Raw genomic sequence first — 428,536 nt, 5'->3', positions numbered from 1 at the left:
ACCAGTTTTAACCAATAAAGCCAAAGAAATTAACAATATATTTGCTGACATTGGTTGACCTTTTGACTGGCAGCGAGGAAAATAAGTGGTTTTGCAGGATGAATCATGAAAAGAACATACCAACCCTCAGTAACACGTCGTAAACGCACACACGGATTTCGTATTCGTATGAAAACCAAAAGCGGGCGCGCAGTACTTAACGCTCGCCGCGCAAAAGGTCGCAAACGCTTAGCTGTTTAACGCAGCCTTTGAACAGCGCCAGGATCTCGGAGCTACTAAAAACACGCCCTAAGACTAGTTTTTATTGGGGCTTGTATTTGGTTGAGAAAAATCCAGGTGTAAGGTCGGATTTAGGTGTTGCGGTCGCTAAGAAATTAGCTAAACGTGCTGTAGATCGCAATAAACTAAAACGCATGATTCGTGAGCATGTGCGCAATGCCCAATTAGCTGCGCCTATCGGCGATGTCGTGATGAAGTTAAAAAAGCCCATTGGTAGAGAAACTCGCGGCAAGCTCAGAAAAAAAGAGCAAGTCATCATGCGCACTCAAATCACGGCGTTAATCTAGTATGTATTTATTAAACAAGATTGCAATTAAATTACTTCGGGTATATCAAGTTGCATTAAGCCCTTTTTTGGGGGCGCACTGTAAATTTGAGCCCACCTGCTCCCAATATGCATGCGACTGCTTTGCCCACTATGGATTTTTTAAAAGCGCAGGCCTCACAACCATGCGTGTTTTACGCTGTAACCCATGGTCTTGTGGCGGCTATGATCCCGCAGTAAAAAAACAACCCCTTACTGATTGAGCACAAATGGACTTCAAAAAAACGATTCTCTGGGCAGTCTTCTCAATGGCTGGCCTTATGCTCTACAACAATTGGCAGGTTCATGAAGGCAAGCCGTCCCTATTTGGGGGGTCGCAAACCAACAATGCAGCCATTGATAAAAAAGTACAACAAACTAGTATTGATACTCCTAGAGTATTGCAAAGTGAAAACTTAGCTGCACCGAACCAGGCGAGCAACCCTATTGCCGGTGGAATTGAAGCAGCTGAAAAATTCACCTTACAAAATGATGTGTTAGTTTTAGAAATTAGCGCAATTGGCGCAAACATCATTGATGCAAAGTTGCCCAAACAGTTGACCGCAGAAAATAAACCGGTTGAATTGTTTCAGTACACACCAACACACAAATACCTTGCACGTTCAGGCTTAATCACTTTAGGTAATGCTGACCTACCAAATCACACAAGCACATTTAAATTAATTCAGTCCGGCAAGGATGGCTCGGGCAGGTCTTTCGCTATTTTATCGAGCGAGCGCAATGGCACCAAGCTTGAAAAGACGTTTACATTAAATTCCGGCAGCTACGTAGTGGACATTAGTCACCGAGTTACTCAAGCGGGCGCCAATACAAACCCCATCGTGCTTTATACCGAGTTGGTGCGTGATGGTGCTCAAGAGCAAAAAATCGGTCCTTTCGATGGCGCCTTCTCCGCAAGTACCTTTACTGGTCCAGCCGTATATACCGAAAAAGAGAAATTCAATAAATTAGAATTTACAGCAATCGATAAAAACAAAATTACCATTCCGACTCAGGTTGCAGCAGGCGATCCAGCCTGGATTGCGATGGTTCAGCACTACTTTGCCAGCGCGTGGATCCCTGGTGACAAAACAGCTCGCGATATTTATGCGGGAAAAATTGACAACAACCTATATCGAATTGGCATGCAAACACCATTAGGTGTAGTCGCGCCAGGCACCGTTGTTATTGAAAAAGCAAGACTATTTGTTGGCCCACAAGAAGAAAGCCTTTTAGAAACAATTGCGCCTGGGTTTGCGCTGTTAAAGGATTATGGCTATCTAACCATTCTGGCAAAACCTATTTTTTGGTTGCTTGAAAATATTCATGCTTATGTAGGAAACTGGGGTTGGTCAATTATTCTCCTTACGATTTTGATTAAGCTTGTGTTCTTTCCTTTATCTGCCGCCAGCTATAAATCAATGGCGCGCATGAAAGAAGTGCAGCCACGTTTGTTGTTAATGAAAGAGCAATACAAGGGTGAGCCACAAAAGTTAAACCAGGCAATGATGGAGATGTACCGCAAGGAAAAAATCAACCCACTGGGTGGGTGCTTGCCCGTAGTCATTCAAATTCCAGTATTTATTTCTTTGTATTGGGTCTTGCTTTCATCAGTGGAAATGCGTAACGCGCCTTGGGTTTTATGGATCCATGACTTATCAGTTCCTGATCCGTATTATATTTTGCCCATCATCATGGCGGCATCGATGTTTGTACAAACAAAATTAAATCCAACTCCACCAGATCCTGTGCAGGCAAAAATAATGATGTACATGCCCCTAGTCTTCTCGGTGATGTTCTTCTTTTTCCCCGCAGGCTTGGTACTTTACTGGGTAGTAAACAACCTTCTCTCAATTGCACAGCAATGGCAGATTAATCAAATGTTTGGAAAGAAGCTCACCAAATAATTATTTGGTAAGTATCGATCGACAACCTACCGCAATGATGACTAGAAAGATCCCCATCATTGCGGTTGCCACGGCTCCAGGCAAAGCAGGCATTGGCATTGTCCGCATTAGCGGGGCAAAATTACTGCCAATCATGCAGGCATTATTTCAAAAGCAACTTTTACCCCGTCATGCAAATCTTTTGAATTTAAGAGATGGTCAGGGCGCAGTAATAGACCAGCTTATTGCCATTTATTTTGCGGCCCCTCAGTCCTTTACGGGCGAGGATGTTTTGGAGTTGCAATGCCATGGCGGCCCAGAGCTTCTTGATTTAGTAATGAAGCGGTGCCTTGAATTAAGCAAAGACCAGGGCTTAGAAATTGCAGAGCCCGGCGAGTTCAGTTTGCGGGCTTATTTAAATAATAAAATCGATTTAGCGCAAGCAGAGGCAATTGCTGACTTGATTGATGCTCAGAGCGAGGCTGCAGTTCGCGGCGCAGCGCGCTCTCTGCAGGGTGAGTTCTCGCGCGATATCAACGCTTTGATTGAGGAAATTACCCAGCTAAGAATCCTAGTGGAATCCACTTTGGACTTTCCTGAGGAGGAGATTGAATTTTTAGAAAACGCCCATGCGCGCGATCGACTGAAGGTCGTCATGGGACAAATACATTCGCTAGTTAACGGCGCAAAACAAGGCAAGATACTGCGGGATGGCATTCGGATAGTGTTAGCTGGAGCCCCTAATGTAGGCAAAAGCTCCCTGTTAAACCGCCTTGCAGGCGAGGAGATTGCTATTGTTACTCCCATTGCCGGAACCACACGAGATCGAGTGAAAGAAAGTATCAAGATAGGCGGCATCCCTTTACATATTATTGACACTGCGGGATTGCGTGCAACACAAGATGTGGTTGAGGCAAAGGGGATTGAAAGATCCTGGGAGGCAATTAGGACAGCGGACTTGGTGTTACTTCTAAAAGACCCCACCTCCCCAGAGGTATTTTTGGATCCAGCGAGCCAAAGCCTTAAGGAGCAAATATTGACAGCAATACCCCCAAGATGCCCCGTATTGGAGATTAATAATAAAGCTGACTTACTGACGAACCCTGTGCCCACAAGCACTCACAAGGCACTCCATATCTCAGCCAAAACAGGTGCTGGAATTGAGGATTTAAAACAAAGCATTTTGGTAGCCGTAGGTTGGGGCGGGTCGCAGGAGGGCATCATCATTGCGCGTGGCCGACACTTAGATTGCCTTAATAGGGCCTTGGAGCACCTGGAGCATTCCGAGCAGTTTGCCGCTAATGGCAACATTTCGCTGGAGTTGTTTGCAGAAGAGCTTCGTTTGGCCCAGGATCAGCTGGGAAGAATTACCGGTAAATTACTTCCAGACGACCTTTTGGGTAAGATATTTAGCCAATTTTGCATTGGAAAATAAGGGTAGCGCTAGCCTAGGTGCGCACCTTCAAATGTGCCATAAATGTTAAAATTCACAATCAAAATTATTTCAATTTAGGATTCTCATGACTACCAATGTGGCGAATGCACCAGAGTATGTAAAAAATCAGCAACTGATTCAGTGGGTCGCGGATATCGCCTCCTTAACCAAGCCGGATAGTATTCGTTGGTGCGATGGTTCTCAGGCTGAATATGATGAATTCTGTGAGCTGTTGGTGAGCGCTGGCGTTTTTAAGCGTCTTAATCCAGCGAAACGAAAAAATGCTTTTTTAGCTCTTTCTGATCCAGATGACGTAGCTCGGGTAGAGGACAGAACCTATATTTGTTCTGCAAACAAGGATGATGCAGGCCCAACTAATAATTGGGTGGAGCCAAGCGAAATGCGCGCTACATTAAACCCATTGTTTGATGGCTGCATGCGTGGCAGAACAATGTATGTTGTGCCATTTTCCATGGGCCCAATCGGGTCTCCCATTGCTCATATAGGTGTTGAGTTGTCTGATAGCCCATACGTAGCAATCAACATGCGTCTTATGACCCGTATGGGTAAAGCAGTTATTGATCAATTGGGTGTAGATGGTGAATTTGTGCCCTGTGTTCACACTGTAGGCAAACCATTGGTAGCTGGCGAGAAGGACGTCTTGTGGCCTAACAATAAGACTAAATATATTGTCCACTACCCAGAGACACGAGAAATTTGGTCTTTTGGCTCGGGCTATGGCGGCAACGCACTCTTAGGCAAAAAATGTTTTGCCTTGCGCATCGCATCCAATATGGGGCGCGATCAAGGCTGGTTAGCAGAACACATGTTGATCTTGGGCGTGACTTCGCCCGAAGGCAAGAAATACCATATCGCTGCAGCCTTTCCATCGGCCTGCGGCAAAACCAACTTCTCTATGATGATTCCTCCAAAGGGATTTGAGGGCTGGAAAGTTACTACCGTTGGTGATGACATTGCTTGGATCAAACCTCGCAAAGATTCTGTCACTGGCAAGACACGCTTGTTTGCTATCAACCCAGAGTCTGGCTACTTTGGTGTGGCACCAGGAACAAATCGCTTGACGAACCCAAACTGCTTGGACTCTTTAAATAGCGACGTTATTTTTACAAACGTTGGATTAACCGACGATGGTGATGTTTGGTGGGAGGGCTTAACTGAAACACCCCCAGCTCATCTAATTGACTGGCAAGGCAAAGATTGGACGCCTGCCGATGGCTTAGCGGGACGCAAAGCGGCACATGCAAACTCGCGCTTTACTGTAGCCGCCACCAATAACCCGGCGGTTGATCCTAACTGGGATGATCCTGAAGGCGTTGCAATTGACGCGTTTTTATTCGGCGGTCGCCGCTCAAATACAGTGCCATTGGTGAGTGAGGCACGTGATTGGGTGGAGGGCGTCTATATGGCAGCCACGATGGGTTCTGAGACAACGGCAGCAATTACCGGTCAGATTGGGGTGGTTCGTCGAGACCCATTTGCAATGATTGCTTTTGCTGGCTACAACATGAGTGATTACTTCCAGCATTGGCTTAACATTGGTAAAAAGCTTGCCGCTGAGGGCGCTGTATTGCCTAAAATTTATTGTGTGAACTGGTTCCGCAAGGACGAAGATGGTAAGTTCGTTTGGCCTGGCTTCGGTGAAAATATGAGAGTGCTTTCCTGGATTCTGGGGCGCGCAGAAGGCACAGCTAAAGGCGAAGAAACTGTTTTTGGTATTTGCCCTGAGCATGCCGATTTGAAATGGGATGGCCTTGATTTTTCCGTTGAAAAATTTGGAAAAGCAATTGAAGTTGCTGCCGATGAATGGAAGGAAGAATTAAAACTACACTCTGAGTTATTTGCGCACCTTGGCGATCGGGTACCAAAAGAGTTAATTGAAGTACGTGGCAATATTGAGAAACGATTAAGCGCCTAAAAGCCTTTAAGTAATTTACTTATATTCCTTAGAGCTTTTTTATTTAATGATTGCACCCCAACACCATGACATCGTGGTGGTTGGGGCTGGTATTGCAGGGGCAGCCATTGCCCGAGAGCTGCTTGAGCGTGGCCAATCTGTTTGTGTAATTGATGCTGCCTCACTACCTGCCACACAATGTTCAAGTCATCGACATGCCATTGCGCACCCGCATGTAGGTAAGGGCGCTCCACGCCTACTCCGCCTAACACGCATTGCTTTTTTAATGGCAGAGGCCCGCTGGGGCCATGTTTGGAATCAGCATGGTGTATTTCAGCCAGCAAAAAAAGGTAAAATTTTCAAACGTGAAGAGGTGGCTAGTCACCTACGTGATCTAGGGCTAGATGAGGAGATGGCGCAAGCCTTACCAGCAGGCGAAGCGATGAAGGCTTGTGGAATTGAGCAAAACGGAATTTGGCTTCCACGAGGCGCTTCATTAGATTTAGCAACGGCAACAAGTGCATTGCTAAAGGCCCATCCAAAATTAAGCACCCAGTGGGACACAAGTGTTTCTCATTTGATAAAAGATGGAGACGCTTGGGCTTTGATGAATGATCAAAATGAGCCTATTCTTTTTGCAAAAAAAGTAATTATTGCAGCGGCAGTCCAAAGCAAAGGCTTAGCCGCCAGTATTGGTGTGCGCCTACCTCTGAGGCCGGTGCGAGGACAGTTAAGTATATTTTCAGTTGCACAAGACACCCCCTGGGCCACGAAGTTACCCAAGACCGCAATCTCGGGTGAGGGCTATTGCTTGCCATCACAAAAATTAAGCAATGGAAATTATTGTTGGGCGGTTGGCTCTAGCTTTGATGAGGGTGTAGATGATTTACAGGCTTGGGACTCGAGCGATGAATTCAATCGCAAACAAGCAAAGGGCTTGATCGCTTATGAAGAGGGAGACGAGCAAGCACTACAAAAACAGGAAAGGTTTGTTGGCATTCGTTGCGTGGCTGGTGATCGCTTGCCAATTATTGGCGCCCTCACTCAACGCCCAGGGATATTTATGGCAACAGCCCTGGGGTCAAGAGGAATTCTTTGGTCTGCTTTGGCGGCGAAGCTAATTACCGCTCAAGTGCTAGACGACGATTTTGCTTTGCTGACACGCTTGGGCTTTGCGGCTGATTTGGTCGCTGCGCTCGCGCCAGCGCGCTTCTTTGCGGGAGCCTTAGCCGTGCCCTTAGTAGCACCCACAGCTTTAGGCGCCTTTGCTTCGAATTCAAAGCCAATCTTGCCATCAGTGCCTAGTGCTAAATAAGCCTTAAAGCCTCTTCCAGTACGGTTAGATTTAAAGTTCGTCAGTAAATCCGTTTTGCCTTCACTGAGTAATTTCTGAACTTGCTCTGTAGAAATCTCTTGCTGTAAAACTACCTTACCTGTTTTAAAGTCGCACGATTTATCAGGCCCAGTATTTTTTTCGCATAAGTAACGCATACCATCTTCATACACAGCGCCAGCGCATTTTGGGCACACCCCTAGAGCTTGACGACCAGTAAAGTCAATCGCTTCAGATTCATCTTCTTGACTGTTGCCAAAATCAAACTCCAACTTAAAGCCGGCATTAGGATAGTCAGCATCATCCTCTGGAATTTCACTCAACTTAATAATGGCAGCAAATGGCCTGCCCATTTTGCTGCGGAATCCTTGTAGAGGGCCGATTGTTTTTTCACGCAATAGTTCTTCTACTTCGGGGTACTCAAATGCACGCCCACCCGGTGTTTTACTGATAGTGAAACCGCACTTTTCGCAGGCAAAGCGACGGTAATTTTCTTTAATAGATCCCTTACAGTGTGGGCAAGGTGTTGACATCGTTGCATAATCGCCCGGGATCGTATCGTTATCGTATTCCTTGGCGCGCTTAACAATGCGCTGTGTCATTTGTGCAATTTCTTGCATGAAAGTGTCGCGATTCATTTCGCCGCGCTCGATCAGTGCCAGCTTATTTTCCCAGCTACCCGTCAAGTCTGGTCGAGTTAATTCCTCAACATCAAGGCCGCGTAAGAGCGTCATTAACTGAAAGGCTTTGGCAGTAGGAATAAGTTCGCGCGCTTCACGTACCATGTAGCGCTCTGCAAGCAAGCCTTCAATAATGGCGGCGCGGGTTGCAGGTGTACCGAGACCTTTTTCAGCCATGGCTTCACGCATGTCCTCATCATCAACCCACTTACCCGCACTTTCCATCGCAGAAAGAAGGGTTGCTTCTGTATATCTAGCTGGCGGTTTAGTTTTTAGGGCTAGCGCAGCAATGGATTCATTTTGAACAGTTTCACCCTCTTGTACTGCAACGAGCTCGTCATCTGCTTGAGTAGATCTTCCATAAACCGTCAGCCATCCTGGATTAACTAGAACGCGACCCTCTGTTTTAAAGTGGTGTCCGGAGGCTTCGGTAATACGCGTGGTTACGCGGAATTCTGCTGCAGGATAAAAGACCGCCAAGAAGCGCCGCACCACTAAGTCATATAACTTTTGTTCGGGCTCGCTTAAGGTTTTAGGTGACTCTAAAGTGGGAATGATCGCAAAGTGATCTGAAATTTTAGAGTTATCAAAAATACGTTTATTAGGCCTGATCCAACCATAGCCCGCCTTTGAATCTTTGGGGTCGCCTTGCAAAATTGTTTTAGCAAAGGAGCGATATTCCTGAGAATTCTCAACTAAATTCTCCATCGTCTGCTTGACGGTTTCTAAGTAATCTTCCGGCAGCGCTTTTGCATCAGTACGTGGATAGGTCAGCACCTTATGGCGCTCGTAAAGTGCTTGCGCTAAGCCCAGCGTATTTTTTGCAGAGAAGCCAAAGCGTGCATTTGCTTCGCGTTGCAGGCTAGTTAAATCAAATAGTTGTGGTGCCAATTGAGTGGCGGGTTTTGATTCTTCCTTGACGCTTGCCTTTTTATCTCGACACGCCGCCACAATACTTTGTGCCGCTGCTTCACTCCAAAGTCGATTTTCGCGAGCCTCGGGACTGGCAGCATCTTTTTTGAACTTAGGGTCAAACCAACGACCTTCATAAACGCCAGCCGCAGCAATAAACTCGGCCTTCACTTCCCAATAATCTTTAGATATAAATTTACGAATGAGCTCTTCACGCTCAACAACAATAGAAAGAGTTGGTGTTTGAACTCGCCCTACTGTCGTTAAGAAGAAGCCTCCACTTTTGCTATTAAAAGCAGTCATGGCGCGGGTACCGTTAATCCCAACCAACCAATCCGCTTCAGAACGACAGCGTGCAGCATCGGCTAAAGGCTTCATCTCCTCATCACTACGTAGTGATGCAAAACCTTGACGAATTGCCGCGGGCGTCATAGATTGCAGCCATAGTCTTTTCACGGCCTGTTGGGCTTTAGCATGCTGCGCTATCAACCGAAAGATGAGCTCGCCTTCACGTCCCGCGTCACAGGCGTTGATCAGCGCATTAATATCTTTACGCTTAATGAGTTTTTGTAAAACCTTGAGCCGAGACTCTGTTTTTACAATCGGGCGTAAATCAAAATAGGGGGGTACGACGGGCAAATTTGCAAAAGACCATTTGCCACGCTTGACCTCAAACTCCTCTGGCGCTGCAATTTCTAAAAGGTGACCCACTGCAGACGAAATAACAAAATCATCGCTTTCAAAATAATCTTCATATTTTGTAAAACCACCCAATGCTTTGGCAATATCGTTGGCAACGGATGGCTTCTCCGCAATGATTAGGGATTTAGGGTGATCTATCGAAGATACCTTTGGGGTGCTTTTTTTGGTAGTTGCTTTTGTAGCCACGCGTTTTTGCCTAAATTTGAGCTGGAAATGGTGTTTTTATTAAGGAAAATAGACTTTAGTCATCTTTGCCCCTTATTTATTATTAACCGATAAATTGAAAAAAGTCCAAAAAACGCAAATGTAGGCCAGACATAAGCGGATTACAGATCGCGCATTTGTTCTCGAATCCCCAATCTAAGCGTTCTTAAACAGGTTTTTTGAATATATTTGCAAGTCCACCAGGACATCTTCGGGATTTTGAACCAATTTAGCCCCTTGTTGAATTAACTGATGGCACCCCCTAGATAATGGGCTATGGATTGATCCCGGGATGGCAAACACCTCTCTTCCTAGCTCGCATGCCAATCTAGCGGTGATGAGCGATCCGGACCGCTCTGCAGCTTCTACCACTACGACCCCCAACGATAAGGCGGCGATGATGCGATTGCGGCGGGGGAAATGATAGGGCTTTGGGCCGATTCCAGGCGCCAGTTCTGATATCAGCAGACCTTGCCGGCGGATAGACTTGGCCAGGGTATGGTGCTCTGGTGGATACACACTATCTAAACCCGTTCCACAAACTGCTACGGTAGGGTGACCCATGCCAAGCCCAAGCGCGGCCGAATGGGCTGCACCATCAATGCCGCGAGCCATGCCGGAGATAACTAAAAATCCAGCTTTAGATAGGGCTTGAGAGAAGTCAATCGCATTTTTAATGCCCTGTGCAGTAGGTTTGCGCGAGCCGACAATGGCGATCATTGGGGCATTGAGGCAGAACACCTCGCCAGATAAGTAGAGCGTATCCGGAGGGTCGCTGAGATCAAGAAGCCGGACTGGATATCGGGGGCTATTTCGTTCAATCGAGATGATTTGAGGGTTATTTGCTTGATGCATAAAGCAATTGTCCCTATTAAGAAAGTGCAAACTATCAGGACAGTCTGATTACTCTGTTGGATAATTCCGATATGGCCCTATTAACTGTTATTTGTTACCCAGACCCACGCTTGTACAAGCTTGCTAAACCTGTAGCGCAGGTTGACGCACGCATTAAAAAAATTGTGATTGATATGGCTCAGACGATGTATGACGCGCCCGGTGTTGGTCTTGCTGCTACACAGGTGGACATTCATGAGCAGATTATTGTTATTGACGTATCAGATAACCAAAATGAGTTGATGGTGTTCATCAACCCAGAATTAGTTTGGGCAAGCCCGGAAAAAAAATCTTGGCGCGAAGGATGTCTGTCGGTGCCGGAGTATTACGATGATGTGGATAGGCCCGCAGTTGTTCGAGTCAAGGCGCTAGATGAGCATGGAAAAGAGTTTGAAGTAGAGGCAGACGGCTTATTGGCGGTTTGCTTGCAACACGAGATGGATCATCTCAAGGGAAAAGTATTTGTTGAGTATCTTTCTATGCTGAAGCGCAATCGTATTTCACTCAAAATGAAAAAGCGCGCAAAAGAACGTATTGAAAATTCTTGAGCGCCCAATGAAAATTGTTTTTGCAGGCACTCCAGAATTTTCAGCTCATGCGCTGAGCGCTATAGTGGCGGCAGGCCATGAAATTGTGCTGGTGCTAACTCAGCCTGATCGACGAGCGGGCAGAGGGATGCATTTAAAGGCAAGCCCAACCAAAGTAGAGGCACTAAAAAGAAAAATACCAGTGCTGCAACCCCTCACACTAAAGCGTAACCATGTTGATGTAAAAAAAAGCACGGAGGCGCAAGAGACATATCAGCACCTTGCCGGACTAGAGTTTGACGCAATGGTAGTGGTCGCATATGGCTTGATTCTGCCCCAAGAAATCCTAGACCTTGCGTCACAAAACCATCGGCATGGTTGCTTTAATATTCATGCCTCACTATTGCCCCGTTGGCGTGGGGCAGCGCCCATTCAGCGCGCAATTGAGAGTGGTGATGTCAAAACGGGTATCAGCATCATGCAAATGGATGCAGGCTTAGACACGGGCGATGTAGTCTTGGTAGGCGAGCTGACGATTTCACCGCAGGAAACAAGCGCCTCATTACATGATCGTCTGGCGGACATGGGCTCGGATCTGATGTTGCGGGTACTCAGTAGTATTGAGCAAGGCGCCCCGCTGCTGCGCGCTGCACAGGCGCTTGAAGGTGTCACCTATGCTAACAAAATTCTTAAAAACGAAGCGGCAATTAACTGGCAGCTCAGTGCTATCGAAATTGAACGACGTATCCGTGCCTTTAATCCATTTCCAGGGGCAACTAGCAGCCTGAATCACGAGCTATTAAAGTTCTGGAGCGCCTGCTTGCCAAATAAAATAGCCGCCACCCAAACAAAAAATCCTGGCGAGGTGCTGGAGATTGACGATGGTAGTGTATTTGTTCAGTGTGGCGATGGCGTCATTGAAGTTTTAGAGATGCAAAAGCCCGGCGGGAAAAGAATAAGCGCAAGCGCTTGTCTTAGCCCCTATCGGTCGCAAGAAAAAATAATGCAGTTTCAGAAAGATAGTGTTGACTGATCAAAAAATATTACATAGCCTCCCTTTATCTGAGGCCATCACCATTTCTGCACAAGCTGTTGGCGAGGTGATGCTTGGAAGATCGCTAACCGAGGTTCTCGATCAGCTAGATGCTCATGAGCGCCCGATCGTTCAAAGCCTTACTTTTGATGCTTTGCGGAAGTGGGTAAGAAGTCATGAGTTAATCAAGGAATACATTCCGAAAGCGCCACCACCAGAAGTTGAATATTTGCTTAGCGTTACGATTGCCTTATTTCTACAGGGCAGTACAGGTGGCAAGGGATACCCAGCACACACTATTGTTGATCAATCGGTAAAGGCTTGTAGTGAGTATGAGCCAACGATGTATGCCAAGGGTTTGGTAAATGCGGTATTGCGTAAAGTGAGTCTTAAAATACAGGCGCAGAGTGAAGGCACTTATCCGCCTGATCCAATTCCGATGTTCTTCCCTCCTTGGTGGCGAGCCAGTCTTAAGAAGAATTTTCCTAAGGCATGGCAAGCAATGCTGATACAGCAGGCTCAGCGCGCCCCCTTGATCTTGCGTGTCAATGCTCAGCAGCATACGCGCCAGGAATATCAAGATCTACTGCAGCAAGAGGGGATTACAGCTGAACCGATTACTGAAATCGCAGGCATTGCCTTGAGCTCAGCTTTGCTATTAAGAGAGGCTGTTCCTGTATCCGATTTGCCAGGCTTTTACACCGGCGCCGTTTCGGTCCAAGATGCGGGCGCGCAGATTGCGGCGGTATTGCTTGATCCAAAGCTGGGAGATCGTGTTTTGGATGCTTGTGCTGCGCCTGGCGGAAAAACGGCACACCTATTGGAATTGGCTCAATGCGAAATGATTGCCTTAGAGCTGGATGGCACGCGTCTTGGAAAAATTGGCGGAAATTTAGATCGTTTACGCCTGCAGTCAGACGCAGTTAAGGTTGTTCGTGGAGATGCTTCTAAAACAGCATGGTGGGATGGTGCGCTGTTTGACAAAATACTGCTCGATGCCCCCTGTTCTGCATCAGGCATCGTCGCCAGACATCCTGATATTCCATTTTTGCGACGTGAGGCAGATATTCATGCCTTACAGTTACGTCAGCGTGCGATTTTGACCCAAGCTTGGAATATGCTTAAGCCAGGCGGCCTTTTATTGTATGTGACCTGCTCGATATTTCCGGAAGAGGGGGTAGATCAAGCAACTTGGTTTGCCGCCGAGTTTGTCGATGCATTGCGATTGCCGGCTCCTGGCCAAATCTTACCGACTGAGGTCAATGATGGTTTTTACTACGCCTTGTTTAAGAAAAATGGGTAATGAGCCAACGCATTAATCAAGCCATCTTTTGCGTTTTGTTGGTGCTGAGCTTTTTTTCAGTCACAGCAGGCGCAGAAGGAATCAAGCTTAAAGCGCTGGAACTTGAGCGAGTGGAAAACGATTGGCTATTAAACACGGCATTTCAGATTGAGCTAACTCCGGGGTTAGAAGACGCGGTACAAAAAGGAGTGGTGCTTTATTTTCAAACAGAGTTTGATCTCACTCGTGCACGTTGGTATTGGTTTGATGAGAGGCCAGCCCTTGCACAGCGCCAGACTCGCCTTTCTTATCAGCCAATTACACAACAATATCGAATTGCCTCTGAGGGTTTTACTTTTTCCGCCAAGACCATAGTTGAAGCATTGCAGGCCGTAGGTACTATTGGCGGCTGGAAGGTAATTGATAACAATCAAATAGACTCGAGCAAGTCTTATACAGCGGCAGTCAGAATGTCCTTAGACTTAAGCAAGCTCCCCAAACCCTTTCAAGTAAACGCCCTAAATAATCGGGATTGGAATATTTCGAGTGATTGGGTTCGCGTTCCGTTTTTACCAAACGGCCCCAACATCATTAAGCGATGAGAATTTCTATTCCCCTCTTTAGGCTGAGCACCCCTGAAAAGGAGGCGTGGAAAAGGCGTGCCTTACCGATTGCCGCAAGCCTTATAGGAACATTTGCACTATTGTTATTGGTGTTGCTGTCGATTGCGTCCTCCAATACAGAGTTTTTTGATAATTACTTTATTTGGCTTTATGCGGCCAATATGGCTATCGGTATTTGTCTTGCCTTGGTGATTGTGACACTGGTGATCGTCATCGCAATTCGATGGCACAAGGGACGATTTGGTACGCGCTTGATTGCAAAACTCGCCATGATTTTTGCCTTAGTTGGTGTTGTGCCAGGGTTAATTTTGTACAGCGTTTCCTTGCAGTTCGTTTCTCGCAGTATCGAAACATGGTTTGACGTCAAGGTAGAGTCTGCGCTTGAGGCTGGCTTGGAGTTGGGCCGCGCGACATTAAGCACCTCACTACAAGAATTGCAAGAAGAAGGCAGGGTTATTGCCAACCAAATTCAAATCATGCCTAACTCGTCTAGTCCGGCAGAGTTAACCTTGCTGATTTCACGAATGCGCGATCAGTTTGGAATTCAAGAAATTACGATTTTTAATGGTCGCCAAGCAGTAGTCGTAACGGCAACATCAGATACGGTGAAGCAGCCAGCAGGAGCCCCTAGCTCAGAGGTGATTAGGCAGGCCTCTAGTAGTGCTAGCGGCGCGGCATTCATTGATGAGCCCCTACTAAACGGCGGACCCGCCGAATATCGTCTACGGGTAGTCATCCCCCTATTGAAAGAGCGCACTACTAGTGCGCGTGGATTCGGTTTAAGTGCGCAATATCAAAAAGAGTTTTGGTACTTGCAGCTAATTAAAACGGTTCCTGAGGGCATTACAAAAAATACCTTAGCAGTTCAGGCGGCCTATAGTGACTATCAAGAGAAGTCTTTGGGGCGGACTGGTCTGCGAAAAATGTTCGTAGGCACGCTGACATTGACCTTGTTTTTTGCATTGTTTGTGGCGGTTACTTTGGCCCTGATATTAGGTCGTCAGTTGGCAAGACCACTATTAATGCTGCTCAAAGGAACGCAAGCCGTCGCTCAGGGCGACCTTTCGCCCAAGCCAGAGTTAGATACTGGCGATGAGTTAGGCATGCTGACGCGCCAATTTAATGTGATGACACGCCAGTTGGCCGATACCAGAACATCATTACAAGAATCCAAGTCTTTCCTAGAAACAGTGCTGGGTAACTTGACTGCAGGCGTTTGCATTTTTGATAAAGACTTTAATGTGGTTTCAAGCAATGCTGGAGCAGATCGTATTTTTAAGAAAGACCTAACTAAGGCCAGTGGACGTCCATTAAGTGATAGCCCTGCCCTGCTGGAGTTTGAAGAAGCCATCAAAGAAGGCTTTGCCACAATGAAACTAGCGGTTGGTGTCGATAGTGATTTGGTTGGGACAAGCCAGCCAGTGGTTGGTCAGGTATGGCAAAAACAGATTCAATTACAAAGCACTAATGAGTTTGAGAATGAGTTAGGCGTAACTTTATTTGTGCGTGGTACAGAGCTCAATCCTGATTTACGGATGGTGGTATTTGACGATATTACCGATGTCGTCAGTGCACAACGTTCAATTGCTTGGAGCGAGGTAGCTAGGCGCCTGGCTCATGAAATTAAGAATCCGCTGACTCCCATTCAGCTCTCGGCAGAGAGGTTGCAATATAAGCTGGCTGGCAAACTTACTCCAGAGCAGGAAGAAATGATGAATCGCAGTACTGAGACCATCATTGGTCAGGTACAAGCCATGAAAGAAATGGTAAACGACTTTAGAGACTTTGCTAAAACACCCACGCCCCAATTAAAAGCGATTTCAATTAATAGTCTTACGCAGGAGATTTTGGGCCTATATGAGGGTAGCCCTATAAAGACCGAGCTCGATCCGCTCTGCCCAAATATTATGGGCGACTCTACGCAGTTAAGGCAGGTGGTTCATAACCTTTTACAAAATGCGCAGGATGCCACCCTGGAAGGGGGGCAGAAAAATGCGCCAGTAGAAGTGAAAACAGAATTAGTTCCTTATGGCGCATCTCATGATGTCGTCCAAAATGCAGTACGCTTGACGATTAGTGATTGCGGTTCAGGATTTCCAGCTAAGATATTGGCTAGAGCATTCGAGCCTTATGTGACTACTAAGAGTAAAGGTACTGGATTGGGGTTAGCAGTTGTGAAAAAAATAGTGGATGATCATGGCGCCAAAATTGAAATCCGTAATCGCATGCAGGCAGATGTGGTGGTCGGAGCGCAAGTATCCATTTTGTTTATGAATTTAGCAAAAGAGGCAGCATAGGTATGGCGTGTATTTTAGTGGTCGATGATGAGATGGGGATCCGCGAACTTCTGAATGAAATTCTGTCGGATGAGGGCCATACTGTGTACGCTGCAGAGAATGCAATGCAGGCGCGCACTATTCGTGAGCAAATGCGGCCGGATTTAGTCTTACTCGACATTTGGATGCCTGATGTTGATGGCATTACCTTATTAAAGGAGTGGTCTAAGACGGGTCAACTTACGATGCCGGTTGTGATGATGTCTGGTCATGCCACCATCGATACAGCAGTTGAGGCAACCCGTATTGGCGCCCTTAATTTTTTAGAAAAGCCCATCGCACTACAAAAGCTACTCAAGACGGTTAATAAAGCCTTAGAGAGTTCACCTAAGTATGTCGAGCCACCAGAAGACAAGGCATCCCAGCCATCCCTTTCTGCAGGTAGCAGCCCAAAAGCATCTACTCTTGAGCAGCCTCTAGCAGCATCAGCTGGCGAATACATCAGTGGTATTGCAAAAACCTATTTTGATTTACCGCTTAGAGAGGCCAGGGATCTTTTCGAGAAAGCCTATTTTGAGCATCAGATGATCATTATGGGCGGCAGTATGACCAGAATTTCTGAATACACGGGTCTCGAAAGAACCCATCTCTATCGTAAGCTCAAGGCCTTAGGTATCGATACGTCTCGCAATAAGGGTGAGCAATAACACGCCGTTTGCTTAAAGTATCGATGCAGTTTAAGTGGGGCCGTTCCAGAGGATAATCATGTCTACATCATTATCGGATTACTCTCATGGAAATTAAGGTCAACTTTCTTGATAAGCAGCGTCTTGAGGCAAAGTTTGACGACTTCACCGTAATTGCAGACCAGCCTATTCGATACAAAGGCGATGGCTCGGCCCCAGGCCCATTCGATTATTTTTTAGCTTCATCTGCCCTATGCGCTGCCTATTTTGTAAAACTCTATTGCGATACTCGTAAGATCTCCACCGAGAACATTCGCCTTTCACAGAGCAACATTGTTGACCCTGAAAACCGCTACCAACAGATTTTCAAAATCCAAGTTGAATTACCTGAAAATATATCCGCCAATGATCGTAAGGGCATATTGCGCTCCATTGAGCGTTGCACTGTTAAAAAGGTAGTGCAGGCAGGACCAGAGTTTGTCATTGAAGAAGTAAAAAACTTAGATGCAGATGCGCAGTCTTTGTTGGCTTTGAAACCAGCCTCCGAGGGACTCACTTATATTCCAGGTAAAGATCTCCCCTTAGAGGAAACGATTACCCAGATGTCTTTGGTGTTGGCAAACCTAGGTATAAAAATTGAGATTGCCTCGTGGCGCAACATTATTCCCAATGTTTGGTCATTACATATTCGTGATGCCCATTCACCGATGTGCTTTACCAATGGTAAGGGCTCAACCAAAGAAAGCGCATTGGCATCTGCTTTAGGTGAGTATATCGAGCGACTGAGTAATAACCATTTCTATGCAGGTGCATTCTGGGGAGAGGATATCGCTAGCGGAACATTCGTGCATTATCCAAACGAGCGCTGGTTTCAGCCGGGCGCTAACGATACTCTGCCGACAGAAATTCTAGATGAGCACTGTCTTAGTATCTTTAATCCTGATGGTGATTTGCGCGGCTCCCATTTGATTGATACTAATTCAGGCAATGTGCAGCGGGGCATTTGCTCGTTGCCATACATACGTCAGTCTGATGGTGGGACGGTTTATTTTCCATCAAACCTGATTGAAAACTTGTATGTCAGTAATGGTATGAGTGCTGGCAATACTCTGGCGGAAGCGCAGGTGCAATGCTTATCAGAGATTTTTGAGCGGGCAGTAAAACGAGAAATTCTGGAGAATGAAATTGCATTACCAGAGGTTCCACTCGAAGTGTTGGCTAAGTATCCTGATGTTTTGGCTGGTATACAGGCCCTAGAGGAGCAAGGCTTTCCGGTGCTAGTGAAGGATGCATCGTTGGGCGGCATTTACCCGGTCATGTGCGTCACTTTAATGAACCCCCGTACGGGTGGTGTGTTTGCCTCCTTTGGCGCGCATCCGAGTTTGGCTGTGGCGTTAGAGCGGAGTTTGACAGAGCTACTTCAGGGGCGTAGCTTGGAGGGCCTCAATGACTTGCCCCCTCCAACCTTTTCAAGTGAGGCAGTGACCGAGCCAAATAATTTTGTTGAGCATTTTATTGACTCAAGCGGGATTGTTTCTTGGCACTTCTTTAGCTCAAAACCAGATTATAAATTTGTAGAGTGGGACTTTTCTAGCCAGGGTGGTGAGTCGAATGCACAAGAGGCAGCAACTTTATTTGGCATTCTCAATTCTATGGGTAAAGAAGCCTATGTGGCTGTATATGATCAGCTTGGGGCAATAGCCTGTCGGATTTTAGTGCCGGGCTATTCTGAGGTGTATCCAATAGAGGATCTTATTTGGGATAACACGAATAAGGCCTTGTTATTCCGAGCAGACATTTTAAATTTATCCTCCCTAGATGACGTGAGTTTAAGCAGCCTACTTGAGCGCTTAGAAAATAATGAACTAGATGAGTATGGTGATATTGCTACATTGATTGGCGTCGAGTTTGATGAAAATACGCCCTGGGGGCAGCTAACGGTTTTAGAGCTTAAGTTACTAATTAATCTTGCCTTACGCAGATTAGATGAAGCCCATGAGTTAGTAGGCGCCTTCCTTCAATATAACGACAACACGGTAGAGCGAAAATTGTTTTATCAGGCTGTCAATGCCGTTCTTGAGATTTCGCTAGATATAGATTTACAGCTCGATGATTACATTCTGAACTTTCGGCGCATGTTCGGCGATGAGAAAATGGATGCAGTGATTGGCTCAATGGACGGCAGTGTTCGCTTTCATGGCTTAACGCCTACCAGCATGAAACTTGAGGGCCTTGATAGACATCATCGACTGATTGATAGCTATAAAAAACTGCATGTGGCACGGGCTCAATTTACAACAGGCAATTAATTTCATAATCTAGACGCGATCAGCTGGCCTATGCACTACTGGCGGAATATTCTAAATAGCGATCAAATATGAAAAAGCCAGTCACCTCCCTTTTGCTTATACTGGACCTTGTTCTTTTGGGAGCTATGTTGATGTCCGCCGTTAAACCAAGTCAATTTCCGTATGCATCGCTTGTAACCCTATCTGGCATGGTTGGAAAGCTCGATAACTCGGTGCTGGAATACGTTAATCCAGAAAAGCCTACCCATGATCATTCTTCGGTGTACTACAAGCGTTTTTTTGTTTCTAAATTTGAGCTTAACGAGCATCTAATTGAGGCCCAATTTTCTAGTCCTATGGCAATTCAGAATGGAGATGTAGTGAGGGTGGTTGGCCAAACCAAAGATAGAACATTACAAGTTTTAGCTTACATAAATGAAACTCAACAAACTCAACACTCTGAAAATTGGGCGGTATTGATTTTGGGCGCCATCTTCTTTTTAGCGGTTGCCATTGGTTTGCTAAATTCAGAGCTAGTGCTTGAGGGTGCTGTTATTCCGAGATTATTTTTGATTGGATTTTGTATAGTAGCGCTTTACATGGGGTACCGCGCCTTTCTCATTCGAGAGGCGGTTAAGTTGCTTCAGGGATGAGTTGCACCATTGCACTATCAGACCATTAAAACTTATCTATGTAGAGCAGTGAGGCGGTGCATTTACTTTGGGCCTTGAGGCTGAGTCGGACTAATAAAGAGCCAAACATTTATTTTTCAATATTGGAAGAATTAAACATGAGCGTTTTTCCCTTAATGACCTCTGTGCGTCACGCGCACTAAAAATAACTAGAGTGCTCAATAAATAAATCACTTAAGTGGTACTTAAGGCGCGTTGAAGTAAAGTTTTGGAGCAAAAAACGTCGCAGAAAAATACAATGCATTCGTCAAGTAAAAATTAATGATGCATTGACAACATGAGTAGAGATTTCATGCCACATGCAGCGGTTATCTTATTGAGGTGTACCGGTGCAAGCTATTGAAGGGTGAGGATAAAACAATGAATTCATTGCTTGTGAATACGAATCGATTATTTTCATAAACTTCGTAGTGGGGACTATGTACATGATGCGCTTGTCACTACCATCTAAAGTGTGTGCCAACCATCCATCGGAAAATAAATTTCTGTAATGCTGTCGGACAGCGGTGTAAGAGTGCCCAGTCGATGTAAAAAATCTCTTAACTGTTAACGGTTTTCCTTCGACAAATTCAATTGCTAAGAAAAAAACTAAATCAGTTGCAATAGTAGATTCGTAAAAAGGAAAATTTTCTCTGCACCAATTGCGAAGTTCGTTAGCTTTTTGAAGGGCGGTTAAAGCATCTACATTTGACATTTAATTTAAATAATAGCAACATTTAATAAATGTTAGCAGAAAATATTTTAGTAAAAGTACTATTTAATATAAATGTTATATACATATGTATTTTATAAGCATTGATTACGGTTGTGCTAATTCTATATTAATGGGAGAGTGCTTACTTGCTAAAAGTGGGTAAAAAAAGTGGAAAACAAGAGTATTGATGGTCTTATCAGCGAAGAGCAATCTATTGACTTAGGAAAAATAATTCAAAAACTTGCCTTGAACAAGGGTATTTTTTTAAAGTTCGCAATAATAGGGGTGCTTGGGTGGTTGCTATGCGCCCTTATTTATTTTTTCTTAATAAGCCCTACAAATCACTTTTCAATAGTTATTGCCTATAACTTTCCACAAGCTGCTGATGGGAAGTATCCAAACGGTAATCCATTAAATCCCAGCGATATTCTTTCTGGTGGTTCGGTGGAGACGGCTTGGAAGGAAAATAGTTTAGGCGATAAGGGCATCTCCTTGAATGACTTTTTGAGTGGCTTATCCGTTGAGCCCTATTCCCAGACATTCGAAAGTGCAGATAAAAAATACAAGACACTTTTAAGTCAGAAAAATTTAAGCCGAGCCGATATTGAATCAATTGAAGCAAACTATAAGCAAGAAATTAATGCAGCAGCCAAGCAAAATGTGCAAATTACCCTAAGTACGAGCAGTAAGTTAGATAACGGAACAGTCTCAAAAGTACTAAACGACGTTGTTCAAAATTGGTCAAAGCAATCGAAGGAAAAGTTAGGGGCCTTGAGGGGCTCACTTTCAAATACGGAATTATTGAATCCAGCGATGAAGGATGTAGCACCCTATGAAATGCTCTCATATTTAAATTATGTAACCTTTGCCTTAGGCAACACAATTGAGAAGATGATTATCGATCCAAACAGTAATAGCTTGAGAGATTCAAAAACAGACTTAAATCTTACGGGCGTATTAATTCGACTGAAAGAATTAAGTAAGTACGGTATTGAAAAACTAGAGTCAATTGTTGTGGCTAATGTACCCGCCACAAAAACGGATATTGATGTTGCTGTAAAAAATATTGAATCCTTAAAGGATAAGCAGGATGCACTTACGCAGGAAGCTAAGGGCTATCGCCAAAGTCTTCTGGATTACGCAGGACAAACGTCTCAAGGAAGAGAGCAAATAAATGGCAGCTTGAATTCTGATAGAGGGCGCTATCAGCAGGATAACAATACTTCAAACGTTCAGTTGAGTGGTGATGCTGTAAATAAAATAATTGATGTAGTGCAGAGTTCTAAAGATGCACAGTTTAGACAGGAATTAGTATTACGGCGAATGACTGCTGAAAATGAAAGTATTAAACTTATAGAGCAGATTAGAAAAAACGAGAGGCTCTTGTCAAGAGCAAAGATAAGCAGCGGAGTGATGAGTCAGCAATTTAAATTAGAATACCAACAGCAAATAGATAGAATATGGAGTGAGTTGGGCGGACTTTTAGTTGCCGTTAAAAGCATACAAATACAAGCCCAAAAAGAATTTATTGGTAATAGCGGACTCCTTTTTTCAACAGTGGAGCCCTTAAAAGTAATGTCACCAGAAAAAACTAAAGTAAAAGTCAATATAGCCGTTATGTTGGCGATCTTTATGCTCATTGCATTTGTTGGTGCAACCATTAAAAGCCTGTACGGGAGGCAATAATGCACTGCATAAGATTTAAGAAAAAGAACTTTTTTTGGTTCATTTGCCTATTTTATTTTTCAGTTAGTGCTTTAGTAATAGTTTGGCTTTCCGACCTTTGATCAATGTGGCTATTCCAAGGGGTGGAAGATTTTCCAGGCCCTATTGTCATATATTGAGCGGGGAAATGCCAAAATTTTCTTTAGATCGCAGCAATACGCTGTGACTAATGAAATATAAGCCCCTCTTCTACTCAAATAAAACTATATGAAAACAATGGGATCATGCCTTAAAACTCACAAGCCAAAGATAATTAGTTTTTTATTATTAATTTGTGCGGTATTTGTAAGTGTGAATGCACTTGCGCAAGCTAGCCCTATTAATGCCCAGTTTGAATATGATCTTAAGGTCACTGTAGATGCAAATAAGCGAGCCGCCTATTTGGCAAAGACCAAAGAAGAGCCAAGTGCTTACGAGGCTGTCTATAAAATCGCCAATGGTTCAATGTCAGTTGCAGTGGTTTCTGACCAAGTAAAAATAGACGGTGCGAGATATCACATTAGCTCAAAAGGAATGCTACTGGCGGGTATGTCGACTGCTCTGGGCGGTCAGACCTTGATTAGAGATTCCGTTGGTTCAGTGAACGCAAATGGTTTGCAAACTAATACCTATCAAGAAAAGCGCGGCAATACTGATTTGCTCATAGCAAAAGTAGAGGCCCCGAAAAATAGCATTAACTTTTACAAAGTATCATCACGAACTCCGCCAATGGGACTGGCGCCTTATTCTGGAGGCGTACTTGATATGTTGACGGTAGGATACCAATTTATTGGGCGTGATTTACCCAGCAAATCAATTGTTTTACAAGTAACAGATGGGCGTTCTCTCAGAAATTACACCTTGGTGCGCGGCGAAGCTTGGGAGTTCCCCTTCGGTGGCACTAAAGTAAAAGCAATTCGCTATTACAAAACAGTATCGAAAGACGATACTGCAACCTTTGAGATCTGGTTTTCTGAAAAAGAGCACGTTCCACTTCGTTCTATCATTGGATTAAGCGATCAGTACGGAGCAACTATTCAGGCGGATCTTAAAAAAATCCCAATTTAACTAAACGAACACCGTACAGCAGGTGCGGTAAAGGCAGTATCGTCCAGCGCTCCACACAGTAAAGAAGCTGATAACTACAGGGTGGAAACACAGTCGGACACATTTACACAGCACAACTGGCAGTTTGCGTATAATAGACAGTCTTAAATGGCCTGGTAGCTCAGTCGGTAGAGCAGAGGATTGAAAATCCTTGTGTCGGTGGTTCGATTCCGCCCCGGGCCACCAATTTCCAAAGCCGACTGTTCTCAGTCGGCTTTGTCGTTTCTGGCCTTCCCCCAAGCCACGTGGGGTTCCACGCCATTCTGCGTGTGCCGCCCCCATAGAGTTACCCCACCATTCCGGCCCGTTTCTTGAGCCGTTCGATTCTTCTCTGCTCTCTGTTCTCAAAAAATAGTGGAGAACCGTGCTGTTTTAGCACACGCAGAACGCCTTTGCTGACAACGAGTTACGGCTTCTTCGTCGGATACGGTTCGACGGTGGCAATGGTGTGCAAAGCATACATGCCAGTAGTATTGATGCCATCGAAAATGATTAGGGGGTGTGTGATGGACGTGAACGAACTTGCCTGGGCGCGTGAGGCGCTCCTGCGGATGCAATCTGCCGCCGACATGGTCGGCTATGAAAAATCCTGGAAGGACTTCCTGCACTATCTTGACCGCGCATGGAACAAGCTGGAAAAGGGGCTCCATGCTGACGGCGGAGCTCAACGGCATTTGAGTGAGGTAAATCGGTGGCGCAAAGAAGACGACCTGCTGCGCTATCTCGTACAGGCAAGAAACACCGACGAGCATACGATTCAAGAGATCGTGGTCAACCGGTCAGGTAGCCTAACAATTACCGGTGGCCCGGGCGGCGGTCGCATTCACAAGGGGATTTTCAATGGCCCGGGACAAGTCGATAACCTTGTGTATGACGGCGATCTGGAGATCAAATTCCACCCAGATCGGCTTGAAGTGATTTCGGTGACAAGTCGAGGGGTAACGTATTCGCCACCGGAAAATCATATGGGGAGCCCAGTTAAAAGCCGCCTTCCTCACGAGCTGGCTCAGATGGCGCTGGAGTATTACGAGGCGAAGGTTCGGGAAATTTCTCAAGGCTTGTCTGGCCATGTGGCGCGGTGAATCCAAAAATCACTCTTTGCGCCACCCAACTCACCGGCACCTCGGCCTGCCGCCCGCGCACAGCGTGCAAATTCAGATGTCGTGGCTGCCGACCATCGACGATAGCCTGCGCGATATCCGGTGCCAGTCGCGTCAGGCGAAGCACTTCGGCCACCCAGCCGGGTTCCAGTTTGAGTTGGCGGGCAAGTTCGGTGGCATTGGCCACCTGACCTGAGTCGAGCAGCTTCTGCCAGTAAAACGCTTTTCCCAGAGTACGGATCATTGGCAAATCTAGTGAGGCGGTGATCCTGGCGTCTTCGCAGCCCGGTGGCGGTAGCAGCAGCTTCGCGGTATGCCGACGCTTGATGGTTAGCGGCACAAATGTCACCGAGCGCCCTGCGTCCTCGTATTGACGTGGCGCGCCCGACGGCTTTACCTCCACGCTCCTCCGCATCAAATTCTCGGGGCTCATGCGCTTGCCTCCCATACCGTTTCGTTTTTCTTTTCTTCGATGGCTGCCCGTTGCTCGGCAACGAAGGGGTGCTGCTCCAGTTCGCGGCGGAAGCGATGCCAACTGTCTTCCCGCCACACAATATCCAAGCCATCGTGATGCAGTTGGACACGCTCGATCAACAAGCGCATGAGGCGGTGCTGCTCCGTTGGGAACAGTTGCGCCCAAACGGTGCTGATCTGGCGCATGGCCACCACCACCGTCGGTTCATCCAGCTCAGCCCGTTCCTTGAGTGACAGGCTTGCGCGCCAGATGCCGATGACCATCTCCGGCTTCTGCAAAACGCGGTGTACCTGCGCCAGCACGGTGGCTTCAATTTCCCCCGCAGGTAACGCGCCCATGCCGCCCACGCCAGGCTTCTTGGTGGCCCCCGCAGTCTGCCGTTTTTCCAAATAGGGCACGTAGTAGTGATATCGCTTGCCGTTTTTCTTCTGGGTGTAGGTCGGTAACATGCGCTGACCATCCGGTGCGTAGAGCAGGCCGGCCAACAACGCAGGGGATTCGTTGTGGCGGTCGCGCGTTCCACGCTTACGCTCGGCAATGATGACGTGCGCAGCATCCCAGAGTTGCTGATTCACAATCCCCTGGTGCTGCCCCGCAAAGACTTGCCCTTTGTGCGTGATCTCGCCGAGGTAGAGCCGGTTGCGCAGCAGCACAAAGAGAAATTGCTGATCGATGGTGCGGCCATGGTGGTAAGACCCGGACTGGGTCTGCCACGACTTGGTGGTGTGCCCTTCAATTTCAAGCTCCCGCACCAGCCGAGCCGCCGAGCCGTGTTCCGCATAACGCGAAAATATGTCTCTGACCAGTTCAGCCTCCGGCTCGTTGATCACCAACTTGCGGTCTTTTACGTCATAGCCCAGCGGCGGCACGCCGCCCATCCACATCCCCTTGGCCTTGCTCGCGGCAATCTTGTCGCGAATGCGTTCACCGGTCACCTCGCGCTCGAACTGCGCAAAGGACAGCAGCACGTTGAGCATCAAGCGCCCCATGCTGGTTGTCGTGTTGAACTGCTGGGTGACAGAGACGAAGGTCACGCCATGCGCGTCAAACAGATCGACGATTTGAGCAAAGTCCGAGAGTGAGCGCGATAGTCTGTCGATTTTGTAGACCACGATGACATCAACCTTGCCGTCCTCCACGTCGGCCAGCAGGCGCTTTAAGGCCGGGCGGTTGGTGTTGCCACCAGAAAACCCGCCGTCATCGTAGCCATCGTCGATGGCGATCCAGCCCTCGTGCCGCTGGCTGGCAATGAATGCCAACCCGGAGTCGCGCTGGGCCTCCAGGCTGTTGTATTCCTGGTCCAAACCCTCATCGGTGGACTTGCGGGTGTAGATGGCACAGCGTCGTTTTGGGGTCAGGCTGGGTTGGCCAGTGGTTGGGTTTTTCATGTTCGGCTCCCTTTTCTTGTAGCCGATGGTTTGATCCCAAAAAACACGGGGCCAGACCATTGGGTGCCGGTAATCGCCTTGGCAATGCCCGACAGACTTTTGTAGGGGCGCCCCTGGTACTCGAACCGCCCATCTTCCTTGATGACAACTCTGTGCTCGATCCCGTTGTATTCGCGGACCAAGGTGGTGCCGACAGCGAGCTGATTTTCACTACGGCGTTTTTGGTTGGGAACTTCACCCGTCTCGCCAATCTTTTCCAATTTGCGCCGCAGGGCACCAGACAAGCCGCCGAAGGCGCGCTCTTGAAGCTTGTAGGCGATGCGATTTTCCAGATAGGTGCGGTGATGGTTGCCCGGGCGACGATCAAAAAAATCGTCCCACAGCGCCCAGAGATTTTCCATGGAAAGCGTGGGTAATTGCGCCAGTTGAGCGGCGATGGGGGTTGTGGTGGTTGCGTGCGCTGTCATACAAAAACTCCTTCTGGTTGAGACGGGTTCGTATGAACGCTCTGGTCGCCAGAGAAGCCAAGTCTTATCTTCTGCGCTTCGGCAGAAGTTTCAATATCTGCGCTGAAGGTGTCGCCGGGAGTCGCGTATGAACGCGACCGCAATATGGCCGTGGCCAGCAATTCGGCGATCTCGAGGTGCGGATGCCGGGGAATGACTTGACCCTTGTGGGGGCGTTGAGTGAGACGGTGTTCGAAAATTGACATGGCAGCCTTTCGTTGTGAAGAACTGCTGCCATTTCAATGGGTGACGGCCAAAATTCCGATCAGGGAATTGCCAATGATTGCGAAGTCGTAGCACAAGATGCGGGTCACCGGCCTGGTGCTGCTGGCCGGCACTATCGTCAAAATCAAACTATTCGGAGGTACCCAGTGATGCCCGCAATAACCCCGTTCGTCTCGTCGCTGTTTCCCGGCTTGCTAGAAGCCGGTGCCAAACTCATCGACCGCATTATTCCCGACCCAGCCCAACGCGAACAGGCCAAGTTAGCCTTGCTTCAGGCGGAAGGGCAGCAAGCGTTGCAGGAAATGCAAGTCACCCTGTCCGCAATTCTGGCCGAAGCCAACTCGGCAGACCCGTGGACTAGCCGCGCCCGGCCCACTTTTTTGTATGTGATCTACGGCGTCATACTGTTGTGCGTGCTTGGCAGCATCATCGGCATCTGGTGGCCGCAGCAGGTGTTTCAGGCAGCGGAAAACCTCAACAAGCTGCTGGGCGCCGTGCCCGAAAGCTTGTGGTGGCTGTTCGGTGCAGGTTACCTCGGCTACACCGGCGCGCGCAGCGTCGACAAATGGCGAGGCCTCGACCGTTAAGCCATCCGGCAACACCCAACCACACAGCCTCCTGGCTCACCCGGCATCCATCGATGCTCGCGAGTGAGCCAGGGGGCTTTTTTGCGTTTATCCGCACGTAATAAAAATTACCTGTAAACGCCATCAAAGGTTACAATAGGTAAGATAATTTTAAGTAAGTGCAGGGTGTCGGTAGCTTCTCAGGGAGGCTGCAATGTACCCCCTCCCCCCGCAATCCAGCCCGCCAAATGGCGGGTCTGAGTGTGTTGCCGGGGAATTTTTTTTGGTGGAGGTGGGTTGGTGAATCAACTCAAAAAGGTCTCGATTGCGGTAGATACAACTTGTTCAGCGAAAAGTAACTCTGGTTCTGATAAGAATCATCAGAGTGCGGTAGCTTTGCAACAACACGCCCAGATTCTTCTGGGCCATTCAAACAAGTCTCGTTCTATTCAAAGCATCCCCCACCTCACGTTCTGTGAAGAGGTGGCTTCTTGAGCATATTGGTTACTGGCGGTGCCGGATTTATTGGCAGCAACTTCGTTCTCGACTGGTTGAATCAGTCCGATGAGCCCGTCATCAATCTCGACAAACTCACCTACGCCGGCAATCTCGAGAATCTCGCTAGCCTGCAAGGCGACTCACGTCACATCTTCATACGTGGCGACATCGGCGATGCTACGCTGGTATCCAGCCTTCTTGCCGAACACAAACCCCGCGCCATCATCAACTTTGCAGCCGAATCTCACGTCGACCGCAGCATTCACGGCCCAGAAGACTTCATCCAGACCAACATCGTCGGCACCTTCCACTTGCTGGAATCTGTCCGCGCTTATTGGAATGGGTTAGAGGGCACGGCCAAAACCAGCTTCCGCTTTCTGCATGTATCCACTGACGAAGTTTACGGCTCCCTCGCAAAAGACGACCCCGCCTTCACCGAAGGCAACCGCTACGAGCCCAACAGCCCGTACTCGGCCAGCAAGGCTGCGAGCGACCACTTGGTGCGCGCCTACCACCACACCTACGGCCTGCCGGTGCTCACCACCAACTGCTCCAACAACTACGGCCCCTATCACTTCCCGGAAAAGCTCATCCCGCTGATGATCGTTAATGCGCTCGCCGGCAAGTCTCTGCCCGTATACGGTGATGGACAGCAGATCCGCGACTGGCTCTACGTCAAAGACCATTGCAGCGCCATTCGCCGCGTACTCGAGGCGGGAAAGGTTGGCGAGATTTACAACATCGGCGGCTGTAACGAAAAGCCTAACCTCGAAATCGTCCATACCGTTTGCGCACTGCTCGATGAACTCAGCGCCCGAGCCGACGGTAATAGCTACCGTGAGAAAATCACCTACGTGACCGACCGACCCGGCCATGATCGCCGCTACGCCATTGACGCGAGCAAGATAGAGCGTGAACTTGGCTGGCAGCCAGCAGAAACCTTCGATACCGGCATTCGCAAAACCGTTGAGTGGTATCTGGAAAACCAGAGCTGGGTAGCCAACGTTCAAGCCGGCACCTACCGCGAATGGGTTGAAAAGAACTACGCAGATCGCGCCCTATGACTCAAACTATGACCCAACGCAAAGGCATCATCCTGGCCGGTGGCTCCGGCAGCCGCCTGCACCCGGCCACACTCGCTATCAGCAAGCAGTTGCTGCCGGTGTACGACAAGCCCATGATCTACTACCCACTCAGCACCCTCATGCTGGCGGGTATTCGGGATGTGCTCATCATCAGCACCCCACAAGACACGCCGCGTTTTGCGCAGCTGCTGGGCGATGGCAGCCAGTGGGGCATGAACCTGCAGTACGCCGTGCAGCCCAACCCGGATGGACTGGCCCAAGCCTTCATCATTGGCGAGCAGTTCATCGGCAACAGCCCCTCTGCGCTGGTGCTGGGCGACAACATTTTTCATGGCCACGACTTCCACCAGCTTCTGGCCAACGCCACCGCCCGCACCGACGGTGCAAGCGTATTTGCCTACCACGTGCATGACCCAGAGCGCTACGGCGTAGCAGAGTTTGATGCTGATGGTAAAGTGCTGACTCTTGAAGAAAAGCCCCTGCAACCTAAATCTAACTACGCCGTTACCGGCCTGTATTTTTACGACCAGCAGGTGGTTGAACTTGCCAAAGCAATCAAACCATCGGCCAGAGGCGAGATCGAAATTACCGATCTCAACAGCATGTATTTAGAACAAAACAAACTTAATGTCGAAATTATGGGCCGAGGCTATGCCTGGCTGGACACCGGCACCCACGAATCCCTGCTCGAGGCCAGCCAGTTCATCGCCACCCTGGAAAACCGCCAAGGCCTCAAAGTCGCCTGTCCGGAAGAAATCGCCTACCGGCAACACTGGATCGATGCCGCCCAACTTGAAAAGCTCGCGCAGCCGCTGAGCAAAAACGGCTATGGGCAATACCTGTTACGTGTGCTCAAGGAGCAAGTGTTCTGATGAAAGCCACCCCCCTCGCCATCCCCGACGTTGTCTTGTTTGAATCCAAAGTATTCGGCGACGACCGCGGTTTTTTTTATGAGAGCTTCAACCAGGCCCAGTTTGAAGCCGCCATCGGCAAGCCGGTTACCTTTGTGCAAGACAATCACTCCCGCTCCGCCAAGGGCGTGCTGCGCGGTCTGCATTACCAAATCCAGCAGCCGCAGGGCAAGCTCGTGCGCGTGGTGCAGGGCGAGGTGTTTGATGTAGCGGTAGACATCCGCAAATCGTCCCCCACCTTTGGCCAATGGGTGGGCGAAATCTTGTCGGCAGACAACAAACGCCAGCTCTGGGTGCCGCAAGGCTTTGCTCATGGCTTTGTGGTGCTGTCAGATACCGCCGAGTTTCTGTACAAAACCACCGACTACTACGCCCCCCAGTTTGAGCGCTGCATTGTCTGGAATGACGCAAGCTTGGCCATTGATTGGCCTGTGCAGGACACCCCAGCCCTGTCGGGCAAAGACGCACAGGGTACGGCCTTTAAAACAGCAGAGGTCTTTGTCTGATGCAAAACTTTTCCATCTCCCCCAAAGAAATGGTCGCCAGCTTATGGCGCAACCGTGGCCTGGTAAAGGCGCTGGTACAGCGCGAAGTCATCGGGCGCTACCGTGGCTCGGTCATGGGCATCCTCTGGCCGTTTTTCAACCCCGTATTCATGCTGGTGGTTTACACCTTTGTCTTCAGCGTGGTGTTCAAGGCGCGCTGGAGTGGCGGTAGCGATTCAAAAACTGAATTTGCCCTAATACTTTTTGCCGGGCTGATCGTGTTCAACTTGTTTGCAGAATGCTTCAATCGTGCACCGGGCTTGATTCTAGCCAACGTCAACTACGTCAAAAAAGTAGTGTTCCCCCTGGAGATACTCCCCTGGGTTGCCTTGGGGTCGGCCATGTTCCATGCCCTGATTAATCTTGGCGTTTGGCTCATCGCTTACCTTATTCTTTTTGGTGTGCCGCACATCACCGTATTGCTGTTGCCACTGGTCATCTTGCCGCTGATGCTGTTTATCATGGGGCTAACCTGGGGGCTGGCATCGTTGGGCGTCTATCTGCGCGACGTCTCCCAGTTCATCGGCATCCTCACCACGGTGCTGATGTTTCTTTCGCCCATTTTTTACCCCGCCAGCGCGCTACCAGAAAAGTACCGCCACCTGCTGCTATTAAACCCCCTCACCCCCGCAATCGAACAGGCACGTGACGTACTGTTCTGGGGAAAAGTGCCAGATATATCCATGCTTACGGTCTATCTGCTAGTGGCAGCATTAATCGCCTGGCTGGGTTTTGCATGGTTCCAGAAGACACGTAAAGGATTTGCCGATGTCCTCTGATATTGCCATCAAGGTCAGCAACCTCTCCAAGTGCTACCAGATTTACGAGCAGCCGCATGATCGGTTAAAGCAGTCAATTTATCCGCGTTTGCAGCGGCTTGCCGGGAAACAGCCCAAACAATATTTCCGCGAATTTTGGGCCCTAAAAGATGTGTCTTTCGAGATCAAAAAAGGCGAAACTGTCGGCATCATCGGGCGTAACGGCAGCGGCAAATCCACCTTGCTGCAAATGATCTGTGGCACGCTTAATCCCACCAGCGGCAGCATTCAAACCAATGGTCGCATCGCAGCATTACTGGAGTTAGGCTCAGGCTTTAATCCAGAATTCACTGGGCGCGAAAACGTTTATATGAATGCCGCCATAATCGGTTTGAGTAGAGAAGAAACCGAAGCGCGCTTTGATGACATTATCGCCTTTGCCGATATTGGCGACTTCATCGAGCAACCCGTTAAAACCTATTCCAGCGGCATGTATGTGCGCTTAGCTTTTGCCGTAATTGCACATGTGGATGCGGATATTTTGGTGGTGGATGAGGCATTGGCAGTTGGGGATACTTTTTTTACACAAAAGTGCATGCGCTTTATACGTCAATTCCAAATGAATGGCGGTACTCTTCTCTTGGTTAGTCATGACATGGCCACGATGATTAATATTTGCCAGTCTGCTGTGATGTTATTCGCAGGTGGTCAACGCAGGGCAATCACCGGTTCTGCTGAAGCGTTGTGTAAAGACTACTTAAATCAAATTTATGACGATCCAACGCGACACGAGCAAGTTGAACAACAGCGTTCTCTACATGCCCAGTCATCGCAGCGAGAAAACGCTAGGACGCATAAAGTTCTAAAGGGAGCTGCTCCAGAAATCAATGCATATGCAGTATCGGATTTTCGTGCTGACGCTGAACACTTCGGTAAAGGTGGCGTCACGATTATTGATGCCGGTTTTTTTGATGAGGACAGGAATCGACTCACTACAGTAATTGGTGGGCAGCCGGTTTGTTTTATTGTTAGCGTGCGTGCAAATCAGCCTGTTTTATATCCAGCGGTCGGGCTAATGGTAAAAGACCGACTCGGGCAATATCTTTACACGGAAGGGACTGATAAAACGTTTCGTCATCATCAGCTTGCATTCGAAGCGGGTGAGAGAATCGACACAATATTCCATTTTACAATGCCGCTCCTGCTTCGCGGTCAATATACAATCAATGTCGCCATAGCTGAAGGCATGGGTGATGAGCATATTCAGCATCACTGGATGCACGATACGGTAAAAATTGAATCAATATCTGGCCCAGTTGTGCATGGTATAGGTGGGCTACTAAATTCGGATATAACGATGGAATTTTTCCCGTAAGCACAGGAAGCTACAGCATGAGTCTAATATCCACTCGTTATGGCGAGTTCAATATTATTGATACTGATAGCGTGATTTCAGGCTCACTTCGTCTATATGGCGAGTGGGCGCAACACGAAATTGACCTGCTAGCATATTTTATACAACCGGGCTCAGTGGTTGTTGATGCTGGGGCGTTTATTGGTACCCATGCACGCGCTTTCTCGGCACTTGTTGGTGCTACTGGAAAGGTGTTGGCCTTCGAGCCTCGTCAGGCTACAGGCGCTGTTTTGATTGAAAATGCGAGGCTGTCACCTATCGCAAATATACGCGTAATCAACTCTGCATTGGGCTCTACTGAAAAGACAGTTACAGTTCAATCACAACATATCGAAACAGGTGACAACTTTGGCGCATTAACCCTTAAGCCAACTGAGGGCAAAGATGATTCGGGAGAAAAGGTTGCCATTACTACTCTCGATGCTTATATGCTTGATCGATTGGATTTTATAAAAATCGATGTGGAGGGAATGGAGCTTGAGGTACTAAATGGCGCTAAAAAAACAGTTGCACGATGCCGCTCCATTATATTTGCGGAATGCAACTCGCTAGAAGCTAGTGTGCCACTCATCAAGTGGGGTCAAGAGCAAAATTACAAAGTTTATGGTGTGCTAAGCCCTGCATATAACCAGCACAATTACGCGGGTAAAGCTGAGAATATTTTTGGTGCGGCTCAAGAAACAGGGGTGCTACTCATTCCAATAGAGTCCAGTTCAAAATTTGAAGAAATTATATCCAAGCAAAATCTACCGCAAATAAAAACAGCCGATGACTTGGTGCTGTTATTACTCCACAAGCCACAGTATCCATATGAGGTACTCGCGCATACCGCAACTGCGTCAGCTCTTTCGCTAGAGTACTCATCGCCAATGGCTGAGATGTTAATCAATCAAGAAGTGGTGAACAGTGAGATACATGCAGCGAATGGCCGAGCATTACTTGCCGATCGCGACGAGCAGATCATCAGCATCAATAAGGATTTAATTCAATCCAGAGCAGATGCTGTTGATATACGCCAATCTAAGAGCTTTCGGCTGGGTTATTATCTGTTGCATCCTTGGCAAATACCGCAATGGATATGGAAGTTTTCAAAAAAATGATGGGTGGAAGGTCTGTGTCTAACATACGAAAAATATCGATGGATCAAGTGGATCCAATAGCGATTGTTATTCATGTTTTTTATGAAGATGTTTTTGAAGAAATACTTGGTTGCCTTGACCGTATAAATCTCGTCAAACATAAGCTCTATGTGACATGTCCACAAGATAATGAAGAGCGTATCCAGAAGCGTTTAGCAGCTGCTGGCCACGATTATTTTTTACTACCTGTTGAAAATCGTGGGCGTGACATCCTCCCATTTCTCTCAGTCATACCCATAATAATAGCTGACGGGTATGCAATACTTATTAAAGTGCATACAAAAAAATCACCTCACCGTGAGGATGGTCAAGCTTGGCTAAGGGGTTTGCTTGACGCGCTACTTACCGATCAATCCATTAGTCGCGCGCTTAATTATTTAAAAAAAAATCCTAAACTAGGCATCCTGGTTCCAGAAGATTGTATCGTTCCAATACAACATTATTTTGAGGCGAATTCTGCGAGAACTTTGCACTTTGCTGAGAAACTCAAAGTTGATAATACAACACTGAATCAACTTACATACGCAGCAGGCACCATGTTTTTTGCGCGCTCCTCGGCATTAATCCCTCTTTTGGATTTTAATCTTACCAATGATGACTTTGAGCCAGAAGCGGGGCAACTTGATGGCACTATGGCTCATGCTATAGAACGAGTGATTTCATTAAGCGTGCAGGCATCTCAGCATAGCTTTGGGGGTATCAAGAAAAATGGAGATTTTTTTATCCCGGAGCCTCTATCTTATGAGGATTGGCAGATTAAAGAACTCAAAAAAGAGGTGGCTGAGTGCTGGGCGAAGATAAAGTACCTTAGAGAAACAGTGTCAGGCAGGGAAGGGCAAATTGCCAGCCTGAATCAAGCCATTTGTGAACGAAGCTCTCCTATCGAAGAGATATTTTCGTCTACTTCTTGGCGAATCACATCGCCATTGCGCAAGGTGGGGGCGTGGGGCAGGAGGGTGATTCGGATATGGAAACTATTCCAGAGTTACCGACAGAGACATAGTGGCGCAGCAGGCATTCACCGCCTAGCTGTGCGGGTTTATGAGACTCTGGCTAAAGGGGGCCTCGGGGGCCTCGGTGGCCTGCGTAAGACTATCGGGTTGCACGAAGCAAGGCGATTGAATTCCTCGACTCTGACGCCTCTTCATCACCCTCACTACATTCTCCCGCTGGAGGAGATCGACTCAGCAAATGCGCTGACGATTCAGGACGTCGCCGTCCATGCGCATATTTACTACTCGGAACTTGCGCCGGAAATCCGGCATTATCTAGAGAATATCCCGGTCCCCTTTAATCTCTACGTGACGACTGACACGGCCGACAAGGCGGCTAGCATCAAAACCACTTTAGCCGGTATGTTGAACGTCCTCGCACTTGACATTCGTGTCGTGCCAAATCGTGGACGCGACATCGGCCCAATGCTTGTAGAGCTAGGTGAAACGCTCACCCGTCATGAGATCGTGCTCCACATCCACACCAAACGCTCCCCGCACAACCCCAATCTGCGGGGCTGGCGCCGCTACTTGATGCAATCGCTGCTCGGCAATCCACGCCTTGTCGCTGCCATTCTTGACCGCTTCGCGAGAGAAAAGCAACTCGGTATCCTGTACCCTCAGACCTATCATCCCGTCATTCCATTCATGCGCATTGGCGGAAATGCTGCGGCCATGAGCACGCTTCTACGAAGAGCGGGGCGTGATGATGCAGAGATTGAAAATATAGACACGACAGACTTTCCAGCTGGTTTCATGTTGTGGTTCCGTGGTAATGCAATCGAGCCTTTCATCCGCATGAAATTCGGCATTGAGGAGTTTGATTTCGAAGCTGGTCAGGACGACAGCACGCTGGCGCACGCTATTGAGAGAATCCTTCCCTATTTTGCAAGTATCGGCGGGTTTAGTCATCAATCTTTCTTGCCTGTGCGCATGCTTTCTCCAACTCATCCTGGCGCTGTTCCGCTTTCCGAGCTGTTGTCTGTCCTGCCCTCCTCATTGATAGCGATTCGTATTATTTTCGACCATAATATTGGTGGAGGAGCAAACCGATATAGCCGTGATTTAATCAATGCGATTATCGCTGAAGGTTCAACTGTTCTGCGAATTTATTATGCGAATCACGCTTGGTTTGTCGAGTGGATTGCCGCCGACGATGGCATGATTTTCGTAGAAGCAAGTACAGATGCTCTTTTTGAAGCCCTTGCCGGAGTCGGTGCCGAGGTCATCATCGTCAACTCGCCCTACATGTATCCAGAGATTGATCGGGTCATCGAGAACATAGTGAGCCTTGCCAGAGCAACTGGTATGTCGGTCGATTACAAGGTGCATGACTTTTATGTAATTTGTCCTTCACAGCACCTGCTTGAAAATAATGATCAGTATTGTTCTGTCCCACAAGATGTCAATGTATGCAACTCCTGTCTCGTCAAAAATAAGTATGTGCATTGGGGAGCCAACCAGCCCGTTGACATAGTTAAATGGCGTCAGCCATTTGTTGATTTATTTGAGATTGCATCAACAATTACCATTTTTGATCCCTCTTCGGTAGAAATCATGAGGCGAGTGTTTAATTTTGATGATGCGAAGATTCGGGTGGTGCCGCATGAACACTTATCCTTTAAGCATGTTCAGACGGTGGGCCTTGGTGGCCCCTTGCACATAGGTATGTTTGGCACTCTTACCGAAGCCAAAGGCTCTGTGGTAATCAATAAGCTGGCTGAATTTATTGCGTCGCATAACTTGAATGTTCCTATTACCCTCGTCGGTAGCAGCCATGTGCTTACCGAGCCTAGCCTCAGAGTGCTCGGCACGTATAAGCATGAGGAATTACCACACATTGTGCAAAGGGAGGGTATCAACGTGTTTCTGATGGCCTCTATCATTCCGGAAACTTTTAGCTATACCATTTCTGAGGCCATGCAGATGGAGTTGCCCATCGTTGCATTCGATATTGGCGCTCAAGGTAACCGTGTTAAACAATATAAATTTGGAAAAGTTGTCCCATTAGATTCTTCACTTGAAGTAATCTTGGAAGCGATTCAATCAGTCCTAAAAATAGCGCAAGGATTAAAAAGATAATGCTCGTCTACACCTCCATCACCAAAAGTTACCTCCCTAAGGCAAGAGTTCTTGCGAAGTCGGTTAAACGTTTTCACCCAGACTGGACATTTGTATTGCTCTATTCCGATGATCTTCCAGTTGGTTTTGACCTCGGGCAGGAACCGTTCGACGAGGTTCTCACAATTGAACAACTCGGCATCCCGAACTGGAAGAGTTGGGCGTTTGGTCACGCTGTTGTTGAGCTATGCACTGCGGTGAAGGGGCCTGCGGCTGAATTGCTAGCGCAGCGCGCTGGTGTTAATAAAATCATGTATAACGATCCAGACATTAAGGTGTTTAGCTCACTGTCCACGCTTGAATCGCAGCTCGATCAATATGAGATTTTACTAACGCCGCATTTGCTCGATATGGAGAGCGATATTAATGCGATACAAGATAACGAGATTTCAGCGCTAAAACATGGTGTCTATAATTTGGGTTTCTTTGCAGCTAGAACTTCTGGTCAAGGCCTAGATTTTATACGCTGGTGGGCAGAGCGACTGCGACTTTTCTGCCGTGATGACATTCCGGCTGGTTTGTTTACTGATCAACGCTGGTGTGACCTTGCTCCTGCATTCTTTAGTGGACTGGGCATTGTTAGAGATCGGGGGTGCAATGTTGCCACATGGAATATCGCACATCGTTGTCTCTCCAAGGATAATGCTGGGGATTTCTTTGTTGCGGGCGTGCCATTGCGCTTCTATCACTTTACCAGCTACGATAGTGGCGCCGGTATTGGCATGCTTAAGAAGTTTGCAACCAACCAAACAGTGGCGCATGAGCTTTGGGATGTATATGGAAAAGATTTAGTTGCTGAGGGGCATGGTGATGCACGTTATACGGGTTGGCATTATGGCCAGTACGATAATGGTGAAACTATTTCGCGTGAAGCTAGACGCCTTTACCAGGCAAGGACGGATTTGCAGAAGGCTTTTCCTGATCCTTACAGTGTGGTGCAGCCATGCTTCCTAAGTTGGTGGAAGGATGAAGTCGCGCAAGGCAATCTCACAGTATCCAACAGCGTCGGCTGTAAACATAGAACAGTGATTGAGCGGATTATACAAGGAGTTTGCTCGCCGAGCATTGGAATTCATATTGCCAAGTCGGCGATGGGGGTGTTGAGGCGAGAGGGAATTTCGAGTTTTATTAAACGTGTACGTAAGTACTAGTAACAGACCCAATCCTATATTGAGCGTTTAAAGTTTTTTCAACGAAAATCCAACGTAAATAAACATTGTAAATGATCGAAATATCAAAACAAGACAAAGTATCAGGCTTGGGCACCCTCCTTGACATAAAGGGGTGGGTGAGTTACCTGAGGATACTGGCGGTTGTGAGTATGTTGCTTGCCAGTTTTAGTATGACCTTCACAGACAGCTTGGTAATTTATGCTCATAAGAATAAGCCGGATGTTTTGCAGGTTTTTTTTCCTATAAACGGTACATATAGCGAAGAAAATAGCCAGAGATCGGCACTCACTGAGAATAAAGAGCACGGTATAAATATCCCCTTGCCGCGAACACCAGTCGCTCATATTCGCATAGACCCTGCTAATGAAGCGGGGGAACTAGTAATAAATAAAATTGAATTGAAGCATTTGTTTGGCATAGAGACTTTTATGTCAAATGATTTGCTTGCTCGCTCAAAGCCGCTTCAGATGATCGACAAGTTAGAGGTGACACCTGCTGGCTTGCTCATCCATTCAACGGGAAATGACCCTGCATTTGAATTTCAATTAAAACGTCCGTCCGTTGCATCTCAGTTAACAAAGATTGGAATAATCAGCATTCTTTTGTCCCTTGTTATGTTCTTGGGAGCAAAGATACTGGCGGGCGAAAAAATGCTGGCAGCCAGGGAAAGAGTTTATGTATTAGCAATACCCTTGTTGGCATCGCTAGCGGTTTCGGCATTGTTCTATCCAGGGTTTATGTCGTATGACACGCTGCATGCGCTTCGCGGTGCAAGAAATGGTGTCACAGATTCGATGTGGCCACCGATGGTTAGTTATGTCTGGCGTGCCGTTGATATGGTGTCATTTAATCCAGCTGCCATGCATTTCTCGCAAGTATTCCTTTTGCTACTTTCTGTTTTCTTTGTGGTGTTCATTTTTACAAAGAAAATAAGTTATGCGATGGCATTCCTGTTCATATATTTAAGCATTCCAGTGGTGCTTGGCACTGTGGCAGTTATTTGGAAAGATGTTCTGATGGCGGCCTTCTTTATGGCTGGCTTTGCGGTTATCGTGGCCATGAGGGTTGTAGTAAATAGGTGGGTATTCATCTTTCTGTCTCTGTTCGCAGTGTTCTTAATATTTCTCGGAGTTTGTTCACGGCATAATGCCATCACGGGTGCTGTTCCATTGCTTTTCTACTTTGCATTGATTGTGTGTTCTCGTGTGTTAAAAAAACCTTCGAACATATGGCTTGGTGCAATTTTGTTAGGTTCTGTTCTGACTGGCGCAGTTTATGTTACGAAGACTCAATTAGATAATTACTCGCTGCCGAATTTCGAGAAGCTTAATAACAGCACGGCGGTGTTTATGCAATCTGTCCGTGTTCTTGATGTTGCTAGTGCAAGTCTTTGTGTTGGTAGCAATCTTTTCGCTGAAATGGCTCCCAATTTGTCTCTTGCTGAAATAAATACTGGATATGACCCAAGGCATATAAATTTATCAGCAGGTTTGCTAAACAGGATCGGCTACGATGATAGAATCAACAAGATATGGCTGAGTGTTGCGCTTCATCATCCGATTTGTTTTCTTAACAACAAATTTCAAATAACAAAATATATGGTTGGTGCTAACGAAGGCGATCAATTCCTAATTACTAGTCCATCGGTTGACAGTAATGAATATGGGTACAGCTTGGCGAAGTCTTCACTTCGTGATTCAGCGGTCGCTTATATAGTCCATGCTTCTAAGCTGCCATTTTTTAAGCCCTGGTTTTTGTATCTCATCTCAATTGCTTCTTTCGTTTATTTGATTCGAATTAGTAGATTAACAGCCGGTTACTTGACTATTTATTTATCGGCAGTCTTTTATTTTGCTGGCCTTGTAATATTTGGGAATGCGGCAGATGCTAGGCTGCTGTTTTATACTACGACCGGGTTTTCAATTATTACGTTTATTTCTGTATTTGAGTTTATTAAGAGGAAGCATAAATGAAAGCCGTCATACTTGCAGGCGGCCTGGGCACGCGCATCAGCGAAGAAACCCACACCAAGCCCAAACCCATGATCGAGATCGGTGGCAAGCCCATCTTGTGGCACATCTTGAAGACATATTCCCACCACGGCATCAATGACTTCATCATTTGCTGCGGATACAAGGGCTACGTCATCAAGGAGTATTTTGCCAACTACTTCTTGCACATGTCGGATGTCACCTTTGACATGAGCAAGAACAGCATGGAGGTGCATCAGCAAAGCGCCGAGCCCTGGCGCGTAACGTTGGTGGACACGGGCGACGACACCATGACCGGTGGCCGCCTCAAGCGCGTCGCCCCTTACTTGCAAGGGGAAGAAGATTTTTGCTTTACGTATGGTGATGGCGTGAGCGATGTCAACATCACCCAGCTCATTGAATTTCACCGCGCCCATGGTCTGCAAGCTACTCTTACCGCCACTTACCCGCCCGGCCGCTTTGGCGCGCTCGATATTCACACCGACCAGCGCATTACCGCCTTCAAGGAAAAGCCCAAGGGTGATGGCGGCATGATTAACGGTGGTTTCTTTGTGCTCTCGCCCAAGGTGATCGACCTGATTGCCAACGACCAAACTCTCTGGGAGCGCGAACCCCTGGAAGCGCTGGCCGAGTCCAGCCAGCTCAAAGCCTTTCAGCACAGCGGCTTCTGGCAGCCCATGGATACCTTGCGCGACAAGAACCACCTGGAAGAGCTGTGGCAATCTGGCAAAGCGCCATGGAAGGTGTGGGCATGAACCCGTCATTCTGGAGCGGCAAAAAAGTATTCCTCACCGGACACACCGGCTTCAAAGGAAGCTGGCTGAGCCTCTGGTTGCAGCAGCTCGGTGCTCAGGTCACCGGCTATGCCCTGCAGCCACCCACCAACCCCAGCCTATTTGAAGTAGCGCAGGTGGCGCAGGGCATGACATCCATCATTGGCGACATCCGCGATGGCACCATGTTGACCAATGCCATGCGACAGGCCGCGCCCGACATCGTCATCCACATGGCTGCCCAGCCGCTGGTGCGCCGCTCCTATGTGGACCCGGTCGAGACCTATTCCACCAACGTCATGGGCACCGTGAACCTTTTGGAAGCCGTGCGCCAAACCCCGTCCGTGCGCGCCATAGTGAATGTCACCACCGACAAGTGCTACGAAAACAAGGAATGGGTCTGGGGCTACCGCGAGAACGAACCTATGGGCGGCTTCGACCCCTACAGCAGCAGCAAGGGCTGCGCCGAGCTGGTCACCGCCGCCTATCGCAACTCGTTCTTCAATTCATCACAACACAGCGAGCACCAAGTTGCCTTGGCAACGGCTAGAGCAGGCAACGTTATCGGTGGCGGAGATTGGGCCGAAGACCGGTTGATTCCAGACATTCTGCGCGCTATTCAAAATGGCCAGAGAGTCAACATCCGCAACCCCCATGCCACCCGCCCCTGGCAGCACGTTCTGGAGCCCTTAAGCGGATACCTTGCACTTGCCGAAAAGCTCTACACCGACGGTGCAGCCTTTGCAGAAGCCTTTAACTTCGGCCCTGCTGAAGAAGACGCCAAACCCGTGCAATGGATCGTCGAGCAACTCACACAAAGCTGGGGCGACGGCGCAAGCTGGCACCTGGACGGCGGCACCCACCCACATGAGGCTCATTACCTGAAGCTCGATTGCTCCAAAGCACGCGCCACGCTGGGTTGGCAGCCCCACTGGCAATTGGGCCAGACCCTTCAAGCCATCATCGTCTGGCACAAGGCACACAGCGCGCTCAAAGGCAGCCAAGACATGCGATCCCTGTGCTTGCAGCAGATCAACGACTACTCGACAGCCATCTAAATTCAGGAAATTTCCAACCCATGCAAAACGCAAAAACCCAAGCCATCCGCGACCAAATCGCCAAACTGGTCGAAGAGTATGCCGCCATCGCCCTGGCCCCCGATCCATTCTTGCCCGGCGCCACCATGGTGCCCCCTTCCGGCAAACTGCTTGATGCCGCCGAACTCAAAAACATGGTCGAAGCCTCGCTTGACGGCTGGCTCACCACAGGCCGCTTCAATGCTGAATTCGAGAAAAAGCTCGCGGCCTTTATCGGCATCAAGCACCTCATCACCGTCAACTCCGGCTCATCGGCCAACCTCGTAGCCTTCAGCACGCTCACGTCCCCCAAGCTGGGCGACCGGGCGATCAAGCCGGGCGATGAAGTCATCGGCGTGGCGGCCGGTTTCCCCACCACCGTCAACCCCATCCTCCAGTTTGGCGCCGTACCGGTGTTTGTGGATGTGGACCGCCTTACCCACAACATCGACGCCAGCAAGATCGAAGCGGCCATTGGCCCCAAGACCAAAGCCATCATGCTGGCGCACTCGCTGGGCAACACCTTCAATCTGGATGTCGTCACGGCCCTGTGCAAAAAATACAACTTGTGGCTGGTAGAAGACTGCTGTGATGCGCTGGGCAGTACTTACCGCGGCCAGATGGTCGGCACCTTTGGCGACATTGCGACCTTGAGCTTTTACCCCGCGCACCACATCACCATGGGCGAAGGCGGCGCAGTGTTTACCAAACACGACGAGCTTAAAGTTATTGCCGAGAGTTTTCGCGACTGGGGCCGCGACTGCTATTGCCAGCCCGGTAAAGACAACACCTGCGGCAAACGCTTTTGCCAGCAACTGGGTGAGCTGCCCTATGGCTACGACCACAAATACACCTACAGCCACCTGGGCTACAACCTCAAAATCACCGACATGCAAGCCGCCTGCGGCTTGGCGCAACTGGACAAGGCCGCGCAGTTCATCCAGGCCCGCAAAGACAACTACGCCTTCCTGAAAGAGCGACTCAAGGCGTGCGAAGAATTCGTCAGCCTGCCCGAGCCGACCGAACACTCGGACCCTTCCTGGTTCGGCTTCCCCATCACGCTGAAAGAAAACTGCCCGGTCACCCGGTTGGACTTGCTCACCTACCTGGACCAAAACAAGGTCGGCACCCGCCTGCTGTTTGCCGGCAACCTGACGCGCCAGCCTTACATGATCGGCGCCAACTACCGCATCAGCGGTGACCTTACCAACACCGACAACGTGATGAACAACACATTCTGGATTGGCGTTCAACCGGCGCTGACGCCTGAGATGCTGGAATTTGCAGCGCACAAGATCGAGACTTATCTCGGCGTGAACTTCTGATCTGCGATGCGTGCTGCCTTGCCCCAAGACGATCTTGACCTGGTGTTGTCGCTAACGCCAGAGTTCTGGTCGCGCTTTGGCGGGGCGAGACTTTTCATGACCGGCGGTACCGGCTTCATCGGAACGTGGCTGCTGCAGGTCCTGCAGCGCGCCAACGACAGGCTGGGCAGCAGAATGGAGTTGGTGGTGCTGACCCGGGACCCGGAACGTGCGCGGCAACAGGCCCCCCATGTTTTCAATAGACCTGACACCACCCTGGTGGCCGGCGACGTCAGCCACTTTGCCGCTCGGGTGGGCAAGTTAGACCTCTGCCTGCACGCCGCCACGGACGTGGGCGACCCGCACAAGGTTGGCGATCCCCTCAAGGTGTTTGATTCCATCGTGCAGGGAACGCGGCGCGTGCTTGATCTGGCTCATGCCAACGGCGCCTCGCGCTTTTTACTCACCTCAAGCGGCGCCGTCTATGGATCCCAGCCAACCAATCTGGAGCGCATCGCCGAAACTTATAGCGGCGCGCCTGACCCACTGCAGCCGGGCGCCGCGTATGGCAATGGTAAACGGGCCGCCGAGTGGCTGGCCTGCGCCCATGCGGCCCAGGCTTCGCAAGCCGGATTCGAGTCGTGCATTGCTCGCATATTTGCACTGATCGGCCCAGGCTTGCCGCTCAATGGTCCTTTTGCAGCGGGCAATTTCGTGCGCGACGCACTGGCCGGGCAAGCCATCCGCATTCAGGGCGACGGAAGGCCGTTGCGCTCCTACCTTTACATGGCCGACCTCTGCGTCTGGCTGTTGCGCATCCTCGGTACTGGCGCGGCGGGCCAGGCATACAACGTCGGCTCCGAAAATGCAGTGTCGATTGCAGCGCTGGCTCAGCAGGTGGTTTATGCGGCAGGCACGGATGCCCCCATCCAGGTGCAGACGCCAGCGGCCTCCGACGCGCCGGCACCTCGTTATGTGCCTGATACGTGCAAGGCTAGGCGCGAACTGGGCCTTGCCGAGTACACCCCGATCAATACCGCCCTACTCAAAACCATTCTATGGAGTCGTTCAGCGATGGCACTATGAACAAATTCAACGCAAATCACATCCGCAAAGTCATTCTCGATATGGCTTACTCGGGCGCTACCGTTCATATCGGCTGCGCATTCTCGATCGTGGAACTGCTTGCGGTGCTCTACCGTAACCACCTTCAGTTCGACCCCTCCAATCCCGCTTCACCGACCCGCGACTACATGGTGCTCAGCAAAGGCCACGGCGTGATGGCCCAGTACGCCTGCTTGCATGAACTGGGATTGCTCACGGACGACGATATTGGCCGCTACTTTCAAAACGGCACTCGCCTCAAGGGCCTAGCCGACGCCCATGTGCCCGGCGTGGAGGCTACGACAGGCTCGCTAGGGCACGGGCTGTCGGTCGCCACCGGCCTGGCACTGGCGGCCAAGCTGAACAAAACAAGCCAGACCTGCTATGCACTGGTTGGCGACGGCGAACTCAATGAGGGCGCCATTTGGGAAGCCGCCCTGTTTGCCTCCCACTTCAAGCTCGACAACCTCGTGGTGATTGTCGACAAGAACGGGTTTCAGGCCATGGGGCCGACCGACGAGGTCATCGCGCTGGGAAATATCGAAGAAAAGTTCAGGGCTTTCGGGTTTGATGCGGTCACCATCGACGGGCACGACGAAGAGGCTATCGACGCGGCGTACACCCGCATGAAAGCTGCCCGCAACGGCAGGCCCAAGGCGATTGTGGCCACCAGCGTCAAAGGCAAGGGCGTGTCCTTCATGGAACACGACAACATCTGGCACTACACGCGCCTGACACCCGAAACGTATGCCGCCGCCATCGCGGAGCTGGCAGAAAATGAGATGAGAGCAGTATGAGAAATGCATTTTCCGACGCACTGGTAGCCGCTGCGCTGGCCGACTCCAAAGTCTTGCTGCTCACGGGTGACCACGGCTATGCACTGTTTGACGCATTCCGCAAGGCGCGGCCCGAGCAGTACATCAATTGCGGCATTGCCGAGCAGAATATGGTGGGCGTGGCTGCGGGTCTGGCCAAGGCCGGGTTCAAACCCATTGTTTACGGGTTGGCCGCCTTTGTGCCCGTGCGTGTGCTTGAGCAGATCAAAATTGATGTTTGTTACGAGAACCTGCCCGTCATCCTGATTGGCGACGGTGCCGGCCTGGTTTACAGCCATCTGGGCACCAGCCATCAAAGCACCGAAGACATCGCGTGCACACGGGCCCTTCCTTCGCTGACCGTGCTGTCGCCGGCCGACCGTTTTGAAATGACCGCTACCCTGCAACTCGCGCTGCAGCTGGCTTCTCCAGTCTATTTGCGGGTGGGCAAAAGTGACCGAGGTGACGTGCATGCCGGTCCGGTCCGGTTGCAGGCCGGCGAATTGCTGCAAGTCAGGAAAGGTACACAACGCATAGCGCTGCTGGCCACTGGCTCCATGGTCAAGACGGCGTTGGAACTGGCCGATCAGGGCCTTGATGCAGAAGTCTGGAGCGTGCCCTCCATCAAGCCTCTAGGTCGGCAGCAACTGGCTGAAATTACCAGCCGTGTCGATTGCGTGATCACACTGGAGGAGCACTCGGTTATTGGTGGGCTGGGCGCTTGCGTGGCCGAAGAAGTCGCGGCACACCGGCCACTACCAGTCTGCCGCATTGGTATTGAAGACCGCTTCTCGGCTTATTGCGGGACCTGGGACTATCTGCTGCAGGAGCATCGACTGGACATAGATTCGGTGAAGCAGCGCATAGACGCCTTTATGCATCAACTGCGCGACAAGCAGGCGGCCCCTTGATTAGCAATCAATTCACAAGGTTTATATTCGTTGGAATTATAAATTCCATCGTTGGTTATGGGTGCTTTGCCTTGTTTTTATATATAGGTCTTCACTATACTCTGTCGCTATTTTTCGCAACAGTCGCTGGAGTCCTATTTAACTTTAAAAGCATCGGCACTTTGGTTTTTAAGTCGCATAATAACCAACTTATATTTCGATTTATTGGTTCTTATTCAATAATTTATCTCATTAATGCGGTTGGGATTGATGCTTTTACTCGCGTCGGACTAACTCCTTATGTTGGCGGGGTAATTCTAATTTTGCCAATGGCTGCGCTGGCATTTATCTTAAATAAGAGGTTTGTTTTTAATCATGTCTAAGCTAATAAGTATTGTTACCCCGTGCTATAACGAAGGGGAGAATATTGAAGAATTGTATCGACGCATTGTCGAGGTGATGGCCAAGCTTCCTTACAAATACGAACATATTTGCATTGATAACTGCTCAACAGACGATACCGTCAAGAAACTAAAAGCGATTGCCGCAAAAGACAAACGGGTTAAACTAATCGTCAACGCAAGAAACTTTGGGCACATAAGGTCACCTTATTATGCTTTACTTCAGTCGCGTGGAGACGCGAGTGTACTTATGGCTTCTGATTTGCAGGATCCGCCAGAAATGATAGTTGATTTTGTAAAGAAATGGGAAGAAGGTTTTAAAACGGTTCTGGCTGTCAAGCCTGAGAGTGAAGAGTCAGCTTTGATGTTCTTTGTGAGAAAAATTTACTATAGATTAATTTCCAGGATATCCGAGGTGCCCCTTGTTAGAAATGCAACGGGTGCAGGGCTTTTTGATCGAGTTATTATCGATATCTTACGTAAGATAGATGATCCGTATCCGTATTTTCGCGGTCTGCTGTGTGAGATAGGTTTTCCCATTGCTACAGTACCGTTTCGGCAGCCACGCCGGCAGCGTGGGATTACCGGTAATAATTTTTATACGCTATACGATATAGCCATGCTGGGGATTACGAATCATTCTAAAGTGCCATTGCGACTTATGTCGATTGGCGGCTTTCTTCTATCTATTCTCAGTTTATTTGTCGCCATTAGTTTTTTGATTGCGAAACTTATTTTTTGGAATTCTTTCCAGTTGGGATTCGCACCGATTTTGATCGGAATTTTCTTTTTTGGTGCGGTTCAAACGTTTTTTATGGGATTGCTTGGCGAATACATTGGGTCGATACATACACAGGTGCGAAACATGCCCTTAGTTGTCGAAGCGGAACGTGTAAATTTTGATTCTTAAGGAACCCAGATTAATCCATACATTTGATTTGGCTGCGACACGAGATGTGGTCTAAGGTAACAGTAGTTATAGTCAACTGGAACGGTGAGCGGTTCCTCGAACATTGCTTGTCTGCATTACTGGCGCAGACGGTGGCGCCGCACGAGATTATTCTGGTGGATAACGCGAGCTCTGATGCTTCGCTAGACATCGTGCGGCGCTTTCCGTCGGTCCGCTTGCTGGCGCAGAACGGAAATCTGGGTTTTGCGCGCGGCAACAACTTGGCGATTGAGGTGGCTGGTGCGGAATCGGAATGGATCGCGCTACTCAATCCGGATGCGTTCGTAGAACCGCACTGGCTGGAGGCGTTGCTGTCGGCGGCGCATGGCTATCCTGCCTTCGACGTATTCGGCAGCAAGCTGGTGAATGCGGCTGACCCGGCGGTGTTGGATGGGGCGGGCGATGCGTATCACATCAGCGGACTGGTCTGGCGCATGGGGCACGCTGCGCCCAACCCATCGTCTTCAGAGCAGGCACAGGAGGTATTCTCGCCGTGTGCGGCGGCAGCGCTGTACCGACGCAGCGCATTGCTTGAGGTGGGCGGTTTCGACGAGGATTATTTTTGTTACGTCGAGGATGTTGACCTGGGGTTTCGTCTGCGGCTGGCGGGCTATCGTTGTCTCCATGTGCCGTCCTCGGTGGCGCATCACGTTGGCTCGGGTACGACGGGCGGGCAGCACAGTGATTTCGCGGTGTATCACGGGCACCGTAACCTGGTGTGGACCTATGTGAAGGATATGCCTGGGATATTGTTCTGGGCGTTCCTGCCGCTGCATTTGGCGATGAATCTGGCTGCGCTATTGGTGTTTGCCTTGCGCGGGCAAGGGGCGGTGATGTTTCGTGCCAAGCGGGATGCTGTGTTGGGTTTGCCGAAAATGTGGAACAAGCGCCGGCAAGTTCAGAGCAATCGGGTGGTCTCGTGGCGCGTCGTTCTGCGCGTCATGAAAAAAGGTTTAAGGTAAGCAATGGAATCGACTCTTCAACCCGTTTCAGCCGTCATCGTTAACCACAACGCCGGTGCATTGCTGATCGAGTGCGTTCGGGCAGCCTTGGCGCAAGCCGAGCAGGTGATCGTTGTCGATAACGCCTCAATCGATGCGAGCATGGATATGCTGGCAAAGCAGTTTGCGGCAGAGCCAAGGCTGGTGATGCTTTGTGAAACAAAAAACCATGGGTTTGCTGCGGGCTGCAATCTTGGAGTGGGTCTTGCCTCTCAGGCCCATTTGTTATTTCTCAATCCGGACTGCATTCTCGGTGCGGGATCGTTGCGGCGCATGGTCGAGGTGCTGGATAGCGATTCAAGCGTGGGCATGGTGGGTGGGCTGTTGACCAACCTGGACGGCAGCGAGCAGGGCGGCGGTCGGCGGGCAGTGCCTACGCCGTGGCGCTCGTTTGTGCGGGCTTTTGGCCTGGTTCGCCTGAGCAACCGGTGGCCCAGGCTTTTCTTCGATTTTCATTTACACAAGCAGCCGCTGCCCGATGCTCCTATCGACGTGGAAGCGATTTCCGGCGCGCTGATGTTAGTGCGCAGGGCGGCGATCGACGATGTGGGCCTGTGGGATGAAGCCTATTTCCTGCATTGCGAAGATTTGGATTGGTGCATGCGCTTTCGCCAGCACGGCTGGAGAATACTTTTCGTGCCCGATGCGCCGGTGCTTCACCACCACGGCCATTGCAGCCGCGCCCGGCCATTTTTTGTGGAATGGCACAAACACAAGGGGATGGTGCGGCTTTATCATAAGTTTTTCCGGCATCAATACCCTAGCGTGTTGATGTGGCTGGTGAATGCAGGCGTTTGGTTGCGCTTTGCGCTGGTCTCGGTTGTCCACTCGGTTCGGTTGGTGGCGAAGCGTTTCTGGGGCGGGCGTGGGTGATCGCGCTGCGACCGGACTGCTAGGCGCACGGAGTTTGGTTGGCGAATGCGTGATATCGCTTCTGGTGCATGAAGGCCGTGACGTCATTGCCTTTTCCAGAAGCCCGGCTCAACGCAAAACCGAAGCGAGGGTAAGCTGGTTGCAGCTCGATGAACATTCAGGAGCGTGGCAAGGCCATGCAGTCACGTCAAAAGTGAGTGATTGGCTGTGCGTGGCGCCTATCTGGGTGTTGCCGCAGTATTTTTCGATGCTAGAAGCCTACGGCGCCCGTCGAGTGGTCGCACTTTCTTCCACCAGCCGTTTTACCAAAGATGATTCATCCGACCCTGAAGAGCAGGCCATCGCCCTTCGCTTGGCAGATGCCGAGGCGCGCGTGCAGGCATGGGCGGCAAGCCACGGGGTGGAATGGATCATCCTGCGGCCAACGCTGATTTATGGTTTGGGCCGCGACAAAAATATTGCCGAGATCGCGCGATTCGGTCGGCGTTTTGGGTTTTTCCCCTTGTTCGGCAAGGCAAAGGGCTTGCGCCAGCCCCTGCACGCGCAAGATGTCGCTGGCGCTTGTATTGCCGCGTTGGGTTCGCCTGCTGCGGCAAACCGTGCCTACAACCTGTCCGGCGCCGAAACTCTTGCCTATCGCGATATGGTTGCTCGAATTTTCAGCGCGCTTGGACGTCCGGTGCGCCTATTGCCTGTACCGCTATTTGCTTTTCGCTTTGCCGTGGCAATCCTTCGCCTCGTGCCGCGCTACCGGAATTGGTCATCCGCCATGGCCGAGCGGATGAACCGTGATTTGGTGTTTGATCACGGGGAGGCGACTCGTGATTTTGGGTTTGAGCCCCGTCCGTTTTTCTTGAGCGCCGAGGACGTGTCGGCATGAACCGGTTGGGGTGGTTGCTGCTTGCAAGCGTGGGGCTTTCGTGGCTGGTGGCGAGCATGGTTTTGCGGTGGGCGGAACACTGGCAATTGGTGCAATCACCCACCTACCGTTCCAGCCATGTGCTGCCCACGGCCAATGGCGGCGGGCTGGGGGTCGTGGCTGCGGCCTTGGTTGCAGGTGCCTGGCTGGCATGGAGCGGTGCCAACCAACTCTGGCCTGTGCTGGCCTTGAGCCTGCCGCTTGCATGGGTGGGGTTTCTCGACGACGTGAGGCACCTGTCGGCCAAATGGCGGTTTGCGGTGCAGCTGGCTGTGGTGGCTGGTCTATTGGCGGCGCTGGGTGGCTTGCCGCCTTTGGTGCTGTGGGCTGGCCTTGGCTTGGATGGTTGGCTGTTGTTGGGTTTGCTATTCTTGGTGGGTGCGTGGTGGATCAACCTGTTCAACTTCATGGACGGTATCGATGGCATCGCCGGGATGCAGGCGGTGTTTATGTTGCTGGGTGGGGCAGGATTGGCCGCATGGGCGAATCCTGCCGCTTTCACCAGCCCTGTCTGGATGTTGATGCTGTGTGTTTCAGCAGCAACAATGGGCTTTCTGCTGCTCAACTGGCCGCCCGCCAAAATCTTCATGGGCGACGTGGGCAGTACTTGGCTTGGATTCATGATTTTTGCGTTGGCGCTGCTTTCCATTCAGGCTGGTTGGTTGAGTTACGCCGCATGGCTGGTGTTGGCGGCGGTGTTCGTCACCGATGCCACGGTGACACTGCTCACCCGCATGGCCCATGGCGAGCGCTGGTACGAAGCGCACCGCAGCCATGCCTATCAGCGACTTTCTCGTCGCTGGCACGGCGACCGCAAAGTGGGCCACCGTTCAGTGACCTTGCTCGTGACCACTATCAACCTGCTGTGGCTGGCCCCTTGGGCATGGGCTTGCCTGCTTTGGCCACAGTGGGCGTTGGGTTGGGTCTTGTTGGCCTACGCGCCACTGGTGGTCGGGGTGGCGGCTTCGGGTGCGGGGAGGCCGGATGTTGCCTAAACGTCAGCGCGCCATTGTCATTCTCGGTGCCGGTGCTTCCGTTGAATACGGGATACCGGCCACCATTCCACTCACAGACATCATCGAAAATGCGGTTTGTGCTGATGCCTGGATGAAGCGTGTCGGCGGTGATGTCGCGTTTCGGAAAATCAAGAATGACCTCTCTGGCTATTTGACAAACCCCGGGGTTGTGCATTTCGAGCAGATTTATCACTGCGTGCATGAGTTGCTGCACTTCTTTCCACCCACCTCGGGGGCTGCGGACGAATTTAAGCCTTTGCTACAGCCTTTTCTGACCAATAACGCCGGAATCGACAAAGATGCGTTGGGGCCACTCGAACGGAAAATTATCGAGGTGATTTTCTCCGAGGTCTCGAGCCTCTGTAATACGCCAAAGTGCTCCCTTTATCCCCTTGCGGAATTTCTTAAAAGGCTTGGTGAGCGCCATACAACACGGATTTACTCGACAAATTACGACGACTTTCCGCTACAAGCCGCAGAGGGTTTTTTTACCGGTTTTGAAAAACCGACAGGCTCATGCGCTCGCTTCAATGGCGAACAGTTTTGGGATCATTCGAACGAGCACGCGCTGTTCCAGCTTCATGGGTCGGTGCACATGGCCTATGGCGAACCCGGCAGAACAGATATTGGTGAATTGTGTTGGTACGAAGACCGTGCTGAAGCGCTTCAACATTTCCGATTCTCCGGCTCTGGAGAGCGCCGAATGGACGGCACTCAGGTTGTCCGCAGCCCGATCATCACAGGCTTGGATAAGCTCTCGAGAATTCAACAACGTCCGTTCTGCTACTACTATGCCGCATTGGCTCGAGATTTGATGGACGCCGATGTTATCTACGTCATCGGCTCAGGATTGGCTGACTTGCACATGAACACCTGGCTGCATGAGGCGAGATCCAAGAATCGACGAACGCCATTGGTGTTCGTCGACTACTGGGCAAATGGTTTTGCCGCAGAGCGATTCGAACCGGATTCCAAGTTGATCGCGTTATTTCACTCGATGAACGTTCACACCAACGAACTCAGGGAGCATGACTATGGAGCTATGGATGGCTGGACGATCTCTCAAGATAGCTCTGCTGCAGTTTGGGATCAGGGTTTCCAGAAGTTCCTTGGAGCTCCGGATGCCTTGGAAAAGACGCTGCAAAGAATCGACGGCATGTAACCGAGCGGCATCGCCCCTCCCCCAAAGCTCCTCACGCTGCCGCAGGTTTCCGCACCAGTTTTGATATTGAGTTTGGATTAAGGTATCGTTCCACCGCTTTCCGCATTTGTAAGCAGGAGTTGGCAGGAATCCGCAACTGCCTGCACTGGTCTGAAACCTCTCTAAGCCCATTGATTTATATAGCATTCCAACAGAGTTTGGACGCTGTTTTACATGCAATGCGAAGGTTGCGGCCAGGTGAAAATCGTTTGTTTCCAATCTGCTGACCAATCCATATTGCGAACCGATCTACATCAAGCCTATATTTTTCAATAGGTTATGCGTGTGTTGATTTTTTTCGACCAAAATGTCAGAAACTATAGTAAACTTCTGACATACGGAGCCCGCCCATGAGCCAACTTACTGAAAACATTTTTTCCGCTGTGCAGTCCCTGCCCGAGGGAGGTTTGCTGTCGCCTAAGGAGTTTCTGCACTTGGGGTCACGGGCTGCGGTCGACCAAGCACTGACGCGCCTGACACGCGAGGGTAAGTTGCTACGTGTTGGACGGGGTGGCTATGCCGCTCCCGTTCATGGCCGGTTTGGATCGCGCCCGCCTTCCACGGAAGCGGTGGTGCAAGCCATTGAGTCCAGTAGCGGTGAGATTATTGTGGCCAATGGCGCTGCAGATGCCAATGCGCTTGGCTTGACGACGCAGGTGCCGACGCGGGAGGTTTTCTTGACCTCCGGGTCTTCTCGCAAGCTTCGCCTTGGAAACCGTGATGTCGAGCTCAAGCATGGCAGTCGCTGGTTGTTTGTTCTGGGCAAGCGGCCTGCTGGTATGGCAATTCGCGCCTTGTCGTGGCTGGGCCCCGTGGAGACGCCAGCGGCACTGAAGATATTGCGTAGTAAATTACCCTCGACAGAGTGGGAAGCGATGGTTGCCGTCAGGGCGGCGCTACCCAGTTGGATGGCGCGCGCGGTGGGTGAAGTGAGCGCGCATGGCTGAGCTGTGGTTTTCGCTCTCGCGTGGCGATCAGGCAGAGGCACTTGAGGTCGCCGCCGCACGAACTGGGCGGCCAGCGCATCTGCTGGAAAAGGACATCTGGGTCGTCTGGGTTTTGTCGGCAATTTACAGTTCGTCCCTAGCCAGCAAGCTCACGTTCAAGGGCGGCACTTCGCTGTCCAAGGTCTACAAGATCATCGACCGGTTCTCCGAGGATTTGGATCTGACCTACGACATCCGCGAAATCGTTCCCGACTTGCTGCGCGATGGCAATCCGATACCTGGCTCAGTGAGCCAGGAGAGAAAGATCACCAGTGCTGTGCGCAGTCCTTGCCCGGCTGGATCGAAGACACGGTGAAGCCGGTGATCGAAACGGCACTGGATGCCGCTGGCCTGCAGGCAACGCTAACCATTGCCGGCAAAGAAAACGAAAAACTTATCGTGGGTTATCCCGCCGTAAAAACCGGCACGGGGTATTCCGCCCCCACCATTCAGTTGGAGTTTGGGGCGCGCGCCACAGGCGAACCCCACCAGATTCATTCGGTTGCTTGCGACATTGCGCCGGCCATTGATGGCGTACTGTTCCCGACGGCGCAAACTTTGACCATGGCGGCCGAGCGGACGTTCTGGGAAAAAGCAACGGCTGCACATGTCTACTGTCTGCAGGGCCGACTGCGTGGCGAGCGTTATTCCCGTCATTGGTATGACCTGGCCGCCATGGCGAAAACTGAGCACTTCGAGAAGGCGGCAGCGGATCGAGCATTGGCGTTGAAGGTTGCTGAGCACAAATCGATGTTCTTCATTGAGAAAGATGCGGATGGAACCAAGATCAACTACTACAAGGCCGTAACGGGCGCCATCCGGATTATTCCAGCGGGTAAATCGTTGGCTGCTCTTGAGCATGATTACAACGCAATGTTGGAGGATGGTTTGCTGGCGTTGGGTCAACCGGATTTTTCGGCTATCGTTGAAACTTGCCGAGCAATCCAGGCTCGATTGAACAAGAGTTGAAACATGAAGTCGCTAGCGTTCAAAGCAAGCGTTTCAGCGCCACTGCCTACGCGATCAAAGTAACCAGATTTGGCTGCTGGCATGTGCGCAGGCATTGCAATTCATAAGCTTCGACGTCGGCAAGTCGATAACATACGCGGCCGCTCAGTTTCAGATAGTCTGGCCCCATGCGCGCGCCACGCCAGCGTTCAAGTGTGGCTTCGCTGACTTGCCAGCGTTGTGCGAGCTTCTTTTGGTTGAGATGTTGAATTTCCATGGCGGGCCTCTTCGAGTAGTTGACGACTACAGTTGGCCGTAGTTCGGCGACGAAGCCAAGTCATTCGAGGAGAGTGCGCGCAGATTTTTGGTAGGGTATTCCGAAAGTGTCAGCACGTATCCGTTGTGGTAAACTTCTGTCCTCAGTGGTGTTGAGGGCTGGTTTAGATTAGGCGTGCTCTGCACCACCAAATTTCATTCGTGCCCTGCTCATGCGGGGCATGTTCTTTTGGGCTGGCGGGTATTGCTAATTTCATACATGGGCTTATCCGCAGCCTCTAGCTAGAAATGTCGTTTTAAACGACATTGCTACAAAAGCAAGGCGCCTCACTTGGGCCTACAATGATTGGATGCGTCGTTTATGTGTTCTGATCTGTTTTAGCTTGTTTGCCAGCCTCATTCATGCGGCTGTGATGCCAATTGCTGGTTTAGACAATGGCTCTCAGCATGAGATTACTGCGCCTGATTCAGGTGCTCATCATCATGAGGACACTGATGCTCAGGTAAAGACAAAGACAGTTAATCACAATCAATGTCATGGCAAAACTTTCCAGTGTTGTTTGGGTTTCGTTATGACTACCCAAGTAATGTCTAGTGCTGCTATCAATAATTTCAATGTATTTGACTCGCTGTCTCAATCTCTCATGATTGAAGGCTTTTCAAATCAAATATATAGACCTCCAAAATTGCTCGGCTGATTTTTAAACAAATTGGTTTTATTGTGACGCCTTGTCACGCAATTACATTGGAGCTTTACTATGAACATGACTCACTACATGGAGCTATTGGCTGTGAATCAGCCATGGAACTTATTGATTTTTATGGCTATACCGATTGTCTTGGCTGAAACCTTGGCAATTACGGAGCTATATATATTATTTACCCGTAAATTTGAAGGTGCTGTTTTCTATCTCAATCGCTTTTCTGGAATTGCTGTGGGCGTTTACTTTGTTGGGATCATTTACTACATTGTGACCAATGCCATTATTCCTATTACACAGGCAGGCGAGTGGAGAACAGTGATTGATGTAATCGCTGTTAGCACTTATGTCATCGCAGGATTACCGCTGATCTGGATTGCCTTACAAGAGTTTGGTTTAGTTAATCGAGCACTAGATCAAATGGGTAAGTTAAAGATCCATGCGATCTGCGTTGCTTTGTTCTTAGTGTTCGGCCATATCGCTATGATCGCTGGCATGCTAGATCCATCCATTCTTGGTTACAAGGGAGCTAGTTCTCATCAAATGAGTTCTGGTGCTGATAGTCATGAATTCTGTCACCCCGAAGAGCATGAAAAGATGATGAAACAACATCAGCAAATGATGGGTAATGGGCAAATCAAACAAAATATGCCAATGAGTACTCAAGGACACTCCCATTAATAATTGGTAGGATCATCCACCCTAGGCTCTGGTCGATTCCGCCTCGGGCAACCAAGAAATACAAATAGCACACTTGTTGGGCTATTTTCTTTTGGGGATTAGATAGTGCAAGTTTCCTACCCAGCTCGTAGGCAGCCTTAAAGTAGGAATGTCGTTTAAAGTGACAACCTATGTGGTGGGCAGTTCAATTACAAAACAGGCCCCACCGTGCTTAGCGTTATAAGCCGTAATGTCACCACCGTGCCGATTAATAATATTTTTTGATAGCCACAGACCAATCCCAGAGCCAGTCTGTTTATTGCTGACCATAAGCTCAAAAATTTTAGTTTCCTCACCCGCCTTGATGCCACCCCCATTATCTTGAATAAAGACTTTTATGGACGATTGATCTGAAATTGCACTTATTTGTATTTTTTTACTTTTGCTATCAGTGCTATCTAGAGCGTCGAGCGCATTATTGATAATGTTAATTAACACTTGCTGCCATTCACTCATATTTAGACTTATCTGAAGGTTATCCCGACAATCAAGTTCAATGATCGTGTTCGATGAACGCAGCCTGCCATTTGAGATATCAATAACCTGCGTAATAGATTTAGCAAGATTAATCACAGAAACATGATTGTTTTGATTTGAGCTTAATCTCGATAGATTTTTAATAATGGTGGACGCCCTGTTGACGTCATCCAACATGCTTTTACAAATCTCTTTAAAAATAAAAATATTGCTTGGATCAGACTCTATTTTTTTGTCAAAATATTGAACATTGAGCATTAATGCGCCCAGTGGTTGATTAATTTCATGTGAAATCGTAGATGCCAGCGCATTAATCGAAGATGATCTATTCAGTTTTTGTAGCGAGAGGATCATGCCATTGCGCTCTTCAAGCGTATGCGATAGACGCAAATTCATGTTGTTAAGGCGACTGTGCTCAGTAAGTCCTAGCTGAAGCCTCAGTGCAATATAAGTAAGGTTTCGAATCGAATTAAGCAGAGTAAGGAAAAACCAGATGGCAAGGTTATAAGGCTTCAGATCAAAAGCATATCCGCTATATCTAGAAAACACATTAAATACTCTTAAAAAATAGAGCAGACTTGCAAGCAGAAATATGACAGCGAGAAAGCTGAAAAAGAATCGATTTGAAAACTCTTTCCTGACAGTAAAGGTTTCATAAAGGCAAAGTAAATTAGCAATCCCAAATACTGGTGTTGAGATGGCTGATAATTCAGGAGTAATCAATCCATTAGCTGAGTATCTTCCAAGCTCTATTAGTAGAAAAAATCCAGCGGGGATTAAAAAGAGCGGCCAACTAATTTTTTTCGGGATTGAACCTATTGAAAGTTTTTTAAGGGACTGGCTAAATAAAAGAATGGACAGTACCTCAAAAGAAACCATCAGGCTGTAACTGATTACCAGAGGGATTTCATTTCTAAAAACAGTGACTGATGTGGCAATTGAAGTAAAAAGGCAGCCATATATCCAGAGCGTAGCTGAAGCATCCTTTTTTCTAAAAAATAAAGAGGCAATCAGGATTCCAGCCACCAAACTAATAGCGCTATAAAGTAGAAACAGCGCTTGAATTGTCGTAAGGTTCATTGGGGTTGAGTGTAGACTAGTTTATGGGCTCTTAATCCATTTTGGGGTGATTGGAAGGGCTTGGCAGGAGCGCTAAGAGCTTATCCCTGTTTGGTGTGAATCTTACAAGGTGGCATGGAAACAGACCCACCCATCTTCGGCTTTGGTCGATTTCGCTCTGGGCCACCAAATACCTCTAAACTACCTTCAGGTAGTTTTTTCAATGGCAAGATGTACTGGCGGCTGAATCTCTGTATTTAAATGGGCATCCATAAAAAGATGTTACGGTATGTATGTATTAGAACCCTAAAATGCGGTATTTAATTTCTGGCCCCAGCGATAAATCCATCACACTCGAACAATGAGCTACGAACTATGAACTATGCGGCCATCAATAAATCGAATCATATTGATGCAGAAAATACGACGCTCATTTTGATCGATTTACAGGGTCGCCTGATGCCCGCGATTGAGCAAGGTGAAAAAATTCTTCAACAATGCATCCGTACAGCCCAGATTGCTCAACTGCTAGAAATCCCCATCATTGGCACTGAGCAAAGTCCGCTTAGTTTAGGGGGTAATATCGAGGCCATTAAACCGTACTGCAGCAAAACGATAGTCAAGAATTACTTCAACGCATGTGCCGATGGCCTTGTGGAGGCGATCCCCAGCAAACGCAAACAATGCATTCTGATGGGATGCGAGACTCATGTTTGCGTAATGCAAACAGCCCTCAATCTCATCGACGAGGGTTACGATGTTTCGATAGTGGTTGATGGTGTTGGCTCGCGCCGAGCGCTTGATAAGCAAATTGCACTTGATCGGCTGCAAATTGCTGGGGCCAGACTCATCACAGCCGAGATGCTTGGGTTTGAGTGGCTTAAGACAGCTCAAAATACAGCCTTCAAAAAAGCGCTTGCGCTACTGAAACAATAGATCCAGGCCATTAAAAACCTAAAACTACCTCCGAGTAGTTTTTTCGTTGGTCGAGCCGCAGGTAAAAAAACATTTAAGCTAGTTCAATATTAAATATGCAGATTTATTTTTGTTTGTCCATGACAACTTGGGGCTACCTTCTACTAGGCGATCTTTTTTGTTGTCATGCGAAAAATGTCGCTTTGAACCAGATAGCCAAATCCTTAAATCAGGTAAGATTGCCCCATCATTTATTCGAGGTCGATATGCCTAAATTCAATAAGTTTTTGTTTGTAATCTCCGCTTTGTTATTCATTAATAACTCCTATGCCGATAAAGAAGTTACGCCTATTCCTAAAATCACAGATGAATGGCGTTTTTCGGTAACGCCGTATGCCTGGCTGTCGGGTATGAATTCGACGCTATTTGTGAACAATAGTGCAGTTGGTAAAGCGGATCTGTCCGGTAGTAATGTACTGAGCAAGGTGAGCGCTGCGGCCATGCTATCTGTTGAAGCACATAAAGGCAATTGGGGTGTGATGGGTGACCTCATCTATGTGCAGCTGAATAACCAATCTGCCAAGGTAGTAGATCAAGTCGACCTAGGAAGTTCTGCGAATATAAAAAGTACGATTTTTACGGGGGCAGCAACTTATACGCTTTTAAATACCCCAAATGCTTATGTTGATGGATTGCTTGGGGCGCGAAGTATTAGTACCTCAACAACAGTCAACGTTCGGGTCATTGGATACCCATTAAATAAAACCGAATCCAATACAACCTCTACCGTTGATCCGATCGTTGGCTTAAAAGGCCGCTATCGGATTGCGGATACTAGTTGGTACATTCCGGTCTATGGCGATATTGGCGGCGGAGGCGGTAAAACAAATGTGACTTGGCAGGCAATGACCGGTATTGCTAAAGCATTTCCATGGGGTGATGTCACGCTAGCCTATCGGGCGCTTTATTACGATATGGGATCAAGCGGTGTTTTACAAAAAACCACCATGTCAGGACCAGTTTTGGGCGCTACATTTAATTTTTAAAAGATTTTTAAAGGCTATCTAGATAGGATACAGAGTATGTCCTCACCCTCACGGCGCAATTTTTTGAAAACCTCGGTGGCTGGCATTGCTATGACTGCTGGATCTCACGCCTTTGCCCAATCACCTAATCTTTCAAAGAAAACGATTGATGAGTTTCAGGTATTAGAAGCCCAAAAGAGTATTGATACCACTGCCAATTGGAACGATGGTTTATCCCATCCGATTCCTTATAAAAATCCGCCAGGAATGGGCAAAGAGAGGGGCATCGCCCTAGGTGGTGGCGGAACGCCATTGCTGGGGTTTTATGCTGGCTACTTTAACGCGCTTAGAAAAAATGGCGTTGACCTGGGTAATGCTGACATTATTGTTGGAACCTCTGCTGGGTCTATATTTGGCTCGATGTTAACGGGTGGTCGTTTGTGGTTAATAGTGGATGAAATGGATTTCTTTAATGACTTTCCTAAATTGTTTGTTGATTTAGTACCCGCCGTTAAATTTAATGATTCTCAAAAGCGGGCAACCGCAACGGCGTTAGCAGCATCCGATGGCTCACCAGCAACGATTCAGCGGATTGGTAAGGCCGCAATGGCCTCACTCAACCCCAATGGTGTAGATAAACAATACAAGGTCGTAGAGAAGATCATCGCTATGACTAAGTGGCCCTCACCAGCGATGTATACGACTACTATTGATTGCTTTACTGGCGAGCGCTTGGTGGTTTCTTACAAAGATAATGTGCCTATTAACGTTGCCGCATCTGCCAGCTCATCTGCACCTGGACAGGTGGGGCCAACCTTTGTAAAAAATCGTATTTGTATGGATGGGGGGATTTTTCAAACGAGTACGCACAGCGATGTCATCGCTGGAGTTAAGCGGGCGATCATTTTCTCTTTAGGAGATGGGACCAAGAATGAACAAAAACAAGGGCTACGCCTTTCCAACTTGCCAAATACGGTAAATCAAGAAGTAAAGGATTTAGAGGCTGCGGGCACTAAAACTAAACACATCATCGTTGGTTTGCCCCCTGGCCTGAGTAAGATAGAAAATTTAATAGACCCCAAATGGATTGGAGCCTATTTAAAATTAGGCTGGGATAGAGGGATTGCTGACATACCCATGATGAAGTCATTCTGGGCATGATTAAATAAGGTTGCTCATTCTGGACCTTAGTTGATTCAGTCTCAGGCAGCCAATTTCAAATGCCCTGCTTCGTGCGGGGCATTTTCATTGGTGGGGTAGATATTACTAATTTCCCGCTTTAGCATCTGGCCAGCCCCTCGCTAGAAATGTCGTGTAAACCGACAGTTATATGGGGTATATTAAATTTTTACTTTGAATTATCTAAAGCTCAAAAACTGATGAAAAAACTACTCAGCATTCTCATCGCGACTTCTCTCGGCTTTGCCCCATTAGCAAATGCTTGTACAAGCTTCCTTTTATCAGGCAACGATGGCGGGTATGTTTATGGGCGCACTATGGAATTTGGCTTGCCTTTAAAGTCTCAGTTAATGACGGTTCCTAGGAATATAGCAATGCTTGGTGTAGGGGTTGATGGAAAGCCGGGCACCGGAAGGAACTGGACCACTAAATATGCCACGGTTGGTATGAATGGCTTGGGATTGCCGATACTGGTTGATGGGATGAATGAAAAAGGCTTAGTAGGTGGCTTACTAAATGCGCCCAATACAGCAGTCTTCCAAGCAGTTGCACCTGAACAGTCAGCTAATAGTATTTCTTCTGCGCAAATATTGACTTATGCCTTGACTAATTTTGCAACAGTTGAAGAAGTAAAGGTTGGCTTAAAGTCTATTATGGTTAATCGCTCAACAATTCCTCAGTTCGGCAATAAGACAGCGCCAATACACATGACTTTGCATGATGCCAAAGGAAAAAGTATTGCTGTTGAGTACATTCAGGGTCAACTTCAAATTACTGACAATCCAACGCATGTAATGACTAACGATCCAGTATTTGCTGACCATTTGGCTTCTATTGGTAACTATGCCAACCTATCGCCAGTAGAGAAAGACCCGTTAGTTATTAATGGGACAAAATTTTACCCACCTAGCACTGGTAGCGGCTTGCATGGATTGCCAGGCGATTATTTGAGCACTAGTCGTTTTATTCGTGCAGTGTTCCTTTCTAAGTCGGTGCCAACAACCCATTCGACAGAGAGGCAAATCAATTCTGCGTGGCATATCCTAGGTAGTTTTGACATTCCTCCAGGAGCTGTACAAACCGTTGCAGGCAGTGCTTATGGCGGCAGTGTAGCTGGTATAGAGGTAACTGAATGGTCTGCAGTTGCGGATAATAAAAACATGACTTACTTTATCAAGATGTATGACAACTCTAATGTTCAAAAGTTTGACATGAAAAAAATGGATATAAATGCTAAGGAAATAAAATATATTAACGTGGATAAACCGCAAACATATATTCAATTGAATTAATAAATATTATGGCCCATGGTTATTTGTAGTTGAAGGCGCTGCTCGGGCCTGAAATAACCACAAGCTTCAAACTTTAATTTTTAATTTATAAATTCATCACACGATCATGCTAAAACTATCTCACCAAATTATTTCAGTCACATTTCTGTTTGGCATTTTTATGGGCTCTGCACTTGCGCAGGGAATTAGCTCTTCCAAGCCAACTGTGGGCACTGAAAAATCGGTTAATACTGAAGATATCGCTAAGAAACTATCCAATCCTATTGCGAATATGATTTCTGTACCAATGCAATATGAATTTAGTCGTGGCGTTGGAAAAAATCAAGGTGGCTCAGAGCAAACGCTATTGTTCCAACCGGTAGCCCCGTTTAATTTAGGTGGTGGCGATATTTTTATTGTGCGCCCCATCATTGCTGGCGTAAGAGAAGTCAGTGTTCAGAATGGCGCTGGCCAATCCTTCTCGGGATATGGAGTTGCTAGTGTGACACTAGAGTCTTTCTATGCGCCTAATACAAACTCATCATGGATCTGGGGTATTGGTCCTTATGCGCAATCACCCTCTGGTAATAGCGGTAAGTTCGGTTCACAGCAAACCGGCGCCGGCGTTACTGCTGTAGTACTCAATCGTGATGGCCCTTGGACCTATGGCCTGCTGGGTTACCAGTCTTGGAGTGTCGGCGGTAATCCCAGTTATGGAACGCAAAACAATTTATATGGCCAGCCGTTTCTTGCGTACACCACAAAAACAGCATGGACCTATTCCGCCAATATGCAGGCCCAATATAACTACGACGCCCGTCGTACTTCAAATCCCTTATATGCGGGCGTTTCAAAGTTAATGGTGTTTGATGGCGTGCCTATTTCTTTTGGAGCCGGCCCCATTTACTATGTGAGTAATACGCCTGGCGGCCCATCAGGCTGGGGTGCTCGTGCTACAGCAACTTTAGTTATTCTGAAGTAGTGGCGGTCACAGTGCTGCACTGAATTATTTCCATCATTTAGCTAGATAGCCCACTTGTTGGGCTATTTTCTTTTGGCTGGGCGGAGCTTGCTAAGTAGCCGTACAGCAGTAATCTGCTTTACAGCGCCACTTAATTTAAACGAATGTGCCAAGAGCGCGATATCAATTAAACTTATTTAATAAATTACCGATCTATCGTAGGAGTAATAAATGTTTTGTAAATTCCAGTCCCTTTGGATTCTTATTGGATCTTTTATATTGGTATCACTATTTCCGGCCATTAGCCAAGCTGAGCCAGCAGTTCCTGCGTTTTATCAGGCAGTGATCCAAATGAAAGCGGATGGTAGGTTGGGCCAAGTTATTAAAAAAGTACCTGTAAAGACGCAGGTTCCAGGCGCGCAGGCATGGCGAATCGCCTATATATCCTCTGATGTTCAGGGCCGCAAAACCATCTCAACCGGCTTGGTAATGGCCCCGATTGGAAAAGCGCCGGTGGGGGGTAGACCTTTGCTAGTTTGGGCGCATGGCACAACTGGCACTGCGCAAAACTGCGGGCCATCTCAAATTGATAATCCTGCTCAATCACTTAATCAATATTTCTTAATCAATGGAAACTCTTGGACAGACTACGGCCTACCTAGTATTGAGCATTTCATTAAACAAGGCTATGTGGTTGTGGCAACAGACTATCAAGGTTTAGGCGGTGGCGGAAAGCATCAATATGCTGTTTCTGCAACCAATGCAAGAGATGCAATTAATTCAGCTAGAGCTGCAGCCACCATAAGTGAATTAGGGGCGGGATCTAAGGCGGTAATGTATGGCTGGTCACAAGGTGGCGGCTCCACCTTGGCTGCTGCAGGTTTAAATAAGTACATCACCCAAGCGGGCACGGCAAAAGATGGAATCGAGTTTTTAGGATTCGTTGCCTTAGCGCCACTTGATCTTGTGGCAGCAATTCCGCCGGGTAAATTAAATGATGAAAGTGCTCAGAAATTGCTAATGGGGTTAGAGGAAAGTTTCGGGGGGAATGTTTTTAATTTCGCTCACTTTGCTATGGCTATGTGGGGCAGCACTAATGCATTCTCTAATATTCAATTAAGCAACATCTTTACTGATGAGGGTGCTAAGGTGGTGGATGAGATTATGTCCAATAAGTGTATGCATACTCTTGCTGATACGTTGAACTATAACTTTGGAGCTAGCTTTAAGTCATTATTAAAACCCCAGGCAGAAAATGCTCAGGCTTGGGCTGAAGCATTTAAAGCAGGCGGCGTTTCTTCAGAAAAGCCAATTGCTCCAGTGATCATTTACTGGGGAGCGGCGGATACAGTATTGCCCCCATCAATGGGGCAAGCCTATAGACAAAAAATGTGCCAACAAGGTGGTAATGTCGCTAGAGTGCAGCTGCCAGGAAAGCAAACGCACTTTAGTACTCCAGCGGCATCAGCTACTTCATATATTGCCTGGATAGCCGATCGTTTTGCTGGTAAAGAGATGGTGAGCGGTTGTATTTCTGAGGTAGTGATGGAGTAGGGTCAAATCTCCTGCGGACTTGATGGGGTTGGCCTATCTACTAAAAGACTATTTCTGATGATGTGAAGCTCAACTAATTTATTACCGCAATCATCATTTGATTGTTATCATAAATTGAGCGATACAAACACGACAATTAACAAGCTTTTGTCGTTTGCTAAGTTTGGCAAAACATATGGAGCTAAAAATGACAAAAATAAAAAGTAAGAGCCTCAATATTGATATTGGTATATCTGAATCGAACAGAAAAAAAATAGCAGAGGGTCTTTCAGATCTGTTGGCTGATAGTTATACGCTGTATATGATGACTCACAACTTTCACTGGAATGTGAAGGGCCCACAATTTAATACCCTTCACAATATGTTTATGGCTCAATATACCGAGCAATGGGCTGCATTGGATTTAATTGCTGAGAGAATTCGGGCATTAGGCTATCCAGCGCCCGGGACCTATAGTGAGTTTATTAAGCGTGCGTCAATCAAGGAAATCAGTGGTGTTCCCAAGGCTGAAGAAATGATTGCTTATCTTGTAAAGGCACAAGAGGCTACTGCTAAAACAGCCCGCAAACTATTTAATGTTGTAGATTCAGCGAACGACCAACCTACGGCTGATGTACTTACCCAAAGAATAGACATACATGAGAAAACAGCATGGATGCTGCGTAGCTTATTAGAGGACTAGTTGCGCACTATTCTAGAGGCCCGAGATAGCCCACTTGTTGGGCTATTTTCTTTTGGGTTGCTATATTCGTTAGTAGCAAGCTGCGTAGGGCTTAGTGGAATCAGCGCATATGGGGTCAACAATGCTTGTAGTGTGAGAAATATTGGGATTAATACGACGCAGGCCTTGTTAGATCAAAATCTTATATGCTCATGAGAAAAGAGTTTATTTAGAGCCCTCATTAGGGCGTAATATGGACTTGACTAAAACCATTGCTTTTATTGGCCCCAACAAAAAGCTAACCGACGGAACTCTACATGCTGACCTTATTTAAGAAATACCTTCCATTGCTAGCTTTAGCACTTCTGTCAGTCAATGCATTGGCTCAGAAAAATGACGCCATCCTAAGTACAGAGCAAGTGCAGAAAGCGATTGAACGCGGCGCAATCTTGTGGGATGTTCGAGATGAAAAAAGTTATTTGCGTGGACATATTCCCGGGGCAATTAACTTTGGCGAAGTAGGTCAGACCTTAAGAGATCCCAATAAGGAAGACTACATACCTATTGAGCAAATTCAAAAATTATTTAATGCTGCCGGTTTGGATATCAATCGCGAGATAGTGGTGTACGGAGGGCGTGGCAATCCTTACGCCTATTTTGGTATGTACACCATCAATTATTTTGGCGGTAAACAGGCGGAGATTTACCACGATGGTATTGATGGTTGGAAATCTGCGGGCCTTCCTATGGCAATAGACCGTCAAACCTTGGCGCCTGTATCTGTTGCGTTAAAGGAGCAAGCTCAAATGAATGTAACTAATGCAGAAATGCAGAAATTAATTCAAGCGGGTCGTTTACAAGTTATTGATGCACGAACACCTGATGAGTATGCGGGTAAGGATGTCAGGGCTATTCGGGGTGGCCACATTCCCAATGCGATCAACATTCCCTTTGAGGAAAATTGGCAAGAGCCAGATACCGCAATAAAGCTTAGCAAAAAACAGGTGCCTGACAATGCTGGAATGGCCCTGAAAAGTACGGCAGATCTGAAAAAGCTGTATTCCAAATTAGATCCGGATAAAGAAACGGTGGTGTACTGCCAGAGCGGCGTTCGCGCTGCCGAGACTGCCGTTGTCCTCAAAAATTTGGGCTTCAAAAAAGTAAAGGTCTATGACTCATCATGGCTTGGATGGGGAAATAACCTCAATGCCCCTGTGGCTGAAGAGACCTTTCTTAATGTCGGCGCTTTAAATGCCAAAATTGCAGCTATGCAAGGTAAGATCACTCAGCTAGAGGAAGCTCTTAAGGCAAAAAATAATTGAGTCTTAAGCGACAATGTATTACTAAGCCCTCTGAAAACGAGGGCTTTTTATTAGCTGCCGTGTCGGCGAATGTCATCTCTTGAACAATACACAAAGGCGCTAGTGAATAACGAAAGCAAAGGAATGCTAATTGGGTTTATAGGCATTTTGATTTTTAGCTTAACTTTGCCAGTCAGTAAGATTGCTGTTTTAAGCTTCGATCCGTATTTTATTGCATTTGGAAGGGCGGCATTAGCGGGCCTAGTCGCGCTAGCTTATCTTACATACAAAGAGGAGGCTATCCCCAGCAGAGTTGATTTTGTCAAATTCATCGTGATTTCTTTGGGGGTTGTTTTTGGTTTCCCAATTTTTACTACTGTAGCGATGACGCAAGGCTCTTCCTCTCATGGTGCCGTAATCCTCGGCATGATGCCCCTAGCTACCACCGTTATTGGAGTCATTCGATTTAAGGAGCGACCCTCTTTAGGATTTTGGTTAGTGTCTTTATTGGGCGCTGCTATTGTGATGACGTATGCATTAATGAAGAATGCTGGAGGCTTTACTCACGTAGATATTCTATTGGTGCTTGGTGGCATATCCGCTTGTATAGGCTATGTAGAGGGTGGCGAGTTATCTAGAAAGATGAATCCAAGAGCGGTCATTTCATGGGCATTGGTCATTTCTCTGCCAATTAATCTAGTGATGACATATTACTTATTTGACGGGACATACATTAGCGCTGGAAGTACTGCATGGCTCAGTTTTGTGTACCTAAGCCTATTTCCGATGTTCTTAGGCTTCTTCTTTTGGTACGAGGGCTTAGCCATTGGAGGTATTGCGCGCGTGAGTCAAGTGCAGCTCATTCAACCCTTTTGCACCCTTCTTGCTGCTAGTGTTCTGTTGGGCGATTCTCTGACCTGGATGAATCTCTTGTTTGCAGTACTAGTAGTGTCTACCGTCATCTTGGGCAAAAAGATGTTGGTTAAACGAGGTCACCAATAAAGCCTTACTTATATGAGAAGATATCAATAAATTAGCCGTTAACCATGGAAGAAATATGACTCAATCTTCACGTCGCACCTTTTTAAAAAGCTCTGCTATTGGCGTTGCTGCTGTTGCTGGTTCACAAGCGATGGCCCAGTCTTCGGCCCCTTCACCAAGTGCGCTTGCTCAGGTAGGTGCTCTAGAGGCAAGCAAGCTTTTAGCCACCACTGCCAACTGGAATGATGGCTTAGCGCATCCGATTCCTTATAAGCCGATGCTAGGACTAGGAAAAGAGCGTGGGCTCGCCTTTGGTGGAGGCGGTATTGTTTTGATTTCTTGGTATGTGGGCTATTTCCATGCCTTAAAAACACAAGGCTTAGAAATGAACAACACTGATATTGTTGTTGGCACTTCGGCCGGCTCTCTTTTTGGCTCAATGTTGATGAATGGCAATGTGTGGCGCATCACTAAAGAGCTTGATCTCTTTAAAGATTTCCCTAAGATTCTCGCTAAACTAGTGCCAGAGACGCAATTTAATGAGAGTCAAATGCGGGCTAAAAAAATAGCAACCACCGTTAAAGATGCCAGCCTCGAATCTATTCAATCTCTTGGGCGTGCCTCAATGGCAGCGCGTAATAGTACGGGTGAAGGCCAGTATAAGAAAACAGTAGAGGATTTAATCGGTGTAACCACGTGGCCATCGAAGGATTTGTACATTACTGCAATGGATTGCTATACAGGAGAAAGATTAGTTGTTTCGCAATCGAGCAATATTTCTGCCTCGATTGCCTGTGCTGCAAGCTCATCTTTAGCTGGTGGTGCTGGCCCAACCTTTTTAAAGGACAGACTTTGCATGGACGGCGGCATGTGTCAAACCAGCACCCATACTGATGTCATTGCCGGAGTTAAAAAAGCGGTCGTATTTTCTCTTGGCGATGGTACACGGGAAGAAGTAAAGAGAAATTTAAAGACAACTAATTTTCCAGACACTTTGCTACAAGAGATTGCAAGCTTAAAAGCGCAGGGTACAAAAACAATGCATATCATTGCTGGATTGCCACCGGGCATGACAAAAATTGATAGTGTCATGGACCCAAATCTGATTGCTCCTTTTATGAAATATGGATTTGATCGAGGCATGGCAGAGGCCGCAAAGCTTAAAGAGTTTTGGGCTTAAGTGATTAGGTAGTAAGTCAACAGTCGCTTGAAGGCCCTCACACATGAGGGCTTTTTTAATTCTATTTTTAATCCTGAGGAGAATGATCGGCATTAAAAAAGACGGTCTTTTAGGTGAGTGAGGACTACACTGAGTGTTCATTAAATCGTTAGGCTGCTAAAAATGCTAGATACCCTCGTTCTCAGTCGCATTCAGTTTGCTAGCAATATCACTTTTCATATCTTATTTCCAACGATTACGATCGCTTTAGGGTGGTTTCTGTTCTATTTCAAGCTGAAATTTATTCGCACTAATAATGCAGTTTGGAACGATGCTTATAAATTTTGGGTGAAGGTCTTTGCCTTAACTTTTGCGCTGGGTGTGGTCAGCGGCATCACAATGAGCTTTCAGTTTGGAACAAATTGGCCTGGCTATATGAAAACTGTAGGCAATGTTGCTGGACCCTTGCTAGCGTATGAAGTGTTGACGGCATTTTTTCTAGAGGCTACTTTTCTAGGTGTAATGTTATTTGGAAGCAACCGCGTAAGCCAAAAGACACACTTAGTCGCTTCTTTTTTGGTCGCTTTTGGAACCAGCCTATCAGCCTTCTGGATCATCGTTTTAAATTCTTGGATGCAAACACCACAGGGTTACAGCATCATAAATGGGGTCGTGCACGCAGATAGTTGGATGGCAATTATCTTTAATCCATCGATGCCTTATCGATTAGCGCATATGATGACAGCCTCATTCTTAACAGCAGCATTTTTTGTTGCTGGAATATCGGCTTATCGATCTCTCAGAGGATCAAGTTCAGCAGCCAATACACTGACACTGAAGTTTGCCATAACCGTTGCAGCTGCTTTAATCCCAGCGCAGATTTTGTTAGGTGATATGCATGGACAAAATACTCTGGAATATCAGCCGGCAAAGTTAGCTGCAATGGAGGGTATTTGGGAGACATCCAAAAACGTTCCCGCAGTATTGTTTGCTATTCCAGATGCATCTACTAAATCGAATTTATATGAGCTCGCAATTCCGAATTTGGCTTCACTCTACTTAACGCACTCTTGGGATGGCGAAGTCAAGGGCTTAGATGCGTTTGGCAAGGATATCCCTCCTGTGCTGCCAATATTCTTTGCATTTCGAATCATGGTTGGTGTGGGGGTGTTGATGCTGCTTATTTCTTGGGTTAGTTATTGGCGGATAAGAAGTCGTCATGAGTTGCCAAAGTATCTCAAGATTGCATTGGTGGGAATGACCTTTTCAGGATGGGTTGCCGTAGTTTCGGGTTGGTATGTGACTGAGATCGGAAGACAGCCATTTTTAGTTAGTGGTATTTTGAGAACTGCGGATGCGGTGACTACCGTCTCTAACTCCATGGTGTTTAGCACGTTGTTTATGTATCTATTGCTTTACGTAGGCCTGCTCAGTGCTTATATCTGGATCGTTTTCTATATGGCCAGAAAAGCAGATTTACCAGAAGCAACATTAGGGAATACGACATCATGAATTTAGACTATTCACTCGCCAGCAATTGGCTGCCATTATTCTTTTTTGGCGCCATGGGGGTTTCATTTTTACTGTATGTCGTCTTGGACGGCTACGATCTTGGCGTTGGCATTCTGTTGCGCCGAGCGGGAGATGAGGATAAAGATGTCATGATTTCCTCTATCGGCCCTTTTTGGGACGCTAACGAAACCTGGCTTGTATTGGCGGTAGGCCTGCTTCTGGTGGCCTTTCCCTACGCTCATGGGGTAATTCTTACAGAGCTGTATTTGCCAGCCGCTCTAATGCTCATGGGACTAATCTTACGGGGTGTTTCTTTTGACTTCAGGGTTAAGGTCAATATTGAGCAAAAGCCTTTATGGAATTTTTTATTTTATTTTGGAAGTCTCGTAGCCTCTTTAATGCAGGGAATCATGATTGGCAGAGTGATTATTGGTTTTGAATCTGGCTGGCAGGGCTGGCTTTTCTCATTACTAGTAGCCTTGTTTTTACCGATTGGCTATTCATTACTGGGCGCCTGTTGGTTGATTATGAAAACAGAGGGTGAGCTACAGAAAAAAGCAGTTCAGTGGGCCAAGGGATCATTGTGGTTAAGTGCTTGCGGTATTGCATTAGTCTCCATTGCAACCCCTTGGTTTAGCCCAGAAATTTTTCACAAATGGTTTACTTTCCCTGCCTTCTACTGGCTAATGCCGATTCCAATTGCTACTGGCCTGCTATTTATTTTGATGCATAAGATTTTGTTTGATTTTGACCATGATCACTATCATGCCCAATGGATCCCATTTGTATCTACGGTAGGTATTTTTTGGTTGGCTTTATTAGGAATTGCCTACAGCCTATTTCCATACTTGGTCATGGATCAGGTGACGATCTGGGAGGCTGCCGCCTCAACAGATGCCTTATGGATGATTTTTTGGGGTGCTGTAGTGGTACTTCCGATGATCCTTGCCTACACGGCTTATTCTTACAAGATTTTCTGGGGAAAGACTGAGGAGCTCACTTATCATTAACGTGAACCTCTTGGCTTGAAAAATTACTAGTAAGTAGTACTTTGTTGTGAAAATATAAAATATATGTGCTGGAGACAGATTTGTACAAATTAATCGCCTTTGACGCTTACGGTACTTTATTCGACGTGTACTCTATGGGGCAGTTAGCTGAATCGCTCTTTCCTGGTCAGGGAGAATCTCTTGCCATTATGTGGCGGGATCGTCAGATTGAATACACCCGCCTTGTCACTATGAGTGATCCCAATCCAGCGGGTAGTCAGTATTACTTGCCCTTCTGGGAGTTGACGATTCGTTCATTACGTTATGTATGTAAGCGGATGAAGCTAGACTTAAATACAGCCACTGAGAATCGTTTAATGGATCAGTACGCTAAGCTTACTGCGTTTGAAGATAGCTTTTCAGTATTAAAGCAGCTCAAAGGGCTGGGAATGGCGACAGCTATTCTTTCTAACGGTAGCCGTGAGATGCTAGAGACCGTTGTTCAAAGCAATCATCTAAAGCCTTATCTAGATCAAGTGGTTACTGTTGAGGAAGTAAAGCTATTTAAGACTGCGCCACAAAGTTACCAGCTTTTATTGGATGCTTTTTCTGTTAACAAAGATGAAATACTATTTGTATCTAGTAATGCTTGGGATGCTGTAGGCGCTTCTTGGTTTGGCTTGGATGTTTTTTGGGTTAATCGCCAAGGCTTGCCTTTTGAGGAGATCGGCAATCAGCCTAATTTTGAGGGCAACTCTTTATCAAAAGTGCTGGAGATTTTTAAGTAAGCTGACAGCGTGAAGTAATAAAGGTTAAATTGACTGCATCAAATATATCCAGGAGATGGGCAGCGTGTTGACTCCAACAAAAGAAGAGCTTCTTATTCTTGAGTCTCTCAGAGAGCATCGGCGTAAGCATCGTCAGCGTATTAGTCGTGTCGGGACTTCACATCTTCAGGAAGTGCTTGCGCCGCTAACAGTTGGTCAGAGGATTTCAGATGCAGTAGCTCGTACAGTAGGATCTTGGCGTTTTATCATCATTCAAAGCCTTTGTATTTGCGCTTGGATCTTCTATAACGCGATGTTCAGCCCAAACCCCTGGGATCCATATCCATTTATCTTATTAAATTTAATGTTGTCATTTCAGGCTGCCTATACTGCGCCCGTTATTATGATGAGTCAAAATCGTTTATCAGAGGTCGATCGACAGCAAGCAGGGAATGACTTTGAGGTCAACATCAAGGCAGAGTTAGAAATAGAATTACTGCATCAAAAAATTGATGTGCTGAAAGAAAAAGAACTATTAGCTTTAACAAAGGCAGTTGAAGATTTAGGCGCGAAGATCGAAGCTATTCGAATTTCAGGCTAAGCGGGCATCAAGGAACACAAGAACTATTACATGGAACTACCTATGATCGATTTATCCAAAACCCCAGACGATTTACCAATTCCTCAAGATGATGGCGCCGCCAAACATCTGATTGGTATGCTTTTGCCGAAGATTTCATTGGCAAGTAGCAATGGAAAATCGATTGACCTTGCTTCATACCCCGAGTTCTTGGTGATCTACTGCTATCCAATGACTGGGCAGCCGAATGTAGCCCTGCCAGATGGCTGGGATCAGATCCCTGGTGCTCGTGGCTGCACTCCTCAGAGTTGCTCATTCAGAGATCACTATCAAGAGTTAAAAGCGTTAAATGCGGACGTACTTGGTCTTAGCGTTCAAACTACCGAGTATCAGAAGGAGATGGCTGAAAGACTGCACCTGCCATTTCCGGTGGTAAGCGATGTAGATTTTCAGTTGCAGAAGGCCTTAAATTTGCCTACTTTTATTGCTGCTGGAATGACTTTGCTGAAACGCCTAACAATCATTGCTCGGGCTGGAAAAATTGTTGCGGTGCATCACCCTATCTTCCCTAGCGATAGTGATCCTGCTTGGGTGATAGCTTATCTCCAAGAACATCAGTAATTACCCTGTCAAGATTTCTAAAGCAATAGTGATTCTCAGGTTTGATGTTACGAAGTGTGTCAGAATTGTGGTTAAACAACGATAAATATTCTAGGAGAGCAACAAACATGAAGCCAATTTCTTTAGTGCTTGGAGTGACAACAGTATTGCTACTAAGTGCATGCCAATCTATGGAGCATGGTACGGGGCAAAAAGCATCATCGATATTAGATTCGCGCTCTGGATCCAATACAAAAGGGACTGTAAATTTTGTTTGGCAAGGTCATGACGTATTGGTTACCGGCAATTTTTCTGGACTTAAACCAAATGCCGAGCAAGGATTTCATGTTCATGAAAAAGGCGATTGTTCAGCCCCCGATGCTACTAGTGCGGGCGGCCATTTCAACCCAGATGCCACATCCCATGGCATGCCAAATGCGGCCGCAAGTCATGCAGGAGATATGCCTAATATAAAGTCTGATGCTAACGGAAATGCAGTGTATTCAGCGAAGTTGAGTGGATTTGCTGTGAGCACTGGATCAAACGGAATATTGGGAAGATCTGTTGTGATTCATCGCGACCCAGATGACTACAAGTCTCAACCAGCTGGCAACTCTGGACCTAGAATTGCTTGCGGTTTGATTAAGTAACTTGCGCTGGGATGAGTTGTTGCTGTTTGAATAAGCCCTCAGTTGAGGGCTTATTTATTTAGATAGCCCATCCCATCGTAAATAATGCTTGTGAAGATCATAAAATATTGACATTATTTGGCAACTATGAAAAACATTCGTCTACTGGTCCTGAGCTTGTTCGCAACATTCATCTTAGGGGCATGTTCTGACGAGGGTCCTGCTGCAACGATTAAGGTTGCTGTTTCTCCAACCATTCCGCCAATGTTGTTTGAGAGGGATGGAAAATATACTGGCGTAGACCTAGAGATATTTGAGGGCTACTGCAAGTCACGTGGCTGCAGCTTTAAAATGACTGCCTACGATTGGTTAGGTATGTTGGGGGCCGTTTCGAGCGGGCAAGCAGATGTAGCTTTCTCGGGTATATCCATTACTGATAAGCGTAAAGAAGTGATGGATTTCTCCAGTCCTTATTTCACTAGCACTTGGCAATTGATCGGACTGAAAAAGCGCAACATTAAGATTAATGATTTGTCCGAATTGAAAAAATACAGCATTGCTTATCCAACAGGCAGTGTTTTTGATGACTATGTCAAAATGGTATTACAGCCAAAGGGCTATTATTCAGCTGATCAAGTCAAGCTTTATCCCTCGCCTACAGAGGCATTATTAGCATTGCAAAACGGGTCTGTAGATTTAGTGTTTGTAGATAGTGTTATGTTAGTGAGCTATCAAAAGTCCCTAAATTTGCCGGTGAGCAGTAGTTATCAGGTGAATGGATTCGATAATCTGGGCTTTGTTTTTAAAAAAGGATCTGCGTTACGGGATGACTTCAATTTATATTTAGCAGAACTTGGCCCTGAAAAATTAAAGGGCATTATTGATCGTTGGACGAAATAATCGCCTTTTGAGCCTTGAATATGGGTTAAAGTACTTATTACGCAAATTACTTTAATAATAAATAAGGATACATATGTCTCATCATGACAACTTAATAGCTGCTTTCGAAACATATCAAGCAGAGAATGAGAAGTTTCACGGTAAGGGCGTTAAAGCTTCAGCTGCTAGGGCACGTAAAGCCCTTCAAGAGATCGCTGGTTCTTGCAAGGAGCGTCGTAAAGAAATTACCGCTGAAAAAGAATCTCTCGAAGGCAAGCCAAAAGGCGAAGGCATGTCTCAAGATGCGGCACGTCATGCCCATATTCGAAAGTAGTCTTAGTACTTTTGAAGAAAGCCGCCTATTAGGCGGCTTTTTTGTTATAGATCTACGTTTTCGAGAGCGGGGCCCTCTAAATGACTTGTGTCGCCCCAGCGCTCTACGGTCCAGCCAAAGGTATTGTGGGTAATCCAGCTCAGCGAGGCATTGGGTACCGACACTTCCCTGGCTGAGCTTAAGGACTGCTTGCTAGCAATGCGATACATCATATCCATGGTTCCGCCATGACTCACTATCAAAATCGTTTGTCCAGAATGTTTCTGCTCAATTTTCTCTAAGAAACCTTTAACGCGAAATGCTAATTGGGAAATACTTTCCCCACCCTCGAGTTCATGATCTTGTTCACGAGCAAGGTGGGCTTGCCAAACATGAGGCTGCTTTGAGGGGGCCTCATCAATAGTGATGCCCTGAAGCACTCCAAAGTGGCGTTCACGTAAATCATGATCAGCATACATTGGCACGTCATAAACAGTTGCTATTGCGGCGGCTGTATCAGAAGCTCTTTTGAGATCGCTGGTGTACAGCACATCGAATGTCAAGTGGACTTTTTTAAGAGAGAGGGCAAGTTGTTGCGCTTGTAGTTGACCTCTAGCATTTAGGGGGATGTCAGTATGCCCCTGAAGCCGTCTCTCGGTATTCCAGAGTGTTTCGCCGTGGCGGATAAGACAAATGCGCGTTGTAGTCATGCCTTAATAATATAAGAATTACTTGCTTTATTTTTTGAGTACCCAGGCACGCGAGTGATGCTCAAACCCAATGTGCTCGTAATAAGTGTTTGCCTTGGGTGCGGCCAGTAAGACGATCATGCATTCAGGACCCAGCCGCATTTTCGTTTCTTCAATCAGTCGCTTTCCTATCCCTTGTCGTTGATATGCCTCATCTACAGCAAGATCAGCCAAATAGGCGACATAAGAAAAGTCTGTGAGACTGCGGCTAATGCCGATTAGCTTTTCCGAATCCCAGGCGGTAATTAATAAATTCGCATTCAGAAGCATATCGTTAAAGCTTGCAACATTGTCTACTGGGCGTCGTTCACCTAGAGTGGATCGCTTATACAGATCAATGGCCTGTTCAGCGCTGATAACGGCGCTATCGGAATAAATAATCAAAGCGATTTTGGCCTAACAACACTAAGCGTATTTCCGCAAGAAAGCACTCCAGATTCAAATGCCTCCGCCCTCAATCCGCCTCTATTTTCAAAGGCGTCAAGAAAATGCATTCTTCCTAATAGCTTGGCCGGTCTTTCGCAGGGCGCACACAATTCAATCCCTTTAAATTTAAGGCCGCCTAGGTAAAAAACGACCCCAACTAAATCATTCAGATCTTGAGCGGAGATATTTTGCATCACAATATTTCGACGTGTCTCGGCCTCTAAAAAAGGCTTGGATATTAAGTTCCTGAGTGCTTGGTTTGCATCATCAATGCCTGAAGTTGCAATGAGGCTAATATGGCGAATTTTTGTAGGGGTCGAGCCCGAAAATGCACCCTGGCTAGTGGCATAGCGGTCACCCTTGATTCCCTGCCCGGCAATAATTTCTGCACAGGGCATTTGCAGCATTGCTTTGCCTGCAAAAGGTGCAATATAAATCGAGTGAATGTGGGGTAATAGCTTCATATCTAAAGCATATTACCCAAGAAAAAACCCCGATGTACTTTCGGGGTTGATCTATTACGCTGCTGGTGCTGACTCTGGTGCTGACTCTGGTGCTGCTGGGGCTGGAGCGGGGGCAACAGCCATCGGCCCTCTTTTGTTCAGAGCGCGTTGAATTTTGCCCTTTTCTTTTGGCTTAGTGCTGGAGTCAAGCAATTTTGTTAATTGCGCAGCATTGAGCGGGCCTAATCTGGCTTTACCAGTTTTAGTAAGCATGGAATCGTTTTTTCTATTTCTTTGATTTTGGCCGGCAGCCATATAGTTTTCCTAGGGAGTTGAAATGATGGATTTCTGATTCTACTCAAAAACCCCCCTGACTAGGGCGCGGGATAGTGATCACGATTCAGAATACCAGCTAAGCGCTTCAAGCGCTATGATTACCGGATGCCTAATATTCCGAATCTTATTTTTGCGCTCATTATGGGTGCGTTAATGTCTTTTACTATTACATTAGTCACTACATTCGTACGGGTAGGTTCAGCGCAGAATTTTCTCTGGGTTTGGCTTGAGGTGTGGGCCTTTGCCTATCCGGTTGCCATAGTAGGAATATTGGCTTTTCGGTCTTTTGCTAGCAAACTCACTGCCAGAATTGTAGAAAAGTTAACGCACTAGAAAGATTGAGGATGAAACGTTTAATAATTCCGTTGTTGGTTTTAATATTTGGCTTAAGTGCTTGTGCGGCAGTTTATACGGATGCATCAGATTCAGATCACGTCACTTTTCTAAATAGTGATGGCGCTTCTATTGAAGTATTAACACAGCAAGCAAATGCTTATTGCGCTCAATATGGCAAGCTCGCTAGCTTTAGAAAAAATGACACTGCCTTGCTAGCAGTATTTGATTGCCGTTTTGCTACTCAGGCGCCGCGTTAAATTTAGCCAGATAGGTCGGATTGATAGATCAGGCCAGCATGCTCTCTTAAGGCATGGAACTGAATAGATTCCCAACGCTGTTGGGCTACATCAAGCTCGGATTTGTGTGAGGCTAAAAAAACAGAGGCCCCTACAACGTCTTCTGCAATGCGATGGATGTTCTCTTGAATAAACTTCTTCAATGCAACAGGATCATCAGAGCTAACCCAGCGTGCAAGGTTGTATCGTGCTGGTAGTAAGCGTACCTCAGCCCCGTATTCGCTTTGTAGGCGGTGGCTAACAACCTCAAATTGCAGTTGTCCAAATGCACCCAGCAGCATTGTTCCGCCCATCATGGGGCGAAACACTTGAATGGCACCTTCTTCGCCTAGCTGCATGAGTCCTGTACAAAGTTGCTTAGAGCGCAAGGGATCGGCTGATTCAACCATGCGAAATATTTCAGGGGCAAAAAATGGTAAGCCGGTAAATTGCAGTTGCTCACCTTCAGTCAGCGTATCACCCAGCCTAAGCAGTCCATGGTTAGGCAGTCCAATGATGTCACCCGGAAAGGCCTCATCCAAAATATCGCGACGTTGGGATAAAAATGATAGGGCGTTATTCGTGCGCACTTCTTTACCATTGCGACAAATCTTGAGCTTCATGCTGCGTTTGAAATGCCCAGAGCAGATGCGTAAAAACGCAACGCGGTCGCGATGCGCAGGATCCATATTGGCCTGAATTTTAAAGACCACCGCCGTGAATTTATTTTCAGCAGGGCTTACTTCTCTTTGCAGCGCTTTTCGGGATCCTGGTGAGGGTGCTAGCTCAACCAAAGTATTTAGGATTTCTCTCACGCCAAAGTTATTGATGGCAGAACCAAAAAATACTGGTGACTGACGGCCTGCCAAAAATGCTTCACGGTTAAACGCGGGCATGGCATTCTTAATGAGCTCTACTTCGGCAAGTGCATTTTCTAGATCAGTGCCTAAGCGCTCTTTAAGGGCGGGATCATTGACGTCAATAATGACGTGCGAATCTTCAGTTACGCGATCTTCACCAGACTTAAACATGCGCATTTGCATTTTGGCAATATCGATTACGCCAGCAAAAGATCTTCCCATGCCTACCGGCCAAGTAAAGGGCATTACTTCAATGCCAAGCGCCGTTTCAATTTCATCCATGAGCTCCATGGGCGGCTTGACTTCGCGATCCATCTTGTTGATAAAAGTCACGATAGGTGTATTTCTGGCGCGACAAACCTCCAGCAAGCGCAAGGTCTGTGACTCAACACCATTGGCAGCATCAATGACCATCAGTGCGGAATCGACGGCAGTCAATACGCGATAGGTATCCTCTGAAAAATCTTGGTGTCCGGGGGTATCGAGCAAATTAATAATGCAGTCTCGATACTCCATTTGCATGACTGAACTAGCAACAGAAATGCCTCGCTGCTTTTCTATCTCCATCCAGTCCGAGGTGGCATGTCGACTGGCTTTACGTGCCTTTACACTACCCGCAATTTGGATGGCGCCTGCGTATAGCAATAATTTTTCTGTGAGAGTAGTCTTTCCAGCATCTGGATGGGAGATGATGGCAAAGCTGCGACGCCTAAGGACTTCTGCGCCTGGAGTGCTGGTGGAGATGGTATCGATGGTAATTCTGCGCTTATTCTAGTAGACAGAATTATAAGCGGGCATCATGTTTAAAACTGCTCATCGGGCCTGACAAAGCGCCATTTTCCAGGGGGGAGGGGTCCTAAGGAAAGGCGCCCCATGCGAACCCGTTTTAAGCCAAGTACTTTTAGGCCCACCATTTCGCACATGCGACGAATCTGGCGCTTACGACCTTCCCGCAATACAAAACGGAGTTGATCCTCATTCTGCCAGCTCACCTGGGCAGGTTTAAGGGTGACCCCATCCAACTCAAGGCCATGTTTGAGGCGGTCTAAATCATCAAAAGAGAGCGCACCCTCTACTCGTACTAAGTATTCTTTTTCAATCGGGCTATTTTCCCCAATCAGGAGCTTGGCAATACGACCGTCTTGTGTCAACACTAGCATTCCAGTGGAATCAATGTCTAGACGACCGGCAGGTGCAAGGCCTCGTGTGTTGAAGCGAGGGCTGCGGCCCCTATCCAAGGGGCTAGGAAAGTAGTTTTCAGGGGTAATGAGGGATGCAGCAGGCTGATACTCCTGCTCATCATCAAAGTGCGAGATAAAGCCCACGGGTTTATTAAGAATCACCGTAATCCGAGATGCTTGCTGTACCTTTGCACCAGATTGCAGCTCAATCTTTTGATTACGAAAGGCGCGCGAACCCAATTCACTGACAACTTCGCCGTCAACAGTCACTAAACCCTGTTCAATATAGGAATCTGCCTCGCGACGCGAGCAAAGACCTAATTCTGATAAAAGCTTTGATACGCGAACTTTTTCTTCCATCTTTGCATTATCAATCAAGTGCCTTATTTAGGTCCACTTGATTGATGACAGGGCAAAATTAATACGGGCTTGCCTCATTCGATGGGCGGTTTTTAAACCGCTTATGGACCCAATAGTATTCAGCTGGTCTTAAACGAATTTCCGCCTCGAAGATTTGATTCAGTCTTGCGGTGTCGACCACAGGATCATCGCTAGGGAAGTTCTCGAGAGGTCTGCTGATATTGCAAATATAACCAAGCCCATTTGGTTTCAGGGTGGTGATCATCATGCAGACTTGAGCACCAGTTATTTTGGCCAATCTAGAAACAGCAGTGATTGTATTGGTCTGAATATTAAAAAAGGGTACGAAAGTAGAATCCTTTAGACCTAAATCGATATCTGGGGCAATGATAATGAAGCTACCTTTGCGGATCTCTCGTATGAGTGCGATAGTGTTACCTTGGCGATCAATGGAGTTTCCGCCAAAACGATTACGCCATGCAATAATTTTTTTGTTAAAGAAAGGATTTTTCATTCTTTGAAAAAATCCTGAGGTACGAGGCCACCCTTTTTCCTGCGCAAGTGCGCTCAAAATAATGCTGCCTTCAATCCCAACAAAATGCATATTTACTAGAATACGAGGCTGTCTATCACTAAGATCAACCTCTGATTGGACCTCAATCATTTGAGCGAGCTGTTTTTTAGTGCCAAGCCAAATAATACTTTTTTCGACCAAGCTTCTTCCCAACAATCGCCAATGTAGCTTACGCAGCCCATTTATTTTTTGAGCATTTAATTCCGGAAAACATAGCGTGAGATTTGTTTGTACAACTCGATTACGCTCACTTGGTATTAGTGTCATCAGAGAGCCCAAGCCATAGCCAAAGCGGACTAAAGCCTTATAGGGCAGCGCTACCAGGATTCTCAGTACAGCAATACTCAGGTAATTAGCTAATTTTTTAAACAAGATCAATTTTATGTGGCTTGATAGCGCGTTAACGATGTGGCGTAGCGAGTGTTCATTTCATCGGGAGAACTAATCGACATTCCCAAATCGTTTACCAGACCAGTTTCAAGTCGATAGGCCCAGCCATGTACGGTGAGCTCTTGACCTCTAGCCCAGGCATCTTGAACGATAGTAGTTTCGCAAACATTCACCACTTGCTCGATAACATTGAGCTCGCACAAACGATCTTGGCGTTTAGGGGTAGGTATTGCCTCACCAAGATAGCGTGCATGTTTTTGATGAACATCCTTCACGTGCCTTAACCAATTGTCCGCCAATCCAATGCGCTTATCAGCAAGTGCCGCGTGGACACCAGAGCAGCCATAGTGACCCACAACTAAAATATGCTTTACCTTAAGTAGGTCGATTGCAAACTGAATAACCGATAAACAGTTGAGATCTGTATGCACAACAACGTTAGCTACGTTGCGATGAACAAACAGCTCTCCTGGCTCTAAATTGACAATCTCATTGGCGGGAACGCGGCTGTCTGAGCAACCAATCCATAAATACTCCGGAGCTTGCTGTGCTACCAAGCGTTTGAAAAAATCGGGATCTTGTGCAACCATGCTGCTTGCCCATTCGCGATTATTGTCAAATAGGTGGTCTAAAGCGGCAGAGTTCTTCATAATCATCTTTTAAGTTTAAAGTACTTTGATGAACCCTATTTGGTTAAAACAAACGCCCGGCGGAATTGTGCTCAATTTGCATTGCCAGCCAGGAGCAAAACTGACTAAGGTCGTTGGTTTGCATGATGGCTGCTTAAAAATATCCCTACAAGCGCCGGCTTCAGAAAATCAAGCTAATGAAATGCTATTGGCCTGGCTTTCAAAGCAACTCAGAATTCCTCAAAAGCAAATTCAGTTTTTGTCTGGCCAAAATAGTCGTCAGAAGCGGCTGGAAATCTGGGGCTCAATCACCCCAGAGCAGATTATTCAAATCCTAGGGCCTTAGGACTTACCAAAAGATTGCCCATAAGATTCCTAAAATAAGCACCCATTTTCCAAGGTAATAAACGCTACGGTGCTTGGCTTTTAGTTTTTTTGCCTGCGCTCTCAAATGGTAAAAATACTTAAAGAGCACGTTTACAAGCCCAACCTTCTCGCCCTCTACATTCTGAGAAGCTGCAGCACTCATTACATAGCGCCCAAACCAGCGGTTAAAAAGCTGCATCGGCTTTGTATAGACGGGACGCTCTATGTCGCAAAACAGCACAATGCGCTGATGATCCGTTTCGTTTGCCGCAAAATGAATGTAGGTTTCATCAAACATGACGGCCTCGCCATCCTTCCAGTAGTAGCGCTCTCCATCCACATCAATAAAGCATTTAGGATCATTGGGGGTTACTAGGCCGATGTGATAACGCAAAGAGCCTACATAAGGGTCTCTATGGCGTACTAAGGTTGCCCCTGGCGGCAAAGAGGCAAACATGGCTGCCTTAACTGAGGGAATGGCTTTCAGAAGCGCCACGGTTTTTGGGCAGCTTGCTTGAGCTGAGGGCATTTCTTTGCCATACCAATAGAGATGAAAACGCTTCCATCCCGTTCTAAAGAAAGAGTTAAATCCAATATCGTTGTACCCGGTAGCCACCGCAATAGCGCCATCGGCATTCAGGGCAAGAGCTTCATCTCGAATGATTTCCCAATTATCTTGAATCAGCTGCATTTCTGGAAAATCTTTGGTTGGAATATAGGCGCCCGCCTTGGTTTTAGAAAATAGATAAAGCAAGCAATTGATGGGGGCTAGCAGCACCTGATAATCCATCAGGGATCGAACTATACCGAACCGCACTTTGCCTCTGTAATAGACATAAATAGCGGAGAGTATGAAGATAAAAAAAATCAGGTGACGTATTTGCATAAAATTTACCAATGGGTACTAATGCCCATATTTTATTTGAATGCTCAGGCGTTCTCAGCCTATTTTTAGCTTATTTACCCATATACTGATCAACACTATTGAAGCCCCAAATAGAAGCGCCAAGAAGGGGGCTCTTTACTGTTCTAAAGAGGAAATGGGAATGAAAACATTCATTAAATGGCTTTTAAGTCTTGTTTTAGTTGGCTCGCTTGGCCTGGCTGCCTACACCTGGATTATGCTCAATTGGAGTTATGGCAGTGGCGATCGTGCGGGCTATGTGCAAAAATTTTCAAACCGGGGCTATGTTTGCAAGACCTGGGAAGGGGAGCTAGCCATGGTTTCGATGCCTGGAACGATGTCTGAAAAATTCTTCTTTACGGTGCATGACTTAGCGGTAGTACAGAAAATTAATGCTAATTTGGGAAAAAAGGTAGCCCTTAAGTATGACCAGCACATTGGATTGCCCTCAAGTTGTTTCGGCGATACAGAGTATTTTGTATCTGATGTCACCGTTTTAGAGCAATAAAAAAGGAATAATAAAAAATGCTGTGTTGCAACTATATTTTTGTAGTTTTTTATGGTTAAAATCAGTCAAGCGCAATGTGTGCTGACATCAATTAAATAAGGAGTTTCACTTGAACAAAGCAGAACTAATCGCAGCGATTGCTGGCGATGCTGAAATCTCAAAAGCTAAAGCTGAATTTGCATTAAATTCCGCTATCGAAACTATCATTAAAGCTGTTACTAAAGGCGACTCAGTTCAACTGATTGGTTTTGGTACATTCTCTTCTGGTAAACGTGCTGCACGTATGGGCCGCAACCCAAAAACTGGCGAGCCACTCAAAATTGCTGCCGCTAAGACAGTGAAGTTCTCAGCTGGTAAAGCATTTAAAGATTCAGTAAACAAGCGTAAGAAGTAATCTTTATCCTTGTAAATGAAAAAGCCCGGCATGCCGGGCTTTTTTGTTAGCCAAAGAACTAGAGTAGTCGCCTGCCGAAACACAAAATACTATTTAGCTCTGTACCAGTCGTCGGTGGCGATGAATGCTCATTAATATACCCGCCCCAAATCCAAGGGTGACTAAAGCAGTGCCTCCATAGCTAATAAAGGGAAGTGGAACGCCTACGACCGGCAGTAAGCCGCTCACCATACCGATATTAACGAAGGCGTAAGTAAAGAAAATAAGTGTGACAGCAGCGCCTAATAGGCGAGTAAATAAATTAGGCGCACCAGCGGAGATGGCCAAACCTCTTTTAACAAGGGCAAAGAAGAGGGCTAACAAAACTAGATTTCCAAGAAGGCCAAACTCTTCTGAGAAAACAGCAAATACAAAGTCAGTATGTTTCTCGGGAATGAATTCAAGGTGGGATTGCGTTCCTTGAAACCAGCCCTTGCCAAAAAAACCACCAGAGCCGATAGCGATCATCGATTGAATCGTATGAAATCCTTTTCCGAGGGGGTCACTGCTAGGATCTAATAAGGTACAGACACGATGTTTTTGATAGTTATGAACAAAAGGCCAGGTAATATCAGGCGCACAAATAGTGTTACCAAAGATAACAATTAGGATAATTCCAAAAGCGCCAAGACCAATAAAGGGCAAAATCCATTTCCACGGCATGCCTGCCAAAATGATCACATACATACCGGCGGCAAAAACCAGTAAAGCAGTGCCTAAATCTGGCTGACGAGCAATCAGCACTACAGGAATGAGAAGAATAATTGCCGCTACACCGTAGTCCCACGTTTTAAGAATGCCTTCCCGTCTTTGAAAATACCAAGCCAACATTAGTGGCATGGCAATTTTCATAATTTCTGAGGGCTGAATAATCAGTCCAATATTTAACCAGCGCCGCGCACCTTTTTTAATAAGCCCGAATATTGCTACTGCAACAAGTAAGGCAATACCGATTCCATAAATCCATATTGCTGCCATCTCTAGCCATTTGGGTGGAATGCGAGAGATAGTCCACATTACTAAAAATGAGAGCGCAAGGTTACGCAGTTCATCCCCAAATCGCACGGGCGTATTTTGACTGGCAGATAAAAAGGTAATAAAGCCAACGGTCGCTAACCCAAGTAGAATATAGCCTAGCTGTGGATCTAGCCCATTAAAAATACTAAAGAATAATTTTTTAGCTTTGCTTATGGCGCTCTTTTCCATTCAGGAATCTCCTTAGGCCATTTACCTTCAATATAAAAATCAAGCGCCTTACGCGCAATCGGTGCAGCGTATTGCGCACCAAAGCCCGCATTTTCTACCACCATCGCGATCACAATAGTGGGTTTATCCGCAGGTGCAAAAGCAATATATAAAGCATGATCTCGCAAAAACTCTGCAGTAGAACTATGGTTGTACTCCTTAGAGTTCAAACTAAATACTTGTGCTGTTCCTGTCTTCCCGCCAACCTGATAGCTAGTCCCCTTAAACACAGATGCGGAAGTTCCAGAATTATTGACTTCAACCATCGCTTTTTTGATGACTTCAATATTTTCCTGATTGAGGTCAATTCGATAGCTTTCTTTTGGAGTGGTTAAGGTGCGATTTCTGGTGAAGGGGTCTTCAATTGCTTTTACAAGGTGTGGCTTCATCACGATGCCGTTGTTAGCCATGTTAGCCATGCCGTGAGCTAATTGCAAAATAGTAAATGCGTTATAGCCTTGTCCGATTCCTAAAGAGATCGTTTCGCCTTCGTACCATTTTTGCTGTTCTGGTTTTTTGAAGGTATTTTTTTTCCACTCGGTGGAGGGTAAGATGCCTCGAGATTCACCTTTTAAATCAATGCCTGTAATTTGACCAAAGCCAAATGGCTTCATGAAGTCATGCATCATGTTTACGCCCATATCGCGCGCAAGTAGATAGTAGTAAGTGTCGCAGGACTCGACAATAGACTTTTGCATATCCACAATGCCATGCCCACCTTTTTTATCGTCGCGGAAGGTGTGGTTACCAAAATCAAAATAACCAGGATCAGAGATGGATTGTGACGGCGTACGTTTTTTTGTCTCTAGAGCGGCCAATGCCATAAATGGTTTGTAAGTAGATCCTGGTGGGTAAATGCCTTTAAGTGGCCGGTTATAAAGCGGCTTTTGCGGGGAATCATTTAACTCTTTCCAGGTGACTGAATCAATGCCCTCAACAAAATCATTGGGATTAAAGTTGGGCTTCGAAACAAACGCTAATATGTCGCCCGTTTGAGGCTCGATCGCAACAAATGCACCGCGGAAATTGCCATAGAGTTGCTCTACTAAATACTGTAATTTGATATCAACCGATAGCACGATATTTTTACCCGGCACAGATGGGGAGCTTGATAAGGTTCTGACAGGTTTACCACCCGCGGTGATTTCTACTTGATCGTATCCTGGTGAGCCACGTAATACACTTTCATAGCTTTGCTCTAAACCAATTTTTCCAACGTACTGAATGCCGGGTAGAAAGGAGGTCTGAAGGGCATCGGGATCATCGGCCTTAGCGCTCTCTATCTCTGACTGCATGCGCTCTTTATCTTTTAGAGAAACGCGCCCGATATATCCAATAAGGTGGGAGGCTAGTTCGTTATAGGGATACTCTCTAAAGCTGCGTGCCCGAATCTCCACCCCGGGAAATCGGTAGCGATTTGCCATAAAACGGGCAGTCTCAGCCTCGGTCAGCATCGATCGAAGGGGAAAAGTACCCATTTTTCGAGAATCTTCAAGAGACCGCTTGAAATTACGACGATCTCTAGGGGAGATCAATACGATTTGGGAAATTTCGTCGATCAATTCATCTACATTTCCCTTTATCTCACCAGCGTTGACGTCAAGGGTTAGTGCTGAGTAGTTTCGACCAATCACAATCCCGTTACGATCTATGATCAGGCCTCTATTAGCTGGTGCAGGAACGATGGCAATGCGATTATTTTCGGCCAGTAAGGCATATTTACCGTGATTGACTAATTGCAGCCATACCAAGCGTGTTACAAGTATTAAGAAGCAGAATGTGACAAACAAGGTCGCAATATGTATGCGCTCTTGAAATGAATCGAGATTTGGTTTTTTAAATGAAACCATACCAATAGTTAGAGAGGACGATTATGGTCAACATCGATTGGTCGACGTTGTGGAGATAGCAAAACGCGAGTTGCCAATGGCCACAAGAGCGCCTCAATAACAGACTGAACGGTGCCCGTGAGTGCCCACCAATAAATCTCACCGCTGAGAATCCAATGCGCCAAGACTGGGCATAGAGAGACTAGCAAGAACATAGGTAGTACATGTAGTGCTTGTGTAGGAGCCGTCAACGCAACGATGCGTCGATGCCAAGAAATCGCAAGATAGGCTACCAATGTATAACTAAATGCGTGCAGGCCTAGCAGATCAGAGTTATGAACATCCATTAGCAGGCCAAGAATGAAAGCGGTAATAACCCCCACGTAACGGTGTTGATGGATATTCCAGAACACAATACAAATAATGAGCCAGTCTGGCACCCAGCTGTAATTACCAATGGGCAAAAGATTTAAAAGTAGTGCGCAGAGCAAGCTAAAGTAAATAAAGATCGGATTAACCGGACGCAGAATATAGCCGCTTTGAAAATCAATCATTGCATTCCTCGCGCACGAGTTTGGCGACGTCCCGGCGCATTGGTTTGGACTGCCCCCGAATTATTGCTAGCGGCTGATGCTTTTGCATCCCACTGAGGGTCATAGAGAAGAGCAAGGGCTTGGCGATAGCGATTGACTGGGGCGGCAGGAACACAAAATACGTTTGCAGAATTTTTATCGGCATTGCGCTCGATACGGCTAATGACCGCCACTGCAAATCCTGGCGGATATATTCCGTCAATACCCGAGGTAATCAGCACATCCCCCACCTCTAAATCGCTGGCTATCGGAAGATAGCGAAGCTCAAGGGGGTTTCCTCGCCCCGCCCCAAAAACCGCAGCTCTGAGGCCATTGCGAGCTATTTGTACTGGTACAGCGAAGTCGCGATCCTCAAGAAGAGACACTTCGGCAGAGTTTTCATACAGGCGAACAACTTGACCTAGGATGCCTTCATCATTTGCGATTGGGTTGCCCAGATTGAGTCCACCACTACTACCGCGGTTCACAACAATTCGCTGTGAGATTGGATTAGGCGGATTAAATAAGATTTCAACTGGTAATGTTTTAAATGGCACTTGCTTTTGCAGTCCCATGAGTTGACGTAAGTTTTGATTTTCAATTAACAGAAATTCAGATTGGTTAGCAAGCAAAGATAGCTCAGCTTGGCGCACTCGCATGTCTCGATTTTCTTGATCCAGTGTGCCGCGAGTAGTGAAATACTCTGATGACGCCTCATAAGCATTTCGGGGCATCATCATTGCATACTCAAGTGGTCGCAATAACCAATTAAGATTGTTGCGTATAGGATCTAGTGCCTTGAATCGAAAATCAATCAGCATTAATGCTGCACTGACTGATAGGCAGACAATCAGTTTGACTAATGCAGGAATGCCTTGTCTAAAAAGCGGAGGAGCGTTATTTCGCAATGCCCGGATCGACGCGTATGCCGATTACTCTTGAGAGAACACTCCACCCAACTTGTCCATGCGTTCGAGGGCGATACCGCAACCACGAGCGACGCAAGTAAGGGGATCTTCTGCAACATGGATTGGCAAACCTGTTTCTTCAAGTAGTAAGCGATCCAGATCACGCAACAATGCGCCACCACCGGTCAACATCATGCCGCGCTCCGCAATATCAGAGGCTAACTCTGGAGGTATTTGCTCCAAGGCTGCCTTGACTGCAGTCACAATTTGATTCAAAGGATCGGTCAAAGCCTCCAGGACTTCGTTACTAGTGACGGTAAAGCTACGTGGGATACCTTCAGAAAGATTGCGACCCTTCACTTCCATCTCGCGCACTTCGGCACCCGGAAATGCGGAGCCAATCGTTTTCTTGATGAGCTCGGCAGTTTGCTCGCCGATTAACATGCCATAGTTGCGTCGAATGTAGTTCGTGATAGCCTCATCAAACTTGTCGCCACCAACACGCACTGAGCCTTTGTAGACCATGCCACCTAGTGACATCACGCCAACTTCAGTTGTGCCGCCACCAATATCCACCACCATAGATCCAGCCGCTTCAGAAACAGGTAGACCTGAACCAATAGCAGCTGCCATTGGTTCTTCGATCAAGAACACCTGTGAGGCCCCTGCGCCTAGTGCTGATTCACGGATAGCGCGACGCTCAACTTGGGTCGATCCACAAGGAACGCAAATAATGATGCGTGGACTTGGTCTTAAGAGTTTGCTCTCGTGTACCAGCTTGATAAATTGCTTGAGCATTTGCTCGGTAATCGTGAAATCGGCAATGACGCCGTCTTTCATGGGGCGAATAGCCTCAATATTGCCTGGAACCCGCCCTAACATCGCTTTTGCTTCCTTACCGACGGCTAAAATGGTTTTTTTGCCATTTGGGCCGCCCTCAGTACGAATTGCCACAACGGAAGGTTCGTCAAGCACAATACCCCGTTCACGCATGTAAATTAAGGTATTAGCGGTGCCTAGGTCAATGGCTAGGTCATTAGAAAAGTAGCTGCGAAAAAAACCGAACATGATGTAGTGGGAGAATAGTAAGTGTTAAAAAATATATATATGAATGATACCCCAGCACCCCATGAAACTTGATGATGTTCAGCGCATTGCGCACCTTTCCAGTCTTGAGTTAAGTCAAGCAGAAGCCGAGGCGGTTTTACCCCAGCTACAGGCTATTTTTTCGCTAGTGGAGGAGATGCAGTCTGTAGACACCAGTGGCCTCGAACCCTTAGCGCACCCTATCCTCTTCTTACGTGATTTGGCCCAGCCCCTTCGTTCAGACCAAGTGACTGAATCAGACCAGCGCAGTGAAAACATGCAGTCTGCCCCCGCCACCCAAGAGGGTTATTTCTTAGTTCCAAAGGTAATTGAATGAGCTGGCACCAAACCCCGATCGCCTTAATGGCAAAAGCGCTGGCTGCTAAAGAAGTGTCCTCTACTGAGCTGACCCAGTATTTTTTAGACCGCATTGAAGGCGGAAAGCAGTGGAATGCTTACCTTGATGTAAGTGCTCACTTAAGTTTAGAGCAAGCATCTGAAGCGGATAAAATATTAGCATCCGGTAATGCTGGGAAATTGACCGGTATTCCTATTGCCCATAAAGACGTCTTTGTTACCCGCGGCTGGAAGTCAACAGCCGCATCCAAAATGCTTGAGGGATACCTCAGCCCCTTTGATGCCACCGTAGTCGCCAATTTAGGCATACCGAATCAATCGAATCCTAGGGGCGCCGGAATGGTTTGCCTAGGCAAGACCAATATGGATGAATTTGCAATGGGATCTTCAAATGAGAACTCAGCCTATGGGCCAGTGCTCAATCCGTGGAATTCAGAATACGTAGCGGGTGGCTCTTCTGGTGGTTCGGCTGCAGCTGTGGCGGCTGGATTAGCGCCAATTGCCACCGGAACCGATACCGGCGGATCTATCCGACAACCTGCCGCATTTTGTGGTTTAACTGGCATCAAGCCTAGTTATGGGCGCGTTTCTCGTTACGGCATGATTGCATACGCATCCTCTTTGGACCAGGCCGGACCAATGGGTAAGACGGCAGAGGATTGCGCTTTAGTTTTAACGGCAATGTCATCGCATGATCCGCGAGACTCCACTTCATTGGCGGATTCAGGTGAAGATTACGGGCGCTATTTAAATCAGACTTGGGGAACAGAAAGCGTAAACCCCGCAAAACCACTTGAAGGTTTGAGAATTGGTTTGCCGAAAGAATTTTTTGCAGAGGGTCTTGCCCAAGACGTAGCCAATGCTGTTAATGCAGCGACGCATGTATTGCAGAATTTAGGGGCGACACTAATTGAAGTCAGTCTGCCAAAAACGAAGCTGTCCATACCGGTCTATTACGTATTAGCGCCAGCAGAAGCATCAAGCAACCTCAGTCGTTTTGATGGCGTACGCTATGGACACCGAGCAAAGGAATACCGTGACTTATCTGATATGTATAAGAAGTCTCGTACCGAGGGTTTCGGAGCTGAGGTAAAGCGGCGCATTTTGATAGGCACTTATGTACTGTGTCACGGTTACTACGATGCCTATTATTTACAGGCGCAAAAAATTCGTCGCATTATTGCAGCAGACTTTCAGGCTGCATTTCAGCAGTGTGATGTCATTCTTGGCCCTGTCGCACCAGATGTTGCATGGCGTTTAGGGGAAAAATCTCAAGATCCTATGCAAATGTATTTAGAAGATATCTATACGCTTTCTACCAATTTAGCAGGCTTACCAGCAATGAGTGTGCCCTGTGGCTTTAATCAAAAAAACCTACCGATTGGCATGCAATTGATTGGCAATTATTTTTCTGAGGCGCGCTTATTGCAAGTCGCGCATCAATATCAATTAACGAGTGATTGGCATTTGCGTCAAGCAAGTGAGGCGTCATGATGGAATGGGAAATCGTCATTGGTCTAGAGACCCACGCACAGCTACAAACCCAATCGAAAATCTTTAGCGGTGCAAGTACGCACTTTGGTGCCGAACCGAATACGCAGGCCTGTGCAGTGGACTTGGCTTTGCCTGGAGTTTTGCCTGTGTTAAATCGCCAGGCGGTTGAACACGCCATTCGTTTTGGCTTGGCAGTCAATGCCAAAATTGCACCAGCAAGTATTTTTGCGCGCAAGAATTATTTTTATCCAGACCTTCCCAAAGGCTACCAAATTAGCCAAATGGATTTGCCGGTAGTTATTGGCGGACATCTAGAAATTCTGGTGGGCGACCAAGTGAAAGTAGTTGAACTTACGCGTGCTCACATGGAAGAAGACGCAGGTAAGTCTGTTCATGAAGAAGGTTTTTTGGGGCCGCATGGCGAAGCATCTAGCGGGATAGATTTGAACCGTGCAGGCACTCCTTTATTAGAAATTGTGACCGAACCGGTTATGCGAAGTGCGGCCGAAGCAGTTGCTTATGCCAAAGCGTTGCATACCCTTGTAGTTTGGTTGGGCGTATGTGATGGCAACATGCAGGAAGGTTCTTTCCGCTGTGATGCCAATGTTTCAGTCAGGCCCATGGGCCAAGCAGAATTTGGTACCCGCTGTGAAATCAAAAACCTCAACTCATTTCGCTTTTTGGAAGAGGCCATTCAATATGAAGTGCGACGCCAAATTGAGTTGATTGAGGACGGCGGTAAAGTAGTGCAAGAGACCCGCTTGTATGACCCAGATCGCCAAGAAACCCGAAGTATGCGTAGTAAGGAAGATGCTAATGACTATCGCTACTTCCCGGATCCTGATTTATTGCCGGTCGTGATTGATGAGGCATGGATCTCCGAGGTGCGTAGCCATATGCCAGCCCTGCCAGCCCAACTGCGCGATCAATGGCAAAGTGAGTTTGGCTTGAGTGCTTATGATGCGCAGTTACTCACGCAAGATCGTGACACTGCAAATCTTTTTGAAGAGTTATTGGCGCTTGTTGGAAAACCTTTAGCAAAGGCAGCAGCCAATTTGATTTCGGGGGAGCTTGCCTCGGCATTAAACCGTGCAGGTATTGCTGGCGCTAAGTCACCATTAAGAGCTGTGCATTTAGCGCCCTTACTGGCTCGTGTTGCAGACGGCACTATCTCCAATAAGATTGCTAAAGATATCTTTGCAATTCAATGGGGAGAGGCTAGCAATGGCCAGGCCATCAGCACTGTTGATCATATTATTGATAGTAAAGGTCTAAAGCAGATTAGTGATAGCGGTGCACTTGAAACCATCATTGATCAAGTGTTGGCCGCAAATGCAAAATCGATTGAAGAGTTTCGCTCTGGTAAAGAAAAGGCATTTAATGCATTGGTGGGCCAAATCATGAAGGCATCGCAGGGCAAGGCCAATCCAGGACAAGTAAATGAACTGCTGCGTAAAAAGCTAAGTTGAATCCTGCTAAAAATAAGGTAAAAAAATAAATGAGCGCAATAGATCCAAAGCAGGCTGAGCAAGAGGAATTGGTAGCGGAGTGGTTGCGAGCTACGCCAGGTTTCTTCGAGCGATATGCCCATCTCTTAAATGAGATCCGCCTAAAGCACCCCCATGAAGACCGTGCGATTTCATTGCAAGAGCGCCAGATGACGTTGTTGCGCACCCAGAATCAAGAGTTGAACCGTCGTCTGAGCGAGATGTTGCACTTTGGTAGTCGAAACGATAAAACTCAACAAAGCTTGGTTGCTTGGTTGCTGCGCCTCATGGGCGCAAACAATAAAGCGGATGTCGAAGTGGCTGTCAAAACAGGCCTAGCAGAAGTGTTTGAAGTGGAGTCAGTACAAATACTAGATCCACATTCAGCTTTTGAGTCATGGATTAACGCACCCTTATGTGGCTCTGCAAAAGAGTTGGCTGCTGCCAGTGTTGATTTACTGGCAACTCAAGTAAAGATTGATGCTGAGTGGCAAAGCATGGTTGCCATTGGCTTGCCTTTAGGTAAGAGTATTGGAGCTACGCAATTACCGGCAGTTTTGTTATTAGCCAGTAAGGATGAAACCCGCTTTACAGCGGATATGGGAGCCTTCTACTTACGTCAGATTGCTGAACTAGTTGCTGCTGCCTTGGATCGTATTCAGGCCTATGAGCCAAGCGTTAGCTGATCTTCACCCACTCGTTCAAGAGTATCTGCAGGAACTGCATGTACTGAGGCAGCTTTCACCTCACACGCTTAAAGCCTACCGCATGGACTTAAGCCAACTTCAGACCTTTGCTGCGGAAGACTCAGTAGAGTTATTTAAAGTGAGTAATGCGCACGTACGTCGGTGGGCGGGGCGCTTGCATTCGAAAAATAAATCATCTCGAACTATTGCTAGAGCTTTATCAGCTTGGCGTGGTTGGTATCACTGGCTCACCGAAAAAGATGCCCGCCGCGATGCGCTAGCAGGGCGCATTACTCAAAATCTAGTTGCCAATCCAGTAGATGACGTCAAAGCCCCCAAGCGCTTAAAGTCTTTACCTAAAGCATTGTCAGTTGAGCAGGTACTTTCTTTAATTAATCAAGCCATTGAAGAGGCTGCCAAAAAGCAGGATCTTGAGACGGTGCGTGACGCGGCCATCATTGATTTGTTGTATTCCTCGGGTTTGCGCTTATCTGAGCTGTTGGGTATTGATGTCATGCCAAGCAAAGATCGGCAGCATGAGTCGGCAGGGTGGTTGGATTGGGATGCGGCAGAGGTGACTGTTTTAGGAAAAGGCGGAAAGCGTCGATCTGTTCCTGTTGGCGCTCCAGCAATGCAGTCCCTGAGAGAATGGCGCACGTTGAGAGATCAAGCTGAGCGGGCTAAGGAGGCCGATGCCTTGTTTGTTTCGGCCGCAGGTGCCCGCTTATCGGCCCGTACCGTGCAAGCCCGTTTGCGTACCTTGGCGATGCGGGCAGGTCTACCAACGCACGTGCACCCACATATGATGCGCCACAGCTTTGCTAGCCACGTTTTACAGTCCTCTCAAGACTTACGGGCAGTACAGGAGATGTTGGGTCACGCCAGCATCTCTAGCACCCAGATCTATACCTCTTTAGATTTTCAGCACTTAGCCCAGGCATACGATAAAGCCCATCCTCGCGCAAAGGCTGGCAAAGGCTGAGGAAATGGTTAAGATATTAGGTTTCCTCTTTAGGGAAAGCACTGCAAGATAGGTGTCTCGCTTGCATCACCACTAGATTTTGATTGGATCGTAAATGGCATTAATTCCGGTAACAATTCTGACGGGTTTCTTGGGTAGCGGTAAAACTACCTTACTTAAACATATTCTGACCGAGCAACATGGCAAAAAAATTGCTGTGATTGAGAATGAGTTTGGCGAAGAAAATATTGATAACGATATTTTGGTTCAGGATAACCAAGAAAATATTGTGCAGATGAGCAACGGCTGCATTTGTTGCACTATTCGCGGAGATCTCGTAGAGGCCCTGAACACACTCTGGGAGCAGCGTCGAGACAAAAAGATTAGTTTTGAACGCGTAGTGATAGAGACTACCGGAGTGGCTAATCCAGGCCCGGTAGCCCAAACCTTCTTTATGGACGACGACGTTGCAGACCACTATGTCTTGGATGCAGTGATTACCTTAGTTGATGCTAAGCATGGCCAGCATCAACTAAATGAGCACGAGGAGGCGCAGCGGCAGGTTGGCTTTGCGGATCAAATCTTTATCACCAAGACGGATTTGGTAACCCCTGCCGAAGTGGATGCCTTACGTAGTCGCTTAATGCATATGAATCCCCGTGCACCGATTCAGGGAATCTCCAAGGGAATCGTGCCTTTGGACGCTGTTTTAGATCTCAAGGGCTTTAATTTAAATGCCAAGTTAGATATTGATCCCCACTTTTTGGAACAAGAGGATCATGACCATGACCACAGTACGTGTGGACACGACCATAGTCAGGATCATCATGGCCATGCTGGCCATACTGATCGGATTCAATCTTTCGTTTTTCGTAGTGATAAACCCTTTGACCATAAAAAACTAGAGGATTTCCTTGGAGGCATTTTGGAGGTCTTTGGCGAGAAGATGCTGCGCTATAAAGGAGTGCTTTATGTGAAGGGTAGCAAGCATAAAGTGGTGTTTCAGGGGGTCCACCAGATGATGGGGAGCGATATGGCGGGTTTATGGGGCACAGAGGCTAAACAAACCCGCATGGTATTTATTGGCATCGATTTGCCTAAGGACACACTATTAGCAGGACTTGAAGGCTGTTTGGCTTGATAAATCTCTAGTACAATCCTCGGCCACGGGCAGTATTGATGATTATTCATCAAAGGGCAGTAAAACTTTGGCAGAATGAAGCAATAATGCTTCAAATCCAGGAAAGAATGAAATGACGGTAAAAACACCAGCGAAATCTACAGCTACTGCAAAAGCAAGCAGTAAGGCAGCAAAGGTCGCGCCATTGACCCCCTTAACTGAGGCAGAGTTATTAAAGATGTCTGAGAAGGACTATATGAATACATCCCAGGTAGATTTTTTCCGTCAAAAGTTATTGACCCTAAAAAACGATCTCCTGAAAAATGCTTCTCAAACAACCGAGCACCTGCGTGAAAATATTTTGGTTCCCGATCCCGCTGATCGCGCAACCATTGAAGAAGAGCATGCACTGGAATTGCGTACTCGCGATCGCGAGCGTAAGCTATTGAAAAAAGTAGAGCAGGCTCTAGCCCGCACTGATTCAGGTGATTACGGCTGGTGTGAAGAGACTGGTGAGCCGATTGGTTTGAATCGTCTGATTGCCAGACCAACAGCGAATTTATCGCTTGAGGCGCAAGAGCGTCGTGAGCTTCGTCAAAAATTATTTGGCGATTAATTTACTAGACTGAATATTAAAGCGGCAATGACTACGCAATCACCATCTATTAGTGAAATTTCCCCCTTACTTAAGGCGGAGATCTTAGCTGAGGCTCTACCCTACATTCGTGCGTATCACGGAAAAACCATTGTTATTAAGTACGGCGGAAACGCCATGGTGGAAGAGCGCCTTAAGGAAAGTTTTGCACGCGACGTTATCTTGCTAAAGCTCGTTGGCATGAACCCAGTAGTGGTGCATGGCGGCGGCCCACAAATTGATGAGGCCTTGAAAAAAATAGGTAAGACCGGCACCTTTATTCAGGGTATGCGGGTGACCGATGAAGAAACCATGGAAGTAGTGGAGTGGGTTCTTGGCGGCGAAGTCCAGCAAGATATTGTGATGCTCATAAATCACTTTGGCGGTCAGGCCGTTGGCTTAACTGGTAAGGATGGCGGCCTCATTCGGGCGAAGAAAATGCTTGTTGCCGATGAAAAGAATGTTGGCGGCACGATCGATTTAGGTTTTGTCGGAGAGATTGAAGCAATTAATCCTGCGGTGGTGAAGGCCTTGCAAGACGATGCATTTATTCCGGTGATTTCTCCAATTGGGTTTAGTGAAGAGGGTCAGGCCTACAACATTAATGCCGATTTAGTCGCCGGCAAAATGGCAGAAATTTTGCATGCCGAAAAATTAGTCATGATGACCAACATTCCTGGCGTAATGGATAAGAGCGGCAAGCTACTTACTGATTTAACGGCACGTGAAATTGATGGCCTATTCGCTGACGGCACCATCTCCGGCGGTATGCTGCCAAAAATATCATCTGCATTAGATGCAGCCAAGAGCGGTGTAAATTCAGTGCACATTATTGATGGGCGTATCGAGCACTCTTTGTTGCTGGAAATTCTGACCGAGCAAGCATTCGGAACCATGATTCGTTCACGTTAAGAATAAAACCACAGATATCCATATGAGCGATCCTTTAGAAATGACATCGGGAGTTGAGGCAAGCGTTGCTGATGCAGGCACAGTGCGTAAACGCCCGCGTCCCGGAGAGCGGCGCTTGCAGATTCTGCAGGTGTTGGCGGAGATGTTGCAAAATCCAAAAGGTGAGCGTGTGACAACAGCTGCCTTAGCAGCAAAAATTCAAGTTTCTGAAGCAGCCCTATATCGTCATTTCGCCAGTAAGGCACAAATGTTTGAGGGCTTGATTGCTTTCATTGAGCAAACAGTCTTTGGCTTAATTAATCAAATTAATCAAAAAGAAGAATCTGGCTTGGCTCAAGCAAGAGGTATCTTGCAGATGCTGTTGTTCTTCGCAGAAAAAAATCCAGGAATGACCCGGGTGCTTTTGGGTGACGCATTATTTCAAGAGGATGATCGTCTGCAAGAGCGCATTACTCAGGTGCTTGATCGTGTTGAGGCATCTCTGAAGCAGACGCTACGCATTGCACAAACCCAGGGAGGATCTTGGGCTAATGTGACTCAAGATGAGATCAGTGTTCGGGCCACGATGTTGATGAGCTATGTTCTGGGTCGTTGGCATCGCTTTGCTCGAAGTGGCTTTAAAAAGCTACCAACCGATGCATCTGATATGAGCCTTCGCCTTCTTCTGTCCGAATGAGCGAGTTACACCTCTCTAGAAACACTATTCACTTTGCCGAGCCTTTGCCTTTGCAAAGTGGTGCCATATTGTCGGGCTATGATTTAGTCATAGAAACCTACGGCAAACTCAATGCCGATAAAAGTAACGCGGTATTAGTTTGTCATGCACTGAATGCCTCCCATCATGTGGCGGGCCCCAGTCCCGATGATGAGAATGACATCGGCTGGTGGGACAATATGATTGGCCCTGGCAAGCCTGTGGATACAGACCGCTTCTTTGTGATTGGTGTCAATAACTTGGGCTCTTGCTTTGGATCAACGGGTCCAATGAGCATTAATCCAGTGACTAAAAAGCCTTATGGCGCAGATTTTCCAGTCATCACCGTAGAAGATTGGGTGAACACCCAAGCGCGCTTGGCTGACAAACTAGGTATTCGTCGCTTTGCTGCTGTGATGGGTGGAAGCTTAGGAGGCATGCAAGCATTAGCTTGGGCTATTCAGTTTCCAAAACGCTTGGCGCACTGCTTGGTGATTGCCTCTACCCCAAAACTCAGTGCTCAAAACATTGCTTTTAACGAAGTAGCTCGTAACGCGATTCTGTCTGACCCTGATTTTCATGGTGGAAACTATTATGAGCGCGGCGTAGTGCCTAAAAATGGTTTGAGATTGGCGCGGATGGTGGGGCATATTACCTATTTATCTGATGACGATATGGCTGAAAAATTTGGTCGTGAGTTACAGCGACCAGAGGGCGAGTCGCATGACTATCGCTTTAGTTTTGGTGTTGAGTTTGCGGTAGAGAGTTATTTGCGTCACCAAGGCGATAAATTCTCTAAATATTTTGATGCCAATACCTATTTGCTGATTACGCGAGCCTTAGACTATTTTGATCCATCACGTCGTTATGAAGGCAGTTTGAATCGCGCCTTAGCCGAGGTGCAGGCTAAATTTTTGGTGGTGAGCTTTGCAACAGATTGGCGCTTTCCGCCCAACCGTAGTCGAGAAATTGTGGAATCATTACTAAGCAACAAGAGCGAAGTGAGTTATGCAGAGATCGATGCGCCGCATGGTCACGATGCATTTTTATTAGATGACCCACGCTATCATCGCTTGATTCGAGCCTATTTTGAGCAAATGCTGAGGACCCCATCATGAGTATGCAGCGCGCAGACTTCGCTGCCATTGCTCAGTGGATTGCCCCCAACAGCCAAGTACTAGACTTGGGTTGTGGCGATGGTAGTTTCTTGGAGTATTTGCAAAAGCAAAAGCCAGTGCATGCTTATGGCGTTGAAATTGATGATGCACGTGTACTGTCTTGTGTGCAAAAAGGCTTGAATGTCATTCAGCAAAATCTGGAAGGAGGCTTGGCCCTCTTCGAGAACAATAGCTTTGATACTGTAGTGCTATCGCAAACACTCCAAACCATTCATGAGACTGAAAAGATTTTGAGCGAAGTAGTTCGTGTTGGTAAAGAATCGATCGTATCCTTTCCAAACTTTGGCCACTGGTCACATCGTTTGGCAGTCGGTTTGGGTCGTATGCCGGTTTCTAAAAGCTTGCCTTATCAGTGGTACAACACCCCCAACGTCCGTGTTCTTACTGTTGCAGATTTTGAAAAATTGGCTTCCAGCTTAGGGCTTAAGGTTTTAGATCAATGTATTTTGCATGAGGGTCGACAGGTGACCTTGATGCCTAATCTGTTTGGAAGCCTTGCACTTTTCCGCATTCGCCGTGCTTAAGGCGAGACTTGTAAATACTCGGTCCTGGTTGAAGGACTTCCGTGTTTATCTTGAATGGCCTTGTTTGCGGATGCTTTTTCTGGGCTTTTCTGCTGGCTTACCTCTTCTACTTATTTTAGGAACACTGAGCTTTTGGTTAAGAGAGGCGGGTATTGATCGCAGTACGATTGGTTACCTCACGTGGGTAGGCTTAATTTATGCCTTTAAATGGCTATGGGCACCTTTAGTCGATCGCCTTCCTATTCCATTACTCACCAAGCTATTAGGCAGAAGACGTAGCTGGCTTTTATTTGCACAGGCGCTGGTCATACTGGGGCTGATAGGCATGGCAAGCATTGATCCTCGCTCGCAACTAACGCCTATGGTGTGGTGCGCCCTTTTGGTTGCTTTTGGATCGGCTACCCAGGACATCGCTTTAGATGCCTTTCGGATTGAATCTGCCAGCACTGATCATCAAGCTGCTTTAGCGGCCACGTACCAAACCGGTTATCGGCTAGCTTTAATTTGGTCTGGTGCCGGCGTGTTGTGGCTAGCAGCTAGAGTTGAGGGCGGCGGCGGAACCTACGATCCTAGTGCATGGCAGTTTGCTTATCTGTGCATGGCCTTATCCATTAGCGTAGGCGTTATTACAACGCTGTTGAGCAAAGAGCCTCTAAAACTAGAGCTATCTAAAGTACGTAATGCCAAAGCCTGGCTTCATCAAACGCTGGTAGAGCCATTTGCAGATTTTGTTACTCGCTATCGTTGGCATGCGGTTTTAATTTTGGCTTTGATTGCAATCTACCGCATCAGTGATGTTGTGATGGGCATTATGGCCAATCCTTTTTATGTGGATATGGGCTACACCAAAGATGAAGTGGCTGCAGTGAGCAAAGTATTTGGTGTCATCATGACTTTAGTGGGCGCTTTTATAGGAGGTGTATTTACATTGCGATTTGGTGTGATGCGCGTTTTGTTTCTGGGGGCCATTTTGTCTGCGGTGAGTAACTTATTATTTGCCTGGTTAGCAACTCAGGGTCACGATCTACAAGGGTTGGTATGGGTAATCTCTGCAGATAACCTGAGCTCCGGCATTGCAACTGCAGCCTTCATTGCCTTTTTATCATCATTAACCAATATTCAATACTCCGCGACGCAGTACGCCTTATTTAGTTCGATGATGCTCTTATTGCCGAAGTGGCTCGCTGGATTCTCAGGCGTATTTGTGGATACCTTTGGGTATCAAACTTTTTTTATTGGGACCGCTATTATTGGCGCTCCCGTTTTAATTCTGATTTGGCTTGCCATGTACTTTAAGGTGGTAGAGATCAAGCAGCATGATGCTGCGCTGGACTAAATAGTCCAATCGTAGTCAACGGTGAGTGGCGCATGATCTGAGAAGCGCTCCTCTTTGTAGACGGAGGTTCGCTTAGCGCTAGCAGCGATTCCTGGAGTCGTGATGTGATAGTCAATACGCCAGCCGACATTTTTGGCGTAAGCTTGGCCTCGATTGCTCCACCAAGTGTAGCAATTCTCACCTGCCTTAGGCTCTAGGTTTCGGTAGACATCGACATAGCCTACTTGATTAAATAGATTGGTAAGCCAGGCTCGTTCCTCAGGCAAGAATCCTGAGTTTTTGAGGTTACCTTTCCAATTCTTGAGATCAATCTCATGATGGGCAATATTGACGTCCCCACAAAGCACAATTTCACGGCCAGATTTTTTCAGTGCAATCAGATGGGGTAAAAAAGAATCCAGATAGCGGTATTTGGCCTCTTGCCGCTCTGGCGAGCTTGACCCAGATGGCATGTATACCGAGATCACAGATAGCTTTTGGTAGCGCACCTCGACATAACGGCCCTCTGCATCAAACTCAGGATTACCATAGCCATAGAGCACTTCATCAGGCTTATGAGGGGTATAGATGCCGCAGCCGCTGTATCCTTTTTTTTCAGCATGATGAAAGAAGCCATGCAGGCCATCAGGATTGAGGATGGCGTCCTCCAGATCGTTGTGCTGTGCCTTGAGTTCCTGCATGCAAACAAAGTCTGCCTGCTGCTGGGAAACCCATGGTAGAAAGCCTTTTTTGACTGCAGAACGGATCCCGTTGAGGTTGGCAGAAATGATGCGTAACATATAGGCCTATGAGCTCAAAAAATTCTAATCAAGAAAACTTTATTCGTTTTGCCTTGGAGGCAAACGTTTTATCCTTTGGGGAGTTTAAAACTAAAGCGGGTCGCTTATCACCCTATTTCTTTAATGCGGGCGGCTTTAACGATGGCGCTCGCTTAAGTGCCCTAGGCGGGTATTACGCTAGAGCGCTACAAGAATCTAATATTGAATATGACATGCTCTACGGTCCTGCCTATAAAGGCATTACTCTAGCCGCTACCACTGCAATTGCATTGGCTAATGCAGGGTGCAATGTGCCTTATGCCTATAACCGCAAAGAGGCAAAAGATCATGGTGAGGGCGGCTCCTTAGTGGGCGCCCCAGTCAAGGGAAAGGTTGTCATTATTGACGACGTGATCTCTGCTGGAACTTCTGTCCGTGAATCCGTAGCTTTAATTCAGGCGGCCGGAGCACAGCCCGTGGCGGTATTAATTGCACTAGATCGCATGGAAAAATCAGGCACGGCAACAGAAGTCGGAGAGAAGTCTGCTGTGCAGGCTGTGCAAGAAGAGTTTGGGATACCCGTCATTGCCATCGCCAACCTCGCTGATCTGATGTCCTTTTTAACTACATCAAGTGATGCTGTGCTGACAGATTATTTGCCTGCTGTAAAGACTTACCGTGAGCAATACGGCATCTAAAAAATCAGGCAGTCTTACTTACCGCTAGATCGTCGTCTCACCCTCAAATACAGTCACTGCGGGCCCAGTCATGATCACTGGCTGAATGATGTCATTGATGATGCCTTCCCAAGCTATCGTGAGGTCGCCCCCACGCGTGTGCACTTGAACGGGCGAGTGCAGTAAGCCTCGGCGTATACCGGAGACTACAGCGGCACATGCGCCTGTACCACAGGCAAGGGTTTCGCCGGCGCCACGCTCATAGACGCGCAATTGAATTTCATTGCGATTGAGAATCTGCATATAAGCTGCATTCACTCTTTTCGGAAAGGCGACGTGACTCTCAATAGAGGGCCCTTCCTCTAAAACAGGTGCGCTATTAATATCTCCCACTACCTGAACTGCATGCGGGTTTCCCATAGACACAACGCCAATCCAACTATCGTGTGGGGCAGGCTTCTTAAGGTGAAGCGCAAAGAGCGTTTCATGAAATTCTTGCAGGCTGGAGAGGCCTTTTGCATCAAACGGAATCTGGCTATGCTCAAAAATAGGCGCTCCCATATTGACCTCAACCTGGCCATCTGAATGGGATCTCAAAGTAAGAATGGTGTGAGCGACTTCAACGCGCAGAGGATTTTTATTTGAAAGTCCTTGATCTTGAATAAAGCGTACAAAGCAACGTGAGCCGTTGCCGCATTGCTCTACTTCTCCACCATCAGCATTGAAAATTCGATAACGAAAATCAGCATCCGAGCGCGTAGATTTTTCAACCAATAAAATTTGATCTGCACCAATACCAAATTGACGGTGAGCCAGTCTTTGCCATTGCTCGGGACGGATATCACTCAGATCTTGATCGATGCCATTGAGCACAATAAAGTCATTGCCGGCACCATGCATTTTGGTAAAACGGAGTTTGCGTGCGGGCTTATTTAAATTTGTACTCAAAAAAATTCCAGTTATTTGTAAAGACTTAGCTCACTAGGTGGTCGATATTTAAAGCAGTTATGTTCCCAATAGTACCCTGCGGGTCTTTTGCGAACAAGTGCCCCAATGGACGACGACGCTATTCATTGTCAATTAGTTATTGGCTGAGTAATCAGAGTAACTATGGGCGCATCGCTCATGCTGAAAAAGTGATGCTATTGGTTTGGCGGTAATTGAGCGCCGCTAGGATGTTTATAGCGGTTGTATGCCCAGATGAATTGATTGGGCGCCACTAGTATGGCGTTCTCAATCGCAATATTGAGTTCGGCAGCTGCAATTGTCGGGTCCTCAGATAGCGGCTCCAATCGTTTAGCTTGCATTAGCCAGCCCTTACCTAGCGCTTTGCGTTTGGCAGTAAACATGATGACTGGGGTGTTATTGCGGTTGGCTAGGCGTGCTGGTAGAGGGGTGGTGTAGGCCGACCGACCAAAAAATGGTACCCAAACGCCCTCTCCGCCGCTAGGCACTTGATCTGGAAGGATGCCAATGGCTTCACCCCGGTTTAGGGCGCGGGTCATTTGACGAACGCCGTGCAGATTAGTGGGAACGAAATGCATATTGGGATAGGCGCGCCCCTCCTCAATGACCTCATTCAGCCAGGCTTGGCGTGCGGGGCGGTAGAGAATGGTTGCGGGGAAGTGCTGAGCCAAGACTCTTGGAATAATTTCAAAGCCCCCCAAATGGGGCGTCAGCATGACCAGGCCATGCCCTTCTTGAATCGCTTTCTCTACAACTGTCCAATCCTGTATCTCAACCAGCTTGAGTGCTTTTGTAGGATTACGCCAAATCCATAGGCTATCTGAGAACAGTTGGCCTGATGCCGCAGCCGCACGCCATATTTGGAGCGGTAAATCTTGGCTTTTGACGACGATTTCATATTGGGACCGAAACAGTGAGCGGTATTGCTTAGAGCCAACATAGGCTAAAACCCCTAAAAATGCCCCTATTGCCTGCACGAGGCATAGTGGCGATAGGGCAATCGCTTGTAGGGTTAGCTTCAGAAAAATTTTACGCACACTTCTATGATATTCAATGCGGGCCTGAGTGCCAATTTTTCAATCAGCCTTGATCAATATGGCCATTTTCAGTTAATATCTCGTTATCGCTGAGTTAAGGCAACTTGCAGGGCGATTCATAAATTCTGCTAAAGCGTCGCCGTTGTGGTTCCTGGCACGTCGAGTTGTCCCATAGATCGTGTTAATTTTTTTAAAGGAAAAAACAATGGCAAATGATTACTTCTTTACCTCGGAATCCGTTTCTGAGGGTCACCCCGATAAAGTAGCAGATCAAATTTCTGATTCGATCTTGGACGCCATTTTGGCTCAAGATCCAACAGCACGCGTTGCGGCTGAAACCTTGTGCAATACCGGTTTAGTTGTGCTCGCAGGTGAAATCACCACCAATGCAAATGTTGACTACATCCAAGTTGCGCGCAATACACTGCGTGAGATTGGTTATGACAATACGGAGTACGGTATTGACTACAAAGGCTGTGCTGTTTTGGTGGCGTACGATAAGCAGAGTCCAGATATTGCTCAGGGTGTTGATAAGGCGCATGACGATGGCCTAGATCAGGGCGCTGGTGACCAAGGCCTCATGTTTGGTTATGCCTGCGATGAGACTGCAGAGCTGATGCCGCTGCCCATTCATTTGTCACACCGCCTGGTAGAGCGTCAGTCTCAATTACGCCGCGATGGCCGTTTAAATTGGTTGCGCCCAGATGCAAAGTCACAAGTGACCTTACGTTACGTTGATGGCAAGCCTGATTCTATTGATACCGTAGTCCTTTCTACCCAGCATGATGAAGAAATTTCGCTAGAGAAATTACGGGAAGCCGTCATTGAAGAAATTATTAAACCCGTATTGCCTAAGCACCTTATTAAGGGCGCGATCAATTTCTTGGTCAACCCAACTGGTCGCTTTGTTATTGGCGGTCCGCAGGGAGATTGTGGCTTAACGGGCCGTAAAATCATTGTTGATACTTATGGCGGCGCAGCCCCACACGGTGGCGGTGCGTTTTCCGGTAAGGATCCATCTAAGGTAGATCGTTCCGCTGCATACGCTGGACGTTATGTTGCTAAGAATGTGGTTGCTGCTGGTTTGGCAAGTAAGTGCTTAATTCAGATCTCTTATGCCATCGGTGTAGCTAAACCGACGTCAGTGATGGTTAGTACCTTTGGCACTGGCAAGATCTCTGATGAAAAGATTGCACAGTTGGTGTCAGAGCATTTCGACCTGCGTCCAAAAGGCATTGTCAAAATGCTTAATCTCTTGCGCCCAATTTATCGAAAGACAGCAGCCTACGGCCACTTTGGTCGTGAAGAGCCAGAATTTACATGGGAGCAGTGTGATAAGGCCCCAGCATTACGCGCAGCAGCTGGTCTGTAAGCGGTAATTTGTAAAAACGAAGCCAAATATGCCGAAATTGATTACAATTTCGGCATACCTTCAAGGAGCGTTGCAAGGAATGCTGTGAACCAGTGTTTCCCCAGGCTTGAAGGGAGCGGGTCCCCAAACAGGATTTGCTAATTGCAACTGCGCTCGCTAACCCATGATTCAATGGCTAGCGAGTATCTACTCCAGCGTTGAATCGTCCTTAGCTGGAGCATTAATGAATACCGTTACCGACTTAAATAACTTTGTGGCAACTCGTTGCGCAATTGCCGACATTACTTTGTCTGATTTTGGCCGTAAAGAAATTGCCATTGCTGAAACTGAGATGCCTGGCTTGGTTGCCATTCGTGATGAGTTTGCCGCACAACAACCATTGCGTGGAGCGCGTATTACAGGCTCCTTGCACATGACTATTCAAACAGCAGTATTGATCGAGACACTTGAGGCTCTCGGCGCTCAAGTGCAGTGGGCTTCTTGTAATATTTTCTCTACCCAAGATCATGCAGCGGCAGCAATTGCTGCCAATGGCACACCTGTATTCGCTATTAAAGGTGAAACTTTGGAGCAGTATTGGGATTACACCCATCGAATTTTTGAGTGGGCTGATGGTGGCTTTACCAATATGATTTTGGATGATGGTGGCGATGCTACTTTGTTGTTACACCTCGGTGCACGTGCTGAAAAAGATCAGGACTGTATTAGTCACCCAACGAGTGAAGAAGAGACAATATTATTTGCAACGATTAAAAAGAAATTAGCAATCGATCCAACTTGGTACTCTATCCGCTTAGAAAAAGTAAAGGGCGTGACTGAAGAAACCACTACTGGCGTACATCGCCTGTATCAAATGTTTGCTAAGGGTGAACTTAAGTTCCCAGCAATTAATGTGAACGACTCCGTTACAAAGAGTAAGTTCGATAACCTCTATGGCTGCCGCGAGTCTTTGGTTGATGCGATCAAACGTGCAACGGACGTAATGGTTGCCGGTAAGGTTGCGGTTGTTTGTGGTTATGGCGATGTGGGTAAGGGCTCTGCACAAGCGTTGCGTGCTTTATCTGCTCAAGTTTGGGTCACCGAAGTTGATCCAATTTGTGCATTGCAGGCAGCTATGGAGGGTTACCGTGTGGTGACGATGGACTATGCTGCTGATAAGGCAGACATCTTCGTATCAGCAACTGGTAACTATCATGTGATTACGCATGATCACATGGCAAAGATGAAAAACCAAGCCATTGTTTGTAACATCGGGCACTTCGATAATGAAATTGATATCGCTGGTATCGAGAAGTACAAGTGGGAAGAAATCAAGCCACAAGTGGACCATGTGATTTTCCCTGCTGCCAATGGTAACCCTGAAAAGCGCATCATTATTTTGGCCAAGGGCCGTTTAGTGAACCTCGGTTGCGGTACGGGCCATCCTTCTTACGTGATGAGCTCTTCATTTGCTAATCAAGTAATTGCACAGATTGAATTGTGGAGCGCTGTCGGTACGGATAAGTATCCAGTGGGTGTTTTCACCCTACCAAAGCACCTCGATGAGAAGGTTGCGCGATTGCAGCTCAAGACGCTGAACGCACAATTAACCGTATTGTCTGAGCAGCAAGCTAGCTATATTGGCGTAATGCAGGAAGGTCCATACAAGACTGACCACTACCGTTATTAATAACTTGCTTTGCAGTTTTAGTTTAGTCGTTAGTAGACTTTGATTAATAGATACACAGGCCCAATATTATGGAATTAAGCGTCGAATTCTTTCCTCCAAAAACACCTGAAGGTGAGAGTAAGTTGCATCTCGTACGCGAGCGTTTGAGTGAGTCACTCAAACCCGCGTTTTATTCCGTAACTTTTGGTGCCGGTGGCTCTACTCAATCTGGAACATTAAAAGTGGTGAGCGATATTCATGCTGCTGGTGCAGCCGTTGCCCCCCATTTATCTTGTGTAGGTAGTTCACGCGACAGTGTGCGTGACATGTTGAAGCAATACCAAGCTTTGGGCGTTAAGCGTATTGTGGCTTTGAGGGGTGATCTGCCATCAGGCATGGGTCAGTATGGCGAGTTTCATCATGCTAATGCGTTAGTAGAATTTATTCGAGCAGAAACAGGTGACTGGTTTCATATTGATGTAGCGGCATATCCAGAAACGCATCCTCAGGCAAAGTCACCTGTAACAGACATTGATTTTTTTGTGCAAAAGATGAAGGCAGGGGCAAACTCTGCCGTGACGCAATATTTTTATAATAGCGATGCGTACTTTCGTTTTGTTGATGACGCTTATAAATTAGGCGTTACACAGCCAGTGATTGCTGGCGTCATGCCGATTACGAATAGCACTCAGCTACTTCGTTTTTCCGATGCGTGCGGTGCAGAAATTCCGCGTTGGATTCGTTTGAGATTGCAAGCATACGGTGATGATGTTGCCTCCATTCGTGCGTTTGGAGAAGAGGTGGTTACCGACTTGTGTGATCAGCTCTTAGTGGCAGGTGCGCCTGGATTGCATTTTTACTCTCTGAATCAGGCGGATGCCGTTTTAGCAATCTCTGATAATTTGAGTCTTAGTAGACTATCCAAATAAGCAATAAAAGTGCATTAGCGCAGTAGTCCGGTCTCAGTAAGCATGGCATCCAAGGGTTCATCGTGAGTTTGAGCCTGCCATTGGGCATCATCTAATTTTTGCCAATCAAAGCCAACACCAATACAAAGTAAATCCGGTTTAGCTTTGCGTAAATGGGCCAAGGTGCGATCAAAGTAGCCCCCGCCATATCCCAGGCGCCAATAGTGTTTTTTGAGTCCATTGGGCCCTAAATCATGCGATTCTGACCAGCCTACAACGGGAATGAAAATACAGTCCGGGCTCACCTGCGGTCTTCTGGGGTTATTAGGATCGGGTTCTGGAACACCATATTGGCTCGGAATCAACAGATCCTCTTTTTCCCAGACATAAAAATCAAGATGTTTATCGGGACGCGCAAATGGCAACGCTAGGGTGCGCCCCGTTGCTTGGCAGGCCCATGCTAATACTGTTGGCCGTAAGTCTATTTCAGCCTGGATGGGGCAATAAAGGGCGATAGAGCGAAGTTGGGGATCTGAATTGACTAAAAATCGATTCAGCTCACTATGGATCGCCTGGCACAGCGCTTGATACTTAGCGCTACTTGTCAATTGCTTTCTTTTGGCTATCAAGTCCTGCCGTAGAGTTTTTGGAGAATTGCCGTGCATAACGCCCATTATCAGGCGAAAATTGGTAAATATAGTTAAGCAATAAGGTTAATAGTGAAAAAGAGATTTAGCGGCGTTAAGCGCTGGCAGCAATATATCAACGGGATGCTCTTGCTTGCCTTGCTAGTTTCTGCGCCGAGCTTTGCTGTAGAAAAGGCAAAGAAGGCTGGCCCATCAAAAGAAAGCAGAATTTCCGTTTTTGAAATGACGGATAGTGATCGGGCTTTTATTGAGTTGCGCGAAGCAGCCAAGAAAAATGATGTGGCACGCACTCAGTCTCTGGCCGCTAGTCTCTCTACTCATCCTTATGATGACTACGTAGCGTACTTTCGGATCAAGCCTCAATTATTTGATAGCGCTGGAAGCGCACGTGCTGATACTAATGCCGACTCACAAGTCATGGGGTTTTTGAATCAGTACCAAGGCACCGCTTTGGCGGATAGGATGCGCAATGACTGGTTACTGGTTTTAGGTAAGCGTAAAGATTGGTCACGCTTTGATATGGAATATCCAAAGTTTGCTTTGGATGACGACACTCAGGTGAAATGCTTCTCCCTTCAATCTAAATTAGCGCAGGGCGAAAACGCTACCAAAGTTGCCATCGATGCAAAGACAATATTGCTGGATCCACGTTATTTTGGCCAAGCCTGCCAAGAGTTGATTCCTGCTTTGGTTGCAGCTGGGGGCATGAGTCCGAGTGAGGCCAAAGCGCTTGGTCGCGCTGCTGACGAGATGGGTTTTGACACAATGTCTCGCCGACTGGGTGGTGAGGATCCGATTGCTGATATTGTAAAGTCCGCAAAAGCTGAGCCAATTAAAACGTTTAAAGAATTTTCTCAAACTGCTTCACGCTATAGCAAAGAAAATCAGGCAGCTGCTTGGGGCGTCATTGGCCAGTTCTTAGCAAAAAAATTAGACCCTAATGCAGATGATGCTTATCGACTTCAGCAGGGACTAGGCTATAACGAGCTCTTATCAACCGAAAGCCAGGAGTGGAAGGTGCGTGCTGGATTACGCGCTAAAGATTGGGCATTGGTAAAAAATGCAATTGAGGGTATGAATCCTGCCGTGCGCAGCAAGGACCCTGCTTGGACTTATTGGTATGGGCGCGCACTTAAAGCCGAAGGGCAGAACGAAAAGGCGCGTGAAAGTTTTGAGCTGATTGCTGAGCAATATAATTTTTATGGGCAGTTGGCACGTGAGGAACTAGGGAAGCCTAATACTGCGCCTGCACGCACTAAAGTAAGTGATGCCGATATTGATTCTGCGGCTACTCGCAAGGGCTTTATCAGGGGTGAGCGTTTTTATGCCATGAATTTACGCTTCGAAGGGAATCGCGAATGGAATTGGGAGTTGCGCAATATGAGCGACAAGCAATTATTGGCTGCTGCGGAATATGCCAAACGTATTGCACTTTATGATCGCGTGGTGAACACTGCTGATCGTACGAAGCAGGAGCATGACTTTGGCTTACGCTATCCAACGCCTTTTCGGGAGGAACTATCACCCATTGCAAAGCAAATTGATTTGAATCTCGCTTGGGCTTATGGATTAATTCGTCAAGAATCCCGTTTTATTATGAATGCTTCCTCATCCGTAGGCGCCTCTGGTTTGATGCAGGTGATGCCCAATACTGCAAAATATGTCGCTAAAAAAATAGGGATGACGTCTTATACAAACGATAAGCTAAGCGATACCAATACGAATCTAACTTTAGGTAGTAATTATTTAAATATGGTGTTGGTTGATTTGGATGGTTCATGGGTGCTGGCTTCAGCCGCTTACAACGCTGGACCTTCGCGCTCTAAGTTATGGCGTGAAAAGCTGACAAGCCCTACTGAGGGTGCCATCTTTGCGGAAACAATTCCATTTAATGAGACACGAACTTACGTTAAGAATGTGCTCGCCAATGCAACCTACTATTCATCGGTGATGAATGGACAAACGCAGTCTTTGAAGCAGCGCTTAGGGGTGATTGCACCTAAAACAGCCGTTGCATCAGAGCTACCCTAACCCCCCCATAAAATCGGATCTTTGATGAAATATGACATTCTATTAATTGGCGGTAATGGCTTTGTAGGGCGAGTTCTAGCCGCTCAATTGCAGGCAGCAGGGTATTCAGTATTAATGCCCACAAGACACCTTGCATCTGCCCGCGAATTACGCATGCTGCCCAAAGTACATTTGGAAGATGCTGATGTTCATGACTTTGATACTTTGCAATCGCTTTGCTCGCGTATGAAGCCGCAGGCTGCTGTCATTAATTTAGTCGGTGTACTGCATGACAAACCCGCAGTTCCCTATGGACCAGTCTTTAAAGCGGCGCATGTCGAACTTGTTCAGAATATCGTGACTGCAATGCAAATGAACGGGCTGAAGCGACTGCTGCAGATGAGTGCCTTGGGCGCGGATTCAAATGGCCCTTCGATGTACCAGCGCAGCAAGGGAGATGGCGAGGCAGTGGTAAAAGCGAGCAAGCTCGACTGGACTATTTTTAGGCCCTCTGTTGTCTTTGGCGCCCAAGATCAATTTATCAACTTGTTTACAAAATTGACGAAGTTATTTCCAGCTATGCCTTTGGCTAATGCCTCCGCTCAGTTCCAGCCTGTGAGTGTGGATGATGTAGCGATGGCTTTTACGAAGTCACTTACTATGCCAGTGACCATTCATCAGTCATATGACTTGGTAGGACCAACGGTTTATTCCATGAAAGAAATCGTCGAGTTTTCGGCGCGCAGGGCGCAGACTAAGTGCGCTGTTATTCCTGTCCCCGATTTTGTTGGGCAATTGCAGGCCTTAGCATTCGAGTATCTACCAGTGCCCACTCTCATGTCCCGTGACAATATTGCCTCTATGCAGGTACCTAATATTTTGCCAATGAGTGGAGTTGATGCGTTACCCGATGTATTTAACATTAGTCGACGTACGCTTGAGGGGATGAAATAAATAAATGAAGGTCTATGCAGTCGGCGGCGCTATACGGGATACCTTAATGGGTTTGCCAGTGCACGATATAGATTATGTCGTGGTTGGTGCTACGGTTGAGGGGATGATTGCTCAGGGCTATCGTCCCGTAGGAAAGGACTTTCCCGTTTTCTTGCATCCAGAAACTCAGGCAGAGTACGCTCTGGCAAGAACAGAGCGTAAGACGGGCACAGGTTACAAAGGCTTTACGTTTTACGCAGACCCTAGCGTTACCCTAGACCAAGACTTACAACGGCGTGATCTCACTATTAATGCGATGGCGCAAGAAGTTGGCGAAGATGGTAATTTGATGGGTCCGATTTTAGATCCCTGCAATGGCCAGGCAGATTTAGCGGCCAAAGTATTTCGTCATGTATCAGATGCGTTTGCAGAAGATCCTCTTAGGTTATTGCGAATTGCTCGATTTGCAGCGCGCTTCCCAGAATTCACAATCGCAGCAGAGACCATGCGGGCCCTACAAGCAATCGTTAGTTCAAATGAATTGGCTGCATTATCGGCTGAAAGAATTTGGCAGGAGTTGGCTAGAGGGCTCACTGCTGAAAAACCTATGCGCATGTTTCAGGTATTACTTGATACGGGAGCGGCAAGCTTCCTTTTGCCAGCATCATTGACTGCTCAACTCGCTCAAGAAGAGGCTCGTGAAGCCTGGACTACGTATTTAAATGTTATCGATAGCAACTTAGAAGACCGCTGCGCTGTTATCTTGATGGATTTATCGAGTCAGGACATTTGTACATGGGCGGAGTGTGTGCGTATGCCTAATGAAGTGCGTGATTACAGTGCCATCTTTAGTGAGTTGATGCAATTAGTCGCTAAGACTAAGGACTCAATCAATCATGTGTATGAGGCCGTCGATGTATTGAGCTGGTTTAATCGTGCTGATGCTTGGCGCAAGCCTTTAAGGGCTAGCGCGCTTCTGAAGCTTGCAAAAAAAATGGACTTTAATGTTATCGAGCTGATTAAAGCTTTAGAGCAAACACAATTACTGAATACAGCGGAAGTGATTGCCACGATTTCAACTAAAGATCGAGCTAACGGTGAATGTATTCGCAGCGCAATAGAGCTCGCAAGATTAATGGTAATTACTGCTGTATTAAAAAATTAAAGTCGGTTTCTGCCGCGTAGTCCTGGTAAATCTTCTAATGGGTGGTTCGGTAGCAAGGCATTCAAGTTCTTAGAAAATGCAAAGACTTTAAATAATTCACCCATTTCTGCTTCAGATAAAAGTTTTTGTAAGGCATTAGAAATCGGTAAAAAACTTGCTGGATTACTAGGATCACCTACTGCCAAGGCAATATCGCCAATCCCTGCATCGAGTAAGTAAGACGCCTGATTACTGAGAAAGACATCATCGGCATTCCCTTCTAGGGCACTATGCGCAATCTGTAACCATTCCACGTGCGTAGTTAGGTCACATAAACCAGGAAGGTAAAAAGGATCTTGGATTGCATGATGTCGATGGTGCGCCATCAACGTGCCCTCTAGTCGTTGCGCATGGTAGTACTCACTTTCCGGAAACCCGTAGTCAAAAGTGAGGAACAGACCGGTATGCAGTTGTTCTGCAACTTGTTTCATCCATCCATTTGCTTGAAGGTGCAGCTCGGTAACGTAGCCCTCAGAAAAGCTGCCAGTAATTAAGGTTTCGGGTAGCAAGGACTGCTCGATCGGTTTGCCGACTTGCCAGCTTAGCTTGCCATCTGTAAGTACAACATCATGCCAATGCCAAAAGCCCTGTTGATAAATAATGGCCTCGCAAGGAATCGCATCCATGACTTCATTGGCGAGCATGATTCCCTTGAAATTAACAGGAAGTTCGCTGAGCCAATTGCATTGAGTTTGCAGGCCAAGGCTTTCACAGGTTGTTTTGAGGCACGCTGACTGCCGCTGGGCGAGGTCAGGCGAGATCTCAAGGATGCTGTATTGGTCTAACTGGAAGTCGAGATCATTTAAGCGCGTGAGAATCGATTGAGCTAGCTTGCCAGTCCCTGCGCCAAATTCGAGGATTTGGGTAGGGAGGCCTTGCGCTTTGAGGGCTTCCAGGACGGGTAGGAGACTGGCAACAACAGCGGCTCCAAATAAGGGGCTTAGCTCAGGGGCGGTAGTGAAATCCCCGCCTACCCCTAATTTATGGGCACCAGCGCTGTAATAGCCCATCCCCGGCTCATATAAAGCCATTTCCATATATCTAGAAAAGGCCATTCTGCCGCCCTCTGAGTGGATTTCAGAGATTATTTTCTGCTTGAGTAGCTCTGTATGAGCGGCTTCAAGGCTGGTCAAGGTAATATCCATAGCTCACTAGTCTAAGAGAATTTCAGTGAACTTGAGTTCAAATACCCCTATGAAACAAAATAAGGCAGTGTTAGTAACCGGCGCAGCCAAGCGTCTTGGTCGAGACATTGCCATAGAATTCGCACGTCAAGGCTGGGATGTAGCCGTTCATTACGGCCATTCTGAGTCCCAGGCACAAGCTACTGTTGCGGAAATTCAGGCATTGGGATGCAGGGCTGCGGCTTTTAAGGCAAATCTTGCTCAAGAGGATGAGGTGAATCAGCTCTTCAGTTCGGTAGTAGCTACATTTTCCAATTTACAGTGCCTAGTTAATAGCGCTTCGCTTTTTGAATATGATCGCGCTAATTCGGATGTACCGCTAACGGCTAAAAGCTTGCAAGATCATATGCAGGTCAATTTAACAGCGCCCATGCTGTTATCCCAGCGCATGTTTGAATATCAGAAGAATGTCTTGAGGACCCAAGATACTCCAGGATCCGTAGTTCCTTCTGTGATCCAGTTACTGGATCAAAAGTTGATCAATTTAAACCCAGATCATTTGTCTTATACGCTTTCAAAAGTGGCGCTGCTTCACTCAGTAGAGATCTTAGCTTTTGATTTTGCGCCCCATTTAAGAGTCGTTGGTTTGGCACCCGGAATTACTTTATTGTCTGGCGATCAGACAGAAGATGGTTTTGCTAAAGCGCATACGATGACGCCACTAGGTAGGTCTTCCACGCCAAGCGATATTACGAAGGCCGCTTCATTTTTAGCAGACTCTACTGCGATCACAGGTACCACTTTGTATGTAGACGGTGGACAGCATCTAGTCCCCTCTTCACGCGATGTGATGTTTAAAACAAATCAAGATTAACAGCAGGAAACTTATGCAAGATATTATTTTTCATCCAGCACTCATGGAATGCCGACGCTTATTTTTGCGTGACTATGAAATCAATATTAATATTGGTGTTCATGAATTTGAGAAGCAGGGTGAGCAGCGCGTTATTTTAAATGTTGATTTATATATTCCGCTTAATCTCAATACGCCCTCTAACGATGAATTAGATGAGGTTGTGGACTATGACTTCATGCGTGAAACCATCAAGGATTTGTCCTCACATGGGCATATACAGCTTCAGGAAACTTTCTGCGATGAGATCGTATCCGCCATGCTAATGCACCCTAAAGTCATTGCCGCTAGGGTCAGTACGGCTAAGCCTGATGTCTATCCTGACTGCCATTCCGTTGGGGTTGAGGTATTTCGAATGAAGAAGGTTTGAGTAAGGTGCTAGACAAGCATTCGGCGACGATGGGTGATATTCGTAAAGTTGTGCTTGAAGAGAATAAGCTTGAGAAAAAATTATGCCGTTTAGTGGGCCAAGCAATTGGTGACTTTGGCATGATTGAAGATGGCGATAAAGTGATGGTCTGTGTTTCGGGTGGCAAAGACAGCTATGCCATGCTCGATATCTTATTAAAGTTACGAGAGCGCGCCCCAATTGATTTTGAGATTGTGGCTGTCAATCTGGATCAGAAACAACCAGATTTTCCTGAAGATATTTTGCCTAATTATTTAACGGCACTGGGCGTACCATTTCATATTGAGAATCAAGATACCTATAGCATTGTGAAGCGCGTAATACCTGAAGGTAAGACAACCTGTGGACTGTGTTCGCGTTTGCGTCGAGGCATTCTGTATCGGGTTGCTGATGAGCTAGGCGCAACGAAAATTGCGTTAGGCCATCATCGCGATGATATTTTAGAAACTTTAATGCTTAATATGTTTTTTGCGGGAAAACTAAAAGGGATGCCGCCAAAATTGCGCTCAGATGATGGCAAGCATATTGTGATCCGACCAATGGCATATGTCCCTGAGAAATTGCTTGAGCGTTACTCGGTTGATATGAGCTTTCCAATCATTCCTTGCAATCTATGCGGTAGTCAGCCAAACCTGCAGCGTGGAGCAATGAAAGAGATGTTGCGTGACTGGGAGAAAAAGTACCCGGGCCGCGTTGAAAACCTTTTCCGCTCGATGCACCACATTGTTCCCTCCCACTTGATGGATGGCGAAGCATTTGATTTCAAAAATCTAAAGATTTCCACTGAGCTATCAGGTATTGCCGCTAGGTCTTCTGGGGATAAGGCGATAGATGAGGCAGAAATCGACGAAATAGCCTGTGGAACGATCATTCAGGGGTCTTATAATATTTCCTTATGAACATCGTTATTTTGGCTGCTGGGCAGGGAAAGCGGATGAAGTCTGCTTTACCCAAGGTTCTTCAAACCTTGGCTGGGAAGCCGCTTCTCCACCATGTTCTCAAAACTGCTTTAGCCCTACTCGGTAAAAATACCAAAACTGCTCCTATCGTCGTAATTGGCCATGGAGCGGCAGACGTTAAAGCATTCCTCTTGAATGTTAGTCAGCAGGATCCTAGTTTCAGCAAAATTAGTACTGCTTTACAAGCAGAACAAAAGGGTACGGGCCATGCCTTGCTGCAAGCCCTGCCTAAATTAGATCTGCACGAACCTACTTTGATTTTGTATGGCGATGTACCGCTGACTAGTATGAATACACTTGCTAAATTAGTGACCCTAGCAGATGGCGTACGTGGCCAAGATAGTGCTTTAGCGCTATTGACACAAAATCTTCGTGATCCAACGGGCTATGGTCGTATTGTGCGTGATGCTGATGGCTCAGTAAAAGAGATTGTGGAAGAAAAAGATGCTACGCCTGAGCAGAAGGGTATCCAAGAAATTAATACCGGCATCATGGTTCTGCCAACAGGTTCTCTTAAGAAGTGGTTAAAAGCCTTGCGTTCAAGTAATGCGCAAGGTGAATACTATTTAACGGATGTGATTGCGATGGCGGTAAAAGATGGTGTGCCGATTCGGACTGCTCAAGCGGATGCTGAATATGAAACCGTTGGCGTCAATAGTCGTGAACAGTTAGCTGCCTTAGAGCGAGTTCATCAGCAAAACATCGCACAGCAATTAATGGATGGCGGTGTATCACTGGCTGATCCAGCTCGGATTGATGTGCGAGGAACGCTTGATTGCGGTATCGATGTGTCTATTGATGTGGGCTGCGTATTTGAAGGTCAAGTGACATTAGGATCGGGCGCTAAGATTGGTCCTTATTGCATCATTCGGAACAGTAGTATTGGCCGGGCAGTTTCTATTCATGCCTTTAGTCATATTGATGGCGCTCAAGTGGGCGCACATTCATTAATTGGTCCTTATGCCCGTTTAAGGCCAGGTGCAGATCTGGCCAATGATGTGCACATTGGGAACTTTGTTGAGGTCAAGAATAGCAAGATCGCAGCTAACAGCAAGGCCAATCATTTAGCGTATGTTGGCGATTCGATTGTGGGTTCTAGAGTCAACATTGGAGCGGGAACCATTACCTGTAACTATGATGGTGTCAATAAGCATCAAACCATCATTGAGGATGATGTTTTCATTGGCTCTGATACGCAGCTTGTTGCCCCTGTGAGGGTTGGGCGCGGTGCTACATTAGGCGCTGGAACAACCTTAACCAAAGATGCGCCGCCCCATCAGTTAACGGTATCACGCGCAAAGCAAATTTCGATAGAGTGGCAGCGCCCTGTAAAGCAAGGCCAAAAAGTAGCAAAGAAGATAGCGGTTAAAAATTCTGCTGTAAAACTGACTAAGGTTAAAAAATAATGTGCGGCATTGTTGGCGCTGTATCTCATCGTAATATTGTTGATGTATTGGTTGAGGGACTGCGACGTTTGGAATATCGTGGTTATGATTCTTGTGGTTTTGCAGTCATTGACGATGCCGATGCCCATCACCCGATTAAAAGAGCGAGGACGACAGCTCGTGTGGCTGAGTTGGCCGAGCAGGGCAAAGATTTTCATGGGACATTGGGTATTGCCCATACCCGTTGGGCAACCCATGGCAAGCCCGATACCCAAAATGCGCATCCTCATATTTCGAATGGTCTGATTGCTGTAGTTCACAACGGCATTATTGAAAATTATGAAATTTTGCGTGCTCAACTAAAAGCTGCGGAATATGTCTTCACCTCAGAAACAGATACAGAAGTTATCGCCCACTTAGTGCATCAGCAATATGTGGCTCAGGGCCAACAAGATTTAGAGCTTGCCGTCAGGGCAGTGTTGCCTAAGCTGCATGGTGCATATGCAATTGGTGTCATTGCGCAAGACAATCCCAAAACATTAATTGGCGCACGGGCTGGCTCACCGCTTGTGGTGGCCTTAGGCGATCAGGAGCATTTTTTAGCGTCTGATGCCCTAGCTCTTGCAGGCAGGGCCCACTCGATGATGTATCTAGAGGAGGGGGATGTCGCTATTTTGAAGGCAGACTCCATTCAGATTATTGATCATGCCGGTCATATTGCTCAAAGAGAGCAAAAGCCAATGCCGCCACAATCAGAGTCAGTCGACTTAGGCCCTTATCAGCACTACATGCAAAAAGAGATTTTTGAGCAACCTCGGGCGATTGGGGATACGCTTGCTAATATCTCCAGTTTTGGGCCAGAGCTCTTTCATGCCGATGTAAGCGAGTGGAATCAGTTTGATCAAGTTTTGATCTTGGCTTGCGGTACGAGCTATTACTCTGCTTGTGTCGCGAAATATTGGCTCGAAGACATCGCTGGCATTCCGACGCAAGTTGAAGTTGCCAGTGAATACCGTTATCGCACCTCAGTTCCTAATGTAAAAACGCTGATCGTTGTGGTTTCCCAGTCTGGTGAAACAGCGGATACTTTGGCAGCATTACGTCATGCCAAGGCCTTAGGGCACTCCTATACCCTATCGATTTGTAACGTTGGCAGTAGTGCGATGGTGCGCGAAACTAAATGGAGCTTCTTAACAAAAGCTGGCACAGAAATTGGGGTTGCCTCAACTAAGGCATTCACTACTCAATTAGTCGCGCTTTATTTATTGGCAGTGTCATTATCAAAGCGCGCCGGAAGAATTACTCCTGAATCTGAAAAACAACTACTTCGCGAATTACGACATTTACCAAAAGCATTGCATGCTGTCTTGGCACTCGAGCCACAAATTATTGCTTGGAGCAATGCGTTTGTTAAATGTGAAAATGCATTATTTTTAGGACGCGGTATGCATTACCCGATTGCTCTGGAAGGGGCGTTAAAGCTCAAAGAAATTTCATACATCCATGCGGAGGCCTACCCTGCTGGAGAATTGAAGCACGGTCCGCTGGCATTGGTAACTGAGAAGATGCCCGTGGTTACTGTGGCGCCCAAAGACGAACTACTAGAAAAGTTGAAGTCCAATATGCAAGAGGTTAAGGCTCGCGGAGGAAAGTTATATGTCTTTGCGGACCACGATACAGACATTGTTAGCAGCGAAGGGATCAACGTGATACGTCTACCTGAGCATTACGGCAACCTCTCCCCCATTTTGCATGTAGTTCCTCTGCAACTTTTGGCGTATCACACGGCATGTATGCTTGGAACAGATGTAGACAAGCCACGTAATCTAGCGAAGAGCGTTACGGTCGAATAGATCCCCTAGTCATTAGTGGGGCTACTTGGGAAAAAATGAAAAAAGTAATTGGCATCCAGGGCAATGATCAGGGGCATTGGGTAGGCGATGGTTTTCCTGTGCGCACCTTGTTTTTCTATCAAAACTTAGGAAAACAAATGAGCCCTTTTTTAATGCTGGATTATGCTGGTCCAGCAGAATTCTTTCCAACGAGGGATCGTAAAGGGGTGGGTTCGCATCCCCACCGCGGTTTTGAGACTGTTACTATCGTGTATGAAGGAGAGGTGGAGCATCAAGACTCCACTGGTCAAGGTGGCGTGATTGGCCCTGGAGATGTGCAGTGGATGACTGCTGGTGCGGGTATTTTGCACGAGGAGTTTCATTCGAATAGTTTTGCCAAACGAGGCGGCATCTTAAGGATGGTTCAGCTTTGGGTTAATTTGCCGGCAAAAGATAAGATGGCCACGCCGCACTATCAAGCCATCTTCAATGAGCAGATCCCTGTTGTTGCGCTACGAAGTGACGCAGGCACAGCGCGGGTGATTGCAGGTGAATTTGAGGAAGCGGTGGGTCCCGCTCGTACTTTTACGCCAATGCAAGTAATTGATCTCCGGTTAAAAAAAGGGAATGCCATGATTGATGCTCCCTTGGGCTGGAATACTTCCTTGGTTGTTTTACGAGGAGCTGTTCAGTCAGGTGACGGCGTAGTCGCAAAAGATGCCCAGATGTTGATGTTTAGTAGCTCAGGCGAGGGAATTGAGATTGAGGTTTTAGAGGACTCCATTGCACTCTTACTCACTGGCGAGCCAATTGATGAGCCTATTGTTGGCCATGGTCCCTTTGTGATGAATACTCAAGACGAGATCAGCCAAGCGATAGATGATTTTAATAACGGTGCATTTGGGAAGATGGCCAATTAAAAAATAGTGGATTAAAAATGTAGTTTGACTTCCGGTCTATTTTGTGGACAAATTTTATTATTCAAATCAAGGTGTTAGCTTATCCAATTGAGAAAAGTGTGTTCAAATAACCCTTATAGAAAAGGATATTTGTTACAGCTCATGTTTGGTCTAAAAGATGGTTTTATTTGGCGTTTGTCTTTGCTGGTTTCAGCAGGATTCCTTTCTGCATGTGCGGTCGGCCCTGATTTCAAACAGCCAAGCGCTCCCAATACTGCTACTTATACCGAGAGCACCCTTTCTAAAAAGTTAGCTACAGCACCTGGAGTTCCTGGCGGTACTAATCAGGAGTTTATAGAAGGGGCTGATATTGAAGCGCAGTGGTGGGAGTTATTTAAATCTCCTGAGCTGGACATACTTATCAAAAAAGCCCTGCAACAAAATCCCAATCTTGGAGCGGCAGATGCGGCCCTCAGGGCAAGCCAGGAAAACGTCAGCGCCCAAGTAGGCGGACAATATTTTCCAGCGATTGGTTTAGGGGGTGGGGTCACTCGGCAGCTACAGCCTTCTTCAATGTATGGACTGCCTTATGGCTCTGACACTTACAATCTTTATAACGCTTCCGTTAATGTGACCTATAAGCTTGATGTATTCGGTGGGGCACGACGTGCAGTTGAGGGTGCAAGAGCCCAAGCAGAAATCGCCCAGTTTCAGCTGGAGGGTGCCTACCTGTCCTTAACAGCCAATATTGTTACAAGTGCGGTACGTGAAGCGGCACTCCGCGCTCAAATGCAGGCAACAGAAGAGATTCTGAAGGCGCAAACTAACTTAGCTGAGGTTACAGAAAAGCAGTTATCTATTGGCACTGTTTCTAGAGTGGATGTGACTTCACAAAGAACTTTGGTATCGAGCACACAAGTAGATTTATTCACTTATGAGCGCAACCTTGCTTTTGCCCGCAATCAGTTAGCAGTTTTAGTTGGAGAGCTACCGGGCAATGCAAATATTACAAAATTTGATTTAAAAACACTGCAGTTACCCGAGAAGCTTCCCCTGTCAATCCCCTCTAGCCTTGTTCGACAGCGTCCTGACGTTCGTGCAGCAGAGGCACAGTTAAAAGCAACGAATGCTTTAGTTGGTGTCGCTACAGCGAATTTATTACCCCAATTTAATATTACAGGCGCTATCGGTTCAGCGGCGCTGACTAGTAATGCTCTGTTTGGACCTAATGCCGCTTTATGGTCTATTGCAGGCGGTATCTTTCAGCCATTGTTTCAGGGTGGGAAACTATTAGCCCAGCGTCGTGGTGCGATGGCGAGTTATGAGCAAGCAGTCTTTCAATATCAGGCAACAGTGTTGAAGGCCTTTCAGGAGGTAGCGGATTCATTACGCGCTTTAGAGACGGGCGCTCAAGCTCTCAAGTCCGCATCTGATGCAGAGCGATACGCTTACGAGACCTTAGATTTAGTGCAGCAGCAGTACAAGTTAGGTACAGCCAGTTACCTAGCGGTTCTCTATTATCAAAATCAATATCAAATAGCAAAAGTGAAATCGGTTTCTGCGCAAGCAACTCGATTCTCAGATACCGCAGCGTTATTTGCAGCATTAGGTGGAGGCTGGTGGAATCGTACCGGTCCCGCTTTTCAACCAAAAGACATAGCGAACAAAGATCAAAATGAAACTTCTGGAACTAATTAAAACTAAGGTCAGTCAAGCAATCTCTGCCTTGTGGGCTTGGACATTGTTAAAGGCTCAAGAGTGGCAACTTCGCGAGAAGTTCATCATTTTGTGGAATAAGACGAAATCAGTATGGATGCGTATTGGAGAAAAATTACGTCCCCGCGAACGTTTTATGAAAACCAAGGCATATGCCAAGTTGCAGGCAATGACTCCTTTACGTCGTCGTATGACGATCATGTTATGCGGAGTATTTTTATTGCTAGGTTTGATCTTTGGTTTTAATCAGCTAAAGACATTCATGATTAAACATTTTATTGCTGGTATGGGTTTACCTCCTGCAGCAGTCTCTACGATCGTGGTCGGTAGTAGTCAGTGGCAGCCACAGTTATCTAGTGTTGGCAATATACGTGCCTTTAGAGGGGTAGACCTGAGCACTGAGATTGGTGGTCTTGTCCAGGCTGTCCCAATTAAATCCGGCATGGATGTAAAAGAAGGCGATCTTTTGATTAAATTAAATGATGCCTCCGATATAGCCCAATTGAATTCTTTAAAAGCGCTGGCTGATTTGGCGAAAGTGATTAACGAGCGTGACAGACAGCAGCTTGCTATTCAGGCGATTAGCAAGAACGTCTTTGATACCAGTAAGGCGGATGCGGCATCTAAACAAGCTCAGGTTGAGCAACAGAAAGCCTTGGTTGCCAAAAAGAATCTGAAGGCACCCTTCAGTGGGCGCGTGGGCATTGTGATGATGAATCCAGGGCAGTATGTCAATCCTGGTGACAAGCTCCTTACTTTGCAAACTTTAGACCCCATTTTTGTGGACTTTAATTTACCTCAAAGTACTGCTGCCCAAATTCAGGTTGGCCAGGAAATTGTGGTGACTACGGATGCATTTAAAGATGCTAGCTTTACTGGCAAGATCACTGCTGTGAGTCCAAAAGTCGATACTAATACGCGGAACATTCAGGTTGAGGCGATGCTAGCTAATCCTGATAAGAAAGTACTTCCGGGCATGTTCGCAAACGTTAATATCAAACTAGGCGAGGAAGTGAAGTTCTTGACCTTACCTCAAACGGCGATTACTTTTAACCCATATGGCTCTACGGTATTCATAGCCAAGGCAACAGGTAAGAAAGATAAACAGGGCAAGCCGGCACTGGAAGCGCAGCAAGTATTTGTAACTACAGGATTAACCCGGGGTGACCAAGTGGCGATCTTGAAGGGGCTTGATGAAGGCGCTACGGTGGTGACCAGCGGACAGCTCAAGCTGAAGAATGGCACGCCACTAATTGTGAATAATCAGGTGCAGCCTGGTAATTCACCAAACCCACAACCACAGGAATAAGTCCTAGATGAATTGGACTGATATTTTTATTCGTAGGCCAGTGTTGTCATTGGTCGTGAGCGCGCTCGTTTTGGTCTTTGGATTAAAAGCGCTAGGTTCTCTTCCAGTCAATCAATATCCACAAACGCAAAATGCGGTGGTCACGATTTCAACCGCCTACTTTGGCGCTGATCCTGAAACCATTGCTGGATTTATTACGCAGCCACTTGAAACAGCTATTGCTCAGTCGCAGGGGATTGATTACCTTTCTTCAATGAGCGTTAGCGGCCTATCAACGATCACCGCTACGCTGAAGCTGAACTATGACTCTAATGCCGCGTTGACACAGATTCAGACGCAGATTAGCTCGGTCAAAAATCAAATGCCACCACAGGCTCAGCAGTCAGTCTTGACGGTACAAATAGGGCAATCAACTGCAGCGATGTACATGGGGTTTTATAGCGATGATTTGCCAAATAATGCGATTACAGATTATTTACTTCGCGTTGTTAAGCCTAAGTTAGATTCGATTGATGGCGTACAAAATGCTGAAATTACCGGGGGTAGAAAGTTTGCCCTTAGAGCATGGTTAGATCGAGAAAAGATGGCTGGTCTTGGAGTGGCCGCTGATGATGTCTACAGTGCGATGGCTGCAAATAATTATCTTTCAGCACTAGGTAGCACCAAGGGCGACATGGTCGCGGTAGATTTAGTCGCTGGTACCGATCTACACACATTAGATGAATTCCGAAAATTAGTCATCAAAAAAGATGGTGTCAACATTGTGTATTTAGACCAAGTTGCCACTGTCAATATGGGGTCTGAGGACTACAACACGAACGTTGCATTTAGTGGCAAGCGGTCTGTTTTTATTGCAATTAAAGTCGCACCACAGGCTAACTTATTAGACGTTGCTGAGCGGGTTCGGGCTTCGGTTCCGGATATTCAGAAGCAGTTGCCAACAGGAGTTTCTGGCAAGGTGGTCTATGACTCGACCAAGTTTATTACTACCTCTATTGATGAGGTGGTTGCTACGCTGTTAGAGGCGCTGCTGATTGTGACAGTAGTTATTTACTTGTTCTTAGGTAGTGCTCGTGCAGTAGCTGTTCCTGTGATTGCAATGCCACTCTCTTTAATTGGTACTTTTTTCTTAATGCAGATCTTAGGGTACTCGATTAATTTACTGACCTTACTAGCTTTGGTGCTTGCTATTGGCCTAGTGGTTGATGATGCAATTATTGTGGTGGAAAACGTTGATCGCCACATGAAGGAAGGAAAGTCTCCCTTAGAGGCCTCGCTGATTGCTGCACGTGAATTAGGTGGCCCGATTCTGGCAATGACAGTGGTGTTGATCGCTGTTTATATTCCGATTGGTTTTCAGGGTGGATTAACAGGCGCTTTGTTTACAGAGTTTGCATTTACTTTGGCTAGTGCTGTGGCAGTTTCTGGGTTGATTGCTTTGACGCTTTCACCGATGATGTGCTCTAAAATTTTTACTGAGCAACAAGAATCATCACCTTTTGTGCAAAAGATTGACCGCATTTTTGAGCGAGTGCATAACAGCTATCAAGCTACCTTACGTGAGTTACTCAATACTTGGCAGGTCATTATTGTGATGGGCGTCATTCTCTTAGGAGGTGTAGCCTATCTTTACGCCACTGCCCGCTCTGAATTAGCGCCTACCGAAGACCAGGGCATTGTTCTGATGCAGGCATCTGGACCGCCTAATAGTACGGTGAATCAGATGCAGACCTACGCTGATCAGATTTATCAAATATCAAGCGCAGAACCTGAGTACGAGCAAATGTTCCAAATTACTAGCCCGACAAGCAGCTTTGGTGGTGTGTTGCTAAAAGATTGGGGCGATCGTAGTCGTGATGCTACAAAGTTTCAACAGGATATGCAAAATAAGTGGAATACGATTGCTGGTGCTCGTGTAGCCGCGTTTCAGTTCCCTGCATTACCAGGCGCACAGGGACTTCCAGTTCAAGTGGTAATCAACACAACAGAATCATATGCCTTGCTCAATGAGGTATCTCAAGCGGTATTAGATAAGGCGCGTCGAAGCGGTAATTTCTTTTTTGTTGATTCTGATTTAAAGATTGATAAACCCCAAGATGTTCTAGTAATTGATCGTGAAAAAGTTGCGGCATTAGGAATGACTCAGCAACAAGTAGGAAGTGCATTGTCAGCAGCACTCGGCGGCGGTTTCGTTAACTACTTCTCTGTTGCGGGCCGATCCTATCGGGTCATTCCTCAAGTAAAGCAAGTAGATCGTCTTAATCCGGATCAGATCTTGGATTACTATATTCGCACACCAAGTGGGCAGATGATTCAGGCACGAACGATTGCGACTATTCAGCAAAAAGTGGTCCCACAATCGATCAATCACTTTCAACAGTTAAACTCCGCGACCATCTCCGGCGTGAGTACACCTTTTATTTCTCAGGCAGATCTTTTGGCCTTCATGCGGGAAACCTTAAAGGAGGTTGCGCCAAGTGGATACACAATGGATTACGCAGGACCATCGCGTCAGTTTATGGCCGAGTCGGGCGGTTTTCTGGTGACGATGTTCTTTGCGATTCTGATTGTGTTTTTAGTCCTCGCCGCACAGTTCGAAAGCTTTCGTGATCCGATTGTGATTCTAGTGTCAGTGCCACTTGCTTTATTTGGTGCGCTGATTTTTATCAACCTTGGATTTACGACTTTGAATGTCTATACCCAGGTCGGTTTAGTAACCCTAATGGGATTAATTAGTAAGCACGGTATTTTGATTGTGGAGTTTGCAAACGAGCTTCAAGAGGCTGGCCGCAGTAAGGTAGATGCGATTGTGGAGGCGAGTAGTGTGCGTCTTCGGCCCATTTTGATGACTACCGCAGCAATGGTGCTGGGTGTAGTTCCCTTAGTTATTGCTTCGGGTGCTGGGGCAGCAGGTCGTCAGTCTATGGGTATTGTCATTTTTACAGGGCTATCTATCGGCACTTTATTTACACTCTTTGTTGTACCTGCGATGTATCTATTTATTGGCGCAGACCACCACCAGAGAAAATTTAAGCAAGAGTAGTCAGCCAAAGGGTGAAGCAAACTCACCCTTTTTTACTTCACAATATTAAGAGCCTTTTCAGCCACAATGCTGTAGTGCGTGTCTGATTCGATGCGCTTCATCCAAGCGTCGATATTGAGTAGCGTTGCTCTTGGGCCGGTTTGATTTGGAAAGGCATCATGGAGCATCATCCAGCGACTGATACATAATGCGAGCACAATGTCGCCAATGTGAAACGTATCTCCAGAGCAATAAGCATGGTCAGCTAGCTCCTGATCAAGCAAGGAAAGTAACTGATTTGTATCTTCGTAGGCTTTTTGAATAGCCCCGTAGTTACGTTCATTTTCAGGTGTACGAGTAAGGCCTATAAATACAGGTCGCAAGGCGGGCCACATAGTGCCTAACTGCCAGTCCATCCATTTCTCAGATTGATATTGCTGTGTAACATCAGCAGAGAAGCGCTTGGATTTATTATGTTGATGTGCGAGATAGCGCAAGATCGTATTGGACTCCCACAATACGCGACCACTATCCTCTAAGGTAGGCACCAAGCCGTTAGGATTCATCTTTAGGAACTCGGGAGTGCGGTTGACCCCAAATTGAAGGCCAGCATCAATTCGCTCAAAATCAATACCCTCTTTTAGTCCTAGCTCTGCAAGACACCAAAGAACTTTTTGAACATTAATGGAACTTTTTCTACCCCATAGACGCATCATGGTGTTTCCTTTTGTTGGGACTGCAGCAGCTTAAACTGTTTTGAGCTCGGCTAAGTCAAGTCCGAGGAATTGACTATGAGCAAAGATGAGCGGTTGACTATCGGGCGAGTGTTTTAGGTTGAGCACTTTGGCAACAATAATATTGTGGTCACCGCCGGTATGAACGGACACCGTTTCACATTCGAAGTAAGCAGCACAACCTTCAATTTGCGTTAGACCGCTTACTGCAATTTTATGAGCAATGTTGACAAACTGATTTTCCTTAACGGTCGCAAAGTGCATTGCCATAGCTTCCTGAGAGCGCTCTAGCACATGAATTAATTGAATGTGGCCTACTTCCACATTTGGCATCAGACGAGAGTGCTTCTTCAGGCTCCACAGAATGAGCGGTGGCTCTAGCGATACCGTATTAAATGAGCTGATTGTGATGCCATGGGCGTTTTGATCTGCATCGATGCAGGTAATAACAGTGACCCCCGTAGCAAAGGAAGAGAAGCCCTTGCGAAGCTCATGTGAGGTAAATGGGGCCATGTTGACTTAATGTGTAATTGTTAGTTATTTGCTGATTGGGGCAGGTGCCCCTGCAGGGATCATCGTGCCAGGAATGGGCGTGAGGATTTCATTTTCTTCAGCCTTTACACACTTAAATCGATATTCCTTGCCTGCTTTGGATAAAAAGCTAGCGCCTTGATAGAAATCGCTCTTGCAGGTAGTGGTAGCGAAATCCATGACATCTTGTGGTGAAGCGCTAGAGCTGATGAGGCGCATATTACCCATAGACATATTAATTTGGCTTGAGTAGCAGCCTGTCAGCACTAGGCCAGAGATGATCGTTAATACTAGTAGAATTTTCTTCATGGAAACCCCCATAATTAGCTATGCTCACAAGAATAAACCTATTGCACGGTTATGGCGTCAGTTGTAAAGATTGCGACGTATTTAAAAGGAAAAGATATGTTTAAAGCTATTTTGGTAAATAAGGATGATCAAGGTTATCGCACTGAGCTTGCTCAGGTAGACGAGGCCAGCCTTCCCGAAGGGGATGTCAGGGTCAGGGTGTTGTACTCCACGCTCAATTACAAAGATGGTTTGGCTATTACGGGCAAAGGTCCGGTGGTGCGAAGCTTTCCTATGGTTCCCGGTATTGACTTTGCGGGTGAGGTAATGGAAAGCAGTAGCCCCGACTTTAAAGTGGGCGATATGGTGCTCTTAAATGGCTGGGGCGTCGGTGAGGGCCACTGGGGCGGCTTAGCTCAGCAGGCATGCGTAAAAGCAGATTGGCTCATTCCTTTGCCCAAAGGATTTACACCCAAGCAAGCTCTGGCTATTGGTACGGCAGGTTATACCGCCATGCTGTGTGTCATGGCATTGCAAAAGCATGGGCTCAAGCCAAGCGATGGCGAGGTTTTAGTAACGGGCGCTGCCGGTGGTGTTGGCAGTTTTGCTATTACGCTCTTAAGTAAATTAGGTTTCACCGTGGTTGCTAGCACTGGCCGCATGGTGGAGGCAGATTATTTGAAGAAATTGGGTGCTGCTGAAGTGATTGATCGTGCCATCTTGTCTGCCCCTGGCAAACCATTGGCTAAGGAGCGTTGGGCTGCGGTGGTCGATAGTGTTGGCAGTCACACCCTAGCTAATGCCTGTGCGCAAACAAAAAGCGATGGTGCTGTTGCAGCCTGTGGGCTTGCTCAGGGCATGGATTTTCCCTCCAGTGTTGCACCATTTATTTTGCGTGGCATAACCTTGTACGGCATTAACAGCGTTACCGTGCCGCGCGCAAAACGAATTGCTGCCTATGAACAATTGGCTTCATTGGTAGACCTACAAATTTTAGAAGCAATCTCTCATGAAATTAGCTTGGAAGAGTCTATCAAATACGCTTCAGAGTTGATTGCAGGTAACGTTCGCGGCCGCGTCGTTGTTGACGTGAATCGATAGGCGATTAGCCAGCTTGGGATTTGCGAACCTCTAAGGTTTCCCAGACCCCAAGCTTCTCTGAATCCGATAGATTGGACCAATCAGCAATTTCAGAAAGTGTGCGAAAACAGCCAAAACAGTAACCATTTTCTGGATCGATATCACACCAGTTGATGCAGGGCGATGAAATTGTTGTCACAATATTTTCAGTAAAAAGAGATGAGATTGAAAATGAAAGAAAAAAGAACAGAACGGCTAGATATTCCTCATGAATAAATCTTCACAAGTAAATACTGAAATTCATTATCCCTTAGTAGATGCCCTTCCACAAATTGGCGGCACGATAGAGCTGGAGCCTGGTGTGCGCTGGCTACGCATGCGTCTTCCATTTGCCTTGGACCATATTAATTTATGGCTCTTGCGCGATGTATTTGAAGGGGTTGAGGGCTGGACGATTGTGGACTGCGGTATTGCCAACGATGAAACCCAAGCTGCTTGGGAGCAAATTTTTGCAACGCAATTAGAGGGCTTACCGGTTGTGCGGGTGATCGTGACCCATATGCATCCAGACCATATTGGTCTAGCGCAGTGGCTCTGTGAAAAATGGCAGGTCCCTATGTGGATCTCGATGACCGATTACTTAACCGCGCAATGGCTCAGTCATAAAGAGGGCGGCGCTTCTGTAGGTGCTAGGGCTGGTGGCGGGGGCTCTGCAGATCATTTTCAGAAACATGGATTAAGTGCGCCTGAGGATTTAGAAAAGATTCGGGCGCGCTCTAGTTATTACAGCAATATGGTACCGGGCGTTCCGCATCAATATCGTCGCATTGTTGATCATGAAAAGATCTTAATTGGTGGCCATGAGTGGCAAGTCATTATGGGGTTTGGTCATGCGCCGGAGCATGCCTCTTTATATTGTGGCGCCTTAGGCGTCCTCATTTCTGGAGACATGTTGTTACCCCGTATTTCTACAAACGTTAGTGTCTATGATGCTGATCCGGATGCGGATCCTTTAGGTCTGTACCTCAGCTCATTAGATCGATACCTACCTTTGCCTGACGATACTTTGGTATTACCATCGCATGGCAAACCGTTTACCGGAATGAAACCACGCATTGCGCAGTTGAAAGCGCATCATGATGATCGCTTGGCAGAGACCATCGGTGCCTGTCAGACACCAGCAACAGCTCGTGAGATCATCCCAGTGTTATTTAAGCGAGAGCTCGATATTCACCAAATGACGTTTGCAATGGGTGAAGCAATCGCCCATCTTAATTACCTACTTCGTCGAGGTGTGTTGCGTCGCCAGCTTTGCGAGGACGGCGTTTTGCGGTTTTCCGTGGCTTAGTTGTAGTGCTTGCCTTTGGTGTCCTAGCTCCTGAATCTTCAGTCGTTCCGGTTGCTGCAGCTGCCGAAGCGGAAACAGCATCCCCAAAAGATTTGAGTGCCATCATGGTGGCATGTTGTACTTCTAGGCCTTGGATAGTAGATTTTAGGATATTAAGGTTGAGGTTGAGCCAATTTTCAACGCTTTTGAGGTCTTTAATACGCTTCTCTAGCTCATCGGTATCAAGGCCGGGGAATGCAGCGCCAAAGCCCCCAGATGCCTTAGAGGCGTCTGTAGTGAAGGGAAACTGACCTGGTTGACCAGCTCCTCCCTGACCCCACATGGTTTTAAGCATTTCAAGGCTTTGATTGAATTCGGGAATAGTTCCAAACATGGGTGGCTCCGGGTGAGATAAAAATAGCGTTTACCAATAGAATAAGAGATTCTAGAGAACAATTTCGGTCAAGCAATGCAATCTAATGGTTTATCCCAGTCTTATACTCGTGGCCAGATACTTCCTGAGCTTCTAAAGCAGCGTATTCTGATTTTGGATGGTGCTATGGGCACGATGATTCAGCAATATAAGTTGAGCGAGTCAGACTATCGTGGACTTCCTACTAGTCAACGGTTTGCTGACCATGCGAGCGATGTGAAGGGAAATAATGAATTATTGGTTCTAACCCAGCCCCACATTATCAGCAAGATTCATGAGCAGTATTTAGATGCTGGTGCGGACATTATTGAAACCAATACGTTTGGTGCAACCTCGGTAGCCCAAGAGGATTACAAAATGGCTGGCTTGGCACGAGAAATGAATATTATTTCTGCCCAATTAGCCCGGGCTGCATGTGAAAAATATAGTACGCCCGATAAACCCCGTTTTGCTGCTGGAGCCATTGGGCCCACACCGAAGACGGCCAGTATTTCTCCAGATGTAAACGATCCAGGTGCGCGCAACGTCACCTTTGATGCGTTGCGTGCTTCATATCGCGAGCAGATTGAAGGACTGTTTGCTGGCGGTGTTGATTTGTTTTTGGTTGAAACTATTTTCGATACCTTGAATGCAAAAGCCGCTTTATTTGCTTTGGATGAATTCTTTGAGGAAACGGGCGAGCGTTTGCCAGTGATGATTTCGGGAACGGTAACAGATGCTTCTGGACGGATTTTATCTGGCCAAACAGTAGAGGCATTTTGGAATAGCTTACGTCATATTAAGCCGCTGACTTTTGGTTTGAACTGTGCTTTAGGGGCTGCACTGATGCGCCCTTATATCGCGGAACTGGCCCGCATCTGCGATGCCGCAGTTTCTTGCTACCCCAATGCAGGTTTGCCTAACCCGATGAGTGATACCGGGTTTGATGAGACGCCTGACATTACTTCAAGTTTAGTTGATGGATTTGCAAAAGATGGCCTTGTTAATCTCGTTGGTGGATGCTGTGGAACGACGCCTGATCATATTCGTGCAATTGCACAAGCAGTGGCTAAGCGTAAGCCCCGCGTTTTCTATCGTGAAAGTGTGGAGGCGTCAGCATGAGTAATCAAAAAAATGAATCTGCAATACCTTCAATGAGACTCTCTGGATTAGAGCCGTTTAATCTCACAGGGGATTTGCGTTTTGTCAATATTGGGGAACGCACAAATGTCACGGGATCTAAAGCTTTCTCCCGCATGATTTTAAATAATCAATTTGACGAAGCCTTAGCGGTGGCAAGACAGCAGGTCGAGAATGGCGCTCAAATTATTGATATCAATATGGATGAAGCGATGCTGGATTCTGAGGCGGCAATGAGTCGCTTCTTAAATCTGATTGCCTCTGAGCCCGATATTGCACGAGTTCCTATCATGATTGATTCCTCAAAGTGGAGCGTGATTGAGGCTGGCCTTAAGTGTGTTCAAGGTAAGCCGATTGTGAACTCTATCTCCCTGAAAGAGGGTGAAGAGTCTTTCAGAAAACAGGCGCGCTTAATCCGTCGCTATGGCGCTGCCAGCGTTGTCATGGCATTTGATGAGGCGGGTCAAGCAGATACGTTTAAGCGTAAGACCGAAATTTGCCAGCGTTGTTATGAGATTTTGGTTAATGAACTTCATTTCCCGGCCGAAGATATTATTTTCGATCCTAATGTCTTTGCGATTGCCACCGGTATTGAAGAGCATGATAACTATGCAGTAGATTTTATAAATGCTACGCGCTGGATTAAAGAAAATCTTCCCGGTGCCAAAGTCAGTGGCGGTGTATCAAATGTGAGTTTCTCATTTCGCGGTAATGATCGTGTGCGTGAGGCTATTCACACTGTGTTCTTGTATCACGCCATTAAGGCGGGTATGGACATGGGGATTGTCAATGCAGGTCAACTCGGGGTGTACGCTGACTTAGACTCAGATTTACGAGAGCGGGTTGAGGATGTTGTCCTGAATCGCTTTAAAGAAAAAGAGGGCAAAACGCCAACTGAGCGATTACTCGATATTGCCGATCAATTTAAAGGCGGTGGCGCTAAACAAGTGGAGAACTTAGTTTGGCGTGAATCTACAGTACGTGATCGCTTGACGCATGCTCTGGTCCATGGCATTACTAACTTTATCGAAGAAGATACAGAAGAGTTGCGCGCCCAAATTATGGGTTCTGGTGGTAGGCCAATTGAGGTGATTGAAGGCCCACTCATGGATGGCATGAATGTCGTTGGTGATTTGTTTGGCGAAGGAAAGATGTTCTTGCCGCAGGTTGTCAAAAGTGCGCGCGTCATGAAGCAGGCTGTAGCAATTTTGATTCCCTATATCGAAGAAGAAAAGCGTCTACATATTGCCTCGGGCGGAGAAGCAAAAGCTAAAGGCAAGATTGTGATGGCCACGGTTAAGGGCGATGTGCACGATATTGGTAAAAATATTGTGACGGTGGTGCTGCAATGTAATAACTTTGAAGTCGCCAATATGGGCGTAATGGTTCCTTGTGCAGAAATCTTAAAGCGTGCTAAAGAAGAAAAAGCGGATATCGTTGGTTTGTCGGGTTTGATTACCCCTTCGCTAGAAGAGATGACTTATGTTGCGCAAGAAATGCAACGGGATGATTATTTCCGTGAGCGTCAAATCCCATTGATGATTGGTGGTGCGACAACTTCACGTGTACATACCGCTGTGAAGATTGCCCCGCACTATGATGGACCAGTAGTTTATGTGCCAGATGCTTCACGGTCTGTTTCTGTAGCATCGAGCCTACTTTCAGATGAAGGCTCAAAGAAATTTATTCAAGATTTGCGAGATGATTACGTTCGTATTCGTGAGCAACATGCAAATAAGAAGGCGGCGCCAACGATTTCTCTGGAGGCTGCACGTAAGAATCGCGAGTTGATTGATTGGGTAGCCTATGTGCCTGAGAAACCAAAGTTTATTGGCCGCCGTATTTTCAAGAATTTCGCTCTTAGCGATATCGCAAAATATATTGACTGGACTCCTTTCTTTCAAACTTGGGATTTAGCCGGAAAGTTTCCAGCGATCCTGGATGATGAGATTGTTGGGGTTGAGTCGCGCAAGGTATTTGAAGATGCTAAGGTGTTATTGGATAAGTTGATCAAGGGACAATGGATACAGGCCGATGCTGTTGTTGCTTTTTACCCCGCCAATACTGTCGGCGATGACATCGTTTTGTATAGCGATGAAGCGCGTGAGCATCCGCTATTTGTATGGCATAACTTACGCCAACAAGGTGAGCGTCCGGTAGTCGACGGGGTACGCCGCCCCAATCGTTGTTTGGCGGATTATGTGGCCCCTAAAGATTCACGGGTTGCGGATTATCTAGGTTGCTTTGCGGTCACTACTGGCCACGGCGTGGAAAAGAAAGTTGCAGAGTTTCAGGCAAAGCACGATGACTACAGTGCCATTATGTTGAAAGCCTTAGCAGATCGTTTGGCTGAAGCATTTGCGGAGTTAATGCACCATCGCGTACGTACTGATCTCTGGGGTTATGCAACGGATGAGTTATTGACCAATGATCAGATGATCGATGAGCAATATCGCGGCATACGTCCCGCACCAGGCTACCCTGCTTGTCCAGCGCATGAGGTAAAGCAGGATTTATTGCGTGTCATCGGGTCCGAAGATATCGGAATGACCTTAACCGAGTCTATGGCCATGAACCCAGCATCTAGTGTGAGCGGTTTTTACTTGGCTCACCCAGAAGCCCGTTATTTCAATGTGGGCAAGGTTTCCGCTGATCAGGTTGAAGATATGGCAAAGCGCAGAGGTGAAGATGTTCAAGATATTCGCCGTCAATTGGCGAGCTTGATCGATTAAATCAGGGGTGATGCCGGCGCGATATTTTCTAAACGCCCCACATCACTGGCTCACCTTTTTCTTTAGCTTGTTTCATGAGCTCCAGAAAAGGATAGGCGCGTTGGCCTAGTCGGTCTGCCAGTTTTGGCCTCTTGCCACCCTCTTGGCCTCTTAAATCGTGCTGGGCGCGATCTTCTAGGTCTTTCAGGATGGCAGTTTCTAATAAGTTGATCAGGGCAGGGAGCTGCTCTACTGTCAGAATCCCCCTGGGCTCGAGTGGGCGATTCAAGAGATCAAATATGCGCTGACTGAGATCAGCCAGCATGATGACATCTGGACCTGCCTTTGAGCGAAATTGATAGATCATTTCTATAGCTTACCACCTGATAAACTCATTAAACTATGTTGTTAACTAATAAAAATCGTTTAATTGAGATGCTCAGTGCAGTGCTTCAGGGCTTGGCCCAGGAGCGCAACTTAGCAGATACACCCCAACCCCGCCTGGAGCGCCCTAAGGCGGTGGATCATGGCGATGTCGCATGTAATATTGCACTTCAGCTATCCAAGGCGTGGAAGCTAAATCCAAGGGAGTTGGCCCAAGCCATTGTTGAGCGTTTGCAACAGCAAACTGGATACGCCGACCTTATTACTAGTTGCGAGATTGCTGGTCCAGGATTTATTAATTTTCGCCTAACGAATACTGCCAAAACAACGGTGATTGAAGAAATCTTGACAGCAGGCCCTACATTTGGGCGGGTGATGCCAGGCGTTACTCCAGTCAGCAAAGCGATGATTGAGTTCGTTTCTGCCAATCCAACGGGGCCATTGCATGTTGGCCATGGTCGCCAAGCAGCGCTCGGTGATGCGCTAGCCAATTTATTGTCTACACAGGGAATTGATGTGCATCGTGAGTTTTATTACAACGATGCAGGTGTACAGATCGCAAATCTAGCCCTTTCGGTGCAGGCGCGTTTAAACGGCTTAAAGCCAACAGATCCGGGTTGGCCAGAGCAGGCTTATAACGGTGAATATATTGCGGAGATTGCCGCTGCATATTTAGCATCGCCAGCTTATCGTGTTGACTTATCAGATGCAGATAAGGTTGAGGCAATTCGACAATTTGCAGTGGCTTATTTGCGTAATGAGCAGGATATTGATTTACAAACTTTCGGCGTGAAGTTTGATTGCTACTACTTAGAATCTTCTTTATACACCGATGGCAGTGTTGCTCAAATTGTGGATGATTTGCAGAGTATCGGTAAGACTTATGAATCCGAGGGTGCCCTCTGGCTTAGAACAACGGATGATGGCGATGATAAAGACCGTGTGATGCGTAAGTCTGATGGTAGCTTTACCTACTTTGTACCTGATGTGGCGTACCACACAAGCAAATGGCAGCGTGGTTTTGAGAAGGTCATCAATGTGCAGGGTAGCGACCATCATGGCACTATCGCTCGCGTGCGCTCTGGATTGCAGGGCGTAGCTAAAAAACGCGAGTGGGATATTCCAAAAACGTACCCTGATTATGTCTTGCATAAGATGGTGACAGTAATGCGTAATGGTGAGGAAGTAAAAATTTCTAAGCGCGCAGGATCTTACGTGACTGTGCGTGATTTAGTGGAGTGGTCTGGTGGTGTTACTCCAGAAATGACGACTAGTGAGCGTGAGCTCGCATTGCAACGGGGAAGAGATGCTGTTCGATTCTTTTTGATTTCTCGTAAAGCGGATACCGAGTTTGTATTTGATATTGACTTGGCCCTTCAGCAGAATGATGAAAACCCTGTTTTTTATGTGCAATATGCGCATGCACGGATTTGCTCTATTTTGAGCCAATGGGGTGGACAACGATCCGATCTCAAAGCCGCAGACCTCTCTTTGCTGCAAAGTAAGGCTTCAGATCGTTTATTGCGGCGTTTAGCTGAATATCCAGAAATGCTGACAGATGCAGCCGCAGATCTAGCGCCACACGCCTTAGCATTTTATTTACGTGATTTAGCAGGTGATTTCCATACTTTTTATAGCGCAGATCGAGTACTAGTTGATGATCCTGCCTTAAAACTGGCTCGTTTGGCTTTGCTATCGGCTACTCGCCAAGTCTTAGAGAATGGTTTAAAACTACTGGGTGTCTCTGCTCCAGCTAAGATGTAAGCTATACGATTAAAAGAACAGTGATAGTCATGCGCAGTGCAATATATGAAGGATAGATACGCGATGAAAAAAATGAATCTACAGACAAATGCATCGAGTTCAGAATACGGCGGTACTATTCTGGGTTTTATTCTGGGTCTAGGTGCCGGTCTAGGAATTGCATTTGTAATTGCCTTTTATCTTTCTAAGAACACGCCCCAGGAGCGCCCTGGTATTCGTGCTCCGAATCTGCCGTTAACTATTAAGTCAGGAGCAGCCCCCGCTGAAGGTGAGGCCGCCCCTGTTACTGAGCCTCTAGATCTGAATAGGCCACTTCAAGGTAAGTCATCTGCGCCTGCTGCAAATGCACCAGATCCAATTGGCGACCTTGCAAATGGTAAGAAGCCTGCAGATGCCAATACTGCACCTGCTACACCTGCTCCACCCACTGCCAAAACAGATGCAATTTATTTTCTACAAGTAGGCGCATTCAATAAGCGTGCTGACGCAGATGCACAAAAAGCGAACCTAGCCATTCAAGGTATTCAGTCGCAACTCAGCGAAGTTAGTAGTGAAGGTAACACCTTGTGGCGCGTTCGCGTCGGTCCCTACAATAGTGTTGACGAAAGTAATCCGGTGCGTGATAAGTTGACTGGCATCGGCATTAAGCCAACCATCATTAAAGCTAGCAAATCATGATCTCTTTTTCTAAGCGTACTTTCCTTTCCTTCACGGCAGTAGTGTTGACGGGCTCTTTTTCCGGTTTAATAAACGCCCAGAGCGCTAAGATCGAAGAGGGGTTTGACTACCGCATTCTTCCCATAGCTCAGCCAGTAGAGACCCAGGGAAAGGTCGAGGTCATCGAATTTTTTTGGTATGGCTGCCCACATTGTTTTGATTTTGAGCCGGAGTTAAGTGCGTGGGTAAAGCGCCAACCTAAAGATGTCACCTTCCGGAGAGTTCCGGTTGCCTTCCGCGATGACTTTATGCCGCACAGCCAGTTATTCTATGCCCTAGAGGCTATGGGCAAAGGTGATGCCATGAACGAAAAAGTCATGTATGCCATGCATAAGGAAAATAAGCGCCTCTTGACTGAAAACGAGATCGCAGATTGGGTCACTACCCAAGGCATCGATCGCAATACTTTTTTGGCCACTTATCGCTCATTTGCTGTAGTTTCCAAAGCCCGTGCTGCAAGGCAATTAGCTGAAACTTATCGTATTGATGGTGTGCCGACTATTGTGATGCAGGGGCGTTATGTGACTTCGCCTTCCATTGCCGGTACTAAGGCAAAGGCCATTGCTGTTATGGATTATTTAGAGATCTTGATTCGTAAAAACAAGTACAAGTGAGCTGGGTTTTATAGTGCGCAGTTCTTATATTTTGACGAAGCGCCTAACAAACCAGAAGTAGAGTGGATAAGGCAGAATTCTAAGAAATTTCAGAAAACCTGAAAATCGTTTAGGAAAGTGAATGTCAAATTTTCCAGCAGAGATGCCTGCTAGTATTTCAGTAGCAGCTTCTTCGGCAGTAATCAGTGCCGGCATTTCAAAATCATTTTGAGCGGTAGCTTCAGTTGCAACAAACCCTGGTGAAATCATGTGTACGCTTACGCCTTCGGGGAGTAAATCGTAATATAGGGTTTCACAGAAGTTGATGATTCCTGCTTTGCTGGGACCATAGGCTAGAGCCTTTGGTAGCCCGCTATATCCAGCTACACTTCCTACAATGGCAATATGGCCAGAGTGGTTTTTGAGCATATCAGGCAGTACACAAGCTACTGCACGCATGGGGCCTAATAGATTGGCATCTACAGTTTGTCGTGCAAGTTCAAAATCAAAATTATCAGCACGCAAAGGGGTATAGACTCCAGAAACAAACAGTAGCAAATCTACGCCACCCCATTGCTCAACAATAGTTTGATAGGCCGTATTGATCTGTGCAGTATCGGTGATGTCTGCTGGCACGACCAAGGTGATTCCTTGTACCGAGTTTTCTAGTGCAGTGAGGCGCTCTTTGCGGCGGGCGGAAATAGCAACCCTTGCTCCCGCATTCGAGAGGGCTCTTGCACAGGCTTCTCCAATACCGCTCGATGCACCAATGATCCAAATTCGTTGATTAACAAAGCTCTCAAAGCCATTTTGTTTCATGGGGTCAGCGCCTTTGTAGTGGAAGCGGAGGATTGATGGCTGAGGGTAAATTGCACGACATCAATATTCTTCTCAGAAAATCCTGCAGCACAATACATGAGGTAGAAATTCCAGAGGCGTACAAACGCCTCATCAAAGCCAAGCTGGTAAATGGCATCTATTTTTTCATTGAAGCTGTCTCTCCAGATGCACAAGGTTCTGGCGTAGTCGGCTCCAAAAGGAAACTCTGCCTCTACTACCAATCCAGCACTGGCTGCTGCCGCCTCAAACTTAGCGCGTGATGGAAGCATGCCACCCGGAAAAACATATTGCTGAATAAAGTCGGTACTGTTGCGGTAGCGCTCGAATAGCTCTTCGGCAATCACAATAGTTTGAACACATGCCTTGCCGCCTTGCTTTAGGCGCTGGGAAATCATCTTAAAATATTCGCCCCAATGGGCTTCCCCAACGGCCTCAAACATTTCAACAGAGGCAATGCCATCAAATTCCTCTGAGCAATCACGATAATCTTGGAGGCGAACTTCAAATTGCGCTGTATTTTCTATTTCAGATTGAACATGACGAAGGCGATTGTCCGCAAATGCTTTTTGTTCAGTCGATAGAGTTAAGCCGGTAATGCTGTTACCGTTACGAAGAGCCTCCTCCATTACGCCACCCCACCCACAGCCAACCTCTAATAGGCGATCGCCGGGTTTGGCATCGATTGATCTGAGAATACGCTGAATCTTTGCGCGCTGGGCATCCAATAAAGTCTGATTATTGCTTTCCGAAAACCAGGCGCTTGAATAGCTCATAGTAGGATCTAGCCACAGGGTATAAAAGGCATTCCCTAAATCGTAGTGCGCATGAATATTTTTCTTGCTGCCAGATTTTGAATTATCGCGTAACCAATGTTTTAAGCGATAGATTAAAGAGCCAAACCAGCTGCCGTAAATGACTTTCTCTAAGATGGTGCGATTGCGGATCGCTAGCTCAAGGAGGGCCTTGAGATCTGGCGTGTTCCATTGACCTCGAATATAGCTTTCAGCAAAACCAATATCACCATGAGATAAGACTTGCTTAAAAACAGACCAATCCAATATCTGCATTTCTGCCCGTAGTTCATCACTGCGCTTACCAAATTCCTTCACTTCATTATTGGGTAGTGTGAGTACGAGATATCCACTACTCAATTGCCCTAAAAGGCTAAAAATTGCCTCAGAGCTAAAACGGTGTTGCTGTGCTGGCGACGCTCGTTTTGATTGACGGGAAAAGCTGAGACGAGATAAGAGGGATTGACCGGGGCGATTCATCGTGTGACTTCAAGTTCAGGAGGTTTTGGTTTGGAGTGGAAGGGGACACCTTTAGACCACAATTTTAATGCTTGCCAATGAATGCGTCCAATGACTCCTAAGCTCATCAGGGGAAAGCGTAGAAAAGCTAAATAGAGGGCAGCTTTGCTCAAAGGTTGAGATACGCCACTGATGCTGGTGTTAATGAGGGGAAGGCCATCCTCGTGTAACTCAATTCGACAAACAATATTACGTTGAGAGCGACTATCTTGGGGGAATAAAAAGCGAAAGTGGTATTCGCCTTGCACATCACAAAATGGGGATACGTGAAAAACCTTTTTACTGATGAACGTTTGACCGGATTGAATGGATTCCCTGGAATCATGGTGAAGGAGATAGCAATGCCGCTCCCCAAAAGTGTTATTCACTTCAGCCAATACCGCTCGAACCTGACCATTCTTACTAGTGCAGATCCAAAAACTGACTGGGTTAAATACATAACCCAAGACTCTCGGAAAAGTTTGCAACCAAATCTCACCATCAACGTCATCGATATGATTGTCTTGAAGGATTTTTTCGATCCATTGGAGGCTATCGTTATCGCCAATGCCATGATCTTTATCGAAGAATGAAAATAGCCCAAATCGATTGTCACCCAGACCATGTTTGCTGAGTAGTGCTATGTCAGCCTTTCTAGAGCGCATGGGAATGGAGAGGGTAAAAACACCATAAGCAAATACATTTTTTGCAGGACGAAAGCGTCGATGCTGGACTGCTCCAAAGTTGATCGTTGCTAAATGCATTTACTGAGTATCTTGAATTAAATTAGAGCGCACTGGGTGACGAATGCTTTCCATTAGGTCTTTGGCGACAAGCTCGCCCGAGCGTAAACCATCCTCATGAAAACCAAAGCCTGTCCAGGCGCCGCAATACCAGATAGAGGCATTTCCTTGAATTAAAGGCAGCTCTTTTTGCGCCTGCACAGCTTGCATATCAAATACCGGATGAGAGTAATGGATTTCTTTATGCACTAGTTTTGGGTCAGGATTAGTCAGTGGATTTAAGCTCACAATAATCTGAGTGTTTTTGAGTTGATCTGGAAGTGGTTGCAAGCGATTAATAAGATAGTTAACGCTGACATGTTGTTGCGCAGTTGGGGACGCGCCCGCCTTGGCCGTGTAATTCCAGGCAGCCCAGCAGCGCTGATTTTGTGGCAGAAAGCGAATATCTGTATGCAAAATAGCGCGATTTTTTTGGTATGGAACGGCTGACAAAATATTACGAGCAGTCTGATCAATCCCATGAACCAACTCTAATGCCTGATCGCTATGGCAGGCCATAATGACTTCGTCAAACCAGGCGCTTCCAGAGGGGCTAATAACTTCAACTGGCGCGTTCTCTGTTTGGCTGGCATTAACGCGACTGATGGGCTGGCGCACTATTTTGACGTCATGTTCTTCCAATGCAGCTACGAGAAGCTTTACATACTCACGTGATCCACCTCTGACGGTAAGCCATTGAGGACGATTCTGAATTTGTAGGAGACCATGGTTGTGACAAAAGCGCACCATCGTTCGAATTGGGAACTCTAGCATCTGCTCTACAGAGCATGACCAGATTGCTCCAATCATGGGTAAAAAGTAATTCTCTTTGAAGCTTGTACTAAAGCGATTTCGATTTAAGAAATCATGAATTCGTTCATCGGGTTCAGCATATTCATGGTCTGACGAAATTTGATTTTCTGCTAAACGGGTTGCCATGCGGTTAAAGCGTAGGATGTCGTAAGCCATTCTCCAAAAAGAGGGCGATAGCAAATTGGATCGTTGCCCAAAGAAAGAATTGAGATCGTTACCGGCCCACTCAATCTGATGATCTGCACCATTTTTTTCTTTGGCATCAATGGATACAGAAAAAGACATCTCTGATGGTGCAATCGGTACTTTAATTTCCTCGAATAGGCGAACTAAGCGCGGATAAGTTTTTCTATTAAATACTAGAAACCCTGTATCTACCCCATGAGTAATATGGCCTTCATTCGTTTCCATTGAAAAGTCCACAGTATTACTGTGCCCCCCAATGTGACTACCACCCTCAAAGATGGTGATGTCTAAATCGGGATGTTGTCTTAATGCATAGGCGCAACCTAAACCAGAGATACCTGCGCCAATAATGGCTACTTTTTTCTTACCCACTAAATTTTTTCTCCAAGGAGTTTTTCAACTTCGGCAGTTACAGTGCTACTGCTAGGCTTAGTCATACTGCCGTAAGAATCTACGACGTTACCATTACGATCAATGAGGTATTTATAAAAGTTCCACTTTGGCGTCGTCCCTGTTTTTGCGATTAGCATCTTAAAGAGTGGATTTGGATTATTTCCACTTACTGAACTTTTAGCAAACATTGGAAATTTGACATCGTAGGTATTTTTGCAAAAAGCGGCAATATCTTTATTGCTACCAGGTTCTTGCTGACCAAAATCATTTGATGGAAAACCAAGAACGACGAGACCCCGATCCTTATATTTTGCGTATAACTTCTCTAAGCCCTCGTATTGGCTTGTAAATCCACAAAAACTGGCTGTGTTGACAACGAGGACAACCTTACCTTGGTATTGGCAAAGATTCTGTGGTGCTTCATCTTGAAGCCTCGGAAAAGTATGGGATAACAGGGGGCTACAGCTTGGGGCTGCCTGAGCAAATTCTATAAAGGGAACAAGCAACAGGGCGGCTAAAACATAGCGCGCTAAGTGGTGAATCATATGTAGCCTTGAGGATGAGCGGGGTTGTCCGAATGCTCAAGTCTAAGACATTCTGGCAAATATCGTTGAGGTTTCCTCAATACTATTAATATGGCGTTATGACCTCATTATCTCCACCTGTATTTGAGTCCAAAGTTTGTGCTTTGGTAGACCTTGATGACCGTATTGCAGCATTACCAAGACCTATCGTATTTACCAATGGTGTCTTCGATATTCTGCATCGTGGACATGCCAGTTATTTGGCTCAAGCCAGGGCATTGGGCGCAAGTCTAGTGGTCGGTGTAAATTCGGATATTTCAGTAAAAATGCTGGGTAAAGGGGATGATCGGCCAATTAATACTGAGGCAGACCGCCAGGCCCTCTTAGCCGCTCTTGCTAGCGTGGATTTAACAGTATTGTTCACGGAGCAGACCCCAGTAAGCCTGATCGAAAAAATCCGACCCGATATTTATGTCAAAGGTGGAGACTATGAAATTGACGCACTAGAAGAGGCGAAACTCGTCAAATCCTGGGGTGGCGTGGCAATTGCAATTCCATTTTTATATGAGCGCTCTACAACAACCTTGCTAGGCAAGATCCGCAGCGCCTAGATTCCCTTTATGTGGAAATACAGCAAAGTACTAGAGGCTTTGTAACAGCCAGGCCCAGAGGCCGCGTAGCACTAAGCCTTCAATGGGCTCCACAGGTAACGCCGCTAATTCTGAATGTCGTTTGATCTCGCTGGCCAAAATTTTGGCATTGCCACCATCTAGCCAAATGCGTTCAACAGGGTGATTCATTTCTTTTGCTAACTGACATGCGCGAACAATTGCCCCTATTTGAGCCGCATCGCAGCCATCAATAATCGCTTGATCGGTGTTGGTCGCAAAGCTAGCTTGGGTTGGCGATAGATTTGAGCGAATGGCTAGAGGTAATTGTGCGGTATTGCTTTGCAAGCTCTCCTGCATCAAGCTTAAGCCTGGCAATATCCAGCCTCCATAATGCATTCCATTGCCGCCCAATAAATCAATAGTGGTTGCTGTTCCCGTATTAACCACGAGTGTATTGACATTAGACAGGGCCCTCGCCCCAATCAAGGCTGCCCAGCGATCTGCGCCGAGTTTGTGGGGCTCTTCATAGCGTGTGCGCATACCCTCGTAAGGGCTGTCACCAGTAAGCTGTCTCCATTGCAGATCTGTCCATTGTGGAAACAGGGATTGAAGGTTTTCTAGGATGTCATGGCCCGCTACACAGCAAAAGCCTATAGCATCAGGCTTAGGCAAAGTCTTGGCAATGTAATCAGATAACTCTGCGCGGAGTTCTGCTGACTGAAATGATTTGGTAAGAATGGATCCAGAGTAGGCCCACAGTTTTTTGTTACGGTCGGCAGTATTTTGGGTGGACTCAACGGCGGCCCACTTTAGGCGGGTATTGCCAACATCAAATAATAAATAGAGACTCATAGTTGCATTCGTAAAGAAACATCACCAGCATGAATGGCAATGTTTTGGTGCGGTTGGTTTAAGAGCAATGCACCGGAGGAATCTACGCCAGAAGCAATACCATGCAGCGTTTGTGTACCGGCTCCGGGGATATAAATAGCCTGGCCACGAAAAGCATCCCAACGTTCCCAGGCATCTTTAAATGGAGTAAAGCCAGATCGCTCAAATTCAGTAAGGTACTTCTCAAAGGAGTCGATTATCTTGAGCCAAATAAATTCAATATCGGGAACAGGGGCTTCCTTAGAAACGAGCTGCTCTAGTGCAGCAGCGCCAAAGGCCGATTGCCCTTCAAGTTTTTGTTGCAACGCGGTTTCATTTTGAATATTTAAACCTACGCCAATAATCATCCAAGTTGGGGAGCTCGGATTAACTTGGCCCCCCTCGATCAGAATGCCGCCAAGTTTGGCGTTATTGAGCAATAAATCATTAGGCCATTTGAGTCTGAGCCCTTGGTCGAAGAGGGCATTTTCCGTTGTGCCTAGTGCTGCCGCAATGCCGTTAATGACGCACAAGCCAATCACTAAACTCAGACCACTTAACGCATGTGGACGACATGAGAATGGGTAGGCGAGGGAGAAACACAGCGTATCTTCTGCTTGGGCGAGCCAGACCCTACCAGCTCTGCCTTTACCAGCAGTTTGTTGGCGGGCTATCCTGGCGACTGGTTGCTCCAGTGTGCCAGCACGCCAACGAGCCAATAAATCATCATTGGTCGATTGGGTAGTGGCAACACGCTCAAGTAGGCAATTCCAGCTCATTTCTCTATTGTAGAAAGGTCTGCCCTAGAATTGGGGAATGAATCAGGAAGACCAGCGCCCTCGTAAGTTTGTTTGGCCACTCCAGGCTATGCCTTTGGCTAGGGCTATCAGCTTAGGCTACGGGCTTCTGATCTTTTATATCAGTTTGACCCCTTTTGATTTCAACTTTCAAAATGGAATCAGTGTTTTGGCGTGGCTAGAGGCTCCACTACCTCGTTTTATTACGCTTTTTGATGTGTTGGTCAATATCTTGGCCTACATTCCATTGGGCTTTATGTTGGTTTTCGCTTGCTACCCGCGTTGGCGCAATTTTGTTGCTCTAGGCATAGCTTTGATCATCAGTGCCATTTTGAGTTTTAGCGCTGAATCGTTGCAAACTTGGCTGCCAACCCGCATTCCAAGTCAAATGGATTGGTGGGCGAATGTATTGGGAGGGTTGTTGGGTGGCTTACTAGCCATTCCTTTGGGTCCCCAGTGGCTATCCGGTAGCGCCATTCGCCGTCGTTTTGACCAATGGTTTGGAGTGAACTGGGCAGCCTGCGCCTTATTTTTATTATTTCCCTGGTCGCAGATTTATCCTCAAAGCTCTTGGTTGGGTACGGGGGTCTGGGGGCATGCCATATTTGCTTCGGTAGATTGGGGAACGATGGTGATGAATCACGTCGTTCAGGAATCGATCATTACCGCCTTATGTTGGCTGGGTACTGGTTTATTGCTCTCCATGGGGATGCGCTCCAAGGCGCCTCAGTGGAATATATTGAACGGCCTACTTTGCTTAACAGTGCTAATGAAGGTTATTTTTACAACACTGCAATTTGGGGTCGAATTGAGTTTTTTGTGGCTAACGGCAGGTGCAATTTGGGGAATGATTCTGGGCAGTATTTTGCTGAGATGGGCGCTACTTTTATCCAAGGGAAGTAAATTCTGGCTCACGCTTCTTTGCTTACTGAGCGCCACAATAGCGATTAATTTTTTGCCTGACAATCCTTACTTTATTTTGACTCTTAGACACTGGTATCAAGGACGGCTAATACACTTTAACGAACTGATGCAATGGGTTTCAGTGGTATGGTTACCATTAGCCCTGTTTTGGGTTATTCGCAATACATTTGCAGTTCAATTAAAAACTTGATCGATATCTTTTATGAGCTTTCAGCACCATCTTTTTTTCTGCCTCAATGATCGTAGCAATGGTGAGGACTGTTGTGATCGACACAATGCATTTGCGTTGTTTAAATATGCGAAAGATCGCGTGAAAGAGCTCGGACTCTCTGGTCCCGGAAAAATACGTGTGAATAAAGCGGGTTGCCTTGATCGCTGTGCTGATGGACCGGTGATGGTGGTGTATCCCGCAGGTATTTGGTATACCTTTATTGATATCGAAGATATTGAAGAAATTATTCAGTCCCATTTAATTCAGAATCGCCCTGTCGAGCGACTTCAATTGGCTTAGTCGAGTACAGAAAGTGAATTCATGAATAGTCGTACCAAAGTCATTCAGATCGATGGTATTGTTGGTCAAATAGAAATATCTATTGACTTGCCGGATGAGCTAAAAAATAATCCTGATTTTGCTTTGAGAGGTTTAGCCTTAGTGGCACATCCCCATCCCTTAATGGGTGGCACTATGGATAACAAAGTAGCACAAACAATGGCGCGTGCCTTTAACCAATTGGGTTATGTGAGTGTGCGCCCTAATTTTCGTGGAGTGGGCGCTACCGCTGGTGTGCATGACCACGGCGCTGGTGAGATGGAAGATCTTCTCTACATTACTGATTGGATGCGCACCCCTTCGGGCTGGGCTGCCACTGAGGCAACGGCACAGCAGGCCTGGATTACTAATGCAAATGCACTTCCCTTGGTAGTTTCCGGTTTTTCATTCGGTAGTTTTGTGGGTACACACTTGGTTCAAAAGCTATCTGAGCTTGGTCGTCCAGCAGAGCGCTTAGTCATGGTGGGTAGTGCAGCCGGCAAGTGGGAGTTAGCTCCTGTGCCAGCAGATACGATGTTGATTCATGGTGAAGTTGATGAAACCATCCCCTTGATTGATGTTTTCGATTGGGCGCGACCACAAGAGTTAACTGTTCAAGTAGTACCCGGTGCAGATCATTTTTTTCATCGCCGTTTACATTGCATTCGCAATATCATCACTAGCGCCTGGTTGGGAATGCCAGACCACCGTAAAACTCAATAAAAACCCCATATAGAAAGATAGATCAGATCATGGCCGAAGAAAAATCATTAATTGAATACCCATCTGAATTTCCAATTAAGGTGATGGGAAAAGTCAATCCAGATTACTTGCCGGCAATCTTGTATATTGCACATCAGTTTGACCCCACTTTTGATGAAAATAAAGTTGAGCAAAGGCCATCTAAGGACGGCAACTATTTAGGGATTACTTTGCCTATTACGGCTACTAGCCGTGAACAATTAGATGAGCTCTACCGCACGCTTTCTACCCATCCATTAGTGAGCGTTGTTCTCTAACTGATTGGTATGAGTATTTTGGTAAAACATCTTGGGTTGGTCGATTACGAGTCGACCTATCAGGCGATGCGTGATTTCACACAAAGGCGTGACAGCAATACTCCAGATGAAATTTGGGTGCTAGAGCACCCCCCTGTTTTTACCTTAGGCTTGGCGGGTGATCCCAGTAATTTGCATGATCCCAGTAGCCGCATTCCCTTGGTGCAGGTTGATCGAGGTGGAGAAATTACTTACCACGGGCCTGGGCAGATTGTGGTCTACCTCCTGCTAGATTTAAGGCGCCTAGGATTATTTGTAAAAGAGCTAGTTTCCCGAATTGAGCAATCCTTGATTGATACCCTGACTGATTTTGCCATTCAGGCAGAAAGGCATCCTGGCGCCCCTGGAATTTATATTGCGCAAAACAGTGCTGTTGCACTTGAATACCAGGGCACTAAAATTGCTGCTTTAGGGCTCAAGATCTCAAAAGGATGCTCTTATCATGGTCTGGCTCTCAATGTGGCTACCGATCTAGGGGCTTTTGCACGTATCCACCCTTGTGGTTATGAGGGCTTACGGACAATAGACATGCAAACGCTTGGGATCAAGGACAATAAGGGTACGATTAGCCAAACCCTCATAGGGCATTTGCAAAAGCAATTGATTTCAATATGACCATTATTAAGCCCGAACCCGAACTTGTTGCCAACGTGCGACAGGACCTTAATTACGACGCTACGCGCAAGCAAAAGTCCGCTGAAAAAACGGCGCGCATCCCCATCAAGATTATTCCTTTGCATGAGGTGCTGAAGAAGCCAGACTGGATTCGGGTAAAAGCTGCCTCAGGAAATTCACGTTTTAATGAAATTAAAAAGATCCTGCGTGAGAATGAATTAGTTACCGTTTGCGAAGAAGCAAGCTGCCCTAACATTGGCGAGTGTTTTGGTAAGGGCACTGCTACTTTTATGATCATGGGTGATAAATGTACGCGCCGCTGCCCATTTTGTGATGTTGGGCACGGTAGACCTGATCCCTTGGATACAAGAGAGCCTGCTAATTTAGCGCGCACAATTGCTGCCCTCAAGTTAAATTATGTTGTGATCACTAGTGTGGATCGCGATGACCTGCGTGATGGTGGAGCAATGCATTATGTAGATTGCATTTCTCAATCTAGAGCGCTATCCCCCAATACCCGCATTGAGGTTTTGGTTCCCGATTTCCGTGGACGCCTAGATAAAGCACTAGATATTTTTAGTGAACATGCGCCGGCGGGTTTGCCTGATGTGATGAATCACAATTTAGAGACAGTGCCACGTTTATACAAAGAGGCTCGGCCAGGTGCAGATTACGGCCACTCCTTAAAGCTCTTAAAAGACTTTAAGGAACGCTTTCCGCATATTCCTACCAAGAGCGGTTTGATGGTGGGTTTAGGCGAAACCGACGAAGAGATTTTGGCAGTGATGCGCGATATGCGTGAGCACCAGATTGATATGCTCACGATTGGCCAATATTTGGCACCCTCAGGACATCACCTTCCAGTGAAGCGTTATGTCCACCCAGATGTTTTTAAGCATTTTGAAACAGAGGCCTATGCCATGGGCTTCTCGCATGCTGCTGTGGGCGCGATGGTGCGCTCTAGTTATCATGCAGATCAACAGGCACACGGAGTAGGGATTGTCTAGGCGGATCGTTAGTTATGCCGTTGCATCGCTAGTAGCAACTTTCCTTCTGACGGCTTGTAGTCCAAAGTTAGATTGGCGCACCGTGCAGTCTCCTCAGGAAAACTACACTGCATTATTTCCTGGAAAGCCAGAAAAATTAGATCGCAAAATTCCTTATCAAGGTCAAGAAATACCACAAACCTTGGAGGCGGTAAAAATTGATGATGATATTTATTCAGTGAGTGCAACGCAGCTGAATCAGAGCCAAGTTGAGTTCTTACCCAATTTATTAGCGCAATTACAAGACAACCTTTTTAAGAGAGCAAATGTCAACTTAGACAATGCTGTCAGTAAAGACGATTTCTATCAGACTGTCAGCCGTCAAAAAATCGTTACCAAAGATTACTTTTTAGAGTTTCCCTCTACCGGCGCCATTGAGACTTCTATGCGAGTTCGATGGATCACCAGAATCACCCCAGAGAGAGGGGCTTGGGTGTATCAGATTTCGGTACTACACACTGCACCAGCAAGAGTTGAGGCAAAAAAGTTTTTCTCTGAAGAGGCTTACTCAAACTTCTTTGATGAGTTCCGCCCAGAATAATCCTGCATCAAAACTTAAGACTTTTCTAAAGCGGCCACTTTAGCTTCAAGTGCCTCTAATTTTTCACGGGTTTTGGAGAGCACTCGGGATTGCAATTCAAATTCCTCACGAGTAACTAAATCCATCTTCTGAAATCCCTGGCTCATCATGGCGCGCACATTCTTTTCGATCTCCTGTGCAGGTGAGTTTCGAATGGCATCGCCAACTTTGCTTTGCATATCACTAGCAATGCGCTGAATTTGTTCTAGGATTTCGCCTGGTTTTTGCATGATTCTGATCACCGTTCTATAAAAAGTTGCTTAAAAGACACACTTAATATTTTAAGTTGTAGTGCTCAAAATAGGTAAAACCTATCAAAAATGCAGCTATTTCACGAAAATGACCTGAAATGGTGCATATATACGCACCAAAACTGAGCATAGCGCTTATTTAGGTGCATGTCGCCACTTTCTAAAAAAACTGAAGTCTCAGAATCGGTCTATGCAATAAATTTCCAATCCCTTTTCATTACATATATCAAGGAGCAGCACATGAAAACGATTCAAAAGACAGCAATTGCTTTAGTAGCCTCAAGCCTAATGGCAACAGCAGCTTTTGCACAGACAGCGCCTGCAGCAGCACCTGAGGCCCCTGAAGTTAGTCCAATTACAGCAAACATTTCTTTAGTGAGTGACTATCGCTTTCGTGGTATCTCACAGTCAAACTTAAGACCAGCTATCCAAGGCGGCTTTGATTACTCTCATGAGAGTGGTTTCTATATTGGTAACTGGAATAGTTCCATTCAGTGGGTAAATGGAAATAGTCCAGGGGTAGCCTCGAGTATTGAGATGGATTTTTATGCCGGTATTAAAAAAGAATTAATTGGCGAAGGTTTTGCTTCTGATTTTGGTGTTTTGCAGTACTACTATCCAACCAGCGGCAACTTTACAAGTCCAAACGTTAACCCAAATACAACAGAACTTTACGCAGCTCAGAACTATACGTTTGGTCCAATAACTGGTTTCTTAAAATTCTCATACGCAGTAACTAATACATTTGGCAATCAAAATAGCTCTGGTTCATATTATCCAGATTTAACAGCTAATTACGACACTGGTATTTGGGGCTTAGCCTTGAATGGCCACGTTGGATACCAATACATTGCAGGATCACAAACCGGTAACCCAGTATCTAACTCTAGTCAGTATAGTTACACAGACTGGAAGTTTGGTTTAACTAAAGACTTTGGGGGTGGACTATCTTTAGCTGCAGCATACATTGGAACTAATGCAAAGAAGCTTTCAAGTGGCTATGCATATGTTAGTCCAGCAGGTAAAAACCTAGGTGGCTCTACTGGCGTATTGACTCTAACAAAAACTTTCTAATTCATTCCCCCAAACGGAGAAACACATGAAATTAATCACCGCAATCATCAAGCCCTTCAAGCTTGACGAAGTGCGCGAAGCTCTCTCGGAAGTGGGAGTTTCGGGCATTACCGTCACTGAAGTTAAAGGCTTTGGTCGTCAAAAAGGTCACACCGAGTTGTATCGCGGTGCTGAGTATGTTGTTGACTTTTTACCTAAGGTCAAAGTTGAGGCTGCTGTTGAAGATGGCATCTTAGAGCGAGCGATTGAAGCAATTGAAAAAGCAGCTCGTACAGGCAAGATTGGTGATGGCAAGATTTTTGTCTCCACAGTTGAGCACGTCATTCGTATTCGTACCGGTGAAACCGGCGCGTCAGCACTTTAAAGAGAGGTTCAAAATGTTAACTTGGATGAAAAAACTCCTAGCAGGAAGCGCAATGGCCTTAGCCATTGGTGCAACCTCAATGTTGGTAGCTTCGCCAGCTTTTGCTCAGCAAGCTGCCACAGCTGTTGCAGCGGCTGCAGCTGTTGCACCTGCACTAGTGCCAAACAAGGCTGACACAGCTTGGATGCTACTTTGCACCGCGTTGGTTATTCTAATGACATTGCCTGGTTTGGCATTGTTCTACGGTGGCTTAACACGTAGCAAGAACATCCTTTCTGTATTAGTGCAGTGCATGTTTGGGTTCTCACTAATTACAGTGCTCTGGGCTATTTATGGATACAGCTTTGCATTTACAGAAGGTAGTGCATTTATCGGCGGACTAGATCGTTTGTTCTTGGCGGGTATTACTCCAGACTCAGTGGCCGCAACCTTTAGTAAAGGTATCGTGATCCCTGAATTTGTATTTATGTCTTTTCAAGCAGCGTTTGCAACGATTACTTGCTGTCTCATCATTGGTTCATTTGCTGAGCGTGCAAAGTTTTCCGCGATCATTGTATTTATGATTATTTGGTTCACATTCAGCTATTTACCAATTGCTCATATGGTTTGGTTCTGGCCTGGTCCTGATGACATTAAAGACGCTGCATCACTCGAGGCAATCACTGCTCGTGCTGGTTGGTTGTGGCAGAAAGGTGTTCTCGACTTTGCTGGCGGTACTGTTGTTCACATCAACGCTGCGATTGCAGGCTTAGTTGGATCATTTATGGTTGGCAAACGTCTTGGTTACGGCAAAGAAGCCATGAAGCCACATAACTTAGTATTTGTGATGATTGGTGCTTCACTCTTGTGGTTCGGCTGGTTTGGTTTTAATGCAGGTTCTGCGTTAGAGGCAAATGGCTCGGCTGCTTTGGCTTTCGTGAACACACTATTGGCAACTGCCGCTGCTGTTTTAGCTTGGTCATGTGCTGAATGGGTTACTAAAGGCAAGCCTTCTATGTTGGGCGGTGCATCAGGTTGCGTAGCTGGTTTAGTTGCGATTACGCCTGCTGCTGGCTTTGTGGGCCCAATGGGTGCACTAGCGATTGGTGCTGCTGCTGGCGTAGTTTGTCTCTGGGGTGTTACTGGCCTTAAGAAAATGTTGGGTTCAGATGACAGCTTGGACGTATTTGGTGTGCATGGCGTGGGCGGTATTTTGGGTGCAATGTTGACCGGTGTTTTTGCTGATCCAGCTTTGGGCGGCACAGGTATCTGGGATTACGTAGCCGATGCTGCTTCACCTGATTACTCTATTGCTAGCCAATTATGGATTCAGAGTCAAGGCGTGATTACTACCGTAATCTGGTCTGGCGTAGTCTCTTTCATTGCCTTCAAATTGGTCGATATCGTTATTGGTTTGCGCGTTAAGGAAGATGAAGAGCGCGAAGGCTTGGATATCAGTTCACATGGTGAGACTGCATACGAGTCCTAATCTGTAGATTTAGCCCTCACTAGGCGACCTAGCTTGGTTGCCTAGTTTTTAAGCGCGGAATCCTCGGATTCCGCGTCTTTCTTTTAAAAATCTTACAATGGTGAATGGTCCCACATCTCATCACCGCCCTTAGCGGCCCCCTCTTCGAACTCGAATCGAAGGTATTGGAAGCAACCCCCACGATTGAGCGCTGGTTTAGGCTGGAATGGCAAGAGCATACGCCGCCGTTCTACTGTTCTGTCGACTTGCGTAATGCGGGCTTTAAGCTTGCACCAGTTGATACCAATCTCTTCCCGGGTGGCTTTAATAATCTTTCACCGCAAATGTTGCCCTTAGCAGTTCAGGCTGCAATGGCAGCGATTGAGAAGATTTGTCCTGAAGCAAAAAATTTATTGTTGATACCAGAGCGACATACTCGCAACACATTCTATTTACAGAATATTGCGCGTCTGTCATCGATATTGCGACAAGCGGGACTCAATGTTCGATTCGGTACGCTATCTGATGAGATTAAGAAACCAACATGGATTGATTTGCCAGATGGCAGTCGGCTGTTGATGGAGCCTTTATCTCGGTTGGGCCTGAAAAAACAGCGCCTTGGTTTGAAGGATTTTGATCCATGTTCCATTTTGCTCAATAACGATTTATCCGCGGGCATTCCTCCGATCCTTGAAAATTTGCATGAGCAGTACCTTTTGCCAGGGCTTCATGCCGGTTGGCACATTCGTCGTAAGTCAGCGCATTTTGCTGCATACGATGAAGTGGCTAAAAAGTTTGCGAAGTTAGTAGACATTGATCCTTGGATGATTAACCCTTATTTCAATAGCTGCTCGAATGTGAACTTTCATGAGCGCAAGGGCGAAGAAGAGTTACAAACTGCGGTTGAGCAAATACTTAAAAAAACAGCCAAGAAATACCGTGAGTACGGGATTAAAGAAAAGCCGTATGTCGTGGTTAAGGCGGATGCTGGAACCTACGGTATGGGTGTGATGGTCGTAAACGACCCTGCTCAGCTCAAAGGCCTAAACCGCAAAGACCGCAATAAGATGAGTGTAGTTAAAGAGGGCCTTGAGGTAAGCGATGTATTAATTCAAGAGGGCGTCTATACCTTTGAGAAGGTTAATGAGGCGGTAGCTGAGCCAGTGGTATATATGATTGACCGTTACGTTATTGGTGGCTTCTATCGCGTGCACACTGATCGCGGTCCTAACGAAAATCTCAACGCGCCTGGTATGCATTTTGTGCCGCTAGCATTTGAACAGAATTCGATACCTGATCTTGGTGCCAAGCCCGGTAGCGCTCCTCCAAATCGTTTTTATCTTTATGGGGTAGTGGCGCGTTTAGCATTGCTAGCAGCTTCCTTAGAGCTCGAGCGGTCTGATCCTAATGCTGAATCTGCTTAATTTTTTATATTTAGATACTTAGATACCAAGATACCGAAATGGACCTACTTTTTATTGCTGATCCATTAGAGTCTTTTAAAGTTAACAAAGACTCAACCTTAGCCATGATGCGTGTGGCGCAGGAGGCTGGTCACCAATTGTGGTTTTGCGAAAGCCGTAATCTGCTGTGGAGAGGTAACTCAGTGGTTGCCGATTGTCAGTCGCTTAAGATAAAGCCAAGTAGTACATCATGGTTTGAATTGGCGGCAATCGAGGGGCGCGCTCTCAACACTTTTGCAGTAGTGCTAATGCGCACTGATCCCCCATTTGATATTGAATATTTAAATACGACCTGGTTACTATCCGCCGCGGTGCGACAGGGTGCAAGAGTCATAAATCATCCACAAGCAGTGCGTGATCATTCTGAAAAGCTTTCCATTACTGAGTTTCCCGAGCTTATTCCCCCAACGCTAGTGACACGCGAACTAAGTGCCATTAGTGCTTTTCATAATGAGTACCGCGACATTGTGATTAAGCCCTTAGATGGCATGGGCGGCATGGGCATTTTTAGGGTGGGGCCAGACGGCTTGAACTTGGCCAGTATTGTTGAGACTTTGGGTGAGAACGGCGCCCGAACTTTGATGATTCAGCGTTTCTTGCCTGAGATTTCTCAAGGTGATAAGCGGGTTCTATTAATCGGTGGCGAAGTGATCCCTTTTTCTCTGGCGCGTATTCCACAAGGCAGTGAAATTCGGGGTAATTTAGCTGCTGGTGGTAAGGGTGTTGCAATGGCTTTGACAGAGCCTGAAAGAACGGTTGCAGAGCGTTTGGCACCTATACTGAATGAGCGGGGCTTATTTTTGGTGGGATTGGATTTAATTGGTGGGTATGTCACCGAAATTAATGTAACGAGTCCTACTTGTTTTGTAGAAATTACCGAGCAGACTGGATTTGACGTCCCCCAGTTTTGGCTCAAAGCGCTTGAAAAGGCATTGAATTAAACATGGTTGGAATCATCATTGTTGCTCACACTCCGGTAGCAAATGCCATGCTGGGATTTGCGGAGCATATATTTGGTTTGTTGCCTGAAGGAGTGAGGGCTGTAGATATTCCGCCGTATGAAGATACTAAGGCAAGCTTTGATCGTGTTTTAAAAGCCGCATATGGTGTTGATACCGGCAAGGGCTTGTTGATTTTGACGGATGTCATGGGCGCCACACCTGCCAATGTCGCTTCTAAACTAGAGGCATTGGGTCCTCTATCGGGATTGAAGTCCCCGGTTATTGTATTGGCCGGATTAAATCTGCCAATGCTAATGCGCTGCATCTCTCATCGTAGTGAGGGTCTGGAGGAGCTTGCACAGAAGGCGCTCCAAGGTGGCCAGAATGGAATCTTGCGTCTAGGTAGTAAAGCCCATCAAGTAACTACGGAGAAATAATAGTCACTATGCCGGTTATAGAAATAGAAATTATTAATAAACTAGGTTTGCATGCTCGCGCTTCTGCGAAATTATCGCAACTGGCAGCAGCATTTCCCTGTGAAATTTTGTTGTCTCGAAACGGTCGCCAAATTAACGCTAAGAGCATCATGGGTGTGATGATGCTTGCTGCTGGTATCGGCAGCACAGTTACCTTAGAGACCATCGGCGATCAAGCAGATGAGGCAATGACAGCATTAACTGAGCTTATTAATAATCGATTTGGTGAGGGCGAATAATAGTGACTTTTGCTTTGCATGGAATTCCAGTATCGAATGGTATTGCTATTGGCAGAGCTGTGTTGATCTCTCGTGCGGCATTAGAGGTAAGTCATTATTTGATTGAAGTTGGTCAAGAAGAGGCAGAGGCGAAAAGATTGTTAGACGCCTTTGAGCAAGTGCATTTAGAGCTGGCCCAATTGCGCAAAGGGTTGCCCAAAGATGCGCCGCAAGAAATGGCTGCATTTTTAGATGTACACGGGATGATCTTAGCTGACCCTGCATTGGCAGAGAAGCCGCTCAAGCTGATTCGGACGCAACGTTTAAATGCGGCCTGGGCTTTGACTACTGAACTCAATGATCTTTTGGAACAGTTTTCAGAGATTGAGGACACCTACCTCAAAGAGCGGGCGAATGATATTCGTCAGGTAGCAGAGCGTGTCCTCAAGGCCCTCAGCGCACAAAAGAAAGAGAATCTAGAGAGCAAGGAGCCACCATCTTTAAGAGATGTGGGCGTAGATTCTATTATTGTTGCCCATGACATCGCACCACACGATATGTTGCGATTTAAAGAGCATGCTTTTACGGGTTTTGTAACTGATCTAGGCGGCAAAACATCGCATACTGCAATTGTTGCGAGAAGCATGGAAATACCTGCGGTAGTAGGCGTGCGCCACGCTAGCGAGATGATTCGTCATGGGGACTGGTTGGTGGTGGATGGTGAACACGGTGTTGTAGTTGTTGCTCCTGATGAGCAATTACTGGCCCAATACCGAGTTCTGCAAGCAAAAGCAGAAGCAGAAATTGAGAAGTTGCAAGATCTCAAATTATCACCTACTGAAACAGTGGATCATGTAGCCATTAAATTACTAGCCAATATTGAGTTGCCAGAAGATGCGACGCATGCGATTGATTTAGGTGCTATTGGTGTTGGTTTATTTCGCTCTGAATTTTTATTTATGGATCGCAATCAAGCGCTCCCAGATGAAGAGCGTCAGTATCAAGAGTACCGTCAGGTGGTAGATTTGATGCACGGATTACCTGTCAATATTCGGACGATCGATGTGGGTGCGGATAAGGCTCTAGGCGCAGGCTCTGATTTATCTAAAACAGGTACTTCGCCATTGGGATTACGGGCCATCCGTTGGTCCTTAACTGAGCCAGAGATTTTCCTCACACAATTGAGGGCGATCCTGCGTGCCTCAGCCTATGGCCAGGCACGCATCATGATTCCGATGTTAGCCCACGTCAAAGAGATTGATGAGACGTTACGCCTGATAGAAAAAGCGAAGCAGCAACTACTGCAACGAGGGCAAGCTTTTAATCCAAATATTCAAGTGGGCGCGATGATTGAAATTCCAGCGGCTGCTTTAGTGCTTCCCTTGTTTATCAATCGTTTTGATTTTTTGTCTATTGGTACAAATGATTTGATTCAGTACACGTTAGCGATTGATCGATCAGATCATGCAGTGGCACACCTGTACGACCCCTTTCATCCTGCAATCCTGAACTTACTCTACAACATTATTAATCAGGCAAAGCGTGCAAATATCCCTGTAGCAGTCTGCGGGGAAATGGCTGGCGACCCTTCGATGACAAAATTATTATTGGGTCTAGGCCTAACAGATTTCTCGATGCACTTCAGTCAATTACTGTTGGTGAAGCGGGAAATTTTGAAGGCTGACGTCGCAGCGTTGAAGTCTCGAATTCCAGCACTCTTGATGGCTATAGAGCCAGAAGATCAGGCTGCTGCCTTAGAAAGTTTGATGGCTTAATTACCGAATGACTTAGTAGGGGTTTCTGCATTCCCGCACACTAGACACTCTGGATTTCGAGTAAGTCGAATTTCATCAATTTGCGTATTGTGTGCATTCCAAAGTAGCATTCTTCCAACTAGTGGCTGACCAAACCCAATAAGTAATTGCAAGGCTTGTGCGGCTTGCATGGCACCAATGATGCCGACTAAAGGAGAGAAGATTCCCATGCTAGAGCAATTCACTTCTTCAAATTGCTCTTGAGGTGAAAATAGGCAGGCATAACAAGGGGATTTTGTGTTTCGAGCATCAAAGACATTGAGTTGTCCGTCAAACTTTAATGCTGAGCCAGAAACTAGCGGTACTCGATGATGAAAGCATGCTGCATTTATGATCTGGCGAGTAGCAAAGTTATCCGTGCAATCTAATACGACATCGATGCTAGGTAGCAGTGATTTGAGTAGAGCCTCAGATGCTTTTTCTTGAATAGCGTGAATGATTAGCTCAGAATTTAATCCTAATAGAAACTGCTTTCCCGAATCTACTTTACTTTTCCCAAGAGAATGCTCGGTATGCATGATTTGACGTTGCAGATTAGTCAATTCAACTAGGTCATGATCTACTAATGTTATTGTTCCAACGCCTGCAGCAGCTAAATAGGGCGCAGCCGCACTACCTAAGCCGCCTGCACCAATAATCAGCACGCGAGCGGCTAGTAGTCTCTCTTGCCCCTGCACATCAATTTCATCTAGCAATAGATGCCTTGAATAGCGAAGTAACTGCCCGTCATTCATTGAGAAACTGTAATAGCGCCGTGCAACTTACTCAAGCTTAGAAGCGGAGCGCTTTACAGGGTCGCCATTAATAAAGGCTACTGCCTGAGTTAGCATAAAGTCATCCGCACCGCCTAACTCTACAGGTTTCTTGGCCTTATCTTTTTCTTTTTCTTCGGGTGTTTTCTTAGCGTTCTTTTCTTCGATGCGCTGCAACTCTTCGAGTCGACGCTTCTCACGATCAGCAGCCAATTTTTCTTCTGAAGATTGCTTATTGCGTAAGTGCTTCTCACTATCAATTTCACGGGTAATCAATACGTCATCAGGATCGCCATCTTTATTTTGATCAACAGCAATATCCGGTTTGATACCGTAGGCTTGAATAGACTTACCAGTAGGTGTGTAGTAATAGGCAGTGGTGATCTTTAAAGCGGAATCATTTGTTAGGGGGCGTACTGTTTGAACTGATCCTTTGCCAAAGGTAGTCTTACCAATAATGGTTGCACGCTTGTAATCTTGCAAAGCGCCAGCAACAATCTCAGAGGCGGATGCAGAATACGCATTAACCAAAACAACCATAGGCAATTTTTTAAATATTGCAGGTACTCCAGCTAGGGGATCTCCAGGTTCACTCAATCGATACATGGCAGGTGTGGCATTGAATATTTGCTTGGAGTCTGCTGTTTGACCTTTAGTTGAAACAATGACCGCATCTGCTGGTAGAAATGCCGCTGCGACACCAACTGCCCCTTGCAATAAACCGCCGCCATTATTTCTGAGATCCAGAATAACGCCTTTGAGTTTAGGGTCTTGACTAGCAATCTCAGTTAATTTTTTAGCTAAATCAGGAACGGTGCGCTCTTGAAAGCTAGTCACTCTCACCCAAGCGATGTTGTTATCTAAAATTTTAGTTTTAACCGATTGCACTTTAATTTCAGCGCGTGTGATCGTTACCGGGAAGCTACGATCTTCGCTTTTACGAAATACCGTTAAGGTAATTTTTGTGCCGGGTGCACCACGCATTGTACGAACGGCTTTATCCAAGGACATGCCACGCACGGGCTTGTCATCTAAGCGGGTAATGAGATCACCCGCTTGGAGGCCAGCACGTGCCGCAGGGCTATCTTCAATTGGATTTAGTACTTTAACCACACCATCTTCAGAGGTGATTTCAATTCCGAGGCCCGCAAACTTACCTGAAGTCTGTTCCTGCATTTCAGAAAAATCTTTTTTGTCTAAATAAGTGGAATGCGGATCAAGACTACTCACCATACCCTTTACGGCATCCGTAAGTAATTGCTTATCTTCGATTGGCTCAACATACTCGCGCTTGATTTGAGCAAAAACATTCGATAAAGTGCGCAGCTCATCAAGGGGCAGTGTTGAACCCTGCTGTGCTGTTGCTGAAAGTTGAATGGTTGCTGCAACCCCGGCTATAAGGCCGACAGCAATAAGGGCGAAGTTTTTCATGAATTGGCGCATGTACTAGTTTTACCTTAATCGAGATAAAAATGTTGAATTGGTTTGAGATTGTCATCAAGCTCATAAACAAGTGGAATACCGTTGGGGACGTTAATTTCCATAATGTCCTCATCAGAGACTTGATCTAAATACTTAATTAAAGAGCGAATACTGTTGCCGTGCGCAACCAGTAATACCCGCTTGCCGGCTTTTAGGGCTGGGGCAATAGACTCGTTCCATAAGGGAAGCACGCGCTCGACATTGTCTTTTAAGCATTCACCGAGAGGAATGTCACTGGGATTCAATTTTGCATAGCGACGGTCCTGATGGGCATTGCGCTCATCATCAGCCTCCAATAGTGGCGGACGAACATCGTAGGAGCGACGCCAAATATGTACTTGGGCATCCCCGTATTGGGCAGCCGTCTCTGCTTTGTTCAGGCCGGTGAGGGCACCATAGTGACGCTCATTAAGCCTCCAGCTATGCACAACAGGGAGCCACATTAAATCCATAGTGTCTTGAACATGCCATAAGGTTCTAATGGCCCGTCTTAATACCGAGGTGTAGGCCACATCAAACTCATATCCTGCTTTGCGGAGGTTTTCTCCGGCTGCTAGGGCTTGTTCGGTCCCTTTTGGGGTTAAGTCAACGTCTGCCCAACCAGTAAAGCGGTTTTCGAGGTTCCAGGCGGATTCGCCATGACGAATAAGGACAAGTTGTTTCATAGAGCCATTCTATAATCCGGTGATGAACTTTCTCACACAAATTGATAATCTAGCGCTTATAGCCCTCCTACTAGTATCCGGCTTAGCACTCTTCTTGCCTACATTATCTACGCTTATTAGCGGAAAAGGCTTATCTCCTGCTGAGGCGACGATTTGGATGAATCGCCGAAAAGCAGCCGTTGTTGACCTTCGCTCCGATACTGAATTTAAAGCGGGCCATTTGCCAGGTGCAAAGAATGTATCCGCAGCACAAATCACCTCTAGCATTGAAAAGCTAAAGTTAGACCGTAAAAATCCGCTGATTCTGGTTTGCGGAACGGGTGCTAGCTCACGTAAGGCCCTTACAGAAGTACAAAAAATGGGTTTTGCAGAGCTAAGCACTTTGGATGGTGGCGTGCAGGCTTGGCAGGCCGCAGCCCTGCCCCTCGTTAAATAATTGATTTTCGGAGACTAAATCATGCCCACAGTGATCATGTATAGCACCCAAGTTTGCCCCTACTGTGTAATGGCAGAAAAGCTCCTACAAAAGAAAGGCGTTGCCGATCTTGAGAAAATCTTAATTGATCGCGATCCAGCTCAGCGCGAAACAATGATGACTCGTACAGGTCGTCGCACAGTTCCTCAAATTTATATCGGCGATACCCATGTAGGTGGTTATGACGATCTAGTGGCCTTAGATCGTGCTGGGCAGCTTGACCCATTATTAGCTTAAAAAATTCAATTAGAAAGTTTGCAATGACCGATCAGACCATTCCCGTCCAAGATAATGCGGATAACTCAAAAGAGCCCGGTTTTCGGATTCAACGAATTTATCTTAAAGATTTATCGCTAGAGCAGCCGCATGCACCCCAAATTTTATTGATTGCAGCAGAGCCACAAGTCGAGGTTGAGGTAGATGTTGCCGTGACCCGCTTAAGTGATGACATTTTTGAAGTGGCTTTGATCGCTACTGTTACTGCTAAGGTGGACGACAAAGCACTGTTTTTGGTTGAGGCAAAACAAGCAGGTATTTTTGAGTTCAATAATATCCCGCCAGAACAAGTCGATCCAATGCTCGGTATCGCCTGCCCAACTATTTTGTATCCCTATTTGCGCTCAAATATTGCAGATACAATCAGTCGTGCTGGCTTCCAGCCAATTCATTTAAACGAGATGAATTTCCACGGCATGTATGAGCATCGCATGATGCAGGCTCAACTAGCCGCTGTCGAAGAAAGCAAGGGAACCCTCCCTAACTAATCTGGACAAAAGGTCACAAACTATGAAAGTGACACTGCTTGGAGCTGGTTCCTGGGGCACGGCTATGGCCGCGCAAGCTGCGCGTCACTTGCAGTCAGGCGATGTTTGCTTATGGTCTAGAAATGCTGGGCAGCTCGAGGGTATTGAGAAGACGGGTGAGAATGCCGCTTATTTGCCAAAGGTTTTGTTACCTCAAGAACTTCAATTAGAGGCAGACTTTCAACAGGCGATCGAACGGCTTTCTGCGGATGACCTGCTAGTAATAGCCACCCCGATGTCAGGATTGTCAGAAACCGTTGCGCGGGCATTAGATGCTGCGAAACATTCACTGAATATTATTTGGTTATGTAAAGGTCTAGAACCTATCACGACCCTACTGCCACACCAAGTTGTGGAACGTGAAGATCGGCTACATAGTCGCGGCTTACAACATCAATATGGCGTAGTGTCCGGGCCTAGTTTTGCTCAAGAGGTTGGCAATGGTATGCCCTGTGCCCTGACAGTGGCGAGTAGATCTACTGTTTTATGTGGCATTGTTCAAGCGGCTTTTCATCATGGCAATATGCGAATTTACGCTAGCGATGATTTGGTTGGCGTTGAATTAGGTGGTGCTATTAAAAATGTACTCGCTATTGCAGCAGGCATCGGTGACGGTTTGGATCTTGGGCTCAATGCAAGAGCTGCTGTATTAACTCGGGGGCTTGCAGAAATGATGCGCCTAGTAAAAGCGGCCGGCGGAAGACCTGAGACATGCATGGGACTCACTGGCGTAGGTGATTTAATCTTGACTGCAACAGGAGACTTATCGCGTAATCGCCGTGTAGGTCTTGCGCTAGCGGCAGGCCAGTCTTTACCAGAAATATTAAAGAGTCTAGGACATGTAGCTGAAGGTGTTTTATGCGCTTCCGCCGTTGCAGATTTAGCCACTCGCTTAGGAGTGGAGATGCCGATTACTGCGATGATGGGTGATGTCTTGTCAGGAAAGTTAGCACCAGATCAGGCTGTGAAAAAATTAATGGGTCGCGATCCCACCGTTGAGGCTTAGTAGAGAATCAAGCGCCGCCAGTAAGTCCGTTTTGTCTCCATGCCTCATAAACCACAATTGCAACAGTATTTGATAGATTCAAGCTGCGACTACTAGCGTACATCGCTAAGCGCATCTGGTTGGGTATTGGTATGGAACTTCGCACCTCATCGCTGATTCCTTTTGTTTCAGAGCCAAAAACAAAATAATCATCTGCCAAGTATTGGCCTTCATGAAACTTTCCAGAGCCCTTGGTAGTCAATGCAAAAATACGATTAGGTTTCGGTTGCTCGTCTATTAGAAACTGTTGCCAGTTTGGGTGCACCTTCACCTTGGCGAACTCATGATAGTCAAGTCCAGCCCTACGAAGCTTGGCATCTTCCATAGGAAAACCCAGTGGCTCAATTAAGTGGAGTTTGGCTCCTGTATTGGCACATAGACGAATAATGTTGCCAGTATTCGGTGGTATCTCTGGTTCGAATAAAACAATGTTGAACATGTTTTGCACTTTAGTTTCTGAGTTGCTTGGAGGGTCTTTGTGTTCTCAGTAGAACCCAATTGATAACCCGACTTACGCCATTGTCCTTCAGAACGCGAGCGATCTCGTTCAGAGTGGCTCCGCTAGTCATGACATCATCAAAAATCACAATGCTACTGCCTTGTAATAATGCTTGATATTGTGGATTGACATAAAACATATCGCGAATCGCTTTATGGCGATTGATTCTATTTTCAGCGGCTTGATGTTGGGTGTGATGGTGGCGCATTAAAACATGGGCATGCTTCTGAATATTGACGGTACAACGAATTCTTCTAGCGAGTTCCCAACTTTGGTTAAAGCCCCTGAAGCAGAGTTTTTCCTGGCTGAGCGGCACAGGAAAGAGGAAGTCAGCTTCAACGGCCTGAAGCGGTTCGATCATTCGCTCATTCCATGCTATTGCCAGCCCATGGGCACAGGCCAGGCGGCGCTGATATTTCAATTGATGTAAAGCCGCTTGCAGTATTCCGTCATATCGATCTAAGCAGTATGTCTCATCAAAAAACGGTGGGTTCATTAGGCACTCTTGACAGCATCCCTGTGCGAGTTCACTTGTAGTCATGGTAATGCCGCATTTTCGGCAGCACTCGTAGTGATAGAGTTGATTTTCTGCCAATAGCGCACTGCAATAGAGGCAAAGTGCTTGTTCTTGATAATGACCACAGACGATGCAGGCGTGGGGTAATAGATGCGCACAAAAGGCTTGGACAATGTTCTCGAATCGGCGCATGGGGCGCTGAGTATACTCACGCAATGACCCAATCAATAGCATGGCTTCAAGACGAAATTGCAGACCGGATGCTGCAAAAATTAGACATCGTGAAGTTAGACGTAAAGGATGTCTTAGTACTTCCAGATTTCCTAGGTCTACATACGCTCTTTCTTGCTAAGCGTTTTCCGGGTGTGCGTTTTCATAGTGCCCCAGAGTCAGAAATATCCGGTTTTGCCCGTTGGCAATTCAGGGTAAGGCGCTGGTGGAATTCTCGATGCAGGGCAGGGGCATTTATCTCCATGTCAGATTTTGAAAAAACGGGTCGCATTGACCTTCCTGACCATTCTGTTGATTTGGTTTTCAGTACTCTATTGATCCAAGATCTTCCTGATCCAAAGTATTTCTTGCGGGAGTGTTGGAGGGTGCTGAAAGAGGGTGGCTTACTCTCATTTAGCTATCTTGGACCCGATACCGGAAAAGAGCTGCAGGTTGCGGGTTTGGCTAAACAGCTAGCTATTGAGCCACTAGCTAGCCCGTGGGATATGCATGACATGGGAGATGCCCTGCTTGGAGAGCGCTTTTCTGATCCTGTGATGGATATGGAGTTTCTCCATCTGGAATATGTTGCTGATGAACTGCTGATCACTGATGCAATAGCTTTAAAGTTGGTTTCATCATTGGGTCACAGAACTCCAAAAGTAGCAGATTTACCCAAAAAACTTACCTTAGAAGTCATTTATGGACATGCTTGGGCGCTTGGCAAACATCTAGCAAAGCCACAAGATCACATCGCTTATATCGACCCAAAGCAAATACAGCGCAAGACAACAATTGATTCTGATTAAGTGTGAGTGTTTACTATCTATATAAGCTTTATGAGGTCTAAAGACTGGCAGTGTTGCTGGGTTTGTTACAAAGCTCAATTAACCCTATAATCTTGGTATTAGTTATTGGATCGAAATCGTTCTTTTGGACCACCTGAAGCAGGATTGCTACAGACTTTAAGACAACAAACAGAGAATAAGATGAATTTATTTGGAAAAGTCACTAGAGCATTGCTCTATTTGGTAGGCGCATTTGGTGCTGCAGCGGCAGTTGCTTCCGAGAATATGCCCGGTGGCCCACAGGTAATGCAGCTTAATTTTGCTGCACCTGCAACAAAAATCATGCAAGAGATTCATTGGTTGCATTGGATGATGTTGGTCATTTGCGCAGTAATTTTTGTTGGCGTGTTTGGAGTGATGTTTTATTCAATTCTCAAGCACCGTAAATCATTGGGTGCAAAATCTGCCTCATTCCACGAAAGCACCACTGTCGAAATTATTTGGACAGTTATTCCATTGCTTATCGTTATTGGAATGGCCTTACCAGCAACTAAAACGGTTGTTGCTATGAAGGACACCACCAATTCAGACATCACCATCAAAACCACTGGATATCAGTGGAAATGGGGATATGACTACATCAAAGGCGAAGGTGAGGGAATCAACTTCCTCTCTACATTGTCGACATCCCGTGAATCAATTAATAACCTCGCACCCAAATCAAATACCTATTTGATGGAAGTTGATAATGAAATGGTTGTTCCGGTCGGTAAAAAAATCCGTTTAATTACCACCGCTAATGACGTTATTCATGCTTGGACAATTCCAGCATTCGGCGTAAAGCAAGATGCGATTCCTGGATTTGTTCGTGATACTTGGTTCAGGGCAGAAAAAATCGGCACCTTCCGCGGGCAATGTTCGGAGTTGTGCGGTGCCCAGCATGCGTTTATGCCGATTGTCGTTCGCGTAGTTTCGCCAGAAGATTACACCGCATGGGTTGCAGAGAAGAAAAAAGAAATGGCGGCAGCCTCAGATGACCCATCTAAGGTTTACACATTAGATGAGCAAAAAGAGCGCGGCGCCAAAGTGTATGCCGCAAATTGTGCTGCATGCCACCAAGCAAACGGTAAGGGTGCGGGCACATTCCCTGCTTTAGATGCCAGCAAGGTTGTATTGGGTCCTAAAGAAGGTCAATACAATATTTTGTTGAACGGCAAAAATGCAATGCCGAAATGGTCTGGCGTGATTTCTGATGGCGATATTGCTGCGGTCATTACCTACACCCGTAACGCATGGGGCAACAAAACGGGTGACGTTGTTCAGACTCAAGACATTGTTGTTACGCGCGCAGGCAAATAATTCTTTTTATTAATTGATAGACATTAAATTAAACCGGAGTAATCCATGAGCACAGTCTCTACAACACACGATCACGCACACGATCACGCACATGATGACCATACGCCGCATGGCTGGCGTCGTTGGTTGTTTGCTACCAACCATAAAGATATCGGTACAATGTATCTGATTTTTTCTTTTGTGAGCTTGTTAGCTGGTGGCGTAATGGCTTTAGGTATTCGTCTGGAGTTATTCCAGCCAGGCCTCCAGTTTTTCCGCCCCGAGTTTTTTAATCAATTAACAACCATGCATGGTCTTGTGATGGTTTTCGGTGCGATCATGCCAGCATTCGTGGGATTTGCAAACTGGATGGTTCCATTGCAAATTGGTGCGTCTGACATGGCTTTTGCCCGCATGAACAACTTTAGTTTCTGGATCTTGCCAGTGGCTGCATGTTTACTGTTTGGTTCATTCTTAGCTCCTGGCGGTGCTCCTGCCGGTGGTTGGACTTTGTATGCGCCATTGACATCGCAGATGGGGCCTGGCCTTGATATGGCTATTTTTGCCCTCCATTTATTGGGCGCTTCCTCGATCATGGGCTCGATCAATATCATCGTTACCATTTTGAACATGCGCGCTCCCGGTTTGACATTGATGAAAATGCCAATGTTCTGCTGGACTTGGTTGATTACGGCTTACTTGTTAATTGCTGTAATGCCAGTATTGGCTGGTGCAATTACGATGGTTCTGACAGATCGCCATTTTGGTACATCCTTCTTCTCCGCAGTCGGTGGCGGCGATCCAATCATGTTCCAGCATATTTTTTGGTTCTTTGGTCACCCTGAGGTTTACATCATGATTCTTCCGGCTTTTGGAATCGTGAGTGAGATTATTCCGGCATTCTCCAGAAAAACCTTGTTTGGTTACAGTTCGATGGTTTATGCAACTTCATCCATTGCAATTCTGTCCTTCATTGTTTGGGCTCATCACATGTTTGCAACAGGCATGCCAGTAACTGGCCAGCTGTTCTTCATGTACGCCACGATGTTGATCGCAGTGCCAACGGGCGTGAAGATTTTTAACTGGATTGCAACAATGTGGAAAGGGTCTATGACCTTTGAAACCCCAATGTTGTGGGCAGTCGGTTTTATTTTCGTATTCACCATGGGTGGTTTCACAGGCTTGATCTTGGCATTAGCGCCGATTGATATTGGTGCACAAGATACCTATTATGTAGTTGCCCATTTCCACTACGTTTTAGTTGCTGGATCTTTATTTGCGATGTTTGCTGGCTTCTACTACTGGTGTCCAAAGTGGACTGGCTATATGGCTAATGAGACGCGTGGCAAGATCCACTTTTGGACTTCCATGATCTTCTTCAACGTTACTTTCTTCCCAATGCATTTCTTGGGTCTGGCAGGTATGCCACGTCGTTATGCGGACTACCCAACACAGTTTGCTGACTTCAACATGGTTGCCTCTATTGGCGCACTAGGTTTTGGTTTATCTCAGGTGTACTTCTTGGTATTTGTTGTGATGCCAGCCTATCGTGGCCATGGTGAAAAAGCACCCATGAAGCCATGGGATGGTGCTAAAGGTTTGGAGTGGACCATTCCATCGCCAGCGCCACACCATACTTTTGAAACACCTCCTGACGCTAAAGAATTGCATGCAGCAGGAATCTAAACATTCACTGAAAGAGATCCGGTCTGCGAGTAATCGTAGATTGGGCTTTATTCTGTTGAGCGTCGCAGTGATTTTCTTTATCGGTATCTTGGTCAAGCGGAGTGTGTTGGGTTAATCCCCAATCATCACGAATGTCAGTCATTGCATCTCTAAACCGCCAAATTCTATTGAAGCTGCTTATTGCTTCAGTGATGATGTTTGGGTTTGGGTACGCTTTGGTGCCAATGTATAAAGCTTTGTGCGAAGTTACTGGCATCAATGTGGTAACCAGCAAAAATGATTACGGTACACGTGCCTTCAGCGTAAACAAAGTGGGTAATACCCAAGTTGACTACTCACGTAAGGTCACCATCGAGTTTGACTCGAATAGTCGAGGACCATTTACCTTTAAGCCGGTGAAGAACTATTTAGAAGTTCATCCTGGTGAGATGACAGAAATTGTGTATGAGGTGACTAATAACTTAGGTCGCCCAGTAAAGGCTCAGGCGATTCCGAGTTACGCACCAAAAAGTGCAATGGAGTTCTTTACGAAGTTGGAATGTTTTTGCTTTCAGGAGCAAACATTGGCAGCTAACGAAATGAAAAAGATGCCGGTTGTATTTGTGATCGATGCGGGCTTGCCTGCGGACGTTAAAACAATTACCCTTTCATATACCTTTTTTGAATTAGGCGTGGGTCAGCAACCTGCTGGATCAACCACTCCAAAATCTAAGTCATGAAGAAGAAAAGTAGTTTTTTGCAGTCAATGAAAGCAGTGTTGTGGGGCTTTTTAGGCGTGCGAAAGCAGTCAGGTTTGCAGGAGGATGTTGCCTCATTGAGTTTTGTACACATCATCATTGCAGGTGTTATCGGCGCCCTCATTTTTATGAGTGTGCTGTTGTTAATTGTTAAAGTTGTCGTTTCCCCTTGATTATTTTTTTGATTGAATAGAGAGAGTCAGATGTCATCCAACTCAACCCCATACTATTTTGTTCCTGGGCTATCAAGCCACCCTGTAATGGCGGCACTTGGTCTTGTGGCCTTCGGTTTTGGTATGTCAGGCTGGGTCAACCAAGCCTCTTGGGGCGGACCCCTCACGGCTGTGGGTGTGCTTTGGGTTATGTTTGTGCTTTATCAGTGGCTTGGCGATACGATTTCTGAAGCCAATTCTGGAAAGAATGGCATTAACGTTGACGTATCGTATCGCTGGTCAATGGCCTGGTTCATTTTCTCTGAGATCATGTTTTTTGCAGCCTTCTTCTCTGCTTTATTTTATGCCCGAAATATTGCCATGCCTTGGATGGGTGATGTAGAAAGTAAATTGATCTGGCCAAATTTCACAGCAGTGTGGCCCAACGACGGCCCAGCTGGACTGGTAGATAAATTTACCACCATGGGACCCTGGCCGATTCCAACCATCAATACTTTATTGCTATTGAGTTCAGGCGTCACCATCACCATTGCCCACCATGCTATTGTGCAAAATCACATGAAGAAAGCCATCATTGGCTTGGCTGCTACTGTGGGTTTAGGCATTATTTTCTTGGGATTCCAAGTTTATGAGTACTACCATGCTTATCATGAACTAAATCTGAAACTGACCTCTGGTATCTACGGCTCAACTTTTTATTTGCTGACCGGCTTTCATGGCTTTCACGTTTTCTTGGGCGGAACAATCCTGGCTATCGTATTACGCCGAATGATTCGCGGTGACTTTACTGCTGACAATCACTTTGCGTTTGAAGGTGCTGCATGGTACTGGCATTTTGTAGACGTGGTCTGGTTAGGCTTATACATCGCAGTGTATTGGATGTAGAGAAATTAATAATCGGGGCATGTAGCCCCGATTTAATTTAGATTGGCGATTCTTGAAGATGCATCAAGTACCAACCCGAATCCCAGTAGCTTCGATGTATCCAAAGTAGTGTGCAATCAAAATTCCTAGAAAGAGCAAAACAGAAAGCCCAATTCGTAGGGTAAGAGAGTGCACCATTCTAGAATTACTACCCTTATCTTTCATCATGAAGTAAAGGGCGGAGCCTAAACTTCCTACAATCATTAGTAGCGCAATTGGAATTACCCACTTCATCTTAAAGTCCTCACTTGAATATTTTTTCTGGCTTCATTACTTCTCGCATAGTCGCTACTGTATCAGCCTTAGTGGTAATTGCGATAGGCTGTGCAGCAGGGATCTGGCAGCTTAATAGGGCTGAACAGAAGATTCAGTTAGGAAATTCTTTGGCTGCCAGGCAGCAGATGTCGATACTGAATGCTAATAGTGGTCATTTGACTTTAGAAGATGCTAAGGAGCGTCGCATAGTCGCTCGAGGGCGCTTCTTGCCAGGTGAGGCAATTTGGCTTGATAACCGCCCTAGACCGGTTCCAGAAGGTGGCCAGGGAAATGCTGCTCAGTCAGGATTTTTTGTGATGATGCCCCTTAAACTAGATGGTCAAAAAACCATCTTATGGGTTAACCGTGGATGGGCACCTCGGAATAACCTCAATCGCATCGACTTACCTGCCATTAATACAGAAAGTCAGGTTATCGAGATTGAAGGTGTTGCATTCGCGCATCCCGGAAAAGTATTTGAGCTAGGTCAAAAGGGGTCCCCCGATATTAGGCCTCGGATTGAACAAAATTTTGATTTGGTTGCGGAAGCAAAAAATCATCAGTGGGAGCAGTTGCCCTTTATTGTTAGGGAAATTGACCCTAATAAAAAGGATGGATTAGTCAGGGAATGGCCTTTGCCAACAAATGGCGTCGATCGCCATTATGCTTATTCTTTTCAATGGTTTGCATTGGCGTTATGTGGATTCTTATTTTGGCTTGTGAGTGGCTTTATGGGATATCGGCATCTACGTAAAAATTTTGGAGACTAAAGTGAGTGATCAAGAGTTATTAATTCCAGCATCGCAGACAGATTCATCGAAAATCAATGCGCGCACTAGGCGCGGAAGGTTTCAGATGCTCTTTTTGTTGCTTGCCTGCGCTGCCCCAGTCATTGCCTCTTATTTAGCCTATTACGTCTTTAAGCCAGAAGGCGCCAAGACAAACTTTGGTACCTTTGTGCAGCCTGCCCAAGAAATGAATGCTGCTTGGTTCGATATGCCTTTTAATGGTAAATGGACATTGCTGGTAGCTCGGCCAGCTAGCGAGTGCACCATCAAAGATGAATCTTGTTTAGAGGCGCTATTTTTAATGCGACAGGTGCGTGTGGCCATGGGTCGTGAAAGTGGGCGTGTACAACTGGTTTGGGTCAATACCGATGGAAAAAAGGTAGATCCCGAGGTATCGACGGCATATGATGAGCAGAATGCTGGTTTTAAGATTATTAATGCACCGTCAGATCCTCAATTAAAAGCGCAATTTTTAGAGTGGCTCAATCGAGAGGGTGCCGGGCAAAAGATTCAGTTGATTGATCCTAGTCCTGCCAAGATGATGTACTTTCCGATTACAAATGCACCTAAAGAATTTGGAAGCATTAAGAAAGATTTAGAAAAATTACTGCGCCTGAACCGTAAAGGCGAGAACTTGCAATGAATGGTATTTTGTTGCTTGCTGAGCTAGCGGCGATTGCAATTATTTTTGCAGGAATACCGTTACTTTATGTATGGAGAAGGCCGGGCTATAGTCTTTTTCAGAAACTCAATTGGGTTTTAGTCTTTATGACATTCGACCTTATTGTCTTCGGTGCATTTACACGACTCTCTGATTCTGGGCTGGGCTGCCCTGATTGGCCAGGCTGTTACGGCACATCAAATCCTTGGCACGCTCTTGGAGAGATTCAGTTAGCTGAGGCAGCCATGCCAACTGGTCCGGTGACTGTGTTGAAAGCTTGGATTGAGATGATTCATCGATATTTAGCAATGACAGTGGGCGCTCTAATCTTGATTCAATTAGGTTTAGCGTTTAGTAAGATCAAAAGTATGGGCAAGGGCCCTTTACTAGGTAGCTTTGGCCTCTTGTTATTAGTTTGCATTCAGGGTGCATTCGGTGCCTGGACAGTTACTCTGAAGCTGCAGCCAATTATTGTCACTATTCATTTAATGTTGGCTTTAGTCTTACTGTCTTGCCTGACGGTCTATGCCCAGAGAAATCGGCAGCTGCCAGCAAAACCAAAACTCATACCTGGAAAATTATTGTTCATTGCTTTTGTTGTGCTGGCGATGCAAATATTCTTAGGTGCTTGGGTTAGTACTAACTATGCCGTGTTGGCTTGCCCTGATTTTCCGACTTGTATGGGTACGTTCATGCCAGAGACTGCTTGGAAAGAAGGCTTTTCTTTATGGCGTGAACTGGGTATGAATGCCCAAGGTGAATATATTTCTCCTATTGCTTTACAGACTATTCATTGGGCGCATCGTGTGTTTGCTATTTGCGTAATGGTGGTTCTAGGCTATTTAGGTATCAGCACCCTGCGGGTCTCTGATGGCGAACCAGAATTACGACGCATTGCTCAGTTACTTCTAGCTCTGCTTCTACTGCAGGTATTAACGGGTATTTCTAATGTTGTATTTCAGTGGCCACTCATTGCAGCTCTGATGCATACCGCCGGCTCTGCTGCTCTGGTATTTTTTTTGGTGAGAATGAGTCAATGGTCTTCTTGGGGTTGGTCTTTTGGTATTAAGATGGCTAAATCACTATGAGCAGCTCTAAAACCTCCCCTTCTGAGTCAATGCCACGCTGGCGTCAATACTGGGTATTGACCAAGCCTCGTGTAACTCAGTTAGCCGTCTTCTGTGCGGTGATTGGTATGTTCTTAGCTACGCCAGGAATGGTTCCTTATCCAGTATTGATTGGTGGTGCTGTCGGCATTTGGTTGCTAGCAGGCGCTGCGTTTGCAATGAATTGTCTGATTGAGCAAGCGGTTGATGCCAAGATGAAGCGTACTGCTTGGAGACCTTCTGCTACCGGTGAGATAACCCCTTTTCACATCATTATTTTTGCGATTGTGCTGGGCGCTTTGGGTATGGTTATATTGTGGAACTTCTGCAATCCATTAACGATGTGGCTGACTGTTGCCACCTTTGTGGGTTACGCAGTAATTTACACTTGGTTACTAAAACCAGCGACACCTCAGAATATTGTGATTGGTGGCTTATCTGGTGCGATGCCACCGGCCCTTGGTTGGGCTGCTGTGACTAATGGACTTTCTGCAGAAGCATGGCTATTGGTGTTAATAATTTTTGTTTGGACTCCCCCTCATTTTTGGGCTCTTGCTTTGTATCGCCGTGATGATTATGTGCAGTCTGGGCTACCGATGCTGCCAGTTACGCATGGTGAGCGCTTTACCCTGCTCAATATTTTGTTGTATACCTTGATATTGATTGCGGCTACCTTGTTGCCCTACATTTACGGCATGAGCGGTCTTGTATATTTAGTTTCAGCACTAATATTGGGTCTGATATTTTTAGCGTATGTGATTGCTTTGTTTATTTCTTACAGTGATGCTCTAGCTAAAAAGACTTTTCACTTTTCGATTACTTATTTATCTCTGTTGTTTGCAGCACTTCTTATAGACCACTACTTTCTCTAAAATGCATATGCCTTATTTACGAAGCCTAATAGGCGCTTGCTGTATTGCAAGCTTATGTTTTGCCATAACGGCATGCAGCCCTAAGCCTGAATTTAAAAATATTGATATCACTGGCGGCACTGCATTTGGTAAGGACTTCAGTTTGCTTGATCCCGACGGCAAAGTCAGAACGCTGGCTGATTTCAAAGGCAAAGTGGTGGTAATGTTTTTTGGTTACACCCAATGCCCTGATGTCTGCCCAACAACCCTGACAGAGATGCAGCAAGTCATGGCTTTATTAGGGCCCCAGTCAGATAAGGTGCAGGTGCTATTTGTTACTGTAGATCCTGAGCGTGATACAGCAACGATCTTAAAGCAATATGTGCCTGCATTTGATGCTCGTTTCTTGGGCCTACGTCCTGCAGATCAAGCAGCTCTGGAGCAGGTTACAAAAGACTTTAAGGTGTATTACAAAAAAGTACCTGGCACCAGTCAGGGCCCATACACCATGGATCACACGGCAGGTAGTTATGCGTTCGATCCAAATGGAAATCTACGTCTTTACATTAAGCATGCGCAAGGCCCTGAGACCTTGGCACATGATTTGAAAGAGCTGCTGAAATAAGCGTTGTCAGAATTTCTAAGCGCTGAGCTGCTTAAACTCAGGCAGCCTGTGCTTGCAACATGCCACGCATCTTTTTGAGCGCAGCAGTTTCGATTTGACGCACACGCTCAGCAGATATACCGTATTCCCCAGCTAGGTCATGTAAGGTTTTGGTGCCGTTGCCTTCTGCGTCCATTGCTAACCAACGAGATTGAACAATATTACGACTGCGTTCATCCAGACGCATCAGTGCCTGGTCTAGTTGCGGGCCATGCAAGGCGTCTGTTGCCGCTGCCGCTATTTTTTCTGTTGGCTCTTGCGTGTTATCTGCAAGCCACTGAATCGGCGCATAAGCTGCATCATCATCGCTATCGTCACCTTCTAGAGCAATATCGCCACCAGCAAGGCGCATTTCCATTTCTTTCACATCAGAACCTTTTACGTCCAATGCTTTTGCTAGAGCGTCAACTTCCTTAGGGGTTAGCGCACTGAGTGTGGGCTTATTGCTGCGTAAGTTAAAGAATAATTTACGTTGTGCCTTGGTTGTTGCCACCTTAACCAAACGCCAATTTTTAAGGATGTACTCATGAATTTCTGCCTTAATCCAGTGGATGGCATAAGAGACTAAGCGTGCACCTTGATTAGGGTCGTAGCGCTTGACCGCCTTCATGAGGCCGATATTGCCTTCTTGGATGAGATCTGCATGGGGAATGCCATAGCCCAAATATTGACGAGCGACAGAAACTACTAAGCGTAAGTGCGACAACACGAGAGTTTTAGCTGCGTCTACGTTTTCAGTGCTACGGAACTCTTGTGCCAGATGCAGCTCTTGTGCTGCACTGAGCATTGGAACGCGGTTCACGTAAGCGATATAAGAGTCTAGTGTGCCAACTCCGAGCGATGGCAACATTGGAAAGGAAAGCGATGCAGCAGTCTGCGCTGCTGGCAGTGTTTGCCTTGCTTGCATTTGCGGTGTGTATGCTTTCTTTGGAACCATGTTTTTTTGATTTTGTGGTGTTAACAGTGCTCTATTTTAGCACTCTTACCAAGAGAGTGCTAATGGTTTTATAAATGGCTAAGATATTGATTTAATTGAATAATTCAGTAGCATATTGTTCGGCCGCAAAGGGCACTAAGTCATCAATACCCTCACCTTTGCCTAGGGCTAAAACAGCAGGTTTTGTGCCTTCATTGAATGTGTGAGCCAAAGCGCAAATGACGCCGCCTTTAGCAGTCCCATCTAACTTAGTCACGATTAAGGCGGTCAGTCCAAGCGCTGTATGAAAGGCCTTCACCTGACTTAAGCCGTTCTGACCGGTGTTGCCATCCAGTATGAGCAAAGTTTCGTGAGGCGCCCCAGGAAGGGCTTTGCCGATCACTCTTTTAACCTTCTTGAGCTCTTCCATGAGGTGATCTTGGGTAGCCAATCTGCCCGCAGTATCAATAATGAGAATATCGCTCTTTCGAGAGATGGCTGCATGAATCGAGTCATGGGCCACAGCAGCCGCATCACCACTTTCTTGGGTAATGACATCGACATGATTGCGACTCCCCCATTCAATCAATTGGTTGCGGGCTGCAGCTCTGAAGGTATCGCCAGCAGCTAAAAGCACTGATTTACCTTGAGCCTGAAATAGGCGGCACAGCTTGCCGATGGTTGTAGTCTTGCCGGCGCCATTGACACCAACAACAAGCCATACTTCTAGAGCGGTCTTTGCTCTATCGGCATATAAGGGGTTTAATGGGTGCTCGAGGGGCTTTAGAAGGCTTGATACCTCTTGAACCAACAATGCTTTAAGTACCTCTGGACTAGCTGCTTTTTCTGATTTGGCCGCCTTACGCAACTTGCTGATGAGCTGGTCGGTGGTTGGCAGACCTACATCACTGAGAATAAGGGATTCTTCTAGGGTATCAAACCAAGCTTCATCCAAGCGGTTAGATGCAAAAAGGGATCCGAGGGTTTTACGTAGGCCGAACATAGTCGATACAATTTAATTTTTGGAATATGGTGATCTTACAGATGCGCTCCACTTTACTGCGAATTTCTTTCTGCTGGTTGATATCCAGTCAATGTGCCTGGGCAGCACCCGGCGGTACTTTGCCAGATACCCATGAGTATCAACTCGCCAATGGCTTAAAGCTAATCGTACGAGAGGATCATCGTGCTCCGACAGTCGCCCACATGGTCTGGTATCGCGCAGGCTCTATGGACGAGATGAATGGTCGAACAGGTGTAGCCCACGTACTTGAGCACATGATGTTCAAAGGTACGGATAAAGTGAAGTCGGGGGAGTTTTCTCGCTTGGTTGCTGCTGTAGGTGGCCGAGAAAATGCCTTTACTTCGCGAGATTACACTGCCTATTTTCAACAGGTAGAAAAATCAAAATTAGAGGATGTGATGAAGCTTGAGGCTGATCGCATGAGCAATCTCAATTTTGATGATGCTGAATTTTTGAAAGAAATTCAGGTGGTGATGGAGGAGCGTCGTTTACGTACTGAAGATAATCCCAGCAGTCTTCTTTATGAATCTCTCATGGCCACAGCTTATATGAGCTCACCGTATCGTCATCCAGTAATAGGTTGGATGAACGACCTAGAAAATATGAAAGCAACTGATGCGCGAGATTGGTATCGTAGTTGGTATACCCCTAACAATGCAACTGTGGTGATCACCGGTGATGTTGATCCACTCGCCGTATTAAAGTCTGTTGAAAAGTTTTACGGTGTCGCAACACCTAAAGAGTTGCCAGTGCGCAAACCGCAGGTGGAGCCGATTCAAAAAGGGGTCAAGCAAGTTCAAGTAAAAGCAGCTGCAGATAGTGCTCAGTTAGCCATGGCTTGGAAGGTGCCTAAATTACATCCGGGAATGCTAGATGATGTAGAGCCTTATGCATTGGAATTACTGACAGCAGTGCTAGACGGCTATGACAATGCACGCCTGAATCGTACTCTGGTCAAGCAAGAGCGGGTTGTCGATAATGTCGGAGTTGGGTATGACATGATTTCAAGAGGACCTGAGCTATTTTTAATTCAAGCCAGTCTAGCTAAAGGAAAAACAGTATCTCAGGCAGAGATGAGTATTCGCAAGGCGTTAAAAGAGCTTGTAGATAAAGGAATATTGGATTCAGAGCTACAGCGCATCAAAGTAAGAATTCTGTCAGAGCAAATTTATAAGCGTGATTCTATTTTTGGCCAGGCGATGGAAATTGGTACTACAGAAATAGCTGGTTTTTCTTGGCGCGATATTGATCGTATGTTAGATAAGATGCAGACCATCACGCCGGCTCAAGTTCAGGCAGTAGCTAAAAAATATCTAGTGGATGAGGGTCTTACTATTGCGGTACTAGATCCGCAAGTTCGCCAATCAGTTGAGACCAAGCAAGGAGCTAAGTAATGCTAATAAAACATCGGATCAAACCCGCTTTTATTGGCGCCATACTCATGCTGGGTATGTTGTCATCAGCTTATGCTATTTTGCCGATTGAAAAGCTGGATGCTCACAAAGGTGCGCAAGCTTACCTAGTACAAACTAAAGCGCTGCCTATGGTAGATATCGAGATCAGTATTGATGCAGGCGATCGATATGATCCCGTTGCCAAGAGTGGTTTAGCCAGCATTGCCGGGCAGCTAATGAACTATGGCGCTCGGTCTGAGAAGGGGGTTTTATCAGAAGCACAAATCGCAGATGAGATTGCTGATTTGGGCGCTAATCTGGGTATCTCTGTAAGTGGTGAGCGTGCGATCCTGCGCATTCGTAGTCTGAGTAGAAAGGATCTACGTGATCGGGCAGTGCAGTTGGCGGCTGCCATGTTAAGTAATCCGACTTATGACCCCAAGATATTGGCGCGCGAGAAGCAAAGAATGAGCGCTGCCATTTTGGAATCAGAGACTAAGCCAGAGTCCGTATTAGAGCGTCGGTTTAGAAAAGTTCTTTATGGAAGCTATCCGCTTGCCGAGTCCCCATCAGTCAAAACGATTGCTAACATCAGCGCTGACAATTTGCAGCAGTTTCATAAACAGTTCTATCGAGGCGATCGCATGATCGTCAGTATTGTGGGTGATGTGACTAAAACTGATGCCCAAGAAATAGTTCGCAGTTTATTGCAGCAGATTCCACAGTCTGGAGGCGCTATTGCTAAGCTGCCTGCGTTTGAGCGTTCACCAGTAGAGCCTTTAAGTCAACGCGAAACCCAGATTTCCTTTGATTCCCAGCAAGCCCATATTGCTATGGGAATGACCGCAGTTACGCGAAGTGACCCAGATTACTTCCCTCTATTGGTCGGCAACTATGTCTTAGGCGGTGGTGGTTTTGTATCTCGTTTGATGGCAGAAGTTCGTGAAAAGCGCGGCCTTGCCTATAGTGTCTCGAGCTACTTTGCGCCTGGTAAAGATGTGGGTATTTTTAGGGCTGGACTCCAAACAAAAAATGATCAATCTAGCCTAGCCTTAGAAGTGATGAGTTCGACTATTGCACAATTTATTGCAAATGGCCCTACGGTGGTTGAGCTTACCGCTGCAAAGGATAATTTAATCAATGGCTACCCTTTAAGAATTGATAACAACCGCAAACTCTTAGATAACGTCTCCTCTATTGCTTGGAATAATTTACCGCTCGATACGATGGAGACTTGGACTGGGCAAGTCGAGGCAGTAACCTTGGAACAAGTTAAGACTGCATTTCAGAAGCACTTAGCAATGGATAGAATGAAGATCGTAATCTTAGGAGCTCGCAATAAATAAATCGGTCAAGCCAAAAAACCGCACAGAGGCACCTCAAAAGATACGCATTATTGGGGGCATCTGGCGCAGTCGATTAATTAATGTGTTGGATTTACCCGGCCTGCGTCCCACTATAGACCGTGTTCGTGAAACCTTATTCAACTGGCTAGGGCAAGATTTAATAGGTTTACGTTGCCTTGACTTATTCGCTGGTACTGGTGCCCTGGGTTTTGAAGCGGCATCACGACACGCTGATAAGGTGGTCTTATTAGAAAAAGATAAGAAGGCGGTAGCCAATCTCTTAAAAAACTTCGCCTTACTTCAGTCTTCTCCAGTTCCGGGAGGGGTGCATATTACTCAGGCAGATAGTTTGGAATTTCTAAAGCATCAAATAGATGGTTCTAGTAATTTGATTTTTATTGATCCTCCTTTTCAGGAGGGGGCTTTACTAGATCAAGCCCTGTTGGAGGCTGCCCGCATCTGTGATGACACTGCTGGTGGTGGGATTTATGTAGAGTTTCCGGCTAGTCGTACTCGCGAGGAGCTAGAAGCGTTGGTACCAGAATGGCACTGCAAGAAATACTTAGAGGCTGGCCAGGTAAAGGCTTGTCTATTTCGGTCTAAGGCGATCTAAAAAAGACTAAACTCAAGCTTGTAGCTGATAAAGCCTGAGGAATGTAATGACAATTGCTGTATACCCTGGAACATTTGATCCTTTTACCCGCGGACACGAGGATTTGGTACGTCGTGCTTCTAGTATCTTTGGTGAACTGATTGTCGGTGTCGCTGATAGTCGTAGCAAGCGCCCTTTCTTTAGCTTGGAAGAGCGTATTGCTATTGCCAAAGAAGTGCTGGGTCATTATTCCAATGTGAAGATTGTTGGTTTTACAGGCCTACTTAAGGACTTAGTACGCGAGCATCAGGCTCGCGTGATTGTCAGAGGTTTGCGGGCAGTTTCTGATTTTGAGTATGAATTTCAAATGGCCGGTATGAATCGCTATCTCTTGCCTGATGTTGAAACTTTATTTCTTACTCCTTCGGACCAGTACCAATTTATTTCGGGAACTTTCGTACGTGAGATTGCCTCTATGGGCGGAGACGTCAGCAAATTTGTTTTTCCATCCGTAGAAAATTGGTTAGTAGAGAAAATTGCGTCTAATAAGCAAGACAAAGAATAAATCGGTATATAAAAAATGGCATTAATGATTACAGCCGAATGCATCAATTGCGATGTATGTGAGCCTGAATGCCCTAACGACGCCATCTATATGGGGCTGGAAATTTACGAGATCGACCCTCATAAATGCACTGAATGTGTTGGTCACTTCGACGCACCCCAATGTCAGCAGGTATGCCCGGTAGATTGCATTCCTCTAAATCCAGAGGTTGCAGAAACGCAATCGCAACTAATGGTGAAGTATCAACTACTCACAGCAGCTAAAAAGCAAATGACTGAGTAATGCTTTAATTGACTTTGGAGTGTAGTTCTAGCATGGCAGCCTGTGGATCACCCTTCATTAGCAGCGACAGAATCTGTAAACCATCTTCGATACTAGCGGCGATCTGCTTTTGCTCTGCTTGTAGCGGCCTTCTTAGTACGTAGTCAGCTACCTCCATGGGGCGAGCACCCTCAGCAGCGAGATCACGTGGGTGGCCGATACCCAAACGAAGCCGCCAGTAGTCTGGGGTGCCCAGATGAGCTTGAATATCTTTTAAGCCGTTATGCCCACCCGTGCCACCACCCAGTTTCAGGCGCGCTGTACCAGGCTTAATATCTAGCTCATCTTGAACAACTAAAATATCTTTGGGCGCAATTTTATGAAAGCGGCAGAGTGCTCCAACTGCTTGACCGCTCAGGTTCATATAGGTACTAGGCTTGAGCAAGTAGAGATCTTCACCTTCCCAGCGGGCTTTCGCCACTTTCCCATGAAAGCGCTTTTCTGTTTCAAAGCGAACCTGCAGTTGTCTTCCAAGGGCGTCAACAAACCAGAAGCCAGCATTATGCCGATCTTCCATATGTTCTTCGCCAGGATTACCTAGGCCAATAATTAATTTAATCATGATGTGAGCTTAAGCATAAAAGCATTTTCACAAAAAAGAAAACCCGCTATCAAGCGGGCCTTCTCTGTCGCAAAGATGGGGCTTAAATAATTAAGCCTTATCTTTTGGAGCCGCTGGCGCTGCAGCTGCAGCAGCCGGAGCTGCTTCAGTATCAGCAGCTTTCACGGTTGGAATACGTGCATTAGCTAACACAGGGTTTTCTTGCTCAACATGCAATACCAGAGAAACGCCTTTTGGTAGTGCGATGTCTTTTGCGTGAATACCGCGACCCACTTCAATGTTACTCAAGTCAACGTCAATGAATCCTGGCAGGTCTGCTGGTAAGCAAGACACTTCCAATTCAGTAGCGATATGACTAACTACTGCACCTTGCAGCTTGACGGCAGGAGCAGCTTCAGCATTAATGTAATGCAATGGAACGCGCATATGCACTTTCTCAGTTGCGGATACACGCTGAAAGTCAATGTGCAAAACCAAAGGCCTAAATGGATGCATCTGATAATCGCGCAACAATACTTTTTCAGTTTTGCCGTCGACATCAAGATCGAGAATGGAGGAATGGAAGGCTTCCTTACGGAGAGCATGAAACAGTGCGTTGTGATCTAACTCAATCACGGATACAGCGTCTTTACCGCCATAAATGATTCCCGGAGTTTTACCGGCGATGCGCAGACGGCGGCTCGCACCCGTTCCCTGTACGCTTCTTTTAAAGGCTACTACGTTCATATTGAATTCCTAAAATTAAGGTTAATTTCCGTTCGCGACCAAACAGAAAAGCCTTTGATTATATCGTGGGAATAGGGATTTACACCCCTAAGAGGCTAAAAACGATTAAAAACAAGCTTTGAAGTGCTTTTTTGACTTATTCGGCAAACATGGACATGACTGAATCGCCCTTGCAAATGCGAGAAAGGGTTTCAGCAAGGATGGGGGCAACAGTTAATTGGCGAATCTTTGCCACTTTTAGCGCCTCTGATGTCAGTGGAATCGTGTCGGTAACTACGAGTTCATCCAGTTCGGAGGCAGCGATACGCGCTACTGCGCCACCCGAAAGGACAGCGTGGGTGCAATATGCGGTAACACCCTTGGCGCCACGCTCCTTGAGTGCTTCTGCGGCCTTGCAGAGGGTGCCACCGGTATCAATGATGTCATCCATGATGACGCAATGACGACCTTCAACTTCACCAATTAAATGCATGACTTCGGATACATTTGCCTTAGGGCGGCGTTTATCAATAATCGCCAAATCAGTACCTAGTTGTTTTGCCATAGCGCGAGCACGAACAACGCCGCCAATGTCAGGGGAAACAATAATGAGATCTTTTTGGGTCTTCTGAGCCTGCAAATCAGCAAGTAGGACTGGGGAAGAGTAGATATTGTCGACCGGAATATCAAAAAATCCTTGAATTTGGTCAGCGTGAAGGTCCATCGTCAGCACGCGCTCAACACCGGCAACAGATTGCAACATATTGGCAACGATTCTGGCGGAGATGGCGACTCGCGCTGAGCGGGGACGACGATCCTGCCTGGCATAGCCAAAGTAAGGGATTACTGCGGTGATACGACCTGCCGAGGCGCGTTTGAGGGCATCAATCATGATCATGAGCTCCATCAAGCTATCGTTAGTAGGGGCACAAGTTGATTGCATTACCACCACATTTTTACCGCGGACGTTTTCTTGTATTTCTACCTGAATTTCGCCATCAGAGAAACGACCTACAAACGCTTTACCCATCGAGAGATTGAGCTCTTTAGCAACCGCATGGGCCAAAACCGGATTTGCATTACCGGTAAATAGGGTCAATAGATCAGCATTCATTGGGGCGGACATAGGCGTTTTGGGTATGAGGTGGGGTTTGAATGGATGTTTTTGGTGTTATCTACAGTAATTGGCAGGGGAAGAAGGATTCGAACCTTCGCATGCTGGAATCAAAATCCAGTGCCTTAACCAGCTTGGCGATTCCCCTACAGCTTATTCTGAAGAAATCAAATTGTAAGCGGGATTTTTATTTAAGCCCCGAACAATTCGACCTATCCATCCTTTTGGAAGATTTTGCAGAAGATTTTCTAGTTTGGCGCTGTCAGTCTTAGGGTCTAAGGCTGAAAATACGCTACTTCCAGAGCCGGACATGCAAGGCGCCGCATTCGGCACTACCTCGGCAATCCAATCTAATACTTGCTTCACTTCAGGACATTTTTGCACCGCTACCGCCTGACAATCATTCGATCGAAATGCGCTTGGTGATGCAAGAAAGTCATCAATTGTAATCGGAGCGTGGTCTCGGGTCAATTCAGGGCTCTGAAAAATTTGAGCAGTCGCAATGCCCTTGTTTGGAAAAATGACCACAAAGTCTTGAGTTTGCAGGGGTATTGCGCGTATTTGCTCTCCAATTCCTTCTACGAAAGCATTTTGGCCATAGAGAAAGAAGGGGACATCGGCACCAAGTTTTAGTCCAAGTTGGCTGAGGGTGGGGGTATCTAATTTAAGGTCCCAGAGTTGATTAAGGCCAATCAAGGTACACGCTGCATCCGAGGATCCACCCCCAAGGCCGGCACCCATTGGGATTGTTTTGGTCAGGTCGATTTCAACGCCTTGCTCTGTCTGGCAAAAATCTTTTAATAGGTGGGCCGCGCGAACTACGAGATCGTGTTCTGGGGGGACTCCATGAATCGGGTTAATGCGACGAATCTCATTTTCTGGAATGCGTTTGAGCGTGAGGATGTCGCACCAATCAATCAGCTGAAAGACAGATTGCAGTAAATGGTAACCATCAGAACGTTGCCCAACAATATGAAGAAAGAGATTGAGTTTTGCTGGGCAGCGTAGTTGCAAGCCATCTTTGAAAAGACTATTTGTAGAATTTTCTTCAGTCATTCGAGGCATCAAAAATGAGGCGAATATCAATCGACCCAACATTGGAGCTACGCGTCATCGTGAGTTTTTCTAAGCGCTGAGAATTTCCCCAGACGTAGTTGAGAATCCAGCCGTCTTGAGTAATTTTATCAACTTGACCTTGCGTATTTCGTTCAACACTAGCGTTAGTTCCTGGACGAATATTTCCTCTAAGCCAGTCCGATAATCCACGCGCTGGTAAAGGCAGTCCTAAGGTATTCTGAATCAGAGTGTCTGCATCAATCGCAGTCACTATTTGCCCATCACGCTCTAAGATAGCTTCACCTGGCTTAATCGTTATTTTTGCAATCGATCCACCCATAGGGTTCCGAATTTCAAGTACATCAATGAGTGCATCTTGAGTTAGTGAAAATCCACCCGAGCCACCTTGATTATTTCCTTCGGTAAGCCCGGTAACCTTCACCGAGAAACGCCCGTCCCACGTGCCCTTGAGGGCGGTATCCGCAACAGACCAATCTGGCTTTAAGCGTTTTACTGTTTCTTTAAGTGTAGGATTGTTAGCGTCGAGTAGTTGGCCTTTGCGCCAAATAGCCTCCGCTTGGGTAGGTCGATTCGTTACCCATAGGACTTCGCCAATATGGGCGGCAATGTCTGCTTCAGGTTTGATAGTAAATGCTTGCTCAAGTTGTTCTAACGCCAGCGCATTTTTACCCATGCGAAAGTTCACCCAACCTAGACTGTCTAAAATAAAACCATCTTTGGGTGATAGCTGATGCGCTTTACTAATGAGCTTTAATGCCTCGGGTAGCTTTTGATTGCGATCAGCCATAGCGTACCCAAGCGCATTCAAACTATTGACATTATTGGGGTCGATACGCAAGATTTCGCGCAATGTTTTTTCCATCACGTCAATTTGTCCAGCCTTTTCGGCAGACATAGCGTAGGTGTACATGAGTCCTAAATCTTTTGGGAGAGGTTTCTGAGTTGAAACAATTTCGTAGAAAGCCCGCAATGCCTCCGACTCATCTTTTGCTTTGGCTAGCAATGCTTGAATTTGCTGGAGTGTGATTTCTCGTTGTGCTGGGGTTTGCTGACGTAAGAGGGCGATAGCGGGTTGTACGGCATCTGACCAACGCTGATTTAAGATTAAGAGAGTGATCAACACTTCTTTTGGTTTGGTCTGCTTAGGACCAGCAAGCCCATCCCAGGTTTGAGCCGCCTGAAGGGCTAGATCGGGAGCGCCTGCGTTAATGGCGATTTCCATGGCCCGTTGTGCAAGGCGTGGATCATCTAGTTGGCGTGCGAGTTCCAGATAGGTTTTATAGGCAAGACCGGCTTCTCCGCGTTGCAGGGCAATTTCAGAGGCCAAAACCTCAAATATGGCCTCACCGCTTTCGATACTATTGGTTTTGGCAAGGGCCTGGCCGGTAAAAAGGCAGATTCCTAGGCTGGAGGCGAGTAATAAATCTCGAAAGTGCGATTTTATAAAAAATGGAATCATAAGCATATTCTAATCCGCGAATCTACAATGCATTCATGCCAGAACTCCCCGAAGTCGAAGTTACCCGTTTGGGTATCAAACCCCATTTAAATGGGCGAACCATCAGTGCAGTTAATGTCATTGATGGCCGCTTACGTTGGCCAGTCCCTGCGCAGCTAGGAAAATGGCTGCCAGGGCAGAAAGTCTGGGGAATTGAGCGTCGTGGAAAGTACTTATTAATTGAAATGGATGCGGGTTATTTGCTTATTCATTTGGGCATGACCGGAACTCTGCGCGTATTGCCCAGTAGCGATGTCCTCAAGACGCATGACCGCGTCACATTTGAGTTTGATGAGTTGAGCTTGCGTTTGCATGACCCACGTAAATTTGGCGCTGTTCTATGGCACCCTAAATCGGCAGGACCTGTCGAGAAAAATACCCTGTTACAAAAATTAGGAGTTGAGCCATTATCCCCAGAGTTTGCAGATGAGCTGGGTACAGAGATTTTGTATCGGCAGTCTCGTAAGCGGAGTGTTGCGGTGAAGCAATTTTTATTGGCTGGCCAAGCAGTAGTCGGTGTAGGTAATATTTACTGCTCAGAAAGTTTATTTGAAGCTGGAATTCATCCCGCTAAGGCGGCCGGTAAGTTAACCCGTCCTCAGTGCTCTCGTTTGGCCGCTGCAGTGCGTTCCATTCTGAAAAAAGCGATTGCTGCTGGAGGCAGTTCGCTAAAAGATTTTGTGAATAGCGCCGGCGATCCAGGCCACTTTATGATGCAAACGAAAGTTTATGATCGTAAAGATCAGGCATGTAAAGTTTGTCAGACCCCGATTAGACAAATTGTGCAAGGTCAACGCTCCACATATTTTTGTATTAAATGTCAAAAACGCTGATTAGCAATTTTTTTCAAAAACTCATTGCTTGGCATCAAGTGGATGGGCGCGAAGGATTGCCCTGGCAAGGTGTCAAAGATCCATATGCTGTTTGGGTTTCCGAAATTATGTTGCAACAAACGCAAGTGGCTACCGTCTTAGAGCGTTATCCACGCTTTATGAAACGCTTTCCGACGGTAAAAAAATTGGCTTCGGCACCAGTCGATGATGTCTTGGCTGAATGGGCTGGATTAGGTTACTACTCGCGCGCGAGAAACTTGCATGCTTGTTCTATTGAGGTGATGGAACGCTTTTCAGGAAAATTTCCAAGCGATCCTTTGCTGCTCGAGCAGTTAAAAGGGATTGGACGTTCAACAGCAGGCGCAATTGCCGCTTTTGCTTTTCAAGAGCGAGCACCCATTTTGGATGCTAACGTCAAGCGCATCTTGGCTCGCCTTTTTGGGGTTGAGGGCGCACTTCAGGAGAAGGCAGTAAATGATCTATTGTGGAGTCTAGCTGAGCAACTCCTCCCAAAACATCGCGATGATATGCCGGTATATACCCAGGCACTGATGGACTTCGGTGCAACTTGGTGCACTTCTCGAAAGCCAGTATGCATTAGCGGAGCTCAGAAATGCCCATTCGAAAAACAGTGCCAAGCAAATTTAAGTGATCAAGTTTTACAGTTACCTCGCAAAGCTCCCAAAGTAAAGTCTCCAGAGTTAGATTGCGACATGATGGTATTGCGAAGAGGAAACGCTGTCTTGTTGCAAAAACGTCCTCCTAAAGCAATCTGGGGCGGCCTCTGGTCTCTGCCCGAATCTCCCTGGAGGGCAAAGGGTTTGAATGAGGTAGGCTCATTTCAAATGACAGGTAAAGCCCTGCTTGCGCTGACGTTACCGGAAGAAGATCACCTAACTATCGGTCGACACTGCAAGATCAATATCCAAGGTGAGCGGATTAAGCATGTCTTTACGCATAGACGTTTATGGATGCAAATCTGGCATGTGTCAGCCAACCAAGCGCTAGAATTTTCTAGTGAAAATCTAAGGTGGGTTTCTTTGAAGCAGCTTGGTAAATACGGCTTGCCGCAGCCAATTAAATTACTACTGCAGGGATTGAGTCTAGCTCACGGTGACGACTAAGAAAGTTAATCTGTAATGCCGCTAAGTCTTTTTTTGCATAAAAGTGATCGGCAATACGAGTGACAAGATAGACAGAGCGATGCTGTCCACCGGTGCAGCCAATGGCGACAGTCAGATAACTGCGTCCATCTGCAATATAGTGAGGCAGCCATTTCTCAATAAACTGAGTAATGTCTTTTTCCATGCTGATGACTTCCGGAATCTGCTCTAAAAATTCTTTTACAGGCTGATCTTTTCCGGTGAGCGGACGCAATGCTTTGTCATAGTGGGGGTTGGGCAGGCAGCGCACATCAAAGACCAGATCTGCTTCACTAGGCACTCCTTTTTTAAATCCAAAGGATTCAAATACGACTGTTAATCCAAGAGGTTTATCTTTAAGTAAATCTTGTATCCAAGATCGCAATGCATGTGCTGGCAGGTTACTCGTATCGATGCTGTGTGCTTGCGTTCGCAGCGGCTCTAGAAGGTTACGTTCTTTATCAATAGCTTCAATTAGCGTGGCTGCTTGCGTTTGTTGGGTTTTTCCGGAGAGCGGGTGACGTCGACGTGTTTCTGAGAAGCGCTGTATGAGGGTGTTGGTATCCGCATTTAAAAATACAACTCTTACCTGGTGATGGGTACGCAAGTTTTCTAGTATTTTGGGGAGCTCTGTCAAAGATTGACCGCGCCGAGCGTCTATCGCCACGGCTACGCGCTCACTCATCTCTTTTTCCAGCGTAGTGATGAGACTTTCCAGTAATGTCACTGGAAGGTTGTCAACGCAATCGTAGCCAGCATCTTCAAATGCCCTGAGTGCAACTGATTTACCTGAGCCAGAGATGCCGGTAATCAGATTGATTTGCATATTAAATCAGGCGTCCTTGTGATTTAGTGGACTCAGCCTCTACAGTCATCTGCAAGCGCTGGCGCTCAATAAACTCTTTTAGAGTGTCAATGTCGCGTAATTGTAAGATCGTATTGCGTACTGCCGCCTCGACTAAAACGGCTAAGTTTCTTCCTGCAGCCACTTGAATTTTGACAGTTCTGATGGGGACACCCAGAACAGGAATATGTTGAGTTTCTAGCGGTAGACGTTCAAACTCTCCATCGTTGCGGCGGACTAGTTGCACGATCAGACGTAATTTCAATTTACGCCGTACGGCAGTTTCGCCAAAAATCGTCCGAATATCTAACAAACCCAATCCGCGCACCTCTAGTAAATTGCGCAGGATGACTGGACAACGGCCTTCAATGTAATCCGGTCCAAGGCGCGCAAAATCTACCGCATCATCCGCAACCAAGCCATGACCTCGAGAAATGAGTTCCAAGCCTAGTTCACTTTTCCCTAGGCCTGACTCCCCAATGATCAACACGCCTAAACCAAGGATGTCCATAAATACACCATGCATGGTGATCTGTGGTGCGCCAATCTTAGTCAGATAGGTGCGCAAATGATCAATCACCTCAGCAGCAGAAATAGTCGTTGTGAACAAGGGTGTTGAGGACCTTTGACAAAATAGCTGAAGGTCCGCATCAGCTGTCTTGCCATCAGCCACAATTACACAGGGTGGCGTTTTAGAAATGAGGCTGGCAATTTGATCTTGTCTTTGTTTTTGATCTAACTCTGCGTGATAAACGACCTCTTGTTCCCCAAAAATCTGAATTCGGCTGGGATGAATGAGATTCAAGTGGCCAACTAAGTCTGAGCTAGCTGCAGCGGCTTTGACAGCCTCTGGTGGAAAGGTGCGGTCAGCCCCCTCAAGTCCACCGACCCAAGAGAGCTTTAACTCTGACGCATTGTCATCAAAGATTTGCTGGGCAGTCACTCCCGCTAGCAGGAGTGGTTGCGTCATCATGCCGAGCCCCAAGATTGCAAAAGCTCGCAAACCCTTTTTGGATCATCTTCAGAGGCGAGTGTCTTGCGTGCACTTGGATCTGAAAGCAATTGCGCAATTGAGGACAAGATCTCAAGGTGTTGCTGGGTCGCTTTTTCAGGTACCAACAAAAAAATCAGAATAGAAACAGCCTCACCATCAGGGGAGGCAAAGTCAATCGGCTCTTGGAGTTTAAAAAAGGCTGCAATGGGTTGCTTTAAGCCTTTAACGCGGCCATGTGGAATGGCAACACCAGCACCCAGTGCAGTGGAGCCCAGATCTTCGCGTGCATTAAGAAAGGCTACTATCGCATCAGCTTGAAGACCTACTTGGGTGGAGAAGAGTTGGCCTACAGCCGCAAATGCCTCGGCCCGGTTGATGCAGGGGCTATTTAAGGCAATGCGGTCTATAGTAAAAAGATCAGTCAGGGCATTCATATTCGATGATTATAGGTGCCCTGACAACTATGATTGCTCAAAGTTTTTTTCGTGATGATGATCTTGAATCTTTTCTTTATGTTTCACAACCTGGCGTTCTAGTTTCTCGACCACCGAGTCCATGGCGTGATAAAGATCAGCGTGATGTGATTGAGCAAAAAGCTCCTTGCCCTTTAGATGAAGTGTAATTTCAGCAGTTTGCCGTAAATCTTTTTCTTTAGCGTTATCCACGATAAGAAAGGCAGATGCATCGAGAACGTGATCAAAGTGCTTACGAATTTTGGCTAACCCAGCTTCAAGATGGGTACGCATTGCTGGGGAAACTTCGACATGACGGCTATTAATCTTTAAATTCATCAGCAGCTCCTGTTCAAATCAAAATGCATGCGCAAAGCATTAGCCGGGGTGCGCAGCGAGCCCCTGTAAAGTGGTATTGATTTATTGGGAAGTGAATCTCATGAACCTCCAGCGTATCAGCGATTTTGCTGAAAACCAAGGGGGTATCGAGTATTTCTATTAAATAAATATTTTTAATGACTGAAATACATCGAGACTGCCTTACATGCGGAAGTTTTCGCCTAGATAGACTCTTCTGACGGCATCATTTTCAATAATATCATCGGGTTTTCCAGCGGCAAGTACGCTACCTTCGCTAATGATGTAAGCATGATCACAAATACCCAGAGTCTCTCGAACATTGTGGTCTGTGATGAGGACGCCAATCTGACGATCTCTTAAAAAGCGCACAATCCGTTGAATTTCTCCGACGGCAATAGGGTCGACACCAGCAAAGGGTTCATCTAGCAGGATGAACTTCGGTTGTGAGGCAAGTGCTCGGGCGATCTCTACGCGTCGACGCTCTCCCCCGGATAACGATAGTGCAGGGTTATTACGTAAATGGGTAATTTGTAGCTCACCCAGTAACTCGTCAAGGCGGTGTTCAATCTCAGCCTTACTTAAACGCTTGCCAGCCTGAACTTGTAACTCCAGTACAGCCTGAATATTTTCAGCGACATTGAGCTTTCTAAAAACAGAGGCTTCTTGGGGAAGGTAGGACAGGCCCATGCGGGCTCGCTCATGAATGGGTAGATGGGTGATATCAGTACCATCCAGAATGATGCTTCCTCCATCCAGAGGTACCAATCCCACAATCATGTAAAACGAAGTGGTTTTACCGGCGCCATTAGGGCCGAGTAATCCAACGACTTCACCACACTTCACCTCGATTGACACATCTTTTACTACTGTGCGTGAGCCATAGCGTTTTTGAAGGTGTTGAGCGCTTAGCGTTGGGGTCTTTTGCTGTTTACTGGAATCCGTGGTCATTTCTCTAGTGTAGCTTTTCTTCTTGGTGAAAGGATTGCTCTGGCAAGAGGTAAATCCGCTGCTTTAGCATTGGGAGGTGGGTAGACTTTATAAACTTGCTTCACATCATCATAGTCAATTTTCCAGCCGCGCAATTGATCAAGCATCTGCATATTCAGTAGGCGCTTCAGACTCGCATCACCAGTCAACGTCAGAACTTCAGTTTTTGCGTTATAGAGAACGCTTTGACCGCTACCTTGCGTGAACTCATCCACAGGCCCTTCGCGCCTTTGTCGGAAGCTGGCAGTGGCTTTAGGACTAGCTTGTACATCAACATACTCATAGCCTTGGGCGTCTACCTTGATATTTCCTTTTTCACCCGTAATGAGGATGCTACCTTTAGTGAGGAGTACCTCTCCCTCTAGGTCATAAATCTGCTGTACATCGTTGACGGAGACTTTTTCAGCCTCTAAGACAATTGGCTTATCTTGATCTGCTTTTTCAGCATAGGCGCTGGGGATAGAAAAGCTTAATAAGATCAAAAGGGTGGCGATTGTTTTGGGTGCTGACATAGTCTTGAGGAGATTCATGGTTGTGCCCCTGATTGAATGCGCTCAATACGCCCCTTCACATTGCCAGAGAGCGTCATACTTTGCTCAATATTATTGAAAATACCGCCATCATTCGAGTGCAGTACGGATACACCTTGTTCTAAAGTAATTGGCTTGTCCGTTTCAATCACATCATCGTTAATAAATACCTTGAATGAAGCGGAGCGGGCTAGCATGCGAGGTCTTGCCGGCTCAGAGCTCGATGCAGTTTGAGCAGGGCGAAAAATTTCAGCATTATCGAGTAGATCCAGAATAGTCAGATCACCATCTAGATGACCGAGATCCGCCTTTACAGTTACTGGTGACTTTTCAGGAGGGAAGAGGCGCATCCGTGGAGCTTCAATGTCAATAGAAGCATCATCATCGTAGTGGATTACTTTTTTGCCCAGGATTCTATATTTGGTATTTCCTAATTCGTCTAAGGCAGAGAGCGTTCCATTTTTGATAATGTAGTCAGGCTCATGAAGACGAACACGCTCTATTGCAGATTTATCTGTGGCAGAACTTTGCCTGACCAGCCAAAAAGTGACCAAGGTAATTAGGCCTAACAATATTAATGGCATTAGCCGCAACAAGTTGCGAAACAGATTCAGTTTTATTTTATGAGGGTGAAGTAGCATCAGAGAAAGCTTAAGCGCGAGCCTGATCAAGTAATTCTTCGTAGCGGTTTTGCGCTTTCAGAATAAGGTCGCATATTTCACGAACAGCACCACTACCGCCACATCTTGTAGTCACATAATGCGCAACCTCTTTGACGGCATCATGACCTTGAGCGGGACACACCTTAAGCCCTGCGGACTTCATCATTTGAAAGTCGGGCCAATCATCACCCATTACTGCGCAATCAGCATGCTTGAGCCCAAGTGATTGCAAAATACTGTCTAAGGCTAAAGCTTTATTCTCAACACCCATGAGGACATGTTCAATACCCAGCTCTTCACAACGTCCAAGAACCATCTTTGAGCTTCGCCCAGTAATGATGGCAGTTGTAATGCCGATCTTTTGCAGTAGCTTGATTCCCAAACCATCTTGAATATCAAAAGCCTTAGTGAGCTCTTTACCGTTTTCACCGATAAATACCTGGCCATTTGTGAGGACGCCATCCACATCAAGCACTAGTAATTTAACTTGACCAGCTCTCTCCCAGGCTTGTGGGTATTGGGTTGAAGGGTTTGTTTTATGGGGGGTAAAGGCGCTTGGCATAGATTAAGTGGATTAAATTACTTTGGCTGCAAATAGGTCGTGCAAATTGAGGGCGCCCAGTAAAGTGCCATTCGGATTGGTAACCACTAAATGATTGATCCGATGTTTTTCCATCATCTCAATTGCCTCTTCTGCCAAGAGTTCGGGCGGAATGGTTCGCGGCTGAGAGGTGATTGCATTTTTTAGTGTGAGGCCATCGAGATTTGTACTTTTTTCAAGTAATCGACGTAAGTCACCATCAGTAAAGATTCCGGCTACCTTATTGTCGTCATCTAAAGTAACCACCATGCCCATACGCTTTGCAGTCATTTCTAGCAGGGCAGCTTGTAGCGAGGCGGTAATAGCAATCTTGGGGGTTTCGTCAAATGTACGCATGACTTCGCTAACATGCATTAACTGCTTGCGCCCTAGGCGTCCACCAGGATGTGAGCGTTGAAAGTCTTCAGCCAAAAAACCCCGTGCATCAAGTAGAGCAACGGCTAGGGCATCTCCCATAGCGAGTGCTGCAGTAGTGCTACTGGTAGGGGCTAAGTTCAGAGGGCAAGCCTCTTTTTCAACACTCGTGTCGAGATGGGCATCTGCTAATTTGGCTATTGAAGAATTTGGTGCCCCAGTAAGTGCAATCAGCTTTGCACCAGTACGCTTCACAATCGGCACGATTGTGAGGAGTTCATCTGTTTCACCAGAGTTAGATAGCGCAACAAATACATCATCACGAGTGACCATACCTAAGTCCCCATGACTAGCTTCAGCGGGATGGACAAAAAAAGCCGGTGAGCCGGTTGAGGCGAACGTGGCAGCAATTTTGCGAGCAATATGTCCAGATTTACCAATCCCAGAAACGACGATCCGGCCTTTGCAAGCGTGCAGAAGTTCTACGGCCAGCACTAGGGCGTCCGCATTAACGCCTTCTAGGCGATCACGCATTGTTATTAGTGCAGCAGCCTCAATAGTGAGGGTATCGCGTGCGAGCTTTAGGGTTTGGTCACGAGTCTTAGCTATCATGGGGTGAGTATATGCCGTCAGTCCTTCAATTAACGCTCATCTTATTAGCCTCCGCAGTGGCTGGGGTGGTTATTTTCCGCTATTTTGGGCTTCCGCCTATTTTGGGCTATTTAGCTATTGGCGTCTTAATTGGTCCTCACACCCTAAATTTAGCCAATGATTCGGCGACTGTGAAGTATTTAGCGGAGTTTGGTGTCGTTTTTTTGATGTTTTCGATCGGCCTGGAATTTAATCTTCATAAATTAAGGGCTATGCGCTCAATCGTATTCGGTTTGGGGGGCAGCCAGGTTATTTTGACGATGTTATTGGCGGTTCCCGCTAGCCTGCTACTGAACTGGGCGTACCCCATCTCTTGGCAGGCAGCCCTTGCTCTTGGGGGTGCTTTAGCAATGTCCTCAACAGCTATCGTGACTAAGTTGATTTCTGATCGCTCTGAAATAGAAACAGAGCATGGTCGCAACATCATTGGTATTTTGCTGTTCCAGGATTTAGCGGTTGTTTTTCTGCTGATTTTGCTACCCTCCTTGGGTAAGAATCCTGAGGATCTGGTTATTGCTCTGACTACGGCATCTATCAAAATTACCGTTGCCCTTACCCTCATTTTTGTTATTGGCCAAAGCCTGATGAGTCGCTGGTTTGGTTTGGTGACCAAATTACGCTCTCAAGAGCTATTTATGCTCAATCTCTTGCTGATCGTGCTGGGTATGGCTGCGCTAACAGAGCACTTTGGTTTGTCTTTAGCGTTGGGCGCCTTTTTAGCCGGAATGTTAATTTCGGAAACACCTTACCGTCACCAGGTTGAGGAGGATGTCAAGCCCTTCAGAGATGTTCTCTTGGGTCTTTTCTTTATTACGGTGGGGATGTTGTTAGATTTTAGGGTGATTCATCAGCAGTGGCCTCTCGTCTTGCTCCTGCTAATTGGCCCTCTATTCTTTAAGTTTGGATTAATTGCTTTATTGGCACGTGCCTTTGGCGCAAGCCCAGGTATTTCTATTCGAACCGGTTTATGTCTAGCGCAGGCAGGTGAATTTGGTTTTGTATTGTTAACGCAAATAGATGGTCTAGATTTAATTGATCCTGCGTTAAGCCAGGCTGTGTTGGCTGCCATGCTGCTTTCAATGTTTGGCGCTCCTTTCTTAATTCAATACAGCGATCGCATTGCAATGCGCTTCTCTTCGAGCGAGTGGTTATTGCAATCACTCGCATTAACTCGCGTTGCCGCTAAGAGTGTCCGAACTGAAAATCATGTCGTGATTTGTGGGTTTGGTCGTTCGGGACAAGGTCTGGCACGGATGCTTGATCAGGAAAAGATTCCTTACCTTGCTTTAGATATGGATCCTGAGCGGGTCAAAGAAGCTGCTGCCGCAGGCGATAACGTTGTTTATGGCGATGCCAGCAGAGAAAACTATTTAGTTGCGGCGGGGCTTTCAAGAGCAAAGGCTGTTGTGATCACCTATGCTGATACACCAGCGACACTAAAAGTGTTGCATCAAGTAGAGCGTTTGCGTCCGGGTATGACCATTTTAGTGCGCACTAAAGATGACGCAGATTTAGCAAAGCTTCAGGCAGCGGGTGCCACTGAAGTTGTTCCTGAATTGATTGAGGGTAGCCTAATGATGGCCTCTCACGTACTGCTAATGATGGGCGTGCCAATGCGAAAGGTAGTGCGGCGCATTACTACTGCCAGGGAGGCCCGCTATAGTTTGTTGCGAGGTTATTTCCGGGGTGCTGCTGATGATGATTTTGGGTCTAACGAATCTTGGCGCTTACATTCCGTTACCTTATTACCTGAATCTGTCAGTATTGGTAAAACCCTTGATGAATTACATCTAGAAAATGAGGGTGTTAGCGTGCAGGCCGTTAGAAGAAAGTTAGGCGGCTCTGATTATGTCAAATTAGAACTGAGTCCCCAATTGCGTTTGCAGGCTAATGACATTTTGGTGCTGTCAGGCAATTCAGAAGCGACTGACTTAGCCGAATCTAAATTGCTCTGATAAGCAAACTACAGCAATTGCTGTAGTTACTTTTTCTTTTTAACGGCTACTGCTGGTGTCTTTCGAACGAGTAGCGGCGCTAAATAATGACCCGTAAAGCTGGCCTTGTTTTTAGCGACTTCTTCGGGTGTTCCGGTAGCAATAATTTGTCCACCACCGGCACCGCCTTTAGGGCCTAAGTCAATAATCCAGTCAGCAGTCTTAATCACATCTAGGTTGTGCTCAATAATCACAATCGTATTACCTTGCTTTTTCAGTGTTTGCAAAACCGTCAGTAGTAGCTGAATGTCATGAAAATGTAGACCTGTTGTTGGTTCATCCAAAATGTACAAAGTTCTGCCGGTATCACGCTTAGAAAGTTCCAACGAAAGTTTGACCCGTTGTGCCTCTCCGCCCGATAGGGTAGTGGCGCTTTGACCTAATTTGACATAGCCAAGACCAACATCCAAAAGTGTTTTGAGTTTGCGTTTAACAATCGGTACTGCCTCAAAGAAATCATGGGCTTGTTCGATAGTCATCGATAGCACTTCATGAATATTCTTTCCTTTATAGCGAATATCCAAAGTTTCTCGGTTGTAACGTTTTCCATGACAGACGTCACAAGGTACATAGACGTCGGGCAAGAAGTGCATCTCTACCTTAATCACGCCATCACCTTCGCAGGCATCGCAACGACCCCCTTTGACATTAAAGGAGAAGCGTCCTGCTTCATAGCCGCGCTCACGAGATGCGGGTACGCCGCAAAAGAGTTCGCGAATGGGGGTAAATAAACCCGTGTAAGTGGCTGGGTTAGAGCGGGGTGTCCGACCAATTGGCGATTGATCTACGCTAATCACTTTATCGAAATGCTCTAGGCCTTTGATAGCATCGTGTGCCGCAGGCTCTGCATTAGAGCCATAAATATGATGTGCAACTGCATGATGCAGGGTGTCATTAATGAGAGTAGATTTACCGGATCCTGAAACACCAGTAACGCAAGTCAATAAACCAACTGGAATTTGTGCGTGGACCGATTGCAAATTATTGCCGCGGGCCCCGATAATTTCTAAGAAGCGATCATTTACAGGGATTCGTTTTTCGGGAACAGCAATCCACTCACGTCCAGATAGGTAGGCGCCTGTTAATGATTTTGGATTTGCCTCTACCTCGGCTGGCGTACCTTGGGCTACTACCTCGCCACCATGGACGCCGGCACCAGGACCAATGTCAATCACATAGTCTGATGCACGAATCATATCTTCATCATGCTCGACAACCAGAACGCTGTTACCTAAGTCGCGCAGGTGCTTTAGTGTGCCGATGAGACGATCGTTATCACGTTGATGTAAGCCAATGGATGGCTCATCTAATACGTACATGACTCCAGTAAGGCCAGAGCCAATCTGGGATGCCAGACGAATACGTTGCGCCTCTCCACCTGACAGGGTGTCGGCACTTCGCTCTAAGGAGAGATAGTCTAAACCCACATCATTTAAAAATCGTAAGCGTGAGCTAATCTCAATGACGATCTTGTCAGCGATTTCTCGTTTAGCGCCTTTTAAGGCTAGCACTTCAAAATATTCTTTTGCTTCTTTTAGAGGTAGAGCGCTAATTTCAAAAATGGCGCGGGACTGCTTACCTTCGCCTACCTTCACAAAACGCGCCTCTTTGCGCAAACGACTACCGTTGCACGCCGGGCAGGTTTGTACATTTTGGTAGCGAGCTAATTCTTCGCGTACGGTGGCAGAGTCAGTCTCTCGATAGCGACGTTCAAAGTTCGCAACAATACCTTCAAACGCATGCTCACGAACGCTATTTTTACCACGCTCGTTAATATACTCAAATGGAATAGTGATGTCACCCGAGCCCAGCAAAATCAGATCTTGTTGTTTCTTATTAAGCGTCTCGAATGGTTTTTCAACGTCAAAGCCACCATGCTTGGCAAGCGTCTGCAAAAGCTTGAAGTAAAACTGATTACGGCGGTCCCAACCTTTAATGGCACCCGATGCCAGTGATAAGTCAGGATGAGCAACAATTCGTTTGGGATCAAAGAAAGACTGGTGACCTAAGCCGTCACATGATGGGCAGGCCCCCATCGGATTATTAAATGAGAAGAGACGTGGCTCTAGCTCTTGCAAGGAGTAAGAGCAGACCGGGCAAGCAAACTTGCTGGAGAAAATCATCTCTTTGCCAGTATCCATATTAACAATCATGGCCTTGCCCTCAGCCAGACGAAGGGCTGTTTCAAAAGACTCGGCCAAGCGTTGCTGAATATCGGGACGTACTTTAATTCGATCAACCACTACTTCAATAGAATGCTTCTCGTTCTTTTTGAGTTCGGGAAGTTGGTCTACTTCAAAGATTTCAGCTTTGGCGGTATTCGTTGTGCCGCCGCCAGAGCGCACCCGAAAGCGAACAAAGCCTTGAGCTTGCAAGTCCTGAAATAGGTCTACAAACTCCCCTTTACGCTCCGCTACTACCGGAGCCAAAATCATCAGCTTGGTATCTTCGGGCATCGATAGTACGGTATCGACCATTTGAGAAACGCTTTGCGCCTCTAAAGGGAGATCATGTTCAGGGCAATGTGGAGTGCCGGCACGGGCAAACAGAAGCCGTAAATAGTCATGAATTTCGGTAACGGTGCCCACGGTGGAGCGTGGATTATGACTAGTTGCTTTTTGCTCAATGGAGATCGCAGGAGAAAGGCCCTCAATCGTATCAACGTCTGGCTTTTCCATTAATTGTAAGAACTGGCGGGCATAAGCAGACAAAGACTCTACATAGCGGCGCTGGCCCTCCGCATAAAGAGTATCAAAAGCCAGTGAGCTTTTACCTGAACCAGAGAGCCCAGTGAGGACAACCAGTTTTTCTCTAGGAATATCTAAGTTGATATTTTTGAGGTTGTGCGTGCGTGCACCGCGGATCTTAATTTCGTTATTCATGATTTTTTAGCGTAACTTGCTAATATAGTCCTTTCTTATGAATCCTTCTGAACTTCGCTCTACTTTGGCCTTAGCGGGCATCTTCGGCCTGCGTATGTTGGGCTTATTTTTGCTGTTACCAGTATTTAGCATTCATGCTCGCGGCTTGCCTGGGGGCGATCATGCGCTCTGGGTAGGGCTGGCTCTGGGGATCTTTAACATTGTTCAAGCGTGCTTTTACATTCCCCTAGGCAGGCTTTCGGATCGCATTGGGCGTAAGCCAGTGGTCCTGTGGGGCTTATCTTTATTTGTTGCTGGTGCCCTTATTTGCGCCGCAAAGGACGATTTACTCTGGATTGCGATTGGCAGAGGAATCATGGGTGCCGGGGCAGTTTCTGCAGCTATTTCTGCTTGGGTGGCCGACCTTACGCGGGAGCAGGTGCGCACCCGTGCTATGGCGCTGGTTGGTGGCAGCATTGCCCTCTCATTTGCTTTATCGCTGGTGATCGCAGCGCCGATCTACCGCGTGATTGGTTTGAGTGGTATTTTTGCCATACTAGCATCGTTAGGTGTTGGGGCAATGCTAGTTACCTACTATGTCTTACCTAGTTCTAAGCCTACAGCTCAAATTGAGCAGGCAAGCCTAAGGACGGTATTTTTGCGTCCTGAACTGATGCGACTCAATGCAGGTGTATTCGTTTTGCATGCCACTCAAGTAGCCATGTTTCTGGTAGTACCCCGTTTGTTAGTTCAGGCAGGGCTTCCGCTGGTATCGCATTGGCAGGTGTATCTTCCAGTGGTTTTACTATCCTTTTTCTTAATGGCCCCATTCATCATTTTTGGTGAGAAAAAGCAACAATTACGCAAAGTAATGCTGTTGGCAATTGTTTTACTGTTTATTGCTGAGTGCGCTTTTATTGGGGCTGATTCGGTCATGTCCATCGCCACCGCTTTATTGATTTATTTTGTCGGATTTAATCTACTAGAGGCGTTGCAGCCTAGCCTGGTTTCACGTTTTGCTAAAGAATCCAAAGGAACTGCTCTAGGGGTTTACAACACTACCCAATCGATTGGGCTCTTTACAGGGGCTGTAGCAGGGGGTTGGTTGATGGATAGCCAGGGAGATTTATCGGTCTTTGCCATGGGCGCAGCACTACTTTTATGCTGGCTTATAATTGCTTGGTCGATGCGTGAACTGCCTGCTAGGGCGGTAGATATTTCAACGACATCATCGTAGCTTCATTCATTAATAGCATCATTTTTCTTCGGGAGACAACATGGCTTCGGTAAATAAAGTCATCATCGTAGGTAACGTTGGACGTGATCCAGAAACGCGTTATATGCCAAGTGGCGACGCTGTTACCAACATTTCAGTGGCGACCTCTGATCGTTACAAAGATAAGCAAACTAGCGAGATGAAAGAAACCACAGAATGGCACCGCGTTGCGTTCTTTGGCAAGCTTGCTGAGATTGCTGGTCAGTATCTCAAAAAAGGTTCACAGGTTTACGTAGAGGGACGCTTACGAACACGTAAATGGACTGATGCTAGTGGTCAAGAAAAATACTCCACTGAAATTGTTGCAGACTCTATGCAGATGCTCGGTGGAAAGCCAGTGGGTGGTAGTGAAGGTGGCGGCGAAAGTTATGCCCGCTCAAAGCCTGTAGAGCACTCTGCCCCGGCATCTTCTAACGCCGCATCGCTGGGCGCAATGGATGACGATATTCCGTTTTAAATAGTATTTGCCCAATAAAAATCCCTTCTAGAGTTTTTCTACAAGGGATTTTTTTATGGACTACTGTCGAGCGTGTCGTGTATTTTCAGGCCAAGGTGCATTGTGGTCTGTGCGAAAAGGGTTGATATCTAAACCCCCTCTTCTGGTATAGCGTGCATAAACTGAAAGTTTTTCTGGCTTACATTGACGTTTGATATCGGTGAAGATGGTTTCAACGCAATGCTCATGGAACTCACCTAATTGTCTAAAACCGATCAGGTAGCGTAATAAACCTTCTTCTAAGATGGGGCGTCCTTGGTAACGAATTTGAATGCTAGCCCAATCTGGCTGGCCTGTGACTGGGCAATTTGATTTAAGTAAATGAGACACAAGGCATTGCTCAATAGGTCCAAAGTCTGCATTAACCTCTAGTAATGCCGAATCAGCGGCTAAGCTAGGATCGATTTCAATATCGAGGCGATCCATTAAAACGCCACTCATTTCTTGCATACCTTTTTTAGCGATTGTTTCTGGGAGAAAAATGCGCGTTGCAATCTTGCTACCAGCTACCTGAGAAAGATCCGTGATCAGTGTTTCGCGTAAGGCATTCTCATCTTCAAAACGCACGCTGTTCAGGCTATTGAGGTAGAGCTTGAAAGATTTAGATTCAATCATGTTTGGCGAATCTGCTGGCACCTGAAATTCTGCTAAGGCAATTTGGGGCTTTCCTTTTAAATTGAGCCAGCTTAATTCAAAAGCATTCCAAATGTCCACGCCAACAAAAGGAAGTGTTTGATTTTCTAAGAGCCTCAGCTTCAGGCGATTCTCTGCTCTAGGAATCGGGAATAAAACACTGGGATCATATTGATCAGGGTAAGCCGATTGCTGGCCTAAAGGTAATGTCGTCATACTATTATTTTCTTTAATCTTTTCAGTGCTTCGTTTTTTAGTTCTTTGGGTCTTCAGACTTTTGGCGGTTGGACACACCAGAAACAACGTGGCCTGTAGGCGCTACAGAGGCGGCAGACTGACAGTGACCGGTTTGATCATCAAAGAAAAAGTCTGGCTCAAATTCACGGAGAAACTCGCTCTTAGCAAGACCGCCTAAGAACATCGCCTCATCTACATCAATGCCCCAGGCCATTAAGGTGCGGATGGCACGTTCATGTGCGGGGGCAGAGCGAGCCGTTACTAGCGCAGTGCGAATACGCATCCCTTGTTCACTAGTGGTGCGCTGTAAGCGATGTAGTGCTTCTAATAATGGCTTGAAGGGGCCAGGCGGTAAAGGAATTGCAGCATTCTTACTCTCGTGATCAACAAAAGCCAGCAGGCCTTTACTCTGAAATACTTGTTCCGCTTCATCTGAAAATAAGACGGCATCTCCGTCAAATGCAATACGGATTTCATGCGGGTGAGATTCTGCTGTTTTGCTCGATTCTGGGTAAACACGAGCAGCTGGAAACCCGGCATCAATCGTAGCGCGAACATCATCCTCATTTGCTGAGAGAAATAAGTTCGCATGTAAAGAGCGCAAATAGTGATAGGGCGCGCGACCCCTAGTAAACACTCCCCGCTCAAGGTGAAGGCCATGATGTTTGGCGGAGCGGAAGACACGTAAGCCACTTACAGGATCATTGCGAGAAAGAATAACAACCTCAACGCGTTGCTCACCCTCCTCGTTAAAAGCTAAGAGTTTTTTTACTAATGGAAAGGCAACACCCTTTTGAGCAGCATTACCTAGGCGATCTAGCTGCAGCTTCATATAAGCGCTGTCATCAGAAGATTCGAAGAGGCGATTCTCTTCTTCAAAATCAAAGAGGGCGCGAGATGAAATCGCTACAACCAGTTTGCCAGTGAGTGAATAGGACATTATTTTAAGAAGAGACGGTAAGCGGGGTTATCGGTTTCATTCCAATGCGGATATCCCAAGCTAGCTAAAAAATGTTGAAATTGCTTTTGCTCATTCTTGGGTACCTGGATCCCTACCAAGATGCGACCATAATCAGCACCATGATTACGGTAATGAAAGAGGCTAATATTCCAGTTCGGTGCCATGCTGGTCAGAAATCTCATTAACGCACCTGGGCGCTCTGGGAATTCAAAACGGTATAGCAGCTCATCTTGAGCAAGGGCTGATCGGCCTCCGACCATGTGGCGTAGGTGGGATTTGGCTAACTCATCATGCGTTAAATCAATGGTGGAAAATTTCGCTTTACGAAAATGTTTTGCTATCGCGGTGCTATCAGTCGCTTTTTGTGTAGCAATACCAATAAAAATATGGGCTTCACTTTGATCGGCGATGCGATAGTTAAATTCCGTCACGTTACGATTGCCCAACAATTCACAAAAACGCTTAAAGGAGCCGCGTTCTTCTGGAATGGTGACAGCAAAAACAGCTTCACGGCTTTCACCTACATCCGCACGCTCAGCAACAAAACGCAGGCGACTAAAATTCATGTTGGCGCCACAGGCAACGGCAACTAAGGTTTTCTTTCTAAGACGATGTTTTTCAACGTATTTTTTCATGCCAGCAATGGCTAGAGCACCAGCAGGCTCCAAAATACTGCGAGTGTCAGTGAAGACATCATTGATCGCCGCGCAGATTTCATCGGTATCTACCGTAATGATGTCATCAACTACGCGCTTGCAAATACGAAACGTTTCTTTACCAACCAGCTTAACCGCAGTACCGTCGGAAAACAGACCAACATCTTTCATTTCAATGCGCTTATTGGCTTCAAGTGATCTTCTCATGGCATCTGAATCAACAGATTGAACACCAATGACTTTTGTTTTTGGGCTCACAGCTTTGACATATTCACCAATGCCGGCAATTAAGCCGCCGCCGCCAATAGCTACAAAAATGGCATCTATCGGAGCTGGATGTTGCGCAAAAATCTCCAGGGCAATCGTGCCTTGGCCAGCGATTACATCAGGGTCGTCAAAAGGGTGAACAAAGGTCAGCCCCCGCTTTTTCTCCAAAAGCTCGGAATATTGAAAGGCATCACTGTAGGATTCCCCGTGTAGGATGACTTCAACCCAAGAGCCTCCCCTAGCCTTCACAGCATCCACTTTGAGGCTGGGAGTAGTTAGCGGCATCACGATCACAGCCTTGCACTTCATTTTGGCAGCTGCTAAGGCTACCCCTTGGGCATGGTTGCCGGCTGAAGCGGCGATTACTCCACGTTTTAAGGCCTCAGGGGGCAAATTCACCATTTTGTTATAGGCGCCACGCAGTTTGAAAGAGAAAACCGGCTGGTTATCCTCTCTTTTGAGCAAAATCTGGTTACCTAAGCGCTTGGTCAGTTCGGGCGCTAGCTGGAGCTCTGTTTCTCTGGCCACATCGTAGACACGGGCCGATAAAATTTTCTTTAAATAGTTCGTTGCCATCCGATGAGCGTACCATGAATGAGGCCTAAGCCCTTCAATTTGAAAGGGTTTATCCCTTTTGGCGACAACTTTCTGGGTTTCCTGCCAATATGAACTTCATCAATTAAAATGCATATTTATCAGTTATGAAGCTATGAACGCACCCTTAGGTTTGACCCAACTATTAAATGCTGATGCGGCCACCCCCCGCCTCCGCGAAATTCCCTACAACTACACCTCATTTTCCGATCGTGAGATCGTGATTCGCCTTCTGGGTGAGGAATCTTGGCGTGTACTGAATGATCTACGTGGAGTTCGTCGTACAGGACGCTCGGCTCGGATGCTATTCGAAGTTTTGGGTGATATTTGGGTAGTTCAACGCAATCCGTTTCTTCAAGATGATTTATTGGATAACGCGAATCGCCGTCAATTACTCATTGATGCTCTCTGGCATCGCCTTGGTGAAGTAAAGAAGCGATCTAGCGGAGAGTCAGCTGAACAAGTACGGGTTTTATTAGAAGCTGCTAATGGCGCTGTAGATCGTTTTGAGCAAGGCTTTAAAGAGGTTGGTGAAATTCGTAAGCGCGCTCTTAAGCTGCTGGGTCGGCATACCGCGACTGACAATATTTGCTTTGATGGCGTATCGCGTGCGGCACACGTTACAGATGCAACAGATTGGCGTGTGGAGTTTCCGTTGGTGGTACTAAAGCCGGATTACGAATCAGAAATTCCTGGTTTAGTGAAGGCCTGTATTGAGTTGGGATTGACCATTGTTCCCCGTGGTGGTGGCACTGGTTATACCGGTGGTGCTATTCCGCTTTATGCATTGTCAGCAGTCATTAATACTGAAAAGCTTGAGCAAATCGATGGCGTTAAAAGTAAGCGCTTGCCAGGTGTAGATCACGAGGTCTCAACCATTTTTACGGGTGCAGGTGTAGTGACTCGTCGTGTCGCAGACGCAGCAGATCGTGTCGGATTGGTATTTGCAGTGGATCCTACGTCAGCTGATGCTAGTTGCATCGGTGGCAATATTGCCATGAATGCAGGCGGTAAAAAAGCAGTTCTTTGGGGTACTGCATTAGATAACTTAGCTAGTTGGCGGATGGTAGACCCAGAAGGTAACTGGTTAGACGTTGAGCGTCTTGACCACAATTTGGGAAAAATTCATATAGTGGATCAGGTGCGCTTTCAGTTAACCTGGTCTGATGGCTTAAGCGAGCCGGGTGCACGTGTGCTCAAAACAGAAATACTAGAAGTTGCGGGGAAGAAATTTCGTAAAGAGGGTTTGGGTAAAGACGTTACCGATAAGTTTTTATCTGGCTTACCAGGCGTTCAAAAAGAGGGCTGCGATGGCCTTATTACCAGTGCTACTTGGATCTTGCATCGCATGCCAAAGTACATGCGCACTGTTTGTTTGGAGTTTTTTGGACAAGCCCGAGAAGCGATTCCTAGCATTGTTGAAATTAAGGCTTACCTCGATGGTTTAACCAAGGATGGCGGACCAATATTGGCTGGCTTAGAGCACTTAGACGATCGGTACTTACGAGCGGTGGGTTACTCAACGAAGTCCAAGCGCAACAACATGCCAAAAATGGTTTTAATTGGGGATATTGCTGGCGATAACGAAGAGGCAGTAGCTGCAGCAACAAGTGAAGTAGTCCGCATGGCTAATCTTCGTGTGGGTGAGGGTTTTGTAGCGGTCAGTGCTGAGGCACGTAAAAAGTTTTGGTTAGACCGTGCCCGTACCGCAGCGATTGCTCGTCACACCAATGCCTTCAAAATTAATGAAGATGTGGTGATTCCCTTGCCTCGCATGGGTGAGTACACCGATGGTATTGAGCGCATCAATATTGAACTGTCTTTAAAAAATAAACTACAAGTTTTAGATGGTCTTGAATCTTTCCTCAATAAGAGTCCATTACCGCTGGGTAAGTCGACTGAGGAAGATGACGACATCTCGACCGCAGAAATCTTAGGCGATCGCGTACAGCAGGCGCTTGAATTGATTGCCAATGTGCGGGCGCGATGGTCTGAGTGGTTAACTCAGATGGATACCTATTTTCCGGATTTGCAAAATTACAGTCTGCGTTCTTCCTGGAAATCAGAGGTTCGCGCAGAGCTCAGAATCATTTTTGGCGGCTTAGCATTTGAACCGATTTTGAGTGAGCTGGAAGCGATTCACAAGAAGATTTTACGCAAGCGGGTTTTTGTGGCGCTGCATATGCATGCAGGTGATGGCAACGTTCACACCAATATTCCAGTGAACTCAGATGATTATGAGATGTTGCAAGACGCACATCGCTCTGTTGATCGCATTATGAAGCTAGCGCGCTCTTTAGATGGCGTGATTTCAGGAGAGCATGGAATTGGTATTACGAAGTTGGAGTACTTGACGGAAGAAGAGTTAAAAGATTTCCGTAGTTACAAAAATCGCGTGGATCCCGAGGGTCGATTTAATAAAGGCAAGTTGATGCCTCATGCTGATCTAAGTATGGCTTATACCCCCAGCTTTGGTTTAATGGGTCATGAGTCCATCATCATGCAGCAGAGTGACATTGGCGCGATTGCTGACAGCATCAAAGACTGTTTGCGTTGCGGTAAGTGCAAACCAGTTTGCGCAACGCATGTACCACGCGCTAACTTACTCTACAGTCCACGTGACAAAATTTTAGCTACTTCGTTGCTGATTGAAGCCTTCTTATATGAAGAGCAAACCCGCCGCGGCATTTCGATTCGGCACTGGGAAATGTTTGATGACGTTGCAGCACATTGCACAGTTTGTCATAAGTGTTTGACGCCTTGCCCAGTGAATATTGACTTTGGTGAAGTGTCGATGAATATGCGTAATTTATTGCGCAAAATGGGGCAGCAAAAATTCAATCCCGGCACGGCAGCATCCATGTTCTTTTTGAATGCGACTAACCCAGATACGATTAACTTGGCCCGTAAAGTCATGATTGGCTGGGGTTACAAAGCGCAACGCTTGGGTAATGACGTATTGCGCAAGTTTGCCCGTAAGCAAACGGCTCATCCACCGGCTACTGTTGGTAAGCCTGCGATAAAAGAACAGGTGATCTTCTTCATTAACAAGAAAATGCCTGGAAATTTGCCTAAGAAAACTGCTAGAGCCTTGCTTGATATTGAAGATGCAAACTACGTGCCAATTATTCGGGATCCCAAAACAACGACGGCAGATACTGAGGCAGTATTTTATTTCCCGGGCTGTGGCTCCGAGCGTTTGTTTTCGCAGGTGGGATTGGCAACGCAAGCAATGTTATGGGAGGTCGGTGTCCAAACAGTATTGCCTCCGGGCTATCTGTGCTGCGGATATCCTCAGCGCGGTAATGGTGATTTCGATAAAGCTGAAAAAATGATTACCGACAATCGGGTTCTTTTTCATCGCGTGGCGAATACCTTAAATTACTTGGATATCAAGACGGTAGTAGTTTCTTGTGGAACTTGCTATGACCAATTAGCGGGCTATCAGTTTGATCAGATTTTCCCTGGATGTCGCATTATTGATATTCATGAATACCTGCTGGAAAAAGGCGTGAAGCTAACAAATGTGACTGGGGTTAAATATATGTATCACGACCCATGCCATTCTCCGATGAAGTTGCAAGATCCGATGAAGACGGTCAATGAGTTGATACAGCAAGAAGACGGCAAGGCCATAGAGAAGAATGAACGTTGCTGTGGTGAGTCGGGAACCTTAGCAGTGACTCGTCCTGATATCTCAACACAAATACGCTTCCGTAAAGAGATTGAAATGGAGAAGGGTGCCGATGCTTTGCGTGAAGGTAATTTCACGGGTGAAGTGAAGGTTCTGACTAGTTGCCCATCGTGTTTGCAGGGTCTCAGCCGTTTTGATGCTGATAGCGGAACTACCGCAGATTACATCGTAGTCGAGATGGCTCAGAAATTATTAGGCCCAGATTGGATGCAAGACTATGTTGCTAAAGCCAATCAAGGTGGCATTGAAAGGGTATTGGTTTAATGATTCCAACAAATATCGTGGTACACCAGCACTCCAAGGTTTTAGAGTTGACTTATCAGGATGGCCATGTATTTCGTTTGCCATTTGAATTTCTGAGAGTGGTATCTCCTTCTGCTGAAGTCCAAGGACATGGCCCTGGGCAAGAGACTTTACAAACGGGTAAGCGAGAGGTATTGATCGCCAATATTGAGCCAGTTGGTCACTATGCCATCAAACCTTCCTTTTCTGATGGACACGACTCTGGTTTGTATTCTTGGGACTATCTACAGTTTCTCTGTGAGCATTATGACTCCATATGGAAAGAGCATTTAGATAAACTAGCTGCCGCTGGCGTTGATCGAGATGCACCGATGAATGTAGCCGGCGGAAAGTCCTGCGGTACCCACTGATGAGCAAAACGCATTTTGGATATCAGAGTGTCGATGAGGCAGAAAAAGCGGGAAAGGTCGCAGAGGTTTTTCACTCGGTAGCAAGTAAATATGATGTGATGAATGACTTTATGTCATTCGGCCTACATCGCTTGTGGAAAAAAGTGACGATCGCTCGTGCCCAAGTTCGTCCCGGCCAAAAGGTTTTGGATATCGCCGGTGGAACCGGAGATCTCGCGGGGGCATTTGCCCGCGCAGCGGGTTGGGGGCAGAATCATGATGCACAAGTGTGGCTAAGTGACATTAATGCATCCATGCTGGGAGTAGGCCGCGATCGTCAGTTAGATCAAGGCCTTGCTCTGCCCTGTGTTCAATTCGACGCAGAAAAAATCCCCTTTCCAGGAAACCATTTTGATGTTGTAACGGTTGCTTTTGGCCTGCGTAATATGACGCACAAAGATGTTGCTTTGGGAGAAATGCTGAGGGTGATTAAGCCAGGAGGGCGAGTCTTAGTCCTCGAGTTCTCTCAACCCGATGCTTTTCTAAAGCCGGTCTATGACGCCTACTCATTTAAGGTTTTACCCTGGTTGGGTGAGAAAATCGCCCAAGATGCTGAAAGTTACCGTTATTTAGCGGAGTCTATTCGTATGCACCCGGATGCACAAGCGCTGAAAGAGTTGATGCTGTCGGTTGGTTTTGATGAAGTTGATACCCATAGGATGACTGGGGGTATCGTTGCTTTGCATATTGGTATTAAATACTGATAGTTCTGATATTTTTAGCACTTAAGAATTTAAGTAGTTCCATAGGAGACAAAAAGATGAATAAGCATTTTTTCAAAGCAGTACTAGTGAGTTTAAGTTTGTTATTTGCTTCTGTTGGCCATGTTGATGCTGCTCGCCTTGGTGGTGGGAAAAGTTTTGGCAAAGCACCAAGTGCGCCAATGCAAAAACAAGTTGCCCCAACCCCAAAACCAGCGCAGCAGGCTCAGCCAGCTGCTCCAGCGCCAGCACCAGCTGCTGCACCCAGTCGCTTTGGGGGTATGGGCGGTATCTTGGGCGGCTTAGCTGCAGGGCTTGGAATTGGTTATCTTTTGTCCCATTTTGGCTTAGGTGATGCTGCCTCATCCATGATCACTGGTCTATTAATAGCAGTGTTGGCAGGCTTTGTATTAATGTTCGTTATTAGAAAGTTGCTACCCACTTTATCTGGAGCAGGCCGTAGCCCACAAGTACCATCTCAGGGCATGCAGCGTACCCAGATGGATCAGGCGCCTAGACAGGAGCCCGCATTTACACCGGCTGCAAATGCTTTTAGCGGAGCTGGTGCCATGGCCTCTCAGCCCGAACCTGCACCGTTTGTGTCAACATTGCCGCCAGGATTCGATGAATACGCCTTTTTAGAAAATGCTAAGCAGTATTTTGTGGGTTTGCAAAAAGCCTGGGACAAGGTTGACTTAGTAGCTTTACGTGAGTTTGCGACACCAGAGATGTTTGCGACGATTGAGCAAGATCTCTCTGGTCGTGCTGATGCCGCTAATCAAACGGAAGTAGTAACGCTGAATGCCCAGTTATTGGGTGTTGAGACTGTTGGCGATACTTATTACTGCAGTGTTCAGTTTTCCGGCATGATTCGTGAGCAGGCCGATGCGCCTGCTAATAACTTTACTGAGGTTTGGAATCTCAGTAAGCCGGTAACTGGTCCTGGTGGTTGGGTACTGGCGGGTATCCAGCAGTTAGTTTAAGCTTAGATACTTTCCACTGAAAGCCCGCACTTGTGCGGGTTTTTTACACTGATGAACACTATCTCTCCAGCAAGCCACTCTATTGCAGCAGCTACAGCCTGTCGTGGCATTAATCATGTATTGACTGCAGAGCCTTGGGCTCTGTCTGAGCTAGCTAGGCATGCAGGTAAGGTGATACTGCTGAAACTTCCGGTAGGAGACCTATATTTTGAGTTGACGCCCGAGGGTTTGCTGGCAGCTTCACCAGCTGTAGAGGTTTCCACCTTGGAGTTGTTAATATCAGCAGATGGGTTGACTGCATTGATGGGGGGCTCTGGAAGTTTTCGAGACCAGGCCATCAAGGCAGTACGAATTACTGGAGATGCCGATCTAGCTCAGTTATTAGGTCGACTCGCTGGTCAGGTTCGCTGGGAATATGAAGAGGATTTAGCGCGCTTTATCGGCGATGCTCCAGCGCACTTTGCGGTGCAGCAGGGTCAGAAACTCATATTATCTGGACGTGCTGCAGTAAAAGATCTACTAGAAAATATGGTTGAGTACATCAGCGAAGAAAAAAAGATACTTTTAAATAAGCAGGATTTTATGGTTCGCAAGAATGAATTAAGCGCTTTACGTGATGCGGTGGATCGCATGGAAAAACGCATCCAATTTTTAGAGAAAAAAGGTTAGTTCATAGTGCGTAGACTTGCCCGACTTTCATTTATTTTCTTTACTGCATGGCGTTATGGTTTGTTACCTTTACTTCGCGATATCCTCAAGCCAGGAATGCGTCGTGGCTTGTTATCAATCATTTGTTGGACATCGCCTGGGGAAGCTTTACCCAGGGGCATGCGAATTCGGTTAGCTTTAGAAGCGCTAGGCCCTATTTTTGTTAAGTTCGGACAAGTACTTTCGACTCGTCGTGACTTATTACCTGAAGATATTGCAAATGAATTGGCAAAGTTACAGGATCAAGTCCCACCCTTTTCTAATGAAGAATCTTGCCGCCTTATTGAGAAAGCATTGGGAAAGCCGATTGCAGAAATTTTCCTTGAATTTGATGCGACACCAGTAGCGAGCGCCTCTGTAGCGCAGGTTCACTTTGGTCTTTTACGTGGTACGGAGAAGTACCCAGAGTGGGAGGGTCGTGCTGTTGCCATCAAGGTCTTACGCCCCGGTATCCTCCCAGTAATTGAGGGTGATCTAGCGTTGTTGTATGACTTGGCAAAAATCATTGAACGAATTTCTGAAGATGGCCGTCGTTTAAAGCCTCGCGAGAACGTTGCTGAGTTTGATACTCACTTACATGATGAGTTGGACCTGATGAGGGAGGCTGCAAATGCCAGCCAACTTCGACGCTACTTCGCAGACTCTACTAAGCTGATGATTCCCGAAATGTATTGGGATTTATGCCATACCAATGTCATTGTGATGGAAAAAATGAATGGCATTTCTATTGGACGCACCGCAGATTTAAGAGCTGCAGGGGTAGACTTTAAAAAATTAGCCGCAGATGGTGTGGAGATCTTTTTTACACAAGTATTTGAGCATGGTTTTTTTCATGCGGATATGCACCCTGGAAACATCATGATTAGCTTGGAGCCAGAAACATTTGGCCGCTTCATTTCGCTTGATTTTGGGATTGTGGGGGCACTGAGTCAGTCTGATAAAAGTTATCTTGCCTTGAATTTCCTTGCCTTTTTCAATCGCGATTACCGACGAGTTGCAGAGTTACATATCGAATCTGGCTGGGTTCCTGCCAATACCCGCGTTGAAGAATTGGAAGGGGCGGTTCGTTCTGTTTGTGAGCCCTATTTTGATCGTCCTTTGAAGGAGATTTCTTTAGGCATTGTATTGATGCGTTTGTTCCAAACTTCGCGACGTTTTAAAGTGGAAATTCAACCTCAACTCACCCTGTTGCAAAAGACCTTATTAAATGTAGAGGGTCTTGCGCGTCAACTTGATCCCGACCTTGATCTTTGGAAGACTGCCAAGCCCATCTTAGAAAAATGGATCAGCCAGCAGCTAGGTTGGCGAGCCTTGGTAGACGGAGTCAAGGCTGAAGCACCTGGATGGGCTCAAATTCTGCCAACCTTACCCCGTTTGATCGCCGAGGCCTTGTCGCGCCCCCCGGTGCAATTAAAAGATCAAAAAGGCGAATTAGAAGTCTTAAAAGGTCTTTTACTGCAAGAAAGGCGTACCCATCGCTTACTGGTTGGGGCTTTACTGTTTGCAGGCGGGTTTTTGGCTGGTATCTTGCTGATTGGCTCGAATCTTTAGTGGCGTTATCGCCATACTGCGCCTAACCCGCTAAAATAAGAGGTTGAGCGTAGCGCAAGCAGTAATTACCTTAAAAGCATATGAAAAAATACTTTATCGCAGGCATCCTAGTGTGGGCACCTATGGCTGTCACCATCTGGGTGATTACCTGGGGCCTAGGTTTGCTTGACGGCGTATTCGGGTCTGTAATGCATGCCATTATTGCCGTATTTCCGATTCAGTTCTCCCCAGGCTTGCAACATTTCCGAGAGTTACCAGCAGTTGGCATCTTGATCGTAATTGCCGTCATTATGTTTACCGGTTTGTTGGCAATTAGTTTTGCAGGGCAGTGGTGGATGAAGGTATGGAATCGCATCATGAATCGCATTCCAATCGTGCGCTCAATTTACTCTAGTGTTCAACAGGTTTCCTCAACACTATTTTCTGGAAGCGGCCAAGCTTTTAGCAAGGCATTATTGATTCGGTATCCTCACGCTGAGTCTTGGGCTATTGCCTTCCAGACGGGTAACCCTGCGACGGAAGTAGCTGCTAAGTTAGGGGGCGATTATGTCAATGTATTTTTGCCCACCACCCCAAATCCTACATCTGGATTTTTTATGATCGTGCCTCGTGCTCACACCATAGAGTTAGATATGAGTGTTGAAGAGGCGCTTAAGCATATTGTTTCTATGGGATCAGTTCCACCCTCCAGCCCCACTCATTTGACTGCTATTAAGTCAGATCCTCATTTTTGATTTATAGGAAATTGTTATGTCGATGCGAAGCCACACCTGCGGCCAGGTAACTGAAGCTCTTATTGGTACAGAAGTCACCCTCTCTGGATGGGTTAATCGTCGCCGTGATCATGGCGGCGTGATCTTTATTGATTTAAGAGATCACCAAGGTTTTGTTCAGGTTGTCTGCGATCCAGATCGCCCAGAGATGTTTGGATTAGCAGAGCAAGTACGTAATGAGTTCTGCATTCAAATTAAAGGCTTAGTGCGTGCCCGCCCTACGGGCACTGAAAACAATGATGTTGTCAGTGGAAAAGTGGAAATCCTTTGTCATGGCTTAGTCATTCTGAATGCCTCGATTACCCCGCCATTCCAACTTGATGACGAGAATTTGTCTGAGACCACACGTCTAACGCATCGAGTCCTAGATCTGCGTCGTCCGCAAATGCAAAAGAATTTACGTTTGCGCTACAACGTAGCCATGGAATGCCGTCGTTACTTAGATGCTGCAGGCTTTATTGATATTGAAACGCCAATGTTGACGAAGAGTACTCCTGAAGGCGCACGTGATTACTTGGTGCCATCTCGTGTGCATGATGGACAATTTTTTGCTTTGCCACAATCCCCCCAGTTATTTAAGCAGCTATTGATGGTGGCAGGTTTTGATCGTTACTACCAAATTACTAAGTGTTTTCGCGATGAAGATTTGCGCGCTGATCGTCAGCCAGAATTTACTCAGATCGACTGTGAAACCGCCTTTTTGGACGAGATTGAGATTCGTGAGTTATTTGAAAATATGATTCGTCACATCTTCAAGACAACGATGAATGTGGAGCTAGCAAATCCATTCCCAACCATGCCCTACTCCGAAGGCATGGCACGTTTTGGATCGGATAAGCCAGATTTGCGTGTGAATTTTGAATTTACTGAATTAACAGATTTAATGAAGGATGTTGATTTCAAAGTATTTTCCGGGGCAGCTAATCAAGAAGGTGGGCGCGTCGTTGGTCTGTGCGTACCAGGAGGCTCAGAAATTAGCCGTAGCGAAATTGACGACTACACCCAATTTGTCAGTATTTATGGCGCTAAAGGTTTGGCTTGGATCAAAGTGAACTCTGTGGCAGAGGGTCGTAATGGTTTGCAATCCCCAATCGTTAAGAATTTACATGATGCTGCTATCGAAGGCATTCTGAAGCGCACTGGCGCTAAAGATGGCGATATTATTTTCTTTGGCGCCGACAAAGAAAAAGTAGTTAACGATGCCATTGGTAACTTGCGCTTGAAAATTGGGCACTCTACTTGGGGTAAAGCTCATGGCCTTTCTACTGCAGGTTGGAAGCCATTATGGGTTGTAGATTTCCCAATGTTTGATTACGACGAGGGCGACGCTCGTTGGGTAGCCTGCCATCATCCGTTCACAAGCCCTAAAGATGAGCATATGCATTATCTTGAATCTGATCCAGGCAAGTGCCTAGCAAAAGCGTACGACATGGTTCTAAACGGTAGTGAAATCGGTGGCGGCTCAGTACGTATTCACCAAGAGGCAGTGCAAAGTAAAGTATTCCGCGCATTGAAGATTGGTCCTGAGGAAGCTCAGGCAAAGTTTGGTTTCTTGTTAGATGCATTGCAGTACGGCGCTCCTCCCCATGGAGGCGTTGCCTTTGGATTGGATCGTATTGTGACCATGATGACCGGTGCTGATTCGATCCGTGACGTTATTGCTTTTCCTAAAACACAGCGCGCACAGTGCCTGCTAACTCAGGCTCCTAGCCCAGTTGATGAGCGTCAGTTACGCGAATTGCATATTCGCTTGCGTCAAACGACTCCAGCGGCTTAATAAAAGACTTTTACCGTATCTTGAAAATCCCCATTTCGGTTTTAGTAGTAATCTATAAATCGAATGGGGAAGTCCTATTAATTGAGCGAGCTGATAAGGCTAACTTTTGGCAATCGGTTACTGGCAGTATTGATGCGATTGATGAAGATCTTTCTGTAGCCGCTGCGCGAGAGGTGCACGAGGAAACAGGAATTAATGTTGCCCTCCTATCTTTAGGCGCATTGCAAAGTATGCATCATCAGATTGATTATGAGATTTATCCCCAGTGGCGTCATCGATATGCCCCTGGAGTGATCAAAAATACCGAGCATTGGTTTTCACTACTGGTACCTGATGACACTCCCATTACACTCGCTCCAAGAGAGCATGTAGCTTATCAGTGGGTACATTTTCAAGAGGCTGCTAGCTTGTGTTTTTCACCCAGCAATGGCCAAGCTATTTCGCAGTTATTTTCAGTATTAGATTAAGGTAGACACATGAGACCCGCATCAGGCCACCATCACTCCGCACAAACTCCTACGGCTGCTCAGGGAAATGATTGGAAAGTCATTCGCGATTTACTTCCTTATTTGCTGGAATATAAATTCAGAGTTGCGATTGCTTTAACTTGTCTTGTTGCCGCCAAGGTAAGTAATCTTGGAATTCCAATTCTGATGAAGCAATTAATTGATACTTTAAATATCAAATCAGATTCTGCACAGGTCCTACTAGTCGTTCCTACAGTCTTGATTTTGGCATATGGCCTTTTAAGAATATCAACTTCTTTATTTACAGAATTACGCGAGTCCTTGTTCGCACGCGTAACTCAAAATGCCGTTCGTAAGGTTGCTCTTAGAGTATTTGAGCATCTACATGCCTTGGCTCTCAGCTTTCATTTAGCACGACAAACTGGCGGTGTGAGCCGTGATATTGAACGCGGTACTCGCGGGATACAGTCACTGATCTCTTACTCGCTTTACAGTATCTTGCCTACTTTGATCGAGTTCTGCTTGGTCTTAGGCTATCTAGCCTATGCATACGATATTTGGTTTGCAGTGATTACCTTGGTCGCACTAGTGCTCTACATCGCCTTCACCGTAGTGGTCACTGAATGGCGTTCCCATTTTCGGCGCACAATGAATGAGATGGATTCAAAAGCCAATCAAAAGGCGATTGATTCTTTACTCAATTTTGAGACTGTCAAATACTTTGGTAATGAAGCGTTTGAAGCTGGGCGCTATGATCAGAACCTTCAGCGTTATCAAGTTGCTGCAGTGAAGTCTCAAAAATCGTTGGCAGTCCTCAATTTAGGTCAGCAAATGATCATTGCCGTTGGCTTAGTCTTAGTGCTATGGCGATCGACGCTGGGAGTGATTGATCAAACGATGACTTTGGGTGATCTGGTGTTGGTCAACACCCTAATGATTCAACTCTATATTCCTTTAAATTTCTTGGGAGTGATCTATCGTGAGATCAAACAAGCGCTAACCGATATGGATAGAATGTTTTCGCTGCTTGATACGGACAAGGAAGTTGCCGATATTCCGAACGCCAAACCTTTGCAAATAGCGAATCATGGGCTAGGCCCTGATGTGCGCTTTGAAAATGTCTCGTTTCACTATGATCAGAAGCGAGAAATTTTGCGTGATGTGAGTTTTAATATCCCAGCCGGAACAATTACTGCTGTAGTGGGTCGCAGCGGGGCGGGTAAGAGCACTTTAGCCCGCTTATTGTTTCGCTTTTATGATGTTCAGTCTGGTCAGGTCTTAATAGATGGACAAAATATTATTCAGGTGACTCAGACTAGTTTGCGTAAAGCAATTGGTATCGTGCCACAAGATACGGTGTTATTTAATGACACCATTGGATACAACATTGCTTACGGCAATCCGAATGCCTCGATCGAGGAAATCCATGAGGCTGCAAGAGCAGCGCAGATTGATAGCTTTATTAAGCGTCTACCAGATGGATATGACACTCAAGTGGGCGAGCGGGGCCTCAAGCTCTCCGGTGGTGAGAAGCAGCGGGTAGCTATCGCCCGCACTTTATTGAAAAAACCGGCTATGTTGATTTTTGATGAGGCGACTTCTGCTTTGGATTCAAAGACAGAGAGAGCTTTCCAGGAAGAGTTATTGGGCTTAGCTAAAAATCGCACTACTTTGATTATTGCGCATCGACTTTCTACCATTATTCATGCTGATCAAATCCTTGTTATGGAACGCGGTCAGATTGTTGAGCGCGGTACGCATGCAAAATTATTGGCTGCCAATAGCCACTATGCAGAAATGTGGCAGATGCAAGAACGCGCTACCCTTGATTAGAATACGGGTATGACTTCGGCAGAAACGATCCTCAAAAATGCATTTGCAGCGGCTGTAGCGGTTGCTGATCCAAAGTTAATCGTTCCAGAATGCCTTCAACAGATTTTTCTGCCAGGACAAGAACCTAAGGGGAGATGTCTGGTTGTGGGTGCTGGTAAGGCAAGTGCGTCAATGGCTAGCGCCTTGGAATCTTATGCGGCAATACATTGGCCTCAAGTCTTTTTAGAGGGACTGGTGATTACTCGCTATGGGCACTACTCTCCAACTAGTCATATTCAGATTATCGAAGCCGGACATCCCTTACCAGATCAAGCTGGAATGGATGGTGCTAAAGCCATCTTTGATCTTGTTAACGACTTAAAGCAGGGTGATGTCATGATTGCCCTGATTTCCGGCGGAGGTTCTAGTCTACTCACGCTTCCACAAGCCGGCATCACCATGGATGATATGCGCCAGACCACAGAAGCTTTATTGCGTTCTGGTGCGCCCATTGAGGAAATGAATATTGTTCGCAAGCATCTGTCAGCTATTTTGGGTGGTAATTTAGCAAGGCTGGCTATTGCTAAGGGCGTTCGTGTGGAGGCTTTATTGATTTCTGATGTAACGGGTAACTTACCTGCTGATATTGGTAGCGGTCCATGTGCTGCTGATTACTCAACCTATCAAGATGCCGTAGACCTGCTTCATCAATATCATTTGGGTGAGGGGGTTATTCCTGCATCAGTCTTAGATCACTTGTGGCGTGGATGTTTAGGCGAGATTGCGGAGACTTTAAAAGAGCAAGATTTGCAATCCGCCCAAGTGAATAATCATGTGATTGCTACTGCTTACAAAAGTTTAGAGGCAGCAGCAGATTATGTAGACCGGCTTGGCTATGAGGTAGTAATTTTGGGGGATACGATCACCGGCGAAGCCCAGCATGTCGGTATAGAGCAAGCGGATCTAGTGAAAAAAGCAATTGCTGATGGACGGCTCAAGAAAAAACCGCTTGCTTTTATTTCTGGGGGTGAGTGCACTGTGACATTGCCAACTGGAATACAAGGGCGTGGCGGACGCTGCAGTGAATTTTTACTTTCATTTTTTAACGCCACTCATGACATTCGAAATGTCTCTGCCTTAGCGGCAGACACTGATGGTATTGATGGCAGCGAGAAGAATGCTGGTGCTTGGTTTAGCCCTGAGCTTCGGGCGGTCGCCCAAGCGCAAAGTTTAGTTGCGGGGCAATATTTGGTGCAACATAATTCTTATGGTTTTTTTGCACAATTAGATGCTTTGGTGGAAACTGGCCCTACACTGACGAATGTGAATGATTTCCGCATCATCTTGGTTAATACTGAATAAATATATGCCTATAAACTCAATTCAATCGATTCAAATAACTCAGCCAGATGACTGGCACTTGCACATCCGTGATGGCGAAGTGATGAGGGATGTTTTGGCTGATACTGCTCGTGAGTTCGCGCGCGCCATCATCATGCCAAATTTGAGGCCGCCAGTAACTACAGTTGATTTAGCGGTGGAATATCGTGCTCGCATTGAGGCCAATCTGCACTTGTTAGGCGTCAACAGTTTTACGCCATTAATGACCTTGTATTTGACCGACAATACTGCTGCAGAGGAGGTGCGTAAAGCTAAGGCTGCTGGCATTATTGGATTTAAGCTATACCCATCGGGTGCAACGACCAACAGTGATGCCGGGGTAAGCGATATTAAGCACTGCTATGGTGTTCTGGAAGCCATGCAAATGGTGGGTATGCCATTACTGTTGCACGGGGAAGTGACGGGTGCGCACATCGACATCTTTGATCGTGAGGCCGTATTTATTGACCAGGTGCTTGAGCCGCTACGTAAGGATTTTCCTGAGCTCAAGATCGTCTTTGAGCACATCACCACAAGGCAGGCGGTGCACTATGTTCGCGATACGCAAACCAACGGGAAAAACATTATCGCTGCAACAATCACTCCTCAACATTTATTGATGAATCGCAATGCCATTTTCTCCGGCGGTATTCGTCCGCATCACTATTGCCTTCCTGTTCTCAAGCGTGAAGAGCATCGTGTTGCTTTGCTTGAGGCCGCCACAAGCGGTAACACTCGATTTTTCTTGGGTACTGATAGTGCGCCGCATGCCAAAGGTGCAAAAGAGGCGGCTTGCGGTTGTGCGGGTTGCTACAGCGCCTTTAATGCCCTAGGTCTCTATGCAGAGGCCTTTGAAAGCGTAGATCGACTTGATAAATTAGAAGGTTTTGCTAGCTTTTTTGGACCTGATTTTTACTCCCTGCCTCGCAATACCAAAAAAATAACACTAGTAAAGCAAGCGCAATCTATTCCGGCTGAGTTGCCCTTGGGTAATGAAACAATCGTCCCATTACGTGCTGGCGAAACGATTGCATGGTCTTTGGGCTAATTTAATTTCAAGCGTTTTTTCTGTGACTGCGTTAGACTGCATGCGCAGAGTCAATTGGGCAATCGCCGCCTCTTTATTGAGGGGGAGGAAAGTCCGGACTCCATAGGGTAGGGTGATGGCTAACGGCCATCCACGGTGACGTGAGGAATAGGGCCACAGAGACGAGCGTATTTAGTTACGGTGAAACGCGGTAACCTCCACCTGGAGCAATCCCAAGTAAGCAGGCGATGAGGCGACCCGCTGAGTCTGCGGGTAGGGAGCTTGAGCCGTCAGGTAACTGCCGGCCTAGAGGAATGATTGCCCCCAGATGCAAATCTGGGCGACAGAATCCGGCTTATCGATTGACTCTGCACTTATTCCGCAATGACCTCAACGCTGTAGGTCAGCTCAGCAGTTTTGGCTAGCATTGCAGTCGCCGAGCAATATTTCTCATGAGACAGTTTCACCGCCCGATCCACCTTAGCGGCATCGAGATCTTTGCCGGTAACCTGAAAGTGCAGATTGATTTTGGTAAAGACCTTAGGGTCCTCACTGGCACGCTCCGCCTGAAGACTGACATTGCAAGCTGTAATGGCCTGTCTAGAGCGCTGAAGGATTAACACCACATCGAACGCTGAGCATCCACCGGCACCAGCTAACAGCAGTTCCATAGGCCTTGGGGCCAGGTTTCTGCCACCAGCCTCGGGAGCGCCATCCATATTTACAAGGTGGCCACTACCCGTTTCGGCTGAAAAAGCCATGCCATCCGTACCTAGCCAAGAAACTTTACACTCCATATTAGTGACCCCTTACTTACTAAATTAATCAATATTATCAATAGTTTATCAATTTTATTACATCCTTGTTTTGGTTAAAAAGCAGCATAAAGTTGATTTTAATCAAGTTTCTTGCGTTGCACCATATTTATAGGTACAATGTTCATATTGAAAGTTAGTCTTGTATAAGACTTGGTTTTCTCCCAGTGTCTCCTCCACTTAAACATAAGTGGATTCCAACCCAGGACTCGTTCCTGGGTTTTTTTTGGGTTATAATTTAAGGCTTTACTGAGTTGCCATCTAGTCAATGGCGATTGTTGTACCGATGAAGTTAACGAATCTGCGAGCTTGCAAATATAAGCAGGGCCAAGGTAGAAGTAGCTTAATTGGAGTATTTTTTGACTATAACAATTTAAGAAATCATGAAAACTTTTTCTGCAAAATCCCATGAGGTAGTGCATGAATGGTTCGTGATTGACGCTACGGACAAAGTCCTCGGTCGTGTCGCCAGTGAAGTGGCACTCCGTCTACGCGGCAAGCATAAACCTGAATACACCCCACACGTTGATACCGGCGACTTTATTGTTGTCATCAACTCTTCTAAGCTGCGTGTCACAGGCACAAAAGGCTTGAACAAAATTTATTACCGTCACAGTGGATACCCAGGCGGTATTAGCTCGACTAACTTCGACAAAATGCAAGACCGTTTTCCAGGTCGCGCCTTAGAGAAGGCTGTGAAGGGTATGTTGCCAAAAGGCCCATTAGGCTATGCCATGATCAAGAAATTGAAAGTCTATGGCGACGCCAGTCATCCGCATGCGGCTCAACAGCCAAAAGCGTTAGAGATCTAAGGAAACCAAATGGCTATTAATTACGGAAATTGGAATTACGGTACGGGTCGTCGCAAGAGTTCTGTGGCACGCGTATTCATGAAAACTGGCAAAGGTGACATTATCGTTAACGGTAAGCCCATCGACGCTTACTTTGCTCGTGAAACATCTCGCATGATTGCTCGTCAGCCTTTGGCTCTCACGGCACACCTAACAACCTTTGATATTAAAGTGAACGTTAGTGGTGGTGGTGAAACTGGTCAAGCTGGTGCAGTGCGTCACGGTGTGACTCGTGCATTAATCGACTACGACAATACCTTGAAGCCAGCCCTGTCTAAAGCAGGTTTGGTTACTCGCGATGCTCGTGAAGTTGAGCGTAAAAAAGTTGGTCTGCACGGCGCGCGTCGTCGTAAGCAGTTCAGTAAGCGCTAATTTCTTTCAGTCGCTAAAGTTTGATGAAAGGGTCGCGCAAGCGGCCCTTTTTGTTTCTACAATGGTGAGATTGGGTAGTATTCATTCTGTGGCGTGATTACAGTATTGCGTTCGCTTTGCATTTCGGAGAAAAGCATGATTAAGGTTGGCATTGTAGGTGGCACGGGATATACCGGCGTCGAGCTCTTGCGTCTTTTGGCGCAGCATCCTGAGGTGCAGATTACGGCGATTACCTCACGCACAGAAGCTGGCTTACCAGTAGCAGATCTATTTCCATCTTTACGGGGCCGTATTGATCTGAAATTTTCTACCCCCGATGATGCAAAGCTAACGGAATGTGATGCAGTGTTTTTTGCTACCCCCCACGGAGTTGCGATGGCGCAAGCAAAAGAACTCTTAGCTGCGGGGGTTAAGGTTTTGGATCTTGCTGCGGATTTTCGTTTGCAGGATGTGAAAGAATTTGCTCAGTGGTATGGCATGGAGCATAGTTGCCCAGAGATTTTGGCCGAAGCAGTTTATGGCTTACCGGAAATCAATCGGGAGGCTATTAAAAAAGCCCGAGTGGTAGGTTTGGCTGGTTGCTACCCTACTTCTGTACAACTCGGTTTGGCACCGTTACTGTCCCAAAAGTCCACCGGTGGAAAGCAGTTGATTGATGGCACGCACATTATTTCTGATTCAAAATCTGGGACGTCAGGCGCTGGACGCAAGGCCGAGATCGGAACCCTGCTTTCAGAAGCGAGTGATAACTTTAAAGCTTACAGCGTTAAAGGCCATCGCCATCTCCCTGAAATTGTTCAAGGATTAAAGGCAATTGCAGGCCATGATCAGATTGGCCTGACATTTGTGCCACACCTTACGCCGATGGTGCGCGGCATTCATTCGACCATCTATACCCGCTTAACTGAGGCAGGTATGGGTGTGGATTATCAAGAGTTGTATGAGAATTTCTATAAAGATGAGCCTTTTGTGGATGTTATGCCTGCAGGCAGCCATCCAGAAACACGTTCTGTACGGGGAAGTAACGGATTAAGAGTCGCCATCCACCGTCCTGGAAACGGCGATACCCTGGTTATTTTGGTGGTTGAGGACAATCTGGTCAAAGGGGCCTCGGGTCAGGGCGTTCAGTGCTTAAACTTGATGTTTGGTCTGCCTGAGACGACTGGATTGACTCAAATTGCTGTATCGCCCTAGTTGATGGGATAAAGACCTTTTGGCACGCAGGCCATTAAAGGCCTAAAATAAAATATTGTCATTTGAATTAGGAGTAAACCATGACCCAATTAGCTACTCAAGAAACAAGCACAGCGGTTCAAGATTTTGCTGAACCACCAACACCATTGGTATTTACCGATAGTGCTGCAGCTAAGGTTGCAGATTTGATTGCTGAAGAGGGCAACCCAGAACTCAAACTGCGCGTCTTTGTTCAGGGAGGCGGTTGCTCAGGATTTCAATATGGCTTCACATTTGATGATGCTGTAAACGAAGACGACACCCTCTTTGAAAAGAACGGCGTTACTTTATTGGTTGATTCAATGAGCTTCCAATATTTGGTTGGTGCTGAGATTGACTACAAAGAAGATATCAATGGATCACAGTTTGTGATTAAGAATCCAAATGCAAGTTCTTCTTGCGGTTGTGGCTCTTCTTTCTCCGCTTAAAGAATCAACTAAAGAAAAGTCTTACATTTACTTAAGCTGGGTAGCAAGCGCCTAAAATTCTAGGACCCTTCGCACCCGTTACGGCCGGCAAATTTGCTGGCCGTTTTTCTTTGTGAGCCCATGCCAACCAAGCGAAAGCAAGGGCCTCTACCAGCTGCGGATCAACCCCTAGTGCATCACTGGTCACAATCTTGAGCTCATCTTTAAATAATGCTGCAGCGTAGGTTTTAAAAACCTCCAGCATGATTCCATTACGTGCACCACCCCCGCAAATAATCAGCTTTTGGGTTTGGGGTGCATAGCACTTTAAGGCTTGTAAAGCTGAGTGAACTGTTAAATGCAAAAGGCTAGCTTGAACATCCTCGGCATGAATATTGTCAGCACCGATTTGTTGTTGCAGCCATGTCAAATGAAAGTCATCTCGCCCAGTACTCTTTGGTGGGGCTTTAGTAAAAAATGCATCTGACAGCATCTTGTTCAGTAATGTTGGATGGACTTGACCTTGTGATGCCCATAATCCATTTCGATCAAATGCGTGCCCTTGCTGATCTGAGATCCAGGCATCCATCAACATATTTCCCGGGCCACAATCAAAACCGGTGACCTCTCCATTGATGGGTAGCAGTGTGAGATTAGCAATGCCGCCTAAATTAAGGACGGCAATATTTTGACCTGAGCCAAATTGCTGTTGATGAAAAGCAGGCACTAGCGGTGCCCCATGCCCCCCTGCAGCCAAGTCACGACTTCTAAAGTCAGCGATCACTTCAATCTCCGTTAATTCTGCTAGAAGGGCTGCATTGAGGGTCTGATGGGTATAGGCTAGCTGATGAGGTAAATCTGCTTGATGACGAATAGTTTGACCATGAGCACCAATAGCCTTGATATCGGAGGGGGTCAGCTCAGACTGAGCGAGTAATAGTTGAACGGTTTGGGCATAACTGATTGCCAGGGCATTAGCTGCTTGGTTTTCACGGTGGATCTCGTTTGGGCCCGGGCTTTGAAGGTCGAAGAGGGCTTTGCGTAATTCTGGGGTGAATGGGGCGCTCACTGACCCGATCAGGGTGGTTTCTCCATCGGAACCTAGCTCTGCAAGCACGGCATCAATCCCGTCTAGGCTAGTGCCAGACATGAGTCCAATGAAGAGGGAGCGGAGCTTATTCATACGGTATCAGAGCTTTGTTCTCAGGAATGCGACAATTATGCTTTAGCAATATAAATACTAATTTAACCGACTCGGTGAATCGATAACGCATGACGGGTAAACCAGAACAACAATATCCACTAACTCCTGCAGTTTTTGAAGCCCTTGAAGTCACTAAGCGGGGCTCTGATGAGCTGCTGGTTGAGGCTGACTGGATTAAGAAGCTGGCAAAAAGCCAGGCTACAGGCGTACCTTTGCGGATTAAGTTAGGCTTAGATCCAACGGCACCCGATATTCATCTTGGGCATACGGTTGTTCTCAATAAGCTTCGTCAGCTTCAAGATTTAGGTCATACCGTGATTTTCTTGATTGGGGATTTCACCAGCATGATTGGTGATCCGTCTGGTCGCAATGCCACTAGGCCACCTTTGACTGCAGAAGCAATTGCTGTCAATGCGCAGACTTACTATCGTCAGGCAAGCATGGTTCTTGATCCCGCTAAAACAGAAGTACGCTACAACAGTGAGTGGTGCGACCCCTTGGGCGCGCGCGGCATGATTCAGTTGGCAGCAAAATATACGGTGGCTCAAATGCTAGAGCGGGATGATTTTACAAAGCGCTATCGAAGCGGAGTACCGATCTCAGTACATGAGTTTTTGTATCCACTCATGCAGGGTTATGACTCCGTAGCCTTAAAGAGCGATCTTGAGCTTGGTGGCACTGATCAGAAATTTAACCTCTTAGTAGGCCGCGAGCTTCAACGTGAGTATGGCCAAGAACCCCAATGTATTTTGACAATGCCTTTGTTGGTAGGGTTGGATGGCGTTGAGAAAATGAGTAAGTCTAAAGGCAATTACATCGGCATCAGCGAGCCTGCAAGCGAGATGTTTGGCAAACTCATGAGTATTTCAGATGATCTGATGTGGGATTACTTCACATTACTTTCTTTCCGCCCCTTGGCAGAAATTGATCTCATGAAACAAGAGATAGCTGCCGGTCGTAATCCACGCGATTGCAAAGTATTGCTTGGTCAAGAGATCGTTAGTCGCTTTCATTCACCAGCTGCTGCAGAAAAAGCGCTAGAAGATTTTAATCATCGAGCTAAGGGTGGTATTCCAGATGATGTTCCGGAAGTAAGTCTAGAAGGCGCGCCAATGGGTGTTGCAAATCTGCTTAGAGCCGCTGGATTAGCACCATCTACCTCTGAGGCCAATCGCAATCTTGAGCAAAATGGTGTGAAGATCGATGGTGCGACTGTCAGCGACAAAGCCATGAAGCTGGCGGCAGGAGTTTACTTGCTACAGGTAGGAAAACGCCGCTTTGCTAAGGTAACGCTGAAATAAAGTCTACAGCGATAAGCTGGATATTTAGGCCTCTAGCCTTCTGAGCCAATGGATCCGATGGGTGGCGTCAGTCCAAAATGGGCGTAGGCTTGGCGAGTGGCTACTCGTCCGCGCGAGGTACGCTGCAAATATCCCTGCTGAATTAAGTAGGGCTCTAGAACATCTTCAATAGTGTCGCGCTCTTCACCAATAGCAGCAGCTAAGTTATCAATGCCAACTGGGCCGCCATCGAATTTATGCAAGATAGCCTCGAGTAACTTTCGGTCCATTACATCAAATCCACTAGGATCAACATCTAACATCTTGAGTGCGGCATCGGCTATATCTTTGGTGATAACACCAGTGCCTTTGACCTCTGCATAGTCTCGTACGCGACGCAGCAAGCGATTGGCAATGCGAGGAGTACCACGAGCGCGTTTAGCAATCTCAACAGAACCAGCGGGATCGATCTTGGCTTTCAGTAAATTGGCAGAGCGATTAATAATTTTGGTGAGTTCTTCGGTGGTATAGAACTCAAGCCTAGCGACAATGCCAAAACGATCACGTAACGGGTTGGTTAGCATGCCTGCGCGCGTTGTTGCACCAATTAAGGTGAAGGGTTTCAGATCAATCTTCACGCTACGTGCAGCAGGGCCTTCACCGATCATGATGTCAAGACTGTAGTCCTCTAGGGCTGGGTACAGAATCTCTTCTACTACTGGAGAAAGACGATGAATTTCATCAATAAAAAGGACGTCATTAGTTTCAAGATTAGTGAGTAGGGCTGCAAGATCACCGGGTCTATCTAAGACGGGTCCACTAGTTTGGCGTAAATTCACCCCTAATTCTCGCGCAATGATGTGTGCCAGGGTGGTTTTGCCTAGGCCGGGAGGCCCAAAGAGAAGGACGTGATCTAGCGCTTCTTCCCTTGCTCTGGTAGCAGCAATAAAAATTTCTAATTGGGCTCGCGCCTTAGTTTGACCAACGTATTCATCTAACTGTTTTGGGCGTAAGGCTCTCTCGAAGATAGCCTCTGAATTACCAACAGCCCCACTCACCAGTCGATCTGAAGTAGATTCTGGTAAGTCTTCAGGAATAGCGCTCAAGTCTTCGGTATGTATTGCCATGTCACAAGTGTAGTGCTTATTTAAGACTTAGAGAGGTGCTTTAAACCCATTCGGATGCCATCCGAGACTGAGCTATCAGCAGGGATATGTTTGAGGGCTAGATGCGCCTCTTTCTCAGAGTATCCCAATGCAAGAAGTGCTTGCAGTATTTCACTGCTAGCTTCAATGACATTTGGTTTTCCGGGGATCACTTCCAGCCCTGCGATCAGTTTTCCTTTTAGCTCCAAGCAAAGACGTTCGGCAGTCTTTTTACCGATACCAGGTACTTGGGTCAAGCGGCCCGCTTCTTGCATGGCAATTGCCTGAGCTAGCTCATCGACGCTCATGCCAGATAGCACCGCTAAAGCGGTACGAGAACCAACACCACTGATTTTGATTAAAGCCCTAAAAGCAGCGCGCTCTGTTTCTGTTGCAAAACCAAAGAGCTGCTGAGCATCTTCGCGAACTTGGAAGTGCGTTAGTAAGGTAATTTTTTGATTGACCTCTGGGAGCTGGTACAGAGTGCTCATGGGTACGTCAATCTCATATCCAACTCCCTGACAATCTACTAGTAGGCGAGGTGGGTGAATAGAGACAAGAATGCCTTGGATGCGACCGATCATATTATGAGATATTAACCTGTGATGAGATTACTTGCTGCGTTTCTTAGGCGCTAATGCAGCGCTAATGGCTTTCGGAATTTGAGCATGATGGGCTGCGCAGATCGCTACACCTAAAGCATCAGAAGCATCCGTTCCCGGAGCACGACTCAATCTCAGAAGACGTTTAACCATCTCCTGGACTTGCGGCTTGGCTGCACGCCCAGTCCCAACAATAGATTGCTTGACTCGAAGAGCGCTGTATTCAGCAACGGAGAGTTTTTCAGAGACGAGGGCGGCAATCACGGCCCCTCTAGCCTGCCCAAGCATTAAGGTAGAGCGAGGATTGACGTTCAGAAAGACCTCTTCAATTGCAGCAGCTTCTGGATGGTAAGTTTCTAAAACCTCTTTAATGCCAGCATACAAGATGCCCAATCTTTCTGGCAAACCTTGAGCAGGGTCACCACTTTCGATCGTCCCAGAGGCGACATAAGTCAGTTTTTGCCCATCGACGTCAATGACACCAAAACCAGTGATACGAAGACCCGGGTCAATTCCTATCCAGCGCATGCTATTAATTTAACTTTTCTCGTTGATAACTTAGTGACGGAAGTGACGGATGCCCGTAAAGATCATCGCAATACCATGTTCGTTTGCAGCGGCAATGATTTCATCATCACGCATGCTGCCACCTGGTTGAATGGCGCAGCTTGCGCCGGCGTTCACAACCACGTCTAGACCATCTCGGAAGGGGAAGAAGGCATCACTTGCAACGGCTGAGCCTTTAAGACTCAGACCGGCATTCTCTGCTTTGATGCTAGCCATACGGGCAGAGTCCACCCGACTCATTTGGCCGGCACCGACCCCCAGAGTCATCCCGTTAGCGCAATACACAATCGCATTCGATTTCACAAATTTGGCGACACGCCAGGCAAACATCATGTCATGCATTTCACTCGGGGTAGGCAATCTTTTGCTAACAACCCGCATTTCACTTTGCAGTACATTTTTAGCATCCGGGGATTGAATGAGTAAGCCACCTCCAACCCTTTTGAAATCAAAACCATTAAATCCAACGCCCAGCGGAATTTCTAATAAGCGGACATTTTGTTTGGCGGCAAAAATGACTTTAGCTTCGTCTGTAAAGCTTGGCGCAATCAACACTTCAACAAATTGCTTGGAAATAGTTTCGGCTGCTAAGCCATCACAGGGAACATTAAGGGCAATGATTCCACCAAAGGCCGAACTTGGATCCGTTTTGAATGCTTTTTGATAGGCTTCCAAGGCATGATCACCAACGGCAACACCACAAGGATTTGCATGTTTAATGATGACGCAGGCTGCAGTACCTCCAGCCTGATTTGAGAAACTCTTAACGCATTCCCAAGCGGAGTCTGCATCTGCAATATTGTTGTAGGAGAGCTCCTTACCTTGCAGTTGATGATAGTTTGCTAAGGCACCTTCTACCGCCTGAATATCTTTATAGAAGGCTGCGGATTGGTGGGGGTTCTCACCATAGCGCATTTCCTGGACCTTCTCAAAAGCGAGGTGCAGAACAGCTGGATATGCTGAGCGTGCTTTGTGATCTAGATCATCGCCCAATGCGCTTAAGTAGTTAGCAATAGCGCCATCATATTGGGCAGTGTGCGCAAATACTTTTTTAGCAAGACGCAGATTAGTCTTATAGGAGACTTCATTCTGATTGGCTTTCATTTCTGCTAAGACAGGCTCATAGTCTTCAGGCGAAATGAGCACCGTGACATCTTGATGATTTTTTGCGGCAGCACGCAACATTGCTGGGCCACCAATATCAATATTCTCCACTGCATCTTCAAATGAGCAGTCTTCACGGGCAATCGTCTCATTAAATGGATAGAGGTTAATCACCAACAGATCAATCGTATCAATTCCATGCTCTTGAAGTGCAGCCATATGCTCGGGCAGGTCTCTGCGGGCTAATAATCCCCCATGTACCATCGGGTGCAGTGTTTTGACGCGACCATCTAGCATCTCAGGAAACTTGGTTAAGGAAGATACTTCGACAACGGGCAAATGATTTTCAGCTAACAGCTTTGCCGTTCCACCTGTAGAGATAAGCTTGATGCCTTGCTCATGAAGAGCTTTGGCAAAGGGCACAATGCCATTTTTATCGGAGACGGAAAGTAGGGCTGTACGGATCATATTGGGCGAGGGTATTGGGTGAATAAAAAATGTGAAAGAGGTAATTACTTGAGCAGCTGATGCTCAGCAAGTTTCTTATGAAGTGTATTGCGATTGATGCCTAAATACTGCGCCGCTAAGGACTGATTTTGTTTAGCATGCTGCATGACTAATTCGAGCATCGGCTTTTCTACAACTGCCAACACCATTTGATAGAGGTCTGAGGGTGGCGTGCCTTTGAGGTCATCAAGGTATTGTTGCAGCTGAGTCTCGATACATTCAGTTATGGGATGCTTGGTAGTCATGGGCAGGTAATGGATAAGTAGTGTTTTAGCGCTAAATTAAAATATCAGGTGCAGCGAAAATGAAGAACATAAAAAAGTGAGTTAAGCGGCCTCTAAAAAAAGCAATCGATCTGAATGGGACTTCATCTCATTAAAGAAATCATTGACCATTTGCAATTGCGTTTTGCAATCGTCAGCCGTATTCATTCTCTGTCGAAAGGCATGCGAATCTCGTAAGCCCTTGCAATACCAACCAATATGTTTCCGTGCAGTACGCAGCCCAACATATTCACCATAGAACTCATAATGGTCAATCAAATGACTATTCATAATCTCCTGAATTTCATTAATTTGCGGTGTAGGTAGCTTGCCACCTGTTTTCAAAAAATAATCAATCTCACGGAAAATCCAAGGGCGACCCTGAGCGGCACGGCCAATCATGATGGCATCAGCACCGGTCGCTTGTAAAACTAAGGCTGCTTTTTCAGGGGTGGTGATATCACCATTCGCCACAACCGGAATAGCGACGCTATTCTTTACTGCTGTAATCGTTTCATATTCTGCTTCGCCATGATAGAGATCCGCTCTGGTGCGACCATGAACCGTGAGCATCGAGATGCCTGCTTTTTCAGCAAGCTGTGCTACGGCGATGGCATTCTTATTTTCACGATCCCAGCCAGTGCGAATTTTTAAAGTCACCGGAATGGCATCAGGTCCTACACCAACGGCTTGGACCACCGCTTCCAGAATTTGCTGTACCAAAGGCTCATCTCTGAGTAGGGCAGAGCCGGCAGCTACATTGCATACTTTTTTAGCGGGGCAGCCCATATTAATGTCAATAATTTGTGCGCCATTGTCTCTATTGAGTTGAGCTGCAGCAGCCATCATTTGCGGATCCGCGCCAGCAATTTGGACGGCAATGGGATTGAACTCTCCCTCATGATTAGCGCGACGCTGGGTTTTTTCACTTTTCCAGAGTAGGGCATTAGACGCAATCATTTCTGATACGGCATAGCCGGCACCCAGCTTTTTGCATAGCTGCCGAAATGGGCGGTCAGTGACCCCCGCCATTGGAGCGACAAAAAGTCTATTTGCAAGAAGGTGTTGGCCGATCTTCATGGATGTTTTTGGCTAAAGCAAATCTATTGAGCGCTGGAAAGGCTGTCACTTTAGCATAAATAGAGTTCAATCTGCTTAAAAAATAGGCAGATTAAGGAAATAAGATTACATGAAGCGTGCTGGTCTTGACCAGTGCGTCAGCGTATTACAGAGCCTTAGCGCCTACCAAACATCATTTGCCGGGCTAAGGCTGTTTTGACTGGGGGAAGCCACTGTAGAGCCGATAAAGCCAATCCCCGGGCTAATACGATGGGGACTAGATCAGAAGTAAAGATTCTCGCCATAAAGTCCGTAAGGCCAATAGTAGCCATTCGATCTACTTTTCGGCTTTGGGCATATTCATGCAGGGACTCTTCAATTGCAGCTGGAGTCTTTTGTGCATCCGCTAGGGAGAACAGCATGCTGAGCTTTTCCGCCAAGAGATAGGCATCTCTGAACCCTAGGTTAAGACCTTGACCAGCTACAGGGTGCAAAGCCTGCGCAGCATTACCAATCCACACCTCATTACCAGAGGTAATTTCTTTGCGGTAGTTCAGGCCCAATTCGTAAAGGCGGCGATCTCGTATTTTTAAAAATTGCCCAACGCGTGAGCCAAATGCTGTTTGCAGGCTACGTAAAAAATCAGCATCACCTAATGCGAGTCGTGCTTGTGAGGCATCTGGACTTGCGCACCAAACTAAATTAAGTGTGTGCGGGCCAAAGTGACTAGGCAGAATTGCTAAAGGACCTTCCGGGGTGAAGCGCTCCCATGCTTGATGAGGGATGGCCTTTTCAACTTCAACCAAACCGACTAAAGCCGATTGCTGATAGTCTCGCCCAGACTCAACCCAGTCTTGGGTTTTAAAGAGTCCACCTTCGGCATGCACCACAACTCGCCCATGAATATCGCCAAGGTCTTGGTTTGCCTCAATCTGTTGCCATACAAAATTTGGGCTGTGGGCTTGAATTGCTCTCAGTGCTAGACGTAGCGTAAGGTGAATATCACGGTAGCGGACAATATGTCCAAGTGCATCTTGATCCAGCTCTTCACGTTTCATGAGTGCGCGACCAAAGCGACCTGCTTGCGATACGTGTACGCTGTGAATATCAGCGCAATCACTGGGCCAAGCATGGATCGTATCCAGCAGTAATTTACTGCCGTGAGAGAGGGCAGTGCCTCTACTATCACCCGCTACTAAATCCGCATCATTGATCGGGTTGCGATCCAATAGCGTGAGGCTGACCTCAGGAAATTTCTGTAAACACCATGCAGCGCAGGCTAGGCCAACTGGGCCGCCGCCTTGAATCACAATGTCGTAAGTCTCAGACTTCATGATTAACTATTTTTCATCACTGCTTCGATTTCATCTGCATCGACTGGAGCGCCACGAGAAATCAATTCACAAGCAACATCATTGACTACCGCATCATCTTCAATTCGGATGCCAATGTTCCAGAATTTTTCATCAATGTCATCAGCGGGGCGAACGTATAAACCAGGTTCGATCGTTAAAACCATGCCAGGTTTTAAGATGCGAGAAGGGTTCTCTTTTGGACTCTTTACCCCTTGTGCCAGTGTTTCGCGATAGGACCCTACATCATGGACATCCATGCCCAGCCAGTGCGAGGTGCGATGCATATAAAAACGACGGTAGGCAGCAGTTTCTAGGGCGTTCTCTAAGGAACCTAGCTCAGACAATTTAAGTAATTGCTCGTCAAGTAGGCCTTGAGTTAATACCTTGAGCGCAGCTTCATGTGGCTGCATAAAAGTATTGCCGGGCTTGGTTGCCGAAATTGCCGCTTCTTGTGCCGCAAGTGTAATGTTGTAAAGCGCTCGTTGGGGCCCAGTGAATTTTCTATTAACTGGGAAGGTGCGAGTGATATCAGAGGCATAGCCATCCAATTCACATCCTGCATCAATGAGGCAAAGCTCGCCACTGCGTAATTCGGCAGCGCCAGCACGATAGTGAAGAATGCAAGCATTGGCACCACTAGCCACAATACTGTTGTAAGCAACACTTTGTGACCCACTAGAGCGGAACTCATGAAGTAGTTCAGCTTCTAAATGGTACTCACGCATGCCCGGCTTGCAAAATTGCATTGCACGAACATGGGCTTGTGCAGAAATTTGCGCAGCGCGACGCATAGTGTCAATTTCATGGACGTCTTTAAATAAACGCATTTCATGAATAAGGGTTTCAACATCATGAAACTCGGATGGAGGATTTACGCCAGAACGGGCTTGTTGACGTACTTTTTTCATCCAGTGGCGCAGGCGACGATCGGCTTCAGCACTTTCGGATAGCCGAACATAAACAGCCTCTTGATCGGCCAATAGCTCACTTAGCTTCTGATCTAAATCGTGGTGGCTGTGTGCGTACTCCACTCCTAAAGCAATTGGCGCAGCTTGGGGACCTAGACGAATACCATCCCAAATTTCTCGTTCAGGATCTTTGGGTCTACAAAATAAGTGAGATTCAAGTTGGGGTTGATGTTGATTGCCGCTAATATTGAGAACCAATGTTGCGCCGGGCTCCTCAAAACCAGTGAGATAAAAGAAATCACTATCGTGGCGGTAGGGAAATTCACTATCGCGATTACGAGCAGCTTCCGGTGCGGTTGAAATAATGGCGATTCCACCACCGGTTTTGGTGCATATTTGCTTTGCTAGGGCAATACGACGTTCTTGGTAGATCAGATTGTTATTCATGTGCTGCATTGAGCTCTTGTAATCGTTGCGGTGTACCTACATCGTGCCATGGTCCTGTATATTTTTCACCGGACACCTGATTTTCTCTCATGGCATCTCTTAGTAAAGGCGCTAACTTGGCTGATTTGCCGATTATTAGGTTTTTGAAAAGATCCCGGTGATAAAGGCCAATACCTGAAAAGGTCAGCTTTTCGCCCTGATCCGATCGATTTTCGGATACCCGTGAATCCAAAAGGTCAAAATCCCCCTCAGGATGATGGGCTGGGTTGGGAACCATGATGAGGTGTGCCAAGATTGGTTTTTGGGTGCTCCGTAAAACGGTGAGCTTATTTAAAAGCTGCTCAATCGGAAAATGAGGGCAAAACACATCCCCGTTGATGACCAGGAAGTAATCCTCTGTATTAAGGTGTGGCAGTGCCTGTCGTATACCGCCGGCAGTTTCTAATGCATTCTTTTCTGGCGAGTAGGTGATATTCAAATGAAATTGATGCCCGTCACCAAGCGCATCCTCAATTTTTTGTCCTAGCCATGCGTGATTAATAACAACCTCTTGGATGCCCGCTGCATTCAATGCCTCTAGATGCCAAGCTAATAAGGATTTATCTTTAATAGAAAGTAGCGGTTTTGGTGTCTCATCGGTTAGTGGGCGCATACGCTCACCTCTGCCTGCCGCCAGAAGAAGACAAGGAATCGCATTAGCTCCTGTTGAATCAGGCATCTGGATCACGTCGAGTAGATTCTAAGATGCGCGCTAAGGGTTTTAATTCAATATATCGATTGGCAGTAGCAATCGCGTACTCCAGTACTAAGGGAATATCCTTGAGGTAGGCCTCTTTACCGTCGCGATGAAAGAGTCTTGCAAAGATGCCCAACACTTTGAGATGTCTTTGTAAGCCCATCCATTCAAAGTCACGATAAAACTGGCCAAAATCATTTGGCATTGCCAGGCCTACTTTGCGACCCTCTTCCCAGTATTTAATCACCCAGTCAATCACACGCTCTTCGGGCCAAGCAATATAGGCATCGCGCCATAAAGAAGCGGCATCATAGGTAATGGGTCCATACACTGCATCTTGAAAATCGATTACGCCTGGATTATTTTTTTCAGTCACCATCAGATTGCGTGAATGAAAGTCGCGGTGTACGTAGACCTTCGCTTGAGCTAAATTATTTTTTATGATGAGGGAAAAAGCATTCTGAATTTGCAAGTCTTGCGCTACTGTTAGGGGCAAGTGCAAATGTTTTCCTAAGTACCACTCTGGAAATAAATTTAATTCTCGTTGAAGTAGTGCTTGATCGTAGTTGGGCAGTACATCGGATTGACTAGCTAGTTGCATTTTTACTAAAGCATCAATTGCATCTTGATAGAGCCCATCTGCTGATTCTGAATTCAGGGCAGCCAAATAAGTTTGATTGCCTAAATCACCAAGCAGAAGAAATCCTTCGACAATGTTTTTCTCGTAGATTTTGGGGACATACAAACCTGCTTCCTCTAGCAATAAATCTACCTTCAAAAAGGCGTCTAGGGGCTCATATTGGGGTGGGGCGTCCATTACGATCAAAGAGCCAAAATCGGGATTTTTGGAGTGAATTCGAAAATACCGACGAAAGCTGGCATCTGCAGATGCAGGGGCTAAAGTGGACATATCTAATTGCCAGCTAGCTTCAAGGCCTGTTAGCCAGTTTCGGAGGGTATCTAAGCGGGAGTCGGTCATGGTCGATTCGTATAATAAGCGGGTCTGGATCTATGAGTCATTATCGCCTTCGTGCCGGCCCTTGTGCCCTTCTTTTTTGTACTGCAACCCTGCGCTTAATGTTGGGGGTAGTGTTGTCACAATTTGCGCTTCCTGGGGCAGCTCAGGCACCCACTCCATTGCCACCCACTTCGCAGTCATTAAGCAATTCTGCAAATGCTATTTTGATACCTGATCGTGGTGCCGTTACGATTTTGAAATTAGACGACCAGTTGCGTGTTGGTAAGCCAATCGAAGACGGTAAAGCGCTCACTTTTACCTCCAGCGATTCAATAGATGGAGTAGTCGATCGCGAGATGCGTTTAAAAGGTCGCGCACAAATTCGCCGTAATGGCGCGGTTCTTAAAGCCGATGAAATTAAATACGACCCTGACTCTGATGTAGCAAACTTAGTTGGCAATACGGAGCTATCTAAAGGCAACGCTTCTTTTAAGGGGCCTAAGGCACGATTTAAGGTGGATGCACGTGAAGGTGAAATGGATTCACCCACTTATGAGCTTAAAGATAATCGCGCTAGTGGCACTGCGAATAAATTAACGATCCAAACTGCAGATGTTTTTGTTTTCGATAAAGCCACTTATACAACTTGCACTCCAGAAAACTTAGATTGGTATTTCACGGCTAGCACGCTTGAAATCGACAACGAGCAAAAAGAGATGGTTGGCACTCATGGGGTAATGCGATTTTTCGACGTGCCGATTGCCTATGTTCCCTATTTCACAGCACCAACCTCCAAGGAGCGTCGATCCGGAATTTTGGCGCCTGTTGCAGGCTATAGCTCCAGAAACGGTATCGATATCACTCAGCCCTACTATGCCAATATCGCACCAAACCGAGATTTACTATTGTTACCTCGTGTGATGGGTCAACGTGGTGTTCAGTTGGGCGCGAAGTACCAATTCCTAGATCAACAGTATGCGGGCACCTTAGCTGGCGACTATCTCCCGTACGATCGCAAAACCGGCACGGATCGTTGGCGGTATGACTGGCAACAAAGACAAAATTTCAGTGGCGCTTTATTGGGGATGGGCGGCATTCCAATTGCAGGGGCGTGGACTGGTTATGCCAACGTCGCTCGCGTTTCTGACAATTTATATCCCACCGACTTTTCACAAAGTATCGCTGGTGCGGTGACTAGCCAGTTTCGTCAAGAAGTGGGCACCACGAAAGGTTTGACGGGAAGTTTAAGTAATTGGAATGTATCTGCCAGAGCATTAACCTTCCAAACCTTGCAACCCGATCCAACGGTGACTGTTCAGTCACCTTACAACATATTGCCGAACGTCAATGCGAGCTACAGTAATCGCCTTACCCCCACAGTAGCCGATGCCTCTGGAAAGTACCTTGCTTTGCCTTCTGGGCCAGTAACCACCTTCTCAACGGATTACACGCGGTTTTCCTATAACGTGAACAGTAATTTAGCGGCAGCTCCAGCAGGCTACTTATATAGCCAGGCTGACCGGACAGTCATTAAAGGCGCTATGGCCTTACCTCAAATTACACCGGGTTATTACGTGACCCCTAAGGTGAGCTTTCAGGCGAATAACTACGCGGCAACGTCCGTAACGCTGGGTGCGCCACCTCCCCAAGGGTTTGCTATTCCTACACTGAGCTTAGATTCAGGTTTGTCATTCGAAAGAGATGCGGCAGAACTCAAAGGATTTTTTGGGCGTGACATGCTGCTCACAATGGAGCCCCGAGCCTATTATGTGTATACCCCATATCAAAGTCAGGCAATGACACCTCTATTTGATACTTCCGATGCCGGCTTTGGTGTAACCCAGATTTTTAGTGAAAACACGTTCGTCGGTAATGATCGCATTGCCGACAACAACAAGTTAACTGGGGGCATCACGAGTCGCATGATTGAGGCGGGTACTGGCGCGGAGCGTGCCAACGTCACTCTTGCTCAAAGACAGTCGTTCACGCCTCAAAAAGTGGGATTGAACGGCAACATCATTAACCCAAGTACCTATTCTGACACTTTGGGCTCGGGATCGATACGCCTACTTGGTAACTTTAGTGCTGATATGTTTGGGCAGTACAACACCCAGTTAAACAAATTTGTTCAAACAACCGTGGGTGGTAGCTGGCGTCCAACGCCTGGCCGCAGTCTTAATTTCGGTTACCGAAATGTTTGGACTCCGCCAACACAGTCCTTTGGACCCACTCCAGCGACGCTAGCTCAGACCACTACCGACCAATATAACGTGTCCGGCCAATGGCCCTTGACGCGTGAGGTTTCGGTTCTAGGGCGTTGGGGCTACGACGCCTTATCAACAAAAACACTAAATACTTTGGTTGCGCTTGAGTGGATGCGGGACTGCTGGACATTCAGAGGTGCCTACTCACAAGTACTCAATACTTCACAAATTACCACCACGCAGGTTTTATTCCAAATTGAATTTAGGGGCTTTGGTAGCGCCGGAAGTAATCCAGTTGATATCATGAAGCTAAATATCCCAGGATATCTGCCTACCTCTAAGCCTATACCGCCTTCAATATATGAGAACTATCAATGATGCATAGCACTTCATTCAAACAAGCCTTAGCTGCCATTCTTTGGCTTGGCGCTTCCTTACTGCCACAGTTCGCTTTGGCGCAAAACAGTCCAAAGACTGCGCCAACTGTAGAAAGCAAAATTCGGAATATTGATGGTGTGGCTGCCGTAGTCAATACCGGCTTTGTGACCCGCAAAGAAATTGATGATCGTATCGCGGCCCTACAAAAACAGGGAGGCAAACTGCCTGATGCTGCTACGTTGCGTAAGACTGTATTAGAGCGTTTGATTATTGAAAAAATTCAATTACAAAATGCAGAGCAAGAAGGAGTTTCTGTAAGCAACAAAGAGCTCGATAAAATTATCGGAGACATTGCTGTAAAGAACAAACTTTCACTTGCTGAATTGAAAGTCAAAATTGTTGCTACTGGCAGTACTTATGAGCGTTACCGACAAATGTTGCGTGACGATGTCATTTTGAGTCGGTATCGTGAACGTGAAGTAGAGGCTAAAGTCAAAATTTCTGATGCAGAAATTGATAACTTTATTACTGATCGCAATCGTGCTGTCGCAGGCGCAGGGGCAGGCACAGGCACAGGCACTACTCGATCTACCCCAGCGGGCAAGGGTGAGCCAGAAGAAATAGATGTGGCGCAGATCTTTATTCCAGCTGATGCCGCTGCAGGAGCGGGCGCTCAGGCAGAGGCAAAGAAAAAGGCAGAGTCTTTATTGCGGGATGCCCGAGGAGATGTCGATTTCTTGCAGTTGGGCGCCTTAGCTGCAAAAGATAATCCCAAGATTAAGTTTCAGGAATTGGGCTATCGCACGCCCGACCGCCTTCCACAGTTATTTTACGATGCTATTAGAAATACAGGTAGCGGTCAGGTTGCCAATGCGGTGGTTAAAAGTCCTGCTGGTTACCATGTCTTGAAAGTATTAGATCGTCGTGCGCTAGTTGCCAATGCTGAGCCTCAGCAAGCCGCTCCTCAAGAAGGTACACCTACTACGCCTCAGAACATTATGGTGACGCAGACAATGTCCCGTCATATTTTGCTGCGGAGCCGTGAGGGCTTAACAGACCAAGATGCCGAGAGACGTTTAGCGGGTTATCGAGATCAAGTGCGCGCTAAAACGGCAGACTTTGGTGAGCTGGCTAAAAAATATTCTGAAGATGGCTCGGCTGCGAATGGTGGAAATCTCGGCTGGATGGGGCCAGGAGATTTAGTACCTGAGTTTGATCAGGCAATGAATCGCCTGCAAATTGGGGAAGTCAGTAATCCAGTAAAAACGGAGTTTGGCTGGCACTTAATTCAGGTGCTTGAACGTCGTGAGGCGCAATTGACTATAGAGAAACAGCGTCAGTTTGCCCGTGCAGCGATTCGGGAGCGTAAGTTCGACCAAGCCTATCAAGACTGGTTACGTGAATTGCGCGACACAGCGACAGTCAAGATCATTAATGCCGATGATCCAGCATCCAGCCCCCGTTAATCTCGTTATTTGCTCCGGTGAGCCAGCAGGAGTAGGGCCCGAGGTTTCTATTGCAGCTGCACTTGCATTTCTGAAAGAGCAGTCTGAGGTTCAAATTACTCTGCTGGGGGATAGCAGCCTTTTTTCCAATACGGCTATTCCTGCAGAGGTCAGCGACCGCTTGCATGTTCAATCTAATCCTCTAACAGTGCCAGTAAGGCTCGGTCAACTTGATCCGGCCAATGCTCAGTATGTTCTGGATATTCTCGATAATGCAACGACTGCTTGTCTTGAGGGTCGATTTGATGCCATGGTAACGGCGCCAGTACACAAGAGTGTGATCAATGATGGCCTCCCCGTGGGGAGTAGTTTTTTCTCAGGCCACACAGAATACCTTGCCAATTTGTGCAAACAAGATCATGTAGTGATGATGCTTTGTGCAAGCTTACCAACAGGATTTTTAGGGCTGCATCAGTCGCGAGATTTGAGGGTGGCCCTAGTAACAACCCATTTACCTTTAAAGGATGTGCCTGCTGCGTTAAGTCAGGATTATATTTTGGAAACAATCCAGATTGTGGATCAGGATCTGCGTACTCGATTTGGAATTGCAATGCCATCGATTCGAGTCTCAGGCTTGAACCCTCATGCGGGAGAGTCTGGATATTTAGGTCATGAAGAAATCGATATGATTATTCCTGCAATCAAGGCTGCTCAGGCTCTAGGTATTCAGGTAAGCGGGCCTTATCCTGGCGACACGATGTTTGATGCTGGCGCTTTAGAAACAGTAGACGCTTTTATTGCGATGTATCACGATCAAGGCTTGGCACCTTTTAAGTTTGTTAGTTTTGGTGGTGGAGTGAATGTGACTTTAGGTTTGCCAATCATTCGAACTTCTGTAGACCATGGCACAGCTTTGGATATTGCTGGTCAGGGAATCGCTGATTCCAGTAGCATGTTGGAGGCACTTCGCTTGGCTTATCAATTAGCACACCATTCTAAAAATAGAAATATATCCACATGAAGCATCAAGCACGAAAACGCTTTGGCCAAAATTTTTTACAAGACTCAGGTGTTATTTATTCGATCGTCGCTGCCATCAACCCTGATGCCAATATGCACATCATGGAAATTGGTCCTGGTTTAGGCGCGCTGACTAGACCCTTGCTTAGTAATCTTGATCACTTAGATCTCCTGGAGATTGACCGAGACTTAGTGGCATATTGGAAGCAAGAGGACCTGAAAGGGCTTAACGTCATTGAGGGAGATGCACTCCAATATGACTTTCTGGGTTGGGCTAAGGCTAAATCTGCTGATGGCGTTTCATGCAAGGTAGTGGGCAATCTGCCTTACAACATCTCTTCACCGCTACTCTTTCATTTGGTATCTGCAGCGCATGTCATTGATGAGCAAGTATTTATGCTTCAGGCTGAGGTAGTAGAGCGGATGGTTTCTAAGGCAGGGGGCTCAGAGTTTTCTAGACTATCGGTCATGCTGCAAGCACGTTATGACATGGAGTTGGTATTGGAGGTGCCTCCTGAAGCATTTGATCCCCAGCCTAAGGTCAACTCCGCAGTTGTGCGCATGATTCCTAGGCAAGATTTTGATTTGAATGATGCTCAGTGGCGCGCCCTAGAGAAGGTGGTGGCAGCAGCCTTCTCTCAGAGAAGAAAAATGTTGCGCACCAACTTATCTTCCTACGCCGACAGAATTACTTTGTCAGAGTCTGAGTTAAAAGCACGTGCCCAGGATATTTCAGTGGAGCGCTATGTTGAGTGGGCTAAAACGCTCACTGCTTAATTCTCTAGTAATGTAAATTACGGGTACGCAGTAGGATCAATCACTCGCATTTCTGCCTCAATCCAGCGCTCTACTTCTTGATGTAATTGTCCGCCTGTCTTGCCGGCAGAGGGAATGGCGGGGCCAATCGAAAAAATGACGGTGCCTGCTTGTTTCATAAAGCTATTCTTGGGCCAGCAACGACCTGCATTGTGCGCAATAGGAATAACTAAAGCCTCGGTAGCGCTAGCAAGTCTTGCGCCACCCTTGCTATAGGGTTGATGTGAGCCTGTAGGCGTTCTCGTACCCTCTGGAAATAACAATATCCACTTGCCCTCGCTGAGGCGCTTACGCCCTTGTCCCACCACGGACAGCGCCGCTGACTCTTTGCTAGCCCGGTTGATATGAATCATTTTGAGCAAAGCCAAGGCCCAGCCAAAAAATGGAATCCAGAGCAATTCTCGCTTAAAGACAAAGCAGACTTGCTTAGGGAGCAAAGCAATATAAGCAATGGTTTCATAAGCCGATTGGTGCTTGCTGAGGACAACTACAGGCTGATCGAGGACCGCAGTCATATTCTCCATACCGCGAATTTCATAGGAGATACCGCAAAGTGGTTTCAGTATCCAGATGACAACCTTATTCCAAAGGCCAATAAAGCGATAGCGGTTCTCAGGATTTAAAAATGGGAACACGAGGATGCAGAGCACGGACCATATCGGCGTAAAAATCAGTAAAAATAAGGCAAACAGAGTGGAGCGTAAAACGACCATTTTTCTTAAACCTTATCTTGTATCAGTGCGTTTGCAAAAGCCAATAAATCTGCATGAATGTGGGTGCCTTCAGGTAGTCCGCCTGCCTCTAAAGTCTTGCGGCCTTTTCCAGTCAACACTAAATGGGGGCTGGCACCAAGGGCAATGCCTGCTTGAAGATCTCGTAAGGAGTCACCTACTATAGGGACGCCCAGTAACGGGTTAGCACTATGGGATTGCTTGTAGCGTAAAGCAATTTCTTTCATCATGCCTGGCAAGGGCTTGCGACAATCGCATGCATGTGCATCCAGATGGGGGCAGAAGAAAATACTATCAATATGACCGCCTAATGGTTTGAGTAATCTTTCCATCTTGCTATGCATCGCATGCAAATCATTGATGTTGAAAAATCCTCGAGCCAAACCGGATTGATTGGTAGCCACCGTAATTTGGTAGCCCGCTTGGTTTAGCAGAGCAATTGCCTCTAAACTACCCGGAAGAGGAACCCATTCCTCGCTTGATTTGACATAGTCATCTCGATCTTCGTTGATCACACCATCGCGATCCAAAATAATTAATTTAGTGGAGCTAGTGCTCATGCTAATTTGCCGAGGTCGGCAATAAGATTCATTTTCTGGTGAAGTTGTTGCAAGAGGGCTAGGCGGTTATCGCGTAACTCTGGATTGGGATCCATAACCATGACATCAGCAAAGAACTGATCAATGGGATTGCTGAGTGCAACCAGCGCTTTGAGAAATACTACAAATTGCCGTTGCGCATAAGCTGTTGTCAGTTGAGGGGCAATACTTTCTAGCGCTTTAAACAGTACAACTTCTGCAGGTGCTTGCAGTAGTGCGTTGGAACAGTTTTCCGGAATAACAGTAGTAGTCTTCTTTAGAATATTGCTGATTCGCTTATTAGCTGCGGCTAACTGACTGGCTTCTGGAAGTGCGTTAAATTCACGCAAAGCAGTTAAGCGATCCATTAGGTCGTTAAGTTGGGCAGGGGATTGGCTTAAAACAGCATCTATCTCACCAGTGGTAAATGGCTTGCCAGCAACAGATTGATCTCGCAAATAAGCGCGCAGACGATCGATGATGAAGGCGTAGATATCGTCACCATTTGCTTTTTCTTGAACATCCGCTTGTGAAAACTGCCGACGAGCTAGTGCAATCAATGCAGGCAGACTTAAGGCCAGATTCTTCTCCAATAACAGGCGGCAGATTCCTAAGGCATGGCGACGAAGTGCATAGGGGTCTTTATCGCCTGTTGGGGCAAGTCCCACACCCCAAATACCAATTAAGGTCTCGAGCTTGTCGGCAATCGCTAGAATCGTACCGGTCTGGGTTTCTGGTAAAGCATCCCCAGCAAAGCGTGGTCTATAGTGCTCACTGCAAGCAGAGGCTACATCTGTATGTTCGCCATCATAGGTGGCGTAGTATCGCCCCATGATGCCTTGCAGCTCTGGAAACTCGCCAACCATATCGGTTAGTAAGTCTGTTTTTGCAATTTCAGCGGCACGACTCACAAGAGATTCATCTGCGGATAATGCCTGAGCAATGCCAACAGCAATTGCTTGAACACGCTGTGTTCGCTCAAACTGATTGCCTAATTGATTGTGGTAGACCACTTTTTTAAGGTCGGCTACCCTTGAGGCTAACGGCCTTTTTTGATCCTGCTGAAAAAAGAAACGGGCATCAGATAAACGTGGGCGTATCACGCGTTCATTACCGGCAATAATCGCCTCTGGTGTATCCGTTTGAATATTCGAAACAATTAAGAAGCGATTTCTTAATTTACCTTCTGAGTCTGTCAGGGCAAAGTACTTTTGATTGGTTTGCATCGTCAAAATCAAGCATTCTTGAGGTACTTCCAAAAATTCTGAATCAAAATGACATTCGTAGATGGCTGGCCATTCCACTAAGGCAGTGACCTCGTCCAATAAACTATCGGGCATCAGCACTGAGTCACTACCGGCTGCCTTTAATAAGGCGGCTTCAATAAATTCGCGTCGCTGATTAAAATTAGGCAAGACTTTGGCTTGAGTCGTGAGTGCGGCAGCATAAGTATCGGCAGAGGCGATCGTGATGATGTCAGAAGCCATAAAGCGATGACCTTCAGTCTGATTATCAGCATCAATACCTAAGGCGCTAAGCTTCAGCACTCGATCACCATGGAGGGCAATAATACGGTGTGCTGGACGAGCAAATTCTACATCTGCTAATTGACCATTTTTCTGCAGCACTTGATAGTGCATCATTTTAGCGATGGGTAGCTTACTCAGCGTATGCACTAATGCTTGCTGTGCGGTTTTCTCTAAGGTAGCGCCCTGAGCAATCACATTCAGAAAGAGGGCTTCATTCTTACCTTCGCCTGATTTTTCTAGAGTGGATAAATCGATATCGGGATAACCCAGCGCACTCAACTTCTTTAGTAAGGGTGCAGTGGGTTTTCCATCAGCATCAAATGCAATGCTGGTGGGCAATAATTTTTCACGTACAGGGTGGTCAGGTGCTTGACTCAAAACCCCGGTCATGTGCACTGCTAGTCGACGGGGTGTGGCGTAACCACTGACAATAGAGTCTTCCCCAAGAAGGCCGACGGATTTAAGGGTATCGTAAATACCATCACTAAAGGCATCCCCAAGACGGCGTAAAGATTTTGGGGGGAGTTCCTCAGTAAAAATTTCAATCAGTAGACTGGCAGTTTGAGGAGCTGGGTTTGATGTACTCATAGTGGACTTAGGAATCTCAATCGGCTGCGAGCAAAGAAGGGCGTTGACACATTGGAAACCCTAATTTTTCGCGTGAGTCAAAATAGGCTTGAGCTACTGCGCGAGAAAGGTTGCGGATGCGACCAATGTAGGCGGCGCGCTCAGTGACGGAGATAGCGCCGCGGGCATCTAATAGATTAAAAGTATGACCCGCTTTCAGAACCATTTCATAAGCGGGAAGCGCTAGTGGAACTTCCATGAGACGCTTTGCTTCATTCTCATAGTTTGTAAAATTAGCAAAGAGTAAATCTGTATTGGAGTGCTCAAAGTTGTAACACGATTGCTCCACTTCGTTCTGGTGATACACGTCACCATAGGAAATTCCATCTGCCCAAACTAGGTCGTAGACATTGGAGCAATTCTGGATATACATTGCCAGGCGCTCAATACCGTAAGTAATTTCACCTAAAACCGGTTTGCAGTCCAGGCCGCCCACTTGCTGGAAATAAGTGAACTGCGTTACTTCCATACCGTTCAGCCATACTTCCCAGCCAAGCCCCCAAGCCCCAAGCGTTGGATTTTCCCAGTCGTCCTCCACAAAACGCACGTCGTTTTGTTGAAGGTCTAAACCTAGTGCGGCCAGTGAGCCCAAATAGAGTTCGAGAATATTTTCTGGCGCAGGCTTAAGTACGACCTGAAATTGGTAATAGTGCTGTAAGCGGTTCGGGTTCTCTCCATAGCGGCCGTCTTTCGGTCTGCGCGATGGTTGAACATAGGCAGCTTTCCATGGCTCGGGACCAATGGCCCTCAAGAAAGTGGCTGTATGAGATGTACCCGCACCGACTTCGAGATCAATGGGTTGTAATAAAGCACAACCTTGTTGATCCCAATAATCTTGGAGTTTAAGAATGATTTGCTGAAAAGTAAGCATGATTAACCTGGCTAAGGCGTTGATTTTACATGGCTAAGCTAGAAAATTTGGAAATCAGCCCTAAATACGTCTTTGACGAATCCACCCTAAGATCAGTAGGAGGGCAGAAAGGGTCAAAATAGGGGCATTGCCCCAGACTACATAAGGAGTTGTACCCGCATACGCTTGCACCTTCGCGCTCAAAGTGCCCTGAGTCCACTGCTTGAGTTCTGTCAGAACAGCGCCATCAGGCCCTATGACTGCAGTCAAGCCGGTATTGGTAGCGCGCAGGCCGGGAAGCCCGGTTTCGAGTGAGCGCAATTGGGAGAGTCTTAATTGCTGTTTCGGTGCCTGAGAATTTCCAAACCAGGCTAGGTTGGTCACATTAATCAGGAGATTGACTGGTTTGATACTTTTGCGAATTCTGGAGGCTAACTCTTCACCAAAGACATCCTCATAGCAAATCGTGATGGCAGCGTTGAGTGTTTCTTGGTCTAAACGTTCAATGCTAAAGGGAGCCTGATCTAACTTCCCTCGTGCAAAGTCACTCATCGGAACATGAAACGCGTTCACAAACCAATGAAAGCCAGGCGGAACGAATTCGCCAAATGGTACCAAATGTGATTTGTCGTATTGATAAGGCGCCGTATTAGGAGATAGACCCAGTACGCGATTGGAATACTGAACACCCTGTGTGTTGGATGTTTCACCAATTACCCCAAGCAATACATTGCTAGAGCTCTTAGTTGAAAAACCTTGTATGGATTGAAGAAGCCCTCCAGGAAGATTGCTTTGGGGCCAAGGGTAAGCGGTCTCAGGTGTGATGATGAGATCAGCCGCTTGACTTTCAATTGCCTTAGTATAAAAAACAAATTGCTGCTCAATCGACTCTGGGTTGAACTTTAAGCTTTGCTTAAAATTCCCCTGAATCAAGCGCACGCTAAGGGGTTCTCCCGTCGGCTTGGTAAAGCTCCAAAGACTGGCCAACTGTGACAATGTGATAGCAGCAACAATGCAAGTAGCGCTAAAAAAGAAATTCTTCTTAAGCTGAAAAATTTCCCAAGAAACCCAGACAGCAAGAAAAGTGCAGGCCAGTCCGCCCATTAGCGGTGCCACCCAAGCAAAAGGCCCATTGACTTGAGCTTCTGCAAAACCCATCCAGGGAAAGCCAGTAAAAATAAACTCGCGGATATATTCCACCATCACCCAGCTTGAGGCAAATACGAGACCACTGAGATGCCGACTTTTTTTCAGGTGGAGAATTAAGCAGGCAGCCGAGAAAAATAAGGCCATCACTGTGGCCAATAAAAAGACAGCAAGACTAGCAATGACGGGGTGCATGCCACCTACATCATGCAGGCTAATATAAATCCACCACAGACCAAGTACAAAGTAACCTAAGCCAAAAAAGAGGCCTAGTAAAAATAGCTTTTTGATAGATGGGTTTGCTTGTGTGGATATTTGCCACCACACTAAACTGAGTAGTGGAATCTGAATCCACCCTCCATAAGGGAGCTCTGCAGCGCCAGCAAGCATCACTCCGGTAATGAATAGCATCGCCAGGGCAATGCTATTGGGCACTCTTAGCAAAGGCCGATCAGTCACGGTAATACTTACTTAGTATTTTTTGGCAGCTGCCGTGCAAGCAGGATATGAATCTGTCTTGGGTCGGCGCGTTGTATTTCAAACTCGATACCTTCGATGGAGATGCGCTCTCCTATTTTTGGTACGCGTCCCAGATGCTGAATGACGAGGCCGGCAATAGTTTCGATACCTTCAATATCAAATTGAGTGCCAAGGGCCTGATTGAATTGATCTAGCTCAGTGATACCCTTAACGCGCATATCCCCATTATCTAGAGCGATGAGGTTGTCTGCCTCCTCATCGATGTCATGCTCATCTTCAATGTCGCCAACAATCTGCTCCAGCACATCTTCAATGGTGATGATGCCGGCAACACCGCTGTATTCATCAACCACGATCGCTAAATGGTTTCGATTGTCTTTAAAGTCTCGCAATAAAACGCTGAGTCTTTTAGATTCAGGAATAAAGACTGCGGGGCGTAACCAGTCTCGCACCTGAAAATCTTTTTCAGTGGAGTGCCGAAGTAGGTCTTTGGCCAATAAGGTGCCAATGACGTTATTGCGACTTCCTTCAAAAACAGGGAAGCGAGAATGCGCAGCAGTAATGACGTTTTTGATAATCTCAGATAAGGGCAAGTTGATATCAATCCAATCAATTTGTGCGCGTGGCACCAAAATATCGCGAGCAGATAATTGCCCTACCTGAAAGACGCCTTCAATCATGGATAAGGCATCTGCATCAATCAATCCCTCGATTTGTGCATCTCTGAGGGTGTCAATCAACTCTTGACGGCGTACTGTGGGGCTGCTTGGCTGAGATGTCAGAAACTCAGAGAGGCGCTCTAAAAGGGATTTATTGGGGTCAGGCATAGCAAAAGAATAGCTTAGAAAAAAAGGATCTCAACAAAAGAGTAACTTAATTGCCCTAAGTTGGCGCGTAAGGGTCTGTAAAGCCTAGCTGCTGTAAAAGGTCAATTTCATAACTTTCCATCTTTTGGGCCTCTTTAGGGATTTCATGATCTAGCCCTTGGGCGTGTAGGCAACCATGAATAACTAAATGCGCTAAGTGGGCTTTTATCGACTTGCCTTGATCGTAAGCCTCTTCTTGAATGACGGGTAGACAAAAAATAATATCGGCAATTACGGTTTTTTTTATCAGCTCGTAAGGAAAGGTGAGTACGTTAGTTGCCTTATCTTTGTGACGATAAGCAGCATTTAACTTCTTTCCTTCTGCGCAGTTCACAAAACGAAGTGTGATGAGACCACTTTGTTGGATGGCTGCTTTAACCCATTTTTTAATTAATGTAGATGAGGCAATCGCCCCCAGCTTTTTTTCAAGTGCTGGGCTAGCTACCTGAATTTCGATCACTAATTTTCTGGGCATCTTAATGCGATGGGGCAAGGGCATCTACCAATTCACCTCTTAGGGTGAAGTTGAGCACTTCAGTAATGTGGATGTCGACCATTTGACCAATCAGTGATTCCTGTTCTGACTCTGGTGTCGTAAAGTGAATGACGCGATTATTGGCGGCACGACCCTGAAGATTGATACCATCTTTTGCCAAACCTTCAATTAAGACTCGCTCTGTATTGCCAAGCATTTGTTGGCTAATTTGATTTGCTTGAGATTCCACCAGGGCTAGCAAGGCCTGCAGGCGTTTGAGCTTGATTTCATGTGCAGTGTCATCGCTGAGATTAGCTGCAGGCGTCCCCGGACGTGGGCTAAAAATAAAGCAAAAGCTGTTATCAAAATGAAGTTCTTCGACCATTTGCAGTAGTTTGGCAAAATCCGCATCGGTCTCCCCCGGAAAGCCGACAATGAAGTCACTAGAAAGCGTTAGGTCAGGGCGTACCGCTCGCATCTTGCGAATGATGCTTTTATATTCCAGGCAGGTGTATCCCCGCTTCATAGCTGACAGTATGCTATCCGAGGCATGTTGCACCGGCAAGTGAAGGTGGCTTACTAATTTGGGTACTTTGGCATAGACGTCAATTAAACGTTGGGTAAATTCTTTTGGATGGCTTGTTGTAAAGCGAATTCTTTCTACCCCAGGAATTTCTGCGACGTACTCAATGAGTAATGCGAAGTCGGCAATTTCTTCTGTGCCCCCCATCTTTCCTAAATAGGCATTGACGTTTTGACCCAGTAAAACAATTTCTTTAACGCCCTGATTAGCCAGGCCTGCCACTTCGGTAAGCACGTCATCAAATGGGCGCGATACTTCTTCGCCACGGGTGTAAGGAACAACGCAATAACTACAGTATTTAGAGCAGCCTTCCATGATCGAGACGTAGGCAGATCCTTTGGTTTGGCGTGAGGCGGGTAAGTGGTCAAACTTTTCAATTTCTGGAAAAGAAATATCTACCTGAGGCCTACCAGTGATGCGACGTTGCGAAATGAGGTCTGAGAGTCTGTGCAATGTTTGAGGTCCAAAAACCACATCTACATAAGGAGCTCTACTAATAATTTGTTGGCCTTCTTGGCTTGCAACACAGCCACCAACGCCAATCAATAAATCGGGCTTGATTTTTTTAAGTTCACGCAAACGACCTAAGTCTGAAAATACCTTATCTTCTGCTTTTTCACGTATGGAGCAGGTATTGAGCAGGACCACATCGGCATCTTCCGGAGTGTGGGTAATTTCCATGCCGTCGTTAGCATGCAAGAGGTCGGCCATCCTGCCCGAGTCATACTCGTTCATTTGACAGCCGAAGGTTTTGATATAGAGTTTTTTCATATGCCGTTCTCAGGTTTATAGCTGGGGGCCAAACTGAGATTTTACGGGATTTGGGTGAATAAGCCCTTATAAAAGTCTGAGCGCCATAATCGCTACGATTGTGGGTGGAACAGCGGCAACAAATAGGAGCCCCGCAGAAACGGCGGCATTCGGGAAATAGGGGCGCAAAATAGCCAAGCCAGCAGGATTGGGCGCATTAGCAATCACCGTAAGCCCACCACCCGCAACAGCCCCACCAACCAAAGCTAATTTGAATTCTGGAGAAGTGCCTGTGACCAGCGAGCCCAGATAAGTCAGTGCTGCATTGTCTGTAATCGCAGTTAATGCCAGGCTTCCATAAAATACCGCCGTGGGACTCATTTTTTCTAATATCGGTTGTAACCACCAACCTTGTAATGCCCCCAATACGACAAGACCGGCTAGAAAGAATCCAACTAACAATGCCTCGCGCAAAATTAAGGGGCTTTGATGTTTTGGGTACGCGGCCGTAAAGCCAATAAAAAATAGTAAGAGCCACATAAAGATGACGGGGTCATGAGCAAAACCAACAATGCCAACTAAAAAGAAGAGATGAATTGCTGTAATGGTGACCGGGATGCGGACTGGCTTAGTATTTAGCTCTGGCTCAATTAATTGCTTTTGAAAGAGGAGTGTGACTGCTAATGCATTAATCACAATAGCGATACAAGCCTCAAAGCCAAAGTTGGCAAACATGAAGGCTGAGCTCCAGCCCCAAGTAGAAGCAACCATTAACACTGGCGGCGCTGCAAAGTTGGTCAGTGTTCCACCAATGGAGATATTGACAAATAAAACACCTAGGGTCCCAAAGAGTAAATAGGTAGTGCATTTGTGGCGATAGACTAAGTCGCGTAATAAGAAGGCGGCAAGCGTCATCGCTGCAGGCTCGGTAATCAGCGAGCCTAATAGTGGAGTCACGCTAAGGGTTAAGAAATAAAGAGCAGGCGCTTGCTGTATTCGAAAGAGACTTTGTAGGCCCTTACCCATCTGCTGCAAAATTTGGGTAGCGAAGTGCAAGATAGGCTTGGTTCCCGCAACCACCATAATGGCAAAGACAAATAAGGGCTCAGTGAAGTTACGTTCACTGGCATATCTTTTGGCAGTGGCTAAATCATTCGCGAGCCACATAAAGATAATCAAAATAGCAGCCCAAAAACCAAATACGACTTCGACCTCTCCGAGCAGATGCCATAAACCGGCATGTCGGCGAGATTTTTTCGCCAGGGCCTCGAAATACGAGGCGCAAAAAGTATGAAGGACTGCAATAGCAAAAATAATGCTTGCACCCAGTTCTGTAGGCGTAAAGTTCATACGCACATCTTATCAGTACTCGCGATGACCATATATTGAAGATCAACTAAATAAAAATGCTATTAATTAAGGAGTTTTTATATGCAATTGAAAATAGGGTACCAAGAGCTCATTGCTCAAGCGATGGCAGAAGTAGATACGCTTTCTTTAGCGGAGGCGAAATTAATACTGGGCGACGAAAGTACTGTTTTTGTAGATATTCGTGATATTCGAGAGCTAGAGCGTGAGGGGATGATTCCAGGTGCAATTCATGCCCCGCGCGGCATGTTGGAATTTTGGGTGGATCCAGAAAGCCCTTATTACAAGCCTATTTTTGGTGAAGGTAAACGCCTAGTACTTTATTGCGCCTCTGCTTGGCGCTCTGCTTTAGCTGCCCAAACCCTTCAAAAAATGGGGGTTCCTGGTATTTGTCACCTTGAGGGCGGTTTTGGTGCCTGGAAAAAGGCTGAATTACCAGTAGCGGAGAAGCAGCCAAAGCCCTAGGCTAGCGAGATTCTATGTAAGGTCTTGAAATTGCCTTAGCAGCCCCCATGTATTGGGAGTTCAGATTATTGATTAAAAGGGTATTCGTATGACGACAGTAAATAAAGAGACTTTAGGCTTTCAGGCCGAAGTAAAGCAGCTTTTACAACTCATGATTCATTCCTTGTATTCCAATAAGGAAATTTTTCTCCGTGAATTAATCTCCAATGCATCTGATGCCTCTGATAAGTTGCGTTTTGAGGGTATTGAGCATCCAGACTGGTATGGGGATGATCCTGAGCTAAAGATTAAGGTGAGCTTTGATAAAGCTGCGCGCACTGTCACTATTGCTGACAACGGTATTGGGATGAGTCGTGAGGAAGTAATCTCCAATCTAGGTACGATTGCGCGGTCTGGCACCAAAGAGTTCTTCTCTAGGCTGTCGGGTGATCAGCAAAAAGATGCGGCTTTGATTGGTCAGTTTGGCGTTGGTTTTTATTCTGCTTTTATTGTGGCTGATCGTATTACCGTTGAGACTCGTCGCGCAGGATTACCTGCCCAGGATGGTATTCGCTGGGAGTCTGACGGCTCTGGCGAATTTACTGTAGAAAATGTCGATCTTGCACAGCGCGGCACTTCCATTACGATGCATTTACGCGAAGGGGAGGATGATTTCCTTTCCACTCAAAAGCTTAAATCGATTATTCGTAAATACTCCGACCACATCTCCTTACCTATTCAGATGAACAAGGAGTCATGGGACGAAGATAAAAAAGAGCAAGTCATTCAAGAGGAGATGGAGAGCATTAACCAATCAAGTGCACTGTGGGCGCGCTCTAAGTCAGAAATCACAGAAGAGCAATACACCGAGTTTTATAAACATCTATCACATGACTATGAAGACCCTCTGTGCTATTCATTAAACCGAGTAGAGGGGCGTAGTGAGTTTACTCAACTCCTATATATTCCTACACGGGCACCATTTGATTTATGGGATCGCAATAAGCGTGGCGGTATTAAGTTGTATGTAAAGCGAGTTTTCATCATGGAAGATGCAGAGCAATTGCTGCCCATGTACCTTCGCTTTGTGACGGGTGTGATTGACTCAGTTGATCTACCCTTAAACGTCTCTCGTGAAATTTTGCAAGAGTCACGCGATGTCAAAGTCATTCGAGAGAGCTCTACTAAGCGCGTGCTCAGTATGTTGGAAGATTTAGCCAATAATGACGATGAGCTTAAAAAAGAAAAGTATCGAACTTTTTGGACCCAATTTGGACAGGTCCTTAAAGAGGGTATTGGTGAAGATCAGCCCAATAAAGAGCGAATTTCTAAGTTACTCCGTTTTGCGAGTACCCATGCCGACTCTGCAGACCAAGCCGTTTCCTTGGCGGAGTATGTAGCTCGCATGAAAGAAGGCCAAGACAAGATTTATTACGTGACGGGTGATTCTTTTAACGCCGCTAAAAATAGCCCGCATTTAGAGATCTTCCGCAAAAAAGGAGTAGAAGTTTTATTGCTGACTGATCGCGTAGATGAGTGGATGCTGTCTTTCTTTACTGAGTTTGATGCTAAGCAGATGACTTCAGTGGCAAAGGGTGGCCTAGATTTAGGCAGCCTAAGCGATGAAAAAGAAAAGCAAGAGCACGAAGCAACTGAAAAGGGTTTTAAAGACTTGTTAGATCGGATGAAGGCGGTCTTGGAGGATAAGGTGAAAGATGTGCGCGTGACCTTCCGCTTAACCGATTCACCCGCATGCTTGGTATCTGATGAGGATGAGCTTTCCGGTAACCTATTGCGTATGCTCAAAGCTGCAGGGCAACAAGCGCCCGAGACAAAGCCGATTCTGGAAATTAATCCAGAGCATCCAATGCTCCTCAAGCTAAAGTCTGATGACAAGCAGTTTGATCAGTGGACACAGATCTTATTCGATCAAGCCCTGTTGGCAGAAGGTGGCCAGTTAAATGATCCTGCTGCTTACGTCAAACGGATTAATCAGCTATTGCTTGCTTAATACTGTAGTGCCAAATAAAAACCCGACTTACCTATGATGGTAAGTCGGGTTTTTTGTTTTAGTACTGCACAAATAAATTGGTGCTACTGTATTTGTTAGTTCGGTGCTTGAGCTGGCTTATTATTTTTCCCAGCGTTATAGCCGGAGTTATATTCAGAAGCTTGCTCTTTTTTGTAAGCATCGTATACATAGCCTGATGCTGCGCCGACTGCCGCACCACCTACTGCGCCCCAGATTGGGTTGCCATGAAAAATAGCTGTTCCGATTGCACCAGCTGCTGCGCCAATGCCTGCACCGGATAGCGTGCGTTGTTCAGTATTGTTCATATTGGAGCAAGCGGTCATTGCTAAAGTTGCAGCTGCAATTGCGATTATTTTTTTCATATCCATTAATCCTTTTGTCTTTTTAGATTGGGTAGTTCAATTGCCGAAGATTATTTTTTGGCGCAAGGAAAGCGTGATGCTAAAAATCCTAAGAAGACACCGGCAGCAGGCTTATCTGATGTCTGTTGGTTTGCTTGCGCGAACGTAACAAAATCAGCAACGACTTCATCACGCGATGGTGCCGGTTGTTTTACACAGATATACGGCTTTGCTCGCTGGGGATGACGTGTTGCAAGGTAAGTATCGTAAATTGCGGTGGTATAACCAATACAGAAGCTGCGAGACTCTGGGCTTGCGGGTAGTTTGCAGGTAGTGGCTAATTCTTGAGTGCTTAGCACCTGTACTTTGGCTTGAGCATGCACTAAGCCTGTCAATGTCCCTAAGGCGATTAAAGCGAATAAGATTTTTTTCATGGGATCTCCTTTAAATGTATTAAATTCAATGATAGCCCCTTTATTAGCACTAATAAGCACCAAATAGGTGCAATTTGATGTGATGGCAGCTATAAAAATCCCCATAATGATGCAAAAAACAGGGGGAGTAATTCGGTGGATACTTTGAAATCAGGCAGTGATGTTCTTTTTATTTTGCTCGGCGCCATTATGGTGCTGGCAATGCATGCTGGTTTTGCATTTTTAGAGCTGGGTACTGTCCGTAAGAAGAACCAAGTGAATGCTCTGGTAAAGATCCTAGTTGATTTTGCAGTTTCGACCATTGCCTATTTCTTTATTGGCTACAGCATCGCTTATGGGGTGGATTTCTTCTCTGGTGCTGAGCTTCTTGCGCAGAAAAATGGATATGAGCTCGTCAAATTCTTTTTCTTACTGACTTTCGCTGCCGCAATTCCGGCCATTATTTCTGGTGGTATCGCAGAGCGTGCAAAGTTTAATCCTCAACTAATTGCCACTTTCATCTTAGTAGGTTTTGTTTATCCCTTCTTTGAGGGCATTGCCTGGAATCAGCACTACGGTATTCAGGCGTGGATAAAAACATTGACTGGTGAAGAATTTCATGACTTCGCTGGGTCTATTGTGGTCCACGCAGTCGGTGGCTGGATTGCCTTACCAGCAGTGATCCTACTGGGAGCGCGCCGGGGTCGTTACACCAAAGAGGGCCAGATCGCAGCGCATCCTCCCTCAAGTATTCCCTTTTTAGCATTGGGTGCCTGGATTTTAGCGGTAGGTTGGTTTGGCTTTAATGTCATGAGCGCACAAACGATCGATAAGATTAGTGGCTTAGTGGCTATGAATTCATTAATGGCTATGGTGGGAGGCACTTTAGCTGCGTGGGTGGTTGGTCGCAATGATCCAGGCTTTACTTACAACGGGCCATTAGCGGGTTTGGTAGCGGTATGTGCGGGCTCTGATCTGATGCATCCAATGGGTGCATTAGTTGTGGGACTGATCGCTGGCGCCCTCTTTGTTTACATGTTCACTTTGGTACAAAACCGCTGGAAGATTGATGATGTTTTAGGCGTGTGGCCATTACACGGTCTGTGTGGCCTGTGGGGTGGCTTGGCGGCAGGGATCTTTGGCACTAAAGCGCTTGGTGGTTTGGGTGGCGTCACCTTTACGGGGCAATTGATGGGTAGCCTTCTGGGTGTGGGTATCGCCTTAATCAGTGGATTTATTGTGTATGGCGCCCTAAAGGCCATTATGGGCATTCGAATGTCTCAAGAAGAGGAGTACGAGGGCGCAGACCTGAGTATTCATCGGATCTCATCAACACCAGATCGTGAGTCCAGCTGGTAACAGGGACGCTTTGTCCAAAATAGAGCCATGATTCCTTGCCTATAATGAATCATGGCTATATTTGAACTAGACGGAATATCTCCTCAACTATCCGAGGGGGCTTGGATTGCCCAAAGCGCAGAAGTGATTGGTAGGGTTGAGCTCCACTCAAACGTGAGCGTATGGCCAAAAGTAGTCATTCGGGCTGATAACGATCTCATTCAAATTGGTGAAGGCAGCAATGTTCAAGATGCCTCTGTCTTGCATGCCGATCCCGGTTTCCCCCTCATCATAGGGAAGCGGGTCACTATAGGTCATCAAGTGATGTTGCATGGATGTCATATTGGCGATGGAAGTCTGATCGGTATTGGTGCGGTGATTTTGAACGGCGCTAAGATCGGTAAAAATTGCTTGGTAGGTGCCGGCGCCCTAGTTACCGAGGGTAAAGAATTTCCAGAGGGTTCGATGATTTTGGGCTCGCCTGCCAAAGTTGTAAAAATGCTGTCACCAGAGCAGATTGCCGATATTGCGGATATTGCCCAGCGATATGTTCATAATGCCCAGCGCTATCAAAAAACACTGAAAACAATTACTTAATATCAGGTGAATTCAACTACGAAGTGCAACTTTGATCAATTAGAGCTAGTGGCTAAGGATATTTTAGTATCCATAGTTTCTAGACCTGCAAGTCAAAGTAGCCATGACCTATCAACACCTTAGCCAAGAAGAACGATATCAGATTTATATCCTCATGAAAGACGGAAAAACCCAAAGCCAGATCGCCCAGCTCATGAATCGACATAAGTCGACCATTGGCCGAGAGCTATCTCGCAATACCGGAGGCAGAGGATATCGACCGAGACAAGCCTGTTTATTAGCAGAGGAACGCTCCCTAGGCTCTCGTAATGCTACCCAAATCACCCCAGCTGATTGGGATCAAACGGTAGAGTACCTACAAGACCAATGGAGCCCTGAGCAAATCGCAGATGTTGTAGGGATTAGCCATGAGACCATCTATCGCCATGTTTATGCTGATAAAGCCGCTGGTGGCACTCTTTACCAGCAGTTACGCTGTCAAAAGAAACGTAAAAAGCGCTATGCCAGTGGCCGGGATCGACGAGGCCAGATCGTAGGCAGAAGGCCGATTAGTGAGCGCCCAGAGCATATTGAAGCCAGATCTCAAGTCGGTCACTGGGAAGGCGATACCGTGATTGGGGCAGCGCACAAACAAGCTATTGTGACCTTAGTGGAGCGCAAGAGTGGTTATGCTGTTCTAGCCAAAGTACCCAATAAAACTTCGACCCTGGTAGGTAACGCCATTATTGAAGGACTGGCCCCCTATCAAGCTAAGGTCAAAACACTAACTTATGACAACGGAAAGGAATTTGCCGAGCACGCCCGGATTGATACAGCACTGCAATCCACCACCTACTTTGCTGATCCTTTTGCCAGTTGGCAACGCGGTTCTAATGAAAACTTCAATGGCTTACTAAGGCAATACATCCCCAAAAAGAGGCCTTTATCCACCGTAACTGATGAGGAGCTTAGAATGATTGAAAGCAAGCTTAATAACCGACCTCGTAAGAGGTTGGGATTTAAAACCCCCAATGAAGTGTTTATGCAGTCCTTAAACCGTGTTGCACTTCGTGTTTGAATCTACGTCATTTTTTAACGCGTTTATTTGGACTACGCCATAGTGCTTACGGCGTAGTGGGTTTTGAATTCATGCTCGAGTAAATTAGACTGTGCCTTATGGATCAAATTAATTTCTGGATTGGCATTATTGCCACTATCGCTTTCGCTGTTACAGGCGTTCTCGCTATCGCTGATCGAGGCGTCGATTTGTTTGGCGTCATGGTGCTGGGCGTGATTACAGCGATTGGTGGCGGAACATTACGAGACATCATTTTAGAGGTGCCTGTCTTTTGGTCCACTTCACAAATTTATATCTGGGTCGCCTTAGCGGCTTGTATCGTTACTTTTGTAGCGGAATCTTTTTTTACACAACCACAAATTTATCGCTTTATGCTCTACATCGATGGTCTTGGCGCAGCTCTGTTTGGCATTCAAGGGGCTGACAAGGTGTGGAATTTGGGTTTTGGCTTACCGGTAGCGCCAGTGATTTTGGGCGTACTGACTGCAATTGGCGGGGGGTTATTACGTGACATTTTGGCAGGACAAAAAACGTTGCTGATGTCACATGAGTTGTATGCCATTCCCGTTACTTTGGGCTGTCTTTTGTACGTACTAATACTCAACTTCTTGCCGCAGTTCACGCTCGAAGGTTCTGTACTGTGCATGCTGGCCATCTTTGGTTTACGCGTAGCTGCCATTTACTGGGATCTACGCGTACCCAAATTATTTATTACTAAAACGCGCTAACAGCACCATCGCTACGAGGGTCCCAGCCACCGTGCAATGTTCCTGAAGGGTCACGAATAATGCAACCCGCATGACCTACCGTTTCGTCAAACGCATCAAGCATCTCTATCTCATGCCCTAGGGCATGTAGCTCTTTAACTATCCAAGGGTTAAATCGAGATTCGAGTTTTAAGCTGTCACTAGTCTGGCCCCAGGTTCGACCTAGCAACCAACGGGGTCTACTGATAGCATCTTGTGGATCTAAACCATAGGTAGCCGTACGTGTAAAAACAGCACACTGCGTTTGTGGTTGTCCATCGCCACCCATCGTGCCGTAGACCATCGAGCGCCCATCTTTGAATAAAGCCATTGCTGGATTTAATGTGTGGAATGGTTTGCGATAGGGCTCAAGGTGATTCAGTGTTTTGGGATCTAAGGAAAAGCTGCATCCTCGGTTCTGCCAATTGACCCCAGATTTGGGAAGAACAATACCGGCCCCAAACTCATGGTAAATACTTTGGATGAAGGAGACACAATTGCCATCACCATCAACTACGCCCATCCAAATGGTATCTGCCGGCCCTTTTCCTTGACCCCAAGGTGAGGCTTTTTCAGGATCGATATTTTTGGCTAGCTTTTTCAAAAAGGCTGGCGACAAAAATGACTGCGCATTTTTAACCATATAAGCGGGATCAGTTACATATTGATCTCTTACCTTGAAGGCTTGTTTGGTTGCCTCCACGCAGTGATGTACGTATTGCGCGCTATCAACTTTAAATCGCTTGAGATTGAGTTGGTCCAAAATGCCGATAATCATCAGCGACACTACCCCTTGCGTTGGGGGTGTCATGTTGTACACATTACCCATGCTGTGCTTCAACTCAAGTGGGTCAACCAGCTTCGCTTGATGGCGCTGTAAATCGCTGAGTCTAAGTGGGCTACCTACTTCGGTGAGCTCTTTTGCGAGAAGGTCAGCTAAGTCTCCGCGGTAGTAATCTTCCGTTCCTTTTTTTGCAATCTGACGTAGCGTGTTAGCAAGTCGCTCTTGCTTGAAGATACTACCCACTTCAGGCGCTTTGCCATCGACTAAGAAAGTTTCTGCAAAGCCTGGAATATTGCTGAGCTCCTGCTGCTTTTTTGCAGTTAGGCTCGACTGGCTAAACGTCACTGGCACGCCAGCTTCGGCATAGTGAATAGCGTCCGCTAGTAGCCGTGATAACGGCAGCTTGCCAGCAAGCCCTTGCCGAGAGAGTTTGTGAGCAGCGCCCCAACCTGAAATCGTTCCCGCAACAGTATTGGCGGCAATCGCACCACGAAACGGAATGGCATTAGTAATACCGCGTTCGGCGTACCAATTTTTTGTAGCTAATCCAGCGGCTGCACCACAAGCATCAATACCGCCCATGGCTTTACCGGGCGAGTGAATCACCCAAAAAGAATCGCCACCAATAGAGTTCATATGGGGATAGACCACAGCAATGGTTGCTGCAGCTGCCACCATAGCCTCTAGGGCATTACCACCTTCACGTAGAACTGCTAATGCAGATTCAGATGCGAGGGAGTGTGGCGCTACAGCCATTCCCCGGATACCCCATTTTTGTTGCATGAATTCCTTGTTTGGTTAAATGCACGCCTCTTCAAAAGACGCTTAAACAGATGATTCAGTATAAGGCTCTGAATATTAGGACTCATTTTGATTGCGCTAACTTAGAGTAGAGAGTAGAGATCAGAGAGCGGGGATGTTGTGAGCCTTTTGAATCGAATGGTTTGAGCGCCACGGGTGAAGATAAAGCAGATGTAGGGCGGAGTATTGATGACGTTAAGAGTGAGCGTATTTGTGTGTGCAGGGGAAGGTTGGGAAAAGATCTCGTGCCAACCATCAAAGCCTAGGTGGCCTCAATTTTGGAGGTTAAATTGCCATCAGCGACATTTTTCTGCGTGTAATCCATATGGCATATGGGGAAAACCCCAATCTAATTTAATCAGGAATTACCCTAAGTAGCGGATTTCTTTGAATATTTTCAAAGCATAATCGGCAAGTTGTTATTTATTCCATTAAAAATAGTTAGGAGCTACTGATGTCAACATCAACTAAAGCAGCCCCAATGACCGCTGAAGAACGCAAAGTTATTTTTGCATCCTCTTTAGGTACGGTTTTTGAGTGGTACGACTTTTATCTTTACGGTTCATTGGCTGCAATTATGGCCAAGCAGTTTTTCTCAGGCTTAGATGAAGGCTCTGCTTTCATTTTTGCGCTGTTGGCTTTTGCTGCCGGTTTTATCGTTCGCCCATTCGGCGCATTGGTATTCGGTCGTTTAGGCGATTTGATTGGTCGTAAGTACACCTTCTTGGTAACCATCGTGTTGATGGGTGCCGCTACGTTCGTTGTAGGTTTGTTACCAAACTACGCAACTATCGGTGTTGCTGCACCAGTCATCTTGATTGCATTGCGTATGTTGCAAGGTTTGGCTTTGGGCGGTGAGTATGGTGGTGCGGCCACTTACGTTGCGGAACATGCCCCTAATGGCAAGCGCGGCGCTTACACTGCTTGGATTCAGACTACAGCTACATTGGGCTTGTTTTTGTCATTACTGGTGATTTTGTTCACCCGTGAATTGACAGGCGCAGACTTTGAAGTTTGGGGCTGGCGTGTTCCATTTCTTCTCTCAGTAGTTTTGTTAGGGGTATCCGTTTTCATCCGTATGTCGATGAACGAATCTCCAGCTTTCAAAAAGATGAAAGAAGAAGGCAAGTTATCTAAAGCACCTTTGACAGAGTCATTTGGTCAATGGAAAAACTTGAAGATTGTAATTTTGGCCTTGTTTGGTCTGGTTGCAGGTCAAGCGGTGGTTTGGTATACAGGTCAGTTCTATGCTTTGTTCTACCTTACCCAAGTATTGAAGGTAGACCCAAAGACAGCGAACTTATTGATTGCTGCTTCATTAGTAATCGGTACTCCATTCTTCGTAATTTTTGGTACTTTGTCAGATAGAATTGGCCGTAAGGTCATCATCATGGGTGGCTTGTTGTTGGCCATCATTCTGTACATCCCAAATACACCAGTTTCCTTATTTAATGGCTTAACCCATTTTGCTAACCCAGCGTTAGAAAAGGCAATGGTATCTGCACCAGCAAGTATTACAGCTGATGTAAATGAGTGCTCATTCCAATTCAACCCAACTGGTACAGCGAAATTCAAAAGTTCTTGCGATATTGCAAAACAGGTGATGGCTTCTAACTCTGCTAGTTACACAACAATTGCTGGTCCTGCAGGTGGTATTGCTGTTGTGAAAATTGGCGATGCAGAAATCCAAGGTTACTCCGCTAATGGTTTGGCTCCAGCTGATGCGAAAGCAAAAGATGCAGAGTTCAAAAAAGCGATTCGTAATGCATTAAATGCAGCCGGTTATCCAGCGAAAGCAGATCCAGCAGGCATTAATCACGCAGCTGTTTTGGGTATCTTGGTAATCTTAGTGTTGTTGGTAACCATGGTTTATGGCCCAATCGCAGCGATGTTGGTTGAGATGTTCCCAACCCGCATTCGTTACACCTCGATGTCCTTGCCATACCATATTGGTAATGGTTGGTTCGGTGGCCTAATGCCAACAATCGCCTTTGCCTTGGTGGCACAGAACGGTAACATTTATTACGGTCTCTGGTATCCAATCATCATTGCTGCAGTGACAATGGTAATCGGCGTACTGTTTATTAAAGAAACAAAAGACGTAGATATTTACGCAAACGACTAAGTCACTTTAGTCGGAATTAAATGAAAAACCCGATCACTCTGTGGTCGGGTTTTTTTATTCCCATAAATCACGTTGATTGCGACGCTGTAAAAGAGCTTTATTTTGATCTGCGATGGAAGTCACTCTTTGCCCTGGCATCAATTGAATAGGTGCACCTGCAGTAACGAAGCCTGGACGATTCACGCGCAAATACCATCCACTAAACCCTGACTGAAGCATCGCTTTAGCGGCGCCTTTATAGCCCATCTTGGCGTTGAACTTAAAGCAGGGCTCTCTCAGTTTGGTAACAGTAAATTCTAGACCACCTATGACCAGTTGATCTCCAACATAGATCATAGTTTCTAGTAAACCTTCAACAGTAAAGTTTTCACCAAATGAGCCTAAGGGTAGATCGGTCGCTACTTTTCTTTCTTGAGTGAGCAGCTTGTTCCAAAAAGCGTAATGCTCAATTGGGTAGACATAAATCGCTTTTTCCATACCGCCATGAACAGAAAAATCTGCCTGCTCATCGCCTGTGACACCTAAAGAGTGAATTTTTATTGAGGCTGGTTTTTGTGTATTACTAATACTGCGCTTATTAATCGCCGATGCTACGGATGTGTAATTTGGGTGATGGTCTCCAAATAGCGGACCAACCGTTCCAGTGGAAATTGAGAGTAGTTTCATAGGTATCTTTATTTTTAACAGAGTAAGCAAGCGTCAGTCGCTAAATATGACATCACTATGACCAAGGTATTACGCGACTATAGTGTGGGGTGCTAGTAGAAACCCCCATAAATAGGGGCTAAAAAATCACGAGGGTAACTACTGACTGACGTGAATTTGTATTTAGCTGTAAAGTTCACTGGTGACTTAACTAAAAGATCAATTTTATAAAAGTCATATTTCGTAATAAAAATCTTTATAAACATCGGGAGATTTCATGATGCTGTCTCATTTTAAAAAGTTGTTTAGTAGCGCGCTACTCTTTAGTGGCTTAGCTTTACTGACGACACAAGCCTTTGCGGCAGCGGATACGCTCAAGCAAGAAGACTTTGTCGGCATTTCGTTTTGGATCATTTCAATGGCATTGGTTGCGTCTACTGTGTTTTTCTTTTTAGAGCGTGATCGTGTTTCTCCAAAATGGAAAACCTCATTGACCGTATCAGGCTTAGTGACCTTAGTAGCTGCTGTTCACTATTTCTACATGCGTGATGTTTGGGTTGCAACTGGTTCTACACCAACGGTGTTTCGTTACATTGACTGGTTGATTACAGTACCTTTGTTAATGATCGAGTTCTATCTCATTTTGTCAGCGATTGCAAAAGTTCCAACAGGCGTTTTCTGGCGCTTGATGATTGGTACTTTAGTAATGTTGATTGGTGGATATGTAGGTGAAGCCGGCTACGTAGCTGTATGGCCAGCATTTATCGTTGGTATGATTGGTTGGTTCTACATTCTGTACGAGATCTTTGCTGGTGAAGCTAGCAAGATTAATGCAGCCTCTGCGCCTCCATCAGTTCAATCTGCTTTCAGCACAATGCGTTTGATTGTGACCTTTGGTTGGGCAATCTATCCAATCGGATACTTCTTCGGATACCTTACTGGTGCCGGTCCAGAGAGCAGTGCTAATGCGTTAAATATCATTTATAACGCCGCAGACGTTCTCAACAAGATCGCATTTGGTTTGATTATTTGGAGTGTTGCTGTATCTGAAACAGAAAAGTCAGGTAAGTAATTGTTTTGAGGAAAGACTAGTGGGAATACTCCCATTAGTCTTTTTACTTGGTAGTGATTGGTAGCGAATGGTAGTAAAGAAACAAAGCAAATTAAGGTAGTAAAGAACGTAATTCATTATTTAGCAGTACCCATAGACAGATTTAGGGATATCCCCATGAACAGGCTTGCAGATGAATTTCTGGTAAAAACAGTCCCTAATCCGGATCTGTGGCTTTCATCTGTCGACGCTCTCATGCTCGATCTAGTTAAAGATCAAGAGCAATCTAAAAATACTATTTCCTCCTTAGCGCATGAAGCTGCCGCGTATCACCTTCAATTGGGTGGTCACCGTATTCGTGCTCGTCTTGCCTTTGCTGCTTGTGCAAGCTTAGGAGTAAATGAAACAAATGCCGTTGCCTTAGCAGCAGCTGTTGAGTTGCTGCATAACGCCTCATTGGTCCATGATGACCTTCAGGATGAGGATTTGATCAGACGTGGATCGAAAGCTGTTTGGGCTCAATTTGGTAGCAATGTTGCTATCTGTACTGGCGACCTTATGTTATCCGCCGCTTATGCCGCAATTGCGCAAACGCAATGCTATGCCTTAATTCCTGAATTACTGAAACAAATGCATGCAAAAGTGTCTTATGCCATCAAGGGTCAATGTTCCGATCTCCTGTTGGACTCGAAAACACTCAATTTAAAGACATATGAAGATATTGCCTTTAGCAAATCGGGAGCATTACTGAGCTTGCCGATTGAGCTGGCCCTAATTGCTGGTGGTAAAAAAGAATGGGTAACTCAGGCAAGACAGGCTGCCGATGATTTTGCTGTGGCCTATCAAATTTATGATGACATCGAAGATTTTGAAAAAGATTCCAGTGGTGACTGTATTCATCACGCTAATATTTTGTTGGTATTACAGTCTGACCCAAGCTGTATAAATAGTTATCAAGCAGCATTAGATTTAGGCTTACTCAAGTTAGAGCAGGCTACCAACGCTTGCAACAATTTGCCGATGAATTCTGGCCACTTACTCGCTGAGCTGGCCCAGAAGTTATCCAACCAACTGAAAGCTACCACACCAATTTCCTCAGATATCGCACGGCAATGAAGGCAATCGTAGTTGGTGCTGGATTTGGAGGTATTGCTGCTGCATTGAGATTGCGCGCCAAGGGTTATGAGGTAACCCTCATTGATCGGTGTGCTGATATAGGTGGCCGTGCACAGGTATTTGAGCGTAATGGCTTTCGCCATGATGCAGGCCCAACAGTAATCACTGCCCCTTTTCTATTTGAAGAACTTTTTTCTCTGTTTGACGAGAAGCTTGAAGATCATGTCAAGTTAGTCCCACTTACGCCATGGTATCGGTTTGTATTTGCAGATCAAACTACATTTGATTATGGCGGAACCTTAGAGCAGACTTTAGCCGAAATTCACCGGATTGAGCCGGCAGACTGTGTGGGTTACAAAAAATTATTAGCGCAATCTAAACGAATTTTTGAGGTGGGTTTTGTTGAGCTTTCAGCGCAACCATTTCATCAATTTAAGACAATGTTGGCTCAGATTCCTAGGTTGGTTGGTTTAGGCAGCTACAAAACCGTTTGGGGTTTGGTGTGTAGTTACCTTCAAAATCCAAAGCTGAGGCAAGCTTTCTCTATTCAGCCTTTATTGGTGGGCGGCAATCCTTTCGATACCACTAGCATTTATGGCTTGATTCATTATTTAGAGCGTTCATACGGCGTCTACTTCGCTATGGGTGGTACGGGCGCTATTACCAAGGCATTGTCAGATTTAATGCAGCGCCATGGCATCACTATTGAGCTTGGTACTACTGTTGAGCAAATCCTAGTTGAGAATGGGGTTGCTCAAGGGGTATTGCTAGAAGGTGGTCAGGTAATCGATGCGGATGTGATTGTCTCTAACGCAGATCCTGCTTTCTTATATAGCAAGATGATTGAGCCGAAAAAACAAGCAATCATGACCCGCTCAAAATTGAAAGCCGCATCGTATTCTATGGGCCTCTTTGTTTTGTATTTTGGGACGACACGACAGTATCCTGAAGTAGCTCATCATACAATTTGGATGGGTGAGCGCTATCGCGAACTACTTGAAGATATCTTTGATAAGAAAATACTTACAGAAGATTTTTCACTTTACTTACACCGTCCTACAGCAACAGATCCCAGTTTTGCTCCAGAAGGATGCGACAGCTTCTACGTACTTTGTCCCGTCCCTAATTTACAGGCAGAGATTGACTGGGCTGTCGAAGGTCCAAAACTACAATCTCGGATTGTTACCGCTTTGGATAGAACGATTCTGCCAGGGCTTACAGAAACAATTACGAGTGATTTTTTCATGACGCCCCAAGATTTTAAGACTGACTACTTGAGTCAGTTTGGTGCGGGTTTCTCAATTGCACCCCTTTTTAGGCAATCAGCTTGGTTTCGTTTTCACAATAAAGCGGAAGGCATTAAAAACTTATATCTAGTTGGTGCGGGAACACATCCTGGAGCGGGTATGCCCGGAGTGCTTTGCTCGGCAAAAGTAATTGATAATTTGATCCCATCAGTAAATCCTATTGAAGAAGCTGGTTCTAAAGAGCACTCAGTACTCAGATCTCATTTGGTTCAGGCACCCTCAGAAGCCATATTAGCCGTAGCTGAAAATACTCTGGCTAAAAAGGGTAGAAGTTTTTACTGGGCCCGTTTTTTTATGAGCGCACAGCAGGCATCGAACGCCACCCGTTTGTATAGCTTTTGTCGCTATCTGGACGATCTCGTAGATGAGGAGCATTCAGCCGAAAAGGCAACTCAGGCTATTGAGATGGCTAGAGTGGAAATTACAGCGGGGCACTCAACACAGCCAGTAATTCAGGATGGTATTGATTTAATGCGGGAATGTCATATTGATTTGGCGGTAGTGTTAGATTTGATTGATGGCATTCAATCCGATATTCGCCTCAAGCAAATTGAAAATGATGCGGCACTATTAAAGTATTGCTATCAAGTTGCGGGTACGGTTGGGCTGATGATGTGCAAAGTGCTTAATGTAAGTGATCCAACAGCGTTACGACATGCGGTTGACCTAGGCATTGCAATGCAACTTACGAATATATGTCGTGATGTTGCCGATGATGCGAAAGTAGGGCGCTGTTACTTGCCAATCTCGATGGTGGGTGAAGTGAGCATGGCCCAGTTGATTAATCCGGATTTGGAAACACAGGTGCTTGTCATCAATGGCATTGCAAGAATGTTGAAAAAGGCAGATCAGTATTATGCTAGCGGTCAAAATGGTTTTTCTTATTTACCGTTAGGCGCACGCAGTAGTATTTTGGTGGCGGCGCGTGTCTATCAGGCGATTGGCGCTCAATTAAAGAAAAATAAATTTAACTATTGGCAGCAAAGGGCAGTTGTTTCTAGCCCTCAAAAAATATTGGTGACCACGACTGCATTTATCCAAGCCATCTTCACTCGAAGCTTTTGGCGTCCCCTGGGTTATCTCAATACCGCTAAACAACGCCCTTTTTCAGATTTTTTTATTTAGCGATATAGTAGTTATTACTGATGGCTGAAAAATATGATCTGATTATCTTGGGGGGAGGCTGCGCAGGCCTTAGCCTAGCCAGAGAGCTTGCGCTGTTGAAAGACAAGAAGTTGAAAGTATTGCTTTTAGAGTCCCGCAAAAAATACGAAAATGATCGTACTTGGTGCTTTTGGGAGCCTCCCGAAAAGGCTGCAAAGGGTAAGCAAATTCAGACTCATGAAAATGTAACCCACCAATGGAGCATGCTGAGAATTAGCTCCAATCAGGAAAGTATTTTTTTTCCCTGTAAGAGCCGCCCCTATCAAATGCTTGCTTCTGACCAATTTTATCAAGCAGCATTAAAAATGATCTATGCCTCCTCTCAAATTGAAGTTGAACTAGGGGCTATTGTTGAAGATGTTGCTCATCATTTTCAAGATCATTGGGAGGTGAAGACCAGCATAGGTGTATTCCAGAGTTCATTTTTGGTTGATACTCGTCCAGATAGCGTCAACCCCAATACCAATACCATTCTTTGGCAATCGTTTTATGGCTATGAAATTGAATGTGTCGATGCGATCTTTGATTCAAGCATAGCCGATCTAATGGATTTCTTGCCAGACTCAGACCGCATTGCATTTACCTACTTTTTACCCATATCAGCTACCCGGGCCTTGATTGAATTTACTGTATTTGCTCCTAGCCCTTTTACAGCAACAGACCTGGCCCCTTACCTTGAGAGCGCTGTTAAAGAGCGTGTAGGGGGTGCGGCATTCTCTATTTTGAGATCTGAAAGTGCGTGCTTACCTATGGGGTTAGATGTGCCGCCAAGCGTTGCTGATGCCAGTTACGCCAAAGTAGGAGTAATGGCAGGGTCTGCTAGGGCCAGTACGGGTTATGCCTTTCAAAGAATTCAGCAATGGGCTCGACTATGTGCGGCTTCATTGATCCAGTCAGAGGTATTAATTAATCAGCCGTCCGATCCTTGGATTGTTCGCAAGATGGATCTTTTATTTTTAAAGGTATTGCGTTCTGATCCAGCTAATGCGCCAAGCTTATTTTTATCTCTCTTTAAAAATGTTTCCCCATCGATAGCGATTCGTTTCCTGAGTGGCGAGGCAAGGACCTTGGATTACCTATCGATTATTCGCTCTTTACCAGCAGTACCATTTATTCGAGAGCTTTTGCGTCCCATATTGCCCAAAGAAAAAGAAGTTCGTCAGAAGGTAAGTCTATGAACCTTAGGCTCCAAGGGCAATTATTTTGTGCCTTTTCTTTTTTGATGATTTTTGTCTATTTATTGGGCTTTACCCTGGATAAAAAAGTGGAGTGGCTAATACTTATTGCCCTGATTACTTTACTAGGTATTCCGCATGGAGCTCTAGACGCCATTCTTGCTAAGCCCCTCTATAAAATAAACTCTTTAATGCAGTGGCTGATCTTTTTAACGGCCTATCTAGCGCTAGCCGCAGCAGTGGTGCTAGTTTGGTGGGCGGCTCCTACTTTTTTCTTAATTGGGTTTTTAATTATTTCTGCCATTCATTTTTCAACGGATATTGAAGGTCAGTTTTCTCATATTTATCGCTTCACTTACGGCTCATGTATTTTGGTTTTACCGGCACTTTTATATGCTCCTGAGATGCATATTTTATTTGCCTTCGTGGCTGGGGAAGAGGCTGCAAATACGGTCATGGCAGGCTTACGGCCAATAGCAATACCTTGGCTGATTGCAGCTATTTCTCTAGCTGTAGTCCATATCCGAAAAGATCGCTTTAGTAGCGTTGAATTTCTGGCGGTTATTGCAGTGGCTAGCTTTTTGCCCCCATTACTAGCATTTACTATTTTCTTCTGCGGCATGCACGGGCCGCGCCACATCATGCGTGCTTATCGGTTTGCTAATTTACAGTCAGGCACTCAATTACTCAAAGGCATGGCGTTACCCATGATTTTTGTATTGGGGGCTTTTATTGCAGCGTGGATGTTATTGCCTCAGGCACCGTTGGATGGACAGCTCATTCAGATCCTATTTGTGATCTTGGCAGCGTTGACTGTTCCGCATATGTTGGTGATTGATAGACTTTCGCATGCCTCGTCTAGCTGATATTGATCCCTAGGGTTTTCCTGATAGTTGAACTAGTGAATATGAACATGAATACGCATAAGATGGTGTATTCATTTTCTTAAGGAATAAGCAATGTCAAATTTTAATAGTGATGCCCTTAGTCGACGCAGTGCAATCAAGTTAGGCGTTGTGTCGCTTTCTTCTGTAGGCGTGATGTCTTCAGCTCAGGCGCATAAAGAAGCTGATTCGGTTAAAACGCCATTTGCAGTTGCGCAAACATTGATTCCAATTGCAGGTAGTAGCGCTGAATTTCCAGTGCGCCGTATTTACTGCATTGGTCGAAATTATGCGGCTCATGCACGCGAGATGGGTTCAGACCCTACGCGGGAGCCACCATTCTTTTTTCAAAAGCCAACGGATGCCATTCAGTTTGTTGCGCCAAATAAAATAGTCGATCATGCATATCCTTCTCTGACCAAAAATTATCACTATGAAGTTGAGCTAGTGGCAGCCTTAAACAAAGGCGGTAAAAATATTCCCATTGATAAAGCGCTTGATCATGTCTTTGGGTATGCCTTGGGCCTAGATATGACACGCCGGGACTTACAGCGTTTTATGGGTGATCAGAAGAAGCCTTGGGAAATAGGCAAATCGTTTGATCACTCTGCACCGATAGGGCCTATTTATCCTTTAGCGCAAGTGGGGCACTTTACTAAAGGGACTATTGCCCTTTCGGTAAATGGAGTGGTAAAGTAAAAGGCGACTCTGGACCAGATGATTTGGTCTGTGGCGGAGCAAATTTCTAAATTATCAGAAGCGAATGAGCTCTTTTCTGGGGATATTATTTACTCTGGAACGCCCGAGAATGTAGGGCCGGTAGTAAGAGGGGATATTGTGCGCTGTAGCATCGATAACTTACCGGACCTAGTTATCAAGATTGTTTAATTTAATAACACTAATTATTTTTTGCTAATGCCATTTATTCAAGATTCAGTTGAAGAGCTTGTTCAACGCTTAAATCTACTTCCGCACCCCGAGGGTGGATTCTATAGGGAGATGTATCGCGCTCCCCTAGAGCTTGAGGTGCCGATCCTCAATGGCATGCGCCCTGCTTATACGAGTATTTATTTTCTGTTACCAGGAAATTCCTTCTCAGCTTGGCACAAGGTCGCCTCTGATGAAAGCTGGTTTTTTCATACGGGCTGCCCTTTATCCATTTATTTGATGAATGCTTTGGGGCAACTAGAGGAGCATCGTGTTGGTTTCGGCGATCAATTGCAGATGACTGTGCCTGCTAATACTTGGTTTGCAGCAAAAGCACATGAAGAGTCTTCTTTTAGCTTGGTTAGCTGTACCGTCGCACCAGGTTTCGATTTTGCAGACTTTGAACTAGGGCGGCGCCAGCAATTATTAGATCAATTTGGTGATACTGAAGCAAATAGAGCCATCATTACCCAGCTTACAAGGCAATAGGCTGGCGTGGCCAAAAGCGAGTTAGTCCAGATATCACCCCTAATCTAGCCAATTTGTTACAATCATCCCTTCGGCGAATTAGCTCAGCTGGTTAGAGCGACGGAATCATAATCCGCAGGTCCGGGGTTCAAATCCCTGATTCGCCACCATGTTTAGAAGGCCATTGCCCAGCGGTGATGGCCTTTTTCTTAGGCAGAGTTGCTTGGGGGTGTGCTGATGGCTAAATTTTGGAATTTTGTGATTTTTCAGCTAGGCTGGTTTGCTTGCATCATTGGTGCAGCTAAACAGGAAGTGCTTTGGCCTGCATTAGGCACTTTGGCCTATATTGCCTGGCACATTTGGCGCTCACCCCAGCCTATTCTTGAGCTGAGGCTCATTATTAAGGCGGTCTTGTTTGGAGTGAGTGCAGACTCACTTATTGCTTATTTTGGTTTTCTTAGGTTCGAGGATGCTTGGCCAAGTGCGAATCTATCGCCACTATGGATGTGGGCGCTTTGGGCTTTAGTGGCCAGCACCATTAATAGTTCCTTATCTTGGCTACGAGGGAGACCCATTTTGGGGGCTATTCTCGGAGGGATCGCTGGACCAATGTCTTATGAGGCCGGCATCAGGATGGGGGCCGGAGCCTGGGGCATTCACGGGCAAATAGGGGGTTTAGTCCTATTAAGCTTAGTTTGGGCGGTGGCAATTCCCTTATTCTTTTACTGGGATCGAATCGCTGCAGGACCAAGCCTAGCGAAGAATCAGTAATAAGTACGTAAAAGACGCTTGCAAATAGTACTGTTTTTATATACAGTAACTCGCATGACCTTTAAAAACAAAAAATCAGCAGGAAAAAGCCCTCTAAATAGCGAAAAGGAATTTAACATGGCCTTGGATGATAAGAAAAAATCAGCCTCATCAGAGTTTGACGGAATGAGCGGAGATAAGCAAAAAGCATTAAGTGCAGCTTTGGCGCAAATTGAGAAGCAGTTCGGTAAAGGCTCAATCATGAGATTGGGCGATGCAGAAATTAACCAAGATATTCAGGTGGTTTCAAGCGGTTCCTTGGGCCTAGACATCGCTTTAGGAGTTGGCGGTTTAGCACGTGGTCGTGTAATCGAGATTTATGGTCCCGAGTCTTCAGGCAAAACGACATTAACCCTGCATGCAATTGCAGAAATGCAAAAGATCGGCGGTACATGTGCCTTCATTGACGCTGAGCATGCCTTAGATGTTCAGTACGCTTCACGCCTAGGCGTAGATGTCAATAATTTATTAATTTCTCAGCCAGATACAGGTGAGCAAGCATTAGAAATCGCAGATGCGTTAGTGCGCTCCGGTTCAATTGACCTCATTGTGATCGACTCAGTGGCCGCGTTGGTTCCAAGGGCTGAGATCGAGGGTGACATGGGCGATTCCTTGCCAGGATTGCAAGCGCGTTTGATGAGTCAGGCTTTACGTAAACTGACTGGTGCAATCAAGCGAACGAATACGACGGTAATTTTTATTAACCAAATTCGAATGAAAATTGGCGTGATGTTTGGCTCCCCAGAGACTACTACTGGCGGTAATGCGCTGAAGTTCTATGCCTCTATGCGCTTAGATATTCGTCGCATTGGTAGCATCAAGAAGGGTGATGAAATTGTCGGCAACGAGACTCGCGTTAAAGTGGTGAAGAATAAGGTATCCCCTCCGTTTCGTGAGGCAATTTTTGACATCATGTACGGCGCTGGCATCTCAAGAGAAGGTGAGATTATTGATATGGGCGTTGAGGCGGATATCGTTGAAAAATCTGGTTCTTGGTATAGCTACAACGGAGATCGCATCGGTCAAGGTAAAGATAACGTGCGCGAGTTCTTGAAAGAAAATCCAGCAATCGCGATTGATATTGAAACAAAAATTCGTGCGAAGTTGGGCGTGAAGGCAGGAACGGCAATTGTTAGTGACGTTGTGAGCGAAGAAGAGGAAGCGTAGTCGTTCCATGTCAGAGCTAGGCGGTAAAGATAAGCAAAGCCCGAGTCTCAAAGCTCGGGCTTTGCGCTTTTTATCAATGTGCGAATATTCCCGCAAGAGCCTGGGGGCAAAGTTAGAAGAATCAGTTGCTAGATCGTTAAAGCTACAGCGTACTCGAGCAAAATCGGAGGAGGCTAGCTCAGGTAGCCAAGAATCAGAGGATTCTGATTCAGCGAATTGCATTCCAGCTAAACCCTTAAGTATTCAGATAGAAGAAGTATTAAATGATTTTGAGGCAAGAGGGTGGTTGTCAGATCAGCGATTTGCAGAGGCGCTAGTTAGACGACGTAGTGAACGCTTTGGCACTAGAAAAATACAAGATGAGCTGCAGCAGGCAGGCGTCGATAGCAGTAAGACTACAGAGCTCTTGAGATCCCTAAAAGAAACAGAGTTTCAGCGTGCACATGCACTGTGGCTGCGTAAGTTTGGCATTGTTGCTCAAGAGCAAAAAGAGAAGGCCCGGCAGTACCGTTTTCTGGCTTCGAAAGGATTTAGCTCAGATGTTGTGTCTAGGGTAGTCACAGGACGCTCCAATTAGGGGAAATACGGAGTTTGCACAGCTTATTGCGGCATTGCAGCATGCTAGACTACTAAGCTTGGATATTTGCCGAATTTACTAAACTTTTGTTCTCTACAGATTTACATTGTGCAGAAGTGCCAGAAAAGTAAATCCGGCTTTGAAAATCCTCATCGCCTTCTAAAAAGACACTGATTCAGGAGTAATAATGAAAATTCATGAGTACCAAGGCAAAGAGCTACTACGCCAATTTAATGTGCCTGTTCCAAATGGCATCCCTGCATTTACTGTTGATGAGGCAGTAAAAGCTGCTGAAACATTGGGCGGCCCAGTATGGGTAGTCAAAGCCCAGATTCATGCAGGTGGTCGAGGTAAAGGCGGTGGCGTAAAGCTAGCCAGAAGTATGGATGAAGTAAAGAAATACGCTTCTGAAATTATGGGTATGCAGTTAAAAACCCATCAAACAGGACCAGAAGGCCAAAAGGTCAATCGCCTCTTAATTGAAGATGGCGCAGATATTAAAAAAGAGTACTACTTCAGTATTGTGACTGATCGTGGCACCCAAAAGAACGTGATCATGGCGTCTAGCGAAGGCGGCATGGATATTGAAGAGGTTGCAGAATCACACCCAGAAAAAATTATTAAAGTGTTTGTCGATCCTCTTATTGGATTAACCGATGCTGACTGCCTAATCATTGCAAATGGAATTGGCGTTCCTGATGCCTCAATTCCAATGGCTAGTGAAGTATTTAAAAATCTTTACAAAACGTATTGGGAAACCGATGCCTCACTAGTGGAAATCAATCCACTAATCTTAGAAGGTAATGGCAAGATCAAAGCGTTAGATGCTAAATTTAATTTTGATCCGAACGCTCTATATCGTCATCCAGAAATCGTAGCGTATCGCGATATTGATGAAGAAGATGCTGCAGAAATTGAGGCTTCTAAGTTCGATTTAGCGTATATCTCACTAGACGGCAATATTGGCTGTTTAGTAAATGGCGCGGGCTTAGCAATGGCAACAATGGACACCATTAAATTGTTCGGTGGCGAGCCAGCCAACTTCCTAGATGTAGGCGGTGGCGCTACAGCAGAGAAGGTTACAGAGGCTTTTAAAATCATGCTCAAGAACAAGAGTGTGGAAGCGATTCTGGTTAATATTTTTGGCGGCATCATGCGTTGTGATGTGATTGCTGATGGCGTAGTTACTGCTTGTAAGGCAGTGAACTTAACAGTTCCTTTGGTTGTGCGAATGAAGGGCACCAACGAAGATCTAGGCAAGAAAATACTTGCAGACTCAGGCTTGCCTATCATTAGCGCCGATTCAATGGCTGAAGCGGCTACGAAAGTAGTTGCTGCCGTTGCTAAAAATAAATAATCAAGGAAATCAATATGTCTATTTTGGTTAACAAAAATACAAGAGTTATTACGCAAGGTATTACTGGAAAAACTGGACAGTTTCATACTGAAAAGTGCCAGGAATACGCAAATGGTAAAAATTGTTTTGTCGCTGGCGTCAATCCTAAAAAAGCAGGCGAGTCTATTTTCAACATTCCAATTTATGGGACGGTGAAAGAAGCTGCCGAGCAAACAGGGGCAACTACTTCGGTTATTTACGTTCCGCCTCCTGGCGCCGCTGCTGCAATCTGGGAAGCAGTTGAGGCTGACTTAGATTTCGTGATCTGCATTACAGAAGGTATTCCAGTTAAGGATATGCTGGAGTTACGTAATAAGATGACAACTAAAGAAGCGGCGGGTGGTAAGAAGACGCTACTGCTGGGCCCTAATTGCCCTGGGATTATTACCCCAGACGAAATTAAGATTGGCATCATGCCCGGCCATATTCATAAGAAGGGCCGCATTGGTGTTGTTAGTCGTTCGGGTACCTTAACTTATGAAGCAGTGGGTCAATTAACATCAATTGGCCTAGGTCAATCGACTGCGGTTGGTATTGGCGGTGATCCCATTAATGGCTTGAAGCACATTGACATCATGAAGATGTTTAATGAAGATCCCGAAACCGATGCCGTCATCATGATTGGTGAGATCGGCGGACCAGACGAGGCAGAAGCTGCGCTTTGGTGTAAGGATAATATGAAGAAGCCGGTAGTTGGTTTTATTGCTGGTGTCACAGCGCCTCCAGGCAAGCGTATGGGCCATGCAGGGGCACTGATCTCTGGTGGTGCAGATACTGCAGATGCCAAGCTTGAAGTGATGGAGGAGTGCGGCTTCAAAGTCACTCGAAATCCGTCAGAAATGGCAGCCTTGCTTAAAGCTATGTTGTAATTGTGGTCTTATGAGTAAATTGACATGCTGATTCGTCGGCATGTCTTTTGTAGCACCCTGTAGTTAAAACTAAAATATTAAGAAATACGGAGACAATATGGATTTTTCAGCATTCTCAGACGCGACATTTTGGGCGGCACTACTCTCAATCATTGTTGCTAACATCCTCTTATCTGGCGACAACGCCGTGGTGATTGCCTTGGCATCACGCAACTTGCCCCCTGCACAACAAAAGAAAGCTATTTTCTGGGGTAGCGCTGCCGCCATTGTTTTGCGCGTTGTACTGACCATTACTGCAGTAGCATTACTGTCATTACCTTACTTAAAAATTGTGGGTGCTTTGCTCTTGCTCTATATCGGCATTCAATTGTTATCCGATAGTGGTGGCGAAGAGGATATGAAAGGCGAGTCCAGTATTTGGGCGGCTATTCGTACGATCTTGATTGCTGACTTAGTAATGAGCTTGGATAACGTCTTAGCAGTTGCTGCTGCAGCTCAAAAAGGCCCGCAAGAAACACAACTTTTACTGTTGATTATCGGTTTAGGTATGTCCATTCCCTTAATCATCTTTGGTAGCGCTATGTTGCTTAAGGTGATGGATCGCTTTCCAGTCATTATTACTTTAGGTGCTGGTCTACTAGGTTTATTAGCCGGCGGTATGCTGGTTGATGATCCTGCGATCAAGGATAGTATTCAGGAAGCGCTTGGCGATGCAAAACTGGCATTTGAGGTCATTGGCGTAGCGATTGTCATCTTGGTCGGTACTTATTTAAAGAAAAAGAATGCTGGCAAACACGCCCATTAAGTATCTTGCGTACTAATCTGAAAAAGCCGGCCCTTAAAGCCGGCTTTTCTGACATTTAAGCACCTTGAATCTGTTCGGTATAGACTGGATGATAAGGTATTTAACCACCGGAGCTTATGGAAATGTCAGTACAAATACAGCAGTCCAAACGGCAACCAAAACAGCAACCAACACAACAAACACAACAAACACAACAAACACAAGGCCAGTCAGAATCAGGCTTCACCCTAATTGAAGTGATGGTGGTAGTTGCCATCATCGGCATCCTTGTTGCCGTAGCGGTACCTCAGTATCAGGATTACATTGCACGCAGTCGCATCGTGGAAGGAATGAACTTATCCTCAAGTGCAAAGTTGGCTGTGACAGAAGCTTTTGCGAGTCGTGGAACGGCGCCGATGAATGAGGCGACAGATGGATCATTTACATTTGTTACCACTCGCAGCGTCAAGCTCATTGAGATTACCCCATCCGGAGCAATTGAGATCGACTATCAAAGTAACGTTGCCCCAGACGGCAAAAATACACTTCACCTTATTCCAACAAATGACCCAGATAGCAATATTCCAAGGATGATTGATTTGTCCAAGCCGGAGGGTACAACTTGGGCTGGAGGATGGTCGTGCAGATCGACTGAAACAAGCTTATTGCCACAGCTTTTACCGTCAGAATGCCGCATTACTGGCAGAAAGTAAGCGCATTAAGTAACTTAATTCAGCAAGTAAAAGGTCACCCTTTGGGTGACCTTTGTTTATCTGAGGTGCACTAGAAACGAAGCATTTAAGCTGCTTTCCACTCCCCAGACTTGCCACCACTCTTTTCTAGTAGGTGAACATCGCCCATGACCATGCCCCTATCAACTGCTTTAGCCATGTCATAAATCGTGAGGAGGGCAACTTGGACAGCGGTGAAAAACCTAATAAAAACAAGCAATTACGAAAAACTTAAAACTTTATAGAGCGCAATTCTACTGGTTTGAATAAATACTATTGGGCCCAATTTGGGCCAGAGATGAATGTACCACGAAGCGTATTTGAACCTTCATACTGGAAGGGGGGGTACCGCATATGCGTTTTAAAAGCACCCTTTTTAATGACCCTATACACCAACTTTTCGGTTTAGGTACTTAAATTTATCTACGCACTAGGTTTTGCACAGTGGGAGAGCATTATTTTGAACGACCTTCATTATCACTGGCTCCTAAAGATATGGCAGCAGAGAGCTTGGAAGGCAATCTGGCTGGAGGTTTGGGGGTAGCAGAGTGGGGGGTTTATACAAAAGCAGTGTTTTTTGAGTGTTTAGGCTAGAAAAACACTGCTTTTAGTTAAAAAGGTTCTTTGCACGATGTTTTGCACGGTGAATTCAACTACGAAGTGCAACTTTGATCAATTAGAGCTAGTGGCTAAGGATATTTTAGTATCCATAGTTTCTAGACCTGCAAGTCAAAGTAGCCATGACCTATCAACACCTTAGCCAAGAAGAACGATATCAGATTTATATCCTCATGAAAGACGGAAAAACCCAAAGCCAGATCGCCCAGCTCATGAATCGACATAAGTCGACCATTGGCCGAGAGCTATCTCGCAATACCGGAGGCAGAGGATATCGACCGAGACAAGCCTGTTTATTAGCAGAGGAACGCTCCCTAGGCTCTCGTAATGCTACCCAAATCACCCCAGCTGATTGGGATCAAACGGTAGAGTACCTACAAGACCAATGGAGCCCTGAGCAAATCGCAGATGTTGTAGGGATTAGCCATGAGACCATCTATCGCCATGTTTATGCTGATAAAGCCGCTGGTGGCACTCTTTACCAGCAGTTACGCTGTCAAAAGAAACGTAAAAAGCGCTATGCCAGTGGCCGGGATCGACGAGGCCAGATCGTAGGCAGAAGGCCGATTAGTGAGCGCCCAGAGCATATTGAAGCCAGATCTCAAGTCGGTCACTGGGAAGGCGATACCGTGATTGGGGCAGCGCACAAACAAGCTATTGTGACCTTAGTGGAGCGCAAGAGTGGTTATGCTGTTCTAGCCAAAGTACCCAATAAAACTTCGACCCTGGTAGGTAACGCCATTATTGAAGGACTGGCCCCCTATCAAGCTAAGGTCAAAACACTAACTTATGACAACGGAAAGGAATTTGCCGAGCACGCCCGGATTGATACAGCACTGCAATCCACCACCTACTTTGCTGATCCTTTTGCCAGTTGGCAACGCGGTTCTAATGAAAACTTCAATGGCTTACTAAGGCAATACATCCCCAAAAAGAGGCCTTTATCCACCGTAACTGATGAGGAGCTTAGAATGATTGAAAGCAAGCTTAATAACCGACCTCGTAAGAGGTTGGGATTTAAAACCCCCAATGAAGTGTTTATGCAGTCCTTAAACCGTGTTGCACTTCGTGTTTGAATCTACGCACCATTAATAGGCAGATTTTATAAAATATTTATTAGCTGTACAGCTAACTAGTGATATTATTTTTGAAAATAATTGAAGTGAAAAAAATAACTATTATTAGGTGTTGAAATGAAATTAAAGAATATTTTCTTAGTGTTAATGCTGTCTAGTGCGGCTATATTTTCTGGTGGAATAAAGGCGCAAACTTGTACTGGTGGCACTACTACTGTGTCAAGCTCCATTTCAGGCAAGCAAAGTATCACCTCCGACAATCTTTGTTTTACAGTTACCTCCACAGGATCTATTAACAATAACAGTGAATATGGGATAGCTAGCGAAGGTAAAACAGGACTTGTAATTATCAATAATGGGGATATTTTAAATAGTGGCAACACCCTAGATGGAATTTGGAATAACTCCTCGGGCAGCATTAGCTTACTTAATAATAATGGCAGGATTATAGGTGGTAGCTCTGGCGTATATAACGATCCAGGTTCATTGATTGGCACTCTAAATAATACTGGCACGATTACAGGACTTACTGAGGGAATTAATAACAATGGCACAATTACCAACCTTAATAATGCTCAAGGGGTTGGCAACACAAACGGTGCGTTAACTTATAAAGGTGCCCTACCCACAAACTACAACATCATCATCAACTCCGCCATTAACTATGGACAGTTATCAGGTATCAGCGTTACAGGCTCTACCAACTTTGGAATCTACGCTGGTGGAGTCAACGGAGTAGCCGCCTCGGTTATTGCAAAAGGCACTTACTCAAGAGTTCTCTCTGGCATGACGTCTGCTAATCTGGCTGGCACTACTGCAGGTAATTACAACGGTTTTACTTGGCGCCTAAATAACTCTTCTGGCAGCATTTGGGACTTAATTGTTACAGGCGCTTCAACCACCGATACCTAAGCCTCCCTAGCCAACACCGCATCAGCCCTTCAAAATACTTACACCCTACAAAACTCCGTACTATCCAATAGCTTTAGTTACGACTGTGATGTATTTGGTGATAACAATGTGTGCGTAAGTGCTGGTGGACGTAATACTGCGGTATCAGCAGCCAATGGTTTAAACAATACGAGTGGTTTATTAATCGCTGCTTACAGAGTCAAACCTAGTATTCGTATTGGTGCCTATGCTGACCAGAACCTCTCAGTAAACAACGCAGGATCCACAGTAAACCTAGGTAACAACACCCCACTCATTGGCGTATTCGGTGCTTGGAATGAGCGTTTAGATGGCACTGGTACGGAAGTCAAAGTAACAGCCGCTTATGGACAAAAGAACACCACAGTAACTCGTAGTGTTGTTGGTACCAGTGAAGCTGGCTCTGGTGGTTCACAGTTAAACAGTCAAGGTGCACAAGCTGTTGTGAAGTATGGCTTTGGTGTGGCTGACAATGTCATCGTTAGTCCATACGCTGGTGTTCGTTATACCCAGAACAATATGGGTGGCTATACAGAAGGTACTAGTACAGCAGTCACAGCACCACTTACTTACTCAGCACTTAATACCAACGCTACAACCGCATTAGCTGGTGTGGGTGCTAGGTATAACGGCATTCCACAAACAACCTTAATGGCAAGTGCTGGTGTAGAAACAGATACCAATACAGCGAACGGTTCTTACTCTGCTACAGGAGTGACTGGTTTAACCCCAATTAACTTCAACAGTAATCCAGTTAAAACTCGTCCAACAGCTTCTATTGGTGCTTACTATGATGTTGCTAAGAATCAACGCTTAGGAGTGACTGGTATTTACAGACAAGAAGCGTATCAAGGAGTGAGTACTACAACAGTGATGGCTACTTATACGGTGGGTTTGTAAGGATTAGTTAAGATAGCAATAGATCGCATTATTTAGTCTAGATAACCACCTTAGGGTGGTTTTTCTTTAGGTAGTGTTTTTGATAGTGCTTGAACAAGTTGCTCTGGGTCATTTAGGTCAAGCTTAGCCAGCACCCCCTTAGGTTTACGCCCATTAGTATTGGTCCCATCAAATAACCCCACATGATTACCAATGAGCTCTAAGTAATAAAACATAGTTGACTTCTCACTACGCTCAGCTTTTGCTTCTAAAGTCTCTTCACCATGCTTATAGTGGGCTGCTCGTATCTTTGCTTTGCCTTCTTTTGTTTTTGGCCCAGTACTTCTACCGCCATGGCTTGAGCATACTGCCTTGCCATTCAGAGCAGGTTTAGCACACTGCAGCTTTGTTCGAGATGACTGGGCTTTACAACGCCGACAAATTATCTTGCCACCAGCAGTAACTAATAAAGGCTCAGGGTTTTTAATCATATTTGCACCTTAATAAAGGGGTCAGGCAGGCGGCCTTTAAAGTTAACCGCCATACCTATGACCGAGCCTTATCGATTCTTTTGCAAAGTGCAGGGAGTGCATACTTTTGTATCAAAATAAAAAACCTTTTTAATAATCTTTCATGGAAGACTTTCTAGAAAAACGATAAAACCTGCACTACCTGCACTGGTTCAAAAATACTACCTACTTCTTTAAATTCAACTAACTTTATGCCTGAGTAATAGCGCTTCCCATTGGATGGCAGTTGTCTTGCTCCACGCTCTTTAAGTTTTTGGGTAAGCCGAATCTTTGAGAGTGGATTAGTCCCGTTTGCACGACACCAATTTTGGTAATAAAAGTACACATCTGCCTCAATTGCTCGAGCCGTAGCGTCAAATTCAATTTTTTCCGTCAAGAAATGTCCAAGCAAGTCAGATTCTGTTCTGTATTCAGAGCTTTCTTGTTTGATGGTTTGGCATATAGCTAAGCCACCCTTATGCCACTGAACAGCGCCCTCAACAATCCATGCCAATATGCCATCAGCCTCTTGGATTAACTTTTCTTCAAGATTGGGGTCTCTTTCAGCCTCTGCAAACTTACGGGCAAATGGGATTACAACTAACCTACGCCAAATGCCATCATCATCTTCTTTGACTACTGGCTTATGGTTTGTTTTTAGCCACACCTTACCCGAGGGCTTATAGGTCATATGGTCTTTATATAAAGCTCTGGCACTAATTGCCTCTCTACCTGCCAAAAGCTTTACTACTTGCTCATCAAGGCGGTCTCCGCTTTGCATTTCATTAAGCGATATATAGCGATAACCAGCCAAACCAGCAATGTCTGAGCGAGGGCTACTATCATCATCCCGCCTGGCTTTTAGAAGGCTAGGGGAGCCTGTTTTCCCATATCCACCTGCAATATGTTGAATGACATTGGACATCACACTTTTGCCATTTGCACCAAATCCATAGCAAATCACCATGATTTCCTCGGTCACGCTGCCCATACTGGACGCTGGGGTGGCGCTGATAAGATAAACCTACAGAATTTACCAAGTAGAGGGGCAAACGGAGGGAAGTTGAAGAAGGCTATCATGGCGCCTAAAGGGTACTTAATGATTGATGCTGACTCAGCTCAGATTGAAGCAAGAGTGCTAGCGTGGCTAGCAGGACAAGACGATTTAACGGAGGCATTTAAAAATGGACAGGATATTTACAGCATCATGGCATCTGCTATATACGGCAAGGAAGTTAGTGAAATCACAAAGGAGGAAAGGTTCGTGGGTAAGACGACTATCCTCGGGGCGGGTTAGAGCATTGGCGCTCCGAAATTCCAAACGCAACTCAAAACGTTTGGTACGGAAATTGACGAAGGGGAAGCTCGCCATATTATCGACGTATACCGCAGAACCTATTCAATGATCCCTAAACTTTGGGAACAAGCGGGTAAAACAATTGAGGCGATGGCCGGTAATCAGACCACAGTGTTAGGTAATGATTGTATTCAAGTAATGGGCACAGAGGGTATTTTGATGCCTAATGGCCTGTATCAACGTTACCCAAATCTAAACAAAACCATAGATGAGGCCGGTAAGAACCAGTATGTCTACAATGCGAAGCGTGGGATCAATAAAATATATGGCGGTAAGCTAGTAGAGAATATATGTCAGGGGTTGGCACGAAGTATTATTGGGGAACAGATGGTACGTATTGCGTCAAAGTATCGAGTGGTATGGTAATCATCCCCTAGCTTAACTTGATTTAAAAGTAGAATTTCTATGTAGTTTGATTTAAAGGAAATTCTATGAAGACCTCCCGATTTACCGATAGCCAAATCATGGCCATCCTCAAACAAGCCGAATCTGGCGTGCCAGCCCCAGAACTGTGCCGTGAGCACAATATTAGCGTTGCTAGCTTCTATAAGTGGCGCTCTAAATACGGCGGTATGGATGCTTCTATGATGTCCCGCGTTAAAGAGTTAGAGCTTGAAAATGCCCGCCTAAAGAAGATGTACGCCGAAGTCCAACTCCAGGCGGATGTCTTAAAGGAAGTTCTGCAAAAAAAGTAACTCGGCCATCTCGCCGCCGCGAGATGGCCAGCCAAGAAGTAAAAAAGGGTCGTATGAGCATCCGCTTAGCGTGCGACACCTTTGTCATTAGCCAGACCTGCTATCACTATAGCCCCAAGCTGTCGACTGACAATGCCCTCATTGCCGATTGGCTGGTTCGTCTTACTCACAATCAACGTAACTGGGGCTTTGGTCTTTGCTACCTGTTCTTGCGTAACGTGAAGGGATTTAAATGGAATCACAAACGGGTTTATCGGATCTATAAGGAACTAGAGCTCAATTTACGCATCAAACCCCATAAACGCTTGGTTCGGGAAAAGCCTTTACCACTAGCTGTACCCCAAGGCATTAATGACACTTGGTCGATTGATTTTATGCATGATCAGTTGCACGACGGCAGAACCATCCGCCTTTTTAATGTGATCGATGACTTTAATCGAGAGGCCTTGGCCATTGATATTGATTTTTCCATGCCCGCAGTACGAGTGATCCGGTCACTCGATCAAATCATTGAATGGCGTGGCAAGCCCTTAAAAATACGTTGTGACAATGGCCCCGAACTCGTAGGAAACATCCTGACTGTATGGGCTGCTAAACATCAGATAGAGATGAGTTACATCCAACCAGGTAAGCCACAACAAAATGCCTATATTGAACGCTATAACCGTACGGTGAGATATGACTGGCTTAATCAATACCTCTTTGAATCGATTGATGAAGTACAAGATTTTGCAACCCACTGGATGTGGACCTACAATCACGAAAGACCCAATATGGGTTTAGGAGGAATTACTCCTAAACAAAAACTAGCAATTGCAGTACCAGCCTCTACTTTTAGCTTAGGTTAAAAAGGGGATGATTACCGTATTGACAGTGCATGATGCAGTAGCGTGTATTGTTAAAGAGGCAGAAGTAGAAGAGGCTATGGCCTATGTTATAGAGTGTATGAAGTGGGTTCCGCAATGGGCGGAAGGGTTGCCTTTAAATTGTGAGGCAGGGTACGGCAGAAATTATGGGGAATGTTAAAATAGATTATTCAGTATATTACTTAGAAGCACTAAAAGAAATCAAAGCGGCGCATGATGCGCTGGTTAATCAAAACTTTGTGAAAGCACACGATCATTGTTTAAATGCCCAGGCAGAAGTACGGTTGTTAAGTACATCAGTTAAAAGCTGGATACCAGTGGAGGAAGCATGAAAACTAAATTTGATCTAAAAGAAGATATAGCTAAAATATGGGCAGTAAAAGATCAAGTTGATATGTTGTATCGTTGGCACGGTGATGGCTACTTATACGGTGGGTTTGTAAGGATTAGTTAAGATAGCAATAGATCGCATTATTTAGTCTAGATAACCACCTTAGGGTGGTTTTTCTTTAGGTAGTGTTTTTGATAGTGCTTGAACAAGTTGCTCTGGGTCATTTAGGTCAAGCTTAGCCAGCACCCCCTTAGGTTTACGCCCATTAGTATTGGTCCCATCAAATAACCCCACATGATTACCAATGAGCTCTAAGTAATAAAACATAGTTGACTTCTCACTACGCTCAGCTTTTGCTTCTAAAGTCTCTTCACCATGCTTATAGTGGGCTGCTCGTATCTTTGCTTTGCCTTCTTTTGTTTTTGGCCCAGTACTTCTACCGCCATGGCTTGAGCATACTGCCTTGCCATTCAGAGCAGGTTTAGCACACTGCAGCTTTGTTCGAGATGACTGGGCTTTACAACGCCGACAAATTATCTTGCCACCAGCAGTAACTAATAAAGGCTCAGGGTTTTTAATCATATTTGCACCTTAATAAAGGGGTCAGGCAGGCGGCCTTTAAAGTTAACCGCCATACCTATGACCGAGACAAATTTCTGTATTACACAAAAAGAAAAGACTGTCTGACGTATATCCCGCCAAAGCGGGGATAACGTCTTTAGACGTAGTAAATATGAGGCGGGCTTAAACCTATTGCCATTATGGGTTTGAAGTCCGCCCATACCACCCAACAAAAAGCGATCTAGAGAAAGTGGGCACCAATCTTTATAAATCATAGCTGTGAAGTCCGTTTTTATTGTTAAGTGCAGATTTGCTTTGGCGGGCTGATTGGCGATCATGATTTAAGCAACCCTTAATACCTCTTTAACTTGTTTTGGCAGATGGTGTAGCTCGCGCTCTTCCTCCGTGATTGAGTGAATTATTAATTCGCCTCTATCAATCAAATCCTTCACCGCATCTCTAATTTTCCCCTTACTTGCTTTAAAGTCCTCATCCTTCCCTGAGAGTGCATCTAAATTATTTTTTGTTGTGAATAGATGTTTAGCTAGATGGGCTTTAATTTGTGAGCTTAATCGTTGATTTGCTGTTAACTTTCCGGTTGAGATTGGTATAAATAACTGCACAGGCTCAAATACAACGGTGTGGAATTTAAGACTAAAAACCTTTTTAAGCCATAAACCATCTGTGATTTCACCATAGCTATTTTTAGCAACTCCAAGGCGTACATAATCCTTATGAAGTCCTTCGAGGCCAAATTTCTTAGCTTGTTCAGTGGACATATGTGTCATTCCGGACATTTGCCTTGTTGCATTTTCAAAAGCCAATGAGCCGACTGCAAAACCCTGTCCTACACTATCTGCATTGATATTGGCCTTGCTAACGTGGGCAGCAAGCACTACGGCAGCCCCTGTAGCCTCAACTATTTTGTTTGCCTCTAGACAGATTGAGGTCGAGGTTTCTGAGGAATTCAGGTCACCAGATGTAAATCCTTGGGTATGATCAAAAATAACTAAGCCATCTTTTAGTCCAAATTCTTCTAAAAGTTGAAGAATTTTCTCAGTCATCCCCGAACCTGTATATTGCTTTCCACTGATAAGGGTCAGTCGAGCATCCTTTCCTATAAAAGAAATTGCCCTAAAGTTTTCAATGGCTTTCTCTCTGTCTTGCAGTGACCAACTATCAACTATGGCGCTAAACTTGCGATCAATTTCTTCTTGCGTCTCCTCGCAAAAGAACATCGCTACTTTTTGCTGTGTAAGGGGGTGCTGATTCCAAGCTTTTCCTGCTGCTAAATGAATGCCGATGGACATTAAGACAGAAGTCTTACCAACCCCACCTAAGGCAACTAAAGAGGAGAGTGCCTTTGAGGGGAAAAGTCTCGTACCTATACAAATATTAGGGCCTACAAATGTTCTAGCCGTCATTCCTTGAGGATGATAGGTGGGCTGGTAATTATCATGATGAAGAAATGAGATGCCAGAATTAGTGTTTTTAGATTCTTGTTTTACATGCGGTGATTCGGCTCCTTCAAAAGCCTTTTTGATAGTGATTTCCCCATAAGTCTGTGCCCCACGTTTTGAGTCCCACTTGACTCTATAGAGTTTAGAGTACCTAAATGCAGTATCTGCCTCAGATGTACTCAATCCCTGCCTTACAAAATATCCTATGAGAGCTAAATCTCCAGCTGAATGGTCATTGTCATATTTGGATAGGTCGCCGTTAAATAACTCTTTATATTGCTTATCTAGTAGAGCATTAGCCATAAAAATTTGAGATAGTTTTAACTTTAAATCCATTGACAGCTCAAGAACTGACCCGCTTGTACCGCTGGAGTAGTCTTGTTTATTTGTCTGCAATGAACTGGATGGTAGCAACTTTAAAAAAGAGTCTGTCAAATGTTGACCTTGAATGAGTTGATAGTTCATTGCGCAACCTTTTTAGCTGAGATAACATTACCTGTAACCGTTAAAAAGCGTACATCGTCATATATTTCTAAGCCGCCTTGCTTTTTTCTACAGTCAACCGGAAGCTTTCCGTAAACAAATAGTCTGTAACCATTTCCGCTAGGTGATATTTCGCAATAAGCACCTTCTGAAATAGCGCCATCAACCCATTCTTTAATTTCTGGTCTTAGTTTGAAAAGTTCCTCCGCATCATCAATATCTATCCCAATGATTCCATTGCCGGTTAGAAGTACACCCACTCCCGTGTAACTTCCCGCCTCATAGGCTGCCTTAGCCTGTTCGTAGGTAATAAACTTTCCCGGCTGATTTGAGCCCACCTTATTGCCAGTTAGCGGGTTAATTGGCGCTTTATTAAACTTGCCAATCTTTCCCTCTCGTGGCTCAGCCTTCCATACCGCCCACCCTTGCTTCTTTAGTGCTTCAGGGATATTTTTAAATAGCGGTTTTAGCCAGGTCGCTTCATTACTTTTTGCATTTATTGACACGATTAATTCCTTAAGTTATTCATAACAGGATTCATTTTTATATGTTTTTTAAGGGTGCACAATGATAAAAATAATAACTTCCTATAAAGATGTATTGAGGAACTTTTCTTAATTAATTCATTTAGTTATGTATTTTTTTGATAGATGTTTTAATACAACAAATTTTTTTTCACCCTAACTTCTCGGCAAGCAATTCTGGATTTGGGTGATAGTACCTTTTTAGCATAGCCAAGCTTTTGTGCCCTGATACTGCCGATAGTTCAATCAAGTTAGGAAGCTTCTCAGCAAGCCTAGTAATCGCCATATGGCGTAGGTCATGGAAGTGGATGTCTTTTATTTCAGCTGCCTTACGTGCTCTATTAAAAGCTTGCGATACAACTTCATGAGTTATCGGAAAGACTGGCCCATTTATGTTTCTTGGAAGTCCTCTAAGGATTTCTATCGCTGTAGTCGATAGTGGCACTATGCGCCTGTCACCATTCTTTGTAATGAGCAAGGTTGCGGTGCGCTTGAGAAGATTAATTTGCTCCCAGTGCAGTGATAACAGCTCGCCTCTTCGCATTGCGGTCTCAAGCGCCAACCTTACTAGGGGTTGCATCCAAATACTTTTTTGTCTGACAGGTCTTAAAGCCTCCATCAGCCTATGCCATTCATCATCACTTAGCATGCGACTTCTACTTAATGTCCCCACCGGTCTTTTAACCAGAAGTACGGGGTTACTGATATTGATACCCCATTCTCGTCTTGCGTGATTGATGATTGAGGAGAAGTAGGCTAACTCTCTAGTAACTGTACTGGGCGCAATTTCTTTTAGTCGCTCATCTCTATATTGGGCAATCTTTTGCGGTGTTAGAGCAACCATATTGAGCTGTGCTATCGGCTTTCTGGCTAGGGCTCTTAATCGTATCGAATCGGCAGTACCACCTCGCATCGTAGGTAGCACCTCCAAGGTATAGCGCTCTATGAGATCTTTAAATGTCGTGCGCTCTGCGAAGGCGTGATTAACAAAGCTGCCCTTATCTAACTCAACTTCAACTTGCTTTGCCCAGCGCTCTGCATCTACTTTGTGAATAAAGGTCTTGGTGACAGGGATTTGCCCCTGATGTCTCACCCGTGCTTGCCATCTACCATTACTTCTTTTGCGAAACGTTGCCATCTTTTCTGCCTCTTGTTGGGACAGAATTGGGCCCTAGCTGTTTTATGCTTCCTTTTGCTTGTGCTTTAGTTAGTGACCACTTAAGCTGCTTTCCACTCCCCAGACTTGCCACCACTCTTTTCTAGTAGGTGAACATCGCCCATGACCATGCCCCTATCAACTGCTTTAGCCATGTCATAAATCGTGAGGAGGGCAACTTGGACAGCGGTCAGTGCCTCCATTTCAACACCAGTAGGTCCGGTAGTTTCTGCTCTTACTTGGCAGGTGATGCTGTTTTCTACTGCCTGAAGTTCGAACTCGAGACTGACATGGGTTAACGCCAGAGGATGGCATAGAGGAATTAAATCGGAGGTTTTTTTAGATGCCTGAATACCTGCAATCCGAGCAATTCCAAGGACATCCCCTTTTTTATGGGTGCCTGCCGCAATCATTTGGAAGGTCGCAGGAAGCATCGTAATCTTGCCGGTAGCAAGGGCAATTCGGTGTGTATGGGGCTTATCGCCAACATTGACCATATGGGCTTGCCCACTGGCGTCAAAATGAGTTAGTTTGTTCATAGGATAAGTTTTACCATATAGGGATGCAAGTCATAAACACTTCACCAAAATCATCTACTTTTAAGCGCATTGTGGCCTGCCAATTGATGCTGGCCTTGGCTTGGCCTAGTGTTGGCGTTGTTTATGCCGCTGGGACGGCTTCATCGACTGTGACAGGCGACGTTTCAGTTCAGGGAGATTCGGCTGCCTTGCAAAACTTAGGAAGAGCTGTTCAGTCTCCAGATGCCCACTCTGCTAACTTACCAACTCGAAATGCACTTCAGGTTCAAGAGACTTTTATATTGCCTGATATGGGTGATCCCGGAGGTGACTCATTAAGTAGATTGGATGAGAAGAAGTATGGCGAGATGATCATGCGCCAAATTCGTCCGGATGTGGACTACTCTAATGATTTGCCAATTTATGACTACTTAAATCAAATGGAACGCCGCTTATTACAAGCGGCTAAGCGCTTGCAATTGGGGGGTGCTAATGATCAGGGTGGCAGTGCCTATAACTTCGAAGTCTTTGCAGTGAAAGACAGCAGCATTAACGCATTTGCTTTACCTGGTGGTTTTATTGGTTTTCATACGGGGTTATTGGTAAGTGCTGAATCAGATTCAGAGGTAGCCTCGGTGATGGGCCATGAAACAGGTCACGTATTACAGCGTCACTTAGCTCGTCAGATGGATAAGCAGACAACGAACACGATGATTGCCCTTGCAGGTATTTTGTTGGGCGCGTTAGCTGCCTCGCGTAATCCTGGTGCAGCATCTGGTCTCATGCAGGGTGGTCAAGCAGTTGCCATCAATAACCAGCTATCGTATTCCAGGGATGCGGAGCGTGAAGCGGATCGAATTGGCTTTCAGATTTTGGCCGCCAGTGGATATGACGTCAATGGTGCGCCTGGCTTTTTTCAGCGCCTACAAAAAGCGACGGGAATTATGGACAACGGAGTGCCATCCTATGTTCGTACTCACCCATTAACAACGGACCGTATTGCGGATATGCAAGATCGGGTGCGCAATATTCCCAGCAGAAATGTACCTACGGCGGTAGAGTTTTACTTAATTAAAGCGCGTGCCCGTATGGAACAATCTGGTACTTCAAGTGGTATGTACGACCTTAAAAATGTGTTTGATAGTTTAAGTAAGCAGTCCAGTCCGGGCAAGCAGATGGAAGGTTTTTATGGATTAGCTTTGATTGCTCAAAAGCAAGGCCGACTGGATCAGGCTACGGGCTATCTACAGCAAGCACGTAAGCTAGCCAATAGTGCCAGCGCACCAGGCTCTCCCATTCAGAGTCAAAGTCTTTCTTTAGACATCACCAGTTCAGAGTTGGCCTTAGCCAAGGGAAAGAACGAGGAGGCTCTGCAGTTAGCTCAGGCAACCTTGCGCGCTTACCCACAGTCTTATGCCGCGGGTGCAGCCATGATGAATGCCTATCTCAAGCTAGGGCGAACAAATGACGCAATTGTGTGGCTTAAAGCGCGCACGAGATTGCAGCCAAATGAGGTGGTGTGGTGGACGATGCTTTCGAAGGCCTACGATCAGGCAAATAATGTCCCCATGCGGCACTACGCTTTAGGGGAAAAATATGCGCTTGAAGGCGCTTGGCCATCGGCTATTGAGCAATTAAAAATAGCCAGATCATCTGGTGGTGCTGATTTTTATCAAGGGTCTAGCATTGATGCACGACTTCGAGAAATGCAAAAGCAGTATCGAGAAGAGTTAAAGGAGCAAGGTAAAAATCTACCCGGCTAATTCTGAATAGGCGTCTTGATAAAGTGAAAGCGCCCACTTAATTCTGCAGAATGAATGGGTTCAATTGGGAGAGGGCAGTCTTGCCAAGTCCAGACACCTTTGAAGCTACAAGCATCTTCTTGTACCTGGGATTGGCTAGAGAACAAATCTAAATCATGATCATGTAGCAGTGCTACTGCAAGGGATTCTGTTTTGGTAAACCGGCTCTGCGTTGAGGCGTTGAGCTCAGTGGAGATCATTTGCTCTATTAAGCCGATGATGTAAACGTTACCCACTTCATCGCAAAGAGCGCTCTGGGGTTTTATGGGGGTGTTGCATTGCGTTAGTATTTTTAAGTGAGTGATACCGGGATAAATGCGGGCAATCCATGGTGTTGCATCTAGAGTAACAAACACCCGTTGTGGGCCATTCTGAAAAAAATGTCTTCCCGAGGTGTCTCGTGCATAGTTTCTGGCAATGTATTCATTCAGTGTGGTGTGTTCAATCACTTTGCCTGGCAATCCATTCGCTTGCGCATACTCATCGCGCATACGCCATTGACCTCGACGATCCAGTGCTAACCACCCAAAGCAATCGGCTACCTCTGACCACTTGATGAGAGACCGGAGTACCTGCTCATCCATTATTAATGAAGTCCGTGCGGGGTAGAAGGAGCATCAAAAGTTTCTTCAGTCGAATGGCTTGCGTGAAGGTGGGCAATGCGCCAGCCTTGACTATCCTGCAGCAACACCAAGGTAATATTCAGAAAAAATGCCGCCTCGATTTGATCGGGTCTTAGGTGAACAGCTTCGGTCGTATCGTACACAGCAGCGCCCAGAACCGAGTGACTAATACAAGCGATGGGCTCTAAAAAGAGCGCCTGTTTATCGAGCAAGCGCTCTAGTCCTGCCCGAATTTCTGCATGCCCGCTCAAGCGTTGGCCTTCTGGCAAAACGCAAGTGATGGAGTCATCGTCAAGCCAAATGGCCAGGGCACCTTTGACGTCACGATTCTTAAGAGCCTCACGCCAAGCATCTACTACTTCATCAGCATTCTGAAAGAGTCTAGCAAGTTTAGACATGGGCTAACTTTCTAATGTTTGGATAGCGGTTAATACGGCTTGTGGAGAAATCTCTTTCAAACATTTGAGATGACCTAATGGGCATACTCTTTGATGACATGGGCTACATGGTAGATTGAGCCATATTACTTTAGCCCTCTCTGATAAGGGGGGCGTATGGTTCGGATCGCTTGAGCCAAAAATCGCTACCTGTGGCACCTTCAGTGCTGCACCAATGTGCATCAGTCCAGAGTCATTACTGATGAGGGTTTTACTCATACCGATCAGAGCAATCGCCTCATCCAGTTGTGTTTTGCCACACCAGTTATGAAGTTGAGGGTGATGACTTGCTTGGGCTTGAATATGGTCTGCTAAAGCATGGTCAGCCGGACTACCTAAAAGAATGATTTGGGCTTCTGGCCTGCTGGCGATTAATTGTTTGGCAAGATTGGCAAAGTGATCTGTTGGCCAGCGCTTGGTGGAGCCATACTCTGCACCGGGACAAAATACGTAAATTGATTTTTGATCAATGCCAGCCTGAGCTAATTTAGCTATGACAGTCTGCTTTGCATGAGTCGATACATTCAGTATTGGATTGGCTGAATGACTCGACTGGACTTTGAAGGCATCAAGTGCACCACCTAAAGCAAGGTAGTGCTCTGCCATTGGCGGGCGATTCTGCTTACGGGGATTGTCAAAAGCAACATTGATTAAGCCAAAGCGCATCTCACCTCGATAGCCAATTCGGAAAGGGATATTCGCTAGCCAGGGAATAAGACCAGACTTTAGGCTATTGGGTAATACAAAGCAGGCTTCATATTGCTCTTTTTCTAACTGCTTAGCCAGTTGCTTTCGTAGGCTCCATTGCAGTTTTTTGTGTTCGAGCTTCGCTTCAATGACCTGGTTAACTTCAGTGCAGGCTTGATAGATGGGCGCAACCCAGGGACTAGCTAAGACATCCATCTTTGAATCTGGATACCTTGCCTTCAGGTCAGCCATCAGAGGCTGGGACATTACAGCATCACCAATCCAATTTGGCGCGATGATCAGAATACGATTCATATAAAGTACCCCGATACAGCGCCCCAAGGTTGAGGGGCGCTAATGGGTCTAGTGCCCGTGGAGCTCGGTACCTGGGATGAGTTTGTACTCAGTGCCACAGTAGGGGCATTTTGCATCCCCCGTTTTCGCTACATCTAAAAATACCCGTGGATGAGAATTCCAGCTTGGGGTTTGATTAGTGGGGCAATGCAGAGGGAGATCCTTACCATCGATCATGACCACAGGTGATTGACTCATACTCTTATTCCCTATTTCACTATTACTTAACGTAGGTCAGCCAAGATTGATATTGGTCACTTCTACCGTAAACAGCATCAAAGTAAATTGCCTGAATTTTCTCGGTAATCGAACCGCGCTTACCATCACCAATCGTACGATCATCCAACTCGCGAATCGGCGTCACTTCAGCAGCAGTACCAGTAAAGAATGCTTCGTCAGCAGAATAAACTTCATCACGCGTAATGCGCTTTTCACGCAACTCCAGGCCCAGATCTTTGACAATCTGAATGATAGAAGCACGGGTAATGCCATCTAGGCAGGAGGCTAGGTCTGGTGTGTAGACAATGCCATCACGCACCATAAATATATTTTCACCAGAGCCTTCAGAGACGTAACCTTCAGTATCTAGCAAGAGTGCCTCATCATAGCCATTGGCAGTGACTTCTTGATTAGCCAAAATAGAGTTGATGTAGTAGCCAGAAGCTTTGGCGCGCACCAATGAAGAATTCACAAAGTGACGGGTAAAAGATGAGGTTTTTACGCGGATGCCTTTATTTAGACCATCTTCACCCAAATAAGCGCCCCATTCCCAGGCTGCAATCGCTGTATGAATGGTGTTCCCTTTTGGTGAAATACCTAATTTTTCAGAGCCGATAAAAATAATGGGGCGGATGTAGCAAGATTTCAACTCATTGCTATTAACGACATCGATAATGCCGCTGGTAATTTGCTCAGGTGTGTAAGGCATATTCATCTGGAAAATCTTCGTCCCATTGAATAAGCGCTTTACATGCTCAGGCAGACGAAAAATAGCGGTACCTTTAGGGGTGTTGTAGGCACGAATACCCTCGAAAACACCCATTCCGTAGTGGAGACTGTGGGTTAGCACATGAACGTTGGCTTCACGCCAAGGAACAAGCTTCCCATCGGACCAAATAAAACCATCGCGGTCGGACATCGACATGTTTTCTACCTTTTGTTTCTAATAAATAGGGTTAATCGAGGTATTTAGCCGGCGGGATTTTGGCCCCAGAGCCATAAATACGTCCAAGCCCTTATTGTAGAGCAGATGGAGCACTTTCTTTGGCCTGGCTTTGGGGTTCAACAGCCCGGACGATTTAGAATGGGGTAATCCTGATAAATCAGCCAATTTACCCAAATTACCTACTCTCATGCCTGAATTCTCTTTTAAAGTAAAACGACTCAATGAATTGGCACAGGCGGGTCTTTTAAAGGGGAAGCGGGTTTTCATCCGTGCTGATCTCAACGTTCCCCAGGATGAGATGGGTAACATCACCGAAGACACCCGAATTCGGGCGTCCATGCCTGCGGTACAAATGTGTTTGGATGCCGGTGCTGCCGTAATGGTGACTTCCCACTTAGGGCGTCCAACAGAGGGCCAATTTAAGCCTGAGGACAGCCTAGCTCCTGTAGCCGATCGGATTGCCTCGATCTTGAATCGCAAAGTACCGCTTATTAGTGATTGGGTCGGGGGCAGTTTTGAAGTCAAGCCAGGTGAGCTGGTTTTATTGGAGAACTGTCGCCTCAATGAAGGTGAAAAAAAGAATAGTGATGCGCTAGCAAAGAAGATTGCTGCTCTATGTGATATCTACGTCAATGATGCGTTTGGTACTGCACACCGTGCAGAAGCAACAACCTATGGTGTTGCTAAATTTGCAGCCATTGCTTGCGCAGGCCCATTAATGGCGGCAGAGTTAGATGCCTTGAGTCGTGCGTTGGCCAATCCGAAGCGCCCTCTTGTGGCGATTGTTGCCGGCTCAAAGGTGTCTTCTAAGTTGACAATTCTTAAAGCGCTGGCTGACAAAGTGGATGAATTAATTGTGGGCGGTGGTATTGCCAATACCTTTATGTTGGCCAAGGGGCTGCCGATTGGTAAATCCTTAGCTGAGCCAGATTTAGTAGAAGAGGCTAAAGAGATTATGGCGATTATGGAAAAGCGGGGTGCGCATGTTCCTATTCCGGAGGATGTCGTTGTCGCTAATGAGCTCTCACCTTTGGCTCGTGCGAACCGCGTTCCTGCCGATCAAGTAGCTGATGACGATATGATTTTGGATATTGGGCCTAAAACAGCTGCGCGTTTATCGACGATGCTTGCCCATGCAGGTACGATTGTTTGGAATGGTCCATTAGGTGTATTTGAGATTGACCAATTTGGTGGTGGTACCAAAATGTTGGCAGCAGCTATTGCCCACTCCCCTGCATTTTCTATTGCGGGTGGCGGTGACACTTTAGCGGCAATTGCTAAGTACGGTATTGAGAATCAAGTGGATTACATTTCTACTGGAGGGGGCGCTTTCTTGGAGTTTTTAGAAGGCAAGACCCTGCCAGCCGTTGCGGTACTAGTTGAACGAGCGAAAGAATAACGATGTTACGAGCAACAAAAATTATTGCCACCTTAGGGCCGGCATCTGAAAAACCAGAAGTACTGCGAGGTATGATTCTTGCCGGTGTGGACGTAGTCCGCATGAATTTTTCACATGGCACTGTGGCAGATCACAAGGCGCGACATGATTTAGTGCGGAGTATTTCTGCTCAAGTAGGCAAAGAAGTCGGCATCATGGCTGACTTACAGGGCCCTAAAATTCGCGTTGGTAAATTTGTTGATAACAAAATCCTACTAATAGAGGGTGATCAATTTATTTTAGATGTCGCTTGTCAGGTGGGCAATCAAGAGCGCGTAGGGCTTGACTACAAAGAGTTGCCCAGTGATGTTAAGTCAGGCGACCGTCTCTTATTGAATGATGGTTTAGTAGTCTTACAGGTGCAGAGTGTTCAGGGTGGTGAGATATTCACACGCGTAGAGCAGGGCGGGCCACTCTCTAACAACAAGGGTATTAATCGTGCTGGCGGCGGCTTAACAGCCCCGGCCCTGACTGAAAAAGATATTGCAGACTTAGATGCGGCTATTGCCATGGGGGTTGATTTTTTAGCGATTAGCTTTCCCAAGGATGGTGCTGATATGGCATATGCTCGCAAGTTAGCAGATGCTGCTAGCCAAAAATATGGTGTTGGTAAAGTCAGAACGATTGCCAAAGTAGAGCGTGCAGAAGCGATTGAGCCAGATGCATTAAAAAGTATCATTGCTGAGAGCGACGGCATTATGGTTGCTCGAGGTGACTTGGCAATTGAGGTTGGCAATGCCGCGGTACCTGCCTTGCAAAAGCGAATGATTGCTTGGGCGCTAGAGGCGGACAAATTTACTATTACGGCTACGCAAATGATGGAGTCTATGATCAATGCACCCGTGCCAACACGTGCTGAAGTTAGCGATGTAGCCAACGCGGTATTAGATGGTACAGATGCTGTGATGCTGTCAGCAGAATCAGCTGCCGGTATGTACCCAGTGCAGACTATTAAGGCGATGGCAGAAATTTGTGTTGAAGCAGAAAAGTCTGATCGCGTGAAGTTGGATACGGATTTCTTAGATCAAACCTTTACCCGTATTGATCAGACGATTGCATTAGGAGCTTTATTTACGGCGCATCACTTAAATGCCAATGCTATTGCTGCTTTGACGGACTCTGGTTCAACTGCCGTATGGATGAGTCGACATAACATTCATGTCCCTATTTTTGCGCTGACCTCTAAGATTTCGACGCAGCGAGCACTTAGTACTTACCGTAATGTCTTTCCGATTGGCCTAGATTACACCAAGGATCGAGACGTGGCTTTGCAAGAAGTAGAAGATTGTCTGAAGAAGCTTGGTGTAGTGAAGAAAGATGATGTTGTAGTTCTCACTTCTGGAGAGCCAATGGGCGAACCAGGCGGCACCAATTCCCTCAAAATTATTCAGGTGAAGTAATTTAGTTCAAACTATTTTATCCACCCATCTAACTAACTATCTATTCATTCATTCATTGCTTATTTAATTTAATAAAGAGATCATCATGGCATTAGTATCTTTACGACAACTTTTGGATCATGCGGCAGAACATGGTTATGGACTGCCTGCATTTAACGTGAATAATTTGGAGCAAGTCACGGCCATTATGGAAGCTGCTGACGAGGCAGATTCCCCGGTAATTATGCAGGCCTCTGCTGGGGCGCGTAAGTATGCAGGTGAGCCATTCTTACGCCATCTTATTTCAGCGGCAGTAGAGGCTTACCCCCATATTCCCGTCGTAATGCACCAAGATCATGGTCAAAGTCCAGCCGTATGTATGGCCGCAATCAAAAGTGGCTTTACTAGCGTGATGATGGACGGTTCTTTAGAGGCGGATGGTAAATCCGTTGCTAGTTATGAATATAACGTCGATGTATCCAGAGAGGTCGTCAAATTCTCACACTCTATTGGGGTCACTGTCGAAGCTGAGTTAGGTGTTCTTGGCTCACTCGAGACTATGCAGGGTGATAAAGAGGACGGTCATGGTGCTGATGGCAAGATGACGCGTGAACAGTTGTTGACGGATGTAGAGCAGGCAGCTGATTTTGTTAAAGCGACGCAATGCGATGCTTTGGCAATTGCGATTGGTACTAGCCATGGTGCTTACAAGTTTACGAAGAAGCCCACCGGTGATATTTTGGCGATTGAGCGCATTAAAGAAATTCATGCGCGTATTCCCAATACGCACTTAGTGATGCATGGCTCCTCCAGTGTTCCGCAAGAATTGCTCGCAGAAATCCGTCAGTTCGGCGGCGATATGAAAGAAACCTACGGCGTGCCTGTTGAAGAAATTCAAGAAGGTATTAAGCATGGGGTGCGTAAGATTAATATCGATACGGATATTCGCTTGGCAATGACGGGCGCAATTCGCCGTTACTTTATTGAGAACCCGAGTAAATTTGATCCACGTGATTACTTAAAGCCAGCACGAGAAGCGGCAAAAAAAGTCTGTATTGCCCGCTTTCAAGCCTTTGGGTCGGCTGGTCAAGCATCAAAAATTAAGCCGATTCCACTGGAGAAGATGGCTGAGTTATACAAGAGCGGCAAATTAGCCCAGATCGTTAAGTGAACTAAGGAAGTTTGATATGCCCGCTTTATTTGCCACCTCTATACAGTCCCTTCCTTTGTTATCTAAGGGTAAAGTGCGCGATGTCTATGCGCTTAATGATGACAAGTTGCTGATGATCACTACCGATCGTTTATCTGCTTTTGATGTTGTGATGGGTCAGCCGATTCCGGAGAAGGGCATTGTGCTCAATCAAATGGCTAATTTTTGGTTTGATAAATTAGCACACGTTATTCCAAATCACTTAACTGGGATTGATCCAGCAAGCGTTGTTTCTGCCAATGAAATCCACCAAGTACAAGGCCGGGCGGTGGTTGCTAAGCGCCTTAAACCCATCATGGTAGAGGCAGTAGTTCGTGGCTACCTTGCAGGTAGTGGCTGGAAGGATTATCAAGAGACGGGTAAGGTCTGCGGGATTGCATTACCAGAGGGATTGGAGAATGCCCAAAAATTACCCGAGCCAATTTTTACACCCGCTGCAAAAGCAGAAGCAGGTGAGCATGATGAAAATATCTCTTTTGAGAAGGTGGTCGAGCTGATTGGTGAGAGCTTAGCTGTTCAAATTCGTGAGGTGAGTATTCGTTTGTACAAGGAGGCCTCTGAATATGCAGCAACTCGGGGCATCATCATTGCCGACACCAAGTTCGAGTTTGGATTAGATGCTGGTGGTCATTTAGTCCTGATGGATGAGATTTTGACGGCTGATTCTTCCCGTTTTTGGCCTTCTGAAACCTATTATGTGGGCGCTAACCCGCCTTCCTACGACAAGCAATTTGTGCGGGACTGGCTTGAAACAGCGTTAGTGGATGGCAAACCGTGGCCCAAAACAGCGCCAGCCCCAGCTTTGCCGGCCGAGGTCATTGATAAAACAGCAGAAAAGTACCGCGAAGCCCTTGGGCGTTTAACTAAGGCTTAATTTCCTCTGGCCTGAAAAGGCTGGGATAATAGACCGCTACTAAAGATTTCAGGGTATTCGGAGAGCTGCATGGGTCAAAATTCGAGCAACAAGCCAATCGTCGGGATAGTCATGGGTTCCAATTCTGATTGGGACACGATGCAACATGCCGCGCAGATGCTGGAGCACTTCGGTATTGCTCATGAAGCTAAAGTGCTTTCGGCCCATCGGATGCCAGATGATATGTTTCGCTACGCTGAGCTTGCGAGTACCAATGGCCTAAAAGCAATCATCGCTGGTGCGGGTGGCGCTGCACATTTGCCGGGTATGCTGGCCTCCAAAACGATTGTTCCAATTTATGGAGTTCCTGTTGCCAGTAAATATTTACGTGGTGAAGATTCACTTTATTCCATTGTTCAAATGCCTAAAGGTATTCCGGTTGCGACGTTTGCAATTGGCGAGGCCGGTGCAGCTAATGCTGCTTTGCATGTGGTCGCAAATCTGGCTGTGAATGATCCAGCCTTGGCCAAGTTATTAGAAGACTTTCGTGCCAAACAAACGGATGCCGCACGTGCCATGAATTTGCCAGGATATTAAACAGATGGTGAAACGTTTGGAGCCCATCTTGCCGGGTTCATATTTAGGAATTTTAGGTGGCGGTCAATTAGGGCGGATGTTTACTCAGGCTGCCCAAGCGATGGGATATAAAGTCTGCGTCTTAGATCCTAGTGCCGATAGCCCTGCCGGCTCGATCGCCGAACAATTTATCCAAGCTGATTACATCGACTCCGCTGCCTTAAAAAAAATGGCAAATTTGTGTAAGTCAGTGAGTACTGAATTTGAGAATGTTCCAGCCCAAGCGCTTGATGAGTTGGAGGCTTTGGGTGTATTTGTCGCTCCACGTAGCAACTGTGTCTCTATTGCCCAAGATCGCGTTGCAGAGAAAAAATTCTTATCGACTTGGAAACAAGAAACCAATATTGGGCCAGCACCATACTGCGTCATTGAGCATGATGCTGATATCGCCCTGATTTCTGCCGATCTATTTCCCGGCATCCTTAAAACTGCTCGGATGGGTTATGACGGCAAGGGTCAGATTACCGTGCATGAATCTTCAGCCTTAGTAGCTGCTTGGGCCGAACTAGGAAAGGTGCCTTGCGTTCTTGAAAAACGGATGGAGTTAGATTTTGAAGTTTCTGCACTGGTGGTTCGTGGGTACGATGATGAGGTAGTGGCTTATCCTGTATCCCAGAATATCCATCGCGATGGTATTTTATTTACCTCGACCGTACCAGCCCCATCCCTTAAGCTTGGGCAAGAGAAGAAAATGATTGAAGCAGCAAAAGCGCTGATTCGTAAGATTGACTACGTTGGGGTACTTTGCGTTGAATTTTTTGTCCTCAAAAATGGTGATGTTGTGGTGAACGAAATTGCACCACGCCCACATAATTCTGGGCACTACACTATGAACGCCTGTGTGACGAGTCAGTTTGAACAACAGGTGAGAAGTATGGCGCGCCTACCATTGGGCGATACGCGCCTACTAGCCCCCGTTTCTATGCTGAATCTTTTAGGTGATCTCTGGTTTGATGGTGATGTCGATAAAGTAATCGAGCCTGCTTGGAATAAAGTACTAGCCCACCCCGATACCAAATTACATTTATATGGAAAATCGGATCCAAGAATGGGACGCAAAATGGGTCACATCAACTGCCTTGGTGAGTCACTCAATCAAGCGCGTCAAAATTGCGCAGCGGTCGCTGCTGAACTTGGGATTGAGCCCTAAGCTGATGATTCCCAATGGCAGTACCGAAATCAATAAAGCAGTACAAACTTTACGAAATGGTGGTTTAGTTGCCTTTCCTACCGAGACGGTCTATGGCCTAGGGGCGGATGCAGGTAATTCTGAGGCTATTAAAAAGATTTTTACGGCCAAGGGTCGACCCTCTAACCATCCCTTGATTGTGCATATATCTACGCCCGATCACCACGATGTTGGCCGGGCTGATTGGACCGTTCTACTTGCGCCATGGGCACGTGATATTTCAGAAGATGCGCTCAAGCTCGTGAATGCCTTTTGGCCAGGCCCGCTCACACTTGTTTTTAAAAAAGATAACCGCGTTTTGACTGAGTTAACGGGTGGTCAAGATACGGTAGCTATTCGTGCGCCAGCACATCCCTTGGCACAAGAGTTATTACGCCAATTTAAAGGGGGTGTAGTTGCCCCTTCGGCGAATCGTTTTGGTAAGGTGTCTCCCACTAGCGCTGCAGATGTGCGTAGTGAGTTTGAGGGCATGTCAGATTTAATGGTGTTAGATGGTGGTGACTGTAAGGTTGGTATTGAATCGACCATTATTGATTTATCTTCGGGTGATCATGCAGTCTTATTAAGGCCGGGCATGATTACTCCTGGTGATATTTTGACTAAGACGGGTATTCAAATTGCACTTCCTGGAGAGTTGGCCTTGAGTGCTATTACAAATAATCTTCCAAAAGTATCTGGTAGTTTGCGTGCACACTATGCGCCTGCGACACCATTGCGCTTGTATCAGTCTGGAAGGGTCTTGGATGCTTTGTGTGAATTTCCAGATACCAAGTCTCGGGTGGCGGTAGGCGTTTGGGAGTCTGAATCTCCAATAGGTGAAGATGGTCATCCGTCAGTACATTTTGAAGAAATCCCACTGCCTAGCGATAGCACTGCATTTGCAAGTCTGCTCTATCGATCCTTACGGGATTTAGATCAGCAGGACTGGGACCTTATTTTATTTCCAGAGCCTCCTGTGGGTGAGGAATGGGATGGTGTGAGAGATCGTCTTCAACGCGCAAGCTTTGGCTCGGGCCCATCTTCTAGTAACCACGCCAGTAATTGATCATGTGCTTCTAGACCTCTCCAGGCATTGGGGTGGTTAATGAAGGAAGTCACCGCATACATCTTTCCAGATTTAGTCATCACGTAGCCAGAGATTGCCCTGACATCAGCAAGTGATCCTGTTTTTATTCTCACCTCAGGTTTTTTCTTCAGGTGCAAAAACTTCCTCAGCTGAGTAATTAGGCGATTTTTCATCGTGCCATCTACACCTGCTGCAGGAAGGCTTTGATAGAAAAGGCCTGCTGCAGGCAGCTTACGCGCCGTGACTAATAATTGCGTAAGGTGCTCTGCAGATATTGCTTCGTTGCGAGATAAGCCCGAGCCATTTTCAATAACGAGCTCTGGAAAATCTAAGCCAGACTCTTTTAGCCACGCCTGAATCACCAGTTGTCCATTTTGCGTGGTGGCAGGCTTTCCCATTTTTTCAAGTGCCAAGGTCAATAAGAGTTGCCGAGCCATGACATTATTTGAGTATTTATTAATATCATGCACGTCATCTGCAAGTGAGATACCTTCAAATTGCAGTAATGATCGAGCTGACATGGGAACAGTGCCAGATTTCCCGATTGGCGCCTGTGCCCATCGGCCGCCTGATAGTTCCCATGCCGCTGCAAAGCCCTGAGTGAGAAAAGTGTTGGCATCTAAAGCCACAACGTTATAGTTCACATCCTTGCATCCATTAGGAAAGCTACCCGAGAATTGGGCGGTGAGTAATTGACCCTGATTAGCCGCTACGCTGTCAGCCTCTAAATTAAATCGAATATTACTTTTCCAGTTTTCACAGGCCCGATCCACTAATTGCATTTGATTGATTACTTTGAGTTGGGATAGTGGTGGGCTAAAGTTGATATCAATAAAATCGGCTGTCCGTGACTTACCTAATTGAAAAGAGAGCGTTCTAAAGGCATAAAGTAGCGGGTCTGGCGGTACGTTATATGACCGAAGCGATTCGCCATCAATGGTGTTGTGTTCCATGACGCTTGGCGCGTAAGCACTCCTATCAAAGATTAAATGACCATCAATCTTTTGAATGCCTAAATTTTGTAATGCTTTCATCATCTTAGCGAATTCTTCAGGAATTAATTTAGGATCCCCTGTTCCCTGTAAGTAGATATTGCCCTTAAGAGTGCCCTGCCGAATAAGGCCATCAGTAAATAACGCAGTGCGCCAGCGATATTGCGGCCCTAGAATATCTAAGCCTGCAAGAGTGGTTAGCAGCTTCATTGTCGAAGCAGGATTCATGGCCTGAGTAGAGCGCCAATCCAGCTCTGGTTTAGCAGTCATTTTGCCGTGACGATCTTGCTCAATCTCGACTACCGAGATACTGATAGCCTCTTTAGGGATCTGATTTTTTTCAAGGCTGGCTGCAACCGCGCTCGGAATCTGTTGTAGCGCAGCTCCTGAGGTAATGCTTTGGCCCGGATGGGCTGCGGTAGAGATGAAGAGGAAAGTCCAGAGGACTAGTATGGCCTTAGGCTGTAATGGTGAGAATGATGATGCGCGCATGCCCCTGATTTTATGGCATATATCGCACTTTATAGGATTGAATAATGCGGTTTTGCTCTTCAAGGAGGGTAATGAACTCCGGAATACGCTTAGCTAGTAGGTCATTCTGAGGCTCGGAAGCTTCCAGTCTGATACAGGCATCGATAAATGGGGAGGCCTGCAATAACTGAGCCCCACCTTTTACTTTATGCACCCAGCTTAGAAAGTCTGCTTTATCTATTAAATAACCCTCTTGCGCAGACTGGAGTTTGGTCAGCACCTCATCATGGACTTTTTGAATCTCCTCGAGGACGATTACTATTTTCTGGGGGTCATCTCCAATCAGATTAGAGAAGATCTCAAAAGAATAGGGTTCCTCAGTAATTTCTGTGGAAGTACTTGAGTCAAAATAACGTAGCAATTCATTTTCTAGAGCCCCCAAACTGAGGGGCTTAATGAGGATGCTATTCATACTGGCAGATAAAAACTGATGACGCGAATCTAGTGCATAAATATCAGCAGTGACACCAATGATGATCAGTGAAGTATTGCCAGCAGATCGAATATTTCTTGCTAAGTCAGAGCCCTGCATGCCAGGCATAGATTGATCGGTTAATAGAAGATCAAAAGAATGATTGCCCAGCAGTTCAAGCGCCAAAAGTGCATTTTCACAAACCTGCGTCTGTATGCCTAGTACCTCCAATTGGAGTGACAGAATTTGCCTGCTAGCAGGGTGATCCTCTACTACTAATGCTTGAATGGGAGTGCTTCGCTCACCTTTTCTTTTGGCGATGATTCTTTTTGGGTGGCCTGCCAATGCATCAAAAAAAGAGACCTTAGAGGCAGCTATGCTAGTTCTTGGGAAGGCGACTGAAAAGTGAACGTTACTACCAAAGCCTGGCGCACTCTCAAAGTAGAGATGGCTATTCATAGAGTTGACTAGGTGATTTGTAATGGTAAGACCCAGACCTGTACCCCGCGTTTGCTCGCATAAGCCAAACTCTTGTGAAGAGGGCACCTGTTCAAAGGCCTGAAGGGCAAGCTCAATCTGAGCGCTGCCCATACCAACTCCGGTGTCAATCACTCTAAATTCAATCAGTTGGCCAGCATGATCGTCTGCTAGTACTGTGATTGAGAAATAGATTTCACCTTGACTGGTAAATTTAATCGCATTACTCAGTAAATTTTGTAGGACTTGCCGTAAGCGCAGACTATCAATCATGAGCACTTCAGCCACTCTTGGATCAATAGTGGTGTGCAACAGTAAGTTCTGTTTTTGTGCCACTGTCGTGAACGCGGAATGAATGTCTATGAGAAGCTGATGTAAGTTACTGGGTTCTAGGTTCAGGGTAAGCTTTCCTGCTTCAATTTTAGAAATATCTAATACTTGGTTAAGCATGCCCAGTAAGGATTCTGCTGATGCTTGCGCACTCTTAAGTAGAGGCTTATCTTTTTTAGGAAAATGAGCGCTGCCTAGCAGAAGCTCTTGGACGCCCAGGATGGCATTCATTGGCGTCCGAATCTCGTGGCTCATCGTGGCTAAGAAGGCAGACTTGGCTGCATTGGCTTTTTCAGCAAGGTCTTTAGAGTGCATCAAGGCTATCGCGGCTTGTTTTTGGTGGAAGTACTTTTTTTGGAGTTGGTAAAACACAATGCCACCGACTAGCAATAGCAATACAGTGCTAAGCCAAGGTAAGGCACGATGATGTCCACCACTGGGCTCTGCAACTAGTTGTGTTTCGTTGAGGGTAAATAGACGGCGCGACTCGAGTGGATCTAAGTCATCTAGAAAATGCTTCAAGATGCTTTGTAGGGGACTGTTATGAAAAGAAATTAGCCAGCGATATGCAAAGGGCTCTCTTCCGTACACTCCATCTATTTTGAGATCAAGTTCTTGGGTAGTGTGGATTAATTGTTTCGCTAAGCGAATGGGCATGATGAGGGCCTCAATATCATTTTTAATGAGTGCTTGCAGCAGTTCATTTGACGAGCTCAGACCGGAATGAGATTGACTGGATGAGGCAGGGGGGCTCTCAAAACCACGATTAAAGTAAGCAACTCTTGAGTGATCAGTGAGCTTCAACAACGATTGATCTATTTTGGTAACAACGGCATCATGCCCCCAAAAAATCGATTCAGAAAGTGCGCCAAACTGTAAAACACGACTGCTTACTTCTAGTGGATCGATGATGAAGTCTACTTGCCCATTTACCAATTGCTCTAACCCATCTTGATCTGATTTTCTCCAGATGGGTGTGTATTGCTGTCGTGTGCATTCCCCTAGTTTCAGCAGTAGGGATTGAAAGACGCCATCATGCTCAAGATAGGGCGCATATTTTTCGTGAATACTAAATCGCACGATGGGATGTGCATCGATCCATGCTTTTTCTGAGGCGCTGAAAGGCCTGGCATCAGCCAGTCCCGTAGCAACACAGAAGAATACATAGGTGAACTTAAGGATGAATCGATGCATGCTACAGATTAGCTTTCGATAATTTGATTCATACGACAAAATAAAATAAGATCAGCAATATTGTTGATGCCCAGTTTGTCAAAGACCCGCGTTTTATAGGTAGCTACCGTTTTATTGCTGATATGCAGTAAATCTGAAATCTGCTGATTGGTGTTGCCCTTACCGAGGTACTTCATCACCTGGAGCTCGCGATCTGAGATAAGGGCTAACTTATCGTCATCACTTAAGGAGGTATTGCCATTTTTGCCATGCGTGAAAAAGGTGTATCCCTGAGAGATGGCAACACATGCTGCTAGGATGACATCCGACCCAGCAGTTTTGTTGACAAAACCATGGGCACCGAGTGATCGGACTCGACCTCCATAGACTGCCTCAGCCAGACTGGACAGTACCAGGATGCGCACTTCAGGGTGCATCAGTCCAATACGTCTAATGACGTCAAACCCGTCAGTCTTAGGCATATCTAGATCTAGAATCACCATATTGGGATTGACCTCCTTAATGGAGCGTAAACATTCTTCTCCATTTTGGGCCTGCCCTGCTATTTCAAACAACAACTGATCTTGCAACATACTCTTTAAAGCCATCAACATGGCAGGATGATCATCTACCAACATCACGCGTTTTCTCATTACTTGTCTCCGTTTAGGTTTTGATGAGGGTGCAGCGAAAAAATAGCCTTAGCGATACGACTATCGTTAATGTGTAATATTTGATGGCGACTGACTGAGGGCATCATTAGTCCCCCATAGCAGTGCTGAGCGCCAATAGCGATCGCATTTTCTATATCTTTGACAAGAGTGATATTGCTGGCATAAATCTGACTTTTGAATCTTTTGCCATGAGAAAGCATTTCAGCTGGGACGGCTGATGTTCGAAACTGAGTAATATCAAGATGCATCCCTTCGGGTTGTATTTCTTCGGCCCAGCGCATTTGTGACAGTGTCCCGGAGTAATTGAGCATATGAATCAATACCCCTAAACGACGCATGCGAAGCAAGCCGTCTTTGCAATCAGTGGATAAGTGTGGCTTGTCCAGTTGATGCACGCCGAGGCTGATTAAGCCTACTGGTAATCTGGAATTTAGAATGAGGTCGCTTAGCCCATCAACAAAATCACTAGATTCAAAGACGTGCTCTGGTAAGGGCAATATTCCAGGGATAAACCGGCCACTGCGATACCAATAGGTAATCGTATCTAAGCCTTCCATGAATAGTCTGAGGACTTGACTATCGCTAGCAGTCAGTAAAGGTCTAAATAGTGAACTTGTCAACTTGGTTCCCCGAGAGTTAAAGATGGGTTCGTGACCAATCGTCTGTCGCTGGGACCACGATTGATGCTCTTTCAGCGCTTCACTATTAAGGCCTAGCCAAGGCTGACCACAAGCGTCGCGTACTTCTTGGAAGGGTTTGTTCTTCCAGGCCTTTACAAGCGTGTACAGCCGGGATTTCGGGCTCATCAGCAATCTCCAATCATTGACTAGTCAGTCTAGGCACGACAGATTGGAGCGGTAAGGGCTTTAAGCTTATTTATTCGTAGGAATCTACCTACCAAGCCCCCCTCAATTATAGGAAATCGAGAGTCCGCATAAAATTTAAGGCAATTCGCTCTTGAAATCCTCAGTTTCAGACCTATATAATCAGCACTCCCTACGCGAGAGTGCTAAAACAGCTTGTTTTCGAACTATCTGCCTTAGTTTTCAAGTGAAGAGAATACAAACCATTGATTTATATAAGAATTTTAACTAGTTAACACTTACTAACATAGGAGAAGGAATGAATCTGCGTCCTTTACATGATCGCGTCATTATCAAACGTTTAGATCAAGAATCAAAAACTGCCTCAGGAATCATCATTCCGGATGCTGCTGCTGAAAAGCCAGATCAAGGTGAAGTTTTAGCCGTTGGTCCAGGCAAGCGTGATGACAGCGGTAAGTTAAATGCACCAGACGTCAAAGTTGGCGATCGGGTGTTATTCGGAAAATATGCTGGTCAAACAGTTAAGGTCGATGGCGACGAGCTTCTCGTAATGCGCGAAGAAGACATCATGGCTGTTGTACAGAAGTAATCGGTATCCACGAAAGGAATTCAATCATGGCAGCAAAAGACGTAATTTTTGGAGATAACGCCCGTACCAAGATGGTAGAGGGTGTCAATATTCTAGCTAATGCAGTAAAAACTACTTTAGGCCCAAAGGGTCGTAACGTTGTTATGGAGCGCTCATTCGGCGGTCCTATCATCACTAAAGATGGTGTGTCCGTAGCAAAAGAAATCGAACTCAAAGACAAGCTCCAAAACATGGGTGCGCAGATGGTGAAGGAAGTGGCTTCTAAAACTGCTGACATCGCTGGTGATGGCACAACAACAGCAACCGTTTTAGCTCAATCTATCGTGCGCGAAGGCATGAAGTATGTAGTGTCAGGCCATAACCCAATGGACTTGAAGCGCGGTATTGATAAGGCAGTTTCTGCTGCAATCGAAGAGCTCAAGAAGATTAGTAAGCCTTGTACAACTACTAAAGAAATCGCTCAAGTGGGTTCAATCTCCGCAAACAGCGACTACAGTATTGGTCAGCGCATTGCTGAAGCTATGGAAAAAGTAGGCAAAGAAGGTGTTATTACCGTTGAAGATGGCAAGTCATTGGAAGATGAGTTGGAAGTCGTTGAAGGGATGCAATTTGATCGCGGTTACCTTTCCCCTTACTTTATCAACCAACCAGAAAAGCAAGTTGCCATTCTAGAAACACCATATGTGCTCTTGTTCGACAAAAAAGTAAGTAACATCCGTGACCTGCTGCCAGTACTAGAGCAGGTAGCAAAGTCTGGCCGTCCATTGTTGATTATTGCGGAAGATGTTGAAGGCGAAGCCTTGGCAACTTTAGTAGTCAATAACATTCGCGGCATCATTAAGACTTGCGCTGTAAAAGCGCCTGGTTTTGGCGACCGTCGTAAAGCCATGCTGGAAGACATCGCGATTTTGACTGGCGGTACTGTGATCGCTGAAGAAATTGGCCTCACTCTCGAGAAAACAACCCTTGAGCATTTAGGTCAAGCTAAGCGTATTGAAGTTGGTAAAGAAAACACCATCATTATTGATGGCGCTGGCGATGCTAAAGCGATTGAAGCGCGCGTGAAGAATGTACGCGTTCAGATCGAAGAAGCTACTAGTGACTACGACAAAGAAAAATTACAAGAGCGTGTTGCCAAATTGGCAGGCGGTGTTGCAGTGATTCGTGTTGGTGCTGCTACTGAAGTTGAAATGAAAGAAAAGAAAGCACGCGTTGATGATGCATTACACGCTACTCGTGCTGCTGTTGAAGAAGGTATTGTTCCTGGCGGTGGTGTTGCTTTGATTCGTGCAATGCAGGGTATCAAGGGTCTTAAAGGCGATAACGCTGATCAAGACGCTGGTATCAGTATCGTATTGCGCGCAATGGAAGAGCCACTGCGCATCATCGTTTCTAATGCAGGCGATGAGGCTAGCGTAGTAGTGAATGCAGTATTAGCTAGTAAAGGCAACAACGGCTACAACGCAGCCACTGGTGAGTACGGCGACATGGTAGCTCAGGGTGTGATTGATCCAACTAAAGTAACTAAGACTGCCTTAGTGAACGCAGCCTCTGTTGCAGCATTGCTGTTGACAACGGATTGCGCAATTTGTGAAGCGCCAAAGGATGACTCAGCTGGCGGTATGCCAGATATGGGTGGTATGGGCGGTATGGGTGGTATGGGCGGTATGATGTAATAGCCGTACATTTCCACAGCTGCTTAGCTGTAGAAACTAAAATGCCTGGTTCACGAGACCAGGCATTTTTTTGCTTATTTTTTACTGAATGACTTGGTAAGAATCAATCTGGCTGAATGCCGCCGTCCTTAATTACTTTCTTCATTTTGGTGAGACCTTGAGCGATCAACACTTTTAAATGGTCTTGCCCTAATGGAGCAAATTCAAAACCTTGCTGAATCAGTTGCTCTCGTAATTTCGGATCCTTAAGGGCTGTTGCAAGAGATTCGTTTAACTTATCAATTATTGCTGGTGGTGTTCCCTTTGATGCAAGGAGTGCGCCCCAGGTCGAGAAGTCGTAACCTTTGATGCTTTCATTTACGGTGGGTACATTAGGTAGTAGTGGTGAGCGTGTCTTACTGGTTACCCCCAGCACCTTTAGCTTGCCTGCACGTATATGTGGAAGGGCGACTGATAGAGCGCTTATCATCACCGGCACTTGACCCCCTATGACATCAGTTACTGCAGCTGCAGCACTGCGATAGGGAATGTGGACCAAAGGAGCGCCAGTATATTGACGAAAGATCTCCATACCAATATGTTGAGGTGAGCCGTTGCCACCTGAGGCGTAATCAATCTTCCCTGGATTTTCTCTAGCGATGCGAACCAGGTCAGCGGCAGTATTACCAGGAAAGTTTGGGTTGGCAACCATCACAAAAGTAATGGCAGCCACTTCAGAGATGGGCACAAAGCTAGTTACTGGGTCGTAATCTACCTTCTTGTAAAGATTGGGTAGCATGGTAAGAATACTGTCGTTGAAAGCGCCTAAAGTGTAGCCATCAGGCGTACTTTGAGCAACCTTAGCTGCACCAATCAGTCCGGCACCGCCAGGAATATTTTCGATAGTGATGGCTTGACCTAAATTTTCTCCCATTTTTTGAACAATCGGCCTCATCAAGATATCAACACCACTACCTGCTTGCAGTGGCATGATCGTTTGAATAGATCGACTGGGATAGATCACTTGCGCATGGGCGATAGTGGCGCAAAGTAGGCTAGCTATTGATATCAGTAAAACTTTCATGATGATTTGTCCTTGAGCTTGATATTTTTATACTAAAAGCACTATTTCTCTTATATTAAAGCAATAAAAAACCGCCCGTAGGCGGTCATTTATCAACCCGATAAAGTGTCAGCTAACTGCCTTAACCATATCTTCTACGACCTTCTTCGCATCTCCGAAGACCATCATCGTTTTGTCCATGTAAAAGAGTTCATTGTCTAAGCCTGCATAACCAGCCGCCATTGAGCGTTTATTCACAATGATGGTTTTAGCTTTGAATGCCTCCAAAATTGGCATACCAAAAATAGCGCTTCCTGGTGTACGTGCTGCTGGATTAACAACGTCATTCGCACCCAATACAAGTACTACGTCAGCCTGACCAAAGTCACTATTGATATCTTCCATTTCAAAAACCTGATCGTATGGAACTTCAGCTTCCGCTAGCAATACATTCATGTGACCAGGCATCCGTCCGGCAACTGGATGAATCGCATATTTGACGGTAACTCCGTGGTGGGTTAATTTCTCCGTTAACTCTTTGAGGGAGTGCTGGGCACGAGCAACTGCAAGGCCGTAACCCGGAACAATAATGACAGTATCTGCATTCTCCATTAAGAAAGCAGCATCTTCAGGTGAGCCGGTTTTGTAGTTCTTTGGAGCGCCATCATCAGCACCAGCGGAGGCTGCTTCAGCACCAAATCCACCGAGTAAGACGGCTAAGATGGAGCGGTTCATTGCCTTACACATGATGTAAGAAAGGATGGCGCCAGAGGAGCCTACGCAAGCGCCAGCAATAATCAATACTGGATTATTCAAAGTAAAGCCGATACCTGCTGCAGCCCAACCGGAGTAGCTATTGAGCATAGACACTACAACCGGCATATCAGCACCGCCAATAGGGATGATGAGCGTTACGCCTAATACCAAGGCGATTGCGCACATCACTAGAAAGGCTTCGTGACTACCAGTCATAAAGTACATGGCCCCACCACTAACCATACCAATAGCAAGGATAAGATTTAGTAAGTGTTGACCGGCAAAAGTAACCGGCTTACCGCTGACCTTGCCAGAGAGTTTTCCAAAGGCAATTACAGAGGCTGTAAATGTAATGGCACCGATAAATGCACCAATGAAAAGTTCAATCTTCTGGGCGCCAGTATGGTCGTGTGCTGGATTAAAAACCGCTGCGATTGCAATTAATACCGCAGACAAACCAACGAAAGAGTGCATGAGCGCAACGAGCTCTGGCATCTTTGTCATCTGTACGCGCTTAGCAGCGATCATTCCAATGATTGCGCCAGCAACAATCGCACCAATGATCAATGAGAAGACGGGCTTAAAGTCCGGAATCAAGAAGGTGGTAATGACAGCAAGCAACATGCCGATCATGCCGAAAGTATTACCTTGTCTGGAAGTGGTGGGTGAAGACAATCCACGCAAGGCGAGGATAAACAGCACCGAAGAAATAAGATAGGAAATTGCTGTGACGTTTAACATGATTTAGTTCTCTTTATTTGGTTTCTGCCGCGTTTGCTTTAGGAGCTTTTTTCTTAAACATCTCCAACATGCGACGTGTGACCATAAAGCCACCAAAAATATTGATTGAAGCCAAAAACACGGCAACCGCACCAATGATGCTGGTCAGCGTGATCTCATCGCCACCAATTACTTCGGTCTGCAAGAGTGCGCCAACAATAATGATTCCAGAAATAGCGTTAGTAACCGCCATTAAAGGAGTGTGTAACGCTGGAGTGACATTCCAGACAACGTGATAGCCAACAAAAATTGCCAGTACGAATACCGTAATGTTTTGAACAGTGGGGATGCTTTGAAAGGCAGCGAGATCCATGATGATTCCTTAAAAGAATATTTCGATTAGTTTTTGCGGATGGCTTGGCCATCACGACACATTAAGCAGGCGGTAACGATGTCGTCATCCGTTGGAATGACCAACTTTGCTTGCGCATCAACAATCAATTTCATAAAATCGAGTAAGTTGCGTGAGTACAGAGCTGAAGCATCAGCTGCCACCATACTGGCTAGGTTGGTATAGCCAATAATCTTGACGCCATTCTTTTGCACGATCTTATCTGCTTCCGTTAGCGGACAGTTACCAGAACCATTGTCACCACGACCAGCAGCAAGGTCGATCACAATAGAACCGGGCTTCATTTTTGCTACTGTATCGCTATGTAATAAAACTGGAGGTTTGCGCCCTGGAATGAGAGCGGTTGTAATAACGATGTCAGCCTGCTGCGCTTTTTCAGCAACTAGTGCCGCCTGACGCTTCATCCAGGCTTCTGGCATTGGACGAGCATAGCCGCCAACCCCTTTAGCAATCTCACGCTCTTCATCTGTCTCGTAAGGAACATCAACAAATTTAGCGCCTAAAGATTCAATTTGTTCTTTAGCAGCGGGACGAACATCAGAAGCCTCAATAACGGCGCCTAAGCGTTTTGCAGTGGCGATCGCTTGCAAGCCAGCAACCCCAGCACCCAAGATTAAAACGCGTGCAGCTTTAACAGTACCAGCGGCAGTCATCAACATGGGCATGAAACGCTGATATTCGTTAGTGGCAACCATGACTGCTTTGTATCCAGCAATATTGGCTTGTGAAGAAAGCACATCCATGCTTTGGGCGCGGGTAGTTCTAGGGGCAGCTTCTAGGGAAAATGCGGTAATACCTTGGGCAGCCATTGCGGCGATATTGTCATTATCAAACGGATCGAGCATGCCAATCAGCACGCTGCCAGAGTGAATTTGTTTTAGTTCGGCGGCTTCAGGTGCTCGCACCTTAAAGACGATTTCTGCGCCCAATGCATCGCTAGCGCTTCCAATCGTAGCGCCTACTGCTTCATAAGCAGAATCGGGCTGACTGGCTGTAACGCCTGCATCCTTTTGAACTACAACAGTGTGTCCTTGAGCAATCAACTTTTTGATTGTTTCTGGTGTGGCGGCTACTCGAGTTTCCCCGGGTCTGATTTCCAGTGGTACCCCTATGCGCATGGCATGTCTCCAAATACAAATTTTTAAAAAAACTATTTTAGTTAACTCGGTAAAACAATGTCTGATGCCGATCCTGACTGTTGAGGACCTGTTTTCATCTAAATCTCGTGGATTTGAGCGAAGACTTTTACAATGGTGTTTTAAATACTGTCTAATTCTCGCATTTTTTGATGATCCAGTTCAATTCTTCTGTAATACCTACTTCAATTCCATCCAAAAAACCGTCCAAAGTCGTTATTGGGATGTCAGGAGGAGTGGATTCGTCTGTAGCTGCCTGGATGCTCAAGCAGCAGGGTTATGAAGTTATTGGCTTATTCATGAAGAACTGGGAGGATGACAATAGCGATGAGTACTGCTCGGCGCGTCAGGACTGGCTTGATGTCGTCTCTGTAGCCGATTTGATCGGTATTGATGTTGAGGCCGTAAATTTTGCTGCTGAATATCGAGAGCGGGTTTTTGCTGAATTTTTGCGAGAATATGCTGCAGGCAGAACCCCCAACCCCGATGTGCTTTGCAACGCAGAAATCAAATTTAAAGCCTTTTTAGATCATGCCATCAGCTTGGGCGCGGATGCTATCGCTACTGGCCACTATGCCCGCGTTCGTCATGAGGGTGGTCAAAGTAGCTTATTAAAGGCCGTGGACGCTAGCAAAGACCAAAGTTACTTTTTGCATCGTCTTACGCAAAGTCAATTAGCCAACGTCATGTTTCCTTTAGGCGAGATTGCAAAGACAGAAGTACGCCAGCTTGCTGAGCATATTGGCCTTCACAATGCACGCAAGAAAGACTCTACAGGTATTTGTTTTATTGGAGAACGCCCCTTCCAAGAATTTCTCAGTCGCTATCTACCTCGTACCCCCGGCCCCATCAAAACGCCCGAAGGGAAAACAGTGGGAGAGCATATGGGGCTGGCTTTCTTTACCCTGGGACAACGCAAGGGCATTGGCTTGGGTGGCAGTCAAGATGGTAATGGTGATGCTTGGTATGTCGCTCGCAAGGACATCACTAGTAATACGCTATATGTGGTTCAGGGTCACGAACACCCTTGGCTGCAAGCCCATCAGCTTTCTGCAATAGATGCCAGTTGGATTGCTGGAACTGCGCCCGTGCCGGGCCAATATGCTGCGAAGACCCGCTATCGTCAGACCGATTCAGCTTGCACGCTAGAGGCCGGCTTAGATGGCAATCTGAGTTTCCAGCTCAGTTTTACGCAAGCTCAATGGGCTGTTACTCCGGGCCAATCTGCTGTTTTGTACGACGGTGATGTCTGTCTGGGCGGCGGAATTATCTCCGCCTCAAATAGTTAAGCCTTTGGCGGCTCAGTTTCCATAAAAGAAGGACGCTGGAGTAGTTTCTGATACAGGCTATCAAGATTTGGATATTGGGTTTGCCATTGCACTTCAGGGAATCGAAGTAATAAATACCCAACTGCGCACCCAACAGCAACGTCGGCTAAGGTCATTTGATTGCCATGACACCATGCATTTCCACCCAATTGTTCAGACAACACCCGCAGTGCGCTATCAATTTTGCCCATTTGGCGGTCTACCCAATCCTGGCTTTGCTGCTCAGCAGGACGCAAGGTGCGCTCAAGACGAGCCAAAATACCGGCGTCCATGATCCCGTCAGCCAAGGTTTCCCAAGTTTTGACGGTTGCACGCTCACGGTTATCACTTGGAATCAGCTTAGAAACAGGGCTCAAAGCATCTGCATACTCGGCGATCACTCGGGAGTCGTAGATTGCATCCCCATCTTCTAGAATCAGGCAAGGCACCTTTCCTAGTGGGTTAAATGAGGGCATTTGCGTGTCTGCAGCCCATACATTCTCTAATTGAAGGTCAATATCGACTTTCTTTTCCAAGAAAACAATGCGTACTTTGCGTACGTAGGGGCTAGTAAGTGATCCGATTAGTTTCATAAGGAGAATTATAGCCATCCCATGAGGGGATCGTATCTGGCTTGGTATCCCTTGCAGAACGCATTAAAATCAGACCTTATCGACATATTTTAGTAAAGGCAATATCTGTGAGCCAGCCGCTTTCTACCCTCAGTGCACTTTCCCCCTTAGACGGTCGCTATGCCGGAAAGCTAGATGCCTTACGACCTTGGTTGTCTGAGGCTGCCTTTATGCGTCAGCGGGTTTTTGTAGAGATTCATTGGTTATTGGCTTTGGCTGCTGCAGGATTACCAGATGTACCTAATATTAGTGCGGCGGATGAAGCTTTTTTATTGGCCCTGCCAGAAAACTTCTCTGATGCGGATGCACAGCGCATTAAAGACATTGAGGCAGTGACTAACCATGATGTCAAAGCAGTGGAATACTTTTTGAAAGAAAAAGTTTCAGGTCGACCTGATTTATTAAAAGCAAGTGAGTTTATTCACTTTGCTTGTACGTCTGAGGATATCAACAACACTTCCCATGGATTGATGTTACGTGGGGCGCGTGACGAAGTGCTGTTGCCACAACTACGCAAGGTACTTGGTGTGCTCACAGATTTAGCTTTAGAAAATGCCAAGGTGCCTTTGTTATCCCGTACACATGGCCAACCAGCTTCCCCAAGTACTTTGGGTAAAGAGTTAGCTAATATTGCTAAACGGTTAGAGCGGGCTATCGCTGTCATTGCGTCAGTGCCCTTGCTGGCAAAAATGAATGGTGCTGTGGGTAACTACAACGCCCACTTATCGGCCTATCCCGATTTTGATTGGGAAAATTTTTCTAAAAATGTCATCGAGAAGCGCTTAGGTTTAACCTTCAATCCATATACGATTCAGATCGAGCCACATGATGGAATGGCTGAATTATTTGACGCCATTGCCCGAGCTAACACGATCTTGTTGGATATGGACCGTGATTTCTGGGCATATATTTCGATTGGTTACTTTAAGCAACGTACGAAAGCCGGAGAGATTGGTTCCTCAACGATGCCGCATAAGGTGAACCCAATTGATTTTGAAAACTCTGAGGGTAACCTCGGCGTGGCTAATGCGTTATTGCGTCATTTGGCTGAGAAGCTACCAATCTCACGTTGGCAGCGCGATTTGACGGACTCAACCGTTTTGCGTAATTTAGGCCCGGCATTTGGCCATAGCGTATTGGCATATGACAGCGCTTTGCGCGGGCTGAGTAAATTAGAGGTGAACCATGCGGCTATTGCGGCTGACTTAGATGCTTGCTGGGAAGTGCTGGCGGAACCGGTGCAAACCGTCATGCGTCGCTATGGAATTGAAAATCCGTATGAACAGCTAAAAGAGCTAACGCGTGGAAAAGGGATTAATCAGGCGGATCTACAAACTTTTATTCGTGGCCTGAAAATTCCGGATGATGCAAAACAGCTATTGCTAGAGATGACGCCATCCACCTATTTAGGTAAGGCAGTCGAATTGACTGAACGTTTAAAAAAGTGAGCCTGACACCAAGCCTGGGTCAAGCACCAATAGATTCGCAATACGGTGCTCGTCCCAAGATCTGGTTTACTTTTTACCAATTGCTTTGGCATCTCCTGCTGCCATTCGCATTTATTCGTCTTGCTTTGCGAACTCGTCATTCCATTACGTATTTAAAGCATTTCTCTGAGCGACTGGGTTTTGCTAATGCACAACCAGGTATTCAGGGATCCATCTGGATTCATGCGGTCTCTGTAGGTGAGACAAGGGCAGCTCAACCGCTGATTGATGCCTATCTTGCTCGTGGTGAAACAATTCTGCTGACACATATGACGCTTAATGGCCGTCTTGCGGGTGCCGCTGTATTCGCAAAAGCGATTGAATCTGGTCAGCTACAGCAAGTATATTTACCGTATGACGTATGCTGGGCTGTTGCCCATTTCATTCGCACCTTCAGGCCAAGAATGGGCTTGTTAATGGAAACGGAAGCTTGGCCAACAATCGTGTTTTATTGTGCCCAGATACATCTGCCGTTATTTTTAGTCAATGCCCGTTTATCAGAGCGTAGCGCACGGCGTGTGCGGCAGTTTGGTAAAGCAGGTAGAGCACTATTTCAAGCCTTTACTGGTATTTTGGCGCAAACCGAATTAGATACCCAGCGCTACCGAAGTTTAGGTGTGCGTAATGCAGATACCGTGGGTAATCTAAAGTTTGATGTGCCACTAGATCCGCATTTAGTTCGGCAAGGTAAGTCATGGCAACGTGCGCTCCATGCTCAGGGACGCATGATGGTTTGCGCAGCTAGCACGCGCGATGGCGAAGAAGCATTGATTCTAAAAGCATGGAAAGAGATATTGCGAGGCCATCATTTTGAGGTGATGCCTTTGTTGTGTTTAGTGCCGCGCCATCCTGAGCGATTTGCCGAAGTGGCTAATCAAGTGCATCAAGCGGAATTTGTTTATTGCCGCCGTTCAGAGTGGTCAGGCACCCCAAATGTAGATACAAGCCTACAAGTGATTTTGGGCGACTCTATGGGTGAAATGCCACTGTATTACAGTGCTGCAAATCTAGTGATTATGGGGGGCAGCTTATTTCCTTTTGGGGGGCAGAATTTAATCGAGGCTTGCGCTGCTGGCTGCCCAGTATTGCTGGGTGAGCATACTTATAATTTTCAGCAAGCGACTTTGGATGCCCTGGAAATAGGCGCAGCAAAGCGGATCTCAGGAAATGCGGCGTTAGCGAAATCTGTAGAAGAACTACTATTGAATTCAGCTGAGCTAGTGAGGATGAGTCATGCTGCGAAAGATTACTCAACCGAACATCAAGGCGCAACTACAAAAATAGTAGCCGCCCTTGAGCATCAACATTTCAGACTCAATTAGACTTGGGCGCCAAAATTTGGGTCATCGCTACGGTTAGTATCATCCGGTTTGCGATCACCTTTGACTAAGTCTTCCCGTGTCACGCCGAGCCACATCGCAAGTGCCGCCGCTACGAATACAGAAGAGTAAATACCAAATAGAATGCCGATGGTTAGTGCAAGGGCAAAGTAAAAGAGGGTGGGGCCACCGAAAATGAGCATCGCTAAGACCATCATCTCAGTACTACCGTGAGTGATCACGGTGCGACTGATGGTGCTAGTGATGGCGTTATCAATAATTTCCTGGGTATTCATCTTGCGGTATTTGCGGAAATTTTCGCGAATACGATCAAAGATCACTACAGATTCATTCACGGAGTAACCCAATACCGCCAGCACAGCTGCTAATACGGAAAGGGAGAATTCCCATTGGAAGAAAGCGAAAAAGCCTAGGATGATGACGATGTCATGCAGGTTCGCAATAATGCCGGCAAGCGCAAATTTCCACTCAAAACGGAAAGATAGATAAATAACAATCCCGATGATCACAAAGATCAGGGCTTTTAAACCATCTAAGGCAAGTTCTTGGCCAACTTGCGGCCCAACAAATTCAACCCGCTGTAGTTTTACACCAGAAGCCTCAGGATTAAGTGCCTGCATGACTGCAATGCTTTGATCCGCAGAAGAGATCACCTTGCCTGCAGCATCCTTTTGTACAGGCAAGCGAATCATGACATCGCGTGAGCTACCAAAGTTTTGAATCTGGGTATCTGTATAGCCTAACTTTTCTACTTCGGTTCGAATGGAGTCGAGGGGGGCGGTCTGCGGGTAGCTGACCTCCATGACTGTGCCACCCGTAAATTCAATCGATAGATGAAGACCGTTATGCCAGAGAAAGAAAACAGCGGCTAAAAAGGTAATTAAAGAAACCGCATTGAGCGCCAAGGCATGGCGCATAAAAGGAATATCTTTTTTAATTCGGAAAAATTCCATGACTTATTTCCCTTGTGGGCGCCAAACTTGGCCAATAGCGAGTTTTTGAACCTTCTTATTTTTACCGTACCAGAGATTAACAATGCCACGTGAAAAGAAGACGGCGGAGAACATCGAAGTCAGGATGCCTAGGCAATGCACTACTGCAAAGCCTTTGATGGGACCTGAGCCAAATGCCAGCAATGCCAATCCAGCAATTAAGGTCGTGACATTAGAGTCCAGGATGGTTGCCCATGCCTTATCAAAACCAACCGCAATAGCCGTTTGGGGCGCGGCCCCATTACGTAATTCTTCACGAATACGTTCGTTAATCAGTACGTTAGAGTCAATCGCCATACCGAGTGCAAGTGCCATGGCGGCGATTCCCGGAAGGGTAAGGGTTGCTTGCAGCATGGATAAGACGGAGATGAGTAGCAGTAAGTTCACCGCCAGAGCGATGACTGAAAAGGTTCCAAAAAGCAGGTAATACGCCATCATGAAGAGGGAGATCGCTGCAAAACCAATGATCAGTGATTTAAAGCCTTTCTCAATATTTTCAGCGCCTAGACTTGGTCCGATTGTGCGCTCTTCGATAATTTCCATTGGGGCAGCTAAAGAGCCTGCACGCAATAAGAGGGCTAAGTCATTGGCACTTTCAGTAGTCGGTTGTCCGGTAATTTGAAACTTGGAGCCGAATTCACTTTGAATGGTGGCGATGGTAAGAACTTCGCCTTTGCCTTTCTCAAACAAGATCATGCCCATCGGTTTACCAATATTCTCCCGGGTGACCTCTTGCATCACGCGGCCGCCAGCAGCATCTAAAGCAATATTTACTGCAGGACGCTGATTTTGGTCAAAGCCAGCACTGGCATCGGTAATGCGATCACCACTAAAAATAACGGATTTCTTGAAGACACCCTGGCGGTTTTCACCAAAGCGAAATACATCCATACCGGGGGGCGCTGTTTCGCCAATTGCAATCGTAGACACAATGGGATCGGCAAGCCTAGACTCTAAGGTCGCAGTGCGCCCAATAATATCTTTTGCTCGCGCAGTATCTTGAACGCCAGGCAGTTGCACCACAATGCGTTCGGCACCTTGTTGCTGAATAACGGGTTCTTTAACCGCTAACTCATTGACCCGTTTGTTCAGGGTAACGATATTTTGTTTTACTGCATTATCTTGAACTTCTTTTAGCGCTGTTGGCTTAAATTCTCCAATGAGTTTTGGAGAAAGCCCTGCAGGCTTTACTTGCCATATCAATTCTGGTTGGCTAGTCATTAAAACTGCCCGCGCTTTTTCTGCATCCTCGGTACTGCCAAAGGTAATAGTGAGATTATCTTGGCCACGCTCAATACCTTGTTGGCGGATCGATTTATCCCGCAACTGGCTTCGAACATCGGCCGCTAAAGAAGTAATCTTCTTTTGAACTGCCCCCTTCATATCTACCTGCAGTAGGAAGTAGACGCCGCCACGTAAGTCCAGACCAAGAGGCATGGGCAGTGCATTAATGGCATTGAGCCATCCTGGTGTGTTGGAGAGTAGGTTCAGTGCAACTGTAAAGTTGGGATCATTTTGATCAATATTCAGCTTTTGCTGCAATAAGTCACGCGCTTGTAGCTGCGTATCAGTGTTATTGAATCGAATCTTGATTGAGCCTACATTGCCGACAGACTCAAAGAAGACTCCAGTGCTGACCATGTTTTGGTCAGCCAGAATTTTTTCAACTCGAGACTGTGTCGCCAAATCAACCTTAGTGGTTGGCTTGGCAGACGAGACTTGAACCGCTGGGGCCTCTCCGTAAAAATTGGGTAGTGAATACAACCCCCCAATTAATAAGGCAACCAGGATGACGATGTATTTCCAGAGAGGGTAGCGGTTCATATTGAAAGACTTTTAAGCAAACAGATTAAGCGGATTTTAGTGAACCCTTTGGCAGTACCGTAGTGATAGCGCCTTTTTGCATCTGCACTTCGGTGCCAGCAGAAATTTCTACCGTAACTACTTGGTCTTTTAAGGAAGTTACCTTGCCGATAATGCCGCCAACGGTCACCACTTCATCGCCAACTGATAAAGACTCCAACATTGCTTTGGTTTCTTTTTGACGCTTCATTTGTGGGCGAATCATGATGAAGTACAAGACTGCGAACATCAACACTAGGGGAAGAAAGCTCATTAAGCCATTGGAATCTGCACCCGCGGCTGGAGCCTGGGCAAACGCGTTACTAATCCACATATAAAACCTCCGTTAATCACTGATGGAAAACTGCTTTAGATTTAGGCTGATACAACACAGCCGTAAAGCCGCAATTCTAAACTGTATGGGGCTCTGAAGGCTGATTTAAGGTCAATTGAAGGTGCTTGTGTTGCCTAGGGGCCATTAATCCTGGCCAGGCTCAACGCCACGCTGGCGATTTCGATGAAATTCTTCGCGGTAGGCGCTAAAACGGTCTTTGGCTAGTGACTCACGAATCTCTTCCATAAGCTGCAGGTAGTAGGAGAGGTTATGGATGGTGTTGAGCTGAGAGCCCAGGATCTCATTGGCCTTTTGCAGGTGATTTAGATACGATCTAGTGAAATTTTGGCAGGTGTAGCAGGCGCAAGTGGGGTCAACAGGACGATCATCCTCTTTATAGCCCGCGTTTCTTAATTTTAGGTCGCCAAAGCGAGTAAAAAGCCAGCCATTGCGTGCGTTACGAGTAGGCATCACGCAGTCAAACATATCGATTCCTAGACTAACGCCTAGCATCAAATCCTCAGGCGTCCCGACACCCATTAAGTAATGGGGCATATGCTCGGGTAACTTTGGTGCCGTGAAGTGAAGGATGCGCTCAAATTCTGGTTTGGGTTCACCAACCGACAGTCCGCCAATGGCAATGCCATCAAAGCCCTGCTGACTTACGGCGTCTAGGGAAAACTCACGCAGGCTCTCAAACATACCACCTTGAACGATGCCAAACAAGCCATTGCCAGTTTCTAGCTCCCGAAATCGTTTTAAAGAGCGGTCACCCCAACGCAGCGACATTTCTAGTGAGGCTCGAGCTGTTTTTTCCGAGGTAGCCTGGCCTTTGACCTCATAAGGAGTGCACTCATCAAACTGCATCGCAATATCACTATTGAGTACCGCCTGTATCTCCATCGAGACCTCGGGGGACATAAATAACTTGTCGCCATTAATGGGGGATGAAAAAGTAACCCCCTCCTCAGAGATTTTTCTCAAAGCGCCCAAACTAAATACCTGAAAGCCACCTGAGTCAGTCAGGATGGGCTTATCCCAGCCCATAAAGCGATGTAAGCCGCCATGCTTTTTGATGACATCTAAACCCGGACGAAGCCAAAGATGAAAGGTATTTCCCAAAATGATCTGTGCTTTAGCTTCATTCAGGTCACGTGGAGTCATGGCCTTTACAGTGCCATAGGTACCTACAGGCATAAAGATAGGGGTTTGTACGCTACCGTGCGGAAGATCAAGTTGACCCAAGCGGGCTGGGCTCGCTGAGTCGCGGGCCAAAATATTAAAGTGAACGGGTTTGGTCATGTATTGGTATGGTTAAGGCGACTCAAGAACATGGCATCGCCATAGCTGAAAAAACGATACTCTTGAGAAATGGCATGTTGATAGGCATTGCGGATATTATCCACGCCAGCAAATGCGCTGACCAACATAAGTAAGGTCGATTTTGGTAGGTGAAAGTTCGTTAATAAGCAATCAACGGTTTTAAAGGTGAAGCCAGGGGTGATAAATAGATTGGTTTCACCGCTACTCTGCTGATTAAGTGCCCAGCTCTCCAAGGCTCTCAAGCTGGTGGTACCGACCGCAATGACTCTGCCGCCCTGGCGACGGGTCTCTTGGACGGTGGCTAAGGTTTCCGGTGGAATAGAAAACCACTCGTAATGCATCTGATGTTTGCTGAGATCTTCCTCTCGAACCGGGGTAAACGTGCCGGCCCCTACATGGAGGGTGACAGTAGCGACTTGGACGCCAAGCTTATTAAGCTCGAGCAAAATTGCCTGATCAAAATGAAGTCCGGCGGTGGGGGCAGCTACTGCACCTGGGTTTTTGGCGACAACTGTCTGATAGCGATTGGCATCCTCATCATTTGGCTGATGTTCAATATAGGGAGGTAAGGGAAGTTCGCCAAATTGCTCCAGCAAAGAAAAAATATTTTTTGGGAAGCGCACTTCATAAAATCGCCCATCATAAGCAATCATTTCGACGGGGAAGGTTTCTCCGGCGGCATTATGAATATGTACTATGGAACCCATTTTCGGAGCCTTGGAGGCCCTTACTTGAACCCAGGCTTGCTGATCACCAGTGATGCGTTCAATGAGAAGCTCAACATTGCCCCCCGTCTCCTTTTTGCCGTGCAGACGAGCGGGGATAACTTTAGTGTCGTTAAATACCAGTAGATCCCCAGGCTTAACCAGATCCAAAATATCCCGAAATTGCCGATCTACTAATTGAGCGGCATTTATTCCATCTAGCTTTACTTCTAGGAGGCGGCTGTCAGTTCTGTTTCCCAGGGGATGCTGGGCAATGAGATGGGGTGGAAGGTCGTAATTGAAGTCGGAAAGTTGCATGGCATTAACATCAGGTATTGGATTTTAAAGATGACGAATAAGCGACCGCCAACTGCACTCGAAAAAATGGGTTTAAACAGCCCTATGGCTCTTGCTTTGCACCTCCCATCCCGTTATGAGGATGAGACTGAGCTTTTCACAATTGAGGAAGCCTTAGGACTAGGCAAGTTTAATGCGATTCAGACCCAAGGGGTCGTTATTCGCAGTCAAGTCCTTTTTCGGCCCAGAAGACAGTTACTAGTTACGATTGAGGATGATACGGGCTCACTTGGGCTCCGCTTTCTCAATTTTTATCCTAGCCAACAAAAACAAATGGCAGTTGGAAGTCATATTCGTGTGCGCGGAGAGGTGCGCGATGGGTTCTTGGGTGCAGAGATGGTTCATCCGATTGTGCGTGCTGTAACTGCGGATGCGCCCCTGTCTGCGTGTTTGACGCCGGTCTATCCTGCCAGTGCCGGCTTATCCCAAACTATTATTCGTAAGGCGGTACTCAAGGCATTGCAGGATCCCAGTTTGAAGGAGAGCTTGGCTGAATTTTTACCCGCCAGCCTGACATCAGAAATTCTGCCGACTCGGGATTGGCCTCCTTTGCAAGAAGCGATTACATACCTCCATCAGCCCCCCGCAGATGCCAATACTCAGTCATTGTTAGAGCGCACGCACCCCGCTTGGCGTCGTGTGCAGTTTGAAGAATTACTGGCGCAACAAATTTCATTAAAGCGGGCGCACGCGATTCGTAGAGAAAGACGTGCACCTTGTTTCAAAAAGTTAGTCGCAATACGCAATGACGAAACGAATAATGATGGAGCAAGCGCATCAACGAGCATTGAAGAGGGTTTATTCAAGGTATTGCCGTTTGAGCTGACGGGTGCTCAAGCACGCGTATGGCGGCAGATAGGGAGTGATCTCTCAAATACTTTTCCAATGAATCGATTACTACAGGGCGATGTGGGTAGCGGCAAGACAGTGATTGCTGCTTTAGCAGCGGCACGCGCCATCGATCATGGATATCAAGCAGCCATTATGGCTCCCACAGAAATCTTGGCAGAGCAGCACCATCTTAAGATGCAAGAGTGGTTCGAGCCATTAGGTGTGAAGGTTGCCTGGCTCTCCGGAAGCTTGAAGGCAAAAGAAAAAAGATTGGCACAGGAAATGATTGAAAGTGGTGCTGCGCAATTAATTATTGGCACACATGCCCTCATTCAGGATAAGGTCAGTTTTTCAAAGCTGGGTTTGGCGGTCATTGACGAGCAGCATCGTTTTGGGGTTCGGCAGCGTTTAGAAATTCAGCAACGGGTAGGTTCAGAGTTATTTTATTGTCATCAATTAATGATGTCGGCAACGCCTATTCCGAGGACACTTGCGATGACATATTATGCTGATCTTGATGTTTCAGTAATTGATGAGTTGCCACCGGGTCGTAAGCCAATTACAACGAAGGTTGTCAAAGCTGCCCGTCGCGATGAGGTGATTGGGGGCTTGCATGATTGGTTAGCTAAAGGGTTACAGGCATATTGGGTATGTCCATTAATTGAGGAGTCAGAAGTCCTTCAATTGCAAACTGCTGTAGAGAGTTTTGAGCAGCTCACTCAGGCCTTACCTCATTTTAAAGTAGGCTTGGTTCACGGCAGATTAAAAAGCGAGGAGAAGGCTGCTGTGATGGCATCATTTAAGGCGAATGAAATTCAGCTATTAGTAGCCACTACAGTGATTGAAGTCGGTGTTGATGTTCCCAATGCAGCGCTGATGGTGATCGAACATGCAGAGCGCTTTGGCTATGCCCAGATACATCAATTAAGGGGGCGCGTAGGCCGCGGTTCGGCAGACTCCGTGTGTATTTTGATGTACGCAGAGCCACTGTCAATGGCAGCGAAAGAGCGCCTACAAACCCTAAGAGAAACTACGGATGGCTTTGTTATTGCAGAGCGAGACTTATCACTCCGTGGCCCTGGAGAATTGCTGGGAGCGAAGCAGTCAGGTGATGCGATGTTGCGTTTTGTAGACCTTCAGCGAGACGCTTGGTTAATTGAGTTAGCGCAAACAGCCGCTGATCGATTATTGGATGAGCATTCAGATTTAGTAGGAAGACATCTAGAGCGTTGGCTAGGGTCTCGCACAGAATTTCTGAAAGCCTGATAATTCTTTGATGAATCATTTCTGCTTACGACTAGTTGCTTATGCTCATTTAGTGCGCTTAGATAAGCCTATCGGAACCTTGCTTTTACTGTGGCCTACTTTGTGGGCGCTGTGGTTGGCTAGCGGGGGTCCACCGGATGTAGATGTACTAATCATATTTATTCTAGGTACATTTTTGATGCGTAGTGCTGGTTGCGCAATGAATGACTACGCTGATCGTGACTTTGATCGCTACGTCTTGAGAACGAAAGATCGCCCCATTACTAGCGGCAAGATTTCTGGAAAAGAGGCCTTGATGGTTGCCGCTATATTAGCGCTCCTTTCTTTTCTGCTGATACAAACTCTCAATCCGCTGACCAAAGTACTCTCTATTGGTGCTGTAGCAGTCGCCATTATTTACCCCTTTACTAAGCGTTTTTTAGCTGTTCCACAGGCAGTCTTAGGAATAGCATTTGGGTTTGGCATTCCGATGGCTTATGCGGCCGTACTGGGATTTATTCCGCTAGAGGCTTGGGTTTTATTTATCGGAAATATTTTCTGGGCGATTGCGTATGACACCGCTTATGCCATGGTCGACCGAGATGATGATCTGCGCTTAGGGCTGAGAACTTCTGCTATTACCTTTGGTCGATTTGATGTTCTAGCGATCGCGATTAGCTATGGGATCTTACTCATTAGCCAAATAGTAGTTGCGCAATTGACCCACTTAAATCATTACTTTTGGCTGGGATGGAGTTTGGCGCTAGTTTGCGCTCTGTACCACCTTAGACTCGTTTCATCCAGAAATCGCGCAGATTGCTTTCAGGCGTTTCGCCATAACAACTGGCTGGGCGGATTTTTGTTTTTGGGAATCGTACTAGGATTTGCTCTTAGCTGATCCTAACTTAATTCTGACCAAATTCATTACCCATGGCCTGACTGCGTTGATTAGCCGCGTGAATCGCTTTTTCAAGAGCACCTTGCCAGTCCAATTGTTTGAGAGCGTCAAGTGCTGCAGCAGTGGTGCCGCCTTTTGAGGTAACGCGCTCCCGTAGGATGCTAGCAGGCTCGTCGGAGTTGTGCGCTAGCTTGCTAGCACCTTCTAATGTGGCATAAGCTAGTTTGCGGGCGGTTATTGCATCAAGCCCCAGTTTTTCACCACTAGCTTGCAGTGCTTCCAAGAAAGCGAAAACATAAGCAGGGCCGCTTCCAGAAACAGCAGTAACTGCATCGATGAGCCTCTCTTCTTTGACCCATACGGTTTGGCCTACTGCATAGCAAATGGTTTCTGCGAGGGCGTGGTCAGTGGCACCTACAGAGGCATCCGCAAATAAACCGGTTATTCCTTTTCCAATTAAAGCTGGGGTGTTAGGCATGGCGCGGACACAGCAGTCGTGGTCAAGCCAGCGACTCATATCTTGAAGTCGGATACCAGCAGCAATACTCAAAACCAGAGGTGTAGTTGCTGGTGTAGCTGGAGATGCAGATGATGGTTTTAGTTTTGCACTTAATGTTTTTGCTACCACTGAAAAATCTTGTGGCTTGACGGCCATCACGACAACATTATTTTTTGAGAAATCTAATGCGATTTGATCCACAGCATCTATGACTTGAATTCCGAAGTCTTGTTGTAATTTTTGGCTTGTGACCGCATTTGCTTCGACTACCGAAAACTGATCAGTCCTAAACCCGCTCGCCAATAAGCCACTGATAAGAGCGCGACCCATATTGCCACCGCCAATAAAAGTGATGTGGGCATTTTGATTCATTGATATAGTGTTCATGCTGAGATCTTATCGCGCTTCCCGAAAATAGCACTTCCGACGCGCACGATTGTGCTTCCTTCAGTAATAGCGGCCTCTAAATCATCTGACATACCCATTGAGAGGGTATCAAAAAAGTCATAACCAAAATCTGCGATATGCATTGTTTTGATTCCAATAAAGCACTCCCTAACGGCTGCTAGTGCTTGACGTTGTTGGACAATATCTTTGCTAGGAGCTGGAATTGCCATGAGCCCCCTCAACACTAAATGGGGAAGTTTAGTAATTGCAGTACACAAGGCCTCTACTTCTTCTAGGGGTAGACCGCTTTTACTGTCTTCCTCACTCACATTAATTTGAACGCAAACTTGCAATGGTCCAAGGTTGGGGAACTCACCACGCTGCGCGGACAGACGTTCTGCAATTTTGAGGCGATCAATGCTGTGAACCCAATCAAAGTGTTCGGCGACCTCTCTTGTCTTATTACTTTGGAGTGGGCCAATAAAGTGCCATTCAAGCCAAGGGCGTAATTTAGCCAGTTGCTGAATTTTCTCAACCCCTTCTTGAACGTAGTTTTCTCCAAAAGCAGTATGTCCGGCGTGCATTGCCTCTTCAATTGCTCTTGCAGGGAATGTTTTGCTAACTGCTAGTAGCTGGATATCTTCCGGCTCCCTTTTTGCGGCTATTGCTGCAAGCTCTAACCTCTGCCTTACCAGCATTAAATTGTTGGTAATGTTGTTCATGATGAGGGGGTAGATTTTCGGGTGATCAACTGATCTACGATTTCTATCCAGTGCAATACTGGAGTGTCATCTTGCTGCAGGTGAGAGATACAGCCGACGTTGCCAGAAACAATGACTTGAGCACCAGATTCTTCACAGGCAGCCTGTAAGTGCGCCAGCTTATTTTTGCGCAGCTGATCGGAGAGTTCCGGCTGGGTCACTGAGTAAGTGCCTGCGGAGCCACAACATAGGTGGCTGTCTGCACATAAGCGCGCACCAATACCAATACTGGCTAATAGACCCTCTACTTTTCCTCGAATTTGTTGACCATGTTGCAAGGTGCAGGGTGGGTGGTATACGACGCCTGGCTTTGGATCCGCTCCGACGAGTGCTAGTAGCTCAGTCTGTAAAAGGGGAAGAATTTCAGAGATATCTTTGGTGAGATCAGAAACCTTTTTTGCTTTAGCTGCATATACGGCATCGCCAGCCAGTAGATGTCCATAATCTTTAGCCAAAACGCCGCAGCCAGAGGCTGTCATCACAATTGCCTCTGCACCCTTTTCTATCAGTGGCCACCAGGCATCGATATTTTGTCTGGCATTGTCTAGGCCGCCTACTTGATCATTTAAGTGATAGCGCAATGCTCCGCAACAAGTAGCATTTGGTGCGCTAATAAGTTCAATTTTTAGCGCATCTAATACACGTGCAGTAGCAGAATTAATATTGGGCAGCATACCCGGTTGCACGCAACCCTCTAGCAATAACATTTTGCGAGCATGCTGAGTGGTTGGTCTTGCATAGGGATCTGTATCGCTCGCTAACGCTTTATTTTTAATTTCAGGTACCTTACGCTTGATGCTACTTGGCATTAGGGGGCGCACTAAGCGACCAAGCGTCATCGCTGAGTTAAATAAAAGCGGGCTAGTCAAACCCTCTTTTAGGGCCCAACGAGTCAGTCGTTGTGAAAGTGGGCGTGGGGCAGTTTTCTCTTCCGCCCATTTGCGACCAATATCAATCAGATTGCCATACTGCACGCCACTAGGACAGGTACTTTCGCAGTTACGGCAAGTCAAGCAGCGGTCTAGGTGCAGACGGGTTTTTTCCGTAGGTGCCTGACCTTCAGCCATTTGTTTGATCAAGTAGATGCGACCACGTGGGCCATCTAATTCATCACCCAGAATTTGGTAGGTAGGGCAGGTCGCAGTGCAGAAACCGCAGTGAACGCATTTACCAAGAATTCGGGCGGCTTCAATACCATCAGCAGTATTGGCAAATTGGGGGGCGAGTTGAGTTTGCATGTAAGGGCTTATGGAAGGCGGTGAGAAGCAAATACACCTGCTGGATCGAATGCATTGCGCAGGCGCGCTTGAACAGCCTCTAGTGCAGCTGAATGGGCTTGTTCGCTCAAGAGGGTAAATCGTTGGTAGCTTGGATCCACATTGACACCCTGCTTGAAGCGGCTAGCATGTCCTCCGTGTGTATTAACAAGTACCTTGATGGTGGCAAAGGTCGCTTCATCACCAGGCGCTTTTAACCAGCGCTGTTGGCCGTGCCACTCCAGCACAATCTCATCTTGCATACCTGGCAGGGTGAGTGAGCCACAGGCTGCTGGTAGCGATAAACGATATAGCGTTTCATCTGGACCCAGATTAGTAAAGCTAGGTAATTGTTGTTCGCGTAGATGACGCCAGAACACTTGGGCATCTTCTGGGTCTAGTTCAACAGCATTTACAGCGGCACTCATTAAAGGAATCGCTGCTTTCACAGCAGCGGCTGCACCCGACAAACGAATCGTCAGCACACCCTCCTTATCTGACTTGGCTGAACCAATCCAGCAACTTGCTGCAAGGGGTAAAGGCTGGCCAGCCCATTGATTGGTGAGTTGCAAGGCATGTGCTTGTGTGACTGCGCACCGAAGCGTTGTTGTTGCTGCGGGTTTCGGTAACACCTTAACTGATGCTTCTAGTAAGAGGGATAGGGTGCCCATAGAGCCTGGTAGTAAGCGTGACACGTCATATCCAGCAACGTTCTTCATTACTTGGCCGCCAAAAGATAAGTCCTGGCCTTTGCCATCCATGATGCGCGCACCCAATACAAAATCTCGCAGATTGCCAGCGCTAATTCTGCCAGGTCCTGCAAGACCTGCAGCAATTGCCCCGCCAAAAGTAGCATTTTCACCAAAGTGTGGCGGCTCAAACGGGAGCATTTGATTCTTGTCCGTTAGAGCGGCCTCAATTTCTTTTAAGGGTGTGCCAGCGCAGGCAGTGATCACTAATTCTTCGGGTTGGTATTCCAGAATGCCGGAGTAGGGGCGCGTATCTAGCTTAGCAAATTGATTGTTATTTCCATACCAAGACTTAGTGCCACCACCTTGAATTGAGAGAGGTGTCTGCGTTTTAGCGGCGGTTAAAATTTGCTCACGAAATAATTCAATTTGTTTGATAGCAGCAGGATTAGAATTTTTACGCGGCATTAAAAGCGCTCCAACTCTGGATGGGGTAAATTGCCGCCACTGATTCGCATACGACCATATTCAGCGCAACGATTGAGGGTCGGGATAGCTTTGTCGGGATTCAATAAATGTTCTGGATCGAAAGCGCTCTTGACACCCCAAAATGATTCACGTTCACCTTCACCAAACTGTACACACATAGAATTAATTTTTTCAATACCTACACCATGCTCGCCAGTAATCGTGCCATCCAATTCAACACAAGCTTCCAAAATTTCAGTACCAAATTCCTCTGCACGATGCCACTCATCTTGATCTGCACCGTTAAATAAAATAAGGGGGTGCATATTGCCGTCGCCCGCATGAAATACGTTTAAGCAGGCAAGACCATATTTTTTTTCCATACCTTGAATACGCTTAAGTAGAGTAGCGATATGGCGACGAGGTATGGTGCCATCCATACAGTAGTAATCGGCAGCTAATCGACCGGCAGCGGGGAAGGCATTTTTTCGGCCACTCCAGAACTTCAAACGCTCAGCTTCATTTTGAGAAATCTGAATACCACTTGCGCCAGCTTGCTCCAGCACACTGGTCATACGTTCTATTTCTTCAGCAACTTCTTCGGGTGTGCCATCCGATTCACAAAGCAAAATGGCTTCCGCATTAAGGTCGTAACCTGCGTGTACGAATTCTTCCACTGCTCTTGTAGTTGCTTTATCCATCATTTCGAGACCAGCAGGAATAATGCCCGCTGCAATAATGGCAGCAACAGCATTGCCACCTTTTTCAATGTCGTCGAAACTCGCCATAATGACGCGTGCTAATTTTGGTTTAGCTACTAGCTTTACTGTAACCTCGGTAACCACAGCAAGCATGCCTTCGCTACCAATGACGACGGACAGTAAGTCTAGGCCTGGAGCGTCTGGCGCAAGACTGCCAAATTCCACAGCTTCACCATTCATTAGAAGACCACGAACACGTAAGATGTTGTGAAGCGTTAATCCATATTTAAGGCAGTGCACTCCACCAGAGTTTTCATTAACGTTGCCACCAATGGAGCAAGCAATCTGAGAAGAGGGATCCGGTGCGTAATACAGGCCTAGATGCGCAACAGCCTCAGAAATAGCGAGATTACGCACCCCAGGCTGAACTATTGCCGTACGAGTAAATGGATCAACCTGAATGATCTTTTTGAGTTTAGCTAGTGACAGAACTAAACCTTGGGATATGGGCATTGCCCCACCTGATAGTCCAGTTCCCGATCCACGCGGTACTACAGGGATTGCCATGGCGTAGCAAATCTTCAAAATTTGGGCAACTTGGGCCTCTGTTTCTGGCAAGGCAACGGCCAAAGGCATGCGCCTGTAGGCTGCTAAACCATCGCATTCGTAGGGAATCGTATCTTCAGGTTCCCAAAGCAGGGCATATTCTGGAAGAATGGGTCGCAAGGCTGCAACCAATTTGGATTGAAGGAGGGCGATGGCCGCGATGTCTGGGGGTGGGGTAACCATGTTCATAAGAATCATTTTAGCCATTTACTTATAATTAGTTCTATGGGAAATCGACTTTCAAAAATAGCCACTAGAACTGGCGATGCAGGTATGACCGGTCTTGGCGATGGCAGTCGCGTTGAAAAGGATCATTTGCGCGTCTGCGCTATGGGTGATGTCGACGAATTGAACTCTGAAATCGGGGTTTTAATGACCGAATCGATCCCTGAGGCCATTTCAGAGGAGTTTCACGCCCTATTTTTCCAGGTTCAGCACGACTTATTTGACTTGGGCGGAGAGCTTTGTATTCCCAACTACACATTGCTTAAGCCAGAGCAGGTGGCCCAACTTGATATTTGGCTGGAAAAATACAATGCTACATTGCCACCTTTGACAGAATTCATCTTACCGGGAGGTTCTCGGGCAGCCGCACAGGCACACGTTTGTAGGACGGTATGCAGGCGCGCTGAGCGATCGATTGTGCGCTTGGGACGGGAAGAGCCTTTGTATGATTCACCACGACAGTACGTAAATCGTTTATCTGACCTTCTATTTGTATTGGCGCGGGTACTGAATCGCGCTGCTGGTGGTGATGATGTACTTTGGAAGCACGAAAAAAAAGAGGCTAAATAAATTAGCCTCTTTCATGTATTTCTAAGCTGTAAGACTTAGCTTGTGAACTGCCTTATTTTTTTAGACTTCTACGATTCTTCACTGACAAGGCAAGTCGCTGTAATACATTAACTGAATCTTCCCAGTTGATGCAGGCATCAGTGATGCTTTGACCATACGCAAGCTTGCTGGGATCATCTTTTCCTGGTGAGAATTTCTGAGCACCATCTTTTAAGTGACTCTCAATCATTACACCAAAAATCTGATGTGAACCAGATTCAATTTGTTCTGCGATATTTTCAGCAACAACCATTTGACGCTCATGTTTTTTGCTAGAGTTGGCATGGGACATGTCTACCATCAAGCTAGCCGGCAGCTTTGCTGAAGATAACTCGGCACAAGCAGCTTGCACATATTGCGCTTCGTAATTAGGCTCTTTGCCACCACGCAAAATCACGTGACAGTCTTTATTACCCTTGGTTTCTACGATGGATACTTGACCATTTTTATGAACCGACAAAAAGTGGTGTGGACGGCTTGCTGCTTGAATCGCATCCGTTGCTATTTTGATATTGCCATCGGTACCATTTTTAAAGCCAATCGGTGCAGATAAGCCTGAAGCGAGCTCGCGATGAACTTGACTCTCAGTGGTGCGGGCACCAATGGCACCCCAAGAAATTAGGTCGGCAATATATTGCGGAGAAATGACATCTAAAAATTCACTACCAGCGGGCATACCTAATCGATTAATTTCCATCAATACTTGACGAGCCATACGCAGACCCTCTTCAATGCGATAGCTTTCGTCTAGGTATGGGTCATTGATCAAGCCCTTCCAGCCCACTGTTGTGCGGGGCTTTTCAAAGTAGACGCGCATCACAATTTCTAGTTCACCTGAAAAACGCTCTCGCTCTGCAAGTAGGCGTTGGCAATAATCTAGAGCGGCGTGTGGATCGTGAATCGAACAGGGTCCGATGATGACTAATAAGCGATCATCTTTGCCATGAATAATGTCCCGAATTTTTTTCCGGGTTTTGCTGATTAACGCCTCTGTTGGCGTTCCTGCAATCGGAAAGAAACGAATTAAATGCTCAGGGGGAGGTAGAACAGTAATGTTCTCAATGCGTTGATCATCTGTATCTGACGTTTTATCAACGACCGAGTACCAATTAGCGGGATTCGTATTTTGTTGGCTCATTGAGCTATTTTAAGCCGTATCAGGCAGTACCACCGACAGTTAGGCTATCAATTCGTAAAGTAGGCTGGCCAACGCCTACTGGAACACTTTGACCTTCCTTGCCACAAACCCCAATTCCACCGTCTAATTTGAGGTCATTACCGATCATAGAGACCTGTTTGAGGGATTCTGGACCGCTACCGATGATTGTGGCGCCTTTGACTGGATATTGAATTTTACCGTTTTCAACCCAGTAAGCTTCTGAGGCTGAGAAGACAAATTTACCGCTCGTAATGTCGACCTGGCCACCGCCAAAGTTGACCGCATAAAGACCGCGCTTGATGCTGGCAACAATTTCCTGGGGATCATCTTTACCCGCCAACATATAGGTATTAGTCATTCGTGGCATAGGTAGCGAGGCAAAGCTCTCGCGGCGGCCATTGCCTGTGAGGGGCATATTCATGAGACGGGCATTTAAACTATCTTGAATATAGCCTTTTAAAATGCCATCCTCAATCAAAGTAGTGCACTGGGTAGGCGTGCCTTCATCATCAATATTAAGTGAACCACGACGACCTGAGAGTGTTCCATCGTCCACCACGGTGACGCCTTTAGCAGCTACACGTTGACCAATGCATCCTGCAAATGCAGAGGAGCCTTTACGATTAAAGTCGCCCTCTAAGCCATGACCAACTGCCTCGTGTAACAAAACACCAGGCCAGCCTGGTCCCATCACTACGGTCATTGGCCCGGCGGGTGCAGGACGAGAATCTAAATTAATCAGGGCACCATCTACCGCCTCATCAACATACTGGTTAATCAAATCGGCATTGAAGTAATGGTAGTCATGACGGGCACCACCTCCAGATGATCCAGATTCACGTCGACCATTTTGTTCTGCAATTACATGCACTGATACGCGCACTAGCGGTCGTACATCGGCCGCTAAAAGCCCGTCCGCTCTTACCACCATGACAACATCAAATTCACCGGCAAGGCTCGCCATTACTTGAATGATGCGAGGGTCGCGGGCTTTAGCACGACGCTCAATGCCTTCTAACAAGGCAATTTTTTCTTGGGGCGCCAAAGAATCCAGTGGATTTAAATCTGAGTAAAGTTGATTGGAAACAGGGGTAAATAGCTTTGTAGCAACGGCTTGTTTACCTCCCTGTGGGCCTATAACTCTAGTGGATTTTGCTGCTTTGTTTAAGGCATCTAAATTAATTTCATCGGAATAAGCAAAGGCTGTTTTATCGCCGTAAATAGCGCGAACACCAACACCTTGATCAATATTGAAACTTCCAGATTTCACAATTCCCTCTTCCAGACTCCAACTTTCACTGCGAGTGTGCTGAAAATACAAATCAGCATCGTCCAATTGATGGGTAAACATATTCCCAAAGGTGCTGTGTAAGTCTTGCTCGGATAGTCCGGTTGGCTCGAGCAAAATAGACTTAGCCAGCTTAATAAGATCAGCTTGTTTTGTGGGTTTGGTCCAATCGCTTGGAAATAGTGCTTCCGGTGCTCTCATTTGTATTTGACTGAACTTTCTTTGTTAAAGCTTGCGATGTTGAAGTGCGGGTAATTTAGAGCGTACTTCTTTTAATTTATCTTTGCTGAGAATGCCCGTAATCAATCCGCTCCCCTCAGATAAATCACTTAGTACTGTACCCCAGGGGTCCACTAGCATGCTGTGCCCCCAAGTTCGCCTTTGATTAAGGTGAACCCCACCTTGTGCTGAAGATAGTACGTAGCATTGATTTTCGATGGCGCGCGCACGCAGCAAAATCTCCCAATGCTCTTTGCCAGTAGTGTAAGTAAAGGCCGCAGGAATAATATGGCAATCTACTTGGCCCATCTGCCGGTAAAGCTCTGGAAAGCGTAGGTCATAGCAAATACTTAATCCAAGGCGCCAATTAACTTGATTGATATTGATAGTGAGATGGCCTGGAGTATCGCCTGCTTCAATGGTGGCAGATTCCTCATAGCTTTCTTGCGCAGTCTGGAAGCCAAACAAATGGATCTTGTCATAGCGCGCAATTTGCTTTCCATGGGGGTCAAATACCAGTGTGGTGTTCAAGACTTTATTAGGGCTGCTAGCAACGAGCGGAAGAGTACCTGCAACTAAATACAGATGATTTTCTAGGGCGATTGCGGCAAGCCGTTCTTGAATCGGGCCACTTCCGAGTGCCTCGCGTGCATTGACCTTATCGGTATCTTTCAGCCCCATTAAGCAAAAATATTCTGGTAAGACTGCGACTTGGGCACCGCTTCTTGCCGCGGCTTGTACGAGGCCTTCTGCAGTCTTGAGATTCTCAGCGATATCAGGGGTCGACACCATTTGTACCGATGCCACTTTGAGTTCGGAGGTGTTCATTGAATCATTTTCCATGCTTAGCCTGGAAGCGAATTAGAGGTGGGAGTGCCAGTAGGATTCTGTTGTGGCGCAGATGGTAGGTCAGGCTTATCCTGCTCTTTTAATAAATTCTTCGTACGAATTGTATTCAAGGTCTTTGCGTCTAGTGGTCGACCTTTTTGGTCTAGTGGTACCACTTCAGGATCACGCCAAGAGCCCTGTACTAGGTAGTCTGTCTGCATCGTACGATTAATTTGGCTGGTAATTAAGTACTGACCTAAAACAGCGCCCAAGCCAATAATGGGGTTGAGGGCAAATGCCGCTAGCGAGCCAGCGGTTGCATCAATTGTTGGAAATATCGTAATACGTAAATCTTGCGTTTTTTGTGGAATGTTAATTTGACCTGTCATCGCAACACGAGCTTGATCTAAGATCATCGTAAATTGTTCCGCTTGCGCAATGCCTTGGCCAATTTCAAAATGACTAGTAATGGATTTAAAAGGGGTGCCCTTGGTAGCTAGATTGCCTAAACTGCCCTGCAAATCTAATGTAGCAAATCTAAATAAGCTTTGCAAGCTAAGTACATCAAGTAACTTGGCGCTATCTGTATTGACTTCAAGCAGGCGCCCCTGGGTAAGATCAACACTCACCTTGCCCGCAAGCGAGGCCTCATCGGGTGAGAATATCGACCCAGACCAGCTAACATTTGCTTTTAATTTTCCTGACCCCCCCTCTACAGGTTTAGGGTTGCTCCATCTCGAAATCATGTGGCCAAAATCTTTGATATCCATGTTGGCGGTAAGCGAACTCATTTCAGCAGTATTCGAATTTTTGCCAATCCACTGACCTGTTATTGTTGAATTGGCTTGTGGATTATTTATCTGTAAAGACTCAATCTTTACAGTGTCTTGGGTAGTCTTAGTTCTGAGCTTTACTTGACCTAATTGCGCTTCTTTTAAAGTCAAATCATCGATCGTAATATCAAGACTTGGGATGTTACTGGGGCTTAAGGCCTGTTTTGTTTGACTTGATTGGCTCCCCGTCTTCTTCACTGATTGAGTTGAATCTAAAGAGGCGGTTTCGACAACGCGTATTTGCTCAGGCACTTTTAATTTAGATAAGCGCCCAGTGATCAGACCGCTAGATTGATCGATGCTGCTCGGAGTCCATTGCATTTGACCGGCCAACAAAGGAGCGCTGAGGCGGAGCTGCCAAGCATCATTTTTTTCAACAGCATTTAAGCTGAAATCATCCCACGCTCGATCAAGTGCAATCAATCTTTTGATTTGTGCAGTAACTTGGGTACTGTCGCTATATTTTTCTGGACTCTTTACTTCTGGCATGGAATTTTTAGGCTGACTCGATCCAATAAAGTCCATCCATGTGTCGAGATTTAGTTCTTTACTAACAATATTAACGGCTAAGCCTTGTTGGGGAAGGTTGAGGGGTGCACCGATACCGATTGCGTTTTTATAGGCGCCGCTACTATCTAAATTGCCCTGTAAAAAGTAATCCTCTCCAAGCTTGGCAGACCAATCTGCGCGCACTAAGTTTGATTTAGTGGCTGGGAATGTACGTAATTTAAATTGTCCTAACATAGGACTGCCAGCTAATTTGTTTGCTGGACTGGGTGCTAAACTTGCCCAGTTGCGTAAATCAAATACCAGATTGGTTTGGCTCCCGAGCTTATTAAAGTCCAATGAGCCTTCATATTTGGCGGTCCCACTCATCGCATTTAATAGTTTCAAATACGGCGGCGACCCTGAAATAGTAGCGACATAATTTTTGATAAAGCGAGCATCAGTAGTGCCGCTAATATTAAAGCTGGAACTGTCGGTAGTGCTGGGGGCGCCCGAGACGCTTGATACGCTTGAGATGTTTATATTCCCACCAAGAAAGTTAGCTGTCACATTTTCGAACTCAGGATTCTTTTCGGTAATGCGAACCTTCCCCTTGAGATTTTCCAGGGGCGGAATCGAGCCCCACTGCACTTTATTGCCAGACAAGGTGAGTTTGGCATCGATACTGGCATTTTCGTTACCGGAAAGGGGAAGCTTTAGTCCAAGATCAAGATTGATTGGGCCGGATACAGAAAGACCTTTCACTAAGCTAGGCTGCTGAACGCCGATAGGTGACACAACCACGTACTCCATTATTTGCGAGCCATCACCAATCACTTGGCCTTTAATCAGTAGGGTGAGGTTTTTTGCAGTGACATCCGGGATCTGAGCAAGGACATTACTAACAGCGGTATTTTTATAATTGGCACGGTCAATATCAACAGATAAAACAGATTGCTTCATGTCGATTTTGCCGTTGATATTATTGAAGGCCGACCAGATACCCTGCTTTATGGGCATCAATGGCGCCGGCTTATAACTCGCTTGAACAATCGGCAAATGAAGAGTGAACTCTCCGTTTTGCCCATTAGGAAACGGAATCTGATCTACGTTGCCTTTAATATGGAGAGAGCCATTCTGAACATCGCCAGAATCAAAGGCCTTACCGAGATACTCTCTGACTTCTTTGTCAATGCCGATCGGAAGGTAGCGGTGTACAGTCGCCAATTTAGCCTGGAAAAATTGCATATCAAGTGTTATTTGATCAGGCTGCTTTGGGCCTGCTGCAAGATAGTTTAAGTCGAGGCTGGCTGTTATCTCAGGGTTACTTAATTGCAATTTCTTGGCATTGATCAGCCAAGCTCCTTTTTGCTCAGTCCAACTGAGTTCACCTTTTGCACTATTAAATTTAAATAATGACGCAGATAAAAAATTATCTAGGTTCAATTCGAGCTTGCTGGAATTGATTGTGAGGTTACCCTGCTTTTGATTGCTAGTCAGGTTTCCGGTCAAATTGGTGATTGAGGGTAGCGATGGGTTAACCCTTGTAAAGCTGATGTTATTGAGCTTTGCACTGATACTAAAATCGAGCTTGACGTTAGAAAACCAATTACCTGGTACTGGAAGATTGGCTAGAGCAGATTTATTTTCTGACCAATTCATTTCTAGATTTTTAAGTTCGCCATTAGCTGCTGCAACCTTAACCCATTGACGTATCTTTTTCGACAAAGGGAGGTTTAGGGCAAATAAGGAAATATCCTCTAATTGAATTTTAGGGGATGAGAATCCAAATGTTTTAATTTCTCCGCCGGCTTCAGGAGTGCGCCAGCGAAAAGTAATAGGACTTAGTGTTTCCAGCGGTTTTGTTGTGAGATCGTTTGTAGCGCGCCATGACAAAGTTTTAGTGGTAATTGAATTTAAACCGCGATCAATCTCCTGTACTAAGTTCGTTTCGATTCTCCCAAATTCAATCGGAGCTTCATCCTTGTTGAGTTGAAGCTTCAATTGATCGACAGCTAAGAACAATTTACTTTCATTTACCTTGCCAGCATCCAGTTCAATACTGCCTTTGGAGGTGAGTCGCCCTTGTAAGTCGTTTAGAGGAAGGGCGATATCCTTCAATAACTGGCTGAGGTTTAAAGCGGAGGTATCCCAGGAAAACTGGCCGGTCCAGTTGTGCCAGTTCCCCGCTTGGCTTCCAAGGCGATGGACAAAGTCTGCTTGAACTTGAATTGGGTTTTGGCTCCAGGGTGTCAGTGCCGTTAACTCAGCTTGATGTTTGCGAATACCATTATTAAAGCGAAACCGTTCTATATCAATTGTCGTTTTCAGTTTTTGGCTTTGTTGATCCTCCCAAACTAGCTGCGCATTATTTATTTCAATAGTATTTTGAGCTAGCAGCCAATTTTCAGTTGACAGATCGCCCGAGCTACTATGAGCGGGAATGCCTGCAACCGAAATGAAACCTTTGGCATCTCGTTGAATGTATAGCTGCACACCGTTAGCACTAATTTGATGAAAGTAAGGCGTTAAGTAATAAAAAGATAGCCAACTTAATTCGCCTTGAATGCGTTCAATTATTAGTGGCGCAGCAGCGGCTGAAGTGGATGTTGAATCTGGCTTAGTGAACTTAGTGAACTTAGTGAACTTGAGGCCTTGGATAACAAATTTCGGACGAATGCCAGTCCACGACACTTGAACATCATCCATAGTGACGCTTGCGCCTAGGCGAGAGCTCATCATGCTTTCTAGGGTGGACTTGGATTTTTCAATTTGTGGCCACAGCACAAATCGAACGCCAAGGTGCCCAAGTATCAATAAGGTCACAACAAGGCCGCCGAGAATGAGCGCACGTTTGCGCCAGAAGCTTCCAGAGCCAGGGGGGCGCTTTTGAAGCGCGCTGTGCAATACGCTTAATAAGCGACTCGGGATAATCTTTTCAGGCATATGTCTTATTATCCGTCAGCCCTTGGGTAGGCACAACGCTTCTGTGGTTTGGGCTCGGACTCAGATTAAGATAGAGAGATGATGGATTTTCCGACCCAAATTGAATTTCTTAAGCAGCATTCAACCTACGCACAGCGCTGGCTAAATGCACGTCCAGACTGGATTGATTGGTTAAACATCAAAAGTAGTCAAGAGATTAACCTTTTTGGCATTCAGGAGCTACTAAGCCCTTGCCGATTAGCTGTGGGTGCAGCAGGGCACGATGAAGTGCGATTTATGGCAGATCTCCGGTTAGCCAGGCAACGCTTAATGCTCTGGGTTGCCTTCCGAGATCTCAATGGATTAGCTGATTTAACTGAGGTGACTCATGCATTAAGTTATTTTGCACAAGAGGCGGTCAATTTATCGATTGCCTATATTCGCCGTGATCTTGAGGGGCGATTTGGACTGCCTTGGAGTACTGATAGAGACGCAGAGATGCCGCTTATGGTTGTTGGCATGGGTAAATTGGGTGGTATGGAGCTCAATTTGTCTTCAGATATTGATTTAATTTTCTTGTATGAGCATGAGGGTGACACCCGAGATGCAGCATCAGGCATGGCAAAGGGCGCAACGCAGCAAATAACGCAGCAAATAACGAAGAGCTTATCCCACCATGAATGGTTTACCCGCATGGGTAAACGCTTAATTAAGTTTCTAGCCGAACATGATGAGAATGGTTTTGTATTTCGGGTGGACATGCGCCTACGACCGAACGGAGATTCTGGGCCTTTGGTCTGTAGCCTGGATATGCTTGAAGAGTATTTATTAGTTCAAGGTAGGGAGTGGGAGCGCTATGCCTGGATTAAGGGGAGATTAATTGCCCCATCACCAGAATCGCCAGCATTTACCGCTTGTCAAAAAGAGCTTGATCAATTGATTCGTCCTTTTGTTTACCGCCGCCACCTAGATTACGGCGTGATTGCTTCTATCAGGGAGCTTCACGCGCAAATACAACGAGAAGCTGAGAAGCGCTCTTCAGCCCATCAGGGGCGCTCGAAAGATATTAAGTTAGGACGGGGAGGCATTCGGGAAATCGAATTTTTAGCTCAAATGTTTCAATTGATGCGAGGCGGTACAGACCCCCGCTTTCGTATTCGACCTACCCTAGAAGTGCTTGATCTTGTCAAACTGCAAGGGGGCTTATCGGCCAAAGAGGTTGAGGCACTAAAGGCGGCTTACCAATTTTTGCGACGCCTAGAGCACCGTATCCAAGTTTGGGAGGATCAGCAAACCCATTACTTGCCAGAGGATGGGGCTGCACGTACGCGTTTAGCTTTGAGTATGTCGGCTCCAGGTACACAGCAAGATCAGTCTGCTTTCTTAATGGAGTTGAATGCTCATCAGGCAGTTGTTGCGCAGTTATTTGAAAAGGCATTTTTATTAGACGATAGTGCGCGCTTAGATACCGGGCTCATAACGCTGGGATGGCAGCCAGATGGAGTTCTTTTCCCTGAATCTTTAAAGCGTTGGCTGCTTTGGATGGATAGCGTCAAGAGAAGGCAATTGCCAGAAAAGAGCCAGCTCATTTTTAGTAATCTTATTTGTAAAGCCGCTCAGAGCCTTCAAGAAGACAACCTTGCTGCTGGAAAAGATATTGCCTTACTTCGCTTTTTTGATTTACTGGAAGCTATTGCGAGACGTAGTGCTTATTTATCCATTTTGTCTGAGTATCCCAAAGCGTTACTCAATGTTCTCGTACTCATTAGAACTTCTCAATGGGGCGCTGAATATTTAACACAACACCCTCACTTATTGGATTACTTACTAAATTCCAGAACAGAGATCGCGCTCATTGAAGAGCCGGAGCAATATTGGCGAGAAGTCAGTAGCACTCTGAATCTGCGACTTGATGATGTGATGTCAAGTGGGGATGGATCTGAGCAAGCAATGGATATTTTGCGTGTGACCCATCACACGGAAACCTTTATCACTTTATTGGCAGATGTAGGTATTGGAGTTGAACAGGCTCTTTCTGTAGAAAAAGTCAGCGATCATTTATCGACCTTGGCGGATTTAATACTGCAGACCACTTTTGAGCGTGTTTGGCCTAGTGTGGCGCAGAAGTTTGGTATGCCAAAAGAACCACTGCCGCCATTTGCCATCATTTCTTATGGCAAATTGGGAGGTAAGGAGTTGGGCTATGCCTCAGATCTAGATGTGATCTTTCTGTATCAGGCTGAGGAAGGTGACTTCACTCTTCAAGAGGCTTATACATTGCTAGCTAAAAGGGTCATTAATTGGCTAACTACCTATACCTCAGCTGGTAGCTTATTTGAGATCGATACCCGTTTACGGCCGAATGGTGCCGCTGGATTTTTGGTGACGAGTACTGACGCATTTAAAAAATACCAACTTCGCGAGGGCGGCAATACTGCTTGGGTCTGGGAGCATCAAGCTTTAACTCGAGCCCGGTTTTCTGCGGGTAGTAAAGACGTTGGGTTCGATTTTGATGCCGTACGTTCTGAAGTGCTCGGTCAGAAGCGAGATATTGGGGCATTGCGACTCGAGATTGAAGAGATGCGTCGTAAGGTTCACGCCGGCCACCCCAACCCTGGTACTGATTTCGATTTGAAGCATGATGCTGGCGGAATGGTCGATATTGAATTTATGGTTCAGTATTTAATTTTGGCTCATGCATATACCTTCCCTCAGCTTATTGCTAATTTAGGCAATATTGCGCTATTACGTATTGCGGGCGTAGCAGATTTAATCCCGATAGACGTTGCTCAAAATGTCGCGAATGCTTATCGACTATTGAGAGCCCATCAACATCGTTTGCGTTTGGATGGAGCAGAAAAAACGAGAGTGAATTTACGCCTAGAGCCAAAACTCATTGAAGCTAGACAGTCAGTATTAAATTTATGGCAAGAACTCTTCGGTGCTCCGCCTGAGATTTAACCTTGCCCTAGTAATTCTCGGGCATGACGGCGAGTGGTATCGGTAATTGTGGTGCCTCCTAGCATGCGTGCAATTTCTTCCACACGCTCGGATCTTCCTAGGGGGCTCACTTGTGAGAGTGTTTTGTCACCGGCTTGTGACTTACTCACTTTAAGGTGATGATTGCCTTGTGCAGACACTTGCGGCAAGTGAGTGACGCACAATATTTGATGTGACTCGCCTAGCTGTCGCAGCAATTTACCAACGGTCTCTGCTACAGCGCCGCCAATACCGGCATCTACTTCATCAAATATCAAGGTCGGAGTAAATGATGCTTTGCTGGTAATAACGCTGATGGCCAAGCTAATCCGCGCTAGCTCACCACCGGAGGCGACTTTCGCCAAAGGGCGCGGCGTGCTACCTGAGTGACCGGCGACTAAAAATTCGACTTGCTCAAGACCGTGGGCGCTACCTTCACTAAGGGGGGATAGGGCAATCTCTAGTTGCCCACCTGCCATCGATAAATCCTGCATAGCTGAAGTCACAAGGCTACTTAAATCCTTGGCAGCAATTTCACGTTTTTGTGTCAGTTGTTTAGCTAGCTTGAGATAGGCGGCTTCCTCTTGCTTCACTTTGTCTTGTAATGCACCTATGTTTTGCGAGGCAGTTAGAGCCTCTAAGCGCTCAGTGGTCTCGTCAAAAAGAGTGGGTAGGTAATCAGCTTCAGTGCGATATTTTCTCGCTGTACTGTGTAGGGCCTGCATCCGATCTTCGACCTGACTTAAGCGTGCTGGGTCTAACTCTAATTTTTGTAAATATCGATTGAGATGATGTACGGCCTCATCAACTTGAATCTGCGCTGATTCTAGGGCTTGGCTAATGGCGCTCAGTGCAGAGTCATGCGCTGATAGCGCACTCATATTCATGCTCGCTTTAGAAAGTGTTGACTCAACAGAATTTTCAGCTTCACTCAAAACATCAATAGCCTCTTGGCAGCCACCCATAATCTTTGCGCCATTTGCTAGGCGCGCATGCTCATTCTGAATAGCGATCCACTCACCATTTTGTGGCGAGAGTTCGGTTAATTCTTCTAATTGCCATTCCAGTCGTTCGCGCTCTCGCTCAATATCTTGACCAGCATTTTCTGCCTGCTCGAGACGACGACGCGAGTCTTGAAGGATTTTGAAAGATTGGGAAACGGTATTTACTAATGCAGTGTGATTTGCATGACGATCTAAAAGTTCGCGTTGCGCTCCACTTTTTAGTAGTAGCTGATGGGCATGCTGCCCATGAATATCAACTAGTTGATCGCCCGCTTCTCGTAATTGAGCTAGGGTAGCCACGCTGCCATTAATAAAGGCGCGACTCCGACCATTCGTTTCTATGGTCCTTTTGAGTAGCAGACTTTGTCCGCTTTCTTCAAGTGGGAAACCTTGCTCCTCCAGCCAATGATTGAAGTGATCAAGTTGAGCTTCATCAATACTAAAGAGTGCGCTAATTTCCGTACGGTTGCTGCCTTCCCGAATTTGGCTGCTATCAGCACGTTCTCCAAGTACGAGACCTAGCGCGTCCAAAAGAATGGATTTACCGGCACCAGTTTCACCGGTGAGAACAGTAAAGCCAGAAGAAAAGTCGAGCTCTAGTTGATCAACAATGACAAAGTCACGGAGCGTAAGTGTTTGCAGCATGCTTTAGCGTATCAATAGACTCGACATCAGAATGTCGATGGATACTCATTCCAGTGTAACTTTTCTCGCAAAGTTTTGTAGTCACTATGAGCGCGCGGGTGCAGTAGGGTGATTGTTTTTTCAGACTGACGTACTTGGATCGTGTCGCCAGTCTGCAAATGCGTTTGGGATTGCATGTCAAAGTTCACAATGATTTCTCTACCGTCCACTACTTCAATGCTCACCATGATGTCCTGCGGCAAAACAATGGGGCGATTGGATAGAGAGTGCGGCGCTATGGGAGCCAATAAAATACCCGCTACTCGGGGATGCAAAATTGGGCCACCCGCTGATAAGGCGTAGGCGGTCGAGCCAGTAGGAGTAGAGATAATCAAACCATCAGATCGTAGGTTATACATAAAAGAGCCGTTGACTTTAACCGCTAGTCCCACCATGCCAGAAATTCCGGAGCGGTTCACAACGACATCATTCAGAGCTAAGGAGCGATTGATTTCCTCGCCATTGCGCAGTACTACTGCGGCTAATAAAGTCCTAGTATCGGCCTCGTATTCCCCGGCAATAATTTGGGGAAGAATCGTTTGGACGCTCCGAATAGGAATATCCGTCATGTAACCCAGTCGACCCATATTGATACCCACCAAGGGGACTTGACTGCCAGCTAGCTGCCGCCCGATGCCAAGCATGGTGCCGTCACCGCCCAATACAACGGCTAAATCGATGGCTCCAGCAAATTCTTCAATTTTTTTAGTGGGGTAGGCAGTTAGGCTGAGATGAGCCGCTGTTGAGGCTTCTATAAAGATCTCGCAACCCTGTTGCCCCAGAAGCTTTGCCAGGTCAGCAAGGTGTTCTTGCATGCCATCAGCCTGATATTTGCCTACAAGCGCAACCCGGCTAAATGCCTTTTTGATGGAATTTGGGGATAGGCTTAACATATGGAGATTAAACCATACGCATAAAATCCCTTCCACTATGGACGATCGTTCCCGCGCCTTACTTAAAACACTCATCGAGCGATACATCGAGGAGGGTCAACCTATTGGCTCGCGAACCCTTTCTCGATTCTCTGGATTAGACCTATCTGCGGCCACCATTCGCAACGTGATGGCTGATTTAGAGGGTATGGGACTAGTAACGAGCCCCCATACCTCTGCTGGACGTATTCCGACCCCACGTGGCTATCGTTTATTTGTTGACACCATGGTGACCGTGCGGCCCCTAGAGGAAATCGCCGCTCGCGAGGTAGAAAAAGGGCTTTTGCCGGATTCTCCCCAAAGAATGCTGAACTCAGCGGCGCAGATTTTGTCTAATTTGACCCATTTCGCCGGGGTTGTGATGACGCCTAAGCGGGCTCAGGTTTTTAAGCATATTGAATTTATGCGCCTAGGCGAGGGCAAAATTTTGCTGATTATGGTGACCCCCGAGGGTGACGTTCAGAATCGGATTTTGCCAACAACGCAAGATTACACGCCAAGCCAACTAGTCGAAGCTGGAAATTACATCAATGCACAGTTTGCTGGCAAGAGCTTTGCGCAGGTTCGCGCACATCTCGTTTCAGATCTCGATAACCTACGCACGGATATTTCAGGATTAATGGCATTAGCATTGCATAGTGGAGTGAGTGACTATGGGATGGGCCAGGGCGATATGCTGCTCTCAGGAGAGCGCCGCTTGTTAAATGTAGGCGATCTTAGTGCCAACTTAGATAAGTTACGCAAAATGTTCGACATGCTGGAGCAGAAGTCCGTACTGATGCAGTTATTAGATATCTCTAGCCATGCAGATGGCATCCAAATTTTTATTGGCGGTGAAAGTGATTTATTGCCTTATGAGGATTTGGCTGTTATCAGCGCACCTTATAGTGTTGATGGTCAAATCGTGGGCACCTTAGGTGTGATTGGTCCCACTCGTATGGCCTATGATCGCGTTATTCCGATTGTCGACATCACTTCTAAATTATTATCCGGTGCGTTAAGCTCCTAATTCAATCAAGATAGGCCTTTTGTGAATTCAAACCCCCATTTACGCTCTACCAAAACAGCCGTATTGTTGTTGAACCTAGGGACTCCTGATGCGCCTACTGCAAAAGCAGTTAGAGTTTATTTAAAAGAATTCTTATCCGATCCCCGCGTAGTAGAAATTCCGCGTGTGATTTGGTGGTGCATCTTGAATGGCATCATTTTGCCCATTCGCAGTGGCGCTTCGGCCAAAAAATATGCCTCTATTTGGCTGCCTAAATTAGGCTCGCCCTTGATGCACTATTCACGCCTACAGGCAAAAGAGCTGGGCGAAAAATTTGCCGAGCATGGGCAAACAGTTTTAGTGGATTTGGCGATGCGCTATGGTCAGCCCTCTACGCAGCATGTCCTTGAGGCCTTAAAGGCACAGGGTATGGAGCGACTTTTATTGCTCCCACTCTATCCACAATATTCCGCAACAACTTCGGCTTCTAGTTTTGATGAGGTATTTCGAGTGCTTAGCACTTGGCGCGATCAACCAGAATTACGTCTCATCAAGCACTACCATGACAACCCAGCCTATATTTCGGCTTTACGTGATCAAGTGCTGGGGGCTTGGGATAAAGATGGTCGCCCAGACTTTGATAAAGGCGATCGCTTGGTCATGTCATTTCATGGGCTGCCCAAAAGAAATCTAATGAAGGGTGACCCTTACCACTGCGAGTGCTTAAAAACAGGCCGCTTACTGGGCGAATCTTTAGGGCTGGTACCAGGCCAATATTTAGTCACTTTTCAGTCTCGTTTTGGAAGGGCTGAATGGCTAAAGCCATATACCGCTCCAGCAATTGAACAGCTGGGTAAAGAGGGCTGCCAAAGAATTGATATTTTCTGTCCTGGATTTCCGGTGGACTGTCTTGAAACTTTGGAGGAGATCGCGATGGAAGCGCGTGAGATTTTCTTAGAGCATGGCGGAAAGGATTACCGCTATATCCCCTGCTTGAACAGCAATCCCAAATGGATCGATGCTATGTATGAGATTGCCCATCAGCATTTAGCCGGCTGGTCTTTGGGTGTGGAATCTGAAGCAGCTTTAGCGGAGCGCGATCGTCTAGCGGAGTTAGCTAAAGCGAGCATTGCTTGAATTTAAGGCACTTGAAATGTAGTGACTTAGCCCCATACTAACCACAAGCAACCATTCTTATTTAAAAGTGAATTCGTACCCATGACCCAAGAAATCCCAAATCCATCACCTGATCAGGAAAATGTCGTCGATCAAACTCAGGCCGAGATCAGCCCCGAGAATATCGAGGTGAAAACGCCAGAGCAGGAAATTGCAGAGCTCAATCAACAATTGACGGAGATGCAAGATACTTATTTGCGTGCCAAGGCTGAAGGTGAAAACATTCGTCGCCGTGCTGCGGAAGACGTGACAAAAGCGCATAAATTCGCCATTGAGGGTTTCGCTGAGCATCTTGTGCCTGTAGCCGATAGCCTGTATGCCGCCCTTACCGCTGAGGCAGTCGATGCCAAGGCCTTTAAGGAGGGCTTAGAAATTACCCTCAAACAGTTGTTATCTGCCTTCGAAAAGGGCCGTATGACTGAATTAAACCCTGCTGTGGGCGAGAAGTTTGATCCGCACCACCACCAAGCGATTGCATCTATTGCTTCGGATCAAGAGGCTAATACCGTGATTTCAGTTCTCCAAAGGGGGTATTCCATTGCAGATCGGATTTTGCGCCCCGCCTTAGTGACGGTCAGCGCACCCAAGTAAGGCAAAAAAGTCGGCAAAAAGGCAGATTTCTGCCTTTTTTGCTCTTTTGGCCTCTTGAAATACTTCTTTTTGACCCAATTTAGTCTTTATCGATGTATTCATTGTTTTACGAAACGACACATTACTTAATTTTGGAGCTGTTATGGGAAAGATTATCGGAATTGACTTAGGAACCACGAACTCGTGCGTCTCTGTTGTAGAAAATAATGCACCTAAAGTGCTGGAAAACGCCGAGGGCGGACGTACAACCCCATCCATCATCGCCTACGTTGAAGACGGCGAAGTATTGGTTGGTGCCCCTGCAAAACGCCAATCAGTAACCAATCCAACAAACACTATTTATGCAGTAAAGCGTTTGATGGGTCGTAAATTTACTGATAAAGAAGTGCAAAAAGATATTGGCCTAATGCCTTACAAGATTGTTCAAGCGGACAATGGCGACGCATGGGTCCAAGCGCGTGACAAAAAGATGGCGCCACAGCAAGTTTCTGCTGAAATTTTACGCAAAATGAAGAAGACGGCTGAAGACTATCTCGGTGAAGAAGTAACTGAGGCGGTCATTACTGTTCCGGCTTACTTCAATGATAGTCAGCGTCAGGCGACTAAAGACGCGGGCCGTATTGCGGGTTTAGATGTGAAGCGCATCATTAATGAGCCTACTGCAGCGGCATTGGCTTTTGGCTTAGACAAGCAAGACAAGGTAGATCGCAAGATCGCTGTATATGACTTGGGCGGCGGTACTTTTGACGTATCTATCATTGAGATTGCGAACGTAGATGGTGAGAAACAGTTTGAAGTGCTCTCAACCAACGGCGATACTTTTTTAGGTGGTGAAGACTTTGATCAGCGCATTATCGATTGGATCATCACTGAGTTTAAAAAAGAGCAAGGCGTTGATTTAAGTAAAGACGTATTGGCGCTACAGCGCTTGAAAGATGCTGCTGAAAAAGCCAAGATCGAATTGTCATCTGCCCAGCAAACCGAAATCAACTTACCTTATGTAACTGCAGATGCTAGCGGTCCGAAGCATTTAAATCTCAAGTTAACGCGTGCTAAGTTGGAGTCATTAGTAGAAGAATTGATTAGCCGCACGGCAGGTCCTTGTTTAACTGCGATTAAAGACGCGGGCGTTAATCCTGCTGATATTGACGATGTCATCTTGGTGGGTGGTCAGACCCGTATGCCTGCTGTTCAGGACAAGGTAAAAGAAATTTTTGGTAAAGAGCCACGTAAAGACGTTAACCCAGACGAGGCAGTAGCTGTTGGTGCTGCGATTCAGGGTTCCGTGTTGTCTGGTGATCGCAAAGACGTATTGCTCTTGGATGTAACCCCATTGTCATTAGGTATTGAAACCTTGGGTGGTGTGATGACTAAGATGATTCCGAAGAACACGACTATTCCTACTAAGCATTCTCAGGTCTATTCCACAGCGGAAGATAATCAGCCAGCAGTAACCATTAAGTGCTTTCAAGGTGAGCGGGAAATTGCGCTTGCTAACAAATTGTTAGGTGAATTTAACTTAGAGGGCATTGCTCCAGCCACTCGCGGCATGCCGCAAATTGAAGTGACTTTTGATATTGATGCCAACGGTATTTTGCATGTCACCGCAAAAGATAAAACAACAGGCAAAGAGAACAAGATCACTATCAAGGCGAACTCTGGTTTGACTGAAGAAGAAATTCAGCGCATGGTCAAAGATGCTGAGGCAAACGCCGATGAAGATAAAAAAGCCTTGGAATTAGTTGGTGCACGCAATACTGCTGATGCTTTAGCGCACTCTACTAAAAAGGCTTTAGAAGAGCATGGTGCAAGTCTTGAGGCTTCTGAAAAAGAAGCGATTGAAACTGCCCTAAAAGAGCTTGATGAAGCCATCAAAGGTAGTGATAAAGCAGTAATTGAAGCAAAAACTGAGGCATTAGGTACAGCAAGTCAGAAGCTTGGTGAAAAAGCTATGGCTGCTGAACAGGCTAAGGCTGGTGGTGCTCCTGGTGCAACTCCTGGCGGCGCTCAAGGTGGCCAGGGCCCTGCTCCAGATGCGGACGTTGTTGATGCTGACTTTAAAGAGGTTGATGACAAAAAGTAAGATCAGTTTTTTGTGATCTATTCACGTAATTTAGAAGTAATTTAATAACAAGTCGGCCTCGTGCCGACTTGTGTCATTCAGGTTGTTGAGAGGAATGCTGTGTCTAAAAGTAAACGCGATTATTACGAGGTATTGGGTGTAGCAAAAGGCTCTAGTGACGAAGAGCTTAAGAAGGCGTATCGAAAGATGGCGATGAAACACCATCCCGATCGCAACCCAGACAGTAAAACGGCCGAAGCGCAATTTAAAGAAGTCAAGGAAGCTTACGAAACATTAACGGACCCCAATAAGCGCGCTGCTTACGACCAGTATGGACACGCAGGATTAGACCAATCTATGGGCGGCGGCGGTTTTGGCGGTGGTGGCTTTTCAGATGCTTTTGGCGATATCTTTGGCGACATTTTCGGCCAAGGGGGCGGTCGTCAATCTGGACCGCAGGTCTACAAGGGTGCTGATTTACGCTACAACATGGAAATTACCCTTGAGCAGGCGGCTGAAGGTTACACCACCCAAATTCGGGTGCCTAGCTGGAGTGACTGTAAGCCTTGTAAGGGCTCAGGTGCAGAGCCAGGTAGCAAGCCAGAAAGATGTACGACTTGCGATGGCCATGGTCAGGTCAGGGTGCAGCAAGGCTTCTTTTCAATGCAGCAGACTTGTCCTAAGTGCCGAGGCGCTGGTGAATACATTCCAAAGCCTTGCAAAACCTGCCATGGCAGCGGTAAACATAAAGAGCAAAAGACACTAGAGATTAAGATTCCTGGCGGCATTGATGACGGTATGCGGGTTCGGTCGGTCGGCAACGGTGAGCCTGGCGTCAATGGCGGGCCTTCTGGCGATCTCTATGTGGAAGTCAGAGTCAAGTCTCATAAAGTATTTGAGCGTGATGGTAGCGATTTGCATGTTCAGATGCCCATCTCCTTTGCAACGGCAACGATTGGCGGTGATATTGAGGTACCAACCCTCTCGGGGCGCGTGGAGTTTCCGATACCTGAGGGCACTCAAACTGGTAAGACTTTCCGCCTACGCAGCAAAGGCATTAAAGGCCTACGGTCTTCCTTGGTTGGGGATCTCTTTGTGCATATCGCAGTTGAGACACCAGTCAAACTGACGGATGAGCAGAAAAGTTTGCTACAGAAGTTTGATGAGAGTCTGAAAACTGGGGGCAACAAACACAACCCGCATCAGCAAGGTTGGTTTGACGGGGTGAAGAGCTTCTTTAGTTAGACCTAAAAAACACTTACCCGGCAAAGCCATGTTCGGGTCCAGGGAACTTTCCTGATTTCACTTCCCGAACATAGGCTTTGATTGCAGATTCAATGGAGCTATTGCCGTCCATAAAGTTTTTGACAAACTTAGGCGGCTTTCCCGGACTCATCCCCAGCATGTCTTGCAATACTAATACTTGACCTGAGCAATTTGGGCCTGCACCAATGCCAATCGTCGGAATCGAGACGGATTCGGTAATCAGCTTTCCTAATGAGGAGGGAATAGCCTCTAATACGATCATTTGAGCGCCTGCCTGCTCACAGGCGATTGCCTGCTCAAGCATAAGACTGGCGGCATCTTTCGATTTCCCTTGCACCTTGTAGCCACCTAAGAGGTGAACGGATTGAGGTAAGAGGCCTAAATGGGCGCAGACAGGAACGCTTCGCTCCACTAAATATTGAATTACTTCGACTTGCCAATCGCCGCCTTCGAGTTTCACCATATCAGCGCCGGCTCGCATGAGTTCTGCTGCCGAATCCAATGCTTGCATTGGATCGCCGTAGCTGGCAAAGGGAAGGTCGGCTATAACAAATGCCTGAGTATTGGCACGGGCTACGCATTGCGTGTGATAAGCCATATGCTCAACGGTAACTGGCGTAGTGCTATGGTGGCCTTGTATTACGTTACCCAGCGAGTCACCAATCAGGATGACCTCTATTGCGCAGCGATTTAACAAAGCAGACATTGTTGAGTCGTATGCCGTTAACATCGTTATTTTTTCACCCTCAGCATGGAGTGTGAGAAGTTTGGAAATCGTGATTGGCTTATCGCCTTGTAAGTAACCCATGGCGTGAGTTTAATGAATTAATGCGCCTGAGGTCCATAAACAGGTTGATTATCGATAATACAGTTGCGGCAAGCGAGTTTTTCAATGCGCTGGTCTGCCACATTCGGTAGAAAGGCCTTGAGTTCGCCTAAGTTCGGTAAAAAGAAATCAGGGGCAATTTCCAGCAAAGGTAACAGTACGAAAGAGCGTTCAATGATTCTGGGATGGGGAAGCGTTAAATCAGAATCTTCCTGAGATACCCCTTCAAAAGAAAGAATATCTAAATCTAGGGTTCGCGGCGCATTGGTGTAGGGGCGCTCACGACCAAATTCTTGCTCTACTGCTTGGCAGACATAAAGCAAGCCATAGGGGCTTAGCTCAGTCTCAATTTCGATCACCGCATTGATGAAATCATTACCTGTAGCCTGAAATGGCGCGCTTTGGTAAAGGCAGCTTTTCTTAATAATTTGAAGTTCACGGCGTTGGGCGAGGCAAATAATCGCATCTGCAATGAACTGACGTGTGTCACCAATATTGCCGCCAAATCCAATAAAAGCTCGTGCCATGCGCATTCCAAACAGTAAAAAAGTTGATTAGTTGATATTAAAAAGACTTTACAGAGTTTTTCTCAAGTCTGCTTAGCTTGCCGTATCTTCAGATGGCGCCGCTATTTTGGCTTTTCTGCGCCGACGTCGCTTGGCTGGTGCGGCAGGATTGCCACTATCGTTCTTTACGCTCGCCATTAAAGCATCCTGATCTGTAGGGTCAGCGCCGATGAAGTCGGTCCACCATTGGCCTAAAGCAGGGTTTTGTTCCCCATTAGCGCAGCGGAGCAGCAAAAAGTCATAACCCGCTCTGAAACGTGGTGATTCAATCAGGCGATATGGGTAGCGACCCACGCGCTTCTCAAAGCGGGGCTGCATAGACCAAATTTCTCGCATATCGCTCTCAAAACGTCTTTGAATCGTCATGCCATTGCTTTGGCTGGCAATCGTTGCGTCCATAGCATCATGTAGTGCGGGAATATTGGAGAGTCCTGCTGCGATATTCTTTTTCCAGTTACTCAAGAGGTCTGGCCATAGCAAGGTAGCAAATAAGAATCCGGCAGATACGCTTTTGCCTGACTGAATACGGTGATCCGTGTTCTCTAGGGCAATACGCACAAAGTCTTTGGCTTCTTTAGAGCTTACTTTGTTATCTAAAATAGCATCTAGTAGCGGTAGTAGTCCGTGATGTAATCCGGCGTTGCGCAAACCTTGTATGGCCGCCCAGGAATAGCCCGACATCAAGAGTTTTAGAATTTCATCAAAGAGACGTGCTGACGGGACATCCTGTATTAGCTTGCCTAACTGAGCGATCGGTGTGTGTGTTGCAGCGTCTAAGGTAAACCCGGTTTTTGCAGCAAAACGAATGGCGCGCAACATGCGAATCGGATCTTCTCGATACCGTTTTGCTGGCTCGCCAATCATACGCAAGGTTTTCTTTTGCATGTCGGCCATACCGCCGTGGTAATCAAGGACCGTTTCGGTGGCCGGGTCGTAGTACATGGCATTGATTGTGAAATCACGGCGGGCGGCATCTTCATGCTGACTTCCCCACACGTTGTCTCGCAAAATGCGGCCATTTTCTGCAACATGCTCACCAGCGTTTTCTAGTAAAGCTCTAAAGGTAGAGACTTCAATAATTTCTGGTTGGCCTTTACCGAAGAAGGTTACGTGCACAATTTGAAAGCGTCGACCAATTAAACGAGATTTACGAAATAATTTTTGGACTTGCTCTGGAGTTGCATTCGTTGCTACATCAAAATCTTTAGGGCCAATGCCTAGGGCAAGATCTCTTACTGCGCCCCCTACAATAAAAGCATCATAGCCAGCCTGCTGCAAAGTATGCGTGACTTTAACGGCATTTTTAGAGAGCAGGTTTGGGTCAATGCGATGGGATTTTTTAGGGACCCGTTTTGGTGCGCCAGAAGTATGGGCTACGGTATGTCGCACCATAGGGTCGCGACGCAAAATACGGTTAATCAATTTTGTAATCATGCAAACAGTTCAAGTATGGGCCAATGACGCTTCAAGGCTTCGTTGCGTAGTCGAGTATCTGGATTAGTAGCAACAGGGTTACTTACTTTTTCCAGGAGTGGTAAATCGTTCATGGAGTCTGAATAAAAATAACTGCAAGGTAGCTGATCTAGTACTAAATGCTGACTAGTAAGCCAATCATGCACTCGGTGGATTTTACCTTCTCGAAAATTCGGAATTCCCTGAACTTCGCCGGTGAAGGGCGCTAGGGGGTCTTCCCCTAATGTGGCTGGTTCGGTTGCAAGTAAATGTTCAATACCAAAGCTTTCTACGATGGGGCGCGTTACAAAGCTATTGGTAGCGGTTACTACGCAGCATAAGTCCCCGGCATCTTGATGGCGCTTCACTAAATCGAGAGCCTGTTGGCGTACTTGGCCAGTGATGACCTCTTGCATGAAAGCATCATGCCATTCTTTAAGTTGAGCGCGAGAATGTTCTGAGAGCGGTTTAAGCGCAAACCGTAAAAATGCCTGAATGTCGAGTTTGCCTTCTTTATAGTCTTGATAAAAGCGCTCATTTTGCTGGGCATAGTATTGACTATCGACTACGCCAATGCGCGCCAAGAATTGACCCCACTCGTAGTCACTGTCGCAAGGCAACAGGGTATGGTCAAGGTCGAATAGGGCAAGTCGGGTCATGAATATTTATTTCGTTTCTAAAAGCGTTTTTACTAGCGGAAGGGTGACGGCACGTTTGGTCTCTAGGGAATATGCATCCAAAGCATCGATTAAGGCCATTAAGCTAGGCATATCGCGATAAAAATGATTGAGCAACCAAGGCAAGACCTCTGGTGACAAAACTAAGCCGCGAGCTTGCGCTGACTGCTCCAAGGCTTGTATTTTCTCATCATCTCCCAATGCATGGGTCTGAAACACCAAACCCCATCCCAGACGGGTGCGCAGGTCTTCTCTCAACTTCAGGGCACCCGGAGCTACGTTGCCCGCCATAAAAATATGCATTGCTTGGCTAGCTTGAATGGCATTCAAAATACGAAACAAGGAGGCAACTAGGCGGTCATTCAGGCAATCCACATCATCTACAGTGATGACGGACACCGAATGGCTAGCGCCAAGGCTTGTCAGTTGATCCTCTAATTTGACCCAGGTGCTAGGTTCATTTGGGTTCAGTGCAAAGTGCTGGAAACCCAGTATTTGCGCTGCATTGGCTAGGCTGTCCAATAGGTGCGTGCGTCCTGAGCCCTCTGCGCCCCACCAATACATCCAGCGTTGATTGAGGGCATTTTCTCCGGCTTGTCTAGCTTGCTTTAATTCCCAAGTTTTTACTACCTCTTGCAGTGTGAAATGTAGAGCAGCATTTTCCCCAGTCAAAAAATTACTGAGGCTGGGTTGAGGTGCTCGGGCAATATCAAGCGCAAATTGGCGCGGTAGCAGATCTTTATTCATTACTGCGATGTTTTATCGTTGATACCAAGTGCTTTGCGTGTAGCGAGACCAGGCGTACTGAAGAACCACTAAGCCGACTGCGCTGATGGGTAGCGCGAGAAGAATACCAAAAAAACCAAATAACTTACCGAATAAGAGTAATGCGAAAAGTACTGCCACGGGGTGCAAACCAATACGTTCACCGACAAGACGGGGCGTTAGAAAGAAGCCTTCTAAAAATTGCCCAAGGCTATAAATAATGAGCACACCCAGTAATTCACTTCCAGGGCCAAATTGAAGAAGCGCAGCAAAGACCGCTAGGGTGAAGCCAATCGTAATACCGATATAAGGAATCACAATCATGAGCGCCGTAAATACGCCAAGTGCGATGGCGCCTTTAATTTCAAGAAAACTCAAGCCAGCACTATAAAAAACAGACATGATGGAGATCACAATGATCATGCCCCTTAGATACTGTGACAACAGGCCATCCGCATGCATCGCTAAATGGTGAACAGTCTCTTGCGCGCGTACAGGCATCAATTTTTTAATTAAGCTAAAAAAATGATTCCAGTCGATCAATAAATAAAACATGACAAATAGAATCAACACGGCATTGACAAAGCCAGCGATAACAGAGCTGCCTGACATCAGCACGGTTTCCACTGTAGAGGACATCAGTGCATCAGAATTGTCGTTTAGATGTTCCGTGATTTTCTGGGATACAGTAGCTTTGAGGTGGCTCCAGTCAAAAGTGACATGAAATTGCGTTAATTTGGGCTCAAGCCAGGCTTGAGTGTTCTGGAGCCAGCCGGGAAATTGGGTTTTAATGAGCGGAATCTCTGTTTTGAGGAGTGTAATAAACAGGCTTAAGATGCAAAACACGATCCCCAGACCAATAATCATGGCGATTCCAGCGGCAGCTGCGCGGGGCAGGCGATGGCGTTCAAGCCATAGGGAAACAGGGCGCAGAGCGTACGCCAAAATAAATGCGGTCAGAAAAGGGGTAAAAATTTCAGTCATCTTGCTTGAATCCTCTAGAATTCAATGATTCTACCGACCAAGCCCTGCTTTTTACTAATCTTCTATCGATACTATGACCTCTTCTACCAATTCTTCTTCAAATGGCCTTTCCTATCGCGATGCAGGTGTTGATATTGATGCTGGTGACGCTTTAGTCGACAGAATTAAGCCTCTTGCTAAGAAAACCATGCGTGAGGGCGTACTGGCCGGAATCGGTGGCTTTGGGGCCCTCTTTGAGGTGCCTAAGCGCTACCAAGAGCCGGTATTGGTAGCTGGTACCGATGGTGTGGGAACTAAGCTGAGACTGGCCTTTGAGTGGAATCGCCACGATACGATTGGTCAGGACTTGGTGGCAATGAGTGTGAATGACATTTTGGTTCAGGGTGCAGAACCCCTCTTTTTTCTAGATTACTTTGCCTGCGGTAAGTTATCGGTAGATACGGCGACTACGGTAGTTGCTGGTATTGCCAAAGGTTGCGAGCTTTCTGGCTGCGCACTCATTGGGGGTGAAACAGCGGAGATGCCTGGGATGTATCCCCCTGGCGAATACGATCTGGCCGGATTTGCAGTGGGCGCGGTTGAAAAGTCCAAAATTATTACTGGCGCAACCATTGCCCCGGGTGATGTGGTGTTGGCGATAGGTTCGAGTGGCGCGCATTCCAATGGCTATTCTTTGGTACGCAAAATTATTGAGCGTGCCGGCGCTAAGCCAAGTGACGATCTTGGGGGTCGGCCCTTAGGTGATGTGGTTATGGCGCCAACAGAAATTTATGTCAAGCCACTCCTCAAGCTGATATCTGAAATCAACGTTAAAGGGATGGCCCACATCACTGGCGGTGGTTTAGTCGATAACGTACCCCGTGTTCTCCCTGAAAATACTCAGGCGATACTGCACCGTGATAGCTGGGTCATGCCAGAGCTTTTCAGATGGCTGCAAATGAAGGGTGGCGTTGCTGATGCAGAAATGGTGCGCGTATTTAACTGCGGCATTGGAATGGTGGTAATCGTGTCTGCAGAGCAAGCTGATACTGCCATTCAGTTTCTGAAAATTCAAGGCCTAAATGCATGGAACGTCGGTGAAGTTGTAGAGCGTCCAGCAGGGGCACCACAAACGATTGTGGTTTAAATCTAGGGTTGATCTAGTTTAAACAGGGTCTTCTGACAATGTTCTAAAGCTGCCTTCAATTCAATGGGGTTGAAGGAGTCAAAGGTCGTTTTTCCAGTCATCGCGCGCAACCAGGTAAGTTGCCGCTTACCAAGCTGTCTAGTGGCCGCAAGTGCCCTGTTACGCATTTGTGCATGGTCAACCTCTCCAGCCAAATATTCCCAAACTTGTCGATACCCTACTGACCGAATCGCCGGCAGATCAGCGTGTAGCGCTGGATTTTTGCGCAATGTTTCAACTTCTGCAATAAGTCCGCTGATGAGCATTTCATCAAAACGCTTTTCTAGATTCTGATGCAGGCGAGAGCGATCACTTGGCTCTAGCGATACCAACTCAATCCATTTCGGAATGACTGAACCTACTCTGCCATCTTCACTAGGAGAATTTGCCAACAAAATAGACATCGGTTGACCGGTGATCTTGTAAACCTCTAAGGCGCGTTGTACCCGTTGAGAATCATTGGGTTGTAGTCGTGCAGCAGTCGCGGGATCTACTTTAGCTAATTCATCATGCATTGCAGGCCAGCCAATCGCTTTGCCTTGTTCATCTAAACGCGCTCGGATAGTTGGGTCGGCAGGAGGTAGTGAGGAAAGTCCATAGGCCCAGGCTCGCCAATACAGCATCGTTCCACCCACAATGACAGGAATATGACCGCGCTGACGAATCTCTTCGCAAAGACGTTTAGCATCATTAGCAAAGCGCGCAGCCGAATAGGATTCGGTTGGCTCCAAAATATCTATTAGGTGATGCCGGACTGCTGCTTGCTCAGCGCTAGTCGGTTTTGCGCTACCAATGTCTAAACCGCGATATACCAGAGCAGAATCCATGCTGATCAATTCAATGGTGGCGCCCATAGATTGCGCTCGCTCAGCTAAGGACATAGCGAGATGGGTTTTGCCTGAACCTGTGGGGCCAACGATACAAAGAGTAGGTAGCTGGTCAGTGGAATGCACAGGCTGAATGTGGGGTTCAGTTTGCATGAGCCATTATAGGAATGAAATTGCTAGAGCGGCATTAATAGGCTGTTAATATTCTTGCAGTTAATTACTGGAGTGAATGTTGATTGATACCTTATTGCAATTGAGTGATTTACTGCTACACATCGACCGTCATTTGGATGTGGTGATTCAGCAATATGGCTACTGGGCTTATGGATTGCTGTTTGCGATTGTCTTTGCGGAAACAGGATTAGTAGTAGCCCCATTCTTGCCCGGTGATTCCTTATTATTCATTGCGGGGGCTTATTGCGCTACCGGGCATTTTAATTTATGGACGCTATGCATTGGTTTGTTGATCGCTGCTATCGCTGGTAACACAGTAAATTACTTTATTGGACGCTGGATAGGCAAAAGAATATTTAGCAGTAAATCACGCTGGATTGATCAAGCCGCACTTCGTAAAACCCATTCTTTTTATGAGAAGCATGGCGGTAAAACAATCATCGTTGCACGCTTCTTACCCATTATTAGAACCTTTGCACCGTTTGTCGCTGGCGTATCAGAAATGAATTTCTCTCGTTTTCAATTTTTTAACATCACTGGTGCATTGTTATGGGTATTTAGCTTGGTAGTGGCAGGCTATTTCTTTGGAAACATTCCGATCATTCGTCAGAATCTCAATGTCATTGTGTTGATTGGTATTGGCGCTGCTGCTTTGCCAATCGTACTTGCCGCCCTATATAAAATCTTTCAGCGCAAGCCTCAAGATTAATGGTGCTGAGAAGCCGCTAGTGCAGTTTTGTTTGACTGTCTAATTTGAGAATGTGCTCTCGAATATCGGCGGCATCATCAGCACCCGGCATTTCACTAAGATAGCGGTGCAGGTCAGCAATAGCGGGCCGTATATATTCCAATTGGGCAAAGATCAGGCCGCGATCCCGCACCTCTTCCATTGACTCTGGTAGCAAGATTACTAAACGCTCTTGTATTCCTAGTAAGCGCTCCCAGCGCTCGTCTTCTGAATAAATCATCTTCAGGTTTCGTAAAAATCGTGAGAGGATTTCTCGTGGGCTAGAAGCACGCAGAAAGATGTTGAGCGGCAGACTGAGCTCATCTCGATACCCTTTTGCATCGAGGTAGGGATCTAACATTTCCTGTAATTGATTCTTCGATAGCGAGTCACCATTCAGGGGATCCATGATGATTTCGCCTTGTTGTAAAGAAATGCGCATCATAAAGTGATTGGGAAAAGAGACTCCGCGAATATTCAATCCTACTTGCTGACCAAGCTCCATCATCAAGATCGCTAGTGAGATAGGAATACCACGGCGGCTCTCAATCATCTGGTGGAGATAAGAGTTCTCAGGCGCATAAAAATCATTCGGGTTAGGGCCAAAACCTAACTCGGTATAAAAAAAATGCTTCAGTAGTTGTAAGCGCTGCATGGGGGGTGTGTCTGCAGTAATGCGGGTCTTGAGTTTCTTACCCCATTGGTCAAGCCGATCTAATACACCCTGCACATCAAGATCAGGATAAGCATGCTGAGCGACGGCAACGGCTGCCTCAGTCAAGGGAAAGTGCTCATCCTCGGCAACAAGGGAGGTGAAATAATCAAGTTGTTGTGTTGGCATAAAGGTTATTTTGCATGACGAAGAAATTTTTGCCAGCGAATTCCTATTAAGCCTAAGGCAAGAAAATAGGTGATCGCAGATGCCGCTAGCCATAAGGACAAAATGCCTATTCTTAACCAGGGTGTGGATTGCAGCGCAATCCAGTTATGGGTACTGGCGCCGTAATACAGCACTATTGTGAAGGGAATTAAGGCGAATAGAAGCTGACTTAAATACTTGAGCCAGGCTGCATTTGGAAGGGCGCCTAGGCGATGCAGTCCTACCCAGAGCAGTGCTGCGTTAAGGCATGCACCCACTCCAATGGATAGGGCTAAACCAGCGTGACCCAGCCAAGGTACAAACACGAGATTGGCTAATTGCGTTGCCACCAAAACCAATAAGCCGATTTTGACTGGAGTACGAATATTCTGCCTGGAATAAAAACCGGGCGCCAAGATCTTAATGAGGATCAGCCCAATTAACCCTATGCCATAAGCTGCCAATGCCCGTTGTGTCATTAATACATCTAGGGCATTAAATTTTCCATAGTGATATAGGACGGCCGCTAAGGGTTCGCCAAAAATCAAGAGTACAATGGCGCAGGGTGCCGCGAGTAAAAAAGTGAGTTGTAAACCCCAGATCAATAATTCACCGGCATGCACTAAGTCATTCTTGGCATTCGCTTTGCTCAAGCTAGGTAGTAGCACGGTACCCAACGCTACGCCTAAGAGTGCAGTGGGAAATTCCATTAAACGGTCGGCATAAGATAACCAAGATACGCTACCCGCAGGCAGGCGTGAGGCGATATTGGTATTAATGAGCAAGGAGATTTGAGCAACAGAGACGGCAAAGACTGCAGGCCCCATCAGCTTTAAGACGCGTCTGGCGTCTGGGTTTGTTATTGCCGCTTTGATTGCCCCCGGGAGAAGCCCAATCCGAGGGAGTAGTCCAATGCGTGCAAGAGCCGGAATTTGAATAGCCAGCTGTAACACTCCCCCCATAAGCACGCCAATACTAAGGGCGTAAATCGGTTGGTCAAGATAAGGGGATAAAAAGATTGCGCTCGTAATGAGCGCAACATTTAATAAAACAGGCGTAAAGGCCGGAATGGCAAAGCGCCCAAAGGTGTTGAGAATTCCTGCGGAGAGGGACACCATTGAAATGAGGCCGATATAAGGAAACATGATGCGCGTCATCACAATGCTGGCATCGTAGGCTTGCCCGCCTACAAATCCTGTAGCAATCACTAAAATCAGCAGGGGGGCGCCAATAACCCCCAGGAATACCGTGAGCAATAAGGCCCAAAATAAGAGGGTGGCAACGGCATTAATGAGGATTTGGGACTGTTTCAGATCCCCTTTACTGGAAATTTCCCCTAAAATTGGCACAAATGCCTGGGAAAATGCCCCTTCGGCAAAGAGGCGACGTAGTAGATTCGGTAGCCTGAAGGCCACGTTAAAGGCATCTGTCCACTCTGAGGCCCCAAAGCTACGCGCGATCAAAGTCTCTCTGAGCAGCCCAGTGATGCGGGACAGCATGGTGAGGGAACTGACCTTAGCGGCAGCGGAAAGCAGGTTCATGGGCTGATTTTCACCTATTTATCAGGTGGCTGGGCTTTTTTGATGCTTTACTGTAAAATCTTGGGTTTTGGTGAGTCAGCTTATAAATTGGCGAACCCACGCAGATTTCCAGTTAATCGTATTTTGTAATTTTTTTATAGAGCAAGGTTTAAAGATGGCCAATACCGCACAAGCGCGTAAACGCGCACGGCAGGCAGTAAAACAGAATGAGCACAACTCCAGTTTGCGTTCTAAGCTTCGTACTTCCATTAAGGCAGTTCGCAAAGCTATTGAAACTGGTGACAAAGATGCTGCAGCTAAAATATTTGCTGCAACACAATCAACAATCGACAAGATTGCGGATAAGAGAATTGCTCACAAAAATACAGCCTCACGTCAGAAGTCACGTTTGTCTGCTGCAATCAAAGCCATGGCTGCGTAAAGCGGTTCAGTTTCAGGCAGGCTCTTTAGTGATTTGAGTCTAAGCCCGCTCCTTATCAGAGCGGGTTTTTGTTTTTAAGGCTAGGTTTGTGATTTTGGTTCAAACTCACACGCTTCTTCGATGGGCAGCTGATTGTCTTTAGCAAAATTCAAGACAAAGTCCAGCGCTCTTGGATCAAGTTCTCTTAGTCTGGTATCAATCACAACGCATTTCACCTGCGCAATGATTACTGGTCTGACATAAGGTGAGTAGGTAAAACGGGGATCGCCCAAGTCACCTGGTGGGCGAAAATGAGCCATTACCCCGCAAAGACGCTCGGCCCAGTCGCTGGGACGAAATGGCTTCCCGGCAGTAGTGATGCCCTGAATAAAAAGCTTTTTGTGGTTCAAGTGTGAGTAAATATTGAGGCGTCGTTATAAACGTAGCAGTTAATTAGTAATGCTCAGCTTAACAGTTTTGTAATTATTTAAAGTTAATTTTTGTAATTATATGAGTGCAGTTTGAAGTCCCAAAAAATGCAAGCTTAACCTCTAGTAGAAAGCTCAATGATGACATCTATGGCAAAGCCCCCAATTCCTGGCCAGGTGAGGCATTACTTGCAATTTGCTGACCTGACGCGCGAAGAATACGATTACTTACTTAAACGTTCTGCTTGGTTAAAGACGAAGTTTAAGAGTTATGAGACTTGGCATCCTTTGCATGATCGCACGCTAGCCATGATCTTTGAAAAGCATTCCACCCGTACACGCCTGTCCTTTGAGGCGGGCATACACCAGCTTGGTGGCCACGCTGTCTATCTCAATACCCGCGACACCCAGTTAGGTCGTGGTGAGCCTGTAGAGGACGCTGCGCAGGTGATATCAAGAATGACCGACATCATCATGATCCGCACCTTCGGGCAGGACATTATTGAGCGTTTTGCGGCCAATTCTCGTGTTCCCGTAATTAATGGTTTGACCAACGAATACCACCCATGCCAAGTGTTAGCAGACATCTTTACCTTTGTAGAGGCCCGCGGCCCTATTCAGGGTAAAACAGTTGCTTGGGTCGGAGATGCCAATAATATGGCGTACACCTGGATACAAGCGGCTGAGTGCCTTGACTTTCAGATACGGTTCTCTGCTCCAGAGGGATATCAGTTAGACAGCTCAAGATTAACCAGCGCTGCCTTAAATCATTTAACGGTTTGCGTAAGCCCTAAAGAAGCATGCAAGGACGCTGACTTAGTGACCACGGATGTTTGGACCAGCATGGGATACGAGGCTGAAAATGCTTCCCGAATGCATGCCTTTAAAGAGTGGATGGTTTCAACACAGCTGATGGGACTCGCTAAACCAGATGCCTTGTTTATGCATTGCTTACCGGCGCATCGAGGCGAAGAAGTGTCAGCGGAAGTGATAGACGGATCTCAGAGTATTGTTTGGGAGGAAGCCGAAAATCGCCTTCATGTCCAAAAGGCACTAATGGAGTATTTGCTGTGTGGTCGTTTAGATTAATTTATTTTTGATTGAATAGAAATTATGTCTGATATTAAAAAAGTAGTTCTAGCGTATTCCGGCGGTCTTGACACCAGTGTGATCTTGAAATGGCTTCAAGATACTTATCAATGCGAGATCGTTACATTTACTGCCGATCTTGGCCAGGGTGAAGAGCTTGAGCCAGCGCGCGCCAAAGCCTTGCAATTTGGCATTAAGCCAGAAAATATTTTTATTGATGATTTGCGTGAAGAGTTTGTGCGCGATTTTGTGTTCCCGATGTTTCGTGCCAATACGATTTATGAGGGCGAGTATTTATTGGGCACCTCGATTGCACGTCCTTTGATTGCAAAACGTCAAATTGAGATCGCCCGCCAAACTGGCGCCGACTCTGTATCGCATGGCGCTACAGGTAAGGGTAATGATCAGGTACGTTTTGAGTTGGGTTATTACGCCTTAGAGCCGGGAATCAAAGTTATCGCCCCTTGGCGCGAATGGGATCTACTTTCCCGTGAGAAGCTCATGGCCTATGCTGAAAAGCACGGCATTCCTGTTGAGATGAAACATAAGCAGGGCGGTTCACCTTATTCAATGGACGCCAATCTCTTGCATATTAGTTATGAAGGTCGTCATTTAGAGAATCCCAATGCTGAAGCTGAAGAGGCTATGTGGCGTTGGACCACCTCTCCTGAAAAAGCCCCAGATGCGGCGCAAATTATTGAAATTGAATTTCGTGCTGGTGATCCAGTAGCTATTGATGGCAAGACCTTTAAGCCACATGAGTTGTTGGCTGAGCTCAATCGTATTGGTGGGATACACGGTATCGGCCGTTTAGACTTAGTGGAAAATCGCTTTGTTGGTATGAAGAGTCGCGGCTGCTATGAAACCCCCGGCGGCACAATATTACTCAAAGCCCACCGCGGTATTGAGAGTATTACCCTAGATCGGGAGGTAGCCCACCTTAAGGATGATTTAATGCCACGCTATGCCAGCCTGATTTATAACGGCTTATGGTGGGCGCCAGAGCGCCTTGCATTGCAGACATTGATTGATCATACTCAGCAGATGGTGAATGGCGTTGTACGCTTGAAGTTATACAAGGGTTCTGTATCGGTGATTTCCAGGGACTCGGCTAATACCTTGTTCGACCAGACTATCGCCACCTTTGATGATGATGGCGGCGCTTATAACCAGGCTGATGCCGGTGGATTTATTAAGCTTAATGCCTTACGCATGAGAATTGCTGAAACGGCAAGACGTAAGCGTGCTCAAAAATAATGATTCATAAGTCATATTAAGATAGCTAACCATCTAATAAGAAAGTGTAAAGATGCAATTTGATCAAGTTTCAGTAGTTAAAAAAGCCAATGTATTTTTTGATGGCAAGTGTGTATCCCACACGATTACCCTTGCAGATGGCACTCGTAAGTCTGTTGGCGTAGTTTTACCTAGCACCTTACGCTTTGATCTCATCGTGAAGGAAATCATGGAAGTGGTCGATGGTAATGCGTTTGTTAGCATCAACGGCGCTCCTGAGCTTGAATTTAAAGCGGGCCAGAGCTGGGAAGTTGAAAAGGGTGGTTATTTCATTATTCGTGCGGAGACGCCTGTGCATTACGTTTGCCACTTTGATTAAGTGGTGAGCATGCCCAGTAGTGAAGTAGTGAAGTAGTTAAGTAGTTAGGTAGTTAGGTAGTAAAGGCAAAACGCAGACCTCGGTCTGCGTTTGTTATTTTTGGCTCATGCCAGCGCAGGGTTCGACTACCTGATTTTAGGTAGACCCTGAATGACCGTGCCGGGAACCAGCACTCTATCTGAGAACCACTGCTTGTTCATTTCCAGGGCATAGCGAACGGCAGCCTTAGGGCAGTGATTATTGGTGGTGTCTGCCTGCATCTCCTCAACATTGACGATCTTGCCATCATCTGCAAGAAATGCGATTGATAGTGGAATTTTAGTATTGTTCATCCAAAAGCAGTGCCCTGCTTTTTGTTCAAAAATAAATAGCATGCCTGAATTACTTGCCATGCTTGTGCGATTCATGAGGCCAACTTCACGCGCCTTGGGTGAGTCCGCTAGCTCGGCTTGTATGCGGTAGATGCCTACTTTTAGTTCGATGCTTTGTAGGCCTACATTTTGTTGCGCAAATACGGGTGCCGTAAATAGAGCGGCAGCCAAAGAGAAAAGTAGTAGTGGGGCTTTAAGTGCGTGCATGATGTATTGGATAGTCGATACTAAAGTTGCTGAGAGTTAGGGCAAATTGCAGGCGAAAAAAAACCCAGGAGCAAGTCCTGGGTTTCTCATAATGATCTAAGGACGATCAAGCACCTTGGATGTTGGTAGCTTGCTTGCCTTTAGGACCTTGGGTAATGTCAAACGTTACCTTTTGGTTTTCCTTGAGGGTTTTAAACCCAGGCATTGTGATTGCGCTGAAATGCGCAAACAACTCTTCTTCACCATCATCAGGCTTGATAAATCCAAAACCTTTTGCATCATTGAACCACTTAACAATTCCGGTCGCCATGCGAACTCCATTACATAAACTTAAAACAACCGTGATGAGGGTGAATACTTTTTAATCAGTCTCGCTCTACAACACGCCTAAATAGGACCTTAAAACCGTCCTACCCCTTGATTGTTTGCCCTTTACGGTGGGGTGTCAAGGGGTAAAGTGAATATAGTTGTTAGTTAACCCCCCTTTTTTTATCGAAAAATGCCCCAATATGCTTTAAACAGGGTTTCATTGATGGTTTTTTGCCACATTTCCCCTAAAACCCTATTTATATATCTGTGTTTAGAATGCTTCTCATGAGTCGTACAACGAAAAACCCTACGGTTGGTAACCCAAATAACCCTTATATTGAAGACACCATTCTTCTCGAGAAGCAGGCCGAGAAAGTTAAAGCGCCCTCGATGTATAAAGTTTTACTATTGAATGACGATTACACGCCGATGGAGTTTGTGGTGATGGTAATTCAAGAGTATTTTAATCAGAGTCAAGAGTCGGCTACACGCATTATGTTGCAGGTTCATTTGGTTGGCAAAGGCGTCTGCGGTGTGTTTACACGAGATGTTGCGGCAACAAAAGTGCATCAAGTTATTGAACTCTCGCGAGAAGCGGGTCACCCACTACAGTGCACTATGGAGGAAGCATGATTGCCCAAGAATTAGAAGTGAGTTTGCACATGGCGTTTGTTGACGCAAGAGCCTCAAGACATGAGTTCATCACGGTGGAGCATTTATTGGCCGCCTTGCTAGATAACGCTTCTGCAGTGGAGGTCTTGAAAGCCTGCGCTGTGAATATTGCCGAGCTTCGCTTACAGCTCAAGAATTTTATTAATGACAACACGCCAGTCGTTCCTGGTAATGATGAGGTCGATACTCAACCCACTCTAGGTTTTCAGCGGGTTATTCAGCGCGCCATCATGCATGTTCAATCAAGCTCAAGCGGAAAAAAAGAAGTCTCAGGTGCAAATGTACTTGTCGCTATCTTTGGTGAAAAAGATTCCCATGCGGTTTACTTCCTGCAACAGCAAGGCGTAACGCGTTTGGATGTAGTGAATTTTATTAGCCACGGCGTGCGCAAAGATCAAGCCGAGCAGGCTAAACCTGCGGAATCTACTCCTGATGCTGAGGATCCATCCGCCGGCGGCAAAGAAAGCCCATTGGAGCAGTACACTCAAAATCTGAATGTCTTGGCTAAGCAAGGCAAGATTGATCCTCTGATTGGGCGCGATAGTGAAGTGGAGCGCGTGATACAAATTTTGTGTCGTCGCCGTAAAAATAATCCATTGCTGGTCGGTGAAGCTGGCGTTGGTAAAACAGCGATCGCCGAAGGTTTGGCATGGCGCATTGTCAAAGGGGATGTCCCAGATATTTTGGCCGATGCTACCGTCTACTCTTTAGATATGGGTGCGTTATTAGCGGGCACTAAATATCGCGGTGATTTTGAGCAGCGCTTGAAGGGGGTACTGAAGTCCTTAAAAGACAACCCTCATGGGGTTTTATTTATTGATGAAATTCATACCCTCATTGGTGCTGGCGCGGCCTCTGGTGGGACATTAGATGCTAGTAATCTACTCAAGCCTGCCTTATCTAATGGGCAGCTAAAGTGTATTGGCGCAACTACGTTCACTGAGTATCGTGGCATTTTTGAAAAAGATGCTGCCCTATCCCGTCGCTTTCAAAAAGTCGATGTGGTTGAGCCAACTGTAGATCAAACGGTACAAATTTTACGTGGCCTCAAATCTCGCTTTGAAGAACACCACAGCGTTAAATATGCTTCAGCTGCGTTAGTAGCTGCAGCTGAACTATCTGCACGTTACATTAATGATCGCCATTTGCCTGATAAGGCGATTGATGTGATTGATGAAGCGGGTGCCGCCCAACGTATCTTGCCTAAGTCTAAGCAGAAGAAAACAATCGGTCGTCAAGAAATCGAAGAAATCGTGGCAAAGATTGCACGCATACCGCCACAGTCTGTTTCAGTTGACGATCGTAGTAAGTTACAAACCTTGGATCGTGATATCAAGAGCGTAGTGTTTGGCCAGGATCCTGCAATTGAGGTCTTGGCTAGTGCGATTAAGATGACTCGCGCTGGACTTGGAAAAATTGATAGGCCTATTGGCTCCTTTTTATTCTCTGGCCCTACCGGTGTTGGTAAGACCGAGGTAGCTAAGCAGCTTGCCTATATTTTAGGTATTGAACTTGTGCGTTTCGATATGTCCGAATACATGGAGCGGCATGCAGTGAGTCGGTTAATTGGCGCCCCTCCAGGCTATGTTGGCTTTGACCAAGGTGGCTTGTTGACTGAGGCGGTAAATAAGAAGCCCCATTGCGTACTTTTACTAGATGAAGTTGAAAAAGCCCATCCAGACATTTTTAATATTCTGCTGCAGGTAATGGACCACGGCACTTTAACGGACAACAATGGTCGCAAGACGGACTTCCGCAATGTCATCATCATTATGACTACCAATGCTGGTGCAGAGGCTATGCAGAAGTCAGTGATCGGCTTTACGAATGCCCGTGAGTCCGGTGATGAGATGGCGGATATTAAGAAATTCTTTACCCCAGAGTTCCGTAATCGTCTGGACGCAATTGTTTCTTTCAAGGCATTGGATGAGAGCATCATCATTCGTGTTGTAGATAAGTTTTTGATGCAGTTAGAAGAGCAATTGCATGAGAAGAAAGTCGACGCATCATTCAGTCCAGCATTACGTGCGCACTTAGCCAAACATGGGTTTGATCCGCTGATGGGTGCAAGGCCAATGCAGCGCATCATTCAAGACACGGTACGTAAGGCCCTGGCTGATGAGCTGTTATTTGGTAGGCTGGCACAAGGTGGGCATGTGGCAGTCGATATTGATGCTGACGGTAAGGTGCAATTAGAGTTTGATGCACCGATAGTTTCCGGTAAAGCGCCGAAGACGCCTAAGGCTGATGTTGCCCCGGCTGAAGAGATGTAAAAGCGTTGTTCAGAGTAAAAAGGTCGCCTGTAGGCGACCTTTTTTATTGTCAATGCAAGACCAGCGCTACTATGGTTTAGGGTCTAGGATCTTCCAGTACTGCCGAAGCCGCCAGCACCACGACTGCTTTGCGTAAACTCCTCAACGACTTTGAGTTCCACCTGCTGAACTGGCATCACTACTAGTTGGGCTAGGCGCTCCATTGGCTCTAGTCGGAATTGAGTTGATCCACGGTTCCAAGTACTCACCATGAGTTGGCCCTGGTAGTCAGAATCAATTAATCCTACTAGGTTGCCCAGTACGATGCCATGCTTGTGCCCAAGACCTGATCGCGGCAGAATAAAAGCAGCATATCGAGGGTCTTCAACATAAATTGCTAAACCGGTTGGAACCAGCACAGTTTGACCTGGGGCAATATCGATTGCTTCATCGATGCAGGCCCGTAAATCAAGACCTGCACTACCAGGCGTACCGTAAGCGGGTAACTGATCGCGCATGCGTTCATCGAGAATTTTGATTTGAAGTGATTGCATGGGATTTCCTAAAGCAAGGGATGAGAATGTTTGCGAAGTCTTTTAAATCTTTTTGGCAACCAGCTGAATAAGCTGGCGTGCAAGATCTATTTTTTCAGCTTTAGCTATTTTCTTGCTGCCACGCTCATCAATCACCAGTAATTGATTTAGATCGCTTCCGAACGTATCTGGGCCGATATTGCCTACGATCATCGGGATGCCTTTACGCTCACGCTTCTCTAGGGCATGGGCTTGTAAGTCAGTGGATTCTGCAGCAAAGCCAACGCAGTAGGGGTGTGGTTTACCAGCCCTAGCCTTGGCAGTCTTAGCAACCTCTAAAAGGATGTCTGGATTAGTAGTGAACTCTAGAGTTGGGGCTTTATTACCCTGACGTTTGATTTTATCTTTAGCGGGCCTAGCAACACCCCAGTCAGCAACCGCAGCTACTGCAAAGAACACGTCATAGTCTTTAGTGTTCATCACAGCAATATGCATTTCTTTAGCGCTTACTATATCGCTGCGAATGATCTTCCCAGTCGCTAGTAGTGGCGTAGCCAAGTCGCAAGGGCCAGCAATCAAATGCACCTCTGCACCAGCTTCAATCGCTGCTCGTGCAATTGCAAAACCCATTTTTCCGGAACTGCGATTCGTCAGTCCGCGCACCGGATCCATTGCTTCAAAGGTAGGGCCAGCAGTTATTAATACTTTCTTACCAGCTAGACTTTTCTTTTGAAAGAATGCAATCAGTTGCTCAGTGATTTCTATTGGCTCAAGCATGCGACCCAAGCCAACTTCACCACAGGCCTGGAAACCGCTAGCAGGACCCAAGAGGGCGACACTATCTTCCGTAAGGCGCTGCACACTTCTTTGTGTGGCAGCATGCTCCCACATTTGTTTATTCATGGCTGGCGCAAGCAGTAGTGGGCAATCTCGAGCCAAGCAAAGCGTACTAAGTAAGTCATCTGCAAGACCTAAGGAAAGCTTTGCCATGAGGTCGGCACTTGCCGGCGCAACTAAGATGGCATCGGCAGTCCTAGAGAGTTCAATATGGGCCATATTGTTGGGAATACTGCTATCCCATTGGCTGGTGTATACCGGGTTACCCGTTAGGGCTTGCATGGTAACTTGCGTTACAAACTGCTGGGCAGCTTGTGTCATGACCACCTGAACGCTTGCACCCTCTTGCATAAGCAAGCGCGCTAGTTCTGCAGACTTATAGGCTGCAATCCCCCCAGAAATACCCAAGACGATTTTTTTATTCAAAAGTGATTGCATGGCGCCAGCTTAAAGGGGATTAGTCGATTTGCCAAATGATCTTCGCAGCTCACCCCAAATTATCAGGCCAGCACCAATGCAGATGGCACTATCGGCGATATTAAATGCAGGCCAGTGCCAGTTTTGGTAATGCACGTCAATAAAGTCCACCACAGCACCATACATGATGCGATCTAAGACGTTGCCTAAGGCGCCACCCAAAATGAGGCTCAAGGCCCAGCAAAGCAGCCTGTCTTCTTGGCTCTTGTACAGCAGCCACAAAATATATGCGGAAGCGAGCAAGCCAAGAATGGTAAAAAACCAGCGTTGCCAACCAGAACTTTGAGCAAGAAAAGAAAAAGCGGCGCCGGGGTTCATGAGCAGCAACCAATTTAAAAATGGTAGAACTGGCTCTGGCACACCCATTTGTAAATTACCTAACGCCGACCATTTGCTGAGTTGATCTAAGAGTAAGGTAATCGTGGCAATCGCTAGGTAACGCAAGAAGGATAGACTCATGACATTTGGTATTGTATTTAGGTGGGCCTAGGCGAACAAGCGGGCTTCGCCATCACCAAAGATATTGCCAATACAGCGGCTACATAGTTCGGGATGTTCGGTATTGATACCAACATCATGGATGTGGTGCCAGCATCGACCGCACTTCTTGTACTGACTTCCGCGAACAAGCACCTCTAAGCCACCACTGCTCAGTTCAATATTGGCAGAGGAGGTGATGGTGACAAAGCGCAAATCGTCTTCTAAAGAGTGCAGAATCGCAAAGTCCGCATCTGCCACTTTAATAGTGAGCTCAGCTTGTAAGGAAGACCCGACATGACCTGCCTCACGCTCAAGCTCAATGGCCTTAGTAACTTCAGAACGAATTTCTCGAACGCGATTCCATTTAGCCAATAACTCGCTTGCATGATCGATGATTGGGAAGGCGCCGAATTCTTCCATGAAAATGGATTCAGTAGCGGTGCTATCTGCACCCTGGGGTAGTGCTGTCCAAGCTTCTTCAGCAGTGAAAGATAGGAAGGGAGAGAGCCACTTTAATAAGTTGCGCGTGATGTGAAAGAGCGCATTTTGCGCTGCACGACGCTCTTTGGAATCGGGTGCGCTGGTATATAGCCGGTCTTTGAGAATATCCAAGTAAAAGCCACCTAGATCTTCGGAGCAGAAGCTCAGCATCTTCACTACTGCCGGCTGAAACTCATATGCCTGGTAGTGAGTCTGCACTTCGTCTTGTAGTTGCTTAGCCATAGCGACTGCATACCGATCAATCTCAAGCCAGTCGCTTGGAGGCATCGCATGCTTGCTGGGATCAAAGTCCGATAAGTTAGCCAATAGGAAGCGCAAGGTGTTGCGGATACGGCGATAGCTTTCCGTTACCCGCTTGAGAATCTCATCTGAAATAGTCATCTCACCAGAGTAATCAGTGGAGGCTACCCATAAACGAATGATTTCTGCACCCAACTTATCGGCGACTTGTTGGGGGGCAACCACATTGCCTACGGATTTACTCATTTTTCGGCCTTGACCATCCACAGTAAAGCCGTGGGTCAAGAGTGCCTTGTAAGGAGGCTTGCCATCAAGCATGGCCCCAGTGAGTAAGGAGGAATGAAACCAGCCGCGATGTTGATCCGAACCCTCTAAATACAAATCAGCTAAACGACCATCCGCATTTTCAGATTCAGGGCGATAAAGCTTCTCACGATGTGAACCGCGAATGACATGCCAATGGGTTGTTCCAGAATCAAACCAAACATCTAAGGTGTCACGATTCTTCTCGTAATAAGTAGCTTCGTCACCCAGTAGTTCCGCAACTTCTAATCTCTGCCAAGCCTCGATACCTTCTTTTTCTACTCGCTTAGCAATGTCCTCTAAAAGCGCAACAGTCCGCGGATGTGGCTCACCACTCTCTTTATGGACAAAGAAGGCCATAGGAACGCCCCATTGACGTTGGCGTGACAAGGTCCAATCAGGACGATTGGCGATCATGCTGTTTAAACGTTGCTTGCCCCATGCGGGGAAGAACTCAGTAGCTTGGATGCCCGCAAGCGCTGTCTCGCGTAAGCTAGCCTTGCCATCAGACGGCTTCTTATCCATGCTGGCAAACCACTGTGACGTTGCCCGGTAGATAATCGGCGACTTATGGCGCCAGCAATGCATGTAGGAATGGGTATAGGTTTGATCCCGAAGCAAGCTTCCTGCTGTACGCATTGCTTCCACAATCTTCGGATTGGCCTTCCAAATATATTCGTTAGCAAATAATGGAAGCCAAGAGGCATATACGCCATTACCCATAACAGGATTGAGAATATCGTTATCTGCGAGCTGATTGGCTTTGCAAGATTTAAAGTCTTCCTCGCCATAAGCGGGGGCAGAGTGCACGACACCAGTACCCGTATCTAGAGTGACGTACTCGGCTGGATAAATGGGAGCAAGGCGTTTATAGCCATCATCTAAAGATGCCAGGGGATGCCAAAAAGAAATATTGGCTAATTGATTGCCTAAGCATGATGCAATTACATTGCCTTCAAGACCGTAATCCGTCAAACAAGTCTCAACGCGATCTTTAGCCAAAATCAATAACTTGTCACCAGTGTCCACTAAGGCGTAGGTAAGTTCAGGATGTACGTTGAGCGCTTGATTAGCAGGAATAGTCCATGGAGTAGTAGTCCAGATGACAATCATTCCTGGCTTGTTTGGCAGCTCATCAATGCCAAATGCGCTGGCAATGCGAGTGCGCTGCGCATCATCAAATGCAAAGCCGACATCGACAGTGGGATCAGTCTTATCTTGGTACTCGACTTCAGCCTCAGCGAGCGCTGATCCACAATCAAAGCACCAGTTCACGGGTTTTAAGCCGCGATAGACATAGCCTTTTTCCCAGATTTTTCCCAGAGCACGAATTTCATCCGCCTCATTACGAAAATTCATAGTGAGGTAGGGATCGCTCCAGTCACCCAAGACGCCTAAGCGTTCAAAGTCTGTTTTTTGTTTGTCAATTTGAACTTGCGCGTATGCACGCGCTTTAGCTTGTACTTCAGCCGTCGGTAAGTTTTTGCCAAATTGCTTTTCAATTTGAATTTCAATTGGCATGCCATGACAATCCCAGCCTGGCACATAGACAGAGTCAAAACCCATTAACCAACGGGATTTAATAATCATGTCTTTCAGAATTTTATTTACTGCATGACCAATATGGATGTCACCGTTGGCATAAGGAGGGCCATCGTGCAAGATAAATTTTGGTTGATGTGCATGAGCCGCACGAATTTTTTCATAGAGCTTATTTTTCTGCCATTGCGCAACCCATTGCGGCTCACGCTTAGGAAGATCGCCTCGCATAGGAAACGATGTCTCGAGTAGGTTAACAGGGTAAGAATTTTCTTTTTCAGACATGATTTTTTTTCTGGAAATAATTTCTGGCATGCGCTGCATCTGATGCAATCGCTTTGGTAAGGGTGTCGAGATCGGCGTACTTCGCTTCATCTCGAACTTTTTCTAGCAGCTCTACGGTAATCACTTTGCCATAGATATCAGCGCTGTAATCGAAGATGTGGGTCTCAAGCAATACACGCCCTGAATCTTCTACGGTTGGTCTTACCCCAAGGCTAGCAACAGCCGGAAGTGGTTGATCACTCAGACCTAATACTTGAGCAACAAAAATACCGCTCGTAGCGGGCTTACGGTGATGAAGATGGCTAGCGACAGCTAAGTTCAAAGTGGGAAATCCTAAAGTACGACCTAACTTTTGCCCATGAATGACGTGCCCTGAAATGCCATAAGGCCGCCCTAATAATTTACTGGCACGTTCCATTTCACCACTTGCTAATGCTTGGCGTAATGCAGAGCTAGAAATACGAATTCCATTTTCAGAAACCGTATTAATACTCGAAACCTCAAAGCCATATTTTTCACCGGCTGTTTTTAGGCTTGCAAAATTACCAGCCCGTTTTGCGCCATAACAAAAATCATCGCCAATCAAAATCCATTTTGCATTGAGTCTTTTGACAATAATTTCAGAAACAAATTCTTCTGGCGTGAGGCGTGCAAAAGCAGCATTAAAGTGCTCCACTACCACTCGATCAATTCCGAGCTTGGCAAAGGCGGCCAATTTGTCACGTAAATTTAAAATACGCGGGGGAGCTTGCTCAGGAGAGAAGAATTCTTTGGGGTGCGGCTCAAATGTCATGACGCAGCTGACTAAGCCTCTTGCTTGAGCATCCGCCTTCAGTTGCTGCAAAAGGGCGGCATGACCCCGATGCACGCCATCAAAATTACCAATGGTTAGGGCACAAGCGGGTCCTGCAGAAAAAGAGGTGGGGCCTCGAAATACATTCACTGAGCGTTCACTTCACGTTAACTTAGTCGCTTAAAAGGTAGCCTTCAATTATATTGTGGGCATGCCTTCAATCGTCACCTTAATCTCTGGCCGCGGATCTAATTTCGAGGCTATCGTCAAAATAGCCCAAAAAGAGCAATGGCAGGTCACATTTGCCGGGGTCATTGCCAACCATTCTGAAGCTAAAGGCCTTGATTTTGCTCGCTCTCAGGGTATCCCGGCCTTTATTATTGAACATCGGGAGCACTCCTCTCGCGAATCCTTTGATGCCGCTTTAATTGAGAAAATAGATGCCTTAGGGGCTGATTTAGTGGTTTTAGCCGGCTTTATGAGAATTTTGACGCCAGCCTTTATTCGTCATTTTGAGGGCCGACTGATTAATATTCATCCTGCATTGCTGCCAGCCTTCCCGGGATTGCATACCCATCAGCGCGCTTTAGAGGCTGGAGTGTCAGAACACGGGGCAACTGTGCATTTTGTCACCGAAGGGGTAGATGAGGGGCCGATCATTTGTCAGGCCTCAGTTCCAGTCCTTGCGGGTGATGATGAAAAGAGCCTTTCGGGGCGAGTTTTAGCTGCTGAGCATCAAATTTACCCGCGGGCCGTAAAATGGTTCCTTGATGGACGATTGCGAATAGACGGTAATCAAGTTCAGTTACAACCACCGGAGTCGCAATTAATAAAATTATGAGTAAAGAACGTTCCCCCCGCAGCACTAGCTCCAGCCCCAGATCAGGGCCACGTTTAGGCGCCCAAAAGAGCTACGCCACAAAATCCAAAGACCCTTTGCGCCGCCCTGAGCGACGCAATGCGAGCGGCAACATCATTGCTCCCGAAGGACAAAAAAACTTTTCCAATGCAAGAGCATTGCCACAGCACGCTATCCATTTAGAGCGCTTACTTCCTGAGTTGTTGAGCTTCGAGCAACCGGCTGATCGTGTTGTCAGTCGTTATTTTCGGGCTGAACCCCAATTAGGCAACCGAGATCGCGCTCTGATTGCAGAGAGTGCTTTTGCTATTTTGCGTCGTAAAAATGAGTTCTCTCAATTTGCTGTAAGTGGTGAAGGGTCGCAAGCAAGACGTTTAGCCCTATTGGGTTTGCTGTCTGCTTTGACTGAGGGTGGCCTGGGCTCTGCTAATCGTGCAGAGAGTGGTATCGCTGATTTAGCGCACGTCTTAAAGACTGGTGAGTATGAGTGGTTGCAACGCTTTGCGATGATCGATCCTACGACACTCAATCCATTAGTTAGCAATAACCTACCCGAGTGGCTTTGGGATGCTTTTGGCAAATATCCTGGCGAAGAAACCCGTGAAGCATTGGCTAAATGTTTGATGCATCCCGCATTGCTCGATTTACGTGCCAACACCATGAAAACTACTCGCGAGCAGTTGCTCGTTGAGATGAATGCGTTAGGCGGACGTTATCAAGCGATTCCGACCCCTTATGCCCCTGATGGTGTTCGTATTATGGGCAAACCTGCACTGCAAAATACAGTAGGTTTTAAAGCGGGTATGTTTGAGGTTCAGGACGAAGGTAGCCAGTTGTTGGCCCATCTGCTCGCACCAAAGCGTGGCGAGATGGTAGTGGACTTTTGTGCCGGCGCCGGCGGTAAGACTTTAGCTATTGGAGCGATCATGCGCTCTACAGGGCGTTTGTACGCTATGGATACATCAGAGCGTCGCTTGGCTAATTTAAAGCCAAGGCAGGCTCGTAGCGGCCTTTCTAATGTACATCCGGTATGGATTGATAGTGAGAATGACTCTAAGATCAAGCGTCTAGCGGGAAAGATTGACCGAGTTCTAGTAGATGCGCCTTGTAGCGGCATGGGAACACTGCGCCGCAACCCTGATTTGAAGTGGCGTCAAACACCGACAGGTGTCTTAGAGCTCAATCAAAAACAGATGAACATTTTGAGCTCTGCTAGCCGCCTACTCAAACCAGGGGGCCGACTGGTTTATGCCACATGCAGCTTATTGCCCCAAGAAAATCAAATGATTGCAGAGGCGTTTTTGGCAAAACACCCTGATTTTGAGGTGGTTCCCGCAGCACAAGCACTTCGCCCCTTATTTCCTAAGGAAGCCATGCCTTTAGGTTGTAGCGCTGATAATCCTTATTGGCAGTTATGGCCGCATATTCATGGGACAGATGGCTTCTTTGGTGCCGTGTTTCAAAAAAAGGCTTCTGCAGTAGCGCCCAAATCAGACGCTAAGCCCTTAAAAGAGGGTGCTGAGATAACGGTTGATGCTGTGGTACCTGAGGCAAAAGACCCGCCCGCTAAGCGCAAGAAAGCCAGTAAAGCACTAAAATAAAGGTTTAAATCTTTCATTAGGAACCCTCTTTTGGATACTGTTTCATATTCAGGTTTTGATGTGTTGCTCCACTGGGTAGCCAGTGGTTACTTGGATTGGTCTTGGTGGCAAATCCTGGTCTTCACTTTAGCGGCAACGCACATCACGATTGCTGCAGTAACCATCTTTTTGCACCGATGCCAGGCACATCGTGCATTAGATCTGCACCCAATCATGTCTCACTTTTTCCGTTTTTGGCTTTGGCTGACGACGGGTATGGTGACTAAAGAGTGGGCAGCCATTCATCGTAAGCACCATGCTAAGTGCGAAACCGTAGATGATCCTCATAGCCCTCAGATATTGGGCATTGCTACTGTCCTCTCTCGTGGAGCAGAGCTATACAAAACAGAATCCCGCAATCAAGAAACTTTGGCGAAGTTTGGCCACGGCACGCCAGATGATTGGCTCGAGCGCAATGTTTACGCCAAGTATTCTTGGCAGGGAGTAGCGCTGATGCTAGTTATTGATGTGTTCTTGTTTGGTGCTATTGGATTAACAGTCTGGGCAGTACAGATGCTGTGGATTCCGATTACGGCCGCTGGCATCATTAATGGTATTGGTCATTACTGGGGTTACCGTAATTACGATTGTGCAGATGCTGCGACTAACATCTTTCCATTGGGCATTTTGATTGGCGGTGAAGAGCTGCATAACAACCATCACACCTTTGCCACCAGCGCCAAGCTGTCCAACAAATGGTACGAATTTGATATTGGTTGGCTCTACATTCAAATGATGAGTGCTGTAGGTCTAGCTAAGGTCAAAAAGACCTCACCTAAGCCAGTATTGAGCCACTTACGACCTGCAGACCAAAGCACGCTTGAAGCCATTTTGATCAATCGATATGAGATCATGGCGCGCTACAGTAAGACCTTGCGTAGCTTTTTTACCAACGAAGTGCAGCACATGCAGGTATTAGCAGCACATCTAAAAGATGCGCGTGATTGGCTGAGTAAAGATGAAGCGCGATTGTCTGAGGCAGAAAAACACAAGCTTGAAGAGTTGATGGCAAGTAATGCGCAATTGCGAATAATGATTGAAATGCGACGCGATCTGCAGGCAATTTGGAGTCGCTCTAACGCTACTGGCGATCAGTTAGTCGTGCAGCTACATACCTGGTGCCAACGCGCTGAAGAGAGCGGCCTTAGTAGCCTACGTGACTTTTCATTGCGGCTGCGCCGTTACGGATAGGTAGCACTGCTTGAACAGCGCTTTAATTTAAGCAATAAAAAACCCGCTGATGCAGCGGGTTTTTTATTTGGTGAAGTAACTAAAACTAAAAGCAGCTTTACTTCAACTTTGTTTCTTTATAAGCAACGTGCTTGCGAATAGTGGGGTCATACTTCATGAGCTCCATTTTCTCAGGCTTTGTACGCTTGTTTTTGGTAGTCGTATAGAAGTGACCAGTACCAGCTGATGACTCTAACTTGATTTTTTCTCTGCCGCCTTTAGCCATTTTTGTGCTCCTTAAATTTCGCCACGTGCGCGTAGATCAGACAACACAGCATCAATGCCGTTTTTGTCGATTACACGCAAACCAGCATTGGTTAAGCGCAAGCTAATCCAGCGGTTTTCAGATTCAACCCAGAAACGACGATTTTGCAAATTCGGCAAAAAGCGACGCTTCGTTTTATTGTTTGCATGGGATACATTGTTGCCAACCATCGGCTTCTTCCCAGTGACTTGGCAAACTTTTGCCATGACGTAACTCCATTAATTGCGAAAAGAAAATATTGTATCAGTCTCAGCTAGTTTTGATCTAGCCCTATTTCACTTTAGTTTTGATGATCGTACAAAAGGGCTGACATGAGACGCTTAAAATTTTATATAAGTTAGTGATTACTTTCGTTTTTAATAAATATCCATAAGACCTGCATCCGAAAACGAGTAAAAACCACTGCTACTTACGATGCAATGATCTAAAAGTGAAATATCCACCAATTGCAGGGCTTTGCAAAGCATTTGCGTTAATTCTTGATCGGCGACACTGGGAAGGGGGCTGCCGCTTGGATGGTTATGCGCCACGATAAGTGCGCTAGCGTTGCGAGCTAAGGCTTCCTTGAGGATCTCTCGGGGATAGACGGTTGTATGGGTTAACGACCCTCTAAAGAGCTCCTGGCACTCGATGAGGTGCAGGCGGGAGTCTAAGTGAAGGCAGAGGAAGATTTCATGGGGGAGGCGCCCAAATTTAGCCTGTAAAAACTCTATCACATAGCTGGGCGATGAAAAGATGGAGTCTTGAGTCAGACTTTCTTCCAGACTTCGCTTGACCAGCTCATAAGCCGCCTGAATCTGCGACCACTTAGAGATGCCCATGCCATGAATTTGGATTAAATCTTCAGGGGTGCAGGACAGCAGGCGGGGTAGGCTACCAAAATGGTACAAAAGATCCTCTGCCAGTGCCACCGCGGTTTTTCCTTTTACCCCCACCCTTAAGAAAATGGCGAGTAGTTCAGCATCTGTCAGTGCTGGCGCACCTAAAGCCCTTAGCTTTTCGCGAGGCTGCTCCATTTTTGGCCAGTCTGTAATGGGGGTATGCGCAGATAGGTCGGGTCTAGATACAATAACCTTATGACTAAGCTTACTGTTTTGCCCAATTCCTTCTTGACCCTCAACTATCGCTTGACCTTGCCCAGCGGGGAGGATTACATCAATACGTTTGTCGATCGTCCTGCGACGGTGATGATGGGGTCGGGTCAATTTGCGCCTTGTTTTGAAAGTGTCTTAATGGGATTGGGTGTGGGTGAAAAGAAAAGTGCTTTGCTACCACCAGAAGAAAGTTTTGGTGAGCGCAAGGAAGAATTAATTCAGTGGGTTTCCTTGGGAGCCCTCAAAGAGGGGCGCGATGACGATGCACAATTTAATCCGGGTGATGTGATCGAGTTCAATGCCCCCGGAGGCGCGCAATACGCGGGAGTCTTGCAATCGATCAACGAAGAGGGCGCTTGGTTTGATTTCAATCATCCGCTGGCTGGTAGACCGGTGACCTTTGAAGCTGAAATTGTTGCTATTCTTTAACTGATGCTCTCTATGACGAATCCAGACTCTCCAGAAATTTTGATGGCTCAGCCGCGCGGTTTTTGCGCAGGCGTTGATCGCGCAATTAATATTGTCAATGAAGCATTGACACGCTTTGGTGCACCGATTTATGTTCGCCATGAGATCGTGCATAACGCTTACGTAGTCAATGAGTTGCGTGAAAAGGGTGCCGTGTTTGTGGATGAACTGCATGAAGTTCCCAAAGGCGGCATTGTGGTGTTTAGTGCGCATGGAGTTTCCCAAGAGGTGCGCAGGGACGCTCAATCGCGTGGACTGCAAGTCTATGACGCTACATGCCCTTTGGTCACGAAGGTCCATCTTGAAGTGGTCAAGATGAGTAAGGATGGATTTACGATTTTGATGATTGGTCATGCCGGGCATCCAGAGGTTGAAGGTACGATGGGGCAGGTAGAAGCCGGCTTGCACCTGATCGAGAAAGTGAGCGATGTGGCAAAACTGCCTTTTGCTCAGAACGAAAAAATGGCTTTTGTTACGCAAACTACCCTCTCTGTAGATGAAACAAAAGAAATTGTTGAGGCATTGACAATCAAGTTTCCCAATATTGTTCAACCCCGTAAGCAAGATATTTGCTATGCCACACAAAATCGGCAGGATGCTGTGAAATTTATGGCGCCCCAAGTTGAGGTAGTAATTGTGGTGGGTAGTCAGGCAAGTTCAAACTCTAATCGCTTGCGTGAATTGGCGGAAAAGTTAGGTGTTCCTGCTTACATGGTCGATGCGCCTGAACAGCTACAGGCAGAGTGGTTCGTGGGTAAGAAGCGGATAGGACTCACCGCGGGAGCATCAGCACCGGAGAGCTTGGCACAATCGATTGTTGCCAAGATTCAATCGTTTGGGCCCCGAAGTATCCGAAATCTAGAGGGTGTTGTGGAGGATGTTACTTTCTCATTACCCAAAAATTTAGTGGATTAAAAAAATGAAGGGGTCTGAATTTAGACCCCTCTTTTTATTTGGTGGCTAGCTGTAGTAGCTCTCGCAACATAGCGCACATTTGCCGTATCTCATCATCACTCACGTTAAGTGCTGGCATGAAGCGCAACAAATTAGGCCGCGGTGAATTAATGAGCAAACCTTCAGGATTACGATCACGTGCCAGCTCGACTAATTTAGGGCCAATGTCACTGCTCAGTTTTAAGGCCCGCAATAAACCTTCCCCACGCTCACCATCTAGATGAAACTCTTTAGAAAGAATCAGCAACTCTTTGCTGAGTAACTCCCCTTTAGCACGGACGGACTCTAAAAATCCTGGTGCCAGAAGTTGCTCAATCACACTTGCACCTACAGCGGTCATTAGCGGATTGCCGTTATAAGTTCCACCTTGGTCGCCAGGCACAAAACAGGCCACAGCATTGGTAGCCAATAGCGCGGCTAAGGGTACGCCCCCACCAATACCTTTGCCCAGGGTCATGATATCTGGTGCGATGTCGTAATGTTGGTATGCAAATAACTTACCAGTACGCCCGCAGCCGGCCTGCACTTCGTCAACTATCAGCAGAATATTATTTTCTTTGGTGAATTGACGCAGGCCTTGCATAAATTCTGAAGTAGTGGGGATGACACCGCCCTCACCTTGAACGGGCTCTAACATCACTGCCACGGTTTTATCGGTCACTAATTTTTTGACGGACTCCAAGTCATTTAACTCCGCCTTCGGAAATCCTGCTACCTGAGGGGCGAACATCGTATCCCAACCCGGCTTTCCAGACGCACTCATCGTAGCTAAGGTGCGACCATGAAAACTATGGTCAAAGGTGATAATTTCAAAGGCGCCCGATTTATTCATTTGCCCCCATTTGCGTGCTAACTTAATCGCTCCTTCATTGGCCTCGGCACCACTATTGGCGAAGAAGACTTTGTCAAAGCAACTGTTATCAGTCAGTAGATTCGATAAACGAATCATGGGTTCGTTATAGAAGGCAGGGCTTGGATTGATGAGTTTTTTGGCTTGCACGTTTAATGCTTCAATCATTCCGGGGTTGCTGTGGCCAAGACAGTTCACGGCCCACCCTTGTAAAAAATCCAAATAGCGCTTGCCGTGGTTATCGGTCAGCCAGGAGCCCTTACCCTCAACCATAGTTAATTCTGGCCGTGGGGTGATAAACATCACAGATTGAGCATCGATTGATTGGTCTGACTTGTCTGACTTATGCATATTGCTTGTATATATTGACTGAGTGGAATCGCTCATAGTTTCTCATGATCATGTTTAGTTTGCTGCTGATTTAGCAACTAAGTCAGGAACTAAGTCAGCAGCACTAGTAAAGGAGTCAGCAAAGAACTCCTCCTCAGGCAAGCCACACTGTGCATGGAAGTCCTGGCGGGCAGCGCTGACCATCACAGGGGCTCCACACGCGTATATCTGAAAGCCTGCTAGGTCAGCATGGTCTGCCATGACCGCTTGGTGAACAAAACCGGTACGCCCAAGCCACTGATCCTCTGGGAGGGCATTCGAGATTACGGGGATGTAGTGCAGCTCTGGAATTTCCTTGGCCCAGCGCTTACAAAGCTCATCTAGGTAGAGGTCTCCTGGGCGACGGCCACCCCAATATAAGTGAATTGGCCTAAGAATCTGCTTATGCTGCATCTGCTCAATGATCGATTTAATCGGTGCGAAACCTGTGCCTGCTGCAACAAAAATAATCGGCTTCTTGGAGTCTTCTCTCAGAAAAAAGCTACCTAAGGGACCCTCGAAGCGCAAGATATCCTTTTCTTTGAGGGCTGGTTCGGTTGCCCCAAAGACAAAATCCGTAAAGAGGCCGCCTGGTAAATGCCGAAGATGCAACTCTAGAGGGCCATCTTGAGCGGGGGCATTTGCGATAGAGTAAGCGCGGCGCTGGCCATCTTTTAATAAAAATTCGACGTATTGCCCGGCTAGAAACTGAAAGCGCTCGCTCGCTGGAAGCTGTAGTTTTAGTATCGCAACATCTTCACTAGGTTTGCTAATGGTATTAACGCGGCAAGGTACTTTACGAATTGCGATATCTCCAGCCCCTTGAACCTCGCGTGCTTCTATCAGAATGTCAGACTGAGGATGGGCGCAGCAAAACAAAATAGAGCCCGCAAGCTCATCGGCTGGGCTCAAGGCCGCAGCACTATGCTGACCATGCTCCACATGACCCTCTAGAATTTTGCCCTTACAAGACCCGCAGGCGCCGTTCTTACAGCCATAAGGCAAGGTAATGCCATGCTGTAGAGCCGCCTCAAGGATGGTCTCATCTTTGCCAACACAAAATTGTTTGCCGCTCGATTTGAGCGTGACCTGGTAAGACACTCTCATTCCTTTCAATAAATCGTTACGATATGACTTATGCAATCTTTTGGTAAACCCCGAATTCTGATCATCGGCTGCGGCGACATCGGTATGCGTGTCGCAAAGCAGCTATTCCAGAGTCATCGCGTATTCGCCTTAACTTCCCAGAAAACCCGTTTTCAGGAATTGAGAGACGTTGGCGCGATTCCGATCCTGGGGGATTTAGATAAGCCCGAGAGTTTATGGCGTCTCAGCGGCTTAGCAGAAACCATCATTCACTTGGCACCACCTCAAAACACAGGCCATCGTGATTACCGAACTCGCAACCTGATTCAAATTTTATCCCAAGGCGGTAATGCTGTCAGGCGGCTGATTTATATCAGTACTACAGGCGTCTACGGCAATCATCATGGCGGCAAGGTGAGTGAGCTCACCCCAGTAAATCCGCAAAGCGAGCGCGCTAAGCGACGAGTGCATGCTGAGCGCGCTTTGCGCCTATGGGCACCTGCTCATGGGGTTGCTTTAACGATTTTGAGGGTACCTGGCATTTATGCTCTTGATCGTTTGCCGGTAGAGCGTATTCAGTCTAGGACTCCCGTCTTATTGCCAGCTGAAGATGCTTATTCCAATCATATTCAAAGCGATGATTTGGCAAGGCTGATTTGTGCTGCTATTTTTCACGGTAAACCGCAACGCGTAATTAATGCCTGTGATGGTGAAGAAGCCAAAATGGGGGATTATTTTGATGAGGTAGCAGATGCCTTTGGGCTCGATAGGCCTCCACGATTACCCTCCGCAGAAATAGAGAAAATAGTATCCCCTATGTTGTGGTCTTTCATGAGGGAGTCCAGGCGAGTAGGTAATGCGCGACTGAAAGAATTGAAAACGCCCCTACACTATCCCAGCGTGGCAGTATTTCTCAAAACTATTTCCAGGAATCTTTAAGACCTACTGTGCGGTTAAATACGGGTTTACCGGGTGCTGAGTCTAATTGATCGGCAATAAAGTAGCCATGGCGTTCAAACTGAAAGCGCTCCCCCGCTTTTACCTCTTTCATACAAGGCTCTAAATAAGCAGTGATTGTTTGCTTTGAATTGAGATTAATCGCTTCTAAGAAATTCTTATCCCCACTATCTGGATGTGGATCATTAAACAGATGGTCGTATAGCCGAACCTCTGTAGGGATCGCTTCCGCCGCACTAATCCAGTGAATATTACCCTTTACTTTGTAGTTATTTGAGCCAGGGGTTCCGCTCTTACTATCGGGGAAGTGGGTAGCATTGACTTGAGTCACATGGCCATTGGCATCGAGCTCATAGCCTGTGCATTCAATAACAAAGCCATGACGTAAGCGAACACGTCCACCTGGCTCATTACCTACTGGTGGGTAGAGTCTAAAGAAACCCTTCACAGGATCTTGCATAAAGTCATCGGCCTCAATCCACAAATCACGGGTGAACTGAAATTCCCGATTACCCCACTCAGGATGTTGTGGATGGCGTGGCGCAGAGCAGGACTCAGAAGCCGAGGCATCGAAGTTTTGAATCACGAGCTTAAGGGGCTTGAGGACTGCAGTAGCTCTTGGTGCTTTCGCTTCTAAATCATCTCGCAAGGCTTGATCTAGGGTACTCATATCAATCCAGCTATCTGCTTTTGAAACGCCGATGCGCTCACAAAATAAGCGAATACTTTCAGGGGTATAGCCTCTGCGACGAATGCCGACGATGGTTGGCATGCGAGGATCATCCCAGCCATCCACCCTTTTTTCTTCTACGAGTTGCAGTAATTTTCGCTTACTGGTGATGGTGTAGGTCAGATTAAGGCGAGCGAATTCATACTGGTGTGGCACTGGGGTTTTAAAAATCCCCAACTCTTGTAAGGAGCTAATGATCCAGTCATAGAGCGGCCGATTGTTTTCAAACTCGAGCGTACAAATGGAGTGCGAGACGCTCTCTAGCGCATCTGAAATACAGTGCGTGAAATCATATAAGGGGTAGATGCACCACTTATTACCAGTGCGGTGATGCTCTGTATGACGAATGCGGTAGACCACAGGATCGCGCATCACGATATTGGGATGCGCCATATCAATCTTGAGTCGAAGCACATGCTCACCATCCTGATAGCGCCCCTCTTGCATCTCCCTAAAGAGTGCAATATTTTCTGCTGGTGTCCGTTCGCGATGAGGGCTATTTTTCCCCGCTTGGCCAAAGTTGCCGCGATTTGCATGAATTTCATCGGCACTTTGACTATCGACATACGCTTTTCCATTCTCAATAAGCGCTTGGGCAAAGGCATAGAGCTGGTCAAAATAATCACTGGCATGGTAAAGATGAGTGCCCCAATTAAATCCAAGCCATTGGACTGCATCCAAAATACTATCAGCGTACTCGACATCCTCTTTTACGGGGTTGGTGTCGTCCAGGCGCATATTGCAGCGGGCACCACCGGCTTGCTGCTGGTAATCATTTGCTAGGCCAAAGTTGAGGCAAATACTTTTGGCATGACCAATATGAAGATAACCATTGGGCTCAGGCGGAAAGCGCGTAATGATGGAGGGAATTGCTTGTCCATTTCGATCAGTGCGCTGTTGATAGGCTCCACTAGCCAGATCATGGTCAATGATCTGCCGCAAAAAGTTTGAGGGCTCGGCAACCGCGCCGATCGTGGACTTGGATGGTTTGCTATCTTGGGACATAGAAGCATTGTAGAGAAAAGCCTTGCCCATAAAGAAAAAGCCCGCAAACAGCTGCGGGCTCGTTCTTGGAAAGCACTCGAGAATTAATCCTCTACGAAAGCTTCTTCACGGGTTTTCTTGACAGACGGCAGGGCCACAATCACCACTAATAGGGCTGCTGCAATGAGCAATCCTAAGGAAAGTGGACGGGTTAAGAAGGTCGTAAAGTCACCGCGGGAAAGCAATAGGGCGCGACGGAAGTTTTCTTCCATCATAGGCCCCAGTACAAATCCCAGTAATAGTGGAGGTGGTTCGCAACCTAATTTGAAGAAGAGGTAACCAATCACGCCAAAGGCTGCTGTGACATATACATCAAACACCGTGTTGTTCACTGTGTATACGCCGATACAGCAGAACACCAGGATGGCTGGATACATGAGTCGGTAAGGAATAGACAGCAGTTTGACCCAGATACCAATTAACGGTAAGTTCAATAGGATTAGCATCACGTTACCGATCCACATAGAAGCGATCAGACCCCAGAATAAGGCTGGGTTACTGGTCATGACTTGTGGGCCTGGTTGAATGTTATGAATGGTCATAGCACCAACCATCAAAGCCATCACGGCATTGGGTGGAATACCTAATGTGAGCAAAGGAATGAATGAGGTTTGAGCTGCTGCATTATTGGCTGCTTCTGGGCCAGCAACGCCTTCAATCGCACCTTTACCAAACTCATGACTGTACTTAGATGATTTTTTCTCAACAGAGTAGGCGCCAAAGGCTGCTAAAGCAGCGCCGCCGCCTGGCAAAATTCCTAGAATGGAGCCGATAGTAGTACCGCGCAAAATAGAAGGGATCATCCGCTTGATATCTTGCTTAGTCGGGATCATGGTGGTCATCTTGTTCAAGAAGCCCTCATCTTCCCCAGTCTTTTCTAGGTTGCCCATAATTTCAGCAAAACCAAAGACACCCATGGCCACACTGACAAAACCAATACCGTCGCTGAGTTCAGGGACGTCAAAAGCGTAACGAGAAACACCAGAGTTGACGTCAGTACCAATCAATCCCATTAATAGACCGAGAATGATCATGCCGATAGCCTTGATTAAAGAGCCTGATGCCAATACCACTGCACCAATTAAGCCTAAGATCATCAGCGAGAAGTATTCCGCAGGGCCAAACTTAAAAGCCAGCTGAGAGAGGGGCGCGGCAAATGCAGCCAAAACCAAAGTAGCTACGCAACCAGCAAAGAAAGAGCCCATGCCGGCAGTAAAGAGGGCTACGCCTGCTCGACCGTTTCTGGCCATTTGGTAACCATCAATCGCCGTGACCACCGAGGACGTTTCTCCGGGGATGTTGAGCAAAATCGCTGTAGTTGAACCACCATACTGTGAACCGTAGTAAATACCGGCCAGCATAATCAAGGCAGCAATTGGGGGTAATGCGTAGGTTGCAGGTAGCAGCATTGCAATCGTAGCGATCGGCCCAAGGCCTGGTAAAACACCAATTAGGGTCCCTAAAATGCAACCGATGAGGCAATACATCAGGTTTTGTAAGGTAAAAGCGGTATCGAAACCGAGGGCTAAATTAGCAAATAAGTCCATTTTTTAGTGTCTCGGTTCGTTATTGTTGAAGAAAGAAAGGTAGAAGTGGGAACTGAAGTTTCAATCCCAACACAAAGACGGAGTAAGTAAAGGTTACTAAAAAGGCTGCATTGATTGCTGTGCCTTTCCAGGTAAATTCTTTACTGGCGCCAGCAGATACAAACACCAAAACGATGATCGCAACTAAAAACCCCATTTTTGGCAGCAATAAGCCGTATAGGACTACCGCACCAGTAATTTGAGCAATGATCTTCCAATTAAACTTCGGAATCGACTCAATTGCAGCCGTTGCTTTCATGGATTTGATGAGAATAAATAAACCCAATAGGGTCATCAGTATCCCGAGATAAAAAGGGAAGTAGCCTGGCCCCATTTTGGCTGCTGTACCCATTGGGTACTGCCTGGCAACGATAGTAAAGAAAAGGCCAATGACCATATACATGATCCCTGCGCCAAAATCCCGTTGATTGCGAATAGTCAAGTTGTGCTCCTTATGTATCAGCATTAATGCCGATTTAATATTAATGTTTTGCGATTGTAAGCTAGGAATAGGGTTGTTTAGTAAGGGTTTGTCCCTAAAGTGGTGCCAATGAGATAATTGCCATTATGAAAGTCTCCCAAATTCGCCAGGCTTACCTGGACTACTTCGCCCAAAAAGGCCATCAAATTGTTCCCTCTAGCCCTGTAGTGCCTGGGGATGACCCCACGCTCTTGTTTACTAATGCGGGGATGAACCAATTTAAAGATGTATTTCTAGGTTTTGACAAGCGCTCTTATAGCCGCGCAACCAGTGCCCAGAAGTGCATTCGGGCCGGTGGCAAGCATAACGATTTGGATAACGTGGGCTACACCGCACGTCACCATACCTTTTTTGAGATGTTGGGTAATTTCTCTTTTGGCGACTACTTTAAGCAAGAGGCGATTGGTTTTGCTTGGGGATTACTGACAGAAGTATTTAAGTTGCCAAAAGACAAGTTACTTGTGACTATTTATGCCGAGGACGACGAGGCGTTTGAGATTTGGAATAAACAGATTGGCGTGCCAGCCGAGCGCATTATTCGTATTGGCGACAACAAAGGTGGACGCTACGCTTCTGATAACTTCTGGATGATGGGCGATACCGGCCCATGCGGCCCCTGTACAGAGATCTTTTATGACCATGGCGAGCATATTGCCGGTGGTCCTCCGGGTAGCCCGGATGAAGATGGGGATCGTTATATCGAGATTTGGAATAACGTCTTCATGCAATTTAATCGCGATGAGGCTGGCAATATGAACCCGCTGCCTAAGCCAAGCGTTGATACAGGTATGGGCCTAGAGCGAATTGCAGCGGTGCTTCAGCACGTGCATTCAAACTACGAGATCGATCTTTTTGTTAATTTACTCAAGGCAGCCAAAGAGGCGGTAGATGGTGCCGGTGCCGAAAATTGTGATGCTACTAGCCCATCTTTAAAGGTGATTGCAGACCATATTCGTGCTTGTAGTTTTATTGTGGTGGATGGCGTTATTCCTGGTAATGCCGGGCGCGGTTACGTTTTGCGTCGTATCGCGCGCCGTGCAATTCGTCATGGTTATAAGTTAGGCGCACGCAAACCATTCTTCTATCAGCTTGTTCCTGCGCTTGTCAAAGAGATGGGTGAGGCCTACCCAGAGCTACTGGCGGCTAAAGAAACAGTGAGTGAGGTGATTAAGCAGGAAGAGGAACGTTTCTTCCAGACAATTGCTAACGGCATGGAGATTCTAGAAGCCGCATTAGCGGGCGGCACCAAAACAGTGGATGGCGACACAGCATTTCGTTTGCATGACACTTTTGGCTTCCCCTTGGACTTGACGGCTGATGTTTGTCGCGAACGCGATGTGGTAGTTGATGCAGCAGGTTTTGAATCAGCGATGCAAAAGCAGCGTGATCAAGCGAGGGCATCAGGCAAATTCAAGGTTGCACAGGGGTTGGAGTATGTAGGCAAGCCAACGCAGTTTCATGGTTATGACACCTTAAACCAGGAGGGCGCGATAGTGACTGCTCTTTATTTGGATGGCTCAGCAGTGCAATCAGTCAAGGCTGGCGATGCAGTAGTTATCGTTTTGGATAACACCCCTTTCTATGCCGAATCTGGCGGGCAGATTGGTGACCAAGGCGAACTGCGTACTGAAACAATGCGTTTTGCAGCAGCGGATACCTTTAAGATTCAAGCTGATGTCTTCGGGCACCAAGGCGAGATGCTTGAAGGTGAAATCAAGGTAGGTGATGTATTGGCTGCGTCAGTGAACGTAGAGCATAGAACCGAAGTCATGCGTAATCACAGCGCAACACATCTATTGCATAAAGCCTTGCGTGAAGTATTGGGTGATCACGTACAGCAAAAAGGCTCTTTAGTAGACGCCTTTAAAACCCGCTTTGACTTTACGCATAACGCGCCGATCAGCGCAACTGAGCTACGTCAAATTGAAAGTATTGTTAATGCAGAAATATTAGCGAATACAGCATGCTCTGGAAAAGTCATGTCTTTAGATGACGCACAAAAAACTGGTGCCATGATGTTGTTCGGTGAAAAGTATGGCGACGAGGTTCGTGTATTAGAGATTGGCACTTCAAAAGAACTGTGTGGCGGTACTCACGTATCGCGTACGGGTGATATCGGTAGTTTGAAGATTGTCTCTGAGGGTGGTGTTGCTGCAGGTATTCGTCGGGTAGAGGCCGTAACTGGTAAGCAGGCATTAATTTTCTTGCAAAAAATGGAAGATCAGATTGGGCAAGCAGCCACGATCTTAAAAACGCACCCGGCTGATTTAGTAAATCGCGTTACGCAACTTCAAGAAAGTTTGCGTCAGGCTGAGCGTGAGCTAGATAAAGCGAACTCTAAGTTAGCCTCTAGCCAAGGTGATGAGTTAGCAACTCAAGCCGTGGATGTGAATGGTATTAAGGTCTTGGCAGCTCGGATAGATGGCGCCGATGCTCAGGTACTTCGGGAGACCATGGATGCCTTAAAGGCGAAGTTAAAAACTGCGGCGATCGTATTGGCCTCTGTGCAGGGCGATAAGGTGAGCTTAATTGCAGGCGTCACTGCAGATGCGATCGCTAAAGTGAAGGCAGGCGATCTAGTGAACTTTGTTGCCCAGCAGGTTGGTGGTAAAGGTGGCGGTAAGCCTGAAATGGCGATGGCTGGTGGCACTGAACCTGGGCAGCTAGGCCAGGCCTTAGCCAGTGTTAAAGATTGGGTGGCAGGCAAATGAGTGATGGAATTGAATTTGACCTTGAGGTCGATGCCGTTGGGATGAATTGTCCGCTGCCTATTTTGCGCACCAAAAAAGCATTAGCAACGATGCAGTCTGGCCAGATCCTTAGAGTTAAAGCAACGGATGCGGGCGCAGCACATGATTTTCCTGCATTTGCAAAGCAAACGGGTAATGAACTCCTTTCGAGCACCACTGAAGGGGATGTTTTGATTTTCCGGATGAAGAGAAGATAGCGACGCTTAAATTTGGCGCCTCAAAAAACAGGAATTTCGCAATGCATTCCTGTTGTGTTTTGAGGCTAGGCTAGGGTTTTACAACAAAGAGCGGCCCTTTAGGTAAGCTGCAAAATCATCTTTAACCTCCGGATGGCGCAAGGCAAATTCAACAGAAGCCTTCAAATAGCCCAACTTACTGCCACAGTCATAACGGACGCCATCGTACTCATAGGCAAATACAGGTTCCACTTTCAAAAGTGAAGCAATGGCATCTGTTAATTGAATTTCACCACCAGCGCCTGGCTTGAGATTACGTATGTGGTTAAAAATATCAGACGAGAGAACGTAGCGACCAACCACTGCCAGGTTGGATGGTGCATCCTGAGGTTGTGGCTTTTCTACGATGCCATTGAGTCGATAAATGCCCTTGGTAACCTCGGTACCGGCAACAACACCATAGGAACTACTTTTAGCAGGATCAATTTTTTCGACTGCGATAACAGAGCCATTTTGCGCATCAAAGACACTGAGCATTTGCTTTAAGACTGGCGGTTGACCATCCAATAAGTCATCCGCCAAAATAATGGCAAAGGGCTCATCACGAACCAATTTCTCTGCGCACAATACCGCGTGACCTAAGCCTAAGGCCTCTGGTTGGCGAACGTAGACGCAATCCACATGACTTGGTTTAACACTGCGCACGATTTCTAGGAGGGCTTGCTTATTTTTAGCTTCGAGCTCAGCTTCAAGCTCGTACGCTTTATCAAAGTGATCTTCAATGGCCCGCTTACTGCGGCCCGTCACAAAAATCATTTCAGTAATGCCGGCAGCAATTGCTTCTTCAACGGCGTACTGAATTAAAGGCTTATCTACAACATTGAGCATTTCCTTGGGACTCGCCTTAGTGGCGGGTAGGAATCGTGTTCCCAGGCCCGCAACCGGAAAGACGGCTTTAGTAACGACTTTAGTGTTGAGTGGCATCTGATTTCCGATCTTTTATTTGAGGCGATCTAATTGTGCAACAAGCTTCTCATGGTTTTGTTCAAACCCAGCTAAACGCTGTTTTTCTTGAGCAACAACCTCCTCTGGGGCCCGAGCCACAAAGCTTTCATTAGTTAATTTGCCGCGCGCTTTGGTAATTTCATTGGCTAAACGGTCAATCTCTTTACCAAGACGAATTCTCTCAGCAGCAACATCTACTTCAATTTTAAGAAGCAGCTTCAAATTACCTACCAAAGCAATTGGAGCATCTGGCGCATCTTTTTCCAGCGCTGATTCGTCTTCGTAGATCTTGATTTCAGATAGCTTGGCTAAAGCGGTAATGTACGGACTAGCTTGCTTTAAAAAATCTGCAGGGCCACTGATCCATAAAGGCACCTTGAGTGCAGGAGAAACTTGCATCTCACCACGTAAGTTTCTACAGGCATCCACAATGGCTTTGATTTGCACAACCCAAGCTTCGCTTTGCTCATCAATCTTGCTTGCTTGAGCGATAGGGTAAGGCTGCAGGGCAATAGTCTGTTTTTCTTGTTCCGCTAGCACCTTGCCAACCTTAGGTCCAACCGTCTGCCACAGCGTTTCGGTGATGAACGGAATTAAGGGATGCGCCATACGCAAGATTGTTTCCAACACGCGAAGTAAGGTTCGGCGTGTTGCCCGTTGCTGTGCTGGAGTGCCGGTCTGTAGCTGCACTTTGGCTAATTCCAGATACCAGTCACAGTATTCATCCCAAACAAATTGATAAATACTGCCAGCAATATTATCAAAGCGGTAGCTTTGGAAACCTTTGGCAATATCTGCCTCTGTTTTTTGGAGAATAGACACAATCCAGCGATCTGCTGGAGAAAAATCTAGCTGTCCTTCAGGACCGCATTGCTCGTTACATGGTGCAAAGCCATTATCTTCATCGTTGCCGGGGCAATTCATTAAAACAAAGCGCGTGGCGTTCCAAAGCTTGTTGCAAAAATTGCGATAACCTTCACATCGTTTCTGGTCAAAGTTAATATTGCGACCTAATGAGGCCAACGAGGCAAATGTAAAACGCAAGGCATCGGTACCAAATGCAGGAATGCCTTCTGGAAATTCTTTTTTAGTTTTCTTGCTAATGCTTTCTGCCTGCTTGGGATTCATTAAGCCTGTAGTACGTTTACTGACCAGTGCTTCAATCGTGATGCCATCGATTAAATCAATGGGGTCCAAGGTATTTCCTTTGGACTTACTCATCTTTTGACCTTCGGCATCCCGTACTAAGCCATGAACATATACCGTATGAAACGGCACCTTGCCAGTGAAGTGGCAAGTCATCATGACCATGCGTGCAACCCAGAAAAATATAATGTCAAAACCTGTTACCAGCACGGAGGAAGGTAGGAAGTGATTGAGGGCAGGCGTTTGCTCTGGCCAACCTAGCGAACTAAAGGGGACTAAGGCGGAACTAAACCAAGTATCCAAGACGTCCGGATCACGATTGAGGGCGCCTTTATAGCCTGCTGAGATGGCCTTTGCTTTTGCTTCCTCTTCTGAGCGCCCAACAAAGATCTGGCCTTCATCGCCATACCAGGCCGGGATTTGATGACCCCACCAGAGTTGGCGAGAGATACACCAATCTTGAATGTTTTCTAACCACTGGGTGTAAGTACTTATCCAATTCTCGGGAACGAGTTTGATATCACCCTTGGTCACAGCATCCAATGCGGCACCCGCGATTGACGAGCCCGGTTGATATTGATTGTCAGGGCTTGGCTTGGATACCGCAACAAACCACTGGTCGGTCAGCATCGGCTCAATGATGGTTTGCGTACGATCACCGCGCGGCACCATCAGCTTATGGGGCTGCACCTTCTCCAAGAGTCCTATGGCATCCAAATCGGCAACTACTTGCTTGCGAGCAGCGAAACGTTCTAAGCCTTGATATGGCGCTGGTGCATTTTCATTAACCTTAGCATCTAAAGTCAAAATATTGATCAGCGGCAATTGATGGCGTTGACCCACAGCATAGTCATTGAAATCATGTGCAGGCGTTACCTTAACAACGCCGGTACCGAAAGCTAAATCTACATATTCATCAGCAATGATCGGAATATTTCGATCGCATAAGGGGAGGCAGACAAACTGGCCAATCAGGTGTTGATAGCGAGTATCTTCTGGATTTACCATTACAGCTACGTCACCCAAGAGGGTTTCTGGGCGTGTAGTCGCTACCGTTAAGTGACCGGAACCATCGGCTAGTGGGTAGCGGATGTGCCACATCGAGCCATCCTCTTCTTCGCTCACAACCTCGAGGTCTGAAACTGCTGTACCCAATACGGGATCCCAATTAACTAAACGCTTGCCGCGATAAATGAGCCCTTGCTCGTGTAGACGAACAAAGACTTCCACTACGGCCTTAGACATCTTGCTGTCCATCGTGAAATATTCTTTACCCCAGTCAATCGAGGCGCCCAGGCGACGAATCTGTCGAGTGATAGTAGAGCCAGAAGTTTCTTTCCATTCCCAAACTTTTTTCAGAAACTGTTCGCGCCCTAAATCATGACGCGATATTTTTTGTGCGTCGAGCTGACGTTCAACGACGATTTGTGTGGCGATTCCGGCATGATCGGTGCCAGGTACCCACAAGGTGTTTTTACCGGACATTCGCGCATGACGAACCAGGCCATCCATGATGGTTTGGTTGAAGGCGTGTCCCATGTGTAACGTACCGGTGACATTGGGTGGTGGGAGTTGGATTGAAAAATCCTCCTTGCCTTCCACCAGGGTGGCATCGGCAATGCCCCGACTCTCCCATTCTGGACCCCAATAGGCTTCTATCGGGGCGGGTTCATAGGATTTTGCCAGTTCATCTGGTGCACTGGCTGCAGAAACATTTGTTCCTGAATTGGGGGTATTAGAAGCATTTAGCATAAGAGGCAAATTATAATTGGGACGATGCACTCAGACTTGCTCTTAAACCTCAACCCCGAACAGCGCGAAGCCGTCACGCTCCCGCCCGTAAACCCAAATGGCCAAGCCCAATCAGCCCTGATCTTGGCTGGTGCAGGAAGTGGAAAAACCCGCGTCCTCACTACCCGTATAGCTTGGCTCATCCAAACAGGCCAGGTTTCTCCGATTGGCGTCCTAGCGGTGACCTTCACAAATAAGGCAGCTAAAGAGATGATGGTGCGTTTAAGTGCCATGCTGCCCATTAATACTCGCGGTATGTGGATTGGCACTTTCCATGGTCTTTGCAACCGTTTATTGCGGGCACACCACAAAGATGCCGGTTTACCGTCCACTTTTCAGATTTTGGATACTCAAGATCAGTTATCGGCCATTAAGCGTCTTTTAAAGGGTTTAAAGGTCGATGATGAGAAATATCCTCCAAAGCAGCTCCAATACTTCATTGCTCATGCCAAAGAGCGTGGGCAACGTGCTCGTGAGCTTTCTGTCGGGGATGACTTTCAGGCAAAAATGGCTCAGCTATACGAGGCTTATGATGCCCAGTGTCAGCGTGAAGGCGTAGTGGACTTTGCAGAACTGCTCTTGCGCAGCTATGAGTTGCTCAAACACAATGAATCTATTCGTACACACTATCAAGAACGTTTTCGTCATATTTTGATTGATGAGTTTCAGGACACAAATGCATTGCAGTACGCCTGGCTTAAGTTATTGTCCGGTCATGAAGCCGGGCAGGTGAATGTGAGTAGTGCCGGTAGTAGCGCTGTCTTTGCCGTAGGTGATGATGATCAAAGTATTTATGCTTTCCGCGGTGCTGATGTGGAAAATATGCGTCTTTATGAAAATCAATACCATCCGATGATGGTGAAGCTTGAGCAAAACTATCGCTCCCACGGCCACATCTTAGATACAGCCAATTTCTTAATTTCAAATAATACGGATCGCCTTGGTAAAAATTTGCGTACCGATGCCGGCCATGGAGAGCCGGTTCGTATTTACGATGCGCCAAGCGATCATGCTGAGGCTGCCTGGCTCGTCGATGAAATCAAAGCCTTAGTCAGTAGCGGCATCAAGCGCACTGAAATTGCCCTTCTCTATAGAAGTAATGCGCAGTCACGCATCATCGAGCATGCCTTATTTTCTGCGGCGATTCCTTATCGTGTGTATGGCGGTCTGCGCTTCTTTGAGCGCGCAGAGATTAAACATGCATTAGCTTATATGCGTCTTCTAGAGAACCCGAATGATGACACTTCGTTTTCACGTGTAGTTAATTTTCCAACGCGGGGTATCGGGGCTAGATCTATTGAGGCTGTTCAGGATGCAGCGCGTGCGCAGCAGTGCTCTTTATATTTGGCAGCATCTACTTTGGATGGTAAATCCGGTGCTTCCCTCAGTGGGTTTGTGCGCCTAGTGGATCATATGCGTGAAGCCACTCGTCACAACACCTTACCCGAGACGGTAGAGTTTGTGATTCAAAATAGTGGATTAATTCAGCATTATCTTTCAGAGCGTGAAGGTCAAGATCGTGTCGAGAATTTACAAGAATTAATTAATGCGGCAACGGCATTTATTGCAGAAGAAGGTTATGGCCAAGATGCCGCCGCAGCGATGTTGCCCGGTGAAGGTGCGCCCGGTGTAGTTGCAGTGTCTCCATTAGCAGCCTTTTTATCCCATGCTTCTTTAGAGGCGGGTGATAACCAAGCTCAAGCCGGCCAAGATGCGGTGCAATTAATGACGGTCCATTCCGCCAAAGGCCTGGAATTTACAGCAGTCTTTATTACTGGCCTGGAAGAGGGCTTGTTTCCGCATGAAAATAGCGTCAATGAGCAGAATGGTCTAGAGGAAGAGCGTCGCTTAATGTACGTAGCGATTACCCGCGCTAAGGAACGTCTATATCTTTCGCATACCCAGTCAAGAATGTTGCATGGCCAAGTGCGCTACAACATGCCGTCACGTTTTTTAGAAGAGCTGCCATCAGATTCACTTAAGTGGCTTACACCTAAAGCAAAAGAAGCACGTTGGGGTGGCAGTAGTAGTGGCGGTGGCGGTGGCGGTGGCCGAACAGGGTCTGCTTGGCAAGATGGCTATACCCGCCAGCGTGATTCTGAGACGAACGACTTTTTTGATTCTGGGCGTGAGAATAGACAGCCAGCAAAACAGATCGGTAGAGTGGGTTCAGCCTCGACAACGGTTAAAAGAATGGCATCACCGCCGCGCGGAAACTATCCCTTCACAATCGGTCAGAATGTGTTTCATACAAAGTTTGGTGAAGGACGAGTGACCGGCTTGGAAGGTAATGATGCCGATGCCCGAGCTCAGGTGAGCTTTAAGCGCAACGGTGTTAAGTGGCTACAGCTAAGTATTGCTAAGCTTGCTGCAATCGAATGAGATGGGCTCTAGCCTGCACCTAGGCAATCAAGACCGCAGATTCTTTTTCAGCAAAACAGGCTTTCCATGTGGCAAAGAAAGAGCAGTGCATTACTGTTAATCCTGCCATCGAGATTGGGGCAACGATGAATGAGGCTGCTTGACCTATATCTAGACTATCTAAGATTAAGCCAATCGTTAAGGGGATAGCGATCAGCACTGCGCCCCAAATGGCAAGGTACAAAAAGAATGCCCCTCGGTTTGTCCAGCAAGCAATAGCGCTAGAGAATAGGGCTTGTGGCACCGGCATATCTTCCCAGGCTACCAATACTGGTGAGAACCACATCAACATTGCTACGGGAACGTAGAGCAGTCCACCAAAAAAGAGAATCAGATAAATCTGTCGCACCATCTCAGGTGTCATAGTCTTATCGCCGGTCATGATGGGAATTAATACTTCAAAATCGACCAATAGGCTTAGGATGAAACTCAGGACAAGAATGAGCGCTCCGTATACAAGGCCTAGTTGCAAAATACGCTTACGTACGAGGGGCGTTGATCGTAGTGCTGATAAATACACCGAAGGACGAATACGTTCTTTTTGAATAGCCAGACGACAGGCGGTCATAAAGCCTACGGATAAAGTCGGGGTTACCAGTAAGACAGCAAACACTCCGATCACCGGTATGAGGACAGCCAATTGCGCTGCGAAAATATACATAAATACCAACATCAGAAAGCCAATTGGATTTTGTTTAAAAAGCCAAATGCCTTGGCGAATCCAGGTGTAGCCTTCTTTGGGGTGAACGGTATTGAGTTTCATAGTGTTTTGCGGCTTATTAATATGTTTTCAAAATGACGTGGATCGTGGGGTGTAAGCATTTGGGCATCTCTGGGTAAATAAAAATCCCATAAACGAGAAATCCAGAATCGTAGCGCAGCAGCGCGCAGCATTAAGGGCCAGCTTCGCTGCTCTTGCTTGGTTAGTGGGCGAACCGATTGGTAGGCTTCCATCAGGGCATTGAGGCGAGCAGGATGGAAATCCTGCTTGTTGTCCGCTAAGCACCAATCATTGGCAGTGACTGCTAAATCAAATAGCCATTTATCGGTGCCTGCAAAATAAAAGTCAAAGAAGCCCCCGAGTACATCTTGAGAAGTATCGCTTGCACCCTTCGAATCAAAGAGTACGTTATCCCTAAAAAGATCGCAATGGCTTGCACCCTGAGGAAGTTGAGCATAATCCGCGCTGGAAAAGAAGTGCTCTTGAGTCGCCAGTTCGCTGGTGAGTAAAGTTTGTTGATCACCACTCAAATGCGGAAGTACCTGTGGAATTGTGTGCTGCCACCATGAAAGGCTACGCAGATTTTCTTGTGTGTGTATGAAGTCCGTGCCGGCTAGGTGCATCTTCGCTAACATCTCGCCGACCATCGCACAATGCTTGACCTGCGGCTCTAGCCTCGATAAACCCGGGAGCTTACTAACAATTGCTGCCGGTTTACCTTTTAATGAAAATAAAATCTGACCATGCTTGTCGACCAAGGGCTTTGGTACCGGAATGCCTTTATCGGCCAAATGGCGCATCAGCTCTAAGTAGTAGGGCAATTGTGCTGCCGACAGCCTTTCAAAGATAGTTAAAACAAATTGCTGTTTTTTCCCATCAAGCTCAGTGTCAAGAAAGAAGTTAGAGTTCTCAATTCCGCCTTGAATACCCCGAACGTCAGTGACTTGCCCAATTTCAAAATCAGTGGCAATCCAGTCAGAAATATCACTCGGTTCTATGGGGGTGAATACGGCCATAACTTGTGAGGTAGTAAAAGAGAAATATTAAAAGGGGATGGCGATGCTAGGCACGCTAATGAGGTCTGATTCTTTTGCTGGGCCAGGCATGACAGTGGCAGGGGGTGCCATTTCATAAGTGGTGAAGCGTGTTTTTACATCCACTTGGGTTGGTGCGTTGGTATCTTTGTACTCGGTAATTTCAGTGCCACCAGCCTCTTTGTGTTGAAAGCTAGGTTTACGGCCTTCAGGGGCTGTGGTTGACTGAGATGCACTTGCTGGAGGGGCAAGGGGTTGGTTATTAATACGCTGAAGCTCAGACGGGCTTAAAGCTTGGCTATTGTTCTGTGCTTGGGCAGAATGGAGTCCAATAGTGCCAAAAGCCAATAAAAAGCTAAGGAAAACAAGAGCATGGCTCATTGAGGATGTGATTAGGTGGGGTAAAGCGTGCATTATTTTTACCTTTTAAGGTCTATTTTTAGGTCTATTTCAGTTGAACTAATGGATTGATAGTAACTAGATTGTACGATTGCGGTATGACTAAACATAGACTCTTGTTGGTAGACGGTTCTAGCTACCTGTATCGCGCCTTTCATGCCATGCCAGACCTCCGAAATGGGGCTGGAGAACCCACTGGGGCAATTTATGGGGTGGTCAACATGATGCGTCGGGCCAGATCCGAGCTTCAGGTTGACCATATTGCCTGTGTTTTTGATGCTAAAGGTAAAACCTTTCGCGATGAAATGTACTCCGAGTACAAGGCGCATCGCTCACCAATGCCGGAGGACTTAGTCAAGCAGATAGAGCCAATTCATGCAATGGTGAAGGCTTTGGGTTGGCCAGTACTCATGGTTTCTGGAGTTGAGGCAGATGATGTCATTGGTACGCTCGCATGCCAAGCCACAGCAGCCGGATGGGAAACGATTATTTCCACAGGAGATAAAGACTTAGCTCAGCTAGTGAACTCTTCTGTCACGTTGATCAATACGATGACCGATGAAAAGCTCGATATCGAAGGCGTCATTGCTAAATTTGGCGTGCCACCAGAGCGCATCGTAGACTACCTTTCTATTATTGGTGATACGGTTGATAACGTTCCGGGAGTGCCCAAGGCAGGCCCTAAGACAGCGAATAAATGGTTAGCTGAATTTGGTGATTTAGATCAGCTGATGGCTAACGCCGATCAAATTAAAGGCGTTGTGGGCGAGAATTTGCGCAATACTTTGGCGTGGTTGCCGCAAGCACGTCAGCTCATTACCGTTAAAACGGATTGTGATTTGTCGGCTCATCTGCCTTGCCTTGATGACTTACACGCTAAGCCAGAAGATGCCACCCAGTTACGTGATCTGTTTGAACGCTATGCTTTTAAAACTTGGTTACGCGATGTTGAGAAGCAGCTTGGTGGGGCCCCAGGATTGGAGGTTGGGGGCGGGTTTGATCTTGCGGGGAGCCCGATGAAGACTGTCTCTCATGTGAGCGATCAGGGCGCTAATAAAAAATCGTGCACCATTGCGCTAGCGCCAACTACAGCACTGTCTCAAGAGACCGCTGACCGACAAGGCGCCATTGCAAAATCATATGAGTGCGTAGTAGATGAAGTTGCATTTGAGCGCTGGATGCGAAAGATTGAAGCCTCACAACTTACCGCAGTCGATACAGAAACCACCAGCTTAGATGCCCTTGCTGCCGAGTTAGTGGGTATTTCTCTATGCGTCACCCCTGGTGAGGCTTGCTATATTCCCGTGGCGCATCGCAATGGTGAGACTCAGCTTAAGCGTGAGGATGTTTTAGCTCGTATGAAATCCTGGCTAGAAAATGCTGCTGCTCTGAAGGTAGGTCAAAACCTGAAGTATGACGCACATATTTTGGCCAACTATGGCATCACCTTGCAGGGTATTGCGTTTGATACGATGCTCGAATCCTATGTCCTTGAATCTCACATGCCACACAATATGGATAGCCTTGCAGATCGACACCTCGGCATGAAGACTGTGCGTTATGAAGAGGTTTGCGGCAAAGGGGTTCATCAAATTGGCTTTGATCAGGTGGATCTCAGTATTGCTACCAATTACGCCGCTGAAGATGCGGACATTACTTTGCGTCTGCATGCGACGTTGTGGCCACAAATTCAAGCAAACCCTGGCTTGTTATATATCTATCAACAGATTGAGATGCCAGCAATGCGTGTTTTAGGAATCATGGAGCGTAATGGGATCCGGATTGATACAGCGCTACTTTCAAAGCAGGGTCAGGAAGTTGGTAAACGGCTACTTGCCTTAGAGGGTGAAATTCATTCGCTGGCAGGGCAACCCTTTAATATTCAATCTCCAAAACAAATTGCAGAAATTTTGTTTGGACAGCTCGCATTGCCAGTCATTAAGAAGACGCCATCGGGCGCTCCCTCAACAGACGAGGAGGTACTGCAGAAATTAGCCGAAGACTACCCCCTACCTGCACGCATTTTGGACTACCGAAGCTTAGCCAAACTCATGTCGACTTATATTGAGAAACTTCCGCGCATGGTTGATCCTAAGACAGGCCGAGTGCATACCAATTTTTCACAAGCTACTGCCGTAACGGGGCGCTTGGCTTCGAGCGAGCCTAATTTACAAAATATTCCTGTGCGCACAGAGGAGGGCCGGCGTATTCGCGAGGCCTTTATTCCGGCAGAGGGTTGTAAGTTACTGTCAGCGGATTACTCGCAAATTGAACTGCGCATCATGGCCCATATTGCCGAGGATGAAAATTTGTTAGCGGCTTTTGCTGCTGGCAGGGATGTCCACCAAACAACTGCTGCAGAAATCTTTGGAGTTTCGTTAGAAGCAGTCACCTCAGAGCAGCGTCGTTATGCCAAGGTAATTAATTTTGGCCTGATTTATGGCATGAGCGCCTTTGGTTTGGCGGGTAATTTAGGGATTGAGCGCTCTGCGGCGCAAATCTATATTGCCAAATATTTTGACCGTTATCCTGGTGTAGCTCAATATATGGAGCGTACTCGTCTAGAGGCTAGAGAAAATGGCTATGTAGAGACGGTATTTGGTCGGCGCCTGTGGTTGCCAGAAATCAAGGGCTCTAATGGGCCGCGTCGCCAAGGTGCGGAGCGTGCGGCCATTAATGCCCCCATGCAAGGAACGGCCGCTGACCTGATTAAGTTGGCGATGGTTGCCGTGGAAAACTGGCTTGAAAAGGAACAGCTCAAGACCCGTATGCTATTGCAGGTTCATGATGAACTGGTATTTGATGTACCCCTGGATGAGCTGGCGCTTTTACAGGAAAAACTACCTGATCTGATGTGTAAAGTAGCTGATTTAAAGGTTCCTTTGGTAGTAGGTATTGGGATTGGCGATAATTGGGAAGAAGCGCATTAATTTATTTGGATCATTCATTAGGGGGCACAGAAATATGACTGCGAAAAAGAATCAAGACTCAACACCGGTATCGAGCCATAGAAGAGGCTTTATGAAGGCCTCAGCAGTGAGCGCTACCGCCATTGGAATTGGCTTTGTTGCTGCGTCAGAGCCTGTTATGGCTGCTGCGATTGAGACTGACTTTAAGGGTATCAAAGCTGGTGAGCAGATGATTCCTGTTGGCAGCTTTCAGTTACCCGCTTATGTTTCTCGTCCAGAGAAGTCTAAAGGGGCTCTACCAATTGTGATCGTAGCGAGTGAAATTTTTGGTGTGCATGAGTACATTGCCGATGTTACTCGCCGTTTTGCCAAATTAGGCTACTTAGCGATTGCCCCAGAATTTTTTACTCGCGCGGGTGATCCTAATACGTACGGAACGATTGCAGAAATCCAAAGTAACATCATCGCTAAGACTTCAGATACTCAAGTGTTGAATGATCTTCAGGCAGCCTTGGTATGGGCTGGCAAGAACGGCGGCGATCTCAAAAAAGTTGGCGTGACTGGTTTTTGTTGGGGTGGTCGCATTACCTGGCTAGCCGCTACGCTCCCACAAGTACGTGCAGGGGTAGCTTGGTATGGCCGTGTAATTGGTGAGAAAACAGAAAACAGCCCACGTCATCCAGTCGATATTGCTGCAGAGTTAAAGGCTCCTGTTCTGGGTTTATATGGTGCAGCAGATACAGGCATTTCCTTAGAGAGCGTTGAGCAAATGCGCGCAGCTCTTGCAACCGCGGCACCAAAAAATACCGCAGCTAAAGCATCTCGTTTTGAGATTTATCCAGATACACCGCATGCTTTTCATGCCGACTATCGCGCATCGTATCGCGAAGGCCCAGCTAAGGATGGCTGGGAAAAGTGCTTAGCTTGGTTTAAACAAAACGGATTAGCGTAAGTTTTTATGACAGTACTGCAAACCATATTGCTTGTGACTGCATTAGCAGGTACAGCTAGCGTCTTAGTTGCCGCTAGCTTTTCGATGGCCTTCTTATCTAAGATGGTTCACAACATGGTGAGCGTCTCCGTGGGTATTTTATTGGCCACCGCTTTGCTCCATTCACTTCCTGAAGCTTTCATGATGGAAGGGGTTAATCCACAACTACTCTTTGCTACTTTGCTTGCTGGCTTACTGGGCTTTTTCTTCCTAGAGAAGATTTCTTTATTACGCCACAGCCATCACCATGAGGGCGATGGACATGATCATCACCATGGTCACGATGCTGAGGTAGCTGGGCGCAGTGGCTGGATGATTTTAGTCGGCGATGGTATTCATAACTTTGTGGATGGCGTGCTGATCGCTGCTGCATTTATGGCGGACTATCAAGTGGGTATTTTCACTGCCATTGCCATTATTGCCCATGAAATTCCCCAAGAGATTGGTGATTTTATGGTGTTATTAAATGCAGGATTTTCACGAACACGGGCTTTGCTCTACAACCTCATTTGCGGTCTAGCTGCGGTTGTTGGTGGTGTGCTGGCTTATTTCTTTTTAGAAAAAGCCCATGCTGCAATGCCTTATTTACTTGTGATTGCCTCGAGTAGCTTTATTTATATTGCGGTGAGCGATCTTATCCCGCAAATGCATCGCCGCCCGCACTGGCTGGAGTCATTACGGCAAACGGTTTTAATTGCGTGTGGCGTAGGGCTCGTTATTCTGCTGTCGGTATTGCATTAAAGTGCGATGGGTCGACTAGGATCCGCGCACCACTCACTCCAACTGCCTGCATATAAGCGAGAGCCTTTGAGGCCAGCAATTTCCATAGCCATTAAATTGTGACAAGCGGTAACGCCAGAGCCACATTGATGAATGACTTCAGCGGCTTTGCTTGTTCCCAGTAAGTCAACAAAATTCTGATAAAGCTGTTCAGGCGTTTTAAAACTTTTGCCAGATAGATTGCTTCTAAAGCAGTAGTTCACTGCATTGGGTATATGGCCGCCTACCGGATCTAAGGTTTCGTTTTGCCCCTGAAAGCGATCATTCGCACGCGCATCGATCACAGTACTTTTCTTCGTCTGTAGATTTTCAAGAACAGCATCGACTAAAACCAGGCCAACATAAGGCATCACCGGGGCTACCATACTTGAGGGGCTCGGTTTACGGGGGGTATTACCAATCGGGCCATTCCAGGCATCGAGTCCACCATCGAGCACCTGTACTTTGGCATGACCTGTTGATTTAAGCATCCACCAGAGGCGGCTTGCATAAACCGAACCTTGATTGTCATAAGCGACTACTAGAGTGTTAGCGTCAATTCCCAAGCGGCTTTTGGTGAGAGCCCAAGCCTGGGGTGTGGGAAGGGGGTGGCGGCCGTTATGACCATTTTTGTCGCCCGATAGATCTTCATCTAGATCGACATAAACAGCACCAGGGATATGACCCTCTAAATACGATTTTTGCCCAGCGGTTGGGTCTACTAAATCAAAGCGGCAGTCGCAGAGCAAAACATTCTCTCCACTATTGAGCGCTTCTTCTAATTGATTTGCAGTGATGAGTGGTGTCATGTAATGCCCCTAAGGAGAAAAAATACACAAAGACGATGCTATAAAAAGATGCAATAAGCAAATGCAATAAAAAAGAAAAGACTATTTAAATTATGCGCCCTGAAAATTTAAAGCACGGCGATACCATTCATGAAAATGCTGCATGCCATCTTCCATGGGGCTTTGGTAGGGACCTACTTCATTTTCGCCACGCGCTAACAGGGCTGCACGTCCTGCATCCATACGCTCCGCGATCTCATCATCCTCCATGCAGGTTTCCATATAGGCGGCACGTTCAGCTTCAACAAATTCGCGCTCAAACAAAGCAATTTCTTCAGGGTAGTAGAACTCAACAATATTGCGTGTTTTGTTAGGCCCTAGGGGATGTAGTGTTGAGACACATAGGACGCCTGGGTACCACTCCACCATCACATTGGGATAGTAGGTTAACCAGATCGCACCATGGCGCGGGGTTTTGCCCTCGTAATGGCGCAGCACTGCTTCATGCCATTTTTGATAGGTGGGCGAACCAGGCTTCTCTAAGTTTTTATGAATACCAACAGTCTGAACGCTGTGCCAGTCACCGAACTCCCAGTGCAGATCTTCGCAAGAAACAAACTTCCCAAGGCCCGGATGAAAGGGTTCAACGTGGTAGTCCTCGAGGTAGACCTCAATAAACGTCTTCCAGTTATAGCTGCACTCATGCACTTCGACGTGATCCAGTACGTAACCTTCGAACTGAAGATCTCCGGCAACACCTAAATTGGCCAAATCAGAGCGCACATCGCGAGGCCCTTCAAATAAGAGGCCTTGCCAGTTTTGTAAGGGGGATTTGCCCAAATTAAGACAGGGCTTATCTTCAAAATGGGGCGCGCCCAATAGGCTGCCCTCTAAATCATAGGTCCAGCGATGTAGTGGACAAACAATGTTGTCCACTTTGCCTGACCCATTGAGCATCAAAGCTTGGCGATGGCGGCAAACATTAGACAGTAATTCAATACCCTGTTTGTTACGAACGAGGAGACGACCTTCGTTTTCTGAAGTGAGGGTTTGATAGGAGCCCACCTCTGGAATCATGAGTTCATGACCTACATAGCCTGGGCCCTGCTTAAATAGCAATGCCATTTCACGCTGATAGAGATCAACGTCAAAATATGCCGAAACTGGCAGTTGTAGATTGGACGGCGCAAGTTGCTGCGCGGTAGCCAGATTAGTCATTCTCCCCACCCCCGAAAACGTCAGCCGAAGCTAAGCGGAATAACCAATCCAACCATCGACGGATCGATATTGGAAAGGAAGGGGTTGATTATACCCATCCGACCCCCTCTCGCTTTAATATAGGGGGCTATATATTTGACAGACATTTGAAGGATCAAAGCGCATGCCAACTAAAAAATCTGAGGGTGAAAAATCCCATCTTGAGGTCCAAATTGACCCCAAACTTCGCTATGAGCACGCTGTAAAAGAGTTAGAAATGCTGATTTCTGACATGGAGTCTGGCAAATTTTCCCTAGAGGAGACGCTCTTGGCCTATCAACGGGGCGCTGCATTATTGAAGCATTGCCAAGGCATGCTGACACAAGTTGAGCAACAAGTTCGCGTGTTTGAAGCTTAAGAAGTGTTGCGATCTTGATCAATCAACCCTTTCAATTTGAAGACTGGCTCCGCACTCGGGGGCTGAGGACAGAATCGGCATTGGATGCCTTGCTAGATGGCGCGAACACGCATCCGGTTCGTCTGCATGAAGCAATGCGTTATGCCGCCCAAGGTGGTGGTAAGCGTATCCGTCCATTATTGGTCTACGCGGCTGGAGAATTAGGTAAAGTCAAAAGTCATGATTTAGAGGCCTCCTTAGATGCCGCTGCAGTAGCAATAGAGTGCATTCATGCATATTCATTGGTGCACGATGATTTGCCCTGTATGGACGATGATGATTTGCGTCGGGGTCGACCAACAGTGCACAAAGCGTTTGATGAGGCGACTGCTTTACTGGTTGGCGATGCTCTGCAAACGCGAGCCTTTGAAGTATTAGCCAATGCAAATGGTGATGCAGAGGTTCGCTTGAGCATGATTCGCTCCCTGGCTAGTGCATCTGGTTCACGCGGCATGGCAGGAGGTCAAGCGATTGACCTAGAGAGCGTGGGTAAAAAATTAGATTTAGCAGGCTTGAAACAAATGCATGCCATGAAAACAGGTGCTTTGTTGTCATGTGCAGTCAGTTTAGGGGGTATTGCCGCGCAACTGAGCTCGACCCAAATGCAACATTTAGCCACTTACTCTGAGGCCCTAGGGCTAGCGTTTCAGATTGTGGATGATATTTTGGATGCCACTGCCGATAGTCAAACATTGGGCAAGACGGCTGGTAAAGATGCGGCGAATGACAAGCCAACCTATGTGACCTTGATGGGTTTAGACTATGCACAGCAAGCGGCAAATGAATTGCAAGAAATCGCTATAGTGAGCTTAGCTAGTTTTGGTGATGAAGCGCGGGCACTGAAAGCATTGGCTAAGCTGGTGGTTAAAAGAGATAAATAGAGATAAAGAGAAGCAAATAGAGGCAAATAAGATTATTAAAGATTTGATGACGTTAAATTCCATTCATTCCCCTGTCGACTTAAAAAAATTAGCGCGTGATCAACTGCCTGCTTTGGCGGATGAGTTACGCCAGTTTGTACTAGATTCTGTTTCTAAAACCGGCGGACATTTGTCTTCGAATTTAGGAACGGTAGAGTTATCGATTGCTTTGCATTATGTATTTGATACTCCGCGTGATCGCATTGTTTGGGATGTAGGACATCAAAGTTACCCTCATAAAATTCTGACAGGTCGCCGTGATCGCATGCATACCTTGCGTCAGTTTGATGGGCTCTCCGGTTTTCCACGTCGCTCTGAAAGTGAATACGATGCCTTTGGTACAGGACATTCTTCCACGAGTATTTCTGCTGCGATGGGAATGGCGCGCGCGTTTCAGACTAAGGGCGAGAAGCAAGTCGCTGTTGCGGTGATCGGCGATAGTGCGATGACGGGTGGTATGGCATTTGAAGCGATGAATAACGCAGGCGTTTATGAAGATTTACCTTTGGTAGTCATTCTGAACGACAACGATATGTCGATTTCACCAGCGGTAGGTGCACTCAATCGTCACCTGGCGAGATTACTCAGCGGCAATGTCTACTCGGCAACGAAGCGGGGTATCGATAGCGTTTTATCGATTGCACCGCCTTTACGTGAGTTTGCAAAACGCCTAGAAGATCATGCAAAAGGCATGGTTTCTCCATCGACCATTTTTCAAGAATTTGGCTTTAATTATTTTGGTCCGATTGATGGGCATGATTTAGATGCCTTGATTCCGATGTTGCAGAATGTGCGTCGCCTGGCCCTAGAAGGCCGTGGGCCGCAGTTTTTGCATGTAGTGACCCGTAAAGGTCAAGGCTATGAACTAGCTGAGGCTGACCCGGTTCTCTACCACGGGCCAAGTAAATTTAACCCAGAAGAGGGTGTAAAAAAATCAACTACGCCAGCATTGAAAACCTTTACCCAAGTTTTTGGTGATTGGTTATGCGATATGGCCAAGGCAGATCCACTGCTAGTAGGTATCACGCCAGCGATGCGCGAAGGTTCTGGTTTAGTCGAATTTGAAAAGCAATTTCCGGAGCGCTACTACGATGTTGGTATTGCTGAGCAACACGCCGTGACCTTTGCTGCAGGAATGGCTTGCGAGGGAATGAAGCCGGTTGTAGCGATTTACTCTACCTTCTTACAGCGTGCTTATGATCAGCTCATTCATGATGTGGCTATTCAAGATTTACCGGTCGTATTTGCTTTGGATCGCGCGGGCTTAGTGGGTGCTGATGGTGCGACCCATGCTGGTGCGTATGACATCCCGTTCTTGCGGTGTATTCCGAATATGTTAGTGATGACGCCGGCAGACGAAGCAGAGTGCCGCAATTTATTAACGACGGCGTTTAAACAGCCGCATCCTAGTGCGGTACGTTATCCACGTGGCTCTGGTGTGGGCACAATTCCCTCGACAGAGTTGCCGGTAATTCCACTGGGACAGGGCGAGCTACGCCGTCGATCTAACGCTATTGTCGGTCAACGGGTAGCCATCTTGGCGTTTGGTACCTTGTTATATCCAGCACTAGAGGTGGCCGAACAAATTGATGCCACAGTGGCTAATATGCGTTTTGTCAAACCCTTGGATATCGAGTTACTCAAATCGTTGGCGCAGGATCATGATTATTTTGTGACTATTGAGGATGGGGCTATTCAGGGTGGTGCAGGCAGCGCTTGCTTAGAAGCTTTTAGCGCAATGGGTATCCATAAGCCAGTGTTGCAATTGGGAATTCCGGATGTCTTTGTTGAGCACGGCGACTATAAACTGCTCATGAGTCAATGCGGTCTAGACTCCGCTGGAATTGCGAAGGCAATTGCGCAGCGCTTTCCCGCTATTGCATTAATCGCCACCTAGTCACCTAGCCACCTAGCTTAAGTTGTTACTAGCTAAATTCCATCGGGGTTTGATATCAAAAGCGCCGGATGTGGTGGAGCCATTATTGCTTTCTAGCATGCGCAAGGCACCAGCAAAAGCAATCATCACACCGTTATCGGTGCATAGCTCTATGGGCGGGTAGTGCACTTCAAAATGATTCTTTTTGCCGCTGATAGTTAAAGCGCTGCGTAATTGTTTGTTTGCCCCAACACCACCAGCAAGTACGAGGTGTTTGCAGCCGGTTTGCTTGAGGGCCTTTTCTGATTTACTCACTAAAACTGCCACCAAAGAATCTACAAAACTTCTGGCTAGATCTGCATGAAAGCTTGCCAACGCAGATTGATCTGTTGCGCCACCGCTTGCTTCAAATTTTTTCACCTGAGTCAGGACGGCTGTCTTGAGCCCAGAAAAGGAGAAATCTAAATCTTTTGAGTGCAGCATCGGTTTGGGAAGTTCAAAGCGTCCAGATTGCCCCTTTTCTGCTAACGCAGAAATAGCGGCACCGCCGGGGTAATCCAGGCCGAGTAATTTGGCTGTTTTATCGAACGCCTCTCCGGCTGCGTCATCTAAAGTTTCACCCAAAAGTTGGTACTTACCAACCCCGCTAACCAGCATCAACTGGGTGTGCCCCCCAGAAACCAATAAAGCAATGAAGGGAAATTGGGGTGCGGACTCACCCAATAATGGAGATAGCAAATGCCCTTCTAGATGGTGAATGCCGATCGTGGGGAGGCGTAGTCCTTGGGCTAATGACTTGGCAAAAGTACTCCCCACTAAGAGCGCGCCAGCTAATCCGGGGCCTTGGGTATAGGCCACTGCATGAATCGCGCTCAACTGGCATTGGGCTTGCTTGAGTGTTTCTTCTAGTAAGGGCAAGACCCGTCGAATATGGTCTCTGGAGGCCAGCTCAGGGACCACACCGCCATATTCTCGGTGCATGGCCATTTGCGTGTGCAGCGCCTGCCCTAGGATGCCCTGATGAGCTGGAGCACCGTTTTCCCATGGGGTGGTGTCGTAGAGGGCTAAGCCCGTCTCGTCACACGAAGTTTCTATACCTAAAACAATCATTTTTTACTTTGTCGTGCTAGAATCCGTGATTCAGTTAATTAATCGATCTTTTTCGAGCATATACGAGTTAAACAAGTATGACTACAGTCCGCCTCCGTGAAAACGAACCTTTTGAAGTGGCATTACGCCGTTTCAAGCGCACCATTGAAAAAAATGGCCTATTGACCGACTTGCGTGCCCGCGAGTTTTACGAGAAGCCAACGGCTGAGCGTAAGCGTAAGAAGGCTGCCGCTGCTAAGCGCCACTACAAGCGTATCCGCAGTCAGATGTTGCCTAAAAAGCTGTTCTAAACGCATTTAAAAGCGCTCCTCACCGAGCTGCTTTGAAACCCGCTGACGGTGAAACGCAGCGGGTTTTTGCTTTTTAAGTTGTGCTGCAAAAGCCAACTACTCAATGCACAATAATGATGTGCACACAGCGTTTAATTAATAGGGAGTCAATGCGATGGGCCTCAGAGATCAAGTTACTGAAGATATGAAGAATGCAATGCGCGCAAAAGAAACTGCGCGACTTGGCACGATTCGTTTATTACTGTCCGCTATTAAGCAACGTGAAGTAGATGAGCGCATCGTAGTCGATGATGCTGGCGTAGTTTCCACAGTAGAGAAGATGATTAAGCAACGCAAAGATTCCATCTCTCAGTTTGAAAAAGCAGGGCGCGATGATCTAGTCGCGATTGAGGCTGCTGAAATGATTGTTTTGCAAGCCTACTTACCAGCACAATTATCCGATACAGAAGTCGAAGCGGCTGTAGCTGCTGCTGTGGCATCTACTGGCGCTACGGGCCCGCAAGATATGGGTAAAGTGATCGGTGTCCTGAAGCCTCAGCTCGCTGGTAAGGCGGATATGGGTAAAGTATCTGGTTTAGTAAAAGCAGCACTCGCTCAGTAATCAGACCAGCAATCAGATCAACAATCAGATTCATAAGCAGATTCATAAGCAGATTCATAAGCAGATTCGTAAGTAGATAGGCAGACTAACAAGTCCTTATTCACCACCATGGCACTCATCCCACAATCCTTCATCGCTGACCTTTTAAATCGGGTTGATATTGTGGAGATTGTTGGGCAGTACGTGAAGTTAAAAAAAGCGGGCGCGAATTTTCAGGGTTTGTGCCCCTTTCATGCAGAAAAATCACCCTCATTTTCAGTGTCGCCTACTAAGCAGTTTTATCACTGCTTTGGTTGTGGAGCCCATGGCTCTGCCATTAGTTTCTTGATGGAGTATTCGGGGCTGGGCTATGTGGATGCGATTGAAGATTTAGCTCGCTCCGCAGGTTTAGACGTTCCACGCGAAGAGCGCACTGCAAATGATGTTGCTCGTCAACAGCAAACGATGGCTTTAAGTGAAGTCATGAGTAGCGCTGCAGATTGGTATCGCCAGCAACTAAAGGGCGCCACACGTGCCGTTGACTATCTCAAGGGTCGTGGTCTGACTGGTGAGGTCGCCAAGCGCTATGCATTAGGTTACGCGCCAGATGGCTGGCAAGGACTTGAAGCTGTCTTTGGTACCTATGCCAATGATGAAGTGGCGAAAAACCTATTAGAAGGGGGTTTGCTGATCCAAAGTGAACAGACTGAAGGTAATGCAACGGCACGCCGCTATGATCGTTTTCGGGATCGCATCATGTTTCCGATTCGTAACCCCAAGGGTCAGACGATTGGTTTTGGTGGTCGCATCCTAGATCAAGGTGAACCTAAATATTTAAATTCACCAGAAACACCGCTGTTCTCAAAAGGCAATACGCTCTACGGACTATTCGAAGCTAGACAAGCTATTCGTGCTCAAGAATATGTGCTGGTGTGCGAAGGGTATATGGACGTTGTTGCCCTAGCCCAACTCGGTTTTCCAAATGCGGTAGCTACATTAGGTACGGCTTGCACTGCTAATCACGTGCGGATGTTATTGCGTCAAGCAGATCGGATTGTTTTTTCATTTGATGGTGACTCAGCAGGACAACGCGCAGCACAGCGTGCCTTGGAGGCTTGTTTGCCACTGATGTCTGACGATAAAGAAATTCGCTTTCTCTTTTTACCGACGGAACATGACCCTGATAGTTATGTCAGGACATACGGTGCCCCCGCTTTTGAAAAAGTAATTAAAGAGGCAATGTCTTTATCAAGCTTCTTTTTTAAGATCGTCAGTCAGGAGCATGAGCTCACTACGCCAGAGGGTAGGGCGCAAACCCATCATGCTGCAAAACCGCTGTTACTATCAATGCCGCCAATCGCGCTACGTACGCAAATTCTGCGTGAGCTCGCGCTACGCACAAACTCTACCCCTGCAGAGCTTGAATCTTTTTGTGGTCTGACCATAGTTCCTGCTCCGGTGCAACAAGGTGCTTATTCCAGTAACAATCAACGCGCTCCAAGCTTTCATCAAGTCAACGTCAATAATCGCACTCAAGGCGCGCCTTGGCAGGCATCCAAGGGCTCCGCTAAAAGAGTAGCCACTTTGAATATTGCACCACCACAAGCGCCAACAGATTTAGCAGAGCAGATGTTGCGGGTCTTAATTCAGTTTCCGCATCTAGGAAAAGCACTCACTCCAGATCAACGAACATTGGCTTTAAAAGCATCAGCACTGCGCTCTGAAAAAGCCTTGGCTCTAATGCAAGACTTATTGACTCAATGCGATTTAGTGGAGCTCATTCCTAGTGAAAATGGTAAGCCACCTACCGTAGGTGCAGGAGCCTTTGCTCTTTTTCAAGATCAACTTTCTCGCAGTAATCTTGCCCCTTTGTATGAGGTACTGCGCAAGCGGGTAATGGGCTCTGATCTAGAGCTCGAGGGTGCGACTGCGGATTTGGATGGGGCATTTAAAAAGCTTGAGTTAACTCAGCTTAAAACCGAAATGACGGAGATCGCACAAAAGATCGCTGGTAGTACCGCTTCCGACCAAGATCGGGCTCGATATCGCGAGTTAGGCGAAAGATTGAAATTCTCATAGGAATTTTCTGATTTAACCCTAGAAATACCGGAAATTTACCCCATATTTATAGAGTAAGTAGGGAGTGAAAAGTCAGATTCGACTATAATCCTCTATTCCCAGGAAAAAACCGATTTAATTCAGCCACTTGCGCTTTATTTTGAAGAAATTTGGGGCAAGTGAACACAGTGGCTGGATACCATCAGTCGAGATCAATCATCAGCAACGTGAGTAAGCGCTAATAAATGCCTAATACTAAGAAAAAACCAGTTAAATCCGCTGCAAAAGCACCAGCTAAACCTGTTAAGGCCACAAAGCCAGCAGTTAAAGCAAAGCCGGTAGCAAAAGCGAAGGCCCCAGCAAAACCCGTTGCTAAATCCAAAGCCAAAGCATTAGTAAAGCCAGTGTTGAAAGCGAAAGCAAAGACACCAGCAAAACCGGTGGCAAAAGCAAAAGTACCTGCTAAGTCAGCAGTTAAGTCAGTTACTAAGCCAGTTACTAAGTCAGTAGCGAAGTCAGCTACAAAGTCAGCAGTAAAGGCTAAGGCGCCAGTCAAAATAATTAAGGCTGCTACAAAGCCAGCTACAAAGCCAGTTGCAAAAGCAAAGGCTCCGGCTAAGGCTGCAGTTAAGGCTGTAGCTAAGGCCGCTAAAGCACCAGTAAAGCCAGCAGCAAAGTCAAATACGAAGCCTTTGGTAAAGGTAGCAAAGCCAGTCAAACCAGAGCCAATCAAAAAAGCAGCAACGGTAAGCGTTGCTAAGGCAGTGGTTGAGAAGCTTGCTAAAGAACCTAAGGCACCTAAACCAACGAAAGTAGTTAAAGAGGCCAAAGCAGCAATGGAAGTTATTGAAGGTGTTGTAGTTGAAGAGACTAAAAAAGGTCGTAAATTAAAAGCGGATGCTCCAGTAGAGAATGCTGAGCCCGTATTAACTGATCGCCAAAAAGCGCGCGAGCGTAAGGCAAAAGAAAAGGCACTATTAAAAGAATTTGAAGAGCAGAAGCTGGGCTCAGAAGAGCAGCAAGAGTTACGCCGTACTCGTCTGAAGAAGTTAATCAAGATGGGTAAATCACAAGGGTATTTAACCCATGGTGAGATGAACGACGTGATGTCTGACGAGCTGTCAGACTCCGAAGCATTGGAGACGTTAATTAGCTTATTAAGCGATATTAATATCACGATTTACGAGCAAGCGCCTGATGCGGAAACACTATTGCTCAATGAGAACGCCTCTGGCGGAGCAACAGAAGAAGAGGCGGAAGAAGAGGCTGAAGCTGCTCTGTCAACCGTTGACTCCGAGTTCGGACGCACCACTGATCCAGTGCGCATGTATATGCGTGAGATGGGTACAGTAGACCTTCTGACTCGCGAAGGCGAGATCGTCATTGCGAAGAAGATTGAAGCGGGTCTAAAAGAAATGGTGATGTCCTTAGGTGCTTGTCCTGTCACTATTGGTGAAATTCTTGCTAATGTGGATAAGATTATTTCTGGTGAGATCGAGATTGACCAATTTGTTGATGGTTTAGTGGATCCAAATGCAGAAGATATTAAGCTTGGACCAGAAGTGCCAGAAGTAGACCCAGACGCAGAAGAGACCGGCGAAGAGGGTGAAGAGGAAGATGATGGCGGCGTTGGTGCCGCTGCTGTAAATGCAAAACAGCTAGAAGAGCTCAAGCAAATCTCCTTAGAGAAGTTTGCAATTATTCGCACGCAATCCGAAAAGATGCGCCGTGCATTTGAGAAGGATGGTTATAACTGCCCTGCTTACATCAAGGCACAAGAATTGATTCTGAATGAGCTATTGGGTTTCCGTTTAACAGCCAAGAGTGTCGAGAAATTATGTGACACGATGCGCTCCCAAGTAGATCAGGTATGGAAGCTGGAACGCGGTATCGTCAGCATATTGGTAGACAAGATTGGCGTTAATCGTGGTGATGTCTTGAAAGATTTTCCAAAGATGTCGATGAATCTCGAGTGGACTACAAAGTTACTGAAAGAGAATAAGCCTTACACTGCTTTATTGCAGCGTAATGTACCCGCAATTCAAGAACTTCAGCAAAAGTTAATTGATATGCACATCCGCGTAGTGTTGCCTTTGCCAGAATTAAAAGAAGTCAATAAGCGAATGGCTGCTGGTGAAAAGCGTACTCGTGAAGCAAAGCGTGAAATGACGGTAGCTAACTTACGTTTGGTAATTTCGATTGCTAAGAAATACACTAACCGTGGCTTGCAGTTCTTGGATTTGATCCAAGAGGGCAATATCGGTTTAATGAAAGCGGTAGATAAGTTTGAATATCGCCGTGGCTATAAGTTCTCTACCTATGCTACTTGGTGGATTCGTCAAGCGATTACCCGCTCTATTGCCGATCAGGCACGTACGATTCGTATTCCAGTGCACATGATTGAAACGATTAACAAAATGAATCGTATTAGTCGTCAGATTTTGCAAGAGACTGGTCATGAGCCTGATGCTGCAACTCTAGCCCTCAAGATGGAAATTCCTGAGGACAAGATTCGTAAGATCATGAAGATTGCTAAAGAGCCCATCTCGATGGAAACCCCTATTGGCGATGATGCTGATTCGAACTTAGGTGATTTCATTGAAGACAGTAATACATTAGCTCCGGCCGAAGCAGCCCTGCATGAGTCTATGCGTGACGTTGTGAAGGATGTATTGGATTCATTAACACCGCGCGAAGCTAAAGTATTGCGCATGCGCTTTGGTGTAGAAATGAGTACAGACCATACTCTGGAAGAAGTAGGTAAGCAGTTTGATGTTACGCGTGAGCGTATTCGTCAGATTGAAGCCAAGGCTTTGAGAAAGATGCGTCATCCTAGCCGTAGTGACAAACTCAAGACCTTCTTAGAAGAAGATTGATCCAAAGACTAACGGGCCCATAGCTCAGTTGGTTAGAGCAGAGGACTCATAATCCTTTGGTCCCAGGTTCAAGTCCTGGTGGGCCCACCATAAAAGCAAACCCTCACTAGTGATAGTGAGGGTTTTCTCTTTTGAGTATTACAAGATGTAGCGGTATATATCCTTGAAGAATTACTTGGTGAAAAAAGTAGAGTTGGCATTTCTATATAGCTAAAAGTAATTAACATATCGCTTTATATTTCTTGTGGATATATAAATAACTTGATACATTGACTTCCAAGCCAGATCACAGGAAATCAAATGTCACCAATTCGAGCGTTCTACAACCCCGTCATAACTCAATTACTTCGCCAACATGATCAACTCGATCATGAAAATGCCGTAGAGCGAAAAAGTATTCAACGCAGAATTCTATTTTTAATGGACTCCATTAAATTTCAAGAGCTTGAAGAATCCTTCGCTTAGGCGAAAAAATACCCGGAATGCAGTTTTTTCTTGATCACACGCCATTTATTGTCGCTGGCGCGCTAGTGGGTTTGCTCGTTGGTATGACAGGCGTTGGTGGAGGGTCGTTAATGACCCCTTTGCTTACGCTTATTTTCGGTGTTTCTCCAGCTGCAGCGGTCGGAACCGATCTAGCCTTTGCGGCCATTACTAAGGGCTTTGGTACCGTTGCTCACCGCTTTCATCAAAACATACACTGGAATATTGTTGCTCTTCTGTGCCTTGGGAGTATTCCGACAGCAGCATTGTCCGTGATTGCTTTGAAATATTTTGGTCCCATTTCCGATGATGCAAATCATCTAATGCGCATTTGTATCGGCATCTCCGTAGTACTCACAGCGGTATCGCTCTTATTGAGAAATAAAATTCTAAGTTGGTCCAAAAAGAATCCGCAGTCCCTATTAGAGGGAATGAGCTTAAAAGTTTCCACCGTAATAGTGGGTGCAGTCATTGGGGTATTGGTTACTATTTCATCGATTGGTGCTGGCGCCATTGGCGCCACTTTAATTTTGCTTCTCTATCCTAAGTTAACTGCAGCTGAGGTTGCTGGAACTGATATTGCCTACGCAGTGCCACTAACTACGCTTTCTGCATTGGGCCACTGGTGGTTAGGTAATGTAGATTTTGATTTGCTTTTAGGGCTGTTAATTGGATCGATACCCGCTATTTGGCTGGGAGCGAAATTATCAAGCACTCTGCCTGAGCGGGTTATTCGGGCCACTCTGGCTACGACCTTGTTTTTAGTTGGAATAAAGCTTCTTACTGCATGATGACAACAACACTATGGTCCATACCAGCAAGTACTCTGAGTACTGATGACCTGAAAAATAAAGCTACAGTACTCAAACAGCGCCTACTAAGCATTACTCAGCGCTTCTCTGATGTGCGTTTTGCAACGAGCTTAGCGGCTGAGGATATGGTGCTAATGGATGCGATTATTGAATCTTCTATAGAAATCAAATTATTCACTCTACATACTGGGCGACTCCATCAGGAGACAATAGACTTCATCAAAACAACTGAAGACCATTATCAAATCCAAATTCAGAGCGTATATCCACAAGAATCTAACGTAGCGCTATTTGTAAATCAATATGGTCTAAATGGCTTTTACGATAGCGAAGAGGCAAAAAAAGCGTGTTGTGGGGTTCGTAAAGTAAAGCCTCTGACTACTGCCTTAATGGGAGCGGATGCTTGGTTGACCGGCCAACGTCGTGAGCAATCCAGTACGCGAGTAGAGCTCAACTTTGAAGAATTGGATGATGCTCGAGGTATCACTAAATTCAATCCTCTTTTTGATTGGGCTGAAAGTGAGATATGGGCCTATATCCAACAAGAGCAGGTACCGATTCATCCCTTGCATCTCAGGGGATATCCCAGTATTGGGTGTGAGCCCTGTACTCGGGCAGTTAAAAAGGGGGAGGATCTTCGAGCGGGTCGCTGGTGGTGGTTACAAAGTGGCAGCAAAGAGTGTGGACTGCATGTCCAGCCCTAATCCCATCAACAAGGCATCTTTAACGAGTAAGGCGTATGTCTGATATACAGAAAAATTGGCTATTAAATGACCACCTTACTTGGCTGGAGGCTGAGTCGATTTATATTATTCGTGAGGTGATTGCGCAGTGCGCCAATCCAGCGATGTTATTTTCCGGCGGAAAAGACTCTATCGTGATGTTTCATCTGGCACGTAAAGCATTTCAATTTGGAAATCGTCCGGTTAAATTACCCTTTCCAATTGTGCACATTGATACGGGCCATAATTTTCCTGAGGTGATTGCTTATCGCGATGCAGTAGTCAAAAAAACGGGCGTCAAATTGATTGTAGGAAGCGTAGAGGAGTCCATTCAGAAGGGGACGGTCCGTCTGCGAAAACCAACGGATTCTCGTAATGCTGCTCAAGCGGTCACGTTATTAGAGGTGATTGCTGCACATCAGTTTGATGGTCTGATGGGGGGCGCTCGGAGAGATGAGGAAAAAGCGAGAGCAAAAGAGCGCATCTTCTCTTTTCGTGATGAGTTCGGCCAATGGGACCCAAAAGCACAAAGACCTGAACTCTGGAATCTTTACAACGCACGCATCTCCCAAGGGGAAAACATGCGTGTATTTCCGATCTCAAATTGGACCGAATTAGACATTTGGCAATATATTGCTCGAGAGGCGTTAGATCTGCCTAGCATTTATTACACCCACCAACGTGAGGTCGTCAGGAAAAATGCGCTACTTGTTCCTGTTACTGACATCACCCCTAAAGCGCCAGAAGATGTCAGTGAAATCTTGAGTGTACGCTTTAGAACAGTAGGGGATATCAGCTGTACCTGTCCTGTTTTGAGTGAAGCGAAAACACCAATAGACATCATTGCCGAAACTGCAGTAACTGACATTACCGAACGTGGCGCAACACGGATGGATGATCAGGCAAATGAAGCTTCAATGGAGCGTCGCAAAAAAGAAGGCTATTTTTAATGAATAAAGACACTCAAACTCAAGCTCACACTATCATTCATTCTCAACTTCGTTCGAATGTGATCCGCTTTATTACTGCAGGAAGCGTCGATGATGGAAAAAGTACTTTAATTGGACGTTTACTGTACGACACTAAATCTATTTTGGTAGACCAACTAGAGTCGGTATCTAAGACAAAATATGCACGTGTCACTTCTTCAGATGCCGGCATTGATCTGGCTCTTCTCACTGATGGACTTGAAGCTGAGCGTGAGCAGGGGATTACTATTGATGTTGCTTATCGATATTTTTCTACTCCCAATCGTAAATTTATTGTGGCTGATGCCCCGGGCCATGAGCAATACACCCGTAATTTAGTAACGGGCGCATCTCAGTCTGACATTGCCGTTATTTTGGTTGATGCCACCCGCATTGATTTGAATACATTTCCGGCAACCTTGTTAGCGCAAACTAAACGCCATACTGCCATCGTTCATCTATTGGGATTAAGGCATGTCGTATTTGCCATAAATAAGATGGATCTTGTGCAATTTGATCAGTCAGTTTTTAATGCAATCACGAGTGCGATTGAGGATCTAGCTCAAAAGATCGGTCTTTCAGCGCCGACCTTGATCCCGATATCGGCTTTGTCAGGCGCCAACGTGGTAAATCAGAGTCTAGACATGTCTTGGTATCAAGGCCCTATATTACTCAAGTGGTTGGAAAGCGTAGACACCACACCCTATTCTGAAACGACCGCCCTTCGATTTCCGGTGCAGCTTATTGCTCGGCAAGATGGCAGTGACTCGAATAATTTTCGAGGTTATCTTGGCCAAGTAGAGTCGGGTAGTGTAAAAAAAGGTCAGAAAATCAGAGTCATGCCGGGAAGCTTAGATGCTACTGTTGCACGTATCTACCTGAGTAATCAGCCTTATTCAGGTGGCGCTGATCATGACAATACGGTGGATGTTGGGCACAGCGGTCAGTCTCTCGCTATTGAATTAAATGAAGATATAGATGTCTCACGCGGATGTCTTTTTATAAGCGCCGATGATCCTAATCCCCCCGTTGTAACAAAGCATCTATCGGCTGATATTTGTTGGCTGGATAATGAGCCCTTATCTTTAAGTCGTAAATATGCATTACGCAATACTAGTAATACTGTCGTTGCAAAAGTGAAGGCCATTGTGCAAGTCTTGGATATTCTTACTTTATCTCAGAAAAGTAGTGCTAGTAGCCTCTCTACTAATGAAATTGGACGCATTGAATTAGTCTTACAAAACCCTATCGCAACCGATCTATTCACTCAATCTCAAAGTACAGGTTCATTCATTTTGATTGATGAGGTGACAAATCACACGGTAGCTGCCGGCATGATCCGAGCAGTAAGTGGTACCTAGGTCATTATTTAAAGCGCTATCAAGGTACAGCGGATGCCATTTTGGGCCTGATGCCGCATTTCAACCATCTATATAAATCTAGTTTCCTCTAGGCGCTATCAAACGATCAATAGACCCAAAGATTTGAATTGAAGGCCTATAAGTGGGTAGTAGCTCGCTTCTATATACTTTTTTACGTATATAGAAGTAACGTTTTATTATTTGTAGAAATATCAATGTACGCAGACAATGTGAGTCAATGTACAAATATGACCACATAGATCAAACCTTAGTAGACGAGCGGGTTGCCCAATTTCGTGATCAGGTAGCCAGACGCTTAGATGGCAGCCTGCCTGAAGAAGAGTTTCGCCCCCTAAGACTCCAAAATGGCCTTTATTACCAACGCCATGCCTATATGTTGCGAGTGGCTATTCCCTATGGTCTTCTCAGTGCCAAGCAATTACGGACTCTCGCATTGATTGCCGACAAACATGATCGAGGTTACGGCCACTTCACTACTCGTCAAAATATTCAATTTAACTGGATTGAATTAGAAAAAACGCCTGAGATCTTGGCTGAACTAGCTCAAGTAGAAATGCATGCCATCCAGACATCTGGCAATTGCATTCGCAATATCACGAGCGATGCTTTTGCTGGTGTTGCAGATGATGAATACGTCGACCCAAGGCCCATCTGTGAATTACTGCGTCAATGGTCAACGCTGCACCCTGAGTTTGCCTATTTACCACGCAAGTTTAAATTTGCTATTAATGGCGCCAAAGAAGACCGCACAGTGCTTCTGTGCCATGACGTTGGCATTGAGTTAAAAAAAGATCCCAATGTTCAAGATGGTGCACTTACGGCAGATATTTATGCGGGCGGTGGTATGGGGCGCACTCCAATTCTGGGTTCCTTGATAAAAAAGAATGTGCCATGGCAATTACTGCCAAGCTATCTCACGGCATTGTTGCGTGTGTATAACCGCTTTGGCAGAAGAGACAATATATATAAAGCACGCATCAAAATATTAGTGAAAGCATTAGGTCCGGAAGAGTTTTCACGGCAGGTAGAAAGTGAGTGGGCACAACTCCATTCTAAGGAGGCGCCAAGCAAAGATAATTTCACTCAGGCGGAATGGAATCGCGTTGCTCAGCACTTTACCAGGCCTTCCTATAAAAACTTACCGGCATTAACTAGGGCCGAACTTCAGTCCTTTGTCGAACCAAAACTGGACGCCAATGAGAGAGTCGCATTTACTCGCTGGTTAGAGCGCAATTTAAGGCCTCATCAAGTGCCTGGCTATGCCTCGGTCGTTCTGTCGCTCAAACCCCATGGCACTGCCGCACCTGGCGACGCAACCAGTGCTCAAATGAATGCTATTGCAGATTTGGCTGAGCAATATAGCTTTGGTGAATTACGGGTAACTCATGAGCAGAACTTAGTTTTAGCGGATGTTGAGCAAACTGAATTACTTCATTTATGGCGCGCCGCTAAAAATCACAATCTTGTTCTATCCAATATTGGTTTATTGACCGATATTATTGCGTGCCCTGGTGGCGATTTCTGCTCATTAGCCAACGCCAAGTCACTCCCGATTGCAAAAGCTATTCAGGAGCGCTTTGATGACTTAGATTATTTACATGACCTAAGAGATATCACGTTAAATATCTCTGGCTGTATTAACTCTTGCGGACACCATCACGTTGGCAATATTGGTGTTCTCGGTGTTGATAAGGATGGTGAAGAGTGGTATCAAATTACCTTAGGCGGTGAGCAAGGCAACCAAGCCTCTATCGGCAAAGTGATTGGACCTTCTTTTGGGGCTAATGAAATTCCAGATGTAGTGGCTAGCCTGATCAATACTTATGTAGAGCATAGAACTGAGGATGAACTCTTTATAGAAACGTATCGCAGACTAGGTATGGATGCTTTTAAAGAGCCTGCCTATCGGAACTCTCGCAGTAAAGATAAGCAGAAAGTAGATCAAAAGAACTCAGTATAGGCATCAAAAGTACCGATACAAAAATAACAAAACATGAACAAACAGATTATTTCTTTCCCCAAAGGTAAAGCACCTTCTCTCATTCCTAATGAATGGCATGTCTGGGATGGAGGCCAATCAAGCGACGGCACTGTTGCTGTCTTGCCTAAAATGGCCGACTTGGAAAATGGTCTATTAAAGGTCTTAGTGCCATTTCATTGGTGGCTTGAGCATGATCTTGGGAATCATCAAAGTGCAGATGTATCAGAGAGAGTGGCAAAGGGCGAAGTTGGAGTGTGGTTTGCTGCGGATGACGATATATTGAATCAGATTGAAGTCATTGAAGCAGGAAGATCCATTTGGCCTGTTGTTGGCGCACACTTCCCCATATTTCGGGATGGAAGAAGCTTTAGCACTGCAGCCTTGTTGAGAGCGCGTTTTCATTGGCAGTCTGAGATTCGTGCTGTCGGCGATGTCTTGGTTGATCAGCTCCTGCAGGGCTCAAGAGCTGGCTTTGATGCTTTTGAATTACGTGAGGACCAAAATCTAAATCTCGCACTAAAGCAATTTAGTCTTTTTTCGGTAGTCACGCAAAACAGTTGGCGTGATCAGCGAGCCACAGTGACAAATGATTCGTCAGCTTTCATATGAATTCCATGAAGCCGTCATCTGTTTTGGGTAAAGTCTATTTGGTTGGCGCCGGTCCTGGTGCGGCAGACCTTATTACGGTTCGCGGCGCTAGAATCTTAGAAAAAGCGGATATTGTTTTTTATGATGCTTTAGTTGATCAAGAGATGTTCGAGTTTTGCCCTAATGCGATTAAAGTATCGGTAGGTAAACGCTGTGGCAAGTTATCCTCAGCACAGCTGTTCATTAATAAACGCTTAACTGATGCAGCGCAGCGTCATCAAATCGTTGTTAGGCTCAAAGGTGGCGATCCGATGATGTTTGGGCGTGCAGATGAAGAAATTCAGGCACTGAAAAAAAGCCACATAGAGGTTGAAGTAGTCCCCGGAATTACCGCTGCTCTTGCTGGTGCAGCCGCTATTCAGCAATCACTGACCTTGCGCGGCATCAGTAGAAGTGTTGCCTTTATCACTTTAGCTAAAGCTAGCGACAGTGATAATGACGCAATCGAACAGGAAAATAAGCCCGATCAACATCCTACTGCTGATACTTTGGTTTATTACATGGGCCGTAAAGATGCTAGTGGGATTGCCAAACAGTTAATCGAGGGCGACTCACAAAAGACCAGTGCAACGCCAGTGCACATTCTCGAAGCGGTTAGCACCAAAAATCAGCGTCATTGGTCAAGCACTTTGGGTGAGATGGCCAATGGCAAAGCAAATGACTGGTTTAACAGCGCTTCACCTGCCCTAATTATGGTTGGCGAAGCCCTAAAAAATACAGGGCAACTAGATGCTTACTTACAGTGCCCTAGCACTGAAATCAACGATGGCTTGCAAGACAGCATCGTCCTCACCGACCGCAGGCGTCGTGCTTAAAGTGAGTCCAGGAAATTTTTCTCTGCAGGCGTTGAGCAAAACAGGGAAGTCATTTCGTAAATGACCACCTTGTCCGAAAAAAATGGGCACTATCACCACCTCATTGGCACCAGCAAAAACTTGAGAGGCGATTGCCTCTTCTAGGCTAGGCTGCATCATCTCTAAAAAAGCTAGTGTAACTGGTGTATTCGGGTGCTGAGCTTTCCAGAGTGCAGCCAGCCTATCAAAGGGCTCTCTCCATCGGGCATCACGGGCTCCATGACCAAACAAGACGATTGACTTCATTTGTCCTTTAGATTATCAACAGAATTAATCAAAAATTATTTCATCGATAGTAACCCACATCTAAATACACTGATTGGATTTGTTGATTTGATGCCAGCGCTTTAAATCACTCTATATTTCAACGCATATCGGCAACTTTACAGAATAATTTCTTGAAATTCATACAGCCTTCTTTAAGCACTTGTTCTGATAATTTTTAGATTTTTAAATTTTTGGACTCCAGGCTCGAGTCTTGGTGGACTCACCATAAAAGAAAGCCTTCGCTAGTGATAGTGGGGGATATTTTTTGAACGTCACTAGTTGCAATGGTCTGCCATCCCAAATTCCTTGATTGATTCCCGAAACTAATCATCATCTACACCTCAATCGAATTCTGACCTCGCTTGAGCGAGAGCGCGCGCAATGTCGTGGGGTAATTTAGCTGCAAGGTTGCCAACAAGTGGGTCGTCAGTGGATGCAAAGACTATCTAAGAAGCCCAGGGGGATTACTAATGGGGTAAAGATACACATAGGTTCCAAAAAGGAACTTATAGAACTATAATGGAACCTATAAATGGAGATCCATCATGTCTATAAATGTGAAATTATCAGAAAACCTTGTTCAGCAAGCTAAAGTGTTTGGAAGTGTTGAGCATCGCTCAGTACCCAAGCAGATTGAGTATTGGTCACAAATTGGTAAGATCGCCCAAGAGAACCCAGACTTATCATTCTCCTTAATTCGCGAGATCTTGATTGCTGATCAAGAGTCAGTTGTTGGTGAGTACGTTTTTAGTTAATGCGCTTACTGGTAACGGCCACTTTTGCAAAGGCCATTAAACAACTGCATACCCCACAAAAGTTAGCGTTAGATGCTGCGCTCAAACTTATCTGCCAAGATCCTGCTATTGGTGAAGCAAAAGTTGGAGACTTGCTAGGGGTATATGTTTATAAATTTAGACTATCTCAGCAGCAATGTTTATTAGCATATCGAATTGTGGATACAGAAAGTATCAAGTTACTAACATTGGGCCAGCATGAGAATTTTTATCGAGACTTAAAGCGTCAGGGTGACTAACAAGCGCCTCAAGTTTAAATCCTAGCGGGCCTATCAGAAAAAAGCCCCCACTAGCAATAGTGGGGGCTTTGATTTTCCAGTGACCTGGATTTGTTACTTACTTCTTAGGAGCAGGTGTACTGACAACAGCAGCAATCGCCTCAATGTAGACCACTTTAACTTGGTCGTTAACAGCAATGTCTTTCATAAGCTCAGGATTTTTCACCTTTACTTGGAAAACGTTACCTTGAGGACCTTTTAGAGAAACAATATTTTTAACTGTATCAATAGACTCAACGTTAGCAACGGCAGTAATCGTATTAGTTGTGACCATGCCTGGTTTGTCGCCCTGAGGGGCTGTAGCAGTACTAGTAGTTACTTGCTCACTTGGCGCACCAGGATTTTTTACCTTGAGCAACTCTACTGCAACAGCGAGTTCGTAAACTACATCAAAGCGATCACCCACTTTGATTTCGGCAAAGTTTTTTACTTCTGGACCGGCAACAATAGAACTCTCACCATCTTTATTTTTGAGGGTTACAGTACGTGTAGCCACATCAATTTTAGTAACTTCGCCATCGTAAAGTAGGGCTGCTTCTTGAGCTGCAATAGCGGCAACAGGCTCTTTTGGCTTAGTCAATATAACGTAGGCTGCAATGGCGATAGCAACTAATACAACAGCAATGATGATTTTTTTCATGAGGGTAGAAATCCTAATATATAAAGTACTCAAAAAATGGGTACGGGGTGATGTAAGTGTAAAAAATGCCAAATTTTCAGCATTTGACAGCAATTGTATTACTTATATTAAATATAAAAATGTATAGCAGCCTCTTTCAGTCCAGCAGGATAACCAGCTATGACCCGATAAAGCACCTTCCCAGATCTTGTGGGGCGTAGCCGTTGTAGGATAGAGTCTGTGAAGCCTTTACTTGCCCTCTATTTCTTTATTTTAGCTGCCATCCAATTTGGCCTATTAGCGGGCTTTTTTCGTTCTTACAAAACAGAAAATCTAAATAAGCCTAGCCCCTATTGGATGGGATCTTTGACAGCCAATGTTTTGGGGTTGACTATTTTTGGTA

At 46.5% G+C, this 428,536-nt stretch carries 423 protein-coding genes, 4 tRNA genes, 1 other RNA gene, 4 pseudogenes and 1 riboswitch (1 of these 433 cut by a window edge); of the genes and pseudogenes, 261 read left to right on the top strand and 171 right to left on the bottom strand.

Annotated features, from left to right (window positions below; translation table 11 throughout):
- The first annotated feature begins 105 nt into the window (after positions 1-105).
- From rpmH to mnmC1, 7 genes and pseudogenes are all read left to right on the top strand, one after another.
- Complete coding sequence (rpmH, locus tag QUD86_RS09495) at positions 106-240, top strand: 50S ribosomal protein L34 (RefSeq protein ID WP_011903922.1); 135 nt, start codon at positions 106-108, stop codon at positions 238-240.
- Positions 241-248: 8 nt separating this feature from the next.
- Positions 249-566, top strand: a complete 318-nt coding sequence (locus QUD86_RS09490; RefSeq protein ID WP_286296994.1) for a ribonuclease P protein component — start codon at positions 249-251, stop codon at positions 564-566.
- 1 nt (position 567) lies between these two features.
- The gene (gene yidD, locus QUD86_RS09485) at positions 568-807 is read left to right on the top strand and encodes a membrane protein insertion efficiency factor YidD (protein ID WP_286296993.1); all 240 of its coding nucleotides are present in this window, start codon (positions 568-570) and stop codon (positions 805-807) included.
- Between the two features lie 6 nt (positions 808-813).
- Positions 814-2,490, top strand: coding sequence for a membrane protein insertase YidC (yidC, locus tag QUD86_RS09480; RefSeq protein WP_286296992.1), 1,677 nt, complete (start codon positions 814-816; stop codon positions 2,488-2,490).
- 37 nt (positions 2,491-2,527) lie between these two features.
- Positions 2,528-3,904 carry a tRNA uridine-5-carboxymethylaminomethyl(34) synthesis GTPase MnmE gene (mnmE, locus tag QUD86_RS09475; RefSeq protein ID WP_286298773.1) on the top strand — a complete coding sequence of 459 codons (1,377 nt, stop codon included), beginning with the start codon at positions 2,528-2,530 and terminating at the stop codon, positions 3,902-3,904.
- A gap of 85 nt (positions 3,905-3,989) precedes the next feature.
- Entirely contained in the window at positions 3,990-5,840 is a 1,851-nt protein-coding gene (locus QUD86_RS09470) for a phosphoenolpyruvate carboxykinase (GTP) (protein WP_286296991.1), read from the top strand.
- A 46-nt stretch (positions 5,841-5,886) separates the two neighbouring features.
- A pseudogene (gene mnmC1, locus QUD86_RS09465) lies at positions 5,887-6,888 on the top strand (FAD-dependent 5-carboxymethylaminomethyl-2-thiouridine(34) oxidoreductase MnmC1); the annotation flags it as partial.
- A gap of 59 nt (positions 6,889-6,947) precedes the next feature.
- Here mnmC1 and QUD86_RS09460 read toward each other — a convergent pair.
- Complete coding sequence (locus tag QUD86_RS09460; protein WP_286296990.1) at positions 6,948-9,632, bottom strand: DNA topoisomerase III; 2,685 nt, start codon at positions 9,630-9,632, stop codon at positions 6,948-6,950.
- Between the two features lie 174 nt (positions 9,633-9,806).
- Complete coding sequence (gene dprA, locus QUD86_RS09455) at positions 9,807-10,505, bottom strand: DNA-processing protein DprA (protein ID WP_286296989.1); 699 nt, start codon at positions 10,503-10,505, stop codon at positions 9,807-9,809.
- A 71-nt stretch (positions 10,506-10,576) separates the two neighbouring features.
- Here dprA and def point away from each other — a divergent pair, with 71 nt between their 5' ends.
- From def to QUD86_RS09415, 8 genes are all read left to right on the top strand, one after another.
- Positions 10,577-11,092, top strand: a complete 516-nt coding sequence (gene def, locus QUD86_RS09450) for a peptide deformylase (protein WP_286296988.1) — start codon at positions 10,577-10,579, stop codon at positions 11,090-11,092.
- A gap of 7 nt (positions 11,093-11,099) precedes the next feature.
- Positions 11,100-12,104 (top strand): methionyl-tRNA formyltransferase, encoded by a 1,005-nt coding sequence (gene fmt / locus QUD86_RS09445; RefSeq protein WP_286296987.1) that lies wholly within the window; start codon positions 11,100-11,102, stop codon positions 12,102-12,104.
- Positions 12,097-13,407, top strand: a complete 1,311-nt coding sequence (gene rsmB / locus QUD86_RS09440) for a 16S rRNA (cytosine(967)-C(5))-methyltransferase RsmB (RefSeq protein ID WP_502928868.1) — start codon at positions 12,097-12,099, stop codon at positions 13,405-13,407. Before fmt ends, rsmB begins: the two co-directional genes overlap by 8 nt.
- Positions 13,407-13,988 (top strand): DUF4390 domain-containing protein, encoded by a 582-nt coding sequence (locus QUD86_RS09435; RefSeq protein ID WP_286296985.1) that lies wholly within the window; start codon positions 13,407-13,409, stop codon positions 13,986-13,988. Before rsmB ends, QUD86_RS09435 begins: the two co-directional genes overlap by 1 nt.
- Positions 13,985-16,306: a sensor histidine kinase gene (locus tag QUD86_RS09430; protein WP_286296984.1), complete on the top strand. Its 2,322-nt coding sequence runs from the start codon at positions 13,985-13,987 to the stop codon at positions 16,304-16,306. Before QUD86_RS09435 ends, QUD86_RS09430 begins: the two co-directional genes overlap by 4 nt.
- A 2-nt stretch (positions 16,307-16,308) precedes the next feature.
- Positions 16,309-16,992, top strand: a complete 684-nt coding sequence (locus QUD86_RS09425) for a response regulator (RefSeq protein WP_286296982.1) — start codon at positions 16,309-16,311, stop codon at positions 16,990-16,992.
- Positions 16,993-17,078: 86 nt separating this feature from the next.
- On the top strand, positions 17,079-19,280 hold the full coding sequence (locus QUD86_RS09420; protein WP_286296980.1) for an OsmC domain/YcaO domain-containing protein: 2,202 nt from the start codon (positions 17,079-17,081) through the stop codon (positions 19,278-19,280).
- 131 nt (positions 19,281-19,411) lie between these two features.
- Positions 19,412-19,912 carry a hypothetical protein gene (locus QUD86_RS09415; RefSeq protein WP_286296978.1) on the top strand — a complete coding sequence of 167 codons (501 nt, stop codon included), beginning with the start codon at positions 19,412-19,414 and terminating at the stop codon, positions 19,910-19,912.
- 352 nt (positions 19,913-20,264) lie between these two features.
- Here QUD86_RS09415 and QUD86_RS09410 read toward each other — a convergent pair whose 3' ends face one another.
- Entirely contained in the window at positions 20,265-20,645 is a 381-nt protein-coding gene (locus tag QUD86_RS09410; protein ID WP_286296974.1) for a hypothetical protein, read from the bottom strand.
- A gap of 168 nt (positions 20,646-20,813) precedes the next feature.
- Between QUD86_RS09410 and QUD86_RS09405 the strand changes: the two genes are divergently transcribed.
- The 4 genes from QUD86_RS09405 to QUD86_RS09390 all read left to right on the top strand — a co-directional run bounded on the left by QUD86_RS09405 (position 20,814) and on the right by QUD86_RS09390 (position 24,538).
- Entirely contained in the window at positions 20,814-22,331 is a 1,518-nt protein-coding gene (locus tag QUD86_RS09405; protein ID WP_286296973.1) for a hypothetical protein, read from the top strand.
- A 246-nt stretch (positions 22,332-22,577) separates the two neighbouring features.
- A complete protein-coding gene (locus QUD86_RS09400) occupies positions 22,578-23,417 on the top strand; it encodes a DUF3108 domain-containing protein (RefSeq protein ID WP_286296971.1) in 840 nt (279 codons plus the stop codon).
- A gap of 149 nt (positions 23,418-23,566) precedes the next feature.
- A tRNA-Phe gene (locus QUD86_RS09395) sits at positions 23,567-23,642 on the top strand.
- A 320-nt stretch (positions 23,643-23,962) separates the two neighbouring features.
- On the top strand, positions 23,963-24,538 hold the full coding sequence (locus QUD86_RS09390) for a hypothetical protein (RefSeq protein WP_286296969.1): 576 nt from the start codon (positions 23,963-23,965) through the stop codon (positions 24,536-24,538).
- On the opposite strand, the gene QUD86_RS09385 is transcribed toward QUD86_RS09390, so the two are convergent.
- Genes QUD86_RS09385 through QUD86_RS09370 form a run of 4 tightly spaced genes read right to left on the bottom strand, consistent with a single transcriptional unit; the run spans position 24,508 to position 27,131 of the window.
- The gene (locus QUD86_RS09385) at positions 24,508-25,050 is read right to left on the bottom strand and encodes a hypothetical protein (RefSeq protein ID WP_286296967.1); all 543 of its coding nucleotides are present in this window, start codon (positions 25,048-25,050) and stop codon (positions 24,508-24,510) included. The genes QUD86_RS09390 and QUD86_RS09385 overlap by 31 nt on opposite strands.
- Positions 24,986-26,419 (bottom strand): recombinase family protein, encoded by a 1,434-nt coding sequence (locus tag QUD86_RS09380; RefSeq protein ID WP_286296966.1) that lies wholly within the window; start codon positions 26,417-26,419, stop codon positions 24,986-24,988. Before QUD86_RS09380 ends, QUD86_RS09385 begins: the two co-directional genes overlap by 65 nt.
- Entirely contained in the window at positions 26,416-26,886 is a 471-nt protein-coding gene (locus QUD86_RS09375; RefSeq protein WP_286296964.1) for a DUF2924 domain-containing protein, read from the bottom strand. Before QUD86_RS09375 ends, QUD86_RS09380 begins: the two co-directional genes overlap by 4 nt.
- On the bottom strand, positions 26,883-27,131 hold the full coding sequence (locus QUD86_RS09370) for a hypothetical protein (RefSeq protein WP_286296963.1): 249 nt from the start codon (positions 27,129-27,131) through the stop codon (positions 26,883-26,885). The genes QUD86_RS09375 and QUD86_RS09370 overlap by 4 nt, the downstream gene beginning before the upstream one ends.
- A 168-nt stretch (positions 27,132-27,299) precedes the next feature.
- Here QUD86_RS09370 and QUD86_RS09365 point away from each other — a divergent pair, with 168 nt between their 5' ends.
- The 26 genes from QUD86_RS09365 (at position 27,300) to QUD86_RS09245 (ending at position 54,619) form a co-directional block, all read left to right on the top strand.
- The gene (locus QUD86_RS09365) at positions 27,300-27,737 is read left to right on the top strand and encodes a holin family protein (RefSeq protein WP_286296962.1); all 438 of its coding nucleotides are present in this window, start codon (positions 27,300-27,302) and stop codon (positions 27,735-27,737) included.
- A gap of 470 nt (positions 27,738-28,207) precedes the next feature.
- Complete coding sequence (rfbB, locus tag QUD86_RS09360; RefSeq protein WP_286296961.1) at positions 28,208-29,278, top strand: dTDP-glucose 4,6-dehydratase; 1,071 nt, start codon at positions 28,208-28,210, stop codon at positions 29,276-29,278.
- Between the two features lie 8 nt (positions 29,279-29,286).
- The gene (gene rfbA / locus QUD86_RS09355; RefSeq protein ID WP_286296960.1) at positions 29,287-30,171 is read left to right on the top strand and encodes a glucose-1-phosphate thymidylyltransferase RfbA; all 885 of its coding nucleotides are present in this window, start codon (positions 29,287-29,289) and stop codon (positions 30,169-30,171) included.
- Positions 30,171-30,716, top strand: a complete 546-nt coding sequence (gene rfbC, locus QUD86_RS09350; RefSeq protein ID WP_286296959.1) for a dTDP-4-dehydrorhamnose 3,5-epimerase — start codon at positions 30,171-30,173, stop codon at positions 30,714-30,716. Before rfbA ends, rfbC begins: the two co-directional genes overlap by 1 nt.
- Entirely contained in the window at positions 30,716-31,534 is an 819-nt protein-coding gene (locus tag QUD86_RS09345) for an ABC transporter permease (RefSeq protein WP_286296957.1), read from the top strand. Before rfbC ends, QUD86_RS09345 begins: the two co-directional genes overlap by 1 nt.
- Complete coding sequence (locus tag QUD86_RS09340; protein WP_286296955.1) at positions 31,524-32,888, top strand: ABC transporter ATP-binding protein; 1,365 nt, start codon at positions 31,524-31,526, stop codon at positions 32,886-32,888. The genes QUD86_RS09345 and QUD86_RS09340 overlap by 11 nt, the downstream gene beginning before the upstream one ends.
- A 17-nt stretch (positions 32,889-32,905) precedes the next feature.
- Entirely contained in the window at positions 32,906-34,027 is a 1,122-nt protein-coding gene (locus QUD86_RS09335) for an FkbM family methyltransferase (protein ID WP_286296953.1), read from the top strand.
- Positions 34,028-34,065: 38 nt separating this feature from the next.
- The gene (locus QUD86_RS09330) at positions 34,066-37,140 is read left to right on the top strand and encodes a rhamnan synthesis F family protein (protein WP_353506532.1); all 3,075 of its coding nucleotides are present in this window, start codon (positions 34,066-34,068) and stop codon (positions 37,138-37,140) included.
- On the top strand, positions 37,140-38,330 hold the full coding sequence (locus QUD86_RS09325; protein WP_286296951.1) for a hypothetical protein: 1,191 nt from the start codon (positions 37,140-37,142) through the stop codon (positions 38,328-38,330). Before QUD86_RS09330 ends, QUD86_RS09325 begins: the two co-directional genes overlap by 1 nt.
- 71 nt (positions 38,331-38,401) lie before the next feature.
- Positions 38,402-40,324 carry a hypothetical protein gene (locus tag QUD86_RS09320; RefSeq protein WP_286296949.1) on the top strand — a complete coding sequence of 641 codons (1,923 nt, stop codon included), beginning with the start codon at positions 38,402-38,404 and terminating at the stop codon, positions 40,322-40,324.
- Complete coding sequence (gene rfbF / locus QUD86_RS09315; protein WP_286296946.1) at positions 40,321-41,097, top strand: glucose-1-phosphate cytidylyltransferase; 777 nt, start codon at positions 40,321-40,323, stop codon at positions 41,095-41,097. Before QUD86_RS09320 ends, rfbF begins: the two co-directional genes overlap by 4 nt.
- Positions 41,079-42,173, top strand: coding sequence for a CDP-glucose 4,6-dehydratase (rfbG, locus tag QUD86_RS09310; protein ID WP_286298769.1), 1,095 nt, complete (start codon positions 41,079-41,081; stop codon positions 42,171-42,173). Before rfbF ends, rfbG begins: the two co-directional genes overlap by 19 nt.
- A 20-nt stretch (positions 42,174-42,193) precedes the next feature.
- Positions 42,194-43,516 carry a lipopolysaccharide biosynthesis protein RfbH gene (gene rfbH, locus QUD86_RS09305; protein WP_286296943.1) on the top strand — a complete coding sequence of 441 codons (1,323 nt, stop codon included), beginning with the start codon at positions 42,194-42,196 and terminating at the stop codon, positions 43,514-43,516.
- An 18-nt stretch (positions 43,517-43,534) separates the two neighbouring features.
- Positions 43,535-44,581, top strand: a complete 1,047-nt coding sequence (locus QUD86_RS09300) for an NAD-dependent epimerase/dehydratase family protein (RefSeq protein ID WP_286296940.1) — start codon at positions 43,535-43,537, stop codon at positions 44,579-44,581.
- On the top strand, positions 44,578-45,396 hold the full coding sequence (locus tag QUD86_RS09295; protein ID WP_286296937.1) for a transketolase: 819 nt from the start codon (positions 44,578-44,580) through the stop codon (positions 45,394-45,396). The genes QUD86_RS09300 and QUD86_RS09295 overlap by 4 nt, the downstream gene beginning before the upstream one ends.
- Complete coding sequence (locus tag QUD86_RS09290) at positions 45,393-46,325, top strand: transketolase family protein (protein WP_286296934.1); 933 nt, start codon at positions 45,393-45,395, stop codon at positions 46,323-46,325. The genes QUD86_RS09295 and QUD86_RS09290 overlap by 4 nt, the downstream gene beginning before the upstream one ends.
- On the top strand, positions 46,214-46,687 hold the full coding sequence (locus tag QUD86_RS09530; RefSeq protein ID WP_353506531.1) for a GtrA family protein: 474 nt from the start codon (positions 46,214-46,216) through the stop codon (positions 46,685-46,687). Before QUD86_RS09290 ends, QUD86_RS09530 begins: the two co-directional genes overlap by 112 nt.
- Positions 46,680-47,615, top strand: a complete 936-nt coding sequence (locus tag QUD86_RS09285; RefSeq protein WP_286296932.1) for a glycosyltransferase — start codon at positions 46,680-46,682, stop codon at positions 47,613-47,615. The genes QUD86_RS09530 and QUD86_RS09285 overlap by 8 nt, the downstream gene beginning before the upstream one ends.
- 44 nt (positions 47,616-47,659) lie before the next feature.
- On the top strand, positions 47,660-48,616 hold the full coding sequence (locus QUD86_RS09280; protein ID WP_286298767.1) for a glycosyltransferase family 2 protein: 957 nt from the start codon (positions 47,660-47,662) through the stop codon (positions 48,614-48,616).
- Positions 48,617-48,619: 3 nt separating this feature from the next.
- On the top strand, positions 48,620-49,528 hold the full coding sequence (locus QUD86_RS09275) for a glycosyltransferase family 2 protein (protein WP_286296929.1): 909 nt from the start codon (positions 48,620-48,622) through the stop codon (positions 49,526-49,528).
- Entirely contained in the window at positions 49,521-50,408 is an 888-nt protein-coding gene (locus QUD86_RS09270) for an NAD-dependent epimerase/dehydratase family protein (protein ID WP_286296926.1), read from the top strand. Before QUD86_RS09275 ends, QUD86_RS09270 begins: the two co-directional genes overlap by 8 nt.
- Positions 50,405-51,442, top strand: coding sequence for an MraY family glycosyltransferase (locus QUD86_RS09265; RefSeq protein WP_286296925.1), 1,038 nt, complete (start codon positions 50,405-50,407; stop codon positions 51,440-51,442). Before QUD86_RS09270 ends, QUD86_RS09265 begins: the two co-directional genes overlap by 4 nt.
- Positions 51,432-52,625, top strand: a complete 1,194-nt coding sequence (locus tag QUD86_RS09260; protein WP_286296922.1) for an SIR2 family protein — start codon at positions 51,432-51,434, stop codon at positions 52,623-52,625. Before QUD86_RS09265 ends, QUD86_RS09260 begins: the two co-directional genes overlap by 11 nt.
- A 389-nt stretch (positions 52,626-53,014) precedes the next feature.
- Complete coding sequence (locus tag QUD86_RS09255; RefSeq protein ID WP_286296920.1) at positions 53,015-53,611, top strand: DUF6088 family protein; 597 nt, start codon at positions 53,015-53,017, stop codon at positions 53,609-53,611.
- Positions 53,604-53,966: a nucleotidyl transferase AbiEii/AbiGii toxin family protein gene (locus QUD86_RS09250; protein WP_286296917.1), complete on the top strand. Its 363-nt coding sequence runs from the start codon at positions 53,604-53,606 to the stop codon at positions 53,964-53,966. Before QUD86_RS09255 ends, QUD86_RS09250 begins: the two co-directional genes overlap by 8 nt.
- Positions 53,963-54,619, top strand: a complete 657-nt coding sequence (locus QUD86_RS09245) for a nucleotidyl transferase AbiEii/AbiGii toxin family protein (RefSeq protein WP_286296914.1) — start codon at positions 53,963-53,965, stop codon at positions 54,617-54,619. Before QUD86_RS09250 ends, QUD86_RS09245 begins: the two co-directional genes overlap by 4 nt.
- Before the next feature lie 46 nt (positions 54,620-54,665).
- Here the strand turns inward: QUD86_RS09245 and QUD86_RS09240 are convergent, their stop codons facing one another.
- Positions 54,666-54,875: a helix-turn-helix transcriptional regulator gene (locus QUD86_RS09240; RefSeq protein WP_286296911.1), complete on the bottom strand. Its 210-nt coding sequence runs from the start codon at positions 54,873-54,875 to the stop codon at positions 54,666-54,668.
- 349 nt (positions 54,876-55,224) lie between these two features.
- Here QUD86_RS09240 and QUD86_RS09235 point away from each other — a divergent pair, with 349 nt between their 5' ends.
- Complete coding sequence (locus QUD86_RS09235) at positions 55,225-55,572, top strand: hypothetical protein (protein WP_286296908.1); 348 nt, start codon at positions 55,225-55,227, stop codon at positions 55,570-55,572.
- Positions 55,573-55,632: 60 nt separating this feature from the next.
- Positions 55,633-56,256, top strand: a complete 624-nt coding sequence (locus QUD86_RS09230; protein ID WP_286296905.1) for a DUF6803 family protein — start codon at positions 55,633-55,635, stop codon at positions 56,254-56,256.
- A 168-nt stretch (positions 56,257-56,424) separates the two neighbouring features.
- On the opposite strand, the gene QUD86_RS09225 is transcribed toward QUD86_RS09230, so the two are convergent.
- Together QUD86_RS09225 and QUD86_RS09220 are read right to left on the bottom strand one after the other, a co-directional pair.
- Positions 56,425-57,852 carry a sensor histidine kinase gene (locus tag QUD86_RS09225; RefSeq protein ID WP_286296903.1) on the bottom strand — a complete coding sequence of 476 codons (1,428 nt, stop codon included), beginning with the start codon at positions 57,850-57,852 and terminating at the stop codon, positions 56,425-56,427.
- Between the two features lie 80 nt (positions 57,853-57,932).
- Positions 57,933-58,061 carry a hypothetical protein gene (locus QUD86_RS09220; protein ID WP_286296900.1) on the bottom strand — a complete coding sequence of 43 codons (129 nt, stop codon included), beginning with the start codon at positions 58,059-58,061 and terminating at the stop codon, positions 57,933-57,935.
- A gap of 145 nt (positions 58,062-58,206) precedes the next feature.
- Here QUD86_RS09220 and QUD86_RS09215 point away from each other — a divergent pair, with 145 nt between their 5' ends.
- The 18 genes from QUD86_RS09215 to QUD86_RS09130 all read left to right on the top strand — a co-directional run bounded on the left by QUD86_RS09215 (position 58,207) and on the right by QUD86_RS09130 (position 75,128).
- Positions 58,207-58,767: an isochorismatase family protein gene (locus tag QUD86_RS09215; protein ID WP_286296898.1), complete on the top strand. Its 561-nt coding sequence runs from the start codon at positions 58,207-58,209 to the stop codon at positions 58,765-58,767.
- A gap of 245 nt (positions 58,768-59,012) precedes the next feature.
- Entirely contained in the window at positions 59,013-59,792 is a 780-nt protein-coding gene (locus tag QUD86_RS09210) for a hypothetical protein (RefSeq protein ID WP_286296897.1), read from the top strand.
- Positions 59,793-59,828: 36 nt separating this feature from the next.
- Entirely contained in the window at positions 59,829-60,932 is a 1,104-nt protein-coding gene (locus tag QUD86_RS09205) for a patatin-like phospholipase family protein (protein ID WP_286296896.1), read from the top strand.
- Between the two features lie 218 nt (positions 60,933-61,150).
- The gene (locus tag QUD86_RS09200) at positions 61,151-62,242 is read left to right on the top strand and encodes a linear amide C-N hydrolase (protein ID WP_286296894.1); all 1,092 of its coding nucleotides are present in this window, start codon (positions 61,151-61,153) and stop codon (positions 62,240-62,242) included.
- A 106-nt stretch (positions 62,243-62,348) separates the two neighbouring features.
- On the top strand, positions 62,349-63,203 hold the full coding sequence (locus tag QUD86_RS09195; protein ID WP_286296892.1) for a hypothetical protein: 855 nt from the start codon (positions 62,349-62,351) through the stop codon (positions 63,201-63,203).
- A 210-nt stretch (positions 63,204-63,413) separates the two neighbouring features.
- Positions 63,414-64,736, top strand: a complete 1,323-nt coding sequence (locus tag QUD86_RS09190; RefSeq protein ID WP_286296891.1) for a lipase family protein — start codon at positions 63,414-63,416, stop codon at positions 64,734-64,736.
- Positions 64,737-64,923: 187 nt separating this feature from the next.
- Positions 64,924-65,418 (top strand): Dps family protein, encoded by a 495-nt coding sequence (locus QUD86_RS09185; protein WP_286296890.1) that lies wholly within the window; start codon positions 64,924-64,926, stop codon positions 65,416-65,418.
- A 296-nt stretch (positions 65,419-65,714) separates the two neighbouring features.
- A complete protein-coding gene (locus QUD86_RS09180; protein ID WP_286296888.1) occupies positions 65,715-66,719 on the top strand; it encodes a sulfurtransferase in 1,005 nt (334 codons plus the stop codon).
- Positions 66,720-66,788: 69 nt separating this feature from the next.
- The gene (locus QUD86_RS09175) at positions 66,789-67,700 is read left to right on the top strand and encodes a DMT family transporter (RefSeq protein WP_286296885.1); all 912 of its coding nucleotides are present in this window, start codon (positions 66,789-66,791) and stop codon (positions 67,698-67,700) included.
- A gap of 55 nt (positions 67,701-67,755) precedes the next feature.
- Positions 67,756-68,859 carry a patatin-like phospholipase family protein gene (locus QUD86_RS09170; protein WP_286296882.1) on the top strand — a complete coding sequence of 368 codons (1,104 nt, stop codon included), beginning with the start codon at positions 67,756-67,758 and terminating at the stop codon, positions 68,857-68,859.
- Between the two features lie 162 nt (positions 68,860-69,021).
- Positions 69,022-70,350 (top strand): cytochrome ubiquinol oxidase subunit I, encoded by a 1,329-nt coding sequence (locus tag QUD86_RS09165; RefSeq protein ID WP_286296879.1) that lies wholly within the window; start codon positions 69,022-69,024, stop codon positions 70,348-70,350.
- Positions 70,347-71,360, top strand: coding sequence for a cytochrome d ubiquinol oxidase subunit II (locus QUD86_RS09160; protein ID WP_286296878.1), 1,014 nt, complete (start codon positions 70,347-70,349; stop codon positions 71,358-71,360). Before QUD86_RS09165 ends, QUD86_RS09160 begins: the two co-directional genes overlap by 4 nt.
- 80 nt (positions 71,361-71,440) lie before the next feature.
- Entirely contained in the window at positions 71,441-72,127 is a 687-nt protein-coding gene (locus QUD86_RS09155) for a haloacid dehalogenase type II (RefSeq protein WP_286296876.1), read from the top strand.
- A 55-nt stretch (positions 72,128-72,182) separates the two neighbouring features.
- Positions 72,183-72,707, top strand: a complete 525-nt coding sequence (locus tag QUD86_RS09150) for a DUF1003 domain-containing protein (protein ID WP_286296873.1) — start codon at positions 72,183-72,185, stop codon at positions 72,705-72,707.
- Between the two features lie 42 nt (positions 72,708-72,749).
- Positions 72,750-73,307, top strand: a complete 558-nt coding sequence (locus QUD86_RS09145; RefSeq protein WP_286296870.1) for a peroxiredoxin — start codon at positions 72,750-72,752, stop codon at positions 73,305-73,307.
- Positions 73,308-73,414: 107 nt separating this feature from the next.
- Complete coding sequence (locus QUD86_RS09140; protein WP_286296868.1) at positions 73,415-73,936, top strand: superoxide dismutase family protein; 522 nt, start codon at positions 73,415-73,417, stop codon at positions 73,934-73,936.
- A gap of 126 nt (positions 73,937-74,062) precedes the next feature.
- Complete coding sequence (locus tag QUD86_RS09135) at positions 74,063-74,815, top strand: transporter substrate-binding domain-containing protein (protein ID WP_286296865.1); 753 nt, start codon at positions 74,063-74,065, stop codon at positions 74,813-74,815.
- A gap of 73 nt (positions 74,816-74,888) precedes the next feature.
- The gene (locus QUD86_RS09130; protein WP_286296864.1) at positions 74,889-75,128 is read left to right on the top strand and encodes an Hc1-related histone H1-like protein; all 240 of its coding nucleotides are present in this window, start codon (positions 74,889-74,891) and stop codon (positions 75,126-75,128) included.
- Between the two features lie 44 nt (positions 75,129-75,172).
- Here the strand turns inward: QUD86_RS09130 and QUD86_RS09125 are convergent, their stop codons facing one another.
- From QUD86_RS09125 to QUD86_RS09110, 4 genes are read right to left on the bottom strand one after another with little or no spacing between them, the layout of a single operon-like run.
- Positions 75,173-75,817 carry a histidine phosphatase family protein gene (locus QUD86_RS09125; protein ID WP_286296860.1) on the bottom strand — a complete coding sequence of 215 codons (645 nt, stop codon included), beginning with the start codon at positions 75,815-75,817 and terminating at the stop codon, positions 75,173-75,175.
- A gap of 27 nt (positions 75,818-75,844) precedes the next feature.
- Positions 75,845-76,240 (bottom strand): GNAT family N-acetyltransferase, encoded by a 396-nt coding sequence (locus QUD86_RS09120; protein ID WP_286296855.1) that lies wholly within the window; start codon positions 76,238-76,240, stop codon positions 75,845-75,847.
- Complete coding sequence (locus QUD86_RS09115) at positions 76,237-76,746, bottom strand: MOSC domain-containing protein (protein WP_286296853.1); 510 nt, start codon at positions 76,744-76,746, stop codon at positions 76,237-76,239. The genes QUD86_RS09120 and QUD86_RS09115 overlap by 4 nt, the downstream gene beginning before the upstream one ends.
- A gap of 54 nt (positions 76,747-76,800) precedes the next feature.
- Positions 76,801-77,040 (bottom strand): hypothetical protein, encoded by a 240-nt coding sequence (locus tag QUD86_RS09110; protein ID WP_286296851.1) that lies wholly within the window; start codon positions 77,038-77,040, stop codon positions 76,801-76,803.
- Positions 77,041-77,166: 126 nt separating this feature from the next.
- Between QUD86_RS09110 and QUD86_RS09105 the strand changes: the two genes are divergently transcribed.
- Complete coding sequence (locus QUD86_RS09105) at positions 77,167-77,394, top strand: DUF2798 domain-containing protein (RefSeq protein ID WP_353506529.1); 228 nt, start codon at positions 77,167-77,169, stop codon at positions 77,392-77,394.
- An 11-nt stretch (positions 77,395-77,405) separates the two neighbouring features.
- Positions 77,406-77,654: a hypothetical protein gene (locus tag QUD86_RS09100; RefSeq protein WP_286296849.1), complete on the top strand. Its 249-nt coding sequence runs from the start codon at positions 77,406-77,408 to the stop codon at positions 77,652-77,654.
- A 2-nt stretch (positions 77,655-77,656) separates the two neighbouring features.
- Here the strand turns inward: QUD86_RS09100 and QUD86_RS09095 are convergent, their stop codons facing one another.
- The 4 genes from QUD86_RS09095 to can are packed head-to-tail and all read right to left on the bottom strand — an operon-like array spanning position 77,657 to position 81,693.
- Complete coding sequence (locus QUD86_RS09095) at positions 77,657-79,276, bottom strand: peptide chain release factor 3 (protein WP_286298762.1); 1,620 nt, start codon at positions 79,274-79,276, stop codon at positions 77,657-77,659.
- Positions 79,277-79,335: 59 nt separating this feature from the next.
- Entirely contained in the window at positions 79,336-80,073 is a 738-nt protein-coding gene (locus QUD86_RS09090) for a pseudouridine synthase (protein WP_100379889.1), read from the bottom strand.
- A 58-nt stretch (positions 80,074-80,131) separates the two neighbouring features.
- Positions 80,132-81,019 carry an LpxL/LpxP family acyltransferase gene (locus QUD86_RS09085; RefSeq protein ID WP_286296848.1) on the bottom strand — a complete coding sequence of 296 codons (888 nt, stop codon included), beginning with the start codon at positions 81,017-81,019 and terminating at the stop codon, positions 80,132-80,134.
- 8 nt (positions 81,020-81,027) lie between these two features.
- Positions 81,028-81,693 carry a carbonate dehydratase gene (can, locus tag QUD86_RS09080; protein ID WP_286296846.1) on the bottom strand — a complete coding sequence of 222 codons (666 nt, stop codon included), beginning with the start codon at positions 81,691-81,693 and terminating at the stop codon, positions 81,028-81,030.
- A gap of 22 nt (positions 81,694-81,715) precedes the next feature.
- Here can and QUD86_RS09075 point away from each other — a divergent pair, with 22 nt between their 5' ends.
- Positions 81,716-82,012: a DUF167 domain-containing protein gene (locus tag QUD86_RS09075; RefSeq protein WP_100379887.1), complete on the top strand. Its 297-nt coding sequence runs from the start codon at positions 81,716-81,718 to the stop codon at positions 82,010-82,012.
- Between the two features lie 3 nt (positions 82,013-82,015).
- Here the strand turns inward: QUD86_RS09075 and QUD86_RS09070 are convergent, their stop codons facing one another.
- Positions 82,016-82,912 carry an aspartyl/asparaginyl beta-hydroxylase domain-containing protein gene (locus QUD86_RS09070; protein ID WP_286298756.1) on the bottom strand — a complete coding sequence of 299 codons (897 nt, stop codon included), beginning with the start codon at positions 82,910-82,912 and terminating at the stop codon, positions 82,016-82,018.
- A gap of 166 nt (positions 82,913-83,078) precedes the next feature.
- Between QUD86_RS09070 and QUD86_RS09065 the strand changes: the two genes are divergently transcribed.
- Both QUD86_RS09065 and QUD86_RS09060 read left to right on the top strand, forming a co-directional pair.
- Complete coding sequence (locus QUD86_RS09065) at positions 83,079-83,444, top strand: DUF8785 domain-containing protein (protein WP_286296845.1); 366 nt, start codon at positions 83,079-83,081, stop codon at positions 83,442-83,444.
- Between the two features lie 109 nt (positions 83,445-83,553).
- Entirely contained in the window at positions 83,554-83,838 is a 285-nt protein-coding gene (locus QUD86_RS09060; protein WP_100379884.1) for an HU family DNA-binding protein, read from the top strand.
- 93 nt (positions 83,839-83,931) lie between these two features.
- On the opposite strand, the gene rodA is transcribed toward QUD86_RS09060, so the two are convergent.
- From rodA to QUD86_RS09035, 5 genes are read right to left on the bottom strand one after another with little or no spacing between them, the layout of a single operon-like run.
- A complete protein-coding gene (gene rodA / locus QUD86_RS09055) occupies positions 83,932-85,083 on the bottom strand; it encodes a rod shape-determining protein RodA (RefSeq protein WP_286296839.1) in 1,152 nt (383 codons plus the stop codon).
- Positions 85,065-86,972: a penicillin-binding protein 2 gene (mrdA, locus tag QUD86_RS09050; protein WP_353506528.1), complete on the bottom strand. Its 1,908-nt coding sequence runs from the start codon at positions 86,970-86,972 to the stop codon at positions 85,065-85,067. The genes rodA and mrdA overlap by 19 nt, the downstream gene beginning before the upstream one ends.
- An 8-nt stretch (positions 86,973-86,980) precedes the next feature.
- Entirely contained in the window at positions 86,981-87,505 is a 525-nt protein-coding gene (gene mreD, locus QUD86_RS09045) for a rod shape-determining protein MreD (RefSeq protein WP_286296838.1), read from the bottom strand.
- Positions 87,502-88,431, bottom strand: coding sequence for a rod shape-determining protein MreC (mreC, locus tag QUD86_RS09040; protein ID WP_286296836.1), 930 nt, complete (start codon positions 88,429-88,431; stop codon positions 87,502-87,504). The genes mreD and mreC overlap by 4 nt, the downstream gene beginning before the upstream one ends.
- 24 nt (positions 88,432-88,455) lie before the next feature.
- The gene (locus tag QUD86_RS09035; RefSeq protein ID WP_286296833.1) at positions 88,456-89,499 is read right to left on the bottom strand and encodes a rod shape-determining protein; all 1,044 of its coding nucleotides are present in this window, start codon (positions 89,497-89,499) and stop codon (positions 88,456-88,458) included.
- Positions 89,500-89,560: 61 nt separating this feature from the next.
- On the opposite strand from QUD86_RS09035, the gene gatC reads away from it, so the two are divergent.
- The 12 genes from gatC to QUD86_RS08975 all read left to right on the top strand — a co-directional run bounded on the left by gatC (position 89,561) and on the right by QUD86_RS08975 (position 100,900).
- Positions 89,561-89,854: an Asp-tRNA(Asn)/Glu-tRNA(Gln) amidotransferase subunit GatC gene (gene gatC / locus QUD86_RS09030; protein ID WP_286296831.1), complete on the top strand. Its 294-nt coding sequence runs from the start codon at positions 89,561-89,563 to the stop codon at positions 89,852-89,854.
- Positions 89,851-91,368, top strand: a complete 1,518-nt coding sequence (gatA, locus tag QUD86_RS09025) for an Asp-tRNA(Asn)/Glu-tRNA(Gln) amidotransferase subunit GatA (protein WP_286296829.1) — start codon at positions 89,851-89,853, stop codon at positions 91,366-91,368. Before gatC ends, gatA begins: the two co-directional genes overlap by 4 nt.
- Complete coding sequence (gene gatB, locus QUD86_RS09020) at positions 91,368-92,837, top strand: Asp-tRNA(Asn)/Glu-tRNA(Gln) amidotransferase subunit GatB (protein WP_286298754.1); 1,470 nt, start codon at positions 91,368-91,370, stop codon at positions 92,835-92,837. Before gatA ends, gatB begins: the two co-directional genes overlap by 1 nt.
- 29 nt (positions 92,838-92,866) lie before the next feature.
- The gene (locus QUD86_RS09015; protein ID WP_286296826.1) at positions 92,867-93,541 is read left to right on the top strand and encodes a DUF484 family protein; all 675 of its coding nucleotides are present in this window, start codon (positions 92,867-92,869) and stop codon (positions 93,539-93,541) included.
- The gene (locus tag QUD86_RS09010) at positions 93,522-94,523 is read left to right on the top strand and encodes a tyrosine recombinase XerC (protein WP_286296825.1); all 1,002 of its coding nucleotides are present in this window, start codon (positions 93,522-93,524) and stop codon (positions 94,521-94,523) included. Before QUD86_RS09015 ends, QUD86_RS09010 begins: the two co-directional genes overlap by 20 nt.
- A gap of 94 nt (positions 94,524-94,617) precedes the next feature.
- Entirely contained in the window at positions 94,618-95,643 is a 1,026-nt protein-coding gene (locus QUD86_RS09005) for a CobW family GTP-binding protein (protein WP_286296823.1), read from the top strand.
- A gap of 217 nt (positions 95,644-95,860) precedes the next feature.
- On the top strand, positions 95,861-96,238 hold the full coding sequence (dksA, locus tag QUD86_RS09000; RefSeq protein WP_286298751.1) for an RNA polymerase-binding protein DksA: 378 nt from the start codon (positions 95,861-95,863) through the stop codon (positions 96,236-96,238).
- Between the two features lie 27 nt (positions 96,239-96,265).
- A complete protein-coding gene (argB, locus tag QUD86_RS08995; RefSeq protein WP_286296821.1) occupies positions 96,266-97,168 on the top strand; it encodes an acetylglutamate kinase in 903 nt (300 codons plus the stop codon).
- 22 nt (positions 97,169-97,190) lie between these two features.
- Positions 97,191-97,844, top strand: a complete 654-nt coding sequence (gene slmA, locus QUD86_RS08990; protein WP_502928867.1) for a nucleoid occlusion factor SlmA — start codon at positions 97,191-97,193, stop codon at positions 97,842-97,844.
- A complete protein-coding gene (gene metX / locus QUD86_RS08985) occupies positions 97,841-98,980 on the top strand; it encodes a homoserine O-succinyltransferase MetX (protein ID WP_286296819.1) in 1,140 nt (379 codons plus the stop codon). Before slmA ends, metX begins: the two co-directional genes overlap by 4 nt.
- Positions 98,977-99,564 carry a methionine biosynthesis protein MetW gene (metW, locus tag QUD86_RS08980; RefSeq protein WP_286296818.1) on the top strand — a complete coding sequence of 196 codons (588 nt, stop codon included), beginning with the start codon at positions 98,977-98,979 and terminating at the stop codon, positions 99,562-99,564. The genes metX and metW overlap by 4 nt, the downstream gene beginning before the upstream one ends.
- Positions 99,557-100,900 carry an AmpG family muropeptide MFS transporter gene (locus QUD86_RS08975; RefSeq protein ID WP_502928902.1) on the top strand — a complete coding sequence of 448 codons (1,344 nt, stop codon included), beginning with the start codon at positions 99,557-99,559 and terminating at the stop codon, positions 100,898-100,900. The genes metW and QUD86_RS08975 overlap by 8 nt, the downstream gene beginning before the upstream one ends.
- Here QUD86_RS08975 and QUD86_RS08970 read toward each other — a convergent pair.
- Positions 100,897-101,679 (bottom strand): exodeoxyribonuclease III, encoded by a 783-nt coding sequence (locus QUD86_RS08970; protein WP_286296812.1) that lies wholly within the window; start codon positions 101,677-101,679, stop codon positions 100,897-100,899. The two genes, QUD86_RS08975 and QUD86_RS08970, sit on opposite strands and share 4 nt — an antisense overlap.
- Positions 101,680-101,687: 8 nt before the next feature.
- Between QUD86_RS08970 and pyrE the strand changes: the two genes are divergently transcribed.
- The gene (gene pyrE, locus QUD86_RS08965) at positions 101,688-102,356 is read left to right on the top strand and encodes an orotate phosphoribosyltransferase (RefSeq protein ID WP_286296809.1); all 669 of its coding nucleotides are present in this window, start codon (positions 101,688-101,690) and stop codon (positions 102,354-102,356) included.
- A 24-nt stretch (positions 102,357-102,380) separates the two neighbouring features.
- Here the strand turns inward: pyrE and dapF are convergent, their stop codons facing one another.
- Complete coding sequence (dapF, locus tag QUD86_RS08960; protein WP_286298746.1) at positions 102,381-103,235, bottom strand: diaminopimelate epimerase; 855 nt, start codon at positions 103,233-103,235, stop codon at positions 102,381-102,383.
- A 242-nt stretch (positions 103,236-103,477) separates the two neighbouring features.
- Positions 103,478-104,338, bottom strand: coding sequence for a lysophospholipid acyltransferase family protein (locus QUD86_RS08955; RefSeq protein WP_286296808.1), 861 nt, complete (start codon positions 104,336-104,338; stop codon positions 103,478-103,480).
- Positions 104,339-104,543: 205 nt separating this feature from the next.
- On the opposite strand from QUD86_RS08955, the gene metK reads away from it, so the two are divergent.
- From metK to metF, 3 genes are all read left to right on the top strand, one after another.
- The gene (gene metK / locus QUD86_RS08950) at positions 104,544-105,710 is read left to right on the top strand and encodes a methionine adenosyltransferase (RefSeq protein WP_100379865.1); all 1,167 of its coding nucleotides are present in this window, start codon (positions 104,544-104,546) and stop codon (positions 105,708-105,710) included.
- 56 nt (positions 105,711-105,766) lie between these two features.
- Positions 105,767-105,872, top strand: a riboswitch (S-adenosyl-L-homocysteine riboswitch).
- A gap of 61 nt (positions 105,873-105,933) precedes the next feature.
- The gene (ahcY, locus tag QUD86_RS08945; RefSeq protein ID WP_286298743.1) at positions 105,934-107,379 is read left to right on the top strand and encodes an adenosylhomocysteinase; all 1,446 of its coding nucleotides are present in this window, start codon (positions 105,934-105,936) and stop codon (positions 107,377-107,379) included.
- 68 nt (positions 107,380-107,447) lie between these two features.
- Positions 107,448-108,287: a methylenetetrahydrofolate reductase [NAD(P)H] gene (metF, locus tag QUD86_RS08940; RefSeq protein WP_286296805.1), complete on the top strand. Its 840-nt coding sequence runs from the start codon at positions 107,448-107,450 to the stop codon at positions 108,285-108,287.
- Positions 108,288-108,301: 14 nt separating this feature from the next.
- On the opposite strand, the gene QUD86_RS08935 is transcribed toward metF, so the two are convergent.
- Positions 108,302-108,931 carry a 5-formyltetrahydrofolate cyclo-ligase gene (locus tag QUD86_RS08935; protein ID WP_286296803.1) on the bottom strand — a complete coding sequence of 210 codons (630 nt, stop codon included), beginning with the start codon at positions 108,929-108,931 and terminating at the stop codon, positions 108,302-108,304.
- 105 nt (positions 108,932-109,036) lie between these two features.
- On the opposite strand from QUD86_RS08935, the gene QUD86_RS08930 reads away from it, so the two are divergent.
- The 3 genes and pseudogenes from QUD86_RS08930 to QUD86_RS08920 form a co-directional block, all read left to right on the top strand.
- Entirely contained in the window at positions 109,037-110,944 is a 1,908-nt protein-coding gene (locus tag QUD86_RS08930) for a lytic transglycosylase domain-containing protein (protein ID WP_286298741.1), read from the top strand.
- A gap of 24 nt (positions 110,945-110,968) precedes the next feature.
- Complete coding sequence (locus tag QUD86_RS08925) at positions 110,969-111,877, top strand: complex I NDUFA9 subunit family protein (protein ID WP_286296801.1); 909 nt, start codon at positions 110,969-110,971, stop codon at positions 111,875-111,877.
- 4 nt (positions 111,878-111,881) lie between these two features.
- Positions 111,882-112,517 (top strand): annotated as a pseudogene (locus tag QUD86_RS08920) (tRNA nucleotidyltransferase/poly(A) polymerase-related protein); the annotation flags it as partial.
- Between the two features lie 500 nt (positions 112,518-113,017).
- Here QUD86_RS08920 and QUD86_RS08915 read toward each other — a convergent pair.
- Positions 113,018-114,205 (bottom strand): class I SAM-dependent methyltransferase, encoded by a 1,188-nt coding sequence (locus tag QUD86_RS08915; protein ID WP_286296799.1) that lies wholly within the window; start codon positions 114,203-114,205, stop codon positions 113,018-113,020.
- Between the two features lie 25 nt (positions 114,206-114,230).
- On the opposite strand from QUD86_RS08915, the gene QUD86_RS08910 reads away from it, so the two are divergent.
- The 9 genes from QUD86_RS08910 to QUD86_RS08870 all read left to right on the top strand — a co-directional run bounded on the left by QUD86_RS08910 (position 114,231) and on the right by QUD86_RS08870 (position 126,649).
- On the top strand, positions 114,231-115,058 hold the full coding sequence (locus QUD86_RS08910) for an SDR family oxidoreductase (protein WP_286296797.1): 828 nt from the start codon (positions 114,231-114,233) through the stop codon (positions 115,056-115,058).
- Between the two features lie 13 nt (positions 115,059-115,071).
- On the top strand, positions 115,072-115,467 hold the full coding sequence (locus QUD86_RS08905) for a dihydroneopterin aldolase (protein ID WP_286296796.1): 396 nt from the start codon (positions 115,072-115,074) through the stop codon (positions 115,465-115,467).
- Between the two features lie 29 nt (positions 115,468-115,496).
- Positions 115,497-116,405: a tRNA 2-thiocytidine(32) synthetase TtcA gene (gene ttcA / locus QUD86_RS08900; protein ID WP_286298738.1), complete on the top strand. Its 909-nt coding sequence runs from the start codon at positions 115,497-115,499 to the stop codon at positions 116,403-116,405.
- Positions 116,402-117,871, top strand: coding sequence for a bifunctional UDP-N-acetylglucosamine diphosphorylase/glucosamine-1-phosphate N-acetyltransferase GlmU (gene glmU / locus QUD86_RS08895; RefSeq protein WP_286296794.1), 1,470 nt, complete (start codon positions 116,402-116,404; stop codon positions 117,869-117,871). The genes ttcA and glmU overlap by 4 nt, the downstream gene beginning before the upstream one ends.
- Positions 117,871-119,703 (top strand): glutamine--fructose-6-phosphate transaminase (isomerizing), encoded by a 1,833-nt coding sequence (glmS, locus tag QUD86_RS08890; protein ID WP_286296792.1) that lies wholly within the window; start codon positions 117,871-117,873, stop codon positions 119,701-119,703. Before glmU ends, glmS begins: the two co-directional genes overlap by 1 nt.
- A 35-nt stretch (positions 119,704-119,738) precedes the next feature.
- Positions 119,739-120,602, top strand: a complete 864-nt coding sequence (locus tag QUD86_RS08885; RefSeq protein WP_286296790.1) for a pirin family protein — start codon at positions 119,739-119,741, stop codon at positions 120,600-120,602.
- Positions 120,603-120,743: 141 nt separating this feature from the next.
- Entirely contained in the window at positions 120,744-122,279 is a 1,536-nt protein-coding gene (locus QUD86_RS08880) for an efflux transporter outer membrane subunit (RefSeq protein WP_286296789.1), read from the top strand.
- A gap of 187 nt (positions 122,280-122,466) precedes the next feature.
- Complete coding sequence (locus tag QUD86_RS08875) at positions 122,467-123,606, top strand: efflux RND transporter periplasmic adaptor subunit (protein ID WP_286298736.1); 1,140 nt, start codon at positions 122,467-122,469, stop codon at positions 123,604-123,606.
- A gap of 7 nt (positions 123,607-123,613) precedes the next feature.
- Positions 123,614-126,649 (top strand): efflux RND transporter permease subunit, encoded by a 3,036-nt coding sequence (locus QUD86_RS08870; protein ID WP_286296787.1) that lies wholly within the window; start codon positions 123,614-123,616, stop codon positions 126,647-126,649.
- Positions 126,650-126,681: 32 nt separating this feature from the next.
- Here the strand turns inward: QUD86_RS08870 and QUD86_RS08865 are convergent, their stop codons facing one another.
- From QUD86_RS08865 to QUD86_RS08855, 3 genes are read right to left on the bottom strand one after another with little or no spacing between them, the layout of a single operon-like run.
- The gene (locus tag QUD86_RS08865; RefSeq protein WP_286296785.1) at positions 126,682-127,344 is read right to left on the bottom strand and encodes a glutathione S-transferase family protein; all 663 of its coding nucleotides are present in this window, start codon (positions 127,342-127,344) and stop codon (positions 126,682-126,684) included.
- Positions 127,345-127,374: 30 nt separating this feature from the next.
- Complete coding sequence (locus QUD86_RS08860) at positions 127,375-127,875, bottom strand: flavin reductase family protein (RefSeq protein WP_286296783.1); 501 nt, start codon at positions 127,873-127,875, stop codon at positions 127,375-127,377.
- A 24-nt stretch (positions 127,876-127,899) separates the two neighbouring features.
- A complete protein-coding gene (locus tag QUD86_RS08855) occupies positions 127,900-128,202 on the bottom strand; it encodes a hypothetical protein (protein WP_286296781.1) in 303 nt (100 codons plus the stop codon).
- A 96-nt stretch (positions 128,203-128,298) separates the two neighbouring features.
- Here QUD86_RS08855 and acuI point away from each other — a divergent pair, with 96 nt between their 5' ends.
- Positions 128,299-129,282: an acrylyl-CoA reductase (NADPH) gene (gene acuI, locus QUD86_RS08850; protein WP_286296780.1), complete on the top strand. Its 984-nt coding sequence runs from the start codon at positions 128,299-128,301 to the stop codon at positions 129,280-129,282.
- A 4-nt stretch (positions 129,283-129,286) separates the two neighbouring features.
- Here acuI and QUD86_RS08845 read toward each other — a convergent pair whose 3' ends face one another.
- A complete protein-coding gene (locus QUD86_RS08845; RefSeq protein WP_286296778.1) occupies positions 129,287-129,460 on the bottom strand; it encodes a DUF1289 domain-containing protein in 174 nt (57 codons plus the stop codon).
- A 69-nt stretch (positions 129,461-129,529) separates the two neighbouring features.
- Between QUD86_RS08845 and QUD86_RS08840 the strand changes: the two genes are divergently transcribed.
- On the top strand, positions 129,530-130,609 hold the full coding sequence (locus tag QUD86_RS08840) for an MBL fold metallo-hydrolase (protein WP_286296777.1): 1,080 nt from the start codon (positions 129,530-129,532) through the stop codon (positions 130,607-130,609).
- On the opposite strand, the gene QUD86_RS08835 is transcribed toward QUD86_RS08840, so the two are convergent.
- A complete protein-coding gene (locus QUD86_RS08835; protein WP_286296776.1) occupies positions 130,533-130,982 on the bottom strand; it encodes a PhaM family polyhydroxyalkanoate granule multifunctional regulatory protein in 450 nt (149 codons plus the stop codon). The two genes, QUD86_RS08840 and QUD86_RS08835, sit on opposite strands and share 77 nt — an antisense overlap.
- Before the next feature lie 75 nt (positions 130,983-131,057).
- Here QUD86_RS08835 and QUD86_RS08830 point away from each other — a divergent pair, with 75 nt between their 5' ends.
- Positions 131,058-132,122: a homocysteine S-methyltransferase family protein gene (locus QUD86_RS08830; protein WP_286296775.1), complete on the top strand. Its 1,065-nt coding sequence runs from the start codon at positions 131,058-131,060 to the stop codon at positions 132,120-132,122.
- Positions 132,119-134,872: a methionine synthase gene (metH, locus tag QUD86_RS08825; RefSeq protein WP_286296774.1), complete on the top strand. Its 2,754-nt coding sequence runs from the start codon at positions 132,119-132,121 to the stop codon at positions 134,870-134,872. Before QUD86_RS08830 ends, metH begins: the two co-directional genes overlap by 4 nt.
- A 28-nt stretch (positions 134,873-134,900) precedes the next feature.
- Here metH and QUD86_RS08820 read toward each other — a convergent pair whose 3' ends face one another.
- Positions 134,901-135,218 carry a DUF1840 domain-containing protein gene (locus tag QUD86_RS08820; protein ID WP_286296773.1) on the bottom strand — a complete coding sequence of 106 codons (318 nt, stop codon included), beginning with the start codon at positions 135,216-135,218 and terminating at the stop codon, positions 134,901-134,903.
- 35 nt (positions 135,219-135,253) lie between these two features.
- Between QUD86_RS08820 and argS the strand changes: the two genes are divergently transcribed.
- The 3 genes from argS (at position 135,254) to QUD86_RS08805 (ending at position 138,330) form a co-directional block, all read left to right on the top strand.
- Positions 135,254-136,999 carry an arginine--tRNA ligase gene (gene argS, locus QUD86_RS08815; protein WP_286296771.1) on the top strand — a complete coding sequence of 582 codons (1,746 nt, stop codon included), beginning with the start codon at positions 135,254-135,256 and terminating at the stop codon, positions 136,997-136,999.
- A 72-nt stretch (positions 137,000-137,071) separates the two neighbouring features.
- On the top strand, positions 137,072-137,677 hold the full coding sequence (locus QUD86_RS08810; RefSeq protein WP_286296768.1) for an SPOR domain-containing protein: 606 nt from the start codon (positions 137,072-137,074) through the stop codon (positions 137,675-137,677).
- Positions 137,674-138,330 carry a thiol:disulfide interchange protein DsbA/DsbL gene (locus QUD86_RS08805; RefSeq protein ID WP_286296767.1) on the top strand — a complete coding sequence of 219 codons (657 nt, stop codon included), beginning with the start codon at positions 137,674-137,676 and terminating at the stop codon, positions 138,328-138,330. Before QUD86_RS08810 ends, QUD86_RS08805 begins: the two co-directional genes overlap by 4 nt.
- Before the next feature lie 24 nt (positions 138,331-138,354).
- Here QUD86_RS08805 and QUD86_RS08800 read toward each other — a convergent pair whose 3' ends face one another.
- Genes QUD86_RS08800 through QUD86_RS08780 form a run of 5 tightly spaced genes read right to left on the bottom strand, consistent with a single transcriptional unit; the run spans position 138,355 to position 143,157 of the window.
- Complete coding sequence (locus QUD86_RS08800; protein WP_286296766.1) at positions 138,355-139,128, bottom strand: SDR family NAD(P)-dependent oxidoreductase; 774 nt, start codon at positions 139,126-139,128, stop codon at positions 138,355-138,357.
- Positions 139,125-140,420, bottom strand: a complete 1,296-nt coding sequence (locus tag QUD86_RS08795; RefSeq protein ID WP_286296763.1) for an SAM-dependent methyltransferase — start codon at positions 140,418-140,420, stop codon at positions 139,125-139,127. Before QUD86_RS08795 ends, QUD86_RS08800 begins: the two co-directional genes overlap by 4 nt.
- On the bottom strand, positions 140,417-141,202 hold the full coding sequence (locus QUD86_RS08790; protein WP_286296760.1) for a DUF1365 domain-containing protein: 786 nt from the start codon (positions 141,200-141,202) through the stop codon (positions 140,417-140,419). Before QUD86_RS08790 ends, QUD86_RS08795 begins: the two co-directional genes overlap by 4 nt.
- On the bottom strand, positions 141,203-142,591 hold the full coding sequence (locus tag QUD86_RS08785; protein WP_286296757.1) for an NAD(P)/FAD-dependent oxidoreductase: 1,389 nt from the start codon (positions 142,589-142,591) through the stop codon (positions 141,203-141,205). It abuts the gene before it with no gap.
- Positions 142,591-143,157, bottom strand: coding sequence for a glutathione peroxidase (locus QUD86_RS08780; RefSeq protein WP_286296753.1), 567 nt, complete (start codon positions 143,155-143,157; stop codon positions 142,591-142,593). The genes QUD86_RS08785 and QUD86_RS08780 overlap by 1 nt, the downstream gene beginning before the upstream one ends.
- A gap of 98 nt (positions 143,158-143,255) precedes the next feature.
- Between QUD86_RS08780 and rfaE2 the strand changes: the two genes are divergently transcribed.
- Complete coding sequence (rfaE2, locus tag QUD86_RS08775; protein WP_286296749.1) at positions 143,256-143,747, top strand: D-glycero-beta-D-manno-heptose 1-phosphate adenylyltransferase; 492 nt, start codon at positions 143,256-143,258, stop codon at positions 143,745-143,747.
- A gap of 30 nt (positions 143,748-143,777) precedes the next feature.
- Here the strand turns inward: rfaE2 and QUD86_RS08770 are convergent, their stop codons facing one another.
- Together QUD86_RS08770 and QUD86_RS08765 are read right to left on the bottom strand one after the other, a co-directional pair.
- Positions 143,778-144,599 carry a type III pantothenate kinase gene (locus tag QUD86_RS08770; RefSeq protein ID WP_286296747.1) on the bottom strand — a complete coding sequence of 274 codons (822 nt, stop codon included), beginning with the start codon at positions 144,597-144,599 and terminating at the stop codon, positions 143,778-143,780.
- The gene (locus QUD86_RS08765; RefSeq protein WP_286296744.1) at positions 144,596-145,396 is read right to left on the bottom strand and encodes a biotin--[acetyl-CoA-carboxylase] ligase; all 801 of its coding nucleotides are present in this window, start codon (positions 145,394-145,396) and stop codon (positions 144,596-144,598) included. The genes QUD86_RS08770 and QUD86_RS08765 overlap by 4 nt, the downstream gene beginning before the upstream one ends.
- A 37-nt stretch (positions 145,397-145,433) precedes the next feature.
- On the opposite strand from QUD86_RS08765, the gene QUD86_RS08760 reads away from it, so the two are divergent.
- Genes QUD86_RS08760 through QUD86_RS08730 form a run of 7 tightly spaced genes read left to right on the top strand, consistent with a single transcriptional unit; the run spans position 145,434 to position 150,127 of the window.
- A complete protein-coding gene (locus QUD86_RS08760) occupies positions 145,434-146,528 on the top strand; it encodes a VanZ family protein (protein WP_286296742.1) in 1,095 nt (364 codons plus the stop codon).
- A 12-nt stretch (positions 146,529-146,540) separates the two neighbouring features.
- Positions 146,541-146,849: a (2Fe-2S) ferredoxin domain-containing protein gene (locus tag QUD86_RS08755; protein WP_286296739.1), complete on the top strand. Its 309-nt coding sequence runs from the start codon at positions 146,541-146,543 to the stop codon at positions 146,847-146,849.
- A gap of 21 nt (positions 146,850-146,870) precedes the next feature.
- Positions 146,871-147,590 carry an alpha/beta hydrolase gene (locus QUD86_RS08750; RefSeq protein ID WP_286296737.1) on the top strand — a complete coding sequence of 240 codons (720 nt, stop codon included), beginning with the start codon at positions 146,871-146,873 and terminating at the stop codon, positions 147,588-147,590.
- 29 nt (positions 147,591-147,619) lie between these two features.
- On the top strand, positions 147,620-147,886 hold the full coding sequence (locus tag QUD86_RS08745; protein WP_100379828.1) for a DUF493 family protein: 267 nt from the start codon (positions 147,620-147,622) through the stop codon (positions 147,884-147,886).
- A gap of 9 nt (positions 147,887-147,895) precedes the next feature.
- Positions 147,896-148,540, top strand: a complete 645-nt coding sequence (gene lipB, locus QUD86_RS08740; protein WP_286296735.1) for a lipoyl(octanoyl) transferase LipB — start codon at positions 147,896-147,898, stop codon at positions 148,538-148,540.
- On the top strand, positions 148,537-149,547 hold the full coding sequence (gene lipA, locus QUD86_RS08735; protein ID WP_286296732.1) for a lipoyl synthase: 1,011 nt from the start codon (positions 148,537-148,539) through the stop codon (positions 149,545-149,547). The genes lipB and lipA overlap by 4 nt, the downstream gene beginning before the upstream one ends.
- A complete protein-coding gene (locus QUD86_RS08730; RefSeq protein ID WP_286296730.1) occupies positions 149,540-150,127 on the top strand; it encodes a hypothetical protein in 588 nt (195 codons plus the stop codon). Before lipA ends, QUD86_RS08730 begins: the two co-directional genes overlap by 8 nt.
- 14 nt (positions 150,128-150,141) lie before the next feature.
- Here the strand turns inward: QUD86_RS08730 and QUD86_RS08725 are convergent, their stop codons facing one another.
- Positions 150,142-150,396, bottom strand: a complete 255-nt coding sequence (locus tag QUD86_RS08725; RefSeq protein WP_286296728.1) for an accessory factor UbiK family protein — start codon at positions 150,394-150,396, stop codon at positions 150,142-150,144.
- Positions 150,397-150,657: 261 nt separating this feature from the next.
- Between QUD86_RS08725 and QUD86_RS08720 the strand changes: the two genes are divergently transcribed.
- The 8 genes from QUD86_RS08720 (at position 150,658) to ptsP (ending at position 158,175) form a co-directional block, all read left to right on the top strand.
- On the top strand, positions 150,658-151,491 hold the full coding sequence (locus QUD86_RS08720) for a TorF family putative porin (protein ID WP_286298734.1): 834 nt from the start codon (positions 150,658-150,660) through the stop codon (positions 151,489-151,491).
- A gap of 25 nt (positions 151,492-151,516) precedes the next feature.
- Positions 151,517-151,855 (top strand): P-II family nitrogen regulator, encoded by a 339-nt coding sequence (locus QUD86_RS08715; RefSeq protein ID WP_286296727.1) that lies wholly within the window; start codon positions 151,517-151,519, stop codon positions 151,853-151,855.
- A 13-nt stretch (positions 151,856-151,868) separates the two neighbouring features.
- A complete protein-coding gene (locus QUD86_RS08710) occupies positions 151,869-153,323 on the top strand; it encodes an ammonium transporter (protein WP_286296726.1) in 1,455 nt (484 codons plus the stop codon).
- 104 nt (positions 153,324-153,427) lie between these two features.
- Complete coding sequence (gene gshA / locus QUD86_RS08705) at positions 153,428-154,726, top strand: glutamate--cysteine ligase (protein ID WP_286296724.1); 1,299 nt, start codon at positions 153,428-153,430, stop codon at positions 154,724-154,726.
- Positions 154,727-154,764: 38 nt separating this feature from the next.
- Positions 154,765-155,706 carry a glutathione synthase gene (gene gshB / locus QUD86_RS08700; protein ID WP_286296722.1) on the top strand — a complete coding sequence of 314 codons (942 nt, stop codon included), beginning with the start codon at positions 154,765-154,767 and terminating at the stop codon, positions 155,704-155,706.
- Positions 155,707-155,708: 2 nt separating this feature from the next.
- Entirely contained in the window at positions 155,709-156,143 is a 435-nt protein-coding gene (locus tag QUD86_RS08695; protein ID WP_286296719.1) for a PTS sugar transporter subunit IIA, read from the top strand.
- An 8-nt stretch (positions 156,144-156,151) separates the two neighbouring features.
- The gene (locus tag QUD86_RS08690; RefSeq protein ID WP_286296716.1) at positions 156,152-156,421 is read left to right on the top strand and encodes an HPr family phosphocarrier protein; all 270 of its coding nucleotides are present in this window, start codon (positions 156,152-156,154) and stop codon (positions 156,419-156,421) included.
- 2 nt (positions 156,422-156,423) lie between these two features.
- The gene (gene ptsP / locus QUD86_RS08685) at positions 156,424-158,175 is read left to right on the top strand and encodes a phosphoenolpyruvate--protein phosphotransferase (protein WP_286296714.1); all 1,752 of its coding nucleotides are present in this window, start codon (positions 156,424-156,426) and stop codon (positions 158,173-158,175) included.
- Here ptsP and QUD86_RS08680 read toward each other — a convergent pair.
- From QUD86_RS08680 to gpmA, 3 genes are read right to left on the bottom strand one after another with little or no spacing between them, the layout of a single operon-like run.
- The gene (locus QUD86_RS08680; protein WP_286296712.1) at positions 158,172-158,948 is read right to left on the bottom strand and encodes a HesA/MoeB/ThiF family protein; all 777 of its coding nucleotides are present in this window, start codon (positions 158,946-158,948) and stop codon (positions 158,172-158,174) included. The genes ptsP and QUD86_RS08680 overlap by 4 nt on opposite strands.
- A 27-nt stretch (positions 158,949-158,975) precedes the next feature.
- Positions 158,976-160,409 carry a S41 family peptidase gene (locus QUD86_RS08675; protein ID WP_286296711.1) on the bottom strand — a complete coding sequence of 478 codons (1,434 nt, stop codon included), beginning with the start codon at positions 160,407-160,409 and terminating at the stop codon, positions 158,976-158,978.
- A gap of 14 nt (positions 160,410-160,423) precedes the next feature.
- Entirely contained in the window at positions 160,424-161,113 is a 690-nt protein-coding gene (gene gpmA / locus QUD86_RS08670; protein WP_286296710.1) for a 2,3-diphosphoglycerate-dependent phosphoglycerate mutase, read from the bottom strand.
- 22 nt (positions 161,114-161,135) lie between these two features.
- On the opposite strand from gpmA, the gene QUD86_RS08665 reads away from it, so the two are divergent.
- Genes QUD86_RS08665 through QUD86_RS08650 form a run of 4 tightly spaced genes read left to right on the top strand, consistent with a single transcriptional unit; the run spans position 161,136 to position 163,397 of the window.
- Positions 161,136-161,549 carry a rhodanese-like domain-containing protein gene (locus QUD86_RS08665; protein WP_286296708.1) on the top strand — a complete coding sequence of 138 codons (414 nt, stop codon included), beginning with the start codon at positions 161,136-161,138 and terminating at the stop codon, positions 161,547-161,549.
- A 21-nt stretch (positions 161,550-161,570) separates the two neighbouring features.
- On the top strand, positions 161,571-161,825 hold the full coding sequence (grxC, locus tag QUD86_RS08660; protein WP_286296705.1) for a glutaredoxin 3: 255 nt from the start codon (positions 161,571-161,573) through the stop codon (positions 161,823-161,825).
- 23 nt (positions 161,826-161,848) lie between these two features.
- Entirely contained in the window at positions 161,849-162,352 is a 504-nt protein-coding gene (gene secB / locus QUD86_RS08655) for a protein-export chaperone SecB (RefSeq protein WP_286296703.1), read from the top strand.
- 22 nt (positions 162,353-162,374) lie between these two features.
- Complete coding sequence (locus tag QUD86_RS08650; protein WP_286296701.1) at positions 162,375-163,397, top strand: NAD(P)H-dependent glycerol-3-phosphate dehydrogenase; 1,023 nt, start codon at positions 162,375-162,377, stop codon at positions 163,395-163,397.
- 7 nt (positions 163,398-163,404) lie between these two features.
- Here QUD86_RS08650 and trmL read toward each other — a convergent pair whose 3' ends face one another.
- From trmL to QUD86_RS08635, 3 genes are read right to left on the bottom strand one after another with little or no spacing between them, the layout of a single operon-like run.
- Positions 163,405-163,875: a tRNA (uridine(34)/cytosine(34)/5-carboxymethylaminomethyluridine(34)-2'-O)-methyltransferase TrmL gene (trmL, locus tag QUD86_RS08645; RefSeq protein ID WP_286296699.1), complete on the bottom strand. Its 471-nt coding sequence runs from the start codon at positions 163,873-163,875 to the stop codon at positions 163,405-163,407.
- Between the two features lie 10 nt (positions 163,876-163,885).
- Positions 163,886-164,431: a ComF family protein gene (locus tag QUD86_RS08640; protein ID WP_286296696.1), complete on the bottom strand. Its 546-nt coding sequence runs from the start codon at positions 164,429-164,431 to the stop codon at positions 163,886-163,888.
- A gap of 41 nt (positions 164,432-164,472) precedes the next feature.
- Positions 164,473-164,664: a hypothetical protein gene (locus QUD86_RS08635; protein WP_286296694.1), complete on the bottom strand. Its 192-nt coding sequence runs from the start codon at positions 164,662-164,664 to the stop codon at positions 164,473-164,475.
- A 3-nt stretch (positions 164,665-164,667) separates the two neighbouring features.
- Here QUD86_RS08635 and QUD86_RS08630 point away from each other — a divergent pair, with 3 nt between their 5' ends.
- The 7 genes from QUD86_RS08630 (at position 164,668) to QUD86_RS08600 (ending at position 170,269) form a co-directional block, all read left to right on the top strand.
- Positions 164,668-165,471 (top strand): methyltransferase domain-containing protein, encoded by an 804-nt coding sequence (locus QUD86_RS08630; RefSeq protein ID WP_286296691.1) that lies wholly within the window; start codon positions 164,668-164,670, stop codon positions 165,469-165,471.
- A gap of 180 nt (positions 165,472-165,651) precedes the next feature.
- Positions 165,652-166,809 carry a cytochrome c oxidase subunit II gene (gene coxB / locus QUD86_RS08625; RefSeq protein ID WP_286296690.1) on the top strand — a complete coding sequence of 386 codons (1,158 nt, stop codon included), beginning with the start codon at positions 165,652-165,654 and terminating at the stop codon, positions 166,807-166,809.
- Between the two features lie 45 nt (positions 166,810-166,854).
- Positions 166,855-168,474 (top strand): cytochrome c oxidase subunit I, encoded by a 1,620-nt coding sequence (gene ctaD / locus QUD86_RS08620; RefSeq protein WP_286296689.1) that lies wholly within the window; start codon positions 166,855-166,857, stop codon positions 168,472-168,474.
- Positions 168,374-168,589: a cytochrome oxidase small assembly protein gene (locus QUD86_RS09525; protein WP_353506527.1), complete on the top strand. Its 216-nt coding sequence runs from the start codon at positions 168,374-168,376 to the stop codon at positions 168,587-168,589. The genes ctaD and QUD86_RS09525 overlap by 101 nt, the downstream gene beginning before the upstream one ends.
- Before the next feature lie 16 nt (positions 168,590-168,605).
- Positions 168,606-169,193 (top strand): cytochrome c oxidase assembly protein, encoded by a 588-nt coding sequence (locus QUD86_RS08610; RefSeq protein WP_286296685.1) that lies wholly within the window; start codon positions 168,606-168,608, stop codon positions 169,191-169,193.
- Complete coding sequence (locus QUD86_RS08605) at positions 169,190-169,384, top strand: DUF2970 domain-containing protein (protein ID WP_286296684.1); 195 nt, start codon at positions 169,190-169,192, stop codon at positions 169,382-169,384. The genes QUD86_RS08610 and QUD86_RS08605 overlap by 4 nt, the downstream gene beginning before the upstream one ends.
- A gap of 30 nt (positions 169,385-169,414) precedes the next feature.
- On the top strand, positions 169,415-170,269 hold the full coding sequence (locus QUD86_RS08600) for a cytochrome c oxidase subunit 3 (protein ID WP_286296683.1): 855 nt from the start codon (positions 169,415-169,417) through the stop codon (positions 170,267-170,269).
- A 63-nt stretch (positions 170,270-170,332) separates the two neighbouring features.
- Here the strand turns inward: QUD86_RS08600 and QUD86_RS08595 are convergent, their stop codons facing one another.
- Complete coding sequence (locus QUD86_RS08595; RefSeq protein ID WP_100379801.1) at positions 170,333-170,542, bottom strand: twin transmembrane helix small protein; 210 nt, start codon at positions 170,540-170,542, stop codon at positions 170,333-170,335.
- A 14-nt stretch (positions 170,543-170,556) separates the two neighbouring features.
- On the opposite strand from QUD86_RS08595, the gene QUD86_RS08590 reads away from it, so the two are divergent.
- The 5 genes from QUD86_RS08590 to QUD86_RS08570 are packed head-to-tail and all read left to right on the top strand — an operon-like array spanning position 170,557 to position 174,594.
- Positions 170,557-171,333 carry an SURF1 family protein gene (locus QUD86_RS08590; protein ID WP_286296676.1) on the top strand — a complete coding sequence of 259 codons (777 nt, stop codon included), beginning with the start codon at positions 170,557-170,559 and terminating at the stop codon, positions 171,331-171,333.
- A 1-nt stretch (position 171,334) separates the two neighbouring features.
- Complete coding sequence (locus tag QUD86_RS08585; protein ID WP_286296673.1) at positions 171,335-171,994, top strand: redox-active disulfide-containing membrane protein; 660 nt, start codon at positions 171,335-171,337, stop codon at positions 171,992-171,994.
- The gene (locus QUD86_RS08580; protein WP_286296671.1) at positions 171,991-173,100 is read left to right on the top strand and encodes a COX15/CtaA family protein; all 1,110 of its coding nucleotides are present in this window, start codon (positions 171,991-171,993) and stop codon (positions 173,098-173,100) included. Before QUD86_RS08585 ends, QUD86_RS08580 begins: the two co-directional genes overlap by 4 nt.
- A complete protein-coding gene (cyoE, locus tag QUD86_RS08575; RefSeq protein WP_286296669.1) occupies positions 173,097-173,990 on the top strand; it encodes a heme o synthase in 894 nt (297 codons plus the stop codon). The genes QUD86_RS08580 and cyoE overlap by 4 nt, the downstream gene beginning before the upstream one ends.
- A 7-nt stretch (positions 173,991-173,997) precedes the next feature.
- On the top strand, positions 173,998-174,594 hold the full coding sequence (locus QUD86_RS08570; protein ID WP_502928866.1) for an SCO family protein: 597 nt from the start codon (positions 173,998-174,000) through the stop codon (positions 174,592-174,594).
- Between the two features lie 37 nt (positions 174,595-174,631).
- Here the strand turns inward: QUD86_RS08570 and rpoH are convergent, their stop codons facing one another.
- Entirely contained in the window at positions 174,632-175,570 is a 939-nt protein-coding gene (gene rpoH, locus QUD86_RS08565) for an RNA polymerase sigma factor RpoH (RefSeq protein WP_502928865.1), read from the bottom strand.
- A 91-nt stretch (positions 175,571-175,661) separates the two neighbouring features.
- Positions 175,662-176,552, bottom strand: coding sequence for a signal recognition particle-docking protein FtsY (gene ftsY / locus QUD86_RS08560; RefSeq protein ID WP_286296667.1), 891 nt, complete (start codon positions 176,550-176,552; stop codon positions 175,662-175,664).
- Between the two features lie 26 nt (positions 176,553-176,578).
- Between ftsY and QUD86_RS08555 the strand changes: the two genes are divergently transcribed.
- The 5 genes from QUD86_RS08555 to QUD86_RS08535 are packed head-to-tail and all read left to right on the top strand — an operon-like array spanning position 176,579 to position 180,752.
- Positions 176,579-177,967 carry a M16 family metallopeptidase gene (locus tag QUD86_RS08555; RefSeq protein ID WP_286296666.1) on the top strand — a complete coding sequence of 463 codons (1,389 nt, stop codon included), beginning with the start codon at positions 176,579-176,581 and terminating at the stop codon, positions 177,965-177,967.
- Entirely contained in the window at positions 177,967-179,313 is a 1,347-nt protein-coding gene (locus QUD86_RS08550) for a M16 family metallopeptidase (protein ID WP_286296665.1), read from the top strand. The genes QUD86_RS08555 and QUD86_RS08550 overlap by 1 nt, the downstream gene beginning before the upstream one ends.
- A complete protein-coding gene (rsmD, locus tag QUD86_RS08545) occupies positions 179,306-179,926 on the top strand; it encodes a 16S rRNA (guanine(966)-N(2))-methyltransferase RsmD (RefSeq protein WP_286298730.1) in 621 nt (206 codons plus the stop codon). Before QUD86_RS08550 ends, rsmD begins: the two co-directional genes overlap by 8 nt.
- 46 nt (positions 179,927-179,972) lie before the next feature.
- Positions 179,973-180,470 (top strand): pantetheine-phosphate adenylyltransferase, encoded by a 498-nt coding sequence (gene coaD, locus QUD86_RS08540; protein WP_286296664.1) that lies wholly within the window; start codon positions 179,973-179,975, stop codon positions 180,468-180,470.
- A gap of 15 nt (positions 180,471-180,485) precedes the next feature.
- Complete coding sequence (locus QUD86_RS08535; protein ID WP_286296661.1) at positions 180,486-180,752, top strand: YfhL family 4Fe-4S dicluster ferredoxin; 267 nt, start codon at positions 180,486-180,488, stop codon at positions 180,750-180,752.
- Positions 180,753-180,756: 4 nt separating this feature from the next.
- On the opposite strand, the gene pth is transcribed toward QUD86_RS08535, so the two are convergent.
- The 6 genes from pth to QUD86_RS08505 all read right to left on the bottom strand — a co-directional run bounded on the left by pth (position 180,757) and on the right by QUD86_RS08505 (position 185,708).
- Positions 180,757-181,353 carry an aminoacyl-tRNA hydrolase gene (gene pth / locus QUD86_RS08530; RefSeq protein ID WP_286296660.1) on the bottom strand — a complete coding sequence of 199 codons (597 nt, stop codon included), beginning with the start codon at positions 181,351-181,353 and terminating at the stop codon, positions 180,757-180,759.
- A 90-nt stretch (positions 181,354-181,443) separates the two neighbouring features.
- Positions 181,444-182,079, bottom strand: a complete 636-nt coding sequence (locus QUD86_RS08525; RefSeq protein ID WP_286296658.1) for a 50S ribosomal protein L25/general stress protein Ctc — start codon at positions 182,077-182,079, stop codon at positions 181,444-181,446.
- A gap of 136 nt (positions 182,080-182,215) precedes the next feature.
- The gene (locus tag QUD86_RS08520; protein WP_286298727.1) at positions 182,216-183,172 is read right to left on the bottom strand and encodes a ribose-phosphate pyrophosphokinase; all 957 of its coding nucleotides are present in this window, start codon (positions 183,170-183,172) and stop codon (positions 182,216-182,218) included.
- Between the two features lie 71 nt (positions 183,173-183,243).
- Positions 183,244-183,320 (bottom strand) — tRNA-Gln (locus tag QUD86_RS08515).
- 5 nt (positions 183,321-183,325) lie between these two features.
- Positions 183,326-184,228, bottom strand: a complete 903-nt coding sequence (ispE, locus tag QUD86_RS08510; RefSeq protein ID WP_286296657.1) for a 4-(cytidine 5'-diphospho)-2-C-methyl-D-erythritol kinase — start codon at positions 184,226-184,228, stop codon at positions 183,326-183,328.
- Positions 184,221-185,708, bottom strand: a complete 1,488-nt coding sequence (locus tag QUD86_RS08505) for a lipoprotein insertase outer membrane protein LolB (RefSeq protein ID WP_286296655.1) — start codon at positions 185,706-185,708, stop codon at positions 184,221-184,223. The genes ispE and QUD86_RS08505 overlap by 8 nt, the downstream gene beginning before the upstream one ends.
- A 35-nt stretch (positions 185,709-185,743) precedes the next feature.
- On the opposite strand from QUD86_RS08505, the gene mutM reads away from it, so the two are divergent.
- Both mutM and mutY read left to right on the top strand, forming a co-directional pair.
- On the top strand, positions 185,744-186,580 hold the full coding sequence (mutM, locus tag QUD86_RS08500) for a bifunctional DNA-formamidopyrimidine glycosylase/DNA-(apurinic or apyrimidinic site) lyase (RefSeq protein WP_286296653.1): 837 nt from the start codon (positions 185,744-185,746) through the stop codon (positions 186,578-186,580).
- On the top strand, positions 186,565-187,704 hold the full coding sequence (gene mutY, locus QUD86_RS08495) for an A/G-specific adenine glycosylase (protein ID WP_286296651.1): 1,140 nt from the start codon (positions 186,565-186,567) through the stop codon (positions 187,702-187,704). Before mutM ends, mutY begins: the two co-directional genes overlap by 16 nt.
- Here mutY and rapZ read toward each other — a convergent pair.
- From rapZ to QUD86_RS08450, 9 genes are all read right to left on the bottom strand, one after another.
- Positions 187,658-188,548 (bottom strand): RNase adapter RapZ, encoded by an 891-nt coding sequence (rapZ, locus tag QUD86_RS08490; protein WP_286296649.1) that lies wholly within the window; start codon positions 188,546-188,548, stop codon positions 187,658-187,660. The two genes, mutY and rapZ, sit on opposite strands and share 47 nt — an antisense overlap.
- A 1-nt stretch (position 188,549) precedes the next feature.
- Complete coding sequence (gene hprK / locus QUD86_RS08485; protein ID WP_286298725.1) at positions 188,550-189,536, bottom strand: HPr(Ser) kinase/phosphatase; 987 nt, start codon at positions 189,534-189,536, stop codon at positions 188,550-188,552.
- Positions 189,536-189,994 (bottom strand): PTS sugar transporter subunit IIA, encoded by a 459-nt coding sequence (locus QUD86_RS08480; RefSeq protein WP_286296647.1) that lies wholly within the window; start codon positions 189,992-189,994, stop codon positions 189,536-189,538. The genes hprK and QUD86_RS08480 overlap by 1 nt, the downstream gene beginning before the upstream one ends.
- A 27-nt stretch (positions 189,995-190,021) precedes the next feature.
- Positions 190,022-190,351 carry a ribosome hibernation-promoting factor, HPF/YfiA family gene (gene hpf, locus QUD86_RS08475; protein ID WP_286296645.1) on the bottom strand — a complete coding sequence of 110 codons (330 nt, stop codon included), beginning with the start codon at positions 190,349-190,351 and terminating at the stop codon, positions 190,022-190,024.
- Between the two features lie 201 nt (positions 190,352-190,552).
- Entirely contained in the window at positions 190,553-191,320 is a 768-nt protein-coding gene (lptB, locus tag QUD86_RS08470) for an LPS export ABC transporter ATP-binding protein (protein WP_286296644.1), read from the bottom strand.
- On the bottom strand, positions 191,317-191,889 hold the full coding sequence (gene lptA / locus QUD86_RS08465; RefSeq protein ID WP_286296642.1) for a lipopolysaccharide transport periplasmic protein LptA: 573 nt from the start codon (positions 191,887-191,889) through the stop codon (positions 191,317-191,319). Before lptA ends, lptB begins: the two co-directional genes overlap by 4 nt.
- Positions 191,886-192,473 (bottom strand): LPS export ABC transporter periplasmic protein LptC, encoded by a 588-nt coding sequence (lptC, locus tag QUD86_RS08460; protein ID WP_286296641.1) that lies wholly within the window; start codon positions 192,471-192,473, stop codon positions 191,886-191,888. Before lptC ends, lptA begins: the two co-directional genes overlap by 4 nt.
- Positions 192,474-192,540: 67 nt before the next feature.
- On the bottom strand, positions 192,541-193,113 hold the full coding sequence (locus QUD86_RS08455; RefSeq protein ID WP_286296640.1) for a KdsC family phosphatase: 573 nt from the start codon (positions 193,111-193,113) through the stop codon (positions 192,541-192,543).
- 12 nt (positions 193,114-193,125) lie between these two features.
- A complete protein-coding gene (locus tag QUD86_RS08450) occupies positions 193,126-194,118 on the bottom strand; it encodes a KpsF/GutQ family sugar-phosphate isomerase (RefSeq protein ID WP_286296638.1) in 993 nt (330 codons plus the stop codon).
- A gap of 11 nt (positions 194,119-194,129) precedes the next feature.
- Here QUD86_RS08450 and QUD86_RS08445 point away from each other — a divergent pair, with 11 nt between their 5' ends.
- Positions 194,130-196,112: a monovalent cation:proton antiporter family protein gene (locus tag QUD86_RS08445; RefSeq protein WP_286296637.1), complete on the top strand. Its 1,983-nt coding sequence runs from the start codon at positions 194,130-194,132 to the stop codon at positions 196,110-196,112.
- A gap of 26 nt (positions 196,113-196,138) precedes the next feature.
- Here the strand turns inward: QUD86_RS08445 and uvrA are convergent, their stop codons facing one another.
- Complete coding sequence (gene uvrA, locus QUD86_RS08440) at positions 196,139-199,033, bottom strand: excinuclease ABC subunit UvrA (RefSeq protein ID WP_286296634.1); 2,895 nt, start codon at positions 199,031-199,033, stop codon at positions 196,139-196,141.
- A gap of 37 nt (positions 199,034-199,070) precedes the next feature.
- On the opposite strand from uvrA, the gene QUD86_RS08435 reads away from it, so the two are divergent.
- Together QUD86_RS08435 and ssb are read left to right on the top strand one after the other, a co-directional pair.
- Positions 199,071-200,249 (top strand): MFS transporter, encoded by a 1,179-nt coding sequence (locus tag QUD86_RS08435; protein ID WP_286296632.1) that lies wholly within the window; start codon positions 199,071-199,073, stop codon positions 200,247-200,249.
- Between the two features lie 40 nt (positions 200,250-200,289).
- Positions 200,290-200,745: a single-stranded DNA-binding protein gene (ssb, locus tag QUD86_RS08430; protein WP_286296631.1), complete on the top strand. Its 456-nt coding sequence runs from the start codon at positions 200,290-200,292 to the stop codon at positions 200,743-200,745.
- A 60-nt stretch (positions 200,746-200,805) separates the two neighbouring features.
- On the opposite strand, the gene queF is transcribed toward ssb, so the two are convergent.
- From queF to ilvA, 3 genes are read right to left on the bottom strand one after another with little or no spacing between them, the layout of a single operon-like run.
- A complete protein-coding gene (queF, locus tag QUD86_RS08425) occupies positions 200,806-201,633 on the bottom strand; it encodes an NADPH-dependent 7-cyano-7-deazaguanine reductase QueF (protein ID WP_286296630.1) in 828 nt (275 codons plus the stop codon).
- Positions 201,634-201,670: 37 nt separating this feature from the next.
- On the bottom strand, positions 201,671-202,594 hold the full coding sequence (locus QUD86_RS08420) for a 5'-nucleotidase (RefSeq protein ID WP_286296629.1): 924 nt from the start codon (positions 202,592-202,594) through the stop codon (positions 201,671-201,673).
- The gene (gene ilvA, locus QUD86_RS08415) at positions 202,594-204,114 is read right to left on the bottom strand and encodes a threonine ammonia-lyase, biosynthetic (RefSeq protein WP_286296628.1); all 1,521 of its coding nucleotides are present in this window, start codon (positions 204,112-204,114) and stop codon (positions 202,594-202,596) included. Before ilvA ends, QUD86_RS08420 begins: the two co-directional genes overlap by 1 nt.
- A gap of 133 nt (positions 204,115-204,247) precedes the next feature.
- Between ilvA and QUD86_RS08410 the strand changes: the two genes are divergently transcribed.
- The 13 genes from QUD86_RS08410 (at position 204,248) to rnpB (ending at position 220,071) form a co-directional block, all read left to right on the top strand.
- The gene (locus QUD86_RS08410) at positions 204,248-208,090 is read left to right on the top strand and encodes a DUF3683 domain-containing protein (protein ID WP_286296627.1); all 3,843 of its coding nucleotides are present in this window, start codon (positions 204,248-204,250) and stop codon (positions 208,088-208,090) included.
- Positions 208,090-208,479 (top strand): gamma-butyrobetaine hydroxylase family protein, encoded by a 390-nt coding sequence (locus QUD86_RS08405; protein ID WP_286296626.1) that lies wholly within the window; start codon positions 208,090-208,092, stop codon positions 208,477-208,479. The genes QUD86_RS08410 and QUD86_RS08405 overlap by 1 nt, the downstream gene beginning before the upstream one ends.
- Positions 208,479-209,222, top strand: a complete 744-nt coding sequence (ubiE, locus tag QUD86_RS08400; protein ID WP_286296625.1) for a bifunctional demethylmenaquinone methyltransferase/2-methoxy-6-polyprenyl-1,4-benzoquinol methylase UbiE — start codon at positions 208,479-208,481, stop codon at positions 209,220-209,222. Before QUD86_RS08405 ends, ubiE begins: the two co-directional genes overlap by 1 nt.
- A 56-nt stretch (positions 209,223-209,278) precedes the next feature.
- On the top strand, positions 209,279-210,202 hold the full coding sequence (locus QUD86_RS08395; RefSeq protein ID WP_286296624.1) for a Tim44 domain-containing protein: 924 nt from the start codon (positions 209,279-209,281) through the stop codon (positions 210,200-210,202).
- A gap of 51 nt (positions 210,203-210,253) precedes the next feature.
- Positions 210,254-210,871, top strand: a complete 618-nt coding sequence (locus QUD86_RS08390; RefSeq protein WP_286296622.1) for a ubiquinone biosynthesis accessory factor UbiJ — start codon at positions 210,254-210,256, stop codon at positions 210,869-210,871.
- 6 nt (positions 210,872-210,877) lie between these two features.
- The gene (gene ubiB, locus QUD86_RS08385) at positions 210,878-212,461 is read left to right on the top strand and encodes a ubiquinone biosynthesis regulatory protein kinase UbiB (protein ID WP_286296618.1); all 1,584 of its coding nucleotides are present in this window, start codon (positions 210,878-210,880) and stop codon (positions 212,459-212,461) included.
- 80 nt (positions 212,462-212,541) lie between these two features.
- Complete coding sequence (locus QUD86_RS08380; RefSeq protein ID WP_286296617.1) at positions 212,542-213,195, top strand: DUF502 domain-containing protein; 654 nt, start codon at positions 212,542-212,544, stop codon at positions 213,193-213,195.
- Between the two features lie 16 nt (positions 213,196-213,211).
- Positions 213,212-215,011, top strand: coding sequence for an aspartate--tRNA ligase (gene aspS, locus QUD86_RS08375; RefSeq protein WP_286296616.1), 1,800 nt, complete (start codon positions 213,212-213,214; stop codon positions 215,009-215,011).
- A 20-nt stretch (positions 215,012-215,031) separates the two neighbouring features.
- Positions 215,032-215,478, top strand: coding sequence for a dihydroneopterin triphosphate diphosphatase (nudB, locus tag QUD86_RS08370; RefSeq protein WP_286296615.1), 447 nt, complete (start codon positions 215,032-215,034; stop codon positions 215,476-215,478).
- A gap of 9 nt (positions 215,479-215,487) precedes the next feature.
- A complete protein-coding gene (locus QUD86_RS08365; protein WP_286296614.1) occupies positions 215,488-217,311 on the top strand; it encodes an ABCB family ABC transporter ATP-binding protein/permease in 1,824 nt (607 codons plus the stop codon).
- 9 nt (positions 217,312-217,320) lie between these two features.
- The gene (locus QUD86_RS08360) at positions 217,321-218,652 is read left to right on the top strand and encodes a glycerate kinase type-2 family protein (protein WP_286296613.1); all 1,332 of its coding nucleotides are present in this window, start codon (positions 217,321-217,323) and stop codon (positions 218,650-218,652) included.
- 4 nt (positions 218,653-218,656) lie between these two features.
- Positions 218,657-219,718: a dihydroorotase gene (gene pyrC, locus QUD86_RS08355; protein WP_286296612.1), complete on the top strand. Its 1,062-nt coding sequence runs from the start codon at positions 218,657-218,659 to the stop codon at positions 219,716-219,718.
- A 46-nt stretch (positions 219,719-219,764) separates the two neighbouring features.
- Positions 219,765-220,071, top strand: an RNA gene (gene rnpB, locus QUD86_RS08350) — RNase P RNA component class A.
- Here the strand turns inward: rnpB and QUD86_RS08345 are convergent.
- The gene (locus QUD86_RS08345) at positions 220,072-220,494 is read right to left on the bottom strand and encodes an OsmC family protein (RefSeq protein WP_286296610.1); all 423 of its coding nucleotides are present in this window, start codon (positions 220,492-220,494) and stop codon (positions 220,072-220,074) included. It lies immediately after the preceding RNA gene.
- Between the two features lie 401 nt (positions 220,495-220,895).
- Between QUD86_RS08345 and rplM the strand changes: the two genes are divergently transcribed.
- The 4 genes from rplM to erpA all read left to right on the top strand — a co-directional run bounded on the left by rplM (position 220,896) and on the right by erpA (position 223,396).
- Positions 220,896-221,324 carry a 50S ribosomal protein L13 gene (rplM, locus tag QUD86_RS08340; RefSeq protein ID WP_015422034.1) on the top strand — a complete coding sequence of 143 codons (429 nt, stop codon included), beginning with the start codon at positions 220,896-220,898 and terminating at the stop codon, positions 221,322-221,324.
- A 9-nt stretch (positions 221,325-221,333) separates the two neighbouring features.
- Positions 221,334-221,735: a 30S ribosomal protein S9 gene (gene rpsI, locus QUD86_RS08335; protein WP_286296602.1), complete on the top strand. Its 402-nt coding sequence runs from the start codon at positions 221,334-221,336 to the stop codon at positions 221,733-221,735.
- 135 nt (positions 221,736-221,870) lie between these two features.
- Entirely contained in the window at positions 221,871-222,929 is a 1,059-nt protein-coding gene (gene argC, locus QUD86_RS08330; protein ID WP_286296601.1) for an N-acetyl-gamma-glutamyl-phosphate reductase, read from the top strand.
- Positions 222,930-223,009: 80 nt separating this feature from the next.
- Positions 223,010-223,396, top strand: a complete 387-nt coding sequence (gene erpA, locus QUD86_RS08325) for an iron-sulfur cluster insertion protein ErpA (protein WP_198508752.1) — start codon at positions 223,010-223,012, stop codon at positions 223,394-223,396.
- Positions 223,397-223,427: 31 nt separating this feature from the next.
- Here erpA and QUD86_RS08320 read toward each other — a convergent pair whose 3' ends face one another.
- Positions 223,428-224,558, bottom strand: coding sequence for an anhydro-N-acetylmuramic acid kinase (locus QUD86_RS08320; protein ID WP_286296600.1), 1,131 nt, complete (start codon positions 224,556-224,558; stop codon positions 223,428-223,430).
- An 89-nt stretch (positions 224,559-224,647) separates the two neighbouring features.
- On the opposite strand from QUD86_RS08320, the gene tyrS reads away from it, so the two are divergent.
- A complete protein-coding gene (gene tyrS / locus QUD86_RS08315; protein WP_286296598.1) occupies positions 224,648-225,880 on the top strand; it encodes a tyrosine--tRNA ligase in 1,233 nt (410 codons plus the stop codon).
- A gap of 32 nt (positions 225,881-225,912) precedes the next feature.
- On the opposite strand, the gene ruvB is transcribed toward tyrS, so the two are convergent.
- The 10 genes from ruvB to QUD86_RS08265 form a co-directional block, all read right to left on the bottom strand.
- Positions 225,913-226,986, bottom strand: coding sequence for a Holliday junction branch migration DNA helicase RuvB (gene ruvB, locus QUD86_RS08310; protein WP_286296597.1), 1,074 nt, complete (start codon positions 226,984-226,986; stop codon positions 225,913-225,915).
- 20 nt (positions 226,987-227,006) lie between these two features.
- Positions 227,007-227,588 carry a Holliday junction branch migration protein RuvA gene (gene ruvA / locus QUD86_RS08305; protein WP_286296596.1) on the bottom strand — a complete coding sequence of 194 codons (582 nt, stop codon included), beginning with the start codon at positions 227,586-227,588 and terminating at the stop codon, positions 227,007-227,009.
- A gap of 27 nt (positions 227,589-227,615) precedes the next feature.
- Positions 227,616-228,134: a crossover junction endodeoxyribonuclease RuvC gene (gene ruvC, locus QUD86_RS08300; protein WP_286296594.1), complete on the bottom strand. Its 519-nt coding sequence runs from the start codon at positions 228,132-228,134 to the stop codon at positions 227,616-227,618.
- A 30-nt stretch (positions 228,135-228,164) separates the two neighbouring features.
- On the bottom strand, positions 228,165-229,745 hold the full coding sequence (purH, locus tag QUD86_RS08295) for a bifunctional phosphoribosylaminoimidazolecarboxamide formyltransferase/IMP cyclohydrolase (RefSeq protein ID WP_286296592.1): 1,581 nt from the start codon (positions 229,743-229,745) through the stop codon (positions 228,165-228,167).
- Positions 229,746-229,789: 44 nt separating this feature from the next.
- Positions 229,790-230,029 (bottom strand): helix-turn-helix domain-containing protein, encoded by a 240-nt coding sequence (locus QUD86_RS08290; RefSeq protein ID WP_100379749.1) that lies wholly within the window; start codon positions 230,027-230,029, stop codon positions 229,790-229,792.
- 81 nt (positions 230,030-230,110) lie between these two features.
- Positions 230,111-231,127: a tRNA dihydrouridine synthase DusB gene (gene dusB, locus QUD86_RS08285; RefSeq protein WP_286296588.1), complete on the bottom strand. Its 1,017-nt coding sequence runs from the start codon at positions 231,125-231,127 to the stop codon at positions 230,111-230,113.
- Positions 231,128-231,282: 155 nt separating this feature from the next.
- Complete coding sequence (locus tag QUD86_RS08280; RefSeq protein WP_286296585.1) at positions 231,283-232,440, bottom strand: FAD-dependent monooxygenase; 1,158 nt, start codon at positions 232,438-232,440, stop codon at positions 231,283-231,285.
- Positions 232,441-232,442: 2 nt separating this feature from the next.
- Positions 232,443-233,816 carry an aminopeptidase P N-terminal domain-containing protein gene (locus QUD86_RS08275; protein WP_502928864.1) on the bottom strand — a complete coding sequence of 458 codons (1,374 nt, stop codon included), beginning with the start codon at positions 233,814-233,816 and terminating at the stop codon, positions 232,443-232,445.
- Complete coding sequence (gene murU, locus QUD86_RS08270) at positions 233,809-234,534, bottom strand: N-acetylmuramate alpha-1-phosphate uridylyltransferase MurU (protein ID WP_286296581.1); 726 nt, start codon at positions 234,532-234,534, stop codon at positions 233,809-233,811. The genes QUD86_RS08275 and murU overlap by 8 nt, the downstream gene beginning before the upstream one ends.
- A complete protein-coding gene (locus QUD86_RS08265; protein ID WP_286296580.1) occupies positions 234,527-235,531 on the bottom strand; it encodes an aminoglycoside phosphotransferase family protein in 1,005 nt (334 codons plus the stop codon). Before QUD86_RS08265 ends, murU begins: the two co-directional genes overlap by 8 nt.
- A gap of 32 nt (positions 235,532-235,563) precedes the next feature.
- Here QUD86_RS08265 and QUD86_RS08260 point away from each other — a divergent pair, with 32 nt between their 5' ends.
- The 4 genes from QUD86_RS08260 to rsmA are packed head-to-tail and all read left to right on the top strand — an operon-like array spanning position 235,564 to position 241,334.
- A complete protein-coding gene (locus QUD86_RS08260; RefSeq protein ID WP_286296579.1) occupies positions 235,564-238,092 on the top strand; it encodes an LPS-assembly protein LptD in 2,529 nt (842 codons plus the stop codon).
- Entirely contained in the window at positions 238,089-239,558 is a 1,470-nt protein-coding gene (locus tag QUD86_RS08255) for a peptidylprolyl isomerase (RefSeq protein ID WP_286296578.1), read from the top strand. Before QUD86_RS08260 ends, QUD86_RS08255 begins: the two co-directional genes overlap by 4 nt.
- Entirely contained in the window at positions 239,533-240,558 is a 1,026-nt protein-coding gene (pdxA, locus tag QUD86_RS08250) for a 4-hydroxythreonine-4-phosphate dehydrogenase PdxA (protein ID WP_286296577.1), read from the top strand. The genes QUD86_RS08255 and pdxA overlap by 26 nt, the downstream gene beginning before the upstream one ends.
- Positions 240,555-241,334 carry a 16S rRNA (adenine(1518)-N(6)/adenine(1519)-N(6))-dimethyltransferase RsmA gene (rsmA, locus tag QUD86_RS08245; protein ID WP_286296575.1) on the top strand — a complete coding sequence of 260 codons (780 nt, stop codon included), beginning with the start codon at positions 240,555-240,557 and terminating at the stop codon, positions 241,332-241,334. The genes pdxA and rsmA overlap by 4 nt, the downstream gene beginning before the upstream one ends.
- 17 nt (positions 241,335-241,351) lie before the next feature.
- Here the strand turns inward: rsmA and QUD86_RS08240 are convergent, their stop codons facing one another.
- From QUD86_RS08240 to QUD86_RS08200, 9 genes are all read right to left on the bottom strand, one after another.
- Positions 241,352-242,086, bottom strand: coding sequence for a lysophospholipid acyltransferase family protein (locus tag QUD86_RS08240; protein ID WP_286296573.1), 735 nt, complete (start codon positions 242,084-242,086; stop codon positions 241,352-241,354).
- 5 nt (positions 242,087-242,091) lie between these two features.
- Positions 242,092-242,664, bottom strand: a complete 573-nt coding sequence (gene gmhB / locus QUD86_RS08235) for a D-glycero-beta-D-manno-heptose 1,7-bisphosphate 7-phosphatase (RefSeq protein WP_286296572.1) — start codon at positions 242,662-242,664, stop codon at positions 242,092-242,094.
- The gene (gene glyS / locus QUD86_RS08230) at positions 242,661-244,799 is read right to left on the bottom strand and encodes a glycine--tRNA ligase subunit beta (RefSeq protein WP_286296569.1); all 2,139 of its coding nucleotides are present in this window, start codon (positions 244,797-244,799) and stop codon (positions 242,661-242,663) included. Before glyS ends, gmhB begins: the two co-directional genes overlap by 4 nt.
- A 16-nt stretch (positions 244,800-244,815) precedes the next feature.
- Positions 244,816-245,709 carry a glycine--tRNA ligase subunit alpha gene (gene glyQ, locus QUD86_RS08225; RefSeq protein WP_286296567.1) on the bottom strand — a complete coding sequence of 298 codons (894 nt, stop codon included), beginning with the start codon at positions 245,707-245,709 and terminating at the stop codon, positions 244,816-244,818.
- Between the two features lie 60 nt (positions 245,710-245,769).
- On the bottom strand, positions 245,770-247,293 hold the full coding sequence (gene lnt / locus QUD86_RS08220) for an apolipoprotein N-acyltransferase (RefSeq protein WP_286296563.1): 1,524 nt from the start codon (positions 247,291-247,293) through the stop codon (positions 245,770-245,772).
- A gap of 8 nt (positions 247,294-247,301) precedes the next feature.
- Positions 247,302-248,141 carry a CorC family transporter gene (locus QUD86_RS08215; RefSeq protein ID WP_286296561.1) on the bottom strand — a complete coding sequence of 280 codons (840 nt, stop codon included), beginning with the start codon at positions 248,139-248,141 and terminating at the stop codon, positions 247,302-247,304.
- Between the two features lie 55 nt (positions 248,142-248,196).
- Positions 248,197-248,679, bottom strand: coding sequence for an rRNA maturation RNase YbeY (gene ybeY / locus QUD86_RS08210; protein WP_286296557.1), 483 nt, complete (start codon positions 248,677-248,679; stop codon positions 248,197-248,199).
- A complete protein-coding gene (miaB, locus tag QUD86_RS08205; protein WP_286296555.1) occupies positions 248,657-250,009 on the bottom strand; it encodes a tRNA (N6-isopentenyl adenosine(37)-C2)-methylthiotransferase MiaB in 1,353 nt (450 codons plus the stop codon). Before miaB ends, ybeY begins: the two co-directional genes overlap by 23 nt.
- Positions 250,010-250,075: 66 nt before the next feature.
- A complete protein-coding gene (locus tag QUD86_RS08200; RefSeq protein WP_286296554.1) occupies positions 250,076-251,338 on the bottom strand; it encodes a putative Na+/H+ antiporter in 1,263 nt (420 codons plus the stop codon).
- Between the two features lie 81 nt (positions 251,339-251,419).
- Between QUD86_RS08200 and QUD86_RS08195 the strand changes: the two genes are divergently transcribed.
- Together QUD86_RS08195 and htpG are read left to right on the top strand one after the other, a co-directional pair.
- Entirely contained in the window at positions 251,420-251,821 is a 402-nt protein-coding gene (locus tag QUD86_RS08195; RefSeq protein WP_286296553.1) for a rhodanese-like domain-containing protein, read from the top strand.
- 88 nt (positions 251,822-251,909) lie between these two features.
- Positions 251,910-253,811: a molecular chaperone HtpG gene (gene htpG / locus QUD86_RS08190; protein ID WP_286296552.1), complete on the top strand. Its 1,902-nt coding sequence runs from the start codon at positions 251,910-251,912 to the stop codon at positions 253,809-253,811.
- Between the two features lie 95 nt (positions 253,812-253,906).
- On the opposite strand, the gene QUD86_RS08185 is transcribed toward htpG, so the two are convergent.
- Both QUD86_RS08185 and QUD86_RS08180 read right to left on the bottom strand, forming a co-directional pair.
- Positions 253,907-254,194, bottom strand: coding sequence for a YMGG-like glycine zipper-containing protein (locus tag QUD86_RS08185; RefSeq protein WP_286296550.1), 288 nt, complete (start codon positions 254,192-254,194; stop codon positions 253,907-253,909).
- Between the two features lie 50 nt (positions 254,195-254,244).
- Positions 254,245-254,607: a Rap1a/Tai family immunity protein gene (locus QUD86_RS08180; protein WP_286296547.1), complete on the bottom strand. Its 363-nt coding sequence runs from the start codon at positions 254,605-254,607 to the stop codon at positions 254,245-254,247.
- Positions 254,608-254,742: 135 nt separating this feature from the next.
- Between QUD86_RS08180 and QUD86_RS08175 the strand changes: the two genes are divergently transcribed.
- The 4 genes from QUD86_RS08175 (at position 254,743) to QUD86_RS08160 (ending at position 258,306) form a co-directional block, all read left to right on the top strand.
- Entirely contained in the window at positions 254,743-255,945 is a 1,203-nt protein-coding gene (locus QUD86_RS08175; protein WP_286296546.1) for an ammonium transporter, read from the top strand.
- Between the two features lie 51 nt (positions 255,946-255,996).
- Entirely contained in the window at positions 255,997-256,521 is a 525-nt protein-coding gene (locus QUD86_RS08170) for a gamma carbonic anhydrase family protein (RefSeq protein WP_286296543.1), read from the top strand.
- Positions 256,522-256,624: 103 nt separating this feature from the next.
- Entirely contained in the window at positions 256,625-257,578 is a 954-nt protein-coding gene (locus tag QUD86_RS08165) for an IS30 family transposase (RefSeq protein WP_286295630.1), read from the top strand.
- A 98-nt stretch (positions 257,579-257,676) separates the two neighbouring features.
- Positions 257,677-258,306, top strand: coding sequence for a trimeric intracellular cation channel family protein (locus QUD86_RS08160; RefSeq protein WP_286296541.1), 630 nt, complete (start codon positions 257,677-257,679; stop codon positions 258,304-258,306).
- On the opposite strand, the gene ggt is transcribed toward QUD86_RS08160, so the two are convergent.
- A complete protein-coding gene (gene ggt, locus QUD86_RS08155; protein ID WP_286296540.1) occupies positions 258,293-259,891 on the bottom strand; it encodes a gamma-glutamyltransferase in 1,599 nt (532 codons plus the stop codon). The genes QUD86_RS08160 and ggt overlap by 14 nt on opposite strands.
- A 472-nt stretch (positions 259,892-260,363) precedes the next feature.
- Between ggt and QUD86_RS08150 the strand changes: the two genes are divergently transcribed.
- Positions 260,364-262,034 carry an MFS transporter gene (locus tag QUD86_RS08150; protein WP_286296538.1) on the top strand — a complete coding sequence of 557 codons (1,671 nt, stop codon included), beginning with the start codon at positions 260,364-260,366 and terminating at the stop codon, positions 262,032-262,034.
- Between the two features lie 54 nt (positions 262,035-262,088).
- Here the strand turns inward: QUD86_RS08150 and QUD86_RS08145 are convergent, their stop codons facing one another.
- Positions 262,089-262,700 carry an MOSC domain-containing protein gene (locus QUD86_RS08145; RefSeq protein WP_286296536.1) on the bottom strand — a complete coding sequence of 204 codons (612 nt, stop codon included), beginning with the start codon at positions 262,698-262,700 and terminating at the stop codon, positions 262,089-262,091.
- 256 nt (positions 262,701-262,956) lie between these two features.
- Here QUD86_RS08145 and QUD86_RS08140 point away from each other — a divergent pair, with 256 nt between their 5' ends.
- The 15 genes and pseudogenes from QUD86_RS08140 (at position 262,957) to QUD86_RS08070 (ending at position 277,087) form a co-directional block, all read left to right on the top strand.
- Positions 262,957-263,751: a bacteriorhodopsin-like gene (locus QUD86_RS08140; protein ID WP_286296534.1), complete on the top strand. Its 795-nt coding sequence runs from the start codon at positions 262,957-262,959 to the stop codon at positions 263,749-263,751.
- Positions 263,752-263,907: 156 nt separating this feature from the next.
- A complete protein-coding gene (locus QUD86_RS08135) occupies positions 263,908-264,846 on the top strand; it encodes a polyprenyl synthetase family protein (RefSeq protein WP_286296531.1) in 939 nt (312 codons plus the stop codon).
- On the top strand, positions 264,843-267,278 hold the full coding sequence (gene crtI, locus QUD86_RS08130) for a phytoene desaturase family protein (protein ID WP_286296528.1): 2,436 nt from the start codon (positions 264,843-264,845) through the stop codon (positions 267,276-267,278). The genes QUD86_RS08135 and crtI overlap by 4 nt, the downstream gene beginning before the upstream one ends.
- A gap of 20 nt (positions 267,279-267,298) precedes the next feature.
- Entirely contained in the window at positions 267,299-268,495 is a 1,197-nt protein-coding gene (locus QUD86_RS08125) for a lycopene cyclase family protein (RefSeq protein WP_286296526.1), read from the top strand.
- Positions 268,492-269,358: a Brp/Blh family beta-carotene 15,15'-dioxygenase gene (locus QUD86_RS08120; RefSeq protein WP_286296524.1), complete on the top strand. Its 867-nt coding sequence runs from the start codon at positions 268,492-268,494 to the stop codon at positions 269,356-269,358. Before QUD86_RS08125 ends, QUD86_RS08120 begins: the two co-directional genes overlap by 4 nt.
- A gap of 174 nt (positions 269,359-269,532) precedes the next feature.
- Positions 269,533-270,264, top strand: a pseudogene (locus QUD86_RS08115) (fumarylacetoacetate hydrolase family protein).
- Positions 270,265-270,291: 27 nt separating this feature from the next.
- Positions 270,292-270,792 (top strand): cupin domain-containing protein, encoded by a 501-nt coding sequence (locus tag QUD86_RS08110; RefSeq protein ID WP_286296522.1) that lies wholly within the window; start codon positions 270,292-270,294, stop codon positions 270,790-270,792.
- A gap of 72 nt (positions 270,793-270,864) precedes the next feature.
- A tRNA-Met gene (locus QUD86_RS08105) sits at positions 270,865-270,941 on the top strand.
- A 67-nt stretch (positions 270,942-271,008) separates the two neighbouring features.
- Positions 271,009-271,542: a DUF2878 domain-containing protein gene (locus QUD86_RS08100; protein ID WP_286296520.1), complete on the top strand. Its 534-nt coding sequence runs from the start codon at positions 271,009-271,011 to the stop codon at positions 271,540-271,542.
- 123 nt (positions 271,543-271,665) lie between these two features.
- A complete protein-coding gene (gene recA / locus QUD86_RS08095) occupies positions 271,666-272,748 on the top strand; it encodes a recombinase RecA (RefSeq protein WP_502928901.1) in 1,083 nt (360 codons plus the stop codon).
- 7 nt (positions 272,749-272,755) lie between these two features.
- Positions 272,756-273,325, top strand: a complete 570-nt coding sequence (locus QUD86_RS08090; RefSeq protein ID WP_286296517.1) for a regulatory protein RecX — start codon at positions 272,756-272,758, stop codon at positions 273,323-273,325.
- A 187-nt stretch (positions 273,326-273,512) separates the two neighbouring features.
- Positions 273,513-274,682 (top strand): ADP-forming succinate--CoA ligase subunit beta, encoded by a 1,170-nt coding sequence (gene sucC, locus QUD86_RS08085; protein WP_286296515.1) that lies wholly within the window; start codon positions 273,513-273,515, stop codon positions 274,680-274,682.
- Between the two features lie 14 nt (positions 274,683-274,696).
- Positions 274,697-275,590 carry a succinate--CoA ligase subunit alpha gene (gene sucD / locus QUD86_RS08080; RefSeq protein ID WP_286296514.1) on the top strand — a complete coding sequence of 298 codons (894 nt, stop codon included), beginning with the start codon at positions 274,697-274,699 and terminating at the stop codon, positions 275,588-275,590.
- Between the two features lie 97 nt (positions 275,591-275,687).
- Positions 275,688-276,395, top strand: a complete 708-nt coding sequence (locus tag QUD86_RS08075) for a TerC family protein (RefSeq protein ID WP_286296512.1) — start codon at positions 275,688-275,690, stop codon at positions 276,393-276,395.
- A 122-nt stretch (positions 276,396-276,517) separates the two neighbouring features.
- On the top strand, positions 276,518-277,087 hold the full coding sequence (locus QUD86_RS08070; RefSeq protein ID WP_286296511.1) for a pilin: 570 nt from the start codon (positions 276,518-276,520) through the stop codon (positions 277,085-277,087).
- A gap of 85 nt (positions 277,088-277,172) precedes the next feature.
- Here QUD86_RS08070 and QUD86_RS08065 read toward each other — a convergent pair.
- Positions 277,173-277,301: pseudogene (locus QUD86_RS08065) on the bottom strand (cyclic pyranopterin monophosphate synthase MoaC); the annotation flags it as partial.
- Between the two features lie 544 nt (positions 277,302-277,845).
- Between QUD86_RS08065 and QUD86_RS08060 the strand changes: the two are divergent.
- The 3 genes from QUD86_RS08060 (at position 277,846) to QUD86_RS08050 (ending at position 280,629) form a co-directional block, all read left to right on the top strand.
- Positions 277,846-278,799: an IS30 family transposase gene (locus tag QUD86_RS08060; RefSeq protein WP_286295630.1), complete on the top strand. Its 954-nt coding sequence runs from the start codon at positions 277,846-277,848 to the stop codon at positions 278,797-278,799.
- Positions 278,800-278,916: 117 nt separating this feature from the next.
- Entirely contained in the window at positions 278,917-279,711 is a 795-nt protein-coding gene (locus QUD86_RS08055; protein ID WP_286296509.1) for a hypothetical protein, read from the top strand.
- Between the two features lie 108 nt (positions 279,712-279,819).
- Positions 279,820-280,629 carry an autotransporter outer membrane beta-barrel domain-containing protein gene (locus QUD86_RS08050; RefSeq protein WP_286296506.1) on the top strand — a complete coding sequence of 270 codons (810 nt, stop codon included), beginning with the start codon at positions 279,820-279,822 and terminating at the stop codon, positions 280,627-280,629.
- A 50-nt stretch (positions 280,630-280,679) separates the two neighbouring features.
- Here the strand turns inward: QUD86_RS08050 and QUD86_RS08045 are convergent, their stop codons facing one another.
- Both QUD86_RS08045 and QUD86_RS08040 read right to left on the bottom strand, forming a co-directional pair.
- Positions 280,680-281,099 (bottom strand): HGGxSTG domain-containing protein, encoded by a 420-nt coding sequence (locus tag QUD86_RS08045; RefSeq protein ID WP_286296494.1) that lies wholly within the window; start codon positions 281,097-281,099, stop codon positions 280,680-280,682.
- A 154-nt stretch (positions 281,100-281,253) separates the two neighbouring features.
- Positions 281,254-282,132, bottom strand: coding sequence for a DNA primase family protein (locus QUD86_RS08040; protein WP_286298723.1), 879 nt, complete (start codon positions 282,130-282,132; stop codon positions 281,254-281,256).
- Between QUD86_RS08040 and QUD86_RS08035 the strand changes: the two genes are divergently transcribed.
- The 6 genes from QUD86_RS08035 to QUD86_RS08010 all read left to right on the top strand — a co-directional run bounded on the left by QUD86_RS08035 (position 282,022) and on the right by QUD86_RS08010 (position 284,489).
- Positions 282,022-282,414 (top strand): DNA polymerase, encoded by a 393-nt coding sequence (locus QUD86_RS08035; RefSeq protein ID WP_286296502.1) that lies wholly within the window; start codon positions 282,022-282,024, stop codon positions 282,412-282,414. The genes QUD86_RS08040 and QUD86_RS08035 overlap by 111 nt on opposite strands.
- A gap of 105 nt (positions 282,415-282,519) precedes the next feature.
- Positions 282,520-282,840, top strand: coding sequence for a hypothetical protein (locus QUD86_RS08030; protein WP_286296500.1), 321 nt, complete (start codon positions 282,520-282,522; stop codon positions 282,838-282,840).
- Positions 282,841-282,905: 65 nt separating this feature from the next.
- Positions 282,906-284,017 (top strand): IS3 family transposase gene (locus QUD86_RS08025; protein WP_286296203.1). Its coding sequence is split into 2 segments (ribosomal slippage): positions 282,906-283,155 and positions 283,155-284,017, totalling 1,113 coding nucleotides; the frame shifts between segments, so codons are not numbered across the junction.
- Between the two features lie 7 nt (positions 284,018-284,024).
- Positions 284,025-284,195 (top strand): hypothetical protein, encoded by a 171-nt coding sequence (locus QUD86_RS08020; RefSeq protein WP_286296498.1) that lies wholly within the window; start codon positions 284,025-284,027, stop codon positions 284,193-284,195.
- Positions 284,182-284,367: a hypothetical protein gene (locus QUD86_RS08015; protein ID WP_286296497.1), complete on the top strand. Its 186-nt coding sequence runs from the start codon at positions 284,182-284,184 to the stop codon at positions 284,365-284,367. The genes QUD86_RS08020 and QUD86_RS08015 overlap by 14 nt, the downstream gene beginning before the upstream one ends.
- On the top strand, positions 284,364-284,489 hold the full coding sequence (locus tag QUD86_RS08010) for a hypothetical protein (RefSeq protein ID WP_286296496.1): 126 nt from the start codon (positions 284,364-284,366) through the stop codon (positions 284,487-284,489). Before QUD86_RS08015 ends, QUD86_RS08010 begins: the two co-directional genes overlap by 4 nt.
- Positions 284,490-284,528: 39 nt before the next feature.
- On the opposite strand, the gene QUD86_RS08005 is transcribed toward QUD86_RS08010, so the two are convergent.
- The 6 genes from QUD86_RS08005 to moaC form a co-directional block, all read right to left on the bottom strand.
- Positions 284,529-284,948 carry an HGGxSTG domain-containing protein gene (locus tag QUD86_RS08005; protein WP_286296494.1) on the bottom strand — a complete coding sequence of 140 codons (420 nt, stop codon included), beginning with the start codon at positions 284,946-284,948 and terminating at the stop codon, positions 284,529-284,531.
- Positions 284,945-285,265 carry a hypothetical protein gene (locus QUD86_RS08000; RefSeq protein WP_286296491.1) on the bottom strand — a complete coding sequence of 107 codons (321 nt, stop codon included), beginning with the start codon at positions 285,263-285,265 and terminating at the stop codon, positions 284,945-284,947. Before QUD86_RS08000 ends, QUD86_RS08005 begins: the two co-directional genes overlap by 4 nt.
- A 3-nt stretch (positions 285,266-285,268) precedes the next feature.
- Complete coding sequence (locus tag QUD86_RS07995) at positions 285,269-286,852, bottom strand: phage NrS-1 polymerase family protein (protein ID WP_286296488.1); 1,584 nt, start codon at positions 286,850-286,852, stop codon at positions 285,269-285,271.
- Positions 286,849-287,376, bottom strand: coding sequence for a hypothetical protein (locus QUD86_RS07990; protein WP_286296486.1), 528 nt, complete (start codon positions 287,374-287,376; stop codon positions 286,849-286,851). The genes QUD86_RS07995 and QUD86_RS07990 overlap by 4 nt, the downstream gene beginning before the upstream one ends.
- A 169-nt stretch (positions 287,377-287,545) precedes the next feature.
- Complete coding sequence (locus tag QUD86_RS07985; protein ID WP_286296484.1) at positions 287,546-288,532, bottom strand: tyrosine-type recombinase/integrase; 987 nt, start codon at positions 288,530-288,532, stop codon at positions 287,546-287,548.
- Between the two features lie 80 nt (positions 288,533-288,612).
- Positions 288,613-289,089, bottom strand: coding sequence for a cyclic pyranopterin monophosphate synthase MoaC (moaC, locus tag QUD86_RS07980; protein ID WP_286296482.1), 477 nt, complete (start codon positions 289,087-289,089; stop codon positions 288,613-288,615).
- Positions 289,090-289,112: 23 nt separating this feature from the next.
- On the opposite strand from moaC, the gene QUD86_RS07975 reads away from it, so the two are divergent.
- Positions 289,113-290,831: a M48 family metalloprotease gene (locus QUD86_RS07975; RefSeq protein WP_286296479.1), complete on the top strand. Its 1,719-nt coding sequence runs from the start codon at positions 289,113-289,115 to the stop codon at positions 290,829-290,831.
- On the opposite strand, the gene QUD86_RS07970 is transcribed toward QUD86_RS07975, so the two are convergent.
- From QUD86_RS07970 to QUD86_RS07950, 5 genes are read right to left on the bottom strand one after another with little or no spacing between them, the layout of a single operon-like run.
- Positions 290,828-291,454: a DUF2946 family protein gene (locus QUD86_RS07970; RefSeq protein WP_286296477.1), complete on the bottom strand. Its 627-nt coding sequence runs from the start codon at positions 291,452-291,454 to the stop codon at positions 290,828-290,830. The genes QUD86_RS07975 and QUD86_RS07970 overlap by 4 nt on opposite strands.
- Positions 291,455-291,456: 2 nt before the next feature.
- Entirely contained in the window at positions 291,457-291,891 is a 435-nt protein-coding gene (locus tag QUD86_RS07965; protein ID WP_100379707.1) for a YybH family protein, read from the bottom strand.
- A 3-nt stretch (positions 291,892-291,894) separates the two neighbouring features.
- Positions 291,895-292,932, bottom strand: coding sequence for a lipopolysaccharide heptosyltransferase II (waaF, locus tag QUD86_RS07960; protein ID WP_286296474.1), 1,038 nt, complete (start codon positions 292,930-292,932; stop codon positions 291,895-291,897).
- 48 nt (positions 292,933-292,980) lie between these two features.
- Complete coding sequence (locus QUD86_RS07955) at positions 292,981-293,169, bottom strand: zinc-finger domain-containing protein (protein WP_286296472.1); 189 nt, start codon at positions 293,167-293,169, stop codon at positions 292,981-292,983.
- 22 nt (positions 293,170-293,191) lie between these two features.
- Positions 293,192-294,115: a branched-chain amino acid transaminase gene (locus QUD86_RS07950; RefSeq protein WP_286296471.1), complete on the bottom strand. Its 924-nt coding sequence runs from the start codon at positions 294,113-294,115 to the stop codon at positions 293,192-293,194.
- A 208-nt stretch (positions 294,116-294,323) separates the two neighbouring features.
- Here QUD86_RS07950 and QUD86_RS07945 point away from each other — a divergent pair, with 208 nt between their 5' ends.
- The 7 genes from QUD86_RS07945 to QUD86_RS07915 all read left to right on the top strand — a co-directional run bounded on the left by QUD86_RS07945 (position 294,324) and on the right by QUD86_RS07915 (position 301,886).
- Positions 294,324-295,535, top strand: coding sequence for a phosphoglycerate kinase (locus tag QUD86_RS07945; protein ID WP_286296469.1), 1,212 nt, complete (start codon positions 294,324-294,326; stop codon positions 295,533-295,535).
- Positions 295,536-295,537: 2 nt separating this feature from the next.
- Positions 295,538-296,974 carry a pyruvate kinase gene (gene pyk / locus QUD86_RS07940; protein WP_286296468.1) on the top strand — a complete coding sequence of 479 codons (1,437 nt, stop codon included), beginning with the start codon at positions 295,538-295,540 and terminating at the stop codon, positions 296,972-296,974.
- An 85-nt stretch (positions 296,975-297,059) separates the two neighbouring features.
- Complete coding sequence (gene fba / locus QUD86_RS07935) at positions 297,060-298,124, top strand: class II fructose-bisphosphate aldolase (RefSeq protein WP_100379702.1); 1,065 nt, start codon at positions 297,060-297,062, stop codon at positions 298,122-298,124.
- Positions 298,125-298,140: 16 nt separating this feature from the next.
- Positions 298,141-299,037, top strand: coding sequence for a phosphoribosylaminoimidazolesuccinocarboxamide synthase (locus QUD86_RS07930; RefSeq protein ID WP_286296465.1), 897 nt, complete (start codon positions 298,141-298,143; stop codon positions 299,035-299,037).
- Between the two features lie 69 nt (positions 299,038-299,106).
- Positions 299,107-299,613 (top strand): 5-(carboxyamino)imidazole ribonucleotide mutase, encoded by a 507-nt coding sequence (gene purE, locus QUD86_RS07925; protein ID WP_286296464.1) that lies wholly within the window; start codon positions 299,107-299,109, stop codon positions 299,611-299,613.
- Positions 299,614-299,617: 4 nt separating this feature from the next.
- A complete protein-coding gene (locus QUD86_RS07920; protein WP_286296462.1) occupies positions 299,618-300,802 on the top strand; it encodes a 5-(carboxyamino)imidazole ribonucleotide synthase in 1,185 nt (394 codons plus the stop codon).
- A complete protein-coding gene (locus tag QUD86_RS07915; RefSeq protein WP_353506525.1) occupies positions 300,786-301,886 on the top strand; it encodes an L-threonylcarbamoyladenylate synthase in 1,101 nt (366 codons plus the stop codon). The genes QUD86_RS07920 and QUD86_RS07915 overlap by 17 nt, the downstream gene beginning before the upstream one ends.
- Here the strand turns inward: QUD86_RS07915 and dacB are convergent.
- Genes dacB through QUD86_RS07895 form a run of 4 tightly spaced genes read right to left on the bottom strand, consistent with a single transcriptional unit; the run spans position 301,832 to position 307,302 of the window.
- The gene (dacB, locus tag QUD86_RS07910; protein WP_286296460.1) at positions 301,832-303,391 is read right to left on the bottom strand and encodes a D-alanyl-D-alanine carboxypeptidase/D-alanyl-D-alanine endopeptidase; all 1,560 of its coding nucleotides are present in this window, start codon (positions 303,389-303,391) and stop codon (positions 301,832-301,834) included. The two genes, QUD86_RS07915 and dacB, sit on opposite strands and share 55 nt — an antisense overlap.
- Positions 303,392-303,401: 10 nt before the next feature.
- Positions 303,402-305,843 carry an ATP-binding protein gene (locus QUD86_RS07905; protein ID WP_286296458.1) on the bottom strand — a complete coding sequence of 814 codons (2,442 nt, stop codon included), beginning with the start codon at positions 305,841-305,843 and terminating at the stop codon, positions 303,402-303,404.
- Between the two features lie 8 nt (positions 305,844-305,851).
- Positions 305,852-306,475 carry a response regulator transcription factor gene (locus QUD86_RS07900; protein ID WP_286296456.1) on the bottom strand — a complete coding sequence of 208 codons (624 nt, stop codon included), beginning with the start codon at positions 306,473-306,475 and terminating at the stop codon, positions 305,852-305,854.
- On the bottom strand, positions 306,475-307,302 hold the full coding sequence (locus tag QUD86_RS07895; RefSeq protein WP_286296455.1) for a diguanylate phosphodiesterase: 828 nt from the start codon (positions 307,300-307,302) through the stop codon (positions 306,475-306,477). The genes QUD86_RS07900 and QUD86_RS07895 overlap by 1 nt, the downstream gene beginning before the upstream one ends.
- A gap of 316 nt (positions 307,303-307,618) precedes the next feature.
- Between QUD86_RS07895 and QUD86_RS07890 the strand changes: the two genes are divergently transcribed.
- On the top strand, positions 307,619-307,909 hold the full coding sequence (locus QUD86_RS07890; RefSeq protein ID WP_087909492.1) for a co-chaperone GroES: 291 nt from the start codon (positions 307,619-307,621) through the stop codon (positions 307,907-307,909).
- 26 nt (positions 307,910-307,935) lie between these two features.
- Positions 307,936-309,585 carry a chaperonin GroEL gene (gene groL, locus QUD86_RS07885; protein WP_286296448.1) on the top strand — a complete coding sequence of 550 codons (1,650 nt, stop codon included), beginning with the start codon at positions 307,936-307,938 and terminating at the stop codon, positions 309,583-309,585.
- 103 nt (positions 309,586-309,688) lie between these two features.
- On the opposite strand, the gene QUD86_RS07880 is transcribed toward groL, so the two are convergent.
- From QUD86_RS07880 to QUD86_RS07865, 4 genes are all read right to left on the bottom strand, one after another.
- Positions 309,689-310,648: a Bug family tripartite tricarboxylate transporter substrate binding protein gene (locus QUD86_RS07880; protein WP_286296446.1), complete on the bottom strand. Its 960-nt coding sequence runs from the start codon at positions 310,646-310,648 to the stop codon at positions 309,689-309,691.
- 108 nt (positions 310,649-310,756) lie between these two features.
- Positions 310,757-312,124 carry an NAD(P)(+) transhydrogenase (Re/Si-specific) subunit beta gene (locus QUD86_RS07875; RefSeq protein ID WP_286296444.1) on the bottom strand — a complete coding sequence of 456 codons (1,368 nt, stop codon included), beginning with the start codon at positions 312,122-312,124 and terminating at the stop codon, positions 310,757-310,759.
- Between the two features lie 13 nt (positions 312,125-312,137).
- The gene (locus QUD86_RS07870) at positions 312,138-312,476 is read right to left on the bottom strand and encodes a proton-translocating transhydrogenase family protein (protein ID WP_286296443.1); all 339 of its coding nucleotides are present in this window, start codon (positions 312,474-312,476) and stop codon (positions 312,138-312,140) included.
- 26 nt (positions 312,477-312,502) lie between these two features.
- The gene (locus QUD86_RS07865; RefSeq protein ID WP_286296442.1) at positions 312,503-313,633 is read right to left on the bottom strand and encodes a Re/Si-specific NAD(P)(+) transhydrogenase subunit alpha; all 1,131 of its coding nucleotides are present in this window, start codon (positions 313,631-313,633) and stop codon (positions 312,503-312,505) included.
- A gap of 170 nt (positions 313,634-313,803) precedes the next feature.
- Between QUD86_RS07865 and mnmA the strand changes: the two genes are divergently transcribed.
- The gene (mnmA, locus tag QUD86_RS07860) at positions 313,804-314,940 is read left to right on the top strand and encodes a tRNA 2-thiouridine(34) synthase MnmA (RefSeq protein WP_286296441.1); all 1,137 of its coding nucleotides are present in this window, start codon (positions 313,804-313,806) and stop codon (positions 314,938-314,940) included.
- Here the strand turns inward: mnmA and QUD86_RS07855 are convergent.
- The gene (locus tag QUD86_RS07855; protein ID WP_286296440.1) at positions 314,937-315,551 is read right to left on the bottom strand and encodes a glutathione S-transferase; all 615 of its coding nucleotides are present in this window, start codon (positions 315,549-315,551) and stop codon (positions 314,937-314,939) included. The two genes, mnmA and QUD86_RS07855, sit on opposite strands and share 4 nt — an antisense overlap.
- Before the next feature lie 107 nt (positions 315,552-315,658).
- Here QUD86_RS07855 and purB point away from each other — a divergent pair, with 107 nt between their 5' ends.
- Together purB and QUD86_RS07845 are read left to right on the top strand one after the other, a co-directional pair.
- Positions 315,659-317,038, top strand: a complete 1,380-nt coding sequence (gene purB / locus QUD86_RS07850) for an adenylosuccinate lyase (protein WP_502928863.1) — start codon at positions 315,659-315,661, stop codon at positions 317,036-317,038.
- Complete coding sequence (locus QUD86_RS07845) at positions 317,035-318,399, top strand: 3-deoxy-D-manno-octulosonic acid transferase (protein ID WP_286296439.1); 1,365 nt, start codon at positions 317,035-317,037, stop codon at positions 318,397-318,399. The genes purB and QUD86_RS07845 overlap by 4 nt, the downstream gene beginning before the upstream one ends.
- Here QUD86_RS07845 and secF read toward each other — a convergent pair.
- The 5 genes from secF to queA all read right to left on the bottom strand — a co-directional run bounded on the left by secF (position 318,396) and on the right by queA (position 323,930).
- Entirely contained in the window at positions 318,396-319,370 is a 975-nt protein-coding gene (gene secF, locus QUD86_RS07840) for a protein translocase subunit SecF (protein ID WP_286296437.1), read from the bottom strand. The two genes, QUD86_RS07845 and secF, sit on opposite strands and share 4 nt — an antisense overlap.
- Before the next feature lie 3 nt (positions 319,371-319,373).
- Entirely contained in the window at positions 319,374-321,233 is a 1,860-nt protein-coding gene (secD, locus tag QUD86_RS07835) for a protein translocase subunit SecD (protein ID WP_286296436.1), read from the bottom strand.
- A 25-nt stretch (positions 321,234-321,258) separates the two neighbouring features.
- Positions 321,259-321,585 carry a preprotein translocase subunit YajC gene (yajC, locus tag QUD86_RS07830; RefSeq protein WP_286296434.1) on the bottom strand — a complete coding sequence of 109 codons (327 nt, stop codon included), beginning with the start codon at positions 321,583-321,585 and terminating at the stop codon, positions 321,259-321,261.
- A 144-nt stretch (positions 321,586-321,729) separates the two neighbouring features.
- Positions 321,730-322,887 carry a tRNA guanosine(34) transglycosylase Tgt gene (gene tgt, locus QUD86_RS07825; protein ID WP_100379682.1) on the bottom strand — a complete coding sequence of 386 codons (1,158 nt, stop codon included), beginning with the start codon at positions 322,885-322,887 and terminating at the stop codon, positions 321,730-321,732.
- Complete coding sequence (queA, locus tag QUD86_RS07820) at positions 322,884-323,930, bottom strand: tRNA preQ1(34) S-adenosylmethionine ribosyltransferase-isomerase QueA (protein ID WP_286296433.1); 1,047 nt, start codon at positions 323,928-323,930, stop codon at positions 322,884-322,886. The genes tgt and queA overlap by 4 nt, the downstream gene beginning before the upstream one ends.
- Before the next feature lie 30 nt (positions 323,931-323,960).
- Here queA and recG point away from each other — a divergent pair, with 30 nt between their 5' ends.
- Positions 323,961-326,066, top strand: coding sequence for an ATP-dependent DNA helicase RecG (gene recG, locus QUD86_RS07815; protein ID WP_286296432.1), 2,106 nt, complete (start codon positions 323,961-323,963; stop codon positions 326,064-326,066).
- Between the two features lie 10 nt (positions 326,067-326,076).
- Positions 326,077-326,943, top strand: a complete 867-nt coding sequence (gene ubiA, locus QUD86_RS07810) for a 4-hydroxybenzoate octaprenyltransferase (protein WP_286296431.1) — start codon at positions 326,077-326,079, stop codon at positions 326,941-326,943.
- Positions 326,944-326,950: 7 nt separating this feature from the next.
- Here the strand turns inward: ubiA and proC are convergent, their stop codons facing one another.
- The 5 genes from proC to QUD86_RS07785 are packed head-to-tail and all read right to left on the bottom strand — an operon-like array spanning position 326,951 to position 332,493.
- Positions 326,951-327,829, bottom strand: coding sequence for a pyrroline-5-carboxylate reductase (proC, locus tag QUD86_RS07805; protein WP_286296430.1), 879 nt, complete (start codon positions 327,827-327,829; stop codon positions 326,951-326,953).
- A complete protein-coding gene (locus tag QUD86_RS07800) occupies positions 327,826-328,551 on the bottom strand; it encodes a YggS family pyridoxal phosphate-dependent enzyme (protein WP_286296429.1) in 726 nt (241 codons plus the stop codon). The genes proC and QUD86_RS07800 overlap by 4 nt, the downstream gene beginning before the upstream one ends.
- A complete protein-coding gene (gene glcF, locus QUD86_RS07795; protein ID WP_286296428.1) occupies positions 328,548-329,828 on the bottom strand; it encodes a glycolate oxidase subunit GlcF in 1,281 nt (426 codons plus the stop codon). Before glcF ends, QUD86_RS07800 begins: the two co-directional genes overlap by 4 nt.
- 8 nt (positions 329,829-329,836) lie before the next feature.
- Positions 329,837-331,003, bottom strand: a complete 1,167-nt coding sequence (gene glcE / locus QUD86_RS07790) for a glycolate oxidase subunit GlcE (protein WP_286296426.1) — start codon at positions 331,001-331,003, stop codon at positions 329,837-329,839.
- Positions 331,003-332,493: an FAD-linked oxidase C-terminal domain-containing protein gene (locus tag QUD86_RS07785; protein ID WP_286298718.1), complete on the bottom strand. Its 1,491-nt coding sequence runs from the start codon at positions 332,491-332,493 to the stop codon at positions 331,003-331,005. The genes glcE and QUD86_RS07785 overlap by 1 nt, the downstream gene beginning before the upstream one ends.
- Positions 332,494-332,535: 42 nt before the next feature.
- On the opposite strand from QUD86_RS07785, the gene QUD86_RS07780 reads away from it, so the two are divergent.
- A complete protein-coding gene (locus QUD86_RS07780) occupies positions 332,536-333,105 on the top strand; it encodes a cob(I)yrinic acid a,c-diamide adenosyltransferase (RefSeq protein WP_286296425.1) in 570 nt (189 codons plus the stop codon).
- A gap of 52 nt (positions 333,106-333,157) precedes the next feature.
- On the opposite strand, the gene QUD86_RS07775 is transcribed toward QUD86_RS07780, so the two are convergent.
- From QUD86_RS07775 to QUD86_RS07760, 4 genes are read right to left on the bottom strand one after another with little or no spacing between them, the layout of a single operon-like run.
- A complete protein-coding gene (locus tag QUD86_RS07775; RefSeq protein ID WP_286296424.1) occupies positions 333,158-334,282 on the bottom strand; it encodes a 3-deoxy-7-phosphoheptulonate synthase in 1,125 nt (374 codons plus the stop codon).
- Between the two features lie 19 nt (positions 334,283-334,301).
- Positions 334,302-335,792, bottom strand: coding sequence for a metalloprotease TldD (gene tldD, locus QUD86_RS07770; protein WP_286296422.1), 1,491 nt, complete (start codon positions 335,790-335,792; stop codon positions 334,302-334,304).
- Positions 335,793-335,816: 24 nt separating this feature from the next.
- Positions 335,817-336,653, bottom strand: coding sequence for a carbon-nitrogen hydrolase family protein (locus QUD86_RS07765; RefSeq protein ID WP_286296421.1), 837 nt, complete (start codon positions 336,651-336,653; stop codon positions 335,817-335,819).
- 2 nt (positions 336,654-336,655) lie between these two features.
- Positions 336,656-340,903: a YhdP family protein gene (locus tag QUD86_RS07760; RefSeq protein ID WP_286296419.1), complete on the bottom strand. Its 4,248-nt coding sequence runs from the start codon at positions 340,901-340,903 to the stop codon at positions 336,656-336,658.
- A 78-nt stretch (positions 340,904-340,981) separates the two neighbouring features.
- On the opposite strand from QUD86_RS07760, the gene glnE reads away from it, so the two are divergent.
- A complete protein-coding gene (gene glnE / locus QUD86_RS07755) occupies positions 340,982-343,843 on the top strand; it encodes a bifunctional [glutamate--ammonia ligase]-adenylyl-L-tyrosine phosphorylase/[glutamate--ammonia-ligase] adenylyltransferase (protein WP_286296416.1) in 2,862 nt (953 codons plus the stop codon).
- Here glnE and recN read toward each other — a convergent pair.
- On the bottom strand, positions 343,840-345,510 hold the full coding sequence (recN, locus tag QUD86_RS07750) for a DNA repair protein RecN (RefSeq protein ID WP_286296415.1): 1,671 nt from the start codon (positions 345,508-345,510) through the stop codon (positions 343,840-343,842). The two genes, glnE and recN, sit on opposite strands and share 4 nt — an antisense overlap.
- A gap of 26 nt (positions 345,511-345,536) precedes the next feature.
- Positions 345,537-346,442 carry an NAD kinase gene (locus QUD86_RS07745; protein ID WP_286296413.1) on the bottom strand — a complete coding sequence of 302 codons (906 nt, stop codon included), beginning with the start codon at positions 346,440-346,442 and terminating at the stop codon, positions 345,537-345,539.
- A gap of 37 nt (positions 346,443-346,479) precedes the next feature.
- On the opposite strand from QUD86_RS07745, the gene hrcA reads away from it, so the two are divergent.
- The 5 genes from hrcA to dnaJ all read left to right on the top strand — a co-directional run bounded on the left by hrcA (position 346,480) and on the right by dnaJ (position 352,543).
- Positions 346,480-347,490 carry a heat-inducible transcriptional repressor HrcA gene (hrcA, locus tag QUD86_RS07740; RefSeq protein ID WP_286296411.1) on the top strand — a complete coding sequence of 337 codons (1,011 nt, stop codon included), beginning with the start codon at positions 346,480-346,482 and terminating at the stop codon, positions 347,488-347,490.
- A 21-nt stretch (positions 347,491-347,511) separates the two neighbouring features.
- Complete coding sequence (gene hemH / locus QUD86_RS07735) at positions 347,512-348,606, top strand: ferrochelatase (RefSeq protein WP_286296410.1); 1,095 nt, start codon at positions 347,512-347,514, stop codon at positions 348,604-348,606.
- An 81-nt stretch (positions 348,607-348,687) separates the two neighbouring features.
- On the top strand, positions 348,688-349,236 hold the full coding sequence (grpE, locus tag QUD86_RS07730) for a nucleotide exchange factor GrpE (protein ID WP_286296409.1): 549 nt from the start codon (positions 348,688-348,690) through the stop codon (positions 349,234-349,236).
- 142 nt (positions 349,237-349,378) lie between these two features.
- Positions 349,379-351,319 carry a molecular chaperone DnaK gene (gene dnaK, locus QUD86_RS07725; RefSeq protein ID WP_286296408.1) on the top strand — a complete coding sequence of 647 codons (1,941 nt, stop codon included), beginning with the start codon at positions 349,379-349,381 and terminating at the stop codon, positions 351,317-351,319.
- Between the two features lie 99 nt (positions 351,320-351,418).
- Positions 351,419-352,543 carry a molecular chaperone DnaJ gene (dnaJ, locus tag QUD86_RS07720; protein WP_286296407.1) on the top strand — a complete coding sequence of 375 codons (1,125 nt, stop codon included), beginning with the start codon at positions 351,419-351,421 and terminating at the stop codon, positions 352,541-352,543.
- A gap of 13 nt (positions 352,544-352,556) precedes the next feature.
- Here dnaJ and panB read toward each other — a convergent pair whose 3' ends face one another.
- From panB to QUD86_RS07690, 6 genes are all read right to left on the bottom strand, one after another.
- Positions 352,557-353,372 (bottom strand): 3-methyl-2-oxobutanoate hydroxymethyltransferase, encoded by an 816-nt coding sequence (gene panB, locus QUD86_RS07715; RefSeq protein ID WP_286296406.1) that lies wholly within the window; start codon positions 353,370-353,372, stop codon positions 352,557-352,559.
- Positions 353,373-353,389: 17 nt separating this feature from the next.
- Complete coding sequence (gene folK, locus QUD86_RS07710; protein ID WP_286296404.1) at positions 353,390-353,917, bottom strand: 2-amino-4-hydroxy-6-hydroxymethyldihydropteridine diphosphokinase; 528 nt, start codon at positions 353,915-353,917, stop codon at positions 353,390-353,392.
- A gap of 72 nt (positions 353,918-353,989) precedes the next feature.
- On the bottom strand, positions 353,990-355,390 hold the full coding sequence (pcnB, locus tag QUD86_RS07705) for a polynucleotide adenylyltransferase PcnB (protein ID WP_286296402.1): 1,401 nt from the start codon (positions 355,388-355,390) through the stop codon (positions 353,990-353,992).
- Complete coding sequence (locus QUD86_RS07700) at positions 355,387-356,067, bottom strand: histidinol-phosphatase (protein ID WP_286296400.1); 681 nt, start codon at positions 356,065-356,067, stop codon at positions 355,387-355,389. Before QUD86_RS07700 ends, pcnB begins: the two co-directional genes overlap by 4 nt.
- Positions 356,068-356,073: 6 nt before the next feature.
- Positions 356,074-356,832 carry a DnaA regulatory inactivator Hda gene (gene hda, locus QUD86_RS07695; RefSeq protein WP_286296398.1) on the bottom strand — a complete coding sequence of 253 codons (759 nt, stop codon included), beginning with the start codon at positions 356,830-356,832 and terminating at the stop codon, positions 356,074-356,076.
- A 12-nt stretch (positions 356,833-356,844) separates the two neighbouring features.
- On the bottom strand, positions 356,845-357,834 hold the full coding sequence (locus tag QUD86_RS07690; RefSeq protein ID WP_286296396.1) for an AI-2E family transporter: 990 nt from the start codon (positions 357,832-357,834) through the stop codon (positions 356,845-356,847).
- A gap of 73 nt (positions 357,835-357,907) precedes the next feature.
- On the opposite strand from QUD86_RS07690, the gene purM reads away from it, so the two are divergent.
- Positions 357,908-358,960 (top strand): phosphoribosylformylglycinamidine cyclo-ligase, encoded by a 1,053-nt coding sequence (gene purM / locus QUD86_RS07685; RefSeq protein WP_286296394.1) that lies wholly within the window; start codon positions 357,908-357,910, stop codon positions 358,958-358,960.
- 2 nt (positions 358,961-358,962) lie between these two features.
- Here the strand turns inward: purM and miaA are convergent, their stop codons facing one another.
- Positions 358,963-359,979, bottom strand: coding sequence for a tRNA (adenosine(37)-N6)-dimethylallyltransferase MiaA (miaA, locus tag QUD86_RS07680; RefSeq protein WP_286296392.1), 1,017 nt, complete (start codon positions 359,977-359,979; stop codon positions 358,963-358,965).
- Positions 359,980-360,055: 76 nt separating this feature from the next.
- On the opposite strand from miaA, the gene QUD86_RS07675 reads away from it, so the two are divergent.
- Positions 360,056-360,709, top strand: a complete 654-nt coding sequence (locus QUD86_RS07675; RefSeq protein WP_286296391.1) for a DedA family protein — start codon at positions 360,056-360,058, stop codon at positions 360,707-360,709.
- Positions 360,710-360,725: 16 nt separating this feature from the next.
- Here the strand turns inward: QUD86_RS07675 and QUD86_RS07670 are convergent, their stop codons facing one another.
- Both QUD86_RS07670 and murJ read right to left on the bottom strand, forming a co-directional pair.
- Positions 360,726-361,568, bottom strand: a complete 843-nt coding sequence (locus tag QUD86_RS07670) for a SirB1 family protein (protein WP_286296390.1) — start codon at positions 361,566-361,568, stop codon at positions 360,726-360,728.
- Between the two features lie 5 nt (positions 361,569-361,573).
- Positions 361,574-363,127 carry a murein biosynthesis integral membrane protein MurJ gene (gene murJ / locus QUD86_RS07665; RefSeq protein WP_286296387.1) on the bottom strand — a complete coding sequence of 518 codons (1,554 nt, stop codon included), beginning with the start codon at positions 363,125-363,127 and terminating at the stop codon, positions 361,574-361,576.
- Positions 363,128-363,281: 154 nt separating this feature from the next.
- Between murJ and rpsT the strand changes: the two genes are divergently transcribed.
- Positions 363,282-363,548 carry a 30S ribosomal protein S20 gene (gene rpsT / locus QUD86_RS07660; protein ID WP_100379651.1) on the top strand — a complete coding sequence of 89 codons (267 nt, stop codon included), beginning with the start codon at positions 363,282-363,284 and terminating at the stop codon, positions 363,546-363,548.
- An 80-nt stretch (positions 363,549-363,628) separates the two neighbouring features.
- On the opposite strand, the gene QUD86_RS07655 is transcribed toward rpsT, so the two are convergent.
- A complete protein-coding gene (locus QUD86_RS07655; RefSeq protein WP_286296385.1) occupies positions 363,629-363,937 on the bottom strand; it encodes a DUF3579 domain-containing protein in 309 nt (102 codons plus the stop codon).
- A 168-nt stretch (positions 363,938-364,105) separates the two neighbouring features.
- Between QUD86_RS07655 and argF the strand changes: the two genes are divergently transcribed.
- Genes argF through ppnP form a run of 3 tightly spaced genes read left to right on the top strand, consistent with a single transcriptional unit; the run spans position 364,106 to position 366,659 of the window.
- Positions 364,106-365,044: an ornithine carbamoyltransferase gene (gene argF / locus QUD86_RS07650; RefSeq protein WP_286296383.1), complete on the top strand. Its 939-nt coding sequence runs from the start codon at positions 364,106-364,108 to the stop codon at positions 365,042-365,044.
- 24 nt (positions 365,045-365,068) lie between these two features.
- Complete coding sequence (locus QUD86_RS07645; protein WP_286296382.1) at positions 365,069-366,301, top strand: argininosuccinate synthase; 1,233 nt, start codon at positions 365,069-365,071, stop codon at positions 366,299-366,301.
- A gap of 52 nt (positions 366,302-366,353) precedes the next feature.
- Complete coding sequence (gene ppnP, locus QUD86_RS07640) at positions 366,354-366,659, top strand: pyrimidine/purine nucleoside phosphorylase (RefSeq protein ID WP_286296380.1); 306 nt, start codon at positions 366,354-366,356, stop codon at positions 366,657-366,659.
- Between the two features lie 125 nt (positions 366,660-366,784).
- Here ppnP and QUD86_RS07635 read toward each other — a convergent pair whose 3' ends face one another.
- Both QUD86_RS07635 and QUD86_RS07630 read right to left on the bottom strand, forming a co-directional pair.
- Complete coding sequence (locus QUD86_RS07635; RefSeq protein WP_286296378.1) at positions 366,785-367,237, bottom strand: DUF192 domain-containing protein; 453 nt, start codon at positions 367,235-367,237, stop codon at positions 366,785-366,787.
- Positions 367,238-367,343: 106 nt separating this feature from the next.
- Entirely contained in the window at positions 367,344-367,547 is a 204-nt protein-coding gene (locus tag QUD86_RS07630) for a cold-shock protein (RefSeq protein WP_096672093.1), read from the bottom strand.
- A 275-nt stretch (positions 367,548-367,822) separates the two neighbouring features.
- On the opposite strand from QUD86_RS07630, the gene clpS reads away from it, so the two are divergent.
- Together clpS and clpA are read left to right on the top strand one after the other, a co-directional pair.
- Positions 367,823-368,179, top strand: coding sequence for an ATP-dependent Clp protease adapter ClpS (clpS, locus tag QUD86_RS07625; protein WP_286296376.1), 357 nt, complete (start codon positions 367,823-367,825; stop codon positions 368,177-368,179).
- The gene (gene clpA, locus QUD86_RS07620) at positions 368,176-370,491 is read left to right on the top strand and encodes an ATP-dependent Clp protease ATP-binding subunit ClpA (protein ID WP_286296375.1); all 2,316 of its coding nucleotides are present in this window, start codon (positions 368,176-368,178) and stop codon (positions 370,489-370,491) included. Before clpS ends, clpA begins: the two co-directional genes overlap by 4 nt.
- Positions 370,492-370,574: 83 nt before the next feature.
- On the opposite strand, the gene dut is transcribed toward clpA, so the two are convergent.
- Genes dut through QUD86_RS07595 form a run of 5 tightly spaced genes read right to left on the bottom strand, consistent with a single transcriptional unit; the run spans position 370,575 to position 376,608 of the window.
- On the bottom strand, positions 370,575-371,024 hold the full coding sequence (gene dut, locus QUD86_RS07615) for a dUTP diphosphatase (protein ID WP_286296374.1): 450 nt from the start codon (positions 371,022-371,024) through the stop codon (positions 370,575-370,577).
- Between the two features lie 42 nt (positions 371,025-371,066).
- A complete protein-coding gene (gene coaBC / locus QUD86_RS07610) occupies positions 371,067-372,278 on the bottom strand; it encodes a bifunctional phosphopantothenoylcysteine decarboxylase/phosphopantothenate--cysteine ligase CoaBC (protein ID WP_286296373.1) in 1,212 nt (403 codons plus the stop codon).
- Positions 372,279-372,287: 9 nt separating this feature from the next.
- Positions 372,288-372,776, bottom strand: coding sequence for a signal peptidase II (lspA, locus tag QUD86_RS07605; RefSeq protein ID WP_286296372.1), 489 nt, complete (start codon positions 372,774-372,776; stop codon positions 372,288-372,290).
- A gap of 27 nt (positions 372,777-372,803) precedes the next feature.
- Entirely contained in the window at positions 372,804-375,683 is a 2,880-nt protein-coding gene (gene ileS / locus QUD86_RS07600) for an isoleucine--tRNA ligase (protein WP_502928900.1), read from the bottom strand.
- On the bottom strand, positions 375,658-376,608 hold the full coding sequence (locus QUD86_RS07595; RefSeq protein ID WP_286296371.1) for a bifunctional riboflavin kinase/FAD synthetase: 951 nt from the start codon (positions 376,606-376,608) through the stop codon (positions 375,658-375,660). Before QUD86_RS07595 ends, ileS begins: the two co-directional genes overlap by 26 nt.
- 61 nt (positions 376,609-376,669) lie before the next feature.
- Between QUD86_RS07595 and purN the strand changes: the two genes are divergently transcribed.
- Genes purN through QUD86_RS07580 form a run of 3 tightly spaced genes read left to right on the top strand, consistent with a single transcriptional unit; the run spans position 376,670 to position 380,148 of the window.
- Positions 376,670-377,299 (top strand): phosphoribosylglycinamide formyltransferase, encoded by a 630-nt coding sequence (purN, locus tag QUD86_RS07590; protein WP_286296370.1) that lies wholly within the window; start codon positions 376,670-376,672, stop codon positions 377,297-377,299.
- Positions 377,296-378,918 carry an RsmB/NOP family class I SAM-dependent RNA methyltransferase gene (locus QUD86_RS07585; protein ID WP_286296369.1) on the top strand — a complete coding sequence of 541 codons (1,623 nt, stop codon included), beginning with the start codon at positions 377,296-377,298 and terminating at the stop codon, positions 378,916-378,918. Before purN ends, QUD86_RS07585 begins: the two co-directional genes overlap by 4 nt.
- 30 nt (positions 378,919-378,948) lie before the next feature.
- A complete protein-coding gene (locus tag QUD86_RS07580) occupies positions 378,949-380,148 on the top strand; it encodes a DesA family fatty acid desaturase (RefSeq protein ID WP_286296368.1) in 1,200 nt (399 codons plus the stop codon).
- 97 nt (positions 380,149-380,245) lie between these two features.
- Here QUD86_RS07580 and rpmG read toward each other — a convergent pair whose 3' ends face one another.
- The 3 genes from rpmG to radC all read right to left on the bottom strand — a co-directional run bounded on the left by rpmG (position 380,246) and on the right by radC (position 381,486).
- Positions 380,246-380,413 (bottom strand): 50S ribosomal protein L33, encoded by a 168-nt coding sequence (gene rpmG, locus QUD86_RS07575; protein WP_100379636.1) that lies wholly within the window; start codon positions 380,411-380,413, stop codon positions 380,246-380,248.
- An 11-nt stretch (positions 380,414-380,424) separates the two neighbouring features.
- The gene (gene rpmB / locus QUD86_RS07570; RefSeq protein WP_011903570.1) at positions 380,425-380,658 is read right to left on the bottom strand and encodes a 50S ribosomal protein L28; all 234 of its coding nucleotides are present in this window, start codon (positions 380,656-380,658) and stop codon (positions 380,425-380,427) included.
- A gap of 150 nt (positions 380,659-380,808) precedes the next feature.
- Positions 380,809-381,486 (bottom strand): RadC family protein, encoded by a 678-nt coding sequence (radC, locus tag QUD86_RS07565; RefSeq protein ID WP_353506546.1) that lies wholly within the window; start codon positions 381,484-381,486, stop codon positions 380,809-380,811.
- 42 nt (positions 381,487-381,528) lie between these two features.
- Here radC and QUD86_RS07560 point away from each other — a divergent pair, with 42 nt between their 5' ends.
- Entirely contained in the window at positions 381,529-381,975 is a 447-nt protein-coding gene (locus QUD86_RS07560; RefSeq protein WP_286296357.1) for an FKBP-type peptidyl-prolyl cis-trans isomerase, read from the top strand.
- A 3-nt stretch (positions 381,976-381,978) separates the two neighbouring features.
- Complete coding sequence (gene ispH, locus QUD86_RS07555; RefSeq protein WP_502928861.1) at positions 381,979-382,929, top strand: 4-hydroxy-3-methylbut-2-enyl diphosphate reductase; 951 nt, start codon at positions 381,979-381,981, stop codon at positions 382,927-382,929.
- A 34-nt stretch (positions 382,930-382,963) separates the two neighbouring features.
- On the opposite strand, the gene QUD86_RS07550 is transcribed toward ispH, so the two are convergent.
- Positions 382,964-384,169, bottom strand: coding sequence for an acetylornithine transaminase (locus QUD86_RS07550; protein WP_286298715.1), 1,206 nt, complete (start codon positions 384,167-384,169; stop codon positions 382,964-382,966).
- 54 nt (positions 384,170-384,223) lie between these two features.
- A complete protein-coding gene (locus QUD86_RS07545) occupies positions 384,224-385,288 on the bottom strand; it encodes a CDP-6-deoxy-delta-3,4-glucoseen reductase (RefSeq protein ID WP_286296353.1) in 1,065 nt (354 codons plus the stop codon).
- Positions 385,289-385,324: 36 nt separating this feature from the next.
- Between QUD86_RS07545 and QUD86_RS07540 the strand changes: the two genes are divergently transcribed.
- A complete protein-coding gene (locus QUD86_RS07540) occupies positions 385,325-386,212 on the top strand; it encodes an SDR family oxidoreductase (RefSeq protein ID WP_286296352.1) in 888 nt (295 codons plus the stop codon).
- On the opposite strand, the gene QUD86_RS07535 is transcribed toward QUD86_RS07540, so the two are convergent.
- The 3 genes from QUD86_RS07535 to QUD86_RS07525 all read right to left on the bottom strand — a co-directional run bounded on the left by QUD86_RS07535 (position 386,193) and on the right by QUD86_RS07525 (position 390,032).
- Entirely contained in the window at positions 386,193-387,965 is a 1,773-nt protein-coding gene (locus tag QUD86_RS07535) for a glutamine--tRNA ligase/YqeY domain fusion protein (protein WP_286296350.1), read from the bottom strand. The genes QUD86_RS07540 and QUD86_RS07535 overlap by 20 nt on opposite strands.
- Positions 387,966-388,048: 83 nt before the next feature.
- The gene (locus tag QUD86_RS07530; protein WP_286296349.1) at positions 388,049-389,551 is read right to left on the bottom strand and encodes a tripartite tricarboxylate transporter permease; all 1,503 of its coding nucleotides are present in this window, start codon (positions 389,549-389,551) and stop codon (positions 388,049-388,051) included.
- Positions 389,552-389,570: 19 nt separating this feature from the next.
- On the bottom strand, positions 389,571-390,032 hold the full coding sequence (locus QUD86_RS07525) for a tripartite tricarboxylate transporter TctB family protein (protein ID WP_286296347.1): 462 nt from the start codon (positions 390,030-390,032) through the stop codon (positions 389,571-389,573).
- Between the two features lie 125 nt (positions 390,033-390,157).
- Between QUD86_RS07525 and alaS the strand changes: the two genes are divergently transcribed.
- Both alaS and QUD86_RS07515 read left to right on the top strand, forming a co-directional pair.
- Positions 390,158-392,782 (top strand): alanine--tRNA ligase, encoded by a 2,625-nt coding sequence (alaS, locus tag QUD86_RS07520; protein ID WP_286296346.1) that lies wholly within the window; start codon positions 390,158-390,160, stop codon positions 392,780-392,782.
- An 8-nt stretch (positions 392,783-392,790) separates the two neighbouring features.
- Positions 392,791-393,018, top strand: coding sequence for a sulfurtransferase TusA family protein (locus QUD86_RS07515; RefSeq protein ID WP_286298714.1), 228 nt, complete (start codon positions 392,791-392,793; stop codon positions 393,016-393,018).
- A gap of 78 nt (positions 393,019-393,096) precedes the next feature.
- Here QUD86_RS07515 and galU read toward each other — a convergent pair whose 3' ends face one another.
- Both galU and QUD86_RS07505 read right to left on the bottom strand, forming a co-directional pair.
- Positions 393,097-393,981, bottom strand: coding sequence for a UTP--glucose-1-phosphate uridylyltransferase GalU (galU, locus tag QUD86_RS07510; RefSeq protein ID WP_286296345.1), 885 nt, complete (start codon positions 393,979-393,981; stop codon positions 393,097-393,099).
- Between the two features lie 15 nt (positions 393,982-393,996).
- The gene (locus QUD86_RS07505; protein WP_286296343.1) at positions 393,997-396,900 is read right to left on the bottom strand and encodes a valine--tRNA ligase; all 2,904 of its coding nucleotides are present in this window, start codon (positions 396,898-396,900) and stop codon (positions 393,997-393,999) included.
- Between the two features lie 24 nt (positions 396,901-396,924).
- Here QUD86_RS07505 and QUD86_RS07500 point away from each other — a divergent pair, with 24 nt between their 5' ends.
- Positions 396,925-399,321 carry a UvrD-helicase domain-containing protein gene (locus QUD86_RS07500; protein ID WP_286296342.1) on the top strand — a complete coding sequence of 799 codons (2,397 nt, stop codon included), beginning with the start codon at positions 396,925-396,927 and terminating at the stop codon, positions 399,319-399,321.
- 19 nt (positions 399,322-399,340) lie between these two features.
- On the opposite strand, the gene QUD86_RS07495 is transcribed toward QUD86_RS07500, so the two are convergent.
- The 3 genes from QUD86_RS07495 to QUD86_RS07485 are packed head-to-tail and all read right to left on the bottom strand — an operon-like array spanning position 399,341 to position 401,496.
- On the bottom strand, positions 399,341-400,123 hold the full coding sequence (locus tag QUD86_RS07495) for a BPSS1780 family membrane protein (RefSeq protein ID WP_286296341.1): 783 nt from the start codon (positions 400,121-400,123) through the stop codon (positions 399,341-399,343).
- Entirely contained in the window at positions 400,120-401,097 is a 978-nt protein-coding gene (locus QUD86_RS07490) for a homoserine kinase (protein ID WP_286296340.1), read from the bottom strand. Before QUD86_RS07490 ends, QUD86_RS07495 begins: the two co-directional genes overlap by 4 nt.
- Before the next feature lie 27 nt (positions 401,098-401,124).
- The gene (locus QUD86_RS07485) at positions 401,125-401,496 is read right to left on the bottom strand and encodes a hypothetical protein (RefSeq protein ID WP_286296338.1); all 372 of its coding nucleotides are present in this window, start codon (positions 401,494-401,496) and stop codon (positions 401,125-401,127) included.
- A 116-nt stretch (positions 401,497-401,612) separates the two neighbouring features.
- Here QUD86_RS07485 and polA point away from each other — a divergent pair, with 116 nt between their 5' ends.
- The 3 genes from polA to QUD86_RS07470 are packed head-to-tail and all read left to right on the top strand — an operon-like array spanning position 401,613 to position 406,155.
- Complete coding sequence (polA, locus tag QUD86_RS07480) at positions 401,613-404,444, top strand: DNA polymerase I (protein WP_286296336.1); 2,832 nt, start codon at positions 401,613-401,615, stop codon at positions 404,442-404,444.
- 34 nt (positions 404,445-404,478) lie between these two features.
- Positions 404,479-405,375 (top strand): dienelactone hydrolase family protein, encoded by an 897-nt coding sequence (locus tag QUD86_RS07475; RefSeq protein WP_286296333.1) that lies wholly within the window; start codon positions 404,479-404,481, stop codon positions 405,373-405,375.
- A 6-nt stretch (positions 405,376-405,381) separates the two neighbouring features.
- The gene (locus QUD86_RS07470; protein ID WP_286296332.1) at positions 405,382-406,155 is read left to right on the top strand and encodes a ZIP family metal transporter; all 774 of its coding nucleotides are present in this window, start codon (positions 405,382-405,384) and stop codon (positions 406,153-406,155) included.
- On the opposite strand, the gene QUD86_RS07465 is transcribed toward QUD86_RS07470, so the two are convergent.
- Together QUD86_RS07465 and QUD86_RS07460 are read right to left on the bottom strand one after the other, a co-directional pair.
- Positions 406,152-406,982 (bottom strand): sulfurtransferase, encoded by an 831-nt coding sequence (locus QUD86_RS07465; RefSeq protein ID WP_286296330.1) that lies wholly within the window; start codon positions 406,980-406,982, stop codon positions 406,152-406,154. The two genes, QUD86_RS07470 and QUD86_RS07465, sit on opposite strands and share 4 nt — an antisense overlap.
- 90 nt (positions 406,983-407,072) lie before the next feature.
- Positions 407,073-408,179, bottom strand: a complete 1,107-nt coding sequence (locus QUD86_RS07460; RefSeq protein ID WP_286296328.1) for an aromatic ring-hydroxylating oxygenase subunit alpha — start codon at positions 408,177-408,179, stop codon at positions 407,073-407,075.
- A 163-nt stretch (positions 408,180-408,342) separates the two neighbouring features.
- Between QUD86_RS07460 and xseB the strand changes: the two genes are divergently transcribed.
- The 3 genes from xseB to dxs are packed head-to-tail and all read left to right on the top strand — an operon-like array spanning position 408,343 to position 411,432.
- Positions 408,343-408,576, top strand: coding sequence for an exodeoxyribonuclease VII small subunit (gene xseB, locus QUD86_RS07455; RefSeq protein ID WP_286296326.1), 234 nt, complete (start codon positions 408,343-408,345; stop codon positions 408,574-408,576).
- A gap of 17 nt (positions 408,577-408,593) precedes the next feature.
- Positions 408,594-409,496, top strand: coding sequence for a polyprenyl synthetase family protein (locus tag QUD86_RS07450; protein WP_502928899.1), 903 nt, complete (start codon positions 408,594-408,596; stop codon positions 409,494-409,496).
- A gap of 46 nt (positions 409,497-409,542) precedes the next feature.
- Entirely contained in the window at positions 409,543-411,432 is a 1,890-nt protein-coding gene (gene dxs, locus QUD86_RS07445) for a 1-deoxy-D-xylulose-5-phosphate synthase (RefSeq protein ID WP_286296325.1), read from the top strand.
- A 12-nt stretch (positions 411,433-411,444) separates the two neighbouring features.
- Here dxs and tsaD read toward each other — a convergent pair whose 3' ends face one another.
- A complete protein-coding gene (gene tsaD, locus QUD86_RS07440; protein ID WP_286296324.1) occupies positions 411,445-412,521 on the bottom strand; it encodes a tRNA (adenosine(37)-N6)-threonylcarbamoyltransferase complex transferase subunit TsaD in 1,077 nt (358 codons plus the stop codon).
- 77 nt (positions 412,522-412,598) lie between these two features.
- Here tsaD and rpsU point away from each other — a divergent pair, with 77 nt between their 5' ends.
- From rpsU to dnaG, 3 genes are all read left to right on the top strand, one after another.
- Positions 412,599-412,811: a 30S ribosomal protein S21 gene (gene rpsU, locus QUD86_RS07435; protein WP_100379615.1), complete on the top strand. Its 213-nt coding sequence runs from the start codon at positions 412,599-412,601 to the stop codon at positions 412,809-412,811.
- 154 nt (positions 412,812-412,965) lie between these two features.
- Positions 412,966-413,412, top strand: a complete 447-nt coding sequence (locus tag QUD86_RS07430) for a GatB/YqeY domain-containing protein (RefSeq protein ID WP_286296322.1) — start codon at positions 412,966-412,968, stop codon at positions 413,410-413,412.
- 108 nt (positions 413,413-413,520) lie between these two features.
- On the top strand, positions 413,521-415,470 hold the full coding sequence (dnaG, locus tag QUD86_RS07425; RefSeq protein WP_286296321.1) for a DNA primase: 1,950 nt from the start codon (positions 413,521-413,523) through the stop codon (positions 415,468-415,470).
- 217 nt (positions 415,471-415,687) lie between these two features.
- On the opposite strand, the gene QUD86_RS07420 is transcribed toward dnaG, so the two are convergent.
- Complete coding sequence (locus tag QUD86_RS07420) at positions 415,688-416,278, bottom strand: hypothetical protein (protein ID WP_286296320.1); 591 nt, start codon at positions 416,276-416,278, stop codon at positions 415,688-415,690.
- A 7-nt stretch (positions 416,279-416,285) separates the two neighbouring features.
- Here QUD86_RS07420 and rpoD point away from each other — a divergent pair, with 7 nt between their 5' ends.
- The 10 genes from rpoD to cobA all read left to right on the top strand — a co-directional run bounded on the left by rpoD (position 416,286) and on the right by cobA (position 426,136).
- Entirely contained in the window at positions 416,286-418,325 is a 2,040-nt protein-coding gene (gene rpoD / locus QUD86_RS07415; protein WP_286296319.1) for an RNA polymerase sigma factor RpoD, read from the top strand.
- A gap of 13 nt (positions 418,326-418,338) precedes the next feature.
- Positions 418,339-418,415, top strand: a tRNA-Ile gene (locus QUD86_RS07410).
- 210 nt (positions 418,416-418,625) lie between these two features.
- The gene (locus QUD86_RS07405; RefSeq protein ID WP_286296318.1) at positions 418,626-418,790 is read left to right on the top strand and encodes a hypothetical protein; all 165 of its coding nucleotides are present in this window, start codon (positions 418,626-418,628) and stop codon (positions 418,788-418,790) included.
- Between the two features lie 17 nt (positions 418,791-418,807).
- On the top strand, positions 418,808-419,599 hold the full coding sequence (locus tag QUD86_RS07400; RefSeq protein WP_286296317.1) for a sulfite exporter TauE/SafE family protein: 792 nt from the start codon (positions 418,808-418,810) through the stop codon (positions 419,597-419,599).
- Positions 419,596-420,324: a phosphoadenylyl-sulfate reductase gene (locus QUD86_RS07395; protein ID WP_286296316.1), complete on the top strand. Its 729-nt coding sequence runs from the start codon at positions 419,596-419,598 to the stop codon at positions 420,322-420,324. The genes QUD86_RS07400 and QUD86_RS07395 overlap by 4 nt, the downstream gene beginning before the upstream one ends.
- A gap of 35 nt (positions 420,325-420,359) precedes the next feature.
- Entirely contained in the window at positions 420,360-421,292 is a 933-nt protein-coding gene (gene cysD, locus QUD86_RS07390; RefSeq protein ID WP_286296315.1) for a sulfate adenylyltransferase subunit CysD, read from the top strand.
- On the top strand, positions 421,292-422,671 hold the full coding sequence (locus QUD86_RS07385) for a sulfate adenylyltransferase subunit 1 (protein WP_286296314.1): 1,380 nt from the start codon (positions 421,292-421,294) through the stop codon (positions 422,669-422,671). The genes cysD and QUD86_RS07385 overlap by 1 nt, the downstream gene beginning before the upstream one ends.
- 238 nt (positions 422,672-422,909) lie before the next feature.
- A complete protein-coding gene (locus QUD86_RS07380) occupies positions 422,910-424,652 on the top strand; it encodes a nitrite/sulfite reductase (protein ID WP_286296312.1) in 1,743 nt (580 codons plus the stop codon).
- A 33-nt stretch (positions 424,653-424,685) separates the two neighbouring features.
- On the top strand, positions 424,686-425,282 hold the full coding sequence (locus tag QUD86_RS07375; RefSeq protein ID WP_286296310.1) for a DUF934 domain-containing protein: 597 nt from the start codon (positions 424,686-424,688) through the stop codon (positions 425,280-425,282).
- 23 nt (positions 425,283-425,305) lie between these two features.
- A complete protein-coding gene (gene cobA, locus QUD86_RS07370; protein WP_286298711.1) occupies positions 425,306-426,136 on the top strand; it encodes a uroporphyrinogen-III C-methyltransferase in 831 nt (276 codons plus the stop codon).
- Here the strand turns inward: cobA and QUD86_RS07365 are convergent.
- Positions 426,059-426,421 carry a sirohydrochlorin chelatase gene (locus tag QUD86_RS07365; protein WP_286296309.1) on the bottom strand — a complete coding sequence of 121 codons (363 nt, stop codon included), beginning with the start codon at positions 426,419-426,421 and terminating at the stop codon, positions 426,059-426,061. The two genes, cobA and QUD86_RS07365, sit on opposite strands and share 78 nt — an antisense overlap.
- A gap of 566 nt (positions 426,422-426,987) precedes the next feature.
- Between QUD86_RS07365 and QUD86_RS07360 the strand changes: the two genes are divergently transcribed.
- Positions 426,988-427,197 carry a TA system antitoxin ParD family protein gene (locus QUD86_RS07360; RefSeq protein WP_286296307.1) on the top strand — a complete coding sequence of 70 codons (210 nt, stop codon included), beginning with the start codon at positions 426,988-426,990 and terminating at the stop codon, positions 427,195-427,197.
- The gene (locus QUD86_RS07355; RefSeq protein ID WP_286296306.1) at positions 427,197-427,475 is read left to right on the top strand and encodes a type II toxin-antitoxin system RelE/ParE family toxin; all 279 of its coding nucleotides are present in this window, start codon (positions 427,197-427,199) and stop codon (positions 427,473-427,475) included. Before QUD86_RS07360 ends, QUD86_RS07355 begins: the two co-directional genes overlap by 1 nt.
- 97 nt (positions 427,476-427,572) lie before the next feature.
- On the opposite strand, the gene QUD86_RS07350 is transcribed toward QUD86_RS07355, so the two are convergent.
- Positions 427,573-428,154: a hypothetical protein gene (locus QUD86_RS07350; protein WP_286296305.1), complete on the bottom strand. Its 582-nt coding sequence runs from the start codon at positions 428,152-428,154 to the stop codon at positions 427,573-427,575.
- Positions 428,155-428,373: 219 nt separating this feature from the next.
- On the opposite strand from QUD86_RS07350, the gene QUD86_RS07345 reads away from it, so the two are divergent.
- Positions 428,374-428,536: the start of a sensor histidine kinase gene (locus tag QUD86_RS07345; protein ID WP_286296304.1), read on the top strand. It continues 1,283 nt past the right edge of the window; the window shows 163 of its 1,446 coding nt (coding positions 1-163); the start codon lies at positions 428,374-428,376; its stop codon lies beyond the right edge, outside the window.

Source organism: Polynucleobacter sp. TUM22923 (assembly GCF_030295705.1).
Classification (GTDB): domain Bacteria; phylum Pseudomonadota; class Gammaproteobacteria; order Burkholderiales; family Burkholderiaceae; genus Polynucleobacter.
Note: the sequence above shows the minus strand (reverse complement) of the source record. Positions and strands in the feature narration are given on the sequence as shown.

What these genes read in the sequence shown, in the direction of transcription:
- pcnB (WP_286296402.1), bottom strand. Translation starts at nt 355,390, where the DNA reads ATGATTACAAAATTGATTAACCGTATTTTGCGTCGCGACCCTATGGTG.
- tyrS (WP_286296598.1), top strand. Translation starts at nt 224,648, where the DNA reads ATGACGGGTAAACCAGAACAACAATATCCACTAACTCCTGCAGTTTTT.
- QUD86_RS08690 (WP_286296716.1), top strand. Translation starts at nt 156,152, where the DNA reads ATGCCGGTTATAGAAATAGAAATTATTAATAAACTAGGTTTGCATGCT.
- rpoH (WP_502928865.1), bottom strand. Translation starts at nt 175,570, where the DNA reads ATGGTTCCAAAGAAAGCATACACACCGCAAATGCAAGCAAGGCAAACA.
- ftsY (WP_286296667.1), bottom strand. Translation starts at nt 176,552, where the DNA reads ATGTTCGGCCTACGTAAAACCCTCGGATCCCTTTTTGCATCTAACCGC.
- moaC (WP_286296482.1), bottom strand. Translation starts at nt 289,089, where the DNA reads ATGAACAAACTAACTCATTTTGACGCCAGTGGGCAAGCCCATATGGTC.
- ruvB (WP_286296597.1), bottom strand. Translation starts at nt 226,986, where the DNA reads ATGGCAATACATACCGAAGACTTGAGCGCTATTCCTGAAGACTTACCA.
- QUD86_RS07905 (WP_286296458.1), bottom strand. Translation starts at nt 305,843, where the DNA reads ATGCATCGATTCATCCTTAAGTTCACCTATGTATTCTTCTGTGTTGCT.
- lptC (WP_286296641.1), bottom strand. Translation starts at nt 192,473, where the DNA reads ATGCCATTAATATTGTTAGGCCTAATTACCTTGGTCACTTTTTGGCTG.
- ispH (WP_502928861.1), top strand. Translation starts at nt 381,979, where the DNA reads ATGCTCTCTATGACGAATCCAGACTCTCCAGAAATTTTGATGGCTCAG.
- gatA (WP_286296829.1), top strand. Translation starts at nt 89,851, where the DNA reads ATGAGCTGGCACCAAACCCCGATCGCCTTAATGGCAAAAGCGCTGGCT.
- argC (WP_286296601.1), top strand. Translation starts at nt 221,871, where the DNA reads ATGATTAAGGTTGGCATTGTAGGTGGCACGGGATATACCGGCGTCGAG.
- QUD86_RS08160 (WP_286296541.1), top strand. Translation starts at nt 257,677, where the DNA reads ATGGATCAAATTAATTTCTGGATTGGCATTATTGCCACTATCGCTTTC.
- glmS (WP_286296792.1), top strand. Translation starts at nt 117,871, where the DNA reads ATGTGCGGCATTGTTGGCGCTGTATCTCATCGTAATATTGTTGATGTA.
- QUD86_RS08405 (WP_286296626.1), top strand. Translation starts at nt 208,090, where the DNA reads ATGATTCCAACAAATATCGTGGTACACCAGCACTCCAAGGTTTTAGAG.
- dksA (WP_286298751.1), top strand. Translation starts at nt 95,861, where the DNA reads ATGTCTGAGAAGGACTATATGAATACATCCCAGGTAGATTTTTTCCGT.
- QUD86_RS08185 (WP_286296550.1), bottom strand. Translation starts at nt 254,194, where the DNA reads ATGAAAAAAATAATCGCAATTGCAGCTGCAACTTTAGCAATGACCGCT.
- QUD86_RS08480 (WP_286296647.1), bottom strand. Translation starts at nt 189,994, where the DNA reads ATGAATGCCCTGACTGATCTTTTTACTATAGACCGCATTGCCTTAAAT.
- yajC (WP_286296434.1), bottom strand. Translation starts at nt 321,585, where the DNA reads ATGTGGATTAGTAACGCGTTTGCCCAGGCTCCAGCCGCGGGTGCAGAT.
- QUD86_RS07365 (WP_286296309.1), bottom strand. Translation starts at nt 426,421, where the DNA reads ATGAAGTCAATCGTCTTGTTTGGTCATGGAGCCCGTGATGCCCGATGG.
- ruvA (WP_286296596.1), bottom strand. Translation starts at nt 227,588, where the DNA reads ATGATCGGTCGCATCCAAGGCATTCTTGTCTCTATTCACCCACCTCGC.
- QUD86_RS08715 (WP_286296727.1), top strand. Translation starts at nt 151,517, where the DNA reads ATGAAATTAATCACCGCAATCATCAAGCCCTTCAAGCTTGACGAAGTG.
- QUD86_RS07375 (WP_286296310.1), top strand. Translation starts at nt 424,686, where the DNA reads ATGAACAAACAGATTATTTCTTTCCCCAAAGGTAAAGCACCTTCTCTC.
- QUD86_RS09390 (WP_286296969.1), top strand. Translation starts at nt 23,963, where the DNA reads ATGGACGTGAACGAACTTGCCTGGGCGCGTGAGGCGCTCCTGCGGATG.
- QUD86_RS09075 (WP_100379887.1), top strand. Translation starts at nt 81,716, where the DNA reads ATGAACCCTATTTGGTTAAAACAAACGCCCGGCGGAATTGTGCTCAAT.
- alaS (WP_286296346.1), top strand. Translation starts at nt 390,158, where the DNA reads ATGAAAGTCTCCCAAATTCGCCAGGCTTACCTGGACTACTTCGCCCAA.
- rfaE2 (WP_286296749.1), top strand. Translation starts at nt 143,256, where the DNA reads ATGACCTCATTATCTCCACCTGTATTTGAGTCCAAAGTTTGTGCTTTG.
- QUD86_RS09090 (WP_100379889.1), bottom strand. Translation starts at nt 80,073, where the DNA reads ATGGAAGAAAAAGTTCGCGTATCAAAGCTTTTATCAGAATTAGGTCTT.
- rpsT (WP_100379651.1), top strand. Translation starts at nt 363,282, where the DNA reads ATGGCCAATACCGCACAAGCGCGTAAACGCGCACGGCAGGCAGTAAAA.
- QUD86_RS08855 (WP_286296781.1), bottom strand. Translation starts at nt 128,202, where the DNA reads ATGAAGAAAATTCTACTAGTATTAACGATCATCTCTGGCCTAGTGCTG.
- QUD86_RS07505 (WP_286296343.1), bottom strand. Translation starts at nt 396,900, where the DNA reads ATGCTAAATGCTTCTAATACCCCCAATTCAGGAACAAATGTTTCTGCA.
- QUD86_RS09340 (WP_286296955.1), top strand. Translation starts at nt 31,524, where the DNA reads ATGTCCTCTGATATTGCCATCAAGGTCAGCAACCTCTCCAAGTGCTAC.
- QUD86_RS07645 (WP_286296382.1), top strand. Translation starts at nt 365,069, where the DNA reads ATGTCTGATATTAAAAAAGTAGTTCTAGCGTATTCCGGCGGTCTTGAC.
- gshA (WP_286296724.1), top strand. Translation starts at nt 153,428, where the DNA reads ATGGTCCCACATCTCATCACCGCCCTTAGCGGCCCCCTCTTCGAACTC.
- QUD86_RS08675 (WP_286296711.1), bottom strand. Translation starts at nt 160,409, where the DNA reads ATGCGCCAATTCATGAAAAACTTCGCCCTTATTGCTGTCGGCCTTATA.
- QUD86_RS08010 (WP_286296496.1), top strand. Translation starts at nt 284,364, where the DNA reads ATGAAAACTAAATTTGATCTAAAAGAAGATATAGCTAAAATATGGGCA.
- dnaK (WP_286296408.1), top strand. Translation starts at nt 349,379, where the DNA reads ATGGGAAAGATTATCGGAATTGACTTAGGAACCACGAACTCGTGCGTC.
- QUD86_RS08765 (WP_286296744.1), bottom strand. Translation starts at nt 145,396, where the DNA reads ATGAGCTGGAATTGCCTACTTGAGCGTGTTGCCACTACCCAATCGACC.
- QUD86_RS09325 (WP_286296951.1), top strand. Translation starts at nt 37,140, where the DNA reads ATGCTCGTCTACACCTCCATCACCAAAAGTTACCTCCCTAAGGCAAGA.
- QUD86_RS08145 (WP_286296536.1), bottom strand. Translation starts at nt 262,700, where the DNA reads ATGAAACTACTCTCAATTTCCACTGGAACGGTTGGTCCGCTATTTGGA.
- rpmH (WP_011903922.1), top strand. Translation starts at nt 106, where the DNA reads ATGAAAAGAACATACCAACCCTCAGTAACACGTCGTAAACGCACACAC.
- QUD86_RS08015 (WP_286296497.1), top strand. Translation starts at nt 284,182, where the DNA reads ATGGGGAATGTTAAAATAGATTATTCAGTATATTACTTAGAAGCACTA.
- QUD86_RS07550 (WP_286298715.1), bottom strand. Translation starts at nt 384,169, where the DNA reads ATGCATAAGTCAGACAAGTCAGACCAATCAATCGATGCTCAATCTGTG.
- QUD86_RS07530 (WP_286296349.1), bottom strand. Translation starts at nt 389,551, where the DNA reads ATGGACTTATTTGCTAATTTAGCCCTCGGTTTCGATACCGCTTTTACC.
- metF (WP_286296805.1), top strand. Translation starts at nt 107,448, where the DNA reads ATGGAATTAAGCGTCGAATTCTTTCCTCCAAAAACACCTGAAGGTGAG.
- QUD86_RS07585 (WP_286296369.1), top strand. Translation starts at nt 377,296, where the DNA reads ATGAGTAAAGAACGTTCCCCCCGCAGCACTAGCTCCAGCCCCAGATCA.
- QUD86_RS08925 (WP_286296801.1), top strand. Translation starts at nt 110,969, where the DNA reads ATGAAATATGACATTCTATTAATTGGCGGTAATGGCTTTGTAGGGCGA.
- QUD86_RS08610 (WP_286296685.1), top strand. Translation starts at nt 168,606, where the DNA reads ATGTCAGTCATTGCATCTCTAAACCGCCAAATTCTATTGAAGCTGCTT.
- QUD86_RS08680 (WP_286296712.1), bottom strand. Translation starts at nt 158,948, where the DNA reads ATGAATGACGGGCAGTTACTTCGCTATTCAAGGCATCTATTGCTAGAT.
- QUD86_RS07635 (WP_286296378.1), bottom strand. Translation starts at nt 367,237, where the DNA reads ATGCACGCACTTAAAGCCCCACTACTACTTTTCTCTTTGGCTGCCGCT.
- QUD86_RS08365 (WP_286296614.1), top strand. Translation starts at nt 215,488, where the DNA reads ATGAGACCCGCATCAGGCCACCATCACTCCGCACAAACTCCTACGGCT.
- QUD86_RS08605 (WP_286296684.1), top strand. Translation starts at nt 169,190, where the DNA reads ATGAAGAAGAAAAGTAGTTTTTTGCAGTCAATGAAAGCAGTGTTGTGG.
- lipA (WP_286296732.1), top strand. Translation starts at nt 148,537, where the DNA reads ATGACCATTATTAAGCCCGAACCCGAACTTGTTGCCAACGTGCGACAG.
- coaBC (WP_286296373.1), bottom strand. Translation starts at nt 372,278, where the DNA reads ATGCAATCACTTTTGAATAAAAAAATCGTCTTGGGTATTTCTGGGGGG.
- hprK (WP_286298725.1), bottom strand. Translation starts at nt 189,536, where the DNA reads ATGACGCAACCACTCCTGCTAGCGGGAGTGACTGCCCAGCAAATCTTT.
- QUD86_RS07760 (WP_286296419.1), bottom strand. Translation starts at nt 340,903, where the DNA reads ATGCCTGAAAAGATTATCCCGAGTCGCTTATTAAGCGTATTGCACAGC.
- QUD86_RS09170 (WP_286296882.1), top strand. Translation starts at nt 67,756, where the DNA reads ATGACTCAATCTTCACGTCGCACCTTTTTAAAAAGCTCTGCTATTGGC.
- QUD86_RS09015 (WP_286296826.1), top strand. Translation starts at nt 92,867, where the DNA reads ATGAGCGCAATAGATCCAAAGCAGGCTGAGCAAGAGGAATTGGTAGCG.
- QUD86_RS09105 (WP_353506529.1), top strand. Translation starts at nt 77,167, where the DNA reads ATGCCTAATATTCCGAATCTTATTTTTGCGCTCATTATGGGTGCGTTA.
- glcE (WP_286296426.1), bottom strand. Translation starts at nt 331,003, where the DNA reads ATGCCGCGTAAAAATTCTAATCCTGCTGCTATCAAACAAATTGAATTA.
- ispE (WP_286296657.1), bottom strand. Translation starts at nt 184,228, where the DNA reads ATGACTGAAGAAAATTCTACAAATAGTCTTTTCAAAGATGGCTTGCAA.
- mrdA (WP_353506528.1), bottom strand. Translation starts at nt 86,972, where the DNA reads ATGGTTTCATTTAAAAAACCAAATCTCGATTCATTTCAAGAGCGCATA.
- QUD86_RS09065 (WP_286296845.1), top strand. Translation starts at nt 83,079, where the DNA reads ATGAAAACATTCATTAAATGGCTTTTAAGTCTTGTTTTAGTTGGCTCG.
- QUD86_RS08200 (WP_286296554.1), bottom strand. Translation starts at nt 251,338, where the DNA reads ATGAACTTTACGCCTACAGAACTGGGTGCAAGCATTATTTTTGCTATT.
- ubiE (WP_286296625.1), top strand. Translation starts at nt 208,479, where the DNA reads ATGAGCAAAACGCATTTTGGATATCAGAGTGTCGATGAGGCAGAAAAA.
- QUD86_RS08750 (WP_286296737.1), top strand. Translation starts at nt 146,871, where the DNA reads ATGAATAGTCGTACCAAAGTCATTCAGATCGATGGTATTGTTGGTCAA.
- grpE (WP_286296409.1), top strand. Translation starts at nt 348,688, where the DNA reads ATGACCCAAGAAATCCCAAATCCATCACCTGATCAGGAAAATGTCGTC.
- QUD86_RS09285 (WP_286296932.1), top strand. Translation starts at nt 46,680, where the DNA reads ATGTCTAAGCTAATAAGTATTGTTACCCCGTGCTATAACGAAGGGGAG.
- QUD86_RS07800 (WP_286296429.1), bottom strand. Translation starts at nt 328,551, where the DNA reads ATGAACAACATTACCAACAATTTAATGCTGGTAAGGCAGAGGTTAGAG.
- QUD86_RS08265 (WP_286296580.1), bottom strand. Translation starts at nt 235,531, where the DNA reads ATGACCGACTCCCGCTTAGATACCCTCCGAAACTGGCTAACAGGCCTT.
- lptB (WP_286296644.1), bottom strand. Translation starts at nt 191,320, where the DNA reads ATGACCACGGATTCCAGTAAACAGCAAAAGACCCCAACGCTAAGCGCT.
- QUD86_RS08070 (WP_286296511.1), top strand. Translation starts at nt 276,518, where the DNA reads ATGTCAGTACAAATACAGCAGTCCAAACGGCAACCAAAACAGCAACCA.
- QUD86_RS09140 (WP_286296868.1), top strand. Translation starts at nt 73,415, where the DNA reads ATGAAGCCAATTTCTTTAGTGCTTGGAGTGACAACAGTATTGCTACTA.
- hda (WP_286296398.1), bottom strand. Translation starts at nt 356,832, where the DNA reads ATGAATAAAGATCTGCTACCGCGCCAATTTGCGCTTGATATTGCCCGA.
- QUD86_RS07965 (WP_100379707.1), bottom strand. Translation starts at nt 291,891, where the DNA reads ATGTCTAAACTTGCTAGACTCTTTCAGAATGCTGATGAAGTAGTAGAT.
- QUD86_RS09280 (WP_286298767.1), top strand. Translation starts at nt 47,660, where the DNA reads ATGTGGTCTAAGGTAACAGTAGTTATAGTCAACTGGAACGGTGAGCGG.
- QUD86_RS09380 (WP_286296966.1), bottom strand. Translation starts at nt 26,419, where the DNA reads ATGAAAAACCCAACCACTGGCCAACCCAGCCTGACCCCAAAACGACGC.
- def (WP_286296988.1), top strand. Translation starts at nt 10,577, where the DNA reads ATGGCCCTATTAACTGTTATTTGTTACCCAGACCCACGCTTGTACAAG.
- QUD86_RS07855 (WP_286296440.1), bottom strand. Translation starts at nt 315,551, where the DNA reads ATGAAACTAATCGGATCACTTACTAGCCCCTACGTACGCAAAGTACGC.
- glcF (WP_286296428.1), bottom strand. Translation starts at nt 329,828, where the DNA reads ATGCAAACTCAACTCGCCCCCCAATTTGCCAATACTGCTGATGGTATT.
- dacB (WP_286296460.1), bottom strand. Translation starts at nt 303,391, where the DNA reads ATGCGCGCATCATCATTCTCACCATTACAGCCTAAGGCCATACTAGTC.
- QUD86_RS09320 (WP_286296949.1), top strand. Translation starts at nt 38,402, where the DNA reads ATGATCGAAATATCAAAACAAGACAAAGTATCAGGCTTGGGCACCCTC.
- QUD86_RS07985 (WP_286296484.1), bottom strand. Translation starts at nt 288,532, where the DNA reads ATGGCAACGTTTCGCAAAAGAAGTAATGGTAGATGGCAAGCACGGGTG.
- QUD86_RS07675 (WP_286296391.1), top strand. Translation starts at nt 360,056, where the DNA reads ATGTTGATTGATACCTTATTGCAATTGAGTGATTTACTGCTACACATC.
- clpA (WP_286296375.1), top strand. Translation starts at nt 368,176, where the DNA reads ATGATTGCCCAAGAATTAGAAGTGAGTTTGCACATGGCGTTTGTTGAC.
- dprA (WP_286296989.1), bottom strand. Translation starts at nt 10,505, where the DNA reads ATGCATCAAGCAAATAACCCTCAAATCATCTCGATTGAACGAAATAGC.
- QUD86_RS07495 (WP_286296341.1), bottom strand. Translation starts at nt 400,123, where the DNA reads ATGAAACTCAATACCGTTCACCCCAAAGAAGGCTACACCTGGATTCGC.
- metK (WP_100379865.1), top strand. Translation starts at nt 104,544, where the DNA reads ATGGCAAATGATTACTTCTTTACCTCGGAATCCGTTTCTGAGGGTCAC.
- purE (WP_286296464.1), top strand. Translation starts at nt 299,107, where the DNA reads ATGGGTCAAAATTCGAGCAACAAGCCAATCGTCGGGATAGTCATGGGT.
- QUD86_RS08170 (WP_286296543.1), top strand. Translation starts at nt 255,997, where the DNA reads ATGGCTATATTTGAACTAGACGGAATATCTCCTCAACTATCCGAGGGG.
- QUD86_RS09160 (WP_286296878.1), top strand. Translation starts at nt 70,347, where the DNA reads ATGAATTTAGACTATTCACTCGCCAGCAATTGGCTGCCATTATTCTTT.
- ybeY (WP_286296557.1), bottom strand. Translation starts at nt 248,679, where the DNA reads ATGCCCTTGCCCCATCGCATTAAGATGCCCAGAAAATTAGTGATCGAA.
- QUD86_RS07700 (WP_286296400.1), bottom strand. Translation starts at nt 356,067, where the DNA reads ATGACCCGACTTGCCCTATTCGACCTTGACCATACCCTGTTGCCTTGC.
- QUD86_RS09145 (WP_286296870.1), top strand. Translation starts at nt 72,750, where the DNA reads ATGATCGATTTATCCAAAACCCCAGACGATTTACCAATTCCTCAAGAT.
- pyrC (WP_286296612.1), top strand. Translation starts at nt 218,657, where the DNA reads ATGCCTATAAACTCAATTCAATCGATTCAAATAACTCAGCCAGATGAC.
- hpf (WP_286296645.1), bottom strand. Translation starts at nt 190,351, where the DNA reads ATGAATTTAAAGATTAATAGCCGTCATGTCGAAGTTTCCCCAGCAATG.
- QUD86_RS09275 (WP_286296929.1), top strand. Translation starts at nt 48,620, where the DNA reads ATGGAATCGACTCTTCAACCCGTTTCAGCCGTCATCGTTAACCACAAC.
- QUD86_RS07950 (WP_286296471.1), bottom strand. Translation starts at nt 294,115, where the DNA reads ATGTCGATGTCCGACCGCGATGGTTTTATTTGGTCCGATGGGAAGCTT.
- QUD86_RS08045 (WP_286296494.1), bottom strand. Translation starts at nt 281,099, where the DNA reads ATGATTAAAAACCCTGAGCCTTTATTAGTTACTGCTGGTGGCAAGATA.
- QUD86_RS09430 (WP_286296984.1), top strand. Translation starts at nt 13,985, where the DNA reads ATGAGAATTTCTATTCCCCTCTTTAGGCTGAGCACCCCTGAAAAGGAG.
- QUD86_RS08805 (WP_286296767.1), top strand. Translation starts at nt 137,674, where the DNA reads ATGATCTCTTTTTCTAAGCGTACTTTCCTTTCCTTCACGGCAGTAGTG.
- QUD86_RS08135 (WP_286296531.1), top strand. Translation starts at nt 263,908, where the DNA reads ATGAACAGGCTTGCAGATGAATTTCTGGTAAAAACAGTCCCTAATCCG.
- QUD86_RS09250 (WP_286296917.1), top strand. Translation starts at nt 53,604, where the DNA reads ATGGCTGAGCTGTGGTTTTCGCTCTCGCGTGGCGATCAGGCAGAGGCA.
- dnaG (WP_286296321.1), top strand. Translation starts at nt 413,521, where the DNA reads ATGGCACTCATCCCACAATCCTTCATCGCTGACCTTTTAAATCGGGTT.
- QUD86_RS08075 (WP_286296512.1), top strand. Translation starts at nt 275,688, where the DNA reads ATGGATTTTTCAGCATTCTCAGACGCGACATTTTGGGCGGCACTACTC.
- pth (WP_286296660.1), bottom strand. Translation starts at nt 181,353, where the DNA reads ATGATTAAATTAATTATTGGCCTAGGTAATCCTGGCGAAGAACATATG.
- ppnP (WP_286296380.1), top strand. Translation starts at nt 366,354, where the DNA reads ATGCAATTTGATCAAGTTTCAGTAGTTAAAAAAGCCAATGTATTTTTT.
- QUD86_RS08420 (WP_286296629.1), bottom strand. Translation starts at nt 202,594, where the DNA reads ATGTCCTATTCACTCACTGGCAAACTGGTTGTAGCGATTTCATCTCGC.
- cysD (WP_286296315.1), top strand. Translation starts at nt 420,360, where the DNA reads ATGTCTGATATACAGAAAAATTGGCTATTAAATGACCACCTTACTTGG.
- recG (WP_286296432.1), top strand. Translation starts at nt 323,961, where the DNA reads ATGACGAATAAGCGACCGCCAACTGCACTCGAAAAAATGGGTTTAAAC.
- QUD86_RS08445 (WP_286296637.1), top strand. Translation starts at nt 194,130, where the DNA reads ATGCCGTCAGTCCTTCAATTAACGCTCATCTTATTAGCCTCCGCAGTG.
- rodA (WP_286296839.1), bottom strand. Translation starts at nt 85,083, where the DNA reads ATGGAAAAGAGCGCCATAAGCAAAGCTAAAAAATTATTCTTTAGTATT.
- QUD86_RS09010 (WP_286296825.1), top strand. Translation starts at nt 93,522, where the DNA reads ATGAGCCAAGCGTTAGCTGATCTTCACCCACTCGTTCAAGAGTATCTG.
- QUD86_RS08435 (WP_286296632.1), top strand. Translation starts at nt 199,071, where the DNA reads ATGAATCCTTCTGAACTTCGCTCTACTTTGGCCTTAGCGGGCATCTTC.
- QUD86_RS08255 (WP_286296578.1), top strand. Translation starts at nt 238,089, where the DNA reads ATGATGCATAGCACTTCATTCAAACAAGCCTTAGCTGCCATTCTTTGG.
- QUD86_RS08110 (WP_286296522.1), top strand. Translation starts at nt 270,292, where the DNA reads ATGCCATTTATTCAAGATTCAGTTGAAGAGCTTGTTCAACGCTTAAAT.
- QUD86_RS09265 (WP_286296925.1), top strand. Translation starts at nt 50,405, where the DNA reads ATGAACCGGTTGGGGTGGTTGCTGCTTGCAAGCGTGGGGCTTTCGTGG.
- pyrE (WP_286296809.1), top strand. Translation starts at nt 101,688, where the DNA reads ATGAGCTCAAAAAATTCTAATCAAGAAAACTTTATTCGTTTTGCCTTG.
- glnE (WP_286296416.1), top strand. Translation starts at nt 340,982, where the DNA reads ATGATGGATTTTCCGACCCAAATTGAATTTCTTAAGCAGCATTCAACC.
- QUD86_RS08595 (WP_100379801.1), bottom strand. Translation starts at nt 170,542, where the DNA reads ATGAAGTGGGTAATTCCAATTGCGCTACTAATGATTGTAGGAAGTTTA.
- QUD86_RS09165 (WP_286296879.1), top strand. Translation starts at nt 69,022, where the DNA reads ATGCTAGATACCCTCGTTCTCAGTCGCATTCAGTTTGCTAGCAATATC.
- QUD86_RS08360 (WP_286296613.1), top strand. Translation starts at nt 217,321, where the DNA reads ATGACTTCGGCAGAAACGATCCTCAAAAATGCATTTGCAGCGGCTGTA.
- rpmG (WP_100379636.1), bottom strand. Translation starts at nt 380,413, where the DNA reads ATGGCTAAAGGCGGCAGAGAAAAAATCAAGTTAGAGTCATCAGCTGGT.
- QUD86_RS08180 (WP_286296547.1), bottom strand. Translation starts at nt 254,607, where the DNA reads ATGAAAAAAATCTTATTCGCTTTAATCGCCTTAGGGACATTGACAGGC.
- murU (WP_286296581.1), bottom strand. Translation starts at nt 234,534, where the DNA reads ATGCCTGATTCAACAGGAGCTAATGCGATTCCTTGTCTTCTTCTGGCG.
- crtI (WP_286296528.1), top strand. Translation starts at nt 264,843, where the DNA reads ATGAAGGCAATCGTAGTTGGTGCTGGATTTGGAGGTATTGCTGCTGCA.
- QUD86_RS08865 (WP_286296785.1), bottom strand. Translation starts at nt 127,344, where the DNA reads ATGATGCGTCTATGGGGTAGAAAAAGTTCCATTAATGTTCAAAAAGTT.
- miaB (WP_286296555.1), bottom strand. Translation starts at nt 250,009, where the DNA reads ATGAAAAAACTCTATATCAAAACCTTCGGCTGTCAAATGAACGAGTAT.
- QUD86_RS07900 (WP_286296456.1), bottom strand. Translation starts at nt 306,475, where the DNA reads ATGAGAAAACGCGTGATGTTGGTAGATGATCATCCTGCCATGTTGATG.
- rfbF (WP_286296946.1), top strand. Translation starts at nt 40,321, where the DNA reads ATGAAAGCCGTCATACTTGCAGGCGGCCTGGGCACGCGCATCAGCGAA.
- QUD86_RS08120 (WP_286296524.1), top strand. Translation starts at nt 268,492, where the DNA reads ATGAACCTTAGGCTCCAAGGGCAATTATTTTGTGCCTTTTCTTTTTTG.
- cyoE (WP_286296669.1), top strand. Translation starts at nt 173,097, where the DNA reads ATGAGCAGCTCTAAAACCTCCCCTTCTGAGTCAATGCCACGCTGGCGT.
- QUD86_RS09195 (WP_286296892.1), top strand. Translation starts at nt 62,349, where the DNA reads ATGCTAAAACTATCTCACCAAATTATTTCAGTCACATTTCTGTTTGGC.
- QUD86_RS08055 (WP_286296509.1), top strand. Translation starts at nt 278,917, where the DNA reads ATGAAATTAAAGAATATTTTCTTAGTGTTAATGCTGTCTAGTGCGGCT.
- QUD86_RS08555 (WP_286296666.1), top strand. Translation starts at nt 176,579, where the DNA reads ATGGTGATCTTACAGATGCGCTCCACTTTACTGCGAATTTCTTTCTGC.
- QUD86_RS07430 (WP_286296322.1), top strand. Translation starts at nt 412,966, where the DNA reads ATGGGCCTCAGAGATCAAGTTACTGAAGATATGAAGAATGCAATGCGC.
- QUD86_RS09150 (WP_286296873.1), top strand. Translation starts at nt 72,183, where the DNA reads ATGGGCAGCGTGTTGACTCCAACAAAAGAAGAGCTTCTTATTCTTGAG.
- dut (WP_286296374.1), bottom strand. Translation starts at nt 371,024, where the DNA reads ATGCAATCACTTCAAATCAAAATTCTCGATGAACGCATGCGCGATCAG.
- QUD86_RS09400 (WP_286296971.1), top strand. Translation starts at nt 22,578, where the DNA reads ATGAAAACAATGGGATCATGCCTTAAAACTCACAAGCCAAAGATAATT.
- QUD86_RS09130 (WP_286296864.1), top strand. Translation starts at nt 74,889, where the DNA reads ATGTCTCATCATGACAACTTAATAGCTGCTTTCGAAACATATCAAGCA.
- mnmE (WP_286298773.1), top strand. Translation starts at nt 2,528, where the DNA reads ATGACTAGAAAGATCCCCATCATTGCGGTTGCCACGGCTCCAGGCAAA.
- lspA (WP_286296372.1), bottom strand. Translation starts at nt 372,776, where the DNA reads ATGAGTCTATCCTTCTTGCGTTACCTAGCGATTGCCACGATTACCTTA.
- rpsI (WP_286296602.1), top strand. Translation starts at nt 221,334, where the DNA reads ATGGCTATTAATTACGGAAATTGGAATTACGGTACGGGTCGTCGCAAG.
- QUD86_RS08165 (WP_286295630.1), top strand. Translation starts at nt 256,625, where the DNA reads ATGACCTATCAACACCTTAGCCAAGAAGAACGATATCAGATTTATATC.
- QUD86_RS09415 (WP_286296978.1), top strand. Translation starts at nt 19,412, where the DNA reads ATGTCCGCCGTTAAACCAAGTCAATTTCCGTATGCATCGCTTGTAACC.
- QUD86_RS08395 (WP_286296624.1), top strand. Translation starts at nt 209,279, where the DNA reads ATGAATAAGCATTTTTTCAAAGCAGTACTAGTGAGTTTAAGTTTGTTA.
- QUD86_RS09190 (WP_286296891.1), top strand. Translation starts at nt 63,414, where the DNA reads ATGTTTTGTAAATTCCAGTCCCTTTGGATTCTTATTGGATCTTTTATA.
- clpS (WP_286296376.1), top strand. Translation starts at nt 367,823, where the DNA reads ATGCTTCTCATGAGTCGTACAACGAAAAACCCTACGGTTGGTAACCCA.
- rpmB (WP_011903570.1), bottom strand. Translation starts at nt 380,658, where the DNA reads ATGGCAAAAGTTTGCCAAGTCACTGGGAAGAAGCCGATGGTTGGCAAC.
- rfbC (WP_286296959.1), top strand. Translation starts at nt 30,171, where the DNA reads ATGAAAGCCACCCCCCTCGCCATCCCCGACGTTGTCTTGTTTGAATCC.
- QUD86_RS09255 (WP_286296920.1), top strand. Translation starts at nt 53,015, where the DNA reads ATGAGCCAACTTACTGAAAACATTTTTTCCGCTGTGCAGTCCCTGCCC.
- rplM (WP_015422034.1), top strand. Translation starts at nt 220,896, where the DNA reads ATGAAAACTTTTTCTGCAAAATCCCATGAGGTAGTGCATGAATGGTTC.
- QUD86_RS08930 (WP_286298741.1), top strand. Translation starts at nt 109,037, where the DNA reads ATGCTCTTGCTTGCCTTGCTAGTTTCTGCGCCGAGCTTTGCTGTAGAA.
- QUD86_RS08090 (WP_286296517.1), top strand. Translation starts at nt 272,756, where the DNA reads ATGTCAGAGCTAGGCGGTAAAGATAAGCAAAGCCCGAGTCTCAAAGCT.
- metH (WP_286296774.1), top strand. Translation starts at nt 132,119, where the DNA reads ATGAGTAATCAAAAAAATGAATCTGCAATACCTTCAATGAGACTCTCT.
- QUD86_RS08280 (WP_286296585.1), bottom strand. Translation starts at nt 232,440, where the DNA reads ATGAAGTCTGAGACTTACGACATTGTGATTCAAGGCGGCGGCCCAGTT.
- QUD86_RS08215 (WP_286296561.1), bottom strand. Translation starts at nt 248,141, where the DNA reads ATGCCTGACCCCAATAAATCCCTTTTAGAGCGCCTCTCTGAGTTTCTG.
- QUD86_RS09420 (WP_286296980.1), top strand. Translation starts at nt 17,079, where the DNA reads ATGGAAATTAAGGTCAACTTTCTTGATAAGCAGCGTCTTGAGGCAAAG.
- QUD86_RS08830 (WP_286296775.1), top strand. Translation starts at nt 131,058, where the DNA reads ATGCAATCTAATGGTTTATCCCAGTCTTATACTCGTGGCCAGATACTT.
- QUD86_RS07630 (WP_096672093.1), bottom strand. Translation starts at nt 367,547, where the DNA reads ATGGCGACCGGAATTGTTAAGTGGTTCAATGATGCAAAAGGTTTTGGA.
- QUD86_RS08810 (WP_286296768.1), top strand. Translation starts at nt 137,072, where the DNA reads ATGAATCTACAGACAAATGCATCGAGTTCAGAATACGGCGGTACTATT.
- QUD86_RS09100 (WP_286296849.1), top strand. Translation starts at nt 77,406, where the DNA reads ATGAAACGTTTAATAATTCCGTTGTTGGTTTTAATATTTGGCTTAAGT.
- QUD86_RS09110 (WP_286296851.1), bottom strand. Translation starts at nt 77,040, where the DNA reads ATGGCTGCCGGCCAAAATCAAAGAAATAGAAAAAACGATTCCATGCTT.
- pyk (WP_286296468.1), top strand. Translation starts at nt 295,538, where the DNA reads ATGTTACGAGCAACAAAAATTATTGCCACCTTAGGGCCGGCATCTGAA.
- QUD86_RS08455 (WP_286296640.1), bottom strand. Translation starts at nt 193,113, where the DNA reads ATGCCAAGCGCCTTTACCCCCCATAAAACAAACCCTTCAACCCAATAC.
- QUD86_RS09435 (WP_286296985.1), top strand. Translation starts at nt 13,407, where the DNA reads ATGAGCCAACGCATTAATCAAGCCATCTTTTGCGTTTTGTTGGTGCTG.
- waaF (WP_286296474.1), bottom strand. Translation starts at nt 292,932, where the DNA reads ATGAATCGTATTCTGATCATCGCGCCAAATTGGATTGGTGATGCTGTA.
- QUD86_RS08915 (WP_286296799.1), bottom strand. Translation starts at nt 114,205, where the DNA reads ATGGATATTACCTTGACCAGCCTTGAAGCCGCTCATACAGAGCTACTC.
- QUD86_RS08745 (WP_100379828.1), top strand. Translation starts at nt 147,620, where the DNA reads ATGGCCGAAGAAAAATCATTAATTGAATACCCATCTGAATTTCCAATT.
- QUD86_RS09035 (WP_286296833.1), bottom strand. Translation starts at nt 89,499, where the DNA reads ATGTTCGGTTTTTTTCGCAGCTACTTTTCTAATGACCTAGCCATTGAC.
- QUD86_RS09260 (WP_286296922.1), top strand. Translation starts at nt 51,432, where the DNA reads ATGTTGCCTAAACGTCAGCGCGCCATTGTCATTCTCGGTGCCGGTGCT.
- QUD86_RS07920 (WP_286296462.1), top strand. Translation starts at nt 299,618, where the DNA reads ATGGTGAAACGTTTGGAGCCCATCTTGCCGGGTTCATATTTAGGAATT.
- rapZ (WP_286296649.1), bottom strand. Translation starts at nt 188,548, where the DNA reads ATGCAAATCAATCTGATTACCGGCATCTCTGGCTCAGGTAAATCAGTT.
- QUD86_RS07875 (WP_286296444.1), bottom strand. Translation starts at nt 312,124, where the DNA reads ATGTTAAACGTCACAGCAATTTCCTATCTTATTTCTTCGGTGCTGTTT.
- glyS (WP_286296569.1), bottom strand. Translation starts at nt 244,799, where the DNA reads ATGAGTACATCAAACCCAGCTCCTCAAACTGCCAGTCTACTGATTGAA.
- QUD86_RS08790 (WP_286296760.1), bottom strand. Translation starts at nt 141,202, where the DNA reads ATGCATTTAGCAACGATCAACTTTGGAGCAGTCCAGCATCGACGCTTT.
- QUD86_RS07865 (WP_286296442.1), bottom strand. Translation starts at nt 313,633, where the DNA reads ATGCGCATAGGGGTACCACTGGAAATCAGACCCGGGGAAACTCGAGTA.
- sucD (WP_286296514.1), top strand. Translation starts at nt 274,697, where the DNA reads ATGTCTATTTTGGTTAACAAAAATACAAGAGTTATTACGCAAGGTATT.
- galU (WP_286296345.1), bottom strand. Translation starts at nt 393,981, where the DNA reads ATGCCACTCAACACTAAAGTCGTTACTAAAGCCGTCTTTCCGGTTGCG.
- QUD86_RS08390 (WP_286296622.1), top strand. Translation starts at nt 210,254, where the DNA reads ATGAACACTATCTCTCCAGCAAGCCACTCTATTGCAGCAGCTACAGCC.
- QUD86_RS08060 (WP_286295630.1), top strand. Translation starts at nt 277,846, where the DNA reads ATGACCTATCAACACCTTAGCCAAGAAGAACGATATCAGATTTATATC.
- folK (WP_286296404.1), bottom strand. Translation starts at nt 353,917, where the DNA reads ATGGCACGAGCTTTTATTGGATTTGGCGGCAATATTGGTGACACACGT.
- QUD86_RS07975 (WP_286296479.1), top strand. Translation starts at nt 289,113, where the DNA reads ATGCAAGTCATAAACACTTCACCAAAATCATCTACTTTTAAGCGCATT.
- QUD86_RS07475 (WP_286296333.1), top strand. Translation starts at nt 404,479, where the DNA reads ATGACTGCGAAAAAGAATCAAGACTCAACACCGGTATCGAGCCATAGA.
- coxB (WP_286296690.1), top strand. Translation starts at nt 165,652, where the DNA reads ATGAATTTATTTGGAAAAGTCACTAGAGCATTGCTCTATTTGGTAGGC.
- QUD86_RS08580 (WP_286296671.1), top strand. Translation starts at nt 171,991, where the DNA reads ATGAATGGTATTTTGTTGCTTGCTGAGCTAGCGGCGATTGCAATTATT.
- QUD86_RS08260 (WP_286296579.1), top strand. Translation starts at nt 235,564, where the DNA reads ATGAGTCATTATCGCCTTCGTGCCGGCCCTTGTGCCCTTCTTTTTTGT.
- secB (WP_286296703.1), top strand. Translation starts at nt 161,849, where the DNA reads ATGACCGATCAGACCATTCCCGTCCAAGATAATGCGGATAACTCAAAA.
- gshB (WP_286296722.1), top strand. Translation starts at nt 154,765, where the DNA reads ATGGACCTACTTTTTATTGCTGATCCATTAGAGTCTTTTAAAGTTAAC.
- QUD86_RS07400 (WP_286296317.1), top strand. Translation starts at nt 418,808, where the DNA reads ATGCAGTTTTTTCTTGATCACACGCCATTTATTGTCGCTGGCGCGCTA.
- QUD86_RS07350 (WP_286296305.1), bottom strand. Translation starts at nt 428,154, where the DNA reads ATGAAAAAAATCATCATTGCTGTTGTATTAGTTGCTATCGCCATTGCA.
- mreD (WP_286296838.1), bottom strand. Translation starts at nt 87,505, where the DNA reads ATGATTGATTTTCAAAGCGGCTATATTCTGCGTCCGGTTAATCCGATC.
- yidD (WP_286296993.1), top strand. Translation starts at nt 568, where the DNA reads ATGTATTTATTAAACAAGATTGCAATTAAATTACTTCGGGTATATCAA.
- QUD86_RS08720 (WP_286298734.1), top strand. Translation starts at nt 150,658, where the DNA reads ATGAAAACGATTCAAAAGACAGCAATTGCTTTAGTAGCCTCAAGCCTA.
- secF (WP_286296437.1), bottom strand. Translation starts at nt 319,370, where the DNA reads ATGGAATTTTTCCGAATTAAAAAAGATATTCCTTTTATGCGCCATGCC.
- slmA (WP_502928867.1), top strand. Translation starts at nt 97,191, where the DNA reads ATGAGCGATCCTTTAGAAATGACATCGGGAGTTGAGGCAAGCGTTGCT.
- hrcA (WP_286296411.1), top strand. Translation starts at nt 346,480, where the DNA reads ATGGACGATCGTTCCCGCGCCTTACTTAAAACACTCATCGAGCGATAC.
- QUD86_RS08640 (WP_286296696.1), bottom strand. Translation starts at nt 164,431, where the DNA reads ATGAACCCACCGTTTTTTGATGAGACATACTGCTTAGATCGATATGAC.
- murJ (WP_286296387.1), bottom strand. Translation starts at nt 363,127, where the DNA reads ATGAACCTGCTTTCCGCTGCCGCTAAGGTCAGTTCCCTCACCATGCTG.
- QUD86_RS07930 (WP_286296465.1), top strand. Translation starts at nt 298,141, where the DNA reads ATGCCCGCTTTATTTGCCACCTCTATACAGTCCCTTCCTTTGTTATCT.
- rfbA (WP_286296960.1), top strand. Translation starts at nt 29,287, where the DNA reads ATGACCCAACGCAAAGGCATCATCCTGGCCGGTGGCTCCGGCAGCCGC.
- QUD86_RS07405 (WP_286296318.1), top strand. Translation starts at nt 418,626, where the DNA reads ATGTCACCAATTCGAGCGTTCTACAACCCCGTCATAACTCAATTACTT.
- rpoD (WP_286296319.1), top strand. Translation starts at nt 416,286, where the DNA reads ATGGAAGTTATTGAAGGTGTTGTAGTTGAAGAGACTAAAAAAGGTCGT.
- dusB (WP_286296588.1), bottom strand. Translation starts at nt 231,127, where the DNA reads ATGAAGATCGGCCAACACCTTCTTGCAAATAGACTTTTTGTCGCTCCA.
- ruvC (WP_286296594.1), bottom strand. Translation starts at nt 228,134, where the DNA reads ATGCGCTGGATAGGAATTGACCCGGGTCTTCGTATCACTGGTTTTGGT.
- ttcA (WP_286298738.1), top strand. Translation starts at nt 115,497, where the DNA reads ATGGGTGATATTCGTAAAGTTGTGCTTGAAGAGAATAAGCTTGAGAAA.
- QUD86_RS08035 (WP_286296502.1), top strand. Translation starts at nt 282,022, where the DNA reads ATGTTGAATGACATTGGACATCACACTTTTGCCATTTGCACCAAATCC.
- QUD86_RS08150 (WP_286296538.1), top strand. Translation starts at nt 260,364, where the DNA reads ATGTCAACATCAACTAAAGCAGCCCCAATGACCGCTGAAGAACGCAAA.
- QUD86_RS09175 (WP_286296885.1), top strand. Translation starts at nt 66,789, where the DNA reads ATGTCATCTCTTGAACAATACACAAAGGCGCTAGTGAATAACGAAAGC.
- QUD86_RS07945 (WP_286296469.1), top strand. Translation starts at nt 294,324, where the DNA reads ATGCCTGAATTCTCTTTTAAAGTAAAACGACTCAATGAATTGGCACAG.
- queA (WP_286296433.1), bottom strand. Translation starts at nt 323,930, where the DNA reads ATGCAACTTTCCGACTTCAATTACGACCTTCCACCCCATCTCATTGCC.
- QUD86_RS09230 (WP_286296905.1), top strand. Translation starts at nt 55,633, where the DNA reads ATGAACATGACTCACTACATGGAGCTATTGGCTGTGAATCAGCCATGG.
- QUD86_RS08800 (WP_286296766.1), bottom strand. Translation starts at nt 139,128, where the DNA reads ATGAAACAAAATGGCTTTGAGAGCTTTGTTAATCAACGAATTTGGATC.
- QUD86_RS08525 (WP_286296658.1), bottom strand. Translation starts at nt 182,079, where the DNA reads ATGAACGTAGTAGCCTTTAAAAGAAGCGTACAGGGAACGGGTGCGAGC.
- recN (WP_286296415.1), bottom strand. Translation starts at nt 345,510, where the DNA reads ATGCTGCAAACACTTACGCTCCGTGACTTTGTCATTGTTGATCAACTA.
- QUD86_RS07785 (WP_286298718.1), bottom strand. Translation starts at nt 332,493, where the DNA reads ATGGTTACCCCACCCCCAGACATCGCGGCCATCGCCCTCCTTCAATCC.
- dapF (WP_286298746.1), bottom strand. Translation starts at nt 103,235, where the DNA reads ATGCATGGTGCCGGCAATGACTTTATTGTGCTCAATGGCATCGATCAA.
- QUD86_RS08100 (WP_286296520.1), top strand. Translation starts at nt 271,009, where the DNA reads ATGGCTAAATTTTGGAATTTTGTGATTTTTCAGCTAGGCTGGTTTGCT.
- ubiA (WP_286296431.1), top strand. Translation starts at nt 326,077, where the DNA reads ATGAATCATTTCTGCTTACGACTAGTTGCTTATGCTCATTTAGTGCGC.
- QUD86_RS08710 (WP_286296726.1), top strand. Translation starts at nt 151,869, where the DNA reads ATGTTAACTTGGATGAAAAAACTCCTAGCAGGAAGCGCAATGGCCTTA.
- rpsU (WP_100379615.1), top strand. Translation starts at nt 412,599, where the DNA reads ATGACTACAGTCCGCCTCCGTGAAAACGAACCTTTTGAAGTGGCATTA.
- QUD86_RS08005 (WP_286296494.1), bottom strand. Translation starts at nt 284,948, where the DNA reads ATGATTAAAAACCCTGAGCCTTTATTAGTTACTGCTGGTGGCAAGATA.
- QUD86_RS07540 (WP_286296352.1), top strand. Translation starts at nt 385,325, where the DNA reads ATGCAATCTTTTGGTAAACCCCGAATTCTGATCATCGGCTGCGGCGAC.
- ssb (WP_286296631.1), top strand. Translation starts at nt 200,290, where the DNA reads ATGGCTTCGGTAAATAAAGTCATCATCGTAGGTAACGTTGGACGTGAT.
- QUD86_RS08755 (WP_286296739.1), top strand. Translation starts at nt 146,541, where the DNA reads ATGAGCTTTCAGCACCATCTTTTTTTCTGCCTCAATGATCGTAGCAAT.
- aspS (WP_286296616.1), top strand. Translation starts at nt 213,212, where the DNA reads ATGTCGATGCGAAGCCACACCTGCGGCCAGGTAACTGAAGCTCTTATT.
- argS (WP_286296771.1), top strand. Translation starts at nt 135,254, where the DNA reads ATGTTGTTAACTAATAAAAATCGTTTAATTGAGATGCTCAGTGCAGTG.
- QUD86_RS09330 (WP_353506532.1), top strand. Translation starts at nt 34,066, where the DNA reads ATGGATCAAGTGGATCCAATAGCGATTGTTATTCATGTTTTTTATGAA.
- QUD86_RS08860 (WP_286296783.1), bottom strand. Translation starts at nt 127,875, where the DNA reads ATGGCCCCATTTACCTCACATGAGCTTCGCAAGGGCTTCTCTTCCTTT.
- metW (WP_286296818.1), top strand. Translation starts at nt 98,977, where the DNA reads ATGAGTATGCAGCGCGCAGACTTCGCTGCCATTGCTCAGTGGATTGCC.
- QUD86_RS08345 (WP_286296610.1), bottom strand. Translation starts at nt 220,494, where the DNA reads ATGGAGTGTAAAGTTTCTTGGCTAGGTACGGATGGCATGGCTTTTTCA.
- ahcY (WP_286298743.1), top strand. Translation starts at nt 105,934, where the DNA reads ATGAATACCGTTACCGACTTAAATAACTTTGTGGCAACTCGTTGCGCA.
- QUD86_RS08505 (WP_286296655.1), bottom strand. Translation starts at nt 185,708, where the DNA reads ATGATTCCATTTTTTATAAAATCGCACTTTCGAGATTTATTACTCGCC.
- QUD86_RS07380 (WP_286296312.1), top strand. Translation starts at nt 422,910, where the DNA reads ATGTACAAATATGACCACATAGATCAAACCTTAGTAGACGAGCGGGTT.
- QUD86_RS08650 (WP_286296701.1), top strand. Translation starts at nt 162,375, where the DNA reads ATGAAAGTGACACTGCTTGGAGCTGGTTCCTGGGGCACGGCTATGGCC.
- QUD86_RS09205 (WP_286296896.1), top strand. Translation starts at nt 59,829, where the DNA reads ATGTCCTCACCCTCACGGCGCAATTTTTTGAAAACCTCGGTGGCTGGC.
- QUD86_RS07895 (WP_286296455.1), bottom strand. Translation starts at nt 307,302, where the DNA reads ATGAGCCCGAAATCCCGGCTGTACACGCTTGTAAAGGCCTGGAAGAAC.
- QUD86_RS08550 (WP_286296665.1), top strand. Translation starts at nt 177,967, where the DNA reads ATGCTAATAAAACATCGGATCAAACCCGCTTTTATTGGCGCCATACTC.
- QUD86_RS07355 (WP_286296306.1), top strand. Translation starts at nt 427,197, where the DNA reads ATGCGCTTACTGGTAACGGCCACTTTTGCAAAGGCCATTAAACAACTG.
- trmL (WP_286296699.1), bottom strand. Translation starts at nt 163,875, where the DNA reads ATGTTCAACATTGTTTTATTCGAACCAGAGATACCACCGAATACTGGC.
- QUD86_RS09335 (WP_286296953.1), top strand. Translation starts at nt 32,906, where the DNA reads ATGAGTCTAATATCCACTCGTTATGGCGAGTTCAATATTATTGATACT.
- gmhB (WP_286296572.1), bottom strand. Translation starts at nt 242,664, where the DNA reads ATGAGCACTAGCTCCACTAAATTAATTATTTTGGATCGCGATGGTGTG.
- metX (WP_286296819.1), top strand. Translation starts at nt 97,841, where the DNA reads ATGAGCGAGTTACACCTCTCTAGAAACACTATTCACTTTGCCGAGCCT.
- QUD86_RS08410 (WP_286296627.1), top strand. Translation starts at nt 204,248, where the DNA reads ATGAACGCACCCTTAGGTTTGACCCAACTATTAAATGCTGATGCGGCC.
- QUD86_RS09115 (WP_286296853.1), bottom strand. Translation starts at nt 76,746, where the DNA reads ATGAAGCTATTACCCCACATTCACTCGATTTATATTGCACCTTTTGCA.
- dxs (WP_286296325.1), top strand. Translation starts at nt 409,543, where the DNA reads ATGACGTTAAATTCCATTCATTCCCCTGTCGACTTAAAAAAATTAGCG.
- glmU (WP_286296794.1), top strand. Translation starts at nt 116,402, where the DNA reads ATGAACATCGTTATTTTGGCTGCTGGGCAGGGAAAGCGGATGAAGTCT.
- argF (WP_286296383.1), top strand. Translation starts at nt 364,106, where the DNA reads ATGGCAAAGCCCCCAATTCCTGGCCAGGTGAGGCATTACTTGCAATTT.
- QUD86_RS07765 (WP_286296421.1), bottom strand. Translation starts at nt 336,653, where the DNA reads ATGGAAAATGATTCAATGAACACCTCCGAACTCAAAGTGGCATCGGTA.
- erpA (WP_198508752.1), top strand. Translation starts at nt 223,010, where the DNA reads ATGACCCAATTAGCTACTCAAGAAACAAGCACAGCGGTTCAAGATTTT.
- QUD86_RS07670 (WP_286296390.1), bottom strand. Translation starts at nt 361,568, where the DNA reads ATGCCAACACAACAACTTGATTATTTCACCTCCCTTGTTGCCGAGGAT.
- QUD86_RS08770 (WP_286296747.1), bottom strand. Translation starts at nt 144,599, where the DNA reads ATGAGTCTCTATTTATTATTTGATGTTGGCAATACCCGCCTAAAGTGG.
- QUD86_RS08870 (WP_286296787.1), top strand. Translation starts at nt 123,614, where the DNA reads ATGAATTGGACTGATATTTTTATTCGTAGGCCAGTGTTGTCATTGGTC.
- QUD86_RS07560 (WP_286296357.1), top strand. Translation starts at nt 381,529, where the DNA reads ATGACTAAGCTTACTGTTTTGCCCAATTCCTTCTTGACCCTCAACTAT.
- QUD86_RS08450 (WP_286296638.1), bottom strand. Translation starts at nt 194,118, where the DNA reads ATGATAGCTAAGACTCGTGACCAAACCCTAAAGCTCGCACGCGATACC.
- htpG (WP_286296552.1), top strand. Translation starts at nt 251,910, where the DNA reads ATGACGACAGTAAATAAAGAGACTTTAGGCTTTCAGGCCGAAGTAAAG.
- sucC (WP_286296515.1), top strand. Translation starts at nt 273,513, where the DNA reads ATGAAAATTCATGAGTACCAAGGCAAAGAGCTACTACGCCAATTTAAT.
- QUD86_RS08935 (WP_286296803.1), bottom strand. Translation starts at nt 108,931, where the DNA reads ATGCACGGCAATTCTCCAAAAACTCTACGGCAGGACTTGATAGCCAAA.
- QUD86_RS07745 (WP_286296413.1), bottom strand. Translation starts at nt 346,442, where the DNA reads ATGTTAAGCCTATCCCCAAATTCCATCAAAAAGGCATTTAGCCGGGTT.
- QUD86_RS08725 (WP_286296728.1), bottom strand. Translation starts at nt 150,396, where the DNA reads ATGCAAAAACCAGGCGAAATCCTAGAACAAATTCAGCGCATTGCTAGT.
- QUD86_RS08275 (WP_502928864.1), bottom strand. Translation starts at nt 233,816, where the DNA reads ATGAATAACAATCTGATCTACCAAGAACGTCGTATTGCCCTAGCAAAG.
- fmt (WP_286296987.1), top strand. Translation starts at nt 11,100, where the DNA reads ATGAAAATTGTTTTTGCAGGCACTCCAGAATTTTCAGCTCATGCGCTG.
- lptA (WP_286296642.1), bottom strand. Translation starts at nt 191,889, where the DNA reads ATGAATCTCCTCAAGACTATGTCAGCACCCAAAACAATCGCCACCCTT.
- QUD86_RS09525 (WP_353506527.1), top strand. Translation starts at nt 168,374, where the DNA reads ATGGTGCTAAAGGTTTGGAGTGGACCATTCCATCGCCAGCGCCACACC.
- QUD86_RS08905 (WP_286296796.1), top strand. Translation starts at nt 115,072, where the DNA reads ATGCAAGATATTATTTTTCATCCAGCACTCATGGAATGCCGACGCTTA.
- QUD86_RS08820 (WP_286296773.1), bottom strand. Translation starts at nt 135,218, where the DNA reads ATGATCTATCAATTTCGCTCAAAGGCAGGTCCAGATGTCATCATGCTG.
- rfbG (WP_286298769.1), top strand. Translation starts at nt 41,079, where the DNA reads ATGGAAGGTGTGGGCATGAACCCGTCATTCTGGAGCGGCAAAAAAGTA.
- QUD86_RS07465 (WP_286296330.1), bottom strand. Translation starts at nt 406,982, where the DNA reads ATGACACCACTCATCACTGCAAATCAATTAGAAGAAGCGCTCAATAGT.
- glyQ (WP_286296567.1), bottom strand. Translation starts at nt 245,709, where the DNA reads ATGCTTACTTTTCAGCAAATCATTCTTAAACTCCAAGATTATTGGGAT.
- QUD86_RS08880 (WP_286296789.1), top strand. Translation starts at nt 120,744, where the DNA reads ATGTTTGGTCTAAAAGATGGTTTTATTTGGCGTTTGTCTTTGCTGGTT.
- QUD86_RS09345 (WP_286296957.1), top strand. Translation starts at nt 30,716, where the DNA reads ATGCAAAACTTTTCCATCTCCCCCAAAGAAATGGTCGCCAGCTTATGG.
- QUD86_RS08835 (WP_286296776.1), bottom strand. Translation starts at nt 130,982, where the DNA reads ATGTTTGGAACTATTCCCGAATTCAATCAAAGCCTTGAAATGCTTAAA.
- gatB (WP_286298754.1), top strand. Translation starts at nt 91,368, where the DNA reads ATGGAATGGGAAATCGTCATTGGTCTAGAGACCCACGCACAGCTACAA.
- miaA (WP_286296392.1), bottom strand. Translation starts at nt 359,979, where the DNA reads ATGCAAACTGAACCCCACATTCAGCCTGTGCATTCCACTGACCAGCTA.
- QUD86_RS07360 (WP_286296307.1), top strand. Translation starts at nt 426,988, where the DNA reads ATGTCTATAAATGTGAAATTATCAGAAAACCTTGTTCAGCAAGCTAAA.
- QUD86_RS07460 (WP_286296328.1), bottom strand. Translation starts at nt 408,179, where the DNA reads ATGACTAATCTGGCTACCGCGCAGCAACTTGCGCCGTCCAATCTACAA.
- QUD86_RS07395 (WP_286296316.1), top strand. Translation starts at nt 419,596, where the DNA reads ATGATGACAACAACACTATGGTCCATACCAGCAAGTACTCTGAGTACT.
- QUD86_RS07775 (WP_286296424.1), bottom strand. Translation starts at nt 334,282, where the DNA reads ATGAGCCAACAAAATACGAATCCCGCTAATTGGTACTCGGTCGTTGAT.
- tsaD (WP_286296324.1), bottom strand. Translation starts at nt 412,521, where the DNA reads ATGATTGTTTTAGGTATAGAAACTTCGTGTGACGAGACGGGCTTAGCC.
- coaD (WP_286296664.1), top strand. Translation starts at nt 179,973, where the DNA reads ATGACAATTGCTGTATACCCTGGAACATTTGATCCTTTTACCCGCGGA.
- QUD86_RS08020 (WP_286296498.1), top strand. Translation starts at nt 284,025, where the DNA reads ATGATTACCGTATTGACAGTGCATGATGCAGTAGCGTGTATTGTTAAA.
- QUD86_RS09200 (WP_286296894.1), top strand. Translation starts at nt 61,151, where the DNA reads ATGAAAAAACTACTCAGCATTCTCATCGCGACTTCTCTCGGCTTTGCC.
- QUD86_RS07470 (WP_286296332.1), top strand. Translation starts at nt 405,382, where the DNA reads ATGACAGTACTGCAAACCATATTGCTTGTGACTGCATTAGCAGGTACA.
- QUD86_RS08875 (WP_286298736.1), top strand. Translation starts at nt 122,467, where the DNA reads ATGACTCCTTTACGTCGTCGTATGACGATCATGTTATGCGGAGTATTT.
- QUD86_RS09290 (WP_286296934.1), top strand. Translation starts at nt 45,393, where the DNA reads ATGAGAAATGCATTTTCCGACGCACTGGTAGCCGCTGCGCTGGCCGAC.
- QUD86_RS09135 (WP_286296865.1), top strand. Translation starts at nt 74,063, where the DNA reads ATGAAAAACATTCGTCTACTGGTCCTGAGCTTGTTCGCAACATTCATC.
- QUD86_RS08840 (WP_286296777.1), top strand. Translation starts at nt 129,530, where the DNA reads ATGAATAAATCTTCACAAGTAAATACTGAAATTCATTATCCCTTAGTA.
- queF (WP_286296630.1), bottom strand. Translation starts at nt 201,633, where the DNA reads ATGACGACATTACCTTTAGGCCAGCAATCGGCTTACCCTGATCAATAT.
- panB (WP_286296406.1), bottom strand. Translation starts at nt 353,372, where the DNA reads ATGGGTTACTTACAAGGCGATAAGCCAATCACGATTTCCAAACTTCTC.
- QUD86_RS08600 (WP_286296683.1), top strand. Translation starts at nt 169,415, where the DNA reads ATGTCATCCAACTCAACCCCATACTATTTTGTTCCTGGGCTATCAAGC.
- yidC (WP_286296992.1), top strand. Translation starts at nt 814, where the DNA reads ATGGACTTCAAAAAAACGATTCTCTGGGCAGTCTTCTCAATGGCTGGC.
- QUD86_RS09005 (WP_286296823.1), top strand. Translation starts at nt 94,618, where the DNA reads ATGGCATTAATTCCGGTAACAATTCTGACGGGTTTCTTGGGTAGCGGT.
- gatC (WP_286296831.1), top strand. Translation starts at nt 89,561, where the DNA reads ATGAAACTTGATGATGTTCAGCGCATTGCGCACCTTTCCAGTCTTGAG.
- QUD86_RS08630 (WP_286296691.1), top strand. Translation starts at nt 164,668, where the DNA reads ATGACCCAATCAATAGCATGGCTTCAAGACGAAATTGCAGACCGGATG.
- QUD86_RS09425 (WP_286296982.1), top strand. Translation starts at nt 16,309, where the DNA reads ATGGCGTGTATTTTAGTGGTCGATGATGAGATGGGGATCCGCGAACTT.
- QUD86_RS07890 (WP_087909492.1), top strand. Translation starts at nt 307,619, where the DNA reads ATGAATCTGCGTCCTTTACATGATCGCGTCATTATCAAACGTTTAGAT.
- QUD86_RS08795 (WP_286296763.1), bottom strand. Translation starts at nt 140,420, where the DNA reads ATGAATCGCCCCGGTCAATCCCTCTTATCTCGTCTCAGCTTTTCCCGT.
- QUD86_RS08140 (WP_286296534.1), top strand. Translation starts at nt 262,957, where the DNA reads ATGATGCTGTCTCATTTTAAAAAGTTGTTTAGTAGCGCGCTACTCTTT.
- proC (WP_286296430.1), bottom strand. Translation starts at nt 327,829, where the DNA reads ATGAACACTATATCAATGAATCAAAATGCCCACATCACTTTTATTGGC.
- QUD86_RS09295 (WP_286296937.1), top strand. Translation starts at nt 44,578, where the DNA reads ATGAACAAATTCAACGCAAATCACATCCGCAAAGTCATTCTCGATATG.
- QUD86_RS08125 (WP_286296526.1), top strand. Translation starts at nt 267,299, where the DNA reads ATGGCTGAAAAATATGATCTGATTATCTTGGGGGGAGGCTGCGCAGGC.
- QUD86_RS08290 (WP_100379749.1), bottom strand. Translation starts at nt 230,029, where the DNA reads ATGACTACCAAGCATCCCATAACTGAATGTATCGAGACTCAGCTGCAA.
- can (WP_286296846.1), bottom strand. Translation starts at nt 81,693, where the DNA reads ATGATTATGAAGAACTCTGCCGCTTTAGACCACCTATTTGACAATAAT.
- lipB (WP_286296735.1), top strand. Translation starts at nt 147,896, where the DNA reads ATGAGTATTTTGGTAAAACATCTTGGGTTGGTCGATTACGAGTCGACC.
- QUD86_RS09410 (WP_286296974.1), bottom strand. Translation starts at nt 20,645, where the DNA reads ATGTCAAATGTAGATGCTTTAACCGCCCTTCAAAAAGCTAACGAACTT.
- tgt (WP_100379682.1), bottom strand. Translation starts at nt 322,887, where the DNA reads ATGACCAAACCCGTTCACTTTAATATTTTGGCCCGCGACTCAGCGAGC.
- QUD86_RS09215 (WP_286296898.1), top strand. Translation starts at nt 58,207, where the DNA reads ATGAACTATGCGGCCATCAATAAATCGAATCATATTGATGCAGAAAAT.
- QUD86_RS09180 (WP_286296888.1), top strand. Translation starts at nt 65,715, where the DNA reads ATGCTGACCTTATTTAAGAAATACCTTCCATTGCTAGCTTTAGCACTT.
- QUD86_RS09375 (WP_286296964.1), bottom strand. Translation starts at nt 26,886, where the DNA reads ATGACAGCGCACGCAACCACCACAACCCCCATCGCCGCTCAACTGGCG.
- QUD86_RS08000 (WP_286296491.1), bottom strand. Translation starts at nt 285,265, where the DNA reads ATGATCGCCAATCAGCCCGCCAAAGCAAATCTGCACTTAACAATAAAA.
- mutY (WP_286296651.1), top strand. Translation starts at nt 186,565, where the DNA reads ATGTCAAAAACGCTGATTAGCAATTTTTTTCAAAAACTCATTGCTTGG.
- QUD86_RS07780 (WP_286296425.1), top strand. Translation starts at nt 332,536, where the DNA reads ATGGGAAATCGACTTTCAAAAATAGCCACTAGAACTGGCGATGCAGGT.
- gpmA (WP_286296710.1), bottom strand. Translation starts at nt 161,113, where the DNA reads ATGAAACAACTTGTCCTTATTCGTCATGGCGAATCCGCCTGGAACCTC.
- QUD86_RS07995 (WP_286296488.1), bottom strand. Translation starts at nt 286,852, where the DNA reads ATGAACTATCAACTCATTCAAGGTCAACATTTGACAGACTCTTTTTTA.
- grxC (WP_286296705.1), top strand. Translation starts at nt 161,571, where the DNA reads ATGCCCACAGTGATCATGTATAGCACCCAAGTTTGCCCCTACTGTGTA.
- QUD86_RS08520 (WP_286298727.1), bottom strand. Translation starts at nt 183,172, where the DNA reads ATGAATGCTGATCTATTGACCCTATTTACCGGTAATGCAAATCCGGTT.
- groL (WP_286296448.1), top strand. Translation starts at nt 307,936, where the DNA reads ATGGCAGCAAAAGACGTAATTTTTGGAGATAACGCCCGTACCAAGATG.
- QUD86_RS07955 (WP_286296472.1), bottom strand. Translation starts at nt 293,169, where the DNA reads ATGAGTCAATCACCTGTGGTCATGATCGATGGTAAGGATCTCCCTCTG.
- uvrA (WP_286296634.1), bottom strand. Translation starts at nt 199,033, where the DNA reads ATGAATAACGAAATTAAGATCCGCGGTGCACGCACGCACAACCTCAAA.
- QUD86_RS09125 (WP_286296860.1), bottom strand. Translation starts at nt 75,817, where the DNA reads ATGACTACAACGCGCATTTGTCTTATCCGCCACGGCGAAACACTCTGG.
- QUD86_RS09225 (WP_286296903.1), bottom strand. Translation starts at nt 57,852, where the DNA reads ATGAACCTTACGACAATTCAAGCGCTGTTTCTACTTTATAGCGCTATT.
- mnmA (WP_286296441.1), top strand. Translation starts at nt 313,804, where the DNA reads ATGATCCAGTTCAATTCTTCTGTAATACCTACTTCAATTCCATCCAAA.
- QUD86_RS07500 (WP_286296342.1), top strand. Translation starts at nt 396,925, where the DNA reads ATGCACTCAGACTTGCTCTTAAACCTCAACCCCGAACAGCGCGAAGCC.
- purN (WP_286296370.1), top strand. Translation starts at nt 376,670, where the DNA reads ATGCCTTCAATCGTCACCTTAATCTCTGGCCGCGGATCTAATTTCGAG.
- rfbH (WP_286296943.1), top strand. Translation starts at nt 42,194, where the DNA reads ATGCAAAACGCAAAAACCCAAGCCATCCGCGACCAAATCGCCAAACTG.
- QUD86_RS07485 (WP_286296338.1), bottom strand. Translation starts at nt 401,496, where the DNA reads ATGAGCCATGCTCTTGTTTTCCTTAGCTTTTTATTGGCTTTTGGCACT.
- acuI (WP_286296780.1), top strand. Translation starts at nt 128,299, where the DNA reads ATGTTTAAAGCTATTTTGGTAAATAAGGATGATCAAGGTTATCGCACT.
- QUD86_RS09470 (WP_286296991.1), top strand. Translation starts at nt 3,990, where the DNA reads ATGACTACCAATGTGGCGAATGCACCAGAGTATGTAAAAAATCAGCAA.
- QUD86_RS07385 (WP_286296314.1), top strand. Translation starts at nt 421,292, where the DNA reads ATGAATAAAGACACTCAAACTCAAGCTCACACTATCATTCATTCTCAA.
- QUD86_RS07880 (WP_286296446.1), bottom strand. Translation starts at nt 310,648, where the DNA reads ATGAAAGTTTTACTGATATCAATAGCTAGCCTACTTTGCGCCACTATC.
- QUD86_RS08780 (WP_286296753.1), bottom strand. Translation starts at nt 143,157, where the DNA reads ATGATTCACCACTTAGCGCGCTATGTTTTAGCCGCCCTGTTGCTTGTT.
- QUD86_RS09235 (WP_286296908.1), top strand. Translation starts at nt 55,225, where the DNA reads ATGCGTCGTTTATGTGTTCTGATCTGTTTTAGCTTGTTTGCCAGCCTC.
- mutM (WP_286296653.1), top strand. Translation starts at nt 185,744, where the DNA reads ATGCCAGAACTCCCCGAAGTCGAAGTTACCCGTTTGGGTATCAAACCC.
- argB (WP_286296821.1), top strand. Translation starts at nt 96,266, where the DNA reads ATGACTACGCAATCACCATCTATTAGTGAAATTTCCCCCTTACTTAAG.
- pdxA (WP_286296577.1), top strand. Translation starts at nt 239,533, where the DNA reads ATGATCCAGCATCCAGCCCCCGTTAATCTCGTTATTTGCTCCGGTGAG.
- secD (WP_286296436.1), bottom strand. Translation starts at nt 321,233, where the DNA reads ATGAACCGCTACCCTCTCTGGAAATACATCGTCATCCTGGTTGCCTTA.
- QUD86_RS08570 (WP_502928866.1), top strand. Translation starts at nt 173,998, where the DNA reads ATGCCTTATTTACGAAGCCTAATAGGCGCTTGCTGTATTGCAAGCTTA.
- polA (WP_286296336.1), top strand. Translation starts at nt 401,613, where the DNA reads ATGACTAAACATAGACTCTTGTTGGTAGACGGTTCTAGCTACCTGTAT.
- QUD86_RS08885 (WP_286296790.1), top strand. Translation starts at nt 119,739, where the DNA reads ATGAAAAAAGTAATTGGCATCCAGGGCAATGATCAGGGGCATTGGGTA.
- ilvA (WP_286296628.1), bottom strand. Translation starts at nt 204,114, where the DNA reads ATGGCAACGAACTATTTAAAGAAAATTTTATCGGCCCGTGTCTACGAT.
- QUD86_RS07490 (WP_286296340.1), bottom strand. Translation starts at nt 401,097, where the DNA reads ATGGCCGTATTCACCCCCATAGAACCGAGTGATATTTCTGACTGGATT.
- tldD (WP_286296422.1), bottom strand. Translation starts at nt 335,792, where the DNA reads ATGAGAGCACCGGAAGCACTATTTCCAAGCGATTGGACCAAACCCACA.
- QUD86_RS09210 (WP_286296897.1), top strand. Translation starts at nt 59,013, where the DNA reads ATGCCTAAATTCAATAAGTTTTTGTTTGTAATCTCCGCTTTGTTATTC.
- QUD86_RS08970 (WP_286296812.1), bottom strand. Translation starts at nt 101,679, where the DNA reads ATGTTACGCATCATTTCTGCCAACCTCAACGGGATCCGTTCTGCAGTC.
- QUD86_RS07870 (WP_286296443.1), bottom strand. Translation starts at nt 312,476, where the DNA reads ATGGATCTCGCTGCCTTTCAAAGCATCCCCACTGTTCAAAACATTACG.
- QUD86_RS08030 (WP_286296500.1), top strand. Translation starts at nt 282,520, where the DNA reads ATGATCCCTAAACTTTGGGAACAAGCGGGTAAAACAATTGAGGCGATG.
- purH (WP_286296592.1), bottom strand. Translation starts at nt 229,745, where the DNA reads ATGATCCGTACAGCCCTACTTTCCGTCTCCGATAAAAATGGCATTGTG.
- QUD86_RS09240 (WP_286296911.1), bottom strand. Translation starts at nt 54,875, where the DNA reads ATGGAAATTCAACATCTCAACCAAAAGAAGCTCGCACAACGCTGGCAA.
- QUD86_RS07970 (WP_286296477.1), bottom strand. Translation starts at nt 291,454, where the DNA reads ATGGATGAGCAGGTACTCCGGTCTCTCATCAAGTGGTCAGAGGTAGCC.
- QUD86_RS08695 (WP_286296719.1), top strand. Translation starts at nt 155,709, where the DNA reads ATGGTTGGAATCATCATTGTTGCTCACACTCCGGTAGCAAATGCCATG.
- rsmA (WP_286296575.1), top strand. Translation starts at nt 240,555, where the DNA reads ATGAAGCATCAAGCACGAAAACGCTTTGGCCAAAATTTTTTACAAGAC.
- QUD86_RS09365 (WP_286296962.1), top strand. Translation starts at nt 27,300, where the DNA reads ATGCCCGCAATAACCCCGTTCGTCTCGTCGCTGTTTCCCGGCTTGCTA.
- QUD86_RS08380 (WP_286296617.1), top strand. Translation starts at nt 212,542, where the DNA reads ATGAAAAAATACTTTATCGCAGGCATCCTAGTGTGGGCACCTATGGCT.
- fba (WP_100379702.1), top strand. Translation starts at nt 297,060, where the DNA reads ATGGCATTAGTATCTTTACGACAACTTTTGGATCATGCGGCAGAACAT.
- QUD86_RS08195 (WP_286296553.1), top strand. Translation starts at nt 251,420, where the DNA reads ATGCAATTGAAAATAGGGTACCAAGAGCTCATTGCTCAAGCGATGGCA.
- QUD86_RS08320 (WP_286296600.1), bottom strand. Translation starts at nt 224,558, where the DNA reads ATGAATAAGCTCCGCTCCCTCTTCATTGGACTCATGTCTGGCACTAGC.
- QUD86_RS08665 (WP_286296708.1), top strand. Translation starts at nt 161,136, where the DNA reads ATGAACTTTCTCACACAAATTGATAATCTAGCGCTTATAGCCCTCCTA.
- purM (WP_286296394.1), top strand. Translation starts at nt 357,908, where the DNA reads ATGACCTCTTCTACCAATTCTTCTTCAAATGGCCTTTCCTATCGCGAT.
- QUD86_RS08240 (WP_286296573.1), bottom strand. Translation starts at nt 242,086, where the DNA reads ATGGTCGTTTTACGCTCCACTCTGTTTGCCTTATTTTTACTGATTTTT.
- QUD86_RS07690 (WP_286296396.1), bottom strand. Translation starts at nt 357,834, where the DNA reads ATGACTGAAATTTTTACCCCTTTTCTGACCGCATTTATTTTGGCGTAC.
- QUD86_RS07535 (WP_286296350.1), bottom strand. Translation starts at nt 387,965, where the DNA reads ATGTCCCAAGATAGCAAACCATCCAAGTCCACGATCGGCGCGGTTGCC.
- QUD86_RS08535 (WP_286296661.1), top strand. Translation starts at nt 180,486, where the DNA reads ATGGCATTAATGATTACAGCCGAATGCATCAATTGCGATGTATGTGAG.
- ctaD (WP_286296689.1), top strand. Translation starts at nt 166,855, where the DNA reads ATGAGCACAGTCTCTACAACACACGATCACGCACACGATCACGCACAT.
- QUD86_RS08760 (WP_286296742.1), top strand. Translation starts at nt 145,434, where the DNA reads ATGAATCAGGAAGACCAGCGCCCTCGTAAGTTTGTTTGGCCACTCCAG.
- QUD86_RS09370 (WP_286296963.1), bottom strand. Translation starts at nt 27,131, where the DNA reads ATGTCAATTTTCGAACACCGTCTCACTCAACGCCCCCACAAGGGTCAA.
- ggt (WP_286296540.1), bottom strand. Translation starts at nt 259,891, where the DNA reads ATGCAACAAAAATGGGGTATCCGGGGAATGGCTGTAGCGCCACACTCC.
- QUD86_RS09185 (WP_286296890.1), top strand. Translation starts at nt 64,924, where the DNA reads ATGACAAAAATAAAAAGTAAGAGCCTCAATATTGATATTGGTATATCT.
- xseB (WP_286296326.1), top strand. Translation starts at nt 408,343, where the DNA reads ATGCCAACTAAAAAATCTGAGGGTGAAAAATCCCATCTTGAGGTCCAA.